The sequence below is a fragment of the Flavobacterium gelidilacus DSM 15343 genome (genome assembly GCF_000422685.1).
Lineage (GTDB): Bacteria > Bacteroidota > Bacteroidia > Flavobacteriales > Flavobacteriaceae > Flavobacterium > Flavobacterium gelidilacus.
On sequence record NZ_KE383903.1, the window covers coordinates 77,402 to 538,774 of the forward strand.

Annotated in this window: 406 protein-coding genes, 6 tRNA genes and 1 pseudogene (1 of these 413 running past the window's edge); 174 read left to right on the forward strand and 239 right to left on the reverse strand. The window is 30.0% G+C overall.

Going from position 1 to position 461,373, the window contains the following annotated elements; translation table 11 throughout:
• Positions 1-33 precede the first annotated feature (33 nt).
• The 22 genes from G507_RS0110095 to G507_RS0110200 form a co-directional block, all read right to left on the reverse strand.
• The gene (locus G507_RS0110095; protein ID WP_245575616.1) at positions 34-1,056 is read right to left on the reverse strand and encodes a DUF2931 family protein; all 1,023 of its coding nucleotides are present in this window, start codon (positions 1,054-1,056) and stop codon (positions 34-36) included.
• Between the two features lie 104 nt (positions 1,057-1,160).
• Complete coding sequence (locus tag G507_RS0110100) at positions 1,161-1,649, reverse strand: hypothetical protein (RefSeq protein WP_157496577.1); 489 nt, start codon at positions 1,647-1,649, stop codon at positions 1,161-1,163.
• 182 nt (positions 1,650-1,831) lie between these two features.
• Positions 1,832-3,655 carry a type VI secretion system Vgr family protein gene (locus G507_RS16820; RefSeq protein WP_051191600.1) on the reverse strand — a complete coding sequence of 608 codons (1,824 nt, stop codon included), beginning with the start codon at positions 3,653-3,655 and terminating at the stop codon, positions 1,832-1,834.
• 196 nt (positions 3,656-3,851) lie between these two features.
• The gene (locus G507_RS0110110) at positions 3,852-4,061 is read right to left on the reverse strand and encodes a hypothetical protein (protein WP_026717361.1); all 210 of its coding nucleotides are present in this window, start codon (positions 4,059-4,061) and stop codon (positions 3,852-3,854) included.
• A gap of 7 nt (positions 4,062-4,068) precedes the next feature.
• The gene (locus tag G507_RS0110115; protein ID WP_026717362.1) at positions 4,069-4,389 is read right to left on the reverse strand and encodes a tetratricopeptide repeat protein; all 321 of its coding nucleotides are present in this window, start codon (positions 4,387-4,389) and stop codon (positions 4,069-4,071) included.
• 66 nt (positions 4,390-4,455) lie between these two features.
• On the reverse strand, positions 4,456-5,265 hold the full coding sequence (locus tag G507_RS0110120) for a hypothetical protein (RefSeq protein ID WP_026717363.1): 810 nt from the start codon (positions 5,263-5,265) through the stop codon (positions 4,456-4,458).
• Positions 5,258-6,505 carry an SH3 domain-containing protein gene (locus G507_RS17375; protein ID WP_051191602.1) on the reverse strand — a complete coding sequence of 416 codons (1,248 nt, stop codon included), beginning with the start codon at positions 6,503-6,505 and terminating at the stop codon, positions 5,258-5,260. The genes G507_RS0110120 and G507_RS17375 overlap by 8 nt, the downstream gene beginning before the upstream one ends.
• The gene (locus G507_RS17380; RefSeq protein WP_051191604.1) at positions 6,498-8,861 is read right to left on the reverse strand and encodes a DUF5675 family protein; all 2,364 of its coding nucleotides are present in this window, start codon (positions 8,859-8,861) and stop codon (positions 6,498-6,500) included. Before G507_RS17380 ends, G507_RS17375 begins: the two co-directional genes overlap by 8 nt.
• Positions 8,862-8,872: 11 nt before the next feature.
• Positions 8,873-9,367, reverse strand: a complete 495-nt coding sequence (locus G507_RS0110135) for a DUF4280 domain-containing protein (RefSeq protein WP_026717365.1) — start codon at positions 9,365-9,367, stop codon at positions 8,873-8,875.
• Positions 9,368-9,421: 54 nt separating this feature from the next.
• Positions 9,422-10,471 (reverse strand): hypothetical protein, encoded by a 1,050-nt coding sequence (locus G507_RS0110140; RefSeq protein WP_026717366.1) that lies wholly within the window; start codon positions 10,469-10,471, stop codon positions 9,422-9,424.
• Between the two features lie 185 nt (positions 10,472-10,656).
• Positions 10,657-11,676 carry a DUF2931 family protein gene (locus G507_RS0110145; RefSeq protein ID WP_051191605.1) on the reverse strand — a complete coding sequence of 340 codons (1,020 nt, stop codon included), beginning with the start codon at positions 11,674-11,676 and terminating at the stop codon, positions 10,657-10,659.
• A gap of 55 nt (positions 11,677-11,731) precedes the next feature.
• Entirely contained in the window at positions 11,732-13,426 is a 1,695-nt protein-coding gene (locus tag G507_RS0110150) for a T6SS phospholipase effector Tle1-like catalytic domain-containing protein (protein WP_026717368.1), read from the reverse strand.
• A gap of 2 nt (positions 13,427-13,428) precedes the next feature.
• Positions 13,429-14,199: a phage baseplate assembly protein V gene (locus G507_RS0110155; RefSeq protein ID WP_026717369.1), complete on the reverse strand. Its 771-nt coding sequence runs from the start codon at positions 14,197-14,199 to the stop codon at positions 13,429-13,431.
• Between the two features lie 180 nt (positions 14,200-14,379).
• A complete protein-coding gene (locus tag G507_RS0110160) occupies positions 14,380-15,270 on the reverse strand; it encodes a contractile injection system protein, VgrG/Pvc8 family (RefSeq protein WP_026717370.1) in 891 nt (296 codons plus the stop codon).
• 88 nt (positions 15,271-15,358) lie between these two features.
• On the reverse strand, positions 15,359-16,072 hold the full coding sequence (locus tag G507_RS0110165; protein WP_026717371.1) for a tetratricopeptide repeat protein: 714 nt from the start codon (positions 16,070-16,072) through the stop codon (positions 15,359-15,361).
• A 210-nt stretch (positions 16,073-16,282) separates the two neighbouring features.
• On the reverse strand, positions 16,283-16,852 hold the full coding sequence (locus G507_RS16830; protein ID WP_157496579.1) for a hypothetical protein: 570 nt from the start codon (positions 16,850-16,852) through the stop codon (positions 16,283-16,285).
• 2 nt (positions 16,853-16,854) lie between these two features.
• Positions 16,855-17,790 carry a polymorphic toxin type 23 domain-containing protein gene (locus G507_RS0110175; RefSeq protein ID WP_026717372.1) on the reverse strand — a complete coding sequence of 312 codons (936 nt, stop codon included), beginning with the start codon at positions 17,788-17,790 and terminating at the stop codon, positions 16,855-16,857.
• Positions 17,791-17,796: 6 nt separating this feature from the next.
• Positions 17,797-18,192, reverse strand: a complete 396-nt coding sequence (gene tssD / locus G507_RS0110180) for a type VI secretion system tube protein TssD (protein WP_026717373.1) — start codon at positions 18,190-18,192, stop codon at positions 17,797-17,799.
• Between the two features lie 90 nt (positions 18,193-18,282).
• Positions 18,283-18,669: a type VI secretion system tube protein TssD gene (gene tssD, locus G507_RS0110185; protein ID WP_026717374.1), complete on the reverse strand. Its 387-nt coding sequence runs from the start codon at positions 18,667-18,669 to the stop codon at positions 18,283-18,285.
• 96 nt (positions 18,670-18,765) lie between these two features.
• Complete coding sequence (locus tag G507_RS0110190; RefSeq protein ID WP_026717375.1) at positions 18,766-20,130, reverse strand: DUF5458 family protein; 1,365 nt, start codon at positions 20,128-20,130, stop codon at positions 18,766-18,768.
• 11 nt (positions 20,131-20,141) lie between these two features.
• Positions 20,142-20,606 carry a type VI secretion system contractile sheath small subunit gene (locus tag G507_RS0110195; protein ID WP_035666091.1) on the reverse strand — a complete coding sequence of 155 codons (465 nt, stop codon included), beginning with the start codon at positions 20,604-20,606 and terminating at the stop codon, positions 20,142-20,144.
• A 35-nt stretch (positions 20,607-20,641) separates the two neighbouring features.
• The gene (locus tag G507_RS0110200) at positions 20,642-21,532 is read right to left on the reverse strand and encodes a PKD domain-containing protein (protein ID WP_169627289.1); all 891 of its coding nucleotides are present in this window, start codon (positions 21,530-21,532) and stop codon (positions 20,642-20,644) included.
• A gap of 287 nt (positions 21,533-21,819) precedes the next feature.
• Between G507_RS0110200 and G507_RS0110210 the strand changes: the two genes are divergently transcribed.
• The 9 genes from G507_RS0110210 to porT all read left to right on the forward strand — a co-directional run bounded on the left by G507_RS0110210 (position 21,820) and on the right by porT (position 29,675).
• On the forward strand, positions 21,820-22,566 hold the full coding sequence (locus G507_RS0110210) for an electron transfer flavoprotein subunit beta/FixA family protein (protein WP_026717378.1): 747 nt from the start codon (positions 21,820-21,822) through the stop codon (positions 22,564-22,566).
• A 56-nt stretch (positions 22,567-22,622) separates the two neighbouring features.
• Positions 22,623-23,591, forward strand: a complete 969-nt coding sequence (locus tag G507_RS0110215; RefSeq protein WP_026717379.1) for an electron transfer flavoprotein subunit alpha/FixB family protein — start codon at positions 22,623-22,625, stop codon at positions 23,589-23,591.
• Positions 23,592-23,849: 258 nt separating this feature from the next.
• Positions 23,850-24,476, forward strand: a complete 627-nt coding sequence (locus G507_RS0110220) for a bifunctional nuclease family protein (protein ID WP_026717380.1) — start codon at positions 23,850-23,852, stop codon at positions 24,474-24,476.
• 18 nt (positions 24,477-24,494) lie between these two features.
• Entirely contained in the window at positions 24,495-26,153 is a 1,659-nt protein-coding gene (locus tag G507_RS0110225; RefSeq protein WP_026717381.1) for a NupC/NupG family nucleoside CNT transporter, read from the forward strand.
• Between the two features lie 38 nt (positions 26,154-26,191).
• Positions 26,192-27,016, forward strand: coding sequence for a thymidylate synthase (locus G507_RS0110230; RefSeq protein ID WP_026717382.1), 825 nt, complete (start codon positions 26,192-26,194; stop codon positions 27,014-27,016).
• Between the two features lie 10 nt (positions 27,017-27,026).
• Positions 27,027-27,500, forward strand: a complete 474-nt coding sequence (locus tag G507_RS16835) for an energy transducer TonB (protein ID WP_051191609.1) — start codon at positions 27,027-27,029, stop codon at positions 27,498-27,500.
• 2 nt (positions 27,501-27,502) lie between these two features.
• Complete coding sequence (locus G507_RS0110240; RefSeq protein ID WP_026717383.1) at positions 27,503-27,988, forward strand: dihydrofolate reductase; 486 nt, start codon at positions 27,503-27,505, stop codon at positions 27,986-27,988.
• 256 nt (positions 27,989-28,244) lie between these two features.
• Positions 28,245-28,976, forward strand: a complete 732-nt coding sequence (ubiE, locus tag G507_RS0110245) for a bifunctional demethylmenaquinone methyltransferase/2-methoxy-6-polyprenyl-1,4-benzoquinol methylase UbiE (RefSeq protein WP_026717384.1) — start codon at positions 28,245-28,247, stop codon at positions 28,974-28,976.
• 9 nt (positions 28,977-28,985) lie between these two features.
• Positions 28,986-29,675: a type IX secretion/gliding motility protein PorT/SprT gene (porT, locus tag G507_RS0110250; protein WP_026717385.1), complete on the forward strand. Its 690-nt coding sequence runs from the start codon at positions 28,986-28,988 to the stop codon at positions 29,673-29,675.
• Here porT and G507_RS0110255 read toward each other — a convergent pair.
• Positions 29,672-30,403: a TrmH family RNA methyltransferase gene (locus tag G507_RS0110255; RefSeq protein WP_026717386.1), complete on the reverse strand. Its 732-nt coding sequence runs from the start codon at positions 30,401-30,403 to the stop codon at positions 29,672-29,674. The genes porT and G507_RS0110255 overlap by 4 nt on opposite strands.
• A 36-nt stretch (positions 30,404-30,439) precedes the next feature.
• On the opposite strand from G507_RS0110255, the gene tamL reads away from it, so the two are divergent.
• From tamL to accD, 3 genes are read left to right on the forward strand one after another with little or no spacing between them, the layout of a single operon-like run.
• Positions 30,440-32,989 (forward strand): translocation and assembly module lipoprotein TamL, encoded by a 2,550-nt coding sequence (gene tamL / locus G507_RS0110260; RefSeq protein ID WP_026717387.1) that lies wholly within the window; start codon positions 30,440-30,442, stop codon positions 32,987-32,989.
• A gap of 46 nt (positions 32,990-33,035) precedes the next feature.
• Positions 33,036-34,103, forward strand: a complete 1,068-nt coding sequence (fbaA, locus tag G507_RS0110265) for a class II fructose-bisphosphate aldolase (protein WP_026717388.1) — start codon at positions 33,036-33,038, stop codon at positions 34,101-34,103.
• 48 nt (positions 34,104-34,151) lie between these two features.
• Positions 34,152-35,006: an acetyl-CoA carboxylase, carboxyltransferase subunit beta gene (gene accD, locus G507_RS0110270; protein WP_026717389.1), complete on the forward strand. Its 855-nt coding sequence runs from the start codon at positions 34,152-34,154 to the stop codon at positions 35,004-35,006.
• A 75-nt stretch (positions 35,007-35,081) separates the two neighbouring features.
• Here the strand turns inward: accD and G507_RS0110275 are convergent, their stop codons facing one another.
• Both G507_RS0110275 and G507_RS0110280 read right to left on the reverse strand, forming a co-directional pair.
• Positions 35,082-35,720: a hypothetical protein gene (locus tag G507_RS0110275; RefSeq protein ID WP_026717390.1), complete on the reverse strand. Its 639-nt coding sequence runs from the start codon at positions 35,718-35,720 to the stop codon at positions 35,082-35,084.
• A 50-nt stretch (positions 35,721-35,770) separates the two neighbouring features.
• The gene (locus tag G507_RS0110280) at positions 35,771-37,021 is read right to left on the reverse strand and encodes an ABC transporter permease (protein WP_026717391.1); all 1,251 of its coding nucleotides are present in this window, start codon (positions 37,019-37,021) and stop codon (positions 35,771-35,773) included.
• A gap of 165 nt (positions 37,022-37,186) precedes the next feature.
• On the opposite strand from G507_RS0110280, the gene purH reads away from it, so the two are divergent.
• The 6 genes from purH to rodA are packed head-to-tail and all read left to right on the forward strand — an operon-like array spanning position 37,187 to position 44,251.
• A complete protein-coding gene (gene purH, locus G507_RS0110285) occupies positions 37,187-38,719 on the forward strand; it encodes a bifunctional phosphoribosylaminoimidazolecarboxamide formyltransferase/IMP cyclohydrolase (RefSeq protein ID WP_026717392.1) in 1,533 nt (510 codons plus the stop codon).
• A 57-nt stretch (positions 38,720-38,776) separates the two neighbouring features.
• Positions 38,777-39,805: a rod shape-determining protein gene (locus G507_RS0110290; protein WP_026717393.1), complete on the forward strand. Its 1,029-nt coding sequence runs from the start codon at positions 38,777-38,779 to the stop codon at positions 39,803-39,805.
• Positions 39,806-39,817: 12 nt separating this feature from the next.
• Entirely contained in the window at positions 39,818-40,642 is an 825-nt protein-coding gene (mreC, locus tag G507_RS0110295) for a rod shape-determining protein MreC (protein ID WP_026717394.1), read from the forward strand.
• Positions 40,632-41,138, forward strand: coding sequence for a hypothetical protein (locus G507_RS0110300; protein ID WP_026717395.1), 507 nt, complete (start codon positions 40,632-40,634; stop codon positions 41,136-41,138). The genes mreC and G507_RS0110300 overlap by 11 nt, the downstream gene beginning before the upstream one ends.
• Positions 41,135-42,991 (forward strand): penicillin-binding protein 2, encoded by a 1,857-nt coding sequence (mrdA, locus tag G507_RS0110305; RefSeq protein ID WP_026717396.1) that lies wholly within the window; start codon positions 41,135-41,137, stop codon positions 42,989-42,991. The genes G507_RS0110300 and mrdA overlap by 4 nt, the downstream gene beginning before the upstream one ends.
• A gap of 3 nt (positions 42,992-42,994) precedes the next feature.
• The gene (gene rodA / locus G507_RS0110310) at positions 42,995-44,251 is read left to right on the forward strand and encodes a rod shape-determining protein RodA (RefSeq protein ID WP_026717397.1); all 1,257 of its coding nucleotides are present in this window, start codon (positions 42,995-42,997) and stop codon (positions 44,249-44,251) included.
• Here the strand turns inward: rodA and G507_RS0110315 are convergent, their stop codons facing one another.
• Positions 44,252-45,040: a DNA/RNA non-specific endonuclease gene (locus G507_RS0110315; RefSeq protein ID WP_026717398.1), complete on the reverse strand. Its 789-nt coding sequence runs from the start codon at positions 45,038-45,040 to the stop codon at positions 44,252-44,254. It lies immediately after the preceding gene.
• 69 nt (positions 45,041-45,109) lie between these two features.
• Between G507_RS0110315 and G507_RS16840 the strand changes: the two genes are divergently transcribed.
• Both G507_RS16840 and G507_RS0110325 read left to right on the forward strand, forming a co-directional pair.
• Positions 45,110-45,691 (forward strand): hypothetical protein, encoded by a 582-nt coding sequence (locus G507_RS16840; RefSeq protein WP_051191611.1) that lies wholly within the window; start codon positions 45,110-45,112, stop codon positions 45,689-45,691.
• A gap of 146 nt (positions 45,692-45,837) precedes the next feature.
• Positions 45,838-46,680 (forward strand): L,D-transpeptidase, encoded by an 843-nt coding sequence (locus tag G507_RS0110325; protein ID WP_026717399.1) that lies wholly within the window; start codon positions 45,838-45,840, stop codon positions 46,678-46,680.
• Between the two features lie 58 nt (positions 46,681-46,738).
• Here the strand turns inward: G507_RS0110325 and G507_RS0110330 are convergent, their stop codons facing one another.
• The gene (locus G507_RS0110330; protein ID WP_026717400.1) at positions 46,739-48,892 is read right to left on the reverse strand and encodes a carboxy terminal-processing peptidase; all 2,154 of its coding nucleotides are present in this window, start codon (positions 48,890-48,892) and stop codon (positions 46,739-46,741) included.
• A gap of 147 nt (positions 48,893-49,039) precedes the next feature.
• On the opposite strand from G507_RS0110330, the gene surE reads away from it, so the two are divergent.
• The 6 genes from surE (at position 49,040) to G507_RS0110360 (ending at position 54,387) form a co-directional block, all read left to right on the forward strand.
• On the forward strand, positions 49,040-49,807 hold the full coding sequence (gene surE, locus G507_RS0110335; RefSeq protein ID WP_026717401.1) for a 5'/3'-nucleotidase SurE: 768 nt from the start codon (positions 49,040-49,042) through the stop codon (positions 49,805-49,807).
• Positions 49,807-50,079, forward strand: coding sequence for a hypothetical protein (locus G507_RS0110340; protein WP_026717402.1), 273 nt, complete (start codon positions 49,807-49,809; stop codon positions 50,077-50,079). The genes surE and G507_RS0110340 overlap by 1 nt, the downstream gene beginning before the upstream one ends.
• A 2-nt stretch (positions 50,080-50,081) precedes the next feature.
• The gene (lpxB, locus tag G507_RS0110345) at positions 50,082-51,194 is read left to right on the forward strand and encodes a lipid-A-disaccharide synthase (RefSeq protein ID WP_026717403.1); all 1,113 of its coding nucleotides are present in this window, start codon (positions 50,082-50,084) and stop codon (positions 51,192-51,194) included.
• Positions 51,195-51,295: 101 nt separating this feature from the next.
• Positions 51,296-51,871, forward strand: coding sequence for a C40 family peptidase (locus G507_RS0110350; protein ID WP_211218981.1), 576 nt, complete (start codon positions 51,296-51,298; stop codon positions 51,869-51,871).
• Positions 51,872-51,879: 8 nt separating this feature from the next.
• The gene (locus G507_RS0110355) at positions 51,880-52,362 is read left to right on the forward strand and encodes a C40 family peptidase (RefSeq protein ID WP_026717405.1); all 483 of its coding nucleotides are present in this window, start codon (positions 51,880-51,882) and stop codon (positions 52,360-52,362) included.
• A 12-nt stretch (positions 52,363-52,374) separates the two neighbouring features.
• Positions 52,375-54,387 (forward strand): ComEC/Rec2 family competence protein, encoded by a 2,013-nt coding sequence (locus G507_RS0110360; RefSeq protein ID WP_026717406.1) that lies wholly within the window; start codon positions 52,375-52,377, stop codon positions 54,385-54,387.
• A 13-nt stretch (positions 54,388-54,400) separates the two neighbouring features.
• On the opposite strand, the gene G507_RS0110365 is transcribed toward G507_RS0110360, so the two are convergent.
• From G507_RS0110365 to G507_RS0110385, 5 genes are read right to left on the reverse strand one after another with little or no spacing between them, the layout of a single operon-like run.
• Positions 54,401-54,853: a thioredoxin family protein gene (locus tag G507_RS0110365; RefSeq protein ID WP_026717407.1), complete on the reverse strand. Its 453-nt coding sequence runs from the start codon at positions 54,851-54,853 to the stop codon at positions 54,401-54,403.
• 49 nt (positions 54,854-54,902) lie between these two features.
• Complete coding sequence (locus tag G507_RS0110370; RefSeq protein WP_026717408.1) at positions 54,903-55,367, reverse strand: thioredoxin family protein; 465 nt, start codon at positions 55,365-55,367, stop codon at positions 54,903-54,905.
• Positions 55,368-55,424: 57 nt separating this feature from the next.
• Complete coding sequence (locus G507_RS0110375) at positions 55,425-57,230, reverse strand: peptide MFS transporter (protein ID WP_026717409.1); 1,806 nt, start codon at positions 57,228-57,230, stop codon at positions 55,425-55,427.
• 34 nt (positions 57,231-57,264) lie between these two features.
• Positions 57,265-58,809: a peptide MFS transporter gene (locus G507_RS0110380; RefSeq protein WP_026717410.1), complete on the reverse strand. Its 1,545-nt coding sequence runs from the start codon at positions 58,807-58,809 to the stop codon at positions 57,265-57,267.
• A 1-nt stretch (position 58,810) separates the two neighbouring features.
• Entirely contained in the window at positions 58,811-60,982 is a 2,172-nt protein-coding gene (locus G507_RS0110385; protein ID WP_157496581.1) for a S9 family peptidase, read from the reverse strand.
• A gap of 132 nt (positions 60,983-61,114) precedes the next feature.
• On the opposite strand from G507_RS0110385, the gene G507_RS0110390 reads away from it, so the two are divergent.
• Both G507_RS0110390 and G507_RS0110395 read left to right on the forward strand, forming a co-directional pair.
• A complete protein-coding gene (locus G507_RS0110390; protein ID WP_026717412.1) occupies positions 61,115-62,428 on the forward strand; it encodes a hydroxymethylglutaryl-CoA reductase, degradative in 1,314 nt (437 codons plus the stop codon).
• A gap of 197 nt (positions 62,429-62,625) precedes the next feature.
• Positions 62,626-63,540, forward strand: a complete 915-nt coding sequence (locus G507_RS0110395) for a GYDIA family GHMP kinase (RefSeq protein ID WP_035666097.1) — start codon at positions 62,626-62,628, stop codon at positions 63,538-63,540.
• 71 nt (positions 63,541-63,611) lie between these two features.
• On the opposite strand, the gene G507_RS0110400 is transcribed toward G507_RS0110395, so the two are convergent.
• The 6 genes from G507_RS0110400 to G507_RS0110430 all read right to left on the reverse strand — a co-directional run bounded on the left by G507_RS0110400 (position 63,612) and on the right by G507_RS0110430 (position 71,226).
• Complete coding sequence (locus G507_RS0110400) at positions 63,612-65,711, reverse strand: peptidylprolyl isomerase (protein WP_026717414.1); 2,100 nt, start codon at positions 65,709-65,711, stop codon at positions 63,612-63,614.
• 76 nt (positions 65,712-65,787) lie between these two features.
• The gene (locus tag G507_RS0110405) at positions 65,788-67,059 is read right to left on the reverse strand and encodes a hemolysin family protein (protein ID WP_026717415.1); all 1,272 of its coding nucleotides are present in this window, start codon (positions 67,057-67,059) and stop codon (positions 65,788-65,790) included.
• A 248-nt stretch (positions 67,060-67,307) separates the two neighbouring features.
• Positions 67,308-67,865: an LPS export ABC transporter periplasmic protein LptC gene (lptC, locus tag G507_RS0110415; RefSeq protein ID WP_035666100.1), complete on the reverse strand. Its 558-nt coding sequence runs from the start codon at positions 67,863-67,865 to the stop codon at positions 67,308-67,310.
• Position 67,866: 1 nt separating this feature from the next.
• Positions 67,867-69,234 carry a hypothetical protein gene (locus tag G507_RS0110420; RefSeq protein WP_026717418.1) on the reverse strand — a complete coding sequence of 456 codons (1,368 nt, stop codon included), beginning with the start codon at positions 69,232-69,234 and terminating at the stop codon, positions 67,867-67,869.
• A gap of 16 nt (positions 69,235-69,250) precedes the next feature.
• Positions 69,251-70,501, reverse strand: coding sequence for a BamG family beta-barrel-assembly machinery protein (gene bamG / locus G507_RS0110425; RefSeq protein ID WP_026717419.1), 1,251 nt, complete (start codon positions 70,499-70,501; stop codon positions 69,251-69,253).
• On the reverse strand, positions 70,498-71,226 hold the full coding sequence (locus G507_RS0110430) for a type III pantothenate kinase (protein WP_026717420.1): 729 nt from the start codon (positions 71,224-71,226) through the stop codon (positions 70,498-70,500). The genes bamG and G507_RS0110430 overlap by 4 nt, the downstream gene beginning before the upstream one ends.
• Positions 71,227-71,326: 100 nt before the next feature.
• Here G507_RS0110430 and G507_RS0110435 point away from each other — a divergent pair.
• Together G507_RS0110435 and G507_RS0110440 are read left to right on the forward strand one after the other, a co-directional pair.
• Positions 71,327-71,399, forward strand: a tRNA-Phe gene (locus G507_RS0110435).
• A gap of 98 nt (positions 71,400-71,497) precedes the next feature.
• On the forward strand, positions 71,498-73,060 hold the full coding sequence (locus tag G507_RS0110440; RefSeq protein WP_026717421.1) for a hypothetical protein: 1,563 nt from the start codon (positions 71,498-71,500) through the stop codon (positions 73,058-73,060).
• Positions 73,061-73,062: 2 nt separating this feature from the next.
• On the opposite strand, the gene G507_RS0110445 is transcribed toward G507_RS0110440, so the two are convergent.
• Genes G507_RS0110445 through G507_RS0110465 form a run of 5 tightly spaced genes read right to left on the reverse strand, consistent with a single transcriptional unit; the run spans position 73,063 to position 77,373 of the window.
• A complete protein-coding gene (locus G507_RS0110445) occupies positions 73,063-73,425 on the reverse strand; it encodes a nuclear transport factor 2 family protein (RefSeq protein WP_026717422.1) in 363 nt (120 codons plus the stop codon).
• 40 nt (positions 73,426-73,465) lie between these two features.
• Complete coding sequence (locus tag G507_RS0110450; protein ID WP_026717423.1) at positions 73,466-74,371, reverse strand: pseudouridine synthase; 906 nt, start codon at positions 74,369-74,371, stop codon at positions 73,466-73,468.
• A gap of 28 nt (positions 74,372-74,399) precedes the next feature.
• On the reverse strand, positions 74,400-75,320 hold the full coding sequence (locus G507_RS0110455) for a geranylgeranylglycerol-phosphate geranylgeranyltransferase (protein ID WP_026717424.1): 921 nt from the start codon (positions 75,318-75,320) through the stop codon (positions 74,400-74,402).
• 2 nt (positions 75,321-75,322) lie between these two features.
• Positions 75,323-76,261, reverse strand: coding sequence for a mevalonate kinase family protein (locus tag G507_RS0110460; RefSeq protein ID WP_026717425.1), 939 nt, complete (start codon positions 76,259-76,261; stop codon positions 75,323-75,325).
• 35 nt (positions 76,262-76,296) lie between these two features.
• On the reverse strand, positions 76,297-77,373 hold the full coding sequence (locus G507_RS0110465) for a diphosphomevalonate decarboxylase (RefSeq protein WP_026717426.1): 1,077 nt from the start codon (positions 77,371-77,373) through the stop codon (positions 76,297-76,299).
• Between the two features lie 80 nt (positions 77,374-77,453).
• On the opposite strand from G507_RS0110465, the gene G507_RS0110470 reads away from it, so the two are divergent.
• Both G507_RS0110470 and G507_RS0110475 read left to right on the forward strand, forming a co-directional pair.
• Positions 77,454-77,930, forward strand: coding sequence for a TspO/MBR family protein (locus G507_RS0110470; protein WP_026717427.1), 477 nt, complete (start codon positions 77,454-77,456; stop codon positions 77,928-77,930).
• Between the two features lie 115 nt (positions 77,931-78,045).
• Positions 78,046-78,606, forward strand: coding sequence for a hypothetical protein (locus tag G507_RS0110475; protein ID WP_026717428.1), 561 nt, complete (start codon positions 78,046-78,048; stop codon positions 78,604-78,606).
• Positions 78,607-78,637: 31 nt separating this feature from the next.
• Here the strand turns inward: G507_RS0110475 and G507_RS0110480 are convergent, their stop codons facing one another.
• The 13 genes from G507_RS0110480 to G507_RS0110540 form a co-directional block, all read right to left on the reverse strand.
• Positions 78,638-79,849, reverse strand: a complete 1,212-nt coding sequence (locus G507_RS0110480) for a BaiN/RdsA family NAD(P)/FAD-dependent oxidoreductase (RefSeq protein WP_026717429.1) — start codon at positions 79,847-79,849, stop codon at positions 78,638-78,640.
• A 195-nt stretch (positions 79,850-80,044) separates the two neighbouring features.
• On the reverse strand, positions 80,045-80,743 hold the full coding sequence (locus G507_RS0110485) for a glycerophosphodiester phosphodiesterase (RefSeq protein ID WP_026717430.1): 699 nt from the start codon (positions 80,741-80,743) through the stop codon (positions 80,045-80,047).
• 82 nt (positions 80,744-80,825) lie between these two features.
• Positions 80,826-81,569, reverse strand: coding sequence for a phosphatase PAP2 family protein (locus G507_RS0110490; protein WP_026717431.1), 744 nt, complete (start codon positions 81,567-81,569; stop codon positions 80,826-80,828).
• Complete coding sequence (locus G507_RS0110495) at positions 81,556-82,269, reverse strand: COG4705 family protein (protein WP_026717432.1); 714 nt, start codon at positions 82,267-82,269, stop codon at positions 81,556-81,558. Before G507_RS0110495 ends, G507_RS0110490 begins: the two co-directional genes overlap by 14 nt.
• Before the next feature lie 5 nt (positions 82,270-82,274).
• Entirely contained in the window at positions 82,275-83,015 is a 741-nt protein-coding gene (locus G507_RS0110500; RefSeq protein ID WP_026717433.1) for a COG4705 family protein, read from the reverse strand.
• Between the two features lie 197 nt (positions 83,016-83,212).
• Positions 83,213-84,658: an alpha-amylase family glycosyl hydrolase gene (locus G507_RS0110505; RefSeq protein ID WP_026717434.1), complete on the reverse strand. Its 1,446-nt coding sequence runs from the start codon at positions 84,656-84,658 to the stop codon at positions 83,213-83,215.
• A 12-nt stretch (positions 84,659-84,670) separates the two neighbouring features.
• The gene (locus tag G507_RS0110510) at positions 84,671-85,609 is read right to left on the reverse strand and encodes an alpha/beta hydrolase (RefSeq protein WP_026717435.1); all 939 of its coding nucleotides are present in this window, start codon (positions 85,607-85,609) and stop codon (positions 84,671-84,673) included.
• Between the two features lie 2 nt (positions 85,610-85,611).
• Positions 85,612-87,450, reverse strand: coding sequence for a glycoside hydrolase family 13 protein (locus G507_RS0110515; protein ID WP_026717436.1), 1,839 nt, complete (start codon positions 87,448-87,450; stop codon positions 85,612-85,614).
• Between the two features lie 49 nt (positions 87,451-87,499).
• Positions 87,500-89,611 (reverse strand): glycoside hydrolase family 97 protein, encoded by a 2,112-nt coding sequence (locus tag G507_RS0110520; protein WP_026717437.1) that lies wholly within the window; start codon positions 89,609-89,611, stop codon positions 87,500-87,502.
• A gap of 4 nt (positions 89,612-89,615) precedes the next feature.
• Positions 89,616-91,910, reverse strand: a complete 2,295-nt coding sequence (locus G507_RS0110525) for a glycoside hydrolase family 65 protein (RefSeq protein WP_026717438.1) — start codon at positions 91,908-91,910, stop codon at positions 89,616-89,618.
• A gap of 42 nt (positions 91,911-91,952) precedes the next feature.
• Positions 91,953-92,618 carry a beta-phosphoglucomutase gene (gene pgmB / locus G507_RS0110530; RefSeq protein WP_026717439.1) on the reverse strand — a complete coding sequence of 222 codons (666 nt, stop codon included), beginning with the start codon at positions 92,616-92,618 and terminating at the stop codon, positions 91,953-91,955.
• 10 nt (positions 92,619-92,628) lie between these two features.
• On the reverse strand, positions 92,629-94,035 hold the full coding sequence (locus tag G507_RS0110535) for an MFS transporter (protein ID WP_026717440.1): 1,407 nt from the start codon (positions 94,033-94,035) through the stop codon (positions 92,629-92,631).
• Between the two features lie 207 nt (positions 94,036-94,242).
• The gene (locus tag G507_RS0110540) at positions 94,243-95,262 is read right to left on the reverse strand and encodes a LacI family DNA-binding transcriptional regulator (RefSeq protein ID WP_026717441.1); all 1,020 of its coding nucleotides are present in this window, start codon (positions 95,260-95,262) and stop codon (positions 94,243-94,245) included.
• Between the two features lie 227 nt (positions 95,263-95,489).
• Here G507_RS0110540 and G507_RS0110545 point away from each other — a divergent pair, with 227 nt between their 5' ends.
• The 4 genes from G507_RS0110545 to G507_RS0110560 all read left to right on the forward strand — a co-directional run bounded on the left by G507_RS0110545 (position 95,490) and on the right by G507_RS0110560 (position 104,131).
• On the forward strand, positions 95,490-98,426 hold the full coding sequence (locus tag G507_RS0110545) for a SusC/RagA family TonB-linked outer membrane protein (RefSeq protein ID WP_026717442.1): 2,937 nt from the start codon (positions 95,490-95,492) through the stop codon (positions 98,424-98,426).
• A 10-nt stretch (positions 98,427-98,436) separates the two neighbouring features.
• Positions 98,437-100,041: a RagB/SusD family nutrient uptake outer membrane protein gene (locus G507_RS0110550; RefSeq protein WP_026717443.1), complete on the forward strand. Its 1,605-nt coding sequence runs from the start codon at positions 98,437-98,439 to the stop codon at positions 100,039-100,041.
• Positions 100,042-100,059: 18 nt separating this feature from the next.
• Positions 100,060-101,193 (forward strand): SusE domain-containing protein, encoded by a 1,134-nt coding sequence (locus G507_RS17385; protein WP_051191620.1) that lies wholly within the window; start codon positions 100,060-100,062, stop codon positions 101,191-101,193.
• Between the two features lie 64 nt (positions 101,194-101,257).
• Entirely contained in the window at positions 101,258-104,131 is a 2,874-nt protein-coding gene (locus G507_RS0110560; RefSeq protein ID WP_026717444.1) for an alpha-amylase family glycosyl hydrolase, read from the forward strand.
• 112 nt (positions 104,132-104,243) lie between these two features.
• Here G507_RS0110560 and G507_RS0110565 read toward each other — a convergent pair.
• Positions 104,244-104,328: transfer RNA gene (locus G507_RS0110565), tRNA-Leu, on the reverse strand.
• A gap of 125 nt (positions 104,329-104,453) precedes the next feature.
• Between G507_RS0110565 and G507_RS0110570 the strand changes: the two genes are divergently transcribed.
• The 5 genes from G507_RS0110570 (at position 104,454) to G507_RS0110590 (ending at position 115,757) form a co-directional block, all read left to right on the forward strand.
• Positions 104,454-105,842, forward strand: coding sequence for a dipeptidase (locus G507_RS0110570; protein ID WP_026717445.1), 1,389 nt, complete (start codon positions 104,454-104,456; stop codon positions 105,840-105,842).
• A 492-nt stretch (positions 105,843-106,334) separates the two neighbouring features.
• A complete protein-coding gene (locus G507_RS0110575; protein WP_026717446.1) occupies positions 106,335-112,151 on the forward strand; it encodes an Ig-like domain-containing protein in 5,817 nt (1,938 codons plus the stop codon).
• Positions 112,152-112,506: 355 nt separating this feature from the next.
• The gene (locus tag G507_RS0110580; protein ID WP_026717447.1) at positions 112,507-112,878 is read left to right on the forward strand and encodes a BlaI/MecI/CopY family transcriptional regulator; all 372 of its coding nucleotides are present in this window, start codon (positions 112,507-112,509) and stop codon (positions 112,876-112,878) included.
• Positions 112,875-114,452: a M56 family metallopeptidase gene (locus G507_RS16850; protein ID WP_051191621.1), complete on the forward strand. Its 1,578-nt coding sequence runs from the start codon at positions 112,875-112,877 to the stop codon at positions 114,450-114,452. Before G507_RS0110580 ends, G507_RS16850 begins: the two co-directional genes overlap by 4 nt.
• A 204-nt stretch (positions 114,453-114,656) precedes the next feature.
• Complete coding sequence (locus G507_RS0110590; protein ID WP_026717448.1) at positions 114,657-115,757, forward strand: DUF4407 domain-containing protein; 1,101 nt, start codon at positions 114,657-114,659, stop codon at positions 115,755-115,757.
• A 72-nt stretch (positions 115,758-115,829) separates the two neighbouring features.
• Here the strand turns inward: G507_RS0110590 and G507_RS0110595 are convergent, their stop codons facing one another.
• The 3 genes from G507_RS0110595 to G507_RS0110605 are packed head-to-tail and all read right to left on the reverse strand — an operon-like array spanning position 115,830 to position 119,474.
• Positions 115,830-117,011, reverse strand: a complete 1,182-nt coding sequence (locus G507_RS0110595) for a glycosyltransferase (protein WP_026717449.1) — start codon at positions 117,009-117,011, stop codon at positions 115,830-115,832.
• Positions 117,012-117,032: 21 nt separating this feature from the next.
• On the reverse strand, positions 117,033-118,199 hold the full coding sequence (locus G507_RS16855) for a glycosyltransferase (RefSeq protein ID WP_035666103.1): 1,167 nt from the start codon (positions 118,197-118,199) through the stop codon (positions 117,033-117,035).
• 15 nt (positions 118,200-118,214) lie between these two features.
• Positions 118,215-119,474 carry an MATE family efflux transporter gene (locus G507_RS0110605; RefSeq protein ID WP_026717450.1) on the reverse strand — a complete coding sequence of 420 codons (1,260 nt, stop codon included), beginning with the start codon at positions 119,472-119,474 and terminating at the stop codon, positions 118,215-118,217.
• Between the two features lie 289 nt (positions 119,475-119,763).
• Here G507_RS0110605 and G507_RS0110610 point away from each other — a divergent pair, with 289 nt between their 5' ends.
• From G507_RS0110610 to G507_RS0110620, 3 genes are read left to right on the forward strand one after another with little or no spacing between them, the layout of a single operon-like run.
• The gene (locus G507_RS0110610; RefSeq protein WP_026717451.1) at positions 119,764-122,853 is read left to right on the forward strand and encodes a membrane protein; all 3,090 of its coding nucleotides are present in this window, start codon (positions 119,764-119,766) and stop codon (positions 122,851-122,853) included.
• Positions 122,850-124,091 (forward strand): hypothetical protein, encoded by a 1,242-nt coding sequence (locus tag G507_RS0110615; protein ID WP_051191623.1) that lies wholly within the window; start codon positions 122,850-122,852, stop codon positions 124,089-124,091. Before G507_RS0110610 ends, G507_RS0110615 begins: the two co-directional genes overlap by 4 nt.
• Positions 124,072-125,625 carry a cellulase family glycosylhydrolase gene (locus G507_RS0110620; RefSeq protein WP_026717453.1) on the forward strand — a complete coding sequence of 518 codons (1,554 nt, stop codon included), beginning with the start codon at positions 124,072-124,074 and terminating at the stop codon, positions 125,623-125,625. The genes G507_RS0110615 and G507_RS0110620 overlap by 20 nt, the downstream gene beginning before the upstream one ends.
• Positions 125,626-125,724: 99 nt before the next feature.
• Here the strand turns inward: G507_RS0110620 and G507_RS0110625 are convergent, their stop codons facing one another.
• Positions 125,725-126,027 (reverse strand): STAS domain-containing protein, encoded by a 303-nt coding sequence (locus tag G507_RS0110625; RefSeq protein WP_026717454.1) that lies wholly within the window; start codon positions 126,025-126,027, stop codon positions 125,725-125,727.
• A 161-nt stretch (positions 126,028-126,188) separates the two neighbouring features.
• Between G507_RS0110625 and G507_RS0110630 the strand changes: the two genes are divergently transcribed.
• The gene (locus G507_RS0110630) at positions 126,189-128,261 is read left to right on the forward strand and encodes a tetratricopeptide repeat protein (protein WP_026717455.1); all 2,073 of its coding nucleotides are present in this window, start codon (positions 126,189-126,191) and stop codon (positions 128,259-128,261) included.
• 205 nt (positions 128,262-128,466) lie between these two features.
• Here the strand turns inward: G507_RS0110630 and G507_RS0110635 are convergent, their stop codons facing one another.
• The 13 genes from G507_RS0110635 to ruvC form a co-directional block, all read right to left on the reverse strand.
• The gene (locus tag G507_RS0110635; RefSeq protein ID WP_026717456.1) at positions 128,467-129,177 is read right to left on the reverse strand and encodes a LytR/AlgR family response regulator transcription factor; all 711 of its coding nucleotides are present in this window, start codon (positions 129,175-129,177) and stop codon (positions 128,467-128,469) included.
• Between the two features lie 14 nt (positions 129,178-129,191).
• Positions 129,192-129,509: an Hpt domain-containing protein gene (locus G507_RS0110640; protein ID WP_026717457.1), complete on the reverse strand. Its 318-nt coding sequence runs from the start codon at positions 129,507-129,509 to the stop codon at positions 129,192-129,194.
• A complete protein-coding gene (locus G507_RS0110645) occupies positions 129,509-130,537 on the reverse strand; it encodes a sensor histidine kinase (protein ID WP_026717458.1) in 1,029 nt (342 codons plus the stop codon). The genes G507_RS0110640 and G507_RS0110645 overlap by 1 nt, the downstream gene beginning before the upstream one ends.
• A complete protein-coding gene (locus G507_RS0110650; RefSeq protein WP_026717459.1) occupies positions 130,537-131,670 on the reverse strand; it encodes an FIST signal transduction protein in 1,134 nt (377 codons plus the stop codon). Before G507_RS0110650 ends, G507_RS0110645 begins: the two co-directional genes overlap by 1 nt.
• The gene (locus G507_RS16860; protein WP_051191625.1) at positions 131,670-134,363 is read right to left on the reverse strand and encodes a PAS domain-containing protein; all 2,694 of its coding nucleotides are present in this window, start codon (positions 134,361-134,363) and stop codon (positions 131,670-131,672) included. The genes G507_RS0110650 and G507_RS16860 overlap by 1 nt, the downstream gene beginning before the upstream one ends.
• A gap of 3 nt (positions 134,364-134,366) precedes the next feature.
• Entirely contained in the window at positions 134,367-134,909 is a 543-nt protein-coding gene (locus G507_RS0110660; protein ID WP_026717460.1) for a heme NO-binding domain-containing protein, read from the reverse strand.
• The gene (locus G507_RS0110665; RefSeq protein ID WP_026717461.1) at positions 134,910-135,323 is read right to left on the reverse strand and encodes a response regulator; all 414 of its coding nucleotides are present in this window, start codon (positions 135,321-135,323) and stop codon (positions 134,910-134,912) included.
• Positions 135,324-135,442: 119 nt separating this feature from the next.
• The gene (locus G507_RS0110670; protein ID WP_026717462.1) at positions 135,443-136,141 is read right to left on the reverse strand and encodes a PH domain-containing protein; all 699 of its coding nucleotides are present in this window, start codon (positions 136,139-136,141) and stop codon (positions 135,443-135,445) included.
• A gap of 74 nt (positions 136,142-136,215) precedes the next feature.
• Positions 136,216-136,587: an MmcQ/YjbR family DNA-binding protein gene (locus tag G507_RS0110675; RefSeq protein WP_026717463.1), complete on the reverse strand. Its 372-nt coding sequence runs from the start codon at positions 136,585-136,587 to the stop codon at positions 136,216-136,218.
• Positions 136,588-136,653: 66 nt separating this feature from the next.
• Positions 136,654-137,427, reverse strand: coding sequence for a cyclase family protein (locus tag G507_RS0110680; RefSeq protein WP_026717464.1), 774 nt, complete (start codon positions 137,425-137,427; stop codon positions 136,654-136,656).
• 107 nt (positions 137,428-137,534) lie between these two features.
• The gene (locus tag G507_RS0110685) at positions 137,535-137,819 is read right to left on the reverse strand and encodes a GIY-YIG nuclease family protein (RefSeq protein WP_026717465.1); all 285 of its coding nucleotides are present in this window, start codon (positions 137,817-137,819) and stop codon (positions 137,535-137,537) included.
• A 76-nt stretch (positions 137,820-137,895) separates the two neighbouring features.
• Positions 137,896-139,023, reverse strand: a complete 1,128-nt coding sequence (hemW, locus tag G507_RS0110690; protein ID WP_026717466.1) for a radical SAM family heme chaperone HemW — start codon at positions 139,021-139,023, stop codon at positions 137,896-137,898.
• Positions 139,023-139,577: a crossover junction endodeoxyribonuclease RuvC gene (gene ruvC / locus G507_RS0110695; protein ID WP_026717467.1), complete on the reverse strand. Its 555-nt coding sequence runs from the start codon at positions 139,575-139,577 to the stop codon at positions 139,023-139,025. Before ruvC ends, hemW begins: the two co-directional genes overlap by 1 nt.
• A gap of 68 nt (positions 139,578-139,645) precedes the next feature.
• Here ruvC and G507_RS0110700 point away from each other — a divergent pair, with 68 nt between their 5' ends.
• On the forward strand, positions 139,646-140,575 hold the full coding sequence (locus G507_RS0110700) for a hypothetical protein (protein WP_051191628.1): 930 nt from the start codon (positions 139,646-139,648) through the stop codon (positions 140,573-140,575).
• Complete coding sequence (locus G507_RS0110705; protein WP_026717469.1) at positions 140,572-141,675, forward strand: glycosyltransferase family 2 protein; 1,104 nt, start codon at positions 140,572-140,574, stop codon at positions 141,673-141,675. The genes G507_RS0110700 and G507_RS0110705 overlap by 4 nt, the downstream gene beginning before the upstream one ends.
• 398 nt (positions 141,676-142,073) lie before the next feature.
• Here the strand turns inward: G507_RS0110705 and G507_RS0110710 are convergent, their stop codons facing one another.
• The 6 genes from G507_RS0110710 to G507_RS16870 all read right to left on the reverse strand — a co-directional run bounded on the left by G507_RS0110710 (position 142,074) and on the right by G507_RS16870 (position 146,611).
• Complete coding sequence (locus G507_RS0110710) at positions 142,074-142,550, reverse strand: hypothetical protein (protein ID WP_051191631.1); 477 nt, start codon at positions 142,548-142,550, stop codon at positions 142,074-142,076.
• Between the two features lie 31 nt (positions 142,551-142,581).
• Positions 142,582-143,706, reverse strand: a complete 1,125-nt coding sequence (locus G507_RS0110715) for a tetratricopeptide repeat protein (RefSeq protein WP_026717471.1) — start codon at positions 143,704-143,706, stop codon at positions 142,582-142,584.
• A 38-nt stretch (positions 143,707-143,744) separates the two neighbouring features.
• Positions 143,745-145,175 (reverse strand): M56 family metallopeptidase, encoded by a 1,431-nt coding sequence (locus G507_RS0110720; protein ID WP_026717472.1) that lies wholly within the window; start codon positions 145,173-145,175, stop codon positions 143,745-143,747.
• Entirely contained in the window at positions 145,147-145,512 is a 366-nt protein-coding gene (locus G507_RS0110725) for a BlaI/MecI/CopY family transcriptional regulator (protein ID WP_026717473.1), read from the reverse strand. The genes G507_RS0110720 and G507_RS0110725 overlap by 29 nt, the downstream gene beginning before the upstream one ends.
• A gap of 167 nt (positions 145,513-145,679) precedes the next feature.
• A complete protein-coding gene (locus G507_RS16865; protein WP_051191633.1) occupies positions 145,680-146,168 on the reverse strand; it encodes an energy transducer TonB in 489 nt (162 codons plus the stop codon).
• Positions 146,168-146,611 carry an energy transducer TonB gene (locus G507_RS16870; RefSeq protein WP_051191635.1) on the reverse strand — a complete coding sequence of 148 codons (444 nt, stop codon included), beginning with the start codon at positions 146,609-146,611 and terminating at the stop codon, positions 146,168-146,170. Before G507_RS16870 ends, G507_RS16865 begins: the two co-directional genes overlap by 1 nt.
• A 69-nt stretch (positions 146,612-146,680) precedes the next feature.
• On the opposite strand from G507_RS16870, the gene G507_RS0110740 reads away from it, so the two are divergent.
• On the forward strand, positions 146,681-147,181 hold the full coding sequence (locus tag G507_RS0110740; RefSeq protein WP_026717474.1) for a DUF456 domain-containing protein: 501 nt from the start codon (positions 146,681-146,683) through the stop codon (positions 147,179-147,181).
• 60 nt (positions 147,182-147,241) lie between these two features.
• On the opposite strand, the gene G507_RS0110745 is transcribed toward G507_RS0110740, so the two are convergent.
• The 7 genes from G507_RS0110745 to G507_RS16875 form a co-directional block, all read right to left on the reverse strand.
• Positions 147,242-150,556: a DUF7619 domain-containing protein gene (locus tag G507_RS0110745; RefSeq protein WP_026717475.1), complete on the reverse strand. Its 3,315-nt coding sequence runs from the start codon at positions 150,554-150,556 to the stop codon at positions 147,242-147,244.
• Between the two features lie 351 nt (positions 150,557-150,907).
• A tRNA-Asp gene (locus G507_RS0110750) sits at positions 150,908-150,981 on the reverse strand.
• Between the two features lie 86 nt (positions 150,982-151,067).
• Entirely contained in the window at positions 151,068-151,994 is a 927-nt protein-coding gene (locus G507_RS0110755; protein WP_026717476.1) for a DUF58 domain-containing protein, read from the reverse strand.
• Positions 151,995-152,332: 338 nt separating this feature from the next.
• Entirely contained in the window at positions 152,333-152,650 is a 318-nt protein-coding gene (trxA, locus tag G507_RS0110760; RefSeq protein ID WP_026717477.1) for a thioredoxin, read from the reverse strand.
• Positions 152,651-152,756: 106 nt separating this feature from the next.
• Positions 152,757-153,332: a peroxiredoxin family protein gene (locus G507_RS0110765; protein WP_026717478.1), complete on the reverse strand. Its 576-nt coding sequence runs from the start codon at positions 153,330-153,332 to the stop codon at positions 152,757-152,759.
• Positions 153,333-153,403: 71 nt separating this feature from the next.
• Entirely contained in the window at positions 153,404-157,939 is a 4,536-nt protein-coding gene (gene dnaE, locus G507_RS0110770) for a DNA polymerase III subunit alpha (protein WP_026717479.1), read from the reverse strand.
• Between the two features lie 154 nt (positions 157,940-158,093).
• On the reverse strand, positions 158,094-158,546 hold the full coding sequence (locus tag G507_RS16875; RefSeq protein WP_157496583.1) for a DUF6252 domain-containing protein: 453 nt from the start codon (positions 158,544-158,546) through the stop codon (positions 158,094-158,096).
• A 175-nt stretch (positions 158,547-158,721) separates the two neighbouring features.
• Here G507_RS16875 and G507_RS0110780 point away from each other — a divergent pair, with 175 nt between their 5' ends.
• From G507_RS0110780 to G507_RS0110790, 3 genes are read left to right on the forward strand one after another with little or no spacing between them, the layout of a single operon-like run.
• On the forward strand, positions 158,722-159,276 hold the full coding sequence (locus G507_RS0110780) for a 30S ribosomal protein S16 (protein ID WP_026717480.1): 555 nt from the start codon (positions 158,722-158,724) through the stop codon (positions 159,274-159,276).
• Between the two features lie 12 nt (positions 159,277-159,288).
• Entirely contained in the window at positions 159,289-159,813 is a 525-nt protein-coding gene (gene rimM / locus G507_RS0110785) for a ribosome maturation factor RimM (RefSeq protein ID WP_026717481.1), read from the forward strand.
• A gap of 60 nt (positions 159,814-159,873) precedes the next feature.
• Complete coding sequence (locus G507_RS0110790) at positions 159,874-160,581, forward strand: tRNA1(Val) (adenine(37)-N6)-methyltransferase (protein ID WP_026717482.1); 708 nt, start codon at positions 159,874-159,876, stop codon at positions 160,579-160,581.
• A 183-nt stretch (positions 160,582-160,764) separates the two neighbouring features.
• Here the strand turns inward: G507_RS0110790 and G507_RS0110795 are convergent, their stop codons facing one another.
• The 9 genes from G507_RS0110795 to G507_RS16885 all read right to left on the reverse strand — a co-directional run bounded on the left by G507_RS0110795 (position 160,765) and on the right by G507_RS16885 (position 169,760).
• The gene (locus G507_RS0110795; protein WP_026717483.1) at positions 160,765-161,163 is read right to left on the reverse strand and encodes a hypothetical protein; all 399 of its coding nucleotides are present in this window, start codon (positions 161,161-161,163) and stop codon (positions 160,765-160,767) included.
• A gap of 524 nt (positions 161,164-161,687) precedes the next feature.
• Positions 161,688-163,019 carry an HlyD family secretion protein gene (locus G507_RS16880; protein ID WP_051191639.1) on the reverse strand — a complete coding sequence of 444 codons (1,332 nt, stop codon included), beginning with the start codon at positions 163,017-163,019 and terminating at the stop codon, positions 161,688-161,690.
• A 3-nt stretch (positions 163,020-163,022) separates the two neighbouring features.
• The gene (locus G507_RS0110805) at positions 163,023-165,215 is read right to left on the reverse strand and encodes a peptidase domain-containing ABC transporter (protein WP_026717484.1); all 2,193 of its coding nucleotides are present in this window, start codon (positions 165,213-165,215) and stop codon (positions 163,023-163,025) included.
• Positions 165,212-166,129: a hypothetical protein gene (locus G507_RS0110810; RefSeq protein ID WP_157496585.1), complete on the reverse strand. Its 918-nt coding sequence runs from the start codon at positions 166,127-166,129 to the stop codon at positions 165,212-165,214. Before G507_RS0110810 ends, G507_RS0110805 begins: the two co-directional genes overlap by 4 nt.
• 6 nt (positions 166,130-166,135) lie before the next feature.
• Positions 166,136-167,101 (reverse strand): hypothetical protein, encoded by a 966-nt coding sequence (locus G507_RS0110815; RefSeq protein ID WP_157496587.1) that lies wholly within the window; start codon positions 167,099-167,101, stop codon positions 166,136-166,138.
• Between the two features lie 48 nt (positions 167,102-167,149).
• Entirely contained in the window at positions 167,150-167,401 is a 252-nt protein-coding gene (locus tag G507_RS0110820) for a hypothetical protein (RefSeq protein WP_026717487.1), read from the reverse strand.
• A gap of 86 nt (positions 167,402-167,487) precedes the next feature.
• Positions 167,488-168,849, reverse strand: coding sequence for a vitamin K epoxide reductase family protein (locus G507_RS0110825; RefSeq protein WP_026717488.1), 1,362 nt, complete (start codon positions 168,847-168,849; stop codon positions 167,488-167,490).
• Between the two features lie 27 nt (positions 168,850-168,876).
• Positions 168,877-169,005, reverse strand: a complete 129-nt coding sequence (locus G507_RS17940) for a hypothetical protein (RefSeq protein ID WP_281169392.1) — start codon at positions 169,003-169,005, stop codon at positions 168,877-168,879.
• Between the two features lie 83 nt (positions 169,006-169,088).
• Positions 169,089-169,760 (reverse strand): response regulator, encoded by a 672-nt coding sequence (locus tag G507_RS16885; RefSeq protein WP_084518966.1) that lies wholly within the window; start codon positions 169,758-169,760, stop codon positions 169,089-169,091.
• 269 nt (positions 169,761-170,029) lie between these two features.
• On the opposite strand from G507_RS16885, the gene G507_RS0110840 reads away from it, so the two are divergent.
• The 3 genes from G507_RS0110840 to G507_RS0110850 all read left to right on the forward strand — a co-directional run bounded on the left by G507_RS0110840 (position 170,030) and on the right by G507_RS0110850 (position 173,126).
• On the forward strand, positions 170,030-171,208 hold the full coding sequence (locus tag G507_RS0110840; RefSeq protein ID WP_026717489.1) for an acyl-CoA dehydrogenase family protein: 1,179 nt from the start codon (positions 170,030-170,032) through the stop codon (positions 171,206-171,208).
• 176 nt (positions 171,209-171,384) lie between these two features.
• On the forward strand, positions 171,385-172,167 hold the full coding sequence (locus G507_RS0110845; RefSeq protein WP_026717490.1) for a DUF3050 domain-containing protein: 783 nt from the start codon (positions 171,385-171,387) through the stop codon (positions 172,165-172,167).
• A 62-nt stretch (positions 172,168-172,229) separates the two neighbouring features.
• Positions 172,230-173,126, forward strand: a complete 897-nt coding sequence (locus G507_RS0110850; RefSeq protein WP_026717491.1) for a metallophosphoesterase — start codon at positions 172,230-172,232, stop codon at positions 173,124-173,126.
• A 31-nt stretch (positions 173,127-173,157) separates the two neighbouring features.
• On the opposite strand, the gene G507_RS0110855 is transcribed toward G507_RS0110850, so the two are convergent.
• From G507_RS0110855 to G507_RS0110910, 11 genes are all read right to left on the reverse strand, one after another.
• The gene (locus tag G507_RS0110855; RefSeq protein ID WP_026717492.1) at positions 173,158-173,487 is read right to left on the reverse strand and encodes a 2Fe-2S iron-sulfur cluster-binding family protein; all 330 of its coding nucleotides are present in this window, start codon (positions 173,485-173,487) and stop codon (positions 173,158-173,160) included.
• 443 nt (positions 173,488-173,930) lie between these two features.
• On the reverse strand, positions 173,931-174,122 hold the full coding sequence (locus G507_RS0110865) for a hypothetical protein (protein ID WP_026717493.1): 192 nt from the start codon (positions 174,120-174,122) through the stop codon (positions 173,931-173,933).
• A gap of 31 nt (positions 174,123-174,153) precedes the next feature.
• On the reverse strand, positions 174,154-175,212 hold the full coding sequence (locus tag G507_RS0110870) for an NAD(P)/FAD-dependent oxidoreductase (protein ID WP_026717494.1): 1,059 nt from the start codon (positions 175,210-175,212) through the stop codon (positions 174,154-174,156).
• Between the two features lie 199 nt (positions 175,213-175,411).
• Complete coding sequence (locus tag G507_RS0110875) at positions 175,412-175,651, reverse strand: NifU family protein (protein ID WP_026717495.1); 240 nt, start codon at positions 175,649-175,651, stop codon at positions 175,412-175,414.
• 1 nt (position 175,652) lies between these two features.
• Entirely contained in the window at positions 175,653-176,795 is a 1,143-nt protein-coding gene (locus G507_RS0110880; protein ID WP_026717496.1) for an Mrp/NBP35 family ATP-binding protein, read from the reverse strand.
• Positions 176,796-176,923: 128 nt separating this feature from the next.
• Positions 176,924-178,222, reverse strand: coding sequence for a TolC family protein (locus G507_RS0110885; protein ID WP_026717497.1), 1,299 nt, complete (start codon positions 178,220-178,222; stop codon positions 176,924-176,926).
• Positions 178,215-180,650, reverse strand: coding sequence for an ABC transporter permease (locus tag G507_RS0110890; protein ID WP_026717498.1), 2,436 nt, complete (start codon positions 180,648-180,650; stop codon positions 178,215-178,217). The genes G507_RS0110885 and G507_RS0110890 overlap by 8 nt, the downstream gene beginning before the upstream one ends.
• 19 nt (positions 180,651-180,669) lie before the next feature.
• Positions 180,670-183,093 (reverse strand): ABC transporter permease, encoded by a 2,424-nt coding sequence (locus G507_RS0110895; RefSeq protein WP_026717499.1) that lies wholly within the window; start codon positions 183,091-183,093, stop codon positions 180,670-180,672.
• 59 nt (positions 183,094-183,152) lie between these two features.
• Positions 183,153-183,953: a head GIN domain-containing protein gene (locus G507_RS0110900; protein ID WP_026717500.1), complete on the reverse strand. Its 801-nt coding sequence runs from the start codon at positions 183,951-183,953 to the stop codon at positions 183,153-183,155.
• 10 nt (positions 183,954-183,963) lie between these two features.
• Positions 183,964-184,665, reverse strand: coding sequence for an ABC transporter ATP-binding protein (locus tag G507_RS0110905; protein WP_026717501.1), 702 nt, complete (start codon positions 184,663-184,665; stop codon positions 183,964-183,966).
• A gap of 17 nt (positions 184,666-184,682) precedes the next feature.
• Entirely contained in the window at positions 184,683-185,882 is a 1,200-nt protein-coding gene (locus G507_RS0110910; RefSeq protein ID WP_342662431.1) for an efflux RND transporter periplasmic adaptor subunit, read from the reverse strand.
• 183 nt (positions 185,883-186,065) lie between these two features.
• Between G507_RS0110910 and G507_RS0110915 the strand changes: the two genes are divergently transcribed.
• Positions 186,066-187,415, forward strand: coding sequence for a sigma-54-dependent transcriptional regulator (locus G507_RS0110915; RefSeq protein WP_026717503.1), 1,350 nt, complete (start codon positions 186,066-186,068; stop codon positions 187,413-187,415).
• 4 nt (positions 187,416-187,419) lie between these two features.
• Complete coding sequence (locus G507_RS0110920) at positions 187,420-188,748, forward strand: sensor histidine kinase (RefSeq protein ID WP_026717504.1); 1,329 nt, start codon at positions 187,420-187,422, stop codon at positions 188,746-188,748.
• 1 nt (position 188,749) lies between these two features.
• Here G507_RS0110920 and G507_RS0110925 read toward each other — a convergent pair whose 3' ends face one another.
• The 3 genes from G507_RS0110925 to trmB are packed head-to-tail and all read right to left on the reverse strand — an operon-like array spanning position 188,750 to position 190,400.
• Positions 188,750-189,085, reverse strand: coding sequence for an MGMT family protein (locus G507_RS0110925; protein WP_026717505.1), 336 nt, complete (start codon positions 189,083-189,085; stop codon positions 188,750-188,752).
• Positions 189,086-189,089: 4 nt separating this feature from the next.
• Complete coding sequence (locus tag G507_RS0110930) at positions 189,090-189,716, reverse strand: LysE family transporter (RefSeq protein ID WP_026717506.1); 627 nt, start codon at positions 189,714-189,716, stop codon at positions 189,090-189,092.
• A gap of 9 nt (positions 189,717-189,725) precedes the next feature.
• The gene (gene trmB / locus G507_RS0110935; RefSeq protein WP_026717507.1) at positions 189,726-190,400 is read right to left on the reverse strand and encodes a tRNA (guanosine(46)-N7)-methyltransferase TrmB; all 675 of its coding nucleotides are present in this window, start codon (positions 190,398-190,400) and stop codon (positions 189,726-189,728) included.
• 102 nt (positions 190,401-190,502) lie between these two features.
• On the opposite strand from trmB, the gene G507_RS0110940 reads away from it, so the two are divergent.
• Entirely contained in the window at positions 190,503-191,321 is an 819-nt protein-coding gene (locus G507_RS0110940) for a UDP-2,3-diacylglucosamine diphosphatase (protein ID WP_026717508.1), read from the forward strand.
• A 21-nt stretch (positions 191,322-191,342) separates the two neighbouring features.
• Positions 191,343-192,386 (forward strand): glycosyltransferase, encoded by a 1,044-nt coding sequence (locus G507_RS0110945; RefSeq protein WP_026717509.1) that lies wholly within the window; start codon positions 191,343-191,345, stop codon positions 192,384-192,386.
• Here the strand turns inward: G507_RS0110945 and G507_RS0110950 are convergent.
• Positions 192,369-193,412: a sensor histidine kinase gene (locus G507_RS0110950; protein ID WP_026717510.1), complete on the reverse strand. Its 1,044-nt coding sequence runs from the start codon at positions 193,410-193,412 to the stop codon at positions 192,369-192,371. The two genes, G507_RS0110945 and G507_RS0110950, sit on opposite strands and share 18 nt — an antisense overlap.
• A complete protein-coding gene (locus G507_RS0110955) occupies positions 193,402-194,094 on the reverse strand; it encodes a response regulator transcription factor (RefSeq protein ID WP_026717511.1) in 693 nt (230 codons plus the stop codon). The genes G507_RS0110950 and G507_RS0110955 overlap by 11 nt, the downstream gene beginning before the upstream one ends.
• Positions 194,095-194,274: 180 nt before the next feature.
• On the opposite strand from G507_RS0110955, the gene G507_RS0110960 reads away from it, so the two are divergent.
• The 5 genes from G507_RS0110960 (at position 194,275) to G507_RS0110980 (ending at position 200,808) form a co-directional block, all read left to right on the forward strand.
• Positions 194,275-197,043 (forward strand): TonB-dependent receptor, encoded by a 2,769-nt coding sequence (locus G507_RS0110960; RefSeq protein ID WP_026717512.1) that lies wholly within the window; start codon positions 194,275-194,277, stop codon positions 197,041-197,043.
• Between the two features lie 149 nt (positions 197,044-197,192).
• On the forward strand, positions 197,193-198,338 hold the full coding sequence (locus G507_RS0110965) for a hypothetical protein (RefSeq protein ID WP_026717513.1): 1,146 nt from the start codon (positions 197,193-197,195) through the stop codon (positions 198,336-198,338).
• 107 nt (positions 198,339-198,445) lie between these two features.
• The gene (locus G507_RS0110970) at positions 198,446-198,784 is read left to right on the forward strand and encodes a T9SS type A sorting domain-containing protein (protein ID WP_026717514.1); all 339 of its coding nucleotides are present in this window, start codon (positions 198,446-198,448) and stop codon (positions 198,782-198,784) included.
• Positions 198,785-198,889: 105 nt separating this feature from the next.
• Positions 198,890-199,702: a T9SS type A sorting domain-containing protein gene (locus tag G507_RS0110975; RefSeq protein WP_157496591.1), complete on the forward strand. Its 813-nt coding sequence runs from the start codon at positions 198,890-198,892 to the stop codon at positions 199,700-199,702.
• Positions 199,703-199,827: 125 nt separating this feature from the next.
• On the forward strand, positions 199,828-200,808 hold the full coding sequence (locus G507_RS0110980) for a LuxE/PaaK family acyltransferase (RefSeq protein ID WP_026717516.1): 981 nt from the start codon (positions 199,828-199,830) through the stop codon (positions 200,806-200,808).
• A gap of 125 nt (positions 200,809-200,933) precedes the next feature.
• On the opposite strand, the gene tyrS is transcribed toward G507_RS0110980, so the two are convergent.
• Complete coding sequence (gene tyrS / locus G507_RS0110985) at positions 200,934-202,241, reverse strand: tyrosine--tRNA ligase (protein ID WP_026717517.1); 1,308 nt, start codon at positions 202,239-202,241, stop codon at positions 200,934-200,936.
• A 182-nt stretch (positions 202,242-202,423) separates the two neighbouring features.
• Between tyrS and G507_RS0110990 the strand changes: the two genes are divergently transcribed.
• On the forward strand, positions 202,424-203,419 hold the full coding sequence (locus tag G507_RS0110990; protein WP_026717518.1) for an NAD-dependent epimerase/dehydratase family protein: 996 nt from the start codon (positions 202,424-202,426) through the stop codon (positions 203,417-203,419).
• Here the strand turns inward: G507_RS0110990 and G507_RS0110995 are convergent.
• From G507_RS0110995 to G507_RS0111005, 3 genes are read right to left on the reverse strand one after another with little or no spacing between them, the layout of a single operon-like run.
• Positions 203,394-203,789: a DUF4296 domain-containing protein gene (locus tag G507_RS0110995; RefSeq protein ID WP_026717519.1), complete on the reverse strand. Its 396-nt coding sequence runs from the start codon at positions 203,787-203,789 to the stop codon at positions 203,394-203,396. The two genes, G507_RS0110990 and G507_RS0110995, sit on opposite strands and share 26 nt — an antisense overlap.
• A gap of 6 nt (positions 203,790-203,795) precedes the next feature.
• Complete coding sequence (locus G507_RS0111000; RefSeq protein WP_026717520.1) at positions 203,796-205,139, reverse strand: dihydroorotase; 1,344 nt, start codon at positions 205,137-205,139, stop codon at positions 203,796-203,798.
• Entirely contained in the window at positions 205,139-205,861 is a 723-nt protein-coding gene (locus G507_RS0111005; RefSeq protein ID WP_026717521.1) for a polyprenol monophosphomannose synthase, read from the reverse strand. The genes G507_RS0111000 and G507_RS0111005 overlap by 1 nt, the downstream gene beginning before the upstream one ends.
• A 103-nt stretch (positions 205,862-205,964) precedes the next feature.
• Here G507_RS0111005 and G507_RS0111010 point away from each other — a divergent pair, with 103 nt between their 5' ends.
• Together G507_RS0111010 and G507_RS0111015 are read left to right on the forward strand one after the other, a co-directional pair.
• The gene (locus tag G507_RS0111010) at positions 205,965-206,630 is read left to right on the forward strand and encodes a DUF4271 domain-containing protein (protein WP_026717522.1); all 666 of its coding nucleotides are present in this window, start codon (positions 205,965-205,967) and stop codon (positions 206,628-206,630) included.
• Between the two features lie 12 nt (positions 206,631-206,642).
• Positions 206,643-207,401, forward strand: a complete 759-nt coding sequence (locus G507_RS0111015; protein WP_035666112.1) for a uroporphyrinogen-III synthase — start codon at positions 206,643-206,645, stop codon at positions 207,399-207,401.
• 77 nt (positions 207,402-207,478) lie between these two features.
• Here the strand turns inward: G507_RS0111015 and pckA are convergent, their stop codons facing one another.
• Both pckA and G507_RS0111025 read right to left on the reverse strand, forming a co-directional pair.
• Entirely contained in the window at positions 207,479-209,104 is a 1,626-nt protein-coding gene (gene pckA, locus G507_RS0111020) for a phosphoenolpyruvate carboxykinase (ATP) (protein ID WP_026717524.1), read from the reverse strand.
• A 73-nt stretch (positions 209,105-209,177) separates the two neighbouring features.
• Positions 209,178-209,561 (reverse strand): DUF423 domain-containing protein, encoded by a 384-nt coding sequence (locus G507_RS0111025; RefSeq protein ID WP_026717525.1) that lies wholly within the window; start codon positions 209,559-209,561, stop codon positions 209,178-209,180.
• A gap of 121 nt (positions 209,562-209,682) precedes the next feature.
• Between G507_RS0111025 and G507_RS0111030 the strand changes: the two genes are divergently transcribed.
• Both G507_RS0111030 and G507_RS0111035 read left to right on the forward strand, forming a co-directional pair.
• The gene (locus G507_RS0111030; protein WP_026717526.1) at positions 209,683-211,053 is read left to right on the forward strand and encodes a saccharopine dehydrogenase family protein; all 1,371 of its coding nucleotides are present in this window, start codon (positions 209,683-209,685) and stop codon (positions 211,051-211,053) included.
• 101 nt (positions 211,054-211,154) lie between these two features.
• Positions 211,155-211,625 (forward strand): Lrp/AsnC ligand binding domain-containing protein, encoded by a 471-nt coding sequence (locus G507_RS0111035; protein WP_026717527.1) that lies wholly within the window; start codon positions 211,155-211,157, stop codon positions 211,623-211,625.
• 94 nt (positions 211,626-211,719) lie between these two features.
• Here the strand turns inward: G507_RS0111035 and G507_RS0111040 are convergent, their stop codons facing one another.
• The 5 genes from G507_RS0111040 to G507_RS0111060 form a co-directional block, all read right to left on the reverse strand.
• Positions 211,720-212,412: a zinc metallopeptidase gene (locus tag G507_RS0111040; protein WP_026717528.1), complete on the reverse strand. Its 693-nt coding sequence runs from the start codon at positions 212,410-212,412 to the stop codon at positions 211,720-211,722.
• Between the two features lie 162 nt (positions 212,413-212,574).
• Positions 212,575-213,681, reverse strand: coding sequence for an alanine dehydrogenase (gene ald, locus G507_RS0111045; RefSeq protein WP_026717529.1), 1,107 nt, complete (start codon positions 213,679-213,681; stop codon positions 212,575-212,577).
• 152 nt (positions 213,682-213,833) lie between these two features.
• On the reverse strand, positions 213,834-214,502 hold the full coding sequence (locus G507_RS0111050; RefSeq protein WP_026717530.1) for a hypothetical protein: 669 nt from the start codon (positions 214,500-214,502) through the stop codon (positions 213,834-213,836).
• Between the two features lie 94 nt (positions 214,503-214,596).
• A complete protein-coding gene (locus G507_RS17390) occupies positions 214,597-215,196 on the reverse strand; it encodes a hypothetical protein (RefSeq protein WP_051191644.1) in 600 nt (199 codons plus the stop codon).
• 258 nt (positions 215,197-215,454) lie between these two features.
• A complete protein-coding gene (locus G507_RS0111060) occupies positions 215,455-218,466 on the reverse strand; it encodes a leucine--tRNA ligase (protein WP_026717531.1) in 3,012 nt (1,003 codons plus the stop codon).
• Between the two features lie 230 nt (positions 218,467-218,696).
• Between G507_RS0111060 and G507_RS0111065 the strand changes: the two genes are divergently transcribed.
• The 6 genes from G507_RS0111065 to G507_RS0111090 all read left to right on the forward strand — a co-directional run bounded on the left by G507_RS0111065 (position 218,697) and on the right by G507_RS0111090 (position 222,604).
• On the forward strand, positions 218,697-219,572 hold the full coding sequence (locus G507_RS0111065) for a cell division protein FtsX (protein WP_026717532.1): 876 nt from the start codon (positions 218,697-218,699) through the stop codon (positions 219,570-219,572).
• Between the two features lie 80 nt (positions 219,573-219,652).
• A complete protein-coding gene (locus G507_RS0111070) occupies positions 219,653-219,898 on the forward strand; it encodes a DUF3098 domain-containing protein (RefSeq protein ID WP_026717533.1) in 246 nt (81 codons plus the stop codon).
• A gap of 69 nt (positions 219,899-219,967) precedes the next feature.
• The gene (locus G507_RS0111075) at positions 219,968-220,765 is read left to right on the forward strand and encodes an undecaprenyl-diphosphate phosphatase (RefSeq protein ID WP_026717534.1); all 798 of its coding nucleotides are present in this window, start codon (positions 219,968-219,970) and stop codon (positions 220,763-220,765) included.
• On the forward strand, positions 220,765-221,451 hold the full coding sequence (truB, locus tag G507_RS0111080; RefSeq protein WP_026717535.1) for a tRNA pseudouridine(55) synthase TruB: 687 nt from the start codon (positions 220,765-220,767) through the stop codon (positions 221,449-221,451). The genes G507_RS0111075 and truB overlap by 1 nt, the downstream gene beginning before the upstream one ends.
• Positions 221,452-221,453: 2 nt before the next feature.
• Positions 221,454-221,993: a hypothetical protein gene (locus G507_RS16895; RefSeq protein ID WP_051191647.1), complete on the forward strand. Its 540-nt coding sequence runs from the start codon at positions 221,454-221,456 to the stop codon at positions 221,991-221,993.
• Positions 221,993-222,604, forward strand: a complete 612-nt coding sequence (locus tag G507_RS0111090; protein WP_026717536.1) for a YiiX/YebB-like N1pC/P60 family cysteine hydrolase — start codon at positions 221,993-221,995, stop codon at positions 222,602-222,604. Before G507_RS16895 ends, G507_RS0111090 begins: the two co-directional genes overlap by 1 nt.
• Positions 222,605-222,647: 43 nt before the next feature.
• Here G507_RS0111090 and G507_RS0111095 read toward each other — a convergent pair whose 3' ends face one another.
• Positions 222,648-223,253 (reverse strand): thioredoxin family protein, encoded by a 606-nt coding sequence (locus tag G507_RS0111095; RefSeq protein ID WP_026717537.1) that lies wholly within the window; start codon positions 223,251-223,253, stop codon positions 222,648-222,650.
• Between the two features lie 82 nt (positions 223,254-223,335).
• On the opposite strand from G507_RS0111095, the gene G507_RS0111100 reads away from it, so the two are divergent.
• From G507_RS0111100 to G507_RS0111115, 4 genes are all read left to right on the forward strand, one after another.
• Positions 223,336-224,115, forward strand: coding sequence for a patatin-like phospholipase family protein (locus tag G507_RS0111100; protein ID WP_026717538.1), 780 nt, complete (start codon positions 223,336-223,338; stop codon positions 224,113-224,115).
• Positions 224,116-224,209: 94 nt separating this feature from the next.
• Positions 224,210-224,917 (forward strand): UMP kinase, encoded by a 708-nt coding sequence (gene pyrH, locus G507_RS0111105; RefSeq protein WP_026717539.1) that lies wholly within the window; start codon positions 224,210-224,212, stop codon positions 224,915-224,917.
• A gap of 45 nt (positions 224,918-224,962) precedes the next feature.
• Positions 224,963-225,526: a ribosome recycling factor gene (gene frr / locus G507_RS0111110; RefSeq protein WP_026717540.1), complete on the forward strand. Its 564-nt coding sequence runs from the start codon at positions 224,963-224,965 to the stop codon at positions 225,524-225,526.
• A gap of 69 nt (positions 225,527-225,595) precedes the next feature.
• Entirely contained in the window at positions 225,596-228,079 is a 2,484-nt protein-coding gene (locus G507_RS0111115; protein WP_026717541.1) for a DUF5686 family protein, read from the forward strand.
• Here the strand turns inward: G507_RS0111115 and G507_RS0111120 are convergent.
• Genes G507_RS0111120 through G507_RS0111135 form a run of 4 tightly spaced genes read right to left on the reverse strand, consistent with a single transcriptional unit; the run spans position 228,076 to position 231,835 of the window.
• Positions 228,076-228,933 carry a hypothetical protein gene (locus tag G507_RS0111120; RefSeq protein ID WP_026717542.1) on the reverse strand — a complete coding sequence of 286 codons (858 nt, stop codon included), beginning with the start codon at positions 228,931-228,933 and terminating at the stop codon, positions 228,076-228,078. The two genes, G507_RS0111115 and G507_RS0111120, sit on opposite strands and share 4 nt — an antisense overlap.
• Positions 228,917-230,419 (reverse strand): nitrilase-related carbon-nitrogen hydrolase, encoded by a 1,503-nt coding sequence (locus G507_RS0111125; protein ID WP_026717543.1) that lies wholly within the window; start codon positions 230,417-230,419, stop codon positions 228,917-228,919. Before G507_RS0111125 ends, G507_RS0111120 begins: the two co-directional genes overlap by 17 nt.
• Positions 230,400-231,122: a hypothetical protein gene (locus tag G507_RS0111130; RefSeq protein ID WP_026717544.1), complete on the reverse strand. Its 723-nt coding sequence runs from the start codon at positions 231,120-231,122 to the stop codon at positions 230,400-230,402. Before G507_RS0111130 ends, G507_RS0111125 begins: the two co-directional genes overlap by 20 nt.
• Before the next feature lie 8 nt (positions 231,123-231,130).
• Positions 231,131-231,835 (reverse strand): hypothetical protein, encoded by a 705-nt coding sequence (locus G507_RS0111135; RefSeq protein WP_026717545.1) that lies wholly within the window; start codon positions 231,833-231,835, stop codon positions 231,131-231,133.
• Between the two features lie 100 nt (positions 231,836-231,935).
• On the opposite strand from G507_RS0111135, the gene G507_RS17395 reads away from it, so the two are divergent.
• The 5 genes from G507_RS17395 to G507_RS0111160 all read left to right on the forward strand — a co-directional run bounded on the left by G507_RS17395 (position 231,936) and on the right by G507_RS0111160 (position 238,538).
• A complete protein-coding gene (locus G507_RS17395) occupies positions 231,936-232,271 on the forward strand; it encodes a helix-turn-helix domain-containing protein (RefSeq protein WP_051191649.1) in 336 nt (111 codons plus the stop codon).
• Positions 232,272-232,458: 187 nt separating this feature from the next.
• The gene (locus tag G507_RS0111145) at positions 232,459-234,876 is read left to right on the forward strand and encodes an efflux RND transporter permease subunit (RefSeq protein WP_026717546.1); all 2,418 of its coding nucleotides are present in this window, start codon (positions 232,459-232,461) and stop codon (positions 234,874-234,876) included.
• Positions 234,877-234,906: 30 nt separating this feature from the next.
• Positions 234,907-236,352 carry an asparagine--tRNA ligase gene (gene asnS / locus G507_RS0111150; RefSeq protein ID WP_026717547.1) on the forward strand — a complete coding sequence of 482 codons (1,446 nt, stop codon included), beginning with the start codon at positions 234,907-234,909 and terminating at the stop codon, positions 236,350-236,352.
• Positions 236,353-236,463: 111 nt separating this feature from the next.
• Positions 236,464-237,921, forward strand: coding sequence for an RNA polymerase factor sigma-54 (gene rpoN / locus G507_RS0111155; RefSeq protein ID WP_026717548.1), 1,458 nt, complete (start codon positions 236,464-236,466; stop codon positions 237,919-237,921).
• Between the two features lie 119 nt (positions 237,922-238,040).
• Entirely contained in the window at positions 238,041-238,538 is a 498-nt protein-coding gene (locus G507_RS0111160; RefSeq protein ID WP_157496593.1) for a hypothetical protein, read from the forward strand.
• Here G507_RS0111160 and G507_RS0111165 read toward each other — a convergent pair.
• The 11 genes from G507_RS0111165 to G507_RS0111215 form a co-directional block, all read right to left on the reverse strand.
• Complete coding sequence (locus G507_RS0111165; RefSeq protein WP_026717550.1) at positions 238,533-239,207, reverse strand: porin family protein; 675 nt, start codon at positions 239,205-239,207, stop codon at positions 238,533-238,535. The two genes, G507_RS0111160 and G507_RS0111165, sit on opposite strands and share 6 nt — an antisense overlap.
• Positions 239,208-239,282: 75 nt before the next feature.
• Positions 239,283-239,759 carry an ExbD/TolR family protein gene (locus tag G507_RS0111170; protein ID WP_026717551.1) on the reverse strand — a complete coding sequence of 159 codons (477 nt, stop codon included), beginning with the start codon at positions 239,757-239,759 and terminating at the stop codon, positions 239,283-239,285.
• 13 nt (positions 239,760-239,772) lie between these two features.
• Entirely contained in the window at positions 239,773-240,393 is a 621-nt protein-coding gene (locus G507_RS0111175; protein WP_026717552.1) for an ExbD/TolR family protein, read from the reverse strand.
• Between the two features lie 4 nt (positions 240,394-240,397).
• On the reverse strand, positions 240,398-240,823 hold the full coding sequence (locus G507_RS0111180; protein ID WP_035666121.1) for a hypothetical protein: 426 nt from the start codon (positions 240,821-240,823) through the stop codon (positions 240,398-240,400).
• A 26-nt stretch (positions 240,824-240,849) separates the two neighbouring features.
• Positions 240,850-241,659 carry a MotA/TolQ/ExbB proton channel family protein gene (locus tag G507_RS0111185; RefSeq protein ID WP_026717554.1) on the reverse strand — a complete coding sequence of 270 codons (810 nt, stop codon included), beginning with the start codon at positions 241,657-241,659 and terminating at the stop codon, positions 240,850-240,852.
• 76 nt (positions 241,660-241,735) lie between these two features.
• Positions 241,736-241,823 (reverse strand) — tRNA-Ser (locus G507_RS0111190).
• Positions 241,824-241,894: 71 nt separating this feature from the next.
• Positions 241,895-242,926, reverse strand: a complete 1,032-nt coding sequence (locus G507_RS0111195; RefSeq protein WP_026717555.1) for an asparaginase — start codon at positions 242,924-242,926, stop codon at positions 241,895-241,897.
• Positions 242,913-244,052 carry a 1-acyl-sn-glycerol-3-phosphate acyltransferase gene (locus G507_RS0111200; protein ID WP_026717556.1) on the reverse strand — a complete coding sequence of 380 codons (1,140 nt, stop codon included), beginning with the start codon at positions 244,050-244,052 and terminating at the stop codon, positions 242,913-242,915. Before G507_RS0111200 ends, G507_RS0111195 begins: the two co-directional genes overlap by 14 nt.
• A gap of 65 nt (positions 244,053-244,117) precedes the next feature.
• Positions 244,118-244,885: a TatD family hydrolase gene (locus G507_RS0111205; protein ID WP_026717557.1), complete on the reverse strand. Its 768-nt coding sequence runs from the start codon at positions 244,883-244,885 to the stop codon at positions 244,118-244,120.
• Positions 244,886-244,925: 40 nt separating this feature from the next.
• Positions 244,926-245,654, reverse strand: a complete 729-nt coding sequence (locus tag G507_RS0111210; RefSeq protein WP_026717558.1) for a tetratricopeptide repeat protein — start codon at positions 245,652-245,654, stop codon at positions 244,926-244,928.
• Positions 245,655-245,658: 4 nt separating this feature from the next.
• Complete coding sequence (locus G507_RS0111215; protein ID WP_026717559.1) at positions 245,659-246,240, reverse strand: RNA polymerase sigma factor; 582 nt, start codon at positions 246,238-246,240, stop codon at positions 245,659-245,661.
• 245 nt (positions 246,241-246,485) lie between these two features.
• On the opposite strand from G507_RS0111215, the gene G507_RS0111220 reads away from it, so the two are divergent.
• From G507_RS0111220 to G507_RS0111240, 5 genes are all read left to right on the forward strand, one after another.
• A complete protein-coding gene (locus tag G507_RS0111220) occupies positions 246,486-246,929 on the forward strand; it encodes a hypothetical protein (protein WP_026717560.1) in 444 nt (147 codons plus the stop codon).
• A 76-nt stretch (positions 246,930-247,005) separates the two neighbouring features.
• Positions 247,006-248,013: a hypothetical protein gene (locus tag G507_RS0111225; protein WP_026717561.1), complete on the forward strand. Its 1,008-nt coding sequence runs from the start codon at positions 247,006-247,008 to the stop codon at positions 248,011-248,013.
• Between the two features lie 83 nt (positions 248,014-248,096).
• A complete protein-coding gene (locus G507_RS0111230; RefSeq protein WP_026717562.1) occupies positions 248,097-250,106 on the forward strand; it encodes a PKD domain-containing protein in 2,010 nt (669 codons plus the stop codon).
• Positions 250,030-252,660 (forward strand): CHAT domain-containing protein, encoded by a 2,631-nt coding sequence (locus G507_RS16905; RefSeq protein WP_211218982.1) that lies wholly within the window; start codon positions 250,030-250,032, stop codon positions 252,658-252,660. Before G507_RS0111230 ends, G507_RS16905 begins: the two co-directional genes overlap by 77 nt.
• A 141-nt stretch (positions 252,661-252,801) precedes the next feature.
• Entirely contained in the window at positions 252,802-253,239 is a 438-nt protein-coding gene (locus G507_RS0111240) for a retropepsin-like aspartic protease (protein WP_026717563.1), read from the forward strand.
• Positions 253,240-253,328: 89 nt separating this feature from the next.
• Here G507_RS0111240 and odhB read toward each other — a convergent pair whose 3' ends face one another.
• Together odhB and G507_RS0111250 are read right to left on the reverse strand one after the other, a co-directional pair.
• Positions 253,329-254,543 carry a 2-oxoglutarate dehydrogenase complex dihydrolipoyllysine-residue succinyltransferase gene (gene odhB, locus G507_RS0111245; RefSeq protein ID WP_026717564.1) on the reverse strand — a complete coding sequence of 405 codons (1,215 nt, stop codon included), beginning with the start codon at positions 254,541-254,543 and terminating at the stop codon, positions 253,329-253,331.
• A 60-nt stretch (positions 254,544-254,603) separates the two neighbouring features.
• Complete coding sequence (locus tag G507_RS0111250) at positions 254,604-257,375, reverse strand: 2-oxoglutarate dehydrogenase E1 component (protein ID WP_026717565.1); 2,772 nt, start codon at positions 257,373-257,375, stop codon at positions 254,604-254,606.
• A gap of 162 nt (positions 257,376-257,537) precedes the next feature.
• On the opposite strand from G507_RS0111250, the gene G507_RS0111255 reads away from it, so the two are divergent.
• Together G507_RS0111255 and G507_RS0111260 are read left to right on the forward strand one after the other, a co-directional pair.
• Entirely contained in the window at positions 257,538-258,068 is a 531-nt protein-coding gene (locus tag G507_RS0111255) for a hypothetical protein (RefSeq protein WP_035666124.1), read from the forward strand.
• Positions 258,069-258,071: 3 nt separating this feature from the next.
• Positions 258,072-258,791, forward strand: a complete 720-nt coding sequence (locus G507_RS0111260) for a hypothetical protein (RefSeq protein ID WP_026717567.1) — start codon at positions 258,072-258,074, stop codon at positions 258,789-258,791.
• On the opposite strand, the gene G507_RS0111265 is transcribed toward G507_RS0111260, so the two are convergent.
• Positions 258,788-259,138, reverse strand: coding sequence for a hypothetical protein (locus G507_RS0111265; protein WP_026717568.1), 351 nt, complete (start codon positions 259,136-259,138; stop codon positions 258,788-258,790). The two genes, G507_RS0111260 and G507_RS0111265, sit on opposite strands and share 4 nt — an antisense overlap.
• 6 nt (positions 259,139-259,144) lie before the next feature.
• Positions 259,145-260,119, reverse strand: a complete 975-nt coding sequence (locus G507_RS0111270; protein WP_026717569.1) for a polyprenyl synthetase family protein — start codon at positions 260,117-260,119, stop codon at positions 259,145-259,147.
• A 217-nt stretch (positions 260,120-260,336) separates the two neighbouring features.
• Between G507_RS0111270 and G507_RS0111275 the strand changes: the two genes are divergently transcribed.
• The 4 genes from G507_RS0111275 to G507_RS0111290 are packed head-to-tail and all read left to right on the forward strand — an operon-like array spanning position 260,337 to position 266,985.
• Entirely contained in the window at positions 260,337-260,939 is a 603-nt protein-coding gene (locus G507_RS0111275) for a TetR/AcrR family transcriptional regulator (RefSeq protein WP_026717570.1), read from the forward strand.
• Positions 260,940-260,952: 13 nt separating this feature from the next.
• Positions 260,953-262,302: a TolC family protein gene (locus G507_RS0111280; RefSeq protein ID WP_026717571.1), complete on the forward strand. Its 1,350-nt coding sequence runs from the start codon at positions 260,953-260,955 to the stop codon at positions 262,300-262,302.
• Positions 262,303-262,306: 4 nt separating this feature from the next.
• Positions 262,307-263,470 carry an efflux RND transporter periplasmic adaptor subunit gene (locus G507_RS0111285; RefSeq protein WP_026717572.1) on the forward strand — a complete coding sequence of 388 codons (1,164 nt, stop codon included), beginning with the start codon at positions 262,307-262,309 and terminating at the stop codon, positions 263,468-263,470.
• Between the two features lie 14 nt (positions 263,471-263,484).
• On the forward strand, positions 263,485-266,985 hold the full coding sequence (locus G507_RS0111290; RefSeq protein WP_026717573.1) for an efflux RND transporter permease subunit: 3,501 nt from the start codon (positions 263,485-263,487) through the stop codon (positions 266,983-266,985).
• A 495-nt stretch (positions 266,986-267,480) separates the two neighbouring features.
• Here G507_RS0111290 and G507_RS0111295 read toward each other — a convergent pair whose 3' ends face one another.
• Positions 267,481-267,927 carry a DUF1573 domain-containing protein gene (locus tag G507_RS0111295; protein WP_026717574.1) on the reverse strand — a complete coding sequence of 149 codons (447 nt, stop codon included), beginning with the start codon at positions 267,925-267,927 and terminating at the stop codon, positions 267,481-267,483.
• 148 nt (positions 267,928-268,075) lie between these two features.
• Here G507_RS0111295 and G507_RS0111300 point away from each other — a divergent pair, with 148 nt between their 5' ends.
• Together G507_RS0111300 and G507_RS0111305 are read left to right on the forward strand one after the other, a co-directional pair.
• Positions 268,076-269,347 (forward strand): sensor histidine kinase, encoded by a 1,272-nt coding sequence (locus G507_RS0111300; protein ID WP_026717575.1) that lies wholly within the window; start codon positions 268,076-268,078, stop codon positions 269,345-269,347.
• Positions 269,340-270,023 (forward strand): response regulator transcription factor, encoded by a 684-nt coding sequence (locus G507_RS0111305; RefSeq protein ID WP_026717576.1) that lies wholly within the window; start codon positions 269,340-269,342, stop codon positions 270,021-270,023. The genes G507_RS0111300 and G507_RS0111305 overlap by 8 nt, the downstream gene beginning before the upstream one ends.
• A gap of 1 nt (position 270,024) precedes the next feature.
• Here G507_RS0111305 and G507_RS0111310 read toward each other — a convergent pair whose 3' ends face one another.
• The 3 genes from G507_RS0111310 to hemB all read right to left on the reverse strand — a co-directional run bounded on the left by G507_RS0111310 (position 270,025) and on the right by hemB (position 272,033).
• On the reverse strand, positions 270,025-270,450 hold the full coding sequence (locus G507_RS0111310; RefSeq protein WP_026717577.1) for a c-type cytochrome: 426 nt from the start codon (positions 270,448-270,450) through the stop codon (positions 270,025-270,027).
• Between the two features lie 75 nt (positions 270,451-270,525).
• Positions 270,526-271,035 (reverse strand): DinB family protein, encoded by a 510-nt coding sequence (locus G507_RS0111315; protein WP_026717578.1) that lies wholly within the window; start codon positions 271,033-271,035, stop codon positions 270,526-270,528.
• A complete protein-coding gene (gene hemB / locus G507_RS0111320; protein ID WP_026717579.1) occupies positions 271,035-272,033 on the reverse strand; it encodes a porphobilinogen synthase in 999 nt (332 codons plus the stop codon). The genes G507_RS0111315 and hemB overlap by 1 nt, the downstream gene beginning before the upstream one ends.
• 45 nt (positions 272,034-272,078) lie before the next feature.
• Here hemB and G507_RS0111325 point away from each other — a divergent pair, with 45 nt between their 5' ends.
• The 3 genes from G507_RS0111325 to G507_RS0111335 are packed head-to-tail and all read left to right on the forward strand — an operon-like array spanning position 272,079 to position 277,291.
• Positions 272,079-274,706: a DEAD/DEAH box helicase family protein gene (locus tag G507_RS0111325; RefSeq protein ID WP_026717580.1), complete on the forward strand. Its 2,628-nt coding sequence runs from the start codon at positions 272,079-272,081 to the stop codon at positions 274,704-274,706.
• A gap of 30 nt (positions 274,707-274,736) precedes the next feature.
• The gene (locus G507_RS0111330) at positions 274,737-275,369 is read left to right on the forward strand and encodes a hypothetical protein (RefSeq protein WP_026717581.1); all 633 of its coding nucleotides are present in this window, start codon (positions 274,737-274,739) and stop codon (positions 275,367-275,369) included.
• Between the two features lie 8 nt (positions 275,370-275,377).
• The gene (locus G507_RS0111335) at positions 275,378-277,291 is read left to right on the forward strand and encodes a hypothetical protein (protein WP_026717582.1); all 1,914 of its coding nucleotides are present in this window, start codon (positions 275,378-275,380) and stop codon (positions 277,289-277,291) included.
• A gap of 57 nt (positions 277,292-277,348) precedes the next feature.
• Here G507_RS0111335 and hemF read toward each other — a convergent pair whose 3' ends face one another.
• From hemF to hemA, 9 genes are all read right to left on the reverse strand, one after another.
• Positions 277,349-278,251, reverse strand: coding sequence for an oxygen-dependent coproporphyrinogen oxidase (gene hemF / locus G507_RS0111340; RefSeq protein ID WP_026717583.1), 903 nt, complete (start codon positions 278,249-278,251; stop codon positions 277,349-277,351).
• Positions 278,252-278,298: 47 nt separating this feature from the next.
• Entirely contained in the window at positions 278,299-278,946 is a 648-nt protein-coding gene (locus tag G507_RS0111345) for a hypothetical protein (protein ID WP_026717584.1), read from the reverse strand.
• Positions 278,947-278,955: 9 nt separating this feature from the next.
• A complete protein-coding gene (locus G507_RS0111350; RefSeq protein WP_026717585.1) occupies positions 278,956-279,996 on the reverse strand; it encodes an OmpA family protein in 1,041 nt (346 codons plus the stop codon).
• A 161-nt stretch (positions 279,997-280,157) separates the two neighbouring features.
• Positions 280,158-281,183, reverse strand: coding sequence for a uroporphyrinogen decarboxylase (hemE, locus tag G507_RS0111355; RefSeq protein ID WP_026717586.1), 1,026 nt, complete (start codon positions 281,181-281,183; stop codon positions 280,158-280,160).
• A gap of 44 nt (positions 281,184-281,227) precedes the next feature.
• A complete protein-coding gene (locus tag G507_RS0111360) occupies positions 281,228-281,884 on the reverse strand; it encodes a uroporphyrinogen-III synthase (protein ID WP_051191659.1) in 657 nt (218 codons plus the stop codon).
• A gap of 3 nt (positions 281,885-281,887) precedes the next feature.
• Positions 281,888-282,595: a potassium channel family protein gene (locus tag G507_RS0111365; RefSeq protein ID WP_026717588.1), complete on the reverse strand. Its 708-nt coding sequence runs from the start codon at positions 282,593-282,595 to the stop codon at positions 281,888-281,890.
• Positions 282,596-282,606: 11 nt separating this feature from the next.
• On the reverse strand, positions 282,607-284,349 hold the full coding sequence (locus tag G507_RS0111370) for a TrkH family potassium uptake protein (protein WP_026717589.1): 1,743 nt from the start codon (positions 284,347-284,349) through the stop codon (positions 282,607-282,609).
• 48 nt (positions 284,350-284,397) lie between these two features.
• Complete coding sequence (hemC, locus tag G507_RS0111375) at positions 284,398-285,321, reverse strand: hydroxymethylbilane synthase (RefSeq protein ID WP_026717590.1); 924 nt, start codon at positions 285,319-285,321, stop codon at positions 284,398-284,400.
• Positions 285,322-285,325: 4 nt separating this feature from the next.
• On the reverse strand, positions 285,326-286,582 hold the full coding sequence (hemA, locus tag G507_RS0111380; protein WP_026717591.1) for a glutamyl-tRNA reductase: 1,257 nt from the start codon (positions 286,580-286,582) through the stop codon (positions 285,326-285,328).
• A 229-nt stretch (positions 286,583-286,811) separates the two neighbouring features.
• Between hemA and G507_RS0111385 the strand changes: the two genes are divergently transcribed.
• The 6 genes from G507_RS0111385 (at position 286,812) to G507_RS0111410 (ending at position 293,143) form a co-directional block, all read left to right on the forward strand.
• Positions 286,812-287,684: an AraC family transcriptional regulator gene (locus tag G507_RS0111385; protein WP_026717592.1), complete on the forward strand. Its 873-nt coding sequence runs from the start codon at positions 286,812-286,814 to the stop codon at positions 287,682-287,684.
• Positions 287,685-287,804: 120 nt separating this feature from the next.
• A complete protein-coding gene (hemH, locus tag G507_RS0111390) occupies positions 287,805-288,842 on the forward strand; it encodes a ferrochelatase (RefSeq protein WP_026717593.1) in 1,038 nt (345 codons plus the stop codon).
• The gene (locus G507_RS0111395; RefSeq protein WP_026717594.1) at positions 288,842-290,194 is read left to right on the forward strand and encodes an MATE family efflux transporter; all 1,353 of its coding nucleotides are present in this window, start codon (positions 288,842-288,844) and stop codon (positions 290,192-290,194) included. The genes hemH and G507_RS0111395 overlap by 1 nt, the downstream gene beginning before the upstream one ends.
• On the forward strand, positions 290,184-290,720 hold the full coding sequence (locus G507_RS0111400) for a CopD family protein (protein ID WP_026717595.1): 537 nt from the start codon (positions 290,184-290,186) through the stop codon (positions 290,718-290,720). The genes G507_RS0111395 and G507_RS0111400 overlap by 11 nt, the downstream gene beginning before the upstream one ends.
• Before the next feature lie 208 nt (positions 290,721-290,928).
• The gene (locus tag G507_RS0111405) at positions 290,929-292,341 is read left to right on the forward strand and encodes a sensor histidine kinase (RefSeq protein ID WP_035666129.1); all 1,413 of its coding nucleotides are present in this window, start codon (positions 290,929-290,931) and stop codon (positions 292,339-292,341) included.
• A 25-nt stretch (positions 292,342-292,366) separates the two neighbouring features.
• A complete protein-coding gene (locus tag G507_RS0111410; RefSeq protein ID WP_026717597.1) occupies positions 292,367-293,143 on the forward strand; it encodes an enoyl-CoA hydratase/isomerase family protein in 777 nt (258 codons plus the stop codon).
• Positions 293,144-293,187: 44 nt separating this feature from the next.
• On the opposite strand, the gene G507_RS0111415 is transcribed toward G507_RS0111410, so the two are convergent.
• The 7 genes from G507_RS0111415 to G507_RS16910 all read right to left on the reverse strand — a co-directional run bounded on the left by G507_RS0111415 (position 293,188) and on the right by G507_RS16910 (position 298,633).
• Positions 293,188-293,832: an HD domain-containing protein gene (locus G507_RS0111415; RefSeq protein WP_026717598.1), complete on the reverse strand. Its 645-nt coding sequence runs from the start codon at positions 293,830-293,832 to the stop codon at positions 293,188-293,190.
• Between the two features lie 68 nt (positions 293,833-293,900).
• Positions 293,901-294,890, reverse strand: coding sequence for an acyl-ACP desaturase (locus tag G507_RS0111420; protein WP_026717599.1), 990 nt, complete (start codon positions 294,888-294,890; stop codon positions 293,901-293,903).
• Between the two features lie 3 nt (positions 294,891-294,893).
• A complete protein-coding gene (locus G507_RS0111425) occupies positions 294,894-295,628 on the reverse strand; it encodes a lysophospholipid acyltransferase family protein (RefSeq protein ID WP_026717600.1) in 735 nt (244 codons plus the stop codon).
• Positions 295,629-295,715: 87 nt separating this feature from the next.
• Entirely contained in the window at positions 295,716-296,102 is a 387-nt protein-coding gene (locus G507_RS0111430) for a hypothetical protein (RefSeq protein WP_026717601.1), read from the reverse strand.
• Positions 296,103-296,203: 101 nt separating this feature from the next.
• Positions 296,204-296,614 (reverse strand): BrxA/BrxB family bacilliredoxin, encoded by a 411-nt coding sequence (locus tag G507_RS0111435; RefSeq protein ID WP_026717602.1) that lies wholly within the window; start codon positions 296,612-296,614, stop codon positions 296,204-296,206.
• A gap of 139 nt (positions 296,615-296,753) precedes the next feature.
• On the reverse strand, positions 296,754-297,890 hold the full coding sequence (locus G507_RS0111440) for a lycopene cyclase family protein (RefSeq protein ID WP_026717603.1): 1,137 nt from the start codon (positions 297,888-297,890) through the stop codon (positions 296,754-296,756).
• Positions 297,890-298,633, reverse strand: coding sequence for a transporter (locus tag G507_RS16910; protein ID WP_051191660.1), 744 nt, complete (start codon positions 298,631-298,633; stop codon positions 297,890-297,892). Before G507_RS16910 ends, G507_RS0111440 begins: the two co-directional genes overlap by 1 nt.
• Positions 298,634-298,715: 82 nt before the next feature.
• On the opposite strand from G507_RS16910, the gene G507_RS0111450 reads away from it, so the two are divergent.
• Genes G507_RS0111450 through G507_RS0111465 form a run of 4 tightly spaced genes read left to right on the forward strand, consistent with a single transcriptional unit; the run spans position 298,716 to position 301,073 of the window.
• Entirely contained in the window at positions 298,716-299,363 is a 648-nt protein-coding gene (locus tag G507_RS0111450; RefSeq protein ID WP_026717604.1) for a metal-dependent transcriptional regulator, read from the forward strand.
• A 2-nt stretch (positions 299,364-299,365) separates the two neighbouring features.
• On the forward strand, positions 299,366-300,184 hold the full coding sequence (locus tag G507_RS0111455; protein WP_026717605.1) for a ZIP family metal transporter: 819 nt from the start codon (positions 299,366-299,368) through the stop codon (positions 300,182-300,184).
• Positions 300,185-300,223: 39 nt separating this feature from the next.
• Positions 300,224-300,631, forward strand: a complete 408-nt coding sequence (locus tag G507_RS0111460; RefSeq protein ID WP_026717606.1) for a hypothetical protein — start codon at positions 300,224-300,226, stop codon at positions 300,629-300,631.
• Between the two features lie 10 nt (positions 300,632-300,641).
• Positions 300,642-301,073 (forward strand): hypothetical protein, encoded by a 432-nt coding sequence (locus tag G507_RS0111465; protein WP_026717607.1) that lies wholly within the window; start codon positions 300,642-300,644, stop codon positions 301,071-301,073.
• A 16-nt stretch (positions 301,074-301,089) separates the two neighbouring features.
• Here the strand turns inward: G507_RS0111465 and G507_RS17565 are convergent, their stop codons facing one another.
• The 4 genes from G507_RS17565 to G507_RS0111485 form a co-directional block, all read right to left on the reverse strand.
• Entirely contained in the window at positions 301,090-301,212 is a 123-nt protein-coding gene (locus G507_RS17565; RefSeq protein ID WP_084518967.1) for a FeoB-associated Cys-rich membrane protein, read from the reverse strand.
• Position 301,213: 1 nt separating this feature from the next.
• A complete protein-coding gene (gene feoB / locus G507_RS0111475) occupies positions 301,214-303,331 on the reverse strand; it encodes a ferrous iron transport protein B (RefSeq protein ID WP_026717608.1) in 2,118 nt (705 codons plus the stop codon).
• A 1-nt stretch (position 303,332) separates the two neighbouring features.
• The gene (locus G507_RS0111480; protein WP_026717609.1) at positions 303,333-303,566 is read right to left on the reverse strand and encodes a FeoA family protein; all 234 of its coding nucleotides are present in this window, start codon (positions 303,564-303,566) and stop codon (positions 303,333-303,335) included.
• 88 nt (positions 303,567-303,654) lie between these two features.
• Positions 303,655-304,350 (reverse strand): SCO family protein, encoded by a 696-nt coding sequence (locus tag G507_RS0111485; protein ID WP_026717610.1) that lies wholly within the window; start codon positions 304,348-304,350, stop codon positions 303,655-303,657.
• Between the two features lie 120 nt (positions 304,351-304,470).
• On the opposite strand from G507_RS0111485, the gene G507_RS0111490 reads away from it, so the two are divergent.
• The 3 genes from G507_RS0111490 to G507_RS0111500 are packed head-to-tail and all read left to right on the forward strand — an operon-like array spanning position 304,471 to position 312,794.
• Positions 304,471-307,866, forward strand: coding sequence for a T9SS type A sorting domain-containing protein (locus G507_RS0111490; protein WP_026717611.1), 3,396 nt, complete (start codon positions 304,471-304,473; stop codon positions 307,864-307,866).
• Positions 307,867-307,892: 26 nt separating this feature from the next.
• Positions 307,893-310,721 (forward strand): M4 family metallopeptidase, encoded by a 2,829-nt coding sequence (locus G507_RS16915; RefSeq protein WP_084518968.1) that lies wholly within the window; start codon positions 307,893-307,895, stop codon positions 310,719-310,721.
• Between the two features lie 3 nt (positions 310,722-310,724).
• Positions 310,725-312,794 carry a M13 family metallopeptidase gene (locus G507_RS0111500; RefSeq protein ID WP_026717612.1) on the forward strand — a complete coding sequence of 690 codons (2,070 nt, stop codon included), beginning with the start codon at positions 310,725-310,727 and terminating at the stop codon, positions 312,792-312,794.
• A gap of 278 nt (positions 312,795-313,072) precedes the next feature.
• Here the strand turns inward: G507_RS0111500 and G507_RS0111505 are convergent, their stop codons facing one another.
• Both G507_RS0111505 and G507_RS0111510 read right to left on the reverse strand, forming a co-directional pair.
• The gene (locus tag G507_RS0111505) at positions 313,073-313,417 is read right to left on the reverse strand and encodes a toxin-antitoxin system YwqK family antitoxin (protein WP_026717613.1); all 345 of its coding nucleotides are present in this window, start codon (positions 313,415-313,417) and stop codon (positions 313,073-313,075) included.
• A gap of 156 nt (positions 313,418-313,573) precedes the next feature.
• Positions 313,574-314,575: a TlpA family protein disulfide reductase gene (locus tag G507_RS0111510; RefSeq protein WP_026717614.1), complete on the reverse strand. Its 1,002-nt coding sequence runs from the start codon at positions 314,573-314,575 to the stop codon at positions 313,574-313,576.
• A gap of 134 nt (positions 314,576-314,709) precedes the next feature.
• On the opposite strand from G507_RS0111510, the gene aspS reads away from it, so the two are divergent.
• The 5 genes from aspS to G507_RS0111535 all read left to right on the forward strand — a co-directional run bounded on the left by aspS (position 314,710) and on the right by G507_RS0111535 (position 318,883).
• Positions 314,710-316,461, forward strand: coding sequence for an aspartate--tRNA ligase (gene aspS / locus G507_RS0111515; protein ID WP_026717615.1), 1,752 nt, complete (start codon positions 314,710-314,712; stop codon positions 316,459-316,461).
• Entirely contained in the window at positions 316,461-316,694 is a 234-nt protein-coding gene (locus G507_RS16920) for a hypothetical protein (RefSeq protein ID WP_051191664.1), read from the forward strand. Before aspS ends, G507_RS16920 begins: the two co-directional genes overlap by 1 nt.
• A gap of 76 nt (positions 316,695-316,770) precedes the next feature.
• Complete coding sequence (locus tag G507_RS0111525) at positions 316,771-316,971, forward strand: cold-shock protein (RefSeq protein ID WP_026717616.1); 201 nt, start codon at positions 316,771-316,773, stop codon at positions 316,969-316,971.
• A gap of 118 nt (positions 316,972-317,089) precedes the next feature.
• Complete coding sequence (locus G507_RS0111530) at positions 317,090-318,355, forward strand: Y-family DNA polymerase (protein WP_026717617.1); 1,266 nt, start codon at positions 317,090-317,092, stop codon at positions 318,353-318,355.
• Between the two features lie 99 nt (positions 318,356-318,454).
• Positions 318,455-318,883 (forward strand): LexA family protein, encoded by a 429-nt coding sequence (locus tag G507_RS0111535; protein ID WP_026717618.1) that lies wholly within the window; start codon positions 318,455-318,457, stop codon positions 318,881-318,883.
• A gap of 32 nt (positions 318,884-318,915) precedes the next feature.
• On the opposite strand, the gene G507_RS0111540 is transcribed toward G507_RS0111535, so the two are convergent.
• Positions 318,916-318,995: transfer RNA gene (locus G507_RS0111540), tRNA-Leu, on the reverse strand.
• A gap of 219 nt (positions 318,996-319,214) precedes the next feature.
• Here G507_RS0111540 and G507_RS0111545 point away from each other — a divergent pair.
• From G507_RS0111545 to pth, 3 genes are all read left to right on the forward strand, one after another.
• A complete protein-coding gene (locus G507_RS0111545; protein WP_026717619.1) occupies positions 319,215-320,156 on the forward strand; it encodes a ribose-phosphate pyrophosphokinase in 942 nt (313 codons plus the stop codon).
• A gap of 27 nt (positions 320,157-320,183) precedes the next feature.
• Positions 320,184-320,786 (forward strand): 50S ribosomal protein L25/general stress protein Ctc, encoded by a 603-nt coding sequence (locus G507_RS0111550; protein WP_026717620.1) that lies wholly within the window; start codon positions 320,184-320,186, stop codon positions 320,784-320,786.
• A 124-nt stretch (positions 320,787-320,910) separates the two neighbouring features.
• Positions 320,911-321,531, forward strand: a complete 621-nt coding sequence (pth, locus tag G507_RS0111555) for an aminoacyl-tRNA hydrolase (RefSeq protein WP_026717621.1) — start codon at positions 320,911-320,913, stop codon at positions 321,529-321,531.
• Positions 321,532-321,582: 51 nt separating this feature from the next.
• Here the strand turns inward: pth and G507_RS0111560 are convergent, their stop codons facing one another.
• Together G507_RS0111560 and G507_RS0111565 are read right to left on the reverse strand one after the other, a co-directional pair.
• On the reverse strand, positions 321,583-324,291 hold the full coding sequence (locus G507_RS0111560; protein WP_026717622.1) for a zinc-dependent metalloprotease: 2,709 nt from the start codon (positions 324,289-324,291) through the stop codon (positions 321,583-321,585).
• 120 nt (positions 324,292-324,411) lie between these two features.
• Positions 324,412-327,114: a zinc-dependent metalloprotease gene (locus G507_RS0111565; RefSeq protein ID WP_026717623.1), complete on the reverse strand. Its 2,703-nt coding sequence runs from the start codon at positions 327,112-327,114 to the stop codon at positions 324,412-324,414.
• Between the two features lie 121 nt (positions 327,115-327,235).
• Here G507_RS0111565 and G507_RS0111570 point away from each other — a divergent pair, with 121 nt between their 5' ends.
• From G507_RS0111570 to G507_RS0111580, 3 genes are all read left to right on the forward strand, one after another.
• Entirely contained in the window at positions 327,236-328,168 is a 933-nt protein-coding gene (locus G507_RS0111570; RefSeq protein WP_026717624.1) for a bifunctional riboflavin kinase/FAD synthetase, read from the forward strand.
• The gene (locus tag G507_RS0111575; RefSeq protein ID WP_026717625.1) at positions 328,165-329,460 is read left to right on the forward strand and encodes an HTTM domain-containing protein; all 1,296 of its coding nucleotides are present in this window, start codon (positions 328,165-328,167) and stop codon (positions 329,458-329,460) included. The genes G507_RS0111570 and G507_RS0111575 overlap by 4 nt, the downstream gene beginning before the upstream one ends.
• A gap of 74 nt (positions 329,461-329,534) precedes the next feature.
• Complete coding sequence (locus tag G507_RS0111580) at positions 329,535-329,972, forward strand: hypothetical protein (protein ID WP_026717626.1); 438 nt, start codon at positions 329,535-329,537, stop codon at positions 329,970-329,972.
• Between the two features lie 63 nt (positions 329,973-330,035).
• On the opposite strand, the gene G507_RS0111585 is transcribed toward G507_RS0111580, so the two are convergent.
• Positions 330,036-334,157, reverse strand: a complete 4,122-nt coding sequence (locus tag G507_RS0111585) for a choice-of-anchor D domain-containing protein (RefSeq protein ID WP_026717627.1) — start codon at positions 334,155-334,157, stop codon at positions 330,036-330,038.
• Between the two features lie 93 nt (positions 334,158-334,250).
• On the opposite strand from G507_RS0111585, the gene G507_RS0111590 reads away from it, so the two are divergent.
• A complete protein-coding gene (locus G507_RS0111590; RefSeq protein WP_051191665.1) occupies positions 334,251-334,733 on the forward strand; it encodes a regulatory protein RecX in 483 nt (160 codons plus the stop codon).
• Between the two features lie 155 nt (positions 334,734-334,888).
• On the opposite strand, the gene G507_RS0111595 is transcribed toward G507_RS0111590, so the two are convergent.
• Entirely contained in the window at positions 334,889-336,712 is a 1,824-nt protein-coding gene (locus G507_RS0111595) for a TonB-dependent receptor plug domain-containing protein (RefSeq protein WP_026717629.1), read from the reverse strand.
• A 79-nt stretch (positions 336,713-336,791) separates the two neighbouring features.
• Between G507_RS0111595 and G507_RS0111600 the strand changes: the two genes are divergently transcribed.
• The 4 genes from G507_RS0111600 to G507_RS0111615 all read left to right on the forward strand — a co-directional run bounded on the left by G507_RS0111600 (position 336,792) and on the right by G507_RS0111615 (position 339,641).
• Complete coding sequence (locus G507_RS0111600; protein WP_211218983.1) at positions 336,792-338,288, forward strand: aminotransferase-like domain-containing protein; 1,497 nt, start codon at positions 336,792-336,794, stop codon at positions 338,286-338,288.
• An 80-nt stretch (positions 338,289-338,368) separates the two neighbouring features.
• Positions 338,369-338,926: a DUF2975 domain-containing protein gene (locus G507_RS0111605; protein WP_026717631.1), complete on the forward strand. Its 558-nt coding sequence runs from the start codon at positions 338,369-338,371 to the stop codon at positions 338,924-338,926.
• A 2-nt stretch (positions 338,927-338,928) separates the two neighbouring features.
• Positions 338,929-339,432: a DUF2975 domain-containing protein gene (locus G507_RS0111610; RefSeq protein WP_026717632.1), complete on the forward strand. Its 504-nt coding sequence runs from the start codon at positions 338,929-338,931 to the stop codon at positions 339,430-339,432.
• A gap of 2 nt (positions 339,433-339,434) precedes the next feature.
• Entirely contained in the window at positions 339,435-339,641 is a 207-nt protein-coding gene (locus G507_RS0111615; protein ID WP_026717633.1) for a helix-turn-helix domain-containing protein, read from the forward strand.
• Between the two features lie 246 nt (positions 339,642-339,887).
• Here the strand turns inward: G507_RS0111615 and G507_RS0111620 are convergent, their stop codons facing one another.
• From G507_RS0111620 to G507_RS0111640, 5 genes are all read right to left on the reverse strand, one after another.
• A complete protein-coding gene (locus G507_RS0111620) occupies positions 339,888-340,169 on the reverse strand; it encodes a F0F1 ATP synthase subunit delta/epsilon (protein WP_026717634.1) in 282 nt (93 codons plus the stop codon).
• A 71-nt stretch (positions 340,170-340,240) separates the two neighbouring features.
• Positions 340,241-341,752 (reverse strand): F0F1 ATP synthase subunit beta, encoded by a 1,512-nt coding sequence (gene atpD / locus G507_RS0111625; RefSeq protein ID WP_026717635.1) that lies wholly within the window; start codon positions 341,750-341,752, stop codon positions 340,241-340,243.
• Positions 341,753-341,904: 152 nt separating this feature from the next.
• Positions 341,905-343,755 carry a glutamine--fructose-6-phosphate transaminase (isomerizing) gene (glmS, locus tag G507_RS0111630; protein ID WP_026717636.1) on the reverse strand — a complete coding sequence of 617 codons (1,851 nt, stop codon included), beginning with the start codon at positions 343,753-343,755 and terminating at the stop codon, positions 341,905-341,907.
• A gap of 8 nt (positions 343,756-343,763) precedes the next feature.
• Entirely contained in the window at positions 343,764-345,467 is a 1,704-nt protein-coding gene (bamH, locus tag G507_RS0111635; protein WP_035666133.1) for a BamH family beta-barrel-assembly machinery protein, read from the reverse strand.
• A gap of 8 nt (positions 345,468-345,475) precedes the next feature.
• Complete coding sequence (locus G507_RS0111640; protein WP_026717638.1) at positions 345,476-346,285, reverse strand: glycogen/starch synthase; 810 nt, start codon at positions 346,283-346,285, stop codon at positions 345,476-345,478.
• 101 nt (positions 346,286-346,386) lie between these two features.
• Between G507_RS0111640 and panC the strand changes: the two genes are divergently transcribed.
• The 8 genes from panC (at position 346,387) to G507_RS16925 (ending at position 354,903) form a co-directional block, all read left to right on the forward strand.
• The gene (panC, locus tag G507_RS0111645) at positions 346,387-347,235 is read left to right on the forward strand and encodes a pantoate--beta-alanine ligase (protein ID WP_026717639.1); all 849 of its coding nucleotides are present in this window, start codon (positions 346,387-346,389) and stop codon (positions 347,233-347,235) included.
• Between the two features lie 13 nt (positions 347,236-347,248).
• Positions 347,249-347,599: an aspartate 1-decarboxylase gene (panD, locus tag G507_RS0111650; RefSeq protein WP_026717640.1), complete on the forward strand. Its 351-nt coding sequence runs from the start codon at positions 347,249-347,251 to the stop codon at positions 347,597-347,599.
• Between the two features lie 2 nt (positions 347,600-347,601).
• Entirely contained in the window at positions 347,602-348,564 is a 963-nt protein-coding gene (locus G507_RS0111655; protein ID WP_035666137.1) for a lysylphosphatidylglycerol synthase transmembrane domain-containing protein, read from the forward strand.
• Positions 348,565-348,600: 36 nt separating this feature from the next.
• Positions 348,601-349,749: an alpha/beta hydrolase gene (locus tag G507_RS0111660; protein ID WP_026717642.1), complete on the forward strand. Its 1,149-nt coding sequence runs from the start codon at positions 348,601-348,603 to the stop codon at positions 349,747-349,749.
• Complete coding sequence (gene radA, locus G507_RS0111665; protein ID WP_026717643.1) at positions 349,749-351,110, forward strand: DNA repair protein RadA; 1,362 nt, start codon at positions 349,749-349,751, stop codon at positions 351,108-351,110. The genes G507_RS0111660 and radA overlap by 1 nt, the downstream gene beginning before the upstream one ends.
• A 12-nt stretch (positions 351,111-351,122) precedes the next feature.
• The gene (locus G507_RS0111670) at positions 351,123-351,755 is read left to right on the forward strand and encodes a hypothetical protein (RefSeq protein ID WP_026717644.1); all 633 of its coding nucleotides are present in this window, start codon (positions 351,123-351,125) and stop codon (positions 351,753-351,755) included.
• A gap of 67 nt (positions 351,756-351,822) precedes the next feature.
• Positions 351,823-353,433, forward strand: coding sequence for a DUF4139 domain-containing protein (locus G507_RS0111675; protein ID WP_026717645.1), 1,611 nt, complete (start codon positions 351,823-351,825; stop codon positions 353,431-353,433).
• A 93-nt stretch (positions 353,434-353,526) separates the two neighbouring features.
• Positions 353,527-354,903, forward strand: a complete 1,377-nt coding sequence (locus tag G507_RS16925) for a PQQ-dependent sugar dehydrogenase (RefSeq protein ID WP_051191668.1) — start codon at positions 353,527-353,529, stop codon at positions 354,901-354,903.
• 36 nt (positions 354,904-354,939) lie between these two features.
• Here G507_RS16925 and G507_RS0111685 read toward each other — a convergent pair whose 3' ends face one another.
• The 4 genes from G507_RS0111685 to G507_RS0111700 form a co-directional block, all read right to left on the reverse strand.
• Positions 354,940-355,980 (reverse strand): aldo/keto reductase, encoded by a 1,041-nt coding sequence (locus G507_RS0111685; RefSeq protein WP_026717647.1) that lies wholly within the window; start codon positions 355,978-355,980, stop codon positions 354,940-354,942.
• Between the two features lie 111 nt (positions 355,981-356,091).
• The gene (locus G507_RS0111690; protein WP_026717648.1) at positions 356,092-356,583 is read right to left on the reverse strand and encodes a MepB family protein; all 492 of its coding nucleotides are present in this window, start codon (positions 356,581-356,583) and stop codon (positions 356,092-356,094) included.
• Positions 356,576-357,544, reverse strand: coding sequence for an OmpA family protein (locus G507_RS0111695; RefSeq protein ID WP_026717649.1), 969 nt, complete (start codon positions 357,542-357,544; stop codon positions 356,576-356,578). The genes G507_RS0111690 and G507_RS0111695 overlap by 8 nt, the downstream gene beginning before the upstream one ends.
• A 140-nt stretch (positions 357,545-357,684) precedes the next feature.
• Positions 357,685-358,446, reverse strand: coding sequence for an exodeoxyribonuclease III (locus G507_RS0111700; protein ID WP_026717650.1), 762 nt, complete (start codon positions 358,444-358,446; stop codon positions 357,685-357,687).
• 185 nt (positions 358,447-358,631) lie between these two features.
• Between G507_RS0111700 and G507_RS0111705 the strand changes: the two genes are divergently transcribed.
• On the forward strand, positions 358,632-360,437 hold the full coding sequence (locus G507_RS0111705; RefSeq protein ID WP_026717651.1) for a GNAT family N-acyltransferase: 1,806 nt from the start codon (positions 358,632-358,634) through the stop codon (positions 360,435-360,437).
• Positions 360,438-360,452: 15 nt separating this feature from the next.
• Here G507_RS0111705 and G507_RS0111710 read toward each other — a convergent pair whose 3' ends face one another.
• The 5 genes and pseudogenes from G507_RS0111710 to G507_RS16930 form a co-directional block, all read right to left on the reverse strand.
• Positions 360,453-360,854, reverse strand: coding sequence for a DUF805 domain-containing protein (locus tag G507_RS0111710; RefSeq protein ID WP_026717652.1), 402 nt, complete (start codon positions 360,852-360,854; stop codon positions 360,453-360,455).
• Positions 360,855-360,884: 30 nt separating this feature from the next.
• On the reverse strand, positions 360,885-361,196 hold the full coding sequence (locus tag G507_RS0111715) for a DUF2752 domain-containing protein (RefSeq protein WP_245575617.1): 312 nt from the start codon (positions 361,194-361,196) through the stop codon (positions 360,885-360,887).
• A 128-nt stretch (positions 361,197-361,324) separates the two neighbouring features.
• Positions 361,325-361,711 (reverse strand): DUF4234 domain-containing protein, encoded by a 387-nt coding sequence (locus G507_RS0111720; protein ID WP_026717654.1) that lies wholly within the window; start codon positions 361,709-361,711, stop codon positions 361,325-361,327.
• A 50-nt stretch (positions 361,712-361,761) separates the two neighbouring features.
• On the reverse strand, positions 361,762-362,187 hold the full coding sequence (locus G507_RS17970; RefSeq protein ID WP_342662432.1) for a VOC family protein: 426 nt from the start codon (positions 362,185-362,187) through the stop codon (positions 361,762-361,764).
• Positions 362,170-363,120: pseudogene (locus tag G507_RS16930) on the reverse strand (2-hydroxyacid dehydrogenase); the annotation flags it as partial. The pseudogene G507_RS16930 and the gene G507_RS17970, both read right to left, overlap by 18 nt.
• Before the next feature lie 76 nt (positions 363,121-363,196).
• Here G507_RS16930 and G507_RS0111730 point away from each other — a divergent pair.
• Positions 363,197-363,871 carry a hypothetical protein gene (locus G507_RS0111730; RefSeq protein WP_157496597.1) on the forward strand — a complete coding sequence of 225 codons (675 nt, stop codon included), beginning with the start codon at positions 363,197-363,199 and terminating at the stop codon, positions 363,869-363,871.
• Between the two features lie 2 nt (positions 363,872-363,873).
• Here G507_RS0111730 and mgtE read toward each other — a convergent pair whose 3' ends face one another.
• The 6 genes from mgtE to serS form a co-directional block, all read right to left on the reverse strand.
• The gene (mgtE, locus tag G507_RS0111735) at positions 363,874-365,226 is read right to left on the reverse strand and encodes a magnesium transporter (protein WP_026717656.1); all 1,353 of its coding nucleotides are present in this window, start codon (positions 365,224-365,226) and stop codon (positions 363,874-363,876) included.
• Positions 365,216-365,992, reverse strand: a complete 777-nt coding sequence (gene rsmA / locus G507_RS0111740; RefSeq protein ID WP_157496599.1) for a 16S rRNA (adenine(1518)-N(6)/adenine(1519)-N(6))-dimethyltransferase RsmA — start codon at positions 365,990-365,992, stop codon at positions 365,216-365,218. Before rsmA ends, mgtE begins: the two co-directional genes overlap by 11 nt.
• 57 nt (positions 365,993-366,049) lie before the next feature.
• Positions 366,050-366,358 (reverse strand): GIY-YIG nuclease family protein, encoded by a 309-nt coding sequence (locus G507_RS0111745; protein WP_342662433.1) that lies wholly within the window; start codon positions 366,356-366,358, stop codon positions 366,050-366,052.
• 68 nt (positions 366,359-366,426) lie between these two features.
• A complete protein-coding gene (locus G507_RS0111750; RefSeq protein WP_026717659.1) occupies positions 366,427-366,750 on the reverse strand; it encodes a DUF4286 family protein in 324 nt (107 codons plus the stop codon).
• 14 nt (positions 366,751-366,764) lie between these two features.
• The gene (locus G507_RS0111755; protein ID WP_026717660.1) at positions 366,765-368,540 is read right to left on the reverse strand and encodes a tetratricopeptide repeat protein; all 1,776 of its coding nucleotides are present in this window, start codon (positions 368,538-368,540) and stop codon (positions 366,765-366,767) included.
• A gap of 84 nt (positions 368,541-368,624) precedes the next feature.
• Positions 368,625-369,896, reverse strand: a complete 1,272-nt coding sequence (gene serS / locus G507_RS0111760) for a serine--tRNA ligase (RefSeq protein ID WP_026717661.1) — start codon at positions 369,894-369,896, stop codon at positions 368,625-368,627.
• A 158-nt stretch (positions 369,897-370,054) separates the two neighbouring features.
• Here serS and G507_RS0111765 point away from each other — a divergent pair, with 158 nt between their 5' ends.
• From G507_RS0111765 to G507_RS0111780, 4 genes are all read left to right on the forward strand, one after another.
• Complete coding sequence (locus G507_RS0111765; protein WP_026717662.1) at positions 370,055-371,995, forward strand: M1 family metallopeptidase; 1,941 nt, start codon at positions 370,055-370,057, stop codon at positions 371,993-371,995.
• Between the two features lie 73 nt (positions 371,996-372,068).
• Positions 372,069-373,391: an RIP metalloprotease RseP gene (gene rseP, locus G507_RS0111770; protein WP_026717663.1), complete on the forward strand. Its 1,323-nt coding sequence runs from the start codon at positions 372,069-372,071 to the stop codon at positions 373,389-373,391.
• 113 nt (positions 373,392-373,504) lie between these two features.
• Positions 373,505-373,578 (forward strand) — tRNA-Asn (locus G507_RS0111775).
• Positions 373,579-373,701: 123 nt separating this feature from the next.
• Positions 373,702-377,775, forward strand: a complete 4,074-nt coding sequence (locus G507_RS0111780) for a T9SS type B sorting domain-containing protein (RefSeq protein WP_026717664.1) — start codon at positions 373,702-373,704, stop codon at positions 377,773-377,775.
• Here the strand turns inward: G507_RS0111780 and G507_RS0111785 are convergent.
• Positions 377,762-378,376, reverse strand: a complete 615-nt coding sequence (locus G507_RS0111785) for a 2OG-Fe(II) oxygenase (RefSeq protein WP_026717665.1) — start codon at positions 378,374-378,376, stop codon at positions 377,762-377,764. The two genes, G507_RS0111780 and G507_RS0111785, sit on opposite strands and share 14 nt — an antisense overlap.
• 243 nt (positions 378,377-378,619) lie before the next feature.
• Here G507_RS0111785 and G507_RS0111790 point away from each other — a divergent pair, with 243 nt between their 5' ends.
• Both G507_RS0111790 and G507_RS0111795 read left to right on the forward strand, forming a co-directional pair.
• Positions 378,620-379,954, forward strand: a complete 1,335-nt coding sequence (locus G507_RS0111790) for an ammonium transporter (RefSeq protein WP_026717666.1) — start codon at positions 378,620-378,622, stop codon at positions 379,952-379,954.
• 56 nt (positions 379,955-380,010) lie between these two features.
• Complete coding sequence (locus G507_RS0111795) at positions 380,011-380,520, forward strand: nuclear transport factor 2 family protein (RefSeq protein WP_026717667.1); 510 nt, start codon at positions 380,011-380,013, stop codon at positions 380,518-380,520.
• 2 nt (positions 380,521-380,522) lie between these two features.
• Here the strand turns inward: G507_RS0111795 and G507_RS0111800 are convergent, their stop codons facing one another.
• Complete coding sequence (locus G507_RS0111800; RefSeq protein WP_026717668.1) at positions 380,523-381,479, reverse strand: L-threonine 3-dehydrogenase; 957 nt, start codon at positions 381,477-381,479, stop codon at positions 380,523-380,525.
• A 250-nt stretch (positions 381,480-381,729) separates the two neighbouring features.
• Here G507_RS0111800 and G507_RS16935 point away from each other — a divergent pair, with 250 nt between their 5' ends.
• Both G507_RS16935 and mfd read left to right on the forward strand, forming a co-directional pair.
• Positions 381,730-382,374 carry a hypothetical protein gene (locus G507_RS16935; protein WP_051191672.1) on the forward strand — a complete coding sequence of 215 codons (645 nt, stop codon included), beginning with the start codon at positions 381,730-381,732 and terminating at the stop codon, positions 382,372-382,374.
• A 46-nt stretch (positions 382,375-382,420) separates the two neighbouring features.
• The gene (mfd, locus tag G507_RS0111810; RefSeq protein WP_245575620.1) at positions 382,421-385,732 is read left to right on the forward strand and encodes a transcription-repair coupling factor; all 3,312 of its coding nucleotides are present in this window, start codon (positions 382,421-382,423) and stop codon (positions 385,730-385,732) included.
• On the opposite strand, the gene G507_RS0111815 is transcribed toward mfd, so the two are convergent.
• The 3 genes from G507_RS0111815 to G507_RS0111825 all read right to left on the reverse strand — a co-directional run bounded on the left by G507_RS0111815 (position 385,733) and on the right by G507_RS0111825 (position 387,783).
• On the reverse strand, positions 385,733-386,392 hold the full coding sequence (locus G507_RS0111815) for an aspartate kinase (RefSeq protein ID WP_026717670.1): 660 nt from the start codon (positions 386,390-386,392) through the stop codon (positions 385,733-385,735).
• A 61-nt stretch (positions 386,393-386,453) separates the two neighbouring features.
• Positions 386,454-386,813, reverse strand: coding sequence for a YraN family protein (locus tag G507_RS0111820; protein ID WP_026717671.1), 360 nt, complete (start codon positions 386,811-386,813; stop codon positions 386,454-386,456).
• A 70-nt stretch (positions 386,814-386,883) separates the two neighbouring features.
• A complete protein-coding gene (locus G507_RS0111825) occupies positions 386,884-387,783 on the reverse strand; it encodes a S66 peptidase family protein (RefSeq protein WP_035666143.1) in 900 nt (299 codons plus the stop codon).
• A 155-nt stretch (positions 387,784-387,938) separates the two neighbouring features.
• Between G507_RS0111825 and metG the strand changes: the two genes are divergently transcribed.
• The 4 genes from metG (at position 387,939) to G507_RS0111845 (ending at position 392,254) form a co-directional block, all read left to right on the forward strand.
• Positions 387,939-389,993, forward strand: a complete 2,055-nt coding sequence (gene metG, locus G507_RS0111830; RefSeq protein WP_026717673.1) for a methionine--tRNA ligase — start codon at positions 387,939-387,941, stop codon at positions 389,991-389,993.
• Positions 389,994-390,055: 62 nt separating this feature from the next.
• On the forward strand, positions 390,056-390,661 hold the full coding sequence (locus G507_RS0111835; protein ID WP_035666151.1) for a transposase: 606 nt from the start codon (positions 390,056-390,058) through the stop codon (positions 390,659-390,661).
• Entirely contained in the window at positions 390,662-391,348 is a 687-nt protein-coding gene (locus G507_RS0111840) for an HAD family hydrolase (protein WP_026717675.1), read from the forward strand.
• 6 nt (positions 391,349-391,354) lie between these two features.
• A complete protein-coding gene (locus G507_RS0111845; protein ID WP_026717676.1) occupies positions 391,355-392,254 on the forward strand; it encodes a histone deacetylase family protein in 900 nt (299 codons plus the stop codon).
• Here G507_RS0111845 and G507_RS0111850 read toward each other — a convergent pair.
• Together G507_RS0111850 and G507_RS0111855 are read right to left on the reverse strand one after the other, a co-directional pair.
• Positions 392,251-392,691 (reverse strand): HRDC domain-containing protein, encoded by a 441-nt coding sequence (locus G507_RS0111850; protein WP_084518971.1) that lies wholly within the window; start codon positions 392,689-392,691, stop codon positions 392,251-392,253. The two genes, G507_RS0111845 and G507_RS0111850, sit on opposite strands and share 4 nt — an antisense overlap.
• Positions 392,692-392,766: 75 nt before the next feature.
• The gene (locus G507_RS0111855; protein ID WP_026717678.1) at positions 392,767-393,099 is read right to left on the reverse strand and encodes a single-stranded DNA-binding protein; all 333 of its coding nucleotides are present in this window, start codon (positions 393,097-393,099) and stop codon (positions 392,767-392,769) included.
• A 217-nt stretch (positions 393,100-393,316) separates the two neighbouring features.
• Between G507_RS0111855 and G507_RS0111860 the strand changes: the two genes are divergently transcribed.
• The 11 genes from G507_RS0111860 (at position 393,317) to G507_RS0111910 (ending at position 402,605) form a co-directional block, all read left to right on the forward strand.
• Positions 393,317-394,843, forward strand: a complete 1,527-nt coding sequence (locus tag G507_RS0111860; RefSeq protein WP_026717679.1) for a bifunctional GNAT family N-acetyltransferase/carbon-nitrogen hydrolase family protein — start codon at positions 393,317-393,319, stop codon at positions 394,841-394,843.
• 55 nt (positions 394,844-394,898) lie between these two features.
• Positions 394,899-395,375 (forward strand): DUF6265 family protein, encoded by a 477-nt coding sequence (locus G507_RS0111865; protein ID WP_026717680.1) that lies wholly within the window; start codon positions 394,899-394,901, stop codon positions 395,373-395,375.
• Between the two features lie 3 nt (positions 395,376-395,378).
• Positions 395,379-395,729: a hypothetical protein gene (locus tag G507_RS0111870; protein WP_026717681.1), complete on the forward strand. Its 351-nt coding sequence runs from the start codon at positions 395,379-395,381 to the stop codon at positions 395,727-395,729.
• A 14-nt stretch (positions 395,730-395,743) separates the two neighbouring features.
• Entirely contained in the window at positions 395,744-397,183 is a 1,440-nt protein-coding gene (locus G507_RS0111875) for a hypothetical protein (RefSeq protein WP_026717682.1), read from the forward strand.
• Positions 397,173-397,991 carry an NAD(P)H-binding protein gene (locus tag G507_RS0111880; protein ID WP_026717683.1) on the forward strand — a complete coding sequence of 273 codons (819 nt, stop codon included), beginning with the start codon at positions 397,173-397,175 and terminating at the stop codon, positions 397,989-397,991. The genes G507_RS0111875 and G507_RS0111880 overlap by 11 nt, the downstream gene beginning before the upstream one ends.
• 21 nt (positions 397,992-398,012) lie before the next feature.
• Entirely contained in the window at positions 398,013-398,486 is a 474-nt protein-coding gene (locus G507_RS0111885; RefSeq protein ID WP_026717684.1) for a methylated-DNA--[protein]-cysteine S-methyltransferase, read from the forward strand.
• Between the two features lie 63 nt (positions 398,487-398,549).
• Positions 398,550-399,707, forward strand: a complete 1,158-nt coding sequence (locus G507_RS0111890; protein ID WP_026717685.1) for a serine hydrolase domain-containing protein — start codon at positions 398,550-398,552, stop codon at positions 399,705-399,707.
• A gap of 48 nt (positions 399,708-399,755) precedes the next feature.
• Entirely contained in the window at positions 399,756-400,469 is a 714-nt protein-coding gene (locus G507_RS0111895) for a 3'-5' exonuclease (protein ID WP_026717686.1), read from the forward strand.
• 89 nt (positions 400,470-400,558) lie between these two features.
• On the forward strand, positions 400,559-401,998 hold the full coding sequence (locus tag G507_RS0111900; protein ID WP_026717687.1) for a nucleoside recognition domain-containing protein: 1,440 nt from the start codon (positions 400,559-400,561) through the stop codon (positions 401,996-401,998).
• A 15-nt stretch (positions 401,999-402,013) separates the two neighbouring features.
• The gene (locus G507_RS0111905; RefSeq protein ID WP_026717688.1) at positions 402,014-402,409 is read left to right on the forward strand and encodes a hypothetical protein; all 396 of its coding nucleotides are present in this window, start codon (positions 402,014-402,016) and stop codon (positions 402,407-402,409) included.
• Positions 402,410-402,413: 4 nt separating this feature from the next.
• Positions 402,414-402,605 carry a hypothetical protein gene (locus G507_RS0111910; protein ID WP_026717689.1) on the forward strand — a complete coding sequence of 64 codons (192 nt, stop codon included), beginning with the start codon at positions 402,414-402,416 and terminating at the stop codon, positions 402,603-402,605.
• A 58-nt stretch (positions 402,606-402,663) separates the two neighbouring features.
• On the opposite strand, the gene G507_RS0111915 is transcribed toward G507_RS0111910, so the two are convergent.
• From G507_RS0111915 to trhO, 7 genes are all read right to left on the reverse strand, one after another.
• Positions 402,664-406,239, reverse strand: coding sequence for a M4 family metallopeptidase (locus tag G507_RS0111915; RefSeq protein WP_026717690.1), 3,576 nt, complete (start codon positions 406,237-406,239; stop codon positions 402,664-402,666).
• A 190-nt stretch (positions 406,240-406,429) separates the two neighbouring features.
• Entirely contained in the window at positions 406,430-407,089 is a 660-nt protein-coding gene (locus G507_RS0111920; RefSeq protein WP_026717691.1) for a 3-oxoacid CoA-transferase subunit B, read from the reverse strand.
• Between the two features lie 2 nt (positions 407,090-407,091).
• Positions 407,092-407,793 (reverse strand): CoA transferase subunit A, encoded by a 702-nt coding sequence (locus G507_RS0111925; RefSeq protein WP_026717692.1) that lies wholly within the window; start codon positions 407,791-407,793, stop codon positions 407,092-407,094.
• Between the two features lie 65 nt (positions 407,794-407,858).
• The gene (locus G507_RS0111930; protein ID WP_026717693.1) at positions 407,859-410,147 is read right to left on the reverse strand and encodes a penicillin-binding protein 1A; all 2,289 of its coding nucleotides are present in this window, start codon (positions 410,145-410,147) and stop codon (positions 407,859-407,861) included.
• An 8-nt stretch (positions 410,148-410,155) separates the two neighbouring features.
• Positions 410,156-410,641 (reverse strand): gliding motility lipoprotein GldH, encoded by a 486-nt coding sequence (locus G507_RS0111935; RefSeq protein WP_026717694.1) that lies wholly within the window; start codon positions 410,639-410,641, stop codon positions 410,156-410,158.
• Positions 410,622-411,788, reverse strand: a complete 1,167-nt coding sequence (locus G507_RS16940; RefSeq protein ID WP_035666155.1) for a PSP1 domain-containing protein — start codon at positions 411,786-411,788, stop codon at positions 410,622-410,624. Before G507_RS16940 ends, G507_RS0111935 begins: the two co-directional genes overlap by 20 nt.
• A gap of 196 nt (positions 411,789-411,984) precedes the next feature.
• A complete protein-coding gene (gene trhO / locus G507_RS0111945; RefSeq protein ID WP_026717695.1) occupies positions 411,985-413,343 on the reverse strand; it encodes an oxygen-dependent tRNA uridine(34) hydroxylase TrhO in 1,359 nt (452 codons plus the stop codon).
• A 192-nt stretch (positions 413,344-413,535) separates the two neighbouring features.
• Here trhO and recA point away from each other — a divergent pair, with 192 nt between their 5' ends.
• From recA to G507_RS0111965, 4 genes are all read left to right on the forward strand, one after another.
• Complete coding sequence (recA, locus tag G507_RS0111950) at positions 413,536-414,540, forward strand: recombinase RecA (RefSeq protein ID WP_026717696.1); 1,005 nt, start codon at positions 413,536-413,538, stop codon at positions 414,538-414,540.
• Between the two features lie 92 nt (positions 414,541-414,632).
• A complete protein-coding gene (locus G507_RS0111955; protein ID WP_026717697.1) occupies positions 414,633-415,040 on the forward strand; it encodes a hypothetical protein in 408 nt (135 codons plus the stop codon).
• 12 nt (positions 415,041-415,052) lie between these two features.
• Positions 415,053-415,595, forward strand: a complete 543-nt coding sequence (locus tag G507_RS0111960) for an RNA polymerase sigma factor (RefSeq protein WP_026717698.1) — start codon at positions 415,053-415,055, stop codon at positions 415,593-415,595.
• Positions 415,592-417,106 carry a hypothetical protein gene (locus G507_RS0111965; RefSeq protein WP_026717699.1) on the forward strand — a complete coding sequence of 505 codons (1,515 nt, stop codon included), beginning with the start codon at positions 415,592-415,594 and terminating at the stop codon, positions 417,104-417,106. Before G507_RS0111960 ends, G507_RS0111965 begins: the two co-directional genes overlap by 4 nt.
• Before the next feature lie 99 nt (positions 417,107-417,205).
• Here G507_RS0111965 and G507_RS0111970 read toward each other — a convergent pair whose 3' ends face one another.
• Complete coding sequence (locus G507_RS0111970) at positions 417,206-417,934, reverse strand: lysophospholipid acyltransferase family protein (RefSeq protein ID WP_026717700.1); 729 nt, start codon at positions 417,932-417,934, stop codon at positions 417,206-417,208.
• Positions 417,935-418,196: 262 nt separating this feature from the next.
• Here G507_RS0111970 and trpS point away from each other — a divergent pair, with 262 nt between their 5' ends.
• The gene (trpS, locus tag G507_RS0111980) at positions 418,197-419,165 is read left to right on the forward strand and encodes a tryptophan--tRNA ligase (RefSeq protein WP_026717701.1); all 969 of its coding nucleotides are present in this window, start codon (positions 418,197-418,199) and stop codon (positions 419,163-419,165) included.
• Between the two features lie 277 nt (positions 419,166-419,442).
• Here trpS and G507_RS0111985 read toward each other — a convergent pair whose 3' ends face one another.
• Positions 419,443-422,016 carry a phosphoenolpyruvate carboxylase gene (locus tag G507_RS0111985; RefSeq protein WP_026717702.1) on the reverse strand — a complete coding sequence of 858 codons (2,574 nt, stop codon included), beginning with the start codon at positions 422,014-422,016 and terminating at the stop codon, positions 419,443-419,445.
• Positions 422,017-422,064: 48 nt separating this feature from the next.
• Entirely contained in the window at positions 422,065-423,171 is a 1,107-nt protein-coding gene (dprA, locus tag G507_RS0111990) for a DNA-processing protein DprA (protein WP_026717703.1), read from the reverse strand.
• Positions 423,172-423,316: 145 nt separating this feature from the next.
• Between dprA and G507_RS0111995 the strand changes: the two genes are divergently transcribed.
• Together G507_RS0111995 and G507_RS0112000 are read left to right on the forward strand one after the other, a co-directional pair.
• The gene (locus G507_RS0111995; RefSeq protein ID WP_026717704.1) at positions 423,317-424,255 is read left to right on the forward strand and encodes an HU domain-containing protein; all 939 of its coding nucleotides are present in this window, start codon (positions 423,317-423,319) and stop codon (positions 424,253-424,255) included.
• 64 nt (positions 424,256-424,319) lie between these two features.
• Positions 424,320-424,829 carry an acyl-CoA thioesterase gene (locus tag G507_RS0112000; RefSeq protein WP_026717705.1) on the forward strand — a complete coding sequence of 170 codons (510 nt, stop codon included), beginning with the start codon at positions 424,320-424,322 and terminating at the stop codon, positions 424,827-424,829.
• Between the two features lie 35 nt (positions 424,830-424,864).
• Here G507_RS0112000 and G507_RS0112005 read toward each other — a convergent pair whose 3' ends face one another.
• From G507_RS0112005 to G507_RS0112030, 6 genes are all read right to left on the reverse strand, one after another.
• Positions 424,865-426,154: a murein hydrolase activator EnvC family protein gene (locus G507_RS0112005; RefSeq protein ID WP_026717706.1), complete on the reverse strand. Its 1,290-nt coding sequence runs from the start codon at positions 426,152-426,154 to the stop codon at positions 424,865-424,867.
• Between the two features lie 3 nt (positions 426,155-426,157).
• Positions 426,158-426,931: a lipoprotein insertase outer membrane protein LolB1 gene (gene lolB1 / locus G507_RS0112010; RefSeq protein WP_026717707.1), complete on the reverse strand. Its 774-nt coding sequence runs from the start codon at positions 426,929-426,931 to the stop codon at positions 426,158-426,160.
• Between the two features lie 2 nt (positions 426,932-426,933).
• Positions 426,934-428,274 carry a tetratricopeptide repeat protein gene (locus G507_RS0112015; RefSeq protein ID WP_026717708.1) on the reverse strand — a complete coding sequence of 447 codons (1,341 nt, stop codon included), beginning with the start codon at positions 428,272-428,274 and terminating at the stop codon, positions 426,934-426,936.
• A 107-nt stretch (positions 428,275-428,381) separates the two neighbouring features.
• On the reverse strand, positions 428,382-429,392 hold the full coding sequence (locus tag G507_RS0112020; protein WP_026717709.1) for a sugar phosphate nucleotidyltransferase: 1,011 nt from the start codon (positions 429,390-429,392) through the stop codon (positions 428,382-428,384).
• An 84-nt stretch (positions 429,393-429,476) separates the two neighbouring features.
• A complete protein-coding gene (gene dut / locus G507_RS0112025; protein ID WP_026717710.1) occupies positions 429,477-429,911 on the reverse strand; it encodes a dUTP diphosphatase in 435 nt (144 codons plus the stop codon).
• Between the two features lie 125 nt (positions 429,912-430,036).
• Positions 430,037-430,648 (reverse strand): helix-turn-helix domain-containing protein, encoded by a 612-nt coding sequence (locus G507_RS0112030; protein WP_026717711.1) that lies wholly within the window; start codon positions 430,646-430,648, stop codon positions 430,037-430,039.
• 115 nt (positions 430,649-430,763) lie between these two features.
• On the opposite strand from G507_RS0112030, the gene G507_RS0112035 reads away from it, so the two are divergent.
• From G507_RS0112035 to G507_RS0112055, 5 genes are all read left to right on the forward strand, one after another.
• Positions 430,764-431,162 (forward strand): hypothetical protein, encoded by a 399-nt coding sequence (locus G507_RS0112035; RefSeq protein WP_026717712.1) that lies wholly within the window; start codon positions 430,764-430,766, stop codon positions 431,160-431,162.
• A gap of 137 nt (positions 431,163-431,299) precedes the next feature.
• Positions 431,300-432,001 carry a PspA/IM30 family protein gene (locus G507_RS0112040; RefSeq protein WP_026717713.1) on the forward strand — a complete coding sequence of 234 codons (702 nt, stop codon included), beginning with the start codon at positions 431,300-431,302 and terminating at the stop codon, positions 431,999-432,001.
• Position 432,002: 1 nt separating this feature from the next.
• Positions 432,003-432,653 (forward strand): hypothetical protein, encoded by a 651-nt coding sequence (locus G507_RS0112045; protein ID WP_026717714.1) that lies wholly within the window; start codon positions 432,003-432,005, stop codon positions 432,651-432,653.
• A gap of 39 nt (positions 432,654-432,692) precedes the next feature.
• On the forward strand, positions 432,693-434,705 hold the full coding sequence (locus G507_RS0112050; protein ID WP_026717715.1) for a flotillin family protein: 2,013 nt from the start codon (positions 432,693-432,695) through the stop codon (positions 434,703-434,705).
• 141 nt (positions 434,706-434,846) lie between these two features.
• Complete coding sequence (locus tag G507_RS0112055; protein ID WP_026717716.1) at positions 434,847-439,655, forward strand: DNA repair ATPase; 4,809 nt, start codon at positions 434,847-434,849, stop codon at positions 439,653-439,655.
• Positions 439,656-439,724: 69 nt separating this feature from the next.
• Here G507_RS0112055 and G507_RS0112060 read toward each other — a convergent pair whose 3' ends face one another.
• The 19 genes from G507_RS0112060 to G507_RS0112155 form a co-directional block, all read right to left on the reverse strand.
• Complete coding sequence (locus G507_RS0112060) at positions 439,725-441,182, reverse strand: lipopolysaccharide biosynthesis protein (protein WP_026717717.1); 1,458 nt, start codon at positions 441,180-441,182, stop codon at positions 439,725-439,727.
• Positions 441,183-441,214: 32 nt separating this feature from the next.
• Positions 441,215-441,682, reverse strand: a complete 468-nt coding sequence (locus tag G507_RS0112065; RefSeq protein ID WP_026717718.1) for a hypothetical protein — start codon at positions 441,680-441,682, stop codon at positions 441,215-441,217.
• Positions 441,683-441,684: 2 nt separating this feature from the next.
• The gene (locus G507_RS0112070) at positions 441,685-442,110 is read right to left on the reverse strand and encodes a GNAT family N-acetyltransferase (protein WP_026717719.1); all 426 of its coding nucleotides are present in this window, start codon (positions 442,108-442,110) and stop codon (positions 441,685-441,687) included.
• Complete coding sequence (locus G507_RS0112075; protein WP_026717720.1) at positions 442,110-444,455, reverse strand: S9 family peptidase; 2,346 nt, start codon at positions 444,453-444,455, stop codon at positions 442,110-442,112. The genes G507_RS0112070 and G507_RS0112075 overlap by 1 nt, the downstream gene beginning before the upstream one ends.
• Positions 444,456-444,769: 314 nt before the next feature.
• On the reverse strand, positions 444,770-445,627 hold the full coding sequence (gene atpG / locus G507_RS0112080) for an ATP synthase F1 subunit gamma (RefSeq protein ID WP_026717721.1): 858 nt from the start codon (positions 445,625-445,627) through the stop codon (positions 444,770-444,772).
• Positions 445,628-445,711: 84 nt separating this feature from the next.
• A complete protein-coding gene (gene atpA / locus G507_RS0112085; protein WP_026717722.1) occupies positions 445,712-447,286 on the reverse strand; it encodes a F0F1 ATP synthase subunit alpha in 1,575 nt (524 codons plus the stop codon).
• A 39-nt stretch (positions 447,287-447,325) separates the two neighbouring features.
• Positions 447,326-447,859 carry an ATP synthase F1 subunit delta gene (gene atpH, locus G507_RS0112090; RefSeq protein WP_026717723.1) on the reverse strand — a complete coding sequence of 178 codons (534 nt, stop codon included), beginning with the start codon at positions 447,857-447,859 and terminating at the stop codon, positions 447,326-447,328.
• Positions 447,860-447,861: 2 nt separating this feature from the next.
• Entirely contained in the window at positions 447,862-448,353 is a 492-nt protein-coding gene (locus G507_RS0112095) for a F0F1 ATP synthase subunit B (protein ID WP_026717724.1), read from the reverse strand.
• A gap of 75 nt (positions 448,354-448,428) precedes the next feature.
• A complete protein-coding gene (atpE, locus tag G507_RS0112100; protein WP_026717725.1) occupies positions 448,429-448,629 on the reverse strand; it encodes an ATP synthase F0 subunit C in 201 nt (66 codons plus the stop codon).
• A gap of 40 nt (positions 448,630-448,669) precedes the next feature.
• Positions 448,670-449,752, reverse strand: coding sequence for a F0F1 ATP synthase subunit A (gene atpB / locus G507_RS0112105; protein WP_026717726.1), 1,083 nt, complete (start codon positions 449,750-449,752; stop codon positions 448,670-448,672).
• Between the two features lie 470 nt (positions 449,753-450,222).
• Positions 450,223-450,453: an AtpZ/AtpI family protein gene (locus tag G507_RS17570; protein ID WP_026717728.1), complete on the reverse strand. Its 231-nt coding sequence runs from the start codon at positions 450,451-450,453 to the stop codon at positions 450,223-450,225.
• On the reverse strand, positions 450,422-450,832 hold the full coding sequence (locus G507_RS0112120) for a bactofilin family protein (protein WP_026717729.1): 411 nt from the start codon (positions 450,830-450,832) through the stop codon (positions 450,422-450,424). The genes G507_RS17570 and G507_RS0112120 overlap by 32 nt, the downstream gene beginning before the upstream one ends.
• Before the next feature lie 5 nt (positions 450,833-450,837).
• The gene (porW, locus tag G507_RS0112125; RefSeq protein WP_026717730.1) at positions 450,838-453,453 is read right to left on the reverse strand and encodes a type IX secretion system periplasmic lipoprotein PorW/SprE; all 2,616 of its coding nucleotides are present in this window, start codon (positions 453,451-453,453) and stop codon (positions 450,838-450,840) included.
• A gap of 134 nt (positions 453,454-453,587) precedes the next feature.
• Positions 453,588-454,283, reverse strand: a complete 696-nt coding sequence (locus tag G507_RS0112130; protein WP_026717731.1) for an ABC transporter ATP-binding protein — start codon at positions 454,281-454,283, stop codon at positions 453,588-453,590.
• A 44-nt stretch (positions 454,284-454,327) separates the two neighbouring features.
• A complete protein-coding gene (locus G507_RS0112135) occupies positions 454,328-455,797 on the reverse strand; it encodes a DUF5687 family protein (protein ID WP_026717732.1) in 1,470 nt (489 codons plus the stop codon).
• Between the two features lie 56 nt (positions 455,798-455,853).
• On the reverse strand, positions 455,854-456,558 hold the full coding sequence (locus G507_RS0112140; protein WP_026717733.1) for a hypothetical protein: 705 nt from the start codon (positions 456,556-456,558) through the stop codon (positions 455,854-455,856).
• Positions 456,555-457,169: a hypothetical protein gene (locus tag G507_RS0112145; protein WP_026717734.1), complete on the reverse strand. Its 615-nt coding sequence runs from the start codon at positions 457,167-457,169 to the stop codon at positions 456,555-456,557. Before G507_RS0112145 ends, G507_RS0112140 begins: the two co-directional genes overlap by 4 nt.
• Before the next feature lies 1 nt (position 457,170).
• Positions 457,171-457,848, reverse strand: a complete 678-nt coding sequence (locus G507_RS0112150) for a hypothetical protein (RefSeq protein WP_026717735.1) — start codon at positions 457,846-457,848, stop codon at positions 457,171-457,173.
• Between the two features lies 1 nt (position 457,849).
• Positions 457,850-458,185, reverse strand: coding sequence for a PadR family transcriptional regulator (locus tag G507_RS0112155; protein WP_026717736.1), 336 nt, complete (start codon positions 458,183-458,185; stop codon positions 457,850-457,852).
• A gap of 174 nt (positions 458,186-458,359) precedes the next feature.
• On the opposite strand from G507_RS0112155, the gene G507_RS0112160 reads away from it, so the two are divergent.
• The gene (locus tag G507_RS0112160; protein ID WP_026717737.1) at positions 458,360-459,412 is read left to right on the forward strand and encodes a ferredoxin--NADP reductase; all 1,053 of its coding nucleotides are present in this window, start codon (positions 458,360-458,362) and stop codon (positions 459,410-459,412) included.
• A gap of 93 nt (positions 459,413-459,505) precedes the next feature.
• Here G507_RS0112160 and G507_RS0112165 read toward each other — a convergent pair whose 3' ends face one another.
• The 3 genes from G507_RS0112165 to G507_RS0112175 all read right to left on the reverse strand — a co-directional run.
• A complete protein-coding gene (locus tag G507_RS0112165) occupies positions 459,506-460,135 on the reverse strand; it encodes a hypothetical protein (RefSeq protein WP_026717738.1) in 630 nt (209 codons plus the stop codon).
• Positions 460,136-460,236: 101 nt separating this feature from the next.
• A complete protein-coding gene (locus G507_RS0112170; RefSeq protein WP_035666158.1) occupies positions 460,237-461,274 on the reverse strand; it encodes a glycosyltransferase family 9 protein in 1,038 nt (345 codons plus the stop codon).
• A gap of 13 nt (positions 461,275-461,287) precedes the next feature.
• Positions 461,288-461,373, reverse strand: the end of a protein-coding gene (locus G507_RS0112175) for a DUF4254 domain-containing protein (RefSeq protein WP_026717740.1). 520 nt of this gene lie beyond the right edge of the window; the window shows 86 of its 606 coding nt (coding positions 521-606); its start codon lies off the right edge, out of view — the gene reads right to left on this strand; the stop codon is at positions 461,288-461,290.

The window sequence follows — 461,373 nt, forward strand, 5'->3', positions numbered from 1 at the left end:
TCCTGAATTATAAACATAAGTTTGTCCCATATATTAGTATTTTTTACGTGATTTAAAAACCTCTACTTTAGCCTTTAAGTTTACTCCAACTTCCTTACCATTGCCTTTTAACCAAGCTGTAACAAAAGTATTTGTTCTATTAACACGTAATTCTATTTCTGTTTCTCCTTGATAATTATCTTTATAAATTTCTGTAAAGGCATCAAAAATTTCTTTTTCATCAAACCAAATTGATCCACCATAATTCTGTCCTGTCTTATCTCTCCAACCAAAATTTATTTTTTTTGGAATTGCCCTTTTTGAAAATTCATTTTCAATTAAACTTTGATCAAATAGTTGTTCAAATTCTCCATTAAACATATCCATTCTTGTTATAAATATTGTGCCTTCATTTTGTATAACAAAAGTAGGTCTCCAAGAATATTTTTGTCTATATGTATCCCATAATCCAAAAGGAATAGGCTTGTTTTTGTTGGCTTCTCTTACTTCTGGAGGAACTATTTGTGGATTGTTCATAATTCTAGCAGCTTCATTTTTTTGATGCATTAGTTTTTCAAAACCATCTAATTTATCAATTTCTTCTTGCGGTATTATTACTTTTTTACCTTGATAACGTCCAATTTCTACTTGTTTACCTGAACCATGTAACCAAATATAAACTGCACCACCTGGTGCATAGCCCACAACTATAGAAGTGTAAGTTTCTTTTTCGTATTTTCCGTTTTTATTTAAAAAAACCAAGCTTTCTTGATATCCTTCTTTAAAATAGTGTACCATTTTTTCATAATCTATTTCTGTGTCGATTTCATAAACACAATCTTCGGCATAAGCAACCCATTGAACATGCAGTCTATTAGGTACCGCTTTTATTCCATCGCTCATACCTCCAGTACCTGGATCGCCCCAACCACCTTCACCGCTATCAGTACCTGCCTGAAGATCTACATAACCACCATCTGCCGATTCAAATCCTCCTCTATATACTTCGATTGGATAACCAATTGGACAAGTTGATCCATCTTGCCATCTAAATTTTTCTATTTGTGTTGTTTGCATATTTTGTTGTTGTGTTTGCTTGTTTTGGCAAGCAATTAGAAGCAATAACAAAATAGCTAAACACAAATTAGATACATAAAGTTTTATTAAAACTGGTTTTATAATCATTGACAAATTAGATATGTTACTAAACATGTTATAATTGTAAATACAATAGCACTTAAAAAAGTAAAAAGCATTAACTGGTCTTCGCTAAATCCTTTTTTTAAATTAGAATCAATAATTATTATTCCTACAAATGCAAGAAAAGTCACAAGTGCACCTAATGCCATAACTATAAATGCAACATACATATTATTACAAACATTTTCAGCATAAAATAGAGTAATTACCAAGTTAAAAACTCCTATTAAAACAGCAACTAAAATAGATTTTAGAAAAGAAAGTTTCTTTTTAATTATTTTGTTTGGTCTTACTAAATCTTCAACTGCACTTATTTCTTTTTGTATTACTTTTGAATCTTCTATCTCTATTACAGAATCTTGCGCTAAAAGATATAAATTATAAAAAGGAACAAATAATAAATACACCGGCTTTTTTATATCATTCATTCTTCCTATTCCAATAGATATTGTTATTACAATGAATATCAATTGACAAATATTTATGAGCAGGTACCAATCAATTAGAAACATAATTGAAGAAATACAAATGAAAACTAAGTAATTTATAATCAAAAAAGTCCAAAAATCAGATTTATTTGATTTTACAATATATTTATTAAAATTTTGCCAAATATTAATATATCGCTCATAGCTTTTTTTTAAATATTGTATCATCCTTTATTGACTTTAGCGTCAATTGCACCTAATATTTTAGCGACACCTGCACTTTTAAATAAAATATCTCCTTGTTCTGCTTTATGTGTTGTGGTTGCGGTTGTTTCTGTCAAATCACCAGCAATTTTAACCGTTTTATTTTCGTCAATATTTTGATTGTATGTTTTGGCAGATAATCTATGTAATTCTGTAATTGATAATGTATTGTTTGCTCCGACAGAAGTATCATTGTTGTTTTGAATACTAGTTGTCATATTATTTCCAACACTTATATCTAAATTTTCCCCAACACTTATGCTCATATTTTTCGGTGCATTTACACTAATATTTCCTTGTCCGTCCATCATCCATGTGTTGCCGCTTGGGTCTTCTATGAAGATACTTCCTTCTGCATCATTCATGATTATTTTTGTGCCGCTTCTACTTTGGATAACTTTTTTGTCATTCCCAGATGTAGCATAGCTTGAACTTTCATTTCCGTTGTACATGGTTCCTAAGACGAATGGTTTTTCGGCATTTCCTGCTTCAAAGGCTACTAATACTTCTTCTCCAATTTCTGGTATGAAATACATTCCTTTGCCTGATCCTGCATGTGGGTTTGTCATTCTAATCCAAGGTGTATTGTCTTCTTGCCATGCGAATTTTACTTGTACTCTTCCTAGTCCTGCCGGATCGTTGTTGTCTGTCACAATTGCGGTTTGTGTATCTGCATTTGGATGACTGTGGACATTCCCGTAAGGTGGTGCCATTACATCTTCTGGAACGGCTTGAAAACTGTTGTGATACGAGCCTGATTCTTCGCAAACATGTGTGATGTCGGTTATGATGTAACTTCCGAAATTTTGTTCTTGTAAGCCATCAATTAGGTTGCCGGTTAATGAAAAGGCTGGTTCTTGAATGGAAACTACATCTCCAATTCTAAGTCCTGTTTCATCACTGTCTCCTTTTGCGGTTACTAGATCGGCAGCTCTTGATTGTAATTGTGTCGTGACTCTATCAACTAAATGGGTTCTTGCACTTCCTTCTTCGATTGGATGTGTGTAGAGCATTGTCGCGTTATCTGGAAATAACTTTTTTGATCGCTCAAAAGCTACTTTTGCATAACCTTCTGGTTGGTAATTTATTTCTGATGTATTTGCTTTTTGGGTTTCAGCGCTGCTTGATTCATAGCCTAAATATTCCAATCCAAGTGGTTTGGTTCTCATTTCTATGTTGAAACTATGAAGCGAACGACCATATTCTAATGTAAAGTTTTTTGATGTTGGTTGTCCGAAAACTAATTCTTCTCCATTATAATAGAACCATTGTCCTTTCTTTTGGGCTAATCTTGCTACAAATCCAAAATCGCTTTCTCTGTATTGAACCGTGTAAGGCATTGAACTGTCATGATTAACTTTAACGGTGGGTTGCAGTTCTTTTTGACCATAATTTGAGGTTATTTGCTTAACAACATCGGACAAAGATTGGTCTGTATAAGAAACTGTTTTTGGAGTTCCTTCCATTACGATGGTTGGACTGTAGCCATTTATTATTATTCCACCTGCAGCTCCAGAAGTCCGTATCATTTGGGCTTCTGTAATTATTCCGTTAAAAATGAACGGTGAAGTAGTGGATAGGCTTGTTGGTGTAATTTCTATTTTGATGGGTTCTCCAATATAGCTTTGAGCTTTATCGATAGCTTGACTCACAAATTCTTTTGGCAAAGGTTGAAGTACTGAAAACGTATGGTGCGTATGCACTTTTTGTTGAATAACTAACTTGGAAAATCGCGTAAGTGTTTCTCCTCCAATAGTAATGCTGATTTTTGTACTGATTGCCATAAGAAATATTTTTTATTTACTTTTTAAAACATAAGTAGTAAATTTAGTAAAAATATTCTTTTGAAAGTGGATTTTAATGTGTTTTTATTTAGACGCTAAGATTTAACTTAGAGTTTTTGGAATGGCTGTGGAATTTCAATAAAACAGATTCTTTACAGTCCCTTTTTAGTAAATTTTTAATTGTAAAATTAAAATGCTAGTGAACTTTTACAAAAAAAAATATACTTGAACTATTTGGATAACGTAATTTAGTTTCCCCATCGTTATAAAATAAAATCTCAACCTCATCGATAGGTTTGTTTTCTAGGTTTAAAACCGTTCCTCTTATTTCATATTGAATGGTCTGTTTTTTGGTTGAAAAACAAGAAACAAAACTAGCAAATAATATTATTAAAAGCTTTTTCAATTTTTATTTATTTATTTCTCTCATAAACTCTTTGTGGTATTTTCTTAATGTCCTTGTTTTGAGATTTCATGAGTGAAATGTATTTTTGATAAGATACCTTTGCTTCTTTATTCTCATCATTTCCCCATTGTGCATCTGCTAAATTTAACCAAGCAACAACTCTGTTTGGATCTTTTTTAACAATTTTTTCCAAAAGAAATATTGCTTCATTATAATTTCCTAATTGCTCATAATTATAGGCAATATTATTAAAAATTTCTACATTTGAAATATTGAAATTCTTTGTTAAGTTTTGCGATTTTTCAATTACTGGAAAACTAATAAACAACTCCTCATTTGAAATAGTGTAAACTAAGTTACCAATGTCTTTTCCTTTATAATCTACAATTGTTGTTTAAGCCTTATAATTAATTGGTGAAAACAAAAATTTTTTATTAAAATTAATTGCTTCTAATGTTTCAAAATTTGTATTGCTTAATTTATAATCTTCAAAATAAATACGGTTTGATTTTATTCCTTCCCTTCCAAAAATTATACTTTCTTTATAAATAAGATATGTTTCTTTTTCGTGATAATATTTATAAGCTACCCGTTGTTTTGTTGAAGAAGCGGTATATTCATAAATTAAATAAAAAGTGTTTGGGTCAATAATTTTCAAAGAAGTATTAAGTGCCATTTCATTAATTATTAACCCTTGATACTCCTTTTGATTTATAAACAATGATGTTTTGTCAATTCTTATTGAATCTTTATTCTCTATTACATTATAGTTTTGATCTCTATCATTTAAAAGTAAATTATAGTCTACAAAAGAAAATACTTTATGCTTGTTCCCTCTATTGTATTCTAAAATTCCCCAATTATTCTTTAATGAATCTATTTTAATAGTTATATTTTCATTTTTAAAATAAACAGAATTTGTTTTTAATTTTATAATATTATTATCTAATTTTTGTAATATTTCTGAAAAATAAGCATTATTATCATCAGCAATACTATAAAAATCATCTTCTCCCATAGATTTTTTTAGAGAATCAATTGATTTGAGATTTGGTTTATAATAATATATTCCACTTTGCGTAATAGTAGTTTGATTATTTGTTACACTCTTATTTGCTTGCTCTTTTTCTTGTCCTTTGCAGGAAGTAAAAGTTATAAATATTGATAAATAAATAATTACTCTGTATTTTAATAAATTATTCACTAACTATTTTAGTTTTATATACATATCCTCTTTTACCTTCTTTTGTTTGCACTAACCACCAATTTCCTTTATCATATAAAACTTGAATTGTTTCGCCAGAAATTATTTTCTGTAAAATTTCAGACTTACTGTTTTCTTCTTTTCTTAAATTTGTATAACCATCTGGATCTTTAATTTTGTATTTTAATTCTGGTTTTGATTTTGTATTCATTAATTCTTTAATACATGTTTTATTTCTGTTTGTTTCATCTGGTAAAGATTTTACTTTATCAAATAAATCAATATCATTTATGTTTAATTCTTGCTTAACATTACAAACATAAATAAATGAGTCTTCTTGATTACTAGACTCAGTTTTATAAATAGTATTTATCAGATACCAATCATTATTTTTATATTCAATATAATATTCTGATTCTAAATAACCTCTGTCAGGGAATTTTGTTTTAATTACAAAGCCATTTTTATTTTTTTTAATATCCGTAATTTGGTTCCCACCATCTTCTGAAAAGTTAATTGTTTTTAATCTTAAAACATATTTGTTATTATTGTTAACAAATAAAAACAAATCATCACCTTGATATGGTTTTGAACTAACAATTTTATCTAAAACATTGTCATTATTAATGTCGATTTCTTTAACAAAATAATCATCATTGTTTTCATAGAAAGAAATGTTTTTTGTATTAACAATATCTTTATCTTTTACAGAAAAAACAGCGTTAAATAAATCATCTATAATTTTTCTTTTTGAAGAATTCAAATTAGAATTAAAAACATTATCCTTTTTTGGATATGGTGAATCAAAAAGAAAAAACAGAACAGATTTAGCTTTCATATCATCTAATTCATTAATTAAATAATATTTATTTTTTTCTTTTATATATCTTAATGATTTATATTGAAAATAATTTACTGCATCTGCATACCATTTACCATTATAACAAATAGAAATTATATTGTTTTCATATTTTTCATTTTTATTTAATAAATTAAACCAATAATCAATATAATTATTACTTTCTTTATATAGTTCACTTGGTTCATCTTTTTCTATATCCCATCCAAAATACTCATTAAATTGTTTAAACTCTTTTGGAAATTGATTTAAAAATTGAGATTCGTCTTTATTAATAAAACTCTCCTCTAGATTATTAATATTTATATCGGTTTGTGAAGAAGTTTTACAACTTACAAATAGAAATAAACTTAACAAATAAATAAATTTAATCTTATACATATGCTTCAGTAATTATTATTTTTGCACCATCTATTCCTTTTTCTTCAATAATGTCAAATATCTCTTTCAATTTTGCTTGACTTTGGCCTACAAAATCCTTAGATCTAGTAGTGCCAGGTAATAAACAACCTTCTGTGTCTTCTGCCTTATTTCCACCATGTATTAATATGGCTCTACTTTTTGATACTTGATTATTAAATAGTTTTAATCCTTTCTTTATTTTGGTGCCATAATGCCATTCTAAATTATATGTTCCAATTGGCACTCTTTGTTCAATTCCTGAAACTGTTGTATCAGGACCTTTTTCTTCAAGTATAAACCCTTTAACTTCTGAATCATCAATAGTAAATTCACCTATTGTTGAATTATTTGTTTGCCATTTCCTTTTTAATCTTATAGTTACACCAGTAGAATTTCCAACGCTTTTAACTCCACCGTTTTTGTTTATGCATATTTGTGGGTATTTAAAAATATTTTTTAAATTTAACACATAATTTCTCCTTTCAACAAGGCCATTAGACCCCCCATTGACTAGATAACTTATTATATCCACTCTATCATCATCCGCAATTAAACTTAAATCTACAGTGCCGTATTTTTTTGTTTCACCATCAATAATATATTTAATAGTTGTTTTAGGATAATCTGGTTTGTGAATTTTAACATAGGTAGGTGCTTTTTTAGGCCCTGTCCACCTTTGGCCAACACTTAAAACCTTACCCTGTTTCCAATACCAACCAGCTGAATCAAAAGCGTTTTTTAAATTATTTGCTATCAATTCATAATTTGTTACACAATCAACTTTACTATATGCTTTATAAATAACATAATTTGACTTCCAAGTAAGTTGCATTAAACCTCTACCTACATATGGTTTATATTCTCCATTTGTAGCATATTCTTTTGTAGTTCTAAACCTATCAGTTTCAAGATAGACTTGTGAGAGAAAGTGTATTTTTCTAATACAAGTATTAATTTTGTATTTATTAAAAATTTTATTTAATTCTGTATTAAATTTTTCAATTGTTTTATCTTGAGCATTTAGTTTACAATTATTGGCCCCAAACAGACTATAACCACTCGCTTTTTTAACACTTGTTTCACTATCTCTTAATTTTTTTATGATATCTGTTGTTTCTTGTAAAGTTAAGTCTCTATTACAATAACATTTTCCTTTCTCTTTTTTAGGCTCTTCGGGCTTTTTACCTTCCTTAACTGCCGTTACAGTCTTATTTTCAGAAATATCAACTTTAAACTCAGAAATATCTACATCAACAGTTTTGCTTACAATATGTGTTTTTGTTTCTAAAACTTCTACATCTACAAATAGTTCTTGTTCACTGCCTTCTAGATCCCAAGAAGTTCCTCCTAAACTTGCAGGTATTGTGCTTAATAAAATATCTTTTTTATGAACGTCTGATTTAATTGTGATTTTTTCGTTTACTAATAAGTCATTTGAAAAAGTATCCTCTTCCATTACTTTAAAACGAACGGTTTTACCTATCAAACCAGAAGAGTAAATTGTGGCTGAAAGCTTTTTTGAGCCGTTTTTAACTAAGGTTACTTTGCTAATTCCTGATGCAGTTGCTGGTTTTGGTGTTCCTGCTTTTGCTTTGTATGGTTGAACCGGTTTTGGTTTGGGTGGTTGTTGTCCTTTTATAACTTTTGTAGTTTCATCTTTTCTTACTTCTACGTGTTTTGGGTTTGCCACATTTATATTATCACTTGATGCTTTTAAACTTCCTAAATGATAGGCTGTAACATAAAATTCGTGTTGACTTCCTTCAGATTTGTTATAGGCATTGGCAATTTTTTCGAAATCGGGTTCTAATAAAAAATTTGCCATAGCAATCCCATTACTTCCTACTTGTACATTTCTTTTCTTTAATAGATTTTTTTCATTAATAGAATTATGTCCTTTTCCGTTTGCATCGTCTTCATATAAAGATAATTCTAAATATTCGCTTTGCATTCCGACTGTTTGAACTTTTACGTCTAAAGTGCTTCCGTAGGCTATTTTTTTTGATTTACTTGAAACTTCAATTGAAGATATTTCTTTTTTTTCGGAACCAATTACTGTAACTTTTAATCCTGTGCTTATTTCTGCATCATATACGTAGGCTACAATTAAGTACGATTTACCAATTGCTGCTTCTTGAAATCTAATTTTTCCTTCTGTTTTTTCTAATATCTTATTTGGAACTCCATTGTTTAAATAATAAACTGCCCATTTTACATTAGCTTCCTTTCGTTCAGAAGTTGGTGTGTCTGAATACCATTCTTTAACAGTATAAGTTTGCCACTCATTGACTTTTAATTCTGTTGCTCCTGATATGCTTTTTACACCTTTTTTCACGATTTCTATTTTTATTCTACTTCAATGCCTTGTTTTTGGTCCTCATCTTGTTTAAATCCACTCATATCTGCCGCTGGATTTACATCATTTGCTGTATCTTCATCTGTATTATTAGCATCTTGACTACTAGCAGCTCCTTTTTGTCCATGTTTATCTATTGTAATGCAATCTGGACCACCAATTGGACAAGTTGCTTTACTTTCTTCTGTAAGGATTTGTCCTTTATTAGAAAGCGTTACGTTTTTATAAAAATTAGACCATTGTGTTATCGTAGCCATACAAGGTAAAAAGTCACTACTTGTGGGTTGCAGCTTGCATTTTCCAAAAGTGTTTTTCTCTAATGTTTGTCCGATTTCTTTTGTTGTTGCAATTAGCTTTTCTGAACCATCCGCATCATTTGCATAATGCTTTTTTTGAGACAATACTTGAACTTTATCTAACTTTGGTTCAACGCTAAATTTGCACTTTACTGTTGCACCATGCACCACTATATGTTTATCGCTCATAAGATATTGTATGACAAATTGTTGTAGCTAATTTACTAAATTGTTTGATGTGTTTCACATTTCAATTAAAATTATTGATAAATTAATTTTTTTAGGGTTTTCTAAAAGTAAATCACAAGATAAAGTAACACTTTCTATGATTTTTGATTCTGGATTTAATAAATATTTTGCATCAAAATTACCTTCTACTAAATTATTTGTTTCACTTTCCATAAAAAAAGGGTCATCCAAATTAGAATCAAAGTCTAATTGGGTTCTTTTGTCTATTGATTTCCCTGAAATTTCAATTTCGACTTTGTTATCATCTGATAAAAAAGGATTTACACTTTGCTTAACTACAAAATCAATGTTTTTAATTTTTGAAATTACTGGAAAACAATAATTAAATTCTATGAAATGAGTTGAAGTGTAATTAGTGTATAACTTATAGAAATAAGTGTTTATAAACGTTTCTTTAAAAAGCATCTTTTCTAAAACTATTTTATCTGTAATATTTTTTTCATAATATTTTATGTAATTCTCTATAACTTCTCCTTCATATTTTTCTTGAAGTTCTGTTTTTAAAGTAGACCAATTTTTAAGAATTTCGTTATGATTTGTTATTTCAAGAAGTTCCCCTTTTTCTGAAATCAACAACTGAAGTGGATAAAACACTTGATCCAATTCTTCCAAGAGATTATACAAAATTGTATCTAAACTTGAATCCTTTTTTCTGTCAAGCTTATTAATATCGAATACAAAATTGACACCGCTATTTTTAATAAATATAATTTCAGTTTTAAACTTTAAAGTGTAAGTATTAGATTTTGAGACAATTTCTTTTTCGACTTGATATAAAAGTACTTTTTTAGATGGTTTTAAACTTAAATGTGAGTCATAATCAAAATTAACTTTTGGTGTATGTTCTAATTCTTTAATGTTTATTGATAAAGGAACGTAAAGTTCTTTTAAATTGCTGGGAAAAGTTGTTCCGATATAATTATCTTCATCAGCAAATATATTGTGAAAACCAGCAACCTCAATTGGTGTTTTATTTAGTTCTTTTGATATACTAATTAAGGTATCTTTTTCTTTTAAGCTGTATGTGTTGTATTTAGTTTTCATTAAAAAAATCAAAATATAAATTTAAAGATAAAACTAATAATTTTAATTGTAGCTATAATTTTATTTTTATGGTTGTTATAACTATTTTAATTAAAAATAATATAACTATTTTTTATAGGATTAACCATTGAGTATTTCTCTAATTTATTATATTTTACTAAATAAATGTTTCATTAAACCTTACTTTAAAAATCTTTATACGATTCCCTGTAACGCATTACACTATTAGGATAAATACGAATACTTTTTACAGGAAAAGGTTCACCATTTACTTTAATTTCGAGTTTGGTGTTGTCTTCATTGATAGTAATATTAAAAGTAGTATCTCCTCCTTGTGTTTTTAGAAATTCATTAGTTTTATCCCAATCAAAAAATAATTTGGCTTGGTAACGCTCTTTTGCACTGGTTTCCCAAAATAAGGTTGTCATTTCTGGTATAGCTTTTTCTTTCATAACTGAGTTTAGTAACATAGGTCTCAAAATGTTTTCTCTTTCACCATTAAAATATTCATTTGCTATTTGAAAAAGTTTAAAGCCTTTATTTTCTGAAGATATTTTGTAATCCCAATTGTATCTAAGACGATAATTATCCCATTTTTCAGGCGAAGGATTATCAAGATGCATAATTTCAATTAATTCTTTGTGTGTATCTGGATGAATTCTATAAGTACTTAAATATTTTTCTTCACATTCTTTTACTCTTTCTTTATCTGTAATTTCTTTGGCTTGAAAACGACCTAATTCTATTCTACTAGCTCCATATCCTAACCAAACTACTACCATTCCTTGAGGAGCAAAACCAAAAATCAAGTCACTAAATGGCTCATAATAATAACGCAAAGGTTCGTAATGTTTATTAAATTCATCTTTAGTAATAAATTCTTTAACCGGTTCTTCACTAAATTCGTCATTTGAGGGATAACAACGATTCGTCATTTCTTTAATGTTAGTAACATCAAAATCTTCATTTATTTCATAATATTTATTCTCGTATAAAGAGTAATAAGTAATTTCAAAACCTATAGGCATTCCTTTTTGAGCTGTCCACATTTTGCCACTACTACCCCAAGAACCACTACTACTGCCATAAGGCAAACCAGCAGGATTACCTTCTAGAGTTTTAATATAATCGAATATGGGGGTTATACGATATATTTTATCTGGATGTGAAATTTCGGTTCTAAACTCAGGAATTTCTTGTTTCATTTGGCATTGAACATTTAATTGTGAAAATAAAAACAGTAGTACTATCTTTTTTAAATTACCCATTGTGTATTTCTCTTTTACGTTTACTTTGCGCTAGTGGACCTGCTTTTCTTGCAGACAATCCAAATAAGTTACTTTTTACCGACCAATGCAAATATTCGTTACGTAATTTTTTCAAATCGGTTACATCTAAATAATTAGAATATTGAATAGCCTTTAAACCTTCTGCATATTTTAGAGACAACTCTTTTTTATAAGCGTTTAATGTTTTTTGATCATATTTTTTAAAGTAACTATCTCTATTATCGTTACAAGCTTTAACATATTGTTTTAATTGATTGTAAATTTTATTTATAAATGCATCGTTTATTTTATATCCTAAGAGGATAGAATCATCATACTTAACATTATACTCTTTAGACTTATTAATCATAAGGTCTAGTGGAATTTTATCGTACGTATTAAAGAGTATTCTTCTTCCTACTAGGCCATAATTGTATTGATTTTCATATCCTTTTGTTTTTGGGTCAAAATTTTTCTCATAAAAAAATTCGTTTGTTAGTTGGGTAGCGATATACCATCCCTCGTCGACAACAATTTTTTTAAAGGAATTATATCTTTGCTCTCTGCTCATTTTTGCTACTTTTCTATCCTCTACACTATCTACTGCTAGTATATTATCTAAAACAGATAGTTCTTTCATGTTATTAAGATAAGAACCTCCAATATCTGAATGTACTCCTGGTAATTTTATTTCTAAACCACTTAAACCACACGAATTAATATTTGATAAATCAAAGTTTTCTCTATATTCATCCTCTGAGGCTATATGGTAGACGTAATTTGCTTTTGAAACACTATTTAATTTTAAATCTCTCACATCATTACCATGGTAAAAACCATCAGATGCCACCGTATCATATATCCCTACGAAATTATATATTATTTTTTTTATTTTCATTCCTTGATAAACTAAACAAGCCCCAAAATACCCATATTTATCTATGAAAGAGGTATTCTCTACTGTTATATCAAATTGATGAATGGTATCATTAAAAAAATAATCCGGAAAAATATGATATTTTGTATTTTTATCATCAATTTTCTTTTTTCTTCCATACTTGGCAGTTTTATTAGCAACATGTAAAAAATGTCTTGCTGCGGCTGCTCCACGACTAAAACCATAAACATTTACATATAAATAATCTATTTCTTTACTTGCAAATCCTTTTTTCTTCATTTGTATAGCTGAATCTAAACATCCTTTTGTTACTTTTGCTTTAGTCCCAGTATCTCCCATTCCGGTTGCTACACCAGGAAATTTTGTATCTTTTTTTAAGTCCTCCGTTCCTATACCTTCTATGTAAACTGCTACTTGGTTTTCTGCATCTGGATTTATTGCGTCAAATAAACGGGCAACATTTGTATAATCGTTTTCATAACTGTCGTCGTTTTTGTTGCCTGTTTTTTTATATGTTGCATGATTTTTAGAATTGGTGCTTCTTGCTTCTGTATTGGTTTTATTATTTTGTGTACCATCAAAAAACAAATTTAACCTTACATTGATGCTATTCGATAATAAATCTTCTTTGTTTGGAGCTTCGTAATTATCTTCAATAATTCCATCTTCGTTTCCTTGCCACTGATTTGTTGTAGGTGAATTAAATTGATAATTACCGTCATTAGCCGACAAATTCATACTTGTAGAAGTATTTTTGAGTTCTCCTCCAGTTATTCTAGTTATACTCATAACTAATATAAATTAGATTTTTCGCCACTATTTTTCAAAATAGATTTCGAAGCATTAATTTCAATGCTTTTTTCTGTCGTACTAAATAGAGCAGATTTGGAAATTTCATTTCTTTCGGATGTTTCAGACTCTCTATTTCCTTTTACAATTTCTAATAAACTTCCCATAACGTTTAATAAATAATTTTTTCCAATATTAATATTATGAAAAGCTCCAACCATAAGGTTTTTATTTTCACCAGCCATTTCAGAAATGTCTTGACCTGCATCTATAGATAGATTTTGCCCTACACTTATGCTCATGTTTTTTCCAGCAGTAATGCTAATATCATTCGGTGCATTTACACTAATATTTCCTTGTCCGTCCATCATCCATGTGTTACCACTTGGGTCTTCTATAAAAATACTACCTTGAGCATCATTCATAATTATTTTTGTCCCGCTTCTACTTTGTATTACTTTATTATCATTTCCTGATGTAGCATAACTGGAACTTTCACTTCCGTTATACATCGTTCCTAAAACGAATGGTTTTTCTGCATTTCCTGCTTCGAAAGCTACTAGTACTTCTTCTCCAATTTCTGGTATGAAGTACATTCCTTTGCCTGATCCTGCATGTGGATTTGTCATTCGAATCCAAGGAGTGTTGTCTTCTTGCCATGCGAATTTTACTTGAACTCTTCCTAATCCTGCTGGATCGTTGTTGTCTGTCACAATTGCGGTTTGTGTATCTGCATTTGGATGACTGTGGACATTCCCGTAAGGTGGTGCCATTACATCTTCTGGAACCGCTTGAAAACTGTTGTGATACGAACCCGATTCTTCACAAACATGCGTGATATCTGTTATGATGTAACTTCCGAAGTTTTGTTCTTGTAAGCCATCAATTAGGTTTCCGGTTAATGAAAATGCTGGTTCTTGGATGGAAACTACATCTCCAATTCTTAGTCCTGTTTAATCACTGTCTCCTTTTGCCGTTACTAAATCTGCAGCTCGTGATTGCAATTGTGTCGTGACTCTATCTACTAAATGGGTTCTTGCACTTCCTTCTTCAATTGGATGTGTGTAGAGCATTGTCGCGTTATCTGGAAATAGTTTTTTTGATCGCTCAAAAGCTACTTTTGCATAGCCTTCTGGTTGATAATTTATTTCTGATGTATTTGCTTTTTGGGTTTCAGCGCTGCTTGATTCATAGCCTAAATATTCCAATCCAAGTGGTTTGGTTCTCATTTCTATGTTGAAACTATGAAGCGAACGACCATATTCTAATGTAAAGTTTTTTGATGTTGGTTGTCCGAAAACTAATTCTTCACCATTATAATAGAACCATTGGCCTTTCTTTTGCGCTAATCTTGCTACAAATCCAAAATCGCTTTCTCTGTATTGAACAGTATAAGGCATCGAGCTGTCATTGTTAATTTTAACAGTTGGTTGCAGTTCTTTCTGACTATAGTTTGAGGTGATTTTCTTAACAACATCGGATAACGATTGGTCTGTGTAAGAAACTGTTTTTGGAGTTCCTTCCATTACGATGGTTGGACTGTAGCCATTTATTATTATTCCACCTGCAGCTCCAGAAGTCCGTATCATTTGGGCTTCTGTAATTATTCCGTTAAAAATGAACGGTGAAGTAGTGGATAGGCTTGTTGGTGTAATTTCTATTTTGATGGGTTCTCCAATATAGCTTTGAGCTTTATCGATAGCTTGACTCACAAATTCTTTTGGCAAAGGTTGAAGTACTGAAAACGTATGGTGCGTATGCACTTTTTGTTGAATAACTAACTTGGAAAATCGCGTAAGTGTTTCTCCTCCAATAGTAATGCTGATTTTTGTACTGATTGCCATAAGAAATATTTTTAGTAGTGTTAACGAAATATTGTACTTAATTACCTATGTAAATCTAATAAAAAAAAATAATAAAAATCAATAAAAATTAATCTTTAAGAGTTAATAATCTTTCAGATGCTAGTATGTAATTAGGTTGAATTTGTAATGAATTATTGTAATCCTCAATTGCTTTATTTTTTTTCCCTAATTTTAAGTATAAATCTCCTCGCCCGACATATATCATGGCACTTTTAGGTTCTGCATTTATTGCTTTTTCAAGTTCAATTAATGATTCATTTTCTTTATTTTTATTTGCCAAAACAATTGCTTTCAAATAATAAGAAAGACTCCAATTAGTGTCTAGGTTTATTAATGCTTCAGCTAATAGTAATGCTTCATCATATTTTCCCATTTCAGCTAACAAACCTGCTTTACTGATATAGAACCATTTATTTTGAGGTAATAATTTTATGGCTTCAGAGAATAAATTTAATGCGTTTTCATAGTCATCTAATCTAATAGACATCTTAGCTTTAAAATTTTTAACATCTGCGTTATTTGGTAAAATACTATCTAATTTATTTGCTAAAAACAATGCTTCACTATAATTTTTTTGTCTTACTTGACTTGAAATTTGTGAATTTATATCCTTTGCGACCTGAGGAAAATTACTAATTCGTTCTTTTAGTGCATTATTATCTTCAATTAATTCTTTTTTAAAAGCATCATCAAAATCTTTAAATTCCATAGTTTGACCATAAAATTTTTGACTAGATACTAGTAATATAAAAATAGTTAAATATGAGAATGGATTTTTCATTATTTTATTTTGAGAGTTTTAAAAAAAACAGTCTTAGGAATTATTTTAAATTTTAAAGTTAAACTTATTTCTGATAATATTTAGTAATTGTAAATAAAATAAGATACTTTATTTGTCACTCAGACATATAATTTTAATTGCATTTTTCTTGTGGTTAAAATAATTTGGACTATCAAAATTCAAGACTAAACTTAAAACGCATTTTGTAAACTACCAATTTGGTTCTAACTCATCAGCTTTTTTATAAGGAACAAAATTATAGGTTCTTTTATTATAATCATTAAAATATTTATCTTTAAATTTACCTCTACCATTAATAGTTCCACTTACAATTATTAATTTATCATTTTCTAAATAACCATATAAATAATTAAATTGCCTTATTACAGTAGTTACGCTTTGAATAACAATTTTATTGCCTTGTAATTTATAATATCCTTGAGAAAGTGTGTATTCGTTTTTGCCTTTACCATATTTTTTGATCTGTTCTTTCATTAAATCTAAATATTCTTGAGAAGCCTTTAATGAATCTACTAAAATTAAATTAGATTGACCAGTTTTGTAAAATTTATATATTTCATATTTTTCAGGCTTTATTGAATCATTATTTCTTCTAGACCAAGAATTTCCTAAAACATAAAACCCATCAGTTCTCAATAATGAATTTTGATTTAATGTAAAGTTTTTATCATAAAATGTAAAATCATTTTTATCATAAAATTTTGGACCACATGAAATTAAGACTAAAACAAAAAATAAATATGAAAAAAAGTATTTCACGTTTAAAATTGTTTTTCTAAAGTAGTATTGTATTGAATTTCCCAATAATTGGGTCTTTCAGACGGAATGAGGTGGAAATTTATTACTCTGTGAATTAAATCTTGAGAGAACATATTGCTCTGTCCAATATTATTTAAACCAAAATTTCCTTGTGGTGTTTTTAACCTAAATGAAGTTCTTCCTTGATTTAGATCAAATGAATGGGCTTGAGATGACCAATCTGCTTTATTACGATAAGTATCTAAAAAATTTTGATCAACTTCAGAAGCAGTTGCAGGTGTATAATTTGACACTCTGTTTTTTAATCTATCTAAAAATTTTGGATTATTTTTTTTAAATTGGCTTAGGTTATCATCTGCTGTATTACTATCTATAAGACTTTCACTATCAGTGTCAGCCGTAAAAACATCACTTGCGATAATTAATTGATAATTGTTATTATTGTTTCCTATTGTAACGTTTCCTCCACCAGTCCACCAACGGTCAAAACCATCACTTAAACCAATTTTTTTTGCACCTTGAAAATCATTGTAAGTTTGAAAGCTAAAATCATTAGATCTCAATTGCAGAAAGGCTACTTGCTGATTTCTATTGTTATTGTTAAAGATAAAGTTTGTCCCTATTGTTGCAGAAAATTTTCTGTTATCTTCTAATCCAGAGCCACTATTAAGGTGTAAAGGATTTATAGTTATTGGACCTCCTAAGGTTGAGCTTCCACCTGTTAATTTAGCAGTTACGACAGTATCTATATTAAAGGAATTATTATTAGACAAAGAACCTAATCCACCATTATAAAAATTAACAGCAACATTTGCTCCAGGAGAAAAATTTTGAAAATTTCTAGTCACACCAACACCTGCAGTACCAGACATGTATGTCTTTGGTCCTCCAAAATGAATGCTTAGACCCATGAAAAAATTTGCTTCTAATTCGTCCATTGTTGTTTAGAATTTCAATGGCCAGTTTCGTGTAAATTTTGAACCATTCATGATTACTTCTTTTGCAGAAACAATTATCTCAACACTCATTGAAGTATTACTTTGAGCTAAAAAAGATTCGTCATAACCTATACAATACCCTTCATTAAATTGAAGCTCTCTCATTTTTGAAATAGCGTCTCTTCTATAAAAAGTTACTTTCCCATTTTTTGTTTGATTATTACTAATCATCCAATCAAATAGCATAGTACTTTTGGTAGACTCTAATATAAGTCTAAATCTACCACCATTTGGGTCTGCAGAAGGTTTACCGCTTTTGTCGATTTCTTGACCAACAGAAAACTGAAACTCTAACACATTCATAACTTCCCCGTCTATCTCAAGTTTTGCTAAAAAAGACATATCTACACAATTAAGGTTATTAAACAGAAATAATAATTAATGACAAAGAGCAATAATACTCTTTGTCATTAATTTAATGCAATTATAAAACTATACCCATTCGTTGATGTGCTCACCACCACCCATTGAAATTTCTTTCGCAGAAATAGTAAAAGTCTCAACTAAAGGATTTGTTCCTGTAGCATCAAATGTTTCTTTGTACTTAATTAAATAACCTTCTTTGAAGTTAAGTTCTTTTAATTTAGCATCAGTATCACGTTTTACATACTGAATAGAACCATCTTTTCTTTCGAAATTGTTAGTCATCCACTCAAAAAAGAATGAATCACCAGTAGATTCTACAGTTAAATAAATAGTTCCTCCTCTTGTTACAGAAGATGGTCTTCCACTAGCGTCTACTTCTTGATGTAAATCATAAGAAGCATTTAAAATATTTAATTCTTTTCCGCCAACTTTTAATTTCGATTTAAATGACATAATTTTATTTTTAAAGGGTTAAAATTCAAATAGTAATGAGCTAATTTATAAAAAAAATATTTATTAAATGTAAAAAAAATATTATTTTTTTTGCATCTATGATTCAGAATATTCTGTATCCCAGTCATTTCCGTCATCTCCTTTTTGACCATCCATTTTGATTAAGAAGTTTTTTGCAGGAAAATAAGGCTTTAAGCGTATGTCTAAGAATATTCTGTCTTTCTGATTTGGGTCTTGTTCGAATCTTTTTATTTCAAAATCTTCGATTAATTTATCTGGGCCAGCTACATTATCTAAGAATTTTACTATCTGATTTAATATTTCTTTTCTTGTTTTTGCATTAAAATTCTCAAAAGCTCTTCTATTTAAGAAATCCATTAATACTTTTGTTACATAATCAAATACACGAACTACAGAATAAGTTTGCAAACCTAAATTATCACCATTAAACAATGTTTTTCCAGAGAAAGCCATTACTTTACCATATTCATTTACCATAGGAATTAAACCTAAGTTTTCAAGGTTAGCAATTTCACTTTTCTTTAAATCAAATTTAACACCATCAACTTCATTAATTCCACCAAACTTCTTACCCGCAGTTACTTGCGACATCAAAGTATTATAAACTTTTCCTGCTAAAGCCATTGAAGGCGGAATATATAAATTATCTTCTTCGTCAATTTCGTCATGCTTTCCTCTACCAACCAACCAGTTACAAGCCATCATTACGTTTGAACGATATGTGTCTCCTCCTGTTAAATTTGCAGATTCAAACATCTCCATAACATCATCCGGTTCGTCTAAGTGTTGAAAATCTGTAACTAACATCACTTTATTTTCATAAGCAATTTTAGCCCATTTTTCAATAACTTTATTTGAACCCAAATAACCCGGAATAACTAATAATGAATAATTTTGTCTTAAGTCTAATCTATCAAAACCTTGAACTAATTCTTCTTCTATATTGTCAATAAATCTTGAATTGTCTAAATCTTTTAATTGATCTAATTCGGCATTCATTATAGATATATTCTTAATTTTACTTTCTTCAGTATTCTTGTAAAAAAGTGAAATTGATCTATAATTACCTTCTAATTCATGCGTTTCTTCGACTGCTATTTTTAAGTTTTTCTTAAGCGTTTTACTTGCTTCTTCTGACTTAACAGTAGATTCATTTACTAAATCCACTAAATTATCAGAAGATTTTAGTGAATCAGCCCAAAGTTTTAAAACTTTTTTCAAAGTTTCTCTTTCAGCTTTCTTATTAGATTCTGTTAAGAAAATATTTTTTCTAGCTTTTCTTTCTGGATTTAAGTTTTGAACACCTTCAATAGATCCTTCTAATAAATCAAAACCTCCAAATTGAATGAATTTTTCTAAACTCGCTTCAATAGAATGTGATTTTTTATCATTTTCTTTATTTGCATTTGCTGCAGCTTTACTATTCTCTTGATTTGCCATAATATATATTCTTATTTGTCAGATTGATCAATTTCAGAAATCAATGTTTCTAAAGTTTCTATAATAGATTTTTTTGCTTCAGGATCTTGTAAAGCTAATTTTAAAACTTTATTAGTTTTTAATTGCTTAATCATTTTTTGATACTGCTCGGTTTTAGTTTTTAAATCGGTAAGAAATGCGCTTTGTTGTGTTATTCCATTAATAGAGAAATCTCCAACATTTTTAAACTTCAATTCTTCTTTGATGTTTTGCCCGGCTTCATCTTCAAAAGTTACATTTACTTTTGGATCAAAATGTTCAAAAACTTCATCCATATTTTTTAAACCAGTAACTATTTCTGGTTTTACTGGAGTTGTTGGCGTCAATTTTTGTGCAATTAAAGTTCTGTTTTGAGGGATTTCAAGAATTCCTTCTTGACCTTCAACTCTAACTTCATTACCACCAATACCATAACTGTTTGAAAATGTTTTTGCCATAATATATTTATTTAGTTCTTTAAATTATTATTGTTTTAGAAAAAAGTTTTCAGCTTGTAATAAACTAATATTAAAACAATACATTTATTTTTTTCTTTATTAATCTTAACCTCTTTTATTTTTATTTTTTTATCTACTACTGAATCATAAAACTCTCTTAGTGTAATATATTTAGAAGCATCATTTACTTGTATTAATGGAAGCTTATCTGCGCAAAAATTATTTTTAAAACTTTCATAAGACAATTTGCCATCAGAAATAATATAAATTAATTCTGTTAATTCAACTTCATTGATTGCCTTTATAACTTCTACCTCTGGGGTTTCCAATATTTCAACAATCACTTCTGGAACATTTTCAACTTTAGTATTTGTTTTTACTTTTCTAACTGTTTTTTTTACCTCCGGCATTACTACAACAACATCCTTAAATTTGACATTCTTCTTGTTACCATTTACAACTATAGATACTGTTTTGACCCCTGTTGTTTTATATACATATGAAGGATTTTTTACTTTACTATCTATTACATCTGTTTCACCAAACCTCCATTCCCAAGTTGTTCCGTTTTCTGTTTTGTCCGAAAATTTTATTTTTTGACCTAAATATACCTTACTCGGTACGAAAAAATCAATATCAAGTTTCTTTTCAACAACAATATTCTTGGGTAAAATCTTAATATTCTTCTCAATAACACAAGAATTATTTATTAATAATTTAACCTTATAAATTCCATGTTTTTTAAAGACGTGTACCACTTTTGATTTATATGAAATATCGCTTCCATCTCCAAAATACCACCTCCAAGAATAAGAATTGTCAGAATTGTCAGAAAAAGTCAATAACTCTCCTTCTTCTAAAGCAATACCTTCAATATTGAAATCTTCTATGTTACATTCTTCTTTTTCACTATTTTTAAAAGCCAATAAACCACATGAAAAAACAAACAATAAAGCAAAAAAGATAATTACATTGCTATCAAAGTGTGTTTTAATTTGATTCTGGTTGTTCATATCAATGATTAATTCTTACAAATATTTTTATCAAATATATAAAAAAAAATATTTATTATACTCTTTTTTTTCTAACTTAAAATATTTTAGAAATATCTTTTTGATTAAAAATCAAAAATTAACAAAATTTAATATGCGTGCATAGTATTTTTTAAACATTTTTTTGTATTTTCGTGCCATAAATATTCAAATTAGATAAGATGAAAATATTAGTTTGCATCAGCAATGTGCCTGATACTACTTCGAAAATTAATTTCACAAATGGCGATACTGAATTTGACACAAATGGAGTTCAGTTCGTAATTAATCCAAACGATGAGTTTGGTTTAACTAGAGCCGTTTGGTTTAAAGAACAACAAAGCGCAACTGTAACGGTTGTTAGTGTTGGATTAGCTGATTCTGAAGCTACCCTAAGAAAAGCATTAGCCATTGGTGCAGATGATGCTATTCGTATAAATGCAAACCCAACAGACGGAACATTTGTTGCAAAACAATTAGCGGAAATTGCAAAACAAGGTAATTATGACCTAATTATTGCCGGAAAAGAATCTTTAGATTACAATGGTGGAATGGTTCCTGGTATGTTATCTGCTTCACTAGGTTATAACTTTATAAACTCTTGCATTAGCCTAACGATTGATGGAAATAACGCAACAGCTCAAAGAGAAATTGATGGTGGTAAAGAAACACTTTCTGCTACATTACCTTTAGTCGTTGGTGGCCAAAAAGGTTTAGTGGAAGAAAAAGACCTTCGTATTCCAAATATGAGAGGAATTATGCAAGCTCGATCTAAAGTAATCACAGTTGTGGAACCAACTAACAATGAAACAGCAACTAAAGCTGTGAAATTTGAAAAACCAGCAGCAAAATCAGCTGTAAAATTAGTTAGTGCAGACAACTTAGACGAATTAGTAAACTTACTACATAACGAAGCAAAAGTTATTTAATAACAAATTTCGAAATCTTTAAATTATTAAATTTTTCAATCTTTAAATCAAAAATTATGTCATTATTAATATACGCAGAATCTGCAGATGGAAAATTCAAAAAAGTTGCTTTTGAATTAGCTTCTTACGCAAAAAAAGTTGCAGATTCATTAGGAACAACCGTTACTGCTGTAACAATCAACACTAGTTCAACAGCTGAATTAGCAAATTATGGAGTAGATAAAGTATTAAAAGTAAACAATGATTCTTTATCAAAGTTTAATGCAAAAGCTTACGCTGATGTAGTAAAACAAGCTGCAGAAAAAGAAGGAAGTAAAGTAATTGTGCTTTCTTCAACAACAGATAGTTTATATCTTGCTCCATTAGTTGCAACTTATTTAGACGCTGGATTTGCTTCTAACGTAGTTGCTTTACCAATAAGCACAAGTCCTTTTCAAGTAAAACGTACTGCTTTTTCAAACAAAGCATTTAATTTTACAGAAATTTCAACTGATGTTAAAGTATTAGCTCTAGCAAAAAACTCTTTCGGTTTAGTTGAGACTAGTTCCTCTCTTACTGAAGAAGATTTTACCCCAACGTTAAATGATGCAGATTTCTCTGTAAAAGTTGAAAGCGTTGAAAAAGTAACCGGAAAAGTAACAATCGCTGATGCTGAAATTGTTGTTTCTGCTGGTCGTGGACTAAAAGGTCCAGAAAACTGGGGAATGATTGAAGAGTTAGCTTCTGTTCTTGGAGCAGCAACAGCTTGTTCTAAGCCAGTTTCTGACATTGGCTGGAGACCTCACAGCGAACACGTTGGACAAACAGGAAAACCTGTAGCCGCAAATTTATACATCGCAATCGGAATTTCTGGTGCTATTCAACATATTGCTGGTATTAACTCCTCAAAAGTAAAAGTTGTAATTAACACAGATGCAGATGCTCCTTTCTTTAAAGTTGCTGATTATGGTATAGTTGGAGACGCTTTTGAAGTAGTTCCAAAATTGATCGAAAAACTAAAAGCTTTCAAGGCTGCAAACGCTTAAAAAGTTTGTTCAAAAATAAATTATATTAAAATTAGAGTTATCTTTGTTTAGATAGCTCTTTTTTTTATTTTTGGACTCTCGCTGAAAAAGTTCAGTAGCAAATGGCTTGGTCTTATTTTGGCTACCATTTTCCTGCTTTTCACTATATCTTTTTTTTCAAAAAAGGATGTCGTTGCAATCAGGGCTATTTAAGAAATGTATTTTCTATTTATTAATGTAAGATTTGACTTAAAAATCAACTCTTAACTTACACAAAGAATGAGCTTAGTCAAATTAACTATTAAAGGAATATCGTACAGTCAAACTCAAAATGGAGCTTATGCTTTAATTTTAAATGAGGTAGATGGCGAACGCAAATTGCCAATCGTAATTGGAGCTTTTGAAGCACAATCCATCGCAATCGCTCTCGAAAAAGAAATAAAACCACCAAGACCTTTAACACATGATTTATTTAAAAGTTTTGCTGACAGATTTGATATTGTAGTCAAACAAGTCATCATCCATAAATTAGTAGATGGTGTTTTTTATTCAAGTATCATTTGTGAAAGAGACAAAATCGAAGAAATTATTGATGCCAGAACTTCAGATGCAATTGCATTAGCCTTACGTTTTCAAGCTCCAATTTTCACATACAAAAACATACTAGATAAAGCTGGAATTTATCTAAACACAAATCCAATAGATCAAGAAATTGATGATATAGATAATGATGGTGTACTTTCAACACCTGAAACTTTTGCCAATGATGAGAAAGTTCCAAAAGCAGATAGTTATAGCCAATTTACAGTAAAAGAATTATACGACAAGCTTGAAGAGGCTGTTCAAAATGAAGATTACGAAAAAGCGGCTCGCATTCGTGATGAAATTTCAAAAAAAGAATCTTAACAAAACTAACCAAACAAAATGTTTAAAAAAATAGTTTTATTGTTAGCTGTGGTTTTCAGCTTAAATAGTTTGAATGCTCAAGAAATTGAAAAAAAATGGCAATTATCAACTTCTGAAAATGATTATTTAGAGCTTCAAAAAGGTTCTTACACACTGCAAATTGCTAACGATAGCATCAATCAAAAAGGAGATTATTTAGTGCAAGAAAATTTTATCTTTTTGTTCGAAAACGGTTCTGATTCTCCAACAAAGAGATTCGTTATCGAAGCAAAAACTGATTCAACTTTAGTCATCAAAAACAAAGGAAAAGCGTATTCATTTTTTGCATCAAACAAAAAAACACAAAAAAACGCAAATGCTCAACTCATTAAAAGTGAAGGAATGACTTTTACTAGCATTTGGAGAGGAATTTTAGGTATGTTATCGCTTTTAGGTATTGCTTATTTATTCAGTAGCAACAAAAAAGCCATCAATTGGAAAACAGTTGGTTTAGGAATTGCAGCTCAACTAATTTTAGCCATTGGCGTTTTAAAAATTCCTTTTGTAAAAGCTGGATTTGAATTTGTTGGAAATTTATTCGTTTTAGTTCTTGACTTTACAAGAGCAGGAAGTGAATTCCTTTTAGGTGGAATGATGAATATTGAAAGTTTCGGATTCATATTCTTATTTCAAGTATTACCAACAATTATATTTTTCTCTGCTTTAACTTCTTTATTGTTTTATTTAGGAATAATTCAAATCGTAGTAAAAGGTTTAGCTAAAGTATTAACCAAATTATTATCTATATCTGGTGCAGAAAGCTTATCAGTGGCTGGGAATATTTTTTTAGGTCAAACGGAAGCTCCCCTATTAATTAAGGCTTATTTAGAAAAAATGAACAAGTCAGAAATGCTTCTTGTTATGATTGGTGGAATGGCAACAGTTGCAGGTGGGGTTTTAGCCGCATACATAGGCTTCCTTGGTGGAAATGATCCCGTTTTAAGATTAGAATTTGCTAAACACTTATTAGCTGCATCTGTTATGGCTGCACCAGGAGCAATCGTAATTTCAAAAATGTTGTGCCCACAAACTGAAGAAATAAATACAAATGTTGAAGTTACTAAAGAAAAAATTGGTTCAAATGTATTAGATGCCATTTCAACAGGAACAACAGAAGGTTTAAAATTAGCAGCAAACGTTGCGGCAATGCTATTAGTTTTCATCGCATTTATTGCAATGATAAATTATACGCTTGGTTGGATTGGTGGCTGGACTGGATTAAATGAAGTAATTGCCGACAATACACCATATAAAGCTTTTTCACTTGAAACAATTTTAGGAATTATTTTTTCGCCATTAATGTGGTTAATTGGTGTAGCTAAAGAGGACATGATGTTAATGGGACAATTATTAGGTGTAAAATTAGCTGCTTCAGAATTTGTTGGATATATCCAATTAGCCGAATTAAAAAACATGGCAAGCAATATACATTTCACTTATGATAAATCAGTAATTATGGCAACATACATGTTATGTGGGTTTGCCAACTTTGCTTCCATCGGAATTCAAATTGGAGGAATAGGCTCATTAGCGCCAAATCAACGTAAAACATTATCAGAATTTGGATTAAAAGCTGTAATTGGTGGAAGTTTAGCCTCATTATTATCAGCTACGATTGCTGGAATGATTATTGGATAAACTTCTAAATTCAGAATTCTAATTTCTAAATTAAAAAAATGCAACAATACCACGACTTAGTAAAACACGTTTTAGAGCACGGAAACCAAAAAGGAGATCGAACTGGAACAGGAACAAAAAGCGTTTTTGGCTACCAAATGCGTTTTGATTTGGCTGAAGGTTTTCCAATGGTAACTACTAAAAAACTGCATTTAAAATCAATTATATATGAATTGCTTTGGTTTTTAAAAGGTGATACAAACATTGACTATTTAAAAGAAAACGGTGTTAAAATTTGGGATGATTGGGCAGATGAAAATGGAGATTTAGGTCCTGTTTATGGCTATCAATGGAGAAACTGGAATGGAGAAGAAATTGACCAAATCACAGAATTAATAGATACTTTAAAGAATAACCCAAATAGTAGAAGAATGTTAGTTTCAGCATGGAATCCTAGTGTTTTACCTGATACTTCTAAATCTTTTGCAGAAAACGTTGCTAATAACAAAGCAGCTTTACCACCTTGTCACGCATTTTTTCAGTTTTATGTAGCTGATGGAAAATTGAGTTGTCAATTATATCAAAGAAGTGCAGATATCTTTTTAGGAGTTCCTTTTAATATTGCTTCTTATGCATTGTTTACAATGATGGTTGCACAAGTTTGTGATTTACAAGTAGGTGATTTTGTGCACACTTTTGGTGATGCACACATTTACAACAATCATATGGAACAATTGGAATTACAACTTTCAAGAGAATGCAGACCATTACCAAAAATGATATTAAATCCAGAAGTTAAAAACATCTTTGATTTCACTTTTGATGACTTTACTTTAGAAGGTTATGATCCTCATCCACATATTAAAGGAGCCGTTGCTGTTTAATTTAATTATTATGAAGAAATTATTATTTATTTTTATTTTTATACCTTTTTTTGGATTTAGTCAGATTGAAGAAAAGAAGGATTCTATAGAGATTGAAGTAAAAGATATTGAAGATTTTGACAGTGATGACAAAGAATTGAAGGTAGTTTATATTGAAAATATTCCTCTTTTCCCTGGCTGTGAAGAAGTTGAAAAAAGCAATCAAATTGATTGTTTCAATAAAAAACTTTCTGAACACATTGCTAAAAATTTTAAGTACCCTAAAAAAGCAATTAGAAAAAATATTTCGGGAAGAGTATTTGTGAAATTTGTTATAAACAAACAAGGTGAGATTGAAAATATTCAAGCCAATGGACCTCACTCTCTTTTAGAAGACGAAGCTTTTAGAATTATAAAACTTCTACCAAAAATGAAGCCTGGAACACAAAGAGGTAAATCTGTTGGAGTAAGTTATGCAATTCCTATAAATTTTAATCTAAACTAATTATGCTAACACTAATCGCAGCAGCTTCAGAAAACAATGCCCTCGGAAAAGATAATGATTTAGTTTGGCATTTGCCAGATGATTTCAAACGTTTTAAAGCTTTAACTTCTGGTCATTATATAGTGATGGGAAGAAAAACATTCGAAAGTTTCCCAAAACCTTTACCAAATAGAACTCACGTAATCATTACAAGGCAAAAAGATTATGAAGTCCCAGAAGGTTGTATTGTGGTAAATAGTTTAACAAAAGCTATTGAAATCTCTCCAGAAAACGAAGAAATTTTTATAATTGGTGGTGGACAAATTTACAAGCAATCTATTGAAATAGCTGATAAAATTGAATTAACAAGAGTTCATACAACTGTTGAAGCTGATACCTATTTTCCTGAAATTGATGAAACTATTTGGGAAATCATTCAATCTGAACATCATCCAAAAGATGAAAAACATGAATATGATTTTACTTATTTAACGTTTGTTAAAAGATAGCACTTCGACAAGCTCAGTATGGTATATTATTAAACAATTGACTAATGGTAAATATAAAAATTAGTCATAAGCATTTAATTAGTAACAATTGAAACACGAAGTGTCAGTCTAAGCCTGTCAAAGATTTTTATAGAAATCTACCCAAATTTAATTTGTACAAGTTCGTGAAATTTGTATCTTTTTTATAACTTGTTTGATAGGAAATTCGTGTCTTTTTTAATTATAAATCGTACTTTTGCAGTCCAATAAAAACAAAATGGCAGAAAATATAAAACCATACAAAGATTCTGAATTAGGTAAAAAAGAGCAAGTTGCCCAAATGTTTGACAATATTTCGGGAAATTATGATGGCTTAAATCGCGTAATTTCATTTGGAATTGATGTAAAATGGCGAAAAAAAGTATTGCAATTAGTTTCCGCTAAAAACCCAAAAACAGTTTTAGATATTGCAACTGGCACTGGTGATTTAGCCATCTTAATGACTAACACTTCTGCCGAAGAAATTATTGGTTTGGATATTTCTGCCGGAATGCTAGAAGTAGGTATAAAGAAAATTGCAGAAAAAAAACTAGATTCAAAAATTCAAATGGTTTTGGGTGATAGTGAAAATATTCCTTATCCTGATAATTATTTTGATGCCATAACGGTTGCTTTTGGTGTTAGAAATTTTGAAACATTAGAAAAAGGATTATCCGAAATTCTTCGTGTCTTAAAGCCAAACGGCATTTTTGTAATTTTAGAAACTTCTGTTCCAATAAAATTCCCTTACAAACAAGGGTATGCTTTTCATTCAAAATATATTTTACCTTTGGTCGGAAAATTGTTTTCTAAAGACAAAGCTGCTTATAGTTATTTGTCAGATTCTGCTAATGAATTTCCTTTTGGTGAAGCTTTAAACAATATTTTACGAAAAATTGGGTTTATAGATGTACAGCATCTTCCTCAAACTTTTGGAGTTGCTACAATTTATCATGCATCAAAGAAGTAATTGCTAAAAATGAAAAAACTTTTTATAATCTGTTTTGCGTTATTTACGCTCTCTAGCCAGGCACAATTTGGAAAAGATCCTATAATTAATTTGGAGAATTTTCAAAAAAGCAGAGTGCATTGGGGGTTTTATCTAGGTTTTAATTTCTATGACTTTCAATTTGATTATAAATCTGTTACGAAAGATTTAGAAGTGCAAAACACTACAGGTTTCAACGTAGGTTTAATAGGTAATTTAAGACTTCACGAAAATATCGACTTGCGTTTTGAACCTGGTTTATATTATACGCAAAGAAATTTAATTTATCCTGATATTGTTGATCCAGTAGACCGTTTTAGAGAAGTCACTTCTACTTACATCCATTTTCCTGTATTGTTAAAATTTTCTTCTAAACGATTTGGAAACGTTAGACCTTATCTTGTTGGTGGTGTTTCTAGAAGTTTAAATTTGAGTAGTTATGAGGATTCACCAGATGATAATGAATCTGCTGTTTTTAGAATGAAAAAATGGACAAACAATTATGAATTAGGTTTTGGAGTAGATTTATACTTGGAATATTTCATCTTTTCACCTTCAATTAGAGGTGTTTTTAGCATGAACGATGAATTAGTTAGAGACAAAAACCCAAATAGTCAATGGACATCTAACATTGATGCTATGCGAACAAGAGGCGTTTTCTTAAACTTTGCTTTTCACTAAGAATTTCTACAGAATTCACTTAACACAACGGCTGTTGCTGTTGCTACATTTAGACTTTCTGTTTGTTGCAAGGTTCCAAAACGTGGAATAGTAATTTTATGAGTAATTAGTTTTTGAATTTCTGGACTAATTCCGTTAGATTCATTTCCTAAAACAATAATACTTGGTTGCATTAATTTTTCAGTATAAATATTTTTTCCTTCTAAAAGGGTTCCATAAACCGGAACTTTTGCAGAAAGCAATTCTTTTTTCAAATCGCAATACATCACATTTACTCTAGCAATTGATCCCATTGTAGATTGAATAACTTTTGGATTAAAAACATCAACTGTTGCTTCACTACAAATTATATTCTGAACACCAAACCAATCGGCTAATCTAATAATCGTTCCCATATTTCCCGGATCGCGAATATCATCTAAAGCTATTTGTAAGGTATTTGAATAGTCAACTTGAACTTTTTCTGGAATAATAAAAACCGCTAAACATTCGTTTGGAGTAACAAGAGCGCTAATACTTTTTAAGTCAGTTTCCGAAATGAAATTTAATTTAGTTTTTTCAACATTTGGGAATAATTCTTGTGTTGTAAATAATTCAACCAATTCATAATTGGAATTGAGTAATTCTTGAATTACTTTTACACCTTCAGCAATGAATAATTGATACAGTTTTCTGTATTTTTTTTGTTGAAGACTCTTTATTAGTTTAATTTGATTTTTACTAATCATAAAAAGAAGTATTTTTGAACCAATATATACTGAAAGTTGAAATATAATTCATCAAAAATAACACTATTAATTGTAATAACTGCAATTATATATTCTTGTTCTCCTCTAAAAAGAGTACCTGATGACGAAATGTTATTGGTAAAAAATGAAATCGTAGTTGACAATCAAAAAGTTACTAATGACAGTATTCAGGTTTTGTTGTATCAAAAACCAAATTCGAGTTTTTTTAAAATTCCAATTCGTCTTTACTTATATCATTTAAGCAAAAAAGATGCAGATTCGTCTTATGTTGCGTGGTTGAATAAAAAACCAAATAGAAAAGAGAATCTAATTAAACTTCTTTCAGAAAAACAGGTCAACCGTTTAGGAGAGTCATTTCTTGTAAAAGGCTATAGTAATTTCTTCAAAAAAATTGGCGAAACTCCAGTCATTATTGATGAAAATAAAATCGAAAAATCGAAAAAAAGATTAAACGGTTATTATAAAAACATTGGTTATTTCGACAATCAAGTAAAAGCAGAAATCGATTCCGTTGGAAAAAAACAAGGAAAAGTAGTTTATACTTTAGTAAAAAACGAGCCTTATATTATCGATTCAATCGCTTCAATTATTGAAACAAAAGTAATTGATAGCATGTATCAATCTATTAAAAAAGACTCACATTTAAAATTAAATAAAAAATATATCGTTACAGATTTTGAAAATGAAAGAAAAAGAATAACCACTCATTTTAGAAATAATGGTGCTTATTATTTTCAAGAAAACGACATTAATTATAACGTTTATCAAGATACCATTACAAAAAAATTAGCTGTAGATCTAAAAATTAACGATAGAGACATAACTGTTGATGAACAAAATTTTCAAATACCACATAAAATTTACAAAATTGAAAAAGTAAATGTCTATTTAGATAATGATGCTATCAAAAACAAATCAAAAATAACGGATAGTATTACCTATAAAAATTATACTCTTTATGGTTCTAAAAAAATAAAATACAGGCCAAAAGCAATAACAAATGCTATTTTTGTCAATAAAGGTGATTACTACAGTGATATTTCTCGTTTTCAAACGGCACGTTCATTAAGCAGCTTAAACACATTCAATTATCCAAATATTGATTATAAAGAAAACAAAGACAGTACAGCATTAGTTACAAGTATTAATTTATCTCCTGTTAAAAAATATAATTTTAATGCTAGTGGTGATTTTATCCATTCTAACATTCAAGATTTTGGAATTGCAGGAAATTTATCTGTAACCTTTAGAAATGTTTTTAGAGGTGCTGAGTTATTACAAGTTTCAACAAGAGGAAACATCGGTTCATCAAAAGATTTAGCAAATCCAAATGGAGTATTTTTTAACTTATCTGAATATGGAGCAGATGCCAAATTAACTTTTCCAAGAATATTTTTCTTGTTTCCAACTTCAAAACTGATTAGGAAAGAAATGTTACCTACAACAAATCTTTCCGTGGGTTTATTTAGACAAACTAACATTGGTTTAGATAAAGAAAATTTTTCAGGAATCATAGACTATAATTGGATCAGGAAAGTCAAGAATGTTTCTAAATTTGAGTTATTGAACCTTCAATATGTTAGAAACTTAAATATTGGCAACTACTTTACTGTGTATGGTTCATCTTATGACGATTTAAACGATATAGCTTTAGTTTATAACGAGAATATAAATTATGAGAATGAAAATGGTGATGGAAACTTATCTCCCCAAGGAGCTGTTTCTTTTATTGATGATGTAATTAATGGAAACACTTCTTTAACTTCAAATAATGATGCTTTTCAAACCGTAAGAAGTATTGGAGAAAGAAGACAACGTTTAATTGAAAATTATCTAATAGCTGCATCAAGTTTTACTTTTTCAACAACAAACAAAAGCGACATTTATGATTATAATTTTTATAATTTAAAGGTAAAATTAGAGTCAGCAGGTAATGTGCTTTCTCTTTTATCAAATGTAGTTGACCAGCCTTATAGTGATAACGGAAATAAAACCATGTTTGGTGTTGAATATGCTCAATATATCAAAGGAGATTTTGAATATATCAAACACTGGGATTTAGGAAGAAAAAGAAGTTATGCCATGAGAGGTTTTGTCGGCTTAGCCGTTCCTTACGGAAATTCTAATTCTATACCTTTTTCAAAAAGTTACTTTTCTGGAGGTTCAAATGACAATAGAGGTTGGCAACCTTATGCCCTTGGGCCAGGTTCAAGTGGTGGAATAAATGATTTTAATGAAGCTAACTTTAAAATGGCTTTTAATGCGGAATATCGTTTCCCGTTTTTTGGACAATTATATGGTGCCTTTTTTGCTGATGCCGGAAATATTTGGAATGTCTTTGACAATGTAGAAGACAAATCTTACACCTTTAACGGAATCTCTTCTTTAAAAGACATTGCACTAGGAACAGGAATAGGATTTCGCTACGATTTTAGCTTTTTTGTGTTCCGTTTAGATTTTGGGTATAAAACCTACAATCCAGGAAGAATAGAGAATGAAAGATGGTTTAGAGACCTTAACTTTAGTAAAACTGTTCTAAATTTTGGAATAAATTACCCATTCTAATTTTTAAAATACTTATTTTTGTCAAACTAATTAAAACAATAAAACTATGGCTCACAATATTAAACCTGGTGTTGCAACAGGCGACGAAGTACAAAATATTTTTAATTACGCAAAAGAAAAAGGCTTTGCTTTACCTGCGGTAAACGTTGTAAGTTCAAGTACAGTTAACGCTGTTATGGAAACTGCTGCTAAATTAAATGCCCCAGTTATTATTCAATTTTCAAATGGTGGTGCACAGTTTAATGCTGGAAAAGGGCTTTCAAATGCAACTGAAAAAGCTGCTATTTTAGGTGGAATCGCTGGAGCAAAACACGTTCATACATTAGCTGAAGCTTATGGTGCAACTGTAATTCTTCACACGGATCATTGTGCAAAAAAATTATTACCTTGGATTGATGGTTTACTAGATGCTTCTGAAAAACATTTTGCAGAAACAGGAAAACCTCTATATAGTTCTCATATGATAGATTTATCAGAAGAACCAATTGAAGAAAACATTGAAATTTGTAAAACGTACTTAGCTCGTATGAGTAAAATGGGTATGACTTTAGAAATTGAGTTAGGTATCACAGGTGGAGAAGAAGACGGTGTTGATAACTCAGATGTTGACAGCTCAAAATTATACACACAGCCAGAAGAAGTAGCTTATGCTTATGAAGAATTATTAAAAATTAGTCCTCGTTTTACTATTGCTGCAGCTTTTGGAAATGTTCATGGTGTTTACAAACCAGGAAACGTAAAGTTAACTCCAAAAATCTTGAAAAACTCTCAAGAATACATTGAAAAGAATTACAACACAGGTTCAAACCCTATTGACTTTGTTTTTCATGGTGGAAGTGGTTCTACAGTGGAAGAAATTAGAGAAGCAATTGGTTATGGTGTAATTAAAATGAATATCGATACTGATTTACAATTCGCTTACACAGAAGGTGTTCGTGATTACATGACTTCAAATATCGAATATTTAAAAACACAAATTGGAAATCCTGAAGGAAGTGATGTTCCTAACAAAAAATATTATGACCCAAGAAAATGGGTTCGTGAAAGTGAACTTACTTTTATCAAAAGATTAGAACAAGCTTTTACAGATTTAAACAACGTTAATACTTTATAGTATTTTCTCAAACTGATAACTGAACACTGACAACTGAACACTAATAATATGGCTTGGTTTAAAAGAAAAGAAAAAGGTATAACAACCGCTACAGAAGATAAAAAAGATGTCCCAAAAGGTCTATGGTACAAGTCTCCAACAGGAAAAGTTGTTGATACTGAAGAATTAGCAAAAAATCTATGGGTAAGCCCAGAAGATGATTTTCATGTAAGAATTGGAAGTAAAGAATATTTCGAAATCCTTTTTGATGAAAATACATTTAAAGAATTAGATGCAAAACTAACCTCTAAAGATCCTTTGAAATTTGAAGACACTAAGAAATATAGTGATCGTTTAAAAGAAGCTATGAAAAAAACTGAATTGAAAGATGCAGTTAGAACAGCTGTTGGAAAATCAAAAGGAAATAATGTTGTAGTTTGTTGTATGGATTTTGCCTTTATTGGAGGTTCAATGGGTGCAGTTGTTGGAGAAAAAATTGCTCGTGGAATTGACTATTCAATTAAACACAAACTACCATTTGTAATGATATCAAAATCTGGTGGTGCACGTATGATGGAAGCTGCTTATTCGTTAATGCAATTGGCAAAAACTTCTGTAAAATTAGCACAACTAGCCGATAAAAAAATACCATATATTTCTTTATGTACTGATCCAACAACTGGTGGAACAACAGCTTCATATGCAATGTTGGGAGACATTAATATTGGTGAACCTGGAGCATTAATTGGCTTTGCTGGACCAAGAATAGTAAAAGATACTACTGGAAAAGATTTGCCGGATGGTTTCCAAACTTCTGAATTTTTATTAGAACACGGTTTCTTAGATTTTATAGTTCATAGAAAAGAATTGAAAAATAAAATCAACTTATATATTGATTTAATATTAAATCAAGAAATTAGATAAATAAAAAATCCCATTCTTAATCTGAATGGGATTTTTTTATGCTTACTATCTACCTTTTTTTAATAATATTAAGACCTAAAGTTCTTGTTCATGTATCCATTTTTTTGTTGGCTCAACCCATTCTTTATAAGGTTTGTATAAAAAACCATGACCCAATTTTTTATCGATTTTTATTTGCTCAAATTTTGTGGTGAAATTCGATTTGTTTTTCCAATAATCATAATTCTTACCAGCTATAGTATCGGAATCATCATAAAAACATAAAACTTGTCCATGAAATTTCCAATCGTTGTGTTCTTCTTGATAATCATTATTACCAGCTAAGAAAACATAATTTATAGGATTAATATTTATACTTGAAATATTACTCGCTATAATTGCACCTTTAGAAGCTCCAATTATAGTTATGTTATTTGATTTAATTCCTAATTTAATTAAACTGTCTATTTCTTTGGAAACTTTATTGGCATATTGTAAATAATCAACATCTTCGGTTCTAACTTCAGCAATTATTACTGAATTTGTGTCTTTTAGAGCTTCAACTATTTTGTCAAATTCATATTTACCAAATTCTTCACTAACTGCATTTTTACCTTGAATTTCGATTATCCTTCCATGTAAATAATAAATGTATTTTTTGTCATTCTGTACCTTTGAATTGCATCCGAATAAAAGACTAATCAACGACAATATTAACAATGATATTATTTTCATTTCTGACAGTGTTACTTTAAATTATTAGTACACAATTATTGTTTTTTAAACTACATTCCTGTTCGAATAGCTTCCACAGGATCTAATTTTGAAGCAGTTATAGCAGGAATAATTCCAGAAAGCAATCCAATAAAAGCCGCTAAACCAGTTCCTAACAGCATATTTGAGGCACTCAAGACAAATTCAAAATCCAAAGCACTTGATAAAATCAGAGCAATTATCCAAACTAAAAACATTCCGATTAATCCACCAATAACAGATAAAATAATGGCTTCAAATAAAAATTGAAACAAAATAAACCTATTTTTTGCTCCTAATGCTTTCTGAATTCCTATTAAATTAGTTCTCTCTTTTACGGAAACAAACATAATATTGGCAATTCCAAAACCTCCAACTAACAATGAAAATAAACTTATAACCCATCCTATCATATTCATTTGCCCAATTATATTGTCAATAAAATCGGTAAATCCTGATAAAACATTCATGAAAAAATTATCAATTTCTCCTGGTTTAATGGCGCGCATAGTTCTTAATTTCTGACTAACATCTGCTTTAAATTCTTCAATATCTATTCCTTTTTCTGGTTTAATTAAAATAGCTGGAGTTAGCGTTTGATTATTATCTCCATACATTCTCCTTAAAAAGTTTACTGGTAAAAACACAGCTACATCATTACTATCACCAAAAATACCTTGTCCTTGCTTTTTCAAAACACCAATTACATTTAATTTTTGACCATATAATCTAATTTCCTTTCCTAATGGATTCCTATTTCCAAACAATCCCTCTGCAACTTCACTTCCAATAACAATTACTGCTGAACCTGAATTTGATTCTGATTCATTAAACAATCTACCACTATCAATTTTAAAGGATTCAATATCAAAAAACTCGTTGGTTGAGGGTTTAACTCTAATAGAATTTACTGTTTTATCTTCAAATTTTATGTTTTCATTTCTAGTAAACATATTAAAAGACATTTTATCAACTCCATTTACAGAACGTTTTAAAGTTTCAAATTCTTCGTAAGTAACATTTGGAAATTGTTCTCTTTTCCAACGAGGAACTTCAGAAGGTCCAAACGAAAACCTCATTAGATAGATCGTATTCATATCCATGTCACTCAAATCTTCCTTAATTTTTTTATCCATAGAATCTACTGCTGCCAAAACTGCAATAATAGAAAAAATACCAATCGTTACACCCAATAATGACAAAAGGGTACGAAGTTTATTGTTTCGTAAAGCGTTTAAAGCAAACTGCAAACTTTCTCCAAGTAATCGTAAGTATAAAATCATAATCTTGTTTGAATACTTATAAGTAGAATTAAATTAGATTTTGTTACATAAAAAAACAAAAAAACACTTATAAATATTCTTGAATCTTTTGTTAACAATACCTACTTTTGCAAGACTAAACATCACTAAGTCTGAAATTTATTCAGATATAACAAACAACACACAATGACAACTCCAAAAAAAATCAATTCAGCACTTATTTCTGTCTTCGACAAAACAGGTTTAGAGCCAATCGTTAAAGCACTTCACAAAAATAACGTTACTATATATTCAACTGGTGGAACGGAATCATTTATTAAAGAATTAGGAATTCCAGTTGTTGCCGTTGAAGACGTAACTTCATATCCATCAATTCTTGGAGGAAGAGTTAAAACATTACATCCAAAAGTTTTTGGAGGAATTTTAAACCGTCAAGACAATCCAAGTGATGTAGAACAAATGGTTGCTTTTGATATCCCTCAAATTGATTTAGTAATTGTTGATTTATATCCTTTTGAAAAAACAGTTGCAAGTGGTGCTGGTGAAGCTGATATTATTGAAAAAATTGACATTGGTGGAATTTCATTAATTAGAGCTGCTGCTAAAAACTTTAAAGACACAGTTATTGTGGCTTCTGTTAATGAATACAGTCAATTTTTAACTTTTTATACAGAACACAGTGGATCAACCACTATTGAAAATAGAAGATTACTAGCAACTAAAGCTTTTAATGTTTCATCTCATTATGATTCCGCAATTTTTAATTATTTCAACGAAACTCATGATGAAGTTGTATTAAAAATTAGTGAAACTAATGGAAAAGCACTTCGTTATGGAGAAAACCCTCATCAAAAAGGCTTTTTCTTTGGAAAATTTGATGATATGTTTAGTAAGTTACATGGGAAAGAATTATCATACAACAATTTATTAGACGTTGATGCTGCTGTAAATTTAATGAGTGAGTTTCATAATGACGAACCAACATTTGCTGTTTTAAAACACAATAATGCTTGTGGAATAGCAACAAGAGAAACAATGAAAGAAGCTTATCTTGCTGCTCTTGCTGGAGACCCAACCTCTGCTTTTGGAGGTGTTTTAATTGCAAATGGTAAAATTGACAAAGCGACTGCAGAAGAAATTAATAAATTATTTTGTGAAGTCGTTATTGCTCCAGATTATGATAATGATGCTCTTGAAACATTAGAAGAAAAGAAAAATAGAATTATTTTAGTCCAAAAAGAAGCAGCACTTCCCTCAACTACAGTAAGAACTTGTTTAAACGGAATATTAGTTCAAGATAAAGACAACGTTACAGATACTAAAGAGCTATTAAAAACCGTTACTATAGCTAAACCTTCACACGAAGAGATTGAAGATTTAATTTTTGCTTCGAAAATATGCAAGCATACAAAGTCAAATACTATTGTTTTTGCAAAGAATAGACAACTTTTTGCTTCAGGAACAGGTCAAACATCAAGAGTTGATGCCTTAAAACAAGCTATTGATAAAGCTGTTTTTTTTGATTTTGATTTAAAAGGAGCTGTTATGGCAAGTGATGCTTTTTTCCCGTTTCCTGATTGTGTAGAATTAGCAGACAAAGCTGGAATTACTGCAGTCATTCAACCTGGAGGCTCAATAAAAGATGAATTGAGTATTAATTATTGTAATGAAAACAATGTTGCAATGGTATTTACAGGAATTCGTCATTTTAAACATTAATTTCATTACTTTTGTATTCTAAAATAGCTAAATAGTAACTAATACCCTTTATTAAATATGGGATTTTTTGATTTCATGACCGAGGATATAGCAATTGACCTTGGTACCGCAAATACTTTAATCATTCATAACGACAAAGTTGTAATTGATAGCCCATCTATTGTTGCAAGAGACAGAATTACTGGAAAAATTATAGCTGTCGGTAAAGAAGCCAGTATGATGCAAGGTAAAACGCATGAAAACATTAAAACAATTCGTCCCTTAAAAGATGGTGTTATTGCTGATTTTGATGCATCGGAGAAAATGATAAGTATGTTTATCAAGAGTATTCCTGCCTTAAAGAAAAGACTATTTACTCCAGCATTGCGAATGGTTATTTGTATTCCTTCTGGAATTACAGAAGTAGAAATGCGTGCTGTAAAAGAATCTGCTGAAAGAGTAAATGGAAAAGAAGTATACCTTATTCATGAACCTATGGCAGCTGCAATTGGTATTGGTGTTGACATCATGCAACCAAAAGGAAACATGATTGTAGATATAGGTGGTGGAACAACAGAAATTGCAGTTATTGCTCTTGGCGGTATTGTTTGTGACAAATCAGTAAAAATTGCTGGTGATGTTTTTACAAACGACATTATCTATTATATGAGAACGCAACACAATTTATTTGTTGGAGAAACTACAGCAGAAAAAATTAAAATTCAAATCGGTGCAGCTATTGAAGAATTAGAAAATGCTCCAGAAGACATGTCCGTTCAAGGTAGAGATTTACTTACAGGTAAACCAAAACAAGTAGATGTTTCTTATAGAGAAATAGCTAAAGCTTTGGACAAATCTATTCAACGTGTAGAAGATGCTGTTATGGAAACTTTATCTCAAACACCGCCTGAATTAGCTGCGGATATTTACAACACTGGAATTTATTTAGCTGGTGGTGGATCTATGTTAAGAGGCCTAGACAAGCGAATATCATTAAAAACTGACTTACCTGTTTACATTGCAGAAGACCCTTTAAGAGCCGTTGTAAGAGGAACTGGAATGGCACTGAAAAACATAAACAAATACAAAGGAATACTTATCAAATAATAGAAAACGTAAATGCAGCAAATAGTAAACTTCTTTATTAAAAACAGCTATAAATTGCTGTTTTTGCTGCTTTTAGGCACATCTATTTTCTTTACTATTCAAAACAATTCTTACCATAAAAGCAGAACAATTAGTTCAGCAAATTATATAAGCGGTTCTGTTTATGAAAAGATTGATGAAGTCAATAAATATTTTGACTTAAAAGAAGTAAACCAAGAATTAGTTGAAGAAAACAGTAATTTAAAACAACTACTTTACAATAAAAAAGACACTACTTTAACTGCTCCTATTGATCTTCCTGAAAACTTACTTCAATATAAAGTTATTCAAGCTAAGGTTATTAAAAACTCTTTTGATGTATATGATAATTATCTGACTCTTAATGCTGGAATAAAAGATGGCATAAAAGAAGATATGGGGGTCATTAATAGCAAAGGTGTTGTTGGAATTATAGACAAAACAACGAATGCTTATGCAACTGTTTTAAGTATATTAAATACAAAATCGAGGTTAAATGCAAAAATTAAGAACACCAATCATTTTGGAACCCTTACATGGGATGCTAAAAATGCTGGTTATGTTCAACTAGTTGATGTTCCTAGACTAGCTAACCTTAAAAAAGGTGACACTATTGTAACTGGTGGTCAATCTGTTATTTTTCCAGAAAACATTCCTATTGGAAGAATTGATAAAGCATATATAGACAAAAACACTAACTACTATACTATTAGTGTTCGCTTATTTAACGACATGACAAACGTGGGATTTGTTTATATTATTGACAATACAAAAAAGACTGAATTAATAGAATTACAAAACTCATATAATGAACAGTAGTCTTTTACTAAATATATTTAGATTTATTGTGCTGATAGCTCTTCAGGTATTAGTGTTTAACAACATTAAGCTTTTTGGCTATCTTGACCCATTTCCCTATGTTCTTTTTATTATTCTGTATCCGGTTAATAGCAATAGATCGTTATTTTTACTTATGAGTTTTTTATTAGGATTGACTCTAGACATGTTTGGTGATACTGGAGGAATTCATGCAACAGCATGTTTAATTTTAGCTTATATAAGACCCTCAATATTTAAATTTTCTTTTGGCTTGAGTTATGAATATCAAACCATAAAAATTGCTGAAAAAATCTCTTATGATCGAATTTCTTTTATTGTCATTTCTGTTTTCATTCATCATTTCCTTATTTATATGCTAGAATTATTGCGTTTTGGTTTAATTTTAGATATATTCCTTAGAACACTTTTAAATACTATATTCACTACTATTGTTTGTGTTTTGACTATATTTTTAATAAAACCAAATAGGCGATGAAAAAAATACTATTACCAGCAATAGTAATCATATCAGCAATCATTATTTTGATCAGACTCTTTTATCTTCAAATTATCGATGATAGTTTAAAAATTAAGTCAGACAACAATGCTATTAAAATTGCCTATGATTTTCCAGAACGTGGCTACATCTATGATAGAAACAGTAAATTATTAGTTGCCAATCAACCTTCATATGATATTATGGTAATTCCTAGAGAAATTAAGGAATTAGATACAGTAGAGTTATGTCAATTACTTAAAATTGATACGGACTATTTTAAAAAGAAAATAGAAAAAGCTATTGTTTATAGTCCTAGATTACCATCTGTATTTTTGCCACAGTTAACTAAATTAGAATATGCTGCCTTTCAAGAAAAAATAAGAAAATTTAAAGGATTCTATATTCAAAAACGTTTTTTACGTGATTATCAAATAGACTACGCTCCTAATGTCTTTGGATATATTAAACAAGTAAACGAAGCACAAATTAACAAAAATCCTTATTACAAAAGCGGAGATCTAATTGGTGTTCAAGGAGTTGAACAAGAGTACGAAGAAATTTTAAGAGGAGTAAAAGGGGTTAAATATTTTCAAAAAGATAGGTTTAATAGAATTATAGGTTCTTATAAGGATGGAAAATATGATACCATCCCTATTCAAGGAAGAGATTTAACATTAACCATTGACGCGGAATTGCAAAAATATGGGGAAGAATTAATGATTAACAAAAGAGGTGGAATTGTTGCTATCGAACCTAAAACTGGTGAAATATTAGCACTTATCTCTGCTCCTTCTTATGATCCGGCTCTACTTGTTGGAAAAGATAGGTCAAAAAATTACACCATGTTGTATTATGATTCTATTGCAAAACCTTTATATGACAGAAGTTTATTAGCCGAATATCCTCCTGGCTCACCTTTTAAAATTCTAACCGGACTAATTGGCCTACAAGAAGAAGTAATTGATGAAAACACTGGTTTTATTTGTCGCCATGGATTTTCTTATGGACGTGGTGCTTTTATGAAATGTCACGACTCAGGAACTTCAATATTACATAACGGAATTTACAATTCTTGCAACACTTATTTTGCCAATGTTTTTAAAAGAACTATTGATAAATATAAAGACCCATCCTATAGTGTTGACAACTGGAATAGACATTTACAAAGCTTTGGCCTAGGTAATTATCTTGGCTACGATTTACCTATTGGAAGAAAAGGTCGAATTCCTTCTTCAAGTTTATATGAAAAATTTTATCCAAATGGGGGCTGGAGAAGTAATACAATAATTTCAAACTCAATTGGCCAAGGAGAAATTGATGTTACGCCAATGCAACTAGCAAATATGATGGCTGCCGTTGCAAATGAAGGATATTATTACACACCTCACATTGTAAAGAAAATTAAAAATTTTGAGATTGATAAAAAATTTACAACTCGTCATCAAACGTCTGTTGATAAACAATATTTTAAACCAGTAATTGAAGGTTTATATGATGTATACAACATCGGAACAGCGAGAACTTTAAAAGTAGAAGGTCTTGCTATTTGCGGAAAGACAGGTACGGCTGAGAATTTTATGAAGATTGGCGGAAAAAGAACTCAATTACAAGATCATTCTATATTTGTTGCTTTTGCTCCTAAAGACAATCCGAAAATTGCTATAGCGGTTTTAGTAGAAAATGGCTATTGGGGAAATCGTTGGGCTGGCCCCATTGCAACATTAATGATTGAAAAATATATAAGAGGTGAAATTTCAAGAATTGATTTAGAACAGAAAATGTTAAAAGGAAGTCTGCAGTCTGAATATGCAAAATATGTAAGTGGAAAACCTTTCTCTATCAACCACTAATAAATGAAAAACCAAAGTGTAATAGCAAATATTGACTGGATTACGATTCTAATCTATATAACTTTAGTTATTATGGGCTGGATGAATATCTATTCTGCTTCATTACCTTTAGAAGAAACCTATATTTTAGATACTTCGCAAATTTATGGAAGACAGCTGCTTTTTATACTTTTAGCTATTCCAATTATATTGATTATTCTAAACATAAATGCCAAAATATTCGAAAAATTTTCAGTTATTTTTTACATAATAGGTATACTCTTATTATTAGGTTTATTTGTCTTTGGAACTTCAGTTAAAGGACAAACCAATTGGTATAAAATAGGTGGCTTTGGTTTTCAACCTTCAGAAATTGTTAAAATTTCTTGTTCCTTATTATTAGCAAAGTATTTAAGTGATGCACAAATTAATTTAAAAGTTAGAAAGTTTCAATACATAGCCATAGGAATTATTATGGTGCCTGTTGGATTGATTCTACTACAACCTGATGCCGGAAGTGCAATGATTTTTCTGGCTTTAATTTTTGTTCTAAACAGAGATGGCTTACCGTCTTGGTATTTATGGACTGGAGTTACAGCAATTGCAGTTTTCTTATTAGCCTTATTTGTAAAACCTGTTTTCTTAGTTTCTTTTATATTGGTGTTTATGATAATTCATTTTATTTTAAATAGCAAAATATCCAGAAACCCAATCATTTATGTTTTGTTATTTATACTAATTACCGGATTTACTTTATCGGTTGATTATGTATATGAAAATGTATTGGAACCTCATCAAAAAGATAGAATTGATGTGTTATTTAACGATAACGTTGATATGAAAAATGAAGGTTATAACTTAAACCAATCAATGATTACAATTGGATCTGGTGGCTTATATGGAAAAGGATATCTTGAAGGCACGCAAACTAAAGGAAACTTTGTTCCCGAACAACATACAGATTATATTTTTACAACGGTTGGAGAAGAATGGGGTTTTGTGGGTTCATTCGTTGTAATTGCATTGTTTGTTACACTAATTCTTCGGATTATAAAATTAGCAGAAAATCAAAAAACCAAATTTAGTCGTGTTTATGGGTATTGTGTAGCTACAATTCTTTTTACTCACTTTTTTGTAAACATTACCATGCTTATAAAATTATTCCCAACCATTGGAGTTCCATTACCTTTTTTCTCGTATGGTGGTTCTAGTTTATGGTCTTTTACTGTTTTGCTATTTGTGTTTATAAAACTCGATGCCAATAAAGTAAATGAATGGTAATTAAAACTTCCAGTTTTTGTAACCATTGTTTGCTTCTAAACGATTTTCAACATCATCAGGTAAATTTTTAAAAAAATCAATTCCAGTCACCTTTTCGATATCATCAACAGGAACAACGAAATTATATAAAGGTTTATTAGATTCCTTGTGAGGTACTAAAAAACCAATCATATTCGATCTGTCTCTGGTTAAAATAATTTTGTAAAAATAATCAGGAACAGCAACTTCTTCTTTACCAATTGTTTTTAGTCCGTCTTCTAAAACACCTCCAGTAATTACATAAATACCATCATATCGTTCTGCCCAATACCTTGTTTTCTGTTCTAATCGATTCCAAATTCCAGCATTAAAATCATATAATTGTGGAGAAGCATTTGAAGTTAAAAAGGTCAACTCATACATTTCATAAGAACTTTTTCTATCTGCAGCCGGACAAAGATGCCCTTTGTTATAACCTGAATTTTTAAAATTTCTCCAATCAGCCGATTTTGTATTAACTGATTTGTCTTGGTTAAAATAAGGTCTTTTATAATCTGCTTTAGGCATGTCACTTTTAGTTAATTCATATGCTACCCATTCCGCTTGTTCAAAACTTTCCTTGTAAGAAAAAGTATAAGCATCATTCGAATAAACATTATTTGAAGTTGAAGTTGGCAAATAATCAAACTTAGAATCTTGAGAATAAGTAGATGATTGCTGACTTTCATCAAATATATCAACAGAATTTACCTGTTTACAGGATAAAAACTGTAGTATGGCGAATAATAATAAAAATTTGATGTTCTTCATACTTATAAAAATTACTTTAACTTGTTTTTTCTTAACTTTGTAAAGATAAATTAAATTAATAATAACACTATGAAAACAAAATTAATACTAGCAATAACAATCTTAACATTTCAGTTTGGATTTAGTCAAGAACCAGTTAGAGTTGCTTCTGTAGCAATTGATTCTGTTAAAACTGCACCTTTAGAACTAGAAAAAGAAACAAAAGCTAATGTGCAAGCAGAAAAAGATAGATTGAAAGATGAAAAAAAACAGCTTGAAGCTGAAAAAAAAGAATTAGAAAAAGCTGAAAAAGAAAAAAATGATGTAGAAAAAGAGCATCAAAAAGAACTTGACAAAGCTAAAAAAGAAGCTAAAAGAGCCGAGAAAGAGAGAAAAGCTTCAGAAAAAGCCTTGAAAAAAATAGAAAAAGAAAAAAACAAATTAGACAAGGCTACTAAAAATGTTGAAAAAACAGAAGATAAAATTAGAAAAGCAACTGCTGATTTAAAGAAAGAAAGAGCCAAATACGAAAAAAATAAATTAAGAGGTAAACTTTCTCCTAACGAGGATGTTAAATTAAGAGAGAAATTATTGAAAAAAGAAAACAAAATCAATGATTTACAACTTGACTTAGAAAAAGACAAGAAAGATCTAAACAAATTATTAAAATAGTTTAAATCTTTTATCAATAAAGAATCCCATTCATAACTTGAATGGGATTTTTTTATATTCAAATATGTAAAATTAATAAGAGTTTCAAAAAATTGTGTAAGACTATTTAAGACTATTTAAACCAATTTTACAAAAATTAAATAGTTATGAAAAAATCAATTATTGCAGTTAGTGTTGTTACTTTATTTTTGTTTTCATGTAAAAATGAAACTAAGGAAGTAACTAGAAAATTACCCGAAAGAAAGGAACCAAAAAATGTATCATTCAAATTAGAAAATACTAAAAAATGGCTTCAGGAAAATAAAGATAGTACTGGAAATTTAGATATTGCTTTTGCAGTCAATAGAGTTGATAAAGAAAATTTTACCAAATTAGATTCAGTAATTATCCCAACTGATTTAACCGGTGACAAAGAATTTTATTTGCCCTTTCCCTTTGAGGTATCTTCTTTGGACAATGTAGATAAAATTATAGTCTTTTCTTATCCAGCACAAGCTTTTGCAACTTATGAATATGGTATCTTAACTTACACAGGACCAACAAGTATGGGAAGTAAAATACACAAAACACCAACTGGATTATTTTTTACCAATTGGAAAGCAGAAGAAACAACCAGTACTTTTAATGACGAATGGGATTTAAAATGGAATTTCAATATAGAAAATAAAGAAGGTGTAGGTTTTCATGAATATAGTTTACCTGGTTATCCAGCTTCACATTCTTGTTTGAGATTATTAGAAAAAAATGCTAAACATTTATACAATTGGGCAGATCAATGGGTATTAGCTGATGCAGAAACCGTGAAGACAAAAGGAACTCCTGTTATAGTTTTTGGTAGCTATAATTTTGACGAACCAAAACCATGGTTGCAATTAGTAGATAATTCAAAAGCATTATCCATAAATGAAGATGATTTAATATCCATTATTAAACCTTATTTAAATACAATTTTAAAAGAGCAAGAAAAAAGAAAAACTTCAAAAAAATAATAGTAATAAAAAATCCCATTTTTTCAAATGGGATTTTTTTATTTAACTTGTTTTAATCTTATTTTCTAGACTTATTAACAGAAACATAGTTTGAAGATTTTACTAATTTAGCAATGTCTTGTATTACATTTAACGATTCATCTACATAAGGATCTTTACTTAGTTCTTCATGCCATCTATCTCTTTTATCTTTTAGTAAAGTATCTTTTTTAAATTCCTCCATTTCATAAGGCAATGAAGTAAAGGTTAAATTATTTTTATACGTTTTAAGACCATCATATGTTTTATTTTTAGTCTCTAATTCGGCTAATTCTTTTTTGTATAACTTATAGTTTAAACTTACTTCTTTGTCATCTTTACGTTCAAAATTCCATTTAGCGTAAGAATCAATTAAGTTAAACTCAGTGCTTTTTTCAACTCTCATTTTACTATTGGCTAAAACTACATCAAAATTAGCACCAGTTGTGTTGTAAGTTGCAGGAGCAATTTTATCCCAAGGCAATGCTTCTGGCTCATCTCTTTCTCCTGTGTCAAAATAAGCAAAACGATCTGGCAACACTATATCAGACAACACTCCTTCTCGTTGAGTTGAGCCTCCGTTAATTCTATAGAATTTCTGAATAGTTGTTTTTAACGACCCTAAATCACCTAAAGAATTTCCTCTAACCATGTCATTTAAGTCTATTACGTTTTGAACAGTTCCTTTTCCATAAGTATGCTTACTTCCAATAACAACACCACGCTTGTAATCTTGAATAGCAGCAGCAAATATTTCTGAAGCTGAAGCTGAATAGCCATTTACCATAACTACTAATGGTCCATTCCACTGAACACTAGAATCTTTATCATCTAATATGTTTGGTTCAGATTTTGCATATTTTACTTGTACAACTGGTCCTTTGTCTATAAATAAACCAACCATATCAACAACAGTTTGCAGCGAACCTCCACCATTATCTCTCAAATCCATAATAATTCCTTGAACTTTTTGTTTCTTCAAACGTTCAATTTCTATTGCTACATCTTTAAAAGCATCTCTCTTGTCTTTGTTGTCAAAAGAAATATAGAATTTAGACAAATAAATTATACCAAATAATTTTCCGTCTTTAACAACAGTACTAGATTTTGCAAAGGTTTCTTCCGTTTCAACAACATCTCTGATAATTGAAATTACTTTTACTGTTCCATCAACGCGTTTTACTGTTAAACGAACCTCAGTCCCTTTTGGTCCTTTAATTTTTTTAACTACATCATCAATTCGCATTCCAGTTATATCGATTGGCTGTTCTTTTCCTTGAGCAACTTTTATGATGATATCTCCTTGTTCTAAATCTTTTCCTTTCCAAGCTGGCCCACCTGAAATTAATTCAGAAACTTCAACTCCAACATTTTTCTTTTGTAAACGCGCTCCAATTCCTTCGAATGTTCCACTCATGCTTACATCAAAACGTTCTTTGTTTTCAGGTGAAAAATAGAATGTATGGGGATCAAATCGCTCAACAATTGAATTCAAGTAAACACCAAACCAATCATCTCTATTCAAATCTTTAATACTAAAATAAGTATCATCTAAATTCTTCTTAATTGATTCTCTCGCTTCTTTTTCTAATTCAGCAAAAGTTTTAACTTCAACTTTATTAGTGGCATCAGCTTTCTCTTGGATTTTTTCCTTGTCATCAATAGATGATAATACAGAAAACTTAAGCTGCTTTTCCCAAATTTGATATAACTCTTTTTTATTTTTAGCAAACGGAATTTTTTCATAATCCACACTAATGCTTTCATTTAAATTAAAATTAAATGGTTTATCTAAAGCATCTTTGTAAATGGCTTCAGATTCATCCATTCTTTTAAGTAATCTATTGTAAGTTAAATCAAAAAATTTCAAATCCTTATTTTTAATAAAATCATCAATTGAGTCTTCGTAAACTTTAAATTCTTCAATATCAGATTGAACAAAATAGCGTCTAAAAGGATCTAATGAATTCAAATATTTATCATATACTTTTTCGGAAAACTCATCATCCATAGCAATTGGACTGTAGTGTCCTTTTTCAAGCACATAAGCCAAAAGCTCTAATAATAATTTGTCTTTCTCGGGATTTGCTTCAACTTTTTTAGGTCTAAAACTCCAAAAAAGCACTGCTGATAAGGCAGTTATAATCAAGATAATCTTATAATTCTTTTTCATAAATATGACTAAACGGTTCATTCAAAAATTTTCAACTAAATTACATAAAATATTGTGCCAAACTCTTAAAAAGATTATAAAAATTTGATAATATTTACTTATTAGTGTGTGAAATTAGCATAAAGTTACTTTCAAATTTAGTAATTTAGCATTTCTATTTAAATAAAAATGAAGAAACCCTTAATACTAGTTACAAATGACGACAGTATAGTTGCTCCAGGAATAAGAGCACTTATTGAAGTTATGAAAGAAATTGGAGAAGTAATTGTTGTAGCACCTGACAGCCCTCAAAGCGCTATGGGACATGCAATTACAATAAACAATACCATTACTTTAGACAAATTAAACTTAGACAAAGAGATTGAACACGAATATAGTTGTTCTGGAACACCTGTAGATTGCGTAAAAATTGCAGTTCATGAAATTCTAAAGCGCAAACCCGATTTATGTGTTTCTGGAATTAATCACGGATCAAATTCTTCTATAAATGTTATTTATTCAGGTACAATGAGCGCTGCTGTTGAAGCCGGAATAGAAGGAATTCCTGCCATAGGTTTTTCATTATTAGATTATAGTTGGGATGCAGATTTCGAACCTTTTAAAGCTTATGTCAAGAAAATTGCAATGCAAGTTTTAGAACAAGGATTGCCTGAAGGTGTTGTCTTAAATGTGAATTTTCCAAAATTAAAAGCAGAAGAACTTAAAGGAATAAGAATTTGCCGTCAAGCAAAAGCAACTTGGATTGAAGAATTCGATAAACGAACAAATCCAATGGGAAAAGAATATTATTGGTTGTCGGGTGAATTCGTAAATCAAGATAAAGGAGAAGATACTGATGAATGGGCTTTACATAACGGTTATGTTTCTGTTGTACCTGTTCAATTTGATTTAACAGCTCATCACGCTATTTCTCAATTAAATAACTGGAATTTATAATGCAAAAGAAAGATTTATTTATTGGCGTTTTAGTTGGACTTATAACTTCTTTTATAGGTTGTTTTCTGTTTATAACATTTTTTACTTCAATGGATTTTGCAGAAGGTTATACAAACTTAAAAGCGCAAGGAAGTTTAGGTAAATTAATAACTTTAGGAGCTTTATTGAACATCGGAATTGTACTTTTATTATTCAAAAAAAACAAAGATGAAATGGCAAAAGGTGTTATTTTATCTTTATTTATACTAACGATTTATACTTTATTTGCTTAGCTATGAAATACTACATAATAGCAGGAGAAGCCTCGGGAGATTTGCATGGTTCAAACCTTATGAAAGCCTTGTATAAAGAAGATGCAAATGCTGAAATTAGATTTTGGGGTGGCGATTTAATGCAAAATGTTGGCGGAACTTTAGTAAAGCATTATAAAGAGCGTTCTTTTATGGGGTTTTTAGAAGTCATTCAAAACATTTCTAAAATCTTTAAAGATATTGCTTATTGTAAAAGTGACATTACTTCTTTTAATCCAGATGCTTTGATATTCATTGATAATTCGGGTTTTAATTTGCGAATTGCTAAATGGGCAAAAGAACAAAATTTTCAAACTAGCTATTATATTTCACCACAAGTTTGGGCATCTAGAGCTAATCGCGTTCATGCTATCAAAAGAGACATTGATCACATGTATGTAATTTTACCTTTTGTGGAAGATTTCTATAGAAAGTATGATTATAAAGTTGATTTTGTAGGTCATCCATTAATTGATGCTATAGAAAACAGAAAAAATGTTGATGAAGCTGTTTTTAGAAAAGAACATAACTTATCTAACAATCCAATAATTGCACTTTTACCAGGAAGCAGAAAACAAGAAATAAACAAAATGCTTGCCATTATGCTCTCTGTAACAGATGAATTTGCAGCATATGAATTTGTAATTGCTGGTGCTCCAAGTCAGGAATTTGAATTTTACAAACCTTTTCTAAAGAAGAAAAACATAAACTTTATCTCTAACAAAACTTATGATTTGCTAAATATTTCTCACGCAGCAATAGTAACATCTGGAACAGCGACATTAGAAACAGCTTTATTCAAAGTTCCTCAAGTGGTTTGTTATAAAGCAAATGCGGTTTCCTATCAAATTGCTAGACGAATTATTACTTTAAAATACATTTCATTAGTCAATTTAATTATGGATAAAGAAGTTGTTAAGGAATTAATTCAAGGTGATTTAAATACAAAACAACTGAAGAAAGAACTTAACAATATACTTACATCACCTAAAAGAGAAGAAATTTTAAAAAACTATGAATTACTCCAACAAAAACTTGGTGGAAAAGGTGCAAGTGAAAAAACTGCTCATTTAATATACAAGAGATTGAAAAAATGATATATTTGCAAAAATCAATTACTTTGAAGCACTACTTTTTTACAATTTTATTCTTGTTTTTATTTCAGAATTCTATTGAAGCTCAGTCATTTAATAAAAATATGACCATTGCATCTGTTTCAGAAGGTACTGGAATTATTGAAAAATATGATGCCAGTGAAAAAGCATTAGTCAAAAAATTTAAAAAGAAAGAAAGTGAAGTTAAAAAGTATAAGTTAATTTCTGACAAACTTCAAAAAAGACTTTCTCTAGAAGACGCAACAACTATTTCAAATACAAATTTCCCTAATTTTCAAAAAGCAGAAGTAATAGAAGCTGCTAAAGAATATATTGGAACGCCATATCATTATGGAGGAATGACAAAAAAAGGTATTGATTGTTCTGCATTAATGTTATTTGCTTACACAAAAAATGACATGGAACTTCCAAGAACTTCAAGAGCTCAATCAAAAATTGGCAGAAAAATTAAAAAATCTAATGCTGAACCTGGAGACTTAATTTTCTTTAAAACTAATAGAAGGAGAAGTGTAATTACGCATGTTGGTTTAGTTACAGAAAATCAGGATGGTCATATAAAATTCATTCATGCTTCATCTAGTAAAGGTGTTATCGAATCAGATTTAGAAGAAAGTTACTATCAAAGAACATTTGCGAAAATCAAACGTATTATAGAATAATATAAATTTTGAAAAGATCTATCTTACTTTTATTTGTTGTATTTTCTGTGGTATTTATTAGTTGTAAATCCTCAAAATCTGCTACAAATACTTCTAAAAACATTTCAAAACAAAAGAATTCGATTGTAAAAACAGCTGAAGAAAATTTAGGTGTTAAATACAAATTTGGTGGCACAACAAAATCTGGAATGGATTGTTCTGGATTAGTTTATAGCACTTTTCAAAAGTTTGACTATAAATTACCTCGAAGTTCTTATGAAATGGCAAATGAAGGCAAAGAAGTGTCAAAATCTAAAGCTGAACCTGGAGATTTAATATTTTTTAAAACTGGTGGAAGTCGTAAAATAAATCACGTTGGATTAATTACTGATATTAAAAAAGATGAAATATTTTTCATACATTCGTCCACAAGCAAAGGAGTAATAATTTCTTCTACAAACGAAGCTTATTACGCAAAAGCCTTTGAAAAAATAAAACGAGTTATAGAGTAATACATAACATAAATGGATGTAGTAAAATATCCAATCATACTTATTGCTATTTGTTTTGGATTAGGAATTGTAATCCAAAATTATGCGTATTTTTCTCTTTCTACTCTTTTGTTTTCTTCCTTACTTTTATTTATATTATTTATACTTTTATTTTTTAAGAACCGAAACCAAAACACGAAAAATGTCTTTTTTGGCTTGGCAACTTATTTCCTTATTCTTTCCCTAGGAAGTTTGTCTTTATACATTCATCAAGACTTTCATGCCAAAAATAATTATTCAAATCTTGAAATAAAAGAACAAAATAATATTAAAGGTTTAGTGGTTGAAGAATTAAAATCAAATGAATTTTATACCAAGTTTATAGTCAAAATTGATTCGTTTAATCAGCAGAAAAGTTCAGGAAAACTTTTGGTTTATTTTTCAAAGAAAAACCCAGATTCATTATTTATTGGCGACTTAGTTTCTTTTAAATCTGAAGTAAAACCAATTCTAAAAAACTATAATCCAGACACATTTGATTATGCTAATTATATGGAAAATCAAAATGTTTATCATCAAATAAAATGTTTTGAAAATGATTATTTCGTTGGAGAAAAAGTTAAAAATTTTACCTTTTACATTAATGAACTTCGAAAAAAATTAGTTCATAGTTTTGATGCTCATCATTTTTCTGTTAGAACAAAATCTATAATTAATGCATTATTATTAGGCCAAAAGCAACAAATTGATAGTGAAACTTTAAAGGATTACAAAAACGCTGGAGTTGTTCATATTTTAGCAATTTCTGGTTTACATATTGGAATTATTTATACTTTTTTCAATTTTATTTTTGGATTCCTAAATCGTGTCAAACATGGAAAAACTATAAAACTGATTGTTATAATTCTTCTTTTATGGCTTTTTGCCTTGATTTCTGGCATGTCTGCTTCCATTACAAGATCAGTTACAATGTTTAGTGTAATTGCATTTGGCACTTTCTTAAATAGGAAGAACTTTATGTTTAATGCTATTGCTGCTTCGTTCTTAATCTTATTGATTTATAATCCGCTTTTAATTTTTGATGTTGGATTTCAACTGAGTTATGCTGCTGTAATTTCGATTTTATTGTTTCAACCGTTTTATCAAAAATTTTATTATTCTAAAAATAAGATTGTAGTTTATATCACAGATTTATTTTTAGTTTCATTAACCGCTCAACTAGGTGTTTTGCCTTTAATGTTATTGTATTTTAAGCAAGTTCCGACGTTATTTTTACTAGCCAATTTTGTTGTTATTCCTGTTGCAACATTAGTTTTAATTCTTGGAATTATAGTTCTTTTTCTAAATTTTGTGTATTTGCCTTTAGCATTACTTTTAGGGAAATTAATTTCCTTTTTAGTTGAATTCATGAATTATTATATACATTGGTTGTCAAGTTTTCAGGAATACGTTATCAAGAATATTACGTTTACACCGTTTTTAACTGTTGGATTATACGTTTTGATTTTAAGTGTTATTTATTGGATTTACAAACCTAAAAACAAACGTATTTTATATATTTTAGTCCTAACTTTGTCATTTCAAATCTTATATTTTTTTACAAAAAGCGAAACTTCACATAAAAATGAATTGATTGTATTTAACAATAAAGAAAGTGCTATTTCAATTTTTGAAGCTAATAAAATTACAATTTTTTCGAATGATAGTTTGATACAAGAAAATCAAAGCATTCAAGAATATGCAACGGCTAAATTTAATCCAAAAATAGTATTTCATCCTTTGGAGAATGTCTTATTTTTCAAAAACAAAAAAATAATTATTGTTGACGAAAACACAATTTATAACACATCTATAAAACCTGATGTTGTAGTTATTAGACAAAACTCAAGAATTAATATGGAACGTTTAATTTTGACATCAAAACCGCAACTAATAATTGCTGATAAAAGTAATTCGTATACTTCTTTAAAAAGATGGAAAGCAACTTGTATAAAATACAAAATCCCTTTTCATGCTATTGCCGAAAAGGGATTTTATAAGATGTAATTTTATTTTTTGTCTATAGCTCAGCTTTCAGCTGTTCAGCTGTTCTATAACCTAATACATTTGTTTTAATTTCTCCGTCTTTATCAAAAATATACATTGTTGGATAACCTTGTACTTTCAAAAAAGAAGTAAATTCGTGCACTCCATTTCTTCCAGTTTTTCCTTCTACATATTTTGGATTAGTATATTTAACTTCTTTAAAAGTAATTGTTTCGTTTCCTTCTGCATTAAACTTTACAGCATAATAACTTTTAGAAACTATTTCAACTATTGCAGCATCATGAAAAGTGTTTTTATCCAACATTTTACAAGGTCCACACCAATCTGTGTAAACATCCATAAAAATAGGTTTCGGATCTTTTTCTTGTGCTTTAAGAGCTTCATCCATTGTCATCCATTTGATTTCTTGTGCAAAAGAAACCATACTTAGGAGCATTAAACTTAAAACTAATATTATCTTTTTCATATTTACTGAATTTATTTCAGTATCTCATCAAGGATACCGAATATTTTTATTATTTCTTAATTATACTATTTGCTCCTTCAAGCCATTTTTCTGGACCACCTGCTACATATCCAGTACTACCTAATGCACTTAAATTAACTTTTCCATCGTCTGTTTTTTCAGGATTTACCAACCATATTGTTGGATAACCCCTGACTTGAAAAATTTGCTGCATTTGTTGATTTTGTTGTTTTATTGATTGATCTTGTGGTGTTCTTCTAGGATAATCTAGTTCAACTAAAATTACATTTTCTTTTGCCCATTTTGTAAACTCATCTTTTTTAAAGACTTCATTTTGCAAACGAATACACCAACCGCACCAATCAGAACCAGTAAAAAATAACATTAACGGTTTTTTCTCTTTCATAGAAAGTTCAGAAGCCTTTGCCATATCAGTATGCCATATCAAATCTTCTTGTGCTTGAACTAAAATTGAAGACAAGGTTACAAAAAGTATGAATAGTATTTTTTTCATTTCAATATATTTTATTTCTATACAAAAGTATACAAAGAAGATGCCAAAGTCTGTTTGTTATCTAACACCGTGCATTAATTTCTTGATAACTGGAGTCATTAAAATAGATAACGCAGCCATAACTAGAGAGATTATAGTTAACATCCAAAAGAAAGAACTTAATCCTGATTCGTTTGCAATTTTATCAATTTTCTCTCCAAACATACCTGCACCTTTCATTCCAATTGCTACAGCTAAGTACCAAACACCAAACATAAATGCAATCATTCTTGCTGGCACTAATTTACTTACGTAAGACAATCCAACTGGTGAAATACATAATTCTCCCATTGTATGGAATAAGTATACTAAAATCAACCAAATCATACTAACTGATGCAGTTTTTGCTCCAGGCTCAATACCTGTAGCTCCAATTGCGACACATGCCATTCCTAAAGCTAATAATCCCATACCAATTCCATATTTCATATTTGCATTTGGATTGTATTTACTTTCCCACCATTTAGAAAACAATGGTGCTAATGAAATAATGAATAATGAATTTAAAGTAGAGAACCATGTTGCTGGAACTTCTGTAATTGCTTCAGTTACTTTATCAATTTTTAACATTTGAAGTGTTGAGTCTGATAGATCAATAAATCCTGCAGTATAGAAATCTTTCATAAGCATCCAAATTGCGATAGCCCAAATAATGATAAAACTTGAAGCTAATATCATATTTGCGATAGCATAAGTTTTGAATGTTTGTTTGAATAATAAGTATAATACCCAAGTAATAATTGCTAATGGTACTACTGTAATTAAAGTATTAATAAATAAGAAAAATGTACTCCAATTTCCTTCTAATACCCTATCTGTATAATCACTTGCAAAAATTGTTAATGAATTTGGTGATTGTTCGAAAATTGCCCAAAAGAAAATCGTTAAAAATGCAAAGAAAGTAACTGCAATTAATTTTTCTCTTGTGATTTGAGAGTATTTCATTAAACGAGTAACTAGCAAATAAATAAACAACAACAATGCAGTAACAATTGCTATTGAATTTCCGTTTTCACCTAAGAATCCAAAAACATTAACAGCTCCATTTGAAATTTTTGAAGCTGGGTCATTAATAATCCAAAGCAAACCTAAAGTTGCACTAACAGCAATAATTCCTAATTCTAATTTAGTAAATGGGTTTCTTGTATCCGTATCTTCTGCTTCTGATTTAGCTTTACTTTCAGCAGTTGGTTTTAATCCAATATCACCAAAAATATTTTGAGACAACCAAAATTGCAACATTCCGAAGAACATGAAAATCCCAGCTAATCCGAAACCGTAACTCCATCCTACTTTTTCTCCTAAATAACCACAAAGAAGAATTCCGAAGAAAGCACCTGCATTTACACCCATATAAAATAAAGTATAAGCTCCGTCTTTCTTTTCGGGTCTGTCTTTGTACATTTCAGAAATAATTGATGTCATATTTGGTTTGAAAAATCCATTTCCAAATACTAACAACACTAAACCTAAATAGATAGAAAATTCGGTTTCCACAGCCATAGAAGCGTGACCTAAAGTCATCAAAACTGCTCCAACAACAACTGCCCATCTGAAACCAATAATTTTATCAGCAAAATATCCACCTAACATTGTAGATAAATATACTAAACCAACATACGAACCAAATAATGCTGATGCATTTTCTCTAGTCCATTCCCAACCACCATCTGTAAAAGATGCTGTTAAGAATAATATTAAAAGCGAACGCATTCCGTAGAATGAAAAACGCTCCCACATTTCTGTGAAAAACAATACAAATAAACCTGCTGGATGACCTAAAACAGGATTTTTAAAAAATTGATCCGTTGAATTTTGACTCATACTATATAATTGTAAGTTAGTTTTTTATTAATTTTTAGTTGTTTAATTCTTTATCAACTCCGTGCATTAATTTTTTGATAACTGGAGACAAAGCTAATAAAACAGCTCCAAATCCAATACCTGTGTAGAATAAATATTCAAATAATTTTAAATAACTTTCCTTAGCAACATTTAAATCAGGAGCTAAACCATTTGAAGTATCTACTGAGGCAATATTTGCTAATAATGATGCTATAAACTCTGAACTTGCAGTGGCTAAAAACCAAACTCCCATCATAAATCCAACGATTTTTACTGGAGATAATTTTGTTACTGCTGAAAGTCCAACTGGTGACAAACTTAATTCTCCACAAGTATGTAAAAAATAAGCTAAAATCAACCAAAATGCTGCTACTTTCCCAACTCCTGAAAGATTGATTCCCATTACTAAAGCTCCAAATCCTAGTCCAACTAATGCAAGAGCTAATGCAAATTTAACTGCTGTATTTGGGTTATATTTTCCCAATTTAACCCATAGCCAAGCAAAAACTGGTGCTAAAAGTATAATAAATAAGGCATTGAAACTTAAAAATTGTCCAGCAGAAATCTCAAATCCAAAGATATGCCTGTCTAAAATTCTATCTGCAAATAAATTCATTGAAGTATAGGCTTGTTCGAATAAAGCCCAAAATACAATAGTAAACACGATTAAAATTGTCAGTGCAATTAATTGTTCACGAGCTTTACCGTCTAATTTTGTTACAGCATAGTATACAATGTATAAAAATGAAACTCCACCAGCTACTTGTAATGCAATTGAAACGGCATCATGATTTTGAACCATTTGCCAAAATAATAAAGTAGATAAAACACTAACTATATAAATTAACCATTCGTTTTTAAGCCCAAATGATCTTTTTTCTAAGAAAGGTTGGTTGGTTGATTCTCCTTTACCCATTAAGAATTTCTTCCCAGAAATAAAAGTAACTAACCCGAAGAACATTCCGACACCAGCAGCACCAAATCCGTAACTCCAACCGTAAGATTCTCCTAACCAAACACAAACAATCGTTGCCAAGAAAGAACCCAAGTTAATTCCCATATAAAACAAGGTGAATCCTGAATCTCTTCGCTTATCTCCTACTGAATATAATTCACCAACCAAAGATGAAATATTTGCTTTTAAGAACCCAACACCAAGTATAATCATAGCTAGTGAGAAATAAAACACTTGTAGTGCTAAATTATCACGAGTAATTTCTCCTGTAATAGATTGTGTGGCTGCATTTCCTTCATAAGCCATTCCTAAATGACCTAAAACAAGCATAATTCCTCCAAAAACAATTGCCTTTCTAAAACCTAAATATTTATCTGCAATAAAACCTCCAATAACTGGAACTGCATAAACTAATGCTGCATAACTTCCAATTAATAAATTTCCAGTATCATCTGAAAATAAATGGTATTTTGTTAGATAAAAAATTAATAAAGCTTTCATTCCATAGAACGAAAAACGTTCCCACATTTCTGTAAAGAACAATATAAAAAGAGCTTTTGGATGTCCAAAGAACGTTTGTTCCTCAATAGGTATGTTTGTCATATTATAATTTTTCTTGAATAAAATTAGTCATTTTTGTAAACAATTGTAATCTTGTTGCACCACCATAAATTCCGTGGTTTTTGTCTGGATAAATAGCCCAATCGAATTGTTTGTTGGCTTGTATTAATGCTTCAACCATTTTCATAGTGTTTTGAACGTGTACATTATCATCCGCTGTTCCGTGAATTAAAAGATAGTTTCCTTTTAATTTTTTAACGTGATTTATTGGTGAATTATCATCATAACCACTTGCGTTTTCTTGTGGCGTTTGCATGTATCTTTCAGTATAAATTGAATCATAATATCTCCAACTTGTAACTGGTGCAACAGCAATTGCTGTTTTAAATACATCATTTCCTTTTAAAATACAGTTACTACTCATGAATCCACCGTAACTCCATCCCCAAATTCCAATTCTTGAAGCATCAACAAAATCATATTTCCCAATTACTTTTGCTGCATCAATTTGATCTTCAACTTCGTATTTACCTAATTCTTTATAAGTTACTTTTTTGAAATCAGCTCCTTTGAAACCTGTTCCTCTTCCGTCAACACAAACAATAATGTATCCTTTTTGAGCTAACATATAAAACCAATAATCATTGTAAGAATTCCAAGAATTATGAACTTCTTGCGAACCTGGTCCAGAATATTGTGTCATAAAAACTGGATATTTTTTTGAAGCGTCAAAATCAGCTGGTTTGATTATGTAAGCATTTAGTACATTTCCTTTTTCTGTTTTAAGTGTGAAAAACTCTTTTGGACTAACTCCATATTTTGCTAATTTTTCTTCAGCTGCTTCGTTTGATAAAATCTTTTTAATTTCTTTTCCAGATTTTGATTCGTTTAAAGTGTAAGAAGGTGCTTGAGTGGCACTTGAAAACGAATTAATGTAGTACTCAAAATTTGGACTAAATGTTGCGTCATTTGTTCCTGTTTTTGATGATAGTCTTGTTTTTTCTTTTCCGTCAATTTTAATGGAATAAACATCTCTATTTATAGAACCATTTTCAACCGATTGATAATAAATGATTCCTGATTTCTCATTAAAACCGTAATAATTTGTCACTTCCCATTTTCCTGAAGTGATTTGCTTTTTTAGTTTTCCATTTTTATCATAGTGATAAATGTGGTTGAATCCATCTTTTTCTGAAGTCCAAATAAAACTGTTGTCTTTTAAGAACGTTAGGTTATCAGTAACATCAACATAAGCTTTATCTTTTTCGTTTAAAACAATTGTAGTTTTACCTGAATTCGCATCTACAAAATGTAAATCCAAATTGTTTTGATGACGGTTCATGACTTGAACGCTTAGAATATTTGAATCATTCGTCCATTTAATTCTTGGAATATAAAAATCAGTATAATCCCCTAAGTTAATTTTTTGTGACTTTCCTGTTTTTAAATCATACATGTATAAGGATACAACAGCATTTTTTTCTCCTGCTTTTGGATATTTAAAAACTTCTTGCGTTGGATATAAGCCTTGGTTGTACATATCCATTGAAAATTCTGGAACTTCAGATTCATCAAAACGAATGTATGCGATTTTAGTTCCGTTTGCATTCCAATCATAAGCTTTTACAAAAGCAAATTCTTCTTCATAAACCCAATCCGTAATTCCGTTGATGATAGCATTTTTCTTTCCGTCATTTGTAATTTGCAAATGTGAACCCGAAATTGCATCATAAACATATAAGTCATTTTCGAAAGCATAAGCTATTTTAGTTCCATCTGCAGAAAATGTTGGCTCTTGAATTTGTTTTGAAGTAAATTTTGATAATTTTTTTGTCGAAATATCGTACACAAAATAATCAGCAGTGAATGAATGCCTAAAAATTGGAGCCGAATTTGAAGCAATAAGTATCTTTTTTTCATCTTTATCAAATGTATAACTATCTATTGAAGTCAATTCTGGAAAATCTTTTGAGTCAATTAAAGTTGAAACTTTTTCTAAAGAGGCAAAATCATATAAGTCGATTTGTGTACTTCTTGATGTTCTGTTAAAATCTAATACGGTGTATTGATTTGTGTTCTTCATAGCTTGGAGTTCGTCCATGCTTTGCGTTCTAAATGCTCCTGACCAAATCTCTTCTAAAGTGATTTTTTGTTGAGCAACAATTGATAATGAAGTAAATAAGAATAAAACTCCGAATATAATTTTTCTTGTCATAATAGTGTAAGGTAAAAAACTTTCAATTTTACTAAAAATTATCGAGAAAACCTTGCTTTTTATGATATATTCACAAAAAAAAGGTTGTTAAAATATGTTCTATCTTGCTTATCTTTGTAAAAAAAATACACAATGCTTCAAAATAAAGGCTTCTCTAAACTTACCAAAGAAGAAAAAATAAATTGGATTACAACCACTTACTTTTCAAATCCTGAAGAGGCTGAAAAATTAGTTAAGCAATATTGGAATTCTGATGACCAACTACAAAAGTTACATGATGAATTTATTGAAAATACTTTAACTAACTTTTATTTACCACTTGGAGTTGCTCCAAATTTTGTCATTAATGATAGAGCTTATACAATTCCTATGGCAATTGAAGAAAGTTCGGTTGTTGCTGCAGCAAGTAAATCAGCAAAATTCTGGGCAGCGCGTGGTGGATTTAAAGCAACAGTTTTAGGAACTGAAAAAATTGGTCAAGTTCACTTTTCATATTCGGGTTCTTTTGAGAAATTAAAAGTGTTTTTTAACGAAAAAAAAACGTCTTTTTATGAAGACACAGCTTCTATCACGAAAAACATGGAGAAACGTGGTGGTGGAATTTTAGATATAAAATTAGTTAATAAAACAGATAAATTAGAAAATTACTATCAATTGCATGCTACTTTTGATACGAAAGATAGTATGGGTGCAAATTTCATCAACTCTTGTCTAGAGCAATTTGCTAAAACTTTGGAAAGAGAAGCTGCTTCGTATGAAGAATTTTCTGAGACTGATAAGCAAATTCAAATCATCATGTGTATTTTGAGCAATTTTGTTCCGAATTGCGTGGTTAGAGCCGAAGTTTCTTGTAAAGTTGAAGAGTTAAATGAAGACACCGAAATTAATCCTAAAGAATTTGCTGAAAAGTTTGTAAAAGCAGTTAAAATTGCAGAAATCGAACCATACAGAGCTGTGACTCACAACAAAGGCATCATGAATGGAATTGATGCTGTAGTTTTAGCTACAGGAAATGATTTTAGAGCAGTAGAGGCTGGTGCACACGCATACGCAAGCAGAAATGGAAGCTATTCAAGTTTATCGCATGCTTCTATTGAAAATGGAGTTTTTAAATTTTGGTTGGATATTCCGTTAGCGTTAGGAACTGTTGGTGGATTAACAAGCTTACATCCTTTAGTTAAATTTTCTTTGGAAATGTTAGGAAAACCTTCTGCTCAAGATTTAATGAAAATTGTTGCAGTGACAGGTTTAGCTCAAAATTTTGCTGCTTTACGTTCGTTAACAACAACTGGAATTCAAAAAGGACACATGAAAATGCATATTCATAATATTTTGAATCAATTTCAAGCAACTAAAGAAGAAAAGGAAAAAGTTATTGCTTATTTTAACGATACAACAGCTTCTCATAGTTTGGTTGTGGATTATTTGGAAATGATTAGAAAGTAAAAAGTTAACACGAATTTCAAGAATTATCACTAATTAATTCTTTTGAAATAAAGTGTTTTAAATAAATATAGTTTTAGCATGATGAGATGCTGAAACGAGTTCAATTAAAATTTAGTTTTAGTTTCGTGAGATGCTGAAACGAGTTCAGTTAAAAATAGTTTTAGTTTCGTGAGATGCTGAAACGAGTTCAGCATAAAATGAAAAAAGAGACTTATTATAGCAACGGAAAATTATTGTTAACTGGAGAGTATTTGGTTCTTAATGGGGCAAAGTCTCTAGCTGTTCCAACAAAATTTGGTCAAGATTTGGAAGTCATTCCTAGTTTTGGGGAAAAAATAATTTGGAAAAGTTATGATTCAGATGGAAGTATTTGGTTTGAAGACGAAATTCTTTTTGATGCTATACTTGAGAAAACTTCTTTCATTGAAAATAAGGTCAAGACCACTTTAGTCGAAATTTTACACCATGCTTATTTATTGAATCCTGATTTTATTTCAAAAGCAGAAGGCTATACAATTGAAACTAAATTATCATTTCCTAGATTATGGGGTTTAGGCACTTCGTCTACGTTAATAAATAATTTAGGACAATGGTTGTCAATTGACGCATTTGAGTTGCTTACAAACAGTTTTGGAGGCAGTGGTTATGATATTGCTTGTGCACAAAACAACCAAGCAATTATTTATCATTTGGAAAATGAAAAACCTTTTTTTGAAACTGTTTCATTTAATCCAGAATTTAAAGAACATATTTATTTTGTCTATTTGAATAAAAAACAAAGTAGCAAATCAGCCATTAATAATTATTTGAACAAACAGTTTTCTTTAGAAAAAGTAAAAATTAAGATTGATAAAATTACAGCATTTGTTTCTGAAACGAATAATATTGATGATTTTATGTCTGCATTAGAAAAGCATGAAATATTATTGAGTGATGTTTTAGAACAACTTACTGTAAAAGAATCTTTATTCCCAGATTTTAAGGGAACTGTAAAAAGTTTAGGTGCTTGGGGAGGAGATTTTGTGATGGTTGTTTCAAAAGAAAATCCTTTATTTTATTTTAATAAAAAAGGATATGATACTATTTTGAAGTATGAAGAGATGATTTTGTGATTCAAACTACTTAAAACAAAAAAAATCCCGAACAAATTGCTCGGGATTTTTTATATGATAATGAATTCTTCTTATTGAATTCTTAAATCTTCAATTTCAGATTTTGCTTTTAAAGCTTCAATAGCCTTATTAGAGGCAGAACCTTGTGCTTGTGATTTAGCTTGGTTAACATATGAAGTGTAATTTGGAATTGCATTAGCTTTTACAACAGCTTTTGTTTTAACAACATAAACACCTAAAGTACCGTCAATTAAATCTGAAGTAGTTCCTGCTTTTTGAGCAAATGCTTTTCCAACAACTTTTGGTTCTGGACCAATGTTCGGCAACAAAGCACTTTTAAAAACAACGTCTGTTGCAGAAATAACAGATGCATTAGTTGCTTTTGAAACTTCTTCTAGCGTTTTGCCAGTCATTTTCTTTCTAATGATAACTGCTTTCTTTTCGTTCTTTAAAATTGGTTCAACTTGAGTTCTTGCGTTTTCAACTGAAGTCAATCCTGAATCGTTTACTGCTTTTAATTTTGCAATAACATAACCTGTTGGCACATCAAAACGTTTTACATTTCCAATTTCAGTGTCTCTTCCAAATGCCCAAAGAACTATTCCTCTTTGTGGACCTACTACTGGAATATTTTCGTCAGATGTTTTAATATTTGGTGCTTGTGTAACTTCTAATCCCATATCTTTTGCTACCTGAGCAAAATCTTTTGAATTAGCATCAGCTTCAAATTTAGAAGCTTTAGTATAGTTTTGATCAGAAGTTGCTTCAGATGGCTCATTTTTTTGAGCTACTGTTGCTAACAATACTGAATTATATTTATCCGATACTTTAATTACGTGAAAACCAAAATCTGTTTCAACAACACCGATACTTCCTACTGGGCTATCAAATACAAAATCGTTAAATGGTTTTACCATTTGGTTTGGTGCAATATTATCATATTCACCACCAGTTTGTTTTGAACCTGGATCATCTGTATTAGCAGTTGCTAAAGCTCCAAAACCAGCTGGATTTGCTTTTGCTTGAGCTAATAAACTATTTGCTAAAGCTTGTGCTTCTTCTTTCGTTCTTTTGATGCTTGGGTCAGCTCTTTCTGCTCCTTCAAAAGCAATTAAAATATGGCTAGCTTTTGCAGCTGCACCAGACTTACTCCCTACTTTTCTAGATAATTTTTGAAAACCATTATCTGAATAAGGTCCAAAAACTTCTCCTACAGGAAGGTTAAATAATTGTTCTTGATATTCTAATGGTAAATCTTTTTTTGCAACATAAGTTGAATCAAATTTAATATCAGAATTTTTGTTAACATATTCTGCAACATTAGAAGCATTTCTAAAACTTGGTATTGTATCATTAATACCAGTTTCTTTGTTATATTCTACTTTTCCATTCAATAAGCCTTGAATAGAACTTTTCATTTGATCTTCGTCAGCTTTAGATGGTTTGTTTTCAATAAAAACCAATTCTAAATCAGCCATTTTATCTGATTTGAATTTTTTCTCATTCTTTTTTATGTAAGCCATAATTTCATCATCTGAAATTTTAACTTCATCATCATTTACTGTAGCATATCCAACTGTTACAAAGTCAAAATTTACTTTGTCATTTTCTTCTTCATATAATGCTTGACCTTCAGCTTGTGTAGTTTGAATACCTGACTTTATTAATGTATAATACATTTGTTCAGTAAACATTCTTTCAACATCAGCTTCAAAAGCTTCCCATTGTGCTTTTTGCTCTGGTCCTTGCTTGTAAAAGTTAGTACTAACATATTCTTTAAACTTTGCAACATCAAATTTACCTGCTTCGTTTAAGAATTGAGGATTTGATGCAAAGTTAGGATTCTCTTTCATTACATTGATTAATTGGTCTGGACCAACACGTAATCCTAATTCCTCATACTGCTCTGCTAAGATAATTCTTTTAACTTCTTGATCCCAAACTCCATTTGAAGCTTGAACATTGCTCATACCTTGCTGTTCTGCTTGACCAACTTTTACTTGGAACTCTTGTCCCATAATGTTTTCGCCATTAACAGTACCCGCATATTTTGAACTACTACCAAAAGATCCACTTTTAATTACATCTGCTAACACAAAAGAAAATAAGGCTAGTGCGATGATTACTATTAGGAAAAATGAACGTTGTCTAATTTTTGATAAAATTGCCATTTTATAATTTGTTTATTTTTTACAGAAGGCGAAAATACAATTATCTATGAAATAATAAAATACTAAAGCGATATTTTTATCTTTTTTCTTCAGATAATGAAAGTTTTACAAGTTCAATTTTTTTATTGCTTGCAGAATGTATGATTATTTCGAAGTTTTCTATGTGAATTTTCTCTCCATTTTGAGGAAAATCTTTGGTATAATCAACAATAAAACCTCCTAAAGTAGAATAAGAATCGCTTTCCGGAATTTCTAAATTATATTTTTGATTTATAAATTCAACATCTAATCTTGCAGAAAATAAATATACTCCTTCTTCGATTTCTTCGTCAATTTTTTCTTCTCCTAAGTCATGTTCGTCTTCAATTTCACCAAAAAGTTCTTCGATTATATCTTCAATTGTGATTAAACCAGAAGTTCCACCGTATTCATCAAGAATAACAGCCATACTTTTTCTTTTTTTGGTCAAAATATCTAGCAAGTCTTTTATGAAAATAGTTTCTGGAACATATTCAATTGTCATCATTATTGACTTAGTGTCTTTTGGTTTTTTGAATAATTCAAATGAATGTACATAACCTAGTATATCATCAACTGAGTTTTGATATACAATAATTTTTGAATAGCCTGTTTTTATAAATAATTCTCTTAGTTCTTCTATACTATCTTCAATATCAACACCTGAAATTTCGGTTCTTGGTGTCATAATATCTCTAGCTTTAAGTTCGGAAAACTCTAAAGCATTTTGAAATATCTGAATTTCTGAATCAATCTCATCATTGTCAGACACTGAACTCATTTGTTCGTTGATGTAGTTTCCTAATTCTACTTTACTAAAATAATCTTGAACTTGATCACCTTCTGTTTTGAAAAATTTCATCAAGATAAAATCTGAAATCCAAATAATAAATTTAGAAACCCAATAAAACAATTGGTGAAAAAAGTAAGCTGGAACTGCGAATAATTTTATTAATTTATTAGAATAGATTTGAAAAAAAACTTTAGGTAAAAATTCTGCTGTAAATAAAATCAATAATGTTGATAAAACTGTTTGAGAAATTAGGCTTACAAATTCATCTTGAAAAAAGGGTGACAATGTTTCTAACCATTTAGTTATCAAATCACCTGTTATAAATCCGTAAATTACTAAGGCTACATTATTACCTACTAACATTGCTGTTATAAACTGTGAAGGTTTTTCGGTAAGTTTATTTAAGATGTTTGCATTAAAATTGTTTTGTCTTTTTTCAATGGACAAAAAAACTTTATTAGATGAAAAATAGGCAATTTCCATCCCAGAAAAAAAAGCTGAAAGCAATAAACAAATAACTATAATTGTTATTTCCATAAAAGTGGATTAATTATTATACTTATTTACCGTATTTATTGTTAAATCTTCTTCTAAAGAAAAACATAAACACTGCAGCAGCTGCAAGCAATAAGCTCATAGTTACACTTTCATTATTTTGATACTTTACATATGCATCGTAAACAAAAAAAGCTGCGAAAATTATATAAACGTATTGAAATAGTTTTAAAAAACTCATGGTTTAATTTTTGTCAAAAGTATAAATTTTATAAATAACTACACTATAATTAGTCTATATTATTTACTTCACCATTACTTTTCTGCATATTGAAAATTGTAAAATCTTTGCTAAAATCAACTCCAGGTCCTTGAAGAAATCCCCCTTGACCGTCTGAATATTTGAATTGTTTTTCAGTAAAAAACCATTCGTTTTTCTGATCGTAATATAATTGAGATGTTTCTAAAACTTTATTGTCATATGAAATGATTTTTACATTCCCTTGTAAGTCGATTAGGTTGGTTTTTTTATAAGACACTGCATAATCAGCATCAATATAACTTTTATTGTCTTTGTCGTCGAAAATAGTAACTTTTATACCTTTAGGAAATTCCGTATATGGGTTCTCAAGTGTACCATAATCAATCATCTTTGGACTTACTAAAATAGCTTTTACTTTACCTGAATCCGTATAAACCAAATTAATTGTATCCGCTTGACCTGATGGGATAAATGTTTTTTGATTCAGTTTTTGTACTTCTTTAAAATTACTTTCACATGAAAAAAACATAGCCACAGCGAAAACTGTGACTATGTAAGTGAATATATTTTTAAAATTCTTAATCATATTATAGGTTAGGAACTCTTACTGATTCTCCAATCCAACAATTAAAAGAGATTGTTTTTCCAGCCATATCGCCATTAAAGATATCAGTTTTAGATGGTGCATAACCATTATAAGAAGCTGCTTGTCTATTTGCAGTTGCCTTTAAAGCTGGATCTACTGCAGCAGCTTTATTTGCATATTGAGCACATAACCAATAAACGGCTCTTTTGTCAAATGGTGTTTTACCACATTCATTAGAACTACTAGCATATAATTGAGCTATTAACATGTATGCTTGACCAAATGATGGTTTTGCTACCAAAGCTTTTCTTGCATATGCTCTTGCTTGCGATTTATTTCCATTACCATACATGGTAGCAATTTTGTAATATACTTTTGCTTTTTTAGTAGCATCAGTAAACAATTGTGCAGATTGGTTAAAATATTCTAAAGCTTTAGAAGTGTTTTTAGCTCTTTGAGCAGCAACTCCTAACAAATAAGCAGATTCTGCTGTTGGGTTTAATTTATGTAATTGCTCAGATATTTTAGTAAACAAAGGATCTGAATCACAATCTTTAGCTTCTAAACGTTCAGCAGCTCTTTTTAACCAAAGTACATCTGTTTTCTTTTCTTCAAATGATTTTTGATAGAAAGGAATAAGTTTTTCACAAGTAGAAAGCAATACAATTTTTGAATCCATGCTTCCTTTTACAGTACTAAACTGCTCTAGGTTATATTCATTTCTTTCTTTAAGCCTTGTTTCTTTGTCAGTAAGCTCTTGTTGTGCTTCGATTTTATTTAATAAAACATCTAACTCATCTGAAAGACCTTTTTCTTCTAACTCAAGTTTTTCAGTGATTTCGTCATATTTGTCAAACACTTGTTGCAACTCAATACCTTTTTTACCTGCTTCATATTCATCTACAAATAATTCAAAATAAGTATATAATGCTTTAGCAGAAGTAAAATTAGCAGCATCTGTTTTAAATGCATTATCTAAATAACCGTAAGCTTCTTCTTTTGAACCTACATTATTATCTAAAAGTAACATTGCTTTTTTCACTGTATTACCTGCACCGTTTCCAGGATAATTCTTATCATGTTCGCCATATAAAGCAACTAAGTCTTTTACTTCTTTTTCTTTTTCTTCTGGTGTTTGTGCATTGTCTAATTTATGCTTTAAAATAAACTCACCATAAATATAAATTGCTTTGTGATAAGCAGGACATTCCTTTCTCATACTTTGTAAATATGGATAGGCATCATTATAATCTTTAGACTTAGTAAATTGTACTAAATATTGTAAATCTTCAGTACATTTATCACTTGACTGAGCATTAGTTAAAAAACTAACTGCTATTAATAACACTAATGTTAATTTCGTTTTCATTTTATAAAAGTTTGTATTAATCATATTTTCTTTTTTCGAACCATAAATCATTTAAAGATAAACCTACGCTTATATTAAAATAATTTTCTTCTATTAAATTATTGTAGATAGTTCCTTTCTTTCCGTATTCAAAACCAAGATTGATATTTGAGAATCTTCCCCCTACTGGTAAACCTAGACCAAAATTTATGCCATAATCATTAATTTGCTTAGAATTTATTATTAGACCTGTGTTCTCATATCTAAATCCAGCTCTATAATTAACTCTACTCCAGTAACTTGTAAAAGAATTGTATTTAGGAATAAAATTTCCACCAACTATTATTTTTTGAGAGTTTTCGAATGTTGCGTTGTTAATATCGTCAAATCTATTTCCTAATTTACTATTTTCTTGGTAAATATATTCCAAACCTACAAACCATTTTTTAGGCAAACCAATTCCTGCACCAAGTGTATATTTGGCAGGAATAACTAATTTAGTATCTGCAACTTCTAAATCATCGTTATCATTTACAAACTCCACTCCACTTACTGTGTATGAAATAGTAGCAAGATTTCTAGAATTAACTGAATTCAATTTTGACTCAGGAGAATACCCAAAACTAGTATTCAATGTTAATTTATTAGCTAAACTTTTTGTGTACAACAATGCAAAGTTGGCAGAAAGACCGGTTATATTTGATTGATTATTTTCTCTTGATCCTAAAATCACGTCTGGGAGAAACACAACAGATTCAGTTTCTATTGTTCCAAAATTATATTGAATATCTAGACCAGCACTGAAGTTATTAGAAAAATTATAAGCTGCACCAGCAAAAACTTTATTAATTCCACCTTGACCAGTAAATCTTGCAGTTCTAAGATCTCCCTCCAATGACTGATTTTGAATTTTATAACCTACTGCTGAAAATGGCATAAGACCAAATGCTGCTCCAAATTTTCCTAAAGGAAGACCAACGGCTAGATAATCTATAGTTGTTCTTTGAGCCGTTTCTTTACCTTGTTCGCTAGATAAATTATTGTAGCTTGTTGTTCCCCCAACTGTAAAGTTTGTGATTTTTAGTCTCGAATAAGTAGCTGGATTCAATAAGTTTAAATGTATTGAGTCATAGGCAACACCTAACCCTCCCATAGCTCTAGCGTCATGTGTACCTTTAAATTTAATATCTCCTAAACCATAAAAAGAATATGGTGAAGAAGTTCCTTCTTGTGCTGAAACAACTAGTGTTGTGAGGAAAATTAATGCAAGAAATAATTTCTTTATCATTGTATGTTATATTGATATAATAAGTTCAAACTCTCTAGTAAGAAATTTGAATTGGCAAATATGGGGTTTTTTAATCTTTTAGCCAAAAAAAGTGCATCGCCACCTGTTAAAATTATTGTTAAATATTTATTTTCTCTTAAATAATCGCTAATAAAGCCTTCTATTTCATGTATCACTCCGTTAACAACACCTGAATGAATGGATTGGTTTGTAGAATTACCTAGATATGAATCTGGTTCTTCTGCATCTAATTTTGGTAATTTGGTAGTATAATAATTTAGCGCTTTATACCTCATTTCTATTCCAGGAGAAATTGCTCCACCAAAGTAATTTTTATTTTCATCTACAAAATCATATGTTATACATGAACCAGCATCAATTATTAAACAATTTTGATTTGGAAATTTCAAAACTGCCCCTGATACTATTACTTTTCTATCCATTCCTAGCGTTAAAGGTGTTGCATATTTGTTTTCAAAAGGAAATTTACTCTCATTAGTAAGAAAATATAATTTATTCGTACTTTTAATTAGTAAAAAAACCTCTTCTGACACATTTGAAACGCTTGAAATGATTGTTTTATTACATTTTGGAAATTTTTTAAAAATTTTTTTTAACCCTTCCAATAAAGTTTCATTTATATAATCTTCTTTCAAAATAACTGTATCTTGTTCAAAAACAGCTACTTTAATTTTTGTATTCCCAACATCAATTGCTAATATCATTTTTATATTTTAAAACTTCAAAGATACAAATTGATTTTTTTTAAAAATTGTTTTGTATAAATTAAAAATCATTCTATATTTGCACTCGCAACAGCGAAAAGGTACCTTAGCTCAGATGGTAGAGCAATGGACTGAAAATCCATGTGTCCCTGGTTCGATCCCTGGAGGTACCACTTACAACCCTTGATTTCTTTAAGATTTCAAGGGTTTTTTGTTTCTACTCCTTTTAAGTTTTAAATAATTCATACATTTAATGTTTAAAACAAATTTTATGAATAAGACCAAAAAAATCCTTTTTACTTCTATTGGAATATTTTTTTTCCTAGGACTTTTAAATCTAGGCATAAATTTATGGGTTGAAACCAAACTACCCAAACTTATTAACAATGAAAACAATACAGATTACAATATCGTTTATGAAGATATTGATTTATCTATTTGGAATTCAAAAATCACTGCTTATAATATTCAAATAAGTCCAAAGGAAAGTTTAAAAAATTCTGAAAAAAAAATTGGCCTTTTTGCAAGTATTGATATAATTGAGGTAAATAAATTTGATATTTGGAGTATATTATTTGGTAAAAAAATCAAAGCAAATAACTTAGTAATATCCAAACCTTCTGTAATTCTTTATAAAAACAATGTAAATGCAATAAACAATTACAGTAGTATAAATTCAAAAGTATTTAAACCATTTGAAAAAATAATTATAGTTTCTAACTTGGTTATCAACAAAGGAAACTTTAAAATCCTTAACATTAGAGACAATATTGAAATAATAAAGGCAAATAATATTAATTTTAAATTAGAAGGAATTGTTTTAAATGAAAAAACTTTGACTGAAAAAATCCCACTTTCATTCCACAATTACTCCTTTTTTTGTGATTACATACATTACAATGTTAATGCCTTTTATGAAATTAAAGGGGAGGAAATTAAAATTACAAAAGAAGGTTTTAATATTAAAAATTTTAAGTTAACGCCAAAATATAGTCGAAAAGAATTTGTTAAAAAACTACCAAAGGAAAAAGACATATATACAATTCTAGCAGATGACATCTCAATAAATAAAATGGTCTGGGGCTTTAAAGACGAGAGACTCTATTTTAAATCCAACACAGTCATTTTAGACAAGGTTGCAGCCAATATCTACAGAGGAAAAATGCCAACTGACGATTTATCCAAAAAAGAATTATACAACAACTTATTACGGAATTTAAAAACTGACATTAAAGTTGACTCCTTACTAATTAAAAATTCCTATCTGACTTATGAAGAAGAAAAAACTTTTGAAAAAGGTTCCGGGAAATTATATTTCAGCAATTTTAATTTGACTGCTGAAAATATAGAAAGTGGTTACAAAAAGTCTAATCTTCCTGATGTAAAGATTAGAGTCAATTGCAACTTTATGAAGAAATCACCCTTAAAAGTTGATTGGTCTTTTAATGTTTTAGATAAAACTGAGGGTTTTAAAATTGCTGGTTCGGTAAAAAAATTCAACACCGAAGAATTAGAAGATTTCACAAAACCTTATATGAATATCAAAATTAAAGGGGAATTAGAAACTGTTAATTTTAATTTTGCAGGAAATGATCTTATTAACAAAGGGAAATTTTCAATAAAATACGATAATCTAAAAGTTGAAATTTATCAAAATGACAAACGCTTAAATAAAAACAAATTCTTATCTACTATTGGGAATTTATTTGTGAAAAATGATTCTGATGACGAAATAAAAACAACTGAAATTGAAGTTGAACGTAATCAAGAAAAATCGTTTTATAATTTTCTTTGGATAAGTATTGCTGATGGATTAAAACAAATTCTTTTATAGTTCTATCCGTGATAAACTTTCGATTTTGTTATTTTACCTTCTCTAATTTCAAGAACTTCTGCCACTAACATATCTTCTTCACCTTCAACTTTACGAACATACTCCATGAAAACTCTGTCAGAATTAGCTGTTAGCGATTTCAATTCATATTCTAATGTTGGTAGTTTATCAAATGCATCTTGCCACCAAACTCGCATAGCATCTACTCCAATTACTAAACCATTTGTTTCTGGCTGACGAATTTTTAATTTCGGACTGTAATGTGCAGCATCACTTTCGTATAAGGATAGTAATTTATCTAGTTGTTTAGCATTAAAAGCTTCAAACCAACGAAAAGCAATTGATTGTAATGATTCTGGTGTCATATTTTGATTAAAAAATCCCGAATGAATCGGGATTAAGTTGTTAAATATTTTTTATGTTTATTATTTCTTGTTCTGTTAAGAAACGATAATTTCCTCTTGGCAAGTTCTTTTTAGTTAAACCTGCAAATGTTACTCTATCTAATTTAATAACGTCATATTTAAGGTGTTCGAATATTTTTCTAACTACCTTAATGTTTGCAGTTTTCATTTTTATACCAATTTCACTTTTTGGCTGATCATCAATATAAGTTACTTCTTCAACATAAACTCTATGCGTATCAATTGTTAAACCTGAAATAATTTTTTCCAAATCTTCATAACGCAAGTTTTTATCTAAAGTAACTTGATATAATTTACTAGTTTTCTGATTTGGTTCTGTGAATTTTCTTATAATATCTGTGTCATTTGTAAACAATAACAAACCAGTTGTTGTTTTATCCATTCTTCCAACAGGTTGAATTTTTGACTTAGTAGCACTTCGCACTAAATCTAAAACACTTGGTGAATAAATATCATCATCTCCTGCCGTTGAAAAGTTTTTAGGCTTATTCAATAAAATATATTCTTTCTTTTCTGGATTTAATTTAACTCCATCAAAAATAACTTCATCTGTTAACTTAACTCGATGTCCCATTTCTGTTACAACGATACCGTTTACCTTTACATTTCCACTTTGAATATAGATGTCAGCATCTCTTCTGCTACACATTCCTGAATTCGAAATATATTTATTTAAACGTAATTCGTCTGGATTTTTTGGTGTTTTTGGTGCCTGATTTGGTTTTTTTTCTGGTTTAGGCTCCGCTTTTAAATCTGGTTTTATTTTTGAACTTGCTTTTTTTCTTATAGGTCCATTCCCTCTCGAAGTACTAGGCTTTTTTGTTCCACCTTGTCTTGAAGAAGTTCCTTTTTTCTTATCATTATTGTTTCCTTGATGACGCGTCATTTTATTCTAATTTTTTGCAAAGATATAACTAATAAGCGGAAATAAGTTTTTTTCCGTGTAACAAAACTGAAGGCTCTATTAAAACTATACAAAAAACTCCAGAAACAATGATGAATTTTAATAGAAAATGTAACTTGAGATATTCTGGTTTTGTTTTAGCTTTTCCCAATTTAAGTAAAAAGAACATTAAAATAAGTAAGCTTATATAAAAATAAATATCCATATAACCTACGTTAAAAACATCAACCAAATAATAAACTGGAATTACTGTAGAAATAGTTAAAACTGCAATTATATTTTTGGCTACTTTTTCTCCAAACAAAACTGGAATAGTTTTATAATTAGAAACTAAATCTCCTTCTATATTCTCTAAATCTTTAATTAATTCTCTGATTAAAAGAAGCAAATACAGAAACATAGCATGTGCAAAAATAACATTATAAAAGTTTTTATAGTAAAGTAAAATACCGAAAAAAGGCAAAACAGCTAAAACAGAAGCGGTAATATTGCCAATAATTGGATATTTTTTTAATTTATGAGAATAAAACCAAATGAGAAATATGTAGGTTGAAAAAAACAACATCGCTCTCCACGAAACTATACTTGCAATTAGAGCTACTATAAAGTTAATGGTAAAGTATACTGTTAATTTAGTTTTTTGACTTACTAATCTATCAATCATGACTTTTCTTGGCCGATTGATTAAATCTTTTTGTGCGTCATAAAAATTATTAATAATATAACCAGAAGCAATTGTTAAGGAAGAAGCCAAAACCAAAATAAACAATTGATAATCTAAGATTACATCTAATGCTCTTATTTCAGGTGAAAGAATAAAAATAGACGCTAGATATTGTGCCAACACAATTACAAAAATGTTATAGCCTCTAATAACAGAAAAAAAACTGAAAACTTTAGATAATAAAAATTTTGTTTTTCTAGTTAACATCACTAAAACTGGTAAACTACTTCTAATTTATAGTCTTTTAAAGACTCTTTAGCTTTTTCAATATCTTGAGTAAATCCCAAAATATATCCACCACCACCAGAACCACAAAGTTTTAAGTAATAATCGTTTGATTCAATTCCGTTTTGCCATAATGAATGAAATTGTTCCGGAATCATAGGTTTAAAGTTATTTAAAACTACTTTAGATAATTTCTTTGTATTAGCAAATAAAGATTTGATATCACCATGTAAAAAGTTTTCTACACAAGCATCTGTATGTTTAATGAATTGAGATTTTAACATTTTACGAAAACCCTGATCTTTAAGGTTTTCCATAAAGATACTTACCATTGGTGCTGTTTCTCCAACAATTCCTGAATCTAATAAGAAAACCGCTCCTTTTCCATTTACACTTTGTGTAGGAATTCCAGTCGCTTCAATATTATCTTTTGAATTAATAAGAATTGGTAAACTCAAATAACTATTTAAAGGATCTAAACCAGAACTTTTCCCATGAAAAAATGATTCCATATTAGAAAAAACAGCTTTTAATTGCAATAGTTTATCTCTAGTTAAATTTTCTAAAACTGTAATTTTATCTGAAGCATATTTATCATAGATTGCAGCTACCAAAGCACCACTACTTCCAACGCCATATCCTTGAGGAATACTTGAATCGAAGTACATACCGTTTGCAATATCCTTTTTTAAAGCTTCATTGTCAAACTTAACCAAGGTTGGTTGTTCAACTTGCAATTGTATTAAATATTCAAAAAAACGATCTAAACTTTTATTTGAATTGATGGCTTCTTGAGACGGATTTTCATCTGTTTTTAAAGCTCCATTATAAAAATTATAAGGAATTGATAGCCCTTTTGAGTCTTCAATAATTCCATATTCTCCAAAGAGTAATATTTTTGAGTAAAATAATGGTCCTTTCATAAAGTGTTTAGATTGGGTTGTGTAAAGTTACAAAATTATTTTGATTCTGCACCATTTCCTATTTGATCGCAAATATAATGCCCATTTTGACAAAAGGCAACTAATTCATCCTTAATAAATTGTAATACTTTTACGGAAACGTTTTCGGGATATAAAATATGCACATTAGCTCCAGCATCAAGCGTAAAACAGACTGGAATATTAGTTTCGTTTCTAAATTTCCAAATTTTATTGATTATTTCTAATGTATTCGGTTTCATCAAAATAAAATAGGGCATTGAAGTCATCATCATAGCATGAAGGGTTAAAGCTTCACTTTCAACGATTTTTATAAACTCTTCTATATTTCCTTCTGACAGTATTTTGGTAATTTTAGCTAAATTATCATGGGCTTGTTCAAATCTTTTTTCTGCATATGGATGATCAAACATCAATTCATGACCAACAGTACTTGAAACTTGCTTTTCTCCTTTATCAACTAGCAATATAGTATCTTGGTAATTATTGAAATTCTTATGAATATTATTAAATTCTACTCCAAATAGGTCTGAACTTTCTGCTATAGATTCATTTTTTCCCCAAACAACAACTTCTCCTTTTATACTTCTACAAGCACTTCCACTTCCTAAACGAGCTAAAAATGATGCTTTTCTATAGAATAAATCATCCGTTAAATTTGAGTTTATTTCTTTTTCCAAAGACATTACATTCATGGCTAACGCTGCCATTCCCGATGCCGAAGAGGCTATTCCTGAACTGTGAGGAAAAGTATTTTGAGTATCAATAACAATGTGATATTCTTTTAAATAAGGACAATAGGTTTCAATTCGCTGAAAGAATTTTAAAATTTTAGGTTTAAAATCTTCTTTTGGTTTTCCTTCAAACAACAAATCAAATAAAAAATCGTTTTTGGATTTCTTTTTAGTGAAATTTACTTTAGTAATTGTTTTGCAATTGTTTAAGGTAAAACTTATAGATGGGTTTGCTGGAATCTGATTTTCCTTTTTTCCCCAATATTTGACTAATGCAATATTACTTGGCGCACTACATTCGAAAGCCGCGTAGTCAATACTCGAATAACTTGAAACAATAAAATCCTTTTCGGAAAGCATACTTTAAAATTTTAACAAAGATACTTTTTTTGTCTATTTATTAAATTGATATTTCGTTAATTTGTACAAAACATTTTAAGATGAACAAATACGTTAAAATAATAATCACAGTAGCAATCTGTTTAACCGTTGGTTATTTATCGTCAATAGTTACCCAATCAAGTATTCAAACTTGGTATCCTACAATAATAAAACCTTCTTTTAATCCCCCAAATTGGGTATTTGCACCAGTATGGACTCTACTCTTTATTTTAATGGGAATTTCGGCTGGACTAATTTGGGATAAATTAGATGAAAACAAAGAATTAGTAAAAAAGGGCCTTTTCTTTTTTGGAGTTCAATTGGGTTTGAATGCAATGTGGAGTTATTTGTTCTTTGGGTTAAACAACCTTTTATTAGCCAGTCTTGAAATAGTTTTGCTTTTACTTATTATTTATGAAACTTTTCTGATTTTCAAGAAGATAGACAAAAAAGCCTCTTATTTACTTATTCCTTATATGTTGTGGGTTGCTTTTGCTACACTTCTAACTGTTACGATTTATTTTCTTAATCGATAATTATTGGCCAAAACAAGCATCTATTTAATTTTCAGATAATTAGTACTGTTGTTTCCAGTTTTTTTTCTATTTTTATAAAGTCAAATTTATTTAAATACATTTATATATAAATTCTATGGAAACAACTAGTTTATTAGTCGCATTATTTGTTGGAATTATTTGCGGAATTGTTGGTTATTTTATTGGTAAAGGCAATCAAAACTCTTTAAAAAAAGATGAACATAATTACAAAAGTGATTTAGAGGCTTGCAATCAAAGAAATAGTCAACTGCAAACCGATTTAGATGCTCTGCGAATTCAAGCAAAAAAACCTATAGTTGAGAAAGCTACTTTTGTTTCTAAGACAACTAAAACTGCTACAACATCAGTCATTGCCTTTAATGCAGATGCAGCAAAAGCTGTTTTTGGCAAGAAAATAATAGAAGATGATTTAAAACTTGTGGAAGGAATTGGTCCAAAAATCGAAGAATTATTTAAAACTTCAGGCATTTTAACTTGGAAAAGATTATCAGAAACATCTGTAGATAGATGTAACAAAATACTTCACAAAGCTGGTGAAAGATATAAAATTCATGATCCAGGAACTTGGCCAAGACAATCTAAATTAGCTTACCAAGGTAAATGGCAAAAACTAAAAGATTGGCAAGACAAACTTGACAAAGGAAGAGAAAAATAAATCATGAAACCTTGTGAAAGCAAGGTTTTTTTTATGCAATTGATTGAGCTACAATAAATCCTCCAGTCCAAGCGTTTTGAAAATTGAATCCACCAGTAATAGCATCAATATTTAGAATTTCTCCAGCAAAATATATGTTTGGAATTACTTTACTTTCCATAGTTTTGAAGTTGACTTCTTTTAAATCGATTCCACCAGCTGTTACAAATTCTTCTTTGAAGGTGCTTTTTCCATTTACTTGAAATTCCCCAGCCGTTAATTGAGTTGCTAAAGCATTTAATTCTGTTTTATTGCAATCTGCCCAAGTAGTTTCTGCTGAAATCCCTGATGCTAGAACTAAACGTTCCCACAAACGGTTTGGCATTTCTATTGGTGACTTTTTCGAGATTACTTTTTTAGCATTTTCAATTTTTATATCTTTTAATAAATCAATAGCTTCATCAAAAGTAGTTTCATTTAACCAGTTTACTAGAATCGCAAAATGATAATTTTTATCGAACAACTCTCTTGCTCCCCAAGCTGAAAGTCTTAATATTCCTGGCCCAGACATTCCCCAATGAGTTATTAATAAAGGTCCAAAAGCTTCTAATTTTGATTTTTTTACTTTGACTGATGCAAATGTTGACAATCCCATTAAATCTTTTAATCTAGCATCTTTAATGTTAAATGTAAACAAAGAAGGAACCGCTGAAACTATTGAATGCCCAAGTGATTCTAGCATTTCCCACATTTTTGGGTTGCTTCCTGTCGTTATAACTACTTTTTCTGCTAAAAAGGTATCTGTTTTGGTTTGGACTTTAAAATCTGTTTCCGTTTTGTAAATAGACTGTACACTTTGACTTATTAAAATATCAATCCCTAAATCTTGAGTGGCTTTTGTAAAACAATCGATTATGGTTTCTGATGAATCTGATTCTGGAAACATTCTTCCGTCTTCTTCTGTTTTTAGAGTTATACCTCGCTTTTCGAACCATTCAATTGTATCTCCTGAACAAAATTGATGAAATGGTCCACGTAATTCTTTTTCACCTCTAGGATAAAACTTGACTATATCATTTGGCACAAAACAGGCATGCGTTACATTGCATCTTCCACCACCAGAAATTCTAACTTTTTCCAAAGTCGTTTTTCCTCTTTCGAGAATGGCTACTTTTAAACTAGGGTTGTTTTCAACAATATTGATTGCTGTAAAAAATCCAGCTGCTCCACCACCTATGATAACTATGTCGTAATTAGTATTCAATGTTTTATCTTTTTTTTGCAAATATCGTGATTTATAAACGAATTATGCGCTGGATAGTAATGAAAAGCCCGTAAAGAACAAAAACCAATAGAACTTGACTTGGAAAAGCGACCAAAGGAAGCTCTTTGCAAGGCTTAGCTCTATGGCTTTTGTGCTGCGGACTTGTATTGTATAGCCAGATGAAGCTCTAAAAAACTAAAAACAAGCGTGAATTCTGTCTGGAAAATTGCAGAACATTCCGTCAACACCAAAATAAATGGCTTCTTTAATATCAGAAATTTCGTTGACGGTGTAAGTATAAACCTTTAAATTATATTTGTGAATTTCTTCGACTTCTTGTTTTGTTAAAGTGAAAAACCAAGGATTTATTGCAATAGCTTTTATTTTTTTTGCATATGGAATAGCATCAAGATGATTTTGCTGGGATAAAAGTGCTATTGGAATTTCGGGATTGAGTTTTCTGAATATTTTTAGTTCATCCCAGTCAAAACTTGAAATTAGAAAATGCTGATTAGTATACTTTGCTTTTTGAATGAAATTATCAACAATTTTATGCGTTTGCAAAGCTGTATTTTGACCTTTTAATTCGATATTTAGTGGAACTCTTTTATCTATGAATTCAATTACTTCAATTAAGGTTGGGATTTTATGATTACCTATTAAATTGATACTTTTTACTTCTTCTAACGTTAAATCTTCAATATTTTCTAAAGATAAAGCTAATCGTTTTAGGGTTTTATCATGAAAAACTACTACTTCACCGGTTTTGATGACATAAACATCAATTTCTATCATATCAACAAATAAGTCTAATGCTTTTTGAAATGACAACATAGTGTTTTCGGTTTCGTAACCCATTGCTCCTCTGTGGCCTATGATAAGTGGTTTTTCCATTTTAAAATATTATTACAACTCCAAAAATATATGGCTAAAAATACAAATTAAAACTTTACCATAGAAGACCAAATTATCATTATTAAAATTGAATTGTGTATGCCAAACCAGCTTGTTTTCCATTATAAAAAGGTATAGCTAAAGCCGTTTTATTTTTCGCTTTGAATATTTTTTCATTAATGACAGGAAACAACCAATAAGCGGCTTTTGTGCTTAAAATTCCGATTCCTGCTCCCATGGCAACATCTGTTAACCAATGCTTATTGTTATACATTCTAAAAGCTCCTGTTCCTGCTGCTACAAGATATCCAGAAACTCCATACCAAACCGATTTATCTTTATATTCTTGCCACATAAATTCGGCTCCAACAAAAGCAGTTGCAGTATGTCCTGAAGGAAATGAATCAAAATTACTTCCATCTGGTCGTTCAACTTTAGTCAGGTGTTTTAAACTTGTGACCGTAGTTGCCATAATTAAATAAGAAGTTCCTAAAATAATGGTCCTGTCTTTAAGATTGTTTTTTCCTTGAATTCCTGCTAAATTTAGTCCATAAACAGCAGCAGCTGGTGCATATTGAGAAAAATCATCAATAGAAGTTTTTTTGTCTATGTCATCTATAACCTCTTCTCTAATGTTTGTATTATAAAGTTTTATTTGATCACTTTCCATACCTACAATAGCATAAGTCATTAAGATACTTGGAATTATTAATTGCTTATAATTAAATTTATTGTTCTTATTAATTTTTGTACTATCAATTGATTGTTGAGCAAAGGATAATTGTAAGCCTAAAAGACAAAATATATATAATTTATATTTGTTCATGACTTTGTTTATTAGTAAAAAATATGATTGAAAATAATGTGACAAGAAAAATACTTGTATATACATTCCCTAAATCTAATCCTTGTGGTTTTGAAATATAATTTCCAAATGTTGCTCCAATGGGATGAATTAATACAATGGTAATCCAGTAGAAAACTTCTTTTGAAATCTTTTTAAGAACTAAAAGCACAATAAAAATAAGAAGTAGTATTACAAGTAAAATTGTTCCTCCTGCTGCACCTAATGGAGTATCATTAGAGAGAAAATCTCCAGAAGTTGTTCCAAAGGTGCTTGATGTTAAAATAGCCAACCAATATAAAAACTCAACTTTCTTCTCAGTAAAAGGATTTTTACTTTTGGATAAAAGATGAATTCCTATTAAAACAAGAAACAAAGTTGAAATTACTAACAATGAGCCATAGATTGTTCCTAATTCTAATTGAATACAAATTAAATCAGCAACATTTGTTCCTGCAATATTTCCTACTATTATAAGGAACCAATAAAATAGTAAATTGTTTTTCTTATTTTTAATTTCATAAATAATTGAAATAATGAACAACGAAACTAAAATAACTGACCCAACTTTATACCCTAATTCTAAATCTCTAGAAATATAATTACCTACAATTTCTCCAGTTGTAGTAGCAATAATCATTAATATCCAATAAATAAAATTGACTTGTGGAATATTTTTCATTTAATTTATTTTTTTAATTGTTTATGAGAGAAGTAAATCATAATCAGCATAATAAATACTGAAACTAAAGATGCTTGTAGAGTACCTAAATCTAAACCTCCTTTTGCAATGGGTTTGGTTAGAAAATCTCCAAAAGTTGCGCCAAACGGACGTGTAAACACAAAGGCTAACCAAAATAAGAACACTTCATTTAGCTTCGTGAAATAATGCAATAAAACAACTATAACAATTATTGCAGCTGTGATTAAAGCACCTTGTAAATAGCTCAAGCCAATTGCATCACCTAAGTAATCACCAAAAGCAGTTCCTAAACTATTAGAAAACAAAACAGCTGTCCAAAAGAGAATTTCTTTATTTTTTTCTATAATTGGGCTTACATTTAGGTTGTTGTATTTTTTAAACCAAAAATATAACGTAGTTATTAATCCAAAAAATAGTAATAAACTTCCATAAGTATATCCTAAATGCAGACTTCTGTCGATAAAATCAGAAATTTCAGTTCCTAATGTTGTTGTTGCAATTATGACTAACCAAAAAATTATAGGTTTGTAATTTTTATATTTTAATTGAATTAACAATACAACTAGAAAAAAGATTCCAGTAATAAGTATTCCTGTTGAATAACCTAAGTTTAGTGTCATTGAAATAAAGTCACCCAAGGTTTCTCCAAGTGTTGTCGCCACAATTTTCATCAACCAAAATAAAAGTGTTATTTCAGCTACTTTATTTATAGTTTTTGTTACCATAATTTATGTCTTATTCTATTTTTTGAAATAAGATTTCAAAATATTTATTGTTATTTAGAACGACAAAAATATAGGTATATTAAAAAAAACGGCTTAACATTCCCTTAAGATTATCCTATTTAATCCTTAAGAAATAAGCCTATACTAAAAAAGCACCAATTGAAAAATTGATGCTTTTATTGTAACATGAAGAAATATTATTGCTGTAAAATATAATATTGCCAAGCTTTTAACGGATAAATTTGTTTTTCATTTAATCCAATAGTTTCACCTGAAATTAGATCTTTGTAGCTTCCATTTAAAGGAACACTTACCTCAATTGGCTTTGAAGATAAATTTGCCATATAGATAACTTTTTTTCCGTCTTTTACTCGTTCAAAAACTAAAACTTGATCATCTTTTGAAGATTTTATTCTTGTGTAAGTTGCTTTGTTTTTTCCACCATTTAGAGCAATGTTATTGTTTTTCAAACTTCCTAGTTTAGCTCTAAAATCCCAATCTTTTCCTTTTGTTTTTGGAATTGAATCTTTTTCAAAGAATTTTAAACTGTGGTTTAATCCATATTCGTTTCCGCTGTAAATTAATGGCATTCCTGGTGTTATGTAGCTTAATGCAGTCATAGCTTCTTCTGCTTTTCCCAATCTACTTTGAATAGTTCCATTCCAAGAATTTTCATCATGATTATCTACAAAGCTCATTAAAATATCATTTGCTTCATATTTATTTATATCATCTACAATAAACTTATCCCAATCTTTTACGTTTTTTTTACCCTGAGCAATGTCTTTCATTAAATGATGACTTGTCCAATTATACCCCATGTCAAATAAATTGTCTTTCATTAATTCTGGTTGCCAAGCTTCAGCTAGCATGAAAATATTTTTTTCTTTTCTTAATGTTGGAATAGATTGTTGCCAAAAATCTGTAGGAACATTACTTGCCACATCACAACGAAAACCATCAATGTTTTCATTTTTTATCCAATGCAACATATCGTTAGTCATTTCTTTACGAAGTTTCTGGTTGTCGTAATTTAAATCGGCAACGTCTGTCCAGCCCCAAGATTTTCCGTTTTCTGGATTGATTGGGTCGATAATTTCACCTTTTGCATTTTTAGTATAAAATTCTGGGTGTTCTTTTATCCAAACATGATCCCAACCTGTGTGATTTGGCACCCAATCCAAAATAACATACATTCCGTTATCGTGAGCTGTTTTTACCATTTTTCTGAAATCTTCAATTGTTCCAAATTCAGGATTTACAGCTTTAAAATCTGAAACTGCATAATAACTTCCTAAATATTTATGTTGCTCTTCTTTTGGCATTTCTGAAGCAAATTTACTATCATCACCACCAGTTGCTTTTCTTTTAGTTTCAGAAATTGGAAAAATAGGCATCACCCAAATAATCTTTACTCCCAATTCTTTTAATTTTGGAATGTCTTTTGTGAATTCATTAAAAGTTCCTTCAGGTGAATATTGACGAATATTTACTTCATAAATCACAGCATTTTCTTCTACTTCTGGAGAAAATTGTGCGATTTCTGATTTTACTTCTTCTGTTGTTGTTTCAGTTTCTTTAGCTTCTTTTTTACAACTAATTAAAGCTACAAGTAGTAATGCTGATAAAAGTATTTTTTTCATTTCTGCTATTTTTTATTTCTTAAACATAAATTCAAAGGGAATATCTAGTCTTTTTTGCCATGAAACTTCAGAATGATTTTCTCCTTCAAATTTTAAATTTTTATAATTTACTGATGTGTAATTTTTTTCCTTGAATAGTTTATTTACCGTCTCTTCATATTGAGGATAGAATCGATCTAATGACTCTGTTCCAAAGTCAAAATAAAATTTATGATTTTTATAATTTGGAATATTTTTTTCTAAATAACTAAAAAATGAATTTGGAATTGTTTGATCATCATTAGGTAATAATCCAGGCCAATGCGTTGAAATGCAAATTGCTCCAACAAAAATTTCTGGATATTCACATATGGCATACATTGACATTAAACCTCCCATGCTCGATCCGCCAACAAAAGTATTTTCTTGATTTTTTAATGTTGAGTAGGTTTCATCAATATAAGGTTTTACTTCTTCTACTATAAATTTTAAATAATCGTCTCCTTTAAAATCGTTTTCAGAAATAGTCACACCTCTTTTTTTAGCTAAATCAAAAATATATTCTTTATCTTTTTCTGCAATAAAATTAAGTGCTTTTTTGGGAAACAAATCTAAGAATCGAATTTGTGGAATATTATGAATTCCAACAACAATAAATTCAGTGATTTTGTTTTCTATTATTAGTTTTGAAGCAACTTCATCTACTTTCCATTCTTCTTTGTTCCAAGTTGTGTTTGCATCAAATAAATTTTGCCCATCATGCATATACAACACGTTATATTTTTTATCCTTTGAATAGTTTTTAGGCAACCAAACATCAACATTTCTAGGTTGAATTAATTTTGTGGGAAAACTATCAATTCTAATTATCGTTCCCTCAACTTTATCAGATTCTGGCAAAGAGTAGCTTTTAATTTGACTATGAGCCAAAGAAAATGTAAAGAAGAAAAGTATCAGAATGTTTTTTTTCATGTTTATTTCAATTCTAAAATTAAACTGGTTTTTCCTTCAATGGATACTTCATTTTTCAAATCAAAATTTTGACCGGATAAAATATCTTTACCAGAATTGTATTTTATTAAATTTTCTTGAAAACGAGTCAGGTTTACTTTTTGATTGTCTTTTGAATTATTCACAATTACCATCACACTTTCTGTATCATTATAACGAAAGTAAACGTAAACATTATTTTCTGGAATGTAATGGGTTAGTTTTCCGTTGTGAATTACCTCTTTATTTTTTCTCCAATTCAATAATTTTTTAGAGAAATCGAAATATTGTTTTTGAGCAGTTGTTCTTCCTGAATTTATAAAAGCGTTGTTTTTATCTGTTTTCCAACCACCAGGAAAATCTTTTCGGATTTCAGAATCACCACCATTTCCTTTATCACCAGCCATTCCGATTTCTGAACCATAATATATTTGAGGAATGCCTCGCATTGTTGCAATAACAGTCAATCCCAATTGGTATTTCTTAAAATCATTTTTATAGATTTCATTAAAACGAACTGTATCATGATTTTCTAAAAACAGCAACAAATTATTTGGATCAGCATACAAGAAATCATTCACAAAATTATCGTAAAACTTTATCATTCCGTCATTCCATGAAGCATTTTCTTCGTTAAAAACATTTCCAAAAACATCGTGTAAAGTAAAATCCATCACACTAGGTAAGTAGGAATTATAACTCTGAATTTTTGAAATGGGACTGTCTTTTTGCCAATACGAAATCTGTGCTTGATCGTGCATCCAAACTTCTCCAACTATGTTAAAATAGGGATATTCATCCATAACCGCTTTGGTCCATTTTGCAATTCCATCTTTATCGCAATACGAATAAGTATCAACACGAAAACCGTCTAAATCTGCAAATTCAACCCACCAAATCGCATTCTGAATCAAATAATTCAATACTAAAGGATTAGTTTGATTTAAATCTGGCATACTTGGCACAAACCAGCCATCCATACAATATTTAGCATCGCGTTTTGAACCGTTAATATCGTATTGAGTTGTCATTCGATAATTACTTTGAGCGTAACCTGGAAATTGATGAAACCAATCATAAGTTGGCATATCTTTAAACATCCAGTGTTCTGCACCCCAATGATTTGTAACGTAATCTTTTATTAGTTTCATATCACGTTTGTGCATTTCTGAAGCTAAACGTTTGTAATCCTCATTGGAACCATAACGCGCATCGATTTGATACACATCTGATTGTCCGTAAGTGTGATAGGAATAGCCTTTGTCATTATCTTCACACATTGGTGTGCTCCAAATAGCTGTTGCTCCTAATTCATTTATGTAATCTAAATTATCGATAATGCCTTGAACATCTCCACCGTGTCTTCCACCTGGTAATTCTCTGTTTGCCTTTTCTTGTAATTTTGAAGAAGAATCGTTGGATTCATTACCATTGGCAAAACGATCTGGCATTAATAAATAAACCACATCCGAAGCATCAAAACCTTTTCTTAAAGCCGAATTTTCTCGTCGCTTTTTGATTTCAAAATCTTTAGTAAATGATTTCTTTCCGTTTTTGAACGTGAATTTTAAAGTTTGAACTGAAACATTTTTTGTGTCAATTGTAACGAAAACATAATTTGGGTTTTCCGTTTTTGTCACGTTTGTGATGATAACACTATTTGAAATTGAAACTGTGTTTTCTGTTATATTTTTTCCGTAAAATAAAACTTGAATTTCACTTTTGTTCATACCTTCATACCAAAATGGTGGTTCCATCTTGTCGATTTGAGCAAAGGTGAAAGTTGTTATTAAAAGGAATAAAACTACTATCTGTTTTTTCATGTTTAATTATTTTAGATGCTGAATCCAATTCAGCATGAAAAGGTGAAACTTATTTTATTTCAACAATACTGATTCCGTAACCACCAGCTGCCACTGAAGTCATTTTTAATTTTGACTTACTAGTTACTTTTTGCTTTGTAATTTTATAAGCTTGAGGATTCGTTTTGTAATCAGCTTCTTTTGCATCAGCATAAATTGTTGCTTCGTATTTTTTACCTTTTTCTAGGAAATCTAAATTTATTGTTGAAGTTCTTGCGTTATTTCCGTTTGAATTTCCAACAAACCAATTGTTTGAATTTTTATCTTTTCTAGCAATTGTAATGTAATATCCTGGTTCTGCTTCTAAATACTTTGATTCAGACCATTCCACAGGAACATCTTTTATAAATTGAAAAGCATCCAAAAAACGATTGTAATTCTCAGGTAAATCGGCCGCCATTTGTAAAGGTGAATACATCACAACATATAATCCTAATTGATTAGCAATCGTAGCATTAACATGTGAATTATTGTTTGGATTTAATTTAGCAATATCCATTTCAAAAACTCCAGGAGTATAATCCATTGGTCCGCCCATTAATCTTGTAAACGGTAAAATTGTCGTGTGATTTGGTTTTGAACCTCCAAAAGCTTGAAATTCTGTTCCACGAGCTGATTCATTTCCAATTAAATTTGGATAAGTTCTGGCTATTCCTGTTGGACGAACTGCTTCGTGAGCATTTACCATAATTTTATAATCAGCTGCTTTTTCAAGAGCATATTGGTAATGATTTATTATCCATTGACTATAATGATGTTCACCTCTTGGTAACATATTTCCAACGTAACCACTTTTTACAGCATCATAACCGTTGTCTTTCATGAATTGATAAGCTTTATCCATGTGACGTTCGTAGTTTCTTGCTGAACCAGAAGTTTCATGATGCATAATCATTTTTACACCTTTTGATTTTGCGTAAGCATGAATTTCTTGCACATTAAAATCGGGATAAGGTGTCACGAAATCAAAAACATAATCTTTTGATTGTCCGAACCAATCTTCCCAACCTTCATTCCAACCTTCTACTAAAACGGCATCAAATCCGTGAAGTGCAGCAAAATCTATATATTCTTTAACATGTTTATTGTTTGCAGCGTGCGTTCCATTTTGTTTCGCTTTTGAATAATCGGTTACTCCTAATTGTATTGCTGGAAAATCGTTTGTGTATGACCATGAACTTTTTCCTGTTATCATTTCCCACCAAACGCCAACATATTTTACTGGTTTTATCCAAGAAGTATCTTCAATTTTACAAGGTTCGTTTAAGTTTAAAGTCATTCTTGAAGCCAAAATATCTCGAGCATCATTACTTATAACCATTGTTCTCCAAGGTGAGACGCAAGGTGCTTGCATATAGCCTTTATCACCTTTTGCATCAGGAGTTAAGTGTGATTGAAAAACAAAAGTCTTGTCATTCAAATCTAAACTCATACACGAATAATTAATCAAAGCCGCTTCGTGAAGATTGATGTAAATTCCGTCTGAAGTTTTCATCATTAATGAAGTTTGAACTCCGGTTTCAGAAAATTGTTGCTGTGAAGCATTATCTGTTACTGCTTTTTTAAATAAACCTCTTATTTCAGACAATTTACTTTCTGTAAAATCGTATTCTTGTGTGTCATAATCTCCTGGAATCCAGAAAGCAGTGTGATCACCAGTCATGGCAAATTCTGTTCTTTCTTCTTTAATTACAAAATAAACTAAGTTTTTTTGTTGTGGAAATTCATATCTAAAACCTAAACCATCATTGAAAAGTCTAAAACGAATGATCATTTGTCGATTTGTTTCGTTTTGACTAAGAACAACAGCTAGTTCATTGTAATGGTTTCTAATTTCTGTTTCTTCACCCCAAACGGTTTTCCATGTTTCGTTGAAAGTTGAATTTTGAACACTGTCAATTTTAAATTCATTTAACAATGATTTTTTGTCGTTTTTTAATTCCAATCCTAACTTACTAGATTTTATTACTTCTTTGTTTAAGTAAGAAAGTTGATACGTTGGAGTTCCATCATTTAATAAGGAAAATTTCATGGTGAAATTACCGTTTGGTGATTTGAATTCTTGTGCGTTTCCAAAAATTGAAACTATGATTGTGAGAATTAAAACTAAAAACTGCTTCATTGTATTATAATTTAACTAATTGTGATTTTCCATTTACTAAAACATCAATGTCTTGATTTCCTTCCACACTTACTTTAGTTTCGTTGTGATTTACTTCAACTTTAACAATCGAATTTCTGAAATTTACTTTGAACGAATAGGCCTTCCATTCTTTTGGAATTTTAGGTTCGAAAGATAATTTTCCTTGTTTAACTCTCATTCCACCAAAACCTTCTACAATACTCATCCAAGTTCCAGCCATTGATGTGATGTGTAAACCTTCATGCACTTCTTTGTTGTAATCATCTAAATCTAAACGTGATGTTCGTAAATAGAAAGTATAAGCCTGTTCCATCCGTCCTAAAACAGCAGCCTGAATTGAATGCACACAAGGAGAAAGTGAACTTTCATGAACTGTAAATGGTTCATAAAAATCGAAATGTTTCTCTAATTGTTCTTTGGTAAAATGGTCTTCAAAAAAGTAGAATCCTTGTAATGTATCTGCTTGTTTTATATATGGTGAACGTAAAATTCTGTCCCAAGACCATTTTTGATTAATTGGTCGTTGTGTTTTATCTAAATTCGCAACTGTAATTAATTCTTTATCTAAAAATCCATCTTGTTGTAAATAAACTCCGTTTTCTTCTGAATATGGAAAATACATGTTGTCAGCTACTTTTTTCATGTCTGAAATTTCAGCTGCAGCTAGATTTACCTTATTTAAAATTCGAGTATAATCTGATGGATATTCTTTTTCTATTTTATTGATTTGTTCAATAGTATAATCGATACACCATTTAGCGATATAATTCGTGTACCAATTGTTGTTTACGTTATTTTCGTATTCATTTGGACCTGTTACTCCAAGAATTACATATTGTTTTTTGGCTGTTGAAAAATTAGCTCTTTGATGCCAAAAACGAGCAATTCCGATTAAAACTTCTAAACCTTTTTCTGGAATATATGAATAATCTCCTGTATATCGATAATAGTTAAAAATCGCGAAGGCAATTGCACCATTTCTGTGAATTTCTTCGTGTGTGATTTCCCATTCGTTGTGACATTCTTCACCATTCATGGTAACCATTGGATATAAAGCAGCTCCGTTTTTGAATCCTAAATTATCTTGAGCATTTTCAATAGCTTTATCTAACTGATTGTAACGATAAGTCAATAAATTTCTTGCTACATTTTGATCTTTTGTAGCCATGTAAAAAGGAATACAATACGCTTCCGTGTCCCAATAAGTTGAACCTCCATATTTTTCTCCTGTAAATCCTTTTGGACCAATATTTAAACGCGAATCTTTTCCTAAATATGTTTGATTTAAATGGAAAATATTGAAACGAATTCCTTGTTGTGCTTTTACGTCACCATCAATGGTAATGTCACTCATTTCCCAAATTTTTGCCCAAGCCTCAATTTGATTTTGAAGTAATTTTTCATAACCAAATTCTAATCCTTTATCAATAACGTCTTGTGAAGCTTTGATTAATTGTTGTTCATCGTGATTAGTAGAAACCGTGTAACCACCTAATTTTTGAATCGTAATCGTTTGCCCTTTTGAAGCAGCAAATTCGTATGAGAATTGCGTTTTATTTTCAGATTTTTCAATATTTGTTGGATTTACATCTGTAATTTTTCCGTTTACTACAAAACTATTGTGCATGAATGTACAAGCAGAAAAATTAGTCTTTAAAGTTCTTGAAACAATGAATCCTGAATTCTGTTTGTTTTTGATTTCTAAAATATCCCAAAATTTATCATCCCAATTGGTATCTTCATTTGTGATTCCGGCATCAACATAAGGTTTGAAAACTATTTTTGCATCTTTATTTAAAGCTTTTACTTCATAATTAATTACACCTAATTCATCTAAATCTAAAGATAAAAATCGCTTTACATTTACACCAACTTGCGTACCATTTTGCAAAGTAGCTTCAAAAGAACGTGAATAAACACCTTCTTTCATATTTAATTCTCTTCTGAAATTTTTTACTTCAGAACAAGTGGCTAAATTTAGTTGTTCCCCGTTGATTTCGATATCAATTCCAATCCAATTTGGAGCATTTAACACTTTGGCAAAATATTTTGGATAACCATTTTTCCACCAACCCACACGTGTCTTATCTGGATAATAAACTCCAGCAATATAACTTCCTTGGAAAGTTTTTCCTGAATAAGATTCTTCAAAATTAGCACGTTGCCCCATCGCACCGTTACCAATACTGAATAAACTTTCAGATGATTTTACTCTACTTGCATCAAATCCTTCTTCAATGATGGACCAATTATCTGGTTTTATATAATCTTGGTTCATTCTATATTTTGTTTAATTGTTTAATTGTTAAGCTATATAACATTAAACACATTTTTCATTTATTAAATTTTCTATAAAGCTTAAATCTATGAACGTAAAATCGTTAAAGATATAATCTGCTTCGTGGAGAACATCTGTTTCTCCGATTCCAATACTTATCATATTGGCTAAATTCGCAGCTTGAATTCCTGCAACAGAATCTTCAAAAACAATACAGTTTTCAGCAATATCGTTTACTTTATTTGCACCTTGAAGAAATACTTCAGGATCAGGTTTTGCATTTGATACATCATTTCCGTCTACAATAGCATCGAAATAATGCATAATTTTTGCTTTTTCTAGAATTGGTTTTGCATTTTTACTAGCCGAACCTAATACTATATTTTGTTCGTGTTGTTTTAAATAGTCTAGCACTTGCATTACACCAGGAAGAATTTCACTTTCGTCCATTTCTTCAATATACGTCAGATATTCTGTGTTTTTTTGAAGCAACCACTCGTTTTTTTGGACTTGAGTCGCATCCACATTTCCTAAAGCTAATATTAGATCTAAAGATCTTACACGACTAACTCCTTTAAGTTGTTCGTTGTGTTCTGGCGTAAATTCGATTCCTATTTGAGCCGCTAATCTTTGCCATGCTAAAAAGTGATATTTTGCTGTGTCAACAATTACTCCGTCAAGGTCGAATATGAATGTTTTTTTACTCATTTTTTAATTTTTAACCTGAAATTGCGTTTTTGTCTGTAATTAATAAATTACAACATCCTGCAATAATTAATGAAATTCCTGCTAAAAGCATTGCGTTTATATGCTCACTACCGATTAATTTATACAAGAAATTTATTCCGCCAAGAGCAGCAATAATTTGGGGAATTACAATAAACATATTGAACAATCCCATCATCATTCCCATTTTTTTAGGATTTACTGAACTCGATAACATGGCATAAGGCATTGAAAGAATACTTCCCCAAGAAAAACCTATCAATATAAAAGAATATAGTAAGGTTGATGGCGTTGCATAAAACATATAGATAAATCCTAAACCTCCTAAAATTAGGGAAGCCATATGAATTAATTTCCTGTTTATTTTATTTTTCATAGTGTAGAAAGACAATAAAAGAGCAAAAGCCATTGAAGAAAGTCCGTAGACTCCGGTTGAAGAACCCACTAAATCCGCTGCGTCATTATAAACTTTATCTTTTGCTTTATACCCTTGTTCTTTTTCTACACTTAAGAAAATAGGCTCTTTTTTATCATTTTTAAGAACTTCACCTTCAGTATTTAATTGAGCATATTCTTTGGCATCAGGTTTAGGTGCATTGAAAACATGCTCTGTTAAGGCAGGCATAGATAAACTCCACATGGTGAAAAAGGCAAACCAACTAAAAAATTGAATTAAGCCAAGTTTTTTCATGGTTGAAGGCATTTCTTTTAAACTTGTCATTAAATCTGGAATAAATCTTGACTCTTTTTTTTCTGAAAGAAATTCTTCTAAATTTTCTGGTGGATCTTCTTTTGTTGTTAATAATGTATAAACTATACTAGCAATAAATACAAAAGCACCAATTGAAAATGCAACTACAACAGATTGTGGAATAACTCCCGCAGAAGCCTCATTTGAAACTCCTAATTTATTTACTAACCAAGGTAAGTTACTCGCTACCCATGTTCCAATTCCGATAATTAGTGTTTGAACGACAAATCCGTTTGAACGTTGCGATTCTGGAAGTTTGTCAGCTACTAAAGCACGAAAAGGTTCCATACTAATGTTAATTGAAGAATCAAGCACCCATAATAATCCTGCAGCAATCCATAATGCTGGAGAATGAGGCATAAAAAATAAGGTAATAGAAGCTAAAATAGCTCCGATAAGGAAATATGGTTTTCTTCTTCCAAATTTTGGACTCCACGTATTATCTGATAAATATCCTATTATTGGTTGAACTAAAAGACCTGTTAAAGGTGCTGCAATCCATAACCCTGGAATATCATCAACTTCGGCACCAAGAGTTTGAAAAATTCGAGACATGAATCCACCTTGTAAGGCAAATCCAAATTGTATTCCTAGAAATCCAAAACTCATGTTCCAAATTTGCCAGAAATTTAGCTTACGCTTTTCCATTATCGTATTTAATTGGTTAATAAAACGATAAGCGATATTTAATTGCTTATCAAAACTTAATTTATTTTCGAAGTAAAGTTATAAGCTTTGATGTCACAAATATATATTTTATTTTAATTGAAAAAACATTTTAATAAGATTTAACAAATCCATTTTGCATATAAAATATTTATATATAATTGAATGACAGTGTTTTAAAAAACACTATCACGTTGTAGTAGATTCTCTTAAAACCAATTCAGTTTCAATTATTTCTGTTGTGTAAAGCTCATCTTCTTCATCTTTCTCGAGTCTATCAATTAGCATTTTTGCGGCTTTTCTCCCCATTTTAATTCCATTTTGACTTACTGTAGAAATACTTGGCGTTGAAAATTGAGAAATAATTCCATCAGTAAAACCAATAACAGAAAAATCATCTGGGACTTTTTTATCTTGCTTATTGGCTAATTTAATTGCTGTTACTGCAAAAAGCTCATTTACTGCAAACAAAGCATCAAATTCTTGATTTTTAATTAGTGATTCAATTTTATTGGAACAATTATCAATGTCTTCTATTTTTACTATTAAATCTTCATTGATTTCAATCCCGTTTTCTCTTAAAGCTTTTAAATAACCATCTGTTCTTAACTTTCCAACACTTACATAATCTACCGTTGTTAGTAATGCGATTTTTTTAAATCCTCTAGAAATAAAGAATTGAATGGCATCATAGGCAGCTTGTTGGTCATCAATTATAACTTTATCACAGAAGACGTCATTTGTAACTCTATCAAACATTACAACTGGCATTCCTTGGCTAATAATTTCTTGTATGTGATGAAAATCTTTTTTTTGTTGGGTCTCTTTCGAAAGTGACAAAATAAAACCATCAGTGCTTCCATTGGCTAAAAGCTCCATATTAATAACTTCTTTATCAAATGATTCATCTGATAAGCAAACAATTACATTGTATCCATTTTCATTAGCTACCTGTTCTATTCCACTAATAACTGTTGCAAAAAAGTGATGAACAATTTCTGGGATAATTATACCAATCGTTTTAGTCTTTTTATTCTTTAAACTTAAGGCGATATTGTTTGGTTTATAATTGTATAATTTAGCAAATGCTTGAACTTTTTGCCTAGTATCTTCACTTATTTCATGACTGTCTTTCAAGGATTTAGAAACGGTTGAAATAGAAACATCTAATTCCTTTGCAATTTGCTTTAAAGTGACTTTTTTTCTCATTATAATTTTTGAAGACAATTAATATTACACTAAAAGTAGTTTATATTTTTCATATTCAAAATTTTAGTAAGGAATATTGCAGAAATTAATAAAGTTTTCAACACTACAACGTTTTCGCTACAGTGTAAATGGTTTGTCGTTTTTTTATCTCGGTATTTTACATAAATTTAACATTCGAAGCAAAGTTATTAAGCAGATTTTAACAAAAACTAACTTAAACAAATTGTATGAAGACAATACAAAAAAAACTATTCATTCTACTATTTATTTTACCTTTTAGCATCTTTGCTCAAAGTACTTTAAAAGGTACTATCTTAGATAATTTAGGGCAAACTTTAACTGGTGTGAGTGTGGTAGTTAAAGGCACATCAAACGGTGTTGCAACAGATTTTGATGGTAATTTTACGCTAACAAATCTAAAAAAAGGAGATGTTGTTTCCTTTTCTTACATAGGATTTACAACACAAGATTTAGTTTACAACAATCAAAAAGAAGTATCCATAACTATGCTAGAAGACTCACAGCAATTAGCTGATGTAGTTGTTATCGGATATGGAACCGTTAAAAAAGCTGATGCTACTGGTTCAGTTGCAACTGTTACTACTAAAGACTTTGTTAAAGGTCCTGTAGTTGCTGTTGACCAAATGATACAAGGTAAAGTAGCAGGTTTACAAATCACTAATGGCGGAGGTGCTCCTGGAGAAGGTTCAATAATAAGGATTAGACAAGGATCTTCAATTAGTGCAAATAATAGTCCTTTGGTTGTTATTGACGGAGTACCAGTGGCAGAAGACAATACCGGTGGAAGAAACTCGTTAGCAACAATAAATCAAAACGACATTGAAAGCGTAACTATTTTAAAAGATGCGTCAGCAACAGCCATTTATGGATCTAGAGCTTCTAATGGAGTAATTATTATTACCACTAAAAAAGGAAAAAGTGGAGAATTAAAGATAAATTATAATGGAAATGTTTCTTACAGTTCAATCTACAAAAAAGCAGAAGTTTTAAGTGCTGATCAATTTAGAACTTATGTGTCTGAAAACGGTAATGCAGATCAAATTGCATTATTAGGAACTGCTAATACTAATTGGCAAAATGAAATATACAGAGATGGATTAGGAACTGATCATAATATAGCACTTTCTGGAGGTGCAGATAACCTTACCTATAGGGCTTCCTTAGGTATGACAGATATGAATGGTATATTAAACAAAGACAACTATAACAGAGCAACCACATCTTTAGCACTTGTTGGTGATTTCTTTGATAATCATTTAAAAATGCAATTTAATAACAAAACTGCATTAACTAAAAACAATTACAGCAATAGAGGCGCTATTGGTTCTGCTGTTTCTTATGATCCAACTCAAAATGCTTATAATGCTGATGGAACTTATTTTCAATGGTACAATCCTAGTGGAGAAATTAACACTCTAGCCGGAAGAAACCCTTTGGCAGAATTAAATCAAAACAATAATTATGGTAATCATTTTAGAAGTTTAGGAAATTTACAAACAGAATACAAATTACATTTTTTACCCGAATTAAAAGCTATAGCCAATTTTGGTTATGACTACACAACAGGTAGAAGTTATGGCGATTCTTCACTTGATTATGGATATGCTCAAAATACTCCAGATTATTATAGCTCTACAAACACTAGTAAAAACACATTGATGGATTTATATCTTAATTATAAAAAAGATATAGCTGCTATAAAAGGTTCAGTAGAATTTACTGCTGGTTATAATTATCAAAATTTTCAATATACTGGTTTTGGAACTTCAACAAATAATAATGTAACGCCTCCAGGTCAAAATACATTTAGCGAATCAAATTTACAATCTGTTTTTGGAAGAGGAATTTTTAATTTATATGATAAATACATATTAACTGCAACAATAAGAAGAGATGGTTCTTCTCGTTTTAACGAAAATAACCGTTGGGGTAATTTTCCTTCTGCTGCTTTAGCATGGAAATTAAAAGAAGAGAGTTTTATTAAAAACATAGAAGCAATATCTAGTTTAAAAATGCGCTTTGGATGGGGAATTACTGGTCAACAAGACATTGGAGACCCATACCCTTCTATAGCAACCTACAACATTTCAAATAGCCAAGCACAATATCAATTAGGTGTTGACGGAAATGGACTTCCTGTTTTTTATACTACTGTAAGACCTCAACAATATAATGAAAATCTTAAATGGGAACAAACTGAAACTAGAAATGTCGGATTAGACTTTGGTTTTTTCAAAGATAGATTTACTGGTTCGGTTGATTTGTATGAAAAAAGAACAAAAGATTTATTATTATATGTAAATAATCCTGTTTTTTATGGTTTTTCTAATTTTGGAAATTATAATATTGGAAAAACAAAAAGTCAAGGTATAGAAATTGCAGCTCAAGTTATTCCTATTAGAACAGATGACTTTGAATTTACTGTTGGTGGTAATATTACTTTACAAAATTCAAAAGTTACAAAAATTATAGATGGAGCTCCTAATTTTGGATTATTATCACCTCAAGGTGGTATTCAAGGTGGTATTGGCAACAATGTGGAAATTATTAAAGAAGGTTACGCACCAAACTCATTTTATGTTTACGAACAAGCTTATGGAGCAAACGGACAACCAATTGATGGTGTTTTTATTGACCGAAATGGTGATGGTTCTATTGACACAAATGATCAATATGTATACAAAAAACCTACAGCTGATATTTTCTATGGATTATTCACAAATCTATCTTATAAAAACTGGGATATGTCTATGTCATGGCACGGAAGCTGGGGAAATTATATCTATAATAATGTAGATTCAAATTTAGGATGGCAAAATCAAGTGCTAATTAGAAATACTGATTTAAGTAATGCAGTAACTGAAGTTTTAAATACTAATTTTAGCAGTACTAATCCTGGTCGTTATTTATCTGATTATTATATTCAAGACGCATCATTTATTAGATTAGATAACGTTACAGTTGGATATAATTTCGAAAAATTCCTTGGAACAAATGCAAATGCTAAACTTTCATTAGGTGGGCAAAATTTATTATTATTTACTTCATACAAAGGAATTGACCCTGAAATTAATGGTGGTATAGATAACAATATTTACCCAAGACCTAGAATGTATACTTTAGGTTTAAATGTAAACTTTTAAATAAAAAATTATGAAAAAAAATAGAATTAACTTTTTAAGTCTTTTTGCAATTTGTGGAGTATTACTTTTTTCTTCTTGTGTTAATGAACTTGACACAAAACCTGAAGGAGATACACGACAAACGGCTGAAGAACTTTACAGCAATCCCGCTTCATACAAACAATATTTGGCTAAATTATATGCTGGTTTAGCAACTACTGGTCAACAAGGACCAGCTGGTGATGGTGACGTTGCAGGAATTGATGAAGGATTTAGTCAATACATTAGAAACTATTGGAACCTTCAAGAACTTACTACTGATGAAGCAATTATAGCTTGGAATGACGCTACCATCAAAGATTTCCATTGGCATACTTGGACAAAATCAGATGGTTTTTTAAAAGCGACGTACTATAGGTTAGCATTTCAAGTCACAAATTGTAATGAATTTTTACGTCAAACAACTGATGAAAAATTAGATTCAAGAGGCGTAACTGGGCCTTTACGTGAAGAAATTAAAACTTTTAGAGCAGAAGCTAGGTTTTTAAGAGCAATGAGTAATTGGCATATTGTAGATTTATTTGGTGCAGGATCATTAGAAACTGAAGATTCATCTATTGACTATCATTTACCTGATTACGCTACTAGAGCAGATATTTTTGCTAATATAGAACAAGAGCTTACTGCTATTGAAGCAGATTTAAAAGATCCAAATTCAAATGAAAAATATAGAATTGATAGAGCTGCAGCTTGGATGCTAAAAGCAAAATTATATCAAAATGCTAAAGTATATATTGGAGTTGACAGGGCCTCAGATGCATTAACATACATTAATAAGGTAGTTACGCAAACTAGTTATGCTTTAAACTCAAATTATACAAACCTGTTTTTAGCAGATAATGGTACAAATGGTGCTCAAAATGAATTTATTTATGCTGTTGCTTTTGATGGTTTAAATACTAAAACTTTTGGAGGTACTACTTATTTAGTACATGCTTCAATTGGTGGAAGTATGGCTGCTTCAAATTTTGGAGTAAACGGCGGTTGGGCTGGGTTAAGAACTACTTCTGCATTTGTTAACAAATTTAATGGAATGGATAATGATGGTAGAAAACAATTATACACAACTGGTCAAAATTTAGAGATTGCTAATGTGGGTGCGTTTACAGATGGATATGCAGTAACTAAATGGAAAAACATTGATATAAATGGTGTTGCTGGTTCAGACGCTGCTGGAGATTTTGCAGATACTGATTTCCCTATTTTCCGTTTAGCAGATGCTTATTTAATGTTAGCTGAATGTGAATTGAGAACAGGAGGAACAATAACCTCAACAACTCTAGGGTACTTAAATAGTTTAAGAGTAAGAGCTTATGGAAATACTTCAGGGAATATCTCTATTAGTGATGTTACTCTTCAATTCATTTTAGATGAGAGAGCTAGAGAATTACATTGGGAAGGTCATAGAAGAACCGATTTAATTAGATTTGGTCAATTCACAGGAAGCACTTATATATGGCCTTGGAAAGGAAATGTGGCTAATGGCGCACCTACTTCTTCCTATAGAAGCTTATTCCCAATACCTCAAGATGCTATTTCATTAAATCCAAAATTTATTCAAAATCCAGGTTATTAATTTAAAAAATATATAAAAATGAAAAATATAACAAAAACAATTTTTGCTTTATTAGCAGTATTAACAATTGCTTGTAACACAGATGACGTACAAGACAGACCAATAATTGAGGGTGTTGACGCACCTCAAATTACAGCACCAGAAAGTGGCGCAATATATGTTTTATCACCAGGAAATGAAAGCTTACAAGCGGATAGATTTGTTTGGACTAAAGCAAATTATAATGGAGATGTAGTTATAAACTACACATTAGAAATTGATAATTCGGGTGGCGATTTTTCTGCTCCACAAACTTTAGGAGGTACAGTTGGTGATCTACAGTTATCAGTTGATGAAGGTACATTAAACCTAGCTTGTTTAAATTTGGGTGCAACTCCATTTGTTGCCAACAATTTTGATGTACGTATTGTTTCTGATGCAAATGGCTTTTCACCAATGGCTTCAAATGTAATTTCTATTACAGTTACTCCATCTGGTTGTTTAGGTCAGTATGCTGTAGGTGCTGGAATACCTTCTGCTGGATGGGGATGGAATTCTCCTTTAACTCTTAATTGTAACAATAATGTTCTAACAGCTAAAACTGATTTAATTAATGATGCATTTAGATTTTTTACAACTGAAGGAGATTGGAATTCAGGAAGAAATTTCCCTTACTATCAAGGATTAGGATATATATTTTCATCTGTACTTATTGATGCGGGAGATGGAGATAATAATTTCACATTCACAGGAACTCCTGGTTCTTATCGATTAAAAATTGACGAAAATAAAAAAACAATAACTGTTGCTAGAAGTACAGTAAGTTCAGGTTTCGAACCAACATCAACTTGGTTAGTTGGAGCTGCAACTCCAGGAGGCTGGTCTTGGTCTGATGACAGTGAAACGGAATTACCATTAATTTCAGACAATATCTATGAAGTTCCTGTAACACTTACTTCTGGAGAATCTTTCAGAGTCTTTTTAGGAAATGATGGCGGTGATAGTTGGGGACTAGGTGATAGAAATTATCCTTGGTATATCAACGAAGGATATACAATCAGTGCTGAACTTGAAAATGCTTTAGATGGTGATAGTAATTTTAGATACACTGGACCTACTGGCATGAGAATATTAAAAATTGATGCAACAGCAAAAACAATTACCTTAATTTAATTGTTTAAGTTTTAATTCAAATATGGGCTGTTTTTACAGCCCATATTAATATAAATAAATCGCTATGAATAAAAAAATAATCTTATTATTTGTTATTTTTATAACATTTCTATCAAATGCTCAAGTAACCATAACACCTTCTAGCTTTAATGTAACTGATCCTATAACTATTACAGTTAACTTAGCTCAAAGCAGTTGTAATTCAATACCAACTTCTTCGACCAAAGTTTATATGCATGCAGGTATTGGAGACGACACAAATGCTTTCGGATTTACTGTAGTTGGAAACTGGGGACAAGATGACGGAATCGGATTAATGACCAATCAAGGTGGCGGAATTTGGAGCATAACAATTACACCAAGTACTTATTTTAATCTGAATACAACACAACAAATTAATGCTACTAAACTTGGTTTAGTTTTAAGAAATGCTGCAGGAAATCAAGAAATGAAAAAAGCACCTAGTTGTTCTGATTTTATTTTTAACGTGGGAACTTTTCAAGTTAATTTAACTTCTCCAACTAATAATAGTACAAGCATAATTACTTCTGGAGGAAATTTAAATATTACAGCTACCAATACAAGTGGAAATGCTTCCTATAATTTAATAGCTAACGGAATTTCAATCAATACAAACTCTTCAACTTCAAGTTATTCTTTCAATCATACAAATATTACTGAAAACACTAACTATGAATTAGTAGTTACACAAAATTCAACCGTAATAAATAGGAACTTCAATGTAATTGTAAATCCAAATATTACTACACAAGCATTACCTTCAGGTTTAGAAGATGGAATTAACTATAACTCATCAGACGCAACTAAAGCAACTTTAGTATTAGATGCGCCAAATAAAGATTTTGTTTATGTTGCAGGAAGTTTTAACAATTGGCAACCCAATGCATCATATGCTATGAAGAAAGATCCTAATTCTACTAAATTTTGGTTAGAATTAACAGGATTAACTTCAGGTCAAACTGAAACTTATCAATATTGGGTAGTTGATCAAACTCCTATTGCAAATTCACCTTTATTGGTTAAAACTGCTGACCCATACTCTACTCTTGTTTTGTCTCCTTATGATGATCCTTATATTTCAGCTGCTTCATATCCAAATATGCCTACTTACCCAGCTGGACAAGAAAGAGAAGTTACAGTATTAAAAACAGGACAAACACTATATAATTGGCAAGTAACTAATTTTACTAAACCAAATAAAGATAACTTAGTAGTATATGAAGTGTTGATTAGAGATTTTGATGCCAATAGGAATTTTCAAGATTTAATTAATAAAATTGACTATTTCAAAAACCTAAAAGTTAATGCTATTGAATTATTACCTGTGATGGAATTTGAAGGCAATGAAAGTTGGGGCTATAACACTTCTTTTCACATGGCATTGGATAAATTTTATGGAAATGGTGATAAATTAAAAGAATTTGTAGACTTATGCCATCAAAATAACATAGCTGTAATTCTTGATGTTGCATTAAATCATGCTTTTGGAAGAAATCCAATGGTAAGAATGTGGATGAATGATCCTGATGGTGATGGTTGGGGCAGCCCAAGTTTAGAAAGTCCTTATTTTAACCAAGTGGCAACACATAGTTATAGTGTTGGAAATGATTTTAATCACCAACAAGCAAGAACAAAAAACTATGTAAAAAGGGTAGTTAAACAATGGATTCAAGAATATAAAATTGATGGATTTAGATGGGATTTAACAAAAGGGTTTACTCAAAACGCAACAGGAAGTGATTCTCAAACAAATGCATACCAACAAGACAGAGTTGATGTTTTAAAAGATTATGCTGATTATTCTTGGTCACTTGATCCAACTCACATTGTAATTTTCGAACATTTAGGCCAAGATAATGAAGAACAACAATGGGCAAATTATCGTTTAAATGAAGGGAAAGGAATTTTAATGTGGGGTGAATTATTTGAACCTTACAAACAACTAGAACTAGGTTACACTTCGAATGCAAGCATTACAAGAATGGGACATGTTAGTAGAGGCTTTACTGGTAAAAGATTAATTGGATATCCAGAAAGTCATGATAAAGATAGGTTAGTATATGAAGCAATAACTTTTGGAAATAGTAGTGGAACAAGCCCAATTAATGGAAATCTAACAAATTCTATTATGAGAATGTCTGCCATTGGAGCAACAAGCTTATTAATACCTGGTCCAAAGATGATTTGGCATTTTGGAGAATTAGGCATGAATAATTCAATATATACTTGTTCAAATGGAAGTGTAAATACTGAAACGGATTCAACACCAGGTAACTGTAAATTAGATACTAAGCCTCAACCTCAATGGACTAATAATTGGCTAACTGATGCTACACGTAGTGTTGTATATAATAATTGGTCTAAGTTTATAGATTTCAAGAAAAATTTACCCGTTTTTAATGGTGATTACACTATTAGCCCTGACGGAAATAATTTTAAACAAAGAATATATGTTTTCGACAATACAATTGCATCAACAGAATTAAAAAATGTTGTGATTTTAGCTAATTTTTCGGTTGATGCTCTAGATGTGACTCCTAATTTCCCTTACACTGGAACTTGGTACAATTTAATGGACAACTCTCCTTTAACTGTTACAAGTACTTCTGCCGTAATAAATATTCCTTCAGGTGGATTCAGAATATATGGAAACCAACCTGCAATCTTAAAAAATGAAAATTTTAATTTTGACACTAGTTTTATTCTTTATCCAAATCCAGTTAATGAATCATTTGCATTGTCTATAGACACAAAAAGAATAGAAATTTATAACGTGACAGGACAACTAGTAAAATCATTTACTAATAAATTTAGTGATGAATCAGTATCTGTTTCAGATTTACAAAAAGGAATTTATTTAGTTAAAGTAATTGACATCAATAACAATCAAGCCACTAAAAAATTCATAAAACAATAAAATAAATGTCGAGTTAGTTTATTTTAAAATGCAAAACCTTCTAAGAAATTAGAGGGTTTTGTTTTTTTATAAAATTTTTACAAAAAAAAAGCCCAAACTTTCGTTTGAGCTTTGGTGCGGGTAAAAGGACTCGAACCTTCACACCTTGCGGCACCAGATCCTAAGTCTGGCGTGTCTACCAATTTCACCATACCCGCGAATATTGGTTTCTCGTATTATGAGGGTGCAAATATAAAAATAATTCTTATATATAAATTAAGAAATGTAAATTTTTTTACGATCTATTTTTTTGTATTTTTGACATTATCATTAAAACCTCAAAATGAACAACATAAAACAATACGTTCAAGAAAACAAAGAACGCTTTCTAAACGAATTAATCGAACTACTAAAAATTCCATCAGTAAGTGCAGATAGTGCTTATTCTCATGATGTTATAGCAACAGCAGATGTTGTTAAAGCGAGTCTAGAAAAAGCAGGTTGCGACTTTGTAGAGATGTGCGAAACTCCAGGTTATCCAATTGTATACGGTGAAAAAATAATCGACAAATCTTTGCCAACAATTTTAGTTTATGGTCATTATGATGTGCAACCACCAGATCCAATCGAATTATGGACTTCTCCTCCATTTGAACCTGTAATAAAAACTACAGAAACTCATCCTGAAGGAGCCATTTTTGCTCGTGGCGCTTGTGATGACAAAGGTCAAATGTACATGCACGTTAAAGCATTCGAATACATGATTGCCAATGATTGTTTGCCTTGCAATGTAAAATTCATGATTGAAGGTGAAGAAGAAGTGGGTTCAAAAAGTTTAAGTTGGTTTGTAGAACGCAATCAAGAAAAATTAGCCAATGATGTAATCTTAATTTCTGATACAGGTATGATTTCAAACGATCAACCATCAATCACAACTGGTTTACGTGGTTTAAGTTATGTTGAAGTTTGTGTTACTGGTCCAAATCGCGATTTACATTCTGGTTTATATGGAGGAGCAGTTGCAAATCCAATTAATGTCTTAACAAAAATGATTGCTTCACTTCATGATGAAAACAATCACATTACAATTCCAGGTTTCTATGATAAAGTTGAAGAATTGTCATTAGAAGAAAGAGCTGAAATGGCAAAAGCGCCTTTTTCATTAGAAAATTATAAAAAAGCATTAGACATAGATGACGTTTATGGAGAAGCTGGCTATACTACAAACGAAAGAAACTCAATCCGTCCAACTTTAGATGTAAACGGAATTTGGGGTGGCTATACTGGTGAAGGTGCAAAAACAGTTATCGCAAGTAAAGCCTTTGCAAAAATATCTATGCGTTTAGTTCCTAACCAAGATTGGCAAGAAATCACAGAATTATTTAAAAATCATTTTGAAAGCATAGCTCCAAAATCTGTTTCCGTAACCGTAACACCTCATCATGGTGGACAAGGTTATGTTACACCAATTGACAGTATTGGATATAAAGCAGCAAACATGGCTTATACAGAAACGTTTGGAAAACCTGCTATTCCTGTCCGTTCTGGAGGAAGTATTCCAATTGTAGCCTTATTCGAAAAAGAATTAAAATCAAAAACGATATTAATGGGCTTTGGTTTAGATTCAGATGCCATCCATTCACCTAACGAACATTTTGGCGTTTTCAACTACTTAAAAGGTATTGAAACTATTCCATTGTTTTATAAATATTTTGTGGAATTATCTAAATAATCACAATTTTATTATTCTGAAAGTAGTTAAGAAACTTCAAAACATAAAAGCCCTTTATTCATTATTGAGTAAACGGCTTTTTTTTTTGGAGTTCTCTTGTTGTTCAACAACAAAGTAAAATTGACAATAGGTACACAACAAGGCAAGGCCATCCGCACTTACTTTTATTACTCTAACAAACATTAAAGAGTTCAATCAAAAGACACAAACGAAGTTCAATGAACTCGTATGAAAATAAAATTATACGAAGTAATACTTAACGCTACTACTTTTCGATATTTAACAAATACTTGAGTAAAGGTTACAAATTCCAAAAATATAAATCGTATTTTCCTACAAGAAAAAAAAGGTGATTATTTAAAAATAAATAACATTTATTTAAAAAAGTTCGTATTCGTTGATACTGAAGAATCACTAAAATATATTTTTTACTTTGTTAATATGAGAATTATTTAACATTACATTTGCGATATACACTAATTATTACCGAATATGAAAAAAAATTACGATTCCGTTGCCTCTCAATTACCATTGAGTTCAACAATTTCTTTTACAAAAGAAAAAACATCGTACAGCACTAAAAAAAGAATTTATCTTTCTCTTTTTAGTGTTTTTGTAGCATTGTTTTCTTTTGGGCTTACACAAGCGCAAACCACATTATTATCACCAACGGGTGATGGTGGATTTGAAAATGGCACAACACTAGCGGCAAACAACTGGACAGCTGTTAATTCAAGTACAGACAACTGGATTGCTGGCACAACGCCATTAGTAAGTGCAGGAACAAGATGTGCTTTTATCAGTTCGACTCCTAGTGGAACTCAAACATGGACCTACTCGCAGGTCAGCTCTATACAGCATATGTACTATGATGTAACGATTCCTGCTGGTGAAACAATTGTAACTTTAGCTTTTAAATGGAAAGCTGGTGGTGAAGGAACTACAACATCAGATTGGGATAACTTAAAGGTATTTTGGGGCACAACAACTTCATTAGTAGCACCAACTGCCAACGTTTCAGTAAGTTCTGCTTTTCAAGTATCTGGCCCGGGGGCTATTTCAGGTATGTATAAGTTAAATTCAACAGCTTATAATGCTGAAACAATTACGGTTTCAGGTATGCCAGGAAGCACATATAGATTGGTGTTTAGTTGGAAATCGGATATTACAGACATAGCTAATCCTCCAGCTGCATTAGATGAAATTTCTATTACATCACGAGTTGCATTGACTCCTGACGCAGCACCTATAACTTTTTCAGCTACTGCAGTAACACAATCAGGAATGACTGTTAATTGGGTAGACAATTCTACAAATGAAACGGCTTTTAGAGTTTACCGTTCAACGGATAATATTAATTTTGTGCAGATTGGGGCAAATATTGCATCAACAACTACAGCTGGTGTAGGAACTGCTTATTCATCAAATCAAACAGGATTATCTTCAGGTACAACCTATTACTACAGAGTAGTTTCAATTATTGAAGCAGAATCTACTCCCTTAACAGGAACTCAGGCAACATTAACCGCAGCTGCGTATTATTGGACAGGAACTTCAGGTGGAAATTGGGATTTATTTACTAACTGGAATACTTCTGCAGATGGATCAGGTTCTAATCCAACAGCTTGGACAAATTCAGACATACACATAATCGATGGAGAGGGTACTACACCCGGAGGAGCATTATCAATAATTGTAGATAGAGTAAGTTTTACTGTAGGACAAATAAAAATCACAAGCAATACAAATCTTGCTTTAGCTTCAAGCGCAACTGCTACAAGAACAATTACAATTTCTGGTGGCCCAAATGAGGATTTCCTTTTAGAAGCCGGAAGTAGTTTAAATTTAACCTCTGCAACAAATGCAGTAGCTTTTAATTTTACTGGTTCTGTAAATACAGGAACTATTGCTGGAACATATATTGCTGGTGGATCAACTTCAAACACTATAAATACAACAGGTGGAACAGGAACATTGGTAACTGTTACAAGCACTGGTAATGTTAATAATACAATTTTAGGTAGTTCAGGGTGTTTATTAGGTTCTGTGGCAACGCTTAACTTTACTAATGGTAGTAATTACACACACTCAAGTTTTACAACAACTAATGGATTTATACCTTTAGCTACATGGGGAGAATCATCTAATGTATTTATTACAGGAGGTACAACTTCTACTGGACTTACAAATGCAGCTCAAAATTTTGGTAATTTTACCTATAATAGTGCTACAAGTACTGCTACATTTAGTGCTTTTACCACCAGTACAACTGGACTTATCAAAGGAAATTTAACAATTAGTAATACTAATACAGGAACTTTTAGAGCGCTTACTTCGGGTACTTTAAATGTTAATGGTAATATCATTATAACTCAAGGAAGACTTCAATCTGCAAGCAGCACAGGAACGCTTATTGCAAATGGTACAACAACAATTGATACAAACGGTATTTTAGATATACTTGCAGGAACCTTTTCTCAAAGAGGTAACACATTCACTAATAATGGAATCTTAACAGGACCTGCAGGAACATTACAATTTGTAAACTTTACAGGAAGCGCTGCTCAAACTTTAGCAGGATCAGGTACAGTTTTAACAAATATTGCTAGTTTAAGCATGCAAAATACTGCTGGTCTAACAATAACACACGTAAATCCAGTTATTTTAGCTAGAGTAAACTTATTTCAAGGCACTGTAACTAATAGTAATAAAATAACTTTTGGTACTGGTTTAGCTGTAAACTGTGTAACTCAAATTGGTTCTGCTGGATTAACTACTCCTGGTGGAAGCTTTGACTCTTTACCTTTGTTTAACTTAGGAACAGGTACTTATTCGGTAAATTACGCTCAAGAAAGTGTAAGTAGAACCTCAGGTTTTGAAATTCCTTCTACAAGAAGCATTAATAATTTAGTTTTTAATAATACAAATGGATTTACAATTTCAGGTGGCGACGTTACAACAATTTCATCACTAGCATTAACAAATGGAATCGTAACAACGGGTGTAAACAACTTAATATTAGGAAATTCCTCAACTGTTGGAGCTTTAACAGGTGGTTCAGAAACTGCTTATGTAAATGGATCTTTAACTAGGTCGATTGCTACAGCAAATACAAATACTACTTATGTAACATTTCCTATCGGAAAATCTGGTATTTATACACCTATTGCTTTAGCACCTGCAACTACATCTATTGCTTTATTTAAAGCAGAATCATTTGGAAGTAATACAGGTACATCTGACGCATCAATTATTGGACTTTCAACTACAAGAAGATTTGAAGCATTACCAGTATCAGGAACATTTACAGATATTAATGTTCGTTTAGCTGATGCAACAATCACTGCAACTAACATACCGGTACAAGCTCCTGCAGCAGCAGGTGCTTACAATTCAGCATTTGGTAGTGTAGCTACTTTTACTCCTGGAATACCTAACACCATTCAATCTAACACTCCCGTAACTAGTACAAACTATACAGGTTTTTTATCGTTTGCTAATTCTAATGCTTGTAGCGGAACTCCAACACCAGGAAATACAGTACCTTCTTCTAGTACAGTTTGTTTTGGAGAAAGTGTTACTTTAAGTTTACAAAACACAACTAGTGGATCAGGTGTTACTTATCAATGGAAATCTTCTACTGATGGTGTAACATACACTTCAATCTCAGGAGCAACTAACTCAACATTAGTAACTTCTCCTACAACAGCTACATATTATTTGTGTGAAGTTACTTGTTCTGCAGGTTCTGTTACAGGAACTTCTATTGCTGTTCAAATTACTTTTACAAATACTATTACCGCTACAACACCAGCCACAAGATGTGGTACAGGTACTGTAGATTTAGTTGCAACACCAAACACTGGAGCTTCAGTTAATTGGTACACAGCTCAAACAGGTGGGACTTTAGTAGGTTCTGGAAATAACTTTACTACACCAAGTATTTCGGCTACTACTACTTTTTATGCGATCGCTGAAACTGAGTCAACTTTAAATGGTTTAGCAAGAACAGCGCCAGTTACAACTGCAGGTACAACTCCTTCTAATTATGGTTTAGTTTTCGATGCTAATGAAGCTTTTTTAATAAATTCTGTCGATGTATTTTTAAATTCTACAACTAGTGGAAACGTAACAGTAGTTTTGCAAAATATCACCGGAACTACATTGCAAACGACAACTTTAGCAGTTCCAGCAGGAAACGCAACAACTCCTTTACAACATACCTTAAATTTAAATTTCAACGTACCTATTGGTATTGGCTATAGATTAATAGCTACCTCTGGTGTAGGAATGGTTAGGGAATCAGCTTTAGGAGGCTTTCCATATAATTTAGGTCCAGTAGGAAGTATAACTTCTGGTTATATATCTGGAACATCAACCACATATTATTATTTCTACAACTGGAGTGTTAAGACTACATGTTCATCAGAAAGTGTGCCTGTAATTGCCACAGTGACAACTCCACCAACATTAGCGTTAAGTAACTCAACAACTACTATCTGTGAATCGGATTCGTCATCAGCTGTGACATTAACATCAACAGCATCGGATTATGATACTTATGTTTGGTCTCCTAGTGCAGGTGTTTCTGGTAATAGTGCAACAGGTTGGATATTTAATCCTACAGTTAGTACTACTTACACTTTAAATGCATCACAATCAACAGGAAGTTTATGCGTTTCTAGCGCTACTGTTGTAGTAACTGTAAATCCTTTACCTAGTGTTATAACCTTTTCACCTGCATCATCTGCAGTTTGTGTTGATGCAATTCAACCATTAACTGCTACTGGTGGTACTATTGGAATTAATGGATCTACAGCTATTGGAACTGATACTACATTAACAGTAGAAAACAATACAGATCCAACAGCTTTTAACAATAGATACGAACATTATTGGTTACAAATGGTGTTTACACAAGCAGAACTAAATGCTGCTGGTGTTCAAGCTGGAAATATCAATGGTATTAAATTTGACATTAATTCTATTGGCTCAGCTGCTTTTGTTTCAGATTTTAAAGTTAATTTAGGATCTACAGCTTTAAGCACACTAACAGGCTTCACTCCAACAGGTTTAACAGAAGTATTTAGTGCTGCCACTTACAATCAAACAATTGGTTCAAACTCAATAGTATTTAACACCCCTTATTCTTGGGATGGAACTTCAAATATTATTGTAGATGTTAGAAGTACAGGAGCTGATTCTGCAAATAATTCTGCAACCTATTACACAGCAACTACTGATAACAAAACAGTTTCAGCTATTACTTCAACTACATTTGCAAGTTCAGATGCATATGTAGCTTCTAACCCAACTGGAACTTTATCTTTAAAAAGATTAAATACTACTTTTGATTGGACAAGTTCTCTTCCAACAGATGTTACATGGTCTCCAGCAACTAATTTATATACAGATGCTGCTGCAACTGTGGCTTATGTAGCTAATACAAATGCACCAACGGTTTATTTTAAATCTTCTACGGCTGCTGCTGCAACTACATATACAGCTACTGCTACTTCAGCATTCGGTTGTTCTAGGACTGCAACTACAGATGTTACTGTAAATGCTGTAACATCAAATAGTACTACAGTATCAGTTTGTGATTCATATACTTGGGCTGAAAATGGAACAACATATACAGCATCTGGTGTTTATACATCAGTCACTGGTTGTAATACAGAAACTTTAAATTTAACAATTACTACAAGTTCTTCTTTACCAAACGAAGTTGTATCAGCATGTGATACTTATACTTGGGCTGCTAATGGAACGACTTACACAACTGGTGGAACTTATACTTCTACTACAAATTGTGTTACAAGAACATTAAATTTAACAATCAATGCTTCACCAAGTAATGCAACTACGCAATCAGGTGATACATTATCAGCAACTGAAACTGGAGCAACATACCAATGGTTACTTTGTGATGGATCGTTTACTCCAATTAGTGGAGCAACATCTCAATCTTACTTAGTTACAGCTATTGGAAGTTATGCAGTTGATGTAACTAAAAATGGTTGTACAGTTAGAAGTACATGCATAAATGTTACTGCATTAGGTACAGCAACATTTGATTTAGCAAAATTAAATTACTATCCAAACCCTGTTTTAGACCTATTTACAGTTCGCTATTCTCAAAACATTACTTCTATTGAAGTTTATGATTTAAGTGGTAGAAGAGTAAAAGTTAATACTTCAAACAATACCGAAGTTACAATTAACTTATCTGATTTAGCTGCTTCAGTTTATGTTGTAAAAGCATTTACAGAAGACAAATCGACTGAATTTAAAATAGTCAAAAAATAGTCAAATCTAATTTTTAAATTAAAAACCGTTTATTCTTAATTGAGTAAACGGTTTTTTTATTTGGGCGTTACCTTGTTGTTCAACTATATATTTAAAATCAAAATAAGAATACAACAAGGTCAGGCTATACGCACTCGCTTTTATTGTTTTCACAAACAATAAAGAGCTCAAACAATTGCTTCTATCCTTAACGCATAGTTCTTTTCAAATCAAATAAATATTTTTAAAACCAAACCATAAAGGTTTTAAAAACCTTTGAGGTTTATAATAAATTATGTTAAAATTTAGCTCTACACTTGTAGAATTAAAATATTATTCTACATTTGTAGAGTTAATTCTAAAAACATAGAGCAAAATGCAATTATCTACAACAGAAGAACAATTAATGGAACACCTTTGGAAACTAGAAAAAGCTTTCATGAAAGATTTATTAGAAGTTTATCCCGAACCAAAACCAGCCACTACAACAATTGCAACTTTGTTAAAAAGAATGAGTGACAAAAAATTTATAGCTTATAATTTATATGGTAATTCAAGAGAGTATTATCCTTTAGTCAAAAAATCAGATTATTTTTCAAAACATGTAAACGGATTAATTAAAAATTTCTTCAACGATTCGGCTTCTCAATTTGCTTCGTTTTTTACAACAGCAACCAATTTATCAGAAAAAGAATTAGAAGATTTAAAGAAAATAATAGATGTAGAACTTCAAAAAAAGAAAAAATGATAAATTTACTTTTAGAATCAACTGTTAGTTTAATTGCGTTTTTAGCTTTCTATCATTTATTTTTAGAACGTGAAAAAATGCATCAATTCAATCGATTTTACTTATTGTTTTCAATCATAATCTCGATTATTATTCCTTTTATTTCTATCGAAATTATACAAGAAATTGAAACTATAACTTTGCCAACAGGTTTTCCAGTATTTATTGATTCAGGAAAAAATATTCCTATAAAAGAAGCTATTGACTTCACTCCTATTCTATTGTGGAGTTTGTATGTAATTGTCTCATTAGTTTTGTTATTTAGATTTGTGAAAAACATATTTTATTTCAAGAAAACAATTCAGTCAAACGAAAAAGTAGCTTATGAAAATGCGATTTTAGTTTTGTTAGAAGAAAAAATAATTCCACATACATTTCTAAATTATATATTTCTAAACAAAGAATCTTACAACAACAGAACTATTGAAAATGAATTATACGAACACGAATTAACGCATGTAAATCAAAAACATAGTTATGATATTTTAGGAATTGAGCTCTTAAAAATCATCTTTTGGTTTAATCCAGTATTTTATTTCTACAAAAAAGCTATTCAACTGAATCATGAATTTATTGCTGATGAAAAAGTTGTAAAAACACATAAAAACGTTTCATTTTATCAATCTTTATTGTTGAATACAAATGGAAACGCAAGCTATTACTTGGCCAGTAATTTGAATTATTTAATCACTAAAAAACGTCTTATTATGATGACAAAAACCACTTCAAAATTTTCTGGTTTTATTAAAAAAGCAGGAATTATTCCGTTAATGACCTTAATGATCTATTTTCTTTGTACTGATGTAGTTGCACAAGAAAAAATAAAATCAAATCCCGAATTTCCACACAAAGAATTAGATACTTATTATGGTAACACAAGAGTGATTATTAAAGACCATGACGGAAAAATCATTGTTGATAAAAAATACACAGAACTTACAGAAGAACAAAAAATGCGAGTTCCACCACCACCGCCAAAAACCGAAAAATTAAAACTATCAGAAACCCAATTTCAAGAATTCAAAAACCAAACAAAATATGCAATTTGGATTGACGGAAATCACGTAAAAAATTCTGAATTAAATAAATACAAAGCTTCTGATTTTGCTTATTTCATGAATAGTCACGTTTACAAAAATGCAAGAAGTAAAAAATTTCCTCAAGAAAATCAAGCAAACTTATATACTGAAAAAGGATTTATAAAAGCATTTGAAAAGAATGATGAAAAAATAAATGGGACAATTGAGGTTAGTGAAAAAAGAATTAATTTATATCCTAAAACAGAAAAATTAGAAACAGAAAACATTAAAGTCAAAACTGCAACTTCAGAAGAAATAGAAAAAGCCAAAATTATAAAAGTAGATAAATTAAGTGATTTTGATACTAAAGACAAAAAAGAAGGCTATATTTATATGAATAATGGGACTTACTTTTTTTCCAAAAACGATAAAGGTGCAGTAGAATACTTTAACCGTTGGGGAAATCAAGTAAATGAAAAAGGAGAAAAAATAACAGAAATAATTGAGGAAAAATAAATTCATTTTTTTTAACAAACCTAAGAGGTTTTTAAAACCTGTTAGGTTTAAAATTCCGTTAATTCTTTATTGAGTAAACGGAATTTTTGTTTCCATAAAACAAGTTATCAACAATTTACAACATCTCGTAACTTTTGGCGTTAAAATTGTACTAATCATCATCAATCAATCCTACTGAACTTGTTTCAGTAAAAATCAATCACTATGTTAAAACGTTTTTTTATTCTTTGTTCTGGTGTCGATAAAGACATTGTGCAAAATTGTTCCGATGGAGAACAAAACAAATATGCCGGAATTGGAGCCACTGTTTTTTTTACAGCAGTTATGGCTTTCTTGGCTGGTTCGTATGCTCTTTACACCGTTTTTGACGATTATTATGTTGCCGTTTTTTTTGGATTAATTTGGGGTTCACTTATATTTAATTTAGATAGATTTATCGTTTCAACAATCAAGAAACGAGATAATTTTATGGATGAATTCATTCAGGCAACTCCACGAATTATATTAGCTGTGATTATTGCAATTGTAATTTCAAAACCTTTAGAAATCAAAATATTTGAAAAAGAAATCAACACCGTTTTATTGAAAGAAAAAAATGCTATGATGTTAGCCAACAAAAAAGAAGTTGCCAATTATTTTCAAACCGATATAGACAAAAACAAAGCTCAAATTGATAGTTTAAAATCTGACATTACTAAAAAAGAAAAAGAAGTAAACGATTTATACGCAGTTTACATCACAGAAGCAGAAGGAACTTCAGGAACAAAAAAATTAGGAAAAGGTCCTGTTTACAAAGAAAAACGCGATAAACATGATGCTGGTTTACAAGATTTAGCAGCTTTAAAAACAACTAATCAAGCAAAAATTACTGATTTAGAAGCAAAAGCAAAATTACTTCAAATAGATTTGGATAAAAAGATAATAGAAACACAACCAATCATTGATGGCTTTGATGGTTTAATGGCGCGAATCAATGCCTTAGACAAATTGCCTTGGTTACCTTCATTTTTTATAATGTTGTTGTTTTTGGCTATTGAAACTTCTCCTATTATTGCCAAATTATTATCTCCAAGAGGTGAATATGATTACAAGCAAGAAGACAAAGAAATGGGAATCATAAATGTTTTAGCTCAAAACAAATACCAAAGCGAATTGCAAAAGAAAACGGATGCAGAAATTTATGATAAAGTGTATGCAGACATTAAAGACGACAAAGAACTTTATAATTACAAGAAAAAAGGAGCTTTGGAACTTTTAAAATTACAAGCTGATGGTTTTGTAGACAAACAGAAAAAAAGTATGTGATTTCTATAGCTAAAATATAAAACCCGATAACTTTTTAAGTCATCGGGTTTTTGTTTTTAAAATAAAAATAAACTATCTATAATGAACAGCTATTTGTCCTAATTGACCAACAATCTTTATAGAATCTTTCATAGATAATTTTGAACCATCTGCATGAATCCATCTATTTAAAGGCTTTTCTAAAATAAGTTCTTGAGTCTGTTTTGTACCATATATTTTTTTCATTCGCATAAAAATTTCTACATCAAAAATCCATTGTGTAATAAATTTTTCTTGGAATGTTTTTTCAATTACATCTTTAGTCATAATTTTTGCACCACATTGTGTGTCATTAATATCCATTCCTAGGATTTTTCTAATGATGAAATTTATGGTTTTACTAATTATTGCTCTTGCTGATTGTTTAGTTATGTCTGCACCCATTCGAGCCATACGAGATCCAAAAACTAATTTGTATTTTGAATTTGTAATGGTATCCGCTAAATCCACAAAATCATCAAAATTTGTAGATAAATCTGCGTCTAAAAATCCAATATAATCAAACTGACTTTGTTTGGCTAAATGCAACATTCCTAAACGAACAGCTTCTGCTTTTCCACCATTTTTTTCACAATCGTAAACACTAATATAGTCTTCTCTTCCTTTAGATAATTCATGTAAAACTTCTAAAGTTCTGTCTTTACTTCCATCATTTACAAAACACAAATGATAGCCTAAATTTTTTCGGGTAAAACTCTTAAACTCTTCTCCTAACAAACGCTCTTCTTCATTATAACATGGAATTACAATTCCAATACATTTATTTTGAATGTATTGTTCAGAAGGCTTTTCTGAAGTTATATTTGGGCTTTTTACATTTAAATTTGAACCTATTAAACGCTTAACTCTTGCGCCAATTTCACTAAGGCTTAATGGCTTTTTCATATAATCATCAATCCCTAAATCAAAGCCTTTAACAATAATTTCTTCGTCAGTATTGCCAGACAAAACCATTACTTTTGTAGTATTATCTTGTTTTTCTTGTCTAATATACTTTACAACTTCCAAACCTGATGAAGTTTCAACTGCATCTAATGAATCTGTTTTTCCAGACAAGTTAATATCTACGATAACTAAGTTAGGTTGCAAATTATCATAAGATATTATTGCATCACTAACATTTTCCGCACTATGTACTTCATAACCTAAATCGGTTAAAGCTTTTTCTAATGATAACAATACCAATTGTTGATCATCAATAATTAAAATTTTCATAGTAGTTTATTTAGTTTGGTTTTATTTTATTGATTTAAAACATTTTATATATATGTCAATTATTTTATCCATTGACAATGCGCTTGCTGCTTCATAATTAGTTTTGGCTAATTCCATTCTATAAGCATCATTTGATAAAATTTTATCTATTGCTTTTGCTAATGAAGAAGCACTTTCAGAGTCAAAAAACTCTCCTTTATAGCCTTCATCTTTTACTAATAGCGCTAAATCACCTAAATCAGGCATAATAACAGCTTTTCCGTAACTACCAGCTTGATGTAAAACTCCTGAACTTCCTGTTGTAGAAGTATAAGGAAAAACTACAATTGTACTATCTGTAAAAATGCGTTCTACATCATTTTCTTCAACATAACCTGTAAAAATTAATCCAGGAACATCTTTGTATTTTTGTTTTACACTTTCTAAATATCCTGGTGTATTTGGACTATCCGTTCCTGCAATCACAACTTCTAAAGCTTCAGGATTTGTTTTTCTAACTATTTCTACTGCATCAATAAGTATTTCTACTTTTTTATATGTTCCAAATTTTCCAAAAGCCATAATTTGTTTTGGTCCCGTTTTAGCTTCAAAATTTGGTTCTTTTATGGTTTCAAAAGTTCCGTGTGGAATTAAAACTACGTTTTTGGTTTTATATTTTGCATTTAATATATCAACATACTTATGAATTGTAACTGCTAATCTATTAGCTTTTAATAAACAACGCGTTAAATTAGTTCCTATAAAATTATAAATAGCTTGCATAATTTTACTCTCTGTAAAACCTGCTTTTTCTAAATCTACTTGTTCCATTATGTTATGCAACAATACAACCGTTTTATAACCAAATAATCTCAAAAACATAGGCAACAATAAACCTAGAGCTGAAGGAATTTTTTTATCTCCAAATTTTACAAATTGTAAGTTAAACAAAATATAATCTGGCTTTTCTTGACGAACAGCTTTAATGATTGAGAAAAAGGATGTATAGCTATTAAACTCCCAGCAATCTCTAACTTTTACTTTCTCTTTTTTATCAAAATCTAATTGTTTTGGTTCACTCGTTTTGTCTGACAACAATAATAATTCAGACACTTCTTCATTTTGAACAAAGTTTTTTGCGAGATGATATCCATATTCATTTAATGTAACCTTACTTGGAGGAAACGCAGTTACTAATGCTACTTTCATAAATTAAATTTGAGGTTAGTTTGTATGTTTAAGTTTTGGGTTTCTAAAATGATTTGCTAAAAAATATATTAATTGAAACAATAACAAAATTACCATTGTTAGGATTTGCATTAAAACAACTTGTTCTAATGAATCGTGAAACATTATTATTAATATAATTTGGGTCATTCCCAAAAAAGCGGATATTACAACGGGAATATATTGATTTATAGACAAGAAATAATAAGCAAAAATATTAGCGACGGCAAAAATTGAAGTCGCCAAAGCATATTTCCAAAGTAGAAATGCAATGGGCAAATACTTTTCACCAAACATTAATTTAACAACTAATTCAGGAAACAAAAATGCTCCAAGAATAATTACTGTAGAAAGTATTACGATGTACATTACATATTTTAATAAAATTGGTAATGTGTCAACACCGTCTTTTTTTTGCTGAATAACTTTAGGTAATAATAACATTACAAACATCCAAGCCACAAAATAAACTACTCTACCAATTAATGCTAGAGAAGCATATAAACCAGCTTGCGTGTTGTCAAAATAATGTTTAACTAATAAAATATCACTGTTGTTAATTATTATTTGAGTTAATTCATAAAAAGCTGTCAAAGCAAAGAAAATTATGATAGGTTTTTTCTCTAATAAATTTGCTTCATCTACATCGGCTTTGTCAATAATTGTTTTTTGAAAAGGAATTAAGCCAAAGAAAAAAGAAATAAAAATCCCTATAGCAATTACAATTGAAGTTTCCATTTCTGGAAGCATATAAAGCATTCCGATGGTTAATAATAACCTACAAAACATTTCAAAATAATAGGTTTTAGAAAGATTTGTAAGTTTGTTTTTACCTTGATATAAACCTCTGTTTATACTCATGATAAAGTACAGTGGCAATCCAACACCAAAAACCACAAACATAGTTGCTGTTTTAGTGTTGAATAGAACCTGTAATTGTTTGCTAAAAACAACTACTAATATCCCTAAAAACACACCAATATAAAGAGCGTTTTTAAAGATAAAGTTTAAAAAATTATGCAACATATTTTGTTCAAACAATACAGCATACTTTGCAGTTACAATCTGAAATGTCATTCCTACAAAAGACAACACTAAAAGTAATGTGATTAATATAGCTGCATCAGCAAATTGTGTTGGACCTAATATTCTTCCTAACAATAAATTATACAGATAATTTCCTCCATTCACCAATAGAATAGAGAGCATAAAAAATTGTTCTTGACTTATCTTTTTAACGATTGAATTAAAACTCATTAGTAGTTTGGGGCTTTTAATAAATTTTTGAATGATACATTGAAAAATAATTATATTACCTCAAAACATATCCGTCAAATATATAAAATTATTGTTAAAAAATTAAAAACAATAAAATTAACTATCTATTTACAGTACAAATATATAGGTATATGAACAGCCTAATTAGGAATATTAGACAAAGACTAGTTAATGTATCGATGAATGGTAAATTTGTTTAGACTTATATTTTTTATCTATAGCAACTATATTACTATATTTACAACTTAGTTTAAGAATAACTTATTTAGTGAAAGAAACTTCAAACAAATATTTAATTGTAGCCTTACTTTTTGGAATAACCTTCCACGGAAGTGCTATTTTCTTTACTATTGAAAATACGTATGACGCGTTAATTCATATGTTTTTTGGAAATCACTATGCCAATAGTTGGTTTGAACCTTGGAATTATAGTTGGTACACGGGCTTCACCGTTATGGGTTATCCACCTTTGGTTCATCAAGCCATTGGATTATTATCTTATATAGGTGGATTAAAGTTTGGAATGTTTGCAGTTGCCATAATAGGAATTGTGCTTTTTGTAACCGGAAGTTTTAGATATGCTGTTTTAATTACTGGAAATCGAACCGTTGCCGGATATGCTGCTATTGTCGCCATACTTTCCTCCTCTTTTGTGGAAACGCTCCATATTTTTGGGCAACTCCCAAGTATTATTGGCGTTTCCTTATTGATGCATGCCATGCCCGAAATTTATTTATATGTAAAAACAGGCAAGCGAAAATATTATTTTACTTCATTATCTTTAATTGCTGTTACGGTTTGTTCGCATCATGTGACTCCTTTGTTCGGAATGGTCTTTTTCATTTCTCCTTTAATAGGAATGGTGATTATGGATGCATCAAGAGAACAAGTCAGTTCTTATAAAGAAATAACGTTTAAAGTTTTCTTCAATACATTTCTTTCTTTGTTTAAACGAATAGTACTATTTTGTAGTTCAGCGGTTTTCTTAATTGTATTTTGTATTTTACCCTATTGGATAAATTCTAAAGCAAATCCAATAACTCAAGTACCCATTCCCCATGGAAGTCGTGATAATTTTTTAGAAGTCACTTCGTCTGGGTTAATGTTTTTCTTGATTCCTTGGGGAATTTTACTTTTCATTTTACCTTATATTTTCTATCGATATTATTCAAAACGTTATATTTTCTTTGGATTATCCATTACTCTATTAACGATTTTAGGAACTGGTGGAACAACTCCAATTCCTCTAAAAATGTTAGGTGAAACTGCTTTTAATATCTTAACACTAGATAGATTTACACTTTGGGCTTCCATAATGAGTTTGCCAATTTTTGGTGAATTTGTGTATAGATTGGTTGAAGGTGATTTAAAAACTGCATTACAAAACAAGTTTGGAACGATTTATCATCGAATTTTAGGTGGTTTGTTTGCTGGAAGTTTTCTACTTTTTACGATTTTCACAATAACATTAGGGTATTTTAGACCTTTGCAACCAGATAAAATTAACTTTTTACCCATTGTAAATTTCTTAAATCAAGACCAACATGACCAATGGCGATTTTTACCGCTAGGTTTTGGAGATCAAATGGCTTTTCTTTCTACACAAACTAAAGCCATGACTGTTGATGGCAATTATCATTCTGCGAGAAGATTACCCGAATTAACCACAAGAGCTGTAGAACGATTAGAAAACTCAAAATTTAGAGGTGTTGAAGGTATTGGTTCTTTACAACAATTCTTAACTGTACCAGAAAAATACAATTTAAAATATGTCTTTTCTAACGACAAGTTTTATGACCCTATTCTCTATTTCTGTGGTTGGCATCGCTTGACGCAATTAGAAAATGGCATTATGGTTTGGGAAAAACTCAACGTGCAACCTTTATCCAAAATTTTACCTAAAGATGAAGTTTCTATCGTTTTAAAATTAATGTGGGGAATTATTCCTATGCTTACCGTTTTAATTGCTTTTATTTTAAACATACAAATGATTTGGTTACAAGCTTTAAAAATAAAAGTTCTCGATAAACCTGCTTTTTTAAATCATGGTATTGTTTATAATGGTTTTAAAAGTGGTATGATTAAGGTATTACACATTTGGACAGCAATTGTGCTTATCCTTTTTGGGATTGGAATTTACTTTACTTACATCAAAAATGCTACACAAATTAGTCCAGAAAATGTAGTGAAATCTTATTATGATGCTTTAGACTATAAGTTTTATGAAAAAGCGTATTCCTATATTGTTCCTGATAAAGAATATGGTGTTTCTCAGTTTATGTTGGAGATTTCTGTTTCTGATGGAATTCTTAATTCCTATGGAAAATTGGATGCTATTGAAACAACGATCAAACATAACTCTACTAATAAAGCTAGTGTAATTGCCAAAACCAAATGGATTACTCCGTTAGAAATAATCGAAAAAACATATACACACGAAGTCGAAAAGATAAAAGGAAAATGGTATATAGTTCCAGAAAAAAAAGATACCGATTTGCCGCCAGATGAATTTATTGCCACAAATGTAAATTCTTATTACAAACAAGGACGAAGAAAAATTTCGACCCAACAAACCTATCATGATGATATTTTGCGTCAACCTGATTTGGAAATTATTAAAGCTAATTTAGTTTACTTTGACAATAAATATATGATTATTGGTGAAGTTCAAAATATTGATAACGTTCCAGCTGATGTGGTTTTGAAAGCTTCTTTATACGATGAAAAAGATAAAATGCTGGGAACTTTTAATGCAAAATATGTCATCAAACATAAATTAATGCCCAAAGAAACCACGAGTTTTAAAGTCAATTTTGAAGACATTGCTTGGTTAAATGCAACGGATGTTAAACCTACAAGTTTTAATCCAGATGAGTTTACAGATAAAAATTTTAATAATAAACCTGTTACTTTTGACATTCAAAGTGCAGGAAATGTAGCTATTTCTGATTTATATACTGCTGTTGCAATTTCAGATTTAGTTGTTTCAGATAAAGAAATAAAAGGAACTTTATTCAATTATGGTATTCAAGAAGTAACGGTTCCAGAAGTTTTGATCTCTTATTATAATGATAAAAAAGAATTGATTTATGTAGATCATAAATTCATAAAAGAAGGTGTTCGAATTCAAAGAAAACAATATTTTACCTATTCGTTTTTAAATCTTTCTAGCTTAAAAAGTTTAAAATATTCGACAGAAAATTGTTTTGTAAACGGAATTTCAAATGAAGCTATTGCAAGAGGTGTAATTAAAAAAAGAAAAACCAACGAAGAAGAAGAACAATTGCAAAAAGTCAACGGAAAAGGTTTTGCATACATAAAAATTGAGTTGAATAATTACATTGGTAATCCAAAATGATAAAAAGAAAACCACATATCATTGTATTAGTAAGCATAGCTTTGGTTTTGCTTTCTGTCACTTTATTGGATGAAAAACCAACTACTAAAAATGCGTTTTCTTGTCTTACGACTCAAGAAAATTTTGTTGCTGGAAAACCTATTGCAATAGAATTTAAAGGAAATTCTGAAAACAAACCGCAACTTTTTATCATTCATTCCTATGGAAGAACATTACTTGATGGTGTTTTAAAAAATGATAAAATTCAATTTAATTTACCTAAAAATTATGCCCTTAAAACGGGTTATGTTTCTTGGTTTTTGATAGAAAACAACAAAGAAAAAGCAAAAGGAAATTTTCAAATTTTGCCAAATGATGAGACCAAAACTAATCTTGAATCTTATCTTGGACCGCCAAGTACTTTAGCGGGTGACAATCATTATGTGATGTTTGTAACTATTCCAACAGACGATTTCGACAATCCAAAACTTCCCAATACTGATGTGGCTATAAAACATCAATTTTTGAATTCAATTTCTACTGACAATGAAAAAACTAAAGATTTTATTGCTTGGAAAAATATTTATGCACCAACAAAATCCGGAATTGTATTAATCTCAGCTTCTTGTAATGAGGCTTTAACTAAAGAATTTGATGCTGTAATTTATCCTTCAATTGCAACAGACTTTACCATTTCATACAAGCGAAATCATGAATTTGCTGATGGAAATCAAATCACAAAATTAACCACTTCGATTCTGAAAGATAAGTTTGGAAACACAGTTAGTGATGGAACAATGGTAACCTTTATCCTTAAAAATAAAGAAAATGCCATTCTAAAAACTTTTGGAACAACTATAGAAGGAATTGCAACAGGTCAAATTTTGCATCCAGAAAAAGAAAATAAGTATTCTGTAAAAGCTTTCGTTAATGGAATTAGTAAGAGTAATTCGGTTGAAATTGCATACAAATCGATAAATCCAACGATTGCATTTTCGTTTTCAAAAGACAATCGAACTATTACTGTTGGACCAATTAAAAGTTTCATGAATCAGATTGTTCCTGATGGAATTAAAGTAAATTTAAACATCTATCATAAAGATAAATTAGTTGAAACCATAACAGAAAATAGTAACAAAGGAAAAGCTGAATTTTATCTTTCTCCCGAATTTTACAAAGAAAAAAACTATCGTTTTGAAATTGAAACTTTAGGCAAAATCATAAAAACAAAAGAAATTAATGTCGCTAATCAACAATAAAAATAGTTATCGCGTTTTCTTACTAGCATCGTTTATTGCACTAAATATATTGGTGTTATATGGAATTAGCTCTATTTTAGCTTACTTAAATGAAGGTGCTGATAGAAGTACGATGTTGCATTTAGATAAAGAAACGGCAAATACTTATTTACCGAAAATTTCGTGGAAAAGCCTTGAAAATCCTGGTAGAGAAATGGAAAAACAAACTTTAGCGACTTTAGAAAAACATTATTTATTTTCATGGTACATAAAAAATAATGCTTTAAAAAACAACACAGATGAAGGAATAGGTGATTATTTTACAGAAAATCCAAGAAAAATTTTAGACACAATAATAAAGAATAATAAAGCTGATAAAATATCGATTGAAAGCACCACATTAACCCACAATCCAAAATTAGAATTTTATAGTGAAGATGGACAATTAGTAGTTTTTACAGATGAAAATGTTGTTGAATTTCAGAACATTTATCAAGATAAAAAATTAATTACTTCAGTAAAAGATACAGCAACCTATAAAGTTTTAATGTTATTAGAAGATGGTTTTTGGAGAATTCGTCATTGTGAAAGAATGGCTAAAGTTACAGATACTTTGAAAGCAGAAACTAATGAAAAAACATTTATCGTTAAAGGCAATCAAATCTTAAAAAACAACAAACCGTTCCTTATAAAAGGAATCAATTATTATCCTAAAAATTCGGCTTGGGATATGTATGGTGATTTGTTTAATTTGGATACTATTGCTGCAGATTTTGATATAATTACCAAAGCAAAACTGAATACCATAAGAATATTTGTACCCTATGAAGATTTTGGAAAAGCTGAAGTTAAAACCGAAAAATTAGAGAAACTGAAACAAGTTTTAGCATTATCAAAAGCAAAAAATCTAGCTGTAATTGTAACTCTTTTTGATTTCTATGGAGATTATTCTGTGAACAATTGGACATTAACACAAAGGCATGCAGAAACTGTAGTTTCAAGTTGTAAAGATTTTGACAATATTATTTCTTGGGATATAAAAAACGAACCCGATTTAGATTTTGAATCTCGTGGCATTCAAAATGTGAAACCTTGGTTATCTGAAATGATTGAAGTAGTAAAAAAAGCAGCCCCAAATCATTTGGTTACTATTGGTTATTCGAATATAAAAGCAAGTGAAATTCTAAAAGATGAAGTCGATGTAGTTTCTTATCATTATTACGAACATATTTCTTTGTTTACTGACAAATTGAAAGCGCTTGAAAAAGCAACAAACAAACCTGTAGTGATGCAAGAATTTGGAATGTCATCTAACAAAGGATTTTGGAGTTGGACCGGAAATTCAAAAGAAGATCAAGCTGAATATCATAAAAAAATGCAAGTGATTTTCAAAGAAAAACAACTTGCATTTGTGTCATGGACTTTATATGATTTCCCTAAAGTTCCAGACGGTGTTGCCGGGAAATGGCCTTGGATAAAAAGCAAACAAAAACAGTTTGGTTTTATCGATTATAAAGGAAAACATAAACCTTCATTTTTATATATAACTAACTAAATCATAGTATTATATTTTAGTTTCAACAATTGTGCTTGAGGCAAAAAAGGTGATGAATAAATTTACAATTTACTTTTCAACTATATAATTGAACTTGAATTAGGCTGCGTTACTTTTTAGCAAATAATTTAATTTTTCAGTTTTAAACAAATCAACTACTTTTTGATTTTCTTTACCTATAATATAGAACACTTTATTTTTTGAAAGTGCTTTTTTGTATAATGCGATAATTGCCTGAAAAGCCGTTTTGTCCATATCAATAATATTATTAAGAGAAAGCATAATAAAACTAGATTGATTGATTAAAGCTTCAAAGTGATTTTGTAAAGAACTTGTGTTTTGAGCGTTTAAACTTCCGTTTAGTTCTAAAATTCCTGCGTTATTTATAATTTGTAATGCCATGATATTTGTTTTTTTAATTGTTATTTTGATTAATTCTGATGCAAATATCTAACTTAACTACATGAATCACCGTTGTTTTTCGACGAATGGCAAGTTGATGTAGATGAATTATTATTACTTTATACCTAACTTGCAAACTCATTTAAACCTCAAATCGACGAATGAAAAATTTATATAAATTAAGTCTTGTTTTTATATTCCTATTTACAATAAATGGAATGGCTCAAAACATGCAAGAAGGATTTACTTATCTTGAAAAAGGAAATTTTGCTAAAGCCGAAACTTTCTTTGAAACTATATTAAAAGAGTATCCAGCAAACAAAACAGCACGACTTTGTTATGCAAGAGCTGTTGGGTTAAATGATAATCCAGAAAAAGCATTAGACTTATTCATTGAAATGAAAAAAGAATATGCTAATGATTTAGAAATAAAACTTAATTATGCTGAATCTTTATTATGGAATAAAAAATTTCCTGAAGCTAAAGTATATTACACAACTCTTGTTGCAGAAAATCCAGAAAACTTTGTCGCTCATTTAGGTTTTGCAAATACTTTATCTAATTTAAAGGAATTTGAAAATGCTTTGCTTAATGTAAATAAAGCGCTAGATCTTTCTCCTGGAAATGGTGGCGCTTTGGTTTCTAGAAAATACATCAAACTAGGTTTTGCTAATGAAAAAGTAAATGCTAAACAATATGATGAAGCTGAAAATTTTTATGATGAAATTTTAGTAGATTTTCCAAATGATAAAGAAACTTTATTAAACAAAGCCAATTTATACTTGATTTCAAAACAAATAGAAAAAGGAAATGAAGTTTATAAATTATTAGCTTTAGAAAATCCAAATGTTGCTTTGAACGGACTTTCGCTTTTAGCTCATTTAAATGAAAATGACACTGAAGCTTTAAATTTAGCAACGGAATCTTTAGAAAAAAGCAAATCTGTTACAGATGAAAAAATCATTAAACAAACCAACGAACGTTATGTTCAAGCTTTAATTTGGAACAGAAAATATGATTTAGCTGAAGAAAATATTACTTCATTACTAGAAAAATATCCAAATGAAAATTGGGTTTTAGCTTTATCCGCAACTTTAGCTATTTATAAAAGTGATTTCAAACAAAGTATTAAAGATTATTCAAATATCTTAAAAAATGATTCTAAGTCTTTTGATGGGAATTTAGGAATTGCCAATGCTTATTATGCTTCTGGTGAAATTGACAATGCTTACAATGCTGTTTTTAAAACCTTAGACATCTTTAAAAATCAAAATGATGCTATTGGATTTCTAAAGAAGTTAAACGCAGAACACACACCTTTTTTAGAAGAAAAATTGAGTTATTCTTTTGATAATGGTGATAATACTGCTTTTGCTTCGTTGACACAAATTACTTTTCCAACTTCAACAAAATGGTCGTTTAATACTTCTTATCAATTTAGAAAGACGGATAATAAAGTTACTTCAGCCAATGCAACTACAAATGATTTTACTTTAGGAACAACCTATAAATTTCATCCAAAAGTTAGCTTTACTATGAATGCTGGAGTTTCTAATGCAAGTGGTTTTACAAACAGTTACAACCAATTGCTGGTTCATACTTTCTTTAAAACGAAACCTTTAAAACTGCAAGATTTGGAAGTTGGTTACAAAAGAGAAATGCAAAACTTTAACTCAGATTTGATTAATAAAGAAATTGTGAGCAATAATTTTTATGCTAATTATAATATCAGCACCAACATTAAGTTTGGTTGGTTTACCCAATATTTTTACACTACGCAATCGGATTCAAATACTAGAAATTTACTGTTTACTTCTTTGTATTATAACTTTTTATCGAAACCTGTTTTAAAAGGAGGAGTTAATTATCAGTATATTGCTTTTAAAAATCAAGTTCCTACTGATTATTTTAGTCCCAAAAAATTTAATGCTGTTGAAATTTTTGCTGATTTCTTAAAAGATGAAAATAGTGCTGAAGTTAAAAGTATCTTTTATAACGTAAATGCTGCAACTGGTTTTCAATTTATTGAAGACGGTGATAAGCAATGGACTTATAGAATTCAAGCAAAATTTGGGTATAAATTCTCTGACAGATTGTTGGCTAATGTTTATGGCTTACGAAGTAATATCGCTTCTGCAACTGCAGCTGGTTTTACTTATAACGAATTTGGTTTTCGCTTAAAGTGGTTACTTTTTAGCAAACCAGTATTTAAAACAAAAAAAACCGAAGAATAAATTCTTCGGTTTTTTTTAAATAATATTTACGTGTCTAATGTAAAATATCTTTATTTATCTTTTCAATTGCTTGATTTGATAACTTATATTGCTTTTTCGTTATACAAATGTAGCCAATAAACTTAATGCATTATTAAACTATCGTTAAGCCTATTGTTTAAGTTAGATAGATGGTGAAAAACTGTCGACGAATGGTTTAAAAAAATTAAAGTAAATTCAATCTTTTCATTAATTCTGGTCTATTTGCTCTACTTACTGGAATTACATCTTTAGCAATAAGAACGCTATTGTCTTCAATATCAATAATTTTTTTGGTATTGATAATGAACGAACGATGTACTTTTAAAAATAAATCCGTTGGCAGTTTATCTTCAATTTTTTTTAAAGTAGAATGAACGGTGTAATTTTTATTATCTGTTTTGATTAGAATATAATCTCCTTTTGCTTCAACTACAGTAACAGTGTTAAATTCAATTTTTATTAATCTTCTGTCAATGTTAACATAGAATTCATTGACTGTGTCAGAAGGAGTTTCTTCTTTTGAAGTAATTGTTTTCGAAGGAACTTTTGCTGATTTTAATTTTTGTACAGCTTTTTCAAAACGCTCTTCTGAAATTGGTTTTACTAAATAATCAACTATACATTCATATTCAAAAGCTTCAATAGCAAAGTTTTTATCTGAAGTAACGAGAATTACTTTTGGTGGATTTTTTATAGTTTGAATAAAATCAAACCCTGTAAAATCGGGCATATGAATGTCTAGAAAAATAACATCAACTGAATTTTGATTTAAATATTTGATAGCGTGCATAGCGTTTGAAAACTCTTCTAAAACTTCCATTTCTGGAAAGTTAGATATTCTTTGAGCTATAATAGCTCTAGCCATTGCTTCATCATCAATTATTATACACTTCATTGCGTTGCTGTTTTTTACAAATCATCCACAAAGTTTTGCATGCTATTTAGAATTTCTTCAAATTCATTTTGCAATACAATTGAGCTTTGTTTTAAATTATCTTCAAATTGTTCAGCAATATAGTAACTTTTTTCAAGACCTAGAACAGAAATTTTATGTTTTAGTTTATGAACCATTTCTGCAGTGGCTTTAAAATTCTGTGATTCTAATAATGATCTATAATTTTCAATTTCCTGAGGCAACTCTGATTTTACAATTGCAATCATTTTTTGCTTAAAACTTTCATCATTTCCTGAAAGTTCGTTTATGTAATTTAAATTTGGTTGTTCCATTAGTTTTTGGGTAATGTGAAATAAAATGTAGCTCCAATTCCTTCTTGACTTTCAAGCCAAATATCTCCATTATAAAATTGCACAATCTTCTTAACTATTGAAAGCCCAATTCCAGATGAAGTATTATTACTTTCTAATTTGGTAAAGACTTTAAAAATACGATCAAAATAATTTTGAGATATTCCCATTCCATTGTCTTTTACAAAAAACTCAAAATGATCTTCTTTTTCAATGGCTCCAATTTCAATTATCCCATTTTCTTTGTCGTTATATTTTATTGCATTTTGAATTAAATTTTGAAAAACCTGCTTAAATCTCCAAGCATTTCCAAACAAACTAGGTAAGTTTTCTTGAACCAAAATTTTTGTGTTATTAGGAATTAAAATAGTTCTCAAAATATCATCAATTATTAAATTAAAATTGATATGTCTGTCTTCTGCTTCTAACCTATCAATGGTTGAATAATCAAGAATTCCTTTAATTAACAAATCCATTTTTTCGACATTAGAAAGCACTAGGTTTAAAGAATTTAAACATCCTGATCTCATTCCGTCTTTATTGTCTTCAATTACCCAATTTACTAAAGTATCAATATTTCTTAGAGGTGCTTTTAAATCGTGAGAAACCACATGTGCATACTCATTTAACTCTTCGTTTTGCTGTTCTAAGTCTTTTAATAATTCTTCTCTTTGATTATTAATAGCAACAATTTCTAAGGCTTGTTTTTTTACATATTCTGCTTTACTAAATTCTTTTTCATCACTCAATTTTTCTGGGTCTAAATTCATAGAAGATAAAATTGCAGATAAATTTTGATTGATTTCTTTTAAGCTATTAGCTTCTGCTCGTAATTTTTGGTTAGCTTCAAATAATTCATCTGAACTAATTTGCATAGCGCGTTGAGACATAGTCAATTGATCTTCATAATTAACATATGAATCATTAACCGCTTTTAAAAATTGCTTTAAATCTCTAAGCTGTTCTGGTTGAATGAACTTTGCTATTTGTCTTTTTAAAAGTGAATTCATTATTCGCTTATTAAGGTTAATGTCATAGTCTGATTGTGTAAATCGCAAAACGTATTTCCAGAAAAAGGAGCCATTTCACCATACGAATAAAATCCTGTTATAGCTGTTTTTTCACCAACTACTTCGTGTACTCTTTCAATTTCTTCTTCTACACGTTGGTTCATTACTAATTTTCTTCCTACACAACTCACTAACAAAGCTAATTGTGGTTTATTTTTTCTATTTTTCATAGCTAATTTTGCAGCTTCATTTGCTCCTTCAGCAATTGCATCAACAGAAGCCATCATTAATTGTACTTTTGAATTTACAGGAACATCACCAGCTAATGTCATAGATTGATTTTCGTTATCAATCCCTAAAATAGTTCGTACAACAGGTTCTGTTTTCCCTTCTGGTGTTACATTAAGTGGATATAATAATGAGGCTTGCGGTAACTGATCTGCTTTATCTCCTAAATATTTTTTGTATAAGTCTAATGCTGGTTGATCATCAATTTCATATAAAATATTGGCTTCAGATTTTGTTATAATTCGTTCTGGCCCAAATGTTGACCAACCACCAAAACTGGCAAATGAAATTTCTAACGTTTCCCCATAAAAACCAATTAAAATCACTTCACCTTCTTTTGGATTTACTTTGTAAGATGCTAATGTTTTTTCAAATTTAGCATCATCACCACACATTCCACCAGAAATCGGAATTGAATTTTGAATGTTTTCTTCCAAACCTTCAATTAATGAACTTCCGTTAACAAAACTACCTTCTGAAAGAACAAATAAATGTTTCAAGTTTTCTTTAGGCATCTCATTGTACAAAATTTCACCTAGTTTTTTTGCGTCTTTATTATAATCTAAAATATTTTCAGTTCTAATTTCAAAAGTGCTTTTTTCAAATTCAATTGCTGTTGCAACTATAGAATCGTCAAAAACGTTATCATTTATTATTTCGCCAGAAGTTGAACCAAAAACAATGTGCTCATATGGAAATTCCTTTCTGATTTCTTCAATAACTTCACTTTTTTCAAGAAGCATTCTGTTAGCAAAAATCAATACCAAAGGATTTTTCAATTCTTTTTTAGCTTGAAGATATTTCCAATTTTGTCCTTCTAATTTATATGCTTGTACTATTTTCATTAGTTTGTTTTTGGCATTTTGATATAAAACGTTGTTCCTTTTGTCAGTTCACTTTCAATAGAAATTGTTCCTTTATAATTATCTACAATTCTCTTTACAATTGACAATCCAATTCCTGTAGAACTTTCATGGTTGGTGAAAGATTGGAAAATTTTAAATATTTTTTCTTGATTTTCTTTCGCGATTCCGGGTCCATTATCTTTTACATAGAACGTGTAACTTTTTGCATCTTCTGCATAACCAACAGATACTAAGCCTTCTGGCTTATCTATATAATTAACTGCATTACTAATAATATTTTGAAATAATTGTTGCATTCTAAATTTATCAGCTTTAACAATTGGCAACGTATTGTCAATAATGACCTTTGTGTTTTCTGGAATATGAATGATTTTGATGCAATTATTAATTACATCATTTAAATCGATTGATTCATTTATTGTATCTTCAGTATCCACTTTTGAATAAGTTAAAATTCCATGAATTAAATGGTCCATTTTTTCAACTTTTCCTTCAATCATGTTAAGATATTGCAAGGTTTCGTCGCTAAACTCTTTTTCGTTATCTTCTTTTATCCATGAAATTAATGAATGGATACTTCTTAATGGCGATTTTAAATCATGAGAAACAATTTGAGCATATTCGTTAAGCTGTTCGTTTTGTTTTTCTAATCGTTTTAAAAGTTGTTCTTTCTGAATTTCAAGTGTTTTTTGTTTAGTTATGTCTAGATGAATTCCAATTGACCCTATTAATTCCCCATTTAAATTATAATTTGGCGCACCACTTATTAACCAATGTTTAGTTTCTCCGGTTTTGGTTTTGGTGGTGATTTCGTATGAATCAGAAATTCCTTCTGTTCTAATCGAATTTTTCTCTTCAATTATTTGTTTTTCATTTTCATCCATTAACAAATTTGAAGCATTGTTTCCTAATAAATCTAATAATGAATACCCACTCATATCACTAAAAGATTGATTTGCAAAAAGCACTACATCATCATTATCAACTTCTAACAATCCCATATTCATGTTAGCGATAATGTTACTATATTTTTGTCTTTCTGCTTCTATGCTCTCTTTGTAGCGCTTTTTGATAGTTATATCATCGTAGCTCCATAAATGTCCTGCATATTTTCCATCTTTGTAAATAGGAAGAAAACTTCTTTCTAAAACACTTCCATCTGTTAACTCAATTTCTTCTGCAATTATTTTTTCTTTATCTTTTAAAATCTCATCAATTCTAGCAATAAACTTATCAGGATTCTTGAAAAAATGTTTGGTGCTCTCAGCTGCTGCTTCGCAATCAATTCCTTTCATTTGTTCGGGTTCAAATGGAACTTTAAACATGGCGCAGAACTTTTTATTGACTACAACAATTTTTCTGTTTTCATCTTCTAGTAAAACTCCAGATTGAAGGTTTTCTATAAGTGAATTTAGTTTGTTTTCTGATTCTATAATTTTTTGATTGAACTCTTTTTGTTCTGTTATGTTTTCTTCAATGGCAAAATATTTTACAGTTTCACCTTTACTGTTTTTTAAAGCTTGACCTTGAATTCGAATCCAATATTTCTCTTTGTTTTTTGAATAATTGACGATTTCACAATTGAATGATAAACCTTGTCTTATTTGGTTTGCTAAATATTGTATAGTTTCTTTATCTGTTTCTGGACCTTGAAGCAAATGTCCAGGTTTAGTGCCAATTAATTCTTCTTTTGAATAACCTGATAATTTCATAAAACTATCATTTGCCCATTCTATTTTGCCTTCTTTATCACAAATTACAACCGAATTAATGTTTTTTTCTGCAATAGAAGATAAAATAGAAAGTCTTTCTTCGTTTTCTTTTACGATAGTATTATCTTCAATAGTGGCAAAATATTGCTCTACATTTCCATCGCTGTCAAAAACAGGTTGCCCTTTAGATTTTGACCAAAATGGCTTTTTTGTTTTATGTGCATGATAAATATCAACATCAAACATTTCCCCTTTATAAAAAGCATCAAGCATTTTATTTATCTCTTCTTTATTTGAAAGCTCACATAATCCAACTTCTACTGGAGTTTTGCCAATTAATTCATCATATGAAAAACCTGTGAGTTTTAAATAGGCTTCATTACACCAAAAAATTCTTCCGCTAGGATCTGTAAAAATAATTCCGTTTTTATTAGCACTTGCAACAATAGAAAGTTTGTTTAATTCTTCTTTATCTTTTTTAAGTTTTTTTCTTTGAGAATTTACTGTTGTTAATAATTCTTTTAATTCAGAATTATTAATCTCTTGGTTTTTTAAAACGTGTAGTAAATCTAAAAGTGGATCAAAAATGGCAAAATCATGAAGTGTTAATTTTTTTTCTATAACATTTTCCATAGATTGAAACCAAGGATTTCCAATAAACAAATAATAGTCATTATGAAGATTGATTTGTCCTCTTAATGAAACAGTTTTGTCTGAAAATGAATCAAAAACAATTAATTCACCAATAGTTTCTTTAAAATTTTGAGATGAAAGATGCTCGATTTTTGGTCTCTTAATAGCAAAAACTTCAGTAAAAAGTAAATCTTCTTTTAATTCAGGAAGAATTTTTTTTAAACTCTTTCCAAAACTCTTTATTTTTAATTCTTTATCAATTAATAAATAAAAAGGAAAGATGTTATTAAAACTAGTAACATCAAAACTGAATTGAAAATCTTGCATTTTTTACCAACTTACTTTAAAAATTTCGTGATCATCTCCTAAATCTCTTGTTTGCAAAAGTTCAATTGTGGTTGGCGTTTTAAACATTTTGCCCAAACCTTGAATTAAACCTCTTACAAATTCTTGCAAACCTTCTCTTTTAGAAAAGTAATGTAAGTTAAGACTATTTTCTGAAACTTCACTAACTTTAAATTCTGGGGGTGTTAATTTAGGATAAATTAGCATAACTCGATTATGAAATAATGGTAAGTTTTCTAAAAATTCTTTTAGGGAAGAACCACCAGATTCCATTAAACCACCATATCTTTCGTTTGTTGTTTTAATAACCCACCATTCCCCAAAAGCAATTAAGACATCTTCTAGAGTCATGTTCATTTCATCCGAAACTGCTATTGCTAATTTGAATGTAATATCATCGTCATAAGCTTCACTACTGATAAAAAAATCTTCTTCTATTCCACTTCTTTCTAGAATAGCTTCCCATTTTTCTTCACCAAAGTTGGCAATAACTAAATCTTGAATGGCTTTATTTATTATTCCATACATTTATTGAGAAATTAATTCATTTGTACTCCAATAATCTAACAGTTTTTTTATTCTATCTACGTAATCTTCATATTTTAATGGCTTTAGAACATAACCTGCAATGCCAATTTTATAACATTCCATCATCTCTTTATGATTACTAGATGTAGATAAAATAATAGATGGAATATATTTTAAAATTTCATCATTCTTTAAAATGGTTAAAAATTCTATTCCGTTAAGTTTAGGCATATTTAAATCTAAGAGAATAATATCAGGTATTATTTCTTTGTTTTTAAGTATATCTAATGCTTCTTCTCCATTGTTAGCTTCAATTATTTTATGATTTAATTCTAGTTTTTTTAAAACTCTGTTGAATTTCATCACTTCAATAGCATCATCTTCTATTAAGAGAATATTTAAAGATTTTGTCATGTTTTATGCTTTTTGTCCAATATCAAAAGTAAAATTTAAATATTGTTATCGACTTTCTTTTCGACAAGCACATTTTTAGTATAGACGAATGGTAGAAAAGTATAGACAAGTAGTTTTAATTACATGTGACTCAAAATCTCTTTTTTCAACGTATCATATTCACCTTGCATGATTAAACCATTATCTAATAAGCGTTTGTAGTTCTGAAGTTTCTCAAACAATTCATCTTGAGACAGCTCATTTAGCTTTTTATCGCTTGAAGATAAAGTATCTTTTGGTTCTTCATACGTTTCATAAGTTGGAGTTGATGGAACGATTTCTGCAAAATGAGTTACTTCTTCCGCTTCAATTTCTTCAATTATTTCTTCTTGAGGAAATTCTTCAGCTTTAATATCTTCTGCAATATAAGGATTAACAATAGGATTTTTTAAAAGATCCAATTGTTCTTTTGAATAAGTATATAGTTTTCTTGCTTGATTTTTAGGCAAGTAATCAATATTAAGCGTTAAATCAGATTTAGTATTGAAGGTGAATTCAGCTCCAAGAATTCCTTCTTTTACAAAAGTTCCGGCAACATCATTCCAATCATAATCAATAAATTCCATCGATAAACCTAAGTTTTTTGGCTTACATATAATAATTCTCTTGTTGGTAACCACTACGCTATCAGGAAAAACAGTTAATGCTGGTTTTTTTTGAACAGCTATATAACCAACTTCTTCATTAGACATTAAAAGATTTTCTAATTTTAAAGTAATCTTTTCAATTGCTTTTGGATCTTGGTCTTCGTTTAATATATTTTTTAAATTCTCAATCATATAAAAAAAGTTTAGAAGTATAAGAGGTTATTAGTTTTAAAGGTTTTGTAGTTATTTGAATACAAATGTAATGCCTAATTTTCTAAATTTTCAATTTCGGTTTTAATTTTTTTGGTTAGGCTGCTAAAAACCAATTCGTAAGAATGATTTATTAAGTGTAAAACTTTTTTATCTGGAACATCTTCATTGATTGTTACAGTATTCCAATGGACTTTACTCATATGAAATCCAGGATTTATCCCTTCAAATTTATCCCTTAATTCTAAGGCAACTTTTGGGTCACATTTTAAATTTATGGCTGGGATTTCTTTTTCCCAATTAGATAACGAAGTTAAAGCAAACATTTTACCGCCAACTTTAAAAACTAGAGTATCTTGATCAAAAGGAAAATGTTCGGTTACTCCTTTTTTGGATAAACAATATTCGTATAGTTGTTGAATGTTCATTCTATTAATTAAAAGATTTAAAAATTGAAAGATTTAAAAATTTACTCAAATGAAATTGCTTTTATTTTACATAAATTTATATAAAATGGGTTTGCTTGGACTTGCATCATTTTCGAATGAAGCGAATTGTAAATTTAACAAATAACTTCCGTCTTTTACAAAATCATCAACGTAAATTAATTCTGTAATCGTGCAATTCATTCTTGCATCATCGTTCAAATTATTCACATCTTTTACATTCCAAAAGGCTTTGTGAGCCAATAATTTTCCTTCATCATGTTCTTTATCTACACTTGGTAAATCAATTAATAAATGTTGAATTCCTTTTTCTCTAATAAAAACAGCAGCTTCTTCACTTAAATAAGGTGGATTTGTATTTGAATATTTTAAATGCTTTTTATCTTCAGAATTTGGTAACGTACGTATTATTAATGCTTTTATTGGAAAATCTGTTGAGACGTTGCAATGCAACTTCTCTTCGATGATTGCTTTTGTGATGATTAAATCTTCTCCGATTTTTTCAGGTTGAACTGAAATAACTTCAGCCAAAAAGAAAAACTGTTTCAAACATTGATTAATGCTGTAAAAATCTCGTGTAATGTGTCCTAAACATTCTGTGTGTGTTCCGTGTGCATGAGGATTAAAGAAAATATTATTGAAATTGGTAGATGATTTTCCTTCAGAAACTTTTCCTATCCAATCATCCATTTTTACAGGTTCGATTTCTGGTTTTCCTTGATACCATGCAATCGGATTTTCATCGTCATTGGTTAATGGAATGGATATATCAATGGGTTTTGATAGGTCGACTGTGTATTTATTATCTATTTGTGCTTTCATTTATGCTGAACTCGTTTCAGCATCTGATCATGCTAAAACTATATTTTGTTAAACTCGTTTCAGCATCTTTTGAACTTAACGAGATTTTGTTAGTAAGACACTGTTATTTACAACTCCAAATATAAATCTTTTAATTCGGGATTTAAAATTTTTGCTAAATTCCATTTCCAGTCTTTATGCCAATTTTTTAATTGTTTTTCTCTTAAAAAAGCATCTCTATAATTATCATATTCTTCAAAATAAATTAAAAATGTAGCACTATATTTTTTAGTAAATACTGCACCTGTTCCTTCTTTATGACATTCTATTCTATATTTTAAATCTTTTGTAGCTCCAACATACAAAACGGAATGGTTTTTATTTGTCAATATATAAACATAGCCTTTAATCATAAATTGTTTTCTTACGTTCAGCAGATGCTGAAACTAGTTCATTAACTCTCTCGTTAAAATTCAACAGATGCTGAAACTAGTTCAGCATAAACAAATCACTTGCAATTCCATCACATAAAAACTTTCCCTTTTTTGTGGTTTTTAGGATTTTATTTTCAATTTCTAACAAACCGTCATCGATAAATCGTTGGCTTTGTTTGTTTAAATAATCTAGAAAATTTTGTCCAAACTCTGATTCAATTCTGTCTAAAGAAACTCCCCAAATTGTTCTTAAGCCAGTCATAATATATTCGTTATAACTGTCTTCTTTTGTAAGTTTTTCTGAAGTTAAAGGCAATTTATTATCTTGAATAGACTTGATGTACAATGTGTTATTAGCAATATTCCAACTTCTTGATGTTCCGTTAAAACTATGTGCTGACGGACCAATTCCGATGTATTTTTTTCCTAACCAATAACTCGAATTATTTTTTGAAAAGAAATTTTCCTTTCCGAAATTTGATAATTCGTAATGAATGAATCCTTTTTCTTGAAGCGTTTCGACTAAAATATGAAAATGTTCTTGAGCCACTTCATCATTTGGTCCTTTGATGATTCCTTTTTTGATGAAAGTTTCTAAAGCAGTTTTGGGTTCAACCGTTAATGCATAGCTCGAAATATGTGGAATATTATAGGAAAGTGCTTTTTCAATATTCTGCTTCCATTTTTCGTTACTCATTCCTGGAATTCCGTAAATTAAATCTAAGGAAATATTTTCAAAGTATTTTGTCGCAAATTCCAAACAATTTGAAGCTTCATTGGAATTGTGAGCACGATTCATCATTTTTAAATCATCTTCAAAGAAAGATTGAATTCCGATTGAAAGTCGATTTACTCGATTGTTTGACAGTTCGATTATTCGACCTTCTGTTAAATCATCTGGATTTGCTTCAACCGTTATTTCTGGATTTTCTGCAACATTGTAATTTTTATAAACTTCATCAATCAAGAATTTTATGTCTTTAATTGACAATATGCTTGGAGTTCCGCCACCAAAATAAATGGTTTCAATACTTTCGTTTTCTGATTCATTTTTTCGCAAGGCAATTTCTTTCGCTAATGCCAAAATCATCTCGTCTTTCTTCTTTAAACTAGTAGAAAAATGAAAATCGCAATAGTGACAAGCCTGTTTGCAAAATGGGATGTGTATATAGATTCCTGACATTACTTTTTAACTCGTGATTCATTCTGTTTCACAAAAGCATCCCAACCAGTATAACTTTTTTCACCTACAACTTTCCCTGAATTGAAAAAGTGACAAACTGCTGCTGCTAATCCATCTGTTGAATCTAGGTTTTTGGGTAATGTTTTTAAGCCTAATAATTGTTGAAGCATTTTGGCTACTTGTTCTTTGCTGGCATTTCCGCTTCCGGTGATTGCCATTTTTATTTTTTTGGGTTCGTATTCTGTGATGGGAATATCTCTTGAAAGTCCAGCTGCCATAGCTACTCCTTGTGCTCTTCCTAGTTTCAACATGGATTGCACATTTTTACCAAAAAAGGGTGCTTCGATAGCAATTTCGTCTGGATGATAAGTTTCTATTAGCTCAATAGTTCTTTCAAAGATGATTTTTAGTTTTTGGTAATGGTTGTCGTATTTGGACAATTGCAATTCGTTTAGTTGCAAGAATTCCATTTTTTTGTTGACTATTTTTATCAATCCAAATCCCATGATGGTTGTTCCTGGGTCGATTCCTAATATGATTCTTTCGCTAGACATTAGTGTTCAGTGTTCAGTATTTAGTTGGCAGTTAACTATTGAAAAAACAATACTAATTCGTTTTCAAATTGACTACTTTTGTTGCAATGATTGCTATTTCTCACAAAGCTAAACAATTCTTTTTGGTTACTATCAAACTTTTGATTGTAAGTGGCGCAATTTATTATATTTATTGGCATTTTAATGATGATAAAAAGATAGATTTTAATCAGATAGAAGGTTACTTATCTTTTAAAACTCTTTTGATTTTAACTACTTTTTCTTGTTTAAATTGGGTTTTAGAAATTTTTAAATGGAGACATTTAGTTTCATCATTCAAAAATATTTCATTTTTTGAAGCTATGGAACAAAGTTTAGGTTCCTTAACTGCATCGATTTTTACACCAAACAGAATTGGTGAATATGGTGCCAAAGCGTTATATTTCCCTAAAGAAAACACTAAACAAATTGTGCTTTTGAATTTTATTGGCAATAGCAGTCAAATGTTGATTACTACTCTTTTTGGTTTAATTGGGATTTTAATTAGTGATTTTAAGTTTGAAGTTTTTAATTGGTTTTTAATTCTTGCGCTAATTGTTATTATTTGTTTGCCGTTATTGTATTTTGCTAGAAATATTGAAATTTATGGGTTTTCAATTCGAAAAATAATTTCATTTTCTTTTGATTTTCATAGAAATAACCTTTGGTTTTCAATTATGCGTTATTTAGTTTTTTCATTTCAATTTTTGTATCTACTTTCAATTTTCCAAATTAAAATGGACTTTACAACTGCAATTGGAACTATTTTTACCATGTATTTTTTAGCATCTATAATTCCGACGATTCATTTTTTGGACGTTGCTGTTAAAGGAAGTGTGGCTTTGTTTTTATTTGGTCAACTAGGTGTTGATGATTGGAAAGTTGCTGCAATTATTTCGATTATGTGGCTTTTTAATTTGGTTTTACCTTTGCTTATTGGAAGTATTTTTGTCTTAAAATATAAACCTTTAAAGAAATGATTTTAGTTGGATTTTATACTATGCTTTTTATTTATGTACTTTTTATAGGTGCATTTATTTATGGTTTTGGTAAGATGAAAGTTAAAAATCAAACGAATTTAAATCCGAAAACGAGCTTTAGTATTATTGTGCCTTTTAGGAATGAAACTGAAAATTTACCTAAACTTTTAAATTCTATTTCATTATTAGATTATCCGAAGGAATTGGTTGAAGTTATTTTGGTTGATGATGACTCGAAAGAGGAATTTAGAATTCAGAATTTAGAATTTAGAATTCAGATTATAAAGAATATTAGAAATACAAATTCTCCAAAGAAAGATGCAATAAATACTGCAATTTCGAATGCTAAAAACGATTGGATTTTTACAACTGATGCTGATTGTTTGGTGCAAAAAAATTGGTTGAAATCAATTGATGCTTATATTCAGATAGAAAATAAAAGAATGGTTGCTGCTGCTGTTTCTTATTTACAAAAGCAAGGATTTCTACATGATTTTCAGCATTTAGATTTTTTGAGTTTACAAGGTGTCACGGTTGGAAGTTTTGGAATTGAGAAACCGTTTATGTGTAATGGTGCAAACTTTGCTTATGAAAAAACATTTTTTAAGGAATTAAATGGGTTTGAAGGAAATGATAAAATAGCAAGTGGTGACGATGTTTTTTTATTGCAAAAAGCTTTACAATTTGATGCAAAACAAGTTGGATTTTGTGCGAACAAAGAAAGTATCGTTGCTACAAAAAGTGTTACGAGTTGGAAAGCATTGTTTTATCAACGTGTGCGTTGGGCAAGTAAATCGAGTGCTTATGTGGATTGGTTTTCGAAAATTTTGGCTATTGTGGTTTTCTTAACGAACTTTTTTTTGGTGATTGGTTTTGGGTTATGGGTAATGGGTTTATTCACTTATGATAACTTACTTTTCTATTTTGGAATTAAGTTTTTGGTGGATTTTATTATGATTCAGAAATCGGCTAATTTCTTTGGGCAACGTATTCGATTTGTTTTGATTTGTAGTTTGGTTTATCCTTTTTTTACTAGTGCTGTGGCTTTGTATTCTTTGTTTGGGAATTATAGTTGGAAAGGGAGAATTTTTAGGAAATAAATGCTTTTTTAAAACACATAGAAACATAGGTTTTGAGTTCTTTTGAAAAGTCGCTTTGCTTTTTATATGAATCATTACATTGATGAAAAACAATTACTTCTTTTGATTATTTTTAAACATATAAGTCATCTAAGTTAAAAAAGATAGAATGATAGGTTTTTGATTGTAACTAAATCGCTTTGCTTATTTTAGAAAAACATAGTTTGTTATGAAAACGGATTTCATAGCCCTGATAGCAATGGAAAGCCTTTTGTGAAAGAATGCTATTTTTTGTTGTTATAAAAAAGCGACCTAAGAAGCTCTTTTTATGACTTACAAAAAAAGTATTGTTTGCAAAAGCTTGTAATGGATAGCAGGAAATAGCTTCTGAAATAAATTCAGGATAAATTCTGAAAAAACTACTTTTTCTTAATAATTACAGGTAAAATAAATTGGGTTTTAACTTTTACACCTCGTTTACTTGCTGGTTCGATTGGTGGGAAATTAGCTAGTTTGTCTTGAATTATACTATCAATTTCTTTCAAATCATAGCCTAAACTGTCTTTTGAATGTTGAGTTTCAAAAATGCTTGTTCTGTCTGGAAAAACTGTTACTTTAACCTGAATTGTATCAATATTTGGATATAACATTTGAATGGAATCAACGCTTATTTTTTGTTGGATTTCCTTTGAAAGATAATTGAAAAAACACTGCTTTTGGGCTTCTTTATTTTGCATGGTATCGCAAGCGTAAACCGATGGATATTCGTCCACTTCGCTCCAATTTATTTTTTGAAGTTCTTGTTGCAATAATTCGGTTTCATTGGGCACTTTTTTATCAAAAAGTTGGCATGAAACTATAAAAAAGAATAAAAATGTGATTCCGATGTTTTTCAAATCTTTTTTTTGTAAAAATACTATCTTTTTTTTATTGCATGTGCAATTCTTGTTTTAATTGAGAAATTCTTTTGGTAATATAATCCGTCTTTGACTGATGTGCCTGTGGAAATTTCTTTAAAAATAGTTTAAATACTGGCAAAACTTTTTTCTTATTTACTTCTTTGTAATCTGTAATAACGCATATTTGATAGTAAGCTTCTATGTTTTCTCTGTTCTCATTAAAGGCTTTATTATAAAATTTTAAAGCATAATCCAATTGAACATTTTTTTGATAATAAACGGCTTTGTAAAAATATTCACTTTCAAAAGTAAGTTGTTTTAGTTCAATAGTTTTATCTAAATCATTTTGTGCTTTTTTAAAGTCATTTAAGTTTCCAAAACACAAAGCTCTTTCAAAATAATAATTAGAATCTTCTGGATTTAATGCTAATAAATAATCATATATTTCTATTGCTTTTTTATAATTACTTAGCTTAAAATAAGCTTTTGCAATGTCTTTATAAATAAATTCATCGTCTTGATTTAACTTTAATAACATTTCGTAATCAATAATTGCACTTGAATATTCATTCAGAATATAATAAAGTTGAGCTCTTAATTTTAGCATATCGATATCATTTGAATTTTGCTTGATGAATCTGTTGCAAATTTTTATTCCTTCTTCTTCTTGCTTAATTTGCGAATAAAAATAAGCTAATTTATAATTGCTTTTATGGTAAGTTGAGTCAATCTCACTAGCTAATTTATAATTTTTAAATGCTTTTCCGGGTTCGTTTAGTTTTTCAAATGAAAGTCCTAAATAATATAAAAAAATGGAATTAGTTTTTTGATTTTGAACCAATTTATCAAATACAATTTGTGCTTTATCATACTTTGAAACATCTAAAAGTAGTAATCCGAAATCAAAATTTATTGGAATAGAAGTTGAGTCTAACTTAATATAATTTTGATAATATTTTAAAGCTTCATTTTTATTTCCTTTTGCTTCAAAAACTTTGGCAATTTTATAATTCTTACTATTTTCTGATGCTAATTTATAAGTGTTTATGGCTTCATTATATTTTCCTATTGCAACTAAACTATCACCCAAAGCTATGTTTTGAGCGTAACTTTGAAGCGATAGTGTTAAGAAAAATAATAAAATATATTTCATTGAAAATTGTTGTTGTTTTTAGAATATTTCTGAATTTATTATTTTTGCAATCTAAACGCAATAGGTTGAGCATAAGAAACTGCTACTGCTTCTCCTTCTATCATTGCTGGTTGGAATTTTGGAAGAAGTCTAATGATTTTTATTGCCTCTTCTTCTAATAAATAACTATTATCATTTCCAGTTCCTTTAACATTCAAGTTTTCAATTAGTCCTTCTTTAGTGATTTGAAACATAATAGTCACTCTACCTTGAACTTTTTTGTCAACTGCTTCTTTGGGATAGTTAAAATGTGTTTTAATGTGATCATTCATAGCTCTGATAAAACATTCTTTTGCATCATTGCCTGTTTTTTCTTCACAACCTTCAAAAGCTGGTGGGTTTTCAAGCAGTGCAAAAGGTATTGGGTCATCAGAAGTAGGTTTGGTATTAATAATTTTAGCTTCTGTGTTTTTAGATAATTCTTTTAAATTTTCTTCTAGAAAATTTTCATCTAAAACCTTTATTTTTTCTTCTTTTGTCGCACTTTGATTGAATTCTTTAATCTCTTTTAATAATTTTTCTTTTTTCTTTTCAACAGTTTCTCCTTTATTAACTTGTGCTACAACACTAGTTGAAAACAACATTAAAGACAAGACTGTCATAGGAACAACTACTAAATACTTGATCATTCCTGCTTTTTTTGATTTTGATTTTTGTAACATAACTAAACGTTTTTTGATTAATGATTGATTGTAAAAATTATTGGTTAATGAAATGGAGTTCACTTCAAAAATTTGACATATAAGCGTTTCATAATAACAGCTTTTATTTTCGGAAATACTGTTAGAATCGGCTTCAAATTCATGTGTTTCAACTATTCTTTTTTGATAGAAATACACTAAAGGATTGAACCAAAAGATAATTTTCAACATTTCTAAAAAAACTAAATCTAAGGAATGAAGTTGGTTTTTATGAACTTTTTCGTGTTTTACTATTGTTTCAATGTTTGAATTATCGTTTCCAATAAAAATATAATTAAAAAATGAAAATGCTTGCTTAGAGTTTTTAATGCGATGTACTTCAACTTGATCAATTACTTCAATTAAAGTGTTTTTCTTAATTTGATAAATTTTGAAAAGTTTAATTAAAAACAACATAAGGAAGACTAAAATACCTATTCCGTATAAAATAAAAAGCGGTATAAAAGAGGAAGTGATTTCTGATTTATTTTCAATAAAACCAGCATTTGAAACAACAATCTCTTTTAATTGAAAAAAAGTTTGCTTTTGAATGTTTCCCTTAATAGGGATTTTTATCAATGGAATTATTAAAGACAATAGTATACTTCCTAAAAGATAAAATCTATTGGCTTTAAAAAAGGTTTCTTTCTTGAAAAATATTTCAAAAATTATTAAAAAACCCAATTGCAAAAGTATGGTTTGTAAGCTGTAAACTAAAAAATCATTCATCTTCTTTGCTTTTAATTTCATTAATCATTTGTTCGAAATCTTTTAAATCAACATCATTTTTCTTAACAAAAAAGGAAACCATGTCTTTAAACGAACCTTGAAAATAATTTTCAACCAATTTATTTAATGACGAATTACTGTATTCTGTTTTTTTTAGTAATGGAAAATAAATATATCCTTTACCTTCTTGTTTATGACCCACAAAGCCTTTTGTTTCTAATATTCTTATAATTGTGGAAACTGTGTTGTAAGCTGGTTTTGGCTCTGGTAATTTATCTAGTACATCTTTTACATTAGATTCGTCTAAATCCCATAAAACTTGCATTATTTCTTCTTCGGCTTTTGTAAGTTGTTTCATTTTATGCTGCATTTATTTCAGTATCATTATAATAATATACTAGTGTTTTTTGAACTAAGTTTTTAGTTTGATAATTCAAATGTAAACTAAATATTTAGTTTAAACTAATCTTTTAGTTGAAAGTTTTGTAAAAAAAGTATTTATAGAATTTATAAATGCTTTTTAAATTATTTTTTAGCAGGATTTTTTTCTGCTTCAAGTTTAAAGTTAATAGGTAGAGTATACTTCACTTTTACTGGTTTTCCTTGATGAATGCCTGGTTTTAATTTAGGTAATAATTTCATTATTCGAATTGCTTCGTTTTCCAAAAAATTAACTCCTATTATTTTTGGACCTCTAGTAGTTATATCTGTGGTAGTACCGTCTACATCAATTACAAACGAGACATAAATTCTCCCTTGTATATTTTGATCTTGTGCTTCTTTAGGGTAAACCAAGTGAGTTCGTATGTGTCTTTGTATTTGTTTATTAAAGCAGGATTTTGATTCATTTGGTTTTAAACCTTCACAGGCTTCAAATTCAGGAATTTTTTCTATGACTTGAAAGGGTAATTCTGATTCTGATTCTGGGTCAGCAACTGGAACATTTTCTTGTGCAAAAGAGAGATTAGTCAAAAATAACAGCAGAAAACTGGTTTTTAAAAGTAAATTTTTCATTAATTTAGTTTGAAATTTATTGGTTGTGCGTAGCTTACACCAACTGCTTCACCTCTTTGAATTGCAGGTTTAAATTTTGGAAGTAATTTTATTATTCTAACAGCCTCAATTTCTAACAACTGACATCCTTCTGGAGCATGCGTTTTTATATTTGTTATATCTCCATTTTTATCAATAACAAACAAAACTGTTACTCTACCTTGTATATTCTTTTTTACGGCTTGTTTTGGATATCTAAAATTCGATATAATATGATTATTCATCATTTGAAAAAAACAATCTTTAGCTTCTTTTCCTGAGGTTATTTCACAATTATCAAATTGTGGAATATCTTCTAAAACCACAAAGGGAACATCAATATCTTGATTTTGAGCAAAACTAAATGTTGAACTCAATAAAAATAATATCAAATTTAATTTCAATACCAATTGTATGTTTTTCATAAATTATCTTTAAATTAGGTAATAAAACAAATATATACTTTTTTTGTAATAAAATAAATCAATTCAACTATGGAATATGTTTTACTTATTTTAGGTCTAGTATTAATTCTTTTTGGAATAGTTGGAAGTATTTTGCCTGCTTTGCCCGGACCACCAATTAGTTGGGTTGGATTGTTACTTATTTATTTAATCCCGGCTATAAAAATTAATTATTGGATTTTAGGATTAACTCTTATTCTAACAATAATTATTGCTGTTTTAGATTATGTTTTACCCGCAAAAGGAACTAAACACTTTGGAGGCACAAAATACGGTGTTTGGGGAACAAATATCGGATTACTAATTGGATTGATATTCTTTCCTCCTTTTGGATTTGTTATTGGTCCGTTTTTAGGAGCTTTTATTGGAGAACTTATCTATAACTCAAAAGACACTAAAGGAGCTTTTAAAGCTGCATTTGGTTCGTTTTTAGGCTTATTGGCTTCAACTTTTATGAAAATTATGTTTTGCTTGGTTTTGCTTGGAATTTACCTTGTAGTTTTCTTCTCTAATTTAGAAGTTTGGTTTTAATAAAAAACCACCTAAAATTTTCATTTCAGATGGTTTTTCAAAATTTAACTAATCTAAATTTTAATTGACTATTAGCTTACGTTTTACAACTAATTTATTTTGTGTTTCTATTTCTAGAAAATATATTCCAGTATTTAAAGATGATAAATCTATCGATTTAGTAATTTCATTTACTTTATTTAAACGGATTACTTGTTTTCCTAACATATCAACTACGCTTACATTAGCAATTACTTCGTTTGTATTGTCTAACGAAACCGTTACTTGGTTTTTAGCTGGATTTGGATACATCGTAACATTACCTTCAGTAAAAGTATTTACCGCTAAAGCAGCTACAAACTCAGTTGTAAATGTATTTGTAACAATCGCTGGATTAAAATCAAAATAAATATTAGCCGTATTTGGAATAATATCTCCAATTGCATAACCTGGTTTTGGTTTTACTTTAAAAGTAATATAACCTTTTCCAACTGTTGAATTGGCAACAGAAACTGGTAATTGTATATTGTCAAAATACCATTTTAAACCTGCACCAGTTCTTTCCAATGTATATGTATGACTTGCATCAATCATTCTAATAGAACTCTCATCTAATTTAGTATCAAGCATGTCTTCAACCCTTACATTTACTGCACTTGCTGTTCCAGTGTTTTCAAATCGAATGGTATAAGTTAAATAATCATTTGACGTAAATGAACTGTGTAATATATTATTTCCTCTTGATTCCATTTTATCATTTGGATCATACGAACCAATAATAATTTGTGAATTTGAATTTGAATTATTCAATGGAACAACATCTCCTGTTAAAGGTGTAATGCTTGCAGAATTAGTTAATAACTGACCTAATTGAACCGTTGGAATCGTTGGAACCTGCATAGTTACATCCATACTTCTAACTTCAAAAGGTAATAGATTACTGTAATTATAAGTAAATCCAGAAGCTGTTGGAATGGTTCCTGTCTGTGTATTATTAGTAATGACAACATTAGCGTCTTTAATATAAGTTACTGTTCCACTTGCCACTGTTTGACTACCTAAATTAGCATAAACCACCTTATTTTTATAAGTAAAACCTGGTCTTGGTTGTTGTAAAGGAACAATATAAGTGGCAACATCTGTGTAAGGTTGAGTAACTGTTACAGGGAAATTATAAGTTTGTAATCCTGACCCAGCAATTATTGTCAAATCCTGGTAACTTGGTGTTGTTACATTATAATAAGAAGCATATTCAGGCAAAATAGCATAAGATAAGTCATAGCTATTTGTAGCATTTTCATCATATATATTATACTCTCCAAATGGCGAAGTAACATTTATGTTATTTCCATTATTATTTAATTGATAAGTAAATGTCCCTAAAGGAAAATTAATTTCACCGGTGTCTTGAGTTCCATTTCCATTTAAATCTAAAAATGCATTCAAGTTTAAACCCGAACAATCTAAAGCAGCACTATTTCCTGCCGTTTGATTTATTTTAATAAAACCCGGTTGTGCACTAAAATTAGTCACCATAATCAAATAATATTGTCCAGCAATAGCATTTGGAATAGTTAATGTTTCTGTTGCGCTTGCAGAATAACTACAACCTACAATATTATTCATAGGCACATTACAAGCATTGCTTAATGAAGTAAAAGGGCCATAACAAATATAATCAACATCTAAATTTGAAGTTGAAAAATTTATATCCGAACTCTGTTGAATTAAGAATTGTAAATTTCCAGATGAACTCACAGGCAAATAAAACCATGTTGGATTTGGTTGAGAACCTAAACAACCATAATTGTTTCCTGGCTCCGCAGTTATTCCTTGAAAAGTATTTACAAAAGGTTGTCCTAGAGCATTACAAAGTGAATTAGCTGCCGAACACGTATACGCATTATTACAAAGAGCAAAAGCTTTAAGATTTATTTGAAAAATTGTCTCACAAGTAGAATTTGTATAGAAAGCTCTTGCAAAAACAAAAGTACTTACAGGCTGTAATCCTAAACTATAAACCGTTGGGTTTGTAATTGCATTTACATTATTTACGGCATTACTTTGAGATGTATAATAAGTAACAGAAGTAGGACTATTCATATATAGAGCAGCTTCTGTTAGATCAAAAATTACTTGCCCATTAGAATCATCATCACATTCGTTTAATGTTGCAATTGATGTATTAGTGTTTATTACTACAGTTTGTGGACTTATGTTAAAAATTCTTAATTGATAATTTGATGGATTAGCATTTTCTTCTACTCTAACATAAATAGCTTGATTAGAATTTACACAATAATTAGTTGGATTTGTTATTGCATTAGTATTTGATGCTGCACCAGAAGAAGTCAAGTGATATGAAACAGAATGAGCTGTTGGGTTTAGGTTTCCTAAAACCGGCAGTGTATTTTGTGTCAAATCAAAACAAGCAGAACCACTTATTAAACAAGAAGTAAGATCCGAAGGTTGACCTACTTGCAAACATTGTGTGGTTTGAAAAGTAAATGCAATCCAAGAACTTTGTTCTGTAGCAGAGCAAATAGATCTTATTTCATAGGTGATTGTGCTACCACATTGAAGTCCAGTTAAAACATATGGATTATTTGTAATTGTAGTTGGTGGTAGAAAACTAACTCCATTTATACTAGCTTGAATTTCCCATTCTGTTGCTGTACCCGATTCTGACCAGCCTAAAACAGCAGAATTATTGGTTATACTTGTTGCTATTAAATTTGTAGGTGTAGGACAGTTTGGATTATTACAAGATTGAGATACCAATGTTAATGTTGAAATTGAAGAACAACCAGTTTGTAAATTCTGAACTGAATAATAAAGCGTTTGTGGATTTGTATAGGCAGTAAACAGAGTGTTTGGTATTTGGTTTGATCCATTATTAGCATCAGCTTGTGTTAAATAATATGAAATCTGTTGACTATTTGGACTAGATTGGTTTGAGTTCCAAATTATTTGTGAGGCATTATTTAAATCGAAAGCAACATTCCCTGTTCCGTTATTATCACATTCAGTTAGAGTTAAGGGCGTTGCTATTGGTGGTGGACTTACCGTTAATTGATAAGCCAATATTTGAACTTGGTTGGTTGATGTATTTAAAACACTTGCAAATAATGTTTGTTGATTTTGAACATTATTAATATAAGTACTTGTAGTTATTGGATTTGTATTGTTAGCTGCATCAGCTTGTGTTTCATAATGCATAACAACTAAATTGGTTGCTCCTCCAGAAATTTCATTAGAAATCTCTTGCATGAAAAATTGTGCAAAACCATCATTATTATCATCACAGACATTATTGAACTGTGTTGGCTGATAAGGACCTTGAGCGAAAATTCCAGTAGATATAAATAGGAATAATAAAAGTAAAGTTTTCTTCATAAGATTATTTTTTGAATGATAAAGCTATAAAATTAATTTGCATTAAAATGATTCAAATGAGAATTTGCTTGTTTTGATTTAGAATTTGATTAAAATAGTTTTATAAATAGAGTGCAATATACTTATTTTTAAATATTTAAAACAAACTAATAGAAAGAAAGAAGAGAATGAAACTGTTTACAAAGTACTTTAAAACAAAAAAGCCATTCCAAGTTAATGGAAAAGCTTTTCATCGGTTTAACTACTAAACCAGGTCAACGTTACAAAGGCTGACCAAACAACACAACTAATCTTTGATGCTTATTTTGGGCAAAAAAGCGACTCATTTCTGAATCGCTCTTCCCAATTTAGCGGTCTGGACGGGACTCGAACCCGCGACCCCCTGCGTGACAGGCAGGTATTCTAACCAACTGAACTACCAGACCAGCGCTTAATTGCGGTTGCAAATATAGGACGCTTTTTCAATAATACAAACGTTTTAGTAAAAATATTTCAATTATTTTTCATGTTTTTATCCAAACTTTTGTTTTTCAACAAGATATGTGGTTAAAATTTTTTCAAATCCTTCATCAATTGAAACAGGAATGTACTGAATTTGGTATTGCATACATGTATTTGCAATTATCTTATTGTATTCAACTACCTTTTTTTCGTATTCTTCTTTGATATTTTCTGCAAAAAGGTTGATTTCTTCTCCAGTTTCAACGTCAATAAACTTTCTTGGCTTATTATCATAGTCAAAATCTACCTCAGTTTTCTTATCATATACATGAAATAAAACCACTTTATGCTTGTTGTGCTTCAAATGCTGTAAAGCTTTGAATATTTTTTCTTCGTCTTCTTTTTGAAACATATCCGAAAACAATATAATCATAGACCTACGATGAATATTCTCTGCGATCTGATGTAAGAATGTAACCGTATCAGTTTGCTTTTGCTCTGGCTTACTTACTAAAATTTCCTCCAGCTTGCTTAAAATCATTCTATGATGGCGATCACTACCTTTTTCGGACGCATAGTATTCGTAATTATCGGAATAAACACTAATTCCGACTGCGTCTCGTTGTTTTTTTAGCAAATTCATTAAGACAGCAGAAGCTAGAGCTGAAAAACCTATCTTGTTTTTGTAAAATAAGTCGTTTTCCGCCAACTTTGGGTAATGCATGGAAGAAGAGTTGTCCAAAATTAAATGACAGCGTAAATTCGTTTCTTCTTCGTAGCGCTTTGTATAAAGTCTGTCTGTTTTTGCAAAAAGCTTCCAATCGATATGTCTTGTACTTTCTCCTGGGTTATAAATTTTATGTTCGGCAAATTCGGCAGAAAACCCATGAAAAGGTGATTTGTGCATTCCAGAAATAAAGCCTTCTACAATTTGATTGGCTAATAGTTCTAAATGTTCAAAACTTGATATTTTTTGGATTTGTGATTCTATCTTCATGTCTCAAAGATAAATAAAGTTTTTTTGATATCGGATTTTCGGATTGTGGATTTTCGGACAGTTTATAAAAAGACAAATGATAGCTCTATTAGCCCTGATGGGAATGGCATCCTTTTATTGCGAAACGAATTATTGTTTTAAAGATTACTTCGTTCCTCGCAATAAAAGATAGAATGGACAGCAGGAATTACATAAGTAAATACAAGAGGACGATTTGCTTCTGATGGATTAAAACAAATTCATGAGATTCTGAAACAAGTTCAGAATAAAAAAAAAGGCTCAACTTTCGCTGAACCTTTGATTTTATTAAGACGAGATTACTTCGTCCCTAGTAATGACTATAGTAATGCATCAATTGCATCAGTGTACGTTTTCTTTGGAGCTACTCCAACTTGACGACCAACTACTTCTCCGTTTTGGAAAATTAATACCGTTGGAATGTTACGAACTCCGTATTTTGCAGCAAATTCTTGGTTTGCATCTACGTCAACTTTACCAACTACTGCTTTTCCTTCATATTCTGAAGAAACTTCGTCGATAACTGGTCCAACCATTCTACATGGTCCACACCAAGCTGCCCAAAAATCTACTACTACTGGTTTATCTGATTTTAAAACTACTTCGTCAAAAGTAGCATCTGTTATTGCTAATGCCATTTTTATTATTTTATGTGGTTATTAAGTTGTTTCAAATTGTATTACAAAGTTAGAAATAATTATACTAACTTTATATAATTAGTATAAATTTTACTTATAGTTTTATTTATAAATTCTTTAAAACTGCTAATAAAAGCTCTCCTTTTAGACGTGTTCCGTAATTTGGATTAATGTACATGAATTCAATTTCTTGCTTATCGTTTAAAACATAAACCGTTGGAACTGGTAAAAAACCTGGATTTTTGCCTTCTGAGTACTTGTCTAATTTTCCTTTTTCTTTTTTAAAGGCTATTCCGATGGCTTGAGAAAGTTTTCCTTCACTGTCTGAATATAAAGCGTAATTTAATTCGTCTTTAGATTCTGTTTCTTTAAGAAATTTTGGAGAATCTGGACTAATAGCTACAATTTGATACCCTAAATCTAAAATTTGTGATTCGATATCTTGCATATCTGCTAATTGTCTATTGCAATATGGACACCAACCACCACGATAAACAACCAAAACTGTTTTTTTGTTTAAAATTTTATCTGATTCAATTTTCTTGCCATCAATATTTGCTAATTCTATATTTGGAATTTTTTCTCCAATTAAAAGTGGGCTTACATCTTCAGCATTTTCTGCTATTTGTGCTTGTGTATTTAAGGCTAAGCTAAATAATGCTATTGCAATTAATTTTTTCATGATTGTTTTTTTTTAATTTATTACTGCAAAGATAGTACCGAAGTTTTTATTTGCTTGTTTGGTAGCTAACACTAGTTAAGTTTAAAATTGATTTGCATTTTCTCCAATTCAGCTAATAATTCATTTGAAATTTGAATTTTCAGCTTTCTACTTGGCATACTTAACTTTGTAACGACTATAATTTCTTCTTCAATAGTGGTTTCTACAACGGTTGCTATTTCTTCTTCGTCTGATGCTTCACTAAGTAACAACTCTTCTTCATTTTCATCCTCAGAAGGTTCAAAAGCTTGAATTTCTGAAACTACTTCTTTTTTAATTTTTTCTAGTTCCATGACTTCAATTGTGACTTGATTATCTCCTTGTGATCTGGAAAACAACTCAAATAAAGACTGAATCATTTTTTCTTGCAGTTCAACGATACTGAATTGTAATATTAATTTTTTAGCATAAGTAGTTAAAACATCTTGTAACATCTTAACTTCTAGAAACTGTAATCTTGGATCTCCTTTTTTTCCTTCTTGATTCGTCCAACCTTCTTTGACATTAAAACGTATAAAAGTAAAATTATTTTGAATTAAGAAATGTCTGAATTTTAAATATTCTTCTCCAAAAATTCTAAAATCAAAACTTTCGTCATATCCTTCTAATGAGAACATTCCCCAACCTTTTCCATTTTTTGCTACCCTATGTTCCACTTTAGTAATAATTCCCCCAACACTAATGTTTTTACCAACTTGCGTATTTAAATCACTAAGTTCTTGCAATTTTGTAGGGCAAAAATATTTCATTTCATATTTATAATCGTCAAGCGGATGACCTGAAATATAGATTCCGACCACTTCTTTTTCTTTGGCTAGTTTTTCCATTGTATTCCACTCTTCGCAAGGAGGAACAATTGGTTCTGCAATTTGTACTTCACTAGATTCTCCAAATAAACTTACTTGCGATGAATTTTCATTCTCTTGAAATTTGGCTCCATATTTAATAGCTTTTTCTAAAAATGTGATTCCGTCTCCTTCATCTAGAAAATATTGAGCTCTGTGTGTATCTTCGAAACAATCAAATCCACCAGCCAATGCTAAACTTTCGAAAGCTTTTTTATTAGCTGAACGTAAGTCTATTTTTTTAGCGACATCAAAAATAGATTTGTATGGTGCATCTTTTCTGTTTTGTACAATTGTGTCCACTGCATTTGCTCCAACACCTTTTACTGCTCCCATTCCAAAACGAACTGCATAATTTTCGTTTACCGTAAATTTGTAAAAAGACTCATTTACATCTGGACCAAGTACATCTAATCCCATTCGTTTACATTCTTCCATGAAAAACGAAACTTGCTTGATATCGTTCATGTTATTAGAAAGAACTGCAGCCATGTATTCTGCTGGATAATGTGCTTTTAAATAAGCTGTTTGGTAAGCAATCCAAGCATAACATGTTGAGTGCGATTTATTGAAGGCATAACTAGCAAATGCTTCCCAGTCTTTCCAAATTTTCTCTAGAATTGTTGCATCATGACCTTTTGCAGAAGCTTGTTCTACAAATTTTGGTTTCATTTTATCAAGAACTTCTTTTTGTTTCTTACCCATCGCTTTTCGCAAAACATCTGCTTCACCTTTAGTGAAATCGGCTAACGATTGTGATAAAAGCATCACTTGTTCTTGATAAACTGTAATTCCGTACGTTTCTCCTAAATATTCTTCACAAGCATCTAAATCATATTTAATTTCTTCTTCCCCATTTTTTCTTCTTACGAAAGAAGGAATATATTCCAAAGGTCCAGGACGATAAAGTGCATTCATCGCAATTAAATCTCCAAAAACGGTAGGCTTTAAATCCTTCATGTATTTTTGCATTCCAGGAGATTCGTATTGAAAAATACCAACAGTTTCTCCTCTTTGGAATAACTCATATGTTTTTTCATCATCGATTGGAAATTCATCTGGATTTAGTTGAATTCCTAAACGATATTTCACCAATTTTACGGTGTCCTTGATTAAAGTTAGTGTCTTTAATCCTAAAAAGTCCATTTTTAATAGTCCAGCACTTTCTGCAACCGAGTTATCAAATTGGGTTACATATAATTCTGAGTCTTTTGCTAAAGCAACCGGAACATAATTGGTAATATCAGAAGGTGTAATAATTACTCCACAAGCGTGAATACCTGTGTTCCTCATTGAACCCTCCAAAATTTTTGCCTGTTGAATAGTTTCTCCTGCTAAATCATCTTCGTTGGCAATACTGATTAATTCTTTTATTTTATCAAAATCATCTGAACGAACTGCTTTTCGAATGTCTTCTTCTTTTTCAGAAATAAATCGTGCTAAATTCCATTTTGAAGGCATTAAAGCTGGAATTAATTTAGCGATTCTATCTGCTTCAAACAATGGTAAATCTAGTACACGAGCTGTATCACGAATAGCTGATTTAGTTGCCATTTTACCATAGGTGATAATTTGCGCAACTTGTTTTTGACCATACTTTTTAATTACATAGTCCATTACACGACCACGACCTTCATCATCAAAATCAATATCAATATCGGGCATCGATACACGATCTGGATTTAAGAAACGCTCAAAAAGTAAGTCGTATTTAATTGGATCAATGTTCGTAATCCATAAACAATAAGCAACCACTGAACCTGCAGCAGAGCCACGACCTGGTCCAACTGAAACATCCATTTTTCTGGCTTCTGCAATAAAATCCTGTACAATCAAGAAATAACCTGGATAACCTGAGTTTGAAATGGTTAATAATTCAAAATCTAATCGTTCTTGAATTGCTGGAGTAATTTCTCCGTATCGTTTTTTTGCTCCTTCAAAGGTTAAATGTTTTAAATAAGTATTTTCACCTCTAACTCCACCATCAGTTGCATCTTCTGGATTTACAAATTCACTTGGAATTTCATATTTTGGAAGTAATACATCTCTATAAAGAGAATAAATTTCGACTTTATCTACAATTTCTTGAATGTTTATTATTGCTTCAGGTAAGTCAGAAAAAAGCTTTTTCATTTCTTCTTCCGACTTGAAATAGTATTCTTGATTTGGCAATCCGTATCTATAACCACGACCACGTCCAATTGGTGTGGCTTGTTTTTCACCGTCTTTTACACACAACAAAATATCATGTGCATTGGCATCTTCTTTATTTAAATAATAGGTATTGTTGGTTGCAATTAATTTGACTTTATGTTTTTCAGCAAACTCAATTAAGGTTTTGTTGACACGATTTTCATCTTCTTGATTGTGTCGCATAATTTCTAAATAGAAATCATCTTGAAATTGTTCTTTCCACCAAATTAGGGCTTCTTCGGCTTGATTTTCACCAATATTTAGAATTTTACTTGGAATTTCACCATATAAATTCCCGGACAAAACCATTATATCTTCTTTGTATTGCTCTACAACTTTTTTATCTATTCTTGGCACGTAATAAAATCCATCAGTATATGCAATTGATGACATTTTAGCAAGATTATGATACCCTTTTTTGTTTTTTGCTAATAAAACTACTTGATACCCATTGTCTTTTTTTGTTTTATCTAAATGATCTTCACAAATGTTAAATTCACAACCAACAATTGGTTTTATTTCTGATTCTGATGACTCTTCACCCGCTTCAATTGCAGCTTGAACTTTAGCTTTTATGGCTTTATTATGGTTCATCACAGCACTCACAAAATGGAATGCTCCCATCATATTTCCAGTATCTGTCATGGCAACAGCTGGCATACTATTTTTTGCAGCAGCACTAACTAAGGCATTAACTGCGATAGTTGATTGTAAAATCGAAAACTGTGAGTGATTATGTAAATGTGCAAACTTAGCTCCTTTTAAATCACTCTTATCTGATTCAGAAATTGTTGTTTGCGTATTTTCTTGTTCAATTTTTTGAAGTCTTTTTCTAATATCATTAGACGCTTCTTTTAAATTGATGTGTTTTAATCCAATTAATTGAATTTCACCAACATTTTTTTCTTTGAACCTGTGAAAATATTCTGGACTTACATCTAATTCTTCTTTTGTAAAAACTTGACGTTTAATTAATTCTAAAAAACATCTTGTTGTTGCTTCCACATCGGCAGTTGCATTATGCGCTTCTGCAAATGGTTGGTTAAATAAATATTGATGCAGCTCAGTTAGTGTTGGCAATTTGAACCTTCCACCACGACCACCTGGTAATTTTAACAAACTAGCTGTAACTTCTGTACAAGTATCTAAAACTGGCATTTTTGCCATGTCTGAACCAACATTCATTCTATGAAATTCACAACCCATAATATTTACATCAAAACCTAAATTTTGACCCACAATATATTTGGTTTTAGAAAGTGCAATATTGAATTTCTCTAATACTTCAATTAATGGAATTCCTTGTTGTTCTGCTAACTCTGTTGAAATACCATGAATACGTTCTGCATCATAAGGAATGTTATATCCGTCAGGTTTTACTAAATAATCTTCATGTTCGATTAAATTTCCCATTTCGTCATGTAACTGCCAAGCAATTTGAACACATCTTGGCCAATTGTCAGTATCCGTAATTGGAGCCGACCAACTTCTTGGTAATCCGGTAGTTTCGGTATCGAAAATTAAATACATCTGATAAAAGATTTTTTGAATTGAGTTGATAGATTTTAGAATTAAATCTACTTTTCAAAAATACTATTTCAGAATTTAGAAATCAATTTTAGTTATTAACAATAAAAAAAAACCACACAAGGATGCATGGTTTTTTTGTAATTTTAAAAGTAAATTATTTTACAGGAACACCATAAATAACACCATTAGTATATCCTGCTTCAATTCCATCTGCATTAACAGCTCTAAATTTAAAAGTTCCAGATAACTTTCCGGTTACAGCTGGACTTTCAGTTATTTTTAACTCGCCACTTCCAACATCAACACCAGTTTCATATGAATCTGTAACTCCATCAATTGTTACATCATAGGTAGCTACGTTAGCCGTATTTAGACCAAAAGTTCTTGTTCCTACATTAGCAGAAGAAACTTCAAAAGTTACTATTTCAAACTGAGAATATGCTTCAACAGTCATTGAACCATCTGCATTTAAGATAACTCTAGCATCATTTGCTCTCCAGTTTTCTCCATTTTTAATCCCTTGAAAAGAAGGATCGTTAAAAGACACATCATCTGTACATGAAACAAATGAAATTAATATCGCTAAAACTAAAATTATTTTCTTCATTTTGCTATTTTTTAGTAGGTATTGAAACATATTAACGACAAATGTAAAATTTTGTATTAAAAAAACGAACAAAAAGTAATAATTTTTAAAATATAAATTTAGTTCTCTAAAAGTTTTATATATTTGCACCCTTAATTAACAGAGGTCGAGAACCTCAAAATTTAATCACAAGATTATGTCTGTAAAAATTAGATTACAAAGACACGGTAAAAAAGGGAAACCTTTTTACTGGATCGTAGCAGCTGATGCTAGATCAAAAAGAGATGGTAAATTCTTAGAGAAAATCGGAACTTACAATCCAACTGCAAACCCTGCAATCATTGATTTGAATGTAGATGCAGCTGTTCAATGGTTACACAATGGTGCACAACCAACTGACACTGCTAAAGCAATTTTATCTTACAAAGGAGCTTTATTGAAACACCATTTAGATGGAGGAGTTCGTAAAGGTGCTTTAACTCAAGAGCAAGCAGATGCAAAATTTACTGCTTGGTTAGACGAGAAAGACGGAACTGTAAGTGCTAAAAAAGACGGATTATCAAAAGCGAAAGAAGATGCAAAAGCGAAAGCTTTTAAATTAGAACAAGAAGCTAATGAGAAACGTGCTAAAGCTGCTGCTGAAGCTGCTCAACCAGCAGAAGAAGTAGTTGAAGTAGCAACTGAAGAAGTTGAAGCTACAACTGAGGAAACTCCAGCTGCAGAAGAAAACAACGAAGAAACACAAGCTTAATTTACTGCGATAATGCAAAAAGAACAATGTTTCTATCTTGGCAAAATCGCTAAAAAATTCAGTTTTAAAGGTGAAGTTTTAATCTATTTAGATACAGACGAACCTTATTTGTATGAAAATTTGGAATCAGTTTTTGTGGAATTACACAAAAACTTGGTTCCATTTTTTATTTTAAAATCTGGCATTCATAAAAACAACTTCTTACGCGTTCGTTTTGAAGATGTAGAATCTGAAGAAGATGCTGATGCAATTATGAATTGTGAAGTATATTTACCTATGTCATTTTTACCTAAATTAGAAGGTGATAAATTTTATTATCACGAAATTACTGATTTTCTAGTTGAAGACGTTCGTTTAGGGAAAATTGGAAACATCAAAAGAGTAAACGATAGTAATCACCAACCTTTATTAGAAATAATGAATGGTGAAGTAGAAATTTTAGTTCCTCTAATTGATGACTTTATTCTTGAAGTTGATAGAAAGAATAAGATTTTTAAAATGGATATTCCTGAAGGACTTGTTGAGATGTATCTTTAAAAAAGTGCTCAGTGCCCAGTTATTAGCGTTCAGTAAATTTTTATTAAATCAACAATCATTTTGTTTCAATTCAAACAATTTAACGTAGAACAAGACAAATGTGCCATGAAAGTGGGAACAGATAGTGTTTTGCTTGGTGCTTGGTGTCCGATTGATAATAATCCTAATTCTGTTTTAGACATTGGTGCTGGAACTGGTATTTTATCTTTGATGCTAGCTCAACGAACTAACGCTGAACAAATTGACTCAGTAGAAATAGATGAAGACGCATATGAACAATGTGTATCAAATTATGAAAATTCTCCTTGGAGCGATAGATTATTTTGTTTTCATGCTGAATTAGATGAAATAGTAGAAGATCCAGAAGATGAATATGATATTATTATCTCCAATCCTCCTTTTTATGCTGAAGATTTTAAAACGGATAATACTCAAAGAGATTTAGCGCGTTTTCAAGACGCGATGCCTTTTGAAGATTTGGTTGAAGCTGCTGATTTATTGTTGTCTGAAAACGGAATTTTTGCAGTTGTTATTCCTTTTAAAGAAGAAGAACGCTTTCTGAATTTATGTGCTGAAGTTGAACTTTATCCTGTAAAAGCAACTCACGTTAGAGGTTCTCACAAAACACCAATAGTTAGAAGTTTATTAGCTTTTAAACGTTATGAATTATCCGTTTTAGTGGCTGATGAATTGGTTGTTGAAATCAATCGTCATGAATATACGAATGATTATATTAATTTGACTAAGGATTTTTATTTGAAGATGTAGCCTTTTATTAGTGAAAACTTTAGCAATAAAAACATATATCGCTTATGAAATTGAATCCACAAATTACATTTTATCCTTTTTTTAAATAAATCTCATTTATAAAAACAGAAAAGAGAGATTCTAAAATAGAAACTCTCTCGTCTTGAGGTTAAGTAAAAGGACAGATAAAAATCTTATTAAATTTTATTTATTATTTATATCAGAATTATTTATACAAGCATCAATTAAATATGAGCAATTATCATAATTAAAAGATTCACTTTTTACAACGTTTAGTGATGTAAGCTCAGCTTTTGGTTTGCCTTGGCTTTTTTCAAAGTTATCATATCCAGTAGCGCTAATTAATTTCATATATTGATCATAATCAGAACTTTGCAAAAAAGCAAGATTTGATTCTTCTAACTTATTTAATCCTTTAGATTCTCTATAATCATTTATTATCTTTGTGGTCAACAAATCACTATATCCATTTGGCTGAATAGATTCAAAAATTCCTTTTTCTAAACTAGAGCAAGAATTTGTTCCTAAAAATATTGACAATAAAAATGCTAATACTAATAATTTGGTGTAAAGTTTTTTCATGATAAATAGATTTAAGGGTTAATCTTTATCAAACGTATTAATAATATCGTTTAAATGCAAATATAATCGATTAAAAGCACATTTTATTTTTTTGAAATTAGAAATTAATGGCTTAATGATCAAAAAATCACTACAAAAAAAGATTTTCACACCCTCTTATTATCTGATTATAAACTGAATAAAAACTTCTTCTTTTTAAGGTTACTTTAGATTTAAAAAATAAAAATAAATAAACACAAAATACTTATTATCAATTACTTATTAAAAAATAATAATTTCAATACTATTTATTTCACTAAGAAACAACTCATAAAGTTATGTTTTTTTTAAAGGTCCTTTTTTTAATAAAAGACTATAAATGTTGTTTTATAACATTCAATCTTAAATTTGTTAAATTTTTTTTATGTGAATTTTAAAAGGCCTAATAACTGATCGTTACGATAAAAAACTTGTAAAAACACATTTTAAAAAGAAAATCGAATCAGTTATTAAAATCAATCTTCATTAATATATTGATGCTTCTATTAATTTGACGAAGGATTTTTATTTGAAGATGTAGTTTCACTTTGTCTACTAAAAATATCTCTAAATTGATATAATAATCTTTCAATCAAACGCAAATCTTCAGTGACAATATCTGCTGTTCCTGACATTTCTTGCTGAAAAATTATTTTTTTATCATACGATGTTTCAATTCCGTTCGGTAATGAGATATCAATTAATAAATTTCCTTCTTTATCTGGTGTTAGTGAAATGGATTTTACTTTTCCTTTAATAATTCCGAATTCTCTATCAGGAAAATTAGCTAATCTGATATTTACATCTTGATTTACTTTTATTTTTCCAGAGTTTTGAGCTGGAGCTTTTACTTTTCCAATGTAATTTTTATTGTCAGTTGGAACAATTGTAAATACCTGTTCTCCAGAATTTATCGTTTGGTTTTCAACCCAAATTTGCATAAATGAAACTTTTCCTTTTATAGAAGAACGTAACACATAAGCCAACTCCCAATCATTTATTGCTTTTTTTAATTGATTAAAGGATTGCAAAACATTGCGAAGTAAATTTATATTATCTTTTGTTTCGTTAACTCGTGTGTTTCCAGAATTTCTATTTAAATCATTTATAGAGGAATGCATTTGAGACAACTGTGAACTTATATTCTTAACGTTCTTTTCTGATTGAAGATAATCTAAGTTTTTACTTTCCCATTCTTGTGAAGCAATTATTCCTTTATCATGTAAAGTTCTATATCGTTCTAATTCTTGTTTTTTTAATTGTAATTCGTTTTGACTGATTTGATACTGCTGCTGTTGAAGATTAAGTCTTTCTTTTAATTGATTTGTTTCTAAACCTTGTGCGTTTTTTTCAATAGAATAGGGTTTTAAATCTCTATTCAAATCATAAGCAACATAATCTTTTTCAAAAATGGTAAATGCGTTTTGTATTTCACCTAATTGTAAAACATTCAACTTTTCAAACGGAAAATTAAATTGAGTTTTATTAATTGAAATTGTGTCAACACAAGCTATTAATTGAAATACATCTTTATAGTTTGCTGTGTTTTCAATTATTGCTAAAGGAGTTTTTGGCTCAACTTCTACTCTATCTTCCACTAAAATTTTAGCAATCTTTCCTGTTGTTCTTGCTACTAATTTTTCAGGTGGATTTTGTGTAGTAATGACAACTTGAGTTGTTAAAATATCTGGATATTTCATGAAATAAGCAAACATCATCATAAGTAAAAGTAAAAGTACTATGATAATATTTCCCCATCGAATCATCCAATGTGGTACACGAGTCAATATTTCTTGAACTTCTTCGCTTCTTAATTCTATGTCTTGATATTTTGGCATATTTTAACTTCCTAACTGCAATTGATTCTTAACTAATTTGAAATAACTTCCTTTTAAGGCAACTAATTCTTCGTGAGTTCCTAGCTCAATAATTTTTCCTTTTTCTAAAACTACAATTTGGTCTGCATTCATTACTGTACTTAATCGATGTGCAATTACTACAACCGTTTTGTTTTTGAAAAAGATGTCTAATTTTTCCATAATTTCTTTTTCATTATTGGCATCTAAAGCACTTGTAGCTTCATCAAAAAACAACATTTCTGGGTTTTTATAAACAGCTCTTGCAATTAATAAACGTTGCTTTTGTCCTGTGCTCATTCCAACTCCTTCTGAACCGATTTTTGTATTGTATCGCAATGGATAATCTTCAATAAATTCTTTGATATTTGCTACATCAGCAGCATATTGTAATCGTTCTTTATCAATTATATCTTCGCCAATGCCAATGTTATTTGCAATAGTATCATTGAAAATAAAACCTTCTTGCATAACTGAACCAATATGATTTCTCCATGCTTTTTGAGTAATATTGTTTAATGACGTTTTGTTAATATTAATTTCACCTTTTATTGGTTCGTAAAATTTCAATAAAAGTTTCATTAAAGTTGTTTTTCCACTTCCACTTGTTCCAACTATTGCTGTTATTTTATTGGCTGGAATAGTTAAATTTAAATCATCTAATACATGAATATCTGAACCAACATAGCGAAAAGATAAATCTTTAATAGTTATATCAGCATCTTTAGGAATTTCTTTTGTTTTGTCAGCATCGTTTTGAGTTTCATCTTCTTTTTCATGAATTTCAGATAAACGTGCTAATGATATTTTGGCATCTTGTAATTCTCTAATAAATCCTATTAATTGTACAATTGGTCCATTTAGATTTCCAACGATACTTGTAATTGCCATCATCATACCTAAAGTAATTTGTCCGTCAATTACTAATTTGGCTGATAGGAATATGATAATGATATTTTTTAATTCATTGATAAAATTACTTCCAATGCTTTGTGTTTGTTCTAAAACCAAGCTTTTCATAGAAACTTTAAATAATCTTGCTTGAATATATTCCCAACCCCAACGTTTTTGTTTTTCTGCGTTGTGTAATTTTATTTCTTGCATTCCGTTAATCAGTTCAATAACCTTACTTTGTTCTTGACTGACTTCTGAAAATCGTTTGTAATCTAATTTTTCTCTTCTTTTTAGGAATAATGTTACCCAAAGAAAGTATAAAAAACTTCCAATAAAGAACACTACAAATATTGATATATTATAATAAGCTAAAACTGCTCCCATAATTATCATGTTGATAAAAGAGAATAAAACACTTAATGATGAAGTAGTTAAAATTCGTTCAATTCTATGATGATCATTGATTCTTTGCATGATATCACCAGTCATTCGAACATCAAAATATGAAATAGGTAAATTCATTAATTTGATGAAAAAATCGGAAATTAATGAGATATTTATTCGTGTAGAAAGATGTAAAATTATCCAACTTCTTATTAATTCTAATGCTGTTTTTCCAAAAAATAAAAATAATTGAGCAATTAAAACCAAATATACAAAGTGAATATTTTGATTTTGAATACCAACATCAACAACACTTTGCGTTAAAAACGGAAATATTAATTGCAATAAACTTCCGGCAAAAAGACCGATGATTAATTGAACAATGAATGATTTGTATCTTAAAACGTATTTGGAAAGCATTCCGAAACCGAAAACTTTCTTGTCTTTATCTTCGTCTTCTTTTTCGTAGAAATTTGGAGTTGGTTCTAATAAAAGTACAATTCCTTCTTTTGTAGTTTCATCCGCATTATTTCCTATCCAAAATTTGATAAATTCTTTTTGAGTGTATTCTAATAATCCAATTGCTGGATCAGAAATATAATAGGTTCCTTTTTTAATTTTATATAAAACTACATAATGATTATTATTCCAATGCAAAATACAAGGCAAAGGTGTTTCTTGTAAATCATTTGCACATAACTTAACCCCTAAAGTTCTAAAACCTATACTTTCTGCGGCATCACTTAATGTCAATAAATTACTTCCTTCACGAGTAGTTTCTGCTAACTCTCGCAAGGTTTGAATATTTAAGACTCTACCAAAATGTTTAGCTACAATTTTTAAACAGGTTGGGCCGCAGTCTTTAGATTCTGATTGGGTGTAATTTGGGAATTTTTTCAATTATTTTTTTTTAGTTCTAATTCAAAATAATATGTACTATTATGAGTCCAAGACCAATTATCAATCTCCCAAAAATATTCATCATCATTCAGAAAAGGTTTTCTAAGATTAAATTGTTTAAATTTACTCTTTTTACTGTTTTTAGTAGATTTAAAAGCAGGTGCAGACTTATAATTTAGTTTTTTATAAAACTCATCATTATATGAACCTATAACAATGAATATTCCATTGCGATGAATATCAATTTTTTCATAATTATCAATAGTAAAAGTTGCATACTTTTCATTTTTTTTTAATTGAATTTTAATGTTTTCTGTAAATGTTTTTTTATCAGGCATACCACTTAATGTGTCAACTGAATATAAATTTAACCAGAAAGGTGAATATTTAACATCACTGTAAGTAATCTTTTTTTCAATATTATCAAGAGATATCACATTATATGCTGTTGGGAATAATTTAATTTTTGATATTACATATCCATCATTTTTTTTATCATAAGGAATAAAAATAGCTTTCGCTTCATTTTGGTGTAAAGGACTACCTGTTCCAATATTACTAAATGAGAATAGTTTATTTAAATTAAATTGTGGAGATACTTTTTTTGTTTTTGTTTTTGTTTTTGTTTTTAGTGTAATATGCTTTCTTTTAGATAAAAAAACAGTGTCCTTTATCTCTAGAATTTTTAATTTCAAATTCTCAAATCCAATATAACTCAATTCTAATTCTTTTATCAAAGAGTCTTTAATTACTACTCTTCCAATTGAGTCTGATTTAGTTTCTGTATTATTTAAAAAATTTACATTTACATTAGGTATTAAAGTTTTTAAATCTTTATTTTTAATATAAAATATTTTATTTTGTGTATATGAGTTAAAACTCAATAAACAATAAAAGATAATTAATGGTTTCAATTGATTTTATTTTAAAATTACTGTAGTATAACCTAAACCAATATTAAAAAAAGGATATTCTTTGTCTTTATCATATAACATTGGTTTTGCTATTCTGTACCATTTTTGGTCAATTGTAAAAACATGTCTAAAATATGTTAAATTACCTTTTGGGGATTCAACTATAGGAAAATCTGGTAAAATTAATTTTAAAAATTTTTTTTCTTCGCCATCTATAATATTTAAGTCATACGGAGTATCGATTATAAGATTATCAGATTCATCAACTTTACCATAAATTGTCATCAATGTGAATAAGCCCTCTGTTGGAATTTTAATTTCTTCATCTAAACTTAATTTAAATTTATCAGTAATATTTTCAGAATTAATAATTGCATATTGCTCAAAATCATATAATCTTTTGTCTGGAAAATCACCACTTTTAGAAAAAAATTCTACTTTAATAAATGTTTTAAAATTTTGTTTTTTTAATGGCCCCGAACCTGTTAATTGATCAAAATCTTTTTTTATAATAGGAAATGTTAACGTTTTTAAAAAAGAATTAGGTATTTCATTAGGTATAAAAAAAGCATACTGTTGTCCCATAGCAGACCAATACATATTATAAACATTATTATGAATTAATGGCTTTACATTAATTCCTTTTGACTCTTGTCTTTTATATACCACAACAACTTCTTTTAGAAGAGTAGTATCTTTCTCAAGATAGACAAGATCTTTAATATTTGATAATTTAATAATTTTACTAAAATATCCAACATGACCAACTTTTATGCTGTCAATAATTTTTTTATCAATAATTAACTTTCCATTTTCATCTGCAAATAAGCCATTTCCATCAAAAAAACTAACACTAGAATAAGGTAATGATTGTTTTTCTATAGAATCTTGTATTGTAATTGTTATTTTCTGCGAAAAAATATTTGTAAAAAATAACATAAAGAAGCAAAAGTATAATATATTTAATCTCATCTTTTTAATTTAAATATGTGGTTGCAATTAACAACCACATATATGTTTTTAACAAATCTTATTGGCTGGACATGGTCCGTAAGCATTTGATTCAGCTAAATCTTGAGGTGAACCCCAATCCATACCTATAAAAGTTCTTTGATATTGGTATTTACATTCCCAAACAGTTGTATCACCAGCTTGCATAGTGTTACCAGTACAAGTTGCATTTGTTAAGTGACCTAATCCACCACCTACATTTTTCATCTGTTTTTTTGAAAGAACTTCTACTCCTTCTAAACCTAAAATTGAATTTTTCATAATTTAAAAAATTAAAGATAATAAAAATACCCAATCATTTAACGTCTATTGAGCTCTTGACGATCGTTGCAACAATATTTTTAATTTTACTCTTCAAAAAAGTAAAACAATTCGTTTATTTCATATACATTAGATAAATAGCTTCCATTAAATATTTTTATAGGAGCATAATTTAATTCATTAGTAGCACACCATTGAAATTGATTTTCTATTTGGTTGTTTTCTATTATGAAGTTTTCTGTATTTTTCCATTTTGATAACCAAATTTCTAATTTCATATTTTCAATATGCCAATCATACAATGCTTTTTTACAATCTTTGTTTGTGTTGTATAAGTTTAAAATTGTTTTGGCTACATTTAAATAGGGATTTTCAAGATTATTAATATTTAAGTTAAAACAAATTTCTAATTTTAAATCTTCGCTATACTTTTCAACTAATTCAATAGCATGTTTATACGCTCTATGACAATGTGGACAACTTGGGCTTAAAAAAAGTGTGATTGTGTTTTTAACATTTTTATTTCCTATTACTATTTTTTCTAATGATTTAAACTGTTCTTTATTTTCAACCTTTTTTGCTACTTTATAAAAAACATCTTCGCTTCTTTTGAATCGTAATAAATTATTTAGTTTTTGTATGTTTTCTTTTGAATTTTTGATTATTTTTTTTAGAAAAAACCAAGCAATTGATAGCATTACAGTAATTGAAATTAATGTAATTATGTCGTTTAAATTATACGTATATTTTTTTATTTTTAGAATAAATAGACATCCAATAAACACAACTAATAAACTTGTTATTAAACAAAGTAAACACCATTTTTTTAATACTACTTTTTGCAAATAAACAGAATATAGTATAAAAGGTATTGATGCTAAACTAACTAAACCAAAATAATAAAAGACATTTAGTCCTAAAAATTGACTTAAAAATGCAACACTAAAAAATACAATAGGTAAGTCTACAAACTCAATGTATTTTGAAAACGAATAACCTTTTGAACTGATAATAGACTTACAAGAGAAGTTTTTGTTAGCTGAACAAAATTTAGATTCATTACTTGTACTGTCTTTAAAATAGGTTTTTAGTATTTCAACACTTACAAACAAACCAATACTTGAAAGAACTATAAATACTGATTCTATTAAATTAGATTTATTATTATAGATTGTAATTAATGAGAATATAGTAAGTAAAACAGGGAATACAAAACTAGAGTTTTCAATAACTTTATTATTTAAACTCTTTTCATTCTCTTCAATAATTAAAATTACTTCTGCCCAATACTTTTCTAATTCTGCAATTGTTCCTTTTATAATATTTCCTAAATCATTTTCTGCAACAAAACCTTCTTTAGTTTTTGAAATTAAATAACTTTCTTGTGATTCAACATTTAGTTCAGCAATAAAATTATTTGGTAACTGGTCTATATGTTTAAAAGGCACTTTTGCAGCAATATTTTCAATATTAAATTATGTTAAAGTGTCTGTAACTGCTAATAAACTAGGATAGTTTGGGTGTGAAATATAATTATTTTCAAAATCATCTATTAGAGAGTGAAAATTTGCAGTAGTTAAATATCTATTTAATATCAATTTCATATTTGTATTAATTAATACAAATATGAATATTAAAAATTTCTAAACATTACGGTTTTAAATCAAAACTGTTACGGTTTTTTTATTTAAGAAAATCTTAACATTTCTCTCATCTTAATCATTTGGCCATCCTTAACATTTTTTCCTACTAAATAAAATTTGATTTTAGCTTTTCTTTTTTCAATAGCACTTAATGATAAATTAATATGGTTAGGCAGTTCTTTAGTTTTTATACCTTTTTCAAGTAATGATAAAATTTCAAAATCAATTCCATCTAACTTTATATTATCATTGTTAAACTCGATAATAGACTTGTTAATAGTTTCACTTAAAAACATTTCACCATTCAAGATATTATTAAATACTCTTGAAAAAATATCATTATCAATATCACCTTTATTAATAATCGCTTGTGGACTTAATACCTTTAAAACTTTATTTAACATAAATCCATCATTGTGTTGAGTAATAATAATGATTTTACACATTGGAAATCTTACTTTAATAATATTACCTAAATCTAAACCTGATAAAATTTTCTTGATTTCATAGGATGGTAAATTCAAATCTAAAATAGCAACATCAATTGTTTGTTTTCTATTGAAAATTTCTTCCGTTTTATTATAGGCTATTTCACAATTAGTTGCCTTATGAAAATTAATGAAATAGTTTTTTAAGTTAGTAGAAATTATAGATGCATATGCTTCTATTATCATTGGATGGTCATCAACGATTAGTAAATTAAGAGTTTTATTCATTTTAATTAAATCTGTGCTTTAGAAATTAATTTTAGATAGCTGTCTAATTTTACGCTAATGTATTTAAAATCTTACATAATTAATAAAAAATTTGAAAAAATCTATAAACAACATTATAAATCAGTTAAAAGGAATAATTAAATTTTACAAATTATAACATTCGTTCCTTAAATTGTTAAATTTCTTTCCGTAAATTTGCGAACGATTTCGTTGTTTAGACAATTGATTTTCGGATAACAGATTTTCAGACAATTAACAATATAATAGATATGAAACCAGATTTATTTCAAGCACCAGATTACTATAATTTAGACGATTTATTAACCGAAGAACACAAATTAGTTCGTGATTCTGCTCGTGCATGGGTGAAGAAAGAAGTTTCTCCTATCATTGAAGATTACGCACAACGTGCCGAATTTCCAAAACAAATCATAAAAGGTTTGGGTGAAATTGGTGGTTTTGGCCCTTATATTCCAGAAGAATATGGTGGAGCAGGTTTAGACCAAATTTCGTATGGTTTAATCATGCAAGAAATTGAAAGAGGTGATTCTGGTGTGCGTTCAACTTCATCTGTTCAATCCTCATTGGTTATGTATCCAATTTGGAAATATGGAAACGAAGAACAAAGACAAAAATATTTGCCAAAATTAGCAACTGGTGAATTCATGGGTTGTTTCGGATTAACGGAACCTGATCATGGCTCAAATCCTGGTGGAATGACTACTAATTTTAAAGATATGGGTGATCATTATCTTTTAAATGGTGCCAAAATGTGGATATCAAATGCTCCTTTTGCTGATATTGCAGTTGTTTGGGCAAAAAATGAAGAAGGAAGAATTCACGGTTTAATTGTTGAACGTGGCATGGAAGGATTTTCAACTCCTGAAACACATAATAAATGGTCGCTTCGTGCCTCTGCAACTGGTGAATTAATTTTTGACAACGTAAAAGTGCCAAAAGAAAACTTATTACCAAACAAATCTGGTTTAGGTGCTCCTCTTGGTTGTTTAGATTCGGCTCGTTATGGAATTGCTTGGGGTGCTATTGGTGCTGCCATGGATTGTTATGACACAGCTTTGCGTTATGCAAAAGAAAGAATCCAATTCGACAAACCAATTGCTGGAACACAATTGCAACAAAAGAAATTAGCTGAAATGATTACAGAAATCACGAAAGCTCAATTATTAACTTGGAGATTAGGAGTTCTTAAAAATGAAGGAAGAGCCACAACAGCTCAAATTTCGATGGCAAAAAGAAATAATGTGGATATGGCCATCAACATTGCTCGTGAAGCTCGACAAATTTTAGGTGGAATGGGAATTACAGGTGAATATTCAATTATGCGTCATAGTATGAATTTAGAATCTGTTATTACTTATGAAGGAACTCACGATATTCATTTATTGATTACTGGAATGGATATTACTGGAATTCCGGCTTTTAAATAAAGAAAGAAATTCCAATTAGAAAATTCCAAATTCCAAAAGTGGAAAGGTTGAATTAAACAATAAATAAATTTTATACAAAATGCTTCTCATTCTCGGGAAGCATTTTTACTTTTGTAAAGCAATTAAAACCGTTTGGATTGGTTTTTGCGTATATAATATTATTAAAGAAAAACATTATGAATACAACTACTATAAATAAAGTCATCAATCCTTACAAAGAGCAATTGTTAAATCATTCTTTGTATAATAATGTGAAATCTATTGAAGATTTACATCATTTTTTAGAAAATCATGTGTATGCTGTTTGGGATTTTATGTCTTTGTTAAAAGCGCTTCAAAATACATTGACTTGCACAACTACACCTTGGATGCCTGTTGGAAATCCTGAAATTCGTTATTTAATTAATGAAATTGTTGTGGCTGAAGAAACGGACTTATCATTAGATGGAAAACGCCAAAGTCATTATGAAATGTATTTGGATGCAATGGAGCAATGCGGTGCCAAAACTTCAGACATAAAATCATTTTTAGAGGAAGTTGAAAGCACCAAAAACATATTTGTTTCCATCAAACAAAGTAATTTACATCCTAATATAAAAGCTTTTTTAGATTTTACTTTTAGAGTTATCGAACAAGGAAAACCTCATGAAATTGCTGCAGCTTTTACTTTTGGAAGAGAAGATTTGATTCCGAATATGTTTACTGAAATTTTAAAGAATTTTCAAAATAATTTTCCTGAAACGGATTTGTCTAAATTGATTTATTATTTTGAAAGACATATTGAATTAGATGCTGACGAACATGGACCAATGGCTATGCAAATGATTGATGAATTATGTGGAACAGACGAGAAAAAATGGAAAGAAGTTGAAGTTGTTTCGATTGATGCCTTAGAAAAAAGAATTGGTCTTTGGAATGCTATTGAAGAGCAAATAATTGAAAAAGAGGTTTTAGTTTAAAAAACATCAGTAATTTCAAATTAATTCCTAATTTAGGGTTTTCTAATTGGAATTTACATTTTATGTCATCACAAGATAGATTAACAAAAGCTTATAAAGAAGCCAAAAGAATAGGTTTTGATAACACTTCAAAATTTATTTTGTTTAGTGATTGTCATCGTGGTGATAGCAGTTTTGCAGATGATTTTGCCAATAATCGAAATATTTATTTTCACGCTTTACAACATTATTTCAAAGAAGGCTACACTTACATTGAATTAGGTGATGGTGATGAATTGTGGGAAAACATGTTTTTCAAAGATATTTTTGAAGCCAACAAAAATGTGTATTTGTTAATGCAAAAATTCTTTAATCAAAATCGTTTGCATTTGATTTTTGGTAATCACGATTTCGTTTATAAAAATCCAAACGTTGTAAAACGATTACTAACTGAATATTTTGACCCTAAAGAAGGTAAAAAAATTCCGTTATTTCCAAATATTAAATTTGAAGAAGCTATCGTTTTAACTCATAAAGAAACGAATCAAGAATTGTTTTTAACTCATGGTCATCAAGCTGATTTTATGAATTATGTAGGTTGGAAATTCAATCGTTTTTTAGTTCGAATTTTATGGAAACCTCTTCAAGTTTGGGGAATTAATGATCCAACAAGTCCAGCCAAAAATTATGTTGAGTTAGTAAAAGTTGAAAGAAGAATCAAAAAATGGATTGCCAATAACGGAAATAAAATTACAATTACAGGTCATACTCATCGACCACGATTTCCTAGTCCAAGCGAAAATGCTTTGCATTATTTTAATGATGGTAGTTGCGTTCATCCAAGAAGCATAACAGGAATCGAAATTGCTGCTGGAAAGATTTCCTTAATAAAATGGTTTATTGATACTAAAGAAGATGGTACACTTCAAATTGTAAAAGAAATTTTAGAAGGACCTGCTCGTTTGGAGGATTATAAGTAGATATTAGATTTTCGGATATTGGATATTCAGATTATTGCTCTGGTGCAATTTCTAATTCTAAACCATCTAATTCTTCTGTGAGATGAATTTGACAACCTAGTCTACTATTGTCTTTAACATGATAAGCTTCAGAAAGCATTGCTTCTTCGTCATCGTTGCGTTCTGTTTTTAAAACATCGTTTAAAACATAACATTGACACGAGGCACACATTGCCATTCCACCACAAACCCCTACAGTTCCTTCTTCTGCTAATTCATAAGAACGAATTAATTCCATGACATTCATGTTCATGTCTGTTGGTGCAAGAACTTCGTGTTTAACTCCGTTTCTGTCTGTGATTTTTATAGTAATATCAGTCATTAGTTTCTTTATTCTTCTTGTTTAATTGTTCAATATCTGCTAAATCTTTATATCTACCTGTTGCAGTTTTGTTTTTAATTAAATCTTCTAAATCAATATAGGGAACTTTAAATTTTTCTAAATCTAACCATTTACAATTTTTAAAGCTACTTTCAAATTCTAAACCAATAACTTTAGTTAATACTTCAATTTTTCTGGGTTCAACACCAATACTCCAAACATCAAATTTATCGTTTTCAAAATCTTCTAAAGAAAATATTGGTGCTCCAAAATCATTATATACAAGCTTTAATTTGTTGTAATTATCAAAACTTTGGTTTATCCATAAATCTAAATCTCCAGTACTTCTTCACTATCCATGTAAAATAACAGCGTAACCACCTACTAAAAGAAACTCAACTTTGTGGTTTTCTAGTAGTTCTAAAAATTCTAAAAAATCAATATTAAATAAGTTCGGCATGTTTTCTTGATGAAAAAACGGTTCTATCTACTTTCATTTCAGGATTTGTATCAAAAATAGAATTAATTATATCACATGCAAAGCTCAATCTTTCTAAAGGTGTTTTATCTTCATAAAAAGTTACATGATCGTCTGCTTCTTCAAAAGAAGATTTTGAAACAACGCTTCTATCCATTTTTATATATTCCATATACAAATATAAAAAATTAATCAATCGATTTAACAACTGCTTTTTCAGCTTCTTTTCTTGTTCCATCAAAACCATCAACTCCTGAAACAGTTGTATATTTTAGAACATAACGCTTTCCTGGATTGATTCTGTTATAAACACTTTGACACATTAACGTAGCTTCGTGAAAACCACAAAGAATCAACTTTAATTTTCCTGGATAAGTGTTTACATCACCAATCGCGTAAATTCCGTCAATGTTGGTTTGGTAATCTAAAGCGTTATTTACTTTGATAGCGTTTTTCTCAATTTCTAATCCCCAATTAGCAATTGCTCCTAATTTTGGAGTCAAACCGAAAAGTGGAATAAAATAATCGGTTTCAACATTCATTCTAGCTCCATTCATTAAAATGTCGATAGATTCTATTCTTTCAGCTCCACAAAATCCAACAACTTCGGCTGGAGTTATCATTTTTATTTTTCCTTCATCTTTTAATTCCTGCACTTTTTCTACAGAATCTAAAGCTCCTCGAAATTCATTTCTTCTGTGTACTAAAGTTACTGATGAAGCAACATTAGTTAAGAAAATACTCCAATCTAATGCAGAATCTCCACCACCAGCAATAACTACATTTTTGTTGCGATATTTTTCTGGATCTTTGATAAAATAATCAATTCCTCTATCGTTTTGTTCGTAGAAATCTACATCTTTTAATAAAGGTTTTCTAGGTTCAAAAGTTCCTAAACCCCCTGCAATTGCAATAGCTTTTGCTTTATGTTTTGTTCCGTTATTTGTGGTAACAATAAACGTTCCGTCTTCTAATTTATCAATGGTTTCTGCTGTTTCCCCAAGAGTAAATCCTGGTTGAAATTGCTTAATTTGTTCCATTAAATTAGTTACCAAATCACCAGCTAATACTTCTGGATAACCTGGAATATCAAATATTGGTTTTTTTGGATATAATTCTGCTAATTGACCACCTGGTTGAGGCAAAGCGTCAATAATATGGCATTTTAATTTTAATAATCCTGCTTCAAAGACGGTAAAAAGTCCTGTTGGACCTGCTCCGATTATTAGTATATCTGTTTCAATCATTTTTTTTTCTTAAAGAGAAGTTGCATTGCAACGTCTGTACTGAAATGCAAAGTTGCAAAGATGTTATGAATTATTTTATGACTTTTATCACTTTACGGTTGCGTTAGTGGTAGTAGCGGCATCCTTTTTTGTAAAAAAAGATATAGCGGATGACACGACCCAAAGGGGAACGCCCTCTTACGACAAGCTCAAGATTAAATTATCCTATATTTTCTACCGTTTCAATTTGAGGAACCACTCTTTTGATTGTAGACTCAACTCCAGCTTTCATGGTGCTTTGATTGATATTACAACTGTTGCATGCTCCTTCTAAACGAACCTTAACGTGCTTGCCATCGATAATATCCATTAAAGTAATGTTTCCACCGTCAGAAATTAAGAATGGTCTAATCTCGTCTAAAGCTTTTTCAACACTAACTTTTAAATCTTCTGTGTTCATTTTATTTTCCTTTTACAGCAGAACAACCTGCCATTGTAGTAATTTTTATTGCTTCAGTTGGTGCTAAATTTTCGTTTCTTGCAATTGTTTCTTGCACTACATTTCTTGTAATTTCTTCGAAAATTCCTTCTAAAACCGAACCAGTTTGTAAAGCTGCTGGACGACCGTAATCTCCTGCTTCACGAATGCTTTGTACCAATGGAACTTCTCCTAATAAAGGAACATTTAAGTCCTCTGCTAGGTTTTTTGCCCCTTCTTTTCCGAAGATATAATATTTGTTGTTTGGTAATTCTTCTGGTGTGAAATAAGCCATGTTTTCAATAATTCCTAATACTGGAACTTTGATAGCTTCTGACAAAAACATGGAAACTCCTTTTTTAGCATCTGCTAAAGCTACAGCTTGTGGTGTACTTACAACAACTGCTCCAGTGATTGGAAGCGACTGCATAATTGATAAATGAATATCACCTGTTCCTGGTGGTAAATCGATTAGCATGAAGTCTAATTCTCCCCAATGTGCATCGAAAATCATTTGGTTTAAGGCTTTTGCTGCCATTGGTCCTCTCCAAATTACAGCTTGATCTGGTTTTGTAAAAAATCCGATAGAAAGCATTTCTACTCCATAACTTTTTACAGGTTCCATTTTTGATTTTCCGTCAACTTCGATTGAGTTTGGTTTTGCAGTTTCAACATCAAACATAATTGGCATTGAAGGTCCATAAATATCAGCGTCTAAAACTCCAACTTTAAAACCCATTTTTGCTAATGTTACGGCTAAATTGGCTGTGATTGTTGATTTACCTACACCACCTTTTCCTGAAGCAACTGCGATAATATTACTAATTCCTGGAATTTGTTTTCCTTTAATTAAGTTAGGGTTTTCAGGCTTTTCTGGAGCTTCAACCTTTATATTTACTTTTATTTTTGCTTTTTCATAAACTTTTTCGTGTATCACTTTCATGATATCTACTTCAGCTCTTTTTTTGATGTGTAATGCTGGTGTTCTTAATAATAAATCAACCACAACCTCATCACCAAAAGTGATTACGTTTTGAACGGCACCACTTTCAACCATATTTTTTCCTTCACCAGCAACTGTTATAGTTTCTAAGGCTTTAAGGATTTCTTTTCTATCTAACTTCATCTTAACTTTTTTAAATCAAAATTGTTTAGTCTTTATTTAAACTAAATATCAATTGCAAAGATAGTTAGAAGTTTACTAGTTTGAAAGCAACAAGGTTTAAAGTTTTCTTATAATTAGATAGTTGTAATTTATAATTCATTATACTTTATCAAATTCAATTTTATGGTTGTAAATTGACGTTGTAAATTATTTTTCAAAACATCATATTGGGATTGTAACAATTGATTTTTAACTGTTGAAAACACGATTGTATCGATTTTTCCTGCTTCAAATTTTGATTGTGACGTTTGAAACGTTTTTTCTGTTAAGTTTTTAATTTCAAAAAATTTACCTTCTAATACTAGAATTTGTTTTATTTTCTCTTCTTCGATCTGAATTTGTTGTTTCAGTTTTAAATCTTCTTGGTTTAGAGCTAGTTTTTCTTTTTCACTCTCTAATTCTAAAGCTTTTACTTTTTTTGAATTTCGAAATCCATTAAAAATCGGAACACTCAACTGTAATCCTACTTGTTGATTTTTATTGTCTGAAAACTGACTATTGAAACTATTTACTTGAACATCTGATTGATTTAATGGCTTATAATAAAATGTTGAGTAATTATAAAAAGCACCTAAAGTTGGTAAGTTTGTTCCTCTTGATTGTTTAATTCTCTTCTGACCTAGTTCATAAGTAAGCCTTGCTAATCTTATTTTTGGGTTATTTGTTTCTGTTGGAGTTACATTAGAATTTGAATTTAGATAAGCACTTAAAATGCAATTCTCGGCACCAATCTCCTTTGCATTTAACAATTGAAATAACTGTGTTTTTTGAATTCGATCTAATTGCTTTGTTTCGAGAATATTCTTTTCCTCAAGTGCTACGCTCAATTGCATGTCATACAAATCACTCTTGGGTTTGCTTCCAATTGTTTCTTCTTTTTGAATTCTGTCTAAGTTTGATTTTGCGTTAATCAATTGATTTTCTTGAATTTTTAATAACTCTTGTGTATATAAAGCTGTGAAATAGCTTTCTACTATTTGTAATTTGTATTCGTTTTCCAAGACTTCTTTTTCAACTTTTGCTCTTTCAATATCTAATTTGGTGAATTGAGAAGTTGCGATTGAATTGAAATCAATTAAGTTCATTCGAGCTCCTAAAAAGAAATTATCATATTGAATATTAGAGCTAACTCTTCCATTTGTAGAAGGATCAATAGTTGAACCAAAATTATAACTTTGATTTGCGTCAAAACTAACTGTTGGCATTAGACTATTTGAAAAAGAATTATGGTTTTTTTGGGTTCGTTTTATCTCGATTTGTTTAATTTTTATTTCTAAACTGTTTTCCATTCCTAATGCTATGCATTGTTCTAATGTAAAACTGATTTCTTGTGCATTTAATTTAATAAAACAAAAGAGCGCGAAAATTAATGTGGTTAATTTATTCATATTTCAGGTATTTTAAAACATTAACTCTTGTTGCAGCATAAGCTCTTGACAATACTACTACTAAAGTCAATACCAACAAAACGAAGAATCCAACAGCAAAAGGAACCCATGAAATTGTTATGCGAAATGCGAAATTTTCTAACCAAAGTGTTAGTAAATAGTAAACTGGAAACAACGCAATTACAAAACCAATGACGCAAAACAGAATGTATTGTTTTGAAAGTTCTTTTAGTAAAACTGATGTTTCCGCTCCTAATGTTTTTCTTATGGCAATTTCTTTCATTCTTCTTTGAATTGAATAGGTTGCTAAGGCAAACAATCCAAATAGTGCAATTAGAATTACAGTAATATTTAATAGTGAAAATAAGTTTTTTTGTTTTACATACGTTGCATAGGTTTGTGCATATTGTTTATCTACAAAGTCATAACTAAAAGGATACTCAGTATCAACATTTTTAATCCAAAATTTTTCAATTTCTGCTAAGGTTTGTGATGGATTTTCAGCATCAATTTTTACATAAATTCTGCTAGAATTTTGCAACATCCAGTCTACCGTTTTATAGTGAAAGAAAACCATTGGTGGAATTCTATCTTGAGGTCCAAAAAGGTTGAAATCTTTCACAACACCTACAATTTTCAATTTCTTTTCGTTCCATTCTACTTCTTTGCCAATTGGATCTTTTTCATTCATCATTTTTAATGCCGTTTCATTGACTAACATAGAATTTATAGTGTCTGATGTTAATTTATCTGATAAAAAACGTCCTTCTTTTATTTTAATTTGCATCATTTCTAGCATTCCGAAATCAACGCCCATATTTCGAGCTTGAATATTGTCGCCACCTTTGTAAGAAAAGCCAGTAGTCGAACCATTCCCTGAGCCAAATACAAATGCACCAGTGGAAACTTGTTTTACACCTTTGATTTTTGAAAGTTCACCTTTTATTAATAGATAGCGATTTTCGACTTTTTGTTTAAAATCTTTCTCTCTCCAATTGTAGCCATTCCTATACCAAACTGAAGCTACTTGATCGCCCTTAAAACCTAAATCTTTGTTTGAAATGAATTCAATTTGCTGATAAACAATATAAGAACCGATGATGAAAAATGTAGCAATGGCAAATTGCAATATCAGCATTCCGTTGCGCAACCAAATTCCATTTTTACTCCTTCCAAAATTACCTTTTAATACTTTTAAACTTTCAAAATTAGATACATAAATTGCTGGAAAAACTCCTGCAAATACGATTGTGACAATAAAAATTAAAATTAATTGCACATAGAATTGATTTCCAAATATGATTAAATTTTTATCTAAAAATTCATTATAATATGGTAATGAAAGCTCTACAATTACTAACGATAGTAAAATTGAAAATAAAACTGTTAGTATAGTTTCAAACAAAAATTGTTTGATAATATTACTTTTTGAAGCTCCAAGAATTTTTCGAACACCTACTTCTTTTGCTCTATTTATCGCATTTGCAGTTGCAAGGTTTACATAATTTACAATCGATAAAATTAAAATCAATATAGATAAACAAAGCATTATTAATAAAAACTGATAATTACCATTTCCTTCTGCATAACATTCTGTTATAGCGTGTAATCTAGATGTACTCAAAGGTTCTAAGATGATTTCGGTAGTTACATATCCGTTTTTTTTCATCCACTCTTCTGGAGAAATTCCCTCTAATTTAGCACTTTTGACAGTGCTATTTTCATACATCAACCGTTTCATTTTTGCTGCAACTTTATCGCTATCATCAGGGTTTTTAAGTTTCAAGAGTAATCCATAACTAAAATTTCCCCATTGGTCTTTATTTTCTTTCATTCTTTCATCAATAGAATTGACTATAACTTCTGGAGCCATTGATGATTTTCCTGGAATTGTATAAATACAGCCTACAACTAATTTTCTAACACCATCATCTAAGGTTTTACCCAATGGATTTTCATTTCCAAAAAGTTTTTTTGCCGTGTCTAATGATATCGCAATATTGGTATTATCGTTCAATACATTTTTAGAACTACCGCTAACAATTGTGAAAGGAAACATTTCAAAAAATGTGTTTTGTGCATAAGTGAATTTTACTATTTCTTTTTTGTTTTTATACTTTAGAATAGCCTCCTCATACCAATTATCAAAGTAGCAATAACTTTCAATTTCTGGGAAATCTTTTTTAAAATATTCTTCAAAAGGAGCAACATTACTTGCCCAATAATCTGTTGCGCTAATTTTACTGATTGATTGAAAAACGTTATCCTTTCCAGGATTCCATTCATTATAACTGTGTTCGTCATTCCAATAAAGAGTTGCGAAGATTAATCCTGCAATTCCAATACTTAGTCCTAAAACATTGAGAATTGTAAATAACTTGTTGTTTTTTATATGATAGATGAAAAGATTTGTCCAATTTTTTAACATAATTTATTTTTTAAATGAATTACTCGTATTTTAAATATTTTAGAACATTTACTTTAGTGGCTACGTAAGCTCTAGAAAGCACTATTAACAAGGTTAAAACAAGCAAAAGAATGAAGCCTATAATAAACGGAAGTATTGAAATGTCAATTCTAAAAGCAAAATCTTGCAACCATAGATTTAACAAATAATACGTTGGCAATAAAGCTATAAAAAAGCCTATTATGCAAAAAACGATGTATTGCTTAGAAAGTGTTTTAAGTAACGTATTTGTTTCTGCACCCAATGTTTTTCGAATAGCTATTTCTTTCATTCGCGACTGAATAGAATAGGTTGCTAAAGCAAACAATCCAAATAGTGCAATAAGAATAACAACAATATTTAATGCCGAAAACAAGTTTTTTTGTTTTACAAAACTGCTGTAAGATCTTTTGTATTCTTTATCTACAAAATCATATTTAAAAGGATATTCTGAATCTACCTTCTTAATCCAAAATTGCTCAATATCTGCAAGAGTTTCATTCATTGTTTCGGCATCAGCTTCCACATAAATATTATTTAAAGTACTACCAAGCCAAGAAATTGTTTTTAAATGAAAAAAGGACATTGGTGGTATTGCTTCACTAGGGTTTCCTAAATTAAAATCCTTAACAACACCCACTATTACAACTTCTTCTGTGTTCCAATTTATTTTTTTACCAATAGGATTAGGCTCCTTTAATAATTTTAAAGCCGTTTCGTTTATCAAAACAGAATTAATAGTATCTTGAGCAAATTTTGGATTGAAATAACGTCCTTGAACCATTTTTATTTGCATCATTTCAAGCATTCCAAAATCTAAAGGAATATTATTACTATTTATATTTATATCTTTATATGTATAATTTGTAGTTATAGGTGCACCATCTCCAAATTTAAAAGCTCCACCTACAACTTGTTTAACTCCTTTTATTTTTTGTAATGCATTTTTAATAGTCATATATCTATTAAATCTATACTCATCTGAAATGTCTTCACCATATATGTTTCTATAAGAAATATTTACAATTTGATTCGCCTTGAAGCCTAAATCTTTTGTATTCATATAATCTATTTGCTGATATACAATATAGGAACCCACAATAAAAAAAGTAGCGATTGAAAATTGCAAAACTAACATGGAATTTCGTAGCCAAATGCCTGATTTACTTCTACTGAAATTACCTTTTAACACTTTGAGTACTTCAAAATTAGAAACATACAAAGCCGGAAATATACCTGCTGTGATGATTAGAATTATAAAAACAATCCCGAGTTGTAGTGCAATTTCTTGTGGTTGAATGCTTAACGTTTTCTCTAAAAAATCATTATAGTAAGGAAGTGCTAATTCGACGAGGACTAAAGAAAACAAGGTAGAAAACAACACTATGATGAAGGTTTCAAAAACAAACTGTGCAATAATATTAGTTTTTGATGCGCCTAAAATCTTACGAACACCCACTTCTTTAGCTCGTTTTACAGCAGTTGCTGTAGCCAAGTTAACATAATTAAAAATCGATAAAAACAAAATTAGAATACTCAACCCTAACATGATAACAAGAAACTTATAATTTCCCTTCCTATCTAATAATCCCGATGTTTTGGTATGCAAACGCACTTCTGATAACGATTCTAAGGACACTTGTGAAACACCATACTTTTCAATAAATTCTTCTGGAGTTATACCTTGTCTTTTTGCATAAACTAAAACCATATTATCATAGTACAATTGTTCAATGTTTTTCAGAATTTGTGTTTTTGATTTTATGCTTTTTGCTTTAATTAATAATGTAAACTGATAATTTCCCCATTGCGAACTATATTGTTTAATTATAAAATCCATACCATTATAAACACAAGAAGGCATGTAAGAAGATTTTTTGTCTAATTTATAAACACCTCTTACAATGAGTTTTTTGCCTTGAAAGTCAATTTCTTTATTTAATGCAGGCTCTTTGTTAAACAATTGTGTTGCCATTTCTGCAGACAAACAAATACTATTCTCATCTGGTAAAGCATTGTTAACACTACCTTCTATAAACTCAAATGGAAAAAAATCGAAAAAGTTTTTTTGTGCTGATAGAATTTTTTCTGAAAAGATTTTTTTCTTTCCAATTCGAATTATATCGTTTTCATAATCTCCACTTATGTAACAATATGATGCTACTTCTGGTGTTTTCAACTTAAGAGCCGAACCAACTGGAGCTGAACCTGAAGTCCAAAATGTATTTTCATCTATTTGATTGACTAATAAAAAAATTGTCTCTTTATTTGGATTCCAATCGTTGTAACTATTTTCCTCATTCCAATATAAAATGGCAAAAATTAATCCTGCTATTCCAATACTTAGTCCTAAAACATTTAAAACAGTAAAAAGCTTATTGTTTTTAATATGATATAAGAATATATGTAGCCAATTTTTTAACATAACTATTCGTTTTTTGATTTAATCTGAACCAAGTTCAAATTCTTTGATGATTTTGATGTTTATTTGTTTCTTACAGAACCTGATGAACTTTCTTCTTTTGCAACTTGCGAGGGATTTCCATAATATACTATTGAAGCACTTGATGATGCTTTAGCGTCAATTGATTTTGTGACTTTTAAAGAAACATCTGAAGAAGAACTAGCTTTAATTATAGCTGTTTCAACAGTGAAATCTTTTAAATCACAAGAAGATGAACTACTAGCTTTTACTGAAATTTCTGTTGCTTTACCAGATAATTTCACATCACTTGAACTACTTGATTCGACTTCAACTTTTGTTACATTTAAATTTGATAAAAACTCTCCACTTGAAGAAGCATCAATAAATAAGTTTGAACAATTAAAATTCCCAGAAATACTTCCAGATGAACTAACTGCTATATTTAATTCTGTACTTATATTTGTGTTTTCAATTTTAATATCCGCAGAAGAACTTGCTTTTATACTTTCTAAATTTGGACCAGAAACAATAATTTTTAAAATTGAAAATTCAACTCCGTTTATCCAATTTACATTATTTCCTTTAGATCTTTTTTTAGTTTTTCCTTCCTTTTTATAGTCTTTCGTATCTACATATAATTTCAAAGTTCCATTTTCAACTTCTGTTTTTATGTATTTTAAATTTTCTTTATCATCTGTTTCTACTTTTACACTTTTAGTATTAGAAACTGTATATAATACTTCTATTCCAGTTGAAGCTTTTAAGCTAGAAAAATTAGAAACTTCTCTGTTTTCTGACACTTGAGCCAAAGCTATTATGCTAACTAAGAAAAAAGTGATTGCTAAAATTATTTTTGTCATAACTAAAATTTTAAGTGGTTAAAATATCTATTTTTTTACTGTTTAACTTTTCAGAAAGTACCATTCCGTCTTTCATAAGTATCGTTTTTTGAGAAAATGAAGCATCATAATCTGAATGCGTAACCATTAATATTGTTGCTCCTTGTGCATGCAAGTCTGTTAAAAGTTCCATTACTTCGTTTCCGTTTTTAGAATCTAAGTTTCCTGTTGGTTCATCGGCTAAAATAATTTTTGGATTGTTAATCAATGCCCTTGCGACAGCTACTCTTTGTTGTTGTCCTCCAGAAAGTTGTTGTGGATAATGTTTTAAACGGTGCGAAATACCTAATCGTTCTGCAATACTTTCTACTTTTTGTTTTCTTTCAGAAGAGGAAACGTTATTGTAAATTAATGGCAATTCGATATTGTCATAAACCGAAAGTTCATCAATAAGGTTAAAATTTTGGAATACAAAACCAATATTTTGTTTTCTGACTTTTGATTTTTCTTGTTCTTTTAAGCCCATCATCTCTTGATTAAGTAATTGATAACTTCCGCTTGTTGCACTATCTAAAAGACCTACGATATTTAAAAGTGTTGATTTTCCACTTCCACTTGGTCCCATAATAGTTACAAATTCTCCTTGATTGACTGTGATTGAAACCTCATTTAATGCTTTTGTTTCTACTTCTTCTGTTTGGAAGATTTTTGAAAGGTTGTTGATTTTTATCATGATTATTCGTTTTTGATTTAATTTGATTCAATATTTAAAATTTCTACTTCTTTATAATCTTTATAGGTTGATGTTATGACTTTTTCTCCTGGTTTTAAGCCTTCTAAGACTTCATAATACAAAGGATTTTCTCTACCTAACTTTATATTTCTTCTTTCAGCTTTGTTTCCGTTTACAACAAAAATCCATTTTCCTGAAGTTTCTTGATAAAAACTACCTTTTGATAGTAAAGTCGTTTTTGTTTTTTCAGATAAATTGATTCGAACTCCAAAAGATAGTCCTTGATTTAATTCTAAATTTTCATTCTTTATAAAGTTTAATTCAACAATAAAACGTCCGCTTTTAATCTCGGGAATCACTTTCGCAATTTGAACCTCAACTGTATTTCCATTAAAATCTACACTTCCTTTTTGTCCTTCAGAAACACGGTTTAAATAAAATTCATCAACATCTGCTACTAATTTATAACCTTGCATTACATCTATAGTTCCAATGCTATTTCCTTGTGTAAATGTTTTGCCTAAAATAGGTTCAAAAGAAGAAAGTCTACCCGAAAGTGGTGCTGTAATTAAAAAATTGTTTTTGTTTTTTCTTAAAATAGATAAACTTTGATTCATAATTCCGATAGATTGGTTCAGTTGTCCAATCTGAATTAAGTTGGCTTGCTTTTCTTTAGTAACACTTTGTTTTATAATACTCATTCTTTCTTTCTGAAAGCGGTAATTTTCTTGTGTTACTTTCCATTCGTTTTTAGCTATAATTTCTTGTTCAAAAAGTTTTTTATTTAAGTTGTATAAATTTTCAGCATCTAAATAATCATGCTCTATACTTATTAAATCTTTAGCTAGATTTAGCTCTTGATTTCTTAGATCTAATTTGGCTTTGTTTAGATTATTAATTTGTTCAATTATAGCCGTTTCTTGTTGCATATAATTCAATTCCGTATTGGGATTATACAAACGAACTAAAGGTTGCCCTTTTGTAACCATGTCTCCATTTTCAGCAAAAATTTCTTGTACAGCTCCTCCTTCAATAATATTAACTAACATGGAATTAAGTGGCGTTACTTTAGCCTGAAACAAAATAAAATCTTCAAAAAAATCATCTTCTACCGTTTTTATAGAAATTTCTGATTGTTTTACATTTAAACTTCGTTGTTTGGTTAAAGCAGTAAAAACAAAATATCCTAAAACTAAAATAATTGGGATAATGAGCAATAGCTGTTTTTTTTTGTTATTTTTACGATTGATGACAGTGTCCATATTGATAATTTTATAATGTATATAGGAATTTTATGCCATAAATTTAAAATACACAACTATTTAATTTACAGTTACTTATATTTTACTTATTATTCTTAGTGTTCGTTTTTGAACACCTTATGTACGAAACCGAACACCATGAAAAAAACACAAGCTTCTATTTTAATAATTGATGACCAAGAAGATATTCTTTTTAGTGCAAAAATGTTATTAAAAAAGCACTTTGAAACAATTTATACCATAAGTAACCCCAAAAATGTTATTCAACTTTTGGCAGAAAACGATATTGATTTGGTTCTTTTAGATATGAATTATCGCATTGGTTTTGAAGATGGAAAAGAAGGTTTATATTTATTAAAAGAGATTAAGAAGTTAGCTCCAAATACAGTTGTAATTTTAATGACAGCTTTTGGAAAAGTAGAAACAGCTGTTGAAGGTTTAAAATCAGGTGCCTTTGATTATGTTTTGAAACCATGGGATAACGAAAAAATGCTTGAAACTATTAAAAAAGGCATTCAAGAACGAAGAAAAACTGTTTCTAAAGTGGTAAAAAACGAAAATGATACTTCTTATTTTATTGGAGAATCTAAAACGATTATAAAAGCTTATTCATTAGCTGAAAAAGTAGCTAAAACGGATGCTAATGTACTTGTTTTGGGTGAAAACGGAACTGGAAAATTCGTAATGGCTCGTTACATTCATCAACATTCGGATCGAAAAAATGAAATTTTTATACCTGTTGATTTAGGTTCCTTAAATGAAAGTATATTTGAAAGTGAATTATTTGGCTATGCTAAAGGTGCTTTCACGGATGCGAAAAATGATACTGTCGGAAAATTTGAAGCTGCTCAAAATGGTACTCTTTTTCTAGACGAAATAGGTAATGTTCCCATTCATTTACAATCTAAATTATTACAAGTCATTCAGACTAAAATGGTAACCCGTTTAGGAGAAACCAAGCAAAGACCTTTAAACATGAGGATAATCACAGCCACAAATTTAAATCTTAAGGAAGAAATTCAGCAAAAAAACTTTAGAGAAGATTTGTATTATCGCATCAATACAATGGAAATTACTTTACCTGCTTTGCGTGAACGAAAAGAAGATAAAATTCCATTAGCTCAATTTTTATTGGATAAGTTGACCACTAAGTATGAACGAAATTCTATTGTTTTCAATGAAAAAGCTTTAGAACAAATAGATAAACATGCCTGGAATGGAAATATCAGAGAAATGGAAAACCGAATTGAACGAGCAGTAATATTATGTGAAAACAACACCATTACTGCAGTTGATTTAGATTTAGAAATTGCCACTACTTTTGATGAAAACAGTGATGACATTCAACTTTCTGATATTGAAAAATTGGCCATCGAAAAAGTTTTGGTAAAAAACGAATACAATATTAGTAAATCAGCTGAAGAGTTAGGTTTATCAAGAGCTTCATTGTACAGAAGAATGGAGAAATATGGTATAGAAAATAATTAATATAATGAAGAATTTTAAAATTTACAACCAACTTTTCATTAGAATTTTAATTCTTTTAATGGCATTTGGCATAACCTTTTATATTTATCAGGAAGGATTAGTTTACACTGCTGTTTTTGGTATTTTTATCTTGTTTTTGGCTATTATTGAAATGTATTTATTCATAAAAAACGCTTTCCTTTTATATGACAGAACTATTGCTTCCATTTTAGAAAGTGATTTTTCATCTGATTTTTCTAAGCATAAATCTTTCGATAATTACAAAAGTCTATTCAGGTTATATGCTGTTTTGAAAAGCAAACAAAACGAACAAATTTCAAAAGATATTATTTATCAATCTATTTTGAATAATATTGAAACGGGAATTTTAATCCTTCAGAAACAAAATGAGAATTGGACTGTTTTTTTAATGAATGATTACTTTTCAAGTCATTTTAATGTGCCTAAAGTTTCTAAGTGGAAATATCTTAAAAATCAATTTCCAGCATTATGTGATTTGATAGAAGCTAAAAATTTTGAAGAAATAAAAACAACCCTTCAGATTAGAGTTAATGGTGAAGATTCGCAGACTTTTGTAATGCAAACTTCAAAAAGCAAGACCTTTAATCAAGAATATTATGTGGTTTTATTAGATTCAATTCAGAAAGTAATTGAGAAAAAAGAGAAAGAAGCTTGGATTAATTTAATGAAAGTGATTTCTCATGAGTTATTAAATTCATTGACTCCAATTCGTTCCTTATCCCAAAATTTACATGAACTTGTGCAACAAGAAACTTTTTCGGCAGAAGATTTAGACGACATGAAACAAAGCGTCGTTACTATGTTAAACCGTAGTGATCATTTGCAGCAATTTGTTGAAAGCTATAGAAAGTTAGCCATGCTTCCAACGCCACAAAAAGAAAAAGTTGAAATTAGTGAACTAATTCAGCAATGTATTGAGTTGATGAATCCTTTGTTTAAGCAAAATAACATTGAATTTATAAACGAAATCAACCAGAAACGTTGGCTTTCTATAGATGCTTATCAAATGGAACAAGTATTTATTAATTTGTTTACTAATAGTATTTTTGCTCTAGAAAATCATGATAAAAAACAAATAATTGTTTCAGCAGAAGCCAAAGAAAAACGCTTTTTTATAAAAATTACCGATTCTGGAAATGGAATTGATGCTGAAATTGAAGATAAAATATTTTTACCTTTTTTCACTACTAGAAAAGAAGGTGCAGGAATTGGTTTAACCTTGTCTAAAAATATTTTAGAAGCTCATGGTGGTTATTTAGCTTATCAGAACAATGACAATCATACTACATTTATGATTTGTTTGTTAGAATGATTTAAAAATCTGGTTCCCAAAAATGCTTTTCAAAATCTATAATTTGATTATCTATTACTTCAATTCCTTCAGATTCTAGTAATTGTTGCATTAGGTTTGTTCCGTCAAAATGATGTTTTCCTGAAAGTAAACCCACACGATTTACAACTCTGTGTGCAGGAACATCTTCCATGTTATGTGAAGCATTCATTGCCCAACCAACCATTCGTGCTGAGCGAGCTGCTCCAAGCGCTTTGGCAATTGCACCATAAGAAGTCACTTTACCATAAGGAATTTGTCGAGCGACTTCATAAACTCGTTCAAAGAAATTCTCGTTATTTGGCTTTTCTTTTAGCAAATGATTAAGTTGAAAACATTTTATACAAAGATGAAATTGCTACAATTCCAGTAACTGCAGCAATTAAAAAATTGATGTTATTGGTAATAAAACCTACTTTATGTTCTACTTTTTTGAATAAAATCGCATATAAGTAGAAAATAAAATAAGTTCCTAAAGCAGCTGCAATGGAAAAAATTATAATTGACAACAAAGAAAAATCAAACACATTTTTAGACGCCAGTGTTAAACTAACAAATGCGTAATATGGAATTGCAAACATGTTTAAGGACGACAATGTGATTCCGTAAATAAGTCTGTTTTTCTTGTCTTTTATTTCTACTTCAACTTGAGGTTTTTTAGCTTTTAATCCAGCATAAAGAAATGCTATGGTCAAAATAATAAAAATAACGACTCCAAATTTCTTTAAATTCTCACTAATCACTGGGTGACTGTCTAAAAATTTTGCGAAATAAAGTCCCGTAAAACATTGAATTAAAACTACCAAAACAGCTCCATAGGCGAATAGTAAAGCTTGTTTTTTATTTTCGGTTATGCTTAATTTTGCTATGGTCATGTTTAACATTCCTGGTGCTATGATTCCAACTGCAGCAATTAAAAAACCTAAAAGAAAGGGTAGAATTATACTCATATTTGTTTTCTATTTAATTCTGAATTTAATATATGTAATCGCTTTATTTTTCTCTAAATATTGATTTTCATAAAACGTTTGAATACTTGTAACTTCTGAAGGAGAACCTTCGTTAACATAGATATCATGATTGGCATAAATTACTTCATGACCTTCACCATGCAATAAACCTAGCGTGTAACCGTGCATGAATTCACTGTCAGTTTTTAGATTCATTATTCCATTATCTTTTAAAATTCTTTTATAGCGTTGTAAAAACTCAGTGTTTGTCATTCTGTGTTTAGTACGCTTGTATTTTATTTGTGGATCTGGAAAAGTAATCCAAATTTCATCTACTTCATTTTCAGCAAAACAATTTTCTATTAACTCTATTTGAGTTCTTAAAAAGGCTACGTTTTTCATTCCTTCATCGACTGCTGTTTTTGCTCCTCTCCAAAATCTTGCTCCTTTAATATCAATACCAATAAAGTTTTTATCTGGACTATGCTTTGCTAAACCTACGGAATATTCTCCTTTTCCGCAACCTAATTCCAAAACTAATGGATTATCATTTTTGAAAAACTCACTATTCCATTTCCCTTTTAAAGGAAAACTTCCTGATGTTACTTCTTCTCTCGTTGGTTGAAAAACATTTTCAAATGATTCGTTTTCCTTAAAGCGCTTTAATTTATTCTTACTTCCCACTACAATTAAATTTTTGGTAAAATTACTAAAAATAAAGTTTTGATAATCTTTATATAACTTTATTCCCTTCAAAAAGCTCTTATTTTGTAAAAATATTTTATTTTGAAGAAAAGAAAAGTAGAATTGGTCGTTATTTCGGATGTACATCTTGGAACTTATGGATGTCACGCAAAAGAATTATTAGCTTATTTATCATCTATTAAACCCAAAACATTAATTCTTAACGGAGATATCATTGATATTTGGCAATTTAGAAAATCTTATTTTCCTCAAAATCACCTAAAAGTAATTAAAAAAATAATTTCTTTAAGTTCAAAAGGAACAAAAGTGTATTACTTGACAGGGAATCATGATGAGTTTTTGAGAAAATTTACAGATTTACATTTAGGAAATTTAAGCCTTCTGAATAAATTAGTTTTAGATTTAGACGGAAAGAAAGCCTGGATTTTTCATGGTGATGTTTTTGATTCATCGATTACTCATGCTAAATGGCTGGCAAAATTAGGGGGTTGGGGTTATGACATGTTAATTTTAATCAATCGCTTTATCAATTGGGTTTTAGCTAAAATGAATAAAGAACCTTATTCGCTTTCTAAAAAGATTAAAAACAATGTGAAATCTGCCGTTAAATTCATTACTAATTTTGAAAGTGTCTGTACAGAATTAGCCATTGAAAACAAGTATGATTTTGTAATTTGTGGACACATTCACGAACCAAAAATGGAAAAAATAAAAACAGAAAAAGGTGAAACGATGTATTTAAATTCGGGCGATTGGATTGAAAATTTAACCGCTTTAGAATACAACAATAAAAAGTGGAAAATGTACAAACACGATATTCATAATGTAGTTGTTGAAGAAGAGAGTTTTGAATATGAAAATAAACTAGCCGAACAATTTATTTCAGTCTTAAAAAATTAAATTTGTAAAGAATTCTTTTAAATGAAAAAAATAATAGTTGCACCACTAAATTGGGGATTAGGTCATGCTACAAGATGTATTCCAATAATTCAAGGGTTATTGGATAATGGGTTTGAACCCGTTATTGCTAGTGATGGAGTTGCCTTAGAATTATTAAAAAAAGAATTTCCTAAACTTATTTCTTTTGAATTGCCTTCTTATGACATTCAATACGCTGTAAAAGGAAAGAACTTTAAATGGAAAATGATTGCGCAATTGCCAAAAATCATTTCAACTATAAAAAAAGAAAGGAATAAAATCAATAAAATTCTAGAAGCCTATAATTTTGATGGCATAATTTCAGATAATAGATTAGGTGTTTACTCTAAAGATGTGCCTTCGGTTTTTATTACCCATCAATTAAATGTTTTGACGGGAAACACTTCTTGGTTTACTACAAAATTGCATAAAAAATACATCCAAAAATTCAATGAATGTTGGGTTCCTGATGTTGAAAATGGTCAAAATTTATCTGGTAAATTAGGTCATCCAACAGAGTTAATTGGAAATGTAAAATATATTGGCCCCTTAAGTAGGTTGTGTAAAAAACCGATGCCTATAAAATATGATTTGATGGTTTTACTTTCTGGACCAGAACCTCAACGTACTATACTGGAGCAGAAAATTATTGCTGAATTAGAAAAATATACTAAAAAAGTAGTTTTTATCAAGGGTATTATTGAAAAAAGTCAAACTAAAATAGAAAAAGGAAATGTTACCTATTTTAATTTTATGAATAGTATCGAACTTGAAACTACATTTAATGAAAGCAATCATATTCTTTGTCGTTCTGGTTATACAACTGTTATGGATTTAGCTAAATTGAATAAAAAAGCTTTTTTCATTCCAACTCCAGGTCAGTATGAACAAGAATATTTAGCGAAAAAATTTGATAGAGAAGGAATCATTCCAACCTGTAAGCAAGAAAAATTTACAATTCAAAAATTAGATAAAATTGCTTTTTATAAAGGATTTACCAATTATAGCAAAAAAATAACTTGGAAAGAATTATTTGACCTTTTCTAGAGTAAAAGAGAACTCAGAACCAACACCATATTCGCTTTCAATATAGATTTTTTCGTCATGACCTTCTACAATGTGTTTCACAATAGCTAAGCCTAAACCTGAACCACCTTCGCTACGAGCACCACTTTTATCAACTCGATAAAACCGTTCAAATAAGCGTGATATATGTTTCTTTTCGATTCCTTCCCCGTTGTCAGTAATTCTCACAATTATTTTATTGTTGACTAAATCCTCAATACTTACTTCTGTTGTACCGTTTTCTTTTCCATATTTAATAGAATTCATCACTAAATTAGTAACGACTTGTTGAATTTTCTCTTGATCCGCAAAAACAAGAATTTTTGAATTGTATTTTGTATCAAAAGTTAACGTAATATTCTTCTTAGAAGCACGCATTTCGAGTAAATCAAATACATTTTGAACAACTTCTACAATATTAAATTCTGATAATTCTAAATTAATATCACCCGTTTCAAGCTTAGTAATCATATCTAAATCTTTTACAATATAAATAAGACGTTCGACTCCTTTTTCAGCACGTTGTAAATATTTTTTTCGGATGTTTTTGTCATCCATTGCTCCGTCAAGTAATGTTAACAAATAACCTTGAACTGTAAAAAGTGGTGTTTTTAATTCATGTGAAACGTTGCCTAAAAATTCGCGTCTGTATTCTTCACGAATTTTTAAGGTTTCTATTTCTAATTTTTTGTCTTTAGCAAACTTCTGAACTTCTCTTGTCAAAGTTGCCATATCTGTAGTTATAGGTTGATTTCTAAAAGAGCTTGTTTCTAATAAAGAAACATCGTCATATATCTTTTTAACTCGTTGATAAATGAATTTTTCAACTCTATATTGCAAAACAAAAAAAGAAAAAAGAAATGTAGAAACAACTACAATTATAATATTAACAAAGGATATTTCAATAATCGTAAATTGTAGTAAAAGCAATAAAGCAAACAAGAATAAACTAATATAAATAGAAGATATTGTTGCAAATTTATATGATTTTTTGAAATTAAATTTCATTAAATTCTATTTTATAACCTACACCTTTAATAGTTTTGAAAAAATCGTCTCCAATTTTTTCTCTTAATTTTCTAATATGAACATCGATTGTTCTTCCTCCTACAATCACTTCATTACCCCAAACTTTATCTAAAATTTCATCTCTTTTAAAAACTTTACCGGGTTTTGATGCTAAAAGATAAAAAAGTTCAAACTCTTTTCTTGGTAAAATTATTTCTTGTCCTTCTTTAACAATTTTATATTCTTCACGATTAATTTCAATGCCATTAACATTTAAAACATCTACTTTTTCTTCTTTTTCTTTTAATCTTCTTAAAAGTGCTTTTACTTTACTGACAAGAATCTTTGGCTTTATAGGTTTTGCTATATAGTCGTCTGCACCAGCATCAAAACCAGCTAATTGAGAATAATCTTCTGAACGCGCTGTTAAAAATGTGATGATAGTATTCTCTAATTCAGGTATTTTTCTGATGTTCTCACAGGCTTCAATACCATCCATTTCTGGCATCATAACATCTAAAATAATTAAATTTGGAAGTTCTTTTTTTGCCTTCGCGACTGCTTCCCTACCATTAGTTGCTGTAATTACTTGATAGCCTTCTTGAGCTAAATTATATCCAACAATTTCTAGGATATCTTGCTCATCATCAACCAATAAGATCTTAATTTCTTTTTTTTTCATTATAGTAAGAAAGTTGTGTTTTGAATTGTAAAGGTAAAGATAAAATAAAATTTTCAATCCTCTTAACAATTATTTAATCTGTTAACCATAACATAACACTTACTGAGTCTATTCATAACAAAGAAGTAACACAAAAGTAATTTTATGACACGTTCTTTGCACAAAATATAAAACAACAAAATGAAACTAAAATTTTTATTATTTACCTTACTGTTATCATCTTTCTGTTTTGCACAAAAAGCAACCGTTTCTGGTCTTATACTAGATAAAGAATATGACAACGAACCACTAGCATTTGCTAATGTTATGTTGAAAGGTACTTCACAAGGTACTTCAACAGACGAAAATGGAAAATATAGTTTAAGCGTTTCTGCTGGAAATTATACTTTAGTTGTTGGTTTTTTAGGGTATAAAACTGTTGAAATTCCTTTTACAGTTAAAGCAAATGAAAAAAAAGTAATTAATTACACTTTAGAAACTGAAGGTGTAATGCTAGAAGATATAGTTTTAACCGCTACAGTAACTCAAGAAAGTGTTAAAGCTTTATTGCAAGAACAACAAAAATCTGTAGAAATCAAACAATCTATTGGTGCTGAAGAAATCTCAAATAAAGGAATTAGTGATGTTGCAGCTGCCGTAACAAAAACAACTGGTATTACTAAGCAAGAAGGTTCTGGAAGTATATATGTTAGAGGATTGGGTGATAGATATAATTCAACAACAATGAATGGTTTGCCGTTACCTTCAAACAATCCTTCTAGAAAAAATATCAATTTAGAAATTTTCTCTACTGATATTGTAGAATATATTGGAATCGACAAAACATATAACTACAAAAACTACGGTGATTTTGCTGGAGCTAATATTGATATTGTATCTAAAAATTATAAAGGTGATGGTTCTTTAGAAGTTGGAACAGGAATGGGTGCAAATTCAAATGCAGTTCAACAAAATAAATTCTTCTTACAAGATGGACCTAGTTTTCTTGGATTTAGTAATGAGCCAATACCTAATGATCCTTTATCTGGATATAATTTTTCTACAAGTTGGGATAAACAAGCATCTACACCCGTAAACAGTTCTTTTTACATTAGAGGTGGAGATTCTTATTCATTTGGAGATTACAGTAAAATAAGTTTCTTTTTAAATGCTTCTTTTGATAATGGATATACTTATAAAGAAGGAGTAAGAAGAGGAAGTGTAAACGTTCAAGGGCTTGCTATTAAAAACTTGAACAGAAAAGCTTATGAATATCAAACTAATTCTAATGCGATGGCAAACATTAATTACAGAATTAACGAAAATCATAATATTCGTATCAATTCAATGTTAATTAATTCAGCTACACAAAAACATGAAGAATTTAACGGAATTATAGATGCAAATGGTTCGGCTCAAAATGGTGGTGGTTTTATTCGTCGTTCTACATTTGACAAAACTTATTTATTAGTTAATCAACTTTTAGGAGATCACAAGTTTGGAGAAAGAACTAAATTTGATTGGGGATTATCATACAACACACTTACTAATGTGATTCCAGATCGTATGCAAAATACAATTGTCCCTTTTTTATATGATGATCCAAGTTCTCGTTTAGTAGCATCTGATGTAAATCCATCGGATAACCAAAGATATTACCAAGAAATGACTGATGATGAAATTGCAGGTAACTTTAATTTATCTTATAAGTTTGGGAAAAGCGAAAATGGTGATTATAAGGGAAAATTAATTGCAGGTTACAGTGCACGTTATAAAGAAATTAATTTTGATGCGACACAAATCAATTTAGCAGTTACAAGAAGTAATTTTGCCTCTCAACCAACAGTTGATTTAAACAACCTAGACGGCTATTTTAATCAAGCAAATCTTGATGCTAACTTCTTTTCATTAAAAACATTTAGAGGAGATATTACAAATGCTAATGCTTTAACGCCACAAAACTTTAATGGACAACAAATTATTTCAGCCGGTTTTGGTGCAATTGAATATCAATTTACTCCAAAATTATATGTAATTGGTGCATTCCGTTCAGAATTTATCATTCAAGATATTGATTATGACACTTCTTTAAAACAAGGAAAAAATAAATTTGACACTATGGAGTACTTACCTTCATTATCGGCAAAATATGAATTAAACGAAAAACAAAATTTAAAATTAGCAGCGAGTAAAACCTATACTTTACCACAATTTAAAGAAAGAGCTCCTTTCTTATATGAAGAAGTTGGACAATCCTATTTCGGAAATCCATTTTTATACAATTCAACCGATTATAATTTTGATTTGAAATGGGAATATTTCCCTAAAGGTGGAGAAGTAATTTCGTTAACAGGTTTTGGAAAATATATTCAAAATCCAATTAATGAAGTAACAGTAGCTTCTGCTACAAATGATATCTCTTGGGTAAATTCTGGTGAAAAAGCAGTTGGAATTGGAGCAGAATTAGAAATAAGAAAAGATATATTTAGTTTTGAAGGATCAAATGACAAAAAAACAAATATATCATCTGGTTTAAATGTTTCTTACTTACATACAAATCAAGATTTGGATTCAGAAAAGGTAAAAAAAGAAACTAACGGATTAGGAGTTGCGTTTACAAATAGTAATTCAAGATTAACAGGTGCATCTGATTTATTAGTTAATGCTGATGTTAGTTTAAACAAAAGCTTCTCTGCTGATCAGTCTTTAACAGCAACTTTATCTGGAGCCTATTTCTCTGATAGAATTTATGCATTAGGTGTAACAGGAAAAGGTGACCTTGTAGATAGTGATGTTATTGCCTTAGATTTTATTCTAAAATTTAGGTTAAATAAAAATCTTGGTTTTGGTCTTAGTGCAAAAAATCTAACAGATCCAACAATTGAAAGAAAACAAAATATTCAAAATGTAGTTGTTGACTCTTATAAAAAAGGTAGAAACTTTAGTTTTTCAATGAAATACTCATTCTAAACAATTAGTTAACATAAAAGAAATATTAGGGATGCTTTTTAAAAGCATCCCTACTTATTTTTAATAAACTCATAACATTCAGATAAATTTCAGTTAGCATGCTAATCCTACATTTGCCTTAACAAATTAAAAAACACAAAACACACACAATGAAAAAACTTATTTTATCTACGTTAGCAATTGCTGCCTTAGCATTTACATCTTGTTCAAGAGATGATAATTCAACAGAAACACCAAGTGGTGTAGTTAACATTGATGCTAATGATTTTAAAGGGACTTTAACAAGTGGACAGACAACAACTTTAGATCCTTCTAAAACTTACAAATTAACAGGTTCATTTGTTGTTGAAGCTGGTGCTTCATTAACTATTCCTGCTGGAACTAGAATTGAAGCTGTCGGTGGAACATCTTCATACATAGCTGTTGCACAAGACGGTTTAATCTATATTACTGGAACTGCTACAAACCCTGTGGTTATGACAAGTGGAAAAACAGTTAAAGCAACAGGAGACTGGGGTGGATTAGTTATCTGTGGAAGAGCTACAACAAACAAAGGAGGTTCTAACGGAGAAACTGCTACTGCAGAGGTTTCTGATTTAACTTATGGTGGTACTGAAAACAATGATAGCTCTGGAGTTATCAAATATTTAAGAGTAGAATATACAGGTGCAGCATTTAATGCAGATAAAGAATTTAATGGTATCTCATTATTTGGTGTTGGTTCTGGTACTACATTTGAATATATTCAAGCTTATAAAAGTGGTGATGACGGAATCGAATTCTTCGGTGGAGCGGTTAATGCTAAATATTTAGTAGCTTTACATAGTGAAGATGATGCATTAGACTTTGCTGATGGTTTCACTGGTTCTATTGAATATGCTTATGTAAAAGATGTTGCTAAAGCTGGTATTGAAGGATCAAACAATGGAGATAATGGTGCTGCTTTACCAAGTACAAACGTTACTTTAAAAAATATTTCACTTGTAAAAGGTGCTTTAGCTGGTCAAGAGCACGGAATGTACATCAAAGAAGGTGGTGGAAAATGGGCTGGTCAAAATATTTACATACAAGACTTTACAAAAGGAATTAAAATTAACTCTTCAGATATTCCTGCTAATGCAAGTGTAACTAATGGTTTTGTAACATTTAGTCCTATTCAGTTTTCTAATATCTCTGGAGATTTTTCTGAATATACAGGTCCTAATACGACTTACATGACTCAAGGTACTGCAACTGGTGCTGGAAACAATGGAGATACTCCAATTTGGGCTGCAGGATGGACAACAGGTTTGTAATTCAATCTATATAATGACAATTAATCCCTCTTCGGAGGGATTTTTTTTGTGGTATACTTATTGTATTATAATTTTTGTATATTTACAATAACAAAATTCATCCCCAAATGAAAAAAAACTACATTTTAACTTTAATTATGGCATTTTGCTTCTTTACTTTCGATGGTTATTCGCAAGAAAGCAAGTCTGCCATGGGTAATTCTCAAGAACCTACTATTGAAGGATTATCAATCTACCCGAACCCCGTTTCTAACGGAAAATTGTACATTACATCAAAATTAGGATCAGAAAAGACAATCGAAATTTTTGATGTACTAGGTAAAAAAGTATTTGATACTACCACAGGTGTAAAAGAAATTAATATTTCTAACTTAAATGCTGGTGTTTATATCATCAAAATTAGAGAAAAAGACGCTACAGCTACAAGAAAACTAATTATCAAGTAGTTAGACTCTTTTTTATATTATTAATCCTATATTATTTTTTTGTTAACTCCTTTTTTGTTAGCCAAAAAACCATTACTTTTGCCTTATAATTTAAAATCAAAAAAAATGAAAAAACTTTACTTTTTATCTTTATTATTAGGTTCTGCAATTGGTTTTGCTCAAACTAATGTTGGAATTACTGGAAATGTTGGTGGTGTTTACATTAATGAAATTCATTATGATAATGCTTCAACAGATGTTGGTGAATTTATTGAAGTTGCTGGTCCTGCTGGAACAGATTTATCAACTTATACTTTAACCCTTTACAACGGTTCAAACAACACTTCTTATGCTACAATTGCTTTAACAGGTTCAATTCCAAATGAAGCTAATGGTGTAGGCGCAGTTTCTTTTGACGCAACTGGAATACAAAACGGAGCTCCTGATGCAATTGCTTTATCTAAAACAGGAACAGGTTCTACGAATGTGCAATATTTAAGTTACGAAGGAGTTATGACTGCTCCTGCAGTAGATGGTCCAGCAATGGGTTTAAACTCAGTAGATATTATTGCAATGGAAACTAGTACTACTCCTATTGGTTATTCTTTAGAGTATGATGAAACTTCTATGGCATGGATTGTAATAACTGATGATACTCCAGGCTTATTTGCTCAAGGCCCTGTTTTATCAACTAAAACATTTGATGCAATAGCTGGTTTATCTTTATATCCAAATCCAGTTACTGGAAATGTGTTAAACATTACTTCTGCTGCAAATTTAGATATGAATGTTGCTGTCTTTGATATTGTTGGAAAACAAGTTATCAATACAAAAGTAATCAACAACACTTTAAACGTTTCTAGCTTAAACGCTGGTGTTTATATCGTTAAAGTTACTGAAGACGGAAAAACTGCTACTAGAAAATTAGTAGTTAGATAATATTTTATTTAGATCCTGGATCAAGTTCAGGATGACAAAAACTTTAAAAGCATCAACAATACGTTGGTGCTTTTTTATTTTATACTTTTGCACTTGTGTTGAACTTTATTCAGCATCTCAACAATATGATTAATTCGAACGATATATTTACCATTTCATCCAAAAAGGAATTTGAGAAAATCGCTCTAAAGGTTTTCCGATTTCAATTTGATAACAATTTGGTATATCAAGAATTTTGTACGCTTTTGAAGAAGAATAAAGAAAATGTAAAATCCCTAATTGAAATTCCTTTTTTACCTATTCAATTTTTTAAAAGTCATGAGGTAATAAGTTCAACTGAACCTATTCAGGCTACTTTTACGAGTAGTGGTACAACTGGAATGCAAACCAGCAAACATTTAGTCACAGATATCACTTTATACGAAGAAAGCTATCGAAATGCGTTTTCTGAATTTTATGGAAATATTGAAGATTATTGCGTTTTGGCTTTACTTCCATCCTATTTAGAACGTGAAGGTTCTTCCTTAATTCACATGGTGGATGATTTGATTCATAGTAGTAAACATGAAGACAGTGGTTTTTATTTAAACAATTATGATGAGCTTATCGCGAAGTTAATTGAATTAGATAATTCAGGTCAAAATGTGATTTTAATTGGTGTAACCTATGCTTTATTGGATTTGATTGAACTACATAAGTTTCAATTGAAAAACACAATCATCATGGAAACTGGTGGCATGAAAGGCAAAAGAAAAGAAATGATTCGTGAAGAATTACACGATATTCTTTGTCAAGGTTTTGGTGTTCCTGTAATTCATTCTGAATATGGAATGACTGAATTATTATCACAAGCTTATTCTTTAGGTAACGGAATTTTTGAATGTCCAAATTGGATGCAAATCCTAATCAGAGATGCTGAAGATGCTTTATCTTATGTTAACGAAGGAAAAACTGGTGGAATAAATGTAATTGATTTAGCCAACATCAATTCTTGTTCGTTTATTGCTACGCAAGATTTAGGCAAAAAATATCCCAACCATTCTTTCGAAGTGCTGGGACGTTTTGACAATTCTGATATTCGTGGTTGCAATTTGATGGTTATTTAGTACTTCGACAAGCTCAGTTTGACAATAAATTATCAATTGACTAAGCGTAAATTTAGAAATTATTCTTAATCATCAACTTAATAACTATCTAAATACAAGATGTCAGTCTTGCTTGTAGAAGATATTTAAACAAACTTCACCAAAAAATAATTTTTCTTTCCTCTTTGTAATAAAACAAATTTATTACTTACTAAATCATTTGAAGACAGGTTGAATTCTTCTGTGACTTTTTCTTTATTTACCGAAATTGAATTCTCTTTTAAAGCTCTTCTTGCTTCTCCATTTGAAGCTAAAAATCCTGATTTTTCATTTAATAAAGTAACGATATCAATTCCTTCACTTAAATCTGACATTAAAACTTCAGCTTGTGGAATTCCTTCGAAAATTTCAGTCAATTGACTTTCGTTTAATGTTTTTAAATCTGACATATCTTTACTAAAGAAAGCTCCAGAAGCAAAAATAGCACTGTCTAAATCTTCTTTTGAATGAACTAATAACATCAATTCTTCCGCTAAACGTTTTTGCAATACTCTTACATGTGGTGCTTCGTTATGTTCAGCAATTATTGCATCAATAGTTTCTTTGTCTAAAAATGTGAAAATCTTAATGTATTTTTCAGCATCAACATCTGAAGTGTTTAACCAAAATTGGTAGAATTTATATGGTGAAGTTTTATTCGCAGTCAACCAAACATTTCCACCTTCAGATTTTCCGAATTTTGAACCATCTGCTTTTGTAATTAACGGACAAGTCATTGCGTAAGCTTTAGATCTTTCGTCGTTATCAACATTCATTCTACGAACTAATTCAGTTCCTGTTGTGATGTTTCCCCATTGATCGCTTCCTCCCATTTGTAGCAAACAGTTGTATTCTTTATTCAAATGGTAAAAATCGTATCCTTGAATTAATTGGTAAGTAAACTCCGTAAAACTCATTCCTTCTCCACCTTCATCACCAGACAAACGTTTCTTTACAGAATCTTTTGCCATCATGTAATTTACTGTGATTCTTTTACCAACATCACGTGCAAAATTGATGAATGAGAAATCTTTCATCCAATCATAATTATTGACTAAAATTGGAGCGTTTTCATCTGTTGCTTCAAAATCTAAAAAGTTAGAAAGTACATTTTTAATTCCGTTTACATTGTGATTTAAAGTCGCTTCGTCTAACAAATTCCTTTCATCTGATTTTCCTGATGGATCACCAATCATTCCTGTTGCGCCACCAACTAAAGCAATTGGCCTATGTCCAAAATTGCGTAAATGTTTCAACAAAATAATCGGAACTAAACTTCCAATATGTAATGAATCTGAAGTTGGATCAAATCCTATATAAACTGTAGTAGCTTCTTTTAATAATTGTTCTTCTGTTCCTGGCATCATATCGTGCACCAAGCCTCTCCATTGTAATTCTTCTACTAAATTTTTCATCTTATGCTGAATTCATTTCAGTATCTTTTAGTTTTACTGAAATTTTGTTATTGTTAATTTATGCAAATATATCAATTTTAAAAACCAAACTTCAAATTCCAAATTCCAAATTTTGTGTTATTTTAAAAAATATTCTGAAAATCTATAATCTTAAAATCAAAGAATCTATTTATCTTTACAATATGATATTAGTTACAGGAGCAACAGGTTTAGTCGGTTCACATTTATTGATTTCTTTATTAGAGCAAAATGATACTGTGAAGGCTTTATATCGTTCTAAAAAAAACATCGAAAAAGTTAAACAAGTTTTTAGTTATAAAAACCAACTTTCTTTGTTTGATAAAATTAATTGGGTTGAAGGTGATATAACCGATATTCCTTCTTTAAACAAAGCTTTTGAAAGCATTACACTAGTTTATCATTGTGCCGCTTTAATTTCTTTTGAACCGAAAGACGAAGAAAAATTACGAAAAGTCAATATAGAAGGAACAGCAAATATTGTAAATTGTTGTATCGATTTTGGAATTAAAAAACTTTGTCATGTAAGTTCGATTGCTGCTTTAGGAGACACTAAAGAAGGCGAAACAAATATCACCGAAGAAACAGAATGGAATCCTGAAAAAAATCATGGCGATTATGCAATAACTAAGTATGGTGCCGAAATGGAAGTTTGGAGAGGTTTTCAAGAAGGTTTGGAAGTTGTAATTGTAAATCCAGGTGTAATTTTTGGCTATGGCTTTCCGGAACAAGGCAGTAGTTTGATTTTTAAATCCTTAAAAAAAGGTCTTTCATTTTACACCAAAGGCAAAACTGGAATTATTGCAGTAGAAGATGTTGTAAACTGTATGGTTCTTTTAATGCATAAAAACATAAGTGGCCAACAATATACTTTAGTTGCAGAAAATTCAACTTTGGACACTATTCTTTTTACAATTGCTGATGGCTTAAAAATTAAAAGACCATCCATTTATGCCAATAGAACTTTAACAAGTATTGCTTGGCGATTGGATTGGTTTTTGTCTAAAATAATTGGCAAAAGAAGAAGTTTTACAAGAGCAACTGCAACATCTTCACATTCTATAGATATTTATGATAATTCTAAAGTTAAAGCTGAATTAAATTATACTTTTAAAAACATGACTTCTTACTTAACTATCTTATCTGAGGTGTATAAGTAGGCACATCTTCTAGAATTTCAATTTTCTTTTCTTTTAGCAAGGTATCTATTTCGTTTTTTTGATTTATAATTCGCTCATTTACGCGACTATATAGTTTTTTGAATGCCTTAACATCTGAAGCATAATATTTATAATTTTGAAAATAAGTTGTACTATCTAAATTGTACTTTTTATAAACATATTGCTTGATTTTTATATTACTATCAGTAAGAGTTTGTGGTTTATAAGTTTCGGCTGCTTGTAAAATTGCAAGTTCATAAATAATGTCTTCCATTGTTTCCTTACTCAACAAATTGTCAGGTTTAGCAACAGGTTTATCACTACAAGAGAGTAATAAAGCTGAGACGAATATGAATAGTATTTTTTTCATAGTAAACTATTTTCTATCAAAAAGTAAACGTTGACCGTGGTGTCCTTTTACTACTTTACCATTTGAATAAACTATTTTACCATTGACCAATGTATGCATTACTCGTGATTTAAAATTTGTTCCTTCAAAAGGTGACCAACCACATTTAGCTAAAATATTTTCTTTTTGTACATTCCAAGGTGAGTGAGAATTAACAATAGTTAAATCGGCAAAATATCCTTCTTTAATGTAACCTCTATTTTTTATTTTAAAAATTTTTGCAGGATTATGACACATTTTTTCAACTATCTTTTCAATCGAAATCATTCCTTTTAAATGCTTTTCAAACATAGCTACTAAAGCATGTTGTACTAATGGTCCACCAGAAGGAGCTTTTAAATAGGTGTTTTTCTTTTCTTCTAAAGTATGAGGCGCATGATCGGTTGCAATTACATCAATTCTATCATCTAAAAGAGCTTCCCATAAAGCATCTTTATCTTTCTGAGTTTTAACCGCTGGATTCCATTTGATTAATGATCCTTTTGTTTCATAATCTTCATCTGTAAACCACAAATGATGAATACAAACTTCAGCAGTAATCATTTTTTCTTCTAAGGGAATTTTATTGGTAAACAAGCTCATTTCTTTTGCTGTAGACAAGTGAAAAACGTGTAATCTTGCTCCAGTTTTTTTAGCTAATTCAATGGCTTTTGATGAAGACAAATAACAAGCTTCTTCACTTCGAATTAAAGGATGGTATTTCATTGGAATATCTTCTCCAAATTCAGCAATATATTTTTCAGTATTAGCTTTTATAGTTGCTTCATCTTCACAATGAACTGCAATTAGCATTTTTGTGGATGAAAATATTTTTTCTAAAACTTCTGGATTATCTACCAACATGTTTCCTGTTGAAGAACCTAAAAATAATTTTATTCCAGCAACATTTTCAGGATTTGTTTTTAAAATTTCTTCTAAGTTGTCATTTGTTCCACCCATCATAAACGAATAATTCGCGTAAGATGTTTTGGCTGCAATTTGATATTTATCTTCTAATAATTCTTGAGTAACTGCATTTGGAACTGTATTAGGCTGCTCAATGAATGAGGTTATACCACCTGCAACTGCTGCTCTACTTTCTGACTCTATATTTCCTTTGTGTGTTAATCCTGGCTCTCTAAAATGAACTTGATCATCAATGACACCTGGTAATAGATAATTGCCTTCAGCATCAATAATAACTGTTTCTGATGATTTCGAACTTATTTGTGATGCGATTTCAACAATAAATTCATTTTCTATCAAAACATCTCCTTCAAAAATCTGCCCTTCGTTAACTATTCTAGCGTTTTTTATTAAAATTGAACTCATTATAATGTATTAAATATTTTTTTTATTCTAAGTAATATGACTCCAAAAACGGCTTCTTTTATAATACTTCCGCTCATTTTTGATTGTCCTTTTGTTCTGTCAGTAAAAATAATTGGCACTTCAACTATATTGACTTTTTTAACAAATGCTCTATATTTCATTTCGATTTGAAAAGCATATCCAATAAATTTTACTCTGTCAAGATTTATAACTTCCAAAACATTTCTTTTATAACATACAAAACCAGCTGTTGCATCAGCAATTTTCATGCCCGTAATTAATCGCACATAAACTGACGCAAAATAAGAAAGCAAAACCCTGCTCAAGGGCCAATTTACCACATTAACTCCTTTAGAATACCTTGAGCCAATTGACATATCTGCTCCGTCAACACAAGCTTGGTATAAATGCACAAGATCTTTTGGATTATGTGAAAAATCAGCATCCATTTCAAAAATATAATCATACTTATTAGCTAATGCCCATTTAAAACCATGCACATAAGCAGTTCCTAGTCCTGATTTTTTTTCTCTTACCTCAATAAAAAGGCTATCTGAAAATTGAGCTTGTAATTCTATAACCTTATTTGCTGTTCCGTCTGGAGAATTGTCATCAACTATAAGCACATCAAACGTTTTTTTAAGAAGAAACACTGCATTTATAATGCTTTCTATGTTCTCTATTTCGTTATATGTTGGAATTATGACAATCCTTTTGTCCATTTTATCTACAAATTTCTACAAAAGTAAACCTTTTTAAATATATTATTTATTAATAAAATTATAATAATTCAAATCAAGTTAATTTTGTAATTTTACACTCGATATGATAGTACTGCAATTACAACAACGAATAATTGAAAATAAAGACTGGGCAACACTCCTGTTTTTGCTTTGCTTTGTTGTTATTGCGATTATAAAGTATCTTTTTGAAATTCAATTTAATGAATTTTTGAGACTGCCTTTTTCTAAAAAATACACCTCAACCTACAAAGACACTTCAAATTTATATAGTGCTTTTACTATATCAATGTTTTTTGTGCAATTAATTTCGTTTTCATTTTTGATTCAGATTATACTGAGTTATTTCGATTATACAACTAAAGCCAATTGGATAACTTTTATTCAAATATTTACAACTTTATTTGTGGCTATTTTAATAAAATTTTACGTAGAAAAAATAGTGGCAACAATTTTTGATATTGAAGATTTTTTAGAGATTTTTAATCTTAAAAAAGTAACATATCGAACATATATTGGGCTTATTTTTCTTCCAATTGTAATTTTATTATATTATAATAATTTTTTGAGCGTAGGAATAATCTCAATATTCCTAGCAATCATAGGGGTTGGTATGATTTACTTTTATTTTTTATCCATAATCACATATCAAAAACAGATTCTAAGCAAAATATTTTATTTTATTTTGTATCTTTGCACCCTTGAAATAGGACCTTATTATTTACTATATCATTGGTTTACAAAAAAATAGATAAGATTGAATATGTCAAACTTAAAAGTTAAAACGATTTTAGTTTCTCAACCAGAACCTAAAGTAGAAAATTCACCATATTTTGACCTTCAACAAAAGTTGAAAGTCAAAATAGATTTTAGAACATTTATTCACGTTGAAAGTGTATCTGCTAAAGATGTAAGACAACAGAAAATAGATTTAAACAACTATACTGCAATTATTTTAACGAGTAGAAATGCAATTGATCATTTTTTCAGAATAGCTGACGAAATGCGTTACAAAGTGCCCGAAGACTTAAAATACGTTTGTCAATCTGAAGCAATAGCTGTTTATTTACAAAAATATGTGGTTTACAGGAAGCGTAAAATTTATGTTGGTCAAAAAGATTTTTCGGACTTGACTCCAATATTTAAAAAATACAAAGACGAAAAGTTTTTGTTACCTGCTCCAGACAATTTGAATGAAGATGTGCCTCAGTTTTTAGATAATATGAAGCTAGATTGGACACTTGGTGTTTTTTACAAAACAGTAATGAGTGATTTATCTGACTTAAAAGATGTTTATTATGATATTTTAGCATTTTTTAGTCCAATCGGAATTCAATCTTTACTTAAGAACTTCCCTGACTTCAAACAAAATGACACCCGTATTGCTGTTTTTGGAGCAACAACTAAGAAAGAAGCTATTGATAGTGGCTTGCGTGTAGATATCTTTGCACCATCACCAGAAACGCCTTCTATGACAGGTGCTCTTGACAAATATATTACAGAAGTAAATAAAGGAAAATAATCTTTATTTAATACCATAAAAAAAGCCTTTCAATAGAAAGGCTTTTTTGTTTTATATATTCTATTCTATTTTATCAACTAAACTTTTGGACCAGCATTTACAAGGTTTTTACCTTCTTCGTTGTCTGTGTATTGTTCAAAATTAGCAATAAAACGTTTTGCTAAATCTGTTGCTTTGTTTGTCCAAACAGTTGCTTCTTCATAAGTGTCTCTTGGATCTAAAATTGAATCATCAACATTGTTTAAAGATGTTGGAACTTCAAAATTAAGTATTGGAATCATTTTAGTTTCTGCTTTTTCGATTGAACCGTCTAATATAGCATCAATAATTGCTCTAGTATCTTTTATTGAAATACGTTTTCCTGTTCCATTCCAACCTGTGTTAACCATATAAGCTGTAGCATTATTTTGCTCCATTTTCTTAACTAATTCTTCTCCATATTTTGTTGGGTGAAGCGACAAGAAGGCTTTACCAAAACAAGCTGAAAAAGTTGGTTGTGGTTCTGTTACACCTCTTTCTGTTCCTGCTAATTTAGCCGTAAATCCAGATAAGAAATAATATTTTGTTTGTTCTGGTGTTAATTTTGAAACTGGTGGCATTACTCCAAAAGCATCTGCTGTTAAGAAAATTACTTTTGTAGCATGTCCAGCTTTTGAAACTGGCTTAACAATATTTTGAATATGATTAATAGGATACGAAACTCTAGTGTTTTGTGTTACAGAACCATCGCTAAAATCAATTTTACCATTAGCATCAACCGTAACATTTTCTAATAACGCATCTCGTTTAATAGCACCATAAATATCAGGCTCGTTTTCTTTACTCAAATCAATTGTTTTTGCATAACAACCTCCTTCAAAGTTAAAAACTCCTTCATTATCCCATCCGTGTTCGTCATCTCCAATTAATTCACGTTTCGGATCTGTTGATAAGGTTGTTTTTCCTGTTCCAGATAAGCCAAAGAAAACAGCTACATCACCATCTTTACCTTTATTGGCAGAACAGTGCATCGAAGCAATTCCTTGTAAGGGTAAGTAATAGTTCATCATTGAGAACAATCCTTTTTTCATTTCACCACCGTACCAAGTTCCTCCAATTAATTGAATTTTTTCGGTAAGGTTAAAAGCTACATATACTTCTGAATTTAATCCGTGAGCTGCATAGTCTTTAAATGAAGTTTTTGAACCATTCATTACAACGAAGTCTGGTTCACCATAGTTTTCTAATTCCGCATCAGTCGGTCTGATAAACATATTTTTTACAAAATGCGCTTGCCATGCTACTTCCATGATGAAACGAACTTTTAATCTTGTATTTTCATTTGCTCCACAAAAAGCATCAACTACATATAATTTCTTTCCCGATAATTGTTTTGCTGTATTTTCTTTTAATGCATTCCAAGTATCTTGAGAAATACCTTTGTTGTCATTTGTTGCCTTGTCTGATGTCCACCAAATTGTGTCTTTAGTAACATTGTCTTTTACAATATACTTGTCTTTTGGGGAACGACCAGTGAATTCACCAGTCATTACATTAACAGCTCCGAGTTCAGTTAGCTGTCCCTTTTCAAATCCTTTTAAGTTGGTATTTAATTCATCATTATACAATTGCTCATATGATGGATTATAAACTATTTCATCTACATTATTAATACCGTATTTTTCTAACGAAATCGTTTTCGTAAATTGAGTGTTTGAATTCATAAAAATTTAGTTATGTTGCTTCTAGTTGAGAATGCAAAATTAAAAATATTATTTTATATATCGTGTTTTAAAACTATTTTTTAGCAATAATGCAATAAAACAGGTAAATCCATGAAGATATTAACAGCAAACCTCCTATCGGAGTTAAAGGTCCAATAAATTTTGCTTTAATATTTGTAATAGTCGAAGTGGCTAATAAATAAATTGAACCACTAAATAGCACTATTCCAATCAATGTCAACAAGAAAACAATCATTTTCTGCTTATCTGTGATGAAATTTGCTTGAGCAACAAATAACAAAAATAAAGCATGATACATTTGATATCGAACTCCAACTTCAAAAGAATTTAACTGATCTATGACTAAAAACTTTTTTAATCCATGAGCTCCAAATGCTCCTAAAACTATAGCCAAAGCTCCTAAAATCAAAGCCGTAAGCATTATCTTTTGCGACATATGTTATTTTGTTTTCACAAAGATATAAAATCAAAGCCGAGCCAAGTGTGATATAAATCATAAATTTCTTTTAAAAAGTATAACATTTATGTAGTTTTGTGTGATAATTATAACAATCACAATGAGAAACATATTACTTTTTGGTGCTGGAAAATCAGCATCTTCCTTAATAAAGTACCTTTTAGACAAATCAGAAACTGAAAATTTACATTTAACAATTGCTGATTTAAACATTGATTTGGCTAAAAAAAAGACTAATAATCACAAAAACGCAACACCAATTGCAATTGATATATTTAATGAAACAGACAGAAAAAATGCTATTAAAAAAGCAGATATCGTTATTTCTATGTTGCCTGCTCATTTGCATATTGAGATAGCTAAAGATTGTATTTCTCATAAAAAACACCTGGTTACAGCTTCTTATATTAGTCCTGAAATGCAAGAATTGGATGAAGAAGCAAAGAAAAACAACTTGGTTTTCATGAACGAAATTGGTCTTGATCCTGGAATCGACCACATGAGTGCCATGAAAGTTTTAGACGAGATTAGAGCAAAAGGCGGAAAAATTATTTTGTTTGAATCGTTTTGTGGTGGCTTAGTCGCTCCTGAATCTGACACCAATTTATGGAACTATAAATTCACTTGGAATCCTAGAAATGTAGTTTTAGCCGGACAAGGTGGTGTAGCTAAATTTATTCAAGAAGGTACTTACAAATACATTCCTTACAACAAATTATTTAGAAGAACAGAGTTTTTAGAAGTTGAAGGTTTTGGAAGATTTGAAGCTTATGCCAACAGAGATTCTCTAAAATACAGAAGCGTTTATGGTTTAGACAATGCTTTAACTGTTTATAGAGGAACAATGCGCAGAGTTGGTTATTCTCGTGCCTGGGATATTTTAGTTCAACTTGGAATGACTGATGATTCTTATACAATTGAAAATTCGGAAAACATGAGTTATAGAGATTTTACTAATTCATTTTTACCTTACCATCCAACAGATACAGTTGAAATTAAACTACGTTACATTCAAAAAATTGAACAAGATGATATCATTTGGGATAAATTAGTTGAATTAGATATTTTTAATGGTAAGAAAAAAGTTGGACTTAAAAATGCAACTCCAGCTCAAATTCTAGAAAAAATACTGACCGAACAATGGACTTTAGAACCTGAAGACAAAGACATGATTGTAATGTATCATAAATTTGGTTACGAATTAAATGGTGAAAAACATCAGATAGACGCAACAATGGTTTGTCTTGGCGATGATCAAACCTATACTTCTATGGCAAAAACTGTGGGATTACCTGTTGCAATTGCGACTTTAAAAATTCTGAACAAAGAAATTACTACTTACGGTGTACAAATTCCAATCACTAAAGAAATTTATTTACCAATTTTAAAAGAACTTGAAGATTATGGTGTAAATTTCAAAGAAATGGAAGTCCCTTATTTAGGCTATAATCCTTTAAACATTATGACATAAAGACAATTTACTTAATATAAAAACCATCCAATTAAATAATTGGGTGGTTTTTTAGTTTTATTTCAACCAAGTCCGTATTTTTACTTTATAATTAAAAGCTTATGAAGGTAAATCACTTACAAATTGAAATAGACGGAATCGATAAAGAAATCCTTCGTGATTTGATGGAAGATGCTAGAAAACCGATTCTTCAAATTGCCAAAAAAGTTGGAATTTCTGGCGCAGCCATTCATCAACGTTTGAAGAAACTTGAACAAGCTGGTGTAATCGTTGGTTCAAAGTTCATTGTCAACAACAAAGTTTTGGGTTATACAACTGTTGCTTTTGTCGGCATTTATCTTGAAAAAGCCGCAAATAATGGTGATGCAGTTCGTGAATTAAAAAAAATACCAGAAGTATTAGAATGTCATTACACCACAGGAAACTGGAGTGTTCTTATTAAAATTATTTGTAGAGATAATGAACATTTGATGCAAATGCTAAATAAAAAAATTCAAACTATTGAAGGTGTTTCTAGAACAGAAACATTTATTTCCTTAGACCAACAAATTGAGAGACAGATTCAATTATGAGTTAAAAAATATTTAAAAACCGTCAAGTTAATTAAAACAAGACGGTTTTTTATTTAATAATCTGTATCTATTATTTAGGACTATTTCCCTAGAATTAATCTCTTCTGCCTAAAACTTGAAAAGCCCAATATAACAAAGACGCTAATGCACCTAAAGCAGCAACTAAATATGTTCTAGCAGCCCATTTTAAAGCGTCTTCTGCACCAACATATTCTTGTTGAGTCAACATATTTTTGTTTTTCAGCCAAGCTAACGCTCTATTACTTGCATCATATTCTACTGGCAAAGTCACAAAACTAAAGGCTGTTGCAATAGCCATTAAAACCAAACCAGCAGTCGCTACATAAATTCCGAAACTGTTAACAGCCATTAAAATTAAACCCCCAATAACTACCCATTGTGATAGTTTAGAAGAAATACTTACCAATGGAACCATTTTAGATCGCATAGTCAACCAACTGTAAGCTTGAGCATGTTGCACTGCATGACCACATTCGTGAGCAGCAACAGCTGCAGCTGCAGCATTTCTTTGATTATAAACAGCTTCAGACAAGTTAACAGTTTTATCAGATGGGTTATAATGATCTGTAAGTCTTCCAGCAACAGATATAACTTTCACATCTCTTATTCCATTATCAGCTAACATTTTTTCAGCTATTTCTTTACCAGACATTCCATTTCTTAATTGCACTTTTGAATAAAATTCAAATTTACTTTTAAGCTTTGAACTCACTAACCAACTGAAAAGCGAAATTATTCCAATTAATATTAAATATCCAAAATTCATATCTTACTTATTTTAAAAATTAAAGTTACAAATTAAATATCAAATTGTATTCCAATTTTTATAAATGACATTTTGACTTAAAATTATTATACGTGCAAATAAAAAAGCCCAAACTCATTTAAATTTGGACTTAAAACTATAATTCTTATGTAGCGTTTATAATTATTTAGCTTTAACTTTATCTTTCCATTCAAAAGCTTCAATAATTTCGTCATAATAACATTTACCGTTTACAATATTCAATCCTTTAGCTAACGAAGGAGATTTTTCGCAAGCTTCTTCCCATCCAAATTTTGCCAACATTAATATATAAGGAAGTGTCACGTTTGTTAAAGCTATAGTTGAAGTATAAGGAACAGCTCCAGGCATATTGGCTACACAATAATGTACAACATCATCAATTATATAAGTAGGGTTTTCATGTGTTGTAGGTTTTGATGTTTCAAAACAACCTCCTTGATCTACGGCAACATCAACTAATACAGTTCCTGGACGCATTTCTTTAAGCATTTCTCTTGTAATTAATTTTGGTGCTTTTGCTCCTTTTATTAGAACACCACCAATAATCAAGTCATGATCTTTAATGTGTTTTCTAATATTATATTCACTAGAAAATTCGGTTATAACATGAGGTGGCATAACATCATTTACATAACGCAATCTTTTCATATTGGTGTCTAAAATCGTTACATGTGCCCCTAAGCCTGCTGCCATTTTTGCCGCTTGAACTCCGACAACTCCTGCTCCTAATATCAAAACTTTACCTGGAGCAACACCTGGAACGCCTCCTAACAAAACACCTCTACCTTTAATTGGTTTTTCTAAATATTTAGCTCCTTGCTGAATAGCCATTCTTCCGGCCACTTCTGACATTGGAGTTAGCAAAGGTAAGCTTCCGTCTGAATCTTCTACGGTTTCATAAGCAATGCAAACAGCATCACTTTTTAACATAGCAAAAGTTAAAGGTTCACTTGAAGCAAAATGAAAATAAGCAAATATGATTTGATTAGGCTGAATGAGGTTATATTCCTCTTCAATAGGTTCTTTTACTTTTACAATCATTTCACTAATATGATAAACCTCATCAATAGTTTTGAGGATTATTCCTCCCACTTTACTATAGTCTTCATCGAAAAAACCACTTCCTTCACCTGCCTTTGATTGAATAAATACAATGTGACCGTTTTTGGTTAACTCATAAACACCAGCAGGAGTCATTCCAACTCTGCTTTCATTATTTTTAATTTCCTTTGGAACTCCGATTTTCATGATTTTAAGATTTTGTGTTTCAAAAATCGTTATTTTAAATAAACTATATCAAAAAATTAAGAGCAAGATGTTTATTTTTATTAAATAACAAAAAAAGACCCCTAAAAAATTAGGGGTCAATATTATAAAGTATAAAATTTACGAATTATTTTTTACAGAAAACTTATTCCAAAAACAAATCTGTTATTTCCATTTTCTTTAACTGTATTTTCAACTGAGGCAAAATCTGATTTCCATTTTCCATTTGTGAACGCAAATTCATATCCTAGGTTAGCTCTAATTTTGGTTGATTTGTTTTTAAATAAGTATAATGAAACAGATGGGCCAACAAAAAAGACTTGATTTTTTAATGAAACATGACCACTATTATTCAAAGGTTCTAAATCATTTAAATCAATAACGTTATTCTTGTTGTAAATATCCACTTCAGAAGCTGTTGATGAAACATTTAAACCTCCAGTAAAAGCCATTTTTTCTTTGTTTATGAAGTTGTAATGCACTCTTAATCTCGAGGTAACTCCAATGTTTTGATTTTCCGAATCTCCTTTATCATTTTTTGATAAGAAAAAACCAAATTCTGCATCACCAGAGATTTTATTGCCAAAAACATTCATACCTACTTGAAGTTCTGGTATTGTTTGTTTTAATTCTGGTAAATTAGCTGCTTTTAGTTTGTCGTTTAAATCATATTTAATTTGAATTTGAGCGCCAATTCCGAAATAAAAATCAACATCAACTTTTTTACCTTGTGTATCTTCAGAAGACTGAGCGATAATAAGACTACTTGAAACTAAAAATAAAAACACAATTGCTTTTTTCATATAAATATATTTTATGATTATATCCTTTAATGAGAATTTAATAGTATAAATATAATAGTAAAATTAATAAGTTCACTACTCTTGTTTTTAAAAGTCAAGATACATTTTTAAGATCTTTCATTTTTTTTACCTCATCGAAAAGCTGTCTCCTCAAATTTTGTTCACGTTCAACACAAGCTCCTCTGTAAGATTGATATTCCTCTTCTAATTCTGCTAATGCTGTTTTGGAGCTTTTAGTAACTTTATTAGCTTTCTTAAAACTTAAAAATAAAATTACAGCTATTGCTAAAGTTATTAAGAACAAAGTCCACATAATAGCAGAATAATTTGATTTATTTACCGGAAATCCTAAAAAGCCAATAGTAGCTTTCTCACTCACTAATTGTTCATTTGCTGTTTTAAAAGTTTTCATTTCTTTTCCCAAAGCCTTTATGACTTCTTCATTAGCTTTTATTTCATTTTCAAGATTCATTTGAATGCTTTGTTCTTGTTTAATATAACTATTTAACGAAGCCTGAAAATTAGTAATAGTTGCTTTTTTGACAACTTTATATTCCTTAAAATCATTTGAATTATCAATTAAAGTACTTAAATCGTTCGTTAATTTTTTACTTTTTTCTTGCGCTTTTAGTGTTCCTAAATTGACTAAAAAAACAAAGAGTATAAGAATTGTTTTTTGGGTTAATTTTATCATGATTTTTAGATTTGTGATTAGTAAGTTTTAGTGAAATTAGAAATAAGAATTCAAATTTCAATTTGGCCTATAAGTACTAAAGCAAAAAACATGATTTTATTGTGTAAAATTCAAATTTTTATCACTTTAAAGTAATTTTAGTATTTAAAAATTACTTTTAACGAGTAAAATCAAAGAATTAATCAAAAACATAAAAAATCCCAAACACTTTTTTTAACAGCATTTGGGATTTAATATTTTAATATTGGATTTAAAAAACTATCCAACCAAATTAATAATTTTTCCTGGAATAATAATCACTTTCTTAGGAGTATTTCCTGCTAATTGAGCAATGGTTCTTTCATCAGCCATAACAATTTCTTCAATTTGTTTTGGACTTAAATCTAAAGGCAATTTCATTGTGAAACGCATTTTTCCATTGAAAGAAACTGGATATTCTTTTTCAGATTCTATTAAATATTTAGGATCAAATATAGGAAATGGTTGTTCTGAAATCCCTTTATAATCTTTCAATCCTTCAATTTTTGAATCTTTTAATCTTAACCATAATTCTTCTGCAATATGTGGTGCATAAGGTGACATTACAATAGCTAATGGTTCTAAAATGGCTCTATGATGACATTTTAAGGTTGCCAACTCATTCACACAAATCATAAATTGTGAAACTGAAGTATTGAAAGAGAAATTCTCGATATCTTCTGTTACTTTTTTGATGGTTTTGTGTAACGATTTGTACATTTCAGCTGTTGGTTCGTCATTGGTTACGATTGAACCGTTATCATCAAAATACAATCTCCATAATTTTTTTAGGAAACCGAAAACACCTGTAATTCCTGCTGTGTTCCAAGGTTTTGCTTGTTCTAATGGACCCAAAAACATTTCATACAAACGCAAAGTATCTGCTCCATATTCATTACAAATCTCATCTGGATTTACTACGTTGTATTTTGATTTAGACATTTTTTCTACTTCGCGACCAACGATGTATTTACCATCTTCTAAAATGAATTCTGCATCTTTATAATCAACATATAAAGGATGATTTTTGAACTTTTCAATATCTAATTCATTTGTAATATCATTGATACACAATAAATCTACATGGATTGCATTTGTAACTAAATCAAAGGTGACATCTTTTTTTGTTAACTCTTCTTTAAGCAATAAGAATTGACTTCCTAATTCGTTATCAACTTCGACATTTTTACCTTGAACTTGTAAGTCTACAATATTTTTAAATTTCATAAGAACGTCAGAATGATTTTTTGATAAAAAAACATTTCTTGACTTACTTTTATCACTTATACTTACAGATGGTAATCTATAAACAAAAGCACTCATTCCCAAAATCATTCCTTGGTTAATTAACTTTTTGAAAGGTTCTTCAGTTGGTGCAAAACCTCTGTCTTTTAAGAACTTATTCCAAAAACGAGCATATAATAAATGTCCGGTTGCGTGTTCGCTTCCTCCAATATATAAATCTACATTTTGCCAATAATCTAATGCTTCTTTGCTTGCAAAATCTTCTTCATTATGTGCATCCATATAACGCATCCAATACCAAGAAGAACCAGCCCAACCAGGCATTGTGTTTAATTCTAATGGAAAAATTGTTTTGTTATCTATTAACTGATTACTAACTACTGAACACTGAACACTATCCCACGCCCAAATAGTTGCATTTCCTAAAGGTGGTTGTCCGTCTTCTGTTGGTAAATACTTTTCTACTTCTGGTAAGGCAATTGGCAAGTGTTTTTTGTCAATCATTTGTGGTAAACCGTTTACATAATATACAGGAAAGGGTTCACCCCAATATCTTTGTCTCGAAAAAACAGCATCACGCAGACGGTAATTTGTTTTTCCTTTTCCTTGATTTATTTTTTCTAAAGCTTCAATCGCTTTTTTTGTTCCTTCTTTATAACCTAAACCGTTTAAGAAATCAGAATCCACTAATTTGAAACCTTCTTTAGCTCCAAAAGCTTCTTCCGAAATATCTTGGTCAAAAATATTTTTGATTTCAGGCATTCCGTTTGTTCCTTTGAAGAAATTCGCGAAAGCATAATCACGTTCATCACCACAAGGAACTGCCATAACTGCACCTGTTCCGTAACCTGCTAAAACGTAATCTCCAATCCAAACCGGAATTTGTTCTTTCGTAAAAGGATGTTCAGCATAAGCTCCTGTGAAAACTCCAGAAATGGTTTTTACATCAGCCATTCTTTCTCTTTCCGAACGTTTTGCAGTTGCATGAACATAAGATTCAATAGCTTCTTTTTGTTCTGCAGTTGTGATTTTAGCTACCAAATCGTGTTCTGGTGCTAAAGTCATAAAGGTTACTCCGAAAATTGTATCAGGACGAGTTGTGAAAACATCAATAACTTCATCGTGATTTTTCACATTGAAAGAAACCATTGCTCCAACCGATTTTCCAATCCAGTTTCTTTGTGATTCTTTTAAAGATTCTGTCCAATCAATATCGTTTAAACCTTGTAACAAACGTTCTGCATAAGCTGAAATTCGCATTGACCATTGTGTCATTTTTTTACGAATAACAGGATGGCCACCACGTTCTGAAACTCCGTTTACGATTTCGTCATTGGCTAAAACAGTTCCTAATCCTGGACACCAGTTTACTTCTGTTTCGGCTAAATAAGTTAATCTATAGTGCAATAATATTTTTTGTTGTTCATCTGATGAAAAGGCATTCCAATCGCTTGACGAAAAAGAAACAATATTATCATCACAAACTGCATTTACATTGGTATTTCCGTTTTTTTCAAATTCTTGAATTAAAGTGCAAATACTTTCTGCTTTGTTGGAATTATTATTGTACCAAGATTCAAATAATTGAATGAAAATCCATTGTGTATGTTTGTAATAATCAGCGTTTGAAGTACGAACTTCTCGGCTCCAATCAAATGAAAATCCGATTTTATCTAATTGTTCTCTATAACGAGAAATGTTTTCTTTAGTCGTTTTATCTGGATGTTGTCCTGTTTGAATTGCGTATTGTTCAGCAGGCAAACCAAATGAATCGTAACCTTGTGGATGCAATACATTAAATCCTTTGTGACGTTTGTAACGAGCCACAATATCGGAAGCAATATAACCTAGTGGATGACCAACGTGTAATCCTGCTCCAGAAGGATAAGGAAACATGTCAAGGACATAATATTTAGGTTTTTCTGAGTTATTTGTTGCTGCAAATGTTTGGTTTTCTGACCAATATTGTTGCCAATTGGCTTCGATTTCGTTTGGATTGTATTTCATTTATTCTGAATTTATTTACTTCACTAGTAAATATTGTTATTTGTGTTCAGTGAACTTTGTTTCAGAATCTTTTAATTAAGATTCGATTATTTATTGATTATTTACAGATTACTTCTAGAAAAAATCAGTTGCAAATTTACATTTTATAATACTAAAGTTAAAACTTTGTTGTTATATTCTATATAAACCAATTTTCTTTTTTATTTTTACAACTTAATTTAACATGTACTATGGCTTCATCATTTGAAAAGTATAATAAAAGAAGACTAATTTCATCGTATTTTTCAGTAATTTTAAGTATATTCTTGGTGCTTTTTCTTTTAGGAGCATTGGGATTATTTGTGATTAATTCTAAAAAACTGACGAATGATTTTAAAGAAAACATTCCTATGACTGTGTTTTTTAAAAATGATGCAAAAGATAGTTTGTTGAGTGCCTTTGACGTAGACTTGAAAAATTCAATATTTATTAAAGAGTACGCTTTCATTCATAAAGACAGTGCTGCCAAAAATAATGTTGATATTGTTGGCGAAGATTTTATGGAGTTTTTAGGAGTTAATCCATTACAAAATTCTTTTGATATTAATCTAAAAGGGGATTACGTTCAAGCAGATAGCATCAAAAAAATTGAAACTGAAATCAAGAAAAACGAAATGGTTTCTGAAATCATTTATGACAAACAATTAGTAGATTTAGTTAATGACAATATCAAAAAAATAAGTCTTTGGATGTTAATTATTAGTGGTGTATTGGCTTTGGTAGCTATGCTTTTAATTAATAGTTCTCTTAGATTATCTGTTTATTCGCATCGATTTACAATCAAGACAATGCAAATGGTTGGTGCTACAAAATCATTCATTAGAAAACCATTTATTTGGAGAAGTATTAAACTTGGGTTAATTGGTTCAACTTTAGCAGTTGTCGGATTATTAGCTTTAGTATATTATGCCGATTCAAAATTACCAGATTTAGGAATTTCAAAAGATTATCTTTCATTAGGAATTGTAATTGGAAGTGTTTTCCTCGTTGGAATTGTAATCACTTGGATAAGTACGTATTTTGCAACACAACGATTCTTGAATTTAAAAACGGATGATTTGTATTAGATTACAGATATTCAGATTTTGGATTTTCAGATTAAAAAAAATATTAATTAAAAAGATTTCCGTTTTCACGGAAAATGAATATGAAAAACGAAGAAAACAAACCTGCTTTTTTATTTGAAAAAGTAAACTATAAGATTTTATTCATTGGAGTTGCTATTATTGCCTTAGGATTTATTTTAATGACAGGTGGCGGAACTGATGATCCAAACACATTTGACGAAGAAGCGTTATTTAGTTTTAGACGAATTAGATTAGCACCAACATTAGTTTTAGCTGGTTTTGGTGTTACTATTTATGCGATAATGAAAAATCCTTTTAAAAAATAGTGTTTAGTGATCAGTATTAAGTAGACAGATTTCTACTAATTACAAATCGCTAATCATTAATCACTAAAGATGAATACACTACAAGCCATAATTCTTGCCATAATTGAAGGATTAACCGAATTTCTACCTGTTTCTTCAACAGGTCATATGATCATCGCATCTTCTTTTTTTGGTATTGCTCAAGATGATTTTACCAAACTTTTTACCATTGTAATTCAACTAGGAACTATACTTTCTGTGGTAGTTTTGTATTTCAAGAGATTTTTTCAATCGGTAGATTTTTACTTTAAATTATTTGTTGCTTTTATTCCTGCAGTTGTTTTGGGGTTATTATTGAGTGATTTTATTGATTCACTTTTAGAAAACCCAATTACGGTTGCCATATCATTGGTTATTGGTGGAGTTTTACTTTTAAAAGTGGATGATTGGTTTGGAAATACTCCAAAAGAAGAAGTTCCAGAAGAAATTAGTTATCCAACGGCTTTTAAAATTGGCCTTTTTCAATGTTTAGCTATGATTCCTGGAGTTTCACGAAGTGGTGCAAGTATTGTTGGAGGTATGACTCAAAAATTATCACGAACAACAGCAGCAGAATTCTCGTTTTTCTTGGCTATTCCTACAATGTTTGGAGCAACAGTTAAAAAATCTTATGACTTTTATAAGGCTGGTTTTGTCTTAACAGATGAACAAATAAACTTATTAATTATAGGAAATGTTGTTGGTTTTGTTGTGGCTTTAATTGCTATAAAATCATTTATTGGTTATTTGAGTAAACATGGTTTTAAAATATTTGGTTATTATAGAATTATTGCCGGAATTGCTGTTTTGTTAATTCACTTTTTTGTTCAAAAATTAACTGTAATTTAATGACAAAAGAAGATATCTTAAACGGACAAGTACTTTTGATTGACAAACCTATAAAATGGTCATCATTTCAAGCGGTTAATAAATTGAAATATGCTTTAAAAAATCATTTCGATTTACCTAAAAAATTCAAAATAGGTCATGCCGGAACTTTAGACCCATTAGCAACTGGTTTATTGATTATTTGTACAGGAAAATTCACGAAAACTATTTCAGAAATTCAGGCTCAAACTAAAGAATATACTGGAACTATTTCAGTTGGATCCACAACTCCTTCTTACGATTTAGAAACAGAAATTGATGCTACTTTTCCAACAGAACATATTACTGAAGCATTAATTCTAGAAACTACAAAACAATTTTTAGGAGAAATTGATCAAAAACCACCTGTTTATTCAGCTATTAAAAAAGACGGAAAACGTTTATATGAACATGCAAGAGCTGGTGAAGAAGTTGAAATTCAATCTAGAAAAACAACGATTTACGAATTTGAAATAACAAGAATAGCTTTGCCAGAAATCGACTTTAGAGTACAATGTAGCAAAGGAACTTACATTCGTTCTTTAGCTTATGATTTCGGATTAGCTTTAAATTCTGGTGGACATTTATCTGCTTTACGAAGAACAAAAATTGGCAATTATAGTGTTGAAAATGGTGTTTTACCTGATGATTTTGTAAAAAATTTATAAGAATGAAGCAGCTAATAGTCCTTTTTTTGCTATGCATTACTACTTTAGGTTTTTCACAAGAAGAAGAAAAACCCTTATCATTTGGTGATTATACACAATTTGAAATCTCAATTCCTTTACAAGGAAATAAAAATCGAGGGGAAGTTTTTCCTGATGGAAGCACAAATAATAATTGGTTTCTTCCAGATGGAATAAATGCTAATTTTGGTTATGGATTTCATTTTAATAAGTGGATTGGTGTTTCTGCAAATTCAGGAATTGCAATGATGATTTCCGAGAAATTAATTATGTCTCCTGTTTTTTCAAATTTAAGAATTATGCCTAAAATTAGTTCTGATTCTCGTTTGGGAATTGATATTGGTTTAGGAAAAACATTTGCAATTGGTCGTGGTGATTTAACGGGTGATTTTAAACGAATAAAGTTAATTTACGAAAATAGTGACTATCAATATTTTATTGAAGTTGTTAATTACGGAATTGACATTCATAATAAAAGCAATTTAGGAAGCATCAGTTTTGGAATTGCACTAATCAATTTTTAATGAAGAAAATCATACTATTATTACTTATCTCTTTTTCTGTATTTGCTCAAAAAAAAGCAACACTAAAAGAAGGAGATATTATTTTTCAATCTATGAATTGTGATTTATGCAAAGCTATAAATGCAGTTACAGAAGGGTTTGATGGAAAGGACTTCAGTCATTTGGGATTGATTTACATTCAAAATGATTCCATTTATGTAATTGAAGCTGCTGGAAAAGAAGTCAAATTAACACCTTTAGAGATTTTTAAAACTTACACGACTGAAACCATGTATGTAGGAAGATTAAAAAGAAAATATCGAAAACACATTCCAAAGGCAATAGAATTTTCAATGTCTCAAATGGGTGTTCCTTATGATGAGGCTTATTTATATGACAACGGAAGTTATTATTGTTCGGAATTAATTTACGATGCTTTTTTATCAGCTTATGAAAAACCGTTTTTCGAATTAACGCCAATGACTTTTAAGGAACCAAATTCAAATCAATATTTTAAGGTTTGGATTGATTATTACGAAAACCTAAAAATCGAAATTCCAGAAGGAAAACTAGGTTGTAATCCTGGTGGAATTTCGACTTCTGATAAGTTAAAAATTATAGGTGTGATTTAACTTTTTTCCGAAAATCCAACTTCCGAAAATCCGAAAATCACTTTTAAACCAATTCCTTACTTTTCATTAATTGCATGATTTCGTTTTGAGTAGAAACTCCTTTATCATGTAAATACCATTTTTGTAATTCTACTTTTATAGGTTCGTCAACTACACCATTTGCAGCTTTATAATCAGCAATAAGTTTTCTTGCAGGTTCTGGTCTTGGTCCAAAATCACCTATTACATTATTATCTTCATCAATAATGATTAATTTCGGAATTGCCATTCCACCATTAGTCAAAAAATCATTCATTAAAGATTCATTCTCATCTCTAAGAACAATTTTTAAATCAATGTTTTCAGACAAATCAGCCATTTTATTAATAATAGGTAAAATCTGTGCAGCATCACCACACCAACCTTCTGCAATTACTAACCAAGTATATTTTTTGTCTAATTGATTAATTTGTGTTTGAACTTCATCTGTAATTTTAATAGTTTTTTCTAAACGATTCATTCTAGTTTCATTCAATTCAGAATAATGCAATAAATCTTCAGACTGAGTATTTCCTGTAGATTTTCCTTGATTTATTAAATTAGAAACCTTTTCTCTGTAAGCGTTGTATGTATAACTTTTTGCTAAAGCTTTTACTATATTTGTGTTCATGATAATTTAATTATTTATTACACAAAATTACCACTAAATTTGACACCTGAAAGTAAGCTATGTTACATAACAATCAATTAAAATGGATTTTTCTTCAAAATCAATAGGTTTAGTATTATCTGGTGGTGGTTCCAAAGGAATTGCTCAAGCTGGAGCTTTAAAATTTTTAGAAGAACAAAACATAAAACCTTCTCATATTGCAGGCACGAGTGCTGGTGCAATTATTGCTGCTTTGTATGCTTATGGTAAAAAACCTGAGGAAATATTAGAGTTTTTTAAATCCATTTACTTTTTTCATTGGAAACATTTTACTTTCAAAAAAGCAGGAATTGTAGATTCTGATTCTTTTAAAAGTTATTTCAATACCATCTTTAAAGACACAACAATTGGAGAGTTAGCTATGCCAACATTCATAACTGCAACCGACTTGGTAAAAGGAAAACTAAAAGTTTTTAGACCTGAAACAAAAATAACAGATGCTGTTTTGGCTTCATCTTCATTTCCTGGTATGCTTTCTCCTTATGAGTTAAACGGCAAATTATATAGCGATGGTGGGATTTTAAATCATTTCCCATCCGATTTATTACAAGGGAGATGTGATTATATTATAGGTGTTTATGTAAGTCCAATTCAAACTATTGAAGCAAAAGATTTGAGATCTATAAAATCAGTAACTACAAGAGCTTTTGACTTATTATCTGCTCAAGGAAATTATCAAAAATTTAATTTGTGTGATTGGGTGATAGAACCTAAAGAATTAGCCAATTTTAGTACTTTTGAAACCAATAAGCTAAAAATGGATAAGATTTTTGATATTGGTTATCAAGCTGCAAAAGCTTCATTTGAAAATTTGAATCTATAATTATAAACTAGATTTTTTTTAATTTAGATAATAACTATATTTGCATCACAATTTTGAATCTTAATTACAAGATTTTGAACTAAATTCAGAATAAATGAAATACAAAAGAATTCTTCTAAAGTTAAGTGGCGAAGCCTTGATGGGCGACAGAGCTTACGGAATTGACCCAAAACGTTTAGCTGAATATGCTGCTGAAATCAAAAAAATTCACGAAAAAGGCATAGAAATTGCTATTGTAATTGGTGGAGGAAATATCTTTAGAGGTGTTGCTGGTGCAAGTAATGGAATGGATAGAGTTCAAGGTGATTACATGGGAATGCTTGCAACTGTTATTAACGGAATGGCTCTACAAGGTGCTCTAGAAGAAGCTGGAATGCAAACAAGACTACAAACAGCCTTAAAAATTGAAGCTATTGCTGAACCGTACATCAAAAGAAAAGCTACTCGTCATTTAGAAAAAGGTAGAGTTGTGATTTTTGGTGCTGGAACAGGAAATCCTTATTTTACAACAGATACAGCTGCAGTTTTAAGAGGTGTAGAAGTAAGTGCTGATGTAATTTTAAAAGGAACTCGTGTTGATGGTGTTTACACATCTGATCCAGAGAAAAATAAAGACGCTACAAAATTTGATTCTATTACATTTGAAGATGTAATTGCTAAAGGATTAAATGTGATGGATTCAACAGCTTTTACATTGAGTCAAGAAAATAAATTACCAATCATTATTTTTGATATGAATATTGAAGGAAATTTATTAAAAGTATGTGAAGGTCAAACAATAGGAACAACAGTTACAATTTAATTTAGAATTCAGAAAAAAGAATTTAGAAATATAAAAATAAGAAAAATGACTGAAGAAATTAACTTTATTATAGAAACAGCAACAGAATCTATGAATGGTTCAATCGCTCATTTAGAAAAAGAATTTTTAAATATTAGAGCTGGAAAAGCTTCACCTCAAATGTTAGGTGGTGTTTTTGTAGATTATTATGGCTCACTAACACCATTGTCTCAAATAGCTAATGTTAATGCTGCTGATGCAAGAACTTTAACCGTTACACCTTGGGAAAAAGCAATGATGCAACCTATTGAAAAGGCAATTCAAATTGCTAATTTAGGATTAAATCCTATGAACAATGGTGAAAACATCATTATCAATGTTCCAGCTTTAACGGAAGAACGAAGAAGAGATTTAGTAAAGCAAGCTAAAGCTGAAGCTGAAGATGCTAAAATCGGAATCAGAAATGCTCGTAAAGATGCTAATAACGATATTAAAAAAGAAGAGAAAAATGGTTTAGCTGAAGATATTGCTAAATCAGCTGAAGATGATATTCAAAAATTAACAGATACTTACATCAAGAAAATAGATGAGCATTTAGTTCATAAAGAAGCTGAAATAATGAAAGTATAAATTTTAAGTCCTGATTAACATCAGGACTTTCTTTTTTAAATATCTTTGTATTCAATCGAAACTTTTTAAATGCGATATTCATATCTCTTATTTTTACTACTACTTACAAACTTTATTTTTGGTCAAACAAAAATCAAAGGGCAAGTTATCGATTTTGATACTACAATTCCAATTGCTTTCGCAAAAATAACTTACGACAAAACAACTGTTTTTGCTGATTGGGAAGGTAAATTTTCATTAGAAATTACGGATTTCAAAACACCTTTATACATACGCTACAAAGGCTATTATGAAAAACCTGCTTATGCTTTAAATGATGGAAAATTATTCATCATTAAATTAACACAAGACATCAATAAAATAAAAAACGAATATTATTCGCTTAATAAAGTAAATCATATCGTTAAAAAAGTAATCGAAAACAAAAAAAATACGCAACCAGAAAAAGCGCTAGATTCTTACGAATATAAAAATTACGAATACATTCAAGTAACTGCAAATCCTGATAGTATTTCTGGAGAAATCGATAAAATTTACAAAAGAAATCTTTTTGGCAAACAAATTTTAAAACTTGATTCTACAAACTACAAATTCAAAAAATTAGTTGAAGAAAGTCATATTTATCAAACTGAAAAAGTCAATTTAATTCAACATAATCAAAACACTTCAAAAGAAACAGTTTTGGCTACTCGTATGGCTGGTTTTAAAGAACCTTTGTACGAATTTTTAGGCTTAAAACTAATTTCTTATTCCGTTTATGATAATCCTTTTGAACTTTTAGAAATACCTCTTCAGAATCCAATTTCCAATTATGGTAGAAAATTATATACATATCATTTATTAGATTCAACCGAAATTCAAAGTCGAAAAGTATATCGCATTTATTTTGAACCAAAAAAACTAAGAGCCAATAGATTAAGAGGTTTATTGTATGTTGATGCAGAGAATTTTTCGATTGCAAAAGCCTATTATCGAATTTATGGAATTGTGAATGTAAACGCGACTTATACCTTCAATTATCTTAAAAAAGAAAACATTTGGTTCCCAGAAAAACGAAAAATTATTTTAAGTAAAGGAAGTAATTCAGAAGATTTAAACATTCTTGGTGGTACGATGAAATTTAGATCTAGTTTAGAACAAGGATTAGACAACAATGCATCAGACAGAACTGTGTTAATAATAGAATCAACTCCTTTTGACATAAAAATAAACGAACCCGTAAAGCTCAACTTTGACGGAATTAAAGTATATGTTCCTGAAAGTAGTTTAAAAAAATCGGAAAAATACTGGAATTCAATTGCAAAAGACACTGTTGATATTCGAAAAATGAAAACCTATACTTCATTAGACAGTTTGTCTCAATCGAGTAATATTGAGCGTAAAATATTTTTAGGAAAAAAAATAATTAATGGTTATTTGCCTATAAGTTATGTTGATTTGGATTTGAGAAGTATTTTAAAATACAACAATTATGAAGGTTTTAGAGTAGGATTTGGAGCTGTTACAAATAATAAAGTTTCAGAAGAATACAAAGTTGCTTTTTATGGTGCGTATGGCTTTAAAGATGAAGGTATTAAATATGGCATTACTCCATCATATCTGCTAAATAAACTAGATGAAACATGGCTTAGTCTTTCATTTATTGATGATGTTAGCGAAATTGGTCAAACTACTTTTGCTACAGATTCAAGGAGATTTCGTGTTTATGATCCAAGACCTTTTAATATTTCTACTTTTTATAACAATAGAATTTCTTCTGCTTTTATTGAAAGTAAAATTCTACCTAAAACAGCTGCTTATTTCTCCATTTCTCAAAGCGAAATAACTCCATTATTTGATTATACTTTTCTCAACAACGGGCAAAGTTTTTCTAATTATAATTTAACATCTGCTCAATTTGCTATTCAATGGAATCCTTTTAGTAGTTATATGCAAACACCTTTGGGTAAAATTGAAATCGAAAAAAGACATCCTAAATTCTCTTTACAAATAACACAAACTATCCCAGAAATATTGGGAAATAATTTTGACTTTACTAAAATTGATTTTAAAACTTTTTATGAAATTCAGTTTTTATCTGGTCAAAAAAGTTCCTTTCTCTTTCAAACAGGTATAGCTTTTGGCGATATTCCTCTGACACAATTATATGCAATTGCACCAAATAATTTAAATAAAGATGCTATTTTAAAACGAATAACTTTTGCAGGTAAAAACAGTTTTGAAACCATGTATTACAATGAGTTTTTCTCTGATAAATATGTTTCAATGCAACTAAAACATACATTTAATAGAGTTAATATTGGCTATAAACTAAATCCTGAATTTACAGTTGTAACACGAATGGCTTTTGGAACCATAAATAATCCTGAAAACCATATTGGCTTACCCTTTAAATCTTTAGAAAAAGGCTTTTTTGAAAGTGGCATTGAATGCAATAAACTGTTTAAAGGATTTGGCTTGGTTGCCTTTTATCGCTATGGAAATTATCAATTAGCTAACTTTGACGATAACATTGCTATTAAGATTTCTTATAATCTTGATTTAGGGCTTTAAAAATCTCCTAGAGTATTACTATAAAAACCAGCTTCTTTTTCAAAAAAATTATCATAATATTTTTCTTTTTGATATTCAATTAAATATAAACTATTAATAATTGGTGATTGAAAGTCATAATAAAAGAGCTTGTCATTACTGAAAAAGCTTGAATCAGAAAACAATTTTTTAATTGGTTTATGCATAAACGAATTTACAAAATTATAATCATAATATTGATAAACATGAATAATCTCATGCGAAAAAGTATCTTTTGCATTAATGTTATTTTTATTTAAAACAATTGATGTGCCAAATGTGTAACCATTATATTCATTCTTGAAAATTTTATTATTATCACTTGAAAAAATAAATTCTCCAGAAGCTATTGATTTTTTAAATTCAAAATCATTAGTAAGTGCTATATAAGAGGTAAATAAAAATGAAACAGGCATAATTTTGTATTTGACTCTAAACTGCTCTTTTGGATACAATTCTATTCTATTAAAACCTATATTGATATGGAGTTTAGAAAACATTTTCTTATTTAAAGAAGCATTTTCTATAATAGAAGTACCTATCGAATTATTTAATTTTGCTAACCAACTATACTCATATTTTTCTTTTATAGCAATTTCGCCAATACTTAATTTACTCAAATGCACAAAACCACCACCTATTGAACCTTTTAAAAATCCATTTGCAAATACCTTTAAAGGTTTTTCATTTTTAGAATTATTAATTAACGCTCCTATTCCACCTACAAAACCCCCAAGACCTACATTGTAAGCCCCGAATTCAATCTTATTTTGCTGTGAATAGCTGTTTGAAAGAAAAGCTAATACAAGTATTGTTATTTTATGTTTTATATTCATTTTTAATTAAAATTAAGATTAGTAAAGTTAATAATTGTAAAACTGGAATGAAAAAATATTTTGAAACAAAACTGGAATATAAACTTTTGTCTAAATATCCGTTTTTTTTAACATTAATCTCAAATAAAGTTAATTCCCTATTGCTTTGTTTGATTATAACACCATGTTTATCCATAAAGTAGCTCAAACCAGTGTTTGAAGCCTTTATTATTGGTTTTCTACATTCAATAGCCCTTAGTTTTATAATGTTATCATATTGCTTTTCCCCAAAAAAAGAATTGTTAAAAAATTTTTCACTAGTTAAAAGACATATCAAATTAATATTATCTATGTTTTTTGAAACATAGTTAGAAGAAATTATCTCATAGCAAATGACAGGCAATTCTTTTGATAAAACCTTAATAGTCTTTAAATCATCATTATCTATATAATCATAAGATATTCTTTTAGGAAATAGTTTTCTCATAAAATTTGGAATGTATTCTGAAAATGGCACAAGTTTATCTTTTGTTTTAATTAACATTTGTCTTTCGTTAAATAAAACAACAATATTTGAAATTTTACCTTTTTCTAATACTCCCGTACTACCAAAATAAATTTCTGTGTTGTTTTTTTTGCAAATAGCTTTTAAATAATCATAAACTAAAGTGTTTTCGAAATTTTTATAACTTATTGATCTAAAAGCCTGTTCTGGCAACAAAATTTTATCTACGTTAAAATAATCTACTTTTTTCTTTAAATAAAAAGCAAGTTCTTCATTGTCAATATATTTATTTATTTTGTAGAATTTTTCAGGATCAAAAATTAAATAATTTAATTTTATGGTAGTTGAATTATCTACTTTTCCGAAAACGCTATAAATACCAAAAATATACAATCCACTTATAAAAAGTGTTGAATATAAAATTTTTGCTTTAAAATTTTTGCTTTTATAAAGAAAATAGGATAAAATTAATAATATAAAACTACCTCCAACACTACCTATTAACTCATAAATTTGAGGTAAAAATTTGGAATTTGAAAGACAATTGCCAATAATCAACCACGGAAAAGTAAAGTCTAAATAGTCTAAAAAAAATTCAAATAAAATCCAAATAGGAATAAAAGCAAATAAACATTTCTTCAAATACTTATTTATAAAATAATATAATGTGAAAGGGGAAAAATAATAAATAAAACTTAAAAAAAAAGCGTATATCCCTTCTTCTATATTAAACATCCAAAATAAAACACCAAGATGCCAGATAAAAATGTATAATAAAGAAATTGAGAAAAAAGTTTTAAAACTTGAATTCCTATATTTATCTATATCTTTGAATAATCGAAATAAAAAATAGATAAATAAAATTCCAATATAATTCCATGATAAAAATACTGTTAGAAAAAGAAGAGAAAAATCAAAAAAGAGAGAGGGTAATTTACGCTTATTAGTGTAATTACCCTCTTTTCTTTCTGCATAAATAAGATTACTTTTCCAAAACAACATTTTTGCTTACTTTACTAAAGACAATTAATGAAGGTTTTTCAATTTCATTAATTATATAATTACCTCTTAATATATTTAAACTCAAACTTGCTCCTTTTGGAAATCTTTCTAAATCATCTTCTGTAAAAGTATATGAACCATTGTCTAAAGTTGCAAGACCATCTGAAATGAACTTATTGTTGTCAAGCATCATTTCCAAATCTGTTTGTCCAATTGGCGAATATGTTAAAAACACAATTACACCCTTTTTGTTTTTTTGATCTATATTCCAATTAATGGTAGAACCAACTTGTAAATTTTTTTCATTGTAATTTAATTGTATTAATTTAGGAAAGTATATTTCAGTAATTTGATTTTCAATTTGATATTTCAAATTTGAACCAAATAAATTTTTCTTTAATTCTAAACTATTATTACACTCTTGAATATTAATGATTTGGTTATTATTATTAAATAATTTTAATCCTCCTTCATTTCCTTGTCTTTCAGATATATTAATGTTAACAGGGTTTTTCTGAGTAGTCTCAAACTCATTGCTTTGTAACAAAACAGTACCTTTTCCCTTTAGTTGTGCCATATCTATTAAATATTGCCTAAAATTAATTTCTGATTCTTTTAAATCAGATGTATCATATTCGCCATAACAAGATATTATTAAAAATAAGCTTGCGAAAATTGTTAAAAATTTTAATGTGTTTTTCATAATTTTTTTTAAGGATTAAAATCAAAATTAAAATCAATATAAGCGTTTAAACCACTCATGTCTCCTAATGTGGTTTTACCTGAATTCATTTCAAGCATACCCGAAGAATCTATAGTATAACCTTGATTATATGAAGGATTTAAATATATTGGTTGACTAACATTTCCACTTACCCATCCTTGAAAAGTTTGTTCAAATTCATAAACAACCCTTGAATAAGGCATAACACCACCTGGTTGATAATTACCAATAGGGCTGGGTACCGGTTTATTAAAATCTGTTGTGGCAGAATTTTCACCTCTCTCATAATAAGTTATTTTTATAACAGCTTCAAAATTTTCTGGTGGCAATTTTATGTCCATGTTATTAGTTCCTGAACTATTCTCTAACGACCTCACCCAATTAAAACTTGGGCAACTAGGTGAAGTAACTTGTACTTCACATAAATATTTAGTTGGATCAAACATATTTTGCCCAGGTACGTTGCCGAATCTTAAGTCTGGGTTTGGAATATAACTCACATTATTAGCGTTTCTATAAGGGTTGACTGTAGACCCATTAAACAAAATAGTGATTTTTCCATCTCTTTGCTCAGAAATTTGACAATTTGGATATGCTTCTGGTGGCTGTTTAAAAAAACTTGATAAAAAAAATATTCCTACAATAGCAATAGGAAATACAATTATCAAATTAAGGCTTTTGAATTTTCTCATGTGTTTTTTTTTAAATTTACAAATTCAAACTTAATTAATCATTTTTTTTATTATCTTAGCTTTACCTATAATTTTTATCATCACACCTATAACTTAAAAAATGAGTATTGGAAAAACATTAATAAAAGAGAGATTAAAAAGAAAGTTATCTCAATCCGAAGTTGCTAACTTGTTAAGTGTTTCACAAAGTTCTTATAGTGAATGGGAAAGTGATATAGCTATACCAAAAACAGAAAATCTTGTAAAAATATCTGAATTTTTTAATGTTGAATTAAAAGAATTATTGTCTTTCATTCCAAATATTTATATTGGCAATAACAACATTAATGTAATTACTGGTTCAAATGTAAAAGTTGATTCAACAGAAGCAATAATAAAGTTAGCTGAAGGCTTAGAAAAACTTACCAATTTAGTTGAAAAATTGATTTCAAGATAATTGAAAAGATTAGCTTTTTTGAATGTTTTATCGCTATGGAAATTATCAATTAGCTAACTTTGACGATAACATTGCTATTAAGATTTCTTATAATCTCGATTTAGGGCTTTAAATTATTGTAATTCTTTGGTTTGAAAACGAACTATTTAATCAATAATACGTAACTTTGCAGACTAAATTTTAGAAAATGTTTAAATGGCTAAATAGTCGTTTTTGGAATTATATTGCAGGACGAATTTTACGTAATAGAGTTGCGCTACTAATATTAGTTGGGCTTTTCACCGTTTTTATGGGTTTTCAATGGAAAAACATGCGTTTTACCTTTACAGAAGCCAACTTACTTCCAGACAATCATGAAGTAAACCAACAATACCAATCATTTTTAGATAAGTTTGGGGAAGAAGGAAATTTAATCGTAGTAGGATTTAAAGATTCAACCTTTTTTACAGCTAAAAATCTTAAGATTTGGGACGATTTTGTAGATGAAATAAAAACTGATAAAGCGGTTGACTTAACACTTTCCATTGAAGATTTACAAGTTCTTTCAAAAGACACTATTGCTCAAAAATTTAATCTCGTTCCTTTTGTAAACAAAAAGTCAATTACTGATGCTTATGTTAGGCAAAAAGAAAAAGAACTTTTTAATGATTTACCTTTTTACGAAGGCATGTTATTTAATAAAAAAACTGGAGCTGTTCGTTTTGCCATTTATATCGATAAAAAAATAGTAAATACTTCAGCTCGTAAAGATTTTGTTTTCAAACATTTCAGTCAAGAAAAAATTGATGCTTTCGAAAAAGAAACTGGTATTGACATGCACGTTTCTGGAATGCCTTACATTAGAACTTTAAATGCACAAAGCATAATTGATGAAATTGGATTGTTCGTAGGTGCAGCTTTATTAATTACATCATTGCTATTTTTCTTCTTCTTTAGAAGTTTTAGAGCCACATTAATTTCTATGTGTGTTGTTATTATTGGTGTAATGTGGTCTTTTGGAACATTAGGCTTATTGCATTACGAAATTACCGTTTTAACAGCAATTATTCCACCTTTAATCATTGTAATTGGAATTCCGAACTGTATATTTCTAATAAATAAATACCAACAAGAAATAAAACTGCACGGTAACAAAGCAAAATCTTTGCAACGTGTAATTTCAAAAGTAGGAAATGCTACTTTAATGACTAACCTAACTACAGCAGCTGGTTTTGCTACTTTCATGTTTACGGATAGTAAATTATTGACTGAATTTGGTATCGTTGCGTCATTAAACATTGTTTTCTTATTTATACTTTGTTTAATTATTATTCCAATTATATATAGTTATATGCCTTTACCAAAGGACAAACACCTGGAACATTTAGGTAAAAACTACATGAATTCATTCATTAAATGGATTGAAAACGTAATAAAAAACTACAGAATTGCTGTATTTGCAACTGCCATAATTGTTCTGGTTTTAGGTATTATTGGAATAAATCAAATAAAAGTTTCGGGAAGTATTATTGAAGATATGCCTAAAAAAGCACCTTTCTTTAAAGATATTTTATTCTTCGAAAATGAATTTGATGGTGTAATGCCACTAGAAATCATGATTGACACCAAAAAACCAAAAGGCGCCATGAAATCGGCTACTTTGAAACGAATTAATAAACTTCAAGAAGAAATTGAAGAGATTCCCGAATTATCAAAACCCGTTTCTATTGTTAATTTGGTTAAATATGCCAAACAAGCTTACTATAACGGTAATCCTGACTATTACGAATTGCCAACTAGCAAATTAGAAGAAGGTTTTGTATTGACTTATGTTAAAAATTCAACGCAAGAAAACAGTGAAAATCTTTTAAAAAGTTATGTTGATAGTACCGGACAATATGCTCGTGTAACAACTTTCATGAAAGATATTGGAACCGATAAAATGGCTAAGATTGAAGAAAGACTTCAAGAAAAAATTGATAAAATATTTCCGAAAGAACGATACGAAGTCACTTTAACAGGAAAAGCATTTGTCTTTGAAAAAGGAACACATTATTTGGTTCACAATTTAGTTTTATCATTAGTATTTGCCATCATTTTGATTTCACTTTTAATGGCTTATTTATTTCGCTCCTTTAAAATGATAATTGTCTCTTTATTGCCAAATATATTGCCCTTAATTATGACAGCTGGTTTGATGGGCTTTTTAGGAATTCCGATTAAACCTTCTACAATTTTAGTATTTAGTATTGCTTTCGGAATTTCCGTTGATGATACGATTCACTTTTTAGCAAAATACCGTCAAGAATTAAAACAAAACAATTGGCGCATAAAAAAATCAGTTTACAATTCCATCAAAGAAGCTGGTGTGAGTATGTTTTATACTTCTGTAGTATTATTCTTTGGCTTTTCAGTGTTTACACTATCTAGTTTTGGAGGAACAATTGCTTTAGGAAGTTTAGTTGCTCTAACGTTATTATTTGCCATGATTTCTAATTTAGTATTATTACCAGCTTTATTATTATCTTTAGAAAAAACAATTGCCAACAAAGAAGAATTTATAGAACCAACAATAGATATTTTATCAGAAAATCATGAAGATGATGAAATAATAAATCAAGATTAATTTTTACAGTTATAATTAAATTAGAAAAGAATGAAACATACTAAAGTTATCGACCTTTTAAACAGCACAAAAACACTACACGAAGTAACAGCTAAAGGTTGGGTTAGAACATTTAGAAACAATCAATTTATAGCGTTGAATGACGGTTCAACGATCAATAATATTCAATGTGTTGTCGATTTTGAAAACACACCAGAAGAAACATTAAAAAGAATTACAACTGGTGCTGCTGTTTCAGTAACTGGAATTTTACAAGAAAGTCAAGGAAAAGGACAAAGCGTAGAAATTCAGGTTACTAAAATCAAAATATTAGGTGATTCAAATCCAGAAGAATATCCTATTCAACCCAAAAAACACTCTCTTGAATTTTTAAGAGAAAATGCCCATTTACGTGTAAGAACAAATGCTTTTGGTGCTATTATGAGAGTTCGTTCTGTACTATCTTTTGCAGTACACAACTACTTTCAAGAAAAAGGATTCGTTTATGTAAACACACCAATTATTACAGGAAGTGATGCTGAAGGTGCTGGTGAAATGTTTAAAGTAACTGCTTTGCCTTTCGATAAAACTCCAAGAACAGAAGAAGGAAACGTAAATTATAAAGAAGATTTCTTTGGAAAAGAAACAAACTTAACGGTTTCTGGCCAATTAGAAGCTGAAACATATGCAATGGCTTTAGGTCAAGTTTATACTTTTGGACCAACTTTTAGAGCAGAAAACTCAAATACTTCGCGACATTTAGCAGAATTTTGGATGATTGAACCAGAAGTAGCTTTTAATGACTTAGATGCAAACATGGATTTGGCGGAAGATTTTATTCAAAATGTAATCAAATATACCATTGATAAATGTGGTGATGATTTAGCTTTCCTTGAACAACGTTTATTGGATGAAGAAAAATCAAAACCTCAAGCTGATCGAAGTGAAATGAGTTTGTTGCAAAAATTAAACTTCGTTTTAGAAAACAACTTCAAACGTGTTTCTTATACTGAAGCGATTGATATTTTAAGAAATTCGACACCAAACAAAAAAGGTAAATTCAATTATATCATTAAAGAATGGGGAGCAGATTTACAAAGTGAACACGAACGTTATTTAGTGGAAAAACACTTTAAATGTCCAGTAATTTTGTTTGATTATCCTGCAAATATCAAAGCATTCTACATGAGATTAAACGATAATACTGAACCAGGGAAAGAAACTGTTCGAGCAATGGACATTTTATTTCCAGGAATTGGTGAAATTGTTGGTGGTTCACAAAGAGAAGAGCGTTATGATGTTTTAGTGAAAAAAATGCACGCTTTAGGAATTGAAGAAGAAGAATTATGGTGGTATTTAGATACTAGAAAATTTGGAAGTGCAGTTCATTCAGGTTTTGGATTAGGATTTGAACGTTTAGTTCTTTTCGTAACTGGAATGTCGAATATTAGAGATGTAATTCCTTTCCCAAGAACGCCACAAAACGCAGAATTTTAATATTAGTAACTAAGTCGCAAAGTTAGAAAGTATTAAAAAAATGATTAAATTTAATCCATAAACACGAGAAAACTTAGCCACTTTGTTGCTTAGTTACTCCGTAACTATAAAATGCTTAAACACAGTTTACAATTTAAATTATCACAGAAATTATCTCCACAACAAATTCAGTTGATGAAGTTAATTCAATTGCCTACGCAAGCTTTTGAACAACGTTTAGAAGAAGAATTAGTTGAAAATCCGGCTTTAGAAAATGGAAAAGATGAAGTAGAAGATTATGATGATGATTTCAATGATTCTTCTGACGATTATGATGATGATAACGAAAGAATTGAAACTGACATCAATATTGATGAATATTTAAGCAATGACGAAACACCTGATTATAAATATCAGGCAAATAATTATAGTGATGATGATGAAGATAAAAGCAGACCAATCGCTGCTGGAATTAGTTTTCATCAAGATTTAATCAACCAATTGAATACGTTTATCCTTAATGATGAAGAACGAAATATTGCCGAATTTCTTGTAGGAAGTATTGATGATATGGGTTATATCAGAAGGACTATTCAAGATATGGTTGATGATATGGCATTTACACAAGGTGTTTACACTGATGAAAAAACGGTTGAACGCATTCTGCTTATAGTGCAAGAATTAGAACCTTCAGGTGTCGCAGCTCGCGATTTGCAAGAATGTTTATTGCTTCAATTGAAACACAAAACACCAAACGAATCTATCGATTTAGCTACTCATATTATTGAAGATCAATTTGATGCTTTTTCTAAAAAACATTACGAAAAATTACTTCAAAAATTTGATGTTTCTAAAGACCAATTGCGAAAAGCTATTGATGAAATTGAACGATTAAATCCAAAACCAGGTGGTTCGTATGGTGGAAATCTTAAAATGACAGAACATGTTGTGCCAGATTTTACTATTAGAATTATCGAAGGTGAATTAGATTTAACTTTAAACGGAAGAAACGCACCAGAACTTCATGTGTCTAAGGATTATCAAGACATGTTGAAGACTTATAAAGATACAAGCGAAAAATCAAATTCTCAGAAAGATGCTGTTCAGTTTATCAAACAAAAATTAGATTCAGCTAAATGGTTTATTGATGCTATAAAACAACGTAGTGAAACTCTATTTGTGACTATGAATGCAATTATGCATTATCAGGAAGAATTCTTTTTAGATGGTGATGAAACAAAACTTCGTCCAATGATTTTGAAAGACATTGCTGATTTAGTTGGATTGGATATTTCTACGGTTTCTCGTGTTGCAAATAGTAAATATGTTGATACACCTTACGGGACAAAACTTATTAAAGATTATTTTAGTGAATCTATGACTAATGATCAAGGAGAAGAAGTTTCAACAATTGAAATTAAAAACATCTTACAACAAGTTATTGAAAACGAAGACAAAAAGAAACCTTATCCTGACGATAAATTAGCTGAATTGTTATTAGAAAAAGGATACCCAATTGCTAGAAGAACTATTGCAAAATATAGAGAATTATTAGATATTCCCGTTGCTCGTTTGCGTAAGAAGATATAACTCCAACTATGGATTTAAAAAAAATACTCCCTTTATTTTCTTATATATTTCATCCCATATTTATTACATTTTATGGGGTTATACTTTATATATGGTTATCTGATTTAGGACTTAATTCTTTGTCCTTAGTATTATTAATTCAAGTTATAATATTGACTATGTTGTTGCCTTTATCCATTTATTATTTACTAAAGGCAACTGGTTACATAAAGTCATTTACAGAAGCAACAATCAATGAAAGGAAGTTTCCCATATTGCTTCAAGCACTATTTTTATTTATTTTATTAAAATTTAGTGGTTTTATAGAAGATTTACCAGCAATATACTATTTCATGATAGGTGGATTAATATCATCAACAATAGCTTTTATGCTAACTTTTATAAACTTTAAAGTAAGTTTACATATGATTGGAGTTTGTTCTTTGTTAGCCTTTACAGTAAGCTTATATGTGTATTTGAATGTTGCAATCCTTCCGTTAATCGCTTTGTTCTTATTATTTGTTGGATCCGTAGCTTCATCAAGATTATATATGAAGTCTCATGATTATATAGAACTTTTTACTGGTTCTATGATAGGAATACTCTCTCAAATAATTTTGTGGCAATTTTATTTATAAAATATAGAAAACAAATCCAATATTTAAAGAGCTAAGTTCTAATTTTTTATTGTTCAACTGAACATCTTTAAAAATTGGGGAAAGCGAATATTGTACATAAATATTTCCCGTATTATTTCCTACAGACAAATAAGTTGCATATTTAATTTTAGATAAATCATTGTTGTTTCTGACGGTTATGTCTTCAGTTGATGATTTAAAAACCGATTTGTCAGCAAATAAATAAGAAATTTTAAAGCCACCATATATTCTCCAAAATTTATGACTTTCAAAAGTTGAGTTCCTCCAACGAATTTCTATTGGTAAATCCAATTGATGCAGAACTAATTTATTTTTATCGAAAGTATTATCTATTGTATAATTTAAAGTATTACTTGAATTATCAATTTTAATATTATTCTTTAAATTATTATATGAATACCCTAAACCAGCAGCAATTGCCCAAGTTCTCTTTTTATTAAAAGGCATGTCACGTAGAAAACCAACGGATAATCCAGAAGATAACGAGTGCTTACTAAAACCAGCAGGTCTATTCTGCACAAGATTCAACGAAAAAGTTGCATACATTTGATCTTCTCTATACAAAGAATCAACGTCTATGTTTATATCTTCTTGAGAAAATACTACACTAGTAAAGAGAATAAAAAAAGATAACAATAAGTTTTTCACGTTCTAATTTTTTATAAAAATAATAAAAAAAGGCATCCAAATGGACACCTTTTAATTTTTATTACAGCAAAAATATTATTTAGTAGTAACACTACCTTGCGTAGTTGTGTAATTAACTTTTAATTGTTCTGCTTTTCTTAATTCTTGTTTGATATCTGTTACTAAACCCATTTTTACATCTTTATCAATTTTTAATGAAGCGGTTAAATATGGTTCTGCATCAGAGTTTCTAGCTGCTCTTTCTGATGTAACAAAACTTTGAATGTCATTAGCATTAGATAATCTGTCATTTAGTTGTATTCTGGCATTGCTACCATAAGTACTTTGATATCTTTCGCTAGGCTTACCAGCATAAATATACATTACATACTCTTTTTTAAACAATTTAGATGTCTGATCAGCTTTTGGCAATTTATTCTCTATCATTAAATCACTATCTTTCATAGTAGTAGCAACCATAAAGAAAAACAATAGCATAAATACAATATCTGGTAAAGATGCTGTTGAAATTGCTGGCATGTCGCCCGATTTTTTCTTGTTAAATTTAGACATTTTCTAAAATTTATTAGTTACGTTTTGGTTCTGCTTCTGAAAGTCTTTGAGGAAATAATTCTTGAATATATTTAACTTTTTCCCCAACCTTTTCTAGTTCTTTGTCTGAATAATCCCCTTTTGATGCTGGATCACTGTATATGTATTCTAACTCTGAGAAAGTAATACCATATTTCTTAACACTTTCTCTGTTTCTTAAAATATTATAAGCTGCAACTAATTCATTTTGCACAGCAATATAAGTTTCATAAGTAGTTTCTGCATCATTAGATAATGAAATAACAGCTTTTGTTGGATTATCTGATGAAGACCCGTCTTTTGTTCCTTCACAATAAGAACAAGTTCCATCACCATTATTTTCCAAAAAACTAACAGCTTTTTCTCTTAAATCCTTTAGATCCATCAGTTCTTCGTTAACTAACAACTGATTGTTCATGTTAACTAAAACCGTTAAAATGTTACGTTGATTAATTGGCGGAACATCTGGTTCGTCTTGCATTGGTGGCAATTTTCTATTGATCCCTTGATCTACTCCAATAGTTGTAGTAACCAGAAAGAAGATAAGCAATAAGAAGGCAATATCTGCCATAGAGCCTGCATTTACTTCTGGTGGCGTACCTCTTTTCTTTGCCATACTATTATTTTTTTGCGTTTTTAAACATGAAGAAGAATAAAGATCCAACAGAAACTGCACCTAAAATATAAGTCATAGTTAAACCTGTACTTACTAATTTTGAGGCACTTCCTGAAACCAATAATTCTTTTTTTACATTGTACACATCTGAACCATCTGCAAAAATATAAGACAATACTAAAACTACAGCAAAAATTGCTAAAGTTATCATTGCTCTTTTTAATGCTTCTTTGTGTGTAAATAAATTCTTAAATACATATATTAAAACTACTGCAACACATGCAAATAGAATTACATAAGATAAATATATAAGGGGTGAAATCCAACTGCTGTTAACCGCATCACTACTAGCCATTATTAGTGCTAAAAACACTAAACTTAGTACTGCTATAACAAGAGCTGCTATTTTGATTACTTTATGTAAATTCATAACAGTTATATATTATTTATAGGTTATTATTTTTTATAGTCTGATAACATATCGATTAAACTGATAGAAGCATCTTCCATGTCGTTTACGATTGAATCAATTTTTGCAGTAATGTAGTTATAAAATACTTGAAGTATCATTGCAACAACAAGACCAAATACTGTAGTTAATAAGGCAACTTTAATACCTCCAGCAACTAAAGATGGCTCCATAGAACCCGCAGATTCAATGTTATCAAAAGCTTCAATCATACCAATTACAGTTCCCATGAAACCCAACATTGGTGCTAAAGCGATAAATAATGAAATCCAAGAAACGTTTTTCTCTAATTGTCCCATTTGAACTCCACCGTAAGCTACAACAGCTTTTTCAGCAGAATCAACTCCATGCTCATATCTGTCTAAACCTTGATAATAAATAGACGCAACTGGACCAGCAGTATTTCTACATACTTCTTTTGCAGCGTTAACTCCACCAGATTTTAAAGCATCTTCTACATCAGCAACTAATTTTTTAGTGTTTGTAGTAGATAAATTTAAGTAAATAATTCTTTCGATAGCAATTGCTAAACCTAAAATTAAACATAATAATACGATTCCCATAAATCCAGGTCCACCTTCAACAAAACGTTGTTTTAATTTTTGGGTAAACGAAACTTCTGCAACTGGTGCATCTTCTTCAACTGTAGTTGCTACCGCATTTGCTTCGTCTGCTTGAGCTGCAACATCTTCAACTTGTGTTTGTGCTGCTCCTGTAGAATCTGTAGCCTCTTGTGCTTGTACGCTTCCGAAAGCCATAATCCCTGTGATTGCTAAAATAGAAAATAATCTTTTCATTGCTCTTGTTCTTAAAATTTAATTAGTTAATTTGGTTAAAAGTATAAAATATTTATTAATTTACAAATTGTTTGTGCGGAGAGGAAGGGATTCGAACCCTCGATACCCTTTTGGAGTATACATACTTTCCAGGCATGCTCCTTCGACCACTCGGACACCTCTCCAATGGAGAACTGAATTTGAAGTTGCTAAATAACATAAAAAATTTCACGTGAGAAAATTTTGTTCATTATTTTTATGTCATTTCTCCTCTTAACGGTGTTTCAAAAATGGTTTTGAACACTTTAGGCGTCACTTTTTGACCTAATAAGTACATTAATTTTGTTATAGCAGCTTCGGAAGTAATGTCTTTTCCTGAGACTATTCCTATGTTTTTTAATTGTGTACTAGTTTCATATTGCCCCATGTTAACACTTCCCCCACTACATTGCGTGACATTGATAACGCAAATATTATTTTTTATTGCATTTTCTAACTCAGAAATAAACCATTCTGATGTAGGAGCGTTTCCAGAACCATAAGTTTCTAAGATTATTCCTTTTAGATTTGGCGTTTTTAATACTGATGATAAAACATTTTTACTAATTCCAGGGAAAAGCTTTAAAACAGTAACATTATCATCAAATGATTTATTTACTTTTAACTTTTTATTGCCCTTATTTTTTAAAAGTATCTCTCTATTTACTTTTAAATGTACACCCGATTCAGCTAATTCAGGAAAATTTGGTGAAGCAAACGCATTAAAATGTTCTGCACTTATTTTTGTAGTACGATTTCCTCTGTATAATTTATATTCGAAATATAAACAAACTTCATTAAAAACCGGCTTTCCTTTGTCTTGTAGTGATGCTGTCTGAATAGCTGTAATCAGATTTTCTTTTGCATCCGTTCTTAAATCTCCAATTGGTAATTGTGAACCCGTAAAAACAACAGGTTTTGCTAAATTTTCGAGCATAAAACTCAAAGCTGACGCACTATAAGACATCGTATCAGAACCATGTAAAACAACAAATCCGTCAAAAGACTCATACTTATCTTCTATAATTGAAGCTATATTCTGCCAATCTTGTATACTGATATTTGATGAGTCCAAAGGCTCTTCAAATGAAATTGTATCAATTTCACAATCTAACAATTGCAATTCTGGAATTCTTTTTAATAATTTTTTAAAATCAAATGCTTTTAAGGCTCCTGTTTCATAGTCTTTAATCATACCAATAGTACCACCAGTATAAATAAGTAAAATTTTAGGTTTAGACTGCGGCATTATTGTATTTCAATTTGTTTACAACTGGATTAGCATACATAGCTAAAAATCCTTCTTTTAATACAGCCGAATTGTCATCTATTCGCAATTCTAATCTTCTTTGAAACAATTGTTTTTCTTCAATAGTATAGTTTTTTTCAAACTGAGTTGAATTATGAAGAATATCATAAGCTATATAATTTGTTGGCCACAATTTATAGGATTGCAATATTGAATCATCAATTTCTTGAGCTAACAATTGTATTTGTTTATTTGGATTTTGTTCTATTGCTGTAATTTTATCAATTTCTGAATCTAAAATATCCCCAATATGAATATGAATTCTTTTCTTTTGTCCGATAATTCCACTTAATAAAGTAATAAAGTCTTCATTTTTTTCCTTAATGTATATTTCTTGTTTTGCTTCTGCTAAAAGTTGAGGCATTTTTAGTGCATCAGTTGGGTCATATTCATATGATAAAGAAACAGGAACAACTTTAATTTTCTTAAAATAGGTCATGATGTCTTTTTCATCTGAACCCATTGAAAGCATTTTTAAAACTCCAGTATTAGTCATGTCATTTCCATCTTTTGTTCTTCCCTCACGCTGAGCAATCCAAACCGATCGATTTTCATGCAATAATAATTGAGCGATATACTCTGAAAGATTTTTAGAACTTCCTAATAACTCTCTTGGTGAAAGACCTCTTTGTACTACAAAATTTCTATTTAATTTTGAAAGAGTAAGTAAAAATGCTTTTTTGACTAAATTATCTCCAATAGCTGAAGCTGTCATTGTTAAGCCATGTTCAAATAAGGCTACATTTAATAAAGAGGTATCTAAAATTATATCTCTATGGTTAGAAATAAAAAGATATGAGGTATTAGGCTCAAGTTTTTCAAATCCTGAAGTAGATAATCCATCTGAACTTTTTTCTAAAACTTTTTGTACAGATTTATAGATAAAATTACATTGAAAGTCTCTAATGGAATGTGTTTCAATCAATTTAGCCTTCCAAACTTCATCCTCTAAATCTGGAAACGTAAAATCCATTAACGCTTTCATCATAGGATGATTTAATGAAGATTTTAAAGCATTATTTACTTCACTATCATAAAAAGGTCGAATAGCATCAAACTTTGACATGTATTAATTTTAATTTTAAGAAAACAAAAGAACAAAAAATTTATGAATTTAAAGGCAATTTTAACTTAAATCCCAAAAACAGCTTTTGAATTTTCGGTTGTAATTTTTGCAATTTCTTCAACAGAAACGTTATAAATTTCAGCTAATTTTTGAGCTACTAACAAGGTATAGCTACTTTCATTTCTTTTTCCACGAAAAGGAACTGGTGCTAAATAAGGTGAATCTGTTTCTAAAACAATATGTTGTAAATCTATTTGATTTAAGAATTGATCTATTTTTCCGTTTTTAAATGTTGAAACACCACCAATTCCTAATTTCATTCCAAGTGAAATAGCTTGATTTGCTTGTTCTAAATTACCAGTAAAACAATGAAAAATTCCAAATAACTTTTCGTCTTTTTCAGATTCTAAAACTTCAAATGTTTCATCAAAAGCATCACGACAATGAATGTTAATTCCTAAATTGTATTTTTTAGCTAGTTGAATTTGTTGTTTAAAAGCATGTTGTTGTTGCTTTAAAAAAGTTTTATCCCAAAATAAATCAATTCCGATTTCTCCGATAGCATAGAATTTTCTTTTTTCCAATTCAGCTTCAACGTGAGCTAATTCGTCTAAATAATTTTCTTTTACATAAGTAGGATGCAATCCCATCATTAAAAAAATATTTTCAGGAAATTGGCTTTCCAAATCATACATTTTTGATGTATAACTAGAATCAATAGACGGAATAAAAAATCGTGAAACTCCAGCGTCAATAGCTTTTTGAATTACTTGATGTCTATCTTGGTCAAATTCTTCTGAATATAAATGAGTGTGAGTATCTGTTAATATCATTATAATTGGCTTATTACTTTTTCAAGTGGCAAAAATACAATTAATCTAACTCATTTAATAATTCTTGAGCTTTTTCAAAATCTTCTGAATCTGAAGAGATTTCTTTTAAATATGTTTTACAAGCTTCAAAATCTTCTACTTTTAATTTAGTTAAGGCCAAATACCAAGTAGCTTTTTGATTATAAACCGATTTTCCGTCTTTTAAGTTGTTGAAAACTACTTCTGCTTGGGCTGTCTTATTAACTTCTAATAATGAAATTCCGTAATAGAATTCGATTTCTGGTCTTTTATATTCTTCAAGAACTTTTTCAAACAAAGGAATTGCTTTTTCATAATTTTTATCATTAAATGCTTCTTGAGCTGCTTTTAAATCTTTAATAACAGAACCTCTTTCTGTAAAATTAGCATTTTCATGCTGATTGAAATCTGAATAAGTCGGATTTCCACCACTATTCATAAACCAAACTCCAACAAAAACGACCAACGTAGCTGCAATTGCAAACCATTTTGATTGTAATGAAATAACTTTTGATTTCTTTTTATTCGTATCTGAAAAATGATCTTTCGAAATCGACTTTAAATTTTCTTTAAAATCAATAGTATCATTTGAAAACTTGACTTCTAAAAACTGTGTTGTTTCTTTATATAATTCAAATTGTTTTTTAAAAGATTCCTGGTTTTGAAGTTTATTTTCAAAATCGACTTTTTCTTCTGAAGTCATTTCATTATTGAGGTAATTTTCAAATGCTATGTATAATTCTTCTTGCATTACTTTAGTATTTTATAGATTGGTATCGATTAGATTGTTGTATTAACTCTGTTAATTGACCTGTACAAATGGATTTTTTCTTTCTCACATAAGCATAAGTCACGTTCATTTTACTAGCAACTTCTTCCATAGTTTTGGTTACAAAACTCAATTTCAAAACTTCTTGGCATTTTTCTCCTAATTTTTGAAACATTTCATCAAATAAGGATTGTTTTTCGTCTTGTTCTTCGGTTTCGATGGCTAATTTTTCAACGTCTTTGTCTATAGATACATTTTCATCTTTAATTGTTACCTCTTTATTGTAAGATTTTTTTAATTCGTTTAGCCATTTTCTTTTACATAATAAAAAAAAGTAGGCATCAAACGGACACGTTAATTCTAAACCTTTTGTTTTTGCTTGATTGTATATAGTAATTATAACTTCCTGGATTACATCTTGCGCTTCATCTGCACTTCCAGAATTCATCTTTATATAATAAGTGACTTTTGGTGCAAACTTTTTATATATAGATTCAATGATTGAGGAATTATTATTAAGTAACCCATCTATATACATTTGGTCGTGATGCAGAATTTTTGAAGTCATAAAATCTTTATTTATCAGCTAATATAAAAAGAAATAAAAAAGTATATGATTTAATGGGTAACAATTTTCAAAGCTACTTTATATATAGGTGTAATCGTTCATCAAAATCTTGTTTTTAAAATGTTTCCAAAAAGAAATAAAAAAAAGATTCTGAAATAAATTCAGAACAGAGGTAACAAATTAAAACTTGAATTGATATAACAATAGAAAACAACAATTAACAATAACATTAAAATTTAGAAATCATGAGAAAATCAATCTTTACAATCGCAATTTTAGCTTTATCCTTTTTAAACGTAAACGCTACAGAAGTAACAAAAACTTCAAATAATTTAGAAATCAAAACTTCAATTTCAAGAGATAACATAGTAGAAGTTTATGATTGGAGTGTAAAAACAAACAACGGAACTTATGCAGGAACTACAAGTTCTTTAGAAGAAGCTCAAAACATGATTCAACTTGTATCTGCAGGAGAAATTATTTTAGACAAAAAAATTGAAACATTCTTTCAATTAAAAAATGAAGTTTCAAACAGCTCTTTAAGATTATTTTACTGGGAAGTTGAAACTAAAAACGGAAAAGCTAAAGGTTTTTCAAGTTCAGAAAATCAAGCAAAAAAAATGATTGAACTTTTAAGTACAGGAGATATTTTAAATTCCAAAATAGTAATTGCAGCTGACTTTAAATAAAAAAAAACATTCAACTGAGTAAACTGCTTACTCAGTTGAATTATTAAATAAATTAAATCTTTAAATTTTAGAAATTATGAAAACACTTAAAACAAAAAACCAATTATTAGCAAATAGATTTCTTATAATACTTTTTGCCTTTGCAACAATTTTTACAAGTTGTAATCCCGATGACGAAACAACTACTCAAGTTAATGTACCTTCTTCAACAGCATTTAATTCAATTAGACAAATTGCATTAGACAATATTTCGCAAAGCTTTCAAATTGATGTTGCAGATGGTGTAACTACTTTAACTTCTGCAAATGGTGTAGAAATTGACATTAACGCTAACTGTCTTACCTTAAATGGAAATGCAATAACTGGACAAGTTGATATAGAATATGTTGAAGTTTTTGATGGTGGACACATGTTAGTTACAAATAAAACAACCATGGGAAAATTACCAAATGGAGATATGGCAATGCTTATTTCTGGTGGTGAATTTTTCATCAATGCTACTCAAAATGGACAACAATTAGCTTTAGGCTGTGCAATGAATTTAAGAATCCCAGCAAATTTAACAGCTCCAGATAACGATATGACATTATGGAATGGTGTGGTTGATAATGAAGGGAATGTTGATTGGGAAGAAGAAGATGTGACTGTCGTTCAAGGTGGTGTTTTTTTAGAACAAAACGCAGTTGGTGGACAGAGTTATTATGCCTCTTTTAATAATTTTGGATGGACCAATGTTGATAAGTTTGCATCATATAGTGGTCCAAAAACTCAAATATTAGCAGCTGTGCCAACTGGTTATAGCAATCAAAATAGTGCTGTATTTTTACATTATGATGGGGAAGGAAATGCATTAGCAAAACTTGATACTTATGATGGTAATTCAGGATTATTTTCTGAACATTATGGTCAAATTCCTGTTGGATTAGCTTGTCACATCATTTTTGCAACTGAAGAAAATGGACAATGGAGATATGCTATAAAACCTGTTACAATTACCGAAAATGCTGTTTATACATTTACTTTAGCTGAAACAACTGTTGGATCTGAAGCTCAACTTGTAGCTGCCATAAATGCCCTACCCTAAATTTAGTTCTGTTTTGTTTTTTGGAGAAAGTGATGATTTACTCATCGCTTTTTCCTATTTTTATAACTTAAAAGCTAGACACCATGTTGAAAATTAGTACATTATTTTTATTTCTTGTTTCTCTATTGGGTTTTTCTCAAACCAAACCTATTGATACAGTAGCTAGAAAAGCGACAATAATTCCTGTACAAAATAAGAACTCTTTTTCCTTTAAATCTGAAAAACCATTGTTAAATCAAATTGCTGGTGCTCCAAAAGCATTTTATAGTCACTATTGGGAATTTGGAGATGGAAATTTTTCAACAAAAGAAGAACCAAATCACACTTACAAAGAAGCTGGTGAATATGAAGTAAAACTTTGGGCAACTAACAATTACGATTCAGGAAAAACACCTTCAACTCGTCCACAAAAAGTAAAAACAAACGACAAAGCAAATGCTTCTCAAAATGAAATTCTACCTATGGATGACAATATCGTTTTAAGAAGAAATCGAGAACCTTTACCTGATGAAGAATTTATAGTGATTTTAAGTTATAAAAACGAAAAAGACTACGTTACTAATGGCAAAATCTATTTTTATTACAACGAAAAAGAATTTAAAAACGACAATTTTGAACTAGTCGAAATAAGAAATTATTACAATGAAAATATAGAAGAAATATCAAGTGACTTAGTTTATAATGAAGATTTTGATACAAACAACTTAGCTTATGCTTCCCTTGAAAATTTAATTTATTCAACTACTAAATTTCAAGATACTAAAATAAGAAAAAATCTTCCTTTATCCTTAGAAGAATCCAAACAAAAATTTAAAAAAGGAAAAACCATTACGTTTAATAACATGAATCCAAACGAACAGCGTAATATATTTTTCACTTTAAAAACAACTCCAGAAATGATAAAAGATACAAGTGCTATTTTAAAAGTGCGAAGTATTTATGTTCCAGATTCAAACTATGAAAACCATAAAATAAAAGATATGGAAATGGAAATTGTGACATCACATGATCCAAATAAAATGTCTACAAACGGAATGTTCATTAATTATAGACTAGTCCGTTTTAAACGAGTGAAATTCAAAACTCGTTTTCAAAATAATGGTGAAGGACCAGCAACAACCATTCGTTTAGAAACTGATGTTCCTGATATGTATGACAAATCCACTCTTCAAATTGAAGGTATGTACCCTGAATGTCCAATTTGCCCAAAAAATCAAGAAGTTCGTTATAGTTGTTTGGATACAATTGTGGCTCAAAAACAAATTATTTTCACATTCAAAAACATTTATTTACCAGGAAGTGAACAAAAAAATGTGATTGAAAAAGATTCAACTAAAGGGTTTGTAAAATACAGTTTAAAATTCGGAAAAGATTTTCATAAAGTAAAAACCAAAAGTAAAACAGCTATTATCTTTGATAAGAATGACCCAATTATTACTAATTATTCCGTTACAAGATTTAACCCAGGAATTTCAATTGGTGCTAAAACAGGGTATAATTATTTCCCTAAATTAGAAAATGCTAAAAGTTATTTTGTAGGAGCAACTATTTCTCCTTATAAATCCTATCGTTGGTATTGGCAATCTGAATTACTTTTTAATAAATTAGATTTTGATGATGCTACTTTAACTTCAGATTTAAGTCAAGTAAATTTTAATCCACCCATTCAAAATCCAAATGGAACAGTTTCAGATGTTGGTTTTGAAAAAAAAATTACATCGAGTCAAACCAATAGAATAGTTACTGATATTGTTCCTGTCTCAATCAGATATAATGTAAATAATTATGTTGGAATTGGTTTTGGACCACAATTTTCAACTATACTTTCGTCGACTAAAGAAACAAGTGAAACCTTTCAATATTATGAAGCAACACAAAATACAGTTGGAGGTTTTGATGTAGGTGAAGAAATTCCACAACTGAAAAGAGAAACAAATACATCATTAAAAGAAAAAACTGAAATTCAAACGCAATTATTTGCTGATGTAACTTTGGGTTTTGCACGAATTGGTCCAAGTGTTGGAATTCGATATTATAAAAATTTTAAAAGCGATTTTGATTCGTGGCAGTTCTATGCAATTTGGAAATTTTAAGACACTTTTACTATTCTTATTTTTTACTTCTATTGGTTTTTCACAAACTTTAGAAGACCAAATTTATGATGTTGTAGATTCATTTGTAGCTAATCCAAATAAGAAGAATTTAGATGTTCTTACTTTAAAAGAAAAAGAGTTTTCAACTAAAGTAAAATCGTTTGATGAGCAATTGGCTTTAGTGATTTTATATTGCAACAAAGGCTCGTTTGAAATGAAAAACAACCTAGAAAAAAATGCCATTTCTTCTTATGAAAAAGCTTGGAAATTATTCGACAAAAACAAACTTTCCAATTATGATATTGTTGAATATTGCTTAAAACCTTTAGGAACTTTATATACCAAATCGGGCAATTTTACTTTAGCCGAAAATATTATTAAAAAATATATTTTCATTGCTGAAAAAGAGCACAATCAAGCTACGATTATTTCGGGTTATATCAATTTATCAATCGTTTACAAATCTATTGGAAAATATCAAACAGCTATTGATTTACTTCAAAAAGTGTCAAAAAATAAAGCAATTTCATCACTCCAAAATAAAAGAATTAAAGAAGAATTAGCTGTGAATTTTATAGGTTTAAAGAAGTATGAAAATGCAAATCAATTACTGGAAAATGCTGTTGAAAATGATTATCAAAACTTAAAATCTAAATCATTTTTAGCCTTACAAAACAATAATAGTAAAGAAGCTATTCCTTATTTTGAAAAAGCAAAAACTACCTTTTTTAAAACCAAAGATTTCACTGCACGAGAAGTTGCCAAACTATATGTTGATGAAGCTTCTATTTATAGGTTTTTGAAAGAGGATAAGAAATCGAAAAATCTACTTTCAAAAGCATTACAAACTTTATTGCCTTTGGAAAAGAAAATGATTTTGCCTGAAAAAAATAGTTTGTATGCAGAAAATACTTTCTTATCTATTTTTGACCAATTAGCTGAACTTGAAACTAATTCGCAAAAGAAAATCGATTATTATAACTTGAGTTTTTATGTCAGTGATTTGATAAAAGACAATATAGTTTCGCAAGAATCTCTAATTATTCAACAATTTGATGATAGAAAAAGAACCGAAAAATGTCTTCAAATTTTCTGGAATGAATTTCAAAAAACTAAAGATGATTCTTGGATTGAAAAAGCATTTTTGTTTGCCGAAAGAAGTAAAAATGTTGTTTTAAAAGACAAATCAAACCTTAAAACTTTATTAGAAGTACATCCAAAAAACAAAGATTTAATTGCTCAAAATAAATTGACTTCACAGCAAGAAACATTGATTAATAAGTTAATTCGATTGCAAATTACTGGTGAAAATCCGAATGAAATTGAAACTATAAATTCCAAATTAGCATCAATAAGTATGGAATTGAAATCTTATAACGAAAAAATTCACAAGCAATTCAAATCATCTTTAAAAAATGAATTCTCATTTTCTGATTTATATTCTAAAATTGAAAAAGATAAAGCGCAAATGATTTATTTCTTTTGGGGAAATGAATCGGTTTATGAATTTCAAATTAGTGATAAAAAAACTACTTGGAATCAAATTAAAATTGAGGAAAATTTCGCTTCAACTTTAAAGAATTTTATTCACTTTTTTGATGATGCTTCTAAAATAAATGAAGACATTGATTTGTTTAGCAAAACGAGTTTTCAATTGTATGAAAATCTAAAATTATCAAAATTAGAAAAAGATAAAAACACAATTATTATTCCTGATGGCTTATTAAATTTTGTGTCGTTTGATGCTTTGGTCACTCAAAAAACAACATCAAAAAACTTTAATAAAATTCCGTTTTTGGTGTTTCAAAATAAGTTGGCTTATCAGACAAATGCTTCTTTTTATATTGACAATATTCCGAAAGAAAAACAAAATACAATTCTTGGTTTTTTTCCAGTTTTTGAAAACACAAATGCAGAACTTTTATATTCAAAAGAAGAAGCAAAAGCCTTGTTGCCTTTTAAAGCGACATTATTCATGAATGAAAAAGCTACAAAAGAAAATTTCATGAAAAATAGCAGTAATTATAGCATTCTACACTTGTCAACTCATGGAACAAGTGGAAGTTTCAACGAACCTGCAACATTGGTTTTTTATGATGATTTAATGTTGATAAATGAATTATATGCTTTAGAAAATTGTCATCCTCAATTAGTAGTTTTGAGTGCTTGTGAAACTGGAATTGGAAAACTTCAAAAAGGAGAAGGTGCAATGAGTATTGCTAGGGCTTTTCAATATGCTGGTGCTGAAAATATTTTATTTAGTTTATGGAAAATTAACGATTATGCAGCGGCTCAATTAATGACAAATTTTTATGTGAATTTTGAAAAAACCAATTCTTTTTTTGAATCTAATTATCTTTCAAAAATAAATTATTTAGGAGATAAAGATATTTCTAACGCTAAAAAATCTCCTTATTATTGGGGTGCTTTTGTGTATTATGGTGCTGTTGATTCTGAGGAAACTAATTACTTTTATTATTTACTTTTTGGAGGAATTTTAGTTATTCTTTTGTTCCTGCTTTTCGTAAAAAAAGTTAAACACATAGAAACATAGATTTATAGTACTTAAATAAGAATTTTTTAGAAATTTTATTTTTCACATAGCCTATGAATACTATATTAAGCAAAGCGGCTAATTAATTCAAAATAATTCTATGTTTCTATGTGTTTTAAAAATAATATCTACTTTTGATGTATGCAAGAAATTCAAGATTTTCTAAAAGGAAAAAAATACAAAAAGATAAAATTTAAGGTTTTAAAAACGCAACATTTATTGGTAACTGCCAAAATAAATGACATTAAAGGAACATTCATTTTAGATACTGGTGCAAGTAATAGTTGTGTCGGTTTTGATGAAATAATAAGATTCGAATTATTTGCCGAGAATTCTGAAACCAAAGCTGCTGGTGCTGGTGCAACTGGAATGACAACACAATTATCAAAAAAGAACAAATTACAATTAGGTAGATGGAAATCAGAATCTTTAAATTTAGTGGTTTTTGATATGAGTCACGTTAATGAAGCTTTGATTAGTTACAAAACCAAACCCGTAAACGGAATCATTGGTGCTGATATTTTATTAGAAGGAAAAGCAATTATTGATTATGCAAATCACTTTTTATATTTAAAATAGGCTTAAAAAAATCCCAAACTCAATTAAGAATTTGGGATTTTTTATATTAAACCAAACCTAACAGATTTTGAAAACCTGTTAGGTTTATATTATAATTCTAAAGCTTTCTTAGGATTGTTGTCTAATAATAATTCCATTGGGTTTTCTAAAGCTTCCTTAACAGCAACTAAGAAACCAACAGACTCTCGACCATCAATAATTCTGTGGTCATAAGATAAGGCAACATACATCATTGGATGAATTTCAACTTTTCCATCAACCGCAATTGGACGCTCAATAATATTGTGCATTCCTAAAATTCCAGATTGTGGAGGATTGATAATTGGTGTAGATAACATACTTCCAAAAACACCACCATTTGTAATAGTAAATGTTCCACCAGTCATGTCGTCAACTGTAATTTGTCCATCACGAGCTCTTAAGGCTAATCTTTTGATTTCAGCTTCAACACCTCTAAAAGTCAAGTTTTCTGCATTTCTAACCACAGGAACCATTAATCCTTTTGGTCCAGAAACTGCGATTGAAATATCTACGAAATCATAAGCAATTTTATAATCACCATCCATCATAGAATTCACATCTGGATATAATTGTAAAGCTCTTGTAACTGCTTTTGTAAAGAATGACATATATCCTAAACCAACACCATTGTGCTTAGCTTTGAATTCGTCTTTATATTGATTTCTAATAGTATTAATTGGTGTCATGTTAACTTCGTTAAAAGTCGTTAACATAGCTGTTTCGTTTTTAGCAGCTACTAAACGTTCGGCTACTTTTCTGCGTAACATTGATAATTTTGTTCTTTCAGAACCACGAGAACCACCAGTTGGAGTTCCCATTGAAGGTACAGCATTAACTGCATCATCTTTAGTGATTCTTCCACCTTTACCTGTTCCTGCAATATCAGTAGGTTGGATGTTTTTTTCGTCTAATATTTTTCTTGCTGCAGGAGAAGGAGTTTGAGAAGCATATGTTTTTTCGGCAACTGGAGCTGCTTTTGGTGCTTCTGGTTTTTTCTCTTCAACTTTTCCTTCAGTTTTAGCTGGTGCATCACCTGCAGGTTTTGCTGCACTTGTATCAATTAAACATACAACTGCTCCAACCGCTACTGCATCACCTTCTTCAGCTTTAAGTGTAATAATTCCACTTTCTTCTGCAGGTAATTCTAAAGTAGCTTTGTCTGAGTCAACCTCAGCAATAGCTTGATCTTTTTCTACGTAATCGCCATCTTGAACTAACCAAGTTGCAATTTCTACTTCTGTAATTGATTCTCCCGGTGATGGGACTTTCATTTCTAAAATCATTTTCTTTTAGTTTAAAAGTTTACCCTTAAAATAACTAAGGGTTGTATTTGTGTTGTTATTTTATTGAAATAATGTTTTATCAAAAATCATGGCAATAGCATTCTTTTGACGTTTTTTAGAACGTTCGTAACTTCCTGCTGCTGGTGCACTATAAGCTTTTGGTGATGCTAAACGAAGTTTAACTAGGTCAAAATTCATTAACATAAAACTATAAGCTCCCATGTTTTTAGGTTCTTCTTGAGCCCAAACATAGTCATCAACATTTGGATAACTTGCAATAATTTCTTTTATCTGATCAGTTGCCAATGGGAACAATTGCTCTAATCGAACAACAGCTACATCATTTCTTCCTAATTCTTCTCTTTGTGCAATTATATCGTAATATACTTTTCCTGTACAAAACACTAATGACTTAATTGCTTTTTTGTCAGTTACATTTGGATCATCCAGTATTTCTTGGAATTGTCCATTTGCCATTTCATCAGCTGTTGAAACCGCTAATGGATGACGCAACAAACTTTTTGGTGTAAACACCATTAATGGCTTACGGAAATTTGTTTTCATTTGTCTTCTCAACAAGTGAAAGAAATTCGCTGGAGTTGTACAATCTGCAATATACATATTATGCTTTGCACACATTTGTAAGTAACGCTCCATACGTGCAGATGAATGCTCTGCTCCTTGATTTTCATAACCGTGGGGCAACAAGAATACTAATCCGTTTTGGTTATTCCATTTATCTTCACCAGCAGAAATATACTGGTCAATCATGATTTGCGCACCGTTAGAGAAATCTCCAAATTGTGCTTCCCAAATTGTTAATGTATTTGGTGAAGCTAATGCGTATCCATACTCATAACCAACAACTCCATATTCTGAAAGGTGTGAATTATAAATGTAAAAGTTTCCTTTTTTATCTTTTATTTTGTCTATTAAAACTACTTCTTCTTCTGATTCTTCAACCTTAATTACAGCATGACGGTGAGAGAATGTTCCTCTTTCAACATCTTGTCCTGTAATACGAACATCAAAACCTTCTGTAACTAAGGAACCATAAGCTAGTAATTCACCCATAGCCCAATCTAAATTATCCGATTCGAAATACATGTTCTTTCTATCGTTGATAATTTTCTTGATTTTACTAATGAACTTTTTGTCTTCTGGTAATTCTGAAATTGTTTTAGCAATCTCAGTTAACTTAGCTTTATCAAAACTTGTATCGTATTTTTTAAGCATTCCATCATCAGAAACTTGTTCAAATCCTGTCCATTCATTTTGCATGAAAGGTGTGATAACTGTTAAATCTTTCTTACGAGACTCTTCTAAACTTTCATCTAATTTTGCCTTGTATTTAGCTTCTAATTCTTTAACATATCCAGCATCAATAATACCTTCTTGTCTTAATTTTTCAGCATAAATGTCACGAGAATTTTTTTGCTTAGCAATTGCTTTATATAAAATTGGCTGGGTAAATTTAGGTTCATCACCTTCATTATGACCATATTTTCTGTATCCTAATAAATCAATAAAAACATCAGAACCAAATTCCATTCTGTAATCTAAAGCAAATAACATCGCATGAACTACAGCTTCAGGATCATCAGCATTAACGTGAAGAACCGGTGATAAAGTTACTTTTGCAATATCTGTACAATATGTAGACGAACGAGCATCTAAATAATTTGTTGTGAATCCAACTTGATTGTTAATAACAAGGTGAATAGTTCCTCCTGTTTTAAAACCATCTAAATTGGCCATTTGAATGATTTCATAGACAATACCTTGTCCTGCAATTGCAGCATCACCGTGTACGGCAATTGGCAATACTTTTGAAACGTCATTTGGATATAATCTATCTTGTTTAGCTCTTGTAATTCCCTCAATAACTGCTCCTACTGTTTCAAGATGTGAAGGATTTGGTGCTAAGTTTAAGTTTATTTTTTTTCCTGAACTTGTACTTCTTTCTGAAGTTAAGCCTAAGTGATATTTAACGTCACCATCAAAAGTATTATCTTCATCATAGTCTTTTCCGTCAAATTCAGAGAAGATATTTTGAGTGTTTTTTCCGAAAATATTAGCTAAAACATTTAAACGACCTCTATGTGCCATTCCCATTACAAATTGTTCAACACCTCTCTCAGCTGCAGCTTCAACAAGCGCATCTAATGCAGGAATAGCAGATTCACATCCTTCTAATGAAAAACGTTTTTGACCAACATATTTGGCATGTAAAAAAGTTTCAAAAGAAACAGCTTCATTTAATTTTCCTAAAATGTTTTTCTTTTGGTCTGATGTGAAATTAGGTTCATTATCATTTAAGTCAAGCCTGTTTTTTACCCAAGTTAACTTTTGAGGTTCACGAATGTACATGTATTCGACACCGATTGATTGGCAATACACTTTTTCTAAGTGTTTTAAAATATCAGCCAAAGTACTTGGCGCCATATTTACAATCTTAGCAGCATCAAAAACAGTAGTTAAATCTGATTGTGAAAGTCCAAAATTTTCTAAGGCTAATGTTGGTGTATAGGTTCTTCTGTCTCTAACTGGATTTGTTTTTGTAAACAAATGTCCACGAGTTCTATACCCATCGATTAAGCGAAGTACATTAAATTCTTTTTCTGTTTTTTCTGTAATATGATCACACGAAAAATCACCATTTGTAATTTGTTGAGCTACATTTTCAGTACCGTAATTGGCCTGCGCAAAGTCAAATCCTTGGAAAAAACTTCTCCAGCTAGGCTCAACACCATCTGGGTTTTCTAAATATTGTTCGTATAAATCGGCAAAGAAAGCCGTATGTGCAGCGTTTAAAAAGGAAAACCTATCCATATTGTGGTCTTAAAAGACGTTTTGGTTAAATAATTAGACAAAAGTACAATAATTGCAATTATATTTTACTTATTTTTGGATACATTTATGAAATAATTTGCAAATTAAGTATAGTAATCCTTTATCAGAAGATATAATTACTGAATCATTAAAAAAATACAAATGAAATTTAAATCACAAAAAATCATTGGTTTATTTGCCCTAATAATTACATTATTTACATTTCAAGAAAGTTTTGCACAAGAACCTGTTGTAAAAAGCAAATTTTGGAGCAGAGTACAATTTGGAGGAGGACTTGGATTAGCGTTTGGAAACAATTCAACTAATATTTCAGTTTCTCCGAGTGCTATTTATAATTTTAATGAAAAAGTAGCTTTAGGTGCTGGACTCCAATATAGTTATATCAATCAAAAAGATTTTTATACAAGTCATTTGTATGGAGGAAGCATTATTGGATTAGTGAACCCTATTCAAGAAATTCAATTATCGGCTGAATTAGAAGAATTAAGAGTAAATACCGATTTTAATGATCCTAGCTTTATTAATGACAATTATTGGAATACTGCTTTGTTTTTAGGTGCTGGTTACAGAACTAACAATGCAACGATTGGAATTCGTTATAACGTTTTACATAACGACAGAAATAATATTTATACGACTGCTTTTATGCCTTTCCTAAGGGTTTATTTCTAATCTATGAAGCTTTTATTTTCAGTAAGGAACTTTATCTTTTTTTCAATCGCTTTTATTTTGTTCACTTTGATTGGTACCTTATCCCATGAGTATGGTCATATATTAGTTGCTAAAAGTTTGGGTTATAAAACTACTTTACATTACGGTAGTATGAACTATCAAAAATATAACACAAATATAAATGATACAATTATAAAAATATTTGAAAGAAATAAGTTTGCCATCAAGAATAAAAAGGAATTTCCTGAAAAGGTAAGGTTTTATTCTTTAGCTAAAAAACAACAAAATGATTCTTTTTTAATTTCTTTGGGTGGACCAATACAAACTATGTTAACTGGGATTATTGGATTTCTATTACTTTATAAAAGAAACAAAATTACTACTATTAATTTTTCAAAAATTGATTGGCTTTATGTGTTTCTAGCTCTCTTTTGGCTAAGACAATTATTCAATCCTATATATTCTTTTTTAAGAAGACTTATTAATAATAACGCAAGTTATTTTGGAAGAGGTGATGAAACAGAAATCGCTGAATTTTTAAACATTCCAAAAGGTACATTTGATGTAATATTTGGTCTTAGTGGATTAATTATTTCTCTCTTTGTAATTTTTAAATTTATACCACTAAAATATCGCTTAACTTTTGTTATTAGCGGATTGATTGGAAGTTCACTTGGGTTTTACATTTGGATGTATAAAATTGGACCTATAATTTTGCCTTAATATTTATTCCTAAACCAAACCTTCTGCCATTCTCTTTTTAAGATTAAAAAAGTGACTTGTTCGGCTAATTGAATTAAATCTGAACCATCTAATTTTTTAATCTGTTCTTCTGAAACATCAATTATATAAAGAAGATTTAGGTATTCTGCGAATTTGAATTGAATTAATTTAAGAATTTTTTCGTGAACTCTTTCTTTAAAGTGCAATGGAAAAACATCTAAAGGGATATCTATAGCTTCATTAGCTAAAGCAAAATCTTTATTGGTTTGTTCGATTAATTTAAAATATAAATGCTCTTCCTCTGCTTGAGAAATTAAAGAGTCGATATTTTTTGGAAACTCAAACATAGAAATCTAAACGTTACGATTCATTAATTTTTCTCCGAAAACATATAAGATTTGTTTCTTTTCTTCTGAAATTTCCATTTTTTGAAGTGTTTCAAATGCTTTTTGAGTGTATTCTTTTATCGCTTCTTGTGTAGCCTTACTTGCTCCAGATTCATTAAAAACTGTTTTTACAGTTTCTATTTTGTCTGAATTATCTTTAGGTTGAATTGAAAACAAATGCATTAACTGTTCTTTATCTTCCTTTGCTCCAAATTCCAAAGCTTTTAAATATAAAAAGGTTTTTTTATTTTCGATAATGTCACCTCCAATTTGTTTTCCAAAAGTTTCCGGATTTCCAAAAGCATCTAAAAAGTCATCTTGTAACTGAAATGCAATTCCTAAATTCAATCCAAAATCATAAATTAAATCAGCATTTTCTTGAGATGTTTCAGCTACTATTGCTCCCATTTTCATCGCTGCACCAACTAAAACAGCTGTTTTATATTCAATCATTTTAAGGTATTCTGAGATAGTAACATCATCGCGCGTTTCAAAATCCACATCATATTGTTGTCCTTCACAAACTTCCAAAGCTGTCTTGCTAAACAATTTGGCTAAAGCTCTAAAAACAGCTGGTTCATATTCTTCAAAATATTGATAAGCTAAAATAAGCATAGCATCACCTGATAGAATTCCGGTATTAATATTCCATTTTTCATGAACCGTTATTTTACCTCTCCTTAGTGGTGCATCGTCCATAATATCATCGTGAATTAATGAAAAATTATGAAAAACCTCAACAGCTGTTGCTGCTCGTAATGCTTTTTTATAATCACAATCAAAAATTTCTGCAGCCATTAATGTCAAAACTGGACGCATTCGTTTTCCACCTAAACCCAAAATATATTGAATTGGTTGATATAAATTTTTAGGCTCTTTTTCTACAACTAATGCGTTAAAATGTGCAGAAACGACTTCTTGATATTCTGAAATGGAATGCATTTTTTTAAAATTGGTTTATTAAACAGTACAAAAGTAAAATAATTATAACGAATAATCACTTTATAGGGCTATCAATAATGCTAATGTTTCGTAAATGTTAAATTTTGTTAAAAACTTTGGAAACTTTTTTTGTATTCAAAGTTTCCGTTGTAAGTTTGCACTTGAATTATTAAAAAATAAAACTTTAAATAGAATTGTTAAAAATGAACACACAATAATGAAAGACCAAATTTTAAATAAAGCAACAGAAATGTTTCTTACACTTGGGTTTAAAAGTGTAACGATGGATGATATTGCTAGCGAAATGGGTATTTCTAAAAAAACAATTTACCAGCATTTTTCTAACAAAGACAATTTAGTTAAAGATGCTACTACAAACTTGTTCGAGAATATCTCTTGTGGAATTGACGAAATTATTTTAGCTGACAAAGATCCAATTGAAGAACTTTTTACCATTAAAGAGTTTGTGATGCAACATCTAAAAGATGAAAACACTTCACCTATTTATCAACTGCAAAAATATTATCCAAAGATTCACAAGTCATTAATGATCAAACAATTTGATAAAATGGGAACTTGCGTAATTGATAACTTAGAGAAAGGGATTCAGCTTGGATTGTTTAGAAAAGACATTCGTAAAGAACTTATAAGTAGGTTTTACTTTGCTGGAATGACTAGCATAAAAGATGTAGAACTTTTTAATCCTAAAGAATTTAGTTCAAAAACAGTTCAATCGTGTTACTTAGAATATCACTTACGAGGAATCTGTACTCCTAAAGGAACTATACAATTAGAAACAATAATAAACACCAATAAATAACAAACAATACCTAATGAGACAAACAATAATAATAACGTTTTTATTATTTGCAAGTTTAATGAATGCTCAAGACAAAAAAGAAACCTATTCTTTTACATTAGATCAAGCTATTGAACATGCACTTAAAAATAATTACAAAGCTTTAAATGCTTCGAAAGACATTGAGTCTGCCCAACAAAAAAAATGGGAAACAACTGCTGCAGGTTTACCTCAAATTAATGCAGGTTTAGATTATATGAACAACTTTAATTTTCAAAAACAAGGTATAACAGGAAATGCTTTTGGTCCTTCAACTGGTGGTGATCCAAATGCAGTTTCAACTATTGCTTTTGGAACTAAACATAGTATGAACGCTAGAGCAACATTAAGCCAATTAATTTTTGATGGTTCTTATATTGTTGCATTACAAGCTTCAAAAACATATTTGCAATTTTATCAAAATTCAAAATTAAAAACGGATAATGATATTCGTGAAATGGTTACGAATTACTACGGAAATGTATTACTTGCTCAAGAAAACATCTTAATTCTAGAAAAAAACAAAGCTACTCTTGAACAAAATCTGTTCGAAACAAAAGAAACATACAAGAATGGATTAATAGAAGAAGAAAGTGTAGAGCAACTTCAAATTACTTTAGCTTCTGTGAACAGTAGTTTAAGTAACGTAACTCGTTTGATTGACGTTTCTAATAAAATGCTAAAAATTACGCTAGGAATTGACATAAACGATGAATTAATCTTAACGGAGAAACTAGATGATTTGACTACAAAAAATGTTGACTTATCATTTGGTGGAGATTCGTTTAATGTATCAAATAATATTGATTATAGAATTGCTGAAAACTTCAAAGAACAAAGAAGATTAGAATACAAATCTCAAAAGGCAACGGCACTGCCAACTTTAGGAGCAAATTTTAACTTCGGATATAACTCTTTTGCTAATACTTTCGATTTTTTAAAACAAAATCAAGCTTGGAATAATTACTCTAATTTAGGAGTAAGTTTAAATGTTCCCATCTTTAGTAGTTTTGGAAGAAAAGCAAAAAATCAACAAGCAAAAATTGCTTTTGAACAAGCAGAAACGCAATTAACTGAAGCAGAACAAATGATAAAACTTCAATATGAATCTACTAAAAGCGAATATGAGTATAGTATAGAACAATATGCAACTTCAAAATCAAATTTAAATTTAGCGGAACGTATTGAAAAGAAACAGCAAGTTAAGTTTAAAGAAGGAATTTCAACAAGTTTTGAATTTACAGAAGCCCAAAGACAACTTTACACCGCACAACAAAATTATCTTCAATCTATGATTGATGTTATCAATAAAAAAACAGCTTTAGACAAATTAATAAACAAATAATACAATGAAAAAAATATACCTAATTATAGTAACATCACTTATTTTAATATCATGTGGTGGTGATAAAAAAAATTCAACTGCCTCTGTAATTGAAAAAGGAACGCTTGAAGAAATGCGTGCTAAAAGAACAGAACTTGTAGCTAAATCTGACGATTTAAGAAAAGAATTAGAGTCATTAGATGAAGCAATTGGTAAAAAAGACACAAATGAAAAGCTAACACTTATTACAACATTAGCTGCAAAAGATACTGTTTTTAATCATTATGTAGAATTACAAGCAAATGTTCAAACCAAAGAAAACTTAATGTTAAATGCTGAATTTGGTGGAATTTTACAACAACTTTATGTAAAAGAAGGTCAAAAAGTTGCCAAAGGTCAAACTCTTGCCAGAGTTGATGATGGTGGATTAAGTTCTCAGTTAGCACAAATGGAAACACAGGCTGCTTTAGCAAAAACTACTTTTGAAAGACAACAAAATCTTTGGAATCAAAAAATTGGTTCAGAAATTCAATACCTACAAGCTAAAACAAATTATAATGCGCAGTTAAAATCTGTTGCTCAAATGAGAGCACAATTATCTAAAACAGTTATAAGAGCACCGTTTTCTGGAACTATTGATGAAATTGCATCGGAAAGAGGAAGTGTTGTTGGTCCAGGTTCACCAATATTAAGAATAGTGAGTTTAGGAAATATGTATCTTGAAGCTGAAGTACCAGAAAAAAATATCGGAACAGTAAAAAAAGGTTCAGATGTCATTGTTGATTTTCCAGTTTTAGGTGAAACATTTACAACAAAAGTAACTCAAGCAGGAAATTATATCAATCCAGCAAATCGTTCTTTTATGATCCAAATTGCTGTGCCAAACAAAAGTGGAAATATCAAACCTAATCTTTCTTCAAAAATTCAGATAAAAGATTATTCAAATCCCAAAGCAATTACAGTTCCTACAAGTATTATTTCAGAAAATGCTGATGGAGAACAATTCTTATACATAGCTCAAAATCCAGATAAAAATGGAAATGCTATTGCAAAAAGAGTTATCGTAAAAGTTGGTTTATCGCAAGGTGAATTAGTAGAAATTGTTGAAGGAATTAAAGATGGTGATTTAATCATCAAAGAAGGTGCACGTAGTGTTAAAGATGGACAAAAAGTATCAATAATTAAATAAGCAGAAAAGAAATTATGAGTACTCAAAACAATAACGAATTTAAACTTTCGTCTTGGGCTATTGAAAACAAGATGACGGTTTATGTAATGATGGTGATTATCTTATTTTTAGGATTATCTGCTTATTACAGTATGCCAAGGGAAGATTTTCCTGAAATTAAAGAAACTAAAATATACATCAGTACGGTTTATCCAGGAAATACTGCAGAAGATATTGAACGTTTAATTATTGACCCTTTAGAAGAAGAAATCAAAAACGTAAGTAACGTTGTAAAAGTTCTTTCTACTTCTCAAGAAGATTATGGAATTATCACTGTAGAATTCGATGAAAAAATTACAGTTGAAGCTGCAAAACAAAAAATAAAAGATAAAATTGATACCAAAACAGGTGGTGAAGATTGGCCAACCTTCAATGGTGCTAAAGTAGAACCTAATGTTTTTGACCTTAATATTTCTGAAGAAGTTCCTATTCTAAACATTAATATTCAAGGAGATTATCCAATTGGGCAGTTAAAAGTGTTTGGTGAATATTTAGAAGATCAAATTGAGGCATTGTCAGAAATCAAACAAGTAGATATTCGTGGTGCTCAAGAAAAAGAAGTTGAAGTGGCTGTAGACATCTACAAAATGATGGCTTCAAAAGTGAGTTTTGATGATGTTATTAATGCCGTTAGAAACGGAAACGTAACTATGTCTGCTGGTAATCTTATCGCAAACGATCAAAGAAGAACTATTAGAATTTTAGGTGAAGTTGAAAATCCATCAGATTTAGAAAATTTTGTGGTTAAAACACAAGGTGGTGCTGTTTATCTGAAAGATATTGCAAAAGTAACTTTTAAAGAAGTTGATAAAACAACCTATGCTAGAGAATTTGGAACAAGTGTAGTAATGCTTGACGTGAAAAAACGTGCTGGTAAAAACATGATTGAAGCTACTGAAAAAATTAAAGTACTTTTAGAAGATGCAAAATTAAATCACTTCCCAAAAGATTTAACAATTTCTGTAACTAATGATCAATCATCACGAACTTTAAATCAAGTCGATGATTTAGTAAATAACATTATTTTCGGAATTATTTTAGTTGTTGGTGTTTTAATGTTTTTCCTTGGGTTTAGAAATGCGCTTTTCGTAGGATTTGCGATTCCAATGTCGATGTTTATGTCGTTTATGATTCTAGATGCTTTAGGATACACGATGAATACGATGATTCTTTTCGGATTAATTATGGGACTAGGAATGCTAGTGGATAATGGTATTGTCGTCGTCGAAAACGTCTACCGTTTAATGGAAGAAGAAGGAATGAGTCGCATCCAAGCTGCTAAAGAAGGAATTGGCGAAATTGCTTTACCAATTATCATTTCTACCGCTACAACTGTGGCTGCCTTTGTACCACTAGGTCTGTGGCCAGGAACAATGGGCCAATTCATGATATATTTTCCCATAACTTTATCAGTCGTTTTAGGTTCGTCATTATTTGTGGCTATCTTTTTTAATTCTGTTATGGTTTCTCAATTCATGGATATTAATGAGAAAGTAGTTTCAAGAAAACAGTTAATTAGCTTATCTATTATTTTAGGAGGAATTGGAACACTAATTCTGCTTTTTGGTGGACCAATAAAAGCTTTTGGTTCATTAATGATCTTTACTGCTCTTATGTTTTGGTTGTATAAATATGTGATAAAAGACTTAACCACTTCATTTCAACATAATTTATTAACTCGATTAGAGAACTTTTACGAAAACACATTACGTTATTTTTTATCTGGAAGAAAACCAGTTATCACAATTATCTCAATGGTAGTAATGTTCTTTGCTGTTCTAATGTTGTATTTTGGATGGAGCGTAGGAAGTGGAAGAACTAAAGTTGAATTTTTCCCAGACAATACACCAAATCAAATTATAGTTTATATCGAATATCCTCAAGGAACAGATATTAAAAAAACGAATGAAATTACAAAATCAATTGAAAAACGTGTCTTTACGGTTTTAGATGATAAAAATTTCGTTTATACAGATGAAGAGGGTAAAAAACAAAATTATTTAGTAGAAAATGGAGTTGCTCAAGTAGGTGAAGGTGCTGGAAATCCTCAAACAGATGGTGGTTCTTCTGCAGAAATGCCTCACAAAGGTAAAATAACAATCTCTATGAAAGAATTCAAATTTCGTGATGGTAGAGACTCTGAAGATTTACGTAAAAAAATTCAAGCTTCTTTAAAAGACATTTATCCTGGAGTTTCTATTTCTGTTGAAAAGGATGCTGTTGGTCCACCTGCAGGTTATCCTATTAATATAGAAATTAAAGGAGAAGATTATACAGAATTAATCACTACTGCTGAGCGAATGAAAGATTTTTTAAACACAAAAAACATTCCGGGTATTGATGAATTAAAAGTAGATGTAAACAAAGACAAACCTGCAATGAGAGTTGTGGTTGATAGAGAGAAAGCTGGTGAATTAGGCGTTTCAGCTGGTCAAGTTGGAAACCAATTGCGTCGCTCTATTTTTGGGGAAAAAGCTGGTATTTATAAAAATGATGGTGAAGATTATGATATTTATGTTCGCTTTAACGAGGAAAACAGATATAATAAAAGTGCACTTTTTAATCAAAATATTACGTTTAGAGATATGGCTTCTGGACAAATTAAAGAAATTCCAGTTTCTACAGTTGCTAGTCAAAAGAATGCTTCCTCATTTAGTGCTATTAAACACAAACATTCTGGTAGAGTTGTAGTTTTATATTCAGCTTTAGCTCCCGGATTTACGGATGCTGGTGCTGCTGTAGCTCAAATTCAAGCAGAAATGGCATCGTTTGATGCTCCAAAAACAGTAAAATTTGATTACACTGGACAGTTAGAAGAACAAGGAAAACAAATGACTTTCTTGATGGGTGCTTTATTTACTGGTTTATTCTTGATTTTCTTAATCTTAATTTTCCAATTCAATTCGGTTTCAAGACCAGCAATTATTATGGTGGCTGTATTCTTGAGTTTTATAGGTGTATTCTTAGGATTAATGATTACAGGAAAACCCTTTGTAATTATGATGACCATGATGGGAATTATATCGTTAGCCGGAATCGTTGTAAACAATGGTGTTGTACTACTCGATTATACCGATTTATTAATTGCTCGAAAAAGAGAGGAATTAGGCGTTGATAAAAAAGAACTATTAAGTAACGAACATGTTTTTGAAGCTATTGTAAAAGGTGGAAAAGCGCGTTTAAGACCTGTGTTATTAACAGCTATAACAACTGTTTTAGGGTTAATTCCACTAGCAATTGGTTTCAACATTGATTTCTTTAGCTTGTTTGCTACAGGTAATCCTCATGTTTATATGGGTGGTGATAACGTTATTTTCTGGGGGCCATTAGCTTGGACCGTAATCTACGGATTAATCTTCGCTACGTTCCTAACATTAATTGTTGTGCCAGTCCTATTTTACTTGGTAAACAGAGTTAAAAACAGAATCAAAAATAGAAAAAATCACACTAAAACTATTGAAGAAATAGGTGGTTAATAAGTATGAATTTATAGTAAAAAAACTCCTTAGAAATTAATCTAAGGAGTTTTTTTATTAAGTTAATTTGTTGTTTTAATGTGATATTAATATTCGGATTTAAGGTGACTTCTTTCTTATTAGTAAAAAGTTAACTAAACCAAACTAAAGGAGTCTCTAAATTTATCAATAATTAAAGCTTTTATTGGAAGATCTAAATTATTCTATATTCACACAATTTAAAAATTATAGATACTCTTTTGTTATCCTATAAAGTAAAATACTTTGTCCATATTGAATTCATTAAAAGTTACCTTATTTCTAATCCTCAGAAAACTTACATATAAAATATCTAAGTTCTTTATTAGTTTACATTATAATACTCAACGTATTTGTTTGTGTATTAGTATATTTGTTTGTTTATCATTAATTAAAAATTATACATAACAAAAAACCACCAGTTTGCACTGATGGTTTTTTCCTTTTAAAAGATGAATAATAAAAAGTGTTGTATTTTTAGTTTAAAACTGCTTTAATTTCTTCTACAGCCGGTGCAGCGTCAACTTTACCTTTAATAGTTAATGATTTTGGTAAATCAGAATCACTAGTAGTAACTGTTATTGATTTTGTGAAAGCTCCAGCAGCAGATGCATTATAAGTTGCAGCAACCATTCCTTTTTCTCCTGGTTTAATTGGAGTTTTAGTATAATTAGCAGCGGTACAACCACAAGAAGGTCTTACATTTGTAATTAAGATTGTTTCTTTAGTAGTATTAGTAAAAGTAAATTCATACGTTGCTGGTTTACCTTGAGATAATGTGCCAAAGTCATGCATATCATTTTCCCACTTAAGTTCAGATGCAGCTTGTTTTGTAGCAATATTTGCAGATTTCATTTCTGGTGATTGAGCAAATGATGCCGCAGAAATAAATAATGCTACTAATGCTAATTTAATTGTTTTCATAATATATGTTTTAAAATTTGTTTTATGTTTTACCTTTACAAAACTAAATATATTTTACAAACCTTTTGTTAATCACTTTTTAATGATTGTTAATGAGTTGTTAATGATGTGATTTTTATATCAATTATGTGCTAATATAGCATCAATTATGAGACTAACAAGATTTAATATCGTTATTTTTATTGGCTTTCTAGCAATTGTTGGCGTAATCATTATGCAACTGTTATTGTTAAATAAAGCCTTACGCTTTGAAAAGAAAGAACTTGAAAGTAAAATATTTTTTGCCCTTCAAGATGTTGTTGAACGCATATATTCTGATAACAAATCGAATTTAATGTTTAACAAACAAATTCAAAAAGTTTCTGATGACTATTATATAGTAAATGTAAATGATGTCTTCGAAAATAAGATTCTTGAACATTATTTAAAAGTAGAATTCCAAAAAGTAAATATTGATTTAGACTTTGAATATGCGATTTACAATTGTGGATCAGACAAAATGGTTTATGGTAATTACGTTTCTTCAACTGGTAAAACCTCGGATAAATGTGAAGAATGTTTTTCAACCAATAGTGATTTGATTTATTATTTTGCCATTCGTTTTCCGGATATAAACAAAACATTTTATGGCAATTTGCAACAATATTGGATTTTTACTTTTGTATTGTTCTTTGTATTAATTGTTTATGTTTATTCAGTTTTTATGATGTTGCAACAAAAAAGATATACAGAATTACAAAAGGATTTCATCAATAATATGACACATGAATTTAAAACGCCTTTGTCCTCTATTTTAATTGCTTCAAACTTTGCAAATACTCAAAATGAAATCAAGGACAATCCTAAATTGTCAAAATATATTCAGATTATTATAAATCAAAGCAATAAATTAAATCAACATATTGAAAAAATTTTATATGTTGCTAAAACAGATAGCAATCAAATAGAATTGGTAAAAACAAATGTTGACTTGACGAAAACAATTGAATTAGTTAAAGAAAATATTGAATTAAAATATCAAAAGGAGAATATATTTAAAATAGAATTAGACAACAACTATAGTATAAATGCAGATGAATTTCACTTATACAATATAATATATAATATTTTAGATAATGCGGTTAAATATTCTGGAAAAGATATCGAAATAACTATCAAATCTAAGGAAACTAAAAACGAATTAGAATTGAGTATTGTTGATAATGGAAGTGGAATTCCTTTAAAAGATTTGCCTTTTATTTTTGATAAATTTTATAGAGTAACTCGAGAAGACAATAAAGATATTGAAGGATTTGGAATTGGCCTTTCCTATGTAAAACGTATTTGTGATTTACATAAATGGAAAGTTTCTTTAAAGAACAATCCAAATAAAGGAATAACAGTTAAGATTTTAATAAATAAAGAAGATGTAAATGGATAAGAAGCGAATTTTATATGTAGAAGATGATGAAACATTAGCTTTTTTGACTGCTGATAATTTAGAACAACATTTTGAAGTAATTCATTGTAACAACGGAAAAGAAGCTTTTGACCTTTTTTGCAAAGATGATTTTGACTTATGCGTTTTAGATATCATGCTTCCAGATATGGATGGTTTTGAGATTGCAACTGAAATTAGAAAACGGAATCAAGAAATACCAATTATTTTCTTAAGTGCAAAAACTTTAAAAGAAGACAGAATTAAAGGATTGAAATTAGGTGCTGATGATTATTTAATAAAGCCCTACTCTATTGAAGAATTGATATTAAAGATTGAAATATTTTTAAACAGAAGTCAAAAATCAGTTGAAAAAAATATAAAAACCTACCAATTTGGTTCGTTTGAATTTGAACCTGCAAATTATCAATTAAAGAATAGCGAAAAAGATATTATGTTAACCGAAAGAGAAGCTGCTTTATTGCATTTATTTTTAGACAATCCAAATTCGGTTTTAAAAAGAGAAAAAATCTTAACAGCACTTTGGGGAACAGATGATTATTTTATGGGAAGAAGTTTAGATGTTTTTATTTCGCGTTTACGAAAAATCATAAAAGAAGAAACCAACGTTAGAATAGAAAACATTCCAAGAGTTGGTTTCAAATTAGTTATAGAATAACTTAATAACTTAAAACATAAGCTTCAAGTGCTTTTAATTCATCATCACTCATAGCTTTAGTAATGGCAAAATTAGCTTTCATTACCTCATATTGAGATGGATCAACAAGTGGTTTGCCCTCCTCTTTTAAGAAAGAAACAATACTAGCATTTTGTTCTTTGTAGATTTTTGAAATGTCTGCCAAACTAGGCCCAACTACTTTTACATCTGGCTTATGACAAGCCGTGCAAGTGCCTTTGCCTTCAAAAATAGTTTTTCCCTCAGCTACTAAAGGATCTGCCGCAACTTCATCAACAGCAGTTTCAGTAGTTTCAACAGTTTCTTCTTCAGCAGATTTACCAAAATCTTCTTTAGGCTTTTTGTCACCACAACTTGCAAAAACCAAAGCAATTGTTAGTGCAAAAAAAGGTTTAACGTAAGTTTTCATTTTGAAAAAATTTAAAATTATATCAAATATAAGGTATCTATTTAATTTAGAATGTGACAAATGTCACACAATAATTTACCAACCCACATAACTTGGAGGTTTAATTTCATTTAAGTTAAGATAAACAATCAATTGACCACGATGATGTGTAACATGATCTTGAAGCAAATTTAGAATCTGTAACTTTGTCTTAGGACCAGCAAAAAATTCGACTTTATCTTTTAAGTTCTCTGGTTTAGTATTTTTGATGACATTATAAACTTTATCAAAAGACATTTCTAACATTGAAATAATTTCTTCTTTGGAATACGTTTTTTCATCTTTCTTTTTATCAAATTTTTCAGCAGTAAAATAAGTTGTGCCTAACCAATCTATATTTCCTTTTATATGAAGCAATTGTTCTCTAAAAGACATTTCTCTTTCTGTCGGTTTATAACTATAACTTTCTTCAGGCATTGCTTTAGCAATATCAACCAAATAAGTTTTTGAATTTTCCCATTTTTCAAGAAAAGCCTCTATTGATTCGTTTTGAGAAAAACCAATAATTGAAAATAATAACATTACAAAAAGAAATACTTTTTTCATTATTTTTTATTTAATAGAATAGCAGCTTCTTTGGCAAAATAAGTTGAAATCAAACTTGCACCAGCTCTTTTAATACACATTAATTGTTCCATCATGGTTTTGTCGTGGTCTAACCAACCTCTTTCGGCAGCAGCTTTAACCATTGCATATTCTCCAGAAACATGAAATACAGTTACCGGAACATTGACAGCATTTTTAACCTCTCGTACAATATCTAAATAAGCAATTCCTGGTTTTACCATAACCATATCTGCTCCTTCTTCCACATCCCAAATAGCTTCTTTAATAGCTTCAATGCGATTAGCATAATCCATTTGATAAGTTTTTTTATCTTTTGGCACTTCAACATCAGCATCTTTTGGAGCGGAATCTAAAGCATCACGAAAAGGACCATAAAAAGCAGAAGCATATTTAGCCGAATAACTCATGATTCCAACATTATGAAATCCTGCAGCGTCTAAACCTTGACGTAAACGTAAAACTCTTCCGTCCATCATATCGCTTGGTGCCACAAAATCGGCCCCTGCTTTTGCATGAGAAACAGCCATTTTTACTAATGCATCATTTGTAGCATCATTGGCAACATCACCATTTTCAATAATTCCATCGTGACCATAAATTGAATAAGGATCAAGAGCAACATCAGGCATCACAATCATTTCTGGACAAGCTTTTTTGATAGCTATTATGGCTTTTTGCATTAATCCATTATCATTCCAAGCTTCTTTTCCAGTATTATCTTTTAAAGATTCATCTACTTTTACATAGATATTTACTGCTCTTATTCCTAAGTCAAATAATTCTTTAACTTCTTCAACGGTTAAGTCGATAGAACGACGAAATATTCCTGGCATCGAAGGAATTTCAATTTTTACATTTTCTCCTTCCGCAATAAACATGGGAAACATAAAGTCAGCTGGACTCAAACTTGTCTCACGAACTAAACTTCTTATAGATTCATTTACTCTTAATCTTCTACCTCTGTGTAATGGAAACATAATTTTTCTATATTTGATACAAAGATAAAAATACTAATTCTTTCTATGCCATATAAAAATCTTAAATTTATTTTTCCTTGGAGAACTTATCAAGAAAAATTTATAAATAACATCATAAATCATATTGATGATAATCATTTACATGTCGTAGCACCACCAGGTTCGGGAAAAACAATTCTTGGAATTGAAATAATGAGACAAGTTGGGAAGAAAACTTTAGTTTTAGCTCCAACATTAACTGTAAGAAACCAATGGGAAAGTAGGTTGCAAGGCTTTTTCATGATGGATGAGGTTTTTGAGGACTTTTCTTTTGATTTGAGTCAACCCAAAACAGTTACATTTTCTACTTATCAATCGCTGCATTCATTTTACAAAAAATTTAAATGTGTTGAGGATTATTATCATTTTTTTGAAAAGGAAAACATTGAGGTTTTAATTTTAGATGAAGCGCATCACTTAAAAAACGAATGGTGGAAATGTTTATTTCAACTAAAGGAAGAGAGAAAATTAACTGTTGTAGCTTTAACAGCAACTCCACCTTATGATAGTGATGCTCTTGAAGTTTCAAAATATTTTAAATTATGTGGTGAAATTGATGACGAAATAGCTGTTCCAGAATTAATTAAAGAAGGTGATTTGTGTCCTCATCAAGATTACGTATATTTTTCAGAACCAAAAGACCTTGAAATTAATTTTATTTTTGATTATCGAATGAAGATCTCTAGCTTCATTGAAGAATTGATGCAAGATTTAACCTTTATTTCATATATAAACTCGCATAGGTTTTTATCCAAAACAGAACCGTGTTTGAATGAAATTTATAACAATCCTGAATACTTTTCAGCTTTATTAATTTTTTTAAACGCTGTAAACATAGAAATTCTAAAAGATAAATTAACCGTTTTAGGCTTTGAAAAAAAAGATAAAATAGACTTTCCAGCTTTTACAAATAATTGGGCAGAGATTTTATTTCAAAATTTATTGGTTTCAGATCGATTAACTTTAATAAAAGATGAAGATTATTTAGCTGTTTTAGAGTCAAAATTAAGACGCTTGAATATCTTTGAAAATAAAAAAGTGGATTTAATAGGAGGAGATTATTTATATAAATCATTAGCGAATAGTCCAAGTAAATTAAAGAGTATTGTTAAAATTATTTCAAGTGAATATCAAAGTTTAAAGGATAATTTGCGCGCTGTAATTTTAACCGATTACATCAAAAAAGAGTTTAAAGACACTAAAGGTGAAGCGGTGAAATCTATTGATCGTTTGGGTGTACTTCCAATTTTTCATCATTTGCGTTCTAATGGAATTCCTAAAAAAGAAATTGCTATTTTAACTGGAACTTTGGTAATTATTCATGCCTCAAAAATTGCCGCATTTGAAAAGTTCGAACCTATAGAAAATTACTCTTTCTTGCCTTTAGAATCTGATGCTGAATTTGTAGAAATTATTCCAAGAGTTGGAGCTAATCATTTAGTAAATACCATCACAAAATTGTTTGAAAACGGAAGTGTTAAAGTCTTAGTTGGAACGAAGTCCTTGCTAGGAGAAGGCTGGGACGCTCCTTCAATCAACACTTTAATATTAGCTTCTTTTGTGGGTTCATTTGTATCATCTAATCAAATGCGAGGAAGAGCTATTCGTACTCAAAAAGATAATTTAGACAAAACAGGAAATATTTGGCATTTAGTTTGTCTAGATCCATCTGATATTAACGGTGGAAGAGATATAGAAACCTTAAAAAGAAGATTTGATGCATTTGTAGGAGTTTCAAATTCGGAAGAACCTTATATTGAAAGTGGAATCGATCGATTAAGTTTGCCTTATAATTTTGAAAATGTCTCGATTGATCAATTAAATAATGAAACACTTCTGCAAGCAAATAACAGAGTCGTTTTAAAACAGAAATGGCAAAAAGCTATAGTAAAAGGAACAGGGATTTCTCGAGAAATTAAACAATACTACGATGGAGAAAAATCTTATGTTGAAGAAAAAAAGTTTGCTTTTAAAGATGTTGTACGTTATGGTTTTTTAGAAATATCGGTCGCGCTTTCATTCTTTTTACCACAATTTTTAATTAGAAATCTTCACCTTATTTTATCAAAAGGAATTTTAGCTTTTGTTTACTCAATGTTAAGTGCTTTAGGCTTAACTTTTGGATATAAATCTTATGTTGCAATAAAAAACTATGTGCAATTTGGACTTTTGCACAAAGATTTGCAAAACATTAGTCATGCCCTTTTAGACTCTATGATTGATTTAAACATAATTCATACAGAAAAATCGAAAATAAAATTAACTACTCAAGTTCAAGAAAAAGGAGAAGTGGTTTGTGCTATTCAAGGAACTTCAGAAATGGAAAGTTCTTTATTTATAAACGCACTTCAAGAAATAATTGAACCTATAAAAAATCCTCGTTACTTAATAATTAAAACAAATTGGTTACGAAAAAATTTAGAAATTCAAAATTATTATGCTGTTCCACAAGTGTTTGGAGATAAAAAGGAACGCTGCAAAGTGTTTTTAGGGCATTGGGAAAGACAAGTGAGTTCGTCAACAGTAGTTTATACAAGAAATATTGAAGGAAGAAAAATATTAATTAGGGCACGAATGTTGCATCTATCCAATGCTTTTAAGAAAACTACAAAAAAAGCCGTGATCTGGAATTAATTTTAATAAAATAAATCTTATTTTTGAAACATGAAAAAATTTATTTTTTTACTTCTATGTGTTTTATTATCAAGTTGCTTTCAGGTAACCGAAAAAATAGCACACAGAACTAACCAAAGTGGAGACTATAGCTTGGTTATTGATTTTTCCGATTCTTGGGTAAAAACTAGAGCTGCCATAATGCTAGGTGAAGTGGATGGAGAAAAAATTCCAAGTGAAGCTGAAATGAAACAAAAATTAACACAATTTAGAAACGATGCTTCAAAAATAAAAGGAGCTACAAAGATTTCTACATCTTATGATTTCAGTAATTACGTTTTTAAATTAAATTTTAGTTATAATTCCTTAGAGACTTTAAACGAAGTATTAAACACCATTGATAAAGAAACTAAATTAGATCATTTTAAAGAAGCAAATGGAAAATTTGAACGAATCGCTTCTTATCCAATTCCAGAAAAATTAAAAGAAAAGAAAGATAAAAAAGAAGATTTAGAAGAAGCAAAAATTACTGCTGTTTATTCTTTTGATAAAGAAGTAAAGACAGTTCAAAATGCAAACAGTAAACTTTCAAAATCAAAAAAAACGGTTTTTTTAAAGCATAATGTATGGAGTGTTTTAAATGATAATAGCCTAATGAATAACTCCATCAGTTTTACTCCTTAATTTATAATATGAAAAAATTTTACGCACTATTACTTTTAGTACCATTCTTTGTTTTAAGTCAAAACAACAAAGAAAATTATGATTACTTTGTTCAGTTTAACACAACTCAGTTTGCTAAGAAAGTTACTATTGATAGCTTGTTTAATCACAACTTATTTAAAAGTTTTAATAAGGAAAAATCCGATTTTAAATTAAAAGAATTTGTTGCTCTCTTAGATAAATCCAAAAATGCTACAATTCACGGTGACTATAAAGATAGTCTAGCTTACACACAAATTACACTTCCAATTGTTGATGAGAAGAAAATTACAGAATTAATTCAGAGAAAATTACAAAAAAACACCGTTTCTAAGGACGATAAAATTATTAAAAAATCAAAATACTCTATTTATTCACCACCAAATGAAGATTTTTCATTAGCTTGGAATAAAAAAGCATTAGTCATTTATATTACTTACGAAAATACTCCAGGAAGTTACGCCACAGAAAGTGTTTATGATACTTCGTACATAGTTGACGAGGTAGAAGCTGTTGAAGTAATAAGTGATGCTAATTATTACGAAGAAGAAGTTGTGGAAGAAGCACAAGTTGTCGAAGCGGCTTCAGGAAGAGTTGAAATTGAAGAAGGTGTATATGAAACTTCTGTTGCAACTGAAGAATATGATGAAGAATATGATGAAGAAGCGATAGAAGCGACAGAAGTTGTAGAAGTAGAAGATGATTATGACTATGATGATAATTATTATAAAAGATTGAGAGAACAGCAAGAAGCAAGAGCAAATGCTTTAAGAATAGTTAAACACGAAAGACAGTTGAAAGACATTGATAAACTCTTTAAAAAAGGTTTTGATATTCCTACTTCATCAAATGTGAATAAAAATGCTGATATTTCTGCTTGGATGGATTATCAAGCATTGGCAGGTAAAATGAGTTCTTTATATTATCTTTTTGGAAAAATGAATCCAAATACAACTCCAAATACTTCGATGTATAGTATAAAAGGAATGGGAATGGATATGTTTTTTGAAGATGACAAAGCTAGAATTGAACAAACGGTTGAATATACAGAACCATTGGCAGCTGTAATGCAAAAAGTTATCTCAAGAAAACCAAATGATAAGATTTTCAATTATTTTCCCAAAAATGAACCTTTAGGATATTTTACTTATCATATGAGTACAGAAGAAATTCTGAAAAATTATCCAGCAATTGTTGAACAATCTTTTTCTGCTTTGCCAATTGAAAAGGATGGTTTAGATATTGCTATGGATCTTATGACAACTATGTTAGATGAAGAAGCGACTGCAACCCTATTAGATGGAGATTTTACAATGTTTTTTCATGGAATGGAAAAGTTTGATTACACTTATAAATCGGTTGAGTACGATGATGATTATGAAGAAATTGAAGTCGAAAAAACCATTGTTAAAACCAGACCTATTTTCTCCTTTATTATGACATCAACTCATGCAAAAATGAGCGAAAAATTACTAAAACTAGGAGTAAGAAAAGAAGTTTTAGTGCAACAAAATGGTACTTATAAAGTAAAAGAAAGTAATGAATTTGGTGATATGTATATTATGAAAGAAGGAGATGTTCTTGTTTTTTCTAATGGACTACAATACTTAGAAAAAGGTTCTCAATCTGATTTTTCTAAAAAAGTAGAAAAAGAAACTTCGGATAATTATTTTACAGGAAACTTCAACATTCAAAATTTCATTAAGAGCTATATGTTAGTAGAAGATTTTGGAAGAGATACTGCAAAAGCATTGCGTTTTGCAGATCAATTTAGAAATATAGAAATGAAATCTTCAAACAAATTAGACGGAAATAAAATGAAAGTAGAAATGAATTTGAACTCAAATTTCTCTAATAAAAACATCCTTTTACAAACTTTAGATTTGATAGATTACATGAAATAATCTTAAAGTTTAACTACTAAAAAAAGAGCAGTAATTTAAGGATTACTGCTCTTTTTTTTATATCCATTCTTTTGGATTCATTAATGTTTTAATTAGCTTTTCTTCATCACTTCCTTCTTCTGGATGATGATCATATACCCATTGCACATGTGGTGGCAAACTCATAAGAATGCTTTCTATTCTTCCGTTCGTTTTTAGTCCAAATAAAGTCCCTTTATCATGAACTAAATTGAATTCTACATAACGACCACGACGAATTTCTTGCCAATTTTTTTGAACATCAGTATATGATAAATCTTTGCGTTTTTCAACAATTGGAACATATGCTTCTAGAAAACTATTTCCAACTTCAGTTACAAAGTTGAACCAATTTTCCATTTTCATTTCTGTGGTTTCTTTGCAATAATCGAAGAATAATCCACCAATTCCACGAGCTTCATTTCTATGTGCGTTCCAAAAATAAGCATCACATTGTTTTTTATATTTTGGATAAAACTCTGGATTATGTTTATCGCAAGCCGTTTTGCAGGTTTGATGAAAATGAGTTGCATCTTCTTCAAATAAATAATAAGGTGTTAAATCTTGTCCACCACCAAACCAACTATTGATAACATTTCCTTTATCGTCATACATTTCAAAATATCTCCAATTAGCATGAACAGTTGGAACCATCGGACTTTTAGGATGAATAACTAAACTCAAACCACAAGCAAAGAAATCCGCTTCACCAACATTGAACAATTTCTGCATAGAATCTGGTAATTTTCCATGAACAGCAGAAATATTTACACCTCCTTTTTCGAAAACATTTCCGTTTTCGATAACGCGAGTTCTTCCGCCACCACCTTCTGGTCTATCCCATAAATCTTCACGAAACTTGGCTTTTCCGTCAATAGTTTCTAATCCTTTGCAGATTTGATCTTGTAAATTTTGTATGTATGCGAAAAATTTGTCTTTCATTTATTTTTTTGTTGAATAATTCTTGTATTTTTTACATATAGAATATTCTATTTTTCTACTAAATTTATTTGTGAAATGTATTCCTTTAAAAACTTTTCTACTTGAATAGCTTCTGTAAAATATTTCGGTTTATCATCTATAATGATGTGAATTAAATATCTTTCATTAACGTATGCGATGTAACTTACACTGTCTTCTTCACCACCATAAGGTGAAAAACGTGAGGATACAATCACGCTATTTTTGTATTTTTTATTTAATGGTGAAAGACTGTGAGAGCCTAATCCTACTGCACCAGGTTGAAATACTATTAAGTCTATATTTTTAGATGCTATTCCCATTTTAGATTCAAAAAAAGGATCTTTATAGTCTTTAATTTCAACTCTTAAATTTTGTCTTGTTTTCTGTAAACAATAATCAATAGTTAATATACAATCCATATTTTGAACGGCACAACTTGTAAGCTGCTTAAATATATACCCTTTGTATTCAAGTATTTTTGGAAACATCAAATATTCAGTTTCTTTATAAGCAGTTTTACATCCAACATCTTCCCATGCTGGTATTTTTGGTGAATAACCATCTTCTATGCTTGGACAACAAGATGGTTTATTTATGTTGTCGCAATCATTTTCTACCTGTGAAAAAACAATTTGAACAAAACAAAAAGACACTAATATTAGTAGGTTTTTCATACGATATTATTAAAACTTTACTAATTCAACACGTCTATTTTTAGCTTTGTTTTCGTCTGAATCATTTGCTACTAATGGTTTTTCAGAACCAAATCCACTAGCTTTTAAACGTTTAATACTAATCCCTTTTCCTGCCAAAGCATACATTACTGTATTTGCTCTATCAGTAGAAAGTTCTTTATTTCTAGCCACGCTTCCTGTATTATCTGTATGTCCTTCAATAGATAATTTTAAGTTTGGATTGCTTGATAATAGAATAAATATTTCATCAACAAGCTTTATCCCATCAGGTTTTAAAGTTGCTTTGTCTGTATCAAAATTAATATTTAAGACGGCTTTTCCTTTTGCATCGATGTCTTTTTGCATTTCAGAAGCTGTTGGAGCTTTAATGGTTTGTTTAAAGCCTTCTAGCTCTACTACACCAACTTCTCCTTCGGCTGAATTTGACCAAACCTGAAACATTATTTTTCCGTTTTTGTGATTTAAGGCATAATGTCTTATTGGATCACTATTCCAAGGATCACCTTGAATATATTTATGAACAGTATAATCATCAACTTTATTAATTTCCTTAAGAAATTCATTAGGAATTTGTCCTTTAAATAATAAAATAGCCCCAATGTTTACAAGATATTCGTCTACACTTTTATCAAATTTAAATTGGTTGAAATCTGCTTTCTTTTCAGCCATTGCAAAATCAAGTTCCGCTTTTTTTCCTTCAGCATTATAAAATGAAGTCCCATTATACATAATCATTTTACTGAAATCAGAAAATTGCGTCATTCCGTTTTTTGCAATTTCATTATGACCATCTTTCCAGATAATGAAACCTTCTGGAGCAGTTACATAAGGGAAAGCACCAATTTCTGACGATGATTCAGAAATTTTAGTCCAATCAAAAGACTCTAGGAAGAAAGGTGCTTCATCTTCTACAGAATTATTTTCCGTAACAATTTCCTCCTTTGAACCTTCAACAGTTGAAGAATCATTATCTTTTTTACATGCAAAAAAAAGTAATCCTAACGATAATAAAGCAATTGTTTTTTTCATTACATTGATGTTTAGTTTTTTATACTTTATAAATATGAATTAGAGACTAATTAAAGACTTTAATTAAAAAGACAATAGTACTAAATTTTAAATCTTAAAATAATGGTTTTCTTTTTATTTGATTAAGAATTAACAATTAAATAATCTTAATTGAAGACTATTTATTTGCCGTACTCTTTAACAGCATCCACAAAAGCTTTCGCATGATCAACAGGTATATTTGGTAAAATTCCGTGACCAAGATTTACGATGTAATTATCTTTACCGAATTCGTCAATCATTTCGTGAACCATTTTCTTAATCACAGGAATTGGAGACAACAATCTAGAAGGATCAAAATTACCTTGTAATGTTTTCTTTCCACCTGTTAAATATCTTGCATTTCTTGGAGAAACAGTCCAGTCTACACCAATTGCTGCTGCTTTTGATTTTGCCATTTCGTCTAATGCAAACCAACATCCTTTTCCAAAAACAATAACCTTTGTTTCTGGTGCTAAAGCTTCCACAATTTGGTTCATGTAATTCCATGAAAATTCTTGATAATCAACTGGAGAAAGCATTCCTCCCCAAGAGTCAAAAATTTGTACTGCATTTACTCCATGTTTTACTTTTTCTTTCAAATATAAAATGGTTGTATCTGTAATTTTTTGTAACAATAAATGAGCTGCAACTGGATTTGAAAAACAAAATCCTTTAGCTTTATCAAAACTTTTAGATCCTTTTCCTTCCACAGCATAGCAGAATATTGTCCAAGGTGAACCTGCAAATCCAATTAAAGGAACTTCGTTGTTCAATTTTTCTTTTGTCATGTCAATAGCATCCATAACATAACCTAAAGTTTCGTTTATGTCTGGAACAAATACCTTATCCACATCAGAAGCTTTACGAATTGGATTTGGTAAAACTGGTCCAATTCCGTCTTCTAATTCTACATCAATTCCCATGGCTTGTGGAATTACTAAAATATCTGAAAACAAAATAGCAACATCCGGCTTGATAATTCTAATAGGTTGAACAGTGATTTCAGAAGCTAATTCTGGCGTTTTACATCTTGTAAAAAAATCATATTTTTCTTTGATTGCCATAAATTCTGGCAAATATCTTCCTGCTTGACGCATCATCCAAACGGGTGGTCTATCAACAATTTCGTTGTTTAAGGCTTTTAAAAATAAGTCGTTTTTAATCATTTTTTCTAAAGTTTCAAAGTGACTTAGCAGCAGAGTTACTAAGTTTATTTATAATATTTTATTACTTCATCAATTACATTTTCAACTGTTGGTTGAGCTGCAATTTGTATGTTTTTTGTTTTATTTTCTAATGCTTTTGCTGTTGTTGTTCCAATGCAAAAACAAGTTTGATTTTCTATTTTGTTTTTCATCAAATAACTTTCAATCGCTGACGGACTAAAAAATAGAATTCCATCAATGTTTTCTTTTACTCTCTTTGGATTTAAAGCTGTTTCATAAACTATTACTTCATTCCATTTTATAAAATTATCATTTAACAAATCAGGTAAAGTGTTTCTTCTAATATTCCCTGAAAAAAAGGTAAACGAATGATTTTTATATTTTTCTCTAATAATTAGTCCTAAATCACTTGCGTAATCAGCGCTTTCTTGAACTAAATAATGATGTTTTTCAAGGAAAAGCTTTGTTTTTTGTCCAACACAAAATATTTTTTTATCTCTTACTTGATTTTCTATTCTGTTTTTTAAAACACTTTTAACAGCGTTTTTACTAGTGAAAATTACGTATTCATTAAGTTTTTTAACTTGAAAATCTACTATTGTAGTCTTAATAAATTTTTTCTCTATTACATTAAAGTTAACATCAGAAAGTTTTTTAATTTCTACTTTTTTTAATTTTTTTGTAGATAGAATTGTTTTCAAAATTTATAATTTTATTTCACTTTCTTCTTGGTCTTCACAATAAAAAGAAATGTCCTTATTGTTTCCATAAACCACTAAAATATCACATTCTTGTAAAACCGTTTGTGGTGTTGGCCGACCAATAGTTTCTTTAATTATAGTTTTTTTACCTATTAAATTGCGTTTTTCACGCTTTCTTATTATTGTTATTAGTGTTAGATGATACTTGTCAATATCGTTCAATTCGGCTAAAGTTTTACCGTGAAATTCTGATTTTGATTTTACTTCAGAAATAGTATAATTGTTATCCAATTGGTAATTTTCTAAAGTCGTTTTAAAATTGATTTGTTTGGTTAATCTATCTGCAGAATCTTGTTCTGGATGAACAATACTATGAATTCCCATAGCTTCTAAAACCGTATCGTGAATTGGTGACAAGGCACGAGAAATAATCTTAACATCAGAAAGTTTTTTAATAATAGCTGTCGTAATAATAGCTGCACCTTCATTTTCACCAATGGCAACAACAACTTTATCTGCATCCTTTAAAGGAACAGCATCAAAGGCTAATTCATTAGTTGAATCCATACAAATAACATGAGAAATTTTGTCTTTTAAAAGGTTTATTTTTTCCATGTTTTTATCTATTCCAATAACTTCATTTCCCGTTTCCGTTAGTGATAACGATAATGACATTCCGAAGTTTCCTAATCCAAAAACGATTACTTTCATTTTGTATAGTATTAATTAATCAAAATATTTTCTTTTGGATACTCATAAAATTGATGATTCAATTGACGAAGTAATCCAACCATTAAATTGAGCATTCCTATTCTACCAATAAACATTGTTGCAATTATTACATATTTACTTGGCTCAGATAAAGTTGATGTAAAATTTAAACTTAAACCAACTGTACTATAAGCAGAGAAACATTCAAAAACAACCGTTAAAAGAGGCGTGTCAGTAGGTTCAAATATCAATAATGCCATGATGGAAATTCCAATCACTATTAATGAAATGCATAAAATAGCAAATGCACGAGAAGTTGAATCACTGCTAATTCTTCTTCCTAATATTTGAATTCGACCCTTACCCATTGCAACAGCAAAAATGTTTAAAGTAGCTAATGCAAAGGTACTCGTTTTTATACCACCACCTGTTGATGCTGGTGAAGCTCCAATCCACATTAAAAATATCATAAACAACAGTGAAGGAACGTTGAATTTTGTAAAATCTACTGTATTAAAACCCGCAGTTCTTGGTGTAACAGAATTAAAGGCGGCATTCGTGATTTTTCCAAACACAGTATCGTGCATTAAAAGTGTATTGTTATATTCAGATATGTATAAAAATATAAAACCTGAAACTAATAAGAATAAAGTAGTATAAATTACCAATCTTGTATTTAAAGTTATAATTCTAACTTGCTTGTGAATTCTACCTTTATCAAACAACTCTAAAACGTAGGTTTTTATATATTGATAAAAATTGAAAATTATGTTGTGTCCTAATCCTCCAAAAATAATTAATATCATAATTATCCATTGCAAGAAGTAATCAAATCTTATACTTTCATCAAATAGTCCAGCTGAGAAAATTGAAAATCCAGCATTACAAAAAGCTGAAATTGAATGAAAAATTGAAAAGAAGAATTTGTTAGTTATACTATCATTGTCTAAGACCGAAAAGTAGATAAAAACGGCTCCAATAAACTCAACGGAAAGTGTAAAAATAACCACATTTAAAGCAGCTCTAAAAACATCTTTTAGTCCTTCAGTAGCGATAAAATCCTTCGTGTTTAGCCCTTCTTTAAAAGATGAACTTCCTCTAAAAAAGAAAGCAAAGAATGAAGTAAATGTTAGAATTCCAATTCCACCTAATTGTATTAAAACTAAAATTATGGATTGTCCAATTATTGTAAAGTCTTTAGCCGTATCAACAACCGCTAAACCAGTTACACAAACAGCACTAGTTGCAGTGAATATAGCATTTGTAAATGAAATTCCATTAGTTGTTGCACTAGGAAGCATTAATAAAAAAGCACCTGTTAACCCTAATATGATGAAACTTCCAACAAAGACAATTGCTGGATTAAAATAAATATCATAAATATGACGAACTAAAACAAGAAGTCGTATCAAAAAGTAAAAAATTAATCCTCCTTCTAATATTGGTTTAACTTTTTGTAATATGAAAGAAAAGCTGAAATCTAAATGAATTAATGCTGTAATAAATGAAGCAAAAAGTATTGAAGACAATAAAATAATGTTAGCTAATGCTACCTTTTTATTGCTCTTAAACTTATATTTAATGAATTTGAACAGGTTAAAACCTAACAAGGAAAAAGACAAAATAATCAATCCAATTACGTGAGGAGAATTATAATTTTCTTGAAAATCATACCCAAAATCAAATACAATAAATAACAAAACAATGATGTCAAAAAATCGGTATAGGTAATTGAGTAATGATTCTTTTTCCATTTATTCTGAACTTGTTTCAGAATCTTACGAAACTGAGACGTTTACATATTATTTTACTTTTAATTCTGATCGAAGGTTTTCCATTAAAGGTTTAGCTCCGTTTTTTAATAATTCTTCGGCACATTCTTTACCAAAGTTTAAATAGGAGTCAAAATTACAACTTTTTTCAATGGAATGCTTTTCTTTTCCGTCTAAAGAAAACAAAACACCTTGAAAATCAATTTGATCACCATTTTTTACTGCCAAAGCACCAATTGGAGCCGTACAACCTCCTTCTAAAGTTCTAAGAAATTGTCTTTCTATAAAAGTGCAAATTTCAGATTCCTTATGGTTTAATTTAGCTAAAGCTTCTCTTGTAAAATCATCTTTTTCCATTGCAACAACGAGCATTGCTCCTTGAGCTGGAGCTGGAATCATCCAATCTAAATTTAAAAAAGTATCAGGTTTTAAGTTGATTCTTTCTAAACCAGCTGCGGCAAAAATAGCACCGTTCCAATTGTTATCTTTTAGTTTTTGCATTCGAGTATTTACATTTCCCCGTAAATCTTCTACTTTATGAGTTGGATATTTATTTAACCACTGAGCTTTTCTACGTAAACTTCCAGAAGCAATAATTCCATCAGAATTTAAAAAATCAAGATTTCCTTTATACACTAAAATATCTAAGGTATTGGCTCTTTCTAAAACTGCTGCTTGAACAATTCCGATAGGCAAAGCAGTTGGAACATCTTTCATAGAATGAACAGCAATATCTACTTCTCCTTTAAGCATTGCAATATCAAGAGTTTTTGTAAAAATCCCTGTAATTCCTAATTCATACAAAGGTTTGTCTAAAATTAAATCACCTGTAGATTTTACGGCAATAATTTCTGTTTTGTAACCTAAATCGTGAAGTTTATTTTGAACGGTGTGCGCTTGCCAAAGAGCTAATTCGCTATCACGTGTTCCTATTTTAATAACTTTTTGAGACATTTTGTTATTTTTCGACTGCTTCAATTTGAAAAACTTTGTTGATCCATTCAATACTTTCATCAACAACAGTGTCTTCATTTTTTAAATGATTAGCAAAATGATTGGTGATTTTTTGAATAATTCTATTACTGATAATTTCAGCTTGTTCTTCGTTGAAGTTTTCTAGTTTTTTTCTTTGGTAATTTAATTCAATCTGCTTTATTGAACCCAGTTTTTCTTTTAATGAGTGAATTGTTGGAGCAAATTTTCTAGTTTTTGACCAAGTTAAAAATTCAGTCATCACTTCTTCAATAATGTTTTCTGCTGCAGGAATGTGTTCTTTTCTTTTTTCAATGGTTTCATCTGTAACTTGTGACAAATGATCTAAATGAACTAACGTTACATTTTCATTAGCTTTAACATTTTCATCCACATTTTTCGGAATCGATAAATCTAATATCAACAATGGTTTTTTCAATTTTAATATTTCAGCATCAACTGTTGGATTTTGAGCACCAGTTGCCACCACTAAAACATCTGTTTTTTGAATTTCTAGTTGTAAATCTGCATAATCTTTTACAATTAAATTGAATTTTCCAGCAACTTTTTCAGCAGTAGCTTTTGTTCTATTGATAAGAACTATATGCTCATTTTTAGTGTGTTTTACTAAGTTTTCACACGTATTTCTACCAATTTTTCCAGTTCCAAAAAGTAATATGTTTTTATTTCCAATATCAGGAACATTATTCATTATATATTGAACAGAAGCAAATGATACAGAAGTTGCTCCTGAACTTAAATCAGTTTCATTCTTTACCTTTTTACTAGCTTGAATCACTGCATTTACTAGTCTTTCAACATAAGAATTGGCTAAACCTAATTTCTTACTGTCATTAAAACTTTGTTTGATTTGCGAAATGATTTCAAAATCACCTAAAATCTGACTATCTAAACCTGTTCCAACTCGAAACATATGATTTAAAGCTTCTTTGTTTTTATAGACATAAGCCACTTGTTGAAAATCTTCAACAGTTCCGTTACTATTCTCGCAAAGCAATTTGATTAATTGAAAGGGATGTTCCGCAAAACCGTATATCTCAGTCCTGTTGCAAGTTGAAGTAACAAGCAAACTCTCTATTCCATCATTTTTAGCTTGATGTAATAAATTTGATTTAGCATTCTCGTCTAAACTAAATTTACCTCTCATTTCGGCATCAGCTTTTTTGTAGCTTAACCCGATAGCGTAAAACGAAAGATGTTTTCCAATTGTAAAAGTATCCATATAATTGACTTCTCCTAAAAGTGATACAAATGTACTTTTAACAATTTTATAAAAGTAACGCTAAAAGTACTTTTTGTGTCGATTGCAGAATTTTTCGTTAAAAAAGTAATTAAAACATAAAAAACGTTTAAATTTGTAGTAAAATCAATGTTTAGCTAATTTTCTGTTTAGAACCATTCTAAATAGAATACGGTATAATTGGTTAAACAAAACTAAAAAAAATATCGCTATGAGTGCTGCAGAAGAAATAAAAATTGAACCAGATTTTATTTTATTGCGTTTTCAAAATGATACCAATGAAACGCAACGTTTTGAAAAACAGGTTAAAACGGGACTAATTCAATTTCATTTTAATGTGAAAGGAAAAGGGAAATTTATCTTCAACAATGGAAGCTATGCTTTAGATTTGAAAGAAGAAAAATCGCTTTTATTGTATAATCCTCAAAAAGAACTACCACTTCACATGGAAGTCGCTCCAAAATCTTGGATTATTTCTGCTTTAATTTCAATTAAAAAATTCCATACTTTATTCTCAAATGAAGCCGAATATATTCCATTTTTGAGTGAAGAAAATATGGATAAAAAATATTATGGTGAAGAAGATATAAGTCCTGCAATGGCTATTGTATTAAATCAAATATTTCATTACAATCAAAACACTTCTATTAAAAATCTATATCTAAAAGGAAAAGGATATGAATTGTTAAGCTTATATTTTAATAGAAATGAGGACCCAAATGCAGAACATTGTCCATTTTTAATCGATGAAGAAAATGTTTTAAAGATTAAAAAAGCTAAGGAAATTGTAATAGCCAACATGGCAGAACCACCTGGTTTACAAGAATTAGCTGATCAAGTTGGATTGAATATTAAAAAACTAAAAGTCGGTTTTAAACAAATTTATGGCGATAGTGTTTATAGTTTTTTGTTTGATTACAAAATGGAATATTCAAGACATTTATTAGATAGCGGTTCTTATAATGTGAATGAAGTTGGTTTGAAAATCGGCTACAGTACATCAAGTCATTTTATTGCAGCTTTTAAAAAGAAATTTGGAACAACACCTAAGAAATACTTAATGAATTTAAACCTGAATGTTTAATTTTAGTTAAGCCATTGATTAAAGTAATGCATCAATAGATAAAAACAAAAGAATAATAAATAGTAAAGAGCAATATTTTTTACTTTTATACAAAATTGATTGAAAAAATAATTTAGAAAAATGAAAAAAGGAGTATTATTAGTGAATTTGGGTTCACCAGAAAGCCCAACAGCAAAAGATGTGAAGCCTTATTTAGATGAATTTTTAATGGATGAATATGTAATAGACGTTCCATTTTTATTAAGAGCTTTATTAGTTAGAGGAATTATTTTACAAACTAGACCAAAAAAATCAGCGGCTGCTTATGCAAAAATCTGGTGGGATGAAGGTTCCCCTTTAATTGTTTTATCAAAAAGATTACAAGCTAAAATTCAAAAACAAGTTAGTATTCCTGTTGAATTAGCTATGAGATATGGTAATCCAAGTATTGAAAGTGGTCTGCAAAAATTAAGCGATCAAGGCATTACTGAAGTTTTACTGTTCCCATTGTATCCTCAACATGCAATGGCTTCTACCCAGACAATTTTAGTTTTAGCAGAAAAGCTTCGTAAAGAGAAATTCCCTCATATGAATTTTACTATAATTCCCGCTTTTTACAATCAAAAAGACTATATCAGAGATTTATCAAATTCAATAAAAAGACATTTAGAAGGGTTTGAATATGATCATTTGTTGTTTTCTTATCATGGAATTCCAGAACGTCATATTCGTAAAACTGACATCACAAAAAGTCATTGTAAAATAGATGGAAGTTGTTGTAACACACCTTCGCCAGCACATGAATTTTGCTACCGTCATCAATGTTATGAAACGACAAAACAAGTGGTTGAGTTTTTAGGAATTGAAGAAGGAAAATACAGTCAAACCTTTCAATCTCGTTTAGCAGGAGATAAATGGTTAACTCCCTATACTGATGTTGAAGTTAACAAAATGCCAGAAAAAGGAATTAAAAAATTAGCCGTTGTAACACCAGCTTTCGTTTCCGATTGTTTAGAAACTTTAGAGGAAATTGCCATGGAAGCTAATCATGAATTTAAGGAACATGGAGGAGAAGAATTTCTTGCAATTCCATGTTTAAATGATGATGATAATTGGGCTAAAACATTAAGCCGTTGGATTGATCAATGGGCTTTTCAAAACCAAGAGCAAACCGTATAATGGCACTTTCTTCAACCGAATTAGGCACATTAAGTATAAAACAATTACTGATTAAACAATCGGTTCCTGCTTCGATAGGTATATTATTTATGTCTGTCAATATTCTTATTGATACCATTTTTGTTGGACAATGGATTGGATCACTAGCTATTGCAGCAGTTTCAGTCGTTTTACCTATAACATTTCTAATTTCTTCTTTAGGAATGGCATTAGGAATTGGAGGAAGTTCTATAATTTCAAGAGCATTAGGTGCTGATAATCATGAAAAGGCTTTAAAAACTTTTGGAAATCAGATCATGATGACTCTTAGTTTAGCCGTCACAGCTGTTGTAATAGGCTCCTTTTTCTCTGAAGAGGTATTACTACTATTTGGAGCTAATGGCGAGATAATGAAACCCGCTAAAGAGTTTTTTATGCCTGTTTTATATGGTGTTCCTTTTTTAGCTCTTTGTATGATGGGTAACACAGTTATCAGAGCAGAAGGGAAACCTAAATTTGCTATGATTGCCATGATAATTCCAGCTTTTAGCAATATTATCTTAGATATTATTTTTATTAAATTTATGAATTTAGGAATGTTTGGAGCTGCTTTGGCAACCTCTATTTCTTATTTTATGTGCTTTGGTTTTATTTTATGGTTCTTCATTTTTAAAAGTGAGTTGCGTTTACACCTTAAACATTATGCCTTAGATTTTAAAATAGTTTCAGAAATTAGTTCACTTGGTTTTGTAACTTTTGCGCGACAAGGTGTTGTGGCCATTTTATCCATAATTTTAAATCATACTTTGTTTATTTATGGTGGAGAACATTCTGTAGCGGTTTATGGAATAATAAGTCGAATGTTAATGTTTGCTTTATTTCCCATATTAGGAGTAACACAAGGGTTTTTACCCATTGCAGGTTATAATTATGGTGCAAAAAATTATGTAAGAGTTAGTGAAACGATTTCAACTTCCATTAAATGGGCAGCTGGTTTAGCAACATTGATTTTTATAGCAATTTTAGTATTTGCTGAACCAATTGTTGCTGTTTTTTCAACTGATGTTGATATAATTAAAGAAACACCAAATGCCTTGCGATTAGTATTTGCTGCTTCACCAATTATTGCAATTCAATTAATAGGAGCAGCTTATTTTCAAGCAGCAGGAAAAGCTATTCCTGCACTTTTACTAACATTAACTAAGCAAGGATTTTTCTTAATTCCTTTAATCTTAATTTTACCGAATTATTATGGTATTTTTGGGGTATGGATTTCATTTCCAATTGCTGATGTTTTGTCAACTTTAGTGACAGGTTTCTTTTTAAAAAGAGAAATGAATCGCAAATTAACACACGCACAAGATGGAATATAATTACATAAAAGCATTACATCTAATATTTGTAATTACATGGTTTGCTGGCCTTTTTTATATTGTTCGCTTATTTGTATATCATGCTGAAGCCAAACAAAAGCCACAACCAGAACAAGATATTTTAATTAAGCAATACCAATTAATGCAATATAGACTTTGGTACATTATAACATGGCCCAGTGCTGTCTTAGCCAGTTTATTTGCGTTTTATTTATTGTATTTATTTCCAGAATGGTTATCACAACCTTGGATGCATGTAAAGTTGGCATTTGTTTTGCTATTATATATTTATCACGCAAAGTGTCATCAAATATTCAAGCAATTACAGAAAAATGAAGTAAAGCACACCTCCACTTTTTTCAGAATTTGGAATGAAGGAGCTACAATAATTTTATTTGCAATTGTATTTTTAGTAATTTTAAAAAGTGCAATTAATTGGATTTTTGGTGTAATCGGAATTTTTGTATTTTCAATCTTAATTATGTTAGGCTTTCGATTTTACAAAAGAATTAGAGAAAAAAAATAAGAAGCTAATCCAGCTATACATTGCAAGTTTTTTGCAAAAAACGTGTTTTTCTATATCATAAAAAGAGCTTCTTAAGTCGCTTTTTTATAATAACAAAAACTACATTTTTTCACAAAAAAGCTTTCCACTGCTATCTGGGCTAAACCAAAAAATGGATAGAATATTCAATATAAAACACCTTTCATTACGCTTAAGAATATTTCTTTCCATGATATTCTTAACGTTAATTGCATCTATATTAATTGCAGCAGTTTCTATCTATCAATTTAAAAAAGAAGCGCGAGAATACCATCAAGACCGATTAGAAAGAAAAGAAAATGCAATTGTCGAACATATTAATTATGTCCTTCAAAACACAACTTATCCTTTATCAACAAACAATATTTCGTTAATTTTTAAAGAAAAAATATATGAAATATCAGACGTTCATAGCATGGAACTAAATTTTTATGATTTAAAAGGAAGTTTGTTACTGTCGTCAAAAGCTGTTTTTAAACAAGATAAAGAAGCTCCAAAAATTAATTCATCTACTCTTAAAATACTTGAATCTACTCTTGACAAACGCTATGTAGAATTCAAAACGATAGATAGTTTAAAGATGCGTTATTCATATACATACATCAAAGACAATAAATTTAAGCCTTTGGCGATTTTAAATTTGCCTTATGAAGAAGATACTAATTTTTACGAAAGTGAATTAAAGAATTTTTTAATCCGCTTTGGACAAGTGTACGCTTTTATGTTTTTAATTGCTATTGCGTTGTCATATTTCTTGTCGAGTTATATAACAAAGTCATTAAAGATCATTAGTGATAAAATTCAAGAGACAGAATTTAATCAACAAAATCAGCGTATTGTTTTAGAAGAAGGAAGTCATGAAATCAATTCTCTTGTTCAAGCCTATAATAGCATGGTTGATAAATTGGAGGAAAGTGCTACAAAATTAGCTCAGAGCGAACGTGAACAAGCTTGGCGTGAAATGGCAAAACAAGTTGCTCATGAAATCAAAAACCCTTTGACACCAATGCGATTAACGGTCCAGAGTTTTCAAATGCGTTTTAATGAAAATGATCCTGAAGTAAGGCAAAAATTAGACGACTATTCTAAAACGTTGATTCAACAAATTGACACAATGAGTTCAGTTGCCAATGCCTTTTCGAATTTTGCCACCATGCCAGCCCAACAAAATGAAACATTAAATGTGGTAAAAATTGTGCAACTTGCTTTGGATATTTTTAATGAAAACTTTGTTAACTTTTCAAGTTTAGAAGATGAAATCATTACTCGTTTAGACAGAACGCAGTTGATTAGAGTAATAACTAATTTAGTTAAAAATGCCATTCAATCTATTCCTGAAGAACAAGAAAACAAACAGATTGAAGTAGATGTGTTTAGAGAAGAAGGATATGTAATTATAACAGTAAAAGACAACGGAAAAGGAATTTCTGAAGAAAATAAAGCTAGAATCTTTGAACCAAAATTCACTACCAAATCTAGTGGAATGGGATTAGGTTTAGCTATAATAAAAAATATAATTGAAAATTACAACGGAACCATTACCTTTGAGAGTAAAGAAAACATAGGGACAGAATTTTTTGTTTCGTTCCCTATTACAACATAAAAAACAACAAATTAAATCATTCAAAATGGAAAATATTTTAATAGAAAAACAAGACAACATAGCTATTGTAACTATCAATAGACCCGAAAAATTAAACGCTTTAAACAAAGCAACTATTCAGGAACTACATGACGGTTTTAAGTCTTTAAATGAAGATAAATCTGTCAAAGTAATAATCATAACAGGAAGTGGTGAAAAAGCTTTTGTAGCTGGAGCAGATATTTCTGAATTTGCAAATTTCTCTGTTGAAAACGGAGGTTTATTAGCTGCAAAGGGACAAGAAATATTGTTTGATTATGTACAAAATCTTTCAACACCAGTAATTGCAGCCGTAAACGGATTTGCCCTTGGTGGTGGATTAGAATTAGCAATGGCTTGTCATTTTAGAGTAGCATCAGATAATGCAAAAATGGGTTTACCAGAAGTAACTTTAGGAGTAATTCCAGGTTATGGAGGAACACAACGTTTACCTCAACTAGTTGGAAAAGGAAGAGCTATGGAAATGATTATGTCAGCTGCTATGATTGATGCAGAAACTGCTAAGAATTATGGTTTGGTGAATCATGTTGTACCACAAGTAGAATTATTAGAATTCACAAAAGGAATTGCATCCAAAATCGCTAGAAATTCTTCCGTTGCTATTGCTAAAGCTATTGCGTCTATTAATGCAAATTATAAAGATGATATTAATGGTTTTGAAGTAGAAATTAAAAACTTTGGAGCTAGTTTTGGAACAGAAGATTTTAAAGAAGGAACAACAGCGTTTTTAGAGAAAAGAAAAGCAGTTTTTCCTGGTAAATAATAAAAAAATATGAAATAAAAAAAGGAGCTTAATTGCTCCTTTTTTTATTTCTCTCCATCCCATTCCGCATAAAATTGGGACAAGAATTTTTCCATGAAATAATGTCTCTCTTGAGCAATTTTTTTACCAGAATCCGTATTCATTTTATCTTTTAGAAGTAATAATTTTTCGTAAAAATGGTTTAAAGTTGGTGCTTCACTATTTTTATATTCTTCTTTACTCATGTTGAGTCTTGGAGCAATATTTGGGTTGTAAATTGGACGATTTTTAAAACCACCATAATTAAAAGTACGGGCAATTCCGATTGCTCCTAAAGCATCTAATCGATCAGCATCTTGCACAATCTCTAATTCTTTTGAACTAAATTTTTTATCAAAATTTCCGCCTTTAAACGAAATATTTTCAATAATATTTAGAACATGAATAATAATTTCCTCATCAACATTCTCTTTTTCCAGGAAATATCTTGCTACTTTAGGGCCAACGGTTTCATCACCATTATGAAATTTACTATCCGCAATATCATGTAATAAAGCTCCAAGTTTTACAATTTCTAAATTACATGCTTCGTCTTCGGCAATTAATAGCGCATTTTTAAAAACTCTTTCAATATGAAACCAATCATGACCTCCTTCAGCATTTTGAAGTTGTTCTTTTACAAAAAGTATTGTTTTATCTATTACTGACATCTTTATGTATTTAAAAAATCCCAAACTCTAATTAGAATTTGGAATTTTTTATATTTAAATTCTGCGTTTTATTTTATTAAAGCTGGTTGAACCCATTTAAAAATATGTCCTTCTTCTGGAATAACTATTCTTTCAGAAACTCTTGCCATACGTGCTGGAAGTTTCATTAAAAAATCTCTAGCTTTTTCAGCTTCATCAGTTAGTCCACCGATTTTATCAATTTCCCATTTTTCAATTAACTTTTGCATAATTTCAACATAATCAGCTGCCGTATAAACTCCAATTCTTTGAGCAGAATCAGAAAATTGTTCAAAAGCAGAACTTATTTTTTGTCCACTTTCTCTCAAAAAACCTGCAGGCATAATAATTTTGTGTTTCATCATGTATTGGAAAGCCAACATCATTTCACTTGGGTCTACTTTAAAAATCTGTGTTACAAATTCGCTATAAGCATGATGGTGACGCATTTCGTCTCCAGCAATTAAACGACACATTTTAGAAAGCTTGTTATCACCATATTTTTTAGCCATTTGAGCAACTCTATTATGAGAAACATAGGTAGCTAATTCTTGAAAACTAGTATAAACAAAGTTTTTGTATGGATCTCTTCCAGTTCCAATATCAAATCCATCGTTTATTAAATGTTGGGTTGTCATTTCAACTTCTCGCATATTTACCCTTCCAGATAAATACAAATATTTGTTTAAAACATCACCATGACGGTTTTCTTCACCTGTCCATTGTCGAATCCATTTACTCCATCCGTTTCGTTCAACATTATCTATACCTTCAACATCCATTAACCAAGATTCGTAAGTAGGCAAAGCTTCTTCAGTAATTGTATCACCAACAAGTGTTACCCAAAAATCGTATGGTAAATCTTTAGCAATTTCTCTTAATTCTTTAACTTCTTCATAGAAGTTTTCATTTTGAGAATCTGGTAATAAATCTGTTGGTTGCCATATTTTTTCAACCGGGATTAAAAATTCATCCACAAAGCTATCAATCCTTTTTTCTAAAAATTGCATAACTTCTAATCTTACATTTTGTATTGACATATCTTATATTTTAATAGATTGAACTATTGTTTTTTCTGTTTTTTCGAAAATTTCTTCAAATGAATAATCCGAAATTTTTAAAGGCTGATGAATCTTGAAATTTATTCTATTACCCAAGCCTAAAGGGAATTGCCCAAATTTAGTCATTTTCCACGAATTATTTATGGTAATTGGCACAAAGTAAGCATCTGGAGCAAATTTGTATAACATTTTTAAACCATTGACAGAAAAAGGCTTCGGAATTCCGGTTTTACTTCTAGTCCCTTCTGGAAAAATTACCACGGAATAATTGTTTTTATTGATGAATTCGGCACAATTTTTTATTTCAGTTAAGGCTTGTTTTGGGTCTTTTCTGTCAATAAGAGCTGAACCTCCTTTTCTTAAATTGTAAGAAACACTCGGAATTCCTTTTCCTAATTCTTTTTTACTAATAAATTTAGGATGTGAAGCTCTTAGAAACCAAATAATAGTTGTTATATCATGTAAACTTTGGTGATTTGCTACAAAAACTACAGGAGCATTTTTAGGAATATTTTCTTTACCTATAATTGTATATATAGTTCCTAAAAGATGAGTTGTTCTAATTAGAAATAAATTCATAATTGCAACACTCCATCTATGTGCATTATATCCAAATACGTTATAACAAAACCACTGTATTGGATGAAAAACAATCAACCAAAACAAGAATAATACATAATATAATATAGAAAGTGGGTATGAAATTAACTTTTCCATCAAAAAATAATTTTCACAAATGTACTATTATAAAATAAAAAAACCATCAAATTAATGATGGTTTGGTTTGTATATCTACTTAAAAATTTAATTTATTATTGTACAAACACCACTTATGCAATCGATTGTGTTTGGTGGACCAACAACCATACAATCTGAAACTGCATTTGTTTGAATATTATAATTATTATCCATCTCGTAATATTCATTTACCATAGCTTCTAATGTAATTTGATCTACAGTATTTGGATAAGCAAGATATTCTCTTGGGCCACCACAAGGCTTAGCACCTAAAGCAATAGAAAGACAACCACTAGATTCAGTACATGAAAAAGTTGAAATATATTCTATTATTTCCTGTTTTTTTATTGATAACATTTCAGGTGTAATGGGTGTGTTAGAATTTACTTCATCATCACATTGAAAACTTTGTAAAAGTAACGAAAACAAAAAAATACGAACTATATATTTCATAAGGTTATTTTTTATGTAGATTCAAAATTATGAAAAAGGTTGCGTAAAAAAAATCCCTAACTAAAATATAGAAAGGGATTAAATTTTTCAAGGAATATTGCTTAACAATGTTCGTTGTAAGCGTCTTGTAAATTTTCTGCAATTAATTCTGCCGGACGACCTTCAATGTGATGACGTTCTAACATATGAACTAATTCACCATTTTTAAACAAGGCTATACTCGGTGATGAAGGAGGAAAAGGGAACATTTGCTCTCTTGCTGCATCAACAGCATCTTTATCAACACCTGCAAATACAGTGACTAATTTTGAAGGTTTTTTAGCCCCTTCTAAACTTATTTTAGCACCTGGACGAGCATTTCTTGCAGCACAACCACAAACTGAATTTACTACAACTAAAGTAGTTCCTTCTGATTGAATTGCATTTTTTACTTCGTCAGCACTATATAAATCTTGAAAACCAGCGTCATTTAATTCAGCACGCATTGGTTTAACCATTTCTTCTGGATACATAATTTTTGATTTAGATGTTCGGATATTCTGAGTTAAAGATTTTCCGATTATTTATTCAAGTGCAAAGATACAATGATTTTTAAAGAATTATTTTAAAGAAACTATAAAATTTAATTATTGTGTTATAGATAATGCTCTATTAAAAAACTCTACTAAACAAAGCTTTCATAAATGGAGCTTTAGGACATTTTAAAATCACTTTCAAATCTTCAAATAAAGAGGTTTCTTCATCTAAAAATTTTAAAATTAAACCCGAATTTTCATCTTTAAATAATCCTGAAAATAATTCTGAACCGATTGAATTGTCTTGGAATAAAACATCAATAAAAAGCAAATCATAAAACCAAAATTTGTCTTTTTTATGAAATTTAGTAAAGTCTGATTCTGTTTCTAAAAACTTAACCAATTGCTTTGATTTTTTGGTGACATTTTTAAAGGTGAACCCTGTGCTAGCTTTTGTCCAACCACCAGATGAACCAATATTTATAATGTTTTTTGAATTATTTTCCCAAAAGGGATAACTAGTCATCGGAATATTTCCTTGTTCTTTTTCTACAATTTCATATTCAGTTATACCCAAATTTTTGATGTACAATTCAATTTCATCTTCATATTCATTTTTTGAAAGTAAATCCTTTGAAAATAGTGTATATTCCAATAAAGCTTCATTTTTTGAAATTGGTAAAACATACATAAAACGAGTGTTTCCTTTCTGATTAACTGAAAAATCCATAAAAGTTGCAGTATTTTCATCAAAAACGGGTTCTTTACTTTTTATAAACCAACCTATAAAATGCTGCTGTAATAAGGGATATTTTTTTTGGGAAGTAACCAAAGTTAGATTAAAAATAGAGTTAAAAACTTTGTTGCAAGTAAAACTAGTTTCTTCTGTTTTTACTAAACAATGATTTCCTAAATCTGAAAAATCAATTACTTTTTCTTGTAAGAAATGAATGTTTTGATGTTTTGAGATTTGATTAAAAATGAATTCATACAAATCTAAACCTTGAATCATTTTATAGTGATAAGGCTGAATGTCTAATTTCTTTCTAAAATTTTCATCAGCAAAAAGAGTTGCATCCCATTTTTTAGAAATTATTTCTTCTAACCTATTTGAATCATCCCAAAAACACCAAGTTCTATCATTGGTTTTTTTAGCATCACTGTCAATTAAAAGAATCGTTTTATCTTCTATTTTATTAGACAAAATCATTTCGTAAACTGTCAGTAAAGCAGCTAATCCAGTTCCAGTAAAAATGTAATTGTAGTGTTTCATTAAATTCTAAAAGAAAAACCAAGCGCGAAATAATATTTGGGTGCATTTTCGGTTAAACCAATTCCACCTGAAACATCAATCATGGCATTATTTGATACTAAATATGTAAATCCTCCGTCAAAGTTATGATTTGATTTTTGATTTTGAGGTGCAAATCCAAAAATTTCAACATAAGTTCCTACTTTTTTGGTAATCGAATAACCTGTTGCTAAAGTATAAAGAAAAATTGGTTCAGCTTTAAAACCATTCCATTCACTTCCTAAATTATAACTTATGGATGTTTTTTGAGATAAAGTGTGTTGCATTGCAAATCTAAATTGTGGAGCTAAATAATCTAATTTAAATTTAGTCGAACTCACATTTGGTAAAGTTAAATGACCAATTATTGAAGTTTGAGGAATTATCCCTTTTTCTTCAACAAGCTTTGATTTAAAACCTATTAATACTGGATTAGTTCCTGATGCAGTTGTTGAATTTGATTTTATAGTCGAAAATTCTGTAATCAATCGAATTTCAAAATGTTCTGTAATTCCATATTTCCATAAAATAGTTGGACTAACATAGTTTGATTCATCATTCGTGGTTTTTTCATAACTGAACCCAGTTTCCACTTGCAACATTTTTAAAGGCGTTAAAGCTGGTGTTTCTGTTTGATCTGGTCTATCCGTTTGAATACATTCATTTTCCTGAGCACAAAGTATTCCAGTTAAAAACAAAGAGAATAAATAAATTTTAGGCTTCATAAATATAATTTTTAGACAAAACTAAAAATATAATTATGTGAATCAAAATAAAAATTTATATATTTGTATAAAATTTAAAAGAATGACTACTTCAGAAGAGAATTATTTGAAGGTAATTTATCATTTATCAGTGGTTTCTCCAAAAGGTGTAAACACCAATGCAATTGCTGGAATGCTTGAAACAAAAGCATCTTCTGTAACTGATATGTTGAAGAAATTATCGGAAAAAGATTTAGTAATCTATAAAAAATATCAAGGTGCGTCATTAACTGAAAATGGAACTTTAACGGCTAAAATGATTGTAAGAAAGCACCGTTTGTGGGAAGTTTTTTTGGTAGAAAAATTAAATTTCACTTGGGATGAAGTCCATGAAATTGCAGAAGAACTAGAACACATTCAATCTGAAAAATTGATAGATAAATTAGATGCTTTCCTTAATTTTCCAGATTTTGATCCACATGGTGATCCAATTCCGAACGCCAATGGCGAAATTAAAAAAGTTCAAAAACAACTTTTGTCTGATGCCAAAATCAATGTTTCTTATAAATGCGTTGGTGTTAAAGATTCATCAGCTGAGTTTTTACAATATTTAGACAAACAAAAAATTGCTTTAGGTTCAACGTTCAAAATTTTAGAAAAAGACACTTTTGATGATATTCTTCAAGTTGAAATTAACGATAAAAAAATTACGATTTCAGATAAAATAGCTACTAACTTATACGTACAATAATTATGTTTCAAGATGTATTAACTTATTTAGAAAGCATTGATCCAATTTTGGCTGCTTTTTATGCAACAATGTTCACTTGGTTTGTAACCGCTTTAGGAGCTTCATTTGTATTCTTTTTTAAAGGAATGAACCGAACATTTTTTGATGGAATGCTTGGTTTTACAGGTGGAGTTATGGTTGCTGCGAGTTTTTGGAGCTTATTAGCCCCATCAATAGAAATGAGTGATGGTGAGGGATTTATAAAGGTAATTCCAGCAGCTGTTGGATTTGCTTTAGGAGCGTTATTTATTTTTGCTTTAGATAAAACGTTGCCTCATTTACATATCAATTTTAAAGAAACTGAAGGAATAAAATCACCTTGGCAACGAACTACTCTATTAACATTAGCCATTACTTTGCATAATATTCCAGAAGGATTAGCGGTTGGTGTTTTGTTTGGTGGAGTTGCCGCTGGAATTCCAGAAGCCTCTATTGCTGGAGCAGTTACTTTGGCCATCGGAATTGGAATTCAGAATTTTCCTGAAGGAATTGCAGTTTCAATGCCATTACGTAGAATGGGAATGAGTAGAAGAAAAAGTTTTATGTACGGACAGGCCTCTGCTTTAGTTGAACCAATTGCTGGAGTTTTAGGAGCTGCAGCTGTAATATTTTTTACACCTATATTGCCTTATGCGTTAGCTTTTGCTGCTGGTGCGATGATATTTGTTGTGGTTGAAGAAGTGATTCCTGAAACACAGCAAGCTAATAACACTGATATAGCAACTTTAGGATTTATTGGTGGATTTATTGTGATGATGGTTTTAGATGTTGCTTTAGGTTAAAAAACTTTGTGTAACTTTGAGAAATAAAACATTACATCGATGAGATATTTCGCTCCAATTATAGCTCTTTTCATTTTTATAAGTTGTGCTTCAAAACAAGTTGCAAACGAAAATGAAATTTTAATCAATGCAACTTCAAAAGTTAATGTTGGAAATGATTATGAAATGAAAATCTCAAAAATTGTTTCTGATTCTCGTTGTCCTGAAGGTGTGACTTGTGTTTGGGCAGGTGAAGTTCAATTGGAATTGGAAATTTACAAAAATCAGAAACTTGAAAAATTAGAAACGCTTTCTATCAATTATAAAAAGTTAGAAGAAAACAAAACGTTTTTTGCTAGATATCTTTCATCAGATAAAAAGGTAAAAGATATTTTGGTTCAACCCATAAAAAAAGAAGGTCAAAATATTGAGTTGAAGGAGTATGTGTTGAAAGTTGAGTTGGAGTAAAATTTAGACAATGAAAAAGTTTATAAATATTCTTATTTTATCAATTTCTAGTCTTGTCTTTTCTCAAGATTATGTATTAAATATTAATTTATTTAAAAATGAAACTAAAATAGATTCTCTAACTTTAATAATTTTAAATAAAGTAAAAAACACATATAATAAAATAGATTTAGATAAAGTAGAAATTTATCAAAAAGATATAGATTTTTTAAAGAATGATTATTATATCGAAACTAGAAATCACATAATTTTAATTCCAAATATAAATTATATTAATGAGGTTGTAAATCTAAAAATAGAATTCAATTATTTAAAAACAAATAAAAATATGCAATACATATTTAACTTTGGTTTGGGAGATTTAACAACAGTATATTATTCGAAAAAAAATATTCGAAAATTAAAAAGAAGAATTGGAAAATCAATTTTAATTGAAAATTAATCTTTCTAAAATTGATTTAATGACAAGCACAATCATCACCACAAGATTTTGATTTCTTGGTAGATTTTTTCCAGAAGAATTTTTTTACTAAAAATCCAACAGCTATAAAAAGGGCAATATAAACTAAAATTTCTTGCATATTATTTTAAAATTTGATAAGCAATTAAAGCCACAATATAAGCAAATCCACTCATAACCACAAGTTGAATTATTGGCCATTTCCAAGAATTAGTTTCTTTCTTCACAATAGCTAGCGTACTAATACATTGCATAGCAAAAGCATAAAACAACAATAAAGAAATTCCGGTAGCAAAATTAAAAACTTTTTCACCAGTCACAGGATTTATTTCTGCTTGCATTCTTTTTTTAATGGTATTTTGCATATCATCTTCATCATCGTTTGCACCAACACTATAAATTGTAGCCAATGTTCCTACAAAAACTTCTCTTGCAGCAAATGAGGTAACAACAGCGATTCCAATTTTCCAATCATAACCCAAAGGTTTAATCGCTGGTTCAATAGCTTTACCTATAATTCCAATATAAGAATGTTCTAACCTGTAAGTATTGACTTTAGTTTCAATCAAACTTGGTTCTAAAACTAAATTATTGGCTAAAATATCTTTTTCAACTATTTGCTCTGCATTATCAAAATCTTTTGTTGGCCCATGAGAACCTAAAAACCAAAGAATAACCGACAAGGCTAAAATGATTTTTCCTGCACCAAAAACGAATGCTTTTGTTTTTTCTAACACATTGATTGCAACATTTTTAAACATTGGGATTTTATAACTCGGCATTTCAACCACAAAGTAAGTTTTGCAACTCAATTTTAAGAATTTATCTAACAACCATGAAGAAAAAATGGCCATGAAGAAACCAATTAAATAAAGCAACATTAAGGCTAAACCTTGTAAACTTAGGAAACCTAAAACTTTTTCTTCAGGAATTATTAGGGATATTATAATTGCATAAACGGGTAATCTAGCGGAACAAGTAGTAAATGGTGTTACTAAAATTGTGATTAGACGTTCTTTCCAATTTTCAATATTTCTAGCACTCATAATGGCAGGAATAGCACAAGCAGTTCCCGAAATTAAAGGCACAATACTTTTTCCTGACAAACCAAATCTACGCATGATTTTGTCCATCAAAAACACAACACGACTCATATAACCACTTTCTTCTAAAACAGAAATAAAAAGAAATAAAAAGGCTATTTGCGGAATAAAAATAACAATTCCACCAATTCCAGGAATAATTCCTTCACTAATTAAATCAGTAAATTTTCCAACTGGTAAATGTGTCTTAGCGTAGTTTGAAAAATGGGCAAAAGATTCATCAATAAAATCCATCGGAATGGTTGACCATTCAAAAATAGATTGAAAAATCGCAAATAAAATAAAGAAGAAAATAACGTATCCAAAGACTTTATGAGTAAGTATTCTGTCTAATTTTGCTTGAATACCTGATGCTTTAGATTTATCAATTTTTTGACCTATTTTTAAGGTATCATTTATAAATTGATATCTTTTTATAGTTTCTTTTTGTTGTAATCTTTTTAAATCCGAATGTGATTTTGTAAAAGCACTTTTAATTTCATTTCGTTCTAAATTCAAGAAGTTTACATCTTGAGTAATCACTAACCAAAGTTTGTATAACAGCTGATTTGGAAATGTTTTTCTTAACTTATCAAAATATTCTGGATCAATTGAAGATGAATTTAAACAAGGTTCAATAGATAAATCTTCATAATTTAGAATTAAATTTTTTAAAGTATCAATTCCGATTTTTTTTCTTGAACTTACTAAAGCAATTTTAGTTTTTAATTCTTGTTCCAAAAACGGAATATCCAATTCAATCCCTTTTAACTTCATTCGGTCACTCATATTGATGACTAAAATAGCTGGAATTTCTAAATCTTTAATTTGGGTAAAAAGCAGTAAATTACGTTTTAAGTTTTCTACTTCAGTTACAACAACTGCAACATCAGGAAAATCTTCGTCTTTTTTGTTTAACAATAATTCAATGACTACATTTTCGTCAATCGAACTTGCGTTTAAACTATATGTTCCAGGTAAATCAATGATTTTTGCTCGAACATCATTAGATAGTTTAGCAAAACCTTGTTTTTTTTCGACCGTAATTCCAGGATAATTTCCTACTTGTTGATTTAAGCCTGTTAGTTGGTTAAAAACAGATGTTTTTCCAACATTAGGATTTCCTATTAAAGCAACTTTGATATTTTTTTGAGCCATATTAAATTTGCTCTTTTATAATGCTAATTTCTATAGCTGTTTCTAAGCGAATTGCTACATGAGCGTCATTAATACAATAGTATAATGGATCTCCGAGAGGTGCAATTTGAATTAATTCTATACTGTTACCAGGCAAGCATCCCATTTCTAGTAGCTTTAACGGAATTTCTTCAATGTTAAAGTCTATAATAGTTGCTCTTTCACCTTTTTTAAGTTGTGATAAATTAATTTCCACGCTTATTTAGATTGAATTAAAATACAAAAGTAAAAATTTAATACTGATTAATACTGATAATTATCATATTTTAACTTTCTGTGAGGTATTATTTTTCAATTTCTGAAAGCCATTTGATATCTTCAAGAAGTTGGGTTACATTTTTTGTTCCGTCATCCGTTGGTTTGTCGAGATTTGTTCCGTCATAAAAACCTCTAATCCTACCCTTTTTATCAATAAGCACAAAATTTTCGGTGTGAACCATGTCATACAATTCTTCAGGTTTTCCAGTTTCAACAGCTAAATAGGATTTTCTTGCGATGTAATAAATGTCCTTTTTATCTCCAGTGACCAAGTTCCATTTCCTATCTAATACTCCTTTTTCAATAGCGTATTTTTTTAATACAGGAACGGAATCTATATCCGGAGTTACACTGTGTGAAAGCAATAAAACATCTGGCATATCTATAATTTTATCTTGAAGCCAAACCATGTTTTCTGTCATAATAGGACAAATTGTTGGACAAGTAGTAAAGAAAAACTCGGCTACATAAATTTTGTCTTTATAATCATCTTGGGTAATTATTTTTCCGTTTTGATTAGTAAATTTAAAATCCGCAATTCTATGATTATAACCAACATGTTGAATAGTTGAGTCGACTAACTGAGGATTTACATCTCTTGGAGTAAAAATAGGCAGCGTTTTTTGAGGTTGCAATAAAGTATAAATACCAATGAAAATAAGAATTGAAACCCCTAAAAAAATAAACATAAACGTTTTATATTTTTTAAATATTGAAGTCATTTTTTTTTGCAAAAATACAAAACGTTTAGAAAACTATGTTATATATCTAACAAACAGATGTTAAAAATTAATTTTTCTTGATTTCTTTATATATATTTGTTATCTATTCAAAATTTTACAATGAAAAAAACAATTATCCTATGTACAATGTTAATTTCCTTACTAGGATTTTCACAATATAATTCAACAGCACCCTGGCTCTCAAACAATGAAGAAGCGAAGCAAGGAAACTTATCAATAGAAGAATTAAAACAGTCTTTTGATAATTATTGGTTGACTCATGACAAGAATAAAAAGGGTTCAGGCTATAAACCTTTTATGCGATGGGAATACCATTGGCAAAACAAAGTTGATGTCAATGGAAATAAAATAACTCCAGAAGAAATGTGGGCTGCATTTAATCAAAAAAAAACAGCTCAGACAAATAAGAATGCTCAATCCTTACCTGTAAGTGATTGGCAACCTGTTGGTCCTTTTTCTCATTTAAATACAGGTTCATGGTCATCTGGACAAGGAAGAGTAAACATTGTGCATGTTGACCCTTCAAACCCTAGTACTGTATACATAGGTACACCAGCTGGTGGAATTTGGAAATCAAGTGATGCTGGTTCAACGTGGTCAGCATTGTCAGATAACTTACCACAAATTGGGGTTTCTGGTATTGCAATTGATTATTCTAATTCTAATACTATTTATATTGCTACTGGTGATAAAGATTCTTCAGACACCTACTCTATCGGTGTTATGAAGTCAGTTGATGGAGGTTTAACGTGGAACACTACAGGATTAACTTTTACAAATACTTCTACTTTAGCAGGTGACATTTTAATACACCCAACAAATAATCAAATTTTATGGTGTGGAACAAGTGTTGGGCTTTATAGAACAATCAATGGTGGATTAAATTGGACTGTTGTTCAATCAGGAAATTTCTCTCAAGGTTCACTAAGATTAAAACCTAATGACCCTTCAACAGTTTATGCAGTCTCTAATAATAGATTTTTTAAATCAACTAATACCGGAAGCTCTTTTAGTTTAATTACTACAGGTTTACCTTCCACTTCAGGAAGACTATTATTAGATGTTACAGCAGCAAATTCAAATTATATTTATATTTTAAGTGCTACAAGTTCATCTGCTTTTCAAGGATTATATAAATCAACTAATGGAGGAACAAGTTGGACAAACGTATCTGGAACATCAACGGATATATTTGAATCTACACAATCATGGTATGACTTAGCTTTGGCTGTATCAGACACCAATGAAAACGAAATATACACAGGTTGTCTAAATGTATGGAAATCTTCAAATGGAGGAAGTACATTCTCAAAACTTAACAATTGGAGTTCTCCATTTGGAGCGTCATATACACATGCTGATATTCATTATCTAGGTTTTCAAGGTGGAAAATTATATTGTGGAAGTGATGGAGGAATTTATGTTTCTAATAATGGGGGTATAGTTTTTACTGACAAAACTGCTGGGGCACAAATAAGTCAATTCTATAAAGTTGCTGTCTCTAAACAAACTTCAGCAAATATTGTAGGAGGCTTGCAAGACAACGGTGGTCATGCTTTTAGTAACGGTGCTTGGAAAAATTATTATGGTGCAGATGGAATGGATGCTGCCATAAGCCCTGTTAATCAAAATTTATACTATGGTTTCATTCAAAATGGAGGAAGCATGTATATTAGTAATAATGCAGGTAACTCAATTGGTTCTAGTGTAAGTTCTCCTTCCGGTGTAAGTGGAAATTGGGTTACTCCATTAATGATTAATTCTATAGGAGAAGTTTTTTCAGGTTACAATGGATTATATAAATTAAATGGTTCAACATGGGTTCAACAAAACATTAGTAGTTTAGGTAATGGAAATATGGAATTAATTGCCATTGACCCTTCAAATGACAACATTATGTTTGTGACCAATGGTTCATCTTTATACAAAAGCACAAATAAAGGAATAAATTTTACACTTTCATACTCAGCTCCTGGAACGATTACTGCTATAGATGTTCATACAACTAACAGTAATATTGTTTATCTAGCAACATCTGGAACTTCAGGACAAACATTAAAATCTTTAAACGGAGGAAGTACATTCACGAATTTTTCTGCTGGTTTACCAAATATTGGAAAAAACACTATTGTTCATCAAGGTCGTAATACAGATAATCCTTTATATCTAGGAACAAGTTTAGGTGTTTATTATATTGATGATACTATGACAGCTTGGGAAGCATTTGATACAAATCTACCAAACGTATCGGTTACAGATTTAGAAATTAATTTAGAAGATAATAAATTAATTGCGGCTACTTATGGAAGAGGTATTTGGCAAACAAATATTCCCGTTCAAGTACCTGCTACTGACATTAAATTAGTCGCAATTCAAAGTCCAAATAATATCGACATTAATTGTGGAAATACAATTGTTCCACAAATACAGCTTGAAAACAATGGAACAAATGCAATCACAGTAATCAATATTAATTATGATATTGATGGAAATGTAAATACATATACTTGGAATGGAAACATAACTTCTGGTCAAACAGCATCAGTTTCATTGCCTTCTTTGACTTTATCACGGGGACTTCACAACTTAAATATTACTTCGACAACTCCAAATGATGCTTATCCTGACAATAATTCAAGTTTAATTACTTTTTATATTAATGATGAAGGGATTGTAGGTCAAACAAATGAATTTACCAATACTAGTGATGAATTAATAACATATGATGCAGGGTCAAATAGTTCTCAATGGGTAAGAGGAATTAGAGGTTTTGGACTAATGTCTTCAGGTGGAAACACAGTTTATACAACAAACTTAACGGGTAATTATCCTGACGGAGTAAAATCATACATAGTTTCACAGTGTTATAATTTAACAAACATAACAAATCCTCAAATTCAATTCACAATGAAACATCATTTGGAAGAAAATTGGGATATAGTTTATGTTGAATATTCAACTGATTTTGGTCAGAACTGGTCGCTTTTAGGAGAACAAGGACCAAATTGGTATAATAGCAATAGAACTAATGCATCGTCTGGTTCTGCAGATGATTGTCAAAATTGTCCTGGTGGTCAATGGACAGGAACAAACACAACATTAACAACTTACAGCTACCCATTAAATGCTTTAAACAATGAGCAAAATATAATTTTTAGAATAGTATTTCATTCAGATGCTGCTGTAAATCAATTAGGAGTAAATATAGATGATTTTGTAATTACTGGCGTCTTATCAAAAGAAAATTTCGAATTGAATAACATTTCTGTTTATCCAAATCCTTCTGAAGGAGTTTTTAACATATCATTAGGCGATATAGAACCAACTTCTATCGAAGTATACGATTTAACAGGTAAAATAATTTTATCGAAAAAAGACCTTTCCATTTCAAATTTTGAAACATCTATTAATTTATCAAATGCTTCACAAGGGATCTATTTTATTAAGATAAATGCAAATGATCAAAACATCGTTAAAAGAATTATTAAAAAGTAAACCCCATTTCAAGTAACAATAAAAATATGAAAACAAAAATAATATGTCTTTTGATGTTATTGAGTTCAACAACGTTTTTTGGACAAAAAAATAATCTCCAAGAAGCAAAAGCACATCAAAAAACATTAAAAATAAACACTGTAAATATAAATTTCGATGAAGCAATTAAACTGTTTTCAAAAGAATATAGTTTAAATGAAAATTATTCATACACTAAACTATATTCGACAATTGACGAAAGAGGGTTTCATCATGATAAATTTCAACAATTTTACAACAATATAAAAATAGAATTCGGAACAGTAATTACTCATTCTAACAACGAAGGAGTATATTTGATTAATGGCGAACTTTACAATACAAACGATTTAAGTATAATTCCAACAGTATCAAAACAACAAGCATTTAATAATGCTCTGCAAAGTGTAAATGCTCAAAAATATATGTGGGAAGATATTGAGCAATCACGTTTGATGGATTATAAAATGCCTGAAGGAGAATTAGTTGTTTTTCCAAATGTAACTTTAGAAGTTAATCATTTAGCTTACAAATACGATATTTATTCTATTAACCCTGTTGCTAGACTTGAAGTTTACGTTGATGCGCATTCTGGAGAAATTTTATTTTCAAATCCCATCATTAAGCATGCTGATAAAATAAATGCTAGTAATGAAGTGAAAAAACCTTTTTCAAAGTTAAATGCTTCTGAATTACTAATTCAAGGAACAGCTGCAACTAGATATAGTGGTACAAGACAAATTGAAACTACATTGTCTGGTTCAAATTACATTTTACAAGATGCAACTAGAGGAAACGGAATAAAAACATTCAATTGTCTAAAAGGTACGGTCTACCAAGACGTAGATTTTACAGATAATGATAACGATTGGACTGCAGCAGAATACAATAATGCAAATAAAGACAACGGTGCATTAGATGCACATTGGGGTGCAGAAAAAACATATGATTTTTGGAACAATCTATTTAACAGAAATAGTTATGATGATAACGGAGCTGTAATTAAAAGTTATGTGCATTTTGATGTTAATTATAATAACGCTTTTTGGAATGGTGCTGCAATGACTTATGGTGATGGTAGTGGTTCTTCAGGCATATTAACTTCAATTGATGTCTGTGGTCACGAAATCGGACACGCTATATGTACTTATACTGCAGGATTAGTATACCAAAATCAATCAGGTGCTATGAATGAAGGCTTTTCGGATATTTGGGGTGCTTGTATTGAACATTACGGAAGAACAGGAGGTTTAACGGCTACAATTCCAAATTCAATATGGCTAATTGGTGAAGATTTAGGAAATGCCTTTAGATCAATGAGTAATCCAAATTCTAAAGGAGATCCAGATACTTATTTAGGATCTTTTTGGTATAGTGGAACTGCAGATAGCGGTGGAGTACATACAAATTCTGGTGTTTTGAATCATTGGTTTTATATTCTAACAGCAGGTAAATCTGGAACAAACAATGCTCCAACACCTGATGTTTATAATGTAACTGGAATTGGAATGACTAAAGCAGCTGAAATAGCATACATTGCGGAAAGAGATTATTTGACTCCGAACTCAACTTATGCTGATGCAAGAAATGCAACAATTGAAGCAGCAAGCACAATATATTGTGCTAATAGCCCTGAAGTAATTGCTGTAACAAATGCTTGGTATGCTGTAAATGTAGGAGAACAATATGTAGCTGTTTCTAATGACGTAGCCTTACAAACAATAACTGGTGTAAGTACAATTTCTTGTGGAACTAGTTTAACTCCTGTTTTAAAGCTTAAAAATCAAGGTTTAAATGCTATAACTTCTATTTCAATTTCTTACACAATTGATGGTGGAACAGCAATAAACCAAACTTGGAACGGCAACTTAGCTCCTTGTAATGAAACAACTTTTCCATTATCAGTTTCAGGATTAACAAAAGGTGCACATATAATGAATGTAACATCAACAATAACAAATGACGGAAGACCAGAAAACAATACAAAATCTGTTTTGTTACTTGTAAATAATTCTGGAGTTGTTGGAACGGTCAATCCTTTTACTACGGCAACAGATGCTTTAATTACATATAATCAAAACGAAACTTCTTCAATTTGGGTAAGAGGTGTTAAAGGTTTTGGACCAATGACATCTGCAGGAAATACAGTTTATACTACTAATTTAACCGGTAATTATGTTGATCAGAAAAAAGCTTATATAATTTCTCAATGCTATAATCTTACAAATGTCTCTAGTCCTCAAATAAGTTTTGCGATGAAATTTGATTTAGAGCAAGATTGGGATATTGTTTATGTTCAATACACAACAGATATGGGTCAAAACTGGTCTGTATTAGGTCAAATGGGACCTAATTGGTATAATAGCAACAGAACTCCACAAACTTCAGGTGATGATTGTAATAATTGTGTTGGTGCACAATGGACTGGTACAGATACAGCACTAAAAACATATGCTTACCCATTAACTTCATTAGTTGGACAATCAAATGTGATTTTTAGAATTGTATTTCATTCCGACGAAGCCGTTAATCAAAAAGGTGTTAATATTGATGATTTTGTAATTAGCGGAGTTTTAGCAAATGAAAGTTTCGAATTAAACACTATCTCAATTTATCCAAATCCTTCAAATGGAATTTACAACATTAGCTTAGGAGAAACTAATCCAACTTTAATTGAAGTATATGATTTAACAGGTAAAATAATTTTATCTAAAAAAGACATTATGACTTCAAATTTTACAACAACAATTGATTTATCATCTGCATCTCAAGGAGTTTACTTTGTTAAAATTGTTGCAGATAATCAGCAAATAGTTAAAAGAATTATTAAACAATAAATTATGAATAATAAAATTTTAAAAGGAAGTATCAGCTTCCTTTTTTTAACAGGAGTATTTTATTCTTGCAAAACAAGTCAAGAAACAGTCAAAAAAGAAAATCCAGTCGGAATTAATACTTCTTTAATGGATAAGTCTGTGAAACCTTCTGATGATTTTTTCAGATATGTAAATGGAAGTTGGATGGATAATACAGAAATCCCAGCTGACAGAACCCGATGGGGAAGTTTTGATGAACTTCGTAAAAACACTGATGAAGATGTTATGACTATTCTTAAAGAAGCAATTAATGACAAAAGTATTGATCCAAATTCTGATCAAGCTAAAGCTATTAATTTATACAAATCAGTCTTAGACACTTTGACAAGAGATAAACAAGGAATTGAGCCTTTAAAACCTTATTTAGCTAAAATAGATGCTGTTAAAAACGCTAATGAAGTTGTGAATTTAATTGCAGAATTTGATGATGAGATTAACCTAGGTTTCTTTGGCGTTTATGTAAGTACAGATGCAAAAGACAGTAAAAGAAACGTAGTCTATGTTGGTACCGGAAGTTTAGGTTTGCCAGACCGAGATTATTACGTTTCAGATGCACCTGACAATGTTGAAAAACGTCAAAAATACCAGGAACATACAGCTAGAATGTTACAATATTTAGGACAGTCTGAAAGTTCAGCTAACTCTGATGCTGTGAAAATAGTAGCATTAGAAACTAAAATGTCAACAGCTACTTTAGATAGAGTTGAAAGAAGAGATAGAAGAAAAACTTATAATCCAATGACAGTTGTAGAACTTCAAAAAATGGTTCCTTCTGTAAACTGGAATAATTATCTTAAAACTATCGGAATTGGTAAAATAGATTCTATTGTGGTTTCGCAACCAAAATATTTAGAAACTTTAGAAACTATTTTCAACGAAAACAAATTGGCTGATTGGAAAGCTTACATGAAATGGACTTTATTAAGAGGTTCGGCTGGTTCACTTTCAACAGAAATTGACAATGCTAATTGGGAATTTTATGGAAAAACTTTAACAGGAGCAGTTAAACAAAGACCCGCAGATGAAAGAGCTTTAGCCACTGTTAACGGGAGACTTGGAGAAGCTTTAGGGAAATTATATGTTGCTAAAAAATTCCCACCTGAAGCTAAAGCTAAAGCAGAAGCAATGATTGCTAATGTAATGAAAGCATATGAAAACAGAATTGATGGTTTACCTTGGATGACTAAAGGAACTAAAGAAAAAGGTAAAGAAAAATTAAATAAATTAACCGTAAAAATTGGTTATCCTGATAAGTGGAAAGATTATTCAGCTTTAGAAGTAGTTAGTCCAGAAAATGGAGGAACTTATTTTGAAAATTCTAGACTATATGCAAAGTGGTCACACCAAAAAAATATTGAAAAGCTAAACGAACCTGTTGATAAAACGGAATGGGGAATGAGTCCACAAACAGTGAATGCTTATTTTAATCCATCTAACAACGAAATTGTTTTTCCAGCAGCCATTTTACAGCCACCTTTCTATGATTACAGAGCTGATGAAGCCGTAAATTATGGTGGAATTGGAGCAGTTATTGGTCACGAGATTTCTCATGGTTTTGATGATTCTGGTTCAAGATATGATGCAGATGGAAATTTAGTAAATTGGTGGAGTGATGAAGATTTAGCTCAATTTACAGGTTTAGGAACTGCTTTAGCTGACCAATATTCAAACTTACAACCTTTACCTGGAATTTATGTTGATGGTAAATTTACATTAGGAGAAAATATCGGAGATTTAGGTGGTGTAAATGCCGCTTATGATGGTTTACAAATCTATTTAAAACAAAATGGTAATCCAGGTTTAATCGATGGATTTACTCCAGAACAACGTTTCTTTATTTCTTGGTCAACAATTTGGAGAAGTAAAATGCGTGATGAGGCAATTAAAAATCAAGTAAAAACTGATCCACATTCACCAGCACAATACAGATCTTATGTGCCTTTGCAAAATGTTGATGCTTTCTACAAAGCATTCAATATTGAAGTTGGAGACGGAATGTATATTGCTCCGGAAAATAGAGTTAAGATTTGGTAATCAAAAATTATCATAATTATAGAGCTAATATGAAACTCTTTAATTAAAACAAAAAGGAGTTAAAATGTAATGTTTTAACTCCTTTTTTTATATCTATTGTCTTAATAACATTATTTGCAGGAGTCTACAATATCTTAGTTATGTACTTCTCCTTCAAAATATCAGCATACTCTTTAATTATTACTAATTGTATCATAAAATAGTATCATGATTTAGTAATAAAATCAAAAAGCTCCTTGTTTACACAAGGAGCTTTTTTTTAATGAACCAATTAAGTTTTAGTTTTTAACTAAAGCTTCTTTAGACCATTTTCTAACATCAGCAACTCTGTTGTCAGTATAATCAACTTCGTTTAAAGTATCATCAGTCCAGAAGAACCATTTCCCAACTTTAATTCCATTGTTATACTCACCAATAGCTACTTTATTTCCATTTTCATTATAAGAAATCCATTTACCTTGTAATTTACCTGCTAAATAGTTTCCTTCTTGTTTAACTTGACCGTTATCGTGAAAATATGTTGCTTTAACTTCGTTTCCTACTACTTCATATTTAGGCTGAACTTCTTGTGCATAAAAAACACCTGAGATCAACAATGCTGCCATAATTATTACTTTTTTCATCTTCATTTCTTTTAATAGGTTAATATTCTGATAACAAATATATATAATATTTTACAATAAACAAACTTTTTCTTAACAATTTGGTAACATTGGAAAATTAAACCTAAAAAAGTCAATGCTTTCACACTGACTTCTTTAACAAATATGTATTATATTTTAGTCATTTAAAACACTATCAAATAACTCCACTAAAGAAGTTGAAGATGGTCTTGGAGCATCTGCACTTATAATTTCTCCATTTGGTCCAATTAAAATAAACCTTGGAATACCATTAATTTTATAATCTTGAACAAATTTAGATTTCCAATCAGCTTCTGCTAATAATTGAATGCCACCTAGTTCTTTTTCTATGATAAATTTAGACCATTTTTCTCTGTCAGAAACTCTATCAATAGACAAACTTACGAAAGAAATATTTTTTCCTTCATACTTTTCTTCTACTTCTTTTAGAAAAGGAATTTCAGCTCTACATGGTCCACACCAAGTTGCCCAAACGTCAATATAAACATATTTTCCTTTCAAATCAGTTAAAGAAGTAGTTCCACCTTTAAAGTTTTCAAAATTAAAATCTGGTGAAGCACTACCGTTCATTTTTTTAGCTTCTAAGGTTTGCATATAATATGATTTTAAACCGTTTAAAGATTGCTCAGTATCTTTAGAATAATTTTCTACAAAAACTTTGTCTAATGATTTGTCATTTAAATTGGCCAGTACTTTAGTTTTTCTCTCTTCAAACAACTTGTTAAACATTTCTTCATCCGAGTTTAATAAAGTATCATAATCATAGCTTTTAGATTCTATTGAAGATTTAATTAAAAAATTATTTTCAACTGAACCTTTTCCTTTATAAGAAATTGATTCATATTCAGTTTTAGCATCCATATTCAAAACTAGGTCATACCCATTTTTTAAATATAATTGTGCATACATTTTACCATCATACAATTGATAAAACCCCTCTTCAATTTCAAATGCAGCTGTAAAATCACCCTTTTTGTTTATGGTTATAATTTTAGAAAAATTATTTTTACCCATAATTTTAAGGGTATCGCTATTTCTATTTTCAATTTTTGCAGAAAAATTTAAAGTTTTTTTCTTTTCAGTCTGTGCAAACGATACAAAAGTCGAAAGCAATAATAAGTAAGTTAATTTTTTCATATAGATCTAATAATTTACGTAAAGTTATATTTTATATCTTAAAAAAAAACAAAAAAAACTTAAAACACTACTTTTTAAAAATATTAGTAAGGCAAAAATTGAATTTTATATTACTTTTGCAAAAAAGTTTTTCAATGTATAGAAGTCATAATTGTGGAGAATTAAATGCTTCACACGTCAATAAAGAAGTAACCCTTGCCGGTTGGGTACAAAAGTCTAGAGATAAAGGGTTTATGATATGGGTAGATTTAAGAGATCGCTATGGAATAACTCAACTAATTTTTGACGACCAAAGAACAGATAAAGCTGTTATTGAAAAAGCAAAATCTTTAGGAAGAGAGTTTGTAATTCAAGTAAAAGGAACTGTTATCGAACGTGTTTCCAAAAATCCAAACATGACAACTGGTGATGTTGAAATTTTAGTGACTGAACTTACCATTTTAAACGAAGCACAAGTTCCTCCTTTTACTATTGAAGATGAAACCGATGGCGGTGAAGATATTCGTATGAAATATCGCTACTTAGATATCAGAAGAAATCCTGTAAAAAATAATTTACTTTTCCGTCACAAAGTATCCATGGAAGTTAGAAAATATCTTTCTGACCAAGGTTTTTGTGATATAGAAACTCCTTACCTAATCAAATCTACTCCAGAAGGAGCAAGAGATTTTGTGGTACCAAGCAGAATGAATGAAGGTCAATTTTATGCGTTACCTCAATCTCCTCAAACTTTTAAACAATTATTGATGGTTGGTGGAATGGATAAGTATTTTCAGATTGTAAAATGTTTCCGTGATGAAGATTTACGTGCAGACAGACAACCTGAATTTACTCAAATTGACTGTGAAATGGCATTTGTGGAACAAGAAGATATTTTAAATATGTTTGAAGGTTTGACACGTCATTTATTAAAAGAGATTAAAGGTGTTGATGTAGAGAAATTCCCAAGAATCACCTACGATTACGCTATGAAAACCTACGGAAATGACAAACCAGACATTCGTTTTGATATGAAATTTGGTGAGTTAAATGAAGTAGCTCAACATAAAGAATTTGGGGTTTTTAATTCAGCTGAATTAGTTGTCGGAATTGCTGCTCCAGGTTGTGCAAGTTACACAAGAAAAGAAATTGATGCCTTAATCGAATGGGTAAAACGTCCACAAATAGGTGCATCAGGAATGGTATATGTAAAATGTGAAGAAGATGGCACATTCAAATCATCAGTAGACAAATTCTACGATCAAGATGATTTAAAAAAATGGGCAGAATCCACAAATGCAAAAGCTGGAGATTTAATTTTAATCCTTTCAGGTAATGCCGATAAAACTAGAACTCAACTTTCTGCTTTAAGAATGGAAGTTGCTACTCGTTTAGGCTTACGTAAATCGGATGAGTTTGCTCCTCTTTGGGTTGTAGATTTTCCTTTATTAGAATGGGATGAAGAAAGTGGTCGTTATCATGCGATGCATCATCCATTTACTTCACCAAAGCCAGAAGATATTAAATTAATTGATACAGAACCAGGAAAAGTAAGAGCAAACGCTTATGACATGGTTTTAAATGGTAACGAAATTGGTGGTGGTTCTATTCGTATTCACGATAGAGAATTACAGTCAAGAATGTTTGATTTATTAGGATTTAGCAAAGAAGAAGCCGAAGCACAATTCGGGTTTTTAATGAACGCTTTCGAATATGGAGCACCACCTCATGGAGGATTAGCTTTCGGACTAGACAGATTAGTGTCTATTTTAGGAGGACAAGAAACAATTCGTGATTTTATCGCTTTCCCTAAAAATAATTCAGGTAGAGATGTAATGATTGATGCTCCTAGTAAAATTGATGATAAGCAATTAAGTGAATTGCATATTAAACTAGACGTGAAATAATGAAATACATATTAAGATTACTTTTACTTATCGTTTTCGGATTTATTGTTTTTGGGTATTATCACAAAAATAGTGGTAGCGAAGAAGGTGACAAATGGATTGGGATTGGAATTTTAATTTTAGCTTTAGTTTTGATGCCTCTATTCATTTATCACAGATATAAAAATAAAAATCTAAACGATTACATGTATAAAATAGGTGACGAAAAAAAGGAAGATACTGAAAATCAATAAATTTATTGGAGAAATCCTTTTTTATACCAATTAAAAAATTATCTTTGGGCATTATTAATTATTTTTATATTACAACATGAGAACAGGAAAAGTTAAGTTCTTCAATGAATCAAAAGGTTACGGTTTTATCACAGACGATGAAACAGGAAAAGACATTTTCGTACACGCAAGTGGAATGAGAGTTGAATCATTAACTGAAGGCGAAAGCGTTAGTTACGAAGAAGAAGAAGGTAGAAAAGGTAAAGTAGCTGCACAAGTTGTAGTTATCGAAGACTAATATATATTATTTTTTGATTACCCAAGTACAAACGCTCTGCATTGCAGAGCGTTTTTTTTGTGCATAATTTTAACGTACGTTTTATAAATTTTGAAAGGATATGCTTTAAATTTGTAAAATGTATGCTCTAGTCGATTGTAATAATTTTTATGCTTCTTGCGAACGTGTTTTTCAACCACAATACGTTGGAAAACCTGTTGTTATTTTATCCAATAATGATGGATGTATTATTTCGCGTAGTTATGAAGCTAAAGATTTAGGCATACAAATGGGTGCACCCGAATTCAAAGTCAGAAATGAATTAAGAGAAAAGAATGTAAAAGTGTTTTCTTCTAATTATGCTTTGTATGGTGACTTGAGTAATCGTGTCATGAAAATTCTTGAAGGTTTTACTCCTAATATTGAAGTTTATAGCATAGACGAATCGTTTATGAACTTTGATGGAATGAACATAGAAGACTATCACAAATACGGAATTCAAATAAAAACTAGAGTTAATAAATGGCTGAGCATTCCTGTTTGCATCGGCTTTGCTCCTACTAAAGCACTTTCTAAAGTTGCTAATAAAATTGCTAAAAAATACCAAGAACGCACACAAGGAATTTACGTAATCGATACCGAAGAAAAACGCATCAAAGCCTTAAGATGGACAAAAATTGAAGATGTTTGGGGCATTGGTTTTCGATTAACTAAAAAAATGCAAGCTAGAAATATCTTAACAGCTTACGATTTCACATTACCTCACAACGAAAGTTATATCAAAAAAGAAATGGGCGTTGTAGGTTTACGCTTAAAATATGAATTGGAAGGAAAATCAGTTTTACTTTTAGAAGATGCACCCGCACAGAAAAAACAAATAGCAATCACCCGAAGTTTTGAAGGAACAATTTCAACTTTTGATGAAATGAAAGAACGTGTATCTACTTTCGCAACCGTTTGTGCCGAAAAATTACGCAAGCAAAATTCATGTTGCCATAGTGTAATTCTATATTTACGAATTGACAAACACAAAGTAGAACGAAGCCGCTATAATTTTTATAAATTAGAAACAATTCCTTTTGCTAGTAACTCGAGCATCACCATAAGTAATTTAGCTGTAAAATTATTAAAAGATCTTTTTCAAGAAGGTGAGATTTATAAAAAAGCAGGGATTATTGTTTCTGATATCATTCCCGAAAACCAAAAACAGTTGCATTTATTTGAAGAAGAAAACCCAAAACATCAAGCTTTAATGAAAGTTATAGATGATTTCCACAGAAAAACAGGTGAACGAAAAATACGTTTAGGCAATCAAGATTTACAACAGACTTGGAAAATGAGACAAAAGCATTTATCCAAAAAATACACAACAGACTTTAAAGATATTTTAGAAGTGAAGTGTTAAGAAAATAGATTTTCGGACATTGGATTTTCAGAAAACGGTTTGAAAAATTATAAGAACATCTTTGATTTCTTAAATCTTTGTTCCAAAAAAAATGAAAAAATGAAAAAAAAAATACAATTCTTTCTTCCAGATTTAGAAAATCAAATTGAACTCCCTTATATTTCAAGTGGAATAAAAGCTGGTTTCCCATCACCTGCGGCTGATTTTGATGAAAGTAAAATTAGTTTAGACAATGTATTAGTCAAAAATAAAGAAGCTACTTTTTATGCCAAAGCAAGCGGAAACTCGATGATTGGTGCAGGAATTGACAATGGCGATATTTTAGTGATTGACAGAAGTTTAGAGCCACAAAACAACAAAATTGCTATTTGCTATTTAGATGGCGAATTCACGGTAAAAAGAATAAAAATTGAAGGTGATAATGTTTTCCTAATGCCTGAAAACAAAAACTACAAGCCCATACAAATTGCCGAAGAAAATGATTTAATCATTTGGGGAATTGTTACGTATGTGATAAAAAAAGTATAAAAAAAGCCCCAAGAATGAACTTGAGGCTTTTGTACCCTGGGTGGGAATCGAACCCACACTCCGAAGAACACGAGTTTGAGTCGTGCGCGTCTACCAATTCCGCCACCAAGGCTGCTTCAAAAGAAGATTGCAAATGTAATAATTATTTTAAGAAAATAATAAAAATACTTTAAAATATACTTTCAGAGTCAAAATTAATTTCTAAATTTGCACTTCGCTAATGCGACACACAACTAACTAACTACATCCGAGTCGAATACAAACATTAAGCAATAGACAAAATTAAAGCTGAACTGTACGAAGCGTACCGGAATAAAAACAACCAATTAAAATGTCACATCAAGAACCTGAAGCAAAAATATTTGCTTGTTCCCAAAGTGTACACTTAGCCGAACAAATTGCTGAAAAGTATGGAATTCCGCTAGGTAAAGTTACGTTCTCAAAATTTAGTGATGGTGAAATGCAACCGTCTTACGAAGAATCTATAAGAGGATTGCGTGTATTTATTGTTTGCTCAACATTTCCGAATGCAGATAATATAATGGAACTTTTATTGATGATAGATGCTGCTAAAAGAGCTTCTGCCAGACATATAACTCCAGTTATTCCTTATTTTGGATATGCTCGTCAAGACAGGAAAGATAAGCCAAGAGTACCAATTGGAGCAAAGTTAGTTGCAAAGCTACTTGAAACTGCTGGTGCAACTCGTATTATGACAATGGACCTGCACGCGGATCAAATTCAAGGATTTTTTGAAAAACCTGTTGATCACTTGTTTGCTTCAACTATATTTTTACCTTATTTAAAAGGTTTAAATCTAGACAATTTAACAATAGCTTCACCAGATATGGGTGGCTCTAAAAGGGCTTATGCTTATTCTAAATTTTTAGAATCTGATGTAGTTATTTGTTACAAACAAAGAAAAGCGGCAAACGTCATAGGCACAATGGAATTAATTGGTGATGTTCAAGGAAAAAACGTAGTATTGGTTGATGACATGATTGATACTGGTGGAACTTTAGCAAAAGCTGCCGATTTAATGATCGAAAAAGGAGCTATAAGTGTTAGAGCGATATGTACTCACGCAATTTTATCGGGTGATGCGTATGAAAAAATAGAAAATTCTAAATTATTAGAATTGATTGTTACCGATTCTATTCCTTTAAAGAGAGAGTCAAAGAAAATAAGAGTAGTAAGTTGTGCACCATTATTTGCAGAAGTTATGCGTATGGTTCAGCACAACAATTCCATTAGTGGAAAATTTTTAATGTAAAATATTAATTAATTATATATATTTAGAATGAAGTCAATTACAATTGAAGGACAAGAAAGAGAAAGCGTAGGTAAAAAGGCAACTAAAGCCTTACGCGATGCTGGAATGGTTCCGTGTGTTATATACGGTGGAGACCAACCAGTGCATTTTGCAGCAGACGAAAGAGCATTTAAAGGTTTGGTTTACACTCCAAATGCACATACTGTTGCAATTGATTTAGCTGGGAAAAAAGTAAATGCAATTTTACAAGACATCCAGTTTCACCCAGTTACAGACAAAATTTTACACATCGATTTCTTCCAATTATTAGAAGATAGAGAAGTTATTATGGAAGTTCCTGTAAAAGTTGTTGGAAAATCTCCTGGTGTTATGGGTGGTGGAGTTTTACGTTTAGCGCAAAGACGTCTAAAAGTTAAAGCATTACCTAAAAATTTACCAGATTTTATCACAGCTGATATTACTCCACTTGAAATGGGGAACAAATTATATATCACTAAATTAGCATCTGATAATTTTAAATTCATGCACCCAGACAATACAGTTGTTTGCCAAGTAAGAATCTCTCGTGCTGCTATGAAAGCTGCTCAAGAAGCTGCAAAAGCAGAAAAAACTGCAACTAAGAAAAAATAAAAATTTTCTAACTATATCAAAAGCATCAGTTCTAAACTGGTGCTTTTTTTTTGAATATTTTCTACACAAACTATTTTCAATAGTTGATTCTTAATAAACTTTTAAAAAATAGTATTTTTACAAAATGAAATGGCTTTTTAATATCTTCAAACAAAAACAAACAGAAACAATTGATCCAATGAAAAAATTTTTAATTGTTGGCTTGGGAAACATAGGCTCAGAATATGTAAATACGAGGCACAATATAGGTTTCAAAGTATTAAATCATTATGCTAAAAAAGAAAATATAGATTTTCAAACCGCTAAACTTGGAGAACTCGCTCAGCATAAAATTAAAGGAAGAACTCTTTTTCTACTTAAACCAAACACTTACATGAACTTAAGCGGAAAGGCCATTAAGTACTGGATGGAAAAAGAAAATATACCTAAAGAAAATTTATTGGTAATTACAGATGATTTAAACCTTTCTTTTGGTACAATTAGAATAAAAGGAAAAGGTACTGATGGCGGTCATAACGGATTAAAAAACACTCAACTTATATTAAATTCATCGGAATATCCTAGATTTAGATTTGGAATAAGTGACGAATTTAAAAAAGGACAACAAGTTAATTATGTTCTTGGAGAATGGAGTGATGAAGAAAAATCTAAACTAAGTGAAAGATTTGAATTATCTCATGAAATAATAAATTCTTTTGTTTTAGCTGGTTTAAACGAAACCATGAATTTATTTAATGGAAAATAAAAAAGGATGCTTAAAATAAGCATCCTTTTTTTTATAATTAATTATTGTAAATTATTCTACAACAATTTTCTTAACTTCTTTTCTGTTTCCATCTTGAACAGTTACAAGATAAATTCCAGATGAAGCGTTGTTTAATTTTAATTCTTGGTTAAACAATCCATTATTTTGGAAAGATTTAGTATAGACTTGTCTTCCTCTTAAATCATGAACTGTAACATTTACATCATTACTAGTCTCAGATGAGAATTGAATTGTAAAGTTACCGTTGTTTGGATTTGGATATAATGAAAAGTCAGTTAATCCAAAAGTTTCAGATTTTAAGACTGGTACCATTTCAGATTTACATAAATTGAATGTAACATCATTAAACGTACCTACATTACCATCACCTACTACAACGTCCGTTAAGAAAAACACCCATTGACCCGCAGAATTTAATCCTATAAATGGTGCAAATGGATCTAAAGGTAATGTTGGAGCCAAACTTGTTGTATTAGCACAATTTACTGCTGTACCTTGTGAGTCATATAGTAAATTAATATTAGCACTTCCTGCACAAGAACCAGAACTTAATCTTGTTACTCCTGTAGTTTGTGAAGGATGTCTATAACCAAAATAAAGACTTCCTGCATTTGGATGCGTTAAATTTGGTCTAATATTGATATCTGTTAATGTAAATGAATCCGTAATAGTAAATCCTAAACCAGCATATGAAGCTGCATTTTCAGCAATAGGTGTTCCAACTTGAAAAGTATAATCTGTACAACTATTTTGAGTTTGATAGATATAATTTCCAATCGCAATGTTTTTAGTATTTATATCATAATAAATATTTCCAGTTGGTTTAACCATAACTCTACAACTTGGCGCAGTAATGTTTGGAACCGTAATAGCATAAGAACCATTATTTGGTACACCAGAAGCTAAAGTAGTCGTATAAGTTTGACCTCCATCTATTGATAATAAAATATCAACATTAGCAGAACCTACTAATGAAGTTGTATTATTTACCGTCCAAGTAATAGTTTGAGAAGAACCTTGAGCCCATACAAGTTGGTCTGTATTTTGAGAAGTTACATCAAAAGGCCCTGCAGATACAGAAACAGTTAATAACATTTCATCGGTACCTGTTTGACCACCACCAGCAACATTGTCTCTAGCTGTTAAACTAAAAATCATAACTCTACCTACAGAGTTTACCGATTCCCAATCAGCAGTTAACGTATTATTTAACACGCTAGCCATCTTAGGCATATATCTAAATGGAACAGTTTCTGGATCTCTAGATCTCCAGTTTGCACCATTTGTTTTTGTAGGAGACACTAATGAACCTGTTGCTCCAAGACCTGGACTTGTTGCGTCATTATTTTGTTCCCAGCAATAAGTTAAGGGATTTCCACCAGAATCTGTTGCTGAACCTGTTAATATAAATGGTGTGCTTATTGGAATTGTCCAGTCACTACCAGCATTTACCACTGGAGTTCCATGAGTAATAGTTGTATTTACAGTACATGTCTTTGACAACAAATTTGTTTGAATTTGTAAAATACTTCTATAAGCAAAATAATCATCTGAATGAGCTTGAACATCAGTAGCACCAGTAATACCTGCATAAGCCATAATAGTCGAACCAGAACCTGGCTCCACATTTACAGCATTGTTTTCTGTTCCATGTGAGAAAGTATGATTACCTCCTAATTGGTGCCCTATTTCGTGAGCTACATAATCAATATCAAAATTATCTCCAGCTGGAACACCATCTGCTGGAGAAGTAAAACCACTTCCTTTACTTCCGTCTGTGCTACAAACACAACCGATACATCCTGCATTTCCACCACCACCAGAAGCACCAAACAAATGTCCGATATCATAAGTGGTTGTTCCTAATACACTTGTTAAAGTTGTTTGCAATTCACCATTCCAAGCTCCTCCTGAACCAGCCGCAGCAGCTGAATATGGATCTGTTCCTGCATTGTAGTAAATAACACTTGTACTGTTTGCAGTAATATTCATGTGTAAAGCTAAATCTTTCTCAAAAACTCCGTTTACTCTTGTCATAGTTGCATTAAATGCCGCCAATACTAAACCTGATTGAGCAGCACTTGTTGCACCAAAATAGTTTGAATATTCCGCAGTACATGAAATTGCCAGTCTAAATGTTTTTAAAACTCCATTACTAGCTTTTAAAACATTTGGATTTGTTTGTAAATCAGAAATAATTTCTTGATCTATGGTTGAGCATGTAAAAGGTAAATTTCCTTTTACTCTTGAGGCATTATAAACTGCATAAACTGAACCGTCAGCAGAGTATTGTTCAATAAATTCATTGCGTTTTCCTGCTCTAAAAACCATTGCTTGAATTCCCTTTGGATCAACACTTAGTCTTACTTGAGCATATTTATCATCTATTCCAATTCCAACATAAGAACGAATGTCTGGATATTGAGCTTGTAAATCTGAATCGAAATTTGAAGCTTCAAAAAACTCATATCTTTCCATATTACCATCAATATTAGGTAATGAAATTATAGTACTTGATTTTTTTGCAACAAATCTATCTGGTGACGATTGTAATAATTGTTTTAATGTTTGCACATTTGTTTGAAACAATTTAAATTCTTGTGGGAAAGATTGTCTTTCCACATTTTTGTTAACTTTAGTTACATCTTTTTTTGACGCTGTCTTCCAACTAGTTGTTGTTTGAGCATAAAAACTAGACGAAATAAGTATACTAAAAGTAAATAGTAATAATTTTTTCATAATTAAGTTTTTTTAATAGTTAGTAAATATATTAAAGTAATCTTATTTATGCTAAAAAAAAAAGCGAGAAATGTTATAATTAACATTTCTCGCTATAAAATATTTAAAATAGAGATTTAATTATTCTACAATAATCTTTTTAACCTCTTTTCTAGATCCGTCTTGAACAGTTACAAGATAAATACCAGACGTAATGCCATTAAGGTTTAATGTTTGATTAAACAAGCCATTATTTTTATAGCCATTTATATAAACTTGTCTTCCTCTTAAGTCGTGAACACTAATATTTATAGTATTAGTTGATTCTGAATTAAATTGAACTGTAAAATTACCATTATTTGGATTTGGATATAATGAAAAATCAGATAAACCAAAACTTTCTGCTGAAGCTGTAATGGTTTGAGAACAAACTTCAATAGACCATGAATTAACTGTTCCAACATCTCCATTATAAAAATCTGTTGCTGATAACGTCCACGTTCCATTAGAAACTAATCCGTTAAAGACGGCTAATGGAGAAGCAGGAGAGAATGTTCCTGTCATGTTTGCAACACAACTAAAAGCTGGAGAACCATCACTCATAGTTATATTAAAATTGTCATTTGACCCACATGATCTGTTCCAAACTAAATCTTGAGTAGCGTTTGGATGATTAATTCCAATTACCAAATCATTTGGCCATGTATGAGTAACATTTAAACCGATATTAACATCTGACAAAGTTCCTACAACTGGTACAATTATAGTATTAGTTACAGTTGCACCAGGAGTATTAGCTCCAGTCCCATCTGGTACTGGTAAAGAAGTTGTGTTTGTATATGTGTCACATGAATTTGTAATAACAAATCCTACTGCAAAATCTTTAGTATTAATATCATAATAAATATTACCTGTAGGTTTAACCATTACTCTACAAAATGGTGCGGCTACATTCGGAACAGTAATTACTTCTGACCCATCATTTAATGTATTTGAAGCCAATGTAGTTGTAAATGTTTGACCACCATCAAGTGATAACAGAATATCTACATTTGCAGAACCAAATAATCCATTTGTTCCATTTACTGTCCAAGTAATTGTTTGCGTTGACCCTTGAGTCCATGAAATTCCATCAGCTGCTTGCGATGTAACATCAAATGGCCCAACTGTTCCCAAAACATTCACTATCATATCATCCACTCCTGTTTGAGCGCCATTTACAACATTATCTCTTCCTGTTAAAGTAAAGTTTAAAGTTCTTGCCACCGAAGATACTGATTCATAATCTGCTGTTAATGAATTTGCTAACACACTTGATAATTTTGGCATATATCTTACAGGAGACGTAACTGGACTTCTAGATCTCCAGTTAGGACTAGTTGTGTTTGTTGGAGAAACAGTAGTAAATGCAACTGTTGCATTATTATTTTGTTCCCAGCAATATGTAAGAGGATCATTATTTGGATCTGTTCCTGAACCTGTTAAAATAAATGGAGTACCATTTGGAATAGTCCAATCAGCACCTGCATTCATAACTGGCGCACCATGTGTTATTGTTGTAGTTGTCGGACATGTTCTAGTCGACAAGTTTGTTTGAACTTGTGCTATACTTCGGTAGGCAAAATAATCATCTGAATTCTGTTGTACATCTGTTGAGCCAGTAATACCTGCATACCCCATAATTGTTGAACCTGACCCAGGTTCAACATTAACACCAGTTCCTTCTAAGCTCATTGAAAAGGTATGGTTTGCTCCAAATTGATGACCTAGCTCATGTGCCACATAATCAATATCAAAAGTGTCTCCGGCTGGAACTCCATCTGCAGGAGAGGTAATACCTCTTCCCTTAGTGGCTCCTGCACCTGATGCAACACCATCGACACATACACAACCAATACAACCTGCGTTACCACCACCACCAGAAGCACCAAACATATGTCCTACATCATAAGCAGCATTGTTCGCAGCTAAGGCAGTAGAAGGGCCTGTTAGTGTTGTATTTAAAGCAACTTGTAATTGTGTATTCCAATTAGCCAATGTAGTGTATGGATCAGTAGTTGGATTATAATAAATTACATTCGTTGTTTGCGCAACAATATTCATATGAACAGCAAAATCTTTTTCAAAAACCCCATTAACTCTTGTCATTGTAGCATTGTAAGCTGCTAATACATTTGCAACTTGAAGAGAACTGGTAGCTCCAAAATAATTTGCATATTCTCCATTACATGATAAAGCTAATCTTAGCGTTTTTAAAACTCCGTTATTAGCTCTTAGGGTTTGAGGGTTTATATCATTTATAACGGCATGATCTTCTGTAGAACAAGTAAAAGGTAATTTACCCTTGCTTCTTGATGAATTGTAAACCGCATAAACAGAACCATCTTGAGAATATGGCTCCATAAATTCGCTTTGCTTTCCTGCTCTAAAAACCATGGTCTGAATTCCATTTGGATCAACACTTAATCTTATTTGAGCATTTTTATCATCTAAACCAATTCCAACATATGAACGAATACTTGGATATTGAGCTTGTAGGTCTGAATCGAAATTAGATGCTTCAAAAACTTCAAATTTTTCCATAACACCCTTTACATTTGGTAAAGAAATTATTGTATTTGATTTTGTTCTTGAAAATCTATCTGGTGCAGATAAAAGCGATTGTTTAATTGCATCAACATTTACTTGAAACAATTTAATTTCTTGAGGAAAAGATTCTCTTTCCACATTTTTGTTAGTTTGAGTAACTTCATTTTTAGATACTTCTTTCCAAATTTTGCCTGTTTGAGCATACAAATTTGAAGAAAACACTAAAAATAAAGAAAAAAGTAGTAATTTTTTCATAATTATGGTTGTAATAGTTAGTTAACAAATTTAACAAAAAATAAATTAAATAAACAATTTATTTTATAATGTTAGGATTATAAGTGTCAATATCAATACTTTTGTATTTTATATATTTATTTTGAACACATTCCAATCTATTTTTGATTACAATAAGAACAAGAAAAGCATTTTGACTTTAGGCACTTTTGATGGTGTTCATATAGGTCATCAAAAAATACTACAAAAACTTGTAAAAGAAGCTAATTCTAATGGTTTAGAAAGTATTTTACTTACTTTTTTTCCTCACCCAAGAATGGTTTTGAAACAAGATGAAAAAATTCAGCTTCTGAACACCATTGAAGAAAAATCTAAGTTAATTGAAGAAACTGGGATTCATAACTTAATTATTCATCCTTTTGATGCTACATTTTCTGAACTTTCAGCTGAGGATTTTGTGAAAAAAATTCTAATTGACAAATTAAACTTAGCTAAAATAATAATTGGTTATGATCACAAATTTGGAAAAAATAGATCGGCTGATATTAATGACTTAATAATTTTAGGAAAAAAATATAATTTTGAAGTGGAGCAAATTTCCGCAAAAGAAATAGATGACATTTCGATTAGTTCCACAAAAATTAGAAAAGCATTGTTGAATGGAAAGATTGAATTAGCAACTAGTTATTTGGGACATAATTATTCTTTATTTGGCTCAGTTATAGAAGGGAAAAAAATAGGTCGGACTATAAACTATCCAACAGCAAATCTTAAAATCTCAGAAGATTATAAATTAATTCCTAAGAATGGCGTTTATGTTATCTCTAGTGTAATTGATGACAAAACTGTTTTCGGAATGATGAATATTGGAAATAATCCAACTGTTCTAGGTGATTCTGACAGTATTGAAATCCATTTTTTTGATTTTAATGAAAATTTATATGCAAAAGAAATTTGCGTCAGATTATTATCAAGAATTAGAGACGAACAAAAATTTGATTCGATAAACGAATTAAAAAGACAGTTAGATTTGGACAAAGAATATTCGGAAAATTACATTTCAAAAAATGTATGATGCCAAATATTTATAAAAATATAGATAATTCCCCGTTAATCCTTTTTAGAATTCTATTTGGTTTTTTAGTAGCAGCTGAAAGTTTTGGCGCGATACTAACCGGCTGGGTTAAAAGCGTTTTTATTGAAACTCATTTTACATTTACTTTTATAGGTTTTGAATGGTTAGAAGTATTACATGGTGACATAATGTACTTATATTTCATAGTTATGGGGATATTAGGCATTTTAATAATGCTTGGTGCCAAATATAGATTTGCAATTATTTTATTTACAATTTTATGGGCTGCCGTTTATCTAGCGCAAAAGACCTCTTATAATAATCACTATTATTTGTTGATGGTTATTAGCTTTTATATGTGCTTTTTGCCTGCTAATCAATATAAATCTTTTGATGCAAAGTGGCATCCAGAAATAAAATCCGATGTAATGCCTTATTGGGTTTCACTTGTTTTTATTATTCAAATAAGTATAGTTTATTTTTTTGCTGCGATTGCAAAATTTTATCCAGATTGGATGGATGGTACTTTTGCTAAAAACCTGCTTGTTGGATCTTCAGATATTCCCTTTATTAAAAATATCTTTTCAAAAGAATGGTTTTATTTATTTATAGCCTATGCTGGAATATTATTTGATTTATTAATCGTACCATTCTTGTTAATTAAAAAAACAAGAACAATAGCTTTTATAGCTTCTCTCATATTTCACATCTTTAACTCTATTACTTTACAAATTGGGATTTTTCCTTTTTTTGCTATTGGGTTTATTTTGTTTTTCTATGAGCCTGAAATTATAAGACGAATGTTCTTTAAAAAAAAGAAAGCTGTATTGTTTGAAACAACTTCTTTAAAGCACAAAAACATATTACAATTAATATTAATTCCAGTTTTAATAATTCAGTTAATATTGCCATTAAGACATCACTTTATAAAAGGTGATGTTTTGGTTACAGAAGAAGGTCACCGTTTGAGCTGGAGAATGATGCTTAGAGCAAAAAGTGGTTATATTCGATTTAAAATTGTAGACAACGATACTAAAAAAGAAACTTCTTATTATTACAACAAAAACTTAACTTACAAACAAGTTAATGCTTTATCGACAAAACCCGATTTTATTTGGCAATATTGTCAACGCATTAAAAGCGAATATAAAGGTAAAAACATTTCTATTTTTATTGAATGTAAAAATGCTATCAATCAAAAACCGTACAGAACCTTAATTGATCCTAAACAAGATTTCGCGGTTGCTAAATGGGATTATTTTTTTCATAACGATTGGGTTGTTTTAAGATAATTTAACTAAATTTTACATGTTGATTATCAGTATTTTTGTTTTTTTTACTTAAATTTAACACAAAACAACAAATTATGATAAATAATATTGAATTTAAAAATGGAATCTTAATCTTTCTTGGGATTGGAATATTTTTTCTTGTATTGGACGTATTAGGTCTTGCCGATAAAAATTATCTAAGAATTTTAAATGCTTTTATTGTTCTTTTTGGAATTAATCAGACAATAAAAACAAAAATTAAGAATGGTAATTCTGATTACTTAGAAAATTTGTTTTCAGGTTTTAAGACAGGTGTTATTGGTATTGTTTTAGGAATAGTTGGTTTAATTATATTTATTTACATTAAAGGTGGCGAGGCATATTTAGACAAACTTTCTGACACGTTCTTCTTTGGAAAAGACAACAACATTATTAAATATTGCAGTATATTGTTTTTCGAAGGAATTGCTTCTAGTTTAATTGGTTCTTTTGTATTAATGCAATATTGGAAAGGAATTGAATTAAAACCATAAGGTTAAAAAAAAATAAAAAAAAAGGATTGCATAATGCAATCCTTTTTTTTTAAGACTATATGATTAATAAATAATTTTCTTTGTCACGACCTTTCCATCTTCAAAAGTAGTTTTAACTATTAAAGCTTCTTTCGTTTGTATTAATTTTTCAAGAACAACTTCGGTTGAATTGACTTTATTGTTTTCGTAAATTTTTCTTCCTAAAATATCAAAAACTAAAACTGATTTAATGCTTTGAGAAGCAAAAAGTGAAACCTTATTGTTAGAAACTATTACTAAACCATTTGGATTTTCAAAAGACTCATTGCTTAAAACAGTATTTGTATATCTCAACACGAAACGCTCATTAAACTCACCTGCACTTGTTGTAAATGTGTAAGGAGCTTGTCTTAAATCGTGAATTAAATTCAATAATTTATCTTCGACGTATATATTTTGTGAAAGATTTGAAAACAATCCATCAACAGATGCTATTGCAATTGTGTAATTTCCTGCTGTTTCAGCAAATATTCCCATTGGCACTAAATCATTAGCATCAAAAGGAACCGGTCTTCCTTGTATGGCTTGTTTTTGTGTATTAATTAAAGTGTATAGTTTAAAGGCATCTACTTCAATTAAAGCATCAAACATTCTGTCTTTTGCTAAAGTAGCATCAGGCACATATCCAATTAATGTTCTAGAAAGCTCATTATTTGACGCTATTAAATCTAACCAGATTCTACTTTTTTCTATAGAATTTGTTGGATCACTATTTTTAAAGAATGCTGAATTATCATATACAATACCACCGGCAGTTCTTCTGTGAGAATTTTTAAATATTACATTAGATGAGCCAAAAGTTATTGTGTTTGTAGGTGGAGTACCGTCTATTTCTCCGTCTTCTAGCATTCTAACAAAGAATCCTTGACCCGAAGCAATATTTCCATCAAATGCACCTGGCACGGTAGATCCTGTTCCGTTAGAAACAATATAATCATTATCTGTATAGTTATAAGCAAAACTTTGATAAAATGGATTTGGATTTGTATTATTAGGTAAAGTTCCATGTGTCCATAATCTAACACTCCCTTCAATATTTGTATTGTCTGTTACAAATGAATTTGCAGACATTGCAGAAGGGTATGGATTTCCAATTAAGTTCCAAGTGTCATCAGTACCTGTTGTGTCACCTCTAGCAATCCCAACACTAACTATTCCATTATTAGGCCCACTTCCTTGAAACGTAATTGGTAAAGCAGTAGCTGTTGTCGCTCCGTTTGAAGCTCTAGCAATATATCCTTTAGCGGTAAACATAGTCCCAGAAGCAGCTAACCAATTTCCTTGTGTACTATTTGCGTTTATAGCTGTAGGATTCCATTCATATCTGTTACTACCAGGCAAACTACTTACTAAAAAACTCTGAATTGGTGATGACCAATAAATATAATCTAAATTTCTTGCTTGAGCAGTTCTGTTAACTTGAAATTTTGTTCCTGTATATGTTCCAGAATTTGTATCAGTTTCTTTAATTTGAACAATACTTCCATTGTTTTCAACAATAATATTACCATTATTAATAATATTAAAATCAATAACAACATAACCTCCTCCTGAAACGGTTAATGTTCTAGTAGCATTTACTTCTAAAGTACAACATTCAAAATTACCATTCGTACCTGTAGTATAGTTTCCGTTTAGAATTGCTTTTCTACCTAAAGTTGGTGCTCCATAAGTCCAAGTTGTACCATTCCAAGTAGTAATATCATCTTTTATTTTTACAGCATTTGTTGCAGTAAAACATGTTATTGAATTCTCTCTAACTTGACAATAATATTGATAATTATTTAATCCAGATGTTGAAGAAATCGACAAAGTAGCACTTGCAGTTCCTGTGTAAACTCCTGTATTTGTTAATGCGGTCCAAGATGAAGAACCAGGAACATTAACATACCATTGATAAGCTAAACTTAAACCTCCTGCAAAACCTTCTGTTGCTGTTGTAGCTAAAACTACAGAACCACAATTTGGTGTGTACGTTGGTTGAGTGTTAACAGTTGGTGGCACACCTGTAGAATAACTATGTGAACCTATACCAGAATAATCATTGTTTGTACATGTAGCCCAATTTAAAAAATCCCAATCTGCATTATTATATGTTAAACTTGGTGCTGTTGCTGTACTTTTTCTTTTAAAATTAGCTCCTTCAGTACCTAAACCTAAAGCATCTGCCCAATTGTTGGATAAATATGTTCCCCATCGATCTAATTCAGTTGCTCCATTAAATAGTTTTATGTGATCGTTTTCTGTTACAGTAAAATTAATACCACCTGCACCAGAAGTAGTTGCAGCTAAACTAGCATCTGAACCTGTAATTCCTGCACAAATTGGATTTCCTGTTCCGACAGCTACAACATAAGTAGTGCCGTTTGTTAAACTAAAAGAAGGTAAAGATATTGTTGTTCCTGCTGTTGAACCTCCATTGTTATAAATTTGTATTGAATACATACTTAAGTTTTTTGTAACTCCTGTAGCATTATAAATTTCGATATAACTTAAACCTCCAGTATTTGAATCTGTAACTTCACTTATAAAAAGTTCTGATGCTGCTGATGCTCCACCTTCACAACTACCTGTTACATTTTTTATAACTGTAAATAAGTCTGTTGTTGAGCAACCTTGAGAATTAGTAACTACTAAATTTCCAGTAATTGCTGCTGAAGGAATTACAACTGAAATTTGAGTTGAACTTATTACTGTTATCGCTAAAGCTGAACCATTTAATGTAACAGTATTTGTGCCAGATAAATTTAATGTTGATGTAATATAAACCGTTGTTCCAACTGGTCCAGAAGTTGGTGACATTGTTGTTGTGTATGATGGACAATTTCCTGTTCCTTGCACATCAAAAGTATATGGATTTTCGTTTGAATCGTTATTAACTATAGAAATCGTAGCTGTTCTTACACCTGAAGCTTGTGGAGTAAATGTAATAGTAAATGGAATAGAACTTGCTAATGTAGAACCAACAGTAATTGTTGAAGGTATTGCAGAAATACTAAAATCTCCTGGATTTGCACCAGTTATTGTTACAGTACCAATTGTTAAATTAGCAGTTCCTTCATTTTCTATATAATAAGTTTTTACAACATTATTTCCAATATTCGTTATAGCAAAAATAGTGTTATAACCTGTACTCGCAGTTGAACCAGAAGGAATATCTGATGAAGTCATGTCTTTTGCAATATTCATTTCTGGTGTTGGTACTATTGCAGTTGCAGTAATAGCATAATCATAAGGGTTTTCATCACTATCATTACTAGCTATACTTATAGTATTTGGAAATGTTCCTGCAACAGCACTATTAAACGTTACTGTAAAAGTAGTTGATAAACCAGGTGGTACAATTAATAATAATGGTTGAACCACAGAAAAACCATTTGTAGTATTAGAAAGAGTAACTGGATTTGTTGGTAAAATTAAAGGTAAAGTACCTAAGTTTTGAATTGTAAATGTATGTGTTGTGTTTGTACTTGTGAAAACTGTACCGTAATCTGTGTCATCAGCAATAGCTGGTGTAACATCGCCATCTAGAATAGCAACTCCTAATCCTTGAACGTTTATTTCTGGTATCGGAGTTAATGATGTAACTGTACCATTCACTACTAAATCGTTTCCTGTAAAATCTCCAATACCTCCAGAACCTCCTGTTGCCTCAGCATACATATAAACTCTATATGTAACTGCACTAGAAGAATTAGCTTGAGCAAAAGTAAAAGTAAATGATTGTGTAGATGTATTATCTATTATAGAATATTGAGTATCTAAATTTGTAGTATAACCATCAACTGAACTCCTAAGAACAATTGCACTTGGGCCAGTTCCAGAACGTTGTAAATTAATTTTTATCGATGATACTGAAAACTGAAAACCAGAATTTGGAGTTACAGAAAATTGCATGTAATTGTTACCACTAACTGCATTTGCAATAGATGTTAATGCCCAATTTGTAGCATTAAACCTATCTGCGTTTCCAGAAGCAGTTAAACCAGCACCTCTAGTAATAGTTGAAGAACCAAGATTAGCATTGTTAAAATTTGAATTAGCTGAAACTTCATCCCCTGCTAAACCAGCAAATTCAAATGTTAATATTTGTCCCCAACTAAAAATTGAGCATAGAAAAGCAATAATGAATAAAAAATTCTTCATTTTTTGATTGTGTTAATTTATTAAATACTTTTGGGAATAAATTAGGTGTCATACACTACAAATATAACCTCTAAAAAGATCTTAATTAAATAAGTGAAAAATACTCGATTAAATACCTTTTCTATCGTTGAAGTACGCAATAAGCTAGAGTACTACTGTGCTTATCAAGATAGATGCCACCAAGAAGTATATCAGAAAATGTTCTCTTTTTCAATAAATACTTACGAAAAAGAAGAGCTTATGGTCTACTTAATTGAGAATAATTTTTTAAATGAAGAACGCTTTGCTCAAAGCTTCACCAGAGGAAAGCACAATTATAAAAAATGGGGAAAAGTTAGAATCGTAAATGAATTAAAAGCAAGAAACATTTCGTCAACTATTATCAAAATAGCTTTAAAGGAAATTAACGATTCACTTTATCTAGAAACTTTTGAAGAATTAGCCAACAAACATTGGGAATCTATTACTGAATCAAATTTCATGAAAAAAAGAAAAAAATTCTGCGACTACTTTCTAAGAAAAGGTTGGGAAAATGAGTTGATTTATGAGAAGGTTCGTGAGTTGGAGAAGTTGTGATGGGGTGAAAGCGGGATTTGGAGATAGGGAGATTTTACAGTTGATATATATTACTTAGTGGTTGTTTTTACTATTACCATAAAAAACCACCCCGTCCTTCGGACACCCCTCCAATGGAGGGGAAGTTAGAAGTTAAATTGATTTTTAAAAAGCTCTTATCTAAAAGTATATTTTAGTCCAAACATCATATTTCCTTTTGGCATTGGAATCAAACTGGTTTCAGAATATTCCGTATTGAAAATATTATTAGCATAAATTGAAAGTTCCATGTCATTTAATTTATAAGCTGCACTTAAATCTACAACAGTATAACTTACTCCAGAAGTTCTTTCTAAATAATGGTAAGCTATAGAGTTTGAAAAGTTTTTAAACCATTGCATTTGATAAGAACCTACTAATTGATGCTTTAAAGAATTAACAGAATATCTCGATTCAACGGCTGCTGTTTTTTTTATTTCGTCTTCTATAAATGTATAGCCTAAATTGATTTTTTGACTTAAAGTATTGACTTTAAACTTATAATCAAATTGGGTTTCAAACCCTTTTGTGTTTACATCTTGAATGTTTTGAGGTGAAAAAGCAACATCCGTAGGATTTACTCTAACATAATCAATCAAATCGTTTGAATCTCTATTAAAACCGACTAAAGACAAGCCAAATCTATTGCTATTCCATCTAATTCCTACTTCTTGTGCCAAAGCATCTTCTGGCTGTAAATTTGCATTTCCTGTGGCTTGTGGACCAACATAGTATAAATCGGTGTAAGTTGGAACTCTGTAGGTATATCCAATATTTCCATAAACTCTTAGATCTTGATTAATTTTATAACCTACATCAATTCCAGGAAACAATTTATTGTCAAAATCTGAAAAATACGAAGCTGCAATTCCAGGAGTTACATCTAATTTATTGTCTAAAAACTGAAAACGATGCTCTAAAAACAAAGTCGCAATTTCTCTTTGATTGTTTCCCAAATTATTACTGACAATATAATATTTTGAAAATTCGACACCGAAACCAGTAATTCCGATAGTTGACGTATAAGAACCATTTAATTCGGCAGCTATTTTATTGGTGATGTGTAAGTTTCTATAAGCTGATGGGTTTTTTCTTTTATACAAATACAAATCTTCATTTCTTCTCCAGTATACTCTTGGTTTCCAAGTAAAGTTTCCGTTTTTAATAACCGTTGAAAACCCAACTAAACTGGCTTGAGTTTCTTCATATTGTTCAGTTGCTGTTGGAATTCCATAAAAACCATTAGCTCCAAACTTTCGTTCTGAATGACTTGCAATCAAATTAATAGGCAGTTTATTTTTATTGAATTGACTTTTTACAAATATATTTTTGTTGTCAAAATCTGTGTTTTCTCTATAACCGTTTGAAAAATTCTTACCAAAATGAACAATATGACTACTATTATCTAAATTAATTGAAGCAGTAGCTTCGGCCAAAAACTGATCATAAGAACCGGCTTGAAATTTAGTTACCAAAGCATTACTTGGAGCATTTTTCGTTACGATATTCACCGCTCCAGAGAAAGCATTTTGTCCAAAAATACGTGCTGCTGGCCCTTTGATGATTTCGATTCGTTCGATAACTTCAATAGGTAACGCTAAATTTAAAGTATGATGTCCCGTTTGTGGATCATCTACTTTTATTCCATCAATTAATAATAAGGTTTGATCAAAACTTCCACCTCTTATGTATAAATCGGCTTGCATTCCGTTTACACCTTGTCTTCTTACATCGATTCCTGCAACTTGTTGTAACGCATCAGCCACATTTGTAACTCCTAATTTCTGAATATCAGCAGCTGTAACAATTTGAATGGTTCTTGAATTTTCATTAAAAGGTAAATCAATTCTAGAAGAAGTTACGACAACTTCTCTTAATGAATCTGTTTTTTGTTGCACATCTTGCGCTTTTCCTGTTAAAGTAAAAAGTACTAAAGAAGCTATTAAAAAGGTATTTTTCATATTAATGACTATTGTTTATTTTAAAACGTTGCAAAAATCGTAACTTTCCGGACGAGTAATCTAGTCCAGTTTTTAAATTATGAATAGTCCGGTTGAAACACTTTTAAAACAATTGATTCAGTTTGAGAAAAATACTTCCACAGCGGTATTTATTCAAATTTCTCATCAAATAATTGATGCCATTCAGCGTGGTTATTTAACAAAAGGAACCGCTTTACCCGGAAGTCGTACTTTGAGTCAATTGTTAAACATTCACAGAAATACGGTTGTGGCTGTTTATGATGAATTAGCTTCGCAAGGTTGGGTTGAAATCATTCCGAATAAAGGAACATTTGTAATTGTACCTGAGCAGAAAACGGTTTCAATTAAAGCTATTTCCTATCCAACAAATCAGGAAAATGAATCCATAGAAAAAACTGGATTTAATTTTAAACCTTCTTTTCACTTAGCTTCTACTTCTGAAACTAAAGAAACAAAATATAGCATAAATGACGGTCAACCCGATTTGAGATTGCATCCAACGCATCAATTTTCAAAATGGTATAGTGCTTCGATGAAACGAAAAACCTTGCTTTCTAAATGGAATCAGACATCAAATACAACTCATTCGGTTTATAAAAATCAATTGTGTAATTATTTAAATGCTACTCGTGGCTTTCACATTAAACCTAAAAACTTAATTAGCACAAGAAGTACAGAAATGAGTTTGTACATTGTATCACAGCTTTTACTACAGCCGAACGACGTGGTTTTGATTGGTAATCTTAGTAATTATGCAGCTAATATGATTTTTCAACAAGTTGGTGCTACAATTCACACTATTCCAATTGATGAAAATGGTTTAGATATAGATTACATTAGAAAACATTACATAAAAAAATCGATTCGTTGTGTTTATGTTTGTGCGCATCGGCATTATCCAACTACAAATACACTTAGTGCAGAACGACGCTTGGCTTTATTAGAATTGGCCAAAGAATATGAATTTGCTATAATTGAAGATGATTTTGATTACGATTTTCAATTTGAAGGTTCAGCCATGTTACCAATGGCAAGTTCGGATGCGAATGGAAATGTTATTTATTTGGGAAAATTGGGTCAATCGTTGTTTCCAAGCTTTCAAACAGGATTTGTAGTTGCTCCAACTAATTTAATTGTTGAGGCCAAGAATTATTTACAAATGTTGGATAAACAGGGAGATGTCATTCAGGAACAAATGTTGTCTGAATTGATTTATGAAGGAGAAATTCATCGCTTAATCAAGAAAAACATTGTAAATTATAAACGCAGACGTGATTATTTATGTCAAATGCTAATCAATTATTTTAAAGAAACTGTTCATTGGGAAAAACCATCTGGTGGATTAGCCATTTGGTTGCAATTTGAACCTAAAATATCACTAGTTCAATTGGCTGAAGAAGCTCAAAAGAATGATTTATTTCTTCCTAAAACTATTCTTTATCAGAATAAAAACACTTGTGCAATTCGTTTTGGCTTTGGTCATTTAGATGAAGAAGAGCTTGAAATTGTAGTTACAAAGCTAAAAAGGGCTTATAACAACATCGTTAAGGAATAAATTTTTATTCTTTTTTGATATTTATTTATTGTTATTCAATAATTTTTATACATTTGTGAAATAATTTTAAATACTTAGTTATGGAAATTAAAATCACAACCAATCAAATTTTGAAAGTTTTGGAAATACTTTCATGGATCATTTTTATTGGCTTATGTGTAGAAGCAGGTGGAATACTTGTCAATACATTTATTACACTTTTTATTACTCCAAATGGAGTTGTAAATTTTTGGAAAGGGAAAGAATATTTATCTAACCTTTACCAATATGACTATGGTTATTTTATGGTTGTAACCATTATTATGTCTATTGTTGCCATTTTGAAAGCCATTATGTTTTACCTTATCATAAAATTATTCCTAAATAAAAATTTAGATTTTTATAATCCTTTTAGTTTGGAATTAAAACAGTTCATTTCAAAACTATCCTATCTTGCTTTAGGAATTGGGCTATTTTCTATTTCTGGAGACAAATATTCAGAATTGTTTTCAAAGCAAGGCCTTCAAGCAGTTAACTTACAGCTATTAAACCTAGAAGGAGCTGATGTTTGGTTATTTATGGCTGTGATACTTTTTATTATTTCACATGTTGTAAAAAAAGGAATAGAAATTCAAACTGAAAACGATTTAACTATATAATTATGAGAAAACTAAATTTTTTAAAAGCAATTGTTGATTTTGTATGGATTATGTCATTTATTACAATTCCGCCATTAGTGGCTCTTTTTGGATTTATTTTAATTAGTGATGAACCTTTAGGCATTCCTATCAAAATGAATGGTGTAGAAGTAACTGTAGTTGATCAGCAAACAAAATTTTTCCTAGTATTTGTTGTACTTGCGGCATTATTAATATTATATAGTCTTTTTCTATTTAGAAAAATATTAGGATCGTTTCAAAAGACAAAAATATTTGAAGTGGAAGTGATTAAGAACTTTAATACAATTGGAGTATTGTTGTTAATTTCATCTCTATTATCTGGTGTTCCCGCCTTTATCATTGCATTTTTAAAAAAGGAAGCAAGCTTTGAAATGGGTTTAAATCCATTTGTGATGCTTGTTTGCTTAGGCTTATTTTTTATGGTGCTAAGTGAAGTTTTTACTATTGCCAAAAAACAAAAAGAGGAAAACGAATTAACAATATAACTATGCCGATAATTGTAAACTTAGATGTCATGCTTGCTAAACGCAAAATGAAAAGTAATGAATTAGCTGAAAAAGTAGGCATAACTGTAGCTAATTTATCAATATTAAAAACTGGTAAAGCAAAGGCAATCAGATTTTCTACTTTGGAAGCAATTTGTGAAGAATTGGAATGTCAACCTGCTGATATTTTGGAGTATGTGAAGGAATAAAATAAACCTAACAGGTTTTAAAAACCTGTTAGGTTTGATATGAGTCGCTATAAAAATGATTTGTAATTATTAACGAAAACCCTAGCCCAGATAGGAACGGCATCCTTTTATTGCGAGAATGAAGTAATCTCATCAAAAGATTGCTTCATTCTCGCAATAAAAGATATAGTGGATAGCTGGAAATAGCTCCAAAACAAAAAAGCCAAACATTACTGCTTGGCTTTTATATATAATTAGTTGAATGTATTAGTCAGCTAAAACAATAACTTTATTTTCATTCATTTCGATTGTTCCTGAGTTGATTGGCAACCAAAATGTTTGCTCATTTACTTTTTTGAATTGAGAAATAAATTCTTTATCAATATTAATTTTTTGAGCATTTATTTTAATGTTACCTTTTGTCAATAAAGAAACAATTGGTGCGTGATTATTCAACATTTGAAACTCACCATTCACACCTGGCAAAGCTACTGAAGTAACTTCTCCTTTAAATAATGTAGCTTCTGGTGATACTATTTCTAAAATCATAATTTTTAGTTTACAGTCTCAGTTTACAGCCTCAGTACTGAACACTGAACACTGAATACTGAATACTTGATTTATGCTTCTGCTAACATTTTTTCTCCAGCTTCGATAGCTTCTTCGATAGTACCTTTAAGGTTAAAAGCTGATTCTGGTAAGTGATCTAATTCACCATCCATAATCATATTAAATCCTTTGATAGTATCTTTAATGTCTACTAAAACTCCTTTTAAACCTGTAAATTGCTCAGCTACGTGGAATGGTTGCGATAAGAAACGTTGTACACGTCTTGCTCTACCAACAACTAATTTATCTTCCTCAGATAATTCTTCCATACCTAAAATTGCAATAATATCTTGTAATTCTTTATAACGTTGTAATATCTCTTTTACTTTTTGAGCACAAGTATAATGTTCTTTTCCTAAGATGTCTGCTGTTAAGATTCTTGATGTAGAATCTAACGGGTCAACTGCAGGATAAATACCTAACTCAGCAATTTTACGAGATAATACTGTTGTAGCATCTAAGTGAGCAAACGTTGTTGCTGGTGCAGGATCCGTTAAATCATCTGCAGGAACGTAAACCGCTTGTACAGATGTAATAGATCCTGTTTTTGTTGATGTAATACGCTCTTGCATCACACCCATTTCTGTTGCTAATGTTGGTTGGTATCCTACTGCAGATGGCATACGACCTAAAAGAGCCGATACCTCAGAACCTGCTTGTGTAAAACGGAAGATGTTATCTACGAAGAAAAGTACATCTTTCCCTTGTCCATCTCCTGCTCCATCACGGAAATATTCTGCAATAGTTAATCCTGATAAAGCCACACGAGCACGAGCTCCAGGTGGTTCATTCATTTGTCCGAATACGAAAGTAGCTTTCGATTCTTTCATTATATTTTTATCTACTTTAGATAAATCCCATCCACCATCTTCCATAGAGTGCATGAAATCATCACCGTATTTGATAATTCCTGATTCTAACATTTCTCTTAAAAGGTCATTTCCTTCACGAGTTCTTTCTCCTACTCCTGCGAATACTGAAAGTCCACCGTGTCCTTTTGCGATGTTGTTAATTAATTCTTGGATAAGTACTGTTTTACCAACTCCTGCTCCACCAAATAAACCAATTTTTCCTCCTTTAGCGTATGGCTCAATAAGGTCGATTACTTTGATACCTGTAAATAATACTTCAGTAGCTGTAGATAAATCTTCGAATTTAGGTGCACTTCTGTGAATTGATAAACCATGAGTTCCTGCTTTTGGTAAATCTCCTAATCCGTCAATTGCATCCCCAATTACGTTAAATAAACGTCCAAAAACTTCTTCACCAATTGGCATTTGAATTGGAGCACCTGTAGCAACTACATCGACTCCTCTTGCTAAACCATCTGTTGAGTCCATAGAGATTGTACGAACTGTATTTTCTCCAATGTGAGATTGTACTTCAAGTACTAATAATGTACCATCCTTCTTAGTGATTTCTAATGAATCATAAATTTTTGGAAGTTCGGCTCCTTCTTGGTTGAAAACTACGTCAACAACTGGTCCGATAATTTTTGAAACTTTTCCTGTAACTTTAGACATTACTTATGTATTTATTTAATAGCTATTTACTGTTGAAAAAAAGATGCTTTTTTCCGTTTGCAAAGATAGTTTTTTTCAAAACAATTTTGCAATTTATTTTTTGAATTTTTTGCAATAAAAAAGCGAAATCTTTCAATTCCGCTTTAAATATGTCATTCTACAGTCACTGATTTTGCTAAATTCCTAGGCTGATCAACATTACATCCCCTCATAACTGCTATATGATAAGATAACAATTGTAATGGAATTGTCGTTAATAAAGGCGTTAATGCTTCTGTAGTTTCTGGAATTTCTATCACGTGATCCGCTAATGCTTTTACTTGAGTATCTCCTTTTGTAACAATTGCAATAATTTTACCACTACGTGATTTAATTTCTTGAATATTACTTACTACTTTGTCATAATGACCTTTATTCGGTGCAATTACAATAACTGGCATTGATTCGTCAATTAAGGCAATTGGTCCATGCTTCATTTCTGCAGCTGGATAACCTTCTGCGTGGATATATGAAATTTCTTTTAATTTTAAAGCTCCTTCTAAGGCAACTGGAAAATTATACCCTCTTCCTAAATATAAGCAATTTGGTGAGTCTTTATAAATTGCAGCAATAGCTTTTGCTGCTTCATTTGTAGTTTGAAGTGCTTCTTCTACTTTTTTTGGAATTAACTCTAATTCCAACAAATAACGTTGGTATTCTGAATTTGGCATTGTTCCTTTTGCTTTAGCCAAACGTAAAGCCAACATAGTAAGAACTGTAATTTGTGTTGTAAACGCTTTTGTTGAAGCTACTCCAATTTCTGGCCCAGCGTGAGTATAAGCTCCCGCTTGAGTTTCACGTGAAATTGATGAACCTACAACATTACAAACTCCAAAGACAAATGCTCCTTTTTCTTTTGCTAATTTAATAGCTGCTAAAGTATCAGCTGTTTCTCCCGATTGAGAAATAGCTATTACTACGTCATCTTTATTTATAATAGGATTTCTATATCTAAATTCTGATGCGTATTCTACCTCAACAGGTATTCTTGCGAACTCTTCAATGATATATTCTGCAACTAATCCTGCATGCCATGATGTTCCACAAGCTATGATTACTATTCTTTTAGCATTGGTGAATTTTTCAAGATTGTCTTCTACTCCGGCCATACGGATTATTCCTTGGTCAACTAAAAGCCTCCCTCTGTATGTGTCTTTTATTACGCTTGGTTGTTCGTAAATTTCTTTTAACATAAAATGATCGTAACCTCCTTTTTCAATTTGCTCCAAATTCATTTGAAGTTCTTGAATATATGGGTCGACTAAAGAATCATCTTTAATTTTACGAATTTTAATCGGTTTGTTAAGACGCACAATTGCCATTTCTTCATCTTCTAAATAGATAGCGTTTGATGTATATTCAATAAAAGGAGAAGCATCTGAAGCTATAAAATATTCGTTTTCGCCAATACCTAATGCTAACGGACTTCCTAATCTTGCAACTACGATTTCATCTGGTTTTTCTACATCAATAACTGCAATTGCATATGCACCAACCACTTGGTTTAACGCAATTTGAACTGCTTTTCCAAGTTTACAATTTTCTTTTTTCTTAACTTCTTCAATTAAGTTAATTAGTACTTCTGTATCTGTATCTGATTTAAAAACATATCCTCTTTTAATTAACTCAATTTTTAAGGGCTCATAATTTTCAATGATTCCATTATGGATAATTACTAATTTTCCAGAATTTGAAAAATGAGGATGAGAATTTACATCATTTGGAACTCCATGAGTTGCCCAACGAGTATGCCCCATTCCTACTTTACCTATTGTAGTTCCTTCTTTTTCTGCTTTTAGTTCTAAATCTGAAACTTTTCCTTTGGTTTTTGACATTTTCAAATCAGCTCCATCATAAAGAACTAAACCTGCACTATCATAACCTCTATATTCTAATCGCTTTAATCCTTTTATGATAATAGGATAAGCGTCTCTATGTCCAATATAACCTACAATTCCACACATAAATTATTTTATTTAGGTTCTGTATAATAAATTTCTAATTTCAACTTTTTATCAGGATCTGTACTTTGAGCTCCATATAAAACAGTCCCTAATGGATGCATTACTGATGCTACTGGTAAATATTTAATTTCATCAGAACCAATTGTATATGGGGTTTTTAAAAATGCATTAGTTACCACATTTATGTTTTCAGTTACAACAAGTCCTAATCTTGAATTCCCATTATTATTAGGATTAGTTCCATTTATGACATTGTTAATGTAATCAGTAATTCTAATTTTATACTTTGTCCCTTTTCCATCACTATCTTTTTGAATAATTCCACCATGTATAAACTTATTATATTTTGCCGACGTACCCACTGAAATATCAGCATAATAATCTAGTAATGGCTTGTTTTTTGTCGCATCAAATAAGTAAATTCTTTGCGGCTCATAATCTGCATTAGCCATAGCTGGTTGATCAATATAAAATACCAAATTAGCTTCATTAATTAGCCATTTATTAGCACGCAATTGGTCTAATTCATCTGATACCCCGTTTGGACCTCCATTTACAGCTCCTGTCAAATCTACTGTTCCGAAAAGATCTATATAGGCTACAGAGCCATTAACTCCTCCTTTTAAATATAATTTACCATCTGTATTATTTCCAAGTAAAGCATCAGAATAATTAGCATCTACATTAGAAAACTCTAAAAGACTTACTGAATTACTCTTTTTTGTTCCAGTTTCTGAATAACCCATTTGGAAATTTAACTCACTTTTTAATGCTAATGTTTGATCTGTTACGCCATCTTCAAAAAAATAATGATATTGTACTAATATTTCTGCTTGAGAAAAATCTAGTTTTACAAGTGATCCTTGGTTTGCGACATTCTCTTCAACTTCAAAATATAAGCCTTTAAAATATTGTTTAAAAACGTTGTTGTTGTAAAGTTTTCCTTGAGCAACTGCGTCTAATATTCTAGTTTTAATAGCTGCTTTGTTTAAATTCAACCATATACCAGGAGTCTTTCTTTCTTTTATTACATATTTATCAGGGTCTGTAGTTATTGCGCTTTCACTATCATAATATTGCCCATTGCCATTAGTCTTATAAATAATGATCTCTTGATTATCAAAAAAGAAATCAGTACTTTGATTAGCAGGTCCAGTATTTAAAAGTTGAGAACCTTTATAAGTGTCGATTGTTGGTTTAAAATCAGAATAATATTTTTGTGTCGATTGATTATTCGTGGAAGGATCAAAATCTCTTAAATAATAACCATTCTCATATACTTTAAGATTAAACTTAGCATCACTATCTCCATAAATTGAATCAATTGCATATGTTCTATCACCATCACTACTAGTGCTTTCTAAAGTACTGTAAAACGGAATATATACATAAACAGAATCTTTGTCTGGGTCAATATAGTGATTATAACCTAGACTTGGATTAGCATTAACCATTTCAATTTGTGAAACAAAATGTGCTTTTGTTTTGCCAAAAATAGGATTGTTATAAATTCCTAATTCATTAATTGGTAAATTATTGGTCTGAACTGGACCAGTACTTTTAATATAGGAATTTAAATTTTCTGCACTATATTTTTCTAAATTAAAATGCTCATCTCCAACTATGTCTGAACCCAACGTGTTGAAATCTTTGTCACACGAAATAAAAGTAAAAGCAAATAAAAGTAAAACTGCTTTAGTGAATGTATTCATATTTATTATTATTTTAAAACCGTATTTTTTAAGAAGTCGGTATAAACTTCATTAAAACTTTCTTTAGGTGTGAAAGGTAAAAAAGGTTTTTTTGAACTTTCTATATATTTTGTTAAACTTGATGACAAATCATCTGAGGCAATAATAACTCCGTCTGAGTGCTGAATTGAAGCCATTAACAAGTTTTCATAACTAGGTGTTTTTAAATCTGAAATACTTGCCTCAGGAATCTCATCAAAAATCATCTTATTGATTAATTTTTTATCTAATTCGCCTTCAAATGACTGATTATAAACTGAAGTAATAATTTTTGTTTCATTAAAAATTCCTTCATTTTTATAATAATGCTTTAAATATATTGGCAAAAGCGCAGCCATCCAACCATGTACATGGATAATATCTGGAACCCAATTTAATTTTTTAACTGTTTCTACAACTCCTTTTGCAAAAAAGATAGCTCTTTCATCATTATCTGGATATAAAACTCCTTCTTCATCAGAAAATGTAGCTTTTCTTTTAAAATATTCATCGTTGTCAATAAAGTAAACCTGAATTCTCTCTTTCGGAATTGAAGCAACTTTAATGATCAGAGGCATATCTACATCATTTACAACCAAATTCATACCTGATAGTCTTATAACTTCGTGCAACTGGTGTCTTCTTTCATTTATATTACCATATCTAGGCATAAAAATTCTAATTTGCCCTCCAGCATCATTAATCATTTTTGGTAATTCATAAGATTGTATTGACACCTCGTTTTCAGCTAAGTAAGGAACTACTTCAGATGACACATACAAAATCCTTTTATCCTCCATAAAATTGTTTGTTTTCAAATTATAAAACATGCAAAATTACAAAATTTTATGTATTTATCTACTAAAATAGTAAGTTTGCAGTCAATTTATTATTATCATTGATGCAAATTTTTAAAGAAAAAGCCCTTTTAACAACTTATTTAAAAACAATTTGGGACAAAAATTGTGCCATAGGTTTTATCCCAACAATGGGTGCTCTTCATCAAGGACATCTATCATTAATTAAAAAATCTTTAGATGAAAACAACTATAATGTTGTAAGTATTTTTGTAAATCCAACACAGTTTAACAACAGTCAAGATTTAGAAAAATATCCTAGAACTTTAGAAATTGATATTGAAAAAATTAGAACGATTTGTCCAGATTGTATAGTTTTTGCTCCATCCGTAGATGATATTTATGAAGGAAAGACAAACTCTAAATCATTTAATTATGATGGGATAGAACATGAAATGGAAGGCAAACATCGCCCAGGACATTTTGATGGAGTTGGTACAATCGTGAAAAAATTATTCGAAATTGTAAAACCGACAAATGCTTATTTTGGAGAAAAAGATTTTCAGCAATTACAAATTGTCAAAAAACTAGTAGCCAAAAATGACTTAAAAGTTAATATTATTGGTTGTCCTATTTTTAGAGAATCCAATGGTTTAGCCATGAGTTCTAGAAATGAAAGACTTTCTATAAAAGACAGAGATGAAGCATCAATAATTTATAAAACATTACTGACTGCTAAAGAAAAATTTGGCACAAAAAGTGCTAATGAAGTAAATAACTGGGTAAAAAACTCATTAGAAAAGAATGAAAACATAACCTTGGAATACTTTGAAATTGCTGATGAAACCACTTTAAAAACCTGCATTAGAAAGTCTAAAAACAAAAAATATAGAGCATTTATAGCTGTTTTTATAGATAATATCAGATTAATAGATAATATTTCACTTAATTAATTATTTTTGCACCATGCAAATTCACGTAGTAAAATCTAAAATTCACAGAGTAACTGTAACGGGAGCCGATTTAAATTATATTGGAAGTATAACCATTGACGAAGATTTAATGGAAGCTGCTAATTTAATTGAAGGTGAAAAAGTTCAAATTGTTAACATTAATAACGGAGAACGTTTTGAAACTTATACCATCAAAGGAAATCGCAAATCTGGAGAAATAACACTTAATGGTCCAGCGGCTAGAAGAGTCCAAAAAGGTGATGTTATTATCATTATCGCTTATGGAATTTTAGGCATCGAAGAAGCTAAAGTTTTCAAACCAGCACTTGTTTTTCCTAACGAGAAGAGTAATTTGTTAACCTAATTTTGGCTTCTCCTTTTAAAAAAGTTGCCAGTTTAACGATTCCATTATTAATTGGAATTGGATTAATTTATTATCAATACTCAAACTTAACTCCAGAACAATTAGAAAACATTAAACTGTATTTTAAAAATGCAGACTATACATATGTTTTCTTATCGCTTTGTATTTCAATAGTTGCTTATTGGGCAAGAGCTTATAGATGGAAATATAGCTTAAATCATCTGGGATATACCACAAAACTACATAACAATTTTTTTGCTGTTGGAGTAGCTTATTTTGTTAATTTAACAATTCCTCGATCTGGAGAAGTTACCAGAGCTGTTTTATTAAAAAAATATGAAAATGTGCCCTTTGACAAAGGATTTGGTACAATTGTAGCCGAAAGAGTTGTTGATTTATTAATTTTCTTATTGTTTGTTTTTATTGCATTCATTTTGCAATTTAATATTATAAGTGAATTTATATTTTCCAATATTTCTCCTTCAAAATTAATTATAATAGGAATTGTTTTATTTGTTTTAGGAATTATCTTTTTACTAATTTGGTTTCGTTCTAATTGGAAGATTGTTGGAAAAATAAAAGAAAAATTTGCTGGATTGATTGAAGGAATGACAAGCATTTTGGTGATGAAAGATCGATGGAAATACTTATTCTTTTCTTTTTTAATCTGGACTTTATATTTATTAATGTTTTATGTTTGCGTTTTTGCTATTCCTGAAACTTCTGATATGGCTTTCAGTATTGTAATAATGGGATTTATTTTTGGAAGTGTAGCAATAGGTTTTACAAATGGAGGAATTGGTGCTTTTCCAATTTCAATTCAAACTGTATTATTGCTTTATGGAATTAATAAAGGTGCTGGTGCTGCATTAGGTTGGATTATTTGGACGTCACAAACATTACTTACCGTATTAGTAGGTCTTTTGTCGTATTTGTTATTGCATTTTTTTAATAAACACAAATAATTAACTAAATTGCCATTTCTTTACTAGAAACTGACCATGAAAAACATATATATAATAGTATTATTATCGCTTTCTTTTATTTCATTAGCTCAAAAGAAAACAGAGACTATTGAATCAAATAGATTAGGAAAGTCCAGACAGATTTCTATTATTTTGCCACCATCATATGAATTTGAAAAAGATAAAAAATATCCAGTTATCTATTTGTTAGACGGTGAATATTTAATGGAGCCTTTCAACGGTTCTCTTCAATATGGTTATTATTTTGATGATTTGCCAGAAGTAATCTTAGTTGGAATTCATCAAGCAAAAAACAACGATAGAATCATTGATTCTAAAGGAGACGAGGATGGATTACCTACTGAAAAAAGCGGTAATTTTTATGAGTTTATTGCAACTGAAGTAATTCCATTTATTAATAATAATTATAGAACAGTTCCCTATAAAGTCATTGCAGGTCATGATGCAACTGCTGGTTTTTTAAACTTTTTCCTTTATAAAGACAATCCTGTTTTTGATGGATATATTTCTTTTTGTCCAGATTTAGCCTATGATATGGAAAACAGAATTGAGGATAGAATGAAAATGATGCCAAAACCTATTAGTTATTTTCAAGTTTCTTCGCCAACAGATGAAACTTCAATTTACGAAAGAGTAAAATTATTAGACGAAAATCTGAAGACTGTTTTAAATAAAAATGTCTCTTATAAATATTTACAACTTGATGGTTACTCTCATTATTCGATGGTTCCTGTAGCTATTCCACAAGCATTATACCATGTGTTTAAAGGATACCAACCAATTAATAAAGAAGAATATAAGCAACTTCAAAACCAAACTACTGGGTTTGTTGATTATCTAACTGAAAAATACAAAAATATTAATACTCTTTACGGTGTTGATATGAAAATTAGATTAATTGATTTTTTAGCAATTCAAAATCTAATTACTAAAAATGGTTCAAGCGAGGAACTAAAAAATTTAGAAAAAATAGCTAGTAAAGAATATCCAAAAACAATGTTACCTTCTTTTATTGAAGCTTCTTATTATGAAAAAGATGGAAATTATGACAAAGCTATAAAAGCTGTTGAAAAAGGATATTCTCTAAAAGATATTGGAATGTTCACAAAAAGCTTTATGCTTGAAAAACTTGAAGATTTAAAAAGAAAAAGAGCAGGTCAATAATGAGTAAAGTAAAAACATCTTTCTTTTGTCAAAATTGTGGTACTCCATTTTCAAAATGGCAAGGCCAATGCCACAATTGTAAAGAATGGAACACTATTGTTGAAGAAATCATCCAAAAAGAAGAAAAGAAAACTTGGAAAAGCGATTCTGGAACTACTTCAAAAGCATCAAAGCCTTTATTAATTAAAGAAATAGATTCTTCTCAAGAAATTCGTTTAAATACGAATGATAATGAATTAAATAGAGTTCTTGGTGGCGGAATTGTGCCTGGTTCTTTAATATTATTGGGTGGTGAGCCCGGAATTGGGAAAAGTACACTTTTGCTTCAAATATCTTTAAAACTACCTTATAGAACACTTTATGTTTCTGGTGAAGAAAGCCAAAAACAAATAAAAATGCGTGCCGAAAGAATTACTCCAAATAGTGATAATTGCTACATTCTTACGGAAACAAAAACGCAAAATATATTCAAGCAAATTCAGGATATTGAACCTGAAATTGTAATCATTGATTCCATTCAAACATTACATACAGATTATATTGAATCTTCTGCTGGAAGTATTTCTCAAATTCGTGAATGCACGGCTGAGTTGATAAAATATGCCAAAGAATCAAATGTTCCAGTAATTTTAATTGGACACATTACAAAAGACGGAACTATCGCTGGACCAAAAATTTTAGAACACATGGTTGATACTGTTCTTCAGTTTGAAGGTGACAGAAACCATGTCTATAGAATTCTTCGTTCGTTGAAAAACCGTTTTGGTTCTACAGCCGAATTAGGAATTTATGAAATGTTAGGAAGTGGTTTACGTGAAGTAGAAAATCCTTCTGAAATATTAATTTCACATAAAGATGAACAACTTTCTGGAACTGCAATTGCTTGCACTATGGAAGGAATGCGTCCTTTAATGATAGAAATTCAATCTCTTGTAAGTTCTGCTGTTTATGGAACTCCTCAACGAAGTACAACTGGTTATAACGCCAAACGTTTAAATATGATTTTGGCTGTCTTAGAAAAACGTGCAGGTTTCCGTTTAGGCACAAAAGATGTCTTTTTAAACATTACTGGAGGAATTAATGTGGATGATACAGCTATAGATTTAGCCGTTGTGGCTGCTATTTTATCATCTAATGAAGACATTGCCATTGAAGACGGATTTTGTTTCGCTGGTGAAGTAGGATTATCTGGTGAAATTCGTCCCGTAAATAGAATTGACCAACGAATTCAAGAAGCAGAAAAATTAGGTTTTACGACTATTTTGGTTTCAAAACACAACAAAATTGCTTTAAAAAATACTTTTATAAAAATTGTATTAGTGGCTAAAATTGAAGATGTTGTTGGGGTTTTGTTTGGGTAAAAAATTTCAATTATGAAAAAAATAATATTATTTTTTATACTTCTAATTTCTCATGTGATTCAATCTCAAATTAGAGGAATTACTATTGGGAATATTGGAAACTCAAAAGACTCTCAAGTTTTTTTTTCTAAAGATTTAGTGATTTCTAAAGATTTCGTTTACACAGACTTTGTATTTGAAGAAGAATTAAAAAAGATAGATTTTAAAGATTCATTATACATAAATAATAATTCAAATGTAAAAGGAAATTATAAACAACAATATTATTTATTAACACAAAATAACTTTTTCAAACCAGTTTTTTATGATGATTATCTAAAGAAGAAAGACACTTTTTTTGAAAATTTAGAAAAAGTCATTTTTATAAAAACTAAATTTAATTTAAAGTTATCTAATGAATTTTTAAAAAATAAAATCAAAATTAATAATGATGATTTTATTTTCGAATTAGATAAATGGCAAATTCAAATAAAGGATTTAAAAGATGAAAAAACAGAAATTATAGTTTATTATAATTTTGAATTTTTAAATAGTAACATTATTCATTCTCCTTTTCTAAAAGAATATTATTCTTTTGACGAAAAAGTCTTCTTAAGGTTTGATCATACAGTTTTTTGGTATGCACTTAAACCTAAATTAGAATAAAAAGAAATTCTCTTCCCAACCTTTTCATAAAAAACATACTCTTACTATAAATAGAAAATCTAAAATCATGAAAAAAATACTTTTAATTCTAACGCTTTTTGCATCAATAATTGCTTTAGCTCAAAAACCAATCTTTACTTCGGCAAAAGTAAATGCTGCAACCGTTTATACCAATGGAGCTGAACTTTCGCAATCAACCTCACTAAATCTTCCTAAAGGAACAAGTGAAATTGTCATTAAAAATGTGGCTGATTATTTGAATGAAAATACGGTTCAAATAGGAGCTCCAAGTTCGTTGACTGTGCTTTCAGTTCAGTTTACCCAAAATTACATTTCTGAATATGAAATTGATGAAAGTAATCCTGCCATCAAAAAAGTGAGAGATAGTATCAATTGGGTTCAAAAAGAAATTGCAAAAGTTCAAATTGATAAAGTTTCCCATTCAAAAACGGTTGAATTATTAGATAAAAACCAACAAGTGGCTGGACAAAATTCGGGTTTAAATGTTATGGAATTGATGAAATTAGTGGATTATTACAAAGTAAAAAGAACAGAGTTAAGTAACGCAATCACAACATTCCAAGAAAAAGAAAACAAGTTGAATGAGCAATTGAAAAAACTAAATTCAAAACTTGAAATCAATACCAAAAACGAAGAAAAAACATCAAGAGGAAAACTGATTCTTCAAGTGATGAATGAAGTTGCTGGAAATGTTAATTTGGACATAAATTACATGACAAACAACGCTTCATGGCAACCTTTTTATGATTTGCGTGCAGAAAACATCAACGAACCCATCAACATGATGTACAAAGCTCAAGTAGTTCAAAACACAGGAATTGATTGGAAAAAAGTAAAGCTGACTTTATCAAGTGGAAATCCAAATCAAAATAATGAAGCGCCAATTTTACAAGCTTGGTTCTTGAGATATGGTTATCCTGTAGCTTATGGTTTTAAAGATAAAAATGCTAAAATGAATACAATTCAAGGAAAAGCTTCAAATACAGCTGTTATGGCTGATGAAATGGAAGAATCATCAATTTCTAATTATACTTCAGTTAATGAAAACCAACTAAATGTTTCATTCGACATAGATATTCCTTATGATATTTTATCTAATGGAAAAAAACATAGTGTAGCTTTAAAAGAAATAAAATTACCAGCAACTTATAGATATTATGCTGCTCCAAGAGTAGAAAAAGAGGCTTTCTTATTAGCTCAAATTAATGATTATTCTAAATTCAACTTATTGCCTGGAGAAGCCAATATTATTTTTGAAGGAATGTATGTTGGAAAAACATTTATCAATCCAAATCAAACAGCTGATACCTTAAGTTTATCAATGGGAAGAGATAAAAAGATTTCAATTAAACGTGAAAAAGTAACAGATAAATCGGGAACAAAATTTTTATCAGCTTACAAAGAACAAACGTTTACCTATGACATTACGGTTAGAAATAACAAAAAAGAAACCATTGAAATGCTTTTAAAAGATCAATATCCTATAAGTACTGATAAAGAAATTACCATTGAAGTTCTAGAAAAAGACAGAGCAAAAGTAAACGAAGAAACTGGTGTTATGACATGGGAATTAAAACTCGCACCTAACGAAACCAAAAAAATAAGGATTAGTTACTTAGTAAAATATCCAAAAGACAAAATAATAGACAACCTATAATTTTACTTAAATGAAATTTTAAACGACTGAAAATTAACACTTTCAGTCGTTTTTTTATTGTTTTTTATTTATATTTACAAGAAAAGAAAAACTATGAAAAAATTATTACTATTACTTATAGCCTTTACTCCTTCAATTATTTTTTCTCAAACTATAGCTATTCAATCTTTTGCTACTGGTTTTTCTGGAGCAGTAGAAATTACTCATGCCGGAGACAATCGTTTGTTTGTAGTTCAGCAAGGAGGTTTAATTCGTGTTTTAAATTCAAACGGAACTGTTAATTCAACACCTTTTTTAAATTTATCTAGTATAATTGCTTCTGGTGGAGAAAGAGGTTTATTAGGTTTAGCTTTTCATCCAAATTATGCTTCAAACGGTTATTTTTTTGTGAATTACACAAATACTTCTGGTGACACTGTTATTGCAAGATATTCTGTTAGCAGCACAAATCCTGATATAGCTATAAATTCTGGAACTATTTTAATGACTATTTCTCAACCTTATTCTAATCACAACGGAGGAAGTTTAAAATTTGGTCCAGATGGCTATCTATATATTGGAATGGGTGACGGAGGAAGTGCTGGTGATCCTGGAAATAGAGCTCAAAACATCAATGAAAATTTAGGTAAAATGCTTCGTATTGATGTAAACACAACTATAGCTCCTTATTACACTTCTCCTGCTGGAAATCCTTATATTGGTGTTGCTGGAAATGATGAAATTTGGGCAATTGGTGTTAGAAATCCTTGGAAATTTTCATTCAACAGATTAAATGGTGATTTATGGATTGGAGATGTTGGGCAAAATAATATTGAAGAAATTAATAAAGTCACAAATCCTTTAACTGCTGGTTTAAATTTTGGTTGGAAATGCTATGAAGGAAATGTTGCTTATCAAACAGCAGGTTGTCCTCCAATTGGAACTTTAACTATGCCTGTTGCACAATACACTCATTCTGGTGGAAATTGCTCTATAACGGGTGGCTATGTCTATACAGGAACAATGTATCCTAATTTTTTAAACAAATATTTCTTTGCAGATTATTGTGTGAATAGAATCGGTTATGTCGATACAACTACAAACGCAATTACATACACTCCAAACTTTTCAGGAAATAATAATTTTACTTCTTTTGGTGAAGATATGAATGGTGAATTATATGTGACAAATTCAAGTATAATTTATAAAATAGTTGATACTGCAACAGCTTCAACAACTAATTTTGAAAACAGTGGTTTTAGTTTATATCCAAATCCTGCAAAAGATAGTATTACAATTTCTAGCTCAGGAGCAAGTTTTGCAAAACAAATTCAGCTTTTTGATGTTTCTGGAAAACTACTTATTTCTAAAGAAGTTTCGCAAAATAAATCAAATATAATTGATGTGACTTCTCTTTCTAATGGAGTTTACTTACTAAATATTTCAACAACTGATGGAAATAATTATAATTCTAAATTGGTAAAAGATTAGAAAACTGCCAACTAATTGCTTAGCACTGAACACTTTTTAAGGTGCAGGATTAGGAATTAATTCTTGAATTTTTTCGATTTCATTTAAAATATCTTCCGACAAAACAATATCAAAAGCATCAATATTTGCTTTAAGTTGTTCTAATGAAGTAGCTCCAACAATTGTTGAAGTAACTAATTTTTGCTGATTTACATAAGCTAAAGCCATTTCACTTGAAGTCATTCCATTTGCTTCGGCTAAATCTTTGTATAATTTTGTGGCTTTGAAACAATTTTCGTTGGTATATCTTGTAAAATGAGGAAAAGTTTTCATTCTAGATTTTTCTGGAAAACCTTCTAAATATTTTCCTGTCAAAAAGCCAAAAGCCAAAGGAGAATAAGCTATTAAACCCACATTTTCTCTCATACAAATTTCAGATAAACCAACTTCATACAATCGATTTAATAAAGAATATGGGTTTTGAATTGTAGCAATTTTTGGTAAATTGTGTTTCTCACTTTCCATTAAATAGCGCATTACACCATAAGGATTTTCATTTGAAACTCCAATATGTTTTATCTTTCCTTCTTTTATCAAACCATCAAAAACCTGAAGGATTTCTAAAATAGAATAGTGCCAATTTTCATCAATTTGTTGAATACCTCTTTGTCCAAACATATTCATGATACGCTCTGGCCAATGCATTTGATATAAATCAATGTAATCGGTTTGTAAATTTTTTAAACTTAATTCAACTGCTTCTGTAATGTTCTTTTTAGAAAAATCTAAAGGTTGACGAATGTATTCCATGCCACGATTTGGGCCAGCAATTTTGGTTGCCAAAACAAGTTTTTCTCTTTCCGATTGACCAAGTTTATGAATCCAAGTTCCAATATGCTTTTCTGTGCTTCCAAAAATTTGAGCGTTTCCACCAATTGGATACATTTCGGCTGTGTCCATAAAATTTATTCCACGTTCAATTGCATAATCTAATTGTGAATGAGCTTCTGCTTCTGAATTTTGATTACCAAAAGTCATTGTGCCAAGGCAAATTTTACTGATTTTTATGTTGGTATTTGGAAGAGTAGTATATTTCATTTTATGCTGAATTTAGTTCAGTATCTTATAATTATAGTAGCAAAGATACAAAGTAGCTAAGCTTAATAAAAATAAAAACCTGTTTCATATTTCTACTAACAGGTTTTCTATTTAATTTGAATATAAATTTTTTACAAAATTCAAGTTTAAGTCATCATTGACTTTAAAAAAATAGTTCAATTGCCATTTTTGAGTTGCAATTGCTTGTTGACTTATCGTTTTGTCCCAAATTGAATAAACTCTAAAACCTCTTTTTCCGTCTTTTTTTGAAGTTGAAATAATTCCTTTTTCAATCAAAACTGATTTTGGAAATACAAATTGTCCTACTTTATTTTCTGTTTGAACATTTATAACATAATAATCAATTGCATTATTTTCTGAAAATGGTTCTGTAATTCCTTCTTTATTTCTTTTCCAAAACGTTACAAATTGTCCAATCTTTTTTGGTGTGATTTTCGAACTTCTAAAAATTATTTTTTTTTCATCCAAAATAAATTCACATCCATCATATTCTTTACTTTCTTTGTCAATTATAACATCTGTAACTTTGAAATTGCATTTATCAAAAACTAAAAACTTTATTTTATCTAAAGAATTAGTCATTTAAATCATTCAACATCTTAGAAATCTCATCTAATTTTGGTGTTAAAATAATTTCAATTCTTCTGTTTTTTGCTTTTCCAATTGCGTTGTCGTTTGAAGCCATTGGAGCAAATTCTCCACGACCAGCAGCTGTTAAGTTCTTTTTATCAATAGTTTTGTTTTCTGCTAAGATGTTTACGATTGCTGTTGCTCTTTTTGTAGATAAATCCCAATTGTTTTCAACAGAACCAATACTTCCAGAGAATTTATCGTTATCTGTATGTCCTTCAATCAAAACTGAAATTTCTGGATTTTCACCCAATACTTTTCCTAAAGCTACAACTGCTTTTTTACCTTCAGTTCCAACAGTCCAACTTCCTGATTCAAATAACAATTTGTTTTCCATAGAAACATATACTTTTCCGTTTCTATGTTCTACTGTTAGTCCTTTTCCTTCAAAAGCATTTAAGGCTTTAGATAAATTGTCTTTTAATTTTTTCATTCCAGCATCTTTTGCCGCAATCATTTCTTCTAATTCATTTAAGCGTTTTGAACTGGCTTCTAAATCGGCTTTCAATTTATTTAGTCGATCTTGTTCTGCGTTTAATGTTTTTTGCTTGGCATCTAATTCTGCAATCAATTCTCTGTTTTTATTGATGTTTGCTGCTAAAGCTTGATTGCTATCTTTTTCTAAAGCATCATAAGAAGCTTTTAAATTGTCATAGCTTTTCTTAGTAGCTGCATAATCATTCGCTAGTTTATCTCTTTCTGCTTTAGTTTTATCAAATTGCGATTGTAGGTCTTTAACTTGAATGTCTAAGGCATTTTTATCTTTCTTTAAGGTTGCGTTTTCGTCAAACAAATTGTTGCGTTCTTTTTTAACATCAGCAAATTTGTTTTCTAAATCGTTATAAATTTTCTTAGAAACACATGAAGTTGTTAATCCAACAACTACTAAACTTAGGGCAAGTTTTTTTATCATTTTTTTGGTCATTAAGAGGAACGAAGTAATCTTTTCCTCAATTGTTAATTGTTTTTTATTAATTATTAATCCGTTGACTAAAGTCAAACGGCAATGAAGTTCTTTTTATTGTAATTGTTTTTTGTAATTGATATTGAATTCTAATCAATTTCTACTAAAACCGGACAATGGTCTGAATGTTTCGCCTCTGGTAATATTAAGGCTCTTGTTAATCTATCTTTTAAATTTTCATTTGCCAAGCAATAATCAATTCTCCAACCTTTATTATTTCCTCTTGCTCCTGCTCTATAACTCCACCAACTATAATTATGAGGTTCTTTATTAAAACTTCGAAATGTATCAATAAATCCAGATTTCATAAATTTATCTAGCCAAGCTCTTTCCTCTGGCAAAAATCCAGATGTGTTTTTATTTTGTACTGGATTATGAATATCAATCGCTTCATGACAAATGTTATAATCACCACATATCATCAAATTTGGTATCTCTTTTTTTAGCTCGTTTATATAACTTTGAAAATCATCCATAAACATGAATTTATGGTCTAATCTTTCAATATTGGTTCCAGATGGCAAATACAAACTCATAACTGAAACTGTATCGAAGTCGACACGAAGAGTTCTTCCTTCGAAATCTATATGTTCTATACCTGCACCAAATTCGACATGGTTGGGTTTTGTTTTACACAAAATAGCAACTCCACTATATCCTTTTTTTTGAGCTGAAAAATAATATTGATACGGATAACCAGCATTTGTAATTTCTTCTGTCGGAATTTGATCTTCGTTGGCTTTTATTTCTTGCAAACAAATCACGTCTGGATTAGCTTGTTGCAACCATTCTATAAAGCCCTTTTTAATGGCTGCTCTAATGCCGTTTACGTTATATGAGATAATCTTCATGTATATTTTATTTACTTCAAAAGTACTAAAAAGCTACTAGAATAGTAAACTCCTTTATATATTTATTAACATCGTTATCAGCATTTTTAATGCTGAAAAATTATTTTTTAATATATAGTTTTTTTAAAGGTTTTGATTTAATTTGTTTTGTTTATCTTTGTTTCTGGTCAAAAAAAACAATTAAAATGGGATTAGTTTCTGCCAAAGAAGTAGCCAAGGCTATCAATTTAGACAAATATGGTTTTATTGGAACTTTTTCGGGATGGTTACTGATGAAGTTGACCAAAATATCTACGATAAATAAATTATACAATCGAAATAAGCATTTAGAAGGTATTGCTTTTCTTGATGGGCTTCTTGGTGATCTAGAAATTAAATTTGAAATTCCAGAAGAAGATTTAAAACGTTTACCAAAAGACGGTGCTTATATAACTATTTCTAATCACCCTTTAGGTGGAATAGACGGTGTTTTATTATTAAAATTAATGCTTGAAAAAGAGCCGGATTTTAAAATAATTGCCAATTTTTTACTGCATAGAATTGAACCTATGAAGCCCTACATTATGCCTGTTAATCCATTTGAAAACCACAAAGACGCAAAGTCTAGTGTTGCTGGCTTGAAAGATGCATTACGTCATTTAAGTGATGGCAAACCTCTTGGTGTTTTTCCTGCTGGAGAAGTTTCTACTTACAAAGATGGTAAATTAGTAGTAGACAAACCTTGGGAAGAAGGTTCTATGAAGTTTATTAAAAAAGCAAATGTACCTGTTGTACCTATATATTTTCATGCTAAAAACAGCAGGTTGTTTTATTTTTTGAGCAAGCTAAATGACACATTTAGAACAGCTAAATTACCTAGCGAAGTTTTAACGCAAAGAAGGCGAGTTATTAAAGTTAGAATAGGGAAGCCTATTTCAGTAAACGAACAAAACGAGATCGAAAATATAGAAGCTTATGGTGAATTTCTTAGAAGAAAAACATATATGCTTTCTAATTCGTTTGAGGAAGAAAGTTCGTTTTTAAAAGCTCCACATCTTAACTTATCAACTCCAAAGCCGCCAAAACAAATAGTTTTACCCGCAAATCATCAACAAATCATAGAAGAGGTTGCTTATTGTCAAGAAAATGATTGCCGTCTTTTGCAAAGTAAAAATTATGAAGTTTATTTTATAACAGCCGATAAAATTCCGAATATTCTTCATGAAATTGGTCGTTTGAGAGAAATTACTTTTAGAGAAGTTGGTGAAGGAACAAACGAATCCATAGATCTTGACCAATATGACAAATATTATCATCACATGTTTTTGTGGGATAGCGAAACACAATTAATAGCTGGTGCTTATAGAATGGGATTGGGTTCACATATATATCCAAAATACGGAATTGATGGATTTTATTTGCATGAACTTTTTAGATTTGAACCTGAATTATTCGATATGATGAATAGTTCAATAGAAATGGGAAGAGCTTTTATTACAAAAGAATACCAACTAAAACCAATGCCTCTTTTCTTATTGTGGAAAGGAATTGTTCATACAACACTTCGTTATCCTGAACATAAGTATTTAATTGGTGGTGTTAGTATTAGTAATCAATTTACTGATTTTTCTAAATCGTTGATGATTGAGTTTATGAAATCACATTATTACGATCCTTATGTAGCGCAATATATTCATCCTAAAAAAGAATATAAAGTAAAACTAAAAGATGCTGATAAAGATTTTGTATTCAACGAAACGGAAGCTGATTTAAATAAATTCGATAAAATCATAGACGAAATTGAACCAGGAAATCTTCGTTTACCTGTTTTAATTAAGAAATACATCAAGCAAAATGCTAGAGTTGTTGCGTTTAATGTTGATCCATTATTCAACAACGCAGTCGACGGTTTAATGTATATAAGAATTGCTGATTTACCTGAAAGTACTGTAAAACCTGTAATGGAAGAATTTCAGGCTGAATTGGAAAAAAAGGAAAAGAATTTTAAGTAGCGTTTTTTGTTTGTTTTATTCTTTACCTATTTCATTTATTTCGTCTATATTGCTTTTCGAATCTGGTCCATAATTATTTTTACCAATTGTTCCTTCACTAAAAAACAATACTAACAACCAGATTCCTCCAATAAAAGGAACAAATACAATTAAAAGAAACCAACCACTTTTATCAACATCATGTAACCTTCTAATTGCAACAGCTAAACCTGGAATAAAAGTTGCAAGTATATATATTAAATAAAATGGTCCACCTGAACCTTTTTCAAAATTTAGACCCAAATTAACATCTATTAAATATGCAGCTATTGCAAATAGAAAATTAAAAAGGACAAAATACCAATATTCTGATCTTCTAGCTCTACCACTAAAATTTGCATAATTTTCAACAACAACTTTCTTATACCAATTGAACATTTTAATTTTTTTACAATATTATATTTTAAATTAACCCCAAATTGATTGTTCAACAATAGAATCCAAATTATTTTCTTTTATAAAAAGCACAAGTCTTATAACGTGGTAGCCAATTAAAAAAGCAGCTAAATAATACGCTAATTTTCTATTGAAAAACCATGCTCTAAAATAGGTTTTCTTTGTTTTTAATTCCACTAAAAAAAGAACAATAATAAAAAGACAAAAACCAACTACCAGTGGTCCAAATAAATGATAACTTAAACTTTTAAGTAAATTTCCATCATAAAAATAAACTATTGATTTAGTAATTCCACATGAAGGACAAGGAAAGCCAGTAACCATTTTTAAAGGACAAAGAGACTGTTCTGTATCTAAAGAATTATTGCTGTTTTGAAACCACAAAACAAAAGGTATTACAAGTGTTGCAAAAGCACCTGTAATACCTAGAATTCTATTTAAAACAAAAGGTTTTATGAGTATAATCTATTGATATCTCCTTGTACAATCATTGCAGCTGCAAAAGGAAAAAATAATCCCAATATAATTAATAAAGTTGACTGATCTTTTTCCAACTCTTTAGTTAATTTGTAAACATTTGGCAAACCTTCTTTTCCTATTACGTAATAAAAATATAGGTTTACTGGCAAACAACATCCTGAAAAAACAGCTATTGGCGTAGAAATTACTTCTCTATTTGAAACAGCATTAATTACTTCGGCAACTTTAATGTTCCAATAAATTAAGTATAATCCACAAGTTATAAAGCTTAAAAGCAATACTACAATTGGGTCTACTTTAAATACAGGAATATTTGCACTAGGCTGATTCCACTGTTCAGGTGTTTTTGTTGTTTCCATTTCGTTTTAGTTTTAGTTTTTGGTTAATTAGTTAGTTTATAAAGTTGTTTTTATTGAAATACTGAGTCAATCGGTTCCCAAAGTTCAATTTTGTTGTTTTCTGGGTCAAGAATCCAAGCAAACTTTCCATACTCATAAGTCTGCATTTCATCTATAATTGTTACACCTTCTTGTACTAATTTTTTTAATAATGTTTCTAAGTCATGTACTCGAAAGTTTTGCATGAACTGTTTTTCGGAAGGTTCAAAGTAGTTTGTGTCATTTTTAAAAGTACTCCATTGTGTCGAACAATCGTTTCCTTTTTCATCTTTCCACCAAAAAGTACAACCATAATCATCTGTGTTAAAACCTAAATGCTTTTTGTACCATTCCTTAATCTCATTAGGGTTTTCAGTTTTGAAGAAAAAGCCACCAATTCCTGTAACTCGTTTTTCTTCTACTTCTGAAATTTCTTCTTTTCTGTAAATTGCTTTGATTTTATCAACTATCGTTTGTGCTAATTTTTCGTGACTTTCAAATGTCCAACCGGCAATATGTGGTGTTAATAATACGTTTTCCGCTTGACGTAAATATTCGAAACTTTCGTTTTTACTTTCTTCATCAAATAAATTTTCAAAAGATAGTTTTTCGTATTCCAAAACATCTAAACCAGCACCTAAAACTTTTCCTGATTTTAAGGCTTCCACTAAATCTGAAGTCACAACACTTTTTCCACGAGCTGTGTTGATTAACCAAAATGGTTTTTGAAAAGCATTTAGGCATGCAGCATTCACCATTTTATCTGTTTCTGGTGTCCAAGGAATGTGTAAACTCAGCACATCTGCTTTTTCTTGAAGTTCTTTTAAAGTGACTTGTTTTGCATTGGCATCAGCAACATTTTCTTGAATATCATAGCATAAAACTTCAACCTCAAAACCTCTTAGCTTTTTAGCAAAAGCTTTTCCCATATTTCCGTAACCGATTATTCCAACCGTTTTTCCGTCTAACTCATGTCCACGATTGGCTTCACGATTCCATTGACCATTTTTGACTTCCGCATTAGCTTTATTAAGGTTGTTGAATAGAGAAAGTAACATTCCTAACGCTTGTTCTCCAACAGCATTTCTATTACCTTCTGGAGCAGCAATTAGTTGAATGTTCTTTGAAGTTGCGTAATCACAATCAATACTTTCTAAACCCGCTCCTACTCTTGCAATAAATTGAAGATTTGTAGCTTTATCTATAAATGTTTTATCAATTTTAAAGCGACTTCGAATTACAATTCCGTGATAGTTATGAATTTTGGCTTCGATTTCTTCTTTAGTTGAAGTAAAATCTTCTTCGTTTTGAAATCCTAACTCTTTTAATTGTTCAATTAATAAAGGATTATTGGAATCTATATGAAGGATTTTTATGTTTTTGGTTGTCATGATTTTGTATAAAAGGTTAAAGATAATTTTTTTCTAAAACTTTCTTATAAATATATTTTTTCTTTACTTTTAAAAAATGAAAAAACTATTCTTCTTTCTGTTATTAAGTCAAACTCTTCATGCACAACATATTTATGATTTTGACTATATGTTAGAATATAAAAACAAAATTGATTCAACGAAACTTATTTCAAATCCAACCTATTTAGTAAATTCTAATGCAAACAATTATTTTGTACTCATTTACAAAAAAGATAGTTTGAATATTGATTTGCATTTTGGAGAAATGAATGGAAAAAAACAACCCAGAGTATTTTCAACTGTAAATGCAATGGATTTCATTGTGAATAAATCAATTTTTGTTTCGTGTGAAGCAATTATGTATGCTTCTGAATATCCTTTTAAATATAAAGTAAAAGATTACTATTTTGAAAACTTAAAAGACACATTAATTGAAAATGTATCTTATTATCATTATACTATAAAATCTAATCGAAGTTTAAAATATCAAAAAAGAAATAATATCGATCAGTTTCATTATATAGTTGATAAAAACAGTAATTCATTTTTACCTTATTTTACACATCAGACAGTATATGAAAAATATATAACAGACAAGAAACTAATTCCAAATGGAATCCTAAAAATAAAATACTATACCAATTGGGAAAATAAAATTACAAATAAATGGGTTTTGGAAAAAATAACTCCTGTTAAAAAAGAATTGATTATTCCCGAAGATTGCGATTAAAATTAAAACCCTAAAATAACTTTAGCAATAGTAAAGAAAATTATAATTCCCATTATATCGTTACTAGTTGTTATAAATGGTCCTGTTGCAAGTGCTGGATCAACACCATATTTATCTAGAATAATAGGTATAAAAGTTCCAATCAAAGATGCCATAATAATAACCGAAAGTAAGGCTAATGAAACTGTAAACCCTGTTATCATATCAATGTCTAGCAAAAAATAACTCCCTATAATTAATAGAACGGCTAATATAAATCCGTTAAGTAAGCCTAATGATAATTCTTTTAATAATCGTTTAAAAAGTGAGCCAGATAAGGCATTATTTGCCAAACCTTGAACAATAATCGCAGACGATTGAACACCAACATTTCCAGCCATTGCAGCAATTAAAGGTGTAAAAAAGAACAATTCTGGATGAACATCCATTGCTGGTCCATATAAACCTAAAACTTTAACCGAAATAAATCCACCAAAAAGGGCTAAAACTAACCAAGGCAATCGGGCTTTTGTTAATTCAAAAATACTATCATCTGCTTCAACATCTTGTGAAATACCTGCTGCTAATTGGTAATCTTTATCTGCTTCTTCTTTAATTACGTCAACAATATCATCAATAGTAATTCTACCTACTAAACGTCCTAATTCATCTACAACTGGAATAGCTTCCAAGTCATATTTTTGCATAATTCTTGCCACCTCAACATTCTCTGTATCAACCTTTACATAATCGACTTTTGCAATATATATATCACCAATTGGCGTTTTTGTAGAAGTGGTTAATAAGTCTTTTAATGAAAGCCTTCCTTTTAATCGATTTTCATCATCAACAACATAAATAGAATGTACACGAGTAACATTTTCAGCTTGAGCGCGCATTTCTTTAACACAAGTTAGTACATTCCAATTTTCATTGACTTTTACCAACTCTTTTGCCATCAAACCACCAGCAGAATCCTCATCATAGCGAAGTAAATCAACAATATCTTTGGCGTGTTCAACATCTTCTAGTTCAGAAATTACTTGTTCTTTTCTTTCTTTAGAAAGCTCTCCAATAATGTCAGCGGCATCATTTGTGCTTAGCTCATCTAGTTCTTCTGCAATTTCTTTAGGTGATAAGTTTCTAAGGATTTTCTCTCTAACATCATCATCTAATTCTAAAAGTATTTCAGCTGTTTTTTCGGAATCTAAAGTGTTGAAAATATAACTCGCTTCATGACTATCAAGCTCGTCCATAATTTCGGCAATATCAGCAAAGTGAACATCAAGAAGTAAGTCGTGTAGCTCTTTTTCTTTATTTTCACTAATAAGTTGCTCTATTTGAGCAATGAATTCTTTGCTGATTTTAAACTCCATCGGCGTCTATTTTTTGGGTGATTTCTATAAATTGTTCAACTGAAAGTTGTTCTGGTCGAAGGTCAAAGATAACATCTTCTTTTAAACTATCCGAAAACGCAAAGGTTTTTAGACTGTTTCTTAATGTTTTTCGTCTTTGTTGAAAGGCTGTTTTTACAACTCTAAAGAATAATTTTTCATCACAAGGCAAAGTAAAATTCTCTTTTCGTGTTAAACGCAAAACACCTGAATCTACTTTTGGTGGTGGATTAAAAACTTCTGGTGGCACGGTAAATAAATATTCCGTATCAAAAAATGCTTGCGTTAAAACGGATAAAATTCCGTACACTTTACTTCCTTTTTTTTCACAAATACGTAGCGCAACTTCTTTTTGAAACATTCCAGCAAATTCAGGAACTTGAGTTCGCATTTCTATAGCTTTGAAAAGAATTTGAGAAGAGATATTATAAGGAAAATTTCCAATGATGGCAAATTGTTCTCCTTTAAAAATCTCGTTCAAATCGTACTTTAAAAAATCCTTAGAAATTATATTATTAGCTAAATTTAAATAATGTGTTTGTAAATACTCTACTGATTCTGTGTCAATTTCTACTACAAATGTTTCTGTAGGCTTTTCTAAAATATATTTTGTCAAAACACCCATTCCTGGACCAACTTCTATAGTTTTTGAATAGCCAGAATAAGTCAATGCATCTGCTATTTTTTGAGCGATGGATTCATCTGTTAGGAAATGTTGACCTAAATGTTTTTTTGCTTTTACTGACATGTTCTGTTTTTTCATTCCCGAGAAATCGGGAATCTTTTAATTACTTAATTTCTTAATTTACCATTCTAATGATAAGTCAATCCATTCTTTATTGTGCTCTTCAATTAACTGTTCTTTCCATTTACGATTCCATTTTTTAATTCTTTTCTCTCTTAGAATTGCATCATTTATATAACCATGAACTTCATAATAAACCAGTTTATCAACATTGTATCTATAAGTAAAACCTTTATTTACTCTATCTTTATGTTCTAATATTCTTCTTTGAATGTTATTTGTCACTCCAACGTACAAAACAGAATTATTTTTATTAGCTAAAATATATACATAAACATCTTTCTGGTATAACTCATAAATTTTAAAGATTGATTTTTAAAATAAATGCTTCTGTGTTTTAAAAGTTTTCCGATTTCTCGGAAAAGACTTTAGTGAATCTAATTTTCGCTGTGAAAATGCTCACTCAAAACTTCCAATTCAGTTCTAAAAGCAAGCATTTTATCACCAAAAAGCTCTAAGCTTTCTTTTCGTAATCTTGGTGCATGGTTTAGGTAATAGTCGTTTAATTTTTCTTTTGAATCTGAAAAGAACTGAACCGAATAGGTTGCTCCTTCATCTTCATTTACTAAAACTTTCACAAGTCTAGCATTGTTGAATAATCCTGTTGCCAAAACATCTGAAATGTGTTTGTTTTGCATCCATTGCAACCACTTGTTATGGATTGAATGGTCAATATTTACTGTAACGTTGTATATAATCATTTAAATGTGTTTTCTTAAATAGCATCTCCACGAAGCAAACGGAATTGTTTTCTAGCTTCCGTGAAATGAATGCTATCTGCGTGTTCAAAAATCATTTTTTCGTATAATGGTTTTGCTTTCTCATTATCATTTAGATATTTTCTATAAATTTCAGCAGAAAAAAATAAGGCTTCATCTACATAAATTCCGTCTGAATGATTGTCTAAAATATTTTTATAATAAACTAAAGCATTTGTGTAATCTTTCTTCTTTTCATAAATCTGTGCGATTTTAAAAAGAGCATTATCTTCTATTGTATCTCCTTTATATTTTTCAAGAATTTCTAAAAATTGGGACAAAGCTAATTCATTCTTATTTTGATAAGTTAGCAAATCTGCTTTTGAAAATGCTTTTAGGGCAACTCTTGTACTATCTTCTGCTGAATTGTCACTAATCAATAAAAACAATTCAATGGCATCATTGGCAATCAATAAACTTGAAGATTGTTTTAAAACCTTTACTTGTTGTAATGCCCAATCGAAATCTTGCTTATAATAACTAGTTTCAGCCATTTTCATACTTGCCTCATGTGATTTTTCGTCATTTTTTAAAGTTTCTGAAATTTGAGCATAATACAAAATCGCTTGGTTAAATTTTTCGTCTAAAACTAATATGTCAGCTAATTCCATCTTAACTTCACTTTCTTGTCTTGGTGCTAACCTAAGAGATAAGGCATTATCCAAAGTAACTTTTGCCTTGTCAAATTGTTTCATATAAAAAGCATCAAAATGTGCCGATAATAGTTGCAATTCTAAAGTGAAAGGAGAAATCCCGTATTGTTTTACTAGACTTTCTATTGTTTGTTGAATAACTGGATATTCTTTTTCTGAAGATTCTTCAATTTGCATTGAAATTAAAAAATCGTGAGCCATAATTTGTAAACCGTAATCTTGCGTATTTTCTAAAATGAATTGAAAAATGGTTTTTGCTGTTTCATTTTCTTTTTCTTCCATAGCAAATTTGGCTAAATTCACAATGTTGTAAAACCCTTCAGGATTACGTTTATAAATTGCTTTCTCTTGTGTAAATGCTTTTCCGTATTCTTTTTGTTGCATAAAATACCAACTCAAAAATTGATTCCAATAAATATCCTGATTTTTCTGTACTCTAATTAAAAGTGCTTTTTTAATATACTCTGTAAAATTTCCTTCCGTGTCTTCACTAATAAATCTAGTTAGTTGATTTTGAACAAGTGGGGTGTTATTTTGATTGCTAAAAGAATAATCTAACAGTTTTTCAACCATTAAATCTAAATTTCCCATTTGTCCATTTAGTAAAGCAATTTGATAATCAAAGTTTAAATTTGGATTTCCTAATTTTCCAACTTCATATGCTTTGATTGCCCAATCTAACAATGTTTTTTGTTCAAATACCGATGCCACAGAATAAGCATAATTGGATTGTAAAACGACTTGTTCTATAGCTAAATTATAGTTTTCAGTTGCTTTAGCTTCGTTTTTTTGTAATTGAAAATTATAGCCTAATTCTACATATAATGTAGGTGTTTTAGAAATTTTCATTTTATATAAAATAGCCGTTTCTGCTTTATCGTATTGTTTTAATTGTTGATAACATTCAATCATTTTTTGAAAAAACGCAGGATTCCCTGGCTGTTTCACAACAATTTCTTCAAGTAAAGTAATTGCTTTATCAAATTCACCTCTATCAAAATAATTATAGGCTAACTGCTCAGATTGAGCCTTAACACTTACTGATAGAAGTAAACAAAAAAGAATAAAAAGTTTTCTCATACAATTACTTAGAAACAAATAATGTACTAAAGTAACATTTTTTATGCCAATTTAGTACATTGTTTTTATAAAGATTAACGTTTATTAGTCAATGATATCAAATCCTGTATATCTTCTTAATACTTCTGGAATTACAATTCCTTCTGGTGTTTGATAATTTTCTAAAATTCCAGCTAAGACTCTTGGTAGGGCTAATGAACTTCCGTTTAAAGTATGAGCCAATTGGTTTTTTCCGTCTTTGTCTTTGAATCTTAATTTTAAACGATTGGCTTGAAAAGTTTCAAAATTGGATACTGAACTTATTTCTAACCAACGTTCTTGAGCGGTTGAATATACTTCAAAATCATAAGTCAAAGCAGACGCAAAACTCATATCACCACCACATAAACGCAAAATTCTATATGGTAATTTAAGTTCGTTTAATATTTCTTTTACATGTTCTACCATCATGTCTAAAGCTTTGTATGAATTCTCTGGATGTTCAATTCGTACAATTTCAACTTTATCAAATTGGTGCAAACGATTTAAACCTCTAACATGTGCTCCCCAAGAACCAGCTTCTCTTCTAAAACAAGGTGTATAACCTGTAGCTAAAACTGGTAATTCATTTTCTTGAAGAATTACATCTCTAAAAATATTGGTTACCGGAACTTCTGCTGTTGGAATTAGATATAAATTATCTTTTGCATCGTGATACATTTGACCTTCTTTATCTGGCAATTGTCCTGTTCCATAAGCTGATGCTTCATTTACCAAAAGAGGCACTTGATACTCTTGATATCCTGCATCAATATTTTTATCTAAGAAATAAGAAATTAAAGCACGTTGTAATTTTGCTCCTTTTCCTTTATAAACTGGAAAACCTGGTGCCGTTATTTTTGTGCCTAATTCAAAATCAACAATGTCGTATTTTTTTATTAATTCCCAATGAGGTAAAGCTCCTTCGTGAAGCGTTGGAATAGTTCCTTCTTCAAAAACATTTTCGTTTTCTTCTGGAGTTTTTCCGTTAGGAACTATTTCTGCTGGTAAATTTGGTAATTTATATAATTCTTCTTCTAATTGAGCTGAAAGAGTATTTAACGTTACTTTTAAAACTTCTATTTGCTCTTTGAACTGTGTTGTTTTACTTTTTAGAATCTCAGCTTTAGCTTTTTCACCATTACGCATTAAATCACCAATGTCTTTGGATACTTTATTGGATTCCGCAAGAATTGTATCAAGAGCAACTTGTGTTGATCTTCTTTTTTCATCAAAGTTAATTATGTCTTCGACAATCGATTTAGCATCCATATTTTTCTTTGCTAATCGTGTGATAACTTCTTCCTTGTTTTCTCTAATAAATTGTATTTGTAACATAGTAAATAATTTAAGAATGCAAATGTATAAAATAGAAAGTTTAGATGCTAAAAATAGCGCAAAACAGTTGCTAAATTTCTTTTAATTTCCTTAAAATTTAGATAAGATAAAAACTATCTTCAGAAAAAAACTTTACATTTGGGTAAAATTCAAAAAAAATGAAAAAATTCATACTCCTATTTGTACTGATTTTAAGCTCAATATCATTTGCCCAAACAGATACTTCTGAATTTGAAAAAATGGTTGAAGCTGAAATGAAATCGGCTGCAAAAATTCAAAATTTGACGGTAAATCCAAATACTCAAAATTACGATATTACTTATCATGAATTACGTTTTACTGTTGATCCAGCTATTTATAACATTAGTGGAATTGTAACTACAACTTTTACTGCATTAGCTAATATGTCAACAATAACATTTGACATGAGTGATTCTATGACTGTAAGTTCTGTTACTAGAAATGGACAACCGTTAACCTTTACACAAAACACTAATAAAGAATTAGTAATTAACTTTCCAACTGCAATTGCAACAGGAACAAGCGCAACAGTTGTAATTACTTATGCTGGACCACCAGAAAGCAATGGTTTTGGATCTTTTACAACAACAAATCATAATGGAACTCCCGTTTTGTGGACTTTATCTGAACCTTTTGGAGCAAGAGATTGGTGGCCTTGTAAACAAGATTTAAATGACAAAGTAAATAGTATAGATGTTTATATTACAGCACCTTCACAATATACAAGTGTTACAAATGGACTAGAAGTTTCTCAAAGTATAGTTGGCACAAGTAAAACAACACATTTTCATCATGGGTATGCCATTCCGGCTTATTTAATTGCCATTGCGGTTACAAATTATCAAATTCATAATCAACAAGCTGGTTTAGGAACAACAGCAAGTCCTTTTTTTCCAATTGTTAATTATATGTATCCCGAAACGGCTACAAATAACATAAATAGTGTTGCAATTACGCCAACAATAATGAATTTTTATGAGGCAACTTTTACACCTTATCCCTTTAGAAATGAAAAATATGGTCATGCTCAATTTGGTTGGGGAGGCGGAATGGAACATACAACAGTTTCATTTATGACCGCAAATGGACTTGGAGCTTATAGTCGAAGTTTAATTGCACACGAATTAGGTCATCAATGGTTTGGTGACAAAGTTACATGTGGTTCTTGGAGAGACATTTGGTTAAATGAAGGTTTTGCAACCTATTTGGCTTCATTGGTCATTGAAAATTTAGATGGAGCAACTGCTTTTGTTTCTGATAAAAATAACATGATAAACAATATTACTTCTCAAACTAGTGGAGCTGTTTATTTAACTGAAACTGAAGCAGAAAATGTTAATCGAATATTTAGTAGTAGACTATCCTACAACAAAGGTGCAATGGTTTTAGAAATGTTGCGTTGGAAAATGGGAGATACAATGTTTTTTCAAGCTTTACGCAATTATTTAAATGACAGCAATTTGGCTTATGCCTATGCTTTAACTCCAAATTTACAAGCTCATTTAGAAGCCGTTTACGGAAGTTCATTAACTGAATTTTTTAACGATTGGATTTACAATCAAGGATATCCAACTTACACAATTAATGCTACTCCAATAAATTCTACTCAAGTTCAAATTACGGTAAACCAAAATCAATCGCACTCTAGCGTTACTTTCTTTGAAATGCCAATTGAAATTCGTTTAACTGGTTCTGGAAGTCAGGTTTATGATGCTAGATTAGAAAACGTTTCAAACGGACAACAATTTATAGTAAATGTTCCTTTTGTTGTAACTGGTGTAACTTTTGATCCTAATAAACACCTTATTTCCAAAAACAACACAGCTGCTTTAGCTAATTTGACTTTTGAATTGCAAGAATCTATTATATTATCTCCTAATCCTGCAAATTCATTTGTAGAGTTAATAGTTCCTGATACTATATTGCTTGAAAAAGTAGAAATATATAATACTTTAGGTCAATTAATTTCAACAAAAACAACTTCACAATTTAATATAGAAGATTTGTCAACTGGACTATTCATTGCTAGAATTTATACAAATGAAGGGGTCGTAGTTAAAAATCTATTAAAAAAATAAATCCTTTTAAAAAATAATTGTCAGAAGTAAGGTGAAAACCTTACTTTTGTCACTTATAAAATTAAGTACAACAATGATTCAAGTAGCACAAATTCTATTTATATTATCCGTATTAGTTATTCTTCATGAGTTTGGTCATTATATAGCGGCCAAAATATTTAAAGTAAGAGTAGAAAAATTCTATCTTTTTATGGATGCAGGATTCTCTTTAGTTAAGAAAAAAATTGGGGAAACTGAGTGGGGAATTGGTTGGTTACCAATTGGTGGTTATGTTAAACTTTCAGGAATGATTGATGAAAGTATGGACGTTGAACAAATGAACAGCGAGCCAGAAGAATGGGAATTTAGAGCAAAACCAGCATGGCAACGTTTAATAATTATGCTTGGTGGAATTATTGTAAATATCCTTTTAGCTTGGTTTATATATTTAATCATGTTTTCTACAGTTGGACAAAAATATGTTTCAACAGAAGCCATGCAAAAAAATGGTCTTTCATTTGGAGAGGTAGGTAAAAGTGTTGGATTTAAAGATGGTGATAGAATTTTATCTGTTGATGGAAAATTACAGCCAAAATTCAATTGGATGATCATCGATGTTCTTTTAAGTGATAAAATCGAAATAGAACGAGACGGTAAGAAAATAGAATTAGATTTAACTGAAGAACAAAAAGGTGAAATTATAAGTAAAGAAGGTAAAGGATTTGCTTATCCTAGAGTCACAAATGCAATTATAGATTCTTTGTCAAGTGCTAATAGCATAAACTCTGGATTTAAAAAAGAAGATTTGATAGTAGGAATAAATGGTCAAAAAGTTCCATTTTATGATCAACTTTCTGGAGAGTTAGAAAAAAACAAAAACGATAGTATTACAATTGATATATTGAGAAATGGAAATGCTTTGTCGATAAAAACATTAGTTGATAAAGAAGGCAAAATTGGCTTTAGACCAACCTTTAAAGACTCAACAGACTACCTTATAAATAACAAATTAAGCATAGGCGATGCAGTTCCTGCTGCAGCAAAAGAAGCTTGGCAGTTATTAGTTTATAATGTAAAACAATTTAAATTAATTTTAAGTCCAAAAACTGAAGCTTACAAACAGGTTAAAAGTCCAGTTGGAATTGCAAGAATTTTACCTGATGAGTGGAATTGGGAGTTTATTTGGAATTTTACAGCTTTATTTTCAATTGGATTAGCTTTCATTAATTTATTGCCTATTCCTGGTTTAGATGGTGGACATGCTCTTTTTACAATAGTAGAAATGATAACTGGAAAAACTTTAAGCGTAAAAGCTGCAGAAAGAGTTCAGACGTTTGGAATGATTATCTTATTGACTTTGATGGCTTTAACCTTTGGTAAAGATATTTATCAATTAATCGTCGATAAATTATTTTAAATTTTATTAAAAAAAGTTTGCAAGAATAAAAATGTATGCTATATTTGCACTCGCAAAAAGGGTATTAATCCTTGGCACATAAAGAGAATTATTGAGATTAAAAACATACAGTTTCCTTCTTAGCTCAGTTGGTTAGAGCATCTGACTGTTAATCAGAGGGTCCTTGGTTCGAGCCCAAGAGAGGGAGCTTTAAAAGCCTAGCAGCAATGTTAGGCTTTTTTTATATACTTTTTTTTCTGAATTTTCGTTTATATTAAATTGTATATATTTGTGTTTTAATTTGTTAATCATTTTCATAAAGCCCCAAACTGTGAAAAAATTAATTTTTCTTGTATGCTTATATTCATTCATAGGCTACAGCCAGACTATTACTGTTGACAGTAATACTTATTCAGCTTCAGATTTAGCCAATTTATTGGTTACTAATTCTTGTATTACTCCCACAAATGTCTCTTACTCTTCAGATCAATCTGTTGCTTATTTTAACAAGAACGGCTCAGCCTTTCCAATAAATCAGGGTGTCATCATTAGAAATGGAGTAGCACAACATTCAGAAGGAGTTTATTCTGGAAACAACCTAAGTAGTCAAGTGAATTCTAATAGTGATGTTGACCTTCAAAATTTAAGTAATAGCTCTGGACAAACTTCAACCATAACAGATGCGGCTTATTTACAATTTGATTTTGTGCCTATATCTAATAATTTTAATTTTAGATTTTTATTTGCCTCAAATGAATATGGAGAGTTTCAATGTGGATTTAGCGATGTATTCGCTTTTTTATTAACTGATTTAACAACAGGAGTAACCACAAATATAGCGGTTGTTCCAGGTACTAATACGCCAATTTCTGTAAAAGATATTAGAAACAATGCTTATAATTCTTCTTGTGGTTCTGTTAATCCAAGTTTGTTTAATATTTACAATGTTAACAATCCTGCTACTTCAAGTTTAAACATGAGAGGTTTTACTCAGGTTTTAAATGCATCGGCGGCAACAATTCCCAATAATCCCTATAGAATAAAACTTGTAATAGGTGATTACAATGATGCTGATTACGATTCAGCTGTTTTTGTTTCGGCTGGAAGTTTTAATAGTACCGTAAATTTAGGCCCAGACTCAAGTCTTTGCCTAGGAAACAACACTACTATTACATCTGGTTTAAATGCTACTGAATATAATCATACATGGACATTAAATGGGGTTATAATTCCTGGAGAAACAAACAACACTTTAAACATTACTCAAGCTGGAACTTACACGGTGACAATTGTTAAATCTGGCTCAAGCTGTCAGTTGACTGACACAATTATTTTTACTGACTTACAAGTTAATACTCCTCAAGACATATATCTCTGTAACAATGGAACTGGCAATTATACATTTGATTTAACTGAGAATAACGCTGCCGCTTTAGGCATTAATTCAAGCCAATATCAAATTTTTTATTACAATTCAATAGCTAATGTAAATGCGAATAACCCAATTCCTTCCTCAAGTTTAAATGCTTATGCGAGTAATGGAAATGAAACAATATACATTAAGCTTTTAAACATAAGCACTAATACATTTTGTAGTGCACAATATTTATTTGATTTATTGGTGAATAGCCCTGTTATTGCTAATCAACCAAGTAATATAAATCTTTGTAATACTGCCGCATCTTTAACTGTAGATTTAACAACTCAAAACAGTCAAATACTGAATGGACAAAATTCAAGTAATTTAACAATTACATATTACAACTCCGAACAAGATGCAACCAACAATACAAATCCAATAAGTTCATCAACAACTGTAACATTAGCAACTTCACCTAAAACAGTTTGGGTTAGAGTTGAAAGCACTACAAATTCAACCTGTTTTGCTGTAACTAGTTTTCAAATTATAGTAAATCCTAGACCTCAAGTAGACTCAATTCCAGAGGTTATTGCTTGTGAAAACTATACACTTCCTGCCTTAACAAACGGAGCTTATTACACAGGTCCAAATGGTTCTGGCAATCAATTATATCCAAATGACATAATTGACGAAACCGGAACTTATTACATTTATAACGGCCCTGATGCAAATGGTTGTACTAATCAGACTTCGTTTTTGGCAACATTCATGGATGAATATGAAATTGATTTAGAACATTGTGGTCAATTTATAGTTCCAAAACCTAAAGCCGGTGATTTTTACACTGGTACTGGTGGACCATCTGGAACCGGAGTACTTATTCCTGAAGGCACAATAATTACAATAGATCAGACAATTTATTTTTATGTAACATTTAATGGTGTTTTCTGCAGAGAAGAAGCATTTCCTTTAACGATTCATCCGTTACCTCCAGTAGATTCTTTAAGTGATGTAGTAACCTGTGGAAGCCATACTTTGCCAGTAATTACAAATGGAAACTATTTTACAGGAATCAATGGTAGTGGTACACCCTTATTTGCTGGAAATACTATTACAGCAACTGATACTATTTATATTTTTGCAAATGATGGTACATGTACAAATGAAACCTCTTTTTATGTAGCAATTTTAAATCAACCTATCCCTAGAGTTGTTTGTGGAAGTTATACATTACCAGTATTAGCCGCTGGAAGTTATTACACACAAATTGGTGGACAAGGCACAATAATTCCTGCCGGAACTGCAATTACTAGCTCTCAAACCATTTATGTTTTTGCAAATACAACTTCAACGCCTAATTGTACTTCAACATATACTTTACCAATTACAATAAAACCTAAACCGGTTGTAGATGATTTAGACGACGTAATTAGATGTGCAAACAATCCATTTGAATTACCTGTATTATCGGGTGGAAATTATTATACTGCCACAAATGGTGGTGGGACTATGTTAAATGCTGGAGATATTATTTCTACAACACAAACCCTATATATTTATGACATATTAGATGGTTGTCCAAATGAAACTGATTTTAATGTTGAAATTGTTCCTCTTCCTCCTGTAGAAAATTTGACAGATGTTTTTAGATGTAATCCTTTTATATTGCCAAATTTAACCAATGGAACATACTATACTGAACCTGCGGGAAATGGAACTATAATTCCAAATGGAACTACAATTGATACAACTCAAGTTATATATATATTCAATGAGCCATTAGATGCAAATGGTTGTTATGCTGAAACTGTTTTTCAAGTAAATATTTTAGGTATAGAAGTAGGTTCTTTTGATGATATTACAGCATGTGATAGCTATACTTTACCTGCTTTAACAATTGGAGATTATTTCTGGCAATCTGGGGGTGTTGATCCAATTCAAACTTCTGATTTTACATTTAATACTCCAGGAACATATACGGTTTTTGTTTATGTGCAGAATGGTGGTCGAATTTTTTGTAGCGATGAAGCATCATTTACTATTACTATATCTGAAACTCCAATATTACCAAGTTTGACAAGTATTGTAAAATGTGGAACTTATACTTTACCTACTTTAGATAATTCGACTTATAATGTAAATTATTATTTGGGTCAAAATGGAATTGACATTATAAATCTAGCTGACTATACTTTAACGACTCCAGGAACATATACTATTTATGTTTATGCAACTGCTTTTAACAACCCAAATTGTAGTGATGAAACTTCATTTTCATTAACTATTTATCCTTTATTAGATTTAGGTTTAGAAGATGTTTTTATGTGCGTTGACCCAATAACTAATGATGTTATTCAACCCGCATTTATAAATACAAACTTAAGCCCTTTACTTTTTACAGTTAACTGGTATTTTAACAACACTCTAATCTATACTGGTCCATCTTATAACGCCACCCAAATTGGAACATACACCATTGAAACCATTAAATTGACTCCAGATTCTGGTTCAAATTGTAATTATGCTACTACAACTGTTTTAGTTTCTCAATCTAGTTATGCAGTTGCTGAAGCAGTAGTTTCAACTGACTTTGATGATAGCGCTTCAATAACTATAAATATTTTAAATGGTTATGGTGAATACGAATACCAATTAGATAACACAGGAGGCTTTCAATCTAGTAATGTCTTTAACAATGTTTCGTCTGGCGAACATATTATTTATGTTAAAGATGTTTTAGGTAACTGTAACGACATATTCATAACAGCAACTGTTTTAAAATATCCAAAATATTTTACTCCAAATGGAGATGGCTTTAATGATACTTGGAATATTTGGGATTTAAGAGATAGTCCAAATGCTATAGTTTCAATTTTTGATCGTTATGGTAAATTTATTAAACAGTTTAAAACTTCTGGTTTTGGATGGGATGGAAAATTAAACGGAATTGATTTGCCAGCTACAGATTATTGGTTTGTAGTTAATTATTTCAATAAAAATAGTGAAGCAAAAGAATTTAAATCTCACTTTGCTATGAAACGATAACATCAATAAGGTCTTTTCGAAGCCAACCTGTTATGCTTAAGCGTAATTGGTTGGTTTCTAAAACTTCGTGCTCCAACTCATTACTTTTAAAAAAAACTGTTTTACGATTTATTGGACTAACTATTTGTGATTTTTCGCCATCATAAACTTTCAACTCGCCTCCATCACCTTCTTTCCAATCCACATTCAAATAAGTTATCATTGAAAATTGACGATTACTCGTGTCTTGAAATTGGTCTAAATGTCGTTTGTAAAAAGTTCCCGGCTTATACAAAGCATAATGAAATTCATAACTTTTTATTCCCGTAAAACATTCTTTATTTAGGTAAGTAATAAAGTCTTCAATTAGAGCAAAAAACTCTATTTCATGTGGGTTGTTATTTTCTTTGTCTAACCAATAAATAACATCACTACGGATTTCTTTATTTTTTGCAAACGTACCAAAATGACCAATTCCAGCAGATTTTAATTCTTCGTCTTTGTATAATTTAAGCAAATTATTTTTTAAACTATTTGCTAAAGCTTCACTTAAAAAATCTTTAGAAATACCTATTTTACTGTCAATATAACTTGAAATCAATTCTTCAAAACTATCGTTCATTGTATAAGTTATCTGAATTGACAAACAACGTGCGAATTTAGTCTATTTTTTAAGTTGTAAAATAATTTTAGCACATATTGTATATAAAAATAATTTAGCCCTGAAAAAACAATAATTTGATAAAAATCATTCATTTAAATATAAATATGATAAAAATCAAACTTCAACCCTGTTTTTTTTAACTCAAAAAACAATTAAAGACATATTTTATTAATTTTACCCTAAAATTTAAAGGGCATTAGCATGAAAATTGAAAAAAAATGGATTATTTCATTCAGTATTATAACAATCTTAGCAATAACCAGTTTATTTTGGACTCCTTCAAATAATTTAAAAGATCAATTTTTACCTGAGTCAGAAATTAACGTCGCTGATGTTGCTTGGCTTCTAACTTCGTCTTCTTTTGTCTTATTAATGACTCCAGGTCTTTCTTTCTTTTATGGCGGAATGGTTGGACGAAAAAATGTTATTTCAACTATGCTTCAAAGTTTTATTTGCCTAGGTGTTGTTTCATTGGTTTGGGTTGTAGTTGGTTTTAGTTTGGCTTTTGGCTCTTCTATTGGATTTACTATTGATGGAACATATTATGGCCTTATAGGAAACCCTTTTGACTTTGCCTTTTTTAACAATGTTGGTGTTTTACCTCACAAAAACCTAGCATCAACCTTACCGTTTGTCCTTTTTGCCCTTTTTCAAATGAAATTTGCTGTAATTACTCCTGCTATAATTACTGGCTCTTTTGCCGAGAGAGTTCGATTTATCTCTTATTTATTATTTATTTGTTTGTTTACTTTATTTATTTACACTCCTTTATGTCACATGGTATGGCATCCAAATGGTTTACTAGGTGCTTACTTTGGCGTAAAAGATTTTGCTGGAGGAACAGTTGTTCATATGAGTGCAGGTTTTGCAGCATTAGCAGGAGTTTTAACTTTAGGAAAACGTAAAAACAATGAACATATTCCAACAAATATTCCTTTTGTTTTATTAGGAACTGGTATGCTTTGGTTTGGGTGGTTTGGCTTTAATGCAGGTTCATCATTAGCGGCAAATGGAACAGCTGCGATGGCATTTGCTACAACAACTATAGCTTCTGCTTCTGCTATGATTACTTGGATATTTTTTGATAGAATTAATGGTAGAAAAGTATCAGCTTTAGGTGCTTGTATCGGAGCTGTTGTTGGATTAGTTGCTATTACTCCTGCTGCTGGATTTATAACAATTCCAGAAAGCATCTTTTTTGGATTTATAACTGCAATTGTCTCAAACAAAATGTTGAACTGGAAAAAATTAAAAGCTATAGATGACACTTTAGATGTCTTTGCTTGTCACGGAATTGGTGGAATAATGGGAATGATCTTAACCGCTATTTTTGCTCAAGGTGAAAATGCAAGTCTTTTACACGGTGGTTGGTCTGTTTTTGGACATCATATGACGGCTCTTGTTTTGGTGTCTTTATTTACTTTTTTTGGTTCAATGCTGCTTTTTAAAATTACAAATAGTATAATTCCAATAAGAGTTTCCGAATCTTCTGAAAGAATTGGTCTTGATTTATCGCAACATGATGAAAAATTTTAACAGTTTGCAATAGCGGTAAAATAATTTTGTACATTTAAAATTAATTTATCCCTAAAATGAAAAAGTCTATTCTATATATTTTAACTGTTATAATTTTAAGTTCTTGTGCTGTTAAAAAAGAAATGTCTCAGGATACTGAGAAATTAAAGATCAACTCAATACTTGATAAGTGGCATAAAGATGCTGCCGAAACTAATTTTGATTCCTATTTTGATGCAATTGCCGATGATGGAATTTTCATTGGAACTGATGCGACAGAAAACTGGAACAAAAAAGAATTTATGGCTTTTGCTAAACCCTTTTTTGACAACAAAAAAGCTTGGGATTTTACATCACTTGAAAGAAATATTTATTTTTCTACTGATGGGAAAACAGCTTGGTTTGATGAATTATTAAATACGCAAATGAAAATTTGCAGAGGTTCAGGAGTTTTAGTTAAAATAAATAATGATTGGAAAATCAAACATTATGTGCTTTCTATGACTATTCCAAATGACAACACAAATGAAGTTGTTTCAATAAAATCAGCCATTGAAAATCAAATTATAAAAGAAAAAAGCAAATAAAACTACTTATTGTATTTATGTTCTTTTAAATTTTTAAACATTTCAGTGGTCATGTTCTCTATATTGAAATCATTTTGCCAATGCCAATCTTCTCTTGCACATGAATCATCAATACTTGCCGGCCAACTATCTGCTATTTTTTGTCTAAAATCGGGTTCATAGCTCATTACAAAATCAGGATAGTGTTTTTTGATTTCTGAAGCAATTTGTTCTGGAGTAAAACTCATTGCACTTAAATTATAAGATGAACGGATTTTTATTTGCTCTTCAGGTGCTTGCATAATTTGCACAGTAGCTTTTATAGCATCATCCATATACATCATTGGCAAAGCTGTATCCTTAGATAAAAAACTAGTATAATTTCCAGTCAAAATAGCTTGATGATATATTTCAACTGCGTAATCTGTTGTTCCACCACCTGGCTCTGAAACCCAACTAATTAAACCTGGATAACGAATACTTCTTACATCAACACCATATTGTTTACTATAATATTCACACCAACGTTCTCCAGATTGTTTACTAATCCCATAAACCGTTGAAGGTTCCATAATTGTATATTGTGGCGTATTTTGTCTTGGTGTAGTTGGTCCAAAAACAGCGATACTTGAAGGCCAAAAAACTTTTTTAATTTTTCCTGCTTTAGCAATATTTAATACGTGGAAAAGCGAATTCATATTCAAATCCCAAGCAAATGCCGGATTTTTTTCAGCTGTAGCTGATAACAATGCTGCCATCAAATATACATCTGTAATTTCATATTGCTCAACCAAATGATCAATTTGATTGTAATCTAAAGCATTAACAACTTCAAAAATCCCATTATTTACAACATCTATATTTAATTTTCTAATGTCTGAAGCTACTACATTCTCTATACCATAAATCTCACGAAGTTTTTTGGTAAGTTCTGTTCCTATTTGCCCACAAGCACCGATAATTAAAACTTTTGTTTTCATAAATCCCTTTAAATTTTGCTACACAAATATAGTATATTCAAGTATTGAATTGTAGAATTATACCCTAATTTTTTGCTAAATGTTTAAAAATTTCTCAATATCAACACTTTTGATTTAAGAAGTCTCAAAAACCAAAGCTATGTTCCTGAATTGCTTGCTTTTAATTTTTTTGCCAAATTGTGTTAACTTATGCTAATTACTATACTTTGTTTTTTTAAACATTTGTACATTTGTAATCCAATTGAAATTTATGTATAAATCTATTGTCGTTTTATTTCTATCAATTTTCTTGTTTTCGTGTGAAAAAGATAATACAAAAGCTGAAAACGAAAAAATTATTGCGAAAAACACCCAAACCTTTAATTTGGTTAATTCGGTGTGGAATTTAAAAACACCAACACTTTCTCCAACAGCACAAAATGAAGTCGCAAATTGGAATGAATGGCAACAATTTGTTATTGAAGTAAATCAAAAACCAAAAAGCAATTTAACGGCTTTTCAATTGAAAACTAAGAATATATCTTCAAAAATTGATTCCCTTCAGTTAAATATTCCACCTCAATTTGACAAACCTCAAGTTAAAAGTAGAATTGCAGCTTTAAATACGAAAATTAAAATGCTTGATACATTTATTCATTTAACAGATGTGCCTCAAAACAAAATTAAAGCGTTAATTCCCGAAATAAACGAAGAAATTAGTGCTTTAGTTGGTCAATGGGAAGAAATTATTGTTAAAAAAAGAATACCCAAAGAAGTTGGTGAAGAATACATGATTAAAGCTTTAGATACTGCTAGAAATGCAAACCCTGAATTGATGATGGAGAAAATGAAACAGCAAGATTCTATAAATAATTCACTAAACAAAAGGAAATCTCCTTTTATAAATAAAAAATAGTTTTTTGAAACCTGAAATAGCCAATTCTTATCTAAAATCTGCAAAAATTTCTGCTTTTGCCGAATCGTTAGCGCACCAAAATCAAAAAATTCATGCCAAAGGTTTATTGGGTTCTTCGATTTCCTTTGTGATTCAAGCCTTGTTTGAAAAAACAGAATTACCGTTTCTGCTCTTGTTTAATGACAAGGAAGAAGCGGCTTATTATTTAAATGATTTAGAATCGCTTATCAATACAAATGATGTGTTGTTTTATCCAGGTTCATACAGAAGACCATATCAAATTGAAGAAACAGATAATGCTAATATTTTGCTTCGTGCAGAAGTATTAAATCGAATAAATTCTAGAAAAAAACCGGCAATTATCGTTTCTTATCCTGAAGCCTTATTTGAAAAAGTGGTTACTCGAAAAGAATTAGAAAAAAACACTTTAAAGGTTTCCATAAACGATAAATTATCAATTGATTTTATTAACGAAACCCTTTTTGAATACAATTTCAAAAGAGTAGATTTTGTAACTGAACCCGGAGAATTCTCTGTTCGTGGTGGAATTATTGATGTATTCTCTTTTTCTAACGATCATCCTTACAGAATTGAATTTTTTGGAAACGAAGTTGATAGCATCAGAAGTTTTGATGTGGAAACCCAACTTTCAGTTGAAAAACTAAAGAAAATTTCAATTATTCCTAATGTTGAAAATAAGTTTTTAGATGAAAATCGTGAAACATTTCTGAATTATATCAATGATAAAACTGTCATTTTTACTCAGAATACAGAATTAGTTTGCAATCAATTAGATAAATTATTTGCAAAAGCCATTGAAGCTTTTGATAAACTTTCGAAAGATATCAAACACGCTCAACCAAAAGAATTGTTTGTCAATCAAGAGCAATTTTTAAAACAAGCGCTAAATTTCAATATAGTTGAATTAAATAACACCGCTTTATTCAAAACAACGAAGGAATTTGAATTTCACATTCAACCTCAACCTTCTTTTAATAAGCAATTTGATTTATTACTGAATAATTTAAGTGAAAATCATTTCAACGGAATTAAGAATTATTTGTTCTGTTCCAATCAAAATCAAGCCAATCGTTTTCATGATATTTTTGAAGATTTGGATGAGGAAAATCACGAAAGTGTAAGAAAGCAATATAAAACAGTTGTTTTATCAATTTATCAAGGTTTTATCGATGAAGAATTACAAATAGCTTGTTATACTGATCATCAAATTTTTGAACGTTATCACAAGTTCAACATCAAGAGTAATTACTCTAAAAAACAAACCATTACGCTTAAAGAATTAACTTCTTTGAATGTTGGTGATTATGTTACACATATTGATCACGGAATTGGAAAATTTGGTGGTTTACAAAAAATTCAGGTTGAAGGAAAAACCCAAGAAGCTATTAAAATCGCTTACGCTGATAATGATATCGTTTATGTAAGTATTCATTCCTTACACAAGATTTCGAAGTTTAATGGAAAAGACGGAATTGCTCCAAAAATCTACAAATTAGGAAGTAGTGCTTGGAAAACTTTAAAACAAAAAACTAAAGCTCGTGTAAAACATATTGCATTTAATTTGATTCAATTGTATGCGAAACGAAGATTGGAAAAAGGATTTCAATTTGCACCGGATAGTTATTTACAAAAAGAATTAGAAAGTTCTTTCATTTATGAAGATACACCCGATCAAATTACCGCTACAGCTGATGTAAAAGCTGATATGGAAAACGAACGACCAATGGATCGATTAGTTTGTGGTGATGTTGGTTTTGGAAAAACAGAAGTCGCAATCCGTGCTGCATTTAAAGCTGTTGATAATGGAAAACAAGTTGCTATTTTAGTTCCAACTACAATTTTGGCTTATCAACATTATAGAACTTTTACAGAACGTTTGAAAGAAATGCCAGTAACGGTGAGTTATTTAAACCGATTTAGAACTGCGAAACAAAAAGCTGAAACCATAAAAGAATTAGCTGAAGGAAAAGTTGATATCATTATTGGAACTCATCAATTAGTTAATAAAAATGTAGTTTTTAAAGATTTAGGTTTATTGATTGTGGATGAAGAGCAAAAGTTTGGGGTTAACGTAAAAGATAAATTAAAAACCATTGCTGCGAATGTTGATACATTGACATTAACGGCAACTCCAATTCCGAGAACTTTGCAGTTTTCATTGATGGCTGCCCGTGATTTATCTGTAATTACAACGCCTCCACCAAATCGTTATCCGATTGAAACCAATGTTATTCGTTTTAGTGAAGAATTAATTCGTGATGCCATTACTTATGAAATTCAGCGAAATGGTCAAGTTTTCTTTATTAATAATCGAATAGAAAACATCAAAGAAGTTGCAGGAATGATTCAAAGATTAGTGCCAGATGCACGAGTTGGAATTGGTCACGGACAAATGGATGGTAAAAAGTTAGAAGAATTAATGCTAGCTTTTATGGAAGGAGAATTTGATGTTTTAGTAGCAACAACTATTATTGAAAGCGGTTTAGATGTACCAAACGCGAATACGATTTTCATCAATAATGCAAATAATTTTGGTTTATCAGATTTGCATCAAATGCGTGGAAGAGTTGGTCGTAGTAATAAAAAAGCGTTTTGTTATTTTATAACGCCACCATATTCAATGATGACAAGTGAAGCTCAAAAACGTATTAATGCTTTAGAGCAATTCAGCGAATTAGGAAGTGGTTTTAACATTGCCATGAAGGATTTAGAAATTCGTGGTGCTGGAGATTTATTAGGTGGTGAACAAAGTGGTTTTATGAATGATATTGGTTTTGATACGTATCAAAAAATCATGAATGAAGCCATTGATGAATTGAAAGAAAACGAATTCAAGGATTTATATGTAACTGAAAACGATATTGAAACTAAAGAATTTGTAAAAGACATATTGATTGATGCTGATTTTGAATTGTTATTTCCAGATGATTATATCAATAGTGTTTCGGAACGATTGGCTTTGTATAACGAATTAGGAACTATAAAAACCGAAGAACAATTACTAGCTTTCGAACAAAAACTAATTGACAGATTTGGAGCTCTTCCAAAACAAGCTATAGCTTTATTAAATAGTGTTCGAATAAAATGGATTGCAACCCGAATAGGTCTAGAAAAACTAATCATGAAACAAGGCAAAATGATTGGTTATTTCATAAGTGATCAGCAATCTAATTTTTATCAATCCCAACGATTTATAAAAGTTATGCAATTTGTGCAACACAATGGAAACATTTGCAAACTAAAAGAAAAAGACACTAAAAACGGATTACGCTTATTGCTAACTTTTGATAATGTAAAAAGTATTAATAAGGCTTTGGAATTGATGCAACGGTTTTAGTTAAACATTCTTTAAATCCTTAATAACTCTAAAAGCAATATCAACTTGTTGTTCACTTACTAAAAAAGTAAATTCATTTGAAGTAGAAATCACCTCATAAAGTACGATACCTTCCCAAGCTAAACGTTGAAAAATGTAGTAGTAAACACCAGGCACATTTACATTTTCATTGGGTAGTTTTATAGTAATAGATGATAAATCTTTTAACTTTTGTATTTGTTTTTCTCCAGTAAAAAGTTCTTCAATAGTTCTATCCATTGAATTACTCAACACAATATTGATTTCATTAACACCACGGGAAGAAGTATAAAAAACATCTTTTTGAAGATTGATTTTTGTAATTAATTCGGCATGTTTATTCAAAATTGAATCCGAAATAGCATAAGTATAATCATTTAAAGAAGAACGAACTGTTATTTCACCAATATTCTTGATTACTTTAATGACTTTATGATTTATTTTAAAATCTAATTCTTCTGTCAACCTCTTTAAAGCCATTACAACAGCACCTTGCTTAATGTCTTTACCCAATTGTTTTTCCACTTCTGGCATCATATTCCTAGCTAAAGAAGTAAGATTAATTATTCCTTCAGATAATGAATTTAATAAAAACGGTTTTGTTTTTAAATAATGCTCTACAAAAGATGATACGGTCTTCATTTATAAAATTTTTGCAATGATACAAAATAAAAACAAATTGTTACAGTTATAACAATATATTTTAAAAATAATAAAAGGCTTCTTCAATATGCTCAATATCAATAGCCGATTTAGTGTAATGAATCGCAATAATATCAAAACGAACTGTTACATCTAAATCTTTACTAACCACATATTCATTTATAGCTTTTACCAGTAATTGGATCTTTTTTGGTTTTACAAAATCTTGTGGTAATCCAAACTCTAAACTAGATCGCGTTTTGACTTCAACTACAGCTAAAATTCCTGTCTTTTGCGCAATAATATCTACTTCTGCTTTTTGAAAACGCCAATTTCTATCGAGAATTTCATAACCGCTTTTACGCAAGAAATCAACAGCTAAATCTTCTCCTAATTGTCCTAATTCGTTATGCTCTGCCATTGTTTTTTAGTCTTCAGTTAGCTTAATATTTTAAAAATTTCTTTAATTTCTCAAATCAGTGTTCCAAAAATTAATCTTTAAATTTTAAAATAACTTTTTCTTGGCTCACTTCAAAATCAACTTGTTTTCCTAAAATAAGTGTTCGATTATCTTTCATATGTCCAGCCGGAAAATCAAAACAAACAGGAATATTATACTCTTTTGCAATAGCAGTAATAATTTGCACAGCGTTTTGTCCAAACGGAATTTCATTATCATGCATATCAGTCATTCCTCCAACAATTAATCCGTTTACGTTTTCAAAATAACCATTGCGTTTTATATTTTGCATCATTCGATCAATATGATATAAATATTCGTCTAAATCTTCAATATAAAGTATCTTGTTTTTAGTATCCAAAGAAGATTTTGATCCTAACAAACTATATAAAATCGATAAATTTCCTCCAACCAATTCTCCTGAAGTTTTTCCTTGAATATCATATGATTTTGAAGGAATTGAATATTCTATATGTTCTCCAAATAATGCTTTTCTTAATGTTTCTTTCACTTCATCAGAAGCTTTTGGAACCGTAAAAGGCATAATACAATGCAAAGAAGCTACTCGTTCTGCATTGGCTTGTGAATGTAAAACCGTGACATCACTAAAACCCATTATCCATTTCGGATTTTTCTTGAATTTAGTAAAATCAAGTAAATCAACCATTCTAACCGTTCCATAACCACCACGAGCACACCAAATTGCTTTGATGTTATCATCATCCATCATGTTTTGAAAATCAGCAGCTCTTTCTAAATCAGTTCCTCCTAATTGACAACTATCTAAACCTATTGTTGCACCCAATTTTATTTTTAAACCCCAAGATTCTAACAATTCTTTAGCAGGAATGGCATCTTCTGGGAAAAATTTTCGAGCAGTACAAACAATAGCAACGGTGTCGCCTTTTTTTAAATAAGGTGGGATTTTCATCTTCTTTTGGGAATAAGAAAGGTTAAAAATTAATAACACTAAAAAAGTAAATCGATACATTGTCAGATTTCTTTATCTCAAAAGTAAACAAAATCTAAATTAAATTCGATAATTCATGCTTAAACAATTATTTTTGTACTCAAATTAAAATCATAATGATACAAAATCCAAAAAGATATACAATTACAGCAGCCTTACCTTACACTAATGGTCCAATTCATATTGGTCATTTAGCTGGAGTTTATGTGCCAAGTGATATTTATTCAAGATATTTAAGATTACAAGGAGAAGATGTTGCTTTTATTTGTGGAAGTGATGAACACGGTGTTGCCATTTCTATGAAAGCTAAAAAAGAAGGCATTACACCACAAGAAGTAATTGATAAATATGACGGAATTATTCGTCAATCTTTTATAGATTTCGGAATTTCATTTGATAATTATTCAAGAACGTCATCTAAAATTCATCATGATACTGCGCAAGAATTCTTTAGAAAATTATATGATCAAGGTGATTTTATTGAAGAAGTAACCGAGCAATTATACGATGCAAAAGCTGACCAATTTCTAGCGGATAGATTTGTAACAGGAACTTGTCCAAAATGTGATAATCCTGAAGCTTATGGTGATCAATGTGAAAAATGTGGTTCCACTTTAAACGCAACAGATTTAATAAATCCTAAATCAACTATAACCGGAGAAACTCCAACATTAAAAGAAACAAAACATTGGTTTTTACCTTTAGATAGATACCAAGATTTTCTTCAAAAATGGATTTTAGAAGGTCACGCAAAAGACTGGAAAACAAATGTTTTAGGTCAAGTAAAATCGTGGTTAGATGATGGTCTAAAACCAAGAGCTGTAACACGTGATTTAGATTGGGGAATTGACGTTCCGGTTGAAGGTGCTGAAGGAAAAAAATTATACGTTTGGTTTGATGCTCCAATTGGTTACATTTCTTCCACAAAAGAATGGGCTGCCAAAGAAGGAAAAGATTGGGAACCTTATTGGAAAGATGCTGATACAAAATTAGTTCACTTTATTGGAAAAGATAATATTGTGTTTCATTGTATCATTTTTCCAGCGATGCTAAAAGCTGAAGGAAGTTATATTTTACCTGATAATGTTCCTGCTAATGAATTTTTAAATTTAGAAGGAAATAAACTTTCGACATCTAAAAACTGGGCTGTTTGGTTGCACGAATATTTACAAGATTTTCCAAACCAACAAGACGTTTTGCGTTATGCTTTAACAGCAAATGCTCCGGAAACAAAAGATAATGACTTTACTTGGAAAGATTTTCAGGCAAGAAATAATAATGAATTAGTAGCTGTTTTTGGAAACTTCATCAATCGTGTTGTGGTTTTAACTAACAAATATTATGACGGAATTGTTCCAAGTCCAAATGAATTTACTGAAGTTGATGAAGCAACTTTAACGGAATTAAAAGCTTATCCTAATGTGATTTCAAGTTCCATTGAACGTTATCGTTTTAGAGAAGCTTTAGGAGAAATGATGAACGTTGCTCGTTTAGGAAATAAATATTTAGCAGACGAAGAACCATGGAAAATGGTAAAAGAAAATCCAGAAAGAGTAAAAACACAAATGTATGTTGCGCTTCAAATTTCAGCTGCTTTGAGTGTTTTAGCTGAACCTTTCTTGCCTTTTTCTTCAACAAAATTAGAAAATATGCTGAACTGTAAATTAGCTTGGAATGATGTTTCAACAAGTTCAGATTTACTAATTGCAGGACATAAAATTGGTCAAGCCGAATTACTTTTCTCAAAAATTGAAGATGAAGAAGTTCAAAAACAAGTTGATAAATTACTAGCAACTAAAAAAGCAAATGAAATGGAAAATGCAAAAGCAGAGCCACAAAAAGAAGTGTCAACTTTTGAAGATTTCTCTAAATTAGACATCAGAGTTGGAACAATTTTAGAAGCAGAAAAAATGCCAAAAGCCAACAAACTTTTAGTTTTAAAAGTAGATACAGGAATTGATATTCGCACAATAGTTTCTGGAATTGCAGAACATTTTTCACCCGAAGAAGTTGTTGGAAAACGTGTGACAGTTTTAGTTAATTTAGCACCAAGAGCTTTACGTGGTGTAGAAAGTGCTGGAATGATCTTAATGACAAACAACGCTGAAGGAAAGTTAGTTTTCGTAAATCCTGATGCTGATGGAGTTGTTAATGGTGCTTTGATTTCGTAAAGACGTTGCAATGCAACGTCTCCACTATTGCAATGCAAGGTCTCGTTATTAATAATATACCTATGTCCAAAAATTATAAAAACAAATACCGAATCGAATCTTTAAGACTCAAAAACTGGGATTATAGAAATAATGGTGCTTACTTTATAACTATTTGTACTGGAAACAGAAAACATTATTTTGGTGAAATTGAAAATAATAACAATCAAAAAATAATGCTTTTAAATGAAATCGGAACCATTGCAGAAAATTTTTGGTTAGAAATACCTAACCATTTTCCGTTTGTTGAATTAGGTAATTTTGTTGTTATGCCAAATCATATACATGGAATACTGATAATAAACTCGTTACAAAATGACAACTTAAATTTGTTGCAATGTAACGATTCCAATGAAAAACCATCTATGGCAATTAATGAATCTTTGCAATGCAACGATTCTACGAATACATATTTTTCAAAAATATCACCGAAACCTGGTTCTGTTTCAACAATTATTCGTTCTTATAAATCTGTTGTTACAAAAAATGCACGCTTAATCAATTCAGATTTTAATTGGCAGTCTAAATTTTATGATATAATTATTAAAAACTCGATTTCATTTGAACGAATTCAAACTTATATTGAAAACAATCCTTCTAATTGGAAAGAAGATAAATTTTACAACTAAATGAACCCAAAAATAATAGCTTTCGACGCAGACGATACACTTTGGCACAACGAACCTTATTTCGATGAAGCTCAAGAACGATTTTGTCAATTATTTCAAGATTTTGCTTCTAGTCAAGAGATTTTGGGTTTAATTTTAAACCATCAAGTTAAGAACTTACCTCTATATGGTTTTGGAATAAAAGCCTTTACACTTTCCATGATTGAGGTTGCTTTGCAATTAACCAATCATCAAATTTCTGGAAAAGGTATTGAACAAATTATAACTATTGGTAAAGATTTATTGCAAAAACCTGTTGAATTATTACCAAATGTAGAAGACGTTTTAAAAGAACTTAATGGCAAGTACAAATTAGTTGTTGCTACAAAAGGTGATTTGAAAGACCAACACAGAAAATTACACGATTCCGGAATTGGACATTATTTTCACCATATTGAAGTTTTGAGTGACAAAGCCGAATTAGACTATTCCAAAATGTTTGGCCGTTTAGAATGCAAAACAAATGATTTCTTAATGATCGGAAATTCGTTAAAATCTGATGTCTTACCCATTCTAAATTTAGGTGGTTTTGGAATTCACATTCCTTATCACACGACTTGGGAATATGAAAAAATTGATTTCGAAATTGAACATAAAAACTTTTTAGCACTTTCAAATGTAAAAGAAGTTTTGAATGTTCTAGACTAGTTCTATATGTTTCCAATAGCATTTCATCCCATATATAAACATCCTTTGCCAGAAGGACATCGTTTTCCTATGTTGAAATATGATTTGCTACCACAACAATTATTGCATGAAGGAACAGCTTTAAAATCCGATTTTTTTGCACCTGAAACTTGCGATTTAAGTCATATTTTAGCTACTCACACAAAAGAATATGTAGATGATTTACTAAAGCTCACATTAAACGCTAAAGCTGCTCGAAAAATAGGATTCCCACTTTCAAAAGAACTAGTAGAACGCGAATTAAGAATTACACAGGGAACCATAATTGGTGCTCAAAAATCCTTTGAGTCAAAAGTTTCCTTTAATATTGCTGGTGGAACACATCATGCCTATTCAAATCATGGAGAAGCTTTTTGTATGCTAAATGACCAAGCCATTGCCTCTAAATTTTTATTGGACAAAAAATTAGTCAAAAAAATTTTAATTATCGATTTAGATGTACATCAAGGTAATGGAACAGCTGAAATATTTCAGAATAATTCAAATGTTTTTACCTTTTCAACACATGGTAAAAACAATTATCCTTTCAAAAAAGAAAAATCTGACTTAGATATTGCTTTTAATGACAACACTTCTGATGATGAATTTCTAAAAACTATTTCAACCGTAATTCCAGATTTAATTGAAGCACAAAAACCCGATTTTATCTTTTATTTAGCTGGTGTTGACATTTTAGCTTCTGACAAATTAGGCAAATTAGGTTGTTCACTCGAGGGCTGTAAAAAAAGAGATCAACTAGTCTTTGAGTTGTGTTATAAATATGAAATTCCGGTCCAAGTTTCAATGGGCGGTGGTTATTCCCCAGAGATAAAAACTATTATTGAAGCTCATGCTAACACCTATCGAGCGGCTAAAAGTGTTTTCTAAAAAGCGTTCAAAACAGCTAAAATAGCTTCTCCATATTTTTCGGTTCTAACTTCACCAAAACCCTTTACTTGAATTAACTCTACTATACTTTGTGGTTTTGCCTCTGCTATTGCTAATAAATGTGCATTGTGACAAATTCTAAAAGCTGACCAACCTAAATCTTTCGCTAAGTCATTTCTCCAATGCTTCAGTGCTGAAAAAATTTCCTTTTCATACTCAGATAAATCTTCAAAAGTTGATTTGTCTTCTTTTGATTTTTCTGTTTTAGTTTTTAAGTCATAAAAAACTACTGCTGACCAATAATCGTTTGTTCCTGTTGTAACAAAATTGGTTGAAGTTAATTTTACTTCTACTGAATCTAAAAATTCATTCATTCGGTTTTGATCTACTATGCAAAACTCTTTACTTAATCTTATGTTGAAAACTCTTATGTTCATGATTTAAAATTTTAAAGGTTAAAAAAGGAATTGCACGAACTTCAATTTATGAAATCCGTGCAATCTTTAAAAAAATTACTTTCCTAATAAAAGCAACTCACTAATTACAACTTCTGTGATGTATCGTTTTACACCGTCTTTGTCATCATAACTTCTGTGTGATAACTTTCCTTCGATAGCAATTTCTTTTCCTTTGGTAACGTAGCTTTCAATTAAATCAGCTGTTTTTCCCCAAGCTGTTAAACGATGCCATTCTGTACTTTCTACTTTTTCCCCTTTTGCATTGGTGTAGCTTTCGTTTGTTGCTAGCGTAATGTTCGCTAATTTTTTTCCTCCTTCAAAAGTTTTGATTTCTGGTTCTTGTCCTACGTGACCGATTAATTGTACTTTGTTTCTTAATGCATTCATGGCGTGTAAAATTTAAATTGTTTATATAAATTATTTTCGTGTCTAATAAAAATTGATTTTAAAATTGAAATAATCGTTGTTTCATTTCGACAGTGCAAAGATTAGACGGCTTTCATAACTTATTCGGTAGTTATCTGTTTACTTTCGGTTGTAAATATTTGTAAACGTTTGTAAACGGATAATAATTTTATTATATTTGCAACAAAACCAGCAAAATATGCCTAGCACAATACAAACTGTTGAATTAAGAAATCTACAAATTGAAGATTATAAAGAGTTAAAAAAATCTATGATTGAGTCATATCCAGAAATGGCAGATACATTTTGGAAAGAAAATCAAATAGAAAATTTATTAAAAAAATTCCCAGAAGGACAATTAGTTATTGTTGTAGATGGAATCGTTGTAGGTTCTGCCTTATCTATTTTAGTGACAGAAGAGTTTGCCTTTAAAACTAGAACTTATAAAGGAATTACAGGTAATTATACTTTCTCCACTCATAATCCTAATGGTGAAGTTATTTATGGTATTGATGTTTTCATCAACCCAAAATATAGAGGTCTACGTTTAGGTAGACGTTTATATGATGCAAGAAAAGAATTGTGTGATCAATTAAATCTTAAATCAATAATCTTTGCAGGAAGAATTCCAACTTATGGAAAATACAAAGACGAAATAACTCCCAAAGTTTACATTGATAAAGTAAAGAAAAAAGAAATTTATGATCCTGTTCTATCATTTCAGTTAAGTAATGATTTTCACGAAGTTCGTGTACTTAAAAATTATTTAGAAGGCGATAAAGAATCTTTAGAATATGCTGTTTTATTAGAATGGAATAACGTCTATTATGAAGACAGTCCAAAATTAATTAATACAGAAAAAAGTATTGTTCGTTTAGGTTTAATTCAATGGCAAATGCGTTCGTTAAGTAATTTAGATGCTCTTTTTGAACAAGCTGAATTCTTTATTGATGCAGTTTCTGGTTACGGAAGTGATTTCGCATTATTTCCTGAATTATTCACAGCACCATTAATGGCAGACTACAACCATTTGTCTGAAGCAGAAGCGATTAAAGAGCTAGCTCGTCATACTGAAGCCGTAAAATTAAAATTCCAAGAATTTGCAATTTCTTACAATATAAATATTATTACAGGAAGTATGCCTTTTATTGAAGACGGACACGTTTTTAATGTGGGTTTCCTTTGTAAACGAGATGGTACAAACGAAATGTATCGCAAAATTCACATTACACCAAACGAAGTTTTCCATTGGGGAATTACAGGTGGTGATGCCATTCAAACTTTTGATACAGATTGTGGAAAAGTCGGAATCGTAATTTGTTATGATGTTGAATTTCCAGAATTATCAAGACTTATGGCTGATGAAGGGATGAATATTTTATTCGTTCCTTTCTTAACCGATACTCAAAATGGATATACACGTGTAAAACATTGTGCACAAGCAAGAGCCATTGAAAATGAATGTTATGTAGCAATTGCAGGTTGTGTTGGGAATTTACCAAAAGTAAACAACATGGATATTCAATATGCACAAGCTGCTGTTTTTACACCTTCTGATTTTGCTTTTCCAAGTAATGGAATTAAAGCAGAAGCAACTCCAAATACTGAAATGACTCTAATCGTAGATGTCGATATAAATTTATTAAAAGAATTACACCAACATGGAAGTGTTAGAACTATGAAAGACAGAAGACATGATTTATACCAACTTAAAAAACTTAAATAATCCAATTTTTGTCATTCTGAACTTGATTCAGAATCTAATTTTATAACTACTAATCATGAAAAAAATAATTCTGTTTTTATTGTTTACATCATTTTGTTTCGCTCAAAACACCTTGCATTACAATGATGAAAAGGGTTCTGAAAAGGCAACTTTACAAGATATAAAATGGCTTGCTGGAAATTGGAAAGGCGAAGCTTTTAGTGGAACTTATGAAGAAAATTGGAGTCAACCTTTTGGTGGCTCAATGATGTTCAACTTTAAACTTGTCGTTGAAGGTAAAATAGTCTTTTATGAACTAGGACACATTGTTGAAAAAGACGGGACACTTGAATATCAAATCAAACATTTTGATGCTAATTTAAACGGTTGGGAAGAAAAAGATCAATCAGAAGATTTTAAATTCATTAAAAAGGAAGGCAATAGAATGTATTTCGACAATTTCACTTTTGAATTTGTTTCAGAAAATCATGTGAAAGTATACGCTTACTTTGAAGATTCTAATGAAGAAATGGTTTTTAACTTTAAGAAGTAAATTATGAGTAAAAACTGTTTAGAATGTGGTGATAAAATTATAGGTAGAGAAGACAAAAAGTTTTGTTCTGACGGTTGTCGTAATGCCTATAATAATAAAATGAATAAAGATCAAAATAATTTGATGCGTAATATAAATAACAAATTGCGTAAAAATTACAGAATTCTTTGCGATTTAAATCCAGAAGATAAAGGAAGAACTACGCGAACTAAGCTGACAAGTAAAGGTTTTGATTTTGAGTTTTTCACAAGCATTTTACAAACCAAAACAGGAAACACTTATTATTTTTTATATGATCAAGGCTATAGATTATTGGAAGATGAATTTATTATGTTAGTTAAAAAAGAAGTTTAGACTTTAGAAGTTAGATGAAAGAAGAAAGAAGAAAGGTTTCTTTTAGAGAAGAACTTACTATTTCAAAATTTAGGTTTTGGTTGGGTTTGTTTGTTTCTGTATTGTTGAGTTTTTCAATTTATATTTTTTCTGTTTCCTTACGTGATTATTTACGACTTCTTACATTTACTCAAAACTTCAACTATTTAGAATTTACAAAAAACGAACTCTTATTTTATAATCTCTTTTATGCGTTTTTGGCATTATTAATTGGTCAAACGTTCTTTTTTAAAATAGTTTTTGATACTAATAGAAAGTATAATGAAAAAACCATTCAATTTAAACGAAAGAAAATTGTTCACAATCAAAATGTGTTGATTTGGGTTTTTTTATATTGGTTTTTTAAATTTTCTGTTATGTATGGAATGTTTAATATAAGTAGCTTTGGTCTAAGAAAAAACTTTAATCTTGGCATTCATTATCAAATTGATTTTTACAAAGAATATGATTATTTCTTTTTTCTTATAATTCTTGTTTTATTCTTACAATCTTGGCAAAGCATGCGCTGTTTTACAAGAAACTATTTTAAGTATATTCTTCTTTCTTTTGGATTAATAAGTTTAATTGCATTCTTATTTTCTCAAATAAATATTCTTTCTTTTGAATCTAAATTTTCAGAAATAAAAAAGAATAATTTATATACTAAGCATCAAATTGATTTACCTAAATCTGAATATTTAGAAAAATTATTTTATAATTCTATTACAAAACAATTTTACATTTCTAATGATTCACAAATTTACTATCAAGATAAAAATGAATCTATTAAGATAAAAAATTTAATTTCTTATATTACGGAAAATGACTTTTTAAAATATCATCGAAATGAACACATTCAACTAAACATTGATAAAAAAACTCCAATTAAATTTGTTAATAAAATAAAAAAAACAATATATATTTTAACTGATTATGAAATTGCTTATTCTACTTATCCAACAAAGTTTGAGCACAGAAAATCTTTTTATCAAGATAATTCTTTTGGAATTAGTGATGGAAAAAAATATTTATCTAAAAATAAATCTAATCGGAATTTTTATTTAAACTATGAAAATAGAATAGATTTAAAACAAAATAGTAAGAATGAAATTTCAGTTGATAATAAATTCTATAATAAAACAACTTTAATAGAATACATAAAAGATAGAATATTAGAAAACGAAAAATATATAATCACTATTGATTTAAAAGAAAATGCAGTTTTTAATGATTACATCCAATTACTCTCAATAGCTAAAGAAGGCTATTTTAAAGCTTGCGAAATTAAAGCAAAAAAAGAAGATTTAGAATTATATAATTTGGAATATAATATTGATGATATAATAAAATTTAACGTAATTGACTTAAATGCTCTAAGCTATGAGCGAAACGTTAATATAACTGAAATGATACATATATTAAATAATGCACAATAAAATCTCAATACTAGGAATCGGTTGGCTAGGATTTCCATTAGCTAAAAAGTTAATAGAAACTGGTTATGATGTAAAAGGTTCAACAACTTCTGAAAGTAAATTAGATCTTTTGGAAAGTAATGACATTCAACCTTTTCAAATTGAGCTTTCTGAAACTGAAATTATAGGAAATGTAGCTGGCTTTTTAGAAAGTTCGGAAGTTTTAATTATTGACATTCCTCCAAAATTACGAAGTAATCCATCAGAAAATTTTGTTGAAAAAATTAAATTATTGATTACTGAAATTGAAAAATCAAAAATTAAATATATTGTGTTTATAAGTTCAACAAGTGTTTATGCAGATGCATTTCCTGTTGTTGAAATAGATGAAAATACAATTCCAAATCCAGATTCTGAAAGTGGAAAACAATTGCTTCAAACTCAAGATTTATTACTTTCTAACTCAAATTTCCAAACTACAATTCTTCGTTTTGGAGGTTTAATCGGTGAAGACAGACATCCTATAAAGTTCTTAGCAGGAAAAAAAGACGTTGAAAACCCAGATGCTCCTATAAACTTAATTCATCAAGAAGATTGTATTGGAATAATTTGTGAGATTCTGAATCATGTTCAGCATGACAACTTAATTTTGAATGCTGTTTCTCCTTATCACCCAACTAGAAAAGAATATTATACCCAAAAAGCAAATGAAAATGAATTGCCTTTGCCTGAATTTGATAAATCAAAAAAATCTCTTGGAAAAATAATCAATAGTAAAAAAGTGTTAGAATTTTTGAATTACAAATTCAAAAGAGAAGCCCTTTTCTAAAATAATCCTTACATTTATTTTATGGAAACAGCAATGATCAAAACACCTTTAGGGTTTACAGAAATAATTGGAGATGAAAACGGAATTTCAAAAATTCATGTTTTTGATGAGGAACAAAAAGTATCTAAAAAAATTCCGCTTGAACTAGAAGAAGCTGTAAATCAAATTCAAGATTATTTTGAAGGAAATAGAAATGATTTCAATTTCAAATTAAATCCAAAAGGAACAGCTTTTCAACAAAAAGTTTGGCAAGAGCTATTAAATATTCCTCACGGAAAGACAATGTCTTATCAAGAACTTTCTATAAAATTAGGTGATGTAAAAGCAATTAGAGCTGTTGCAAACGCAAATGGAAAAAATCCACTTTGGATTGTAGTTCCTTGCCACAGAGTTATAGGTTCAGATGGTTCATTAACTGGTTATGCTGGTGGTTTGTGGCGAAAAAAATGGTTGTTAGATCATGAAAATCCTGTGAAACAACAATCTTTATTTTAAAATCTATTTTGAATTCTCTTTTTTGTATGGAAATTTCATTAAATTCGTTGTAAACTTTTTACTATGAGATTTCTCAAAAAACTCTTCAAATGGTTTGCTATTGTTTTAGTAAGCATTATTATTTTAATGTACCTTTTTGATGTAGATTATTTACTTAGAGCCGTTAGAACCATTTATTTCAGAGGCTATACAACCGCTTTTTTAGAAGACTACACTCATTTTCCTAATAGAGAAATCAAAAAAGGAACAGCACAACCTTGGAATATTGCCAAGAATTATAATTCTGTTGAAGCAACTCCAACTCTTGCAAAAACTCATAAAGAACTTCAAACCGTTGCTTTTTTAATTATTAAAAATGATAGTATTTGGCACGAAAGTTATTTTGATGGATTTAATAAAAACTCAAAAACTAATTCGTTTTCAATGGCAAAAAGTGTAATAACTGCTGCACTTGGAAAAGCCATAATACAAGGAAAAATTAAAAGTTTAGACCAAAAAGTAACTGACTTTTTCCCTGAACTAAAAGGTAAATTTGCTAAAGATGTAACAGTTGGTGATTTATCATCAATGGCTTCTGGATTAAATTGGGATGAAAAATATTATAGCCCTTTTTCAATTGTAACTCGTGCTTATTTTGATGATGATTTGAAAAAAGTAATTTTAGGATTAGAAATCAATGAAAAACCTGGTCAGTCTTTCAAATATTTAAGTGGTGCAACACAATTGTTAGCCATGTGTATTGAAAAAGCAACTGGTGAATATGTTTCTGATTATGTTTCTAAAAACTTTTGGCAACCAATGGGAGCAGAAAATGATGCACTTTGGCAACTAGACCACGATAACGATGGAATTGAAAAAGCCTATTGTTGCATAGCAAGTAACGCAAGAGATTTTGCAAGATTTGGAAAACTCTACAAGCAAAACGGAAAATGGAACGGAGAGCAAATTCTAGATTCAACTTTTGTGAAAAAGTGCATTACACCACGATTTAAAGACAGTCCACAATATGGTTATGGATGGTGGATGCATAACATTGGTGGAAAAGAGTTGTTTTACATGAGAGGTCATTTAGGACAATTTGTAATTGTAATTCCTGAAGATGATTTAATTATTGTGCGCTTAGGGCATTTAAAAGGGCTTCAAACGGCAACTGATCCTCATAGTAATGATTTATATACTTATGTGGAAGAAAGTTATAAGATGTTAGGAGAAAGAAAATAGAGGAAAAAACAAAGAAAAAAGACACTCACTTTTTAATAATAAAAAACCATGATCGAAAAAATTAACCTCAACAATATTCTATTTTTAGATATTGAAACTGTTCCTCAAGAAACAAGTTATTTAGGAATGGATGAAGAAACCAAAAAACTTTGGGAGCAAAAAACACAATACCAAAGAAGAGACGAAGTTAGTGCAGAAGATTTTTACGAAAGAGCCGGAATTTGGGCCGAATTCGGAAAAATAATTTGTATTTCGGTTGGCTTTTTTAACAACAAAAGTGATATTCGGAATTTTAGAGTGACTTCCTTTTTTGGTGAAGAAAAGAAAATATTACAAGATTTTTCAAACTTATTGAATGAAAATTTTCATTTAACGGCTCATCTTTTATGTGGTCATAACATCAAGGAATTTGATATTCCGTTCATTGCTCGTAGAATGATTATTAACGATTTGGCTTTACCACAAAAAATAAACTTATTTGGTAAAAAACCTTGGGAAGTTCCTCATTTAGACACTTTAGAATTGTGGAAATTTGGAGATTATAAACACTTTACTTCTTTAAAATTATTGACTAAAATTTTTGGCATTAAATCTCCTAAAGATGATATTGATGGAAGCGAAGTTGCAAGAGTATTTTATATAGAGAATGATATTGACAGAATTGTAACGTATTGTGAAAAAGACGTTATCGCTGTAGCTCAAGTTTTCTTAAAAATGCGAAGAGAAGATTTGTTAGTTGATGATGAAATTTTACATGTTTAAGTAAAATTCCAAATTCCAAAATTATCATTGATTTTTGACATTGTTATTGAAATTGACATTGATTTACTACTTTTACAAAAATTCGAATTATGGTATTGAGCAGGTTTTGGTTGGCAATTTTTGTTTCGTCAATTCTTTTTGTTGTGGTTAGTTTGTTTTCTGGAAACACTTATACTATAGATTTTCTTTTGAACGGTCAAAAAGATGATCCAGTTTTAGTTTCAGAAAAATTTTTGAATGAAATTCCAGTTTTCATTAAAGATAGTATTGAAAAATCTGAAGAAAAAACATACATACTTAACAACGTAACAACAAATCCTGATACAACTTACGTTTATAAAAATCAAACCGTAAAAATATATAGTGGTGTTCAAAAATCGGATGGTTTATTAGCTACTGCAAAAAGTAGTTTGGTCGATTTAATCATTCCGTTAATTGCTTATTTAGCCTTCTTTTGTGGTTTAATGCAATTGCTTATTGACTCTGGTGCTTCTGAAAAATTGGCCAAAAAATTGAGCCCCGTTTTCTCAAAAATATTCCCTACAGTTCCAAAAAATCATGAGTCCATTTCATATATGACTTTAAATTTTGCGGCTAACTTTCTTGGATTAGATTCTGCCGCAACTCCTTTTGGGTTGAAAGCCATGCAAAGTTTGCAAGAAATAAATCCGGATAAAGACAAAGCCAGTGATGCCCAAATAATGTTTATGTGTTTACACGCTGCTGGTTTAACTCTGATTCCGACATCAATTATTGGATATCGTGCGGCCGAAAATGCTGCCAATCCAGCTGATGTAATGTTACCTTGTATCATAACTTCATTTATTGGTACAATTGCTGCTTTCATCATAGTAGGAATTCGTCAAAAAATAAACTTTAAAAGTGCTTCACTGGTAATTTCCTTATTTACATTAATTGGTGCAATTGTAGGGTTGTTATTTTACATAAACGGATTAAATTTAGTGGAGAAAAACTTTTTTACAGCTAATCTTTCTGGTTTGATGTTAGTTGTAATAATTGCCTTTACCTTAATATTTTCTTGGATTAACGAAAAGAAATTCACTGCTTTAAAAACTACGATTTTCGACTCATTTGTTGTTGGAGCAAACAATGGTTTAAAAACTGGAGTAACGATTTTTCCTTATGTTTTAGCTATGCTTGTTGCTATTTCAATGTTCAGAAATAGTGGTTTGTTTGATTTGATTTCTAACGGAATTTCATTTATTGCTTCTCATGCTGGAATGAGTAAAGAAATAACAGATTCATTACCTGTTGCAATGTTGCGACCATTTAGTTCTGGTGGTTCACGTGGATTTATGATTGATGCTATGAAAACTTACGGTCCAGATTCATTAACTGGAAGATTGAGTAGTATTTTTCAATGTAGCGCAGAAACAACGTTTTACGTTATTGCTGTTTATTTTGGAAGTATCAACATGAAAAACACAAGATATACGCTAGGAACAATGCTTTTAGTTGATTTAATCTGTGTAATAACTGCTATCTTTGTCGCAAGTTGGTTTTTTTAATATAAAATAAGAAATATGCCTTTTACTGATTCTTTTAAAGATTTTTATGCAAGATTTAAAACTAGTTTAACTGATGGAACTTTTGCGAAATTGACTTTTGCAAAAACTATTGGAAATACTGAACTAAAAAATATTTACATTCGTCCAGTTATTGATGGCGACGAATTGAAAATGGAATTAAAGTTCAGGTTTCAGCAAGAAGAATTGTTTGAAATTCACACTGTCGATACAGCTTTTGATCGATTACTTCCGTTTTTAAACAATCCGTTTTTGTCTGTTATTTTATTTACGACTGAATTTGATTTAATGTATAAATTAAATAAAAAAAGAGTAGTAAATATATCAGATCAACATCCAACTTTTGGTAATGCAAATGATGTTTTGTTGGAATATTTGAATAAGAAAAAGTAATTGAATGAGAAACTCTTCTTTTTTAGTTGAAAATTTGATTTGTCATATACTGGGAAATATTACGGTTTGGATTTATTACCTGGGAAAAAAATCGTATGATGATGTAGTTAAAGATGATAATTCAAAATTGGGATTAGTTGTAGCAATCGTTATCATGATTATACTCTATTCGTTCTTTGAATCTGTAATAATCTAAATAAAAAAATCCCGATTACAAATTGTAATCGGGATTTTTAAATTAATTAGTAATCTATTTATTTCTTAATGAATTTTTGATTGTTTATTTCTTCACCATCATTAACTTCAATAATATAAACACCTGCATTTAAAGATGAAACGTTTATCGCTTGTTGCGAAACTTCTCCTTTTAATACTGTTTGTCCTAATAAGTTGATAATGCTATAAGTCGCTTTTTCAGAAGGAACTCTAACATTCAACATTCCATCAGTAACTGGATTTGGATAAATCATAAAGTCACCATCAATTTCGTCGACATTATCAATTGTTAAAGAATTTGTAGTTCCTAATTGCATCAAGCTATTTGGTGCAAAACCAGTTCCTATAATTCCTTTTACAGTTACTTGATCAATATAAACTAAATCATCATTTGCAGAAGCATCACATTGAATTCTAAACTGTGAATTTGATGCAAAATTGTATTGTGCTTTAGTTAAATTAAGTGTTCCAGAATAAAAAGTATTGTTATTAAAACTAGAACCACTTACATAAGTTGCAATAGTTGTCCATGAAGAACCATTGTAGAATTGTACAAAGAAGTCTTCTCCTGTTTCCATAGAATTTGTGTAGAAATAGAATTTGAATTCAACTGCATCATATGAACCTAAATTAAATGAAGGTGATGTCATTGTTGAAGCAGAACCTGAATTATCTCTCACATAAATTGAATAACTTCCTTCAAAAGATCTTGAACCAGAATAACGAGCACAATCACTTCCACCGTCTTGCCACCCATCCCATCCAGATTCGAAGAATCCTTCATGTAATGTTGTAGTAGAATTTCCTGTTGAACCACCAGTTGTAGTAAATGTTACCGCATTACTAGATGAAGATACATTTCCTGCTGCATCTTTAGCTCTTACACTATAAGTATAAGAAGTGTTTGCTGTTAATCCTGTTAAATTTGCAGATGTTCCCGCAACATTTCCTAATAATGTTGAACCACTGTAAACATCATAACCTGTAACTCCAACATTGTCTGATGAAGCATTCCAAGAAAGTGAAGCCGTAGTTTCAGTTACATTTGAAGCAACTAAACTTGTTGGTGCGGTTGGTGCTTGTGTATCAGCCGTTGAACCTGTAATATTAACAGTATAATCTTCCACTTGTCCATAACTAAATGCTTCACAAGAAGTTGGAACACCGTTATATTTCATTGCAACTCTCATTCTTGTCACTCCAGTTGAAGCAGTTGCTGGAATTGTAAATGAACCACTTGCTGGAGGTGAAGTTGAAGTTGCTTTTGTCCAAACAGTTTCACCTGCATCATCAAAATCCCCATCTTTATTATAATCTACAAACACAGCATAACCTTCACTATAAACAGTTCCTGTCCAAGTTGGTGTAATTGTAATTGCGTAATTTGTTCCTTGTGTTACTGTAGTTGATATAGATGTAAAATCTTCGTAACCAGCAGTTCCTGTAGAAGCATTGTTTATTGAATTAAATTGAACTCTTCCAATTCTTTCATCTGCTGTACTGTTTCCTTGAGAAGCACAATAAGTAGTTGAACCTACTAATGTTGTTACACTTGCTGTATTACTTGTTGCAGATAAGTTTCCTGCAGCATCTTTAGCTTTTACTGTGAATGCATAAGTAGTTGAACCTGTCAAGCCTGAAGCTACATAAGAAGTTCCTGTAGCAGTTGTTACCAAAGTTCCATCTCTGTATACATTATATCCTGTAACACCAATATTATCTGTTGATGCATTCCAACTTAAATTAGTTGAAGAAGCTGTTGTTCCAGAAGCTACTAAGTTTGTAGGTGTAGAAGGTGCTTGTGAATCTGCAATAACATAAGCTGCACCAACTCCAACTGCATAAAATGCATTTGTAGTAGCAATAACTTCAGGTGAACCTGCACCGTATAAATCTACAGCAGATTGAATTCCGTAAGTTCTTGCATTAGCATATGTTGAATTTGCTGATAAATATTGACTCTCTAAACGATAAGCAATGTTTGATGCTTTGTCCATTCCAATTCCTGATACATTGTAAGTACTTCCTATATCATTTGTTCCTGATTTTCCTTGAACTAAAATATAAAACCAGTGATTTAAAACACCACTATTTGTATGAACTCCACAATAATCATTTGCTTGAGTTGGAGTTCCACAGTTAGGATTTTGCCAATAAGTTCCACCATAAGTATCTGGTTGACCTTCACTTTTTGGATTACTCATAGAACGTAAAGCTAAATGTCCAGAACGTCTTTCAATATCTTCACCAATTAACCATGTACTTTTTGTTGGTGCTGCATAAAACTCAACTGCTGATCCCCAAATATCTGAAAAAGCTTCGTTTAATGCTCCAGATTCTCTTTGATATGCTAAATTAGCTGTATAAGTACAAACTGCATGACCAATTTCATGTGCGGCAACATCTAATGAAGTTAAGATATCAAAGTAAGTTCCACTTCCATCACCATAAGTCATTCTAGAACCATCCCAAAAAGCATTGTCATAGTTTGAACTATAATGAACATAACTGTTAATAGCTGCACCCGAATTATTGAAACTATTTCTGTTGTGTTTTACACCCCAATAATCAAATGTTTTTTCAGCTCCCCAATGTGCATCTAAAGCTCCATTATCTTTATTAGTAGAATGTTCTGCTGTTGTCCAGTTATTATCATTATCTGTAAAGTTAACTGCAGAAGCATAATTTGTACTTGTATTTAAGTCATAAGTATTAACACCACTTCCACGAGTTGCATCTTTTAAGATATAACTTCCACCGCTTAAAGTAGTTTCAATAGATTGTGAACCGCTGTATCTAGTTGAAGCTGTTCCTGCTACTAAAGTTTCTAAAGTATTGGTAAGTTGTTTTGTTTTTTCAGTAGAAACTTCTGGAATATATTTAGCCTTTTTTGTTAAAGGATTAAATGATGAATGTCCAAAGTTATTAGCATGTTTGATGGTTGCGTTATAAAAAACAACTTCTCCGTTTTGAGCATCAACATATACATCACCTCTACTTAAAGGTTGCGATGCATAAATGTCAAATTTATATACTAATTTAAGTTTTACTTTTTCTTTACTATCTGTTACGTTATCATTAAAAACAGGAATAATCATTAGTTCTCCTTGAGGTTTTTGATAATTTCCGGCTAAAACTGCTTCTTCTGGATTATCCCATAAATAAGAAGTTGCTCCAATTTTTCTTGTAGCATTATTAAAAGCTACTGATGCACTAATTGATGGAATTATTTTGAAATCATTAATTGGATACATTTCTCCACTAATTGAAACAACTTTTCCACTTTTTGAATGTAAAGTATAAGTAACAAACTCTACTTTAATTCCTTTGTGAAACAATTGAAATTTTTCATGGAAGAAACCTTTACTGTCTTGTTCTGAATAAATTGAAACAAATTCAGAATCATCTGACAAATTAAACTGATCTTTAAAAATGGTCCTCGAGTCTTTTGTTGAATAAGAAGAAGTCTCATTGAAAACGACTAAACTTATTTGTCCGTTTTCATCAATAATTTTTTGTTTTACATTTTTATCTCCCTCTTGAGCGGAAACAGTTAGTGAGAATAAACTGAGGGCAGCTATTGCCATCCAGCTTTTAGGTAAATTTTTTTTCATAATAAATCTGTTGTTAAATTAGTTAATAGGCTTTTAATTTTGAGATTTTAAATATATTAACAAAATTTTAATATTTATTACGGTTAAACCGCATATTTTTTAAATACCCACTATTTTTATTAACAATTTATTATTAATAGCACAAAAAAAGCCAGCAATAGCTGGCTTTTCATTAGGGAAAATATTTTTTTTAATTTAATATCATTTCAGGAATATCTCCTTCTATAATTAATGTGCCTTCTGTAGCATTTTTTATCTCTTCAATAGAAACTCCAGGAGCTCTTTCTAAGAGTTTAAAACCTTTTGGTGTAATTTCTATTACGGCTAATTCAGTTACAATTTTCTTTACGCAACCAACTCCTGTTAAAGGAAGCGAGCATTTCTTTAACAATTTTGATTCTCCTGCTCTATTAACGTGCATCATGGCAACTATAATATTTTCAGCAGAAGCAACTAAGTCCATTGCTCCACCCATTCCTTTTACCATTTTACCTGGAATTTTCCAGTTTGCAATATCTCCATTTTCTGAAACTTCCATAGCTCCTAAAATAGTTAAATCTACTTTTTGACTACGAATCATTCCAAAACTAAAAGCTGAATCAAAGAAACTTGCTCCTGGCAATGTTGTAATGGTTTGTTTTCCTGCATTAATAATATCTGCGTCTTCTTCTCCTTCAAAAGGAAAAGGCCCCATTCCTAAAACACCGTTTTCAGATTGAAATTCTACATTAATATCATTTCTTACAAAATTGGCTACTAAAGTTGGAATACCTATTCCTAGGTTTACATAGTAACCATCTTTTACTTCTTTTGCAATTCGCATTGCAATTTGATTTTTATCTAATGCCATAATTAATTTCTTTGTCTTACAGTACGTTGTTCTATTCTCTTTTCAAATTTTTCTCCTTGGAAAATACGATTTACCATAATTCCTGGAATATGAATTTGATTTGGATCTAAAGTTCCTGCTGGAACTAATTCTTCAACCTCAGCAATTGTGATTTTTGCAGCTCCGGCCATAACAGCATTGAAATTTCTGGCTGTTCCTTTGAAAATTAAATTTCCAGCTTCATCCCCTTTCCATGCTTTTACTATGGCGAAATCAGCTTTATAAGCTAATTCCATTATATGCATTTTACCGTTGAATTCTCTTGTTTCTTTTCCTTCAGCTACTTCTGTTCCGTAACCTGCGGGTGTAAAAAATGCTGGAATTCCGGCTTGTGCAGCTCTACATTTTTCGGCTAAAGTTCCTTGTGGTGTTAATTCTACATCTAATTCTCCTGAAAGCATTTGACGTTCAAACTCAGCATTTTCACCTACATAAGAAGAAATCATTTTCTTGATTTGTCTTTTTTGAAGTAATAATCCTAATCCAAAATCATCAACTCCAGCATTATTTGAAATACAGGTTAAACCTGAAATATTCATTTTCACAAGTTCTGCAATACTATTTTCTGGTATTCCACAAAGCCCAAAACCACCTAACATTATTGTCATGTTGTCTTTTATGCCTTGGAGTGCTTCTTGCACGTTATTTACTTTTCTATTTATCATAGTTGTTCTAAAATTTGCTTAAATGTATAAAAAAAACACCTTCTTTCAAAGGTGTTTGTGTAATTTTAAAATTGTAACTCATCAATATCAGGGACTACTGTTTCTGTTGTATCAATAACTTTTTTCGCAGTCCAACAATCTACTTTAATAGACATATCAGCAGGTTTTGGAAATCTTTCTTTAGAAACATTTAGTGATTTATCTTTATAACATTTGTCCATAAAAATACCCCAAATTGGCAAAGCCATTGTAGCTCCTTGTCCGTAATAAGTTCTTCTAAAGTGAGCTGATCTATCTTCGTTTCCTACCCAAACTCCTGCTGCTAAATTTGGAACCATTCCCATAAACCAACCGTCAGAATTATTTTGTGAAGTTCCTGTTTTACCTGCAATTTCATTTTGGAGATTGTAATTATAATTCATAAAACCCGCACTACCTCTTCTTAATCTTGCACCTGTTCCTGCATCTTCTGTTACACCTGCCATTAATTTTATAACTGCATAAGCTACTTCTTTATTAACTACGTCTTTTGTTTCTGGCATACTTTCAAAAATAACTACTCCATTTTTATCTTCTATTCGAGTAATTATTTGTGGTTTTACATATTGTCCTTCATTGGCAAAGGTACTTAATGCAGCAACCATTTCTTCTACTGTAATTTCTACTGCACCTAATGCAATTGCTGGTCTTGCAGGAATTTCAGAAGAAACTCCTAATCTATGAACCATATTAACAACGGCCTCCGGTCCAACTCTATCCATTAATTTTGCAGAAATTGTATTTACTGAATTGGCTAAAGCTTTTTTTAAATTAATTAAGCCTCTATATTTTCCATCAGAATTTCTTGGTGACCAAGATTGTGTAATTCCCCATTTTCCTTTTGGCATTGTAAATGGTGAATCTATAATTGAATCACATGGTGACATTCCCAATTGATCAATAGCTGTTGCGTAAACGAAAGGTTTGAAAGTAGAACCTACTTGTCTCGCTCCTTGACCTACGTGATCGTATTGAAAGTATTTTTGGTCAATTCCTCCAACCCAAGCTTTTACATAACCTGTTTGCGGCTCCATTGCCATAAATCCGGTTTGAAGAAAATGTTTATAATAAATTATTGAGTCTTTTGGAGTCATTATTGTGTCTCTCTCACCGTTCCAAGTAAAAATTTTCATTTTTGTTTTGACCTCAAATGATTTTAAGATTTCATCATCTGTTTTTTCATCACCTTTCATAATTCTCCAACGTTCAGAATTTTTCATAGCTCTTTTAATGATGCTATTGGTTTCCTCATCTGTCAAATTAACGAAAGGGGCGTTTTTTTTATCTTTTGCTTCTTCAAAGAATTTTTCTTGAAGATTTTTTAAATGTTGAGCTACTGCTTCTTCTGCATATTTTTGCATTTTTGAATCAATAGTAGTATAAATTTTTAGACCATCTTTATGAATATCATATGTTGTTCCGTCTGGTTTAGGATTGTCTTTGGTCCATTTTTTTAGATAATCACGTAAGTATTCTCTAAAATAAGTTGCAATTCCATCGTTATGATTTTCTAGTTTGAAATCTAATTTTAAGGGCTCGGCTTTTAGCTTTGCGAATTTATCTTCTGACAGATGCTTATTTCTAACCATTTGACCTAAAACAATGTTTCTTCTGTTTGTAGCTCTTTCTTTAAATCTGTTAGGATTAAATCTAGATGGATTTGTAAGCATTCCAACCAAAACAGCACTTTCTTCTGTAGCTAGATCTTTTGGTTTTTTATTGAAGTATATTTTAGAAGCAGAAGAAATTCCAATTGCATTATTCACAAAATCAACTTGATTTAAATACATGGCAATTATTTCTTGTTTGGTATATTGTCTTTCTAATCGAACTGCAATAATCCATTCTTTTACTTTTTGAACAATACGAACTACAATATTTTTTGAACCATCACTTCCGTGAAAAAGGTTTTTTGCCAATTGTTGAGTAATTGTACTTGCTCCACCATTGCTCCCCAATTTAAGAACTGCACGCATTGTACCTCTGGGGTCAATTCCAGAATGTTCGTAGAAGCGTTCATCTTCAGTTGAAACCAAAGCATTAACTAAATCATCAGGAAGATCTTTAAATTTAACTGGAATTCTATTTTGAATGGCAAATTTACCAATGGTTTTTCCGTCAGAAGAAATAATTTCTGAAGCAATATTTGAATTTGGATTTTCTAACTCGTCAAAGGATGGCATTTCACCAAAAAAGCCCCATGAAGCTAGAAAGAAAAAAGCCACCATTGCAATCATAGCGTAAGTAAAAAGAATCCAAAACTTTTTTACATAATCAGAAAAATTCTCTTTATTGTTCTTTTTTGCAGTTGCCATATTCTATATTATTTTTTTTCAATTCTAAAACCAACTTCTGTAATACCTTCTAACTCCTCAACTCCTTTTACCTTGCCCGTTTCTCGATTGGCTTGTGTTATTGAAATTGAATAGTTACCTGATTTAGGAAATTTAAAATTCTCTTTAAACCAAAGTTTATTGTGTTTTGTATCTGTAACTCCTTCGCCAAGTAATGTCCCATCAGGATTTGCCATCAAATATTCTAAAGTATCAATCTTAACAATATTATTAGGTTGATCCATTTTTACAATTAAAAACAAATTATTAAATGCATAATTATTATTGTTTCTAATTGTAACAAACATATTATACAAGTTAATAGTGTCCTTTTGTTCAAACGAAAATTTTATTTCCTTCTTATTGGTCCATTTACCATCAAGATTTACATATTCGTCATAAAACCTTTTATCGTCACATGAAGTAAAAATAACGATAAAAAATAAAAGCAAAATACTATTTCCCTTTAGGTTCATTTGGCTTCTTTTTAAAATTTTTCTTTCTTTTATTGTTGTTTTTATTCTTTTTTACGGGTTGATCAAATCGTGTTAAACTATCTTGACCTACAACATTTTGATATGTTTTTTCAATCTGAGGCGCAGCTTCTACAACAAAATCTTCAAGCGAAGATACACGCTCTTTCTTTTTATTTACTTCTAAAATTTCTTTTACTTGAGCAACAGGTAAAACATGCCAATGTGCTGAATTATTTGCATATGAGAACCACATTAACTCTTTAAAAATGTCAATTTTTTGACAAAAAGCATCTCCTTTTTCAGTGTATAATTTAGTTTCCATGTCTGGAATATGTTTCAACGCGTCTAAATAAGTATCTAACTCATAATTTAAACAGCATTTTAATTTTCCACATTGCCCAGCTAGTTTTTGAGGATTTAACGAAAGTTGTTGGTAACGCGCTGCTGATGTATTTACACTTCTAAAATCGGTTAACCAAGTTGAACAACATAACTCTCTACCACAAGATCCAATTCCACCAAGTCTAGAAGCTTCTTGACGGAAACCAACTTGTTTCATTTCGATTCTTATGCTAAATTCACGAGCAAATTCTTTGATTAATTGTCTAAAGTCTACTCTATCATTTGCTGTGTAATAAAACGTTGCTTTTGATCCATCACCTTGAAATTCAATATCTGAAATTTTCATTTCTAATTTTAAACCTATAGCTAATTCTCTAGCTTTTACTTTTATTTTTTCTTCTTTTTCACGGCAAACACTCCAAATATCAATATCTTTTTGAGTAGCTTTTCTATAAACTTTAGCTAAATCTCCATCAGGATTTTCACTTTTTTTCTTCATTTGAATTTTTACCAATTCTCCTGTAAGTGAAATTATTCCAATATCGTGTCCCGGTGAAGCTTCAGTTGCCACAACATCTCCAATTGAAAGAGTTAATTTTTCAGTATTTCTAAAAAATTCTTTTCTACCATTTTTAAATCTTACCTCAACCGCATTAAAAGGTTCTTGTCCACCAGGCAAAGCCATGTTAGACAACCAATCAAAAACCGTTAATTTGTTGCAGCTATCGGTGCCGCAAGTCCCATTATTTTTACATCCTTTTGGTGTGCCATCTTTAGCACCCGTAGAACAGCTTGTACATGCCATAATTTTGTATATATATTGATTGTTCCGATTAAAGAACTACTTGTCAAAAGTGTATTTTGAATGTAAAGATACTATAATTTTACATATAGTCTAATGATAAATATTTGACTAAAAACAAAACCTACTTACATTGAAACGCAAATAGGTTTTATAAAGTATGTGATTTTAAATTCTTCTTTTTAGAAAATTCTTCGCATTAATTCAAAATTTTAAATAATTTGTCTGAAAGCCTAACTCTAAAAGGGAGTTCAAAAGTAATTTTGTCTCCAGCTTTAGCTTCAGAAGCCTCTTGTCCATTCACAAACATTTTTCCTAGAATTAACTCTTGATTTCCTGTTGTTGGTCCAGAAATTAATATTTTATCGCCAATATTTAGTTCTTGCTTTTCTATAGTAAAAAGTCCAACTTGAGCTTTTACATAATAATGATCTGTTTTACCAACTAATACTTTTTTTACTTTTATTTTTTGATGGATGTCTTTTGTTTTACTGACAACTGCTAGTGAAACATCACTTAATTCTCCTGAATGTTTGAATTTTAAATTTTCAGATTTTCCTTTTCTAAAGACTTTATTTCCAACTTGCAAGCCTTTTCTTAATTTGACTTGTTCTACTAAAGGTAAATGTGTTGTTTCTAAACATGCTGTTGAACAGCAATTATCCATAGCTGTTTTACATTCATCACATTGAATAAATAATAAATGACAACTATCGTTATAGCAATTGGTATGATTGTCACATGGTTTTCCGCATTGATGACATTGGGAAACAATATCTTCTGTGATTCTTTCTCCTAAACGATTATCAAAAACGAAATTTTTTCCAATGAATTTGCTCTCCAAATTTTCCTCTTTAATTTGTTTAGCATATTGTATAATTCCACCTTCTAGTTGAAATACGTTTTTAAAACCTTGGTGTTTGTAGTAAGCACTTGCTTTTTCACATCGAATTCCTCCAGTACAATACATTACTAGATTTTTGGTTTCTTTGAAATCTTTTAATTGTTCATTTATAATAGGAAGACTTTCTCTAAAAGTTTCAACATCTGGAGTAATTGCTCCTTTAAAATGTCCGACTTCGCTTTCATAGTGATTTCTAAAATCAACTACAATTGTGTTTGGATCTTCTAAAATTTGATTGAACTCTTTTGCTCTTAAATGAACCCCTTTATTTGTAACATCAAAGGTTGCATCATTTAAACCATCTGCGACAATTTTATGTCGAACTTTGATCGTTAATTTTAAAAATGAATGGTCATCCTGATCAACAGCCACATTTAAACGGATTCCTTTCATGAAATCATAAACTTCTAGCGTATCGCGAAAAGCTTCAAAATTATCTGCAGGCACACTCATTTGAGCATTTATTCCTTCGTGGGCAACGTAAATTCGTCCTAGAGCATCAAGTGCATTCCAAGCTACGAATAAATCATCTCTAAATTTTTTTGGGTCTTCAATTTTGGCATACGCATAAAAAGAAAGTGTAAGTCGTTGCTTACCTGCTTCATCAATAAGTTGAGCTCTTTCTTCTGCGCTTAATGTGTTATACAGTTGCATGCTATAAACGTTTAGAATCGTTACATGTAACGATTGTACAGAAAATATTTTTTTTAATCCTAAATGGAAGGATTTATTTGCAAAGGTAAAAAAATTGATAAAAAATCAAATTTTAAATTCTAAAATAAAATATATTAACAATTTTTGGCACACCAAAAAAAAGCAGTATTTTTACGAAAAATAAATGCAATTATGAGTTCAGATAAAGAAGCCAAATTAAAAGCGTTACAGCTAACATTAGATAAATTAGACAAAACTTACGGAAAAGGAACCGTAATGAAACTGGGAGATTCTGCTGTTGAAGAAATAGAAACTATTTCCTCTGGTTCACTTGGAATTGACATTGCTTTAGGAGTAAATGGATACCCAAGAGGTAGGGTTATTGAAGTGTATGGCCCAGAATCTTCTGGTAAAACAACTTTAACATTACATGCTATTGCTGAAGCTCAAAAAGCTGGTGGAATTGCTGCTTTTATCGATGCTGAGCACGCTTTTGATCGTTTTTACGCTCAAAAACTAGGTGTTGATATAGATAATTTAATTATGTCTCAACCAGATAATGGTGAACAAGCATTAGAAATTGCAGAAAACTTAATTCGTTCTGGTGCAATTGATATTGTTGTAATTGACTCTGTCGCTGCCTTAACGCCAAAAAGTGAAATTGAAGGTGATATGGGTGATTCAAAAATGGGATTACATGCTCGTTTGATGTCTCAAGCTTTAAGAAAATTAACTGGAACTATTCACAAAACGAATTGTACTGTTTTCTTCATTAACCAATTAAGAGATAAAATTGGAGTAATGTTTGGAAGTCCAGAAACTACAACTGGTGGAAATGCCTTAAAATTTTATGCTTCGGTGAGAATTGATATTAGACGTTCTACTCAAATTAAAGATGGTGATAACGTTATAGGAAATAGAACAAAAGTAAAAATCGTTAAAAATAAAGTTGCACCACCTTTTAGAACGGCCGAATTTGATATTATGTATGGGGAAGGAATTTCTAAAGTAGGAGAAATTTTAGATTTAGCTGTAGAATATGAAATCGTAAAGAAAAGCGGTTCTTGGTTTAGTTATGGTGAAACAAAACTTGGTCAAGGAAGAGATGCTGTTAAAGGTTTAATAAAAGATAATCCAGAACTAATGGATGAATTGGAAGTCAAAATTAAAGAATATTTAGCAGAAAATAAATCATAATAAAGAAGCCCGAAATTTTTTCGGGTTTTTTTATATATTTAACGCAACCTTTTTCAAAAATTTGAATCTACAAAGTATAATAAAATAATAAAATGAAGAAATTTGTTTTTTTTCTGATAATGATTTCCATGGTGCTTTCGTGTAACTTGGATGATGAACCCAAATCCGAATCTGTTGCTTTGCCGATTGAATCAGTAATAATTCCTTCAGATTGGCCGTTAAATCAGTTGGGTGCCATTAAGGTTATATATAGAAGACCTTCTACTTGTCATCTATTTAATGGCTTTAACTACCAGTATACAGATGAGTTTACAAGAACAGTTAATATTGAAGCTATAAAGCTCAATGATGATAATTGTATTGATGCGAGTGCTGAATCCTATGAAGTAGATTTACAATTCAAACCTACAGAATTTGGTATTTATCATTTTAAATTTTGGTCTGGAGTGGATGAAAACGGAAATAATACTTTTTTAGAATATGATATAGACGTACAATAATTTAAATATAATTTGTCAATAGAGCAACTCATACATGAATGTACTAAGAACAATACTAAAGCAAAAGAGCAACTATATAGACTATTGTCTTCTAAAATATTTGCTGTTTGTTTAAAGTATTCGAGAAATTATGAAGAGGCTCAAGACAATTTACAAGAAGGGTTTTTATTGCTTTTTGACAAAATTCATCAGTTCAAACACAAAGGTTCTTTTGAAGGATGGGCAAAGAGAGTTGTAATAAATTATATTTTACAACAATACAGAACTCAAAATATATTTGAAATTGTTTCTGAAAATTATCCAGATGAAGTAGAAGTAGAATCTGAAGAAGAAAATATTACATTAGATTTTTTAACTCGCATTATTCAAGAGTTACCTGATCGTTACAGACTTGTTTTTAACCTCTATGTTATGGATGATTATTCACACAAAGAGATTGCTGAAATGTTAAGCATAAATATTGGCACATCTAAATCTAATTTAGCAAGAGCAAAAGCCATATTGAAAGAAAAAATAGAATTGAACAATCAAATGTCAATTCCAAAAATTAAATGAAAGAACAAAAAAACATAGAACGTTTATTTCAAGAAAAGTTTAAAGACTTTGAAGTTGCACCTCCAGAAATGGCCTGGAACAACATTGAAGCTAGATTAAATGAAAAGAAAAAGAAAAGAAGACTCATTCCTTTTTGGTTTAAAGCTTCAGGTATTGCAGCATCATTATTATTAGGATTCTATATGTATACTTATTTTAATACTGATTCTATTTCTATTAATCCTAAAAACTCAACAGTAGAAAAAAACAGTAATTCTATTGATAAAAATAATCAGGAAAATATTATTAAATCAATTATTAAGCCTGATGAGTTATCAAATGAAGATGAAAGTGTAATGCTATCTGGAAATAAAAACAGTACAAATCCTAATAATTCAATTAATAAAGAAGAAACGCAAGGTAAAAACTCATTCAATAAAAAACAGAAAAGTATATTAGTAGAAACATCTAAAAATTTAGTTTCGGTTTTAAAAAACAACATTAAAAATAAACAAAAATCTAATCAAATAACCGAAGACAATAGTGTTGGCTTAGAAGATAATAAACCTAATGTTATTGTATTTGAAAATAATAACAACAAAAATAAAGATTCAAATTTATCTGAAAACAAAATTGATTTTGATAAAATAAATGGTGTATTAAAAGATAAAAAAAGTTCTGCTATTTCTGAAAAATCAGCTAATAACAAAACTCAAGATAGTTCTCTAGTTGCAAAAATTTCTGAAGAAGTTAATGCATTAGAGCAATTGCTTAAAGAAAAAGAGGTGGGAAAAAATGTTGAGGAAAAAGAAAAAGAGATGCAAAATAGATGGGCGGTAAGTAGCAATGCTTCGCCCGTTTATTTTAATTCGTCATCAAAGACCTCAACACTTGACACTAAATTTGACTCTAATGACAAGGGTTATAACTCAAACCTTAGTTATGGCTTAGGTATTTCTTTTGCAATAAATAATAAAATAAGTATTAGAACTGGGGTAAACACCTTAAATTTTAATTCCAATACAAAAGATATCTTGTTTTATCAAAGAAATAATCCCTCAACTATTGATAATTTAAGTAGAAACACAAGAGGTAGTTTAATAAATATAGAAAACAAACTACCAGATGATCTAAAAGAAATCGATTTCTATGGTGGTGAATTAATAAAGTATAGCGGAGAATTAAGTCAAGAATTAGGGTATTTAGAAATTCCTTTAGAATTAAGTTACATGATACTGGATAAAAAATTTAGTATAAATCTAATCGGAGGAATGAGTACATTGTTTTTAAACAATAACAATGTTTCCATTGTTTCTAATGACATGAGCATGGAAATAGGCTCTGCTACTAATTTAAATTCTATTCATTATAGTACAAATTTTGGTATGGGGTTTAGTTATACATTTTTAAAATCATTTCAAGCAAACATAAACCCAATGTTTAAATATCAACTCAATACATATACTGATAACTCAAATAATATTAAACCTTATTTCATAGGGTTATATTCCGGATTATCTTATAAATTCTAATTTTTTGGTTAAAAATTTAGTTAAGTTGTTTCATACTTTTTTAAAGATGAAACTGAAAAAGCACTCTAGCCACGAGTGCTTTTTTATTTTATATAAGACTTAAAGGTCTTTTAAAATTGCTTCTCTAACTTGCTTTTTAACAACTGCTTTATCTACTAATTTCAATCCTTTCGTCTCAACAAAAGAATGAATTTTTACCCTCATTCTTCCAGTTGTTCCACTCAGAAAAGTAAATGAAAAGCGCTTTTTATTATCTAAAAATGTCATCGGTACAATCGGAATTTGATGTTCAATGGCTAATCTAAAAGCTCCATCTTTAAATTCATCTAACACAATAGATTCGTCATCAGGAACACCACCTTCTGGAAAAATACAAACACTCAATCCTTGATTAATCTTGTGTTGAGCCATTTCAAAAACCTTAAAACGACTTCTACTATTACTTCTATCTACCAAAATACAAGTTCGTTTATAGAAAAATCCAAACAATGGAATTTTAGCCAATTCAGCTTTTCCAACAAAAACAAAAGGATTGTCTTTTACAACAGCAAGCATCAGCATAATATCGGTCATTGAAGTATGATTAGCAACTAACATATAACTTTTACCTTTTTCAAATTCTTGTTCTCTTTCGATTTTATAATAAAATCCCATTCCAAATAAAATGAATCTAGCCCAAATTCTGGCCATAAAGAAAAATATAGGATACGTTTTTTCACTAAGAATTGATAGTACCAAAAAAGGTAGCATAACCAATATTGGAATAAACATTAAAATATAAAACCAAACACGCCAAAGCACCCAAAATAGTATTTTAAAAATCTTCATTTAATAATATTTGTAACCAAACTTTTGGTATTTTAATCAATCATTTACCTGCTATCCACTCTATCTTTTTTTTACAAAAAAGGATGCCGTTCCTATCAGGGTTAGGGATTTGTGTTTTGGGCTTCTCTAAAGTGATTTCAAAAGTAAACAAAATAAAATTTAAACCATACATTCTAAATCTTAATACAAAACCTTACTTTTGTAAAAAAGAACATATACTTAAATTCTGAAATAAAATCAGAACAAGTAAATTCAACACAATATGGCAAAAATATTAACAGGTGTACAAAGCACTGGAACACCTCATCTAGGAAATTTACTAGGTGCAATTATTCCTGCAATCGAAATGACTGAAAAAAGCGATGATCAATCGTTTTTATTTATTGCTGACTTACATTCCATTACACAAATTAAAGATGGAGCAACTCTTCGTCAAAATACATATAGCACTGCTGCAGCTTGGTTAGCTTGTGGTTTAGATGTCAATAAAGTGACTTTTTACCGTCAATCTGATGTGCCACAAACCACTGAATTATCTTGGTATTTAAGTTGCTTCTTTCCTTTTCAACGTTTAACGTTGGCGCATTCGTTCAAAGACAAAGCTGATAGATTAGAAGATGTAAATGCTGGTTTGTTTTCTTATCCAATGCTTATGGCTGCTGATATCTTATTATATGATGCAAACATAGTTCCTGTTGGAAAAGATCAATTGCAACATTTAGAAATCACTCGCGATGTAGCTTCACGTTTTAATCATCAAATGGGAGAAACTTTTGTTTTACCTGAAGCAAAAATCGATGAAAACACTATGATTGTTCCTGGAACAAACGGTGGAAAAATGAGTAAATCGGCAAATAATTATATCAATATATTTTTAGATGATAAAGCTCTACGCAAACAAATCATGGGAATTGAAACGGATAGCACACCGCTTGAAGAACCAAAAAACCCTGATACTTGTAACTGTTTTACGTTATATAAATTATTAGCTTCTCCTGAACAAATTGAAGCAATGAGAGCCAATTATATAGGTGGAAATTATGGTTACGGACACGCAAAACAAGCTCTTTTTGAATTAATTGTAGAGAAATTTGCAACCGTTAGAGAAAAATATAATTACTACATCAACAACACAGAAGAAGTAGATAAATTATTGTTAGATGGTGCTGCAAAAGCAAGTATTGTTGCTAATGGAGTTTTAAAAAGAGTTAGAGAGAAATTGGGATATTAAACGAATTGCCCTTGGTTTCAACCATGGGAAAATTATAATATGAAATTAAAAGGTTTTAGTTAATATTTTAGCTAAAGCCTTTTTTTTTGTTACCATTTTATTCCGATGGCTAAAGCCAACGGCAATTGAAGGATATTAAAAAAACATCTTCGACAAGCTCAGACTGACATCTCGGAGTTCGATTGTTACATCGTAAATTAGAAATAATGTTTTTCATATTCACCTATTGCCAATTGATTACATAAATGTCAAACTGAGCCTGTCGAAGTGCTTTCTATTAAGCCGAATTCCTACTAGCATTAATATTCCCAAATAAAGAACGCGTTACAATTTTTTCATAAATAGCAATTTGTTTTTCATCTGGATTTGCGCTTTCTTTTAACTCTTTAATTTTTAATAAAGCATATTGTTGAATGGTTAAAAGTGGTAAAACAATTTTCTCACGAAGTTCTACAGAAGCTTTTCCGTCTGGATAATTTTCCATTAGTTCTTTGTAGCCTGAAAGTTTTAATAACAAACGTTTTGTTTCTAAAAATTCGGTGTAAATCAATTGCCAAAATTCTCCAAACTCTTTATCATTTTTCATGTAAGCTGTTAAGGGAAAGAACGATTTGCTTAAAGCCATCATGCTATTTTCAATCAAAGTTTTAAAGAATAAGGAGTTGTTGTATAAATCTGAAACTTTTTGCCATTCGTTATTATCTTCATAATTTTTCAAAGCGGTTCCAACACCATAAAATCCGGGAACATTTTGTTTCAATTGACTCCAAGATCCTACAAACGGAATCGCTCGTAAATCCGCAAAATCTAATTTATCCGAAGCATTTCTTTTCGATGGACGACTTCCAATATTTGTTTTGGCATAGTAATTCAGCGTACTCATTCGTTCCAAATAAGGCACAAACATATCATGATTTTTAAAATCAACGTATTTTTGATAACTGATTTCTGAAAGATTTTGTAGAATTACTTTTTCATCAGCAGTCAACTCATTTTCATTCTTCGTAAATACTTGATTACTTGCTCCAGCACTTAATAAGTTTTCTAAATTATAACGACAAGAATCTAAGGTTCCAAAATTAGAACTAATGGTTTGTCCTTGAACGGTTAATTGAATTTGTTGGTTTTCAATAGTTGGTCCAAGTGAAGCGTAGAATTTATTGGTTTTTCCTCCACCACGAGCAGGTGGTCCACCACGACCATCAAAAAACATCACTTTTACATCATATTTTCTTGAAATTGCTGTTAGTGCTTCTTTAGCTTTGTAAATTCCCCAATTGGCCATTAAGTAACCACCATCTTTTGTTCCGTCAGAGAAACCTAACATTATAGTTTGCTCGTTTCCTCTTGCTTTTAAATGGTTTGCATACGTTGGATTTGTATATAATTGTTCCATGACTTTATCCGCTTTTTCCAAATCTTCAACAGACTCAAAAAGTGGTACGATATCAACCGTAGGATTTTGCCAACCACATAAATGAAACATGCTTAAGGTTTCAAAAACATGTAAAGCACTTTCATTATTACTAATAATATAACGATTACAAGCTTTTTCTCCATTACTTTCTTGAATAGTTTTCATGGCAAGAATAGAACCTATTGTTGATTTTGCTGTTTCATCTTCAAAGTCACTTTCTTCTAAATCTGATGTTACATTTGATAAAAATTGCAGTTTTTGATCTTCTGAAAGGTCTTGATAATTCTCTGGGAAAATCGTTTTCTTGTTTGAAACAATTGCGTCAAAAACACGAGCATGAATTCTACTATTCTGGCGAATATCTAAAGTCGCAAAATGAAATCCAAACAAGTTTATTTTATTCAATAATAAGTCAATTTCATCTATATAAAGCGATTGATGTTTAGTTGCAACCAACATTTTGACTTGCAGTAATTTATCTTTCAATTCTTCTAAATTGATAAAAATTTCACCCTGAGAATAAAAAACGGAACGATATAATTTGTTTTCTACATCAGCGATTATAGTATCTACACCTATGAAAGTTAATTTTCTTTTTAAATTTCTGATATCAGTATAATAATTTTTTAAAATAGAAGATCTTAATCTATCTGCAACTTTTAAAGTAATTTCTGTCGTTACAAATGGATTTCCATCTCGATCTCCTCCAGGCCAAAATCCTAAATTTAGAATGTCATTTTTGGGTAATTCACCTTTTAAAATATTTTTCTGAATGTATTGCATCATGGCACCAGCCGTTTCATAAAACACATTTTCTAAGTACCATATTAAACTAATAGCTTCATCATAAGGAGTTGGTTTTTCTTGTTTAATAAAAGGAGTTTTCCCTAATTGTGCTAATAATTCTTTTATAGAATGCAAATCATTTTCTCTAATGGCTTGAGTCAAATCTGTAATAATTCCCAAAACAGAACCAGGATAAAATTGAGTTGGATGTGCTGTTAAAACCGTTCTGATTTTAAAGTTTTCTAGAAATTCTTTAAGTTCTTCTTGTTTGTTTTTTTGTTCCGCACTTTCCTTCATATCACGCAAAGAACCTTTCCCTTCTAAATTGTTTACAACTGCAAAACCAGCGTCTTCAATCGCATCAAAAAGCACCACTTGACGTTCGATATATTGAATAAAACGAAACATTAACGATTCCTTTTCTTGTTGTGTAGGATTATCTAAATATTTAGCAACAAAAGCATCAAAAATCTCTTCTGGACTTTGACTGTTTTTAAACCCTTTTTGACAAACTTCAGAAAACAAAGGCAATAAAACACCTGTATTGTCTATTTCATCAAAAGGTAAAGTGATAAAAACACTGTTATAGATATTATATTTTGAAGCAACATTTTGGTTAAAACGTTCAATTTTTGGTAAGGTATACATGATTAAAAAACTTTTGCACTAAGTTAGTACATTATTGATAAATTTTAATCAAATCGCTTCAAACAATTTTCCTGGCAAAGGTCTTACGACACCTTTTAATTCCATATTTAATAAAATGGATGAAATTCTAAATATAGGAAAATCACATTCTAAAGCAATTATGTCCATTTCTTGTTTTCCTTTATTTAATAAGTAATCGTAAACTTTTTGTTCTTCAGGTTCAAGAGTTACGAAGAGTTGTTTTTGTACCGATTTAGTTTTTTTATCCTTTTCAATTTCCCAGTTCAATATATAAACTACATCGGCTGCACTAGTTAGTAAGTTGGCTCTTTGGGTTTTTATTAAGTTATTGCAACCTTGACTTAATTTATCGGAAGTTCTTCCTGGGACAGCAAACACATCTCTGTTATAATCGTTGGCTAACATGGCTGTGATTAATGAGCCTCCTTTTTCGGCACTTTCAATTACAATTGTTGCTTCAGACATTCCTGCAACGATTCTATTTCTTTTTACAAAATTTTCCTTTTCAGGATTTGATGTACTCCAAAATTCAGTTATAAAACCACCATTTTCTTCCATTTTGGCAACATATTTTTTATGAACTTTTGGATAAATTTGGTTTAAACCATGTGCTAAAACACCAATTGATTGCAATCCTAAATCCATTGCCGTTTGATGAGCTACAATATCAACTCCATAAGCAAAACCGCTAACGATAATAGGATTTAATGGTGCTAAATCTTCGATTAATTTTCTACAAAATTCTGTTCCATAGCTTGTAATTTGTCTTGTTCCAACAATGCTGATGATTTTTCGGTTTTGTAAATCAATATTTCCCGATTGAAATAAAACTAAAGGACTATCAATACAATGTTTTAATCGTTCTGGATATAATTTATCTTGAAAATATAAGGTTTGGATATTTTCATCTTCAATAAACTTTAATTCAGCTATAGTTTTATCAAAGATAGATTTGTCTTTGAGTTTTTTAATTAAAATAGTTCCAACACCATCGATTTTCTGAAGCGTTGTTGTTTTCTCTTTGAAAATGTTTTCGGCAGAACCACATTGATTAATGAGTTTCTTTGCCATGACATCTCCAACTCCTTCCACTTGTAGTAAGGATAAGGCATAAAATAATTCTGTTTGGCTCATATAAATAAATTGGCTTCAAAAATAAATATTTTTTTTAAGTTATAACACATTGTTAATAAACATTTTGTAAAAAACTTTAGTAAATGTTAATAAATATAGTCTGATAAGTTTTGCTTTAATGCCATAAAATTTTTTCTTTGCTACTATGAATATTAACAGACACATATCTTCTTTGTTGTATCGTTACCAATGCGTTACAGTTCCTGGTTTTGGTGCTTTTTTAACCGAAATTCAGTCTGCACAGCTTAATGGTAGTGCTGTTACATTCAATCCACCTTCAAAAGTTGTTTCTTTTAATGCTAATATTAAGAATAATGATGGATTGTTGGCTAATCATATTTCATTAACAGAAAAAATTAGTTACGAAGAAGCTGTTATTTCTATTTCAAATGTGGTTGATTCTTGGATGGAAAAATTACGAACTAGAGAAACACTTTCAATTGAAAACATTGGAAACATTAAACTTTCTAGTGAAATGACTTGGTTTTTTGAGCCTATCAACAACACTAATTATCTAACAAGTTCTTTTGGTTTATCCAACTTTATTTCACCTTCAATTAAAAGAGAAGAATTGAAAAAAATTGTGGAAGAATTAGAAGAAGTTGCACCAATAATTTTCACTCCAGAAAAGAAGAAAAATTATTCTTACCTAAAATATGCTGCGGCTGCTGTTTTGTTTTTTGGTTTAGCTGGAACTTTTGGTTATAAACAATATTATGATACTAAAATTGAACAAGAGACTTTATTAGTTGAAAAATCTGTTCAAAATAAAGTACAAGATAAAATTCAAGAAGCTACTTTTTTCATTAGCGCTCCTTTACCAGAAGTAAATATTGCAGTTGAAGAAAATACAAAAAACTACCCTTATCATATTGTGGCTGGAGTTTTTAGTAGTGAACAAAACGCTAAAAACGCTTACGCTGATTTAATTCAAAAAGGTTTTAAAGCTGAATTAGGTCCAAAAAGTAATAATGGAATGAATCCTGTTTATTTTCAAAGTTTTGTTGAATATAGTGAAGCAAAATCCTTTTTAGATAGCGTGAGAAACTCGTCTAACAATCAAGCTTGGTTGTTAATTGATTAATTTTTTCTTAACAACATTTTAAGCTCAAAATATCTTATTTCCTTTATCTTTGCCAAAAAAAAGAATGGAACCAAGAAAAGCTGCGCAATCCTTAACTATTTTAACTGATTTAGTATTACCAAGCGAAACAAATCCTTTAAACAATTTGTTTGGTGGTGAATTGTTAGCCCGCATGGACAGAGCGGCAAGTATAGCTGCAAGACGTCATTGTAGAAGAATTACGGTTACTGCAAGCGTTAATCACGTGGCTTTTAATAAATCTATTCCTTTAGGAAGTGTTGTGACTGTTGAAGCCAAAATATCAAGATCTTTTAATTCTTCTATGGAAATTTATCTTGATGTTTGGGTAGAAGATAGAGAAAGCGGAAACCGTTCAAAAGCGAATGAAGCTATTTATACTTTTGTAGCAGTTGACGATTCTGGAAGACCTGTACAAGTTCCTCCCGTTGTACCTGAATCAGATATAGAAAAAGAACGTTTCGAAGGTGCTTTGCGAAGAAAACAATTAAGTCTAGTCTTAGCTGGTAAAATGAAACCTCATGATGCTACGGAATTAAAAGCATTATTTACATAATAAAAAAAGAGAGCAATTGCTCTCTTTTTTTATTCTTATAAACTCAACCAACTGGATGGATTTAAAGTTGTAGTATTCTGAGTAATGAAAAATTTCATAGTAGCAGTTCCACTTGAATTTGTTACAATTCTACCTATTTTTTGTTTAATTAAAATTTTATCACCTGTTGAAACAGATACAGTATCAAGATCTTGATAGATGGTGAAAAAATCACCATGAAGTATATACACAATTTTCTTATTAGTACCCGGAATTACTTGTATTTGCGTTACTTCTCCTCCAAAAACAGCTCTTGCATATGAACCCGATTCTGCAGTAATCTCAATACCACTATTGTGTATAGTTAAGTTTTTATGAACTGGATGAGGATGATCACCATAAGGCGATGAGATATATCCTTTTTCTACCGGTAGTGGTAATTTACCTCTATTGGCTTTAAAATTATCTGAGTCTACTTTGCCTTCTGCTGTTAAAATGAATTTAGAACTACTTGTACTGCTTGCAACTGGTGTTGTTTTTACTGTGCTTGTCGTTGTTGTTGTTTTTGAATTATTCTTTTTTGCTTCTGCTTTAGCTTTTTCTGCTGCTTTTTTATTGGCTGCAGCAATTGCATCAGCAATAGTCTTTTTAATTTGTCTGTCTATATCTCTTTTTTCTTTCTCTTTTTTATCAATCTCAGCTGTGTACTTCTTTTTATCCTTCTGAATTACCTTAACAAGCTTTTCTTTTTCTTGTTTTTGTTTTTCTAACTCTTCTTTTTCTTTAGCTGTTTGGGCTATTACTTTTTCTCTTTGTTCTTTCTTAGACTTTAGAGCTACAATTGCTTGATTTAATTTTTGTTGCTTAATCTTTATTTCTTCTGCTTGTGATTTTCTAAAACCCGCATATTGTTTCATATACTGAATTCGCTTATAGGCTTGATAAAAATTTTGCGATGACAATATAAACATAACCCTGCTACTTTGTGAACGACTTTTATATGCTTTTACAATCATACTCGCATAATCTGCTTTTAATATTTCTAACTCTTTAGTTAGACTTTTAATTAAATTTTGATTTTTAGATATGTCGTTTGCAATATATTTGACTTGAGTTTCATTAGTAGTAATCAAACTTTGACTTAATTTAATCCTAGCATTTTTCTCCTTTATTTCTGTTAAGACTGATTTTTCTTTCTTCTTTTCAATATTAAGTAAACCATTGTATTGAAGAATAGCGTTTATAATTTTTTCTTTCCTAGCTTCTAATTCTTGTTGCTTAGAAATTTGTGCCCAATTTAATGTGCTACATAAAAGGAATGCTATAATAACTATTTTTGACTTCATCTATTATTGTTTTTTAATCTCAACTTGTTCGTAATCATCTGGAATAGAAAATGGAAAAGTTATTTCAGGATTGATTTCAACTTTTTTATATTCTATATCTATTGAAACTTCATTTTTTTGACTTGCTTTAATTTTCATCTCTTTGGGAAAGATATGATCATCAATAAGTGTGTGAGAAATATAATTAATTTCTAAACTCTTTTCAGCTGAAACTTGATTAATAAGTTCTTTTTTTAATAAAAACTTTCCGGCTTCGAAAGTATATTGTTTGTTTATGTCTTTTGGTTTTTTTTCAGAAAGTTGATACATATTTTCAACTATTTGAGACACAAAAACTTCTTTCGAAATTTCATCTAAAGCTTTTCCTAACAATAAATTTTGAACTTTTTCAAAATCCAAATCTGTTCCTAACCAGTTGCTTAATAAAATAAAATCACCTTCAAAATAAGTGCCGTTTACTTTTTCGTAATAACTCACTTTTGTTGGAGTAATTAATGCTTTTGCTACTGGAAATCCTAAAAACTTAATATTAATCCAGATTATTTCATCTTTTTTAATTCTAATATCGGCACTAATTGATTGTCTGTTTTTAATGTCTTGATATTTTACATCTGTTCTTATACTTAACGTAGAAAAATCTTTAAAATTATCGTTGTGCCCTTTTACAATTTCCTCAACTTTTACTCCTTTTGAAGCTTTAGCGTTGGAAGTCAATTGAGTTGTTTTACAAGAAACAAAAAGCACTGAAAGAAATGCGAATAGAAAAACTTTCTTCATTATTATTTTACGTTTTGACTTTTGGATAAATACATTTCTTTCTTTTTTAAATCTCCTGATTTTTCGTAAGATTTAGCTAATTGTGTGTAAAATTCTTTTTCTAAATTAGGATTTTCAACAACATAATCAACACCTTCTTCTAATTTATTAATAGCTTCTTTAGTTTTATTTAAATTTAACAAAGCTATTCCAGAATAAAAATATAAACTGGCTTGAGTTGGATAAAGTTCTAATTGTTGATTAGCATATTTATCTACTTTTTCAAATTGTTTTTTCTGAACTAATAATTGCATTAGAAATTCAAAACTTTCAAAATCTTCTGGTTGATTTTCTATACTTTTTTCAAAATATAAAACTGCTTCATCTAACTTGTTTTTCTTAAGAAAATATTTAGCCACTTCTTTACTAACATTAATAGATCTGTCTTCATCCAAAATGGTAATTGCTTTTTCTAAATTGATTGCATATTCAGTATTATTTGAAGCAAAAATCAAATATTCATTAAAAACTCGGTGTTTTATTTTGTTGTCAATTTTAGTGCTTTCTAAAACTTTAAACATTGATGTTGTTGCGTTTTGACCATCATTATTGTTCAAATAAAACTTAACTAAACTCACGTGAGCCCAATCAGAATTTGGAATATTTTCGGCTAATTGTTTAGCAACTTCGAACGCTTTTTCTTCGTTATTAGATTCGGAATATTTGTAAATTAAATCAATATAGTTTTGTTCAACTAAAGGATTTTTTTGAATTTCTTTTTCTAAATCGTCTTTTTGAGGCTTGTTAACTTCTGGAGTTCTTTCTAATTGTAATTTGTAATACTCCATAGTTTGAGACAAATTTGTAGTTTGTTCCATATCATTTAACAACGCTAATGCCTTGTCTTTTTGATTAGTGTACATGTACAAAGAAACTAAATCATCTTGAAAATCTTTATTGAATTCAATTAATTTAGTCACAATTCTAATAGCATTATTATAATCTTTTGTTTCATAAAAAACATCGTACAAGCCATTCCAATACCAACGTTCTTTTGGATTTAAATCAATTGCTTTTTGAAAGGCATTTTGAGCTTCAGCATAATTTTTTAAAGCAAAATAATTCTTTCCTAATTCATGATAAATAACTGGATTGTTTGCTTCTTTATCTAAACATTTTTGCAAAGAAACGATGGCTCTATCATAATTTTCAATGGCTTTTTGAGTTAAAGCGTCGTAAAAATTATTTTCAAAAGCATCGTCAACCGCAGCAATTTCTTCCGGGTTTGGCATTTCTTGAGCAAAAGACACTTGGTTATAACTAAAAGTTATAAAAAGCATCAAAAATGTTATAAATCTATTCATTAAGTTATTAATTATCTTATTAAAGGTTAAAAGTTTATGAGGTTAAAAGTTTAAAAGGTGTTGCTATCTAAAAAATCTAACTTTCTAATAATCTAACCGTCTGAAAATTATTCTAAAACTGAATAATCTCCAATACTAATACTTGTAAAGTCACCATCAAATGAAGCATGATTTCCTATCATAGCATTGTCTAAATTGGCATTTTTTATATGTACATGTGTTTGAACCAAACTATTTTTAATAGTCGAATCAATAACGTGGCAGCCTTTTCCTAAAGAAACATTTGGTCCAACTGTAGCGTTAATTAAAACAACATCTTCACCAATATAACACGGTGGAATAATTGTTGAGTTTTCTTGTTTTACATCATAATCGATTAAATGTTCTCCATCAAAATGTAAAAAACCAAGCATTCTGGTGTTTGTATCAACGGTTACGTCTTTGTTTCCGCAATCCATCCATTCGTCCACTTTTCCTGGTACAAATTTCATGCCTTTTGCCATCATTTGTTTAATTCCGTCATTAATTTGATATTCTCCACCATGAATGATGTTATTATCTATAACTAATTGCAATTCGTCTTTCAAGACAGCAACATTTTTGAAATAATAAATTCCAATCACAGCTAAGTCAGAAACGAATTCTTTTGGTTTTTCAACTAATTCAATGATTTCTCCATTATCATTTAAGTTTACAACACCAAAAGCTTCTGGTTTATCTACTTGTTTTACCCAAATTACGCTATCTGCATTTTTGTCTAAATCGAAATCGGCACGAATTAATGTATCAGCATAAGCAATAACTGCTGGTCCGCTTAAAGAGTCTTTGGCACACATAATCGCATGACCAGTTCCTAAAGCTTCATTTTGATAATAAATTGTTCCTTTTGCTCCTAATTTATGGGCAATTGCTACTAATTCTTCTTCTACTTTTTCACCAAAACTTTCGTGGATGATAAAAGCTACTTCATCAATAGGTTGGTTTAAAACACCAGCAATATCTTCCACTAACCTGTGAACGATTGGTTTTCCTGCAACTGGAATTAATGGTTTTGGAATTGTTAATGTGTGTGGGCGAAGACGTGAACCACGACCTGCCATTGGTACTATTATTTTCATATATATTGTAAGATTTAAGGATTGAAAGATTTAAAAATTACTCATGCGTAATCTTTAAATTCTTTAATCTTTTAATTATTAAATTTATTTTACTCCTGTGCTTCCAAAACCACCTTCTCCTCTTGATGTTTCTGATAATTCTTCCACTTCAAGCCATTCTGCTCTTTCGTGTTTAGCTATGATTAGTTGAGCGATTCGCTCACCGTTTTCGATTACAAAAGGTTCTTTAGATAAATTTACTAAAATTACACCGATTTCTCCTCGATAATCTGCATCAACTGTTCCAGGTGAATTTAGAACGGTGATACCTTTTTTAGCAGCTAAGCCACTTCTTGGCCTAACTTGTGCTTCGTAACCAATTGGTAATTCAATGAAAAGTCCTGTTTTAACAATAGTTCTTTCTAAAGAATTTAAGGTGATAGGTTCTGTTAAATTGGCACGTAAATCCATTCCTGCAGAAGCAATTGTTTCGTAATTAGGTAATGAATGTTGAGATTTATTGATTATTTTGATGTTCATTTTTTCTTGATTATTGAAAATAAATTATTTCCAAAGTTCTTTAACGCTTATTTATAAGTTTCAAAGTTAAAAAAAATAAAGATAAATAGTCGGTTTTAGATTTTTGTTGGGCAATTAAAAATGAATTATTTTCCAAAAACCTTTTTCTCAAGTAAGTTTAGTCGTTTTAAAATTGTGTTTTGATTGGTATTTGAGTTACTTCCCAAAACACCAACAATTGCATAATTTTTTATATTAGGGACAAATATATCAGAAATTGAAACCTTTCCTTTCTCTGAAGTTAAGTAATTATCTATGGTTAAGTCGTTATTTTTAATTTCTTTTAAAAACAACACAGCTTCTTTTTCATAAACGCTTTTAGCAGCTAAGTTTTCATCTACAATAAATACAAAATCAAAATGTGCAAATATTTTTTGCATTTCGATGTTTTTTAAATCACCATTTGAAGTGATTTCCTGTAATTCTGGTTCTTTTTGTTTATTTATAGCAGAAATACTTGCTTCAATTAAAGAAAAATTAGATAATTGATTTACCGTAAGTGGTTTTGAAATAATGTCATCGGTTGGAATGCCAAAATAAGTTGCAATTCGCAAAAGAGTTTCAATCTTTGGCTCGGCACGTCCTTCCTCATAGGAGCTTATCACACCTCTGTTTAAATCAATAAGTTCTGCAAAAGCTTGTTGACTTAGGCCTTTTATTTGTCTTATTTTCTTTAAATTAGTTCCAAAATACGTCATTTTGCTATTATTTTTTACAAATATACAAAGTTATTATCATTATTTTGCTAAAAATATTTGCAATATTGGTTTTTTTTTCTACATTTGTTAAATCAACTAACCTAACTATCAATTTATGGAACACTTAAAATTGTTTTCTAAAGTAAAGAATTGGCTGCTCGAATTAGAGTACAATATTCAATTAGAAAATGAAGAGCATCAATCCTTTATCATTGAAAAAGAAAATGAAGGAATCAAAAACATGATGATTGTAATTGCACCACAAATTCTAATTATCGAACAATTTTTATTTCGTTGCAAAAATAATCAGCATGAAGTACACAAACAGTTGCTAATTAAAAATAGAGATATTGTTCATGGTGCATTTGTTTTAGATGAATCTGGAGAAAAAGTGATTTTTAGAGACACACTTCAAACAGAGAACTTAAACGAAAATGAATTGATTGCAACATTAAATTCGTTGAGCTTACTTATAAGTGAGTATTCAACTGAAATGATATCATTTAGTAAATAATTAAATTTAAAAAACTGATTTTCAATATGGTATATTTTATTTTTAATCTAGTTTGTTTTTTAACTAAAATATTATTTCTAATTTTTAAATAATTCGAAAAAAAAACGTAGTATTAACATTATAATTCTTTATGTATTATGAACATTATTAAAAGACTTTTTAGAATAGGAAAAGCAGAAGCACATTCTGCTATTGGAAGCCTTGAAGATCCAATAAAAATGACGGAACAAGGTATTCGTGAAATGAAAGAACAACTAGACCAAAGCATTCAAGCAATGGCTCAAGTAAAAGCTTTATCAATTCGTAGAAATAACGAAAAAGAAGCTTTGGTTACACAATCTGGAGATTATCAAAATAAGGCAATGCTTTTAGTCCAAAAAGGAATGAAAGAAGAAATGCCAATTGAGGAAGCTGATAGATTGGCAAAAGAAGCGCTAAAAAAGAAAGAACAAGCTTTATTAGACGCACAAATTGCAGATAAGGAACACGAAAAATTAGTAAGTGATGTTGAAAAAATGCAAATTAACGTCAACACGCTTAAATCTACAATTTCGAAATGGGAAGGTGAATTAAAAACACTTAGAGCACGCGTTCAAGTAAGTAAAGCTACTCAAGATATCAACAAAAAAATGACTCAGATTGATTCTGATAGCACCATTTCTATGTTAGAAAAAATGAAAGACAAGGTTTTACAACAAGAAGCTTTGGCAGATGCTTATAGCGATATAGCAAACTCTTCCAAAAGTATAGATCAAGAAATTAATGCTGCAGTAGATACTTCAGATGCTCATGCAGCAAGTGAACTGCAAAAACTAAAAGAACAATTCAACGCAAACTAAAATGAACCTAGAAGAGTTAATAGAAGTTTCCTTTAATCCGGCCAATAGCATTCTTTCAATATTATTAATTTTGAGTGTTTTCTATTGGGTAATGACTATAGTTACTGGTGTAGGAGATTATGATATAGATTTTGATGCGGATGTAGATGCTGATTTTGATACTCCTGACGGAATGGTTGAAGTTCCAAATGATCCATCTTCATTTATTCAGTTTTTAAAGTTTCTGAATCTAGATATTATACCTATTACCTTTTTTATAACTCTTGTGTTATTATTCACTTGGTTAATTAATGTAAATATTAGTTACTATATTCCTTTACCTTATTGGATGTATTTTATCACAATTCTTCCTGCATTTTTTGCAAGTCTGTTTTTTACTAAATATATTAGCTTGCCTTTAAAACCAATTTTTAAAGAAATCAATCATAAAGGAGAAATTGCTCATGATTATTTAGGGCGAATTGGAATATTAAAATCAACTATTGAAAATGATAAATTAGGAATGCTCGAGCTAGTAATCAATAAAGATCCTATTAAACTTTTAGTAAAAAGTAAGGATGGTTCTCTTTTAAAAATTGGTGAAAAAGCATGCATTGTAAATGAAAATCCTGATAAAAAATTCTATATTGTTGAAAAATCTTACGAAATTTAAATACCTTTAACAACAAATTAATTTAATTAAACAAACTTTATGACTACATTTTACGTTACGCTTGCAGTTATTATTATTGCATTTTTAGGCTTAATATTCTGGGTTTTATCCATGTACAAAAAAACCGTTCAAGGAGTTGTCCTTTTAAGAACTGGTTATGGTGGAGTTAAAGTGTTTTTCAATGCAGGTATTGTAATTCCTGTTATTCATCGTTTAGAACACATGGATATTTCTGTAAAAAAACTAGAAATTTCAAGAGAAGGAAAAGACGGATTAATCTGTAAAGACAATATGCGTGCGGATATACAAGTTGCATTCTTTGTTCGTGTAAATAAATCGGTTGATGATATTGTGAATGTTGGTCAAACGATTGGTTGCCAAAGAGCTTCTGACATTGCAACTTTAAGAGAATTATTCGAAGCGAAGTTTTCGGAAGCCCTAAAAACAGTAGGTAAAAAATTCGATTTCATTGAATTATATGAAGCTAGAACAGAATTTAGACAAGAAATCCTAAACATCATTGGTACAGATTTAAATGGTTATGTTTTAGATGATTGTGCTATTGATAATTTAGAACAAACGTCTATTTTACATCTTAATAAAGACAATATTTTAGATTCAGAAGGTATTAAAAAAATCACTGAGCTAACGGCTACGCAAAACATTAAGGCGAATTTAGTTCGTAGAGATGAAGAAAAAACCATCAAAAAACAAGATGTTGAAGCTAGAGAAACGATTCTTGAATTAGAAAAACAACTAGCTGAGAAAGAAGAACAACAGAGAAGACAAATTTCTAATATTCAGTCTAGAGAAAATGCGGAAATCTTAAAAGTTGCGGAAGAAGAACGTTTAAAGTCTGAAACGGTTAGAATTTCAACTGAAGAAACGCTTCAAATAGCAGAAGAAAATAAACAAAGACAAGTAGTAATTGCTGCTAAAAATAAAGAAAGAGCTGAATTAGTTGAAACTGAAAGAGTTCAAAAAGACAGAATGTTAGAAGCTACAGAAAGAGAAAGAGTAGTTGCTTTAGCAGATATCGAAAAAGATAAAGCGGTCGAAGTTGAAAAGAAAAACATTCAAGATGTTATTCGTGAACGTTTAGTGAAAGAAAAAACAGTTGTAGAAGAACAACAAAGTATTTTAGATGTTGAAGCATTAAAAACTGCAGAAAGAGAGAAACAAGTACAGTTAATTGTTGCCTCTCGTGAAGCGGAAGAAAACTTAATTACTTTAACTCGTGCTGCTGAAGCTCGTAAACAATCGGCCGAAAAAGACGCGCAAAAATATGTTATCGAAGCACAAGCCAAACGTGATGCTGCAGAAAAAGAAGGTGATGCTCGTAAAATCCTTGCAGAAGCTTTGGCAAAAGAAGAAGCAACTGTAGGTCTATCTGAAGCACAAGTCATGCATGCCAAAGCGGAAGCAATGGAGAAACAAGGTTATGTAGAAGCAAATATTATTGAGAAAAAAGCAGCAGCAAACAAACAAGAAGGATTAGCTGAAGCTGAAGTTATCAGAGAAAAAGCATTTGCAGAAGCAGCCGGAATTACAGAAAAAGCAGAAGCAATGAAAAAACTAAACGATGCTGGTAAAGAGCATGAAGAATTTAGATTAACATTAGCTAAAGAAAAAGAAGTAGAATTAGCACAAATTGCAATCCAAAAAGATATTGCTCAAGCACAAGCTAGTGTATTAGCTGAAGCTTTCAAAACGGCAAACATTGACATTGTTGGTGGAGATCATTCTTTCTTCGACAATGTAATAAGACAAATTTCTGCTGGTAAAGGAATCGATAAATTCATTCAACATAGTGAAAACGCTCAATTAGTTAAACAAGCTTTAATTAGTAACGATGGTGATGAAAACCTTATCGGGAAAGTCATGAACATGGTTGAAAAGTATAAAATATCTTCAGAAGATATTAAAAACTTGAGTGTTGCTTCGTTAATTTTTCAATTAAAAGGAGTTGCTAACGATAACGAACAAGGTATTTTATCTAGAGCTATGAATATGGCACAACATTTAGGAATCGAAAACAAACCCTTAAAGTAAAATTTAATTCTATTACAAACGATAACTAATTCTCTACTTTTTAGGTAGAGAATAGTTTTTGTTTTCACTTGCTTTCTCTTCATTTTAAAGCTAATTAAAGTTTTTTTAATAAAGACTTTTAAAAATTTTACCAAAAAATTAATGAGCAACGATAAATTAAATACGGGTACATACGAAATCATTCAAAACCGATTGAATGAGCAAAAAGATAATTTAATTCAACGCATTCAATCGTTAAACGAGGATCGTAAAAAGGTTTTTGGAGGTGTTGATTTTTCGCTTATTGCCAACGAACGTATTTCTACGGATCAAAGTTGTTATATCAAAGATATTTTTTCTTTAGGAAGACTTTGTTTGGTTGGACACAACACGCATTTAGGATTACGAACAGAAATAAATTTGAACGATGTTTTTTCAGCTTATTTGCTAAAAGACAATAGATTTGAACCTCAACCCATTGAATTTATAGAAGATGAAATTTTTATAGAAGAATTCAAAAATCTTTACAAATATTACCGAAATACAATTTTTGTTCGCTTTCATATTACGCAAAACTATTTGTATTTTGTGTTTCAATTATCGAATAGTCCTTCCGATATTAAAGCGTTTAAATGGTTAATTAAAGATAATACACTAACTTTTGTTGATGCAAGAAGCGCTGCAGAAGTAAAATATCCCAACCAACAAGAATTTACTTGGACGAAAGTTACACGTGACATGCAACGTACTGGAAGTCATCCGCACGTTTCATTAGCTGATAAAGTTTTTGTGGAAGCTATTGGTGGTGATATTACCATTAAAATAGAAGATAACACCAGTTCTGGAAAAGGTATTTATAGCGAAGATGTTGTTCACAAAGATCAAACGCTTGATGATGCTGAAATTCATTATTTCGACTATAATAATTTAGTCATTTTTAAGATTAAACCGTACCAAGAAGCGGAACGTTTTTTTATTTATAATCACAAAGAAAAGAAAGTAGTTAGAGTAGATTCTCTTCAATATTCGATTATACTTTTGCCTGAAAACCAAGGTGTGATTTATCCAAACGGATATGCCTTGCAAACAGGTGAAATAAAAGTAATTGCAACAGAAGACAAACCTGTCTATTTCAATCGTAGAATCTTAGGTATTAATGGTGAAAATTTTATGTTTGTTTTCTATGATGAACAATCTCATGATTATCTTTTAATTCCGTACAATATTATTAAACAAACAATAGAAACTCCTATTAATTGTAATGGTTTCACCTTGTTTGATAATGGAAAATTAGCCTATTTTAAATCTGATGAAGAAACAAAACATCATCTAATTCAAATTTGGCAAACTCCTTTCACTAAAGAAATTACAATTGATGACTCTTTAAAATCTAATTTATTATATAAAATTGGAAATAAAGATTTAGTTCGTGTAATGGCTGAATGTCAAGAACTGAATATTTTATTGTCAAAAAAAGATTCGTATTCTGGTTTATATAACGACATTGTTAAGCAAGCTACGATCATTTTAGACAGCTATTATTTCTTAGGTGAAAAAGAAATTCATCAGTTAAATGAGCCTTTACTCGAAATTAGAAAAATTGCTCATGCAGCCATAAATGAATTTGAAAAAGCGCAAGAAGTAAAAAACAAAACAGCTCAAACCATAGCTAATTTAAAGGAAAAGTGCGAAAAAATTTTATCTGATACAAGTACTATTTCATATCAATCTTTGGATCAATTTATTGCTATTTTAGCTCAAATTAGAGCTTTGCGCGGTGAATTAATTAGTGCTAAAGAATTAAAATATGCTGATATTGCTCTAATTGAATCTTTAGAAAAACAATTACAAGAAAGAGCTGACGAACTTTCCAATGCTTGTGTTTCGTTCCTTTTACAAGACAATGCTTTAGTTCCTTATCAGGATAAAGTGACTTTGATTAACGAACAAATTGCCGATTTAAAAAAGACAATTGATGCCAAAACGCTTGGAGAAGATATTGATGAATTGGCCTTACAATTAGAATTACTAGTAGATATTGTCAATAATTTAAAAATTGAAGACGCTTCGCATTCGACACAAATTATTGAAAATATTTCCTTGATTTTTGCGCAAATTAATCAAAAACGAATTGAGCTAAACAACAAGAAAAGACAAATTTCTGGAAAAGAACTTTCTGCCGATTTTAAAGCGCAAATTACTCTTTTTGATCAAGCGGTTATCAATTTCTTAGAATTAGCCAACACTTCAGAAAAATGTGATGATTATTTAAACAAACTTTCCATTCAACTAGAAGAAATGGAAGCTAAATTTGTAGATTTTGATGATTTCATTCAACAAATTGGCGAAAAAAGAGAAGAAGTTTATGGCCATTTTCAAAACAAAAGCGTTCAATTAACCGAAACTAGAAACAAACGAACTACCATGTTGTTTCAATCGGCTGAACGTATTTTAAAAGGTGTAAAAAATAAAGCTGCTTCTTTTGAAACAGCAACCGAAATCAACGGTTATTTTGCTTCCGATTTAATGATTGAAAAGGTACGCGATATTGCCAATCAATTAAAGGATTTAAACGACACCAATAAAGCGGAAGAAGTATCTACTTTATTAAAAACAGCACAACAAGAATCGGTTAGAAAATTAAAAGACAAAAACGAAATCTATGAAGATGGTGATGCTGTAATTGCTTTTGGTGATTATAAATTTGCCGTCAACAAGCAAAAATTAGATTTAACGTTGGTTTTAAAAGATCAAGAATATTTCTATCATTTAACAGGGACAAATTTTTATCAAGCTGTTGAATTTGAAGAAATTGCACAATATAAAGAGGTTTGGAATCAAGAATATATTTCTGAAAACCAAAAAGTAAAACGCTACGAATACATGGCTTGGGAACTTTTCTTGCAAGAAGAAAATATTGTTCCAGAATCTGTAAATATACAAAGAGCTCAAGATTTTATGGCAGCTCATTTTGGTGAAGGATTAGTCAAAGGAGTTCACGATACAGATGCTTTGGTTCTTTTACAAAACTTACAACAAATTAATAATGAATTGGGTGTTTTAAAATACACACCTTCTGAAAGAGCTTTGGCACAATTGTTTTGGTTTTTCCTTAATGATGCAGACAAAGAATTTTACGAAAAACAATTTGATGCTGTACAATTACTAAAAGAAACGTTTTCAAGTACAGAACAATTTAAATACTTAAATAAACGATTATCCCAAAAAATTGAAGAATTCAATCAGTCTTTTGATGGTTTTGATTTAACTTCATCTTACAGAGCAGCCGTTTATTTAAAGAAAGAAAATCGCAAAGCTTTCTCGATCTCTAAAATTGCTGGTGATATATACGAACGCTTTTTCAAAAGTTTAAAAGAAAGAGGAAAAGATGTTGTTTTTATTAACCAAGTTAAAGAATTATACACTTATCCTTCTGCTTGTTATGATATCATAGAAAATGCCTTAAAAACGTTTTTTATTGATGAAAACATTATTCTCTCTCAAAGTTTCACAGAAGAAGTTGCTGCTTTTATATTGACTCAAAATTTCCATAAGAAACAGATTATAAATGTCAGTTCATCAGTCGAAATTAAAGGTTTAAAGTCTATAGAAAGCAATCTTACTTATGCCTTAGATTATTATGAATTCTCAGCACGTTTAGATTATTTTCATTCCAAATTAAAACCTGCTTTCTTAGAATTACAACAACTTAAAAAACATTGGGTAGAAGTAAAAAAGAAAGAAGTAAAATTACACACATTTGCCAGTCAAGTTTTAACGTCATTTGTTAGAAATAAATTGATTAATGATGTTTACTTTCCATTAATTGGAGCCAATTTGGCCAAGCAATTAGGTGCTTTAGGTGAAAATAAACGAACCGACAGAATGGGAATGTTATTATTAGTTTCTCCACCAGGTTACGGAAAAACTACCTTAATGGAATATTTAGCCGATCGAATGGGATTAGTTTTTATGAAAATTAATGGACCATCTATTGGTCATGACATCACTTCTACAGATCCAAGTGAAGCTAAAAATGCTGGAGCACGACAAGAATTAGAAAAACTAAATCTTGCTTTTGAAATGGGTGATAATGTGATGTTATATTTAGATGATATTCAACATTGTAATCCGGAGTTTTTACAGAAATTTATTTCGTTAGCTGATGGACAACGAAAAATTGAAGGAATTTATAATGGAGAAGCAAAAACTTACGACTTGCGTTCAAAACGTTTCTGCTTGGTTATGGCTGGAAATCCGTATACGGAAAGTGGTGATAAATTCCAGATTCCAGATATGTTGGCCAATAGAGCAGACACATACAATTTAGGAGATATTTCAGGTTCAAGAGGCGATTTATTCGAATTAAGTTTGATTGAAAATGCTTTAATGTCGAATGAATATATGGTTCGATTAACACAACCGTCGTATCAAAATTTATATAAGTTGTATGATGCTATTCAGCAAAATGATACCAATTATGATTTAGAAGGCAACTTTTCTTCACAAGAAATGGAGGACTTTAAACAAGTTTTACAAAAAATCATGCAAGTAAGAAATACGGTTTTACAAGCGAATGCACTTTATATAAAATCGGCTGCCATGTCTGATGATTATCGAAATGAACCTAATTTTAAATTACAAGGTTCTTATCGTGATATGAATAAATTAGTAGCAAAAATTCAACCAATTTTAACTGAAAAAGAAGTGGAAGCAATTGTTTTAAATCATTATCAAAACGAATCACAAACTTTGACAACTGGTGCAGAAGCCAATTTATTAAAGTTGAAAGAATTGATGCAAATTCAAACCGAAGAAGAACAAAATCGTTGGAATGAAATCAAAACCACTTTTATGAAAAACAAACTTTTAAAAGGTGTTGGTGGTGATGATAGAATGGCACAAGTTATTGCTTTGCTATCTGAATTTTCAGAAGGTCTGAACGGAATTAAAGATGTGTTGAAACATTAAAAAACAAGAATTTCAACCTCATTTATTTACTTTGATTACTATTAATCACTTTAGATAAATGAGGTTTTTTTATTTTCTTTTAATTATTTTCAGAATGACATCTTTTTCGTTTTTATAAATAAAATAGCCAAAGAAGATAATAGATAAGATTCCGAAAACATATGTTTCTCGTAGAACTGGAACATAAAAGGAGATTCCAGATAAAACTATTGCAATTCCTAAATAGCTCAAAATTTTCTTCATGTCGTACGGAATTGGATAGTATTTATTTCCCAAATAATACGAAATAAACATCATCGTTCCATAGGCTGAAATTGTAGCAATCGCACTTCCCATATAACTCCAAATCGGAATTAATAAAAAGTTTAAGGCTAAAGTTATTATTGCACCAATAATCGAAATATACATTCCCATTTTGGTTTTGTCTGTAAGTTTGTACCAAACAGATAAATTTGTGTAAATTCCTAAGAAAAAATTAGCTAAAACAATTAAAGGAACAACTTTTATAGCTTGCCAATATTCTGGATTATCTATTAATATTATCTTCAAAACATCAATAAATACAACTATACAAAGTGTCATTAATGATCCAATTATCACAAAATATTTAGTTATGTCTGCAAATGTTTGAGTTGCATTTTTTTCTTTAGCGTGATTGAAGAAGAAAGGTTCAATTCCTAAACTATAAGCAGTTCTAAATAAAACCATGAACAAACCTAATTTATAACAAGCACCATAAGCACCAATATCCGCTTTTGAAACACTAAAAAGATCTAATAATATTTTATCTAAATGTTCATTAACTCCAAATGCTAAACCTGCAATTAAAATAGGATAACCATACTTTAGCATTTGCTTCCATAGTTCTAAATTAAATTTCCAATTAAGCTTAAAATAATCAGGAATAAAACAAATTAGTGTAACTAAACTTGCTAATAAATTGGCAAAGAAAACATAACCAATTTGAAAATCTTCAATGTAAATAGAAGCTAAAAATGAATCAGGATTTGAACTTGCTATTTTTGGAAGATAATATAAAAAGAATACGTTTAGTATTAGGTTTAAGCCAACATTTATAAACTTAATTATAGCAAAGGTTTTAGGCTTTTGTAAAGCTCTTAATTTTGCAAAAGGAATAACGCTCAACGCATCAAAAACTAAAATCCAAATCGCATATATTACATATTCAACATCAGTTTTTATTAGGTTTGCTATCGTATTTCTAAATAGTAGAGCAACTGTTAAAAAAGCTAAAGAACTCCAAAAAACAGAAATGCTGGAAGTTTCAATAACTGATTTTTTATCTTCTTCTTTATTGTAAAATCTAAAAAAAGAAGTTTCCATTCCATAAGAAAGTAGTACGTTTAAAAAAACCATATAGGCCAACAAAGTAGTGATTTCACCATAATTGGAAGCTGGCATTAAATCGGTGTGTAGTCTTACCAATAAAAAACTCAACATTCTAGGCAAAACAGTTGCTAAGCCATAAATAGCGGTTTGTTTAAAAAGACTTTTATATACACTCAAAGTATTGGTTTTTGATATTGAAGCAAAAGTAACTAATTTTTAGGTTTTACAGAAGGATATGCAAGCATTGGTTTTTCTTTTACGTTTTGAATATTTTTTACAAATTCTTCTCTATTTTTAGTAAAAAACAAATTAGCTTCATTGGGTTTTAATGTAACATCTGGAGCTTTATTTCCGTATTCTTTTTCTGGATTACTATCTAAAACCATATCATTTTGGTTTCCGTTAGTTTTTAGGTAAGCAACATAACTTGTCTCAGAAATTTTGACAAATGAAGCTTCGTATGATTCAAATTGAACCTTTTCTAAAATTACATCTTTTTCTAAAGGTGCTTTTAAATTTACATGAAAATTGACTCCGCTTCCACCACCACGAACACCTGCAATCCATCTTTGGAAATAAACATAGTCAATTGTCTCAGATGCTTTTTGAAGTTCTAAATCTTTTGAATTTGAACACGAAACAATTCCGATCAAAATAAAGGCTATAATTATTTTCATTTTTATTCTTTTAAATATTTTACAAAGTGAAATCCCTTAGGCACAAAACCATGATTGATATAAAATTTTTGAGCAGCAAAATTGGTTGTATAAGCATCTAAAACTGCCATGGTACAATCGTTTTCTATAGCTTTATTCACTAAATAATTCGTTAGAATTTTACCTATTCCTTTAGAACGCTGATTTGGATGAACTATTACATTATCCAATTCTAAATATCTTCCACACCATAATTTAGAGGCAATCCAAAATCCTGCCAAACCTAAAGTTTCATTATTTTCTTTAACAATTACTTGTTTGTAATTTATGGGTAACATTTCATCCAAAAGCGATTCGTATTTTTCTAAAGTAAAATCAGCATACAATTGTTGGATAATTGGCAACTGCTCCAACATTGCTTCTTTGGTTGTTAACTCAAGGATTTCCATTATTTTTCTAATAAATTTTTGTTGAACAAATCTAAAATTCTTCTGTATTCATCAATCCATGAGTAAGTTTCCTTAAATCCGTGAGCTTCTACTGGAAAAACGGCTAAATCCCAATCTTTTTTTCCTAATTCAATAAAACGTTGCGACAAACGAACTACGTCTTGGAATTGTACGTTATCGTCAACCATTCCATGTAACATTAACAAGTTGTCTTGTAAGTTTTCAGCAAAATAAATTGGTGAACTTCTTTTAAAAGCAACAACATCTGTTTCTGGAAAATTCAAAATATTTGCTGTATATCCTTGATTATAATGCGCCCAATCTGTAACCGAACGTAAAGCAGCACCAGCTTTAAATTCACCAGGTTCAGTCAACAAAGCCATTAAAGTGATAAATCCGCCATAAGAACCACCATAAATTCCAACGCGATTGGCATCAATTCCTAAATTCTCGACTAAATATTTTTTTCCATCCAATTGATCTGATAAATCTAAACCTCCCATATGGCGATAAATTCCTGTTCGAACATCTCTTCCGTAACCATCACTTCCTCTGTAATCTATGTCTAAAACTGTATAACCTAAATCGGTTAACATATTATGAAACATAAATTCTCTGTGATAAGAACTCCAATAATTATGTGCGTTTTGTAAATATCCAGCACCATGAACGAAAATGATTGCCGCTTTGTTTTTGGTTTCAGTTTTTGGTTCATATACTCTTGCGTAAACCGAATTTCCATCTTGAGCTTTAAAAGTAATTACGTCTGGATTTTTCCATGCATAAGCTTCAAATTCTTTGGTTGTTGAATGTGTGATTTGCTTTAAAGTTGGATTCGATTTATTTTCAGCAACATATAATTCCCAAGGTTTATTTTTATAAGAATAACGAACTAAAAGTTGTTTTTCATTTGGAGATAATTCAACTTCATAAGCACCATCATTCGTTAAAATGGCTGTCATTTTTTTGGTTTCACTATCTAATTTATAGAATTCTCTATTTCCAGGATGATTTGTATTTGTTGTGATATAAAAAGTTTTCAAATCTTGTGAAAGTTTTACATCTTTAACTTCCCATTTCCCAGAAGTCAACTGAACTTTCTTTTTAGAGTTTAAATTCAAAGTATATAAATGTGAAAACCCTGATGCTTCTGACTGAAAATAAATAGTTTCATTATCCTTTAAAAAACCTAAAGTTCCTCCACCATAATTGTAATTTGGAATTCCTGGTCCACCTATCCAAGCTTCATCATGTTGATGGTCTAATTCTGTAATTTCACCTGAATTTAAATTTAATTGAACAATCCATCGGTCTTTGTTGTCTTGACTTCTTAATTCGAAAACTGCTTTTGTTCCTGTTTTGTTATAAACCGGACTTACCATTGCAACTGCTTTTTCAATCTTTTCTTTGTCTTTTAAATTTTCGTATTCTTGATAATAAGCTGGATAATCCATAATGCCAGATAAATTTGAAAACGAAACATAATAAACCGTGTCTTTTTCAATGTTGAAAATTCCCATTTTATGTTTACTCAAATTATCTATTGACACTTTTGAACGTGCAGATTTATTTGATGTATAACCGTCATCAGTTATAAAATGTTCGACTTTAGTAGAAGTTTGTGTTGCATAATCTGAAAGCCTAAACGTAATAAATTTTCCGTTTGGTGAAGGTTTTAATTGTTCTAAAGATGATTTTCCAAAATAGATTTCTTTGATTAGGGTTTCTTTATTTTGTTTGTACTTTTCATCATACCAAGCATCTTTTACTTCATTATCTCTTACAAATTGAAATAATTCACTTTGTTGTTTTTCTAAATAGTTTTTTGATTTTTCTTTTTCTTCAGATTCCGTTCCTGATTTAAAATTTGTCAATTGTATTATTGAAAAATCGTTAGTGTTTAATTGATAAACATTTCTATTTTGTTGGTAAAAAATGATTGCTGGATTATTACTTCTTTCTACATTATAAATTCTTTCTGAAGCAACGATAACCTTTTTAATGCTTTTGTTTTTTCTATTGAAAGCGTATAAATTTCCTGCTTTAGTATAATAAACCGTCTCAAATTCTTTTTGGTTTGAATCCTCAATTTCTGAAAATTCTTTATCAGAATCCTTTAAAACCTGAGGTTCTTTTGAGGTAAAATTCCAATAATAAGTACTATTTCCGACTTCATTATTTGGATTCCAATCAAAATAGATAGTAGAACCATCAATAGACCAACGGTGATTTTCTGGCTGATTTCCGACAAACTCATTCCCCTTCATGATTTGTTCTAACTGAAGGTTTTGAGCGAATCCTTGAAATCCAATTACAATAAAAAGAGTAAAAATATATTTATGCATAGTTCTGATTTTGGTATTGACAAATATATTAAATAAAAAAAGAGTCAAATTACTTTGACTCTTTTTTGTGTATAAATTAATAAAACTTAACTTTTCAAAACTATGATTAGTTATTCAAAGCTTCACAATTTGAAAATTTGACTTCGCTAACGCTACGTCTAATTATTTAAAGCTTCGCAATTGGAAAATTTGACTTCGCTAACGCTACGTCTAATTATTTAAAGCTTCGCAATTGGAAAATTTGACTTCGCTAACGCTACGTCTAATTATTTAAAGCTTCGCAATTGGAAAATTTGACTTCGCTAACGCTACGTCTAATTATTCAAAGCTTCAGCTCCACCAACAATTTCAAGAATTTCTCCAGTAATTGCAGCTTGACGAGCTTTGTTATAAGTTAATTTTAATTGATTTCTTAATTCTGTAGCATTATCAGTTGCTTTGTGCATAGCAGTCATACGAGCACCATGTTCTGAAGCAAATGAATCTCTAACTGCTTTGTATAATTGTGTTTTTAATGATTTAGGAATCAATGTCAACACAATTTCTTCTTTTGAAGGTTCAAAGATATAATCAGATGAAACTGCTTCACCACCAGTAATTGGTGCTAAAGGTAAAAACTGTTCTCTTTGTACAATTTGAGTAGCTGCATTTTTAAATTGATTGTAAACTATTTCAATTTTGTCATATTCACCTGCTTCAAATTTATCCATTAAAACTTGAGCAATTGCTGCAACATTATCAAAAGTCAAATCATCGAAAATTGCACTCTTGTTGTCAATTACATTATAATTTTTTCCTAAAACATCATTTCCTTTTTTACCAATAGCAAAAACATCAACTTGTTTTCCAGGATAAGAATTTCCAACTATAACAGCTTGTTTAATAACATTCGTGTTAAAAGCACCACATAAACCTCTATTAGAAGTTATAGCAACCACTAATACTTTATTAATTTCTCTTTGATCTGCAAAACTTCCAACACTATCTCCTTCAAGAGTTGCGCTTAAGTTTTGTAATAATTCCGTTAATTTTTCGGCATAAGGTCGCATAGCCGTAATAGCATCTTGTGCCTTTTTAAGCTTTGCTGCAGAAACCATTTTCATCGCAGATGTAATTTGCATCGTAGATGAAACGGAAGTAATTCTATTTCTAATTTCCTTTAAATTTGCCATCTTTTATAAGTAATTAGTGATTAGTAATTAGTGATTAGTTGCTTTATGCTAGTTACTACTCACTAATTACTTTTCACTTATAAATTAATATTTTGCTGAAATCTCTTTAGCTGCTGCTCCTAAAACATCTGTAATTTCATCTGTGAATTTACCAGCTTTTAAAGCATCTAATGTTGGTCTGTTTTTTGCATTAAGATATTCGATAAAATCTCTTTCGAATTCTTTTACTTTTTCAACAGGAACATCTTTTAATAAATTTTTAGAACCAGCATAGATAATTGCAACTTGATCTTCAACTGTATATGGGTCATTAACCGCTTGTTTTAAGATTTCAACGTTACGTTTACCTTTTTCAATTACATTTTTAGTTACTGCATCTAAGTCAGAACCAAATTTAGCAAATGCTTCTAATTCTCTATATTGAGCTTGGTCTAATTTTAAGGTACCAGCTACTTTTTTCATTGATTTAATTTGTGCATTACCTCCAACACGAGATACAGAAATACCAACGTTAATTGCAGGACGAACCCCTGAATTAAATAAATCTCCATCTAAGAAAATTTGTCCGTCAGTAATCGAAATTACGTTTGTTGGAATATATGCAGAAACGTCACCCGCTTGAGTTTCGATAATTGGTAAAGCTGTTAATGAACCTCCACCTTTAACGATTGGTTTCAATACGTCTGGTAAATCATTCATGTCTTTAGCAATCTCATCATTGGCAATTACTTTACAAGCTCTTTCTAATAAACGAGAGTGTAAGTAAAAAACGTCTCCAGGATAAGCCTCACGTCCTGGTGGTCTTCTTAATAAAAGGGAAACCTCACGGTAAGCTACAGCTTGTTTAGATAAATCATCATAAATGATTAATGCAGGACGACCTGTATCACGGAAATATTCTCCAATTGCTGCTCCAGCCATAGGTGCATAAACTTGCATTGCTGCAGGATCAGAAGCGTTTGCTGCAACAATGGTTGTATAAGCCATTGCTCCTTTTTCTTCTAAAGTTTTTGCGATTAATGCAACCGTTGAAGCTTTTTGCCCAATTGCTACATATATACAATATACTGGTTGACCAGCATCGTAAAATTCTTTTTGATTTAAAATGGTGTCAATACAAACAGTTGTTTTACCAGTTTGACGGTCACCAATCACCAATTCACGTTGTCCTCTACCTACTGGAATCATAGCGTCAATAGCTTTGATACCTGTTTGTAATGGTTCAGTTACTGGTTGACGAAAGATAACTCCAGGTGCTTTTCTTTCTAATGGCAATTCATATAAAGTTCCTTCTATTGGTCCTTTTCCATCAATTGGGTTACCTAATGTATCTACAACACGACCTATTATTTCTTCTCCAACTTTAAGAGAAGCAATACGTTGTGTTCTTTTTACATTTGATCCTTCTTTGATTCCTGTTGATGGTCCTAAAAGTACCACACCAACGTTATCTTCTTCTAAGTTTAGAACGATAGCCTCTAACCCGTTATCGAATTGAACTAACTCACCATATTGAGCGTTAGATAATCCGTAAACACGTGCGATTCCATCTCCTACTTGTAGAACAGTTCCTACTTCTTCTAACGTTGCACCAGATTCAAAACCTGATAATTGTTGCTTTAATATTGCTGAAATTTCAGCTGGATTTATTTCTGCCATTTTATTTATAATTTGTACACTCTTGAGGTGCAATAAATATTAATAACTAAATTCTCTTTTTAAATTTTGTAATCTGCTTGCTACAGATGCGTTGTATTGTTGATCACCCATTGTTAAAATAAATCCACCAATGATAGATTCGTCAACAATGTTTTCTAAAGTGATTTTCTTATTTGAAAACTCTTTAATTTTTGCTAAAACTTGTAATTCTAAATCGGCAGTAATTGGAAAAGCAGTTGTAACCTTTGCAATCTCAACACCGTTTAATTCATTTACTAATGCTTGAAAATCTGAAGCTATTGTTGGTAACAATTCAAATCTTTTGTTAGCTAATAACAATTGAAATAAGCTTTTAGTTTCTTTTTGTGCAGCCGCAAAAATTGCTACTAAAGAAGAATATTTAACTTCTCCTTTAATAATAGGGCTTTGTAAAAAGTTTTTTAACTCTCTACTATCTTTTACAGCATTTACTATTGAAGTCATATCGTTAGTAACATTGACTGTATTATTGTTTAGTTGTGCAATATCAAGTATCGCTTTTGCGTATCTTATAGCTGCTCTTGTACCTGCCATAATTAGTTTAATTTAGCATCGCCTAACATAGTCTCAACTAATTTAGTTTGAGCTTCTTTGTTAGCTAATTCTCCTTTTAATACCTTTTCAGCAATCTCTATAGAAAGTGCACCTACTTGATTTTTTAAATCAGCAATAGCAGCATTTTTCTCACTAGCAATTGATGCTTTAGCTTGTTCGATCATTTTTTCTCCTTGCATTTGAGCTTCTGATTTTGCATCGCTAATCATTTTTTCTTTGATTTCGCGTGCTTCTTTAATCATAATGTCTCTTTCTGCTCTAGCTTCAGCTAATAACTTTTCGTTATCAGCTTTAAGATTTTGCATATCTTTTTTTGCATTTTCTGCCGATAATAAAGCATTATTAATTGAATCTTCTCTGCTTTTTACAGCTCCAAGAATTGGTTTCCAAGCAAGTTTCCTCATTAATAAGAAGAAAACAATAAAAATTAGACTTGTCCAAAATATTAAACTTTCTGGTGAAGTTAAATTCATAATATATATATTTTACTTTTTGTTTCTTTTTTTAAAAAATCTTCTCACAACCAACCGTTGTGAGAAGATGATTAATTACTTAGCGATTAAAGCAACTACTACAGCGAAAAGTGCAACACCTTCGATAAGAGCAGCAGCAATAATCATTGCTGTTTGAATTTTTCCAGCAACTTCTGGTTGTCTTGCCATAGCATCCATAGCAGATCCACCAATTTTTCCAATCCCGATTCCTGCTCCAATAACAGCTAATCCAGCACCGATTCCAGCTAATACCATAATAAAATATTTATTTAGTTAATAATTAATAAAACTCAATTTAGTGATGATCATGTTCTGCAACTGCCTGACCAATAAATAGTGCTGACAACAAAGTAAACACGTATGCTTGCAATGCTGCAACTAATAATTCCAAAACACTCATAAACAACACAAAGGCACCAGAAACTGGAGAGATCCACGTTGTTTTGAATATATAAATTAATGAAATTAAACTTAAAATAATAATATGTCCTGCAGTAATGTTAGCGAATAAACGAATCATTAATGCAAAAGGTTTTGTAAACATTCCAATAATTTCTACTGGTATCATAATAGGATATAATGCTTTAGGTACTGGTGGTGCAAAAATATGACCCCAATAATCTTTATTAGCATTAAATGATGTAATTAAAAATGTTATAAATGATAAAACAAATGTAAAGTATATATTTCCTGTTAAGTTAGAACTAAATGGGAAAAATGGAATAAGTCCAAACATATTATTAATCCATATAAAGAAAAATATTGTTAATAAGTAAGGCATGAATTTAGCGTATTTTTTTTCTCCAATATTTGGAATAGCGATGTCGTCTCTAACAAAGATTACTAATGGTTCCAAGAAACCAGCTAATCCTTTTGGAGCCATGTTGTTTTTTTTGTATGATCTTGCAAGTGAATAGAATAATAAAAATAATACTATTACTGAAAGCAACATTGAAAACACGTTTTTTGTAATAGAAAAATTTAAAGGTCTTGCGCTAAAGTTGAAGGCACTTTTATCGTCTTCGCTTAAATTTTCGAATTTGTCAGCATAATAAACTACCTCTTTGTATTTTACAAACTTCTCACCGTTCTTTTCTACAACATGTATACCGTTATCATCATGATGAAATTCAGAAGAACCAAATATTGTTAATCCGTTTTCAGACCACAAGATTACGGGTAATGAAACAGATATTGGATGCCCATTCCAATCAGCAATATGGAAATCATGAGAATCACCTATATGCGAATTAATTAAGTCCGTGGCATTAAATTCTTTCTCTGCTTCTTCAATACCTTGTCCAGCGATACTTTTGGTTGAAACCAATAATAAAGTAGCTAATAAAACTATGTTCAATACTTTTCCAAAAATCTTCATAACTATATTTAGATAAAACAGTGTTTTAATTTTTTTGCAAAAGTACATTATTAATTAAAATAATAAAAGTTATTGTTATAATTTTTACATTTTTTGTATTTTACTCTTTTTTGTTTAATAATTTTATCAAAAAAACGCTTTCAATTATTAAAAATACAAAGTAACAAAAGAAAAAACTTAAGGTGTCAGGAATTTTGTTATCAAAGTCAGATTTTATCAAAGGCATCAAAAAAGAGACCGAAAGCGCCATCTTAATTATTCCAAGTCCTAAAAAAGTGTACCCTACGTAATCACTGAATTTATCATAAATAAAATAAAGGATTCCAAGTCCTACAAGAGACATTATGAAATTGAAAAAATAAATGTTTTGTATAGGAATAAATACCTCTATGTTTCTAATTAAAAAATAATGTATTGAACCGATAATTAATGAAATAATCAATAAATAGGCTACTGAAATCAAAAACTTTTTAATCATTATCTGTGGCTTGAATTTTTTTTAAATTTCTAAAAATACTATATAACGAAATAAATATAGAAATTAAAGAGAATAGTATTATAAACAAAGGGCTTAAATTAAATTTTGCATCAAGATAATTTCCAAAAAAAACTCCTGCAAAAATAATTATTCCCATTTGAATCGGAATGTTTATTAGTGCTAACCATTTATTAGGCTGTTTTTTCTTCTTGTTTTGGTCCATTTTTTACTTCATTGATATTTTTAATTGAACCTTTCATGCTGCAAGTTGCTGTAAAATTCGCTCCAGGTTCAACGCCAAGTTTTCCAACTATAACATCTCCTTTAATGTTTGCATTAGATTTAACATTTAAGAGTTCAATTGCTTCAAGTTTTCCAAGAAATTTACCTTCAACATCTATGTTTAGACACTTTACATTTCCTTCGACAAAACCACTTGGGCCGATAACTAATTTGCCTTTTAAAGTAATGTTACCAATTAAAGTCCCGTCAATTCTTACATCAGAATCAGAAACTAAGTCTCCGTTTAATTGTGTTCCTTCTGCAATTCTATTCATTTTGCCAAAAAGGCCTTCTGCTGGTTTGGTTTTTTTATCGAACATGTTTTTTATTTTAGTAAGGATAAATAAATATCCCAATTTTTCTTAATTTGAACAACCATATAATTGTCTGATGAAATTACATAAGCTTCATCATTTACTTTGTAATCTTTATAGTCTTTTAGTAAAAATAGTGTTGATTGTGCTGATTCTTTTGATTGAAAGCCATGCACTACAATAAAATTTGCTGAATCATTATACAAATCATTTGATCTTTTTACTAAAACATCACTTCTGTCTTTTATAAACTTATCTAATTTTACATATAATGCTTCAATTTCAGAAGTTGACATGTAGTTTTTTGGAAAAACTATTTTCCATGATCCATTTGTGTCTTCTTTAAACTCTAGCTTTTCAAGACTAGGAATGTTTTTTGACAAAATACTTTCTGCTTGTTTTCCTTCGTTTGCGTTTGGATAGTTTAGCGCTACAAAATTCAATGTCTTTTTATAAGCTTCTATTCCTTTTAATCTTGCTGAAATTTGAGCCTTTAATAATTCGAATTTGGGCGCAATTTCGTCTCCTGTATATAAATCGATATATTCATTGACTTTTACATAAGATTCTCTAATTTCTCCATTTTCAAAATCTTTATATAATTTTGCATAAACAGCATCTGGTGACTGATTATCTTCATTGTCTTGATTTGGATTTAGAAGTATTTGAGCATATCTACTTTCTGGATATTCTGAAATAATTTGTTGTTTAATTTCATTAGCCTTTGGACTTCCTATGATTTCATATATTTTAAACAAATTATATTTTGAAGGCAAAATAAATCGTTCTTCAGGTTTATTGTCTAATAATTTTACAAATTTAGAAGCAGCTAATTTATACTCTTTAAATTTTTCTTTGTAAATATTTCCTAATTGGTAATCGGCAAAATCTCTGTCTTTTTTTAAACTGTCTAGTACTTTTAAATCCGAAGGTAGTTGACTTGTATAAAACTCAACTTTATAAGCTGGGTTATCTACAACTTTTTCTTCTTCTTTTTCCTCAACTACATCTTTGTTGTTGTCTTTATCGTTAGATTTATTACTAGAAAGTTTACTAAAACGCCAATTGTCTTTTAATTCTCTTTTGCCCCATTTTTTTCTGAATTCAGATTTTCCAAAAGCTAAATTAGTTGGGCTATAAAAATAAAAACTACTTGTTTGTGCATCGTTTCCTCCAATTGATGGTGGCGCAAATTTAGATTTACTTGCCTGACTTACATCTTCACCTGCAAGAGATTGATTATTATTTCCTATTACTGCAGCACCATTTGATTTGTTCTCTTCAATTAAAGCTAATCGTTCTAATTCTTTTTGTTTGATTAAATCTTGAGCTTTAAGTTTTTCTATATGTTTTAAATAATATTCGTTTTTAGCCTCGTCAGAAAGTCCGACTACATATAAAATACTATCATTTGATTTTGAAATAGCTTCATATTTAATTACATCATCTAAATTTTGTCTCTTTTTAGCAATAGCTCTATATTCTCTAGTTCTATCATTTAACTTCGTTAGAGTACTATCATAATATTTACCTGACTTAAGATATTCTGCATTGTAAAAATTAATTTCAGCAATGTTTCTATAATTTGAAGCAGTTAAATATTTATCAGCTGTTTGTTTTCTTAGTGACTTGTTATAGTAAGTAACGGCTTGTTTGTCATTACTTTGTTTGTCATAAAACAAGGCAACTTGATGATTAATTACATCCAAAAAAGGTCTGTTTTCTCTATCTTCAAGAAGTTTATTGAATCTTTCTAGAAAAACTAATGTATCCCCTTTTTCATAATCAAATTGTTGTGCTAATTTTGCATGTGCCTGAATAGTGTATTTTCTTGGAGACTTTCGCTTCATTGCGATAACTTCTTTATAAGCCATTGCTGCACTATCTGAATCCTTTAAACCTTCATAAAGTTGACCAATAATAAAAGTATATCTTGCTTTTTGATCGTTAATTTTTGTCTTTTCTTTGGCCTTTTTAAGAACTACTAGAGCCGTGTCTTTTACACCTAAATTCATGTAAGCTTGGGCTAACATTGCTGATGCATTTGCCAAATCTTGCCCTTCAATTTTTTTGTCTTTTAAAAGTCTTTTTAAATTATCCGCAGCAACTTGATCGTTATCTAGTCTAATGTTGATTTTTTCTCTCCAAACTTTTGCTTCATAAATTTTATCGCTGTTTGGGTATTTGTATAAAACATAATTAAAAGCTTCTAAAGCCGGAATGAATCTATTGTCAAAATAACGAGCTTTTCCTAGTAAGATGTATGCTTCATCCATTTGTGAATTCTTTTCAGAACCACCAATATTCATGGAATGTTTTTGAATAGCTTTGATTGCTTTATCTTCAGCGCGTTCAAAATTTGGATTTTTTTCTTCACCAGGAAGCATTTCTTCTTCATCTTCCTGCATATATTCTACAGGTAAAACATCCCAAAAATCATCTTGATAGGTTGTGCCTAAGTCTTTTAAACCTGTTTCCAAAGCAACATCACCGTTATATAAAATGTTATATTTGGCAGTTTTGGCATGAAACGTTCTGTTTATAAATCTATCTTTCTTTGTTGAACAAGAGATGATTAGAAGTATAATTGCTACTATACCAAAATATTTATATGTATTAATTTTCAAAGTAAAATAGTTTATAATTCATAACTGAAAATTTCAGTTTTTAGTATATCAACTCGTAAAAATACGTTTTTTTTATAAGTATGAAAATATTTCTGCCTATTTGGGTAAAACCCGATGAAAATTTAACTTTTAGCTTAAGCCGAAAAGAAAGCTTCTAGTTCTTTTAAAGTTTCTGTTGTTGGTACTAAATCTTTTACAACATTACCTTTTTCTAAGACTACAATTCTATCTGAAACCTCAACAGTATGTTGTAAATCGTGACTTGAAACTAAAACAGTAGTTTTTTTATCTTCAGCTAAAGTTTTGATGATTTTCTTTAATCTAATTTGGGTTGTAGGATCAAGATTTGCAAAAGGTTCGTCTAAGATTATTACTTCAGGATTTCCTATTAAAGCACCTATAATTCCAGCTTTTTTTGCGTTTCCTTTTGATAAATCTCTTAGATATTTTTTATTGTTTAGAATTTCACCATTAAAAAAATCTTCATAGTTTTTTAAAAATGAGTCTACATCCGCTTTGTTCCAACCACGTAGCTCACCAATGAAATAGAAATATTCTTCTGGTGTAAGATAGCCAATTAAAAAGCTTTCGTCAATAAATGAAGAAGTAAATTTTTTCCATTCTTCACTTGTGTTTATTTGAATATTGTTTGAAGTTATTCTTCCAGTTGTTGGTCTAATTAAATCTAATAGTAAACTGAAAAAAGTGGTTTTTCCTGCTCCATTATTTCCCACTAATCCAAAGCTTTGTCCTTTTGGAATATCTAATTGATTAATTTGTAGAACGGTAGTTCCGTTGTATGTTTTTTTAAGATCTGAAACGTGTATCATCTTTTTTATTTTTAGTGAAAGGTAATTGGTGATTAGTTATAGATTTAGCTTTTTTGTTTGTAAGCGTGTAAGGTTGCGTATTTTTCTTTTTTGTAAATGGCTTCAATCATTTTAAACACTTTGTTTTTAAAGGCAAATCCGATTATTCCGGCTAAAACAATAAAAACATATCCATAAATTGGACTAAATAAGAAGTGTCCTAAACTATATAAGGCGATTGGTAATAACAATTTTGGTAATGAAATCAACATTGTTTTTACATTAAACGCTTTTTTATCTCCAAATGCTCCTTTTGCTGAAGTTAAATCAATTGGCGTTTTGATAAATGCTCCACCTAATAAGATTAAATGCGAATTAATTCCCATATTGAAAACCGCACAAGCTAAAATGGCTAAGTAAGCTTCCCAACCAAAATATATATAAAATGAAGCTAATAAAGTTGAAACAATGGTCGCAATAATAATCAACCACCATTTTGCTGATAAGTAATCTTTATAAGTAATGTTTTGGGTCATCATTAAAGGATAATAAGAGCTATCCCAACTTGGTACAAATTGACCGAATGTGAATAAGAAACCTCCTGAAATAAATATTCCAGCAAATACTTTCATGAAAGGGTTATCATAGGCTTCAACTGAACCTGTAAAAAATAAAAAGCCATAAAAAAGAAATATAAAACTCATTAATACAGAAGTTTTTGCTCTTTTGTTTCTTTTAATTAATCTGATATCATTTTTGATGAAAGTAGAAACGCTACCAAATTTGTCTAACCAAGAATAGTTTTCTGTAGTTGCATTTGATTCTTTTAAGGCTAAACCTGCATCTAAATATAAATTAGATTTAAAAAATTTGAATGTAAAATAATATAAGCCAAACACTAGTAGAAATGGAATTAATACTAAATAGCTCAAGTTATAAAATCCTTCAAAAAACGAACTAGTATAATTTGTAATGTCGAAAATATTATAATATTGTAACAATCCAAAAGCTGCAAAAACTCCAATTACCGCATAAAATACACTATCTTTTTTATCGATTAAAATGGCAATGAAATTATTAGCGTAGATAAAAAACAACATACTTAAACCCCAAAAAATAGCATTTATAGGGGCAAATCCTTCTTTGATTAAAACTAACGTGAATGGAATAAAGAAAAACCAGTGCAAAAAATTAAAAAAAGATAAAACTGTTTTGCCCAAAGTGTAATGTACAATGTTATTTTTCTTGATGTTTTGATTTAGAAAAGGTCTAATAGTTAACGTTGGCATTTTCTGAAGGAAAAAGCGAAAAAGCAAATCGAACACTAGATAATAAATAATGTATTTATTTACGGTTGGAAACGGGTCTAAACCAGCTTCTTCCAGAATAAAATAGGCTCCAATTCCCAAACCAATAAACATAACTATAAAATACAAAGCTCCAAAAGCCATTAGGATTTTTAATGCCAAGTTGGTAGAAAATGAAGCTGATCTAATAAAAGATCTCCATTCTAATTGAATAAATTGTTTTATCATGGTTTTTTGGTTAATTAGTTTGTGGTTGCTAATTGGTAGTATTTTATGATAGATTGTTACAAAGAGTTTGCTAGTTCATATTCTGGATAAGTTTTTTTAAGATAATGTTCTGCTTTTGATGGAATAATGAATAACAGTATATAATTAAAAAGAAAGACTGATATAACTGTAGCACTTATTAGTATTGAAGGAATCAAATTAAAAAAATTTATTTTATCATATAACTGAAGAGCAATTTGTATTGGCAAATAACTCAAACCTCCAAAAGTTCCAAAACTATAAATTATGTCTTTGTAGAGCCATTTTTTTCCTGAAATCTTATTTTGTTTTTTATTTTTTCTTGATAGTTTTATCATTCCAATAAAGAATATGATTACCGAAATCATAAACAAGGTTATAATGACAATATTGGCAAATTGAAACTTTAACATTAAAACTACTAAAAAAATAAAAGCTGATGCAGTTCCTATTATTTTTGGAATGGAAAAAAAATCTTTAAAATAACTCCAAACTAATTTATTATACTGCTTTCTTAAAGCTCTTTGACGTTTTTCGACAACATCCATAAAACCAAAAACGCCAAATTTCTTGAATTCTATTTGCAAAGTTTCTTCAAAAGAAAGTTTTGGGTTTTGTTGCAATTGATTTTCGATTGCGTTGGCTAAATGATCTACTAATTCGGTTTGTAAATCATACCATTCTACATAATGTTGTCTTGTGAATTGGTAAAGTTTTTCTATTTGAGTTTGGGTTAGTTTCATTTTGCCAAAATGCTTTTTTGAGACTTATTAAACTTAACAACAGTATTAATATAATAAACATAAAATGAAATGCTTAAAAAGAAAATTACACTAACTGTATAAATATTCCCTCGGAAATTTCCAAAAAAACCATCAGCATAACCATTAATAAATATGTTTATAAAATAAATAGCATTTAATATTAGACCAAATTTCTCTAAAATATAATATCTTTTTCTTGCGTTTAAAAAATAGATGCTTGTATTAATTACAAAATACAAAAGCATTAAAATCCAAAAAACAGAATTTAAAGCAATTAAGTCATCTCTAAAAACAAAACAAACAAATGCTGTAAAAAAAGCAACAATTAAATTGTAACGCTTTTTTAAAGATTTTATGAAAAGTTTTAAAGCTTCAAATGAAGATTTTTTATTCATCATAAATATTTCTTTTTTATTTACTGGCATATAAATTTTAAAAGCTTCATAAAAACCAATGTTTTTTTCTGTCATTTCTTTTTCAATTCCATTGAGAATATGATCAAGCATTTCCATTCGAATATCAAAATAAATAACCTCATTTTTTTTTAGATAGTTATCTATGAAGTTTATGTTTTCTTTCGATAATTTCATCTTAAACAAAAATTTGAGTTTTTAATTCTTCTACTGTTTTCTTTCTGATTTCTATAAAAACCAATAATGAAATTAAAGAAAATGTAAATACTAAAGTCATAAATAAACGCATCAAAACATGATTGAAATCAATAGACTCTTTTCCTAAAATAGTATAAGCTTGAGTAACTTGTGTTCCTGCTAAAGCCAAAAGATACGAGCTATTAAGGGTTTGTGTCTTTAATACATATAACTTATTAATTTTACGATACTTTCTAGAATAAAAAAGTTGAAAAATAGCGACAAATCCAACTATTGCAATTGCAATCATATTAGGTTTTGCAGGATTTTCAAAGAAAGATATGAAAAGGTAATATAAAATAAAAACACTTAATGTGAGTGTAATTTTTGGAAAAGTAAAATACTCCTTAATTTGCCTAAAATTAATATCTCTAACTTTTTTTTGAGCTAGTTTTTGTTTTTCGAGCACTAATCCTGAAAAGCCTTTTTTTCTTCCAAAGCCTTCAACTTTTGCTTTCATAACTGCATCTTGAAAAGAAATTTCTTTATCATTTTCTAAAATATCTTCCACACTTAAAATCATATGGTCTAGAATTTCCATATAGACTTCATAATATTTTATATCATTTTTTTTGATATAATTTTCTATGTAGGTTGTTTGTTCTGCTGTCAACTTCATCTTAATAACTCAATTTAGGATTAACAATACTTTGCATGTTTTTAATAAACTCTTCTAATTCAGTCAAACGATTAACCGTTTCTTTTGTGCCTTTTTCAGTTAATTTATAGTATTTTCTTAAGCGATTATCTACTTTTTCTACTTCTACATCTAATAAATCTTCCGCTTCTAGTTTGTGTAAAGCGGGATATAAAGCTCCTTCGGTGATGTTTAACTCTCCTTTAGTAATTTCTTTTACTTTTTGAGTAATTTCGTAACCATACATTCGGCCGTTTTCTTCTAACAACTTCATGATTATGGTGTTCAAACTTCCTTTATATAATTGTGAATTTTTCATTGTATTGAAATTTTATACTACAAACATACATAATATTCTTATACATTAGAATCTTATGTATGTTATTTTTAATTTTTTATCCCAAAATCTATAATCTGAAAATCTGCAATCTTTTCTCTTTTCTCTTTCTTCTTTTCTCTAAAAAATAGTATTTTTGTAAAAAGAAACTCAACTATGTCAGCATTCTATAAACTAGCTATAAAAGAAATTAAAAAGGAAACTCAAAACGCTGTTTCTATTTTATTTAATATTCCATCAGAATTAAAAGAAAACTATCAATTTATTGCTGGTCAATATGTTACTCTAAAACTAAAATTAGACGGACAAGAAATTCGTAGGGCTTATTCTATCTGCAGTAGTCCAAAAAGTGGTGAATTAAGAATTGCTGTTAAAGCCATTAAAAATGGTTTTTTCTCTAAGTTTGCTAATGAAAGCTTAGCAGTTGGTGGTTTATTAGAAGTTGGAACTCCTGAAGGAAAATTCACCTTCGAACCAAAATTTGATAAACAAAAAAACTATGCTGCTTTTGTAGCTGGAAGTGGAATTACTCCAGTTATGTCAATACTTCAAACGGTTTTAGAAGAAGAACCTAAAAGTACTTTTGTACTCGTTTATGGAAATAAAAACGAAGAAGAAACTATCTTTCATCAACAATTACACGATTTGCATTTAAAATATGTTGGTAGATTATTTGTTCACTACGTTTATAGTAAAATAAATGTTGACGGTGAACTTTTTGGTAGAATTGATAAATCTGCCGTAAACTTTGTTTTAAAGAATAAACATTCTCAAAAAGAATTTTCTAAATTTTATTTATGTGGCCCAGAAGACATGATTAACTTGGTTTCTGACACTTTAAAAGAAAATAATATAGTAGAAAAAGACATAAAATTCGAATTATTCTCAACGCCAACCACAGAGAATGATGCTGTAATTTCGCATGAAGGTCATACTAAAATCACCGTTTTAGTTGATGGCGATGAGACAACTTTTGAAATGAGTCAAAAGCAAACTTTACTTGAAGCTGCTTTAAAGCAAGGATTAGATGCTCCATATTCTTGTCAAGGTGGAATTTGCAGTAGTTGTATCGCAAAAATCACAAAAGGTTATGCTGAAATGAAGAAAAACACCATTTTAACAGACAAGGAAATAGCAGATGGATTAATTTTAACTTGTCAAGCCCATCCTACTTCTGAAGAGGTTTTTGTAGATTATGATGACGTTTAAAAATTAGTGATTAGTGATTAGTGATTAGTGATTAGTGATTAGTGATTAGTGATTAGTGATTAGTGATTAGTGATTAGTGAAATATACTAAATGCTAAGCCTTTCTAACTTTTTTTATCCAATACATTATAAAAATTGTTCCAACAATTGAAGGTGAAATCCAGTAGATTAAGCCTTCAAAACGTAAACCTGCAACTAAAAAAGCAGTAATTGAAGCAATATATGCACCTGACATTTTTCCAATATGAAAAGGTAGGATTTTTGTTTTATCTATGTTTTTATAAAATTTGAAGTCTCTTATTGAGGTTAATAAAGCCGTTAGTCCAAAAAACAGATATAAGATTCCACCAGAATTATTTCTTAGAAGAAAGTAGGTTCCAAAAAACAACATGACTAAAGAGGCAACAAACATTATACCTGAAATCAATTTATCTGTGAAATTTGCTTCTTTTTTCCTTTTGAATAAAAGGATTCTATTTCCTGAAATTACTAAGTAAATGGTGAAAATTCCGATTAAGAATAAAAAGTTATTTTCATGATTTGGTAACCAACAAATTGGTAGAGAAATTAAAGAACTAATCACCATTCCATAAGAAAAAACTTTTCCTGATTTTTTGTGATTTGCACTTCCTTTTATAAATAAAATACTTGCTAAACCTGATAAAAGAGCAATTCCTCCAAAAAAAGCGTGAATATAAATGAAGATTTTAATGACTTGTTCCATGATATTTTATTTTTATAGAACAAACTTAAATCAAATAGGTTGCTTGAAATATTTTTATATTCTGAACTGTTGAAATAGGTTGATGAGTTGTTATTTTCTAACTAATTCTCAATGCTGAATACTACTTTTTCAACTAAAATACTTCGCATTACATCTTCATAGCCAGGAACAATTTTATTTCCATAAACAGAGGTTGGTAATAAAGGATACTTTGTTCTATCCGAAACCAAACAGTTTTCCATAGGTTGATTGAATGGTTTAAATCCAGCAAAAGGATGCGTTGCTCCCCAAAGTGTAACAACCTTAATTCCGAGCATAGCAGCAATATGTGAGTTGCCTGAATCCATTGAAAGCATTACTTCTAAATTGGAAATTAATTGAAGTTCTTCAGTAAAAGTTAGTTTTCCAGCCACAACAATTACGTTTTTGTGATGGTTTTGTAATTGATTTAATTTTTGAATTTCTTTTTTTCCACCACCAAATAACATGACTTTTTGATTTGGTTTTTTGGCTAAATCATCAATCACTTGTTGCATTAAATCTAAAGGATATACTTTACTTTCGTATTGAGCAAAAGGTGCAATTCCAATTTTTATTCCCGAAAAATCGGGAATCTCTCCAATTTTACTCAGAATATTATTCGACAAAACTGCTTTTTTGGGAAACGTTGGATTAGCTAAATCAATTTGAAAACCTAATTTATTAAAAGTTTCAATATGTCTTTCAAACATTGATTTTGTAGGTTCAAAAATCTTGTTTTCTGCACGTGTTAATGCTTTTTTATCGGCACGACCTTTGTCTGTTGCAGCCGCTTTTTTTCCGCTTAAAGCAAATAAATTTCGAACTACTTTTGAACGTAACACATTATGTAAATCTGCAACATGAGTAATTCCAAATTTCTTCAAGTCTGAAAATAAACGTAGTAATCCTAAAAAACCTTTATGTCTTTTCTTTAAATCAACTCCAAAAAAAGAAACATACGGAATTGTATCAAAGAACGGTTTAAAAAAAGGTCTAGAAACAACCGTGATTTTTACATCAGGATATTGAATAGAAAAAGCTCTCAACACTGGAACTGTCATTGCGACATCACCCATAGCTGAGAGCCTTATTACTAATATGTGTTTTGTTTTTGGCATTTAAAAAAAATGCTTATTTCTTATTTTGGTATAAAACAGGATTTAATTCATCATCGTTGTACATCTTCATTTGTTTATACACTTTCATGAATTTATCTC

Coding starts and splice junctions, on each gene's coding strand:
- G507_RS0110095 (WP_245575616.1), bottom strand. CDS start 1,056: ATGCAAACAACACAAATAGAAAAATTTAGATGGCAAGATGGATCAACT.
- G507_RS16820 (WP_051191600.1), bottom strand. CDS start 3,655: ATGGCAATCAGTACAAAAATCAGCATTACTATTGGAGGAGAAACACTT.
- G507_RS17375 (WP_051191602.1), bottom strand. CDS start 6,505: ATGTATAAGATTAAATTTATTTATTTGTTAAGTTTATTTCTATTTGTA.
- G507_RS0110135 (WP_026717365.1), bottom strand. CDS start 9,367: ATGAGCGATAAACATATAGTGGTGCATGGTGCAACAGTAAAGTGCAAA.
- G507_RS0110140 (WP_026717366.1), bottom strand. CDS start 10,471: ATGAAAACTAAATACAACACATACAGCTTAAAAGAAAAAGATACCTTA.
- G507_RS0110145 (WP_051191605.1), bottom strand. CDS start 11,676: ATGAAACAAGAAATTCCTGAGTTTAGAACCGAAATTTCACATCCAGAT.
- G507_RS0110150 (WP_026717368.1), bottom strand. CDS start 13,426: ATGAGTATAACTAGAATAACTGGAGGAGAACTCAAAAATACTTCTACA.
- G507_RS0110155 (WP_026717369.1), bottom strand. CDS start 14,199: ATGGCACCACCTTACGGGAATGTCCACAGTCATCCAAATGCAGATACA.
- G507_RS0110160 (WP_026717370.1), bottom strand. CDS start 15,270: ATGGCAATCAGTACAAAAATCAGCATTACTATTGGAGGAGAAACACTT.
- G507_RS0110165 (WP_026717371.1), bottom strand. CDS start 16,072: ATGAAAAATCCATTCTCATATTTAACTATTTTTATATTACTAGTATCT.
- G507_RS0110175 (WP_026717372.1), bottom strand. CDS start 17,790: ATGGACGAATTAGAAGCAAATTTTTTCATGGGTCTAAGCATTCATTTT.
- tssD (WP_026717373.1), bottom strand. CDS start 18,192: ATGTCTTTTTTAGCAAAACTTGAGATAGACGGGGAAGTTATGAATGTG.
- tssD (WP_026717374.1), bottom strand. CDS start 18,669: ATGTCATTTAAATCGAAATTAAAAGTTGGCGGAAAAGAATTAAATATT.
- G507_RS0110190 (WP_026717375.1), bottom strand. CDS start 20,130: ATGGCAAATCAAGAGAATAGTAAAGCTGCAGCAAATGCAAATAAAGAA.
- G507_RS0110195 (WP_035666091.1), bottom strand. CDS start 20,606: ATGGCAAAAACATTTTCAAACAGTTATGGTATTGGTGGTAATGAAGTT.
- G507_RS0110210 (WP_026717378.1), top strand. CDS start 21,820: ATGAAAATATTAGTTTGCATCAGCAATGTGCCTGATACTACTTCGAAA.
- G507_RS0110215 (WP_026717379.1), top strand. CDS start 22,623: ATGTCATTATTAATATACGCAGAATCTGCAGATGGAAAATTCAAAAAA.
- G507_RS0110220 (WP_026717380.1), top strand. CDS start 23,850: ATGAGCTTAGTCAAATTAACTATTAAAGGAATATCGTACAGTCAAACT.
- G507_RS0110225 (WP_026717381.1), top strand. CDS start 24,495: ATGTTTAAAAAAATAGTTTTATTGTTAGCTGTGGTTTTCAGCTTAAAT.
- G507_RS0110230 (WP_026717382.1), top strand. CDS start 26,192: ATGCAACAATACCACGACTTAGTAAAACACGTTTTAGAGCACGGAAAC.
- G507_RS16835 (WP_051191609.1), top strand. CDS start 27,027: ATGAAGAAATTATTATTTATTTTTATTTTTATACCTTTTTTTGGATTT.
- G507_RS0110240 (WP_026717383.1), top strand. CDS start 27,503: ATGCTAACACTAATCGCAGCAGCTTCAGAAAACAATGCCCTCGGAAAA.
- ubiE (WP_026717384.1), top strand. CDS start 28,245: ATGGCAGAAAATATAAAACCATACAAAGATTCTGAATTAGGTAAAAAA.
- porT (WP_026717385.1), top strand. CDS start 28,986: ATGAAAAAACTTTTTATAATCTGTTTTGCGTTATTTACGCTCTCTAGC.
- G507_RS0110255 (WP_026717386.1), bottom strand. CDS start 30,403: ATGATTAGTAAAAATCAAATTAAACTAATAAAGAGTCTTCAACAAAAA.
- fbaA (WP_026717388.1), top strand. CDS start 33,036: ATGGCTCACAATATTAAACCTGGTGTTGCAACAGGCGACGAAGTACAA.
- accD (WP_026717389.1), top strand. CDS start 34,152: ATGGCTTGGTTTAAAAGAAAAGAAAAAGGTATAACAACCGCTACAGAA.
- G507_RS0110275 (WP_026717390.1), bottom strand. CDS start 35,720: ATGAAAATAATATCATTGTTAATATTGTCGTTGATTAGTCTTTTATTC.
- G507_RS0110280 (WP_026717391.1), bottom strand. CDS start 37,021: ATGATTTTATACTTACGATTACTTGGAGAAAGTTTGCAGTTTGCTTTA.
- purH (WP_026717392.1), top strand. CDS start 37,187: ATGACAACTCCAAAAAAAATCAATTCAGCACTTATTTCTGTCTTCGAC.
- G507_RS0110290 (WP_026717393.1), top strand. CDS start 38,777: ATGGGATTTTTTGATTTCATGACCGAGGATATAGCAATTGACCTTGGT.
- mreC (WP_026717394.1), top strand. CDS start 39,818: ATGCAGCAAATAGTAAACTTCTTTATTAAAAACAGCTATAAATTGCTG.
- G507_RS0110300 (WP_026717395.1), top strand. CDS start 40,632: ATGAACAGTAGTCTTTTACTAAATATATTTAGATTTATTGTGCTGATA.
- mrdA (WP_026717396.1), top strand. CDS start 41,135: ATGAAAAAAATACTATTACCAGCAATAGTAATCATATCAGCAATCATT.
- rodA (WP_026717397.1), top strand. CDS start 42,995: ATGAAAAACCAAAGTGTAATAGCAAATATTGACTGGATTACGATTCTA.
- G507_RS0110315 (WP_026717398.1), bottom strand. CDS start 45,040: ATGAAGAACATCAAATTTTTATTATTATTCGCCATACTACAGTTTTTA.
- G507_RS16840 (WP_051191611.1), top strand. CDS start 45,110: ATGAAAACAAAATTAATACTAGCAATAACAATCTTAACATTTCAGTTT.
- G507_RS0110325 (WP_026717399.1), top strand. CDS start 45,838: ATGAAAAAATCAATTATTGCAGTTAGTGTTGTTACTTTATTTTTGTTT.
- G507_RS0110330 (WP_026717400.1), bottom strand. CDS start 48,892: ATGAACCGTTTAGTCATATTTATGAAAAAGAATTATAAGATTATCTTG.
- surE (WP_026717401.1), top strand. CDS start 49,040: ATGAAGAAACCCTTAATACTAGTTACAAATGACGACAGTATAGTTGCT.
- G507_RS0110340 (WP_026717402.1), top strand. CDS start 49,807: ATGCAAAAGAAAGATTTATTTATTGGCGTTTTAGTTGGACTTATAACT.
- lpxB (WP_026717403.1), top strand. CDS start 50,082: ATGAAATACTACATAATAGCAGGAGAAGCCTCGGGAGATTTGCATGGT.
- G507_RS0110350 (WP_211218981.1), top strand. CDS start 51,296: ATGACCATTGCATCTGTTTCAGAAGGTACTGGAATTATTGAAAAATAT.
- G507_RS0110360 (WP_026717406.1), top strand. CDS start 52,375: ATGGATGTAGTAAAATATCCAATCATACTTATTGCTATTTGTTTTGGA.
- G507_RS0110365 (WP_026717407.1), bottom strand. CDS start 54,853: ATGAAAAAGATAATATTAGTTTTAAGTTTAATGCTCCTAAGTATGGTT.
- G507_RS0110370 (WP_026717408.1), bottom strand. CDS start 55,367: ATGAAAAAAATACTATTCATACTTTTTGTAACCTTGTCTTCAATTTTA.
- G507_RS0110375 (WP_026717409.1), bottom strand. CDS start 57,230: ATGAGTCAAAATTCAACGGATCAATTTTTTAAAAATCCTGTTTTAGGT.
- G507_RS0110380 (WP_026717410.1), bottom strand. CDS start 58,809: ATGACAAACATACCTATTGAGGAACAAACGTTCTTTGGACATCCAAAA.
- G507_RS0110385 (WP_157496581.1), bottom strand. CDS start 60,982: ATGACAAGAAAAATTATATTCGGAGTTTTATTCTTATTTACTTCATTA.
- G507_RS0110390 (WP_026717412.1), top strand. CDS start 61,115: ATGCTTCAAAATAAAGGCTTCTCTAAACTTACCAAAGAAGAAAAAATA.
- G507_RS0110395 (WP_035666097.1), top strand. CDS start 62,626: ATGAAAAAAGAGACTTATTATAGCAACGGAAAATTATTGTTAACTGGA.
- G507_RS0110400 (WP_026717414.1), bottom strand. CDS start 65,711: ATGGCAATTTTATCAAAAATTAGACAACGTTCATTTTTCCTAATAGTA.
- G507_RS0110405 (WP_026717415.1), bottom strand. CDS start 67,059: ATGGAAATAACAATTATAGTTATTTGTTTATTGCTTTCAGCTTTTTTT.
- lptC (WP_035666100.1), bottom strand. CDS start 67,865: ATGATTAAGAATTTTAAAAATATATTCACTTACATAGTCACAGTTTTC.
- G507_RS0110420 (WP_026717418.1), bottom strand. CDS start 69,234: ATGAAAACGAAATTAACATTAGTGTTATTAATAGCAGTTAGTTTTTTA.
- bamG (WP_026717419.1), bottom strand. CDS start 70,501: ATGATAAAGAAATTATTTCTTGCATTAATTTTCCTCACAACACTAGTT.
- G507_RS0110430 (WP_026717420.1), bottom strand. CDS start 71,226: ATGATATTAGCAATTGATGTTGGGAATACAAAAATTAAAGTAGCTGTT.
- G507_RS0110440 (WP_026717421.1), top strand. CDS start 71,498: ATGAATAAGACCAAAAAAATCCTTTTTACTTCTATTGGAATATTTTTT.
- G507_RS0110445 (WP_026717422.1), bottom strand. CDS start 73,425: ATGACACCAGAATCATTACAATCAATTGCTTTTCGTTGGTTTGAAGCT.
- G507_RS0110450 (WP_026717423.1), bottom strand. CDS start 74,371: ATGACGCGTCATCAAGGAAACAATAATGATAAGAAAAAAGGAACTTCT.
- G507_RS0110455 (WP_026717424.1), bottom strand. CDS start 75,320: ATGTTAACTAGAAAAACAAAATTTTTATTATCTAAAGTTTTCAGTTTT.
- G507_RS0110460 (WP_026717425.1), bottom strand. CDS start 76,261: ATGAAAGGACCATTATTTTACTCAAAAATATTACTCTTTGGAGAATAT.
- G507_RS0110465 (WP_026717426.1), bottom strand. CDS start 77,373: ATGCTTTCCGAAAAGGATTTTATTGTTTCAAGTTATTCGAGTATTGAC.
- G507_RS0110470 (WP_026717427.1), top strand. CDS start 77,454: ATGAACAAATACGTTAAAATAATAATCACAGTAGCAATCTGTTTAACC.
- G507_RS0110475 (WP_026717428.1), top strand. CDS start 78,046: ATGGAAACAACTAGTTTATTAGTCGCATTATTTGTTGGAATTATTTGC.
- G507_RS0110485 (WP_026717430.1), bottom strand. CDS start 80,743: ATGGAAAAACCACTTATCATAGGCCACAGAGGAGCAATGGGTTACGAA.
- G507_RS0110490 (WP_026717431.1), bottom strand. CDS start 81,569: ATGAACAAATATAAATTATATATATTTTGTCTTTTAGGCTTACAATTA.
- G507_RS0110495 (WP_026717432.1), bottom strand. CDS start 82,269: ATGAAAAATATTCCACAAGTCAATTTTATTTATTGGATATTAATGATT.
- G507_RS0110500 (WP_026717433.1), bottom strand. CDS start 83,015: ATGGTAACAAAAACTATAAATAAAGTAGCTGAAATAACACTTTTATTT.
- G507_RS0110505 (WP_026717434.1), bottom strand. CDS start 84,658: ATGAAAAAAATACTTTTATCAGCATTACTACTTGTAGCTTTAATTAGT.
- G507_RS0110510 (WP_026717435.1), bottom strand. CDS start 85,609: ATGAAAAAAAACATTCTGATACTTTTCTTCTTTACATTTTCTTTGGCT.
- G507_RS0110515 (WP_026717436.1), bottom strand. CDS start 87,450: ATGAAAAAACAGATAGTAGTTTTATTCCTTTTAATAACAACTTTCACC.
- G507_RS0110520 (WP_026717437.1), bottom strand. CDS start 89,611: ATGAAGCAGTTTTTAGTTTTAATTCTCACAATCATAGTTTCAATTTTT.
- G507_RS0110525 (WP_026717438.1), bottom strand. CDS start 91,910: ATGAACCAAGATTATATAAAACCAGATAATTGGTCCATCATTGAAGAA.
- pgmB (WP_026717439.1), bottom strand. CDS start 92,618: ATGAGTAAAAAAACATTCATATTCGACCTTGACGGAGTAATTGTTGAC.
- G507_RS0110535 (WP_026717440.1), bottom strand. CDS start 94,035: ATGGAAAAGCGTAAGCTAAATTTCTGGCAAATTTGGAACATGAGTTTT.
- G507_RS0110540 (WP_026717441.1), bottom strand. CDS start 95,262: ATGAGAAAAAAAGTCACTTTAAAGCAAATTGCAAAGGAATTAGATGTT.
- G507_RS0110545 (WP_026717442.1), top strand. CDS start 95,490: ATGAAGACAATACAAAAAAAACTATTCATTCTACTATTTATTTTACCT.
- G507_RS0110550 (WP_026717443.1), top strand. CDS start 98,437: ATGAAAAAAAATAGAATTAACTTTTTAAGTCTTTTTGCAATTTGTGGA.
- G507_RS17385 (WP_051191620.1), top strand. CDS start 100,060: ATGAAAAATATAACAAAAACAATTTTTGCTTTATTAGCAGTATTAACA.
- G507_RS0110560 (WP_026717444.1), top strand. CDS start 101,258: ATGAATAAAAAAATAATCTTATTATTTGTTATTTTTATAACATTTCTA.
- G507_RS0110570 (WP_026717445.1), top strand. CDS start 104,454: ATGAACAACATAAAACAATACGTTCAAGAAAACAAAGAACGCTTTCTA.
- G507_RS0110575 (WP_026717446.1), top strand. CDS start 106,335: ATGAAAAAAAATTACGATTCCGTTGCCTCTCAATTACCATTGAGTTCA.
- G507_RS0110580 (WP_026717447.1), top strand. CDS start 112,507: ATGCAATTATCTACAACAGAAGAACAATTAATGGAACACCTTTGGAAA.
- G507_RS16850 (WP_051191621.1), top strand. CDS start 112,875: ATGATAAATTTACTTTTAGAATCAACTGTTAGTTTAATTGCGTTTTTA.
- G507_RS0110590 (WP_026717448.1), top strand. CDS start 114,657: ATGTTAAAACGTTTTTTTATTCTTTGTTCTGGTGTCGATAAAGACATT.
- G507_RS0110595 (WP_026717449.1), bottom strand. CDS start 117,011: ATGAAAATTTTAATTATTGATGATCAACAATTGGTATTGTTATCATTA.
- G507_RS16855 (WP_035666103.1), bottom strand. CDS start 118,199: ATGAAAGTAGCATTAGTAACTGCGTTTCCTCCAAGTAAGGTTACATTA.
- G507_RS0110605 (WP_026717450.1), bottom strand. CDS start 119,474: ATGAGTTTTAATTCAATCGTTAAAAAGATAAGTCAAGAACAATTTTTT.
- G507_RS0110615 (WP_051191623.1), top strand. CDS start 122,850: ATGATAAAAAGAAAACCACATATCATTGTATTAGTAAGCATAGCTTTG.
- G507_RS0110620 (WP_026717453.1), top strand. CDS start 124,072: ATGTCGCTAATCAACAATAAAAATAGTTATCGCGTTTTCTTACTAGCA.
- G507_RS0110625 (WP_026717454.1), bottom strand. CDS start 126,027: ATGGCATTACAAATTATAAATAACGCAGGAATTTTAGAACTAAACGGA.
- G507_RS0110630 (WP_026717455.1), top strand. CDS start 126,189: ATGAAAAATTTATATAAATTAAGTCTTGTTTTTATATTCCTATTTACA.
- G507_RS0110635 (WP_026717456.1), bottom strand. CDS start 129,177: ATGAAGTGTATAATAATTGATGATGAAGCAATGGCTAGAGCTATTATA.
- G507_RS0110640 (WP_026717457.1), bottom strand. CDS start 129,509: ATGGAACAACCAAATTTAAATTACATAAACGAACTTTCAGGAAATGAT.
- G507_RS0110645 (WP_026717458.1), bottom strand. CDS start 130,537: ATGAATTCACTTTTAAAAAGACAAATAGCAAAGTTCATTCAACCAGAA.
- G507_RS0110650 (WP_026717459.1), bottom strand. CDS start 131,670: ATGAAAATAGTACAAGCATATAAATTAGAAGGACAAAATTGGAAATAT.
- G507_RS16860 (WP_051191625.1), bottom strand. CDS start 134,363: ATGCAAGATTTTCAATTCAGTTTTGATGTTACTAGTTTTAATAACATC.
- G507_RS0110660 (WP_026717460.1), bottom strand. CDS start 134,909: ATGTATGGAATAATAAATAAAGCCATTCAAGATTTAGTTATTGCCAAC.
- G507_RS0110665 (WP_026717461.1), bottom strand. CDS start 135,323: ATGACAAAATCTTTAAATATTCTCTTAATAGAAGATGATGCTATTGAA.
- G507_RS0110670 (WP_026717462.1), bottom strand. CDS start 136,141: ATGATTGAGAATTTAAAAAATATATTAAACGAAGACCAAGATCCAAAA.
- G507_RS0110675 (WP_026717463.1), bottom strand. CDS start 136,587: ATGAACATTCAACAACTATACGAATATTGTTTATCCAAAAAAGGAGTA.
- G507_RS0110680 (WP_026717464.1), bottom strand. CDS start 137,427: ATGAAAGCACAAATAGATAATAAATACACAGTCGACCTATCAAAACCC.
- G507_RS0110685 (WP_026717465.1), bottom strand. CDS start 137,819: ATGATTAAAGGCTATGTTTATATATTGACAAATAAAAACCATTCCGTT.
- hemW (WP_026717466.1), bottom strand. CDS start 139,023: ATGTCAGGAATCTATATACACATCCCATTTTGCAAACAGGCTTGTCAC.
- ruvC (WP_026717467.1), bottom strand. CDS start 139,577: ATGTCTAGCGAAAGAATCATATTAGGAATCGACCCAGGAACAACCATC.
- G507_RS0110705 (WP_026717469.1), top strand. CDS start 140,572: ATGATTTTAGTTGGATTTTATACTATGCTTTTTATTTATGTACTTTTT.
- G507_RS0110715 (WP_026717471.1), bottom strand. CDS start 143,706: ATGAAATATATTTTATTATTTTTCTTAACACTATCGCTTCAAAGTTAC.
- G507_RS0110720 (WP_026717472.1), bottom strand. CDS start 145,175: ATGAAATTAAAAGCAAAGAAGATGAATGATTTTTTAGTTTACAGCTTA.
- G507_RS0110725 (WP_026717473.1), bottom strand. CDS start 145,512: ATGAAACAACTTACAAAAGCCGAAGAAGAAATAATGCAAGTTTTATGG.
- G507_RS16865 (WP_051191633.1), bottom strand. CDS start 146,168: ATGAAAAATTTACTTTTAAAAACCAGTTTTCTGCTGTTATTTTTGACT.
- G507_RS16870 (WP_051191635.1), bottom strand. CDS start 146,611: ATGAAAAACATACAATTGGTATTGAAATTAAATTTGATATTATTTTTA.
- G507_RS0110740 (WP_026717474.1), top strand. CDS start 146,681: ATGGAATATGTTTTACTTATTTTAGGTCTAGTATTAATTCTTTTTGGA.
- G507_RS0110745 (WP_026717475.1), bottom strand. CDS start 150,556: ATGAAGAAAACTTTACTTTTATTATTCCTATTTATATCTACTGGAATT.
- G507_RS0110755 (WP_026717476.1), bottom strand. CDS start 151,994: ATGAAGATAGAATCACAAATCCAAAAAATATCAAGTTTTGAACATTTA.
- trxA (WP_026717477.1), bottom strand. CDS start 152,650: ATGGCATTAGCAATAACAGATGCTACTTTTGACGAAGTAGTTTTAAAA.
- G507_RS0110765 (WP_026717478.1), bottom strand. CDS start 153,332: ATGAAAAAATTAATTGCAATAGCATTATTTAGCTTAGCCTTAAATACA.
- dnaE (WP_026717479.1), bottom strand. CDS start 157,939: ATGTATTTAATTTTCGATACCGAAACTACCGGATTACCAAGAAGTTGG.
- G507_RS16875 (WP_157496583.1), bottom strand. CDS start 158,546: ATGAAGAAAATAATTTTAGTTTTAGCGATATTAATTTCATTTGTTTCA.
- G507_RS0110780 (WP_026717480.1), top strand. CDS start 158,722: ATGTCTGTAAAAATTAGATTACAAAGACACGGTAAAAAAGGGAAACCT.
- rimM (WP_026717481.1), top strand. CDS start 159,289: ATGCAAAAAGAACAATGTTTCTATCTTGGCAAAATCGCTAAAAAATTC.
- G507_RS0110795 (WP_026717483.1), bottom strand. CDS start 161,163: ATGAAAAAACTTTACACCAAATTATTAGTATTAGCATTTTTATTGTCA.
- G507_RS16880 (WP_051191639.1), bottom strand. CDS start 163,019: ATGCCAAAATATCAAGACATAGAATTAAGAAGCGAAGAAGTTCAAGAA.
- G507_RS0110815 (WP_157496587.1), bottom strand. CDS start 167,101: ATGAGATTAAATATATTATACTTTTGCTTCTTTATGTTATTTTTTACA.
- G507_RS0110820 (WP_026717487.1), bottom strand. CDS start 167,401: ATGAAAAATTCAATTTTAGGTTTAGAAGGAGTAGAAGTTCTTTCAAAA.
- G507_RS17940 (WP_281169392.1), bottom strand. CDS start 169,005: ATGAAATTGATATTAAATAGATATTTAACTACTGCAAATTTTCACTCT.
- G507_RS16885 (WP_084518966.1), bottom strand. CDS start 169,760: ATGAATAAAACTCTTAATTTACTAATCGTTGATGACCATCCAATGATA.
- G507_RS0110840 (WP_026717489.1), top strand. CDS start 170,030: ATGAAACCAGATTTATTTCAAGCACCAGATTACTATAATTTAGACGAT.
- G507_RS0110845 (WP_026717490.1), top strand. CDS start 171,385: ATGAATACAACTACTATAAATAAAGTCATCAATCCTTACAAAGAGCAA.
- G507_RS0110850 (WP_026717491.1), top strand. CDS start 172,230: ATGTCATCACAAGATAGATTAACAAAAGCTTATAAAGAAGCCAAAAGA.
- G507_RS0110855 (WP_026717492.1), bottom strand. CDS start 173,487: ATGACTGATATTACTATAAAAATCACAGACAGAAACGGAGTTAAACAC.
- G507_RS0110865 (WP_026717493.1), bottom strand. CDS start 174,122: ATGGATAGAAGCGTTGTTTCAAAATCTTCTTTTGAAGAAGCAGACGAT.
- G507_RS0110870 (WP_026717494.1), bottom strand. CDS start 175,212: ATGATTGAAACAGATATACTAATAATCGGAGCAGGTCCAACAGGACTT.
- G507_RS0110875 (WP_026717495.1), bottom strand. CDS start 175,651: ATGAACACAGAAGATTTAAAAGTTAGTGTTGAAAAAGCTTTAGACGAG.
- G507_RS0110880 (WP_026717496.1), bottom strand. CDS start 176,795: ATGAAGTTAGATAGAAAAGAAATCCTTAAAGCCTTAGAAACTATAACA.
- G507_RS0110885 (WP_026717497.1), bottom strand. CDS start 178,222: ATGAATAAATTAACCACATTAATTTTCGCGCTCTTTTGTTTTATTAAA.
- G507_RS0110890 (WP_026717498.1), bottom strand. CDS start 180,650: ATGTTAAAAAATTGGACAAATCTTTTCATCTATCATATAAAAAACAAC.
- G507_RS0110895 (WP_026717499.1), bottom strand. CDS start 183,093: ATGTTAAAAAATTGGCTACATATATTCTTATATCATATTAAAAACAAT.
- G507_RS0110900 (WP_026717500.1), bottom strand. CDS start 183,953: ATGACAAAAATAATTTTAGCAATCACTTTTTTCTTAGTTAGCATAATA.
- G507_RS0110905 (WP_026717501.1), bottom strand. CDS start 184,665: ATGATAAAAATCAACAACCTTTCAAAAATCTTCCAAACAGAAGAAGTA.
- G507_RS0110915 (WP_026717503.1), top strand. CDS start 186,066: ATGAAAAAAACACAAGCTTCTATTTTAATAATTGATGACCAAGAAGAT.
- G507_RS0110920 (WP_026717504.1), top strand. CDS start 187,420: ATGAAGAATTTTAAAATTTACAACCAACTTTTCATTAGAATTTTAATT.
- G507_RS0110930 (WP_026717506.1), bottom strand. CDS start 189,716: ATGAGTATAATTCTACCCTTTCTTTTAGGTTTTTTAATTGCTGCAGTT.
- G507_RS0110945 (WP_026717509.1), top strand. CDS start 191,343: ATGAAAAAAATAATAGTTGCACCACTAAATTGGGGATTAGGTCATGCT.
- G507_RS0110950 (WP_026717510.1), bottom strand. CDS start 193,412: ATGAAATTTAATTTCAAAAAATCATATAAATTTGCAACAATATCTTCT.
- G507_RS0110955 (WP_026717511.1), bottom strand. CDS start 194,094: ATGAAAAAAAAAGAAATTAAGATCTTATTGGTTGATGATGAGCAAGAT.
- G507_RS0110960 (WP_026717512.1), top strand. CDS start 194,275: ATGAAACTAAAATTTTTATTATTTACCTTACTGTTATCATCTTTCTGT.
- G507_RS0110965 (WP_026717513.1), top strand. CDS start 197,193: ATGAAAAAACTTATTTTATCTACGTTAGCAATTGCTGCCTTAGCATTT.
- G507_RS0110970 (WP_026717514.1), top strand. CDS start 198,446: ATGAAAAAAAACTACATTTTAACTTTAATTATGGCATTTTGCTTCTTT.
- G507_RS0110975 (WP_157496591.1), top strand. CDS start 198,890: ATGAAAAAACTTTACTTTTTATCTTTATTATTAGGTTCTGCAATTGGT.
- G507_RS0110980 (WP_026717516.1), top strand. CDS start 199,828: ATGATTAATTCGAACGATATATTTACCATTTCATCCAAAAAGGAATTT.
- tyrS (WP_026717517.1), bottom strand. CDS start 202,241: ATGAAAAATTTAGTAGAAGAATTACAATGGAGAGGCTTGGTGCACGAT.
- G507_RS0110990 (WP_026717518.1), top strand. CDS start 202,424: ATGATATTAGTTACAGGAGCAACAGGTTTAGTCGGTTCACATTTATTG.
- G507_RS0110995 (WP_026717519.1), bottom strand. CDS start 203,789: ATGAAAAAAATACTATTCATATTCGTCTCAGCTTTATTACTCTCTTGT.
- G507_RS0111000 (WP_026717520.1), bottom strand. CDS start 205,139: ATGAGTTCAATTTTAATAAAAAACGCTAGAATAGTTAACGAAGGGCAG.
- G507_RS0111005 (WP_026717521.1), bottom strand. CDS start 205,861: ATGGACAAAAGGATTGTCATAATTCCAACATATAACGAAATAGAGAAC.
- G507_RS0111010 (WP_026717522.1), top strand. CDS start 205,965: ATGATAGTACTGCAATTACAACAACGAATAATTGAAAATAAAGACTGG.
- G507_RS0111015 (WP_035666112.1), top strand. CDS start 206,643: ATGTCAAACTTAAAAGTTAAAACGATTTTAGTTTCTCAACCAGAACCT.
- pckA (WP_026717524.1), bottom strand. CDS start 209,104: ATGAATTCAAACACTCAATTTACGAAAACGATTTCGTTAGAAAAATAC.
- G507_RS0111025 (WP_026717525.1), bottom strand. CDS start 209,561: ATGTCGCAAAAGATAATGCTTACGGCTTTGATTTTAGGAGCTTTGGCT.
- G507_RS0111030 (WP_026717526.1), top strand. CDS start 209,683: ATGAGAAACATATTACTTTTTGGTGCTGGAAAATCAGCATCTTCCTTA.
- G507_RS0111035 (WP_026717527.1), top strand. CDS start 211,155: ATGAAGGTAAATCACTTACAAATTGAAATAGACGGAATCGATAAAGAA.
- G507_RS0111040 (WP_026717528.1), bottom strand. CDS start 212,412: ATGAATTTTGGATATTTAATATTAATTGGAATAATTTCGCTTTTCAGT.
- ald (WP_026717529.1), bottom strand. CDS start 213,681: ATGAAAATCGGAGTTCCAAAGGAAATTAAAAATAATGAAAGCAGAGTT.
- G507_RS0111050 (WP_026717530.1), bottom strand. CDS start 214,502: ATGAAAAAAGCAATTGTGTTTTTATTTTTAGTTTCAAGTAGTCTTATT.
- G507_RS17390 (WP_051191644.1), bottom strand. CDS start 215,196: ATGATAAAATTAACCCAAAAAACAATTCTTATACTCTTTGTTTTTTTA.
- G507_RS0111060 (WP_026717531.1), bottom strand. CDS start 218,466: ATGAAATACAATCCAAACGAAATCGAAGCCAATTGGCAACAATATTGG.
- G507_RS0111065 (WP_026717532.1), top strand. CDS start 218,697: ATGGCTTCATCATTTGAAAAGTATAATAAAAGAAGACTAATTTCATCG.
- G507_RS0111070 (WP_026717533.1), top strand. CDS start 219,653: ATGAAAAACGAAGAAAACAAACCTGCTTTTTTATTTGAAAAAGTAAAC.
- G507_RS0111075 (WP_026717534.1), top strand. CDS start 219,968: ATGAATACACTACAAGCCATAATTCTTGCCATAATTGAAGGATTAACC.
- truB (WP_026717535.1), top strand. CDS start 220,765: ATGACAAAAGAAGATATCTTAAACGGACAAGTACTTTTGATTGACAAA.
- G507_RS16895 (WP_051191647.1), top strand. CDS start 221,454: ATGAAGCAGCTAATAGTCCTTTTTTTGCTATGCATTACTACTTTAGGT.
- G507_RS0111090 (WP_026717536.1), top strand. CDS start 221,993: ATGAAGAAAATCATACTATTATTACTTATCTCTTTTTCTGTATTTGCT.
- G507_RS0111095 (WP_026717537.1), bottom strand. CDS start 223,253: ATGAACACAAATATAGTAAAAGCTTTAGCAAAAAGTTATACATACAAC.
- G507_RS0111100 (WP_026717538.1), top strand. CDS start 223,336: ATGGATTTTTCTTCAAAATCAATAGGTTTAGTATTATCTGGTGGTGGT.
- pyrH (WP_026717539.1), top strand. CDS start 224,210: ATGAAATACAAAAGAATTCTTCTAAAGTTAAGTGGCGAAGCCTTGATG.
- frr (WP_026717540.1), top strand. CDS start 224,963: ATGACTGAAGAAATTAACTTTATTATAGAAACAGCAACAGAATCTATG.
- G507_RS0111115 (WP_026717541.1), top strand. CDS start 225,596: ATGCGATATTCATATCTCTTATTTTTACTACTACTTACAAACTTTATT.
- G507_RS0111120 (WP_026717542.1), bottom strand. CDS start 228,933: ATGAATATAAAACATAAAATAACAATACTTGTATTAGCTTTTCTTTCA.
- G507_RS0111125 (WP_026717543.1), bottom strand. CDS start 230,419: ATGTTGTTTTGGAAAAGTAATCTTATTTATGCAGAAAGAAAAGAGGGT.
- G507_RS0111130 (WP_026717544.1), bottom strand. CDS start 231,122: ATGAAAAACACATTAAAATTTTTAACAATTTTCGCAAGCTTATTTTTA.
- G507_RS0111135 (WP_026717545.1), bottom strand. CDS start 231,835: ATGAGAAAATTCAAAAGCCTTAATTTGATAATTGTATTTCCTATTGCT.
- G507_RS17395 (WP_051191649.1), top strand. CDS start 231,936: ATGAGTATTGGAAAAACATTAATAAAAGAGAGATTAAAAAGAAAGTTA.
- G507_RS0111145 (WP_026717546.1), top strand. CDS start 232,459: ATGTTTAAATGGCTAAATAGTCGTTTTTGGAATTATATTGCAGGACGA.
- asnS (WP_026717547.1), top strand. CDS start 234,907: ATGAAACATACTAAAGTTATCGACCTTTTAAACAGCACAAAAACACTA.
- rpoN (WP_026717548.1), top strand. CDS start 236,464: ATGCTTAAACACAGTTTACAATTTAAATTATCACAGAAATTATCTCCA.
- G507_RS0111170 (WP_026717551.1), bottom strand. CDS start 239,759: ATGTCTAAATTTAACAAGAAAAAATCGGGCGACATGCCAGCAATTTCA.
- G507_RS0111175 (WP_026717552.1), bottom strand. CDS start 240,393: ATGGCAAAGAAAAGAGGTACGCCACCAGAAGTAAATGCAGGCTCTATG.
- G507_RS0111180 (WP_035666121.1), bottom strand. CDS start 240,823: ATGAATTTACATAAAGTAATCAAAATAGCAGCTCTTGTTATAGCAGTA.
- G507_RS0111185 (WP_026717554.1), bottom strand. CDS start 241,659: ATGAAAAGATTATTTTCTATTTTAGCAATCACAGGGATTATGGCTTTC.
- G507_RS0111195 (WP_026717555.1), bottom strand. CDS start 242,926: ATGCCGCAGTCTAAACCTAAAATTTTACTTATTTATACTGGTGGTACT.
- G507_RS0111200 (WP_026717556.1), bottom strand. CDS start 244,052: ATGTCAAAGTTTGATGCTATTCGACCTTTTTATGATAGTGAAGTAAAT.
- G507_RS0111205 (WP_026717557.1), bottom strand. CDS start 244,885: ATGATATTAACAGATACTCACACTCATTTATATTCAGAAGAATTTGAC.
- G507_RS0111210 (WP_026717558.1), bottom strand. CDS start 245,654: ATGCAAGAAGAATTATACATAGCATTTGAAAATTACCTCAATAATGAA.
- G507_RS0111215 (WP_026717559.1), bottom strand. CDS start 246,240: ATGACTTCAAAAATTCTGCATCACGACCAAATGTATATAGATGGGTTA.
- G507_RS0111220 (WP_026717560.1), top strand. CDS start 246,486: ATGAGAAAATCAATCTTTACAATCGCAATTTTAGCTTTATCCTTTTTA.
- G507_RS0111225 (WP_026717561.1), top strand. CDS start 247,006: ATGAAAACACTTAAAACAAAAAACCAATTATTAGCAAATAGATTTCTT.
- G507_RS0111230 (WP_026717562.1), top strand. CDS start 248,097: ATGTTGAAAATTAGTACATTATTTTTATTTCTTGTTTCTCTATTGGGT.
- G507_RS0111240 (WP_026717563.1), top strand. CDS start 252,802: ATGCAAGAAATTCAAGATTTTCTAAAAGGAAAAAAATACAAAAAGATA.
- odhB (WP_026717564.1), bottom strand. CDS start 254,543: ATGATTTTAGAAATGAAAGTCCCATCACCGGGAGAATCAATTACAGAA.
- G507_RS0111250 (WP_026717565.1), bottom strand. CDS start 257,375: ATGGATAGGTTTTCCTTTTTAAACGCTGCACATACGGCTTTCTTTGCC.
- G507_RS0111255 (WP_035666124.1), top strand. CDS start 257,538: ATGAAATTTAAATCACAAAAAATCATTGGTTTATTTGCCCTAATAATT.
- G507_RS0111260 (WP_026717567.1), top strand. CDS start 258,072: ATGAAGCTTTTATTTTCAGTAAGGAACTTTATCTTTTTTTCAATCGCT.
- G507_RS0111265 (WP_026717568.1), bottom strand. CDS start 259,138: ATGTTTGAGTTTCCAAAAAATATCGACTCTTTAATTTCTCAAGCAGAG.
- G507_RS0111270 (WP_026717569.1), bottom strand. CDS start 260,119: ATGCATTCCATTTCAGAATATCAAGAAGTCGTTTCTGCACATTTTAAC.
- G507_RS0111275 (WP_026717570.1), top strand. CDS start 260,337: ATGAAAGACCAAATTTTAAATAAAGCAACAGAAATGTTTCTTACACTT.
- G507_RS0111280 (WP_026717571.1), top strand. CDS start 260,953: ATGAGACAAACAATAATAATAACGTTTTTATTATTTGCAAGTTTAATG.
- G507_RS0111285 (WP_026717572.1), top strand. CDS start 262,307: ATGAAAAAAATATACCTAATTATAGTAACATCACTTATTTTAATATCA.
- G507_RS0111290 (WP_026717573.1), top strand. CDS start 263,485: ATGAGTACTCAAAACAATAACGAATTTAAACTTTCGTCTTGGGCTATT.
- G507_RS0111295 (WP_026717574.1), bottom strand. CDS start 267,927: ATGAAAACAATTAAATTAGCATTAGTAGCATTATTTATTTCTGCGGCA.
- G507_RS0111300 (WP_026717575.1), top strand. CDS start 268,076: ATGAGACTAACAAGATTTAATATCGTTATTTTTATTGGCTTTCTAGCA.
- G507_RS0111305 (WP_026717576.1), top strand. CDS start 269,340: ATGGATAAGAAGCGAATTTTATATGTAGAAGATGATGAAACATTAGCT.
- G507_RS0111310 (WP_026717577.1), bottom strand. CDS start 270,450: ATGAAAACTTACGTTAAACCTTTTTTTGCACTAACAATTGCTTTGGTT.
- G507_RS0111315 (WP_026717578.1), bottom strand. CDS start 271,035: ATGAAAAAAGTATTTCTTTTTGTAATGTTATTATTTTCAATTATTGGT.
- hemB (WP_026717579.1), bottom strand. CDS start 272,033: ATGTTTCCATTACACAGAGGTAGAAGATTAAGAGTAAATGAATCTATA.
- G507_RS0111325 (WP_026717580.1), top strand. CDS start 272,079: ATGCCATATAAAAATCTTAAATTTATTTTTCCTTGGAGAACTTATCAA.
- G507_RS0111330 (WP_026717581.1), top strand. CDS start 274,737: ATGAAAAAATTTATTTTTTTACTTCTATGTGTTTTATTATCAAGTTGC.
- G507_RS0111335 (WP_026717582.1), top strand. CDS start 275,378: ATGAAAAAATTTTACGCACTATTACTTTTAGTACCATTCTTTGTTTTA.
- hemF (WP_026717583.1), bottom strand. CDS start 278,251: ATGAAAGACAAATTTTTCGCATACATACAAAATTTACAAGATCAAATC.
- G507_RS0111345 (WP_026717584.1), bottom strand. CDS start 278,946: ATGAAAAACCTACTAATATTAGTGTCTTTTTGTTTTGTTCAAATTGTT.
- G507_RS0111350 (WP_026717585.1), bottom strand. CDS start 279,996: ATGAAAAAAACAATTGCTTTATTATCGTTAGGATTACTTTTTTTTGCA.
- hemE (WP_026717586.1), bottom strand. CDS start 281,183: ATGATTAAAAACGACTTATTTTTAAAAGCCTTAAACAACGAAATTGTT.
- G507_RS0111365 (WP_026717588.1), bottom strand. CDS start 282,595: ATGAAAGTAATCGTTTTTGGATTAGGAAACTTCGGAATGTCATTATCG.
- G507_RS0111370 (WP_026717589.1), bottom strand. CDS start 284,349: ATGGAAAAAGAATCATTACTCAATTACCTATACCGATTTTTTGACATC.
- hemC (WP_026717590.1), bottom strand. CDS start 285,321: ATGTCTCAAAAAGTTATTAAAATAGGAACACGTGATAGCGAATTAGCT.
- hemA (WP_026717591.1), bottom strand. CDS start 286,582: ATGGATACTTTTACAATTGGAAAACATCTTTCGTTTTACGCTATCGGG.
- G507_RS0111385 (WP_026717592.1), top strand. CDS start 286,812: ATGAGTGCTGCAGAAGAAATAAAAATTGAACCAGATTTTATTTTATTG.
- hemH (WP_026717593.1), top strand. CDS start 287,805: ATGAAAAAAGGAGTATTATTAGTGAATTTGGGTTCACCAGAAAGCCCA.
- G507_RS0111395 (WP_026717594.1), top strand. CDS start 288,842: ATGGCACTTTCTTCAACCGAATTAGGCACATTAAGTATAAAACAATTA.
- G507_RS0111400 (WP_026717595.1), top strand. CDS start 290,184: ATGGAATATAATTACATAAAAGCATTACATCTAATATTTGTAATTACA.
- G507_RS0111405 (WP_035666129.1), top strand. CDS start 290,929: ATGATATTCTTAACGTTAATTGCATCTATATTAATTGCAGCAGTTTCT.
- G507_RS0111410 (WP_026717597.1), top strand. CDS start 292,367: ATGGAAAATATTTTAATAGAAAAACAAGACAACATAGCTATTGTAACT.
- G507_RS0111415 (WP_026717598.1), bottom strand. CDS start 293,832: ATGTCAGTAATAGATAAAACAATACTTTTTGTAAAAGAACAACTTCAA.
- G507_RS0111420 (WP_026717599.1), bottom strand. CDS start 294,890: ATGTCAATACAAAATGTAAGATTAGAAGTTATGCAATTTTTAGAAAAA.
- G507_RS0111425 (WP_026717600.1), bottom strand. CDS start 295,628: ATGGAAAAGTTAATTTCATACCCACTTTCTATATTATATTATGTATTA.
- G507_RS0111430 (WP_026717601.1), bottom strand. CDS start 296,102: ATGAAATATATAGTTCGTATTTTTTTGTTTTCGTTACTTTTACAAAGT.
- G507_RS0111435 (WP_026717602.1), bottom strand. CDS start 296,614: ATGTATCCAGAAGAAATGGTTAAACCAATGCGTGCTGAATTAAATGAC.
- G507_RS0111440 (WP_026717603.1), bottom strand. CDS start 297,890: ATGAAACACTACAATTACATTTTTACTGGAACTGGATTAGCTGCTTTA.
- G507_RS16910 (WP_051191660.1), bottom strand. CDS start 298,633: ATGAAGCCTAAAATTTATTTATTCTCTTTGTTTTTAACTGGAATACTT.
- G507_RS0111450 (WP_026717604.1), top strand. CDS start 298,716: ATGACTACTTCAGAAGAGAATTATTTGAAGGTAATTTATCATTTATCA.
- G507_RS0111455 (WP_026717605.1), top strand. CDS start 299,366: ATGTTTCAAGATGTATTAACTTATTTAGAAAGCATTGATCCAATTTTG.
- G507_RS0111460 (WP_026717606.1), top strand. CDS start 300,224: ATGAGATATTTCGCTCCAATTATAGCTCTTTTCATTTTTATAAGTTGT.
- G507_RS0111465 (WP_026717607.1), top strand. CDS start 300,642: ATGAAAAAGTTTATAAATATTCTTATTTTATCAATTTCTAGTCTTGTC.
- G507_RS17565 (WP_084518967.1), bottom strand. CDS start 301,212: ATGCAAGAAATTTTAGTTTATATTGCCCTTTTTATAGCTGTTGGATTT.
- feoB (WP_026717608.1), bottom strand. CDS start 303,331: ATGGCTCAAAAAAATATCAAAGTTGCTTTAATAGGAAATCCTAATGTT.
- G507_RS0111485 (WP_026717610.1), bottom strand. CDS start 304,350: ATGACTTCAATATTTAAAAAATATAAAACGTTTATGTTTATTTTTTTA.
- G507_RS0111490 (WP_026717611.1), top strand. CDS start 304,471: ATGAAAAAAACAATTATCCTATGTACAATGTTAATTTCCTTACTAGGA.
- G507_RS16915 (WP_084518968.1), top strand. CDS start 307,893: ATGAAAACAAAAATAATATGTCTTTTGATGTTATTGAGTTCAACAACG.
- G507_RS0111500 (WP_026717612.1), top strand. CDS start 310,725: ATGAATAATAAAATTTTAAAAGGAAGTATCAGCTTCCTTTTTTTAACA.
- G507_RS0111505 (WP_026717613.1), bottom strand. CDS start 313,417: ATGAAAAAAGTAATAATTATGGCAGCATTGTTGATCTCAGGTGTTTTT.
- G507_RS0111510 (WP_026717614.1), bottom strand. CDS start 314,575: ATGAAAAAATTAACTTACTTATTATTGCTTTCGACTTTTGTATCGTTT.
- aspS (WP_026717615.1), top strand. CDS start 314,710: ATGTATAGAAGTCATAATTGTGGAGAATTAAATGCTTCACACGTCAAT.
- G507_RS16920 (WP_051191664.1), top strand. CDS start 316,461: ATGAAATACATATTAAGATTACTTTTACTTATCGTTTTCGGATTTATT.
- G507_RS0111525 (WP_026717616.1), top strand. CDS start 316,771: ATGAGAACAGGAAAAGTTAAGTTCTTCAATGAATCAAAAGGTTACGGT.
- G507_RS0111530 (WP_026717617.1), top strand. CDS start 317,090: ATGTATGCTCTAGTCGATTGTAATAATTTTTATGCTTCTTGCGAACGT.
- G507_RS0111535 (WP_026717618.1), top strand. CDS start 318,455: ATGAAAAAAAAAATACAATTCTTTCTTCCAGATTTAGAAAATCAAATT.
- G507_RS0111545 (WP_026717619.1), top strand. CDS start 319,215: ATGTCACATCAAGAACCTGAAGCAAAAATATTTGCTTGTTCCCAAAGT.
- G507_RS0111550 (WP_026717620.1), top strand. CDS start 320,184: ATGAAGTCAATTACAATTGAAGGACAAGAAAGAGAAAGCGTAGGTAAA.
- pth (WP_026717621.1), top strand. CDS start 320,911: ATGAAATGGCTTTTTAATATCTTCAAACAAAAACAAACAGAAACAATT.
- G507_RS0111560 (WP_026717622.1), bottom strand. CDS start 324,291: ATGAAAAAATTATTACTATTTACTTTTAGTATACTTATTTCGTCTAGT.
- G507_RS0111565 (WP_026717623.1), bottom strand. CDS start 327,114: ATGAAAAAATTACTACTTTTTTCTTTATTTTTAGTGTTTTCTTCAAAT.
- G507_RS0111575 (WP_026717625.1), top strand. CDS start 328,165: ATGATGCCAAATATTTATAAAAATATAGATAATTCCCCGTTAATCCTT.
- G507_RS0111580 (WP_026717626.1), top strand. CDS start 329,535: ATGATAAATAATATTGAATTTAAAAATGGAATCTTAATCTTTCTTGGG.
- G507_RS0111585 (WP_026717627.1), bottom strand. CDS start 334,157: ATGAAGAATTTTTTATTCATTATTGCTTTTCTATGCTCAATTTTTAGT.
- G507_RS0111595 (WP_026717629.1), bottom strand. CDS start 336,712: ATGAAAAATACCTTTTTAATAGCTTCTTTAGTACTTTTTACTTTAACA.
- G507_RS0111600 (WP_211218983.1), top strand. CDS start 336,792: ATGAATAGTCCGGTTGAAACACTTTTAAAACAATTGATTCAGTTTGAG.
- G507_RS0111605 (WP_026717631.1), top strand. CDS start 338,369: ATGGAAATTAAAATCACAACCAATCAAATTTTGAAAGTTTTGGAAATA.
- G507_RS0111610 (WP_026717632.1), top strand. CDS start 338,929: ATGAGAAAACTAAATTTTTTAAAAGCAATTGTTGATTTTGTATGGATT.
- G507_RS0111615 (WP_026717633.1), top strand. CDS start 339,435: ATGCCGATAATTGTAAACTTAGATGTCATGCTTGCTAAACGCAAAATG.
- G507_RS0111620 (WP_026717634.1), bottom strand. CDS start 340,169: ATGATTTTAGAAATAGTATCACCAGAAGCTACATTATTTAAAGGAGAA.
- atpD (WP_026717635.1), bottom strand. CDS start 341,752: ATGTCTAAAGTTACAGGAAAAGTTTCAAAAATTATCGGACCAGTTGTT.
- glmS (WP_026717636.1), bottom strand. CDS start 343,755: ATGTGTGGAATTGTAGGTTATATTGGACATAGAGACGCTTATCCTATT.
- bamH (WP_035666133.1), bottom strand. CDS start 345,467: ATGAATACATTCACTAAAGCAGTTTTACTTTTATTTGCTTTTACTTTT.
- G507_RS0111640 (WP_026717638.1), bottom strand. CDS start 346,285: ATGGAGGATAAAAGGATTTTGTATGTGTCATCTGAAGTAGTTCCTTAC.
- panC (WP_026717639.1), top strand. CDS start 346,387: ATGCAAATTTTTAAAGAAAAAGCCCTTTTAACAACTTATTTAAAAACA.
- panD (WP_026717640.1), top strand. CDS start 347,249: ATGCAAATTCACGTAGTAAAATCTAAAATTCACAGAGTAACTGTAACG.
- G507_RS0111660 (WP_026717642.1), top strand. CDS start 348,601: ATGAAAAACATATATATAATAGTATTATTATCGCTTTCTTTTATTTCA.
- radA (WP_026717643.1), top strand. CDS start 349,749: ATGAGTAAAGTAAAAACATCTTTCTTTTGTCAAAATTGTGGTACTCCA.
- G507_RS0111670 (WP_026717644.1), top strand. CDS start 351,123: ATGAAAAAAATAATATTATTTTTTATACTTCTAATTTCTCATGTGATT.
- G507_RS0111675 (WP_026717645.1), top strand. CDS start 351,823: ATGAAAAAAATACTTTTAATTCTAACGCTTTTTGCATCAATAATTGCT.
- G507_RS16925 (WP_051191668.1), top strand. CDS start 353,527: ATGAAAAAATTATTACTATTACTTATAGCCTTTACTCCTTCAATTATT.
- G507_RS0111685 (WP_026717647.1), bottom strand. CDS start 355,980: ATGAAATATACTACTCTTCCAAATACCAACATAAAAATCAGTAAAATT.
- G507_RS0111690 (WP_026717648.1), bottom strand. CDS start 356,583: ATGACTAATTCTTTAGATAAAATAAAGTTTTTAGTTTTTGATAAATGC.
- G507_RS0111695 (WP_026717649.1), bottom strand. CDS start 357,544: ATGATAAAAAAACTTGCCCTAAGTTTAGTAGTTGTTGGATTAACAACT.
- G507_RS0111700 (WP_026717650.1), bottom strand. CDS start 358,446: ATGAAGATTATCTCATATAACGTAAACGGCATTAGAGCAGCCATTAAA.
- G507_RS0111705 (WP_026717651.1), top strand. CDS start 358,632: ATGGGATTAGTTTCTGCCAAAGAAGTAGCCAAGGCTATCAATTTAGAC.
- G507_RS0111710 (WP_026717652.1), bottom strand. CDS start 360,854: ATGTTCAATTGGTATAAGAAAGTTGTTGTTGAAAATTATGCAAATTTT.
- G507_RS0111715 (WP_245575617.1), bottom strand. CDS start 361,196: ATGGTTACTGGCTTTCCTTGTCCTTCATGTGGAATTACTAAATCAATA.
- G507_RS0111720 (WP_026717654.1), bottom strand. CDS start 361,711: ATGGAAACAACAAAAACACCTGAACAGTGGAATCAGCCTAGTGCAAAT.
- G507_RS0111730 (WP_157496597.1), top strand. CDS start 363,197: ATGAAAAAACTATTCTTCTTTCTGTTATTAAGTCAAACTCTTCATGCA.
- mgtE (WP_026717656.1), bottom strand. CDS start 365,226: ATGGAGTTTAAAATCAGCAAAGAATTCATTGCTCAAATAGAGCAACTT.
- rsmA (WP_157496599.1), bottom strand. CDS start 365,992: ATGTCAGTAAAAGCAAAAAAACATTTAGGTCAACATTTCCTAACAGAT.
- G507_RS0111750 (WP_026717659.1), bottom strand. CDS start 366,750: ATGATTATATACAACGTTACAGTAAATATTGACCATTCAATCCATAAC.
- G507_RS0111755 (WP_026717660.1), bottom strand. CDS start 368,540: ATGAGAAAACTTTTTATTCTTTTTTGTTTACTTCTATCAGTAAGTGTT.
- serS (WP_026717661.1), bottom strand. CDS start 369,896: ATGTTACAAATACAATTTATTAGAGAAAACAAGGAAGAAGTTATCACA.
- G507_RS0111765 (WP_026717662.1), top strand. CDS start 370,055: ATGAAAAAATTCATACTCCTATTTGTACTGATTTTAAGCTCAATATCA.
- rseP (WP_026717663.1), top strand. CDS start 372,069: ATGATTCAAGTAGCACAAATTCTATTTATATTATCCGTATTAGTTATT.
- G507_RS0111785 (WP_026717665.1), bottom strand. CDS start 378,376: ATGAACGATAGTTTTGAAGAATTGATTTCAAGTTATATTGACAGTAAA.
- G507_RS0111790 (WP_026717666.1), top strand. CDS start 378,620: ATGAAAATTGAAAAAAAATGGATTATTTCATTCAGTATTATAACAATC.
- G507_RS0111795 (WP_026717667.1), top strand. CDS start 380,011: ATGAAAAAGTCTATTCTATATATTTTAACTGTTATAATTTTAAGTTCT.
- G507_RS0111800 (WP_026717668.1), bottom strand. CDS start 381,479: ATGAAAACAAAAGTTTTAATTATCGGTGCTTGTGGGCAAATAGGAACA.
- G507_RS16935 (WP_051191672.1), top strand. CDS start 381,730: ATGTATAAATCTATTGTCGTTTTATTTCTATCAATTTTCTTGTTTTCG.
- G507_RS0111815 (WP_026717670.1), bottom strand. CDS start 386,392: ATGAAGACCGTATCATCTTTTGTAGAGCATTATTTAAAAACAAAACCG.
- G507_RS0111820 (WP_026717671.1), bottom strand. CDS start 386,813: ATGGCAGAGCATAACGAATTAGGACAATTAGGAGAAGATTTAGCTGTT.
- G507_RS0111825 (WP_035666143.1), bottom strand. CDS start 387,783: ATGAAAATCCCACCTTATTTAAAAAAAGGCGACACCGTTGCTATTGTT.
- metG (WP_026717673.1), top strand. CDS start 387,939: ATGATACAAAATCCAAAAAGATATACAATTACAGCAGCCTTACCTTAC.
- G507_RS0111835 (WP_035666151.1), top strand. CDS start 390,056: ATGTCCAAAAATTATAAAAACAAATACCGAATCGAATCTTTAAGACTC.
- G507_RS0111840 (WP_026717675.1), top strand. CDS start 390,662: ATGAACCCAAAAATAATAGCTTTCGACGCAGACGATACACTTTGGCAC.
- G507_RS0111845 (WP_026717676.1), top strand. CDS start 391,355: ATGTTTCCAATAGCATTTCATCCCATATATAAACATCCTTTGCCAGAA.
- G507_RS0111850 (WP_084518971.1), bottom strand. CDS start 392,691: ATGAACATAAGAGTTTTCAACATAAGATTAAGTAAAGAGTTTTGCATA.
- G507_RS0111855 (WP_026717678.1), bottom strand. CDS start 393,099: ATGAATGCATTAAGAAACAAAGTACAATTAATCGGTCACGTAGGACAA.
- G507_RS0111860 (WP_026717679.1), top strand. CDS start 393,317: ATGCCTAGCACAATACAAACTGTTGAATTAAGAAATCTACAAATTGAA.
- G507_RS0111865 (WP_026717680.1), top strand. CDS start 394,899: ATGAAAAAAATAATTCTGTTTTTATTGTTTACATCATTTTGTTTCGCT.
- G507_RS0111870 (WP_026717681.1), top strand. CDS start 395,379: ATGAGTAAAAACTGTTTAGAATGTGGTGATAAAATTATAGGTAGAGAA.
- G507_RS0111875 (WP_026717682.1), top strand. CDS start 395,744: ATGAAAGAAGAAAGAAGAAAGGTTTCTTTTAGAGAAGAACTTACTATT.
- G507_RS0111880 (WP_026717683.1), top strand. CDS start 397,173: ATGCACAATAAAATCTCAATACTAGGAATCGGTTGGCTAGGATTTCCA.
- G507_RS0111885 (WP_026717684.1), top strand. CDS start 398,013: ATGGAAACAGCAATGATCAAAACACCTTTAGGGTTTACAGAAATAATT.
- G507_RS0111890 (WP_026717685.1), top strand. CDS start 398,550: ATGAGATTTCTCAAAAAACTCTTCAAATGGTTTGCTATTGTTTTAGTA.
- G507_RS0111895 (WP_026717686.1), top strand. CDS start 399,756: ATGATCGAAAAAATTAACCTCAACAATATTCTATTTTTAGATATTGAA.
- G507_RS0111900 (WP_026717687.1), top strand. CDS start 400,559: ATGGTATTGAGCAGGTTTTGGTTGGCAATTTTTGTTTCGTCAATTCTT.
- G507_RS0111905 (WP_026717688.1), top strand. CDS start 402,014: ATGCCTTTTACTGATTCTTTTAAAGATTTTTATGCAAGATTTAAAACT.
- G507_RS0111910 (WP_026717689.1), top strand. CDS start 402,414: ATGAGAAACTCTTCTTTTTTAGTTGAAAATTTGATTTGTCATATACTG.
- G507_RS0111915 (WP_026717690.1), bottom strand. CDS start 406,239: ATGAAAAAAAATTTACCTAAAAGCTGGATGGCAATAGCTGCCCTCAGT.
- G507_RS0111920 (WP_026717691.1), bottom strand. CDS start 407,089: ATGGCATTAGATAAAAATCAAATTGCAATGCGAATTGCAAAAGAAGTA.
- G507_RS0111925 (WP_026717692.1), bottom strand. CDS start 407,793: ATGATAAATAGAAAAGTAAATAACGTGCAAGAAGCACTCCAAGGCATA.
- G507_RS0111930 (WP_026717693.1), bottom strand. CDS start 410,147: ATGGCAACTGCAAAAAAGAACAATAAAGAGAATTTTTCTGATTATGTA.
- G507_RS0111935 (WP_026717694.1), bottom strand. CDS start 410,641: ATGAACCTAAAGGGAAATAGTATTTTGCTTTTATTTTTTATCGTTATT.
- G507_RS16940 (WP_035666155.1), bottom strand. CDS start 411,788: ATGGCATGTACAAGCTGTTCTACGGGTGCTAAAGATGGCACACCAAAA.
- trhO (WP_026717695.1), bottom strand. CDS start 413,343: ATGCAACTGTATAACACATTAAGCGCAGAAGAAAGAGCTCAACTTATT.
- recA (WP_026717696.1), top strand. CDS start 413,536: ATGAGTTCAGATAAAGAAGCCAAATTAAAAGCGTTACAGCTAACATTA.
- G507_RS0111955 (WP_026717697.1), top strand. CDS start 414,633: ATGAAGAAATTTGTTTTTTTTCTGATAATGATTTCCATGGTGCTTTCG.
- G507_RS0111965 (WP_026717699.1), top strand. CDS start 415,592: ATGAAAGAACAAAAAAACATAGAACGTTTATTTCAAGAAAAGTTTAAA.
- G507_RS0111970 (WP_026717700.1), bottom strand. CDS start 417,934: ATGAAGATTTTTAAAATACTATTTTGGGTGCTTTGGCGTGTTTGGTTT.
- trpS (WP_026717701.1), top strand. CDS start 418,197: ATGGCAAAAATATTAACAGGTGTACAAAGCACTGGAACACCTCATCTA.
- G507_RS0111985 (WP_026717702.1), bottom strand. CDS start 422,016: ATGTATACCTTACCAAAAATTGAACGTTTTAACCAAAATGTTGCTTCA.
- dprA (WP_026717703.1), bottom strand. CDS start 423,171: ATGAGCCAAACAGAATTATTTTATGCCTTATCCTTACTACAAGTGGAA.
- G507_RS0111995 (WP_026717704.1), top strand. CDS start 423,317: ATGAATATTAACAGACACATATCTTCTTTGTTGTATCGTTACCAATGC.
- G507_RS0112000 (WP_026717705.1), top strand. CDS start 424,320: ATGGAACCAAGAAAAGCTGCGCAATCCTTAACTATTTTAACTGATTTA.
- G507_RS0112005 (WP_026717706.1), bottom strand. CDS start 426,154: ATGAAGTCAAAAATAGTTATTATAGCATTCCTTTTATGTAGCACATTA.
- lolB1 (WP_026717707.1), bottom strand. CDS start 426,931: ATGAAGAAAGTTTTTCTATTCGCATTTCTTTCAGTGCTTTTTGTTTCT.
- G507_RS0112015 (WP_026717708.1), bottom strand. CDS start 428,274: ATGAATAGATTTATAACATTTTTGATGCTTTTTATAACTTTTAGTTAT.
- G507_RS0112020 (WP_026717709.1), bottom strand. CDS start 429,392: ATGAAAATAATAGTACCAATGGCAGGTCGTGGTTCACGTCTTCGCCCA.
- dut (WP_026717710.1), bottom strand. CDS start 429,911: ATGAACATCAAAATAATCAATAAATCTCAACATTCATTACCTAATTAC.
- G507_RS0112030 (WP_026717711.1), bottom strand. CDS start 430,648: ATGACGTATTTTGGAACTAATTTAAAGAAAATAAGACAAATAAAAGGC.
- G507_RS0112035 (WP_026717712.1), top strand. CDS start 430,764: ATGGAACACTTAAAATTGTTTTCTAAAGTAAAGAATTGGCTGCTCGAA.
- G507_RS0112040 (WP_026717713.1), top strand. CDS start 431,300: ATGAACATTATTAAAAGACTTTTTAGAATAGGAAAAGCAGAAGCACAT.
- G507_RS0112045 (WP_026717714.1), top strand. CDS start 432,003: ATGAACCTAGAAGAGTTAATAGAAGTTTCCTTTAATCCGGCCAATAGC.
- G507_RS0112050 (WP_026717715.1), top strand. CDS start 432,693: ATGACTACATTTTACGTTACGCTTGCAGTTATTATTATTGCATTTTTA.
- G507_RS0112055 (WP_026717716.1), top strand. CDS start 434,847: ATGAGCAACGATAAATTAAATACGGGTACATACGAAATCATTCAAAAC.
- G507_RS0112065 (WP_026717718.1), bottom strand. CDS start 441,682: ATGAAAATAATTATAGCCTTTATTTTGATCGGAATTGTTTCGTGTTCA.
- G507_RS0112070 (WP_026717719.1), bottom strand. CDS start 442,110: ATGGAAATCCTTGAGTTAACAACCAAAGAAGCAATGTTGGAGCAGTTG.
- G507_RS0112075 (WP_026717720.1), bottom strand. CDS start 444,455: ATGCATAAATATATTTTTACTCTTTTTATTGTAATTGGATTTCAAGGA.
- atpG (WP_026717721.1), bottom strand. CDS start 445,627: ATGGCAAATTTAAAGGAAATTAGAAATAGAATTACTTCCGTTTCATCT.
- atpA (WP_026717722.1), bottom strand. CDS start 447,286: ATGGCAGAAATAAATCCAGCTGAAATTTCAGCAATATTAAAGCAACAA.
- atpH (WP_026717723.1), bottom strand. CDS start 447,859: ATGGCAGGTACAAGAGCAGCTATAAGATACGCAAAAGCGATACTTGAT.
- G507_RS0112095 (WP_026717724.1), bottom strand. CDS start 448,353: ATGAATTTAACTTCACCAGAAAGTTTAATATTTTGGACAAGTCTAATT.
- atpE (WP_026717725.1), bottom strand. CDS start 448,629: ATGGTATTAGCTGGAATCGGTGCTGGATTAGCTGTTATTGGAGCAGGA.
- atpB (WP_026717726.1), bottom strand. CDS start 449,752: ATGAAGATTTTTGGAAAAGTATTGAACATAGTTTTATTAGCTACTTTA.
- G507_RS17570 (WP_026717728.1), bottom strand. CDS start 450,453: ATGGACCAAAACAAGAAGAAAAAACAGCCTAATAAATGGTTAGCACTA.
- G507_RS0112120 (WP_026717729.1), bottom strand. CDS start 450,832: ATGTTCGATAAAAAAACCAAACCAGCAGAAGGCCTTTTTGGCAAAATG.
- G507_RS0112130 (WP_026717731.1), bottom strand. CDS start 454,283: ATGATACACGTTTCAGATCTTAAAAAAACATACAACGGAACTACCGTT.
- G507_RS0112135 (WP_026717732.1), bottom strand. CDS start 455,797: ATGATAAAACAATTTATTCAATTAGAATGGAGATCTTTTATTAGATCA.
- G507_RS0112140 (WP_026717733.1), bottom strand. CDS start 456,558: ATGAAACTAACCCAAACTCAAATAGAAAAACTTTACCAATTCACAAGA.
- G507_RS0112145 (WP_026717734.1), bottom strand. CDS start 457,169: ATGAAATTATCGAAAGAAAACATAAACTTCATAGATAACTATCTAAAA.
- G507_RS0112150 (WP_026717735.1), bottom strand. CDS start 457,848: ATGAAGTTGACAGCAGAACAAACAACCTACATAGAAAATTATATCAAA.
- G507_RS0112155 (WP_026717736.1), bottom strand. CDS start 458,185: ATGAAAAATTCACAATTATATAAAGGAAGTTTGAACACCATAATCATG.
- G507_RS0112160 (WP_026717737.1), top strand. CDS start 458,360: ATGTCAGCATTCTATAAACTAGCTATAAAAGAAATTAAAAAGGAAACT.
- G507_RS0112165 (WP_026717738.1), bottom strand. CDS start 460,135: ATGGAACAAGTCATTAAAATCTTCATTTATATTCACGCTTTTTTTGGA.
- G507_RS0112170 (WP_035666158.1), bottom strand. CDS start 461,274: ATGCCAAAAACAAAACACATATTAGTAATAAGGCTCTCAGCTATGGGT.